Source organism: Microbacterium hominis (genome assembly GCF_013282805.1).
GTDB lineage: Bacteria > Actinomycetota > Actinomycetes > Actinomycetales > Microbacteriaceae > Microbacterium > Microbacterium hominis_B.
Map to the genome: position 1 here is coordinate 1379611 of NZ_CP054038.1, position 455616 is coordinate 1835226.

General features: G+C 71.2%; 427 protein-coding genes, 12 tRNA genes, 1 other RNA gene, 3 pseudogenes and 1 riboswitch (2 of these 444 cut by a window edge). Of the genes and pseudogenes, 272 read left to right on the forward strand and 171 right to left on the reverse strand.

What is annotated here, in order from left to right; translation table 11 throughout:
• Positions 1 to 620 carry the 5' portion of a class I SAM-dependent methyltransferase gene (locus tag HQM25_RS06010; RefSeq protein WP_172989419.1) on the reverse strand. The gene continues 490 nt to the left of window position 1, outside the view, so the window shows 620 of its 1110 coding nt (coding positions 1-620); the start codon lies at positions 618 to 620; its stop codon lies beyond the left edge, outside the window.
• Positions 621 to 683: 63 nt separating this feature from the next.
• On the opposite strand from HQM25_RS06010, the gene HQM25_RS06015 reads away from it, so the two are divergent.
• From HQM25_RS06015 to HQM25_RS06025, 3 genes are all read left to right on the forward strand, one after another.
• Entirely contained in the window at positions 684 to 1472 is a 789-nt protein-coding gene (locus HQM25_RS06015) for an LLM class flavin-dependent oxidoreductase (RefSeq protein WP_172989420.1), read from the forward strand.
• Positions 1473 to 1545: 73 nt separating this feature from the next.
• Positions 1546 to 3090 carry an ATP-dependent DNA ligase gene (locus HQM25_RS06020; RefSeq protein ID WP_172989421.1) on the forward strand — a complete coding sequence of 515 codons (1545 nt, stop codon included), beginning with the start codon at positions 1546 to 1548 and terminating at the stop codon, positions 3088 to 3090.
• A gap of 22 nt (positions 3091 to 3112) precedes the next feature.
• Entirely contained in the window at positions 3113 to 3805 is a 693-nt protein-coding gene (locus tag HQM25_RS06025) for an NAD-dependent deacylase (RefSeq protein ID WP_172989422.1), read from the forward strand.
• A gap of 114 nt (positions 3806 to 3919) precedes the next feature.
• Here HQM25_RS06025 and HQM25_RS06030 read toward each other — a convergent pair whose 3' ends face one another.
• The 10 genes from HQM25_RS06030 to HQM25_RS06075 form a co-directional block, all read right to left on the reverse strand.
• Positions 3920 to 5194: a sugar ABC transporter permease gene (locus HQM25_RS06030; RefSeq protein ID WP_172989423.1), complete on the reverse strand. Its 1275-nt coding sequence runs from the start codon at positions 5192 to 5194 to the stop codon at positions 3920 to 3922.
• On the reverse strand, positions 5191 to 6006 hold the full coding sequence (locus HQM25_RS06035) for an ATP-binding cassette domain-containing protein (protein ID WP_172989424.1): 816 nt from the start codon (positions 6004 to 6006) through the stop codon (positions 5191 to 5193). The genes HQM25_RS06030 and HQM25_RS06035 overlap by 4 nt, the downstream gene beginning before the upstream one ends.
• Before the next feature lie 84 nt (positions 6007 to 6090).
• A complete protein-coding gene (locus tag HQM25_RS06040) occupies positions 6091 to 7170 on the reverse strand; it encodes a substrate-binding domain-containing protein (RefSeq protein WP_172989425.1) in 1080 nt (359 codons plus the stop codon).
• Positions 7171 to 7420: 250 nt separating this feature from the next.
• A complete protein-coding gene (locus HQM25_RS06045) occupies positions 7421 to 8668 on the reverse strand; it encodes a sugar ABC transporter permease (protein ID WP_172989426.1) in 1248 nt (415 codons plus the stop codon).
• A complete protein-coding gene (locus HQM25_RS06050; protein WP_438803624.1) occupies positions 8665 to 9579 on the reverse strand; it encodes an ATP-binding cassette domain-containing protein in 915 nt (304 codons plus the stop codon). The genes HQM25_RS06045 and HQM25_RS06050 overlap by 4 nt, the downstream gene beginning before the upstream one ends.
• A gap of 10 nt (positions 9580 to 9589) precedes the next feature.
• Positions 9590 to 10645, reverse strand: a complete 1056-nt coding sequence (locus HQM25_RS06055) for a sugar ABC transporter substrate-binding protein (protein WP_172989427.1) — start codon at positions 10643 to 10645, stop codon at positions 9590 to 9592.
• Between the two features lie 33 nt (positions 10646 to 10678).
• Entirely contained in the window at positions 10679 to 11866 is a 1188-nt protein-coding gene (locus tag HQM25_RS06060) for an ROK family transcriptional regulator (RefSeq protein WP_172989428.1), read from the reverse strand.
• Between the two features lie 43 nt (positions 11867 to 11909).
• Positions 11910 to 12785 (reverse strand): NYN domain-containing protein, encoded by an 876-nt coding sequence (locus tag HQM25_RS06065; RefSeq protein ID WP_172989429.1) that lies wholly within the window; start codon positions 12783 to 12785, stop codon positions 11910 to 11912.
• A gap of 1 nt (position 12786) precedes the next feature.
• Positions 12787 to 13770 carry a Gfo/Idh/MocA family protein gene (locus HQM25_RS06070; RefSeq protein ID WP_172989430.1) on the reverse strand — a complete coding sequence of 328 codons (984 nt, stop codon included), beginning with the start codon at positions 13768 to 13770 and terminating at the stop codon, positions 12787 to 12789.
• Positions 13767 to 15146 carry an O-acetylhomoserine aminocarboxypropyltransferase/cysteine synthase family protein gene (locus HQM25_RS06075; RefSeq protein ID WP_172989431.1) on the reverse strand — a complete coding sequence of 460 codons (1380 nt, stop codon included), beginning with the start codon at positions 15144 to 15146 and terminating at the stop codon, positions 13767 to 13769. Before HQM25_RS06075 ends, HQM25_RS06070 begins: the two co-directional genes overlap by 4 nt.
• A 62-nt stretch (positions 15147 to 15208) precedes the next feature.
• Between HQM25_RS06075 and HQM25_RS06080 the strand changes: the two genes are divergently transcribed.
• On the forward strand, positions 15209 to 16081 hold the full coding sequence (locus tag HQM25_RS06080) for a sulfurtransferase (protein ID WP_254359570.1): 873 nt from the start codon (positions 15209 to 15211) through the stop codon (positions 16079 to 16081).
• Positions 16082 to 16125: 44 nt separating this feature from the next.
• Here the strand turns inward: HQM25_RS06080 and HQM25_RS06085 are convergent, their stop codons facing one another.
• Both HQM25_RS06085 and hrpA read right to left on the reverse strand, forming a co-directional pair.
• A complete protein-coding gene (locus HQM25_RS06085) occupies positions 16126 to 17067 on the reverse strand; it encodes a quinone oxidoreductase family protein (protein WP_172989432.1) in 942 nt (313 codons plus the stop codon).
• 76 nt (positions 17068 to 17143) lie between these two features.
• Positions 17144 to 21055: an ATP-dependent RNA helicase HrpA gene (hrpA, locus tag HQM25_RS06090; RefSeq protein ID WP_172989433.1), complete on the reverse strand. Its 3912-nt coding sequence runs from the start codon at positions 21053 to 21055 to the stop codon at positions 17144 to 17146.
• Between the two features lie 602 nt (positions 21056 to 21657).
• Between hrpA and HQM25_RS06095 the strand changes: the two genes are divergently transcribed.
• From HQM25_RS06095 to HQM25_RS06105, 3 genes are all read left to right on the forward strand, one after another.
• Positions 21658 to 22182 carry an ArsR/SmtB family transcription factor gene (locus HQM25_RS06095; protein ID WP_217275201.1) on the forward strand — a complete coding sequence of 175 codons (525 nt, stop codon included), beginning with the start codon at positions 21658 to 21660 and terminating at the stop codon, positions 22180 to 22182.
• Positions 22179 to 23015, forward strand: coding sequence for an aldo/keto reductase (locus HQM25_RS06100; protein WP_172989434.1), 837 nt, complete (start codon positions 22179 to 22181; stop codon positions 23013 to 23015). The genes HQM25_RS06095 and HQM25_RS06100 overlap by 4 nt, the downstream gene beginning before the upstream one ends.
• A 70-nt stretch (positions 23016 to 23085) precedes the next feature.
• Positions 23086 to 24882 (forward strand): DUF255 domain-containing protein, encoded by a 1797-nt coding sequence (locus HQM25_RS06105; RefSeq protein WP_254359571.1) that lies wholly within the window; start codon positions 23086 to 23088, stop codon positions 24880 to 24882.
• A 9-nt stretch (positions 24883 to 24891) separates the two neighbouring features.
• On the opposite strand, the gene HQM25_RS06110 is transcribed toward HQM25_RS06105, so the two are convergent.
• Complete coding sequence (locus tag HQM25_RS06110; RefSeq protein ID WP_172989435.1) at positions 24892 to 26133, reverse strand: glutamyl-tRNA reductase; 1242 nt, start codon at positions 26131 to 26133, stop codon at positions 24892 to 24894.
• Positions 26134 to 26194: 61 nt separating this feature from the next.
• Between HQM25_RS06110 and hemE the strand changes: the two genes are divergently transcribed.
• Genes hemE through hemL form a run of 6 tightly spaced genes read left to right on the forward strand, consistent with a single transcriptional unit; the run spans position 26195 to position 32556 of the window.
• Complete coding sequence (hemE, locus tag HQM25_RS06115) at positions 26195 to 27265, forward strand: uroporphyrinogen decarboxylase (protein ID WP_254359572.1); 1071 nt, start codon at positions 26195 to 26197, stop codon at positions 27263 to 27265.
• Positions 27255 to 28613, forward strand: coding sequence for a protoporphyrinogen/coproporphyrinogen oxidase (locus HQM25_RS06120; protein WP_172989436.1), 1359 nt, complete (start codon positions 27255 to 27257; stop codon positions 28611 to 28613). Before hemE ends, HQM25_RS06120 begins: the two co-directional genes overlap by 11 nt.
• Positions 28597 to 29298 (forward strand): hydrogen peroxide-dependent heme synthase, encoded by a 702-nt coding sequence (hemQ, locus tag HQM25_RS06125; RefSeq protein WP_172989437.1) that lies wholly within the window; start codon positions 28597 to 28599, stop codon positions 29296 to 29298. The genes HQM25_RS06120 and hemQ overlap by 17 nt, the downstream gene beginning before the upstream one ends.
• Entirely contained in the window at positions 29295 to 30224 is a 930-nt protein-coding gene (hemC, locus tag HQM25_RS06130) for a hydroxymethylbilane synthase (RefSeq protein ID WP_172989438.1), read from the forward strand. Before hemQ ends, hemC begins: the two co-directional genes overlap by 4 nt.
• On the forward strand, positions 30221 to 31216 hold the full coding sequence (hemB, locus tag HQM25_RS06135; protein WP_438803625.1) for a porphobilinogen synthase: 996 nt from the start codon (positions 30221 to 30223) through the stop codon (positions 31214 to 31216). Before hemC ends, hemB begins: the two co-directional genes overlap by 4 nt.
• The gene (gene hemL / locus HQM25_RS06140; RefSeq protein ID WP_172989439.1) at positions 31213 to 32556 is read left to right on the forward strand and encodes a glutamate-1-semialdehyde 2,1-aminomutase; all 1344 of its coding nucleotides are present in this window, start codon (positions 31213 to 31215) and stop codon (positions 32554 to 32556) included. The genes hemB and hemL overlap by 4 nt, the downstream gene beginning before the upstream one ends.
• 22 nt (positions 32557 to 32578) lie before the next feature.
• Here hemL and HQM25_RS06145 read toward each other — a convergent pair whose 3' ends face one another.
• A complete protein-coding gene (locus tag HQM25_RS06145) occupies positions 32579 to 34303 on the reverse strand; it encodes a dolichyl-phosphate-mannose--protein mannosyltransferase (protein WP_254359573.1) in 1725 nt (574 codons plus the stop codon).
• 64 nt (positions 34304 to 34367) lie between these two features.
• Here HQM25_RS06145 and HQM25_RS06150 point away from each other — a divergent pair, with 64 nt between their 5' ends.
• From HQM25_RS06150 to HQM25_RS06170, 5 genes are all read left to right on the forward strand, one after another.
• Complete coding sequence (locus tag HQM25_RS06150) at positions 34368 to 34889, forward strand: MarR family winged helix-turn-helix transcriptional regulator (protein WP_254359574.1); 522 nt, start codon at positions 34368 to 34370, stop codon at positions 34887 to 34889.
• A gap of 9 nt (positions 34890 to 34898) precedes the next feature.
• Positions 34899 to 35732 (forward strand): 16S rRNA (cytidine(1402)-2'-O)-methyltransferase, encoded by an 834-nt coding sequence (rsmI, locus tag HQM25_RS06155; protein ID WP_172989440.1) that lies wholly within the window; start codon positions 34899 to 34901, stop codon positions 35730 to 35732.
• A gap of 119 nt (positions 35733 to 35851) precedes the next feature.
• Entirely contained in the window at positions 35852 to 37429 is a 1578-nt protein-coding gene (gene metG, locus HQM25_RS06160; protein ID WP_172989441.1) for a methionine--tRNA ligase, read from the forward strand.
• Positions 37429 to 38340, forward strand: coding sequence for a TatD family hydrolase (locus HQM25_RS06165; protein ID WP_172989442.1), 912 nt, complete (start codon positions 37429 to 37431; stop codon positions 38338 to 38340). Before metG ends, HQM25_RS06165 begins: the two co-directional genes overlap by 1 nt.
• A 3-nt stretch (positions 38341 to 38343) precedes the next feature.
• Complete coding sequence (locus HQM25_RS06170) at positions 38344 to 38862, forward strand: NUDIX hydrolase (protein WP_172989443.1); 519 nt, start codon at positions 38344 to 38346, stop codon at positions 38860 to 38862.
• 160 nt (positions 38863 to 39022) lie between these two features.
• On the opposite strand, the gene HQM25_RS06175 is transcribed toward HQM25_RS06170, so the two are convergent.
• Positions 39023 to 40327 carry an MFS transporter gene (locus HQM25_RS06175; RefSeq protein WP_172989444.1) on the reverse strand — a complete coding sequence of 435 codons (1305 nt, stop codon included), beginning with the start codon at positions 40325 to 40327 and terminating at the stop codon, positions 39023 to 39025.
• A 75-nt stretch (positions 40328 to 40402) separates the two neighbouring features.
• On the reverse strand, positions 40403 to 41848 hold the full coding sequence (locus HQM25_RS06180; RefSeq protein ID WP_172989445.1) for a sugar porter family MFS transporter: 1446 nt from the start codon (positions 41846 to 41848) through the stop codon (positions 40403 to 40405).
• Positions 41849 to 41901: 53 nt separating this feature from the next.
• On the opposite strand from HQM25_RS06180, the gene rsmA reads away from it, so the two are divergent.
• Positions 41902 to 42747 (forward strand): 16S rRNA (adenine(1518)-N(6)/adenine(1519)-N(6))-dimethyltransferase RsmA, encoded by an 846-nt coding sequence (gene rsmA / locus HQM25_RS06185; RefSeq protein WP_172989446.1) that lies wholly within the window; start codon positions 41902 to 41904, stop codon positions 42745 to 42747.
• A gap of 149 nt (positions 42748 to 42896) precedes the next feature.
• Positions 42897 to 43829, forward strand: a complete 933-nt coding sequence (locus tag HQM25_RS06190) for a phosphodiesterase (RefSeq protein ID WP_172989447.1) — start codon at positions 42897 to 42899, stop codon at positions 43827 to 43829.
• Here HQM25_RS06190 and HQM25_RS06195 read toward each other — a convergent pair.
• Complete coding sequence (locus HQM25_RS06195; RefSeq protein WP_172989448.1) at positions 43774 to 45390, reverse strand: stealth conserved region 3 domain-containing protein; 1617 nt, start codon at positions 45388 to 45390, stop codon at positions 43774 to 43776. The genes HQM25_RS06190 and HQM25_RS06195 overlap by 56 nt on opposite strands.
• 159 nt (positions 45391 to 45549) lie before the next feature.
• Here HQM25_RS06195 and HQM25_RS06200 point away from each other — a divergent pair, with 159 nt between their 5' ends.
• From HQM25_RS06200 to HQM25_RS06230, 7 genes are all read left to right on the forward strand, one after another.
• Entirely contained in the window at positions 45550 to 46617 is a 1068-nt protein-coding gene (locus tag HQM25_RS06200) for an aldo/keto reductase (RefSeq protein ID WP_302182843.1), read from the forward strand.
• Positions 46614 to 47546: a 4-(cytidine 5'-diphospho)-2-C-methyl-D-erythritol kinase gene (locus HQM25_RS06205; protein WP_172989449.1), complete on the forward strand. Its 933-nt coding sequence runs from the start codon at positions 46614 to 46616 to the stop codon at positions 47544 to 47546. The genes HQM25_RS06200 and HQM25_RS06205 overlap by 4 nt, the downstream gene beginning before the upstream one ends.
• Positions 47547 to 47548: 2 nt before the next feature.
• On the forward strand, positions 47549 to 48940 hold the full coding sequence (locus HQM25_RS06210) for a GNAT family N-acetyltransferase (RefSeq protein ID WP_254359576.1): 1392 nt from the start codon (positions 47549 to 47551) through the stop codon (positions 48938 to 48940).
• A 117-nt stretch (positions 48941 to 49057) separates the two neighbouring features.
• Entirely contained in the window at positions 49058 to 49906 is an 849-nt protein-coding gene (locus HQM25_RS06215) for an ABC transporter ATP-binding protein (protein WP_172989450.1), read from the forward strand.
• Positions 49903 to 50586 carry an ABC transporter permease gene (locus tag HQM25_RS06220; RefSeq protein ID WP_172989451.1) on the forward strand — a complete coding sequence of 228 codons (684 nt, stop codon included), beginning with the start codon at positions 49903 to 49905 and terminating at the stop codon, positions 50584 to 50586. The genes HQM25_RS06215 and HQM25_RS06220 overlap by 4 nt, the downstream gene beginning before the upstream one ends.
• Positions 50583 to 51320, forward strand: a complete 738-nt coding sequence (locus HQM25_RS06225) for an ABC transporter permease (protein ID WP_172989452.1) — start codon at positions 50583 to 50585, stop codon at positions 51318 to 51320. The genes HQM25_RS06220 and HQM25_RS06225 overlap by 4 nt, the downstream gene beginning before the upstream one ends.
• Positions 51321 to 51387: 67 nt before the next feature.
• Positions 51388 to 52302, forward strand: coding sequence for an ABC transporter substrate-binding protein (locus tag HQM25_RS06230; protein ID WP_172989453.1), 915 nt, complete (start codon positions 51388 to 51390; stop codon positions 52300 to 52302).
• A gap of 65 nt (positions 52303 to 52367) precedes the next feature.
• Here the strand turns inward: HQM25_RS06230 and HQM25_RS06235 are convergent, their stop codons facing one another.
• The 3 genes from HQM25_RS06235 to HQM25_RS06245 are packed head-to-tail and all read right to left on the reverse strand — an operon-like array spanning position 52368 to position 54538.
• A complete protein-coding gene (locus tag HQM25_RS06235) occupies positions 52368 to 52535 on the reverse strand; it encodes a hypothetical protein (RefSeq protein WP_172989454.1) in 168 nt (55 codons plus the stop codon).
• A 33-nt stretch (positions 52536 to 52568) separates the two neighbouring features.
• Positions 52569 to 52859, reverse strand: coding sequence for a metal-sensitive transcriptional regulator (locus HQM25_RS06240; protein ID WP_172989455.1), 291 nt, complete (start codon positions 52857 to 52859; stop codon positions 52569 to 52571).
• A complete protein-coding gene (locus tag HQM25_RS06245) occupies positions 52856 to 54538 on the reverse strand; it encodes an FAD-dependent oxidoreductase (RefSeq protein WP_172989456.1) in 1683 nt (560 codons plus the stop codon). The genes HQM25_RS06240 and HQM25_RS06245 overlap by 4 nt, the downstream gene beginning before the upstream one ends.
• A gap of 131 nt (positions 54539 to 54669) precedes the next feature.
• On the opposite strand from HQM25_RS06245, the gene HQM25_RS06250 reads away from it, so the two are divergent.
• Positions 54670 to 56517, forward strand: coding sequence for an ABC-F family ATP-binding cassette domain-containing protein (locus tag HQM25_RS06250; RefSeq protein WP_172989457.1), 1848 nt, complete (start codon positions 54670 to 54672; stop codon positions 56515 to 56517).
• 22 nt (positions 56518 to 56539) lie between these two features.
• On the opposite strand, the gene HQM25_RS06255 is transcribed toward HQM25_RS06250, so the two are convergent.
• A complete protein-coding gene (locus HQM25_RS06255) occupies positions 56540 to 57037 on the reverse strand; it encodes a MarR family winged helix-turn-helix transcriptional regulator (RefSeq protein WP_172989458.1) in 498 nt (165 codons plus the stop codon).
• Between the two features lie 105 nt (positions 57038 to 57142).
• Between HQM25_RS06255 and HQM25_RS06260 the strand changes: the two genes are divergently transcribed.
• The 6 genes from HQM25_RS06260 (at position 57143) to HQM25_RS06285 (ending at position 62740) form a co-directional block, all read left to right on the forward strand.
• Positions 57143 to 57214 (forward strand) — tRNA-Gln (locus HQM25_RS06260).
• A 1-nt stretch (position 57215) separates the two neighbouring features.
• Positions 57216 to 58682 (forward strand): bifunctional UDP-N-acetylglucosamine diphosphorylase/glucosamine-1-phosphate N-acetyltransferase GlmU, encoded by a 1467-nt coding sequence (glmU, locus tag HQM25_RS06265; protein ID WP_172989459.1) that lies wholly within the window; start codon positions 57216 to 57218, stop codon positions 58680 to 58682.
• A complete protein-coding gene (locus HQM25_RS06270; RefSeq protein WP_172989460.1) occupies positions 58660 to 59691 on the forward strand; it encodes a ribose-phosphate diphosphokinase in 1032 nt (343 codons plus the stop codon). Before glmU ends, HQM25_RS06270 begins: the two co-directional genes overlap by 23 nt.
• A 128-nt stretch (positions 59692 to 59819) precedes the next feature.
• Positions 59820 to 60290: an FMN-binding protein gene (locus tag HQM25_RS06275; RefSeq protein ID WP_172989461.1), complete on the forward strand. Its 471-nt coding sequence runs from the start codon at positions 59820 to 59822 to the stop codon at positions 60288 to 60290.
• A gap of 2 nt (positions 60291 to 60292) precedes the next feature.
• On the forward strand, positions 60293 to 61168 hold the full coding sequence (locus HQM25_RS06280) for an FAD:protein FMN transferase (RefSeq protein ID WP_172989462.1): 876 nt from the start codon (positions 60293 to 60295) through the stop codon (positions 61166 to 61168).
• Positions 61169 to 61177: 9 nt separating this feature from the next.
• Positions 61178 to 62740: an FAD-dependent oxidoreductase gene (locus tag HQM25_RS06285; protein ID WP_254359578.1), complete on the forward strand. Its 1563-nt coding sequence runs from the start codon at positions 61178 to 61180 to the stop codon at positions 62738 to 62740.
• Between the two features lie 6 nt (positions 62741 to 62746).
• On the opposite strand, the gene HQM25_RS06290 is transcribed toward HQM25_RS06285, so the two are convergent.
• Both HQM25_RS06290 and HQM25_RS06295 read right to left on the reverse strand, forming a co-directional pair.
• On the reverse strand, positions 62747 to 64411 hold the full coding sequence (locus HQM25_RS06290; protein WP_172989463.1) for a sensor histidine kinase: 1665 nt from the start codon (positions 64409 to 64411) through the stop codon (positions 62747 to 62749).
• Complete coding sequence (locus HQM25_RS06295; RefSeq protein WP_172989464.1) at positions 64408 to 65136, reverse strand: response regulator transcription factor; 729 nt, start codon at positions 65134 to 65136, stop codon at positions 64408 to 64410. Before HQM25_RS06295 ends, HQM25_RS06290 begins: the two co-directional genes overlap by 4 nt.
• 82 nt (positions 65137 to 65218) lie before the next feature.
• Between HQM25_RS06295 and HQM25_RS06300 the strand changes: the two are divergent.
• Both HQM25_RS06300 and HQM25_RS06305 read left to right on the forward strand, forming a co-directional pair.
• A pseudogene (locus HQM25_RS06300) lies at positions 65219 to 65635 on the forward strand (FtsX-like permease family protein); the annotation flags it as partial.
• A 116-nt stretch (positions 65636 to 65751) separates the two neighbouring features.
• Positions 65752 to 66306: an ABC transporter ATP-binding protein gene (locus HQM25_RS06305; protein ID WP_367948297.1), complete on the forward strand. Its 555-nt coding sequence runs from the start codon at positions 65752 to 65754 to the stop codon at positions 66304 to 66306.
• A 67-nt stretch (positions 66307 to 66373) separates the two neighbouring features.
• Here the strand turns inward: HQM25_RS06305 and HQM25_RS06310 are convergent, their stop codons facing one another.
• On the reverse strand, positions 66374 to 67363 hold the full coding sequence (locus HQM25_RS06310) for an SDR family oxidoreductase (protein ID WP_172989466.1): 990 nt from the start codon (positions 67361 to 67363) through the stop codon (positions 66374 to 66376).
• A 55-nt stretch (positions 67364 to 67418) separates the two neighbouring features.
• Here HQM25_RS06310 and HQM25_RS06315 point away from each other — a divergent pair, with 55 nt between their 5' ends.
• Positions 67419 to 68741 carry an FAD-binding oxidoreductase gene (locus HQM25_RS06315; protein WP_172989467.1) on the forward strand — a complete coding sequence of 441 codons (1323 nt, stop codon included), beginning with the start codon at positions 67419 to 67421 and terminating at the stop codon, positions 68739 to 68741.
• Between the two features lie 38 nt (positions 68742 to 68779).
• Here the strand turns inward: HQM25_RS06315 and gndA are convergent, their stop codons facing one another.
• Positions 68780 to 70228, reverse strand: coding sequence for an NADP-dependent phosphogluconate dehydrogenase (gene gndA, locus HQM25_RS06320; protein WP_172989468.1), 1449 nt, complete (start codon positions 70226 to 70228; stop codon positions 68780 to 68782).
• A 483-nt stretch (positions 70229 to 70711) separates the two neighbouring features.
• On the opposite strand from gndA, the gene HQM25_RS06325 reads away from it, so the two are divergent.
• Together HQM25_RS06325 and pth are read left to right on the forward strand one after the other, a co-directional pair.
• Positions 70712 to 71338 carry a 50S ribosomal protein L25/general stress protein Ctc gene (locus HQM25_RS06325; RefSeq protein ID WP_172989469.1) on the forward strand — a complete coding sequence of 209 codons (627 nt, stop codon included), beginning with the start codon at positions 70712 to 70714 and terminating at the stop codon, positions 71336 to 71338.
• Between the two features lie 101 nt (positions 71339 to 71439).
• Positions 71440 to 72024, forward strand: coding sequence for an aminoacyl-tRNA hydrolase (gene pth, locus HQM25_RS06330; RefSeq protein WP_172989470.1), 585 nt, complete (start codon positions 71440 to 71442; stop codon positions 72022 to 72024).
• A 25-nt stretch (positions 72025 to 72049) separates the two neighbouring features.
• Here pth and HQM25_RS06335 read toward each other — a convergent pair whose 3' ends face one another.
• Positions 72050 to 72619, reverse strand: coding sequence for a hypothetical protein (locus HQM25_RS06335; RefSeq protein ID WP_172989471.1), 570 nt, complete (start codon positions 72617 to 72619; stop codon positions 72050 to 72052).
• A gap of 71 nt (positions 72620 to 72690) precedes the next feature.
• Between HQM25_RS06335 and mfd the strand changes: the two genes are divergently transcribed.
• The 4 genes from mfd (at position 72691) to HQM25_RS06355 (ending at position 80331) form a co-directional block, all read left to right on the forward strand.
• Positions 72691 to 76311 carry a transcription-repair coupling factor gene (gene mfd, locus HQM25_RS06340; protein WP_172989472.1) on the forward strand — a complete coding sequence of 1207 codons (3621 nt, stop codon included), beginning with the start codon at positions 72691 to 72693 and terminating at the stop codon, positions 76309 to 76311.
• 79 nt (positions 76312 to 76390) lie between these two features.
• Positions 76391 to 77998: a sensor histidine kinase gene (locus HQM25_RS06345; RefSeq protein ID WP_172989473.1), complete on the forward strand. Its 1608-nt coding sequence runs from the start codon at positions 76391 to 76393 to the stop codon at positions 77996 to 77998.
• On the forward strand, positions 77995 to 79677 hold the full coding sequence (locus tag HQM25_RS06350) for a histidine kinase dimerization/phosphoacceptor domain-containing protein (RefSeq protein WP_172989474.1): 1683 nt from the start codon (positions 77995 to 77997) through the stop codon (positions 79675 to 79677). The genes HQM25_RS06345 and HQM25_RS06350 overlap by 4 nt, the downstream gene beginning before the upstream one ends.
• A 9-nt stretch (positions 79678 to 79686) precedes the next feature.
• Entirely contained in the window at positions 79687 to 80331 is a 645-nt protein-coding gene (locus tag HQM25_RS06355) for a response regulator transcription factor (RefSeq protein ID WP_172989475.1), read from the forward strand.
• Between the two features lie 12 nt (positions 80332 to 80343).
• On the opposite strand, the gene HQM25_RS06360 is transcribed toward HQM25_RS06355, so the two are convergent.
• A complete protein-coding gene (locus HQM25_RS06360) occupies positions 80344 to 81798 on the reverse strand; it encodes a TRAP transporter substrate-binding protein (RefSeq protein WP_172989476.1) in 1455 nt (484 codons plus the stop codon).
• A 125-nt stretch (positions 81799 to 81923) separates the two neighbouring features.
• Here HQM25_RS06360 and HQM25_RS06365 point away from each other — a divergent pair, with 125 nt between their 5' ends.
• A complete protein-coding gene (locus HQM25_RS06365; RefSeq protein WP_172989477.1) occupies positions 81924 to 82526 on the forward strand; it encodes a gamma carbonic anhydrase family protein in 603 nt (200 codons plus the stop codon).
• Between the two features lie 42 nt (positions 82527 to 82568).
• Here the strand turns inward: HQM25_RS06365 and HQM25_RS06370 are convergent, their stop codons facing one another.
• Positions 82569 to 85241, reverse strand: coding sequence for a phosphoenolpyruvate carboxylase (locus HQM25_RS06370; protein WP_172989478.1), 2673 nt, complete (start codon positions 85239 to 85241; stop codon positions 82569 to 82571).
• Positions 85242 to 85396: 155 nt separating this feature from the next.
• Between HQM25_RS06370 and nhaA the strand changes: the two genes are divergently transcribed.
• The 3 genes from nhaA to hisS all read left to right on the forward strand — a co-directional run bounded on the left by nhaA (position 85397) and on the right by hisS (position 88650).
• Positions 85397 to 86554, forward strand: a complete 1158-nt coding sequence (nhaA, locus tag HQM25_RS06375; RefSeq protein WP_172989479.1) for a Na+/H+ antiporter NhaA — start codon at positions 85397 to 85399, stop codon at positions 86552 to 86554.
• Positions 86515 to 87219, forward strand: coding sequence for a MazG nucleotide pyrophosphohydrolase domain-containing protein (locus tag HQM25_RS06380; protein ID WP_172989480.1), 705 nt, complete (start codon positions 86515 to 86517; stop codon positions 87217 to 87219). Before nhaA ends, HQM25_RS06380 begins: the two co-directional genes overlap by 40 nt.
• Before the next feature lie 171 nt (positions 87220 to 87390).
• Entirely contained in the window at positions 87391 to 88650 is a 1260-nt protein-coding gene (gene hisS / locus HQM25_RS06385; protein WP_217275218.1) for a histidine--tRNA ligase, read from the forward strand.
• Here the strand turns inward: hisS and HQM25_RS06390 are convergent.
• Positions 88634 to 89884, reverse strand: coding sequence for an APC family permease (locus HQM25_RS06390; protein ID WP_172989482.1), 1251 nt, complete (start codon positions 89882 to 89884; stop codon positions 88634 to 88636). The genes hisS and HQM25_RS06390 overlap by 17 nt on opposite strands.
• 94 nt (positions 89885 to 89978) lie before the next feature.
• Between HQM25_RS06390 and HQM25_RS06395 the strand changes: the two genes are divergently transcribed.
• Positions 89979 to 90773, forward strand: a complete 795-nt coding sequence (locus tag HQM25_RS06395; RefSeq protein ID WP_172989483.1) for an SGNH/GDSL hydrolase family protein — start codon at positions 89979 to 89981, stop codon at positions 90771 to 90773.
• Here the strand turns inward: HQM25_RS06395 and HQM25_RS06400 are convergent.
• The gene (locus HQM25_RS06400) at positions 90751 to 91224 is read right to left on the reverse strand and encodes a DUF4442 domain-containing protein (protein ID WP_172989484.1); all 474 of its coding nucleotides are present in this window, start codon (positions 91222 to 91224) and stop codon (positions 90751 to 90753) included. The two genes, HQM25_RS06395 and HQM25_RS06400, sit on opposite strands and share 23 nt — an antisense overlap.
• A 92-nt stretch (positions 91225 to 91316) precedes the next feature.
• On the opposite strand from HQM25_RS06400, the gene HQM25_RS06405 reads away from it, so the two are divergent.
• The 13 genes from HQM25_RS06405 (at position 91317) to HQM25_RS06465 (ending at position 103190) form a co-directional block, all read left to right on the forward strand.
• A complete protein-coding gene (locus HQM25_RS06405) occupies positions 91317 to 91673 on the forward strand; it encodes a GntR family transcriptional regulator (RefSeq protein WP_172989485.1) in 357 nt (118 codons plus the stop codon).
• Complete coding sequence (locus HQM25_RS06410) at positions 91666 to 92685, forward strand: DUF1648 domain-containing protein (protein WP_172989486.1); 1020 nt, start codon at positions 91666 to 91668, stop codon at positions 92683 to 92685. Before HQM25_RS06405 ends, HQM25_RS06410 begins: the two co-directional genes overlap by 8 nt.
• Positions 92686 to 92744: 59 nt before the next feature.
• Positions 92745 to 93413: an O-methyltransferase gene (locus tag HQM25_RS06415; protein WP_172989487.1), complete on the forward strand. Its 669-nt coding sequence runs from the start codon at positions 92745 to 92747 to the stop codon at positions 93411 to 93413.
• A 122-nt stretch (positions 93414 to 93535) separates the two neighbouring features.
• Positions 93536 to 94816 carry a phosphopyruvate hydratase gene (gene eno, locus HQM25_RS06420; RefSeq protein ID WP_172989488.1) on the forward strand — a complete coding sequence of 427 codons (1281 nt, stop codon included), beginning with the start codon at positions 93536 to 93538 and terminating at the stop codon, positions 94814 to 94816.
• A 20-nt stretch (positions 94817 to 94836) separates the two neighbouring features.
• Positions 94837 to 95373 carry an FtsB family cell division protein gene (locus tag HQM25_RS06425; protein ID WP_254359579.1) on the forward strand — a complete coding sequence of 179 codons (537 nt, stop codon included), beginning with the start codon at positions 94837 to 94839 and terminating at the stop codon, positions 95371 to 95373.
• A 65-nt stretch (positions 95374 to 95438) separates the two neighbouring features.
• Entirely contained in the window at positions 95439 to 95957 is a 519-nt protein-coding gene (locus tag HQM25_RS06430; protein ID WP_172989489.1) for a DUF501 domain-containing protein, read from the forward strand.
• On the forward strand, positions 95954 to 97258 hold the full coding sequence (locus HQM25_RS06435; RefSeq protein ID WP_172989490.1) for a S8 family peptidase: 1305 nt from the start codon (positions 95954 to 95956) through the stop codon (positions 97256 to 97258). Before HQM25_RS06430 ends, HQM25_RS06435 begins: the two co-directional genes overlap by 4 nt.
• A gap of 34 nt (positions 97259 to 97292) precedes the next feature.
• Complete coding sequence (locus tag HQM25_RS06440; RefSeq protein WP_172991547.1) at positions 97293 to 98684, forward strand: NAD(P)/FAD-dependent oxidoreductase; 1392 nt, start codon at positions 97293 to 97295, stop codon at positions 98682 to 98684.
• A 69-nt stretch (positions 98685 to 98753) separates the two neighbouring features.
• Positions 98754 to 98827: transfer RNA gene (locus HQM25_RS06445), tRNA-Leu, on the forward strand.
• A 79-nt stretch (positions 98828 to 98906) separates the two neighbouring features.
• Positions 98907 to 100136, forward strand: a complete 1230-nt coding sequence (locus HQM25_RS06450) for an alanine racemase (RefSeq protein WP_172989491.1) — start codon at positions 98907 to 98909, stop codon at positions 100134 to 100136.
• Positions 100133 to 101446: a D-arabinono-1,4-lactone oxidase gene (locus HQM25_RS06455; protein ID WP_172989492.1), complete on the forward strand. Its 1314-nt coding sequence runs from the start codon at positions 100133 to 100135 to the stop codon at positions 101444 to 101446. The genes HQM25_RS06450 and HQM25_RS06455 overlap by 4 nt, the downstream gene beginning before the upstream one ends.
• Positions 101447 to 101529: 83 nt before the next feature.
• Positions 101530 to 102096: a LemA family protein gene (locus HQM25_RS06460; protein WP_172989493.1), complete on the forward strand. Its 567-nt coding sequence runs from the start codon at positions 101530 to 101532 to the stop codon at positions 102094 to 102096.
• Positions 102097 to 102134: 38 nt separating this feature from the next.
• Positions 102135 to 103190 (forward strand): DNA glycosylase AlkZ-like family protein, encoded by a 1056-nt coding sequence (locus HQM25_RS06465; protein ID WP_254359581.1) that lies wholly within the window; start codon positions 102135 to 102137, stop codon positions 103188 to 103190.
• 18 nt (positions 103191 to 103208) lie between these two features.
• Here the strand turns inward: HQM25_RS06465 and HQM25_RS06470 are convergent, their stop codons facing one another.
• Complete coding sequence (locus HQM25_RS06470) at positions 103209 to 104114, reverse strand: hypothetical protein (RefSeq protein ID WP_172989494.1); 906 nt, start codon at positions 104112 to 104114, stop codon at positions 103209 to 103211.
• 9 nt (positions 104115 to 104123) lie between these two features.
• Positions 104124 to 105401 carry a winged helix-turn-helix domain-containing protein gene (locus HQM25_RS06475; RefSeq protein WP_172989495.1) on the reverse strand — a complete coding sequence of 426 codons (1278 nt, stop codon included), beginning with the start codon at positions 105399 to 105401 and terminating at the stop codon, positions 104124 to 104126.
• A 91-nt stretch (positions 105402 to 105492) separates the two neighbouring features.
• Between HQM25_RS06475 and ilvA the strand changes: the two genes are divergently transcribed.
• Entirely contained in the window at positions 105493 to 106758 is a 1266-nt protein-coding gene (gene ilvA / locus HQM25_RS06480; protein WP_172989496.1) for a threonine ammonia-lyase, read from the forward strand.
• 70 nt (positions 106759 to 106828) lie between these two features.
• Here the strand turns inward: ilvA and greA are convergent, their stop codons facing one another.
• Positions 106829 to 107320, reverse strand: a complete 492-nt coding sequence (gene greA / locus HQM25_RS06485; RefSeq protein ID WP_172989497.1) for a transcription elongation factor GreA — start codon at positions 107318 to 107320, stop codon at positions 106829 to 106831.
• 113 nt (positions 107321 to 107433) lie between these two features.
• Positions 107434 to 107826 (reverse strand): DUF4307 domain-containing protein, encoded by a 393-nt coding sequence (locus tag HQM25_RS06490; protein WP_172989498.1) that lies wholly within the window; start codon positions 107824 to 107826, stop codon positions 107434 to 107436.
• 115 nt (positions 107827 to 107941) lie between these two features.
• Between HQM25_RS06490 and HQM25_RS06495 the strand changes: the two genes are divergently transcribed.
• Positions 107942 to 108238: a hypothetical protein gene (locus HQM25_RS06495; RefSeq protein WP_172989499.1), complete on the forward strand. Its 297-nt coding sequence runs from the start codon at positions 107942 to 107944 to the stop codon at positions 108236 to 108238.
• Between the two features lie 13 nt (positions 108239 to 108251).
• On the opposite strand, the gene trhA is transcribed toward HQM25_RS06495, so the two are convergent.
• The gene (gene trhA / locus HQM25_RS06500; RefSeq protein ID WP_254359582.1) at positions 108252 to 108992 is read right to left on the reverse strand and encodes a PAQR family membrane homeostasis protein TrhA; all 741 of its coding nucleotides are present in this window, start codon (positions 108990 to 108992) and stop codon (positions 108252 to 108254) included.
• 113 nt (positions 108993 to 109105) lie between these two features.
• On the opposite strand from trhA, the gene HQM25_RS06505 reads away from it, so the two are divergent.
• From HQM25_RS06505 to HQM25_RS06520, 4 genes are all read left to right on the forward strand, one after another.
• Positions 109106 to 109891, forward strand: a complete 786-nt coding sequence (locus tag HQM25_RS06505) for an isoprenyl transferase (protein ID WP_172989500.1) — start codon at positions 109106 to 109108, stop codon at positions 109889 to 109891.
• 83 nt (positions 109892 to 109974) lie between these two features.
• A complete protein-coding gene (locus HQM25_RS06510; RefSeq protein WP_254359583.1) occupies positions 109975 to 111093 on the forward strand; it encodes an aminotransferase class V-fold PLP-dependent enzyme in 1119 nt (372 codons plus the stop codon).
• A 189-nt stretch (positions 111094 to 111282) separates the two neighbouring features.
• Positions 111283 to 112638: a PhoH family protein gene (locus HQM25_RS06515; RefSeq protein WP_172989502.1), complete on the forward strand. Its 1356-nt coding sequence runs from the start codon at positions 111283 to 111285 to the stop codon at positions 112636 to 112638.
• A gap of 120 nt (positions 112639 to 112758) precedes the next feature.
• On the forward strand, positions 112759 to 113334 hold the full coding sequence (locus tag HQM25_RS06520; RefSeq protein ID WP_172989503.1) for a hypothetical protein: 576 nt from the start codon (positions 112759 to 112761) through the stop codon (positions 113332 to 113334).
• A gap of 124 nt (positions 113335 to 113458) precedes the next feature.
• On the opposite strand, the gene HQM25_RS06525 is transcribed toward HQM25_RS06520, so the two are convergent.
• The 7 genes from HQM25_RS06525 to xseA form a co-directional block, all read right to left on the reverse strand.
• Positions 113459 to 114118, reverse strand: a complete 660-nt coding sequence (locus HQM25_RS06525) for a response regulator transcription factor (RefSeq protein WP_172989504.1) — start codon at positions 114116 to 114118, stop codon at positions 113459 to 113461.
• Positions 114115 to 115686 carry a sensor histidine kinase gene (locus HQM25_RS17775; protein ID WP_254359584.1) on the reverse strand — a complete coding sequence of 524 codons (1572 nt, stop codon included), beginning with the start codon at positions 115684 to 115686 and terminating at the stop codon, positions 114115 to 114117. Before HQM25_RS17775 ends, HQM25_RS06525 begins: the two co-directional genes overlap by 4 nt.
• A gap of 74 nt (positions 115687 to 115760) precedes the next feature.
• A complete protein-coding gene (locus tag HQM25_RS06535; RefSeq protein WP_172989505.1) occupies positions 115761 to 117155 on the reverse strand; it encodes a class II fumarate hydratase in 1395 nt (464 codons plus the stop codon).
• 49 nt (positions 117156 to 117204) lie between these two features.
• Positions 117205 to 117804, reverse strand: a complete 600-nt coding sequence (locus HQM25_RS06540; RefSeq protein ID WP_172991551.1) for a carbonic anhydrase — start codon at positions 117802 to 117804, stop codon at positions 117205 to 117207.
• Between the two features lie 38 nt (positions 117805 to 117842).
• Positions 117843 to 118478 carry a DUF4245 family protein gene (locus tag HQM25_RS06545; RefSeq protein ID WP_172989506.1) on the reverse strand — a complete coding sequence of 212 codons (636 nt, stop codon included), beginning with the start codon at positions 118476 to 118478 and terminating at the stop codon, positions 117843 to 117845.
• A complete protein-coding gene (locus tag HQM25_RS06550; RefSeq protein ID WP_172989507.1) occupies positions 118478 to 118726 on the reverse strand; it encodes an exodeoxyribonuclease VII small subunit in 249 nt (82 codons plus the stop codon). The genes HQM25_RS06545 and HQM25_RS06550 overlap by 1 nt, the downstream gene beginning before the upstream one ends.
• 9 nt (positions 118727 to 118735) lie before the next feature.
• Positions 118736 to 120043 carry an exodeoxyribonuclease VII large subunit gene (xseA, locus tag HQM25_RS06555; protein WP_172989508.1) on the reverse strand — a complete coding sequence of 436 codons (1308 nt, stop codon included), beginning with the start codon at positions 120041 to 120043 and terminating at the stop codon, positions 118736 to 118738.
• 89 nt (positions 120044 to 120132) lie between these two features.
• On the opposite strand from xseA, the gene HQM25_RS06560 reads away from it, so the two are divergent.
• The gene (locus tag HQM25_RS06560; protein WP_172991552.1) at positions 120133 to 121173 is read left to right on the forward strand and encodes a 4-hydroxy-3-methylbut-2-enyl diphosphate reductase; all 1041 of its coding nucleotides are present in this window, start codon (positions 120133 to 120135) and stop codon (positions 121171 to 121173) included.
• Positions 121170 to 121760 carry a DUF6264 family protein gene (locus HQM25_RS06565; RefSeq protein ID WP_172989509.1) on the forward strand — a complete coding sequence of 197 codons (591 nt, stop codon included), beginning with the start codon at positions 121170 to 121172 and terminating at the stop codon, positions 121758 to 121760. The genes HQM25_RS06560 and HQM25_RS06565 overlap by 4 nt, the downstream gene beginning before the upstream one ends.
• Before the next feature lie 10 nt (positions 121761 to 121770).
• Here the strand turns inward: HQM25_RS06565 and HQM25_RS06570 are convergent, their stop codons facing one another.
• Entirely contained in the window at positions 121771 to 122274 is a 504-nt protein-coding gene (locus tag HQM25_RS06570) for a DUF2231 domain-containing protein (RefSeq protein WP_172989510.1), read from the reverse strand.
• A gap of 82 nt (positions 122275 to 122356) precedes the next feature.
• Here HQM25_RS06570 and HQM25_RS06575 point away from each other — a divergent pair, with 82 nt between their 5' ends.
• From HQM25_RS06575 to HQM25_RS06585, 3 genes are all read left to right on the forward strand, one after another.
• Positions 122357 to 122863 carry a sigma-70 family RNA polymerase sigma factor gene (locus tag HQM25_RS06575; protein ID WP_172989511.1) on the forward strand — a complete coding sequence of 169 codons (507 nt, stop codon included), beginning with the start codon at positions 122357 to 122359 and terminating at the stop codon, positions 122861 to 122863.
• A complete protein-coding gene (locus HQM25_RS06580) occupies positions 122860 to 123588 on the forward strand; it encodes a zf-HC2 domain-containing protein (RefSeq protein WP_172989512.1) in 729 nt (242 codons plus the stop codon). Before HQM25_RS06575 ends, HQM25_RS06580 begins: the two co-directional genes overlap by 4 nt.
• A gap of 68 nt (positions 123589 to 123656) precedes the next feature.
• Positions 123657 to 124190 carry a COG4315 family predicted lipoprotein gene (locus HQM25_RS06585; RefSeq protein WP_172989513.1) on the forward strand — a complete coding sequence of 178 codons (534 nt, stop codon included), beginning with the start codon at positions 123657 to 123659 and terminating at the stop codon, positions 124188 to 124190.
• 73 nt (positions 124191 to 124263) lie between these two features.
• Here HQM25_RS06585 and fbaA read toward each other — a convergent pair whose 3' ends face one another.
• Complete coding sequence (fbaA, locus tag HQM25_RS06590) at positions 124264 to 125295, reverse strand: class II fructose-bisphosphate aldolase (protein ID WP_172989514.1); 1032 nt, start codon at positions 125293 to 125295, stop codon at positions 124264 to 124266.
• Between the two features lie 206 nt (positions 125296 to 125501).
• Between fbaA and glpX the strand changes: the two genes are divergently transcribed.
• Positions 125502 to 126491 carry a class II fructose-bisphosphatase gene (gene glpX / locus HQM25_RS06595; RefSeq protein ID WP_172989515.1) on the forward strand — a complete coding sequence of 330 codons (990 nt, stop codon included), beginning with the start codon at positions 125502 to 125504 and terminating at the stop codon, positions 126489 to 126491.
• A 169-nt stretch (positions 126492 to 126660) separates the two neighbouring features.
• Entirely contained in the window at positions 126661 to 126870 is a 210-nt protein-coding gene (locus HQM25_RS06600; RefSeq protein ID WP_172989516.1) for a UDP-N-acetylmuramyl pentapeptide phosphotransferase, read from the forward strand.
• Between the two features lie 3 nt (positions 126871 to 126873).
• Here HQM25_RS06600 and HQM25_RS06605 read toward each other — a convergent pair whose 3' ends face one another.
• Both HQM25_RS06605 and HQM25_RS06610 read right to left on the reverse strand, forming a co-directional pair.
• A complete protein-coding gene (locus HQM25_RS06605; RefSeq protein ID WP_172989517.1) occupies positions 126874 to 128151 on the reverse strand; it encodes a DNA recombination protein RmuC in 1278 nt (425 codons plus the stop codon).
• A gap of 69 nt (positions 128152 to 128220) precedes the next feature.
• On the reverse strand, positions 128221 to 128844 hold the full coding sequence (locus HQM25_RS06610) for a 3'-5' exonuclease (RefSeq protein WP_172989518.1): 624 nt from the start codon (positions 128842 to 128844) through the stop codon (positions 128221 to 128223).
• Between the two features lie 75 nt (positions 128845 to 128919).
• Between HQM25_RS06610 and HQM25_RS06615 the strand changes: the two genes are divergently transcribed.
• From HQM25_RS06615 to trxA, 8 genes are all read left to right on the forward strand, one after another.
• On the forward strand, positions 128920 to 129678 hold the full coding sequence (locus tag HQM25_RS06615; protein WP_172989519.1) for a class I SAM-dependent methyltransferase: 759 nt from the start codon (positions 128920 to 128922) through the stop codon (positions 129676 to 129678).
• A 41-nt stretch (positions 129679 to 129719) separates the two neighbouring features.
• The gene (gene ychF, locus HQM25_RS06620) at positions 129720 to 130793 is read left to right on the forward strand and encodes a redox-regulated ATPase YchF (RefSeq protein ID WP_172989520.1); all 1074 of its coding nucleotides are present in this window, start codon (positions 129720 to 129722) and stop codon (positions 130791 to 130793) included.
• Positions 130794 to 130972: 179 nt separating this feature from the next.
• Positions 130973 to 131512 carry an alpha/beta fold hydrolase gene (locus HQM25_RS06625; protein ID WP_172989521.1) on the forward strand — a complete coding sequence of 180 codons (540 nt, stop codon included), beginning with the start codon at positions 130973 to 130975 and terminating at the stop codon, positions 131510 to 131512.
• Between the two features lie 121 nt (positions 131513 to 131633).
• The gene (locus HQM25_RS06630) at positions 131634 to 133070 is read left to right on the forward strand and encodes a ferredoxin reductase family protein (protein WP_172989522.1); all 1437 of its coding nucleotides are present in this window, start codon (positions 131634 to 131636) and stop codon (positions 133068 to 133070) included.
• Between the two features lie 16 nt (positions 133071 to 133086).
• Entirely contained in the window at positions 133087 to 133581 is a 495-nt protein-coding gene (locus HQM25_RS06635) for an FMN-binding protein (RefSeq protein WP_172989523.1), read from the forward strand.
• Entirely contained in the window at positions 133578 to 134363 is a 786-nt protein-coding gene (locus tag HQM25_RS06640) for an FAD:protein FMN transferase (protein WP_254359585.1), read from the forward strand. Before HQM25_RS06635 ends, HQM25_RS06640 begins: the two co-directional genes overlap by 4 nt.
• Positions 134364 to 134417: 54 nt before the next feature.
• On the forward strand, positions 134418 to 134792 hold the full coding sequence (locus tag HQM25_RS06645) for a rhodanese-like domain-containing protein (RefSeq protein ID WP_172989524.1): 375 nt from the start codon (positions 134418 to 134420) through the stop codon (positions 134790 to 134792).
• 25 nt (positions 134793 to 134817) lie between these two features.
• Positions 134818 to 135189, forward strand: a complete 372-nt coding sequence (gene trxA, locus HQM25_RS06650; protein ID WP_172989525.1) for a thioredoxin — start codon at positions 134818 to 134820, stop codon at positions 135187 to 135189.
• Positions 135190 to 135201: 12 nt separating this feature from the next.
• Here trxA and HQM25_RS06655 read toward each other — a convergent pair whose 3' ends face one another.
• Positions 135202 to 135459: a PLD nuclease N-terminal domain-containing protein gene (locus tag HQM25_RS06655; RefSeq protein ID WP_172989526.1), complete on the reverse strand. Its 258-nt coding sequence runs from the start codon at positions 135457 to 135459 to the stop codon at positions 135202 to 135204.
• 135 nt (positions 135460 to 135594) lie between these two features.
• On the opposite strand from HQM25_RS06655, the gene HQM25_RS06660 reads away from it, so the two are divergent.
• The 3 genes from HQM25_RS06660 (at position 135595) to HQM25_RS06670 (ending at position 138968) form a co-directional block, all read left to right on the forward strand.
• On the forward strand, positions 135595 to 136272 hold the full coding sequence (locus HQM25_RS06660; protein WP_172989527.1) for a fasciclin domain-containing protein: 678 nt from the start codon (positions 135595 to 135597) through the stop codon (positions 136270 to 136272).
• 98 nt (positions 136273 to 136370) lie between these two features.
• Entirely contained in the window at positions 136371 to 137933 is a 1563-nt protein-coding gene (locus HQM25_RS06665; RefSeq protein ID WP_172989528.1) for a molybdopterin-dependent oxidoreductase, read from the forward strand.
• A 180-nt stretch (positions 137934 to 138113) separates the two neighbouring features.
• Positions 138114 to 138968: a DNA-formamidopyrimidine glycosylase family protein gene (locus HQM25_RS06670; RefSeq protein ID WP_172989529.1), complete on the forward strand. Its 855-nt coding sequence runs from the start codon at positions 138114 to 138116 to the stop codon at positions 138966 to 138968.
• A gap of 15 nt (positions 138969 to 138983) precedes the next feature.
• Here the strand turns inward: HQM25_RS06670 and HQM25_RS06675 are convergent, their stop codons facing one another.
• Positions 138984 to 140510 (reverse strand): DHA2 family efflux MFS transporter permease subunit, encoded by a 1527-nt coding sequence (locus HQM25_RS06675; protein ID WP_172989530.1) that lies wholly within the window; start codon positions 140508 to 140510, stop codon positions 138984 to 138986.
• Positions 140511 to 140687: 177 nt separating this feature from the next.
• Between HQM25_RS06675 and HQM25_RS06680 the strand changes: the two genes are divergently transcribed.
• Positions 140688 to 142655, forward strand: a complete 1968-nt coding sequence (locus HQM25_RS06680) for an ABC transporter ATP-binding protein (protein WP_172991554.1) — start codon at positions 140688 to 140690, stop codon at positions 142653 to 142655.
• Between the two features lie 9 nt (positions 142656 to 142664).
• Here the strand turns inward: HQM25_RS06680 and HQM25_RS06685 are convergent, their stop codons facing one another.
• The 6 genes from HQM25_RS06685 to HQM25_RS06710 are packed head-to-tail and all read right to left on the reverse strand — an operon-like array spanning position 142665 to position 149496.
• Positions 142665 to 143618 (reverse strand): glycosyltransferase family 2 protein, encoded by a 954-nt coding sequence (locus tag HQM25_RS06685; RefSeq protein WP_172989531.1) that lies wholly within the window; start codon positions 143616 to 143618, stop codon positions 142665 to 142667.
• Positions 143615 to 144760, reverse strand: coding sequence for a cysteine desulfurase family protein (locus HQM25_RS06690; RefSeq protein WP_172991555.1), 1146 nt, complete (start codon positions 144758 to 144760; stop codon positions 143615 to 143617). Before HQM25_RS06690 ends, HQM25_RS06685 begins: the two co-directional genes overlap by 4 nt.
• A 25-nt stretch (positions 144761 to 144785) precedes the next feature.
• The gene (gene nadC, locus HQM25_RS06695) at positions 144786 to 145643 is read right to left on the reverse strand and encodes a carboxylating nicotinate-nucleotide diphosphorylase (protein ID WP_172989532.1); all 858 of its coding nucleotides are present in this window, start codon (positions 145641 to 145643) and stop codon (positions 144786 to 144788) included.
• A complete protein-coding gene (gene nadB / locus HQM25_RS06700) occupies positions 145637 to 147415 on the reverse strand; it encodes an L-aspartate oxidase (RefSeq protein WP_172989533.1) in 1779 nt (592 codons plus the stop codon). The genes nadC and nadB overlap by 7 nt, the downstream gene beginning before the upstream one ends.
• Entirely contained in the window at positions 147412 to 148764 is a 1353-nt protein-coding gene (nadA, locus tag HQM25_RS06705) for a quinolinate synthase NadA (RefSeq protein ID WP_172989534.1), read from the reverse strand. The genes nadB and nadA overlap by 4 nt, the downstream gene beginning before the upstream one ends.
• 12 nt (positions 148765 to 148776) lie before the next feature.
• The gene (locus HQM25_RS06710; protein WP_172989535.1) at positions 148777 to 149496 is read right to left on the reverse strand and encodes an NUDIX hydrolase; all 720 of its coding nucleotides are present in this window, start codon (positions 149494 to 149496) and stop codon (positions 148777 to 148779) included.
• Positions 149497 to 149640: 144 nt separating this feature from the next.
• On the opposite strand from HQM25_RS06710, the gene HQM25_RS06715 reads away from it, so the two are divergent.
• From HQM25_RS06715 to gcvP, 4 genes are all read left to right on the forward strand, one after another.
• Complete coding sequence (locus tag HQM25_RS06715) at positions 149641 to 150822, forward strand: MarP family serine protease (protein ID WP_172989536.1); 1182 nt, start codon at positions 149641 to 149643, stop codon at positions 150820 to 150822.
• A 59-nt stretch (positions 150823 to 150881) separates the two neighbouring features.
• Positions 150882 to 150973, forward strand: a riboswitch (glycine riboswitch).
• 166 nt (positions 150974 to 151139) lie between these two features.
• Positions 151140 to 152279 (forward strand): glycine cleavage system aminomethyltransferase GcvT, encoded by a 1140-nt coding sequence (gene gcvT / locus HQM25_RS06720; protein ID WP_172989537.1) that lies wholly within the window; start codon positions 151140 to 151142, stop codon positions 152277 to 152279.
• Positions 152276 to 152665, forward strand: a complete 390-nt coding sequence (gene gcvH, locus HQM25_RS06725; protein WP_172989538.1) for a glycine cleavage system protein GcvH — start codon at positions 152276 to 152278, stop codon at positions 152663 to 152665. Before gcvT ends, gcvH begins: the two co-directional genes overlap by 4 nt.
• Before the next feature lie 53 nt (positions 152666 to 152718).
• Positions 152719 to 155541 (forward strand): aminomethyl-transferring glycine dehydrogenase, encoded by a 2823-nt coding sequence (gene gcvP, locus HQM25_RS06730; protein WP_254359642.1) that lies wholly within the window; start codon positions 152719 to 152721, stop codon positions 155539 to 155541.
• 215 nt (positions 155542 to 155756) lie between these two features.
• Here the strand turns inward: gcvP and HQM25_RS06735 are convergent, their stop codons facing one another.
• Together HQM25_RS06735 and HQM25_RS06740 are read right to left on the reverse strand one after the other, a co-directional pair.
• Complete coding sequence (locus HQM25_RS06735; RefSeq protein ID WP_172989540.1) at positions 155757 to 156707, reverse strand: hypothetical protein; 951 nt, start codon at positions 156705 to 156707, stop codon at positions 155757 to 155759.
• A gap of 310 nt (positions 156708 to 157017) precedes the next feature.
• Positions 157018 to 157851: a CPBP family intramembrane glutamic endopeptidase gene (locus tag HQM25_RS06740; protein WP_172989541.1), complete on the reverse strand. Its 834-nt coding sequence runs from the start codon at positions 157849 to 157851 to the stop codon at positions 157018 to 157020.
• 161 nt (positions 157852 to 158012) lie between these two features.
• Between HQM25_RS06740 and HQM25_RS06745 the strand changes: the two genes are divergently transcribed.
• The 3 genes from HQM25_RS06745 (at position 158013) to HQM25_RS06755 (ending at position 162643) form a co-directional block, all read left to right on the forward strand.
• A complete protein-coding gene (locus HQM25_RS06745; protein WP_172989542.1) occupies positions 158013 to 159797 on the forward strand; it encodes an ABC transporter family substrate-binding protein in 1785 nt (594 codons plus the stop codon).
• A 195-nt stretch (positions 159798 to 159992) separates the two neighbouring features.
• The gene (locus tag HQM25_RS06750) at positions 159993 to 161498 is read left to right on the forward strand and encodes an ABC transporter permease (protein WP_254359586.1); all 1506 of its coding nucleotides are present in this window, start codon (positions 159993 to 159995) and stop codon (positions 161496 to 161498) included.
• Positions 161498 to 162643 carry an ABC transporter permease gene (locus HQM25_RS06755; protein ID WP_172989544.1) on the forward strand — a complete coding sequence of 382 codons (1146 nt, stop codon included), beginning with the start codon at positions 161498 to 161500 and terminating at the stop codon, positions 162641 to 162643. The genes HQM25_RS06750 and HQM25_RS06755 overlap by 1 nt, the downstream gene beginning before the upstream one ends.
• Before the next feature lie 20 nt (positions 162644 to 162663).
• Here HQM25_RS06755 and HQM25_RS06760 read toward each other — a convergent pair whose 3' ends face one another.
• On the reverse strand, positions 162664 to 163272 hold the full coding sequence (locus tag HQM25_RS06760) for a PH domain-containing protein (RefSeq protein WP_172989545.1): 609 nt from the start codon (positions 163270 to 163272) through the stop codon (positions 162664 to 162666).
• 38 nt (positions 163273 to 163310) lie between these two features.
• On the opposite strand from HQM25_RS06760, the gene HQM25_RS06765 reads away from it, so the two are divergent.
• Positions 163311 to 165071: an ABC transporter ATP-binding protein gene (locus tag HQM25_RS06765; RefSeq protein ID WP_172989546.1), complete on the forward strand. Its 1761-nt coding sequence runs from the start codon at positions 163311 to 163313 to the stop codon at positions 165069 to 165071.
• Positions 165072 to 165174: 103 nt separating this feature from the next.
• Positions 165175 to 167088: a translational GTPase TypA gene (gene typA / locus HQM25_RS06770; RefSeq protein WP_172989547.1), complete on the forward strand. Its 1914-nt coding sequence runs from the start codon at positions 165175 to 165177 to the stop codon at positions 167086 to 167088.
• 58 nt (positions 167089 to 167146) lie between these two features.
• Here the strand turns inward: typA and HQM25_RS06775 are convergent, their stop codons facing one another.
• A complete protein-coding gene (locus HQM25_RS06775) occupies positions 167147 to 169162 on the reverse strand; it encodes a hypothetical protein (RefSeq protein ID WP_172989548.1) in 2016 nt (671 codons plus the stop codon).
• A 196-nt stretch (positions 169163 to 169358) separates the two neighbouring features.
• Here HQM25_RS06775 and HQM25_RS06780 point away from each other — a divergent pair, with 196 nt between their 5' ends.
• The 7 genes from HQM25_RS06780 to HQM25_RS06810 all read left to right on the forward strand — a co-directional run bounded on the left by HQM25_RS06780 (position 169359) and on the right by HQM25_RS06810 (position 174822).
• The gene (locus HQM25_RS06780) at positions 169359 to 170342 is read left to right on the forward strand and encodes an aminoglycoside phosphotransferase family protein (protein ID WP_172989549.1); all 984 of its coding nucleotides are present in this window, start codon (positions 169359 to 169361) and stop codon (positions 170340 to 170342) included.
• 9 nt (positions 170343 to 170351) lie between these two features.
• Entirely contained in the window at positions 170352 to 171125 is a 774-nt protein-coding gene (locus HQM25_RS06785; protein WP_172989550.1) for an AzlC family ABC transporter permease, read from the forward strand.
• Complete coding sequence (locus HQM25_RS06790; RefSeq protein ID WP_172989551.1) at positions 171122 to 171436, forward strand: AzlD domain-containing protein; 315 nt, start codon at positions 171122 to 171124, stop codon at positions 171434 to 171436. The genes HQM25_RS06785 and HQM25_RS06790 overlap by 4 nt, the downstream gene beginning before the upstream one ends.
• Positions 171437 to 171484: 48 nt before the next feature.
• Positions 171485 to 171892, forward strand: coding sequence for a histidinol dehydrogenase (locus HQM25_RS06795; protein ID WP_254359587.1), 408 nt, complete (start codon positions 171485 to 171487; stop codon positions 171890 to 171892).
• Positions 171893 to 171902: 10 nt separating this feature from the next.
• Positions 171903 to 172223, forward strand: coding sequence for a ferredoxin (fdxA, locus tag HQM25_RS06800; protein ID WP_172989552.1), 321 nt, complete (start codon positions 171903 to 171905; stop codon positions 172221 to 172223).
• A gap of 2 nt (positions 172224 to 172225) precedes the next feature.
• Positions 172226 to 173332, forward strand: coding sequence for a succinyldiaminopimelate transaminase (gene dapC / locus HQM25_RS06805; protein WP_172989553.1), 1107 nt, complete (start codon positions 172226 to 172228; stop codon positions 173330 to 173332).
• 191 nt (positions 173333 to 173523) lie between these two features.
• Entirely contained in the window at positions 173524 to 174822 is a 1299-nt protein-coding gene (locus HQM25_RS06810) for a citrate synthase (RefSeq protein WP_172989554.1), read from the forward strand.
• On the opposite strand, the gene ppk2 is transcribed toward HQM25_RS06810, so the two are convergent.
• Both ppk2 and dapD read right to left on the reverse strand, forming a co-directional pair.
• Positions 174804 to 175622 carry a polyphosphate kinase 2 gene (gene ppk2 / locus HQM25_RS06815; RefSeq protein WP_172991556.1) on the reverse strand — a complete coding sequence of 273 codons (819 nt, stop codon included), beginning with the start codon at positions 175620 to 175622 and terminating at the stop codon, positions 174804 to 174806. The genes HQM25_RS06810 and ppk2 overlap by 19 nt on opposite strands.
• Positions 175623 to 175694: 72 nt before the next feature.
• On the reverse strand, positions 175695 to 176651 hold the full coding sequence (gene dapD, locus HQM25_RS06820; RefSeq protein WP_172989555.1) for a 2,3,4,5-tetrahydropyridine-2,6-dicarboxylate N-succinyltransferase: 957 nt from the start codon (positions 176649 to 176651) through the stop codon (positions 175695 to 175697).
• A 69-nt stretch (positions 176652 to 176720) separates the two neighbouring features.
• Here dapD and dapE point away from each other — a divergent pair, with 69 nt between their 5' ends.
• The 3 genes from dapE (at position 176721) to HQM25_RS06835 (ending at position 179271) form a co-directional block, all read left to right on the forward strand.
• Positions 176721 to 177791 (forward strand): succinyl-diaminopimelate desuccinylase, encoded by a 1071-nt coding sequence (gene dapE / locus HQM25_RS06825; protein ID WP_172989556.1) that lies wholly within the window; start codon positions 176721 to 176723, stop codon positions 177789 to 177791.
• On the forward strand, positions 177779 to 178999 hold the full coding sequence (locus HQM25_RS06830) for a hypothetical protein (RefSeq protein WP_438803626.1): 1221 nt from the start codon (positions 177779 to 177781) through the stop codon (positions 178997 to 178999). Before dapE ends, HQM25_RS06830 begins: the two co-directional genes overlap by 13 nt.
• A gap of 98 nt (positions 179000 to 179097) precedes the next feature.
• A complete protein-coding gene (locus tag HQM25_RS06835) occupies positions 179098 to 179271 on the forward strand; it encodes a DUF3117 domain-containing protein (RefSeq protein ID WP_172989557.1) in 174 nt (57 codons plus the stop codon).
• A gap of 88 nt (positions 179272 to 179359) precedes the next feature.
• Here HQM25_RS06835 and HQM25_RS06840 read toward each other — a convergent pair whose 3' ends face one another.
• Positions 179360 to 179995, reverse strand: a complete 636-nt coding sequence (locus HQM25_RS06840) for an O-methyltransferase (protein ID WP_172989558.1) — start codon at positions 179993 to 179995, stop codon at positions 179360 to 179362.
• Between the two features lie 74 nt (positions 179996 to 180069).
• Here HQM25_RS06840 and HQM25_RS06845 point away from each other — a divergent pair, with 74 nt between their 5' ends.
• Positions 180070 to 180447, forward strand: coding sequence for a Sec-independent protein translocase TatB (locus tag HQM25_RS06845; RefSeq protein ID WP_172989559.1), 378 nt, complete (start codon positions 180070 to 180072; stop codon positions 180445 to 180447).
• Positions 180448 to 180480: 33 nt separating this feature from the next.
• Here HQM25_RS06845 and HQM25_RS06850 read toward each other — a convergent pair whose 3' ends face one another.
• The 3 genes from HQM25_RS06850 to HQM25_RS06860 are packed head-to-tail and all read right to left on the reverse strand — an operon-like array spanning position 180481 to position 183451.
• The gene (locus tag HQM25_RS06850; RefSeq protein WP_172989560.1) at positions 180481 to 181626 is read right to left on the reverse strand and encodes an Mrp/NBP35 family ATP-binding protein; all 1146 of its coding nucleotides are present in this window, start codon (positions 181624 to 181626) and stop codon (positions 180481 to 180483) included.
• Positions 181623 to 182156, reverse strand: coding sequence for a DUF1003 domain-containing protein (locus HQM25_RS06855; protein ID WP_172989561.1), 534 nt, complete (start codon positions 182154 to 182156; stop codon positions 181623 to 181625). The genes HQM25_RS06850 and HQM25_RS06855 overlap by 4 nt, the downstream gene beginning before the upstream one ends.
• Complete coding sequence (locus HQM25_RS06860) at positions 182153 to 183451, reverse strand: magnesium transporter (RefSeq protein WP_172989562.1); 1299 nt, start codon at positions 183449 to 183451, stop codon at positions 182153 to 182155. The genes HQM25_RS06855 and HQM25_RS06860 overlap by 4 nt, the downstream gene beginning before the upstream one ends.
• A 39-nt stretch (positions 183452 to 183490) precedes the next feature.
• On the opposite strand from HQM25_RS06860, the gene HQM25_RS06865 reads away from it, so the two are divergent.
• Both HQM25_RS06865 and HQM25_RS06870 read left to right on the forward strand, forming a co-directional pair.
• Positions 183491 to 184141, forward strand: a complete 651-nt coding sequence (locus HQM25_RS06865) for a general stress protein (protein WP_172989563.1) — start codon at positions 183491 to 183493, stop codon at positions 184139 to 184141.
• A 13-nt stretch (positions 184142 to 184154) separates the two neighbouring features.
• Positions 184155 to 184826 (forward strand): alpha/beta hydrolase family protein, encoded by a 672-nt coding sequence (locus HQM25_RS06870; RefSeq protein WP_254359589.1) that lies wholly within the window; start codon positions 184155 to 184157, stop codon positions 184824 to 184826.
• A gap of 22 nt (positions 184827 to 184848) precedes the next feature.
• Here HQM25_RS06870 and HQM25_RS06875 read toward each other — a convergent pair whose 3' ends face one another.
• From HQM25_RS06875 to HQM25_RS06885, 3 genes are read right to left on the reverse strand one after another with little or no spacing between them, the layout of a single operon-like run.
• On the reverse strand, positions 184849 to 186633 hold the full coding sequence (locus tag HQM25_RS06875) for a gamma-glutamyltransferase family protein (protein WP_254359591.1): 1785 nt from the start codon (positions 186631 to 186633) through the stop codon (positions 184849 to 184851).
• Between the two features lie 7 nt (positions 186634 to 186640).
• Positions 186641 to 188065 (reverse strand): aminopeptidase P family protein, encoded by a 1425-nt coding sequence (locus HQM25_RS06880; RefSeq protein ID WP_172989565.1) that lies wholly within the window; start codon positions 188063 to 188065, stop codon positions 186641 to 186643.
• 32 nt (positions 188066 to 188097) lie between these two features.
• Positions 188098 to 189120: an endonuclease/exonuclease/phosphatase family protein gene (locus tag HQM25_RS06885; protein WP_172989566.1), complete on the reverse strand. Its 1023-nt coding sequence runs from the start codon at positions 189118 to 189120 to the stop codon at positions 188098 to 188100.
• A gap of 81 nt (positions 189121 to 189201) precedes the next feature.
• On the opposite strand from HQM25_RS06885, the gene HQM25_RS06890 reads away from it, so the two are divergent.
• The gene (locus HQM25_RS06890; RefSeq protein ID WP_254359593.1) at positions 189202 to 190065 is read left to right on the forward strand and encodes a PHP domain-containing protein; all 864 of its coding nucleotides are present in this window, start codon (positions 189202 to 189204) and stop codon (positions 190063 to 190065) included.
• A gap of 36 nt (positions 190066 to 190101) precedes the next feature.
• On the opposite strand, the gene HQM25_RS06895 is transcribed toward HQM25_RS06890, so the two are convergent.
• Together HQM25_RS06895 and HQM25_RS06900 are read right to left on the reverse strand one after the other, a co-directional pair.
• The gene (locus HQM25_RS06895; protein WP_172989568.1) at positions 190102 to 190500 is read right to left on the reverse strand and encodes an SHOCT domain-containing protein; all 399 of its coding nucleotides are present in this window, start codon (positions 190498 to 190500) and stop codon (positions 190102 to 190104) included.
• Between the two features lie 131 nt (positions 190501 to 190631).
• Positions 190632 to 192164, reverse strand: coding sequence for a DEAD/DEAH box helicase (locus tag HQM25_RS06900; RefSeq protein ID WP_172989569.1), 1533 nt, complete (start codon positions 192162 to 192164; stop codon positions 190632 to 190634).
• A gap of 133 nt (positions 192165 to 192297) precedes the next feature.
• Between HQM25_RS06900 and HQM25_RS06905 the strand changes: the two genes are divergently transcribed.
• Positions 192298 to 193014, forward strand: a complete 717-nt coding sequence (locus HQM25_RS06905; protein WP_172989570.1) for a ferritin-like fold-containing protein — start codon at positions 192298 to 192300, stop codon at positions 193012 to 193014.
• Here HQM25_RS06905 and HQM25_RS06910 read toward each other — a convergent pair whose 3' ends face one another.
• Together HQM25_RS06910 and HQM25_RS06915 are read right to left on the reverse strand one after the other, a co-directional pair.
• Positions 193015 to 193305, reverse strand: a complete 291-nt coding sequence (locus tag HQM25_RS06910) for a hypothetical protein (protein ID WP_172989571.1) — start codon at positions 193303 to 193305, stop codon at positions 193015 to 193017.
• Positions 193306 to 193312: 7 nt separating this feature from the next.
• Positions 193313 to 193537 (reverse strand): DUF3107 domain-containing protein, encoded by a 225-nt coding sequence (locus tag HQM25_RS06915; protein WP_172989572.1) that lies wholly within the window; start codon positions 193535 to 193537, stop codon positions 193313 to 193315.
• Between the two features lie 153 nt (positions 193538 to 193690).
• Here HQM25_RS06915 and HQM25_RS17780 point away from each other — a divergent pair, with 153 nt between their 5' ends.
• The 3 genes from HQM25_RS17780 to HQM25_RS06925 all read left to right on the forward strand — a co-directional run bounded on the left by HQM25_RS17780 (position 193691) and on the right by HQM25_RS06925 (position 200327).
• On the forward strand, positions 193691 to 194731 hold the full coding sequence (locus tag HQM25_RS17780) for a UvrD-helicase domain-containing protein (RefSeq protein WP_254359594.1): 1041 nt from the start codon (positions 193691 to 193693) through the stop codon (positions 194729 to 194731).
• 434 nt (positions 194732 to 195165) lie between these two features.
• Positions 195166 to 196899, forward strand: a complete 1734-nt coding sequence (locus HQM25_RS17785; protein WP_254359646.1) for a UrvD/REP family ATP-dependent DNA helicase — start codon at positions 195166 to 195168, stop codon at positions 196897 to 196899.
• A gap of 47 nt (positions 196900 to 196946) precedes the next feature.
• Complete coding sequence (locus HQM25_RS06925; RefSeq protein WP_254359648.1) at positions 196947 to 200327, forward strand: ATP-dependent DNA helicase; 3381 nt, start codon at positions 196947 to 196949, stop codon at positions 200325 to 200327.
• Here the strand turns inward: HQM25_RS06925 and HQM25_RS17790 are convergent.
• Together HQM25_RS17790 and HQM25_RS17795 are read right to left on the reverse strand one after the other, a co-directional pair.
• Positions 200249 to 200893, reverse strand: a complete 645-nt coding sequence (locus tag HQM25_RS17790) for a hypothetical protein (protein ID WP_254359595.1) — start codon at positions 200891 to 200893, stop codon at positions 200249 to 200251. The two genes, HQM25_RS06925 and HQM25_RS17790, sit on opposite strands and share 79 nt — an antisense overlap.
• Positions 200890 to 201531, reverse strand: coding sequence for a phosphotransferase (locus HQM25_RS17795; protein ID WP_254359596.1), 642 nt, complete (start codon positions 201529 to 201531; stop codon positions 200890 to 200892). The genes HQM25_RS17790 and HQM25_RS17795 overlap by 4 nt, the downstream gene beginning before the upstream one ends.
• A 114-nt stretch (positions 201532 to 201645) precedes the next feature.
• On the opposite strand from HQM25_RS17795, the gene nudC reads away from it, so the two are divergent.
• Together nudC and HQM25_RS06940 are read left to right on the forward strand one after the other, a co-directional pair.
• Positions 201646 to 202557 (forward strand): NAD(+) diphosphatase, encoded by a 912-nt coding sequence (nudC, locus tag HQM25_RS06935; RefSeq protein WP_254359597.1) that lies wholly within the window; start codon positions 201646 to 201648, stop codon positions 202555 to 202557.
• Positions 202554 to 204335: an ATP-dependent helicase gene (locus tag HQM25_RS06940; RefSeq protein ID WP_172989574.1), complete on the forward strand. Its 1782-nt coding sequence runs from the start codon at positions 202554 to 202556 to the stop codon at positions 204333 to 204335. Before nudC ends, HQM25_RS06940 begins: the two co-directional genes overlap by 4 nt.
• Here the strand turns inward: HQM25_RS06940 and HQM25_RS18045 are convergent.
• Positions 204232 to 204897, reverse strand: a pseudogene (locus HQM25_RS18045) (hypothetical protein); the annotation flags it as partial. The gene HQM25_RS06940 and the pseudogene HQM25_RS18045 sit on opposite strands and share 104 nt — an antisense overlap.
• 102 nt (positions 204898 to 204999) lie before the next feature.
• Positions 205000 to 206427: a zinc-dependent metalloprotease gene (locus tag HQM25_RS06945; protein WP_172989575.1), complete on the reverse strand. Its 1428-nt coding sequence runs from the start codon at positions 206425 to 206427 to the stop codon at positions 205000 to 205002.
• Between the two features lie 128 nt (positions 206428 to 206555).
• Between HQM25_RS06945 and HQM25_RS06950 the strand changes: the two genes are divergently transcribed.
• Together HQM25_RS06950 and HQM25_RS06955 are read left to right on the forward strand one after the other, a co-directional pair.
• The gene (locus tag HQM25_RS06950) at positions 206556 to 207674 is read left to right on the forward strand and encodes a YlbL family protein (RefSeq protein WP_172989576.1); all 1119 of its coding nucleotides are present in this window, start codon (positions 206556 to 206558) and stop codon (positions 207672 to 207674) included.
• Between the two features lie 111 nt (positions 207675 to 207785).
• Complete coding sequence (locus tag HQM25_RS06955; RefSeq protein ID WP_172989577.1) at positions 207786 to 210707, forward strand: UPF0182 family membrane protein; 2922 nt, start codon at positions 207786 to 207788, stop codon at positions 210705 to 210707.
• Positions 210708 to 210795: 88 nt separating this feature from the next.
• Here HQM25_RS06955 and HQM25_RS06960 read toward each other — a convergent pair whose 3' ends face one another.
• From HQM25_RS06960 to idi, 7 genes are read right to left on the reverse strand one after another with little or no spacing between them, the layout of a single operon-like run.
• Entirely contained in the window at positions 210796 to 211680 is an 885-nt protein-coding gene (locus HQM25_RS06960; RefSeq protein ID WP_172989578.1) for a prenyltransferase, read from the reverse strand.
• Positions 211677 to 211985: a lycopene cyclase domain-containing protein gene (locus HQM25_RS06965; RefSeq protein WP_172989579.1), complete on the reverse strand. Its 309-nt coding sequence runs from the start codon at positions 211983 to 211985 to the stop codon at positions 211677 to 211679. Before HQM25_RS06965 ends, HQM25_RS06960 begins: the two co-directional genes overlap by 4 nt.
• The gene (locus tag HQM25_RS06970) at positions 211982 to 212341 is read right to left on the reverse strand and encodes a lycopene cyclase domain-containing protein (protein ID WP_172989580.1); all 360 of its coding nucleotides are present in this window, start codon (positions 212339 to 212341) and stop codon (positions 211982 to 211984) included. Before HQM25_RS06970 ends, HQM25_RS06965 begins: the two co-directional genes overlap by 4 nt.
• A 1-nt stretch (position 212342) precedes the next feature.
• The gene (gene crtI, locus HQM25_RS06975) at positions 212343 to 213908 is read right to left on the reverse strand and encodes a phytoene desaturase family protein (RefSeq protein ID WP_172989581.1); all 1566 of its coding nucleotides are present in this window, start codon (positions 213906 to 213908) and stop codon (positions 212343 to 212345) included.
• Positions 213905 to 214789, reverse strand: a complete 885-nt coding sequence (locus HQM25_RS06980) for a phytoene/squalene synthase family protein (protein ID WP_254359598.1) — start codon at positions 214787 to 214789, stop codon at positions 213905 to 213907. Before HQM25_RS06980 ends, crtI begins: the two co-directional genes overlap by 4 nt.
• Positions 214786 to 215838 carry a polyprenyl synthetase family protein gene (locus HQM25_RS06985; protein WP_172989582.1) on the reverse strand — a complete coding sequence of 351 codons (1053 nt, stop codon included), beginning with the start codon at positions 215836 to 215838 and terminating at the stop codon, positions 214786 to 214788. Before HQM25_RS06985 ends, HQM25_RS06980 begins: the two co-directional genes overlap by 4 nt.
• On the reverse strand, positions 215838 to 216389 hold the full coding sequence (gene idi, locus HQM25_RS06990) for an isopentenyl-diphosphate Delta-isomerase (RefSeq protein WP_172989583.1): 552 nt from the start codon (positions 216387 to 216389) through the stop codon (positions 215838 to 215840). Before idi ends, HQM25_RS06985 begins: the two co-directional genes overlap by 1 nt.
• A gap of 75 nt (positions 216390 to 216464) precedes the next feature.
• On the opposite strand from idi, the gene HQM25_RS06995 reads away from it, so the two are divergent.
• Entirely contained in the window at positions 216465 to 216959 is a 495-nt protein-coding gene (locus HQM25_RS06995; protein ID WP_172989584.1) for a MarR family winged helix-turn-helix transcriptional regulator, read from the forward strand.
• 104 nt (positions 216960 to 217063) lie between these two features.
• On the opposite strand, the gene HQM25_RS07000 is transcribed toward HQM25_RS06995, so the two are convergent.
• Positions 217064 to 217137: transfer RNA gene (locus HQM25_RS07000), tRNA-Met, on the reverse strand.
• A 122-nt stretch (positions 217138 to 217259) separates the two neighbouring features.
• Here HQM25_RS07000 and HQM25_RS07005 point away from each other — a divergent pair.
• Positions 217260 to 218066 carry a carbon-nitrogen hydrolase family protein gene (locus tag HQM25_RS07005; RefSeq protein WP_172989585.1) on the forward strand — a complete coding sequence of 269 codons (807 nt, stop codon included), beginning with the start codon at positions 217260 to 217262 and terminating at the stop codon, positions 218064 to 218066.
• A gap of 4 nt (positions 218067 to 218070) precedes the next feature.
• On the opposite strand, the gene HQM25_RS07010 is transcribed toward HQM25_RS07005, so the two are convergent.
• A complete protein-coding gene (locus tag HQM25_RS07010; protein ID WP_172989586.1) occupies positions 218071 to 219279 on the reverse strand; it encodes an aminotransferase class I/II-fold pyridoxal phosphate-dependent enzyme in 1209 nt (402 codons plus the stop codon).
• Positions 219280 to 219424: 145 nt separating this feature from the next.
• Between HQM25_RS07010 and HQM25_RS07015 the strand changes: the two genes are divergently transcribed.
• The 3 genes from HQM25_RS07015 to HQM25_RS07025 are packed head-to-tail and all read left to right on the forward strand — an operon-like array spanning position 219425 to position 223879.
• Complete coding sequence (locus HQM25_RS07015; RefSeq protein ID WP_172989587.1) at positions 219425 to 221098, forward strand: S1C family serine protease; 1674 nt, start codon at positions 219425 to 219427, stop codon at positions 221096 to 221098.
• A 49-nt stretch (positions 221099 to 221147) separates the two neighbouring features.
• Positions 221148 to 222431 carry a CDP-glycerol glycerophosphotransferase family protein gene (locus HQM25_RS07020; protein ID WP_172989588.1) on the forward strand — a complete coding sequence of 428 codons (1284 nt, stop codon included), beginning with the start codon at positions 221148 to 221150 and terminating at the stop codon, positions 222429 to 222431.
• Positions 222428 to 223879, forward strand: coding sequence for a CDP-glycerol glycerophosphotransferase family protein (locus HQM25_RS07025; RefSeq protein WP_172989589.1), 1452 nt, complete (start codon positions 222428 to 222430; stop codon positions 223877 to 223879). Before HQM25_RS07020 ends, HQM25_RS07025 begins: the two co-directional genes overlap by 4 nt.
• A 13-nt stretch (positions 223880 to 223892) precedes the next feature.
• Here HQM25_RS07025 and HQM25_RS07030 read toward each other — a convergent pair whose 3' ends face one another.
• On the reverse strand, positions 223893 to 224918 hold the full coding sequence (locus HQM25_RS07030; RefSeq protein WP_172991561.1) for a glycosyltransferase: 1026 nt from the start codon (positions 224916 to 224918) through the stop codon (positions 223893 to 223895).
• Positions 224919 to 225027: 109 nt separating this feature from the next.
• On the opposite strand from HQM25_RS07030, the gene HQM25_RS07035 reads away from it, so the two are divergent.
• Positions 225028 to 226311, forward strand: a complete 1284-nt coding sequence (locus HQM25_RS07035) for a CDP-glycerol glycerophosphotransferase family protein (protein ID WP_172989590.1) — start codon at positions 225028 to 225030, stop codon at positions 226309 to 226311.
• A 16-nt stretch (positions 226312 to 226327) separates the two neighbouring features.
• Here HQM25_RS07035 and HQM25_RS07040 read toward each other — a convergent pair whose 3' ends face one another.
• The 3 genes from HQM25_RS07040 to HQM25_RS07050 are packed head-to-tail and all read right to left on the reverse strand — an operon-like array spanning position 226328 to position 229464.
• Entirely contained in the window at positions 226328 to 227716 is a 1389-nt protein-coding gene (locus HQM25_RS07040) for a maltokinase N-terminal cap-like domain-containing protein (protein WP_172989591.1), read from the reverse strand.
• Positions 227717 to 227762: 46 nt separating this feature from the next.
• Positions 227763 to 228713: a hypothetical protein gene (locus HQM25_RS07045; RefSeq protein WP_254359651.1), complete on the reverse strand. Its 951-nt coding sequence runs from the start codon at positions 228711 to 228713 to the stop codon at positions 227763 to 227765.
• Positions 228714 to 228771: 58 nt separating this feature from the next.
• Entirely contained in the window at positions 228772 to 229464 is a 693-nt protein-coding gene (locus HQM25_RS07050; RefSeq protein WP_172989592.1) for an NTP transferase domain-containing protein, read from the reverse strand.
• 195 nt (positions 229465 to 229659) lie between these two features.
• On the opposite strand from HQM25_RS07050, the gene HQM25_RS07055 reads away from it, so the two are divergent.
• The 4 genes from HQM25_RS07055 to HQM25_RS07065 are packed head-to-tail and all read left to right on the forward strand — an operon-like array spanning position 229660 to position 232780.
• A complete protein-coding gene (locus tag HQM25_RS07055; protein ID WP_254359599.1) occupies positions 229660 to 230919 on the forward strand; it encodes an ABC transporter ATP-binding protein in 1260 nt (419 codons plus the stop codon).
• Positions 230895 to 231530 (forward strand): hypothetical protein, encoded by a 636-nt coding sequence (locus HQM25_RS17805; protein ID WP_254359600.1) that lies wholly within the window; start codon positions 230895 to 230897, stop codon positions 231528 to 231530. Before HQM25_RS07055 ends, HQM25_RS17805 begins: the two co-directional genes overlap by 25 nt.
• Complete coding sequence (locus HQM25_RS17810) at positions 231488 to 232462, forward strand: hypothetical protein (RefSeq protein ID WP_254359601.1); 975 nt, start codon at positions 231488 to 231490, stop codon at positions 232460 to 232462. Before HQM25_RS17805 ends, HQM25_RS17810 begins: the two co-directional genes overlap by 43 nt.
• Before the next feature lie 51 nt (positions 232463 to 232513).
• Positions 232514 to 232780: a DUF3039 domain-containing protein gene (locus HQM25_RS07065; protein ID WP_172989594.1), complete on the forward strand. Its 267-nt coding sequence runs from the start codon at positions 232514 to 232516 to the stop codon at positions 232778 to 232780.
• 6 nt (positions 232781 to 232786) lie between these two features.
• Here the strand turns inward: HQM25_RS07065 and HQM25_RS07070 are convergent, their stop codons facing one another.
• Complete coding sequence (locus HQM25_RS07070) at positions 232787 to 234112, reverse strand: nicotinate phosphoribosyltransferase (protein WP_172989595.1); 1326 nt, start codon at positions 234110 to 234112, stop codon at positions 232787 to 232789.
• Between the two features lie 39 nt (positions 234113 to 234151).
• Here HQM25_RS07070 and murI point away from each other — a divergent pair, with 39 nt between their 5' ends.
• The 4 genes from murI (at position 234152) to HQM25_RS07090 (ending at position 237442) form a co-directional block, all read left to right on the forward strand.
• Complete coding sequence (murI, locus tag HQM25_RS07075; RefSeq protein WP_172989596.1) at positions 234152 to 234979, forward strand: glutamate racemase; 828 nt, start codon at positions 234152 to 234154, stop codon at positions 234977 to 234979.
• A gap of 99 nt (positions 234980 to 235078) precedes the next feature.
• A complete protein-coding gene (gene rph, locus HQM25_RS07080; RefSeq protein WP_172989597.1) occupies positions 235079 to 235834 on the forward strand; it encodes a ribonuclease PH in 756 nt (251 codons plus the stop codon).
• A 5-nt stretch (positions 235835 to 235839) separates the two neighbouring features.
• Entirely contained in the window at positions 235840 to 236445 is a 606-nt protein-coding gene (gene rdgB, locus HQM25_RS07085; protein ID WP_172989598.1) for an RdgB/HAM1 family non-canonical purine NTP pyrophosphatase, read from the forward strand.
• A gap of 79 nt (positions 236446 to 236524) precedes the next feature.
• On the forward strand, positions 236525 to 237442 hold the full coding sequence (locus HQM25_RS07090) for a cation diffusion facilitator family transporter (protein WP_172989599.1): 918 nt from the start codon (positions 236525 to 236527) through the stop codon (positions 237440 to 237442).
• Between the two features lie 3 nt (positions 237443 to 237445).
• Here HQM25_RS07090 and HQM25_RS07095 read toward each other — a convergent pair whose 3' ends face one another.
• Positions 237446 to 240025 carry an ATP-dependent DNA ligase gene (locus tag HQM25_RS07095; RefSeq protein WP_172989600.1) on the reverse strand — a complete coding sequence of 860 codons (2580 nt, stop codon included), beginning with the start codon at positions 240023 to 240025 and terminating at the stop codon, positions 237446 to 237448.
• 46 nt (positions 240026 to 240071) lie between these two features.
• Here HQM25_RS07095 and HQM25_RS07100 point away from each other — a divergent pair, with 46 nt between their 5' ends.
• Together HQM25_RS07100 and HQM25_RS07105 are read left to right on the forward strand one after the other, a co-directional pair.
• Positions 240072 to 240956, forward strand: a complete 885-nt coding sequence (locus tag HQM25_RS07100; protein ID WP_172989601.1) for a Ku protein — start codon at positions 240072 to 240074, stop codon at positions 240954 to 240956.
• On the forward strand, positions 240953 to 241348 hold the full coding sequence (locus HQM25_RS07105) for a VOC family protein (RefSeq protein ID WP_172989602.1): 396 nt from the start codon (positions 240953 to 240955) through the stop codon (positions 241346 to 241348). Before HQM25_RS07100 ends, HQM25_RS07105 begins: the two co-directional genes overlap by 4 nt.
• A gap of 9 nt (positions 241349 to 241357) precedes the next feature.
• Here HQM25_RS07105 and HQM25_RS07110 read toward each other — a convergent pair whose 3' ends face one another.
• Both HQM25_RS07110 and HQM25_RS07115 read right to left on the reverse strand, forming a co-directional pair.
• Positions 241358 to 242143: a DedA family protein gene (locus tag HQM25_RS07110; protein WP_438803627.1), complete on the reverse strand. Its 786-nt coding sequence runs from the start codon at positions 242141 to 242143 to the stop codon at positions 241358 to 241360.
• Between the two features lie 37 nt (positions 242144 to 242180).
• Positions 242181 to 242262 (reverse strand) — tRNA-Leu (locus HQM25_RS07115).
• A gap of 122 nt (positions 242263 to 242384) precedes the next feature.
• On the opposite strand from HQM25_RS07115, the gene HQM25_RS07120 reads away from it, so the two are divergent.
• The 4 genes from HQM25_RS07120 to HQM25_RS07135 are packed head-to-tail and all read left to right on the forward strand — an operon-like array spanning position 242385 to position 246106.
• Positions 242385 to 243542 carry a CpaF family protein gene (locus HQM25_RS07120; RefSeq protein WP_172989603.1) on the forward strand — a complete coding sequence of 386 codons (1158 nt, stop codon included), beginning with the start codon at positions 242385 to 242387 and terminating at the stop codon, positions 243540 to 243542.
• Positions 243539 to 244399, forward strand: a complete 861-nt coding sequence (locus tag HQM25_RS07125) for a type II secretion system F family protein (RefSeq protein WP_172989604.1) — start codon at positions 243539 to 243541, stop codon at positions 244397 to 244399. Before HQM25_RS07120 ends, HQM25_RS07125 begins: the two co-directional genes overlap by 4 nt.
• Positions 244396 to 245397, forward strand: a complete 1002-nt coding sequence (locus HQM25_RS07130) for a type II secretion system F family protein (protein ID WP_172989605.1) — start codon at positions 244396 to 244398, stop codon at positions 245395 to 245397. The genes HQM25_RS07125 and HQM25_RS07130 overlap by 4 nt, the downstream gene beginning before the upstream one ends.
• Complete coding sequence (locus HQM25_RS07135) at positions 245324 to 246106, forward strand: restriction endonuclease (protein ID WP_172989606.1); 783 nt, start codon at positions 245324 to 245326, stop codon at positions 246104 to 246106. Before HQM25_RS07130 ends, HQM25_RS07135 begins: the two co-directional genes overlap by 74 nt.
• On the opposite strand, the gene HQM25_RS07140 is transcribed toward HQM25_RS07135, so the two are convergent.
• The 20 genes from HQM25_RS07140 to HQM25_RS07230 form a co-directional block, all read right to left on the reverse strand.
• Entirely contained in the window at positions 246093 to 247019 is a 927-nt protein-coding gene (locus HQM25_RS07140; protein ID WP_254359603.1) for a DNA-methyltransferase, read from the reverse strand. The genes HQM25_RS07135 and HQM25_RS07140 overlap by 14 nt on opposite strands.
• A 157-nt stretch (positions 247020 to 247176) precedes the next feature.
• A complete protein-coding gene (locus tag HQM25_RS07145) occupies positions 247177 to 247821 on the reverse strand; it encodes a hypothetical protein (RefSeq protein ID WP_172989607.1) in 645 nt (214 codons plus the stop codon).
• On the reverse strand, positions 247818 to 247943 hold the full coding sequence (locus HQM25_RS17960; RefSeq protein WP_302182844.1) for a hypothetical protein: 126 nt from the start codon (positions 247941 to 247943) through the stop codon (positions 247818 to 247820). Before HQM25_RS17960 ends, HQM25_RS07145 begins: the two co-directional genes overlap by 4 nt.
• A complete protein-coding gene (locus tag HQM25_RS07150) occupies positions 247940 to 248197 on the reverse strand; it encodes a DUF4258 domain-containing protein (RefSeq protein ID WP_172989608.1) in 258 nt (85 codons plus the stop codon). Before HQM25_RS07150 ends, HQM25_RS17960 begins: the two co-directional genes overlap by 4 nt.
• Positions 248194 to 248760, reverse strand: coding sequence for a hypothetical protein (locus tag HQM25_RS07155; RefSeq protein ID WP_172989609.1), 567 nt, complete (start codon positions 248758 to 248760; stop codon positions 248194 to 248196). Before HQM25_RS07155 ends, HQM25_RS07150 begins: the two co-directional genes overlap by 4 nt.
• Positions 248761 to 248976: 216 nt before the next feature.
• Positions 248977 to 249636, reverse strand: coding sequence for a recombinase family protein (locus HQM25_RS07160; protein ID WP_172989610.1), 660 nt, complete (start codon positions 249634 to 249636; stop codon positions 248977 to 248979).
• Positions 249633 to 249905, reverse strand: a complete 273-nt coding sequence (locus HQM25_RS07165; RefSeq protein ID WP_172989611.1) for a hypothetical protein — start codon at positions 249903 to 249905, stop codon at positions 249633 to 249635. Before HQM25_RS07165 ends, HQM25_RS07160 begins: the two co-directional genes overlap by 4 nt.
• 491 nt (positions 249906 to 250396) lie before the next feature.
• Complete coding sequence (locus tag HQM25_RS07170) at positions 250397 to 250582, reverse strand: hypothetical protein (RefSeq protein ID WP_172989612.1); 186 nt, start codon at positions 250580 to 250582, stop codon at positions 250397 to 250399.
• A gap of 337 nt (positions 250583 to 250919) precedes the next feature.
• Positions 250920 to 251498, reverse strand: coding sequence for a hypothetical protein (locus tag HQM25_RS07175; RefSeq protein ID WP_172989613.1), 579 nt, complete (start codon positions 251496 to 251498; stop codon positions 250920 to 250922).
• The gene (locus HQM25_RS07180) at positions 251495 to 251806 is read right to left on the reverse strand and encodes a WhiB family transcriptional regulator (protein ID WP_172989614.1); all 312 of its coding nucleotides are present in this window, start codon (positions 251804 to 251806) and stop codon (positions 251495 to 251497) included. Before HQM25_RS07180 ends, HQM25_RS07175 begins: the two co-directional genes overlap by 4 nt.
• Positions 251803 to 252093, reverse strand: a complete 291-nt coding sequence (locus tag HQM25_RS07185; protein WP_172989615.1) for a hypothetical protein — start codon at positions 252091 to 252093, stop codon at positions 251803 to 251805. Before HQM25_RS07185 ends, HQM25_RS07180 begins: the two co-directional genes overlap by 4 nt.
• A complete protein-coding gene (locus HQM25_RS07190) occupies positions 252093 to 252389 on the reverse strand; it encodes a hypothetical protein (RefSeq protein WP_172989616.1) in 297 nt (98 codons plus the stop codon). Before HQM25_RS07190 ends, HQM25_RS07185 begins: the two co-directional genes overlap by 1 nt.
• Before the next feature lie 130 nt (positions 252390 to 252519).
• The gene (locus HQM25_RS07195; protein WP_217275202.1) at positions 252520 to 252714 is read right to left on the reverse strand and encodes a hypothetical protein; all 195 of its coding nucleotides are present in this window, start codon (positions 252712 to 252714) and stop codon (positions 252520 to 252522) included.
• Positions 252715 to 252889: 175 nt separating this feature from the next.
• Complete coding sequence (locus HQM25_RS07200) at positions 252890 to 254059, reverse strand: AAA family ATPase (protein ID WP_172989618.1); 1170 nt, start codon at positions 254057 to 254059, stop codon at positions 252890 to 252892.
• Positions 254056 to 254784, reverse strand: coding sequence for a bifunctional DNA primase/polymerase (locus HQM25_RS07205; RefSeq protein WP_172989619.1), 729 nt, complete (start codon positions 254782 to 254784; stop codon positions 254056 to 254058). Before HQM25_RS07205 ends, HQM25_RS07200 begins: the two co-directional genes overlap by 4 nt.
• Complete coding sequence (locus HQM25_RS07210) at positions 254781 to 255113, reverse strand: hypothetical protein (protein WP_172989620.1); 333 nt, start codon at positions 255111 to 255113, stop codon at positions 254781 to 254783. Before HQM25_RS07210 ends, HQM25_RS07205 begins: the two co-directional genes overlap by 4 nt.
• Positions 255110 to 255508, reverse strand: a complete 399-nt coding sequence (locus HQM25_RS07215) for a hypothetical protein (RefSeq protein ID WP_172989621.1) — start codon at positions 255506 to 255508, stop codon at positions 255110 to 255112. Before HQM25_RS07215 ends, HQM25_RS07210 begins: the two co-directional genes overlap by 4 nt.
• Positions 255505 to 255720 (reverse strand): hypothetical protein, encoded by a 216-nt coding sequence (locus HQM25_RS07220; protein WP_172989622.1) that lies wholly within the window; start codon positions 255718 to 255720, stop codon positions 255505 to 255507. Before HQM25_RS07220 ends, HQM25_RS07215 begins: the two co-directional genes overlap by 4 nt.
• Positions 255721 to 255881: 161 nt before the next feature.
• Positions 255882 to 256163, reverse strand: a complete 282-nt coding sequence (locus tag HQM25_RS07225; RefSeq protein WP_172989623.1) for a hypothetical protein — start codon at positions 256161 to 256163, stop codon at positions 255882 to 255884.
• A gap of 238 nt (positions 256164 to 256401) precedes the next feature.
• Positions 256402 to 257817, reverse strand: coding sequence for a recombinase family protein (locus HQM25_RS07230; RefSeq protein WP_172989624.1), 1416 nt, complete (start codon positions 257815 to 257817; stop codon positions 256402 to 256404).
• Positions 257818 to 257946: 129 nt separating this feature from the next.
• On the opposite strand from HQM25_RS07230, the gene HQM25_RS07240 reads away from it, so the two are divergent.
• Genes HQM25_RS07240 through HQM25_RS07255 form a run of 4 tightly spaced genes read left to right on the forward strand, consistent with a single transcriptional unit; the run spans position 257947 to position 259474 of the window.
• Positions 257947 to 258162, forward strand: coding sequence for a hypothetical protein (locus HQM25_RS07240; RefSeq protein ID WP_172989625.1), 216 nt, complete (start codon positions 257947 to 257949; stop codon positions 258160 to 258162).
• 1 nt (position 258163) lies between these two features.
• Positions 258164 to 258583 carry a TadE family protein gene (locus tag HQM25_RS07245; protein WP_302182845.1) on the forward strand — a complete coding sequence of 140 codons (420 nt, stop codon included), beginning with the start codon at positions 258164 to 258166 and terminating at the stop codon, positions 258581 to 258583.
• A complete protein-coding gene (locus tag HQM25_RS07250; protein ID WP_172989626.1) occupies positions 258558 to 259037 on the forward strand; it encodes a TadE family protein in 480 nt (159 codons plus the stop codon). The genes HQM25_RS07245 and HQM25_RS07250 overlap by 26 nt, the downstream gene beginning before the upstream one ends.
• Before the next feature lie 56 nt (positions 259038 to 259093).
• Positions 259094 to 259474, forward strand: a complete 381-nt coding sequence (locus HQM25_RS07255; protein WP_172989627.1) for a pilus assembly protein TadG-related protein — start codon at positions 259094 to 259096, stop codon at positions 259472 to 259474.
• Between the two features lie 21 nt (positions 259475 to 259495).
• Here the strand turns inward: HQM25_RS07255 and HQM25_RS07260 are convergent, their stop codons facing one another.
• Positions 259496 to 260737, reverse strand: coding sequence for an MFS transporter (locus HQM25_RS07260; protein ID WP_172991565.1), 1242 nt, complete (start codon positions 260735 to 260737; stop codon positions 259496 to 259498).
• Between the two features lie 83 nt (positions 260738 to 260820).
• On the opposite strand from HQM25_RS07260, the gene prfB reads away from it, so the two are divergent.
• The 4 genes from prfB to smpB all read left to right on the forward strand — a co-directional run bounded on the left by prfB (position 260821) and on the right by smpB (position 264558).
• Complete coding sequence (gene prfB / locus HQM25_RS07265; protein WP_172989628.1) at positions 260821 to 261930, forward strand: peptide chain release factor 2; 1110 nt, start codon at positions 260821 to 260823, stop codon at positions 261928 to 261930.
• 131 nt (positions 261931 to 262061) lie between these two features.
• Complete coding sequence (gene ftsE, locus HQM25_RS07270) at positions 262062 to 263090, forward strand: cell division ATP-binding protein FtsE (RefSeq protein ID WP_172989629.1); 1029 nt, start codon at positions 262062 to 262064, stop codon at positions 263088 to 263090.
• The gene (gene ftsX / locus HQM25_RS07275; RefSeq protein ID WP_172989630.1) at positions 263087 to 264001 is read left to right on the forward strand and encodes a permease-like cell division protein FtsX; all 915 of its coding nucleotides are present in this window, start codon (positions 263087 to 263089) and stop codon (positions 263999 to 264001) included. Before ftsE ends, ftsX begins: the two co-directional genes overlap by 4 nt.
• Before the next feature lie 80 nt (positions 264002 to 264081).
• On the forward strand, positions 264082 to 264558 hold the full coding sequence (gene smpB / locus HQM25_RS07280) for an SsrA-binding protein SmpB (protein WP_172989631.1): 477 nt from the start codon (positions 264082 to 264084) through the stop codon (positions 264556 to 264558).
• 26 nt (positions 264559 to 264584) lie between these two features.
• Here smpB and HQM25_RS07285 read toward each other — a convergent pair whose 3' ends face one another.
• Genes HQM25_RS07285 through HQM25_RS07300 form a run of 4 tightly spaced genes read right to left on the reverse strand, consistent with a single transcriptional unit; the run spans position 264585 to position 268814 of the window.
• On the reverse strand, positions 264585 to 265259 hold the full coding sequence (locus HQM25_RS07285) for an SIMPL domain-containing protein (RefSeq protein WP_172989632.1): 675 nt from the start codon (positions 265257 to 265259) through the stop codon (positions 264585 to 264587).
• A 34-nt stretch (positions 265260 to 265293) separates the two neighbouring features.
• Positions 265294 to 265908, reverse strand: coding sequence for a hypothetical protein (locus HQM25_RS07290; RefSeq protein ID WP_172989633.1), 615 nt, complete (start codon positions 265906 to 265908; stop codon positions 265294 to 265296).
• A 25-nt stretch (positions 265909 to 265933) separates the two neighbouring features.
• Positions 265934 to 267409, reverse strand: a complete 1476-nt coding sequence (locus HQM25_RS07295) for an MFS transporter (RefSeq protein WP_172989634.1) — start codon at positions 267407 to 267409, stop codon at positions 265934 to 265936.
• Between the two features lie 52 nt (positions 267410 to 267461).
• On the reverse strand, positions 267462 to 268814 hold the full coding sequence (locus HQM25_RS07300) for a M20/M25/M40 family metallo-hydrolase (protein WP_254359605.1): 1353 nt from the start codon (positions 268812 to 268814) through the stop codon (positions 267462 to 267464).
• A 158-nt stretch (positions 268815 to 268972) separates the two neighbouring features.
• Between HQM25_RS07300 and ssrA the strand changes: the two genes are divergently transcribed.
• The 3 genes from ssrA to HQM25_RS07315 all read left to right on the forward strand — a co-directional run bounded on the left by ssrA (position 268973) and on the right by HQM25_RS07315 (position 271381).
• Positions 268973 to 269343: a transfer-messenger RNA gene (gene ssrA, locus HQM25_RS07305) on the forward strand.
• A 180-nt stretch (positions 269344 to 269523) separates the two neighbouring features.
• Positions 269524 to 270465: an SMP-30/gluconolactonase/LRE family protein gene (locus HQM25_RS07310; protein WP_172989635.1), complete on the forward strand. Its 942-nt coding sequence runs from the start codon at positions 269524 to 269526 to the stop codon at positions 270463 to 270465.
• A gap of 88 nt (positions 270466 to 270553) precedes the next feature.
• Positions 270554 to 271381, forward strand: a complete 828-nt coding sequence (locus HQM25_RS07315) for an ion transporter (protein WP_172989636.1) — start codon at positions 270554 to 270556, stop codon at positions 271379 to 271381.
• A gap of 1 nt (position 271382) precedes the next feature.
• On the opposite strand, the gene HQM25_RS07320 is transcribed toward HQM25_RS07315, so the two are convergent.
• Positions 271383 to 271922 (reverse strand): YaeQ family protein, encoded by a 540-nt coding sequence (locus HQM25_RS07320; RefSeq protein ID WP_172989637.1) that lies wholly within the window; start codon positions 271920 to 271922, stop codon positions 271383 to 271385.
• Positions 271923 to 272000: 78 nt separating this feature from the next.
• Between HQM25_RS07320 and HQM25_RS07325 the strand changes: the two genes are divergently transcribed.
• The 3 genes from HQM25_RS07325 to HQM25_RS07335 all read left to right on the forward strand — a co-directional run bounded on the left by HQM25_RS07325 (position 272001) and on the right by HQM25_RS07335 (position 280276).
• Positions 272001 to 274220, forward strand: coding sequence for an MMPL family transporter (locus tag HQM25_RS07325; RefSeq protein WP_172989638.1), 2220 nt, complete (start codon positions 272001 to 272003; stop codon positions 274218 to 274220).
• 90 nt (positions 274221 to 274310) lie between these two features.
• On the forward strand, positions 274311 to 274697 hold the full coding sequence (locus tag HQM25_RS07330) for a hypothetical protein (protein WP_172989639.1): 387 nt from the start codon (positions 274311 to 274313) through the stop codon (positions 274695 to 274697).
• A gap of 200 nt (positions 274698 to 274897) precedes the next feature.
• Complete coding sequence (locus tag HQM25_RS07335) at positions 274898 to 280276, forward strand: cell wall-binding repeat-containing protein (RefSeq protein ID WP_172989640.1); 5379 nt, start codon at positions 274898 to 274900, stop codon at positions 280274 to 280276.
• A gap of 356 nt (positions 280277 to 280632) precedes the next feature.
• On the opposite strand, the gene HQM25_RS07340 is transcribed toward HQM25_RS07335, so the two are convergent.
• Positions 280633 to 281229, reverse strand: coding sequence for a hypothetical protein (locus HQM25_RS07340; RefSeq protein WP_172989641.1), 597 nt, complete (start codon positions 281227 to 281229; stop codon positions 280633 to 280635).
• 22 nt (positions 281230 to 281251) lie between these two features.
• Positions 281252 to 282085, reverse strand: coding sequence for an inositol monophosphatase family protein (locus HQM25_RS07345; RefSeq protein WP_254359607.1), 834 nt, complete (start codon positions 282083 to 282085; stop codon positions 281252 to 281254).
• 95 nt (positions 282086 to 282180) lie between these two features.
• Here HQM25_RS07345 and HQM25_RS07350 point away from each other — a divergent pair.
• Positions 282181 to 282253: transfer RNA gene (locus HQM25_RS07350), tRNA-Lys, on the forward strand.
• Positions 282254 to 282328: 75 nt separating this feature from the next.
• Here HQM25_RS07350 and HQM25_RS07355 read toward each other — a convergent pair.
• Positions 282329 to 283297 (reverse strand): squalene cyclase, encoded by a 969-nt coding sequence (locus HQM25_RS07355; RefSeq protein WP_172989642.1) that lies wholly within the window; start codon positions 283295 to 283297, stop codon positions 282329 to 282331.
• 191 nt (positions 283298 to 283488) lie between these two features.
• Between HQM25_RS07355 and HQM25_RS07360 the strand changes: the two genes are divergently transcribed.
• Genes HQM25_RS07360 through HQM25_RS07400 form a run of 9 tightly spaced genes read left to right on the forward strand, consistent with a single transcriptional unit; the run spans position 283489 to position 292166 of the window.
• The gene (locus tag HQM25_RS07360) at positions 283489 to 284691 is read left to right on the forward strand and encodes a substrate-binding domain-containing protein (protein WP_172989643.1); all 1203 of its coding nucleotides are present in this window, start codon (positions 283489 to 283491) and stop codon (positions 284689 to 284691) included.
• 19 nt (positions 284692 to 284710) lie between these two features.
• Positions 284711 to 285523 (forward strand): ABC transporter ATP-binding protein, encoded by an 813-nt coding sequence (locus HQM25_RS07365; protein ID WP_172989644.1) that lies wholly within the window; start codon positions 284711 to 284713, stop codon positions 285521 to 285523.
• Positions 285520 to 286257, forward strand: coding sequence for an ABC transporter ATP-binding protein (locus HQM25_RS07370; RefSeq protein WP_172989645.1), 738 nt, complete (start codon positions 285520 to 285522; stop codon positions 286255 to 286257). The genes HQM25_RS07365 and HQM25_RS07370 overlap by 4 nt, the downstream gene beginning before the upstream one ends.
• The gene (locus tag HQM25_RS07375) at positions 286254 to 287129 is read left to right on the forward strand and encodes a branched-chain amino acid ABC transporter permease (RefSeq protein ID WP_172989646.1); all 876 of its coding nucleotides are present in this window, start codon (positions 286254 to 286256) and stop codon (positions 287127 to 287129) included. Before HQM25_RS07370 ends, HQM25_RS07375 begins: the two co-directional genes overlap by 4 nt.
• The gene (locus HQM25_RS07380; RefSeq protein WP_438803628.1) at positions 287126 to 288256 is read left to right on the forward strand and encodes a branched-chain amino acid ABC transporter permease; all 1131 of its coding nucleotides are present in this window, start codon (positions 287126 to 287128) and stop codon (positions 288254 to 288256) included. Before HQM25_RS07375 ends, HQM25_RS07380 begins: the two co-directional genes overlap by 4 nt.
• Positions 288253 to 289806, forward strand: coding sequence for a class I adenylate-forming enzyme family protein (locus HQM25_RS07385; protein ID WP_172989647.1), 1554 nt, complete (start codon positions 288253 to 288255; stop codon positions 289804 to 289806). Before HQM25_RS07380 ends, HQM25_RS07385 begins: the two co-directional genes overlap by 4 nt.
• Positions 289793 to 290476, forward strand: a complete 684-nt coding sequence (locus tag HQM25_RS07390) for a TetR/AcrR family transcriptional regulator (protein ID WP_172989648.1) — start codon at positions 289793 to 289795, stop codon at positions 290474 to 290476. The genes HQM25_RS07385 and HQM25_RS07390 overlap by 14 nt, the downstream gene beginning before the upstream one ends.
• Positions 290473 to 291225 (forward strand): 3-hydroxybutyrate dehydrogenase, encoded by a 753-nt coding sequence (locus HQM25_RS07395; protein ID WP_172989649.1) that lies wholly within the window; start codon positions 290473 to 290475, stop codon positions 291223 to 291225. The genes HQM25_RS07390 and HQM25_RS07395 overlap by 4 nt, the downstream gene beginning before the upstream one ends.
• Complete coding sequence (locus HQM25_RS07400; protein ID WP_172989650.1) at positions 291222 to 292166, forward strand: alpha/beta fold hydrolase; 945 nt, start codon at positions 291222 to 291224, stop codon at positions 292164 to 292166. The genes HQM25_RS07395 and HQM25_RS07400 overlap by 4 nt, the downstream gene beginning before the upstream one ends.
• On the opposite strand, the gene HQM25_RS07405 is transcribed toward HQM25_RS07400, so the two are convergent.
• Positions 292138 to 292926 (reverse strand): IclR family transcriptional regulator, encoded by a 789-nt coding sequence (locus HQM25_RS07405; protein WP_172989651.1) that lies wholly within the window; start codon positions 292924 to 292926, stop codon positions 292138 to 292140. The two genes, HQM25_RS07400 and HQM25_RS07405, sit on opposite strands and share 29 nt — an antisense overlap.
• A gap of 113 nt (positions 292927 to 293039) precedes the next feature.
• On the opposite strand from HQM25_RS07405, the gene HQM25_RS07410 reads away from it, so the two are divergent.
• The 3 genes from HQM25_RS07410 to HQM25_RS07420 are packed head-to-tail and all read left to right on the forward strand — an operon-like array spanning position 293040 to position 295696.
• Complete coding sequence (locus HQM25_RS07410) at positions 293040 to 293840, forward strand: CoA transferase subunit A (RefSeq protein ID WP_172989652.1); 801 nt, start codon at positions 293040 to 293042, stop codon at positions 293838 to 293840.
• A gap of 3 nt (positions 293841 to 293843) precedes the next feature.
• On the forward strand, positions 293844 to 294515 hold the full coding sequence (locus HQM25_RS07415) for a 3-oxoacid CoA-transferase subunit B (RefSeq protein ID WP_172989653.1): 672 nt from the start codon (positions 293844 to 293846) through the stop codon (positions 294513 to 294515).
• Positions 294512 to 295696 (forward strand): acetyl-CoA C-acetyltransferase, encoded by a 1185-nt coding sequence (locus HQM25_RS07420; RefSeq protein ID WP_172989654.1) that lies wholly within the window; start codon positions 294512 to 294514, stop codon positions 295694 to 295696. The genes HQM25_RS07415 and HQM25_RS07420 overlap by 4 nt, the downstream gene beginning before the upstream one ends.
• Before the next feature lie 45 nt (positions 295697 to 295741).
• Here the strand turns inward: HQM25_RS07420 and HQM25_RS07425 are convergent, their stop codons facing one another.
• A complete protein-coding gene (locus HQM25_RS07425; protein ID WP_172989655.1) occupies positions 295742 to 295993 on the reverse strand; it encodes a hypothetical protein in 252 nt (83 codons plus the stop codon).
• Between the two features lie 83 nt (positions 295994 to 296076).
• Here HQM25_RS07425 and HQM25_RS07430 point away from each other — a divergent pair, with 83 nt between their 5' ends.
• The 6 genes from HQM25_RS07430 to ilvC all read left to right on the forward strand — a co-directional run bounded on the left by HQM25_RS07430 (position 296077) and on the right by ilvC (position 303493).
• Positions 296077 to 297510: an alpha,alpha-trehalose-phosphate synthase (UDP-forming) gene (locus tag HQM25_RS07430; protein ID WP_172989656.1), complete on the forward strand. Its 1434-nt coding sequence runs from the start codon at positions 296077 to 296079 to the stop codon at positions 297508 to 297510.
• On the forward strand, positions 297507 to 298298 hold the full coding sequence (otsB, locus tag HQM25_RS07435) for a trehalose-phosphatase (RefSeq protein WP_172989657.1): 792 nt from the start codon (positions 297507 to 297509) through the stop codon (positions 298296 to 298298). The genes HQM25_RS07430 and otsB overlap by 4 nt, the downstream gene beginning before the upstream one ends.
• A gap of 10 nt (positions 298299 to 298308) precedes the next feature.
• On the forward strand, positions 298309 to 300015 hold the full coding sequence (gene ilvD / locus HQM25_RS07440; RefSeq protein ID WP_172989658.1) for a dihydroxy-acid dehydratase: 1707 nt from the start codon (positions 298309 to 298311) through the stop codon (positions 300013 to 300015).
• Between the two features lie 46 nt (positions 300016 to 300061).
• Positions 300062 to 301864: an acetolactate synthase large subunit gene (locus HQM25_RS07445; RefSeq protein ID WP_172989659.1), complete on the forward strand. Its 1803-nt coding sequence runs from the start codon at positions 300062 to 300064 to the stop codon at positions 301862 to 301864.
• 4 nt (positions 301865 to 301868) lie between these two features.
• Positions 301869 to 302378 carry an acetolactate synthase small subunit gene (gene ilvN / locus HQM25_RS07450; protein WP_172989660.1) on the forward strand — a complete coding sequence of 170 codons (510 nt, stop codon included), beginning with the start codon at positions 301869 to 301871 and terminating at the stop codon, positions 302376 to 302378.
• A gap of 89 nt (positions 302379 to 302467) precedes the next feature.
• Positions 302468 to 303493 (forward strand): ketol-acid reductoisomerase, encoded by a 1026-nt coding sequence (ilvC, locus tag HQM25_RS07455; protein ID WP_172989661.1) that lies wholly within the window; start codon positions 302468 to 302470, stop codon positions 303491 to 303493.
• A 135-nt stretch (positions 303494 to 303628) separates the two neighbouring features.
• Here the strand turns inward: ilvC and HQM25_RS07460 are convergent, their stop codons facing one another.
• Positions 303629 to 305008, reverse strand: a complete 1380-nt coding sequence (locus HQM25_RS07460; protein WP_172989662.1) for an NAD(P)-binding protein — start codon at positions 305006 to 305008, stop codon at positions 303629 to 303631.
• 203 nt (positions 305009 to 305211) lie between these two features.
• On the opposite strand from HQM25_RS07460, the gene HQM25_RS07465 reads away from it, so the two are divergent.
• From HQM25_RS07465 to serA, 4 genes are all read left to right on the forward strand, one after another.
• Positions 305212 to 305565, forward strand: a complete 354-nt coding sequence (locus HQM25_RS07465) for a hypothetical protein (RefSeq protein WP_172989663.1) — start codon at positions 305212 to 305214, stop codon at positions 305563 to 305565.
• A gap of 190 nt (positions 305566 to 305755) precedes the next feature.
• Positions 305756 to 306313, forward strand: a complete 558-nt coding sequence (locus tag HQM25_RS07470; RefSeq protein ID WP_172989664.1) for a DNA polymerase III subunit gamma/tau — start codon at positions 305756 to 305758, stop codon at positions 306311 to 306313.
• Positions 306310 to 306681 (forward strand): bacitracin resistance protein, encoded by a 372-nt coding sequence (locus tag HQM25_RS07475; RefSeq protein ID WP_254359609.1) that lies wholly within the window; start codon positions 306310 to 306312, stop codon positions 306679 to 306681. The genes HQM25_RS07470 and HQM25_RS07475 overlap by 4 nt, the downstream gene beginning before the upstream one ends.
• Positions 306682 to 306811: 130 nt before the next feature.
• Positions 306812 to 308416 (forward strand): phosphoglycerate dehydrogenase, encoded by a 1605-nt coding sequence (gene serA / locus HQM25_RS07480; protein WP_172989665.1) that lies wholly within the window; start codon positions 306812 to 306814, stop codon positions 308414 to 308416.
• A gap of 24 nt (positions 308417 to 308440) precedes the next feature.
• Here the strand turns inward: serA and HQM25_RS07485 are convergent, their stop codons facing one another.
• Positions 308441 to 308986 carry a TetR/AcrR family transcriptional regulator gene (locus HQM25_RS07485; protein WP_172989666.1) on the reverse strand — a complete coding sequence of 182 codons (546 nt, stop codon included), beginning with the start codon at positions 308984 to 308986 and terminating at the stop codon, positions 308441 to 308443.
• 66 nt (positions 308987 to 309052) lie between these two features.
• On the opposite strand from HQM25_RS07485, the gene HQM25_RS07490 reads away from it, so the two are divergent.
• From HQM25_RS07490 to HQM25_RS07510, 5 genes are all read left to right on the forward strand, one after another.
• Positions 309053 to 310582: an MFS transporter gene (locus tag HQM25_RS07490; protein ID WP_172991570.1), complete on the forward strand. Its 1530-nt coding sequence runs from the start codon at positions 309053 to 309055 to the stop codon at positions 310580 to 310582.
• A gap of 9 nt (positions 310583 to 310591) precedes the next feature.
• Complete coding sequence (locus HQM25_RS07495; protein WP_172989667.1) at positions 310592 to 311644, forward strand: 3-isopropylmalate dehydrogenase; 1053 nt, start codon at positions 310592 to 310594, stop codon at positions 311642 to 311644.
• A 48-nt stretch (positions 311645 to 311692) separates the two neighbouring features.
• On the forward strand, positions 311693 to 312799 hold the full coding sequence (locus HQM25_RS07500) for a branched-chain amino acid aminotransferase (protein WP_172989668.1): 1107 nt from the start codon (positions 311693 to 311695) through the stop codon (positions 312797 to 312799).
• Between the two features lie 112 nt (positions 312800 to 312911).
• The gene (locus tag HQM25_RS07505; protein WP_172989669.1) at positions 312912 to 313679 is read left to right on the forward strand and encodes a fumarylacetoacetate hydrolase family protein; all 768 of its coding nucleotides are present in this window, start codon (positions 312912 to 312914) and stop codon (positions 313677 to 313679) included.
• On the forward strand, positions 313672 to 314940 hold the full coding sequence (locus tag HQM25_RS07510; RefSeq protein ID WP_172989670.1) for an MFS transporter: 1269 nt from the start codon (positions 313672 to 313674) through the stop codon (positions 314938 to 314940). The genes HQM25_RS07505 and HQM25_RS07510 overlap by 8 nt, the downstream gene beginning before the upstream one ends.
• Here the strand turns inward: HQM25_RS07510 and HQM25_RS07515 are convergent.
• Positions 314917 to 315984, reverse strand: a complete 1068-nt coding sequence (locus tag HQM25_RS07515) for an aminotransferase class V-fold PLP-dependent enzyme (RefSeq protein WP_172989671.1) — start codon at positions 315982 to 315984, stop codon at positions 314917 to 314919. The two genes, HQM25_RS07510 and HQM25_RS07515, sit on opposite strands and share 24 nt — an antisense overlap.
• Positions 315985 to 316065: 81 nt before the next feature.
• On the opposite strand from HQM25_RS07515, the gene HQM25_RS07520 reads away from it, so the two are divergent.
• The 4 genes from HQM25_RS07520 to HQM25_RS07535 all read left to right on the forward strand — a co-directional run bounded on the left by HQM25_RS07520 (position 316066) and on the right by HQM25_RS07535 (position 319380).
• Positions 316066 to 316995, forward strand: coding sequence for a LysR family transcriptional regulator (locus HQM25_RS07520; RefSeq protein WP_172989672.1), 930 nt, complete (start codon positions 316066 to 316068; stop codon positions 316993 to 316995).
• Positions 316996 to 317051: 56 nt separating this feature from the next.
• A complete protein-coding gene (gltX, locus tag HQM25_RS07525) occupies positions 317052 to 318566 on the forward strand; it encodes a glutamate--tRNA ligase (RefSeq protein ID WP_172989673.1) in 1515 nt (504 codons plus the stop codon).
• 73 nt (positions 318567 to 318639) lie between these two features.
• Positions 318640 to 318711: transfer RNA gene (locus HQM25_RS07530), tRNA-Gln, on the forward strand.
• 246 nt (positions 318712 to 318957) lie between these two features.
• Positions 318958 to 319380 (forward strand): hypothetical protein, encoded by a 423-nt coding sequence (locus HQM25_RS07535; RefSeq protein WP_172989674.1) that lies wholly within the window; start codon positions 318958 to 318960, stop codon positions 319378 to 319380.
• A gap of 71 nt (positions 319381 to 319451) precedes the next feature.
• On the opposite strand, the gene HQM25_RS07540 is transcribed toward HQM25_RS07535, so the two are convergent.
• The gene (locus HQM25_RS07540) at positions 319452 to 320372 is read right to left on the reverse strand and encodes an aminoglycoside phosphotransferase family protein (RefSeq protein ID WP_172989675.1); all 921 of its coding nucleotides are present in this window, start codon (positions 320370 to 320372) and stop codon (positions 319452 to 319454) included.
• A 91-nt stretch (positions 320373 to 320463) separates the two neighbouring features.
• Here HQM25_RS07540 and HQM25_RS07545 point away from each other — a divergent pair, with 91 nt between their 5' ends.
• From HQM25_RS07545 to HQM25_RS07560, 4 genes are read left to right on the forward strand one after another with little or no spacing between them, the layout of a single operon-like run.
• On the forward strand, positions 320464 to 321243 hold the full coding sequence (locus tag HQM25_RS07545) for a DeoR/GlpR family DNA-binding transcription regulator (protein WP_172989676.1): 780 nt from the start codon (positions 320464 to 320466) through the stop codon (positions 321241 to 321243).
• A complete protein-coding gene (locus tag HQM25_RS07550) occupies positions 321240 to 322196 on the forward strand; it encodes a 1-phosphofructokinase family hexose kinase (RefSeq protein WP_172989677.1) in 957 nt (318 codons plus the stop codon). Before HQM25_RS07545 ends, HQM25_RS07550 begins: the two co-directional genes overlap by 4 nt.
• A 27-nt stretch (positions 322197 to 322223) precedes the next feature.
• A complete protein-coding gene (locus HQM25_RS07555) occupies positions 322224 to 324266 on the forward strand; it encodes a PTS fructose transporter subunit IIABC (protein WP_172989678.1) in 2043 nt (680 codons plus the stop codon).
• A 50-nt stretch (positions 324267 to 324316) separates the two neighbouring features.
• Entirely contained in the window at positions 324317 to 324586 is a 270-nt protein-coding gene (locus HQM25_RS07560; RefSeq protein ID WP_172989679.1) for an HPr family phosphocarrier protein, read from the forward strand.
• A gap of 57 nt (positions 324587 to 324643) precedes the next feature.
• On the opposite strand, the gene HQM25_RS07565 is transcribed toward HQM25_RS07560, so the two are convergent.
• On the reverse strand, positions 324644 to 325282 hold the full coding sequence (locus tag HQM25_RS07565) for an MBL fold metallo-hydrolase (RefSeq protein WP_172989680.1): 639 nt from the start codon (positions 325280 to 325282) through the stop codon (positions 324644 to 324646).
• 113 nt (positions 325283 to 325395) lie between these two features.
• Between HQM25_RS07565 and HQM25_RS07570 the strand changes: the two genes are divergently transcribed.
• Both HQM25_RS07570 and HQM25_RS07575 read left to right on the forward strand, forming a co-directional pair.
• A tRNA-Glu gene (locus HQM25_RS07570) sits at positions 325396 to 325471 on the forward strand.
• A 19-nt stretch (positions 325472 to 325490) separates the two neighbouring features.
• Positions 325491 to 325566, forward strand: a tRNA-Glu gene (locus tag HQM25_RS07575).
• 79 nt (positions 325567 to 325645) lie between these two features.
• Here HQM25_RS07575 and HQM25_RS07580 read toward each other — a convergent pair.
• Positions 325646 to 326755 (reverse strand): DUF4349 domain-containing protein, encoded by a 1110-nt coding sequence (locus HQM25_RS07580; protein ID WP_172989681.1) that lies wholly within the window; start codon positions 326753 to 326755, stop codon positions 325646 to 325648.
• Entirely contained in the window at positions 326752 to 327309 is a 558-nt protein-coding gene (locus tag HQM25_RS07585) for an RNA polymerase sigma factor (protein ID WP_172989682.1), read from the reverse strand. Before HQM25_RS07585 ends, HQM25_RS07580 begins: the two co-directional genes overlap by 4 nt.
• 290 nt (positions 327310 to 327599) lie before the next feature.
• On the opposite strand from HQM25_RS07585, the gene HQM25_RS07590 reads away from it, so the two are divergent.
• From HQM25_RS07590 to HQM25_RS07620, 7 genes are all read left to right on the forward strand, one after another.
• Entirely contained in the window at positions 327600 to 328646 is a 1047-nt protein-coding gene (locus HQM25_RS07590) for a TerC family protein (RefSeq protein ID WP_172989683.1), read from the forward strand.
• 158 nt (positions 328647 to 328804) lie between these two features.
• Complete coding sequence (gene leuC, locus HQM25_RS07595) at positions 328805 to 330268, forward strand: 3-isopropylmalate dehydratase large subunit (protein ID WP_172989684.1); 1464 nt, start codon at positions 328805 to 328807, stop codon at positions 330266 to 330268.
• Position 330269: 1 nt separating this feature from the next.
• A complete protein-coding gene (gene leuD, locus HQM25_RS07600; RefSeq protein ID WP_172989685.1) occupies positions 330270 to 330866 on the forward strand; it encodes a 3-isopropylmalate dehydratase small subunit in 597 nt (198 codons plus the stop codon).
• A 68-nt stretch (positions 330867 to 330934) separates the two neighbouring features.
• Positions 330935 to 332305, forward strand: coding sequence for a UDP-N-acetylglucosamine 1-carboxyvinyltransferase (gene murA, locus HQM25_RS07605; RefSeq protein ID WP_172989686.1), 1371 nt, complete (start codon positions 330935 to 330937; stop codon positions 332303 to 332305).
• A gap of 4 nt (positions 332306 to 332309) precedes the next feature.
• Positions 332310 to 333074: a lysophospholipid acyltransferase family protein gene (locus HQM25_RS07610; protein WP_254359610.1), complete on the forward strand. Its 765-nt coding sequence runs from the start codon at positions 332310 to 332312 to the stop codon at positions 333072 to 333074.
• On the forward strand, positions 333064 to 334200 hold the full coding sequence (locus tag HQM25_RS07615; RefSeq protein WP_172989687.1) for an NAD(P)H-dependent glycerol-3-phosphate dehydrogenase: 1137 nt from the start codon (positions 333064 to 333066) through the stop codon (positions 334198 to 334200). The genes HQM25_RS07610 and HQM25_RS07615 overlap by 11 nt, the downstream gene beginning before the upstream one ends.
• Entirely contained in the window at positions 334100 to 335185 is a 1086-nt protein-coding gene (locus HQM25_RS07620; protein WP_172989688.1) for a D-alanine--D-alanine ligase family protein, read from the forward strand. The genes HQM25_RS07615 and HQM25_RS07620 overlap by 101 nt, the downstream gene beginning before the upstream one ends.
• Before the next feature lie 34 nt (positions 335186 to 335219).
• On the opposite strand, the gene HQM25_RS07625 is transcribed toward HQM25_RS07620, so the two are convergent.
• Complete coding sequence (locus HQM25_RS07625) at positions 335220 to 335711, reverse strand: DUF3515 family protein (protein ID WP_254359612.1); 492 nt, start codon at positions 335709 to 335711, stop codon at positions 335220 to 335222.
• 58 nt (positions 335712 to 335769) lie between these two features.
• Between HQM25_RS07625 and thiL the strand changes: the two genes are divergently transcribed.
• A complete protein-coding gene (thiL, locus tag HQM25_RS07630; RefSeq protein WP_172989690.1) occupies positions 335770 to 336759 on the forward strand; it encodes a thiamine-phosphate kinase in 990 nt (329 codons plus the stop codon).
• A 19-nt stretch (positions 336760 to 336778) separates the two neighbouring features.
• Here thiL and rsmD read toward each other — a convergent pair whose 3' ends face one another.
• Complete coding sequence (rsmD, locus tag HQM25_RS07635) at positions 336779 to 337339, reverse strand: 16S rRNA (guanine(966)-N(2))-methyltransferase RsmD (protein ID WP_172989691.1); 561 nt, start codon at positions 337337 to 337339, stop codon at positions 336779 to 336781.
• A gap of 4 nt (positions 337340 to 337343) precedes the next feature.
• Positions 337344 to 337931, reverse strand: a complete 588-nt coding sequence (locus tag HQM25_RS07640; RefSeq protein ID WP_172989692.1) for a 1-acyl-sn-glycerol-3-phosphate acyltransferase — start codon at positions 337929 to 337931, stop codon at positions 337344 to 337346.
• A 91-nt stretch (positions 337932 to 338022) separates the two neighbouring features.
• Here HQM25_RS07640 and HQM25_RS07645 point away from each other — a divergent pair, with 91 nt between their 5' ends.
• The 6 genes from HQM25_RS07645 to mutM are packed head-to-tail and all read left to right on the forward strand — an operon-like array spanning position 338023 to position 343182.
• Complete coding sequence (locus HQM25_RS07645; protein WP_172989693.1) at positions 338023 to 340182, forward strand: ATP-dependent DNA helicase RecG; 2160 nt, start codon at positions 338023 to 338025, stop codon at positions 340180 to 340182.
• A gap of 26 nt (positions 340183 to 340208) precedes the next feature.
• Positions 340209 to 340706, forward strand: coding sequence for a pantetheine-phosphate adenylyltransferase (gene coaD, locus HQM25_RS07650; RefSeq protein WP_172989694.1), 498 nt, complete (start codon positions 340209 to 340211; stop codon positions 340704 to 340706).
• Between the two features lie 60 nt (positions 340707 to 340766).
• Positions 340767 to 341321, forward strand: coding sequence for a YceD family protein (locus tag HQM25_RS07655; RefSeq protein ID WP_254359652.1), 555 nt, complete (start codon positions 340767 to 340769; stop codon positions 341319 to 341321).
• Positions 341322 to 341323: 2 nt separating this feature from the next.
• A complete protein-coding gene (gene rpmF / locus HQM25_RS07660; protein ID WP_172989695.1) occupies positions 341324 to 341533 on the forward strand; it encodes a 50S ribosomal protein L32 in 210 nt (69 codons plus the stop codon).
• A 19-nt stretch (positions 341534 to 341552) separates the two neighbouring features.
• Positions 341553 to 342272 (forward strand): ribonuclease III, encoded by a 720-nt coding sequence (rnc, locus tag HQM25_RS07665; protein ID WP_172989696.1) that lies wholly within the window; start codon positions 341553 to 341555, stop codon positions 342270 to 342272.
• Positions 342265 to 343182: a bifunctional DNA-formamidopyrimidine glycosylase/DNA-(apurinic or apyrimidinic site) lyase gene (gene mutM, locus HQM25_RS07670; protein WP_172989697.1), complete on the forward strand. Its 918-nt coding sequence runs from the start codon at positions 342265 to 342267 to the stop codon at positions 343180 to 343182. Before rnc ends, mutM begins: the two co-directional genes overlap by 8 nt.
• 9 nt (positions 343183 to 343191) lie before the next feature.
• Here the strand turns inward: mutM and HQM25_RS07675 are convergent, their stop codons facing one another.
• The 3 genes from HQM25_RS07675 to HQM25_RS07685 form a co-directional block, all read right to left on the reverse strand.
• Complete coding sequence (locus HQM25_RS07675) at positions 343192 to 344286, reverse strand: GNAT family N-acetyltransferase (RefSeq protein WP_172989698.1); 1095 nt, start codon at positions 344284 to 344286, stop codon at positions 343192 to 343194.
• The gene (locus HQM25_RS07680; RefSeq protein ID WP_172989699.1) at positions 344279 to 345361 is read right to left on the reverse strand and encodes a GNAT family N-acetyltransferase; all 1083 of its coding nucleotides are present in this window, start codon (positions 345359 to 345361) and stop codon (positions 344279 to 344281) included. The genes HQM25_RS07675 and HQM25_RS07680 overlap by 8 nt, the downstream gene beginning before the upstream one ends.
• 92 nt (positions 345362 to 345453) lie before the next feature.
• Positions 345454 to 345711 (reverse strand): hypothetical protein, encoded by a 258-nt coding sequence (locus tag HQM25_RS07685; protein WP_172989700.1) that lies wholly within the window; start codon positions 345709 to 345711, stop codon positions 345454 to 345456.
• A gap of 522 nt (positions 345712 to 346233) precedes the next feature.
• Between HQM25_RS07685 and smc the strand changes: the two genes are divergently transcribed.
• From smc to HQM25_RS07700, 3 genes are all read left to right on the forward strand, one after another.
• Positions 346234 to 349794, forward strand: coding sequence for a chromosome segregation protein SMC (gene smc / locus HQM25_RS07690; RefSeq protein WP_172989701.1), 3561 nt, complete (start codon positions 346234 to 346236; stop codon positions 349792 to 349794).
• 20 nt (positions 349795 to 349814) lie between these two features.
• Positions 349815 to 350687, forward strand: a complete 873-nt coding sequence (gene ftsY / locus HQM25_RS07695; protein ID WP_172989702.1) for a signal recognition particle-docking protein FtsY — start codon at positions 349815 to 349817, stop codon at positions 350685 to 350687.
• A gap of 79 nt (positions 350688 to 350766) precedes the next feature.
• Complete coding sequence (locus HQM25_RS07700) at positions 350767 to 351267, forward strand: DUF2004 domain-containing protein (RefSeq protein WP_172989703.1); 501 nt, start codon at positions 350767 to 350769, stop codon at positions 351265 to 351267.
• An 11-nt stretch (positions 351268 to 351278) separates the two neighbouring features.
• Here the strand turns inward: HQM25_RS07700 and lipA are convergent, their stop codons facing one another.
• Both lipA and lipB read right to left on the reverse strand, forming a co-directional pair.
• The gene (gene lipA / locus HQM25_RS07705) at positions 351279 to 352319 is read right to left on the reverse strand and encodes a lipoyl synthase (protein WP_172989704.1); all 1041 of its coding nucleotides are present in this window, start codon (positions 352317 to 352319) and stop codon (positions 351279 to 351281) included.
• Positions 352316 to 352954 (reverse strand): lipoyl(octanoyl) transferase LipB, encoded by a 639-nt coding sequence (gene lipB, locus HQM25_RS07710; protein WP_172989705.1) that lies wholly within the window; start codon positions 352952 to 352954, stop codon positions 352316 to 352318. The genes lipA and lipB overlap by 4 nt, the downstream gene beginning before the upstream one ends.
• A 115-nt stretch (positions 352955 to 353069) precedes the next feature.
• Here lipB and HQM25_RS07715 point away from each other — a divergent pair, with 115 nt between their 5' ends.
• Complete coding sequence (locus HQM25_RS07715) at positions 353070 to 354059, forward strand: TetR family transcriptional regulator (protein ID WP_254359614.1); 990 nt, start codon at positions 353070 to 353072, stop codon at positions 354057 to 354059.
• A gap of 98 nt (positions 354060 to 354157) precedes the next feature.
• Positions 354158 to 355723, forward strand: a complete 1566-nt coding sequence (gene ffh / locus HQM25_RS07720; protein WP_172989707.1) for a signal recognition particle protein — start codon at positions 354158 to 354160, stop codon at positions 355721 to 355723.
• Positions 355724 to 355736: 13 nt separating this feature from the next.
• Here the strand turns inward: ffh and HQM25_RS07725 are convergent, their stop codons facing one another.
• Both HQM25_RS07725 and HQM25_RS07730 read right to left on the reverse strand, forming a co-directional pair.
• The gene (locus HQM25_RS07725; protein ID WP_254359655.1) at positions 355737 to 356201 is read right to left on the reverse strand and encodes a methyltransferase family protein; all 465 of its coding nucleotides are present in this window, start codon (positions 356199 to 356201) and stop codon (positions 355737 to 355739) included.
• 5 nt (positions 356202 to 356206) lie between these two features.
• The gene (locus tag HQM25_RS07730) at positions 356207 to 357370 is read right to left on the reverse strand and encodes a glutamate--cysteine ligase (RefSeq protein WP_172989709.1); all 1164 of its coding nucleotides are present in this window, start codon (positions 357368 to 357370) and stop codon (positions 356207 to 356209) included.
• A gap of 193 nt (positions 357371 to 357563) precedes the next feature.
• On the opposite strand from HQM25_RS07730, the gene rpsP reads away from it, so the two are divergent.
• From rpsP to HQM25_RS07750, 4 genes are all read left to right on the forward strand, one after another.
• Positions 357564 to 357980, forward strand: coding sequence for a 30S ribosomal protein S16 (gene rpsP, locus HQM25_RS07735; protein ID WP_172989710.1), 417 nt, complete (start codon positions 357564 to 357566; stop codon positions 357978 to 357980).
• Complete coding sequence (locus tag HQM25_RS07740; protein WP_172989711.1) at positions 357980 to 358210, forward strand: RNA-binding protein; 231 nt, start codon at positions 357980 to 357982, stop codon at positions 358208 to 358210. Before rpsP ends, HQM25_RS07740 begins: the two co-directional genes overlap by 1 nt.
• Before the next feature lies 1 nt (position 358211).
• Complete coding sequence (rimM, locus tag HQM25_RS07745; RefSeq protein WP_172989712.1) at positions 358212 to 358859, forward strand: ribosome maturation factor RimM; 648 nt, start codon at positions 358212 to 358214, stop codon at positions 358857 to 358859.
• A gap of 119 nt (positions 358860 to 358978) precedes the next feature.
• Positions 358979 to 363097 (forward strand): bifunctional nitrate reductase/sulfite reductase flavoprotein subunit alpha, encoded by a 4119-nt coding sequence (locus HQM25_RS07750; protein ID WP_217275203.1) that lies wholly within the window; start codon positions 358979 to 358981, stop codon positions 363095 to 363097.
• 221 nt (positions 363098 to 363318) lie between these two features.
• Here the strand turns inward: HQM25_RS07750 and HQM25_RS07755 are convergent, their stop codons facing one another.
• The gene (locus HQM25_RS07755) at positions 363319 to 364740 is read right to left on the reverse strand and encodes an MFS transporter (RefSeq protein WP_172989714.1); all 1422 of its coding nucleotides are present in this window, start codon (positions 364738 to 364740) and stop codon (positions 363319 to 363321) included.
• Positions 364741 to 364911: 171 nt separating this feature from the next.
• Here HQM25_RS07755 and trmD point away from each other — a divergent pair, with 171 nt between their 5' ends.
• Positions 364912 to 365592 carry a tRNA (guanosine(37)-N1)-methyltransferase TrmD gene (trmD, locus tag HQM25_RS07760; protein WP_172989715.1) on the forward strand — a complete coding sequence of 227 codons (681 nt, stop codon included), beginning with the start codon at positions 364912 to 364914 and terminating at the stop codon, positions 365590 to 365592.
• 1 nt (position 365593) lies between these two features.
• Here trmD and HQM25_RS07765 read toward each other — a convergent pair whose 3' ends face one another.
• The 4 genes and pseudogenes from HQM25_RS07765 to nirB form a co-directional block, all read right to left on the reverse strand.
• Positions 365594 to 366751, reverse strand: a complete 1158-nt coding sequence (locus HQM25_RS07765) for a uroporphyrinogen-III synthase (RefSeq protein WP_172989716.1) — start codon at positions 366749 to 366751, stop codon at positions 365594 to 365596.
• The gene (gene cobA / locus HQM25_RS07770) at positions 366748 to 367980 is read right to left on the reverse strand and encodes a uroporphyrinogen-III C-methyltransferase (RefSeq protein ID WP_172989717.1); all 1233 of its coding nucleotides are present in this window, start codon (positions 367978 to 367980) and stop codon (positions 366748 to 366750) included. Before cobA ends, HQM25_RS07765 begins: the two co-directional genes overlap by 4 nt.
• Positions 367977 to 368353, reverse strand: a pseudogene (nirD, locus tag HQM25_RS07775) (nitrite reductase small subunit NirD). The gene cobA and the pseudogene nirD overlap by 4 nt, the downstream one beginning before the upstream one ends.
• A complete protein-coding gene (nirB, locus tag HQM25_RS07780; RefSeq protein ID WP_172989718.1) occupies positions 368350 to 370926 on the reverse strand; it encodes a nitrite reductase large subunit NirB in 2577 nt (858 codons plus the stop codon). The pseudogene nirD and the gene nirB overlap by 4 nt, the downstream one beginning before the upstream one ends.
• A gap of 367 nt (positions 370927 to 371293) precedes the next feature.
• Between nirB and pyk the strand changes: the two genes are divergently transcribed.
• The 4 genes from pyk to treZ all read left to right on the forward strand — a co-directional run bounded on the left by pyk (position 371294) and on the right by treZ (position 379118).
• Positions 371294 to 372724, forward strand: a complete 1431-nt coding sequence (gene pyk / locus HQM25_RS07785; RefSeq protein ID WP_172989719.1) for a pyruvate kinase — start codon at positions 371294 to 371296, stop codon at positions 372722 to 372724.
• A 63-nt stretch (positions 372725 to 372787) separates the two neighbouring features.
• The gene (gene glgX, locus HQM25_RS07790; RefSeq protein WP_172989720.1) at positions 372788 to 374998 is read left to right on the forward strand and encodes a glycogen debranching protein GlgX; all 2211 of its coding nucleotides are present in this window, start codon (positions 372788 to 372790) and stop codon (positions 374996 to 374998) included.
• Positions 374995 to 377379 carry a malto-oligosyltrehalose synthase gene (gene treY, locus HQM25_RS07795; protein WP_172989721.1) on the forward strand — a complete coding sequence of 795 codons (2385 nt, stop codon included), beginning with the start codon at positions 374995 to 374997 and terminating at the stop codon, positions 377377 to 377379. Before glgX (HQM25_RS07790) ends, treY begins: the two co-directional genes overlap by 4 nt.
• The gene (treZ, locus tag HQM25_RS07800) at positions 377376 to 379118 is read left to right on the forward strand and encodes a malto-oligosyltrehalose trehalohydrolase (protein ID WP_172989722.1); all 1743 of its coding nucleotides are present in this window, start codon (positions 377376 to 377378) and stop codon (positions 379116 to 379118) included. The genes treY and treZ overlap by 4 nt, the downstream gene beginning before the upstream one ends.
• Before the next feature lie 10 nt (positions 379119 to 379128).
• On the opposite strand, the gene map is transcribed toward treZ, so the two are convergent.
• Entirely contained in the window at positions 379129 to 379911 is a 783-nt protein-coding gene (map, locus tag HQM25_RS07805) for a type I methionyl aminopeptidase (protein ID WP_172989723.1), read from the reverse strand.
• Between the two features lie 137 nt (positions 379912 to 380048).
• Here map and HQM25_RS07810 point away from each other — a divergent pair, with 137 nt between their 5' ends.
• The 4 genes from HQM25_RS07810 to HQM25_RS07825 all read left to right on the forward strand — a co-directional run bounded on the left by HQM25_RS07810 (position 380049) and on the right by HQM25_RS07825 (position 382662).
• Positions 380049 to 380552: an MFS transporter permease gene (locus HQM25_RS07810; protein ID WP_172989724.1), complete on the forward strand. Its 504-nt coding sequence runs from the start codon at positions 380049 to 380051 to the stop codon at positions 380550 to 380552.
• 166 nt (positions 380553 to 380718) lie between these two features.
• On the forward strand, positions 380719 to 381066 hold the full coding sequence (gene rplS / locus HQM25_RS07815; protein ID WP_172989725.1) for a 50S ribosomal protein L19: 348 nt from the start codon (positions 380719 to 380721) through the stop codon (positions 381064 to 381066).
• Between the two features lie 163 nt (positions 381067 to 381229).
• The gene (lepB, locus tag HQM25_RS07820) at positions 381230 to 382006 is read left to right on the forward strand and encodes a signal peptidase I (RefSeq protein WP_172989726.1); all 777 of its coding nucleotides are present in this window, start codon (positions 381230 to 381232) and stop codon (positions 382004 to 382006) included.
• Entirely contained in the window at positions 382003 to 382662 is a 660-nt protein-coding gene (locus tag HQM25_RS07825; RefSeq protein ID WP_172989727.1) for a ribonuclease HII, read from the forward strand. Before lepB ends, HQM25_RS07825 begins: the two co-directional genes overlap by 4 nt.
• 22 nt (positions 382663 to 382684) lie before the next feature.
• Here the strand turns inward: HQM25_RS07825 and HQM25_RS07830 are convergent, their stop codons facing one another.
• The gene (locus tag HQM25_RS07830) at positions 382685 to 383008 is read right to left on the reverse strand and encodes a DUF2469 family protein (protein WP_172989728.1); all 324 of its coding nucleotides are present in this window, start codon (positions 383006 to 383008) and stop codon (positions 382685 to 382687) included.
• Positions 383009 to 383153: 145 nt separating this feature from the next.
• On the opposite strand from HQM25_RS07830, the gene HQM25_RS07835 reads away from it, so the two are divergent.
• Genes HQM25_RS07835 through HQM25_RS07850 form a run of 4 tightly spaced genes read left to right on the forward strand, consistent with a single transcriptional unit; the run spans position 383154 to position 387220 of the window.
• Positions 383154 to 383522 carry a YraN family protein gene (locus tag HQM25_RS07835; protein WP_172989729.1) on the forward strand — a complete coding sequence of 123 codons (369 nt, stop codon included), beginning with the start codon at positions 383154 to 383156 and terminating at the stop codon, positions 383520 to 383522.
• A complete protein-coding gene (locus HQM25_RS07840; protein ID WP_172989730.1) occupies positions 383519 to 385042 on the forward strand; it encodes a YifB family Mg chelatase-like AAA ATPase in 1524 nt (507 codons plus the stop codon). Before HQM25_RS07835 ends, HQM25_RS07840 begins: the two co-directional genes overlap by 4 nt.
• Positions 385039 to 386259, forward strand: a complete 1221-nt coding sequence (dprA, locus tag HQM25_RS07845) for a DNA-processing protein DprA (RefSeq protein ID WP_172989731.1) — start codon at positions 385039 to 385041, stop codon at positions 386257 to 386259. Before HQM25_RS07840 ends, dprA begins: the two co-directional genes overlap by 4 nt.
• Positions 386260 to 386317: 58 nt before the next feature.
• Positions 386318 to 387220 carry a tyrosine recombinase XerC gene (locus tag HQM25_RS07850; protein ID WP_172989732.1) on the forward strand — a complete coding sequence of 301 codons (903 nt, stop codon included), beginning with the start codon at positions 386318 to 386320 and terminating at the stop codon, positions 387218 to 387220.
• A 55-nt stretch (positions 387221 to 387275) separates the two neighbouring features.
• On the opposite strand, the gene HQM25_RS07855 is transcribed toward HQM25_RS07850, so the two are convergent.
• Entirely contained in the window at positions 387276 to 387836 is a 561-nt protein-coding gene (locus tag HQM25_RS07855) for a murein hydrolase activator EnvC family protein (protein ID WP_254359616.1), read from the reverse strand.
• Between the two features lie 335 nt (positions 387837 to 388171).
• Here HQM25_RS07855 and rpsB point away from each other — a divergent pair, with 335 nt between their 5' ends.
• The 9 genes from rpsB to HQM25_RS07900 all read left to right on the forward strand — a co-directional run bounded on the left by rpsB (position 388172) and on the right by HQM25_RS07900 (position 394840).
• Positions 388172 to 389071: a 30S ribosomal protein S2 gene (gene rpsB / locus HQM25_RS07860; RefSeq protein ID WP_172989733.1), complete on the forward strand. Its 900-nt coding sequence runs from the start codon at positions 388172 to 388174 to the stop codon at positions 389069 to 389071.
• Between the two features lie 94 nt (positions 389072 to 389165).
• Positions 389166 to 389993 carry a translation elongation factor Ts gene (gene tsf / locus HQM25_RS07865; protein ID WP_172989734.1) on the forward strand — a complete coding sequence of 276 codons (828 nt, stop codon included), beginning with the start codon at positions 389166 to 389168 and terminating at the stop codon, positions 389991 to 389993.
• An 83-nt stretch (positions 389994 to 390076) separates the two neighbouring features.
• Positions 390077 to 390796 (forward strand): UMP kinase, encoded by a 720-nt coding sequence (gene pyrH, locus HQM25_RS07870; protein WP_172989735.1) that lies wholly within the window; start codon positions 390077 to 390079, stop codon positions 390794 to 390796.
• Positions 390797 to 390847: 51 nt separating this feature from the next.
• Positions 390848 to 391402, forward strand: coding sequence for a ribosome recycling factor (gene frr, locus HQM25_RS07875; RefSeq protein WP_172989736.1), 555 nt, complete (start codon positions 390848 to 390850; stop codon positions 391400 to 391402).
• 6 nt (positions 391403 to 391408) lie between these two features.
• Positions 391409 to 392467, forward strand: coding sequence for a phosphatidate cytidylyltransferase (locus tag HQM25_RS07880; protein ID WP_172989737.1), 1059 nt, complete (start codon positions 391409 to 391411; stop codon positions 392465 to 392467).
• Complete coding sequence (locus HQM25_RS07885; protein ID WP_172989738.1) at positions 392464 to 393030, forward strand: DivIVA domain-containing protein; 567 nt, start codon at positions 392464 to 392466, stop codon at positions 393028 to 393030. Before HQM25_RS07880 ends, HQM25_RS07885 begins: the two co-directional genes overlap by 4 nt.
• Positions 393031 to 393081: 51 nt before the next feature.
• Positions 393082 to 393822 (forward strand): lytic transglycosylase domain-containing protein, encoded by a 741-nt coding sequence (locus tag HQM25_RS07890; RefSeq protein ID WP_438803629.1) that lies wholly within the window; start codon positions 393082 to 393084, stop codon positions 393820 to 393822.
• A gap of 3 nt (positions 393823 to 393825) precedes the next feature.
• Positions 393826 to 394110, forward strand: coding sequence for a hypothetical protein (locus tag HQM25_RS07895; protein ID WP_172989739.1), 285 nt, complete (start codon positions 393826 to 393828; stop codon positions 394108 to 394110).
• A gap of 1 nt (position 394111) precedes the next feature.
• Positions 394112 to 394840 (forward strand): alpha/beta hydrolase, encoded by a 729-nt coding sequence (locus HQM25_RS07900; protein ID WP_172989740.1) that lies wholly within the window; start codon positions 394112 to 394114, stop codon positions 394838 to 394840.
• Positions 394841 to 394846: 6 nt separating this feature from the next.
• Here HQM25_RS07900 and HQM25_RS07905 read toward each other — a convergent pair whose 3' ends face one another.
• Positions 394847 to 395917 (reverse strand): AI-2E family transporter, encoded by a 1071-nt coding sequence (locus HQM25_RS07905; protein WP_172989741.1) that lies wholly within the window; start codon positions 395915 to 395917, stop codon positions 394847 to 394849.
• A gap of 175 nt (positions 395918 to 396092) precedes the next feature.
• Here HQM25_RS07905 and HQM25_RS07910 point away from each other — a divergent pair, with 175 nt between their 5' ends.
• On the forward strand, positions 396093 to 397946 hold the full coding sequence (locus HQM25_RS07910; protein ID WP_172989742.1) for a glycosyl transferase: 1854 nt from the start codon (positions 396093 to 396095) through the stop codon (positions 397944 to 397946).
• Entirely contained in the window at positions 397943 to 398878 is a 936-nt protein-coding gene (locus HQM25_RS07915; RefSeq protein WP_172989743.1) for a tetratricopeptide repeat protein, read from the forward strand. The genes HQM25_RS07910 and HQM25_RS07915 overlap by 4 nt, the downstream gene beginning before the upstream one ends.
• Positions 398879 to 398896: 18 nt before the next feature.
• Here HQM25_RS07915 and glgB read toward each other — a convergent pair whose 3' ends face one another.
• From glgB to glgX (HQM25_RS07930), 3 genes are all read right to left on the reverse strand, one after another.
• On the reverse strand, positions 398897 to 401065 hold the full coding sequence (glgB, locus tag HQM25_RS07920; protein WP_172989744.1) for a 1,4-alpha-glucan branching protein GlgB: 2169 nt from the start codon (positions 401063 to 401065) through the stop codon (positions 398897 to 398899).
• Positions 401062 to 403086: an alpha-1,4-glucan--maltose-1-phosphate maltosyltransferase gene (locus HQM25_RS07925; RefSeq protein WP_254359656.1), complete on the reverse strand. Its 2025-nt coding sequence runs from the start codon at positions 403084 to 403086 to the stop codon at positions 401062 to 401064. Before HQM25_RS07925 ends, glgB begins: the two co-directional genes overlap by 4 nt.
• A 128-nt stretch (positions 403087 to 403214) precedes the next feature.
• On the reverse strand, positions 403215 to 405299 hold the full coding sequence (glgX, locus tag HQM25_RS07930) for a glycogen debranching protein GlgX (RefSeq protein ID WP_172989746.1): 2085 nt from the start codon (positions 405297 to 405299) through the stop codon (positions 403215 to 403217).
• A 57-nt stretch (positions 405300 to 405356) separates the two neighbouring features.
• Between glgX (HQM25_RS07930) and HQM25_RS07935 the strand changes: the two genes are divergently transcribed.
• From HQM25_RS07935 to HQM25_RS07950, 4 genes are read left to right on the forward strand one after another with little or no spacing between them, the layout of a single operon-like run.
• A complete protein-coding gene (locus tag HQM25_RS07935; RefSeq protein WP_172991575.1) occupies positions 405357 to 406538 on the forward strand; it encodes a cysteine desulfurase family protein in 1182 nt (393 codons plus the stop codon).
• Positions 406539 to 406547: 9 nt separating this feature from the next.
• Positions 406548 to 407645, forward strand: coding sequence for a tRNA 2-thiouridine(34) synthase MnmA (gene mnmA / locus HQM25_RS07940; RefSeq protein ID WP_172989747.1), 1098 nt, complete (start codon positions 406548 to 406550; stop codon positions 407643 to 407645).
• A 35-nt stretch (positions 407646 to 407680) separates the two neighbouring features.
• Positions 407681 to 410044: an NAD-dependent DNA ligase LigA gene (ligA, locus tag HQM25_RS07945; protein WP_172989748.1), complete on the forward strand. Its 2364-nt coding sequence runs from the start codon at positions 407681 to 407683 to the stop codon at positions 410042 to 410044.
• A gap of 24 nt (positions 410045 to 410068) precedes the next feature.
• On the forward strand, positions 410069 to 410377 hold the full coding sequence (locus HQM25_RS07950; RefSeq protein ID WP_172989749.1) for a YciI family protein: 309 nt from the start codon (positions 410069 to 410071) through the stop codon (positions 410375 to 410377).
• Positions 410378 to 410383: 6 nt separating this feature from the next.
• Here the strand turns inward: HQM25_RS07950 and HQM25_RS07955 are convergent, their stop codons facing one another.
• Positions 410384 to 412084: a long-chain-fatty-acid--CoA ligase gene (locus HQM25_RS07955; protein ID WP_172989750.1), complete on the reverse strand. Its 1701-nt coding sequence runs from the start codon at positions 412082 to 412084 to the stop codon at positions 410384 to 410386.
• Between the two features lie 66 nt (positions 412085 to 412150).
• On the opposite strand from HQM25_RS07955, the gene gatC reads away from it, so the two are divergent.
• From gatC to HQM25_RS07985, 6 genes are read left to right on the forward strand one after another with little or no spacing between them, the layout of a single operon-like run.
• A complete protein-coding gene (gatC, locus tag HQM25_RS07960; protein WP_172989751.1) occupies positions 412151 to 412450 on the forward strand; it encodes an Asp-tRNA(Asn)/Glu-tRNA(Gln) amidotransferase subunit GatC in 300 nt (99 codons plus the stop codon).
• Between the two features lie 8 nt (positions 412451 to 412458).
• A complete protein-coding gene (gatA, locus tag HQM25_RS07965; RefSeq protein ID WP_172989752.1) occupies positions 412459 to 413979 on the forward strand; it encodes an Asp-tRNA(Asn)/Glu-tRNA(Gln) amidotransferase subunit GatA in 1521 nt (506 codons plus the stop codon).
• Entirely contained in the window at positions 413979 to 415493 is a 1515-nt protein-coding gene (gatB, locus tag HQM25_RS07970; protein WP_172989753.1) for an Asp-tRNA(Asn)/Glu-tRNA(Gln) amidotransferase subunit GatB, read from the forward strand. Before gatA ends, gatB begins: the two co-directional genes overlap by 1 nt.
• 36 nt (positions 415494 to 415529) lie before the next feature.
• Positions 415530 to 416780, forward strand: coding sequence for a DNA polymerase IV (gene dinB / locus HQM25_RS07975; RefSeq protein WP_172989754.1), 1251 nt, complete (start codon positions 415530 to 415532; stop codon positions 416778 to 416780).
• Positions 416781 to 416823: 43 nt separating this feature from the next.
• Positions 416824 to 417144, forward strand: coding sequence for a hypothetical protein (locus tag HQM25_RS07980; protein ID WP_172989755.1), 321 nt, complete (start codon positions 416824 to 416826; stop codon positions 417142 to 417144).
• Between the two features lie 40 nt (positions 417145 to 417184).
• Complete coding sequence (locus HQM25_RS07985) at positions 417185 to 417712, forward strand: hypothetical protein (protein WP_367948299.1); 528 nt, start codon at positions 417185 to 417187, stop codon at positions 417710 to 417712.
• Positions 417713 to 417724: 12 nt separating this feature from the next.
• Here HQM25_RS07985 and HQM25_RS07990 read toward each other — a convergent pair whose 3' ends face one another.
• The 6 genes from HQM25_RS07990 to HQM25_RS08015 form a co-directional block, all read right to left on the reverse strand.
• Complete coding sequence (locus tag HQM25_RS07990) at positions 417725 to 418222, reverse strand: DUF2017 family protein (protein WP_172989756.1); 498 nt, start codon at positions 418220 to 418222, stop codon at positions 417725 to 417727.
• Positions 418219 to 418518 carry an ATP-dependent Clp protease adapter ClpS gene (clpS, locus tag HQM25_RS07995; RefSeq protein ID WP_172989757.1) on the reverse strand — a complete coding sequence of 100 codons (300 nt, stop codon included), beginning with the start codon at positions 418516 to 418518 and terminating at the stop codon, positions 418219 to 418221. Before clpS ends, HQM25_RS07990 begins: the two co-directional genes overlap by 4 nt.
• Positions 418518 to 418871, reverse strand: a complete 354-nt coding sequence (locus HQM25_RS08000; RefSeq protein ID WP_172989758.1) for a metallopeptidase family protein — start codon at positions 418869 to 418871, stop codon at positions 418518 to 418520. The genes clpS and HQM25_RS08000 overlap by 1 nt, the downstream gene beginning before the upstream one ends.
• Positions 418872 to 418893: 22 nt before the next feature.
• Positions 418894 to 418969 (reverse strand) — tRNA-His (locus HQM25_RS08005).
• Between the two features lie 37 nt (positions 418970 to 419006).
• Positions 419007 to 419633, reverse strand: a complete 627-nt coding sequence (gene orn, locus HQM25_RS08010; RefSeq protein WP_172989759.1) for an oligoribonuclease — start codon at positions 419631 to 419633, stop codon at positions 419007 to 419009.
• Between the two features lie 43 nt (positions 419634 to 419676).
• A tRNA-Arg gene (locus HQM25_RS08015) sits at positions 419677 to 419749 on the reverse strand.
• 120 nt (positions 419750 to 419869) lie between these two features.
• Here HQM25_RS08015 and HQM25_RS08020 point away from each other — a divergent pair.
• Entirely contained in the window at positions 419870 to 420082 is a 213-nt protein-coding gene (locus HQM25_RS08020) for a methyltransferase (RefSeq protein ID WP_172989760.1), read from the forward strand.
• A gap of 32 nt (positions 420083 to 420114) precedes the next feature.
• Here the strand turns inward: HQM25_RS08020 and HQM25_RS08025 are convergent, their stop codons facing one another.
• Entirely contained in the window at positions 420115 to 420738 is a 624-nt protein-coding gene (locus HQM25_RS08025; protein ID WP_172989761.1) for a YczE/YyaS/YitT family protein, read from the reverse strand.
• Positions 420739 to 420799: 61 nt separating this feature from the next.
• Between HQM25_RS08025 and HQM25_RS17815 the strand changes: the two genes are divergently transcribed.
• From HQM25_RS17815 to HQM25_RS08050, 6 genes are all read left to right on the forward strand, one after another.
• Positions 420800 to 420973, forward strand: a complete 174-nt coding sequence (locus HQM25_RS17815; RefSeq protein WP_254359618.1) for a hypothetical protein — start codon at positions 420800 to 420802, stop codon at positions 420971 to 420973.
• Complete coding sequence (locus HQM25_RS08030; RefSeq protein ID WP_254359619.1) at positions 420901 to 422223, forward strand: PLP-dependent aminotransferase family protein; 1323 nt, start codon at positions 420901 to 420903, stop codon at positions 422221 to 422223. The genes HQM25_RS17815 and HQM25_RS08030 overlap by 73 nt, the downstream gene beginning before the upstream one ends.
• Positions 422224 to 422406: 183 nt before the next feature.
• The gene (gene ssb / locus HQM25_RS08035) at positions 422407 to 422943 is read left to right on the forward strand and encodes a single-stranded DNA-binding protein (protein WP_172989762.1); all 537 of its coding nucleotides are present in this window, start codon (positions 422407 to 422409) and stop codon (positions 422941 to 422943) included.
• A 43-nt stretch (positions 422944 to 422986) separates the two neighbouring features.
• The gene (locus HQM25_RS08040; RefSeq protein ID WP_254359620.1) at positions 422987 to 423514 is read left to right on the forward strand and encodes a DUF6993 domain-containing protein; all 528 of its coding nucleotides are present in this window, start codon (positions 422987 to 422989) and stop codon (positions 423512 to 423514) included.
• An 81-nt stretch (positions 423515 to 423595) separates the two neighbouring features.
• On the forward strand, positions 423596 to 425275 hold the full coding sequence (ettA, locus tag HQM25_RS08045) for an energy-dependent translational throttle protein EttA (protein WP_172989763.1): 1680 nt from the start codon (positions 423596 to 423598) through the stop codon (positions 425273 to 425275).
• Between the two features lies 1 nt (position 425276).
• The gene (locus HQM25_RS08050; RefSeq protein WP_172989764.1) at positions 425277 to 425759 is read left to right on the forward strand and encodes an acyl-CoA thioesterase; all 483 of its coding nucleotides are present in this window, start codon (positions 425277 to 425279) and stop codon (positions 425757 to 425759) included.
• Between the two features lie 16 nt (positions 425760 to 425775).
• Here HQM25_RS08050 and HQM25_RS08055 read toward each other — a convergent pair whose 3' ends face one another.
• A complete protein-coding gene (locus HQM25_RS08055) occupies positions 425776 to 426624 on the reverse strand; it encodes an acyl-CoA thioesterase (RefSeq protein ID WP_172991578.1) in 849 nt (282 codons plus the stop codon).
• 131 nt (positions 426625 to 426755) lie between these two features.
• Between HQM25_RS08055 and HQM25_RS08060 the strand changes: the two genes are divergently transcribed.
• The gene (locus tag HQM25_RS08060) at positions 426756 to 427427 is read left to right on the forward strand and encodes a hypothetical protein (protein ID WP_172989765.1); all 672 of its coding nucleotides are present in this window, start codon (positions 426756 to 426758) and stop codon (positions 427425 to 427427) included.
• A gap of 21 nt (positions 427428 to 427448) precedes the next feature.
• Here HQM25_RS08060 and HQM25_RS08065 read toward each other — a convergent pair whose 3' ends face one another.
• The 4 genes from HQM25_RS08065 to pepN all read right to left on the reverse strand — a co-directional run bounded on the left by HQM25_RS08065 (position 427449) and on the right by pepN (position 433351).
• Entirely contained in the window at positions 427449 to 429119 is a 1671-nt protein-coding gene (locus tag HQM25_RS08065; RefSeq protein ID WP_172989766.1) for an FAD-binding dehydrogenase, read from the reverse strand.
• 30 nt (positions 429120 to 429149) lie between these two features.
• A complete protein-coding gene (locus HQM25_RS08070; RefSeq protein ID WP_172989767.1) occupies positions 429150 to 429632 on the reverse strand; it encodes a globin in 483 nt (160 codons plus the stop codon).
• Positions 429629 to 430738, reverse strand: coding sequence for a mechanosensitive ion channel family protein (locus tag HQM25_RS08075; protein WP_172989768.1), 1110 nt, complete (start codon positions 430736 to 430738; stop codon positions 429629 to 429631). The genes HQM25_RS08070 and HQM25_RS08075 overlap by 4 nt, the downstream gene beginning before the upstream one ends.
• A 66-nt stretch (positions 430739 to 430804) precedes the next feature.
• The gene (gene pepN, locus HQM25_RS08080) at positions 430805 to 433351 is read right to left on the reverse strand and encodes an aminopeptidase N (protein ID WP_172989769.1); all 2547 of its coding nucleotides are present in this window, start codon (positions 433349 to 433351) and stop codon (positions 430805 to 430807) included.
• Positions 433352 to 433471: 120 nt separating this feature from the next.
• Between pepN and HQM25_RS08085 the strand changes: the two genes are divergently transcribed.
• From HQM25_RS08085 to HQM25_RS08105, 5 genes are read left to right on the forward strand one after another with little or no spacing between them, the layout of a single operon-like run.
• The gene (locus HQM25_RS08085) at positions 433472 to 434659 is read left to right on the forward strand and encodes a ferrochelatase (RefSeq protein WP_172989770.1); all 1188 of its coding nucleotides are present in this window, start codon (positions 433472 to 433474) and stop codon (positions 434657 to 434659) included.
• Positions 434660 to 434690: 31 nt separating this feature from the next.
• Positions 434691 to 435236, forward strand: coding sequence for a ribose-5-phosphate isomerase (locus HQM25_RS08090; protein WP_172989771.1), 546 nt, complete (start codon positions 434691 to 434693; stop codon positions 435234 to 435236).
• A 6-nt stretch (positions 435237 to 435242) separates the two neighbouring features.
• Positions 435243 to 436241: an Fpg/Nei family DNA glycosylase gene (locus HQM25_RS08095; RefSeq protein WP_172989772.1), complete on the forward strand. Its 999-nt coding sequence runs from the start codon at positions 435243 to 435245 to the stop codon at positions 436239 to 436241.
• Between the two features lie 30 nt (positions 436242 to 436271).
• On the forward strand, positions 436272 to 436913 hold the full coding sequence (locus HQM25_RS08100; RefSeq protein ID WP_172989773.1) for an FMN-binding negative transcriptional regulator: 642 nt from the start codon (positions 436272 to 436274) through the stop codon (positions 436911 to 436913).
• Complete coding sequence (locus HQM25_RS08105; RefSeq protein WP_172989774.1) at positions 436910 to 438412, forward strand: amidohydrolase; 1503 nt, start codon at positions 436910 to 436912, stop codon at positions 438410 to 438412. The genes HQM25_RS08100 and HQM25_RS08105 overlap by 4 nt, the downstream gene beginning before the upstream one ends.
• 66 nt (positions 438413 to 438478) lie before the next feature.
• Here the strand turns inward: HQM25_RS08105 and HQM25_RS08110 are convergent, their stop codons facing one another.
• Positions 438479 to 438964 (reverse strand): Dps family protein, encoded by a 486-nt coding sequence (locus HQM25_RS08110; RefSeq protein ID WP_172989775.1) that lies wholly within the window; start codon positions 438962 to 438964, stop codon positions 438479 to 438481.
• 183 nt (positions 438965 to 439147) lie between these two features.
• On the opposite strand from HQM25_RS08110, the gene HQM25_RS08115 reads away from it, so the two are divergent.
• From HQM25_RS08115 to HQM25_RS08125, 3 genes are read left to right on the forward strand one after another with little or no spacing between them, the layout of a single operon-like run.
• Complete coding sequence (locus HQM25_RS08115) at positions 439148 to 441292, forward strand: acyltransferase family protein (RefSeq protein WP_172989776.1); 2145 nt, start codon at positions 439148 to 439150, stop codon at positions 441290 to 441292.
• A 22-nt stretch (positions 441293 to 441314) separates the two neighbouring features.
• Complete coding sequence (locus HQM25_RS08120; protein WP_172989777.1) at positions 441315 to 441857, forward strand: gamma carbonic anhydrase family protein; 543 nt, start codon at positions 441315 to 441317, stop codon at positions 441855 to 441857.
• Positions 441858 to 441871: 14 nt separating this feature from the next.
• Complete coding sequence (locus HQM25_RS08125) at positions 441872 to 442234, forward strand: A1S_2505 family phage non-structural protein (protein ID WP_172989778.1); 363 nt, start codon at positions 441872 to 441874, stop codon at positions 442232 to 442234.
• A gap of 12 nt (positions 442235 to 442246) precedes the next feature.
• Here HQM25_RS08125 and HQM25_RS08130 read toward each other — a convergent pair whose 3' ends face one another.
• The 3 genes from HQM25_RS08130 to HQM25_RS08140 form a co-directional block, all read right to left on the reverse strand.
• Positions 442247 to 443113, reverse strand: a complete 867-nt coding sequence (locus tag HQM25_RS08130; RefSeq protein ID WP_172989779.1) for an alpha/beta fold hydrolase — start codon at positions 443111 to 443113, stop codon at positions 442247 to 442249.
• 104 nt (positions 443114 to 443217) lie between these two features.
• Entirely contained in the window at positions 443218 to 444651 is a 1434-nt protein-coding gene (locus tag HQM25_RS08135; RefSeq protein ID WP_172991579.1) for an LCP family protein, read from the reverse strand.
• A gap of 110 nt (positions 444652 to 444761) precedes the next feature.
• Positions 444762 to 444835, reverse strand: a tRNA-Gly gene (locus HQM25_RS08140).
• A gap of 132 nt (positions 444836 to 444967) precedes the next feature.
• Between HQM25_RS08140 and HQM25_RS08145 the strand changes: the two genes are divergently transcribed.
• From HQM25_RS08145 to HQM25_RS08175, 7 genes are all read left to right on the forward strand, one after another.
• Positions 444968 to 445041 (forward strand) — tRNA-Pro (locus tag HQM25_RS08145).
• 82 nt (positions 445042 to 445123) lie between these two features.
• Positions 445124 to 446572 carry a trigger factor gene (gene tig / locus HQM25_RS08150; RefSeq protein ID WP_172989780.1) on the forward strand — a complete coding sequence of 483 codons (1449 nt, stop codon included), beginning with the start codon at positions 445124 to 445126 and terminating at the stop codon, positions 446570 to 446572.
• 147 nt (positions 446573 to 446719) lie between these two features.
• Positions 446720 to 447304 carry an ATP-dependent Clp protease proteolytic subunit gene (locus HQM25_RS08155; RefSeq protein WP_172989781.1) on the forward strand — a complete coding sequence of 195 codons (585 nt, stop codon included), beginning with the start codon at positions 446720 to 446722 and terminating at the stop codon, positions 447302 to 447304.
• A gap of 31 nt (positions 447305 to 447335) precedes the next feature.
• Positions 447336 to 448007, forward strand: coding sequence for an ATP-dependent Clp protease proteolytic subunit (locus tag HQM25_RS08160; RefSeq protein ID WP_172989782.1), 672 nt, complete (start codon positions 447336 to 447338; stop codon positions 448005 to 448007).
• A 151-nt stretch (positions 448008 to 448158) separates the two neighbouring features.
• Positions 448159 to 449427 carry an ATP-dependent Clp protease ATP-binding subunit ClpX gene (gene clpX / locus HQM25_RS08165; protein ID WP_172989783.1) on the forward strand — a complete coding sequence of 423 codons (1269 nt, stop codon included), beginning with the start codon at positions 448159 to 448161 and terminating at the stop codon, positions 449425 to 449427.
• Positions 449428 to 449519: 92 nt separating this feature from the next.
• Positions 449520 to 450323 carry a hypothetical protein gene (locus tag HQM25_RS08170; protein WP_172989784.1) on the forward strand — a complete coding sequence of 268 codons (804 nt, stop codon included), beginning with the start codon at positions 449520 to 449522 and terminating at the stop codon, positions 450321 to 450323.
• Between the two features lie 31 nt (positions 450324 to 450354).
• Entirely contained in the window at positions 450355 to 451422 is a 1068-nt protein-coding gene (locus HQM25_RS08175) for an alpha/beta fold hydrolase (protein ID WP_172989785.1), read from the forward strand.
• A 6-nt stretch (positions 451423 to 451428) separates the two neighbouring features.
• Here the strand turns inward: HQM25_RS08175 and HQM25_RS08180 are convergent, their stop codons facing one another.
• Entirely contained in the window at positions 451429 to 453483 is a 2055-nt protein-coding gene (locus HQM25_RS08180; RefSeq protein ID WP_172989786.1) for a M3 family metallopeptidase, read from the reverse strand.
• A 106-nt stretch (positions 453484 to 453589) separates the two neighbouring features.
• Here HQM25_RS08180 and HQM25_RS08185 point away from each other — a divergent pair, with 106 nt between their 5' ends.
• The 3 genes in view from HQM25_RS08185 to HQM25_RS08195 are tightly spaced (each overlapping or abutting the next) and all read left to right on the forward strand, a layout consistent with a single transcriptional unit that may run on beyond the window.
• Positions 453590 to 454222 carry an ArsR/SmtB family transcription factor gene (locus HQM25_RS08185; RefSeq protein WP_172989787.1) on the forward strand — a complete coding sequence of 211 codons (633 nt, stop codon included), beginning with the start codon at positions 453590 to 453592 and terminating at the stop codon, positions 454220 to 454222.
• On the forward strand, positions 454219 to 454431 hold the full coding sequence (locus HQM25_RS08190) for a hypothetical protein (protein WP_172989788.1): 213 nt from the start codon (positions 454219 to 454221) through the stop codon (positions 454429 to 454431). The genes HQM25_RS08185 and HQM25_RS08190 overlap by 4 nt, the downstream gene beginning before the upstream one ends.
• On the forward strand, positions 454428 to 455616 hold the 5' portion of the coding sequence (locus tag HQM25_RS08195) for an MFS transporter (RefSeq protein WP_172989789.1). The gene runs 92 nt beyond the window's last position; 1189 of the gene's 1281 nt are visible here — the first part of the coding sequence; it begins with the start codon at positions 454428 to 454430; its stop codon lies off the right edge, out of view. The genes HQM25_RS08190 and HQM25_RS08195 overlap by 4 nt, the downstream gene beginning before the upstream one ends.

Genomic DNA, 455616 nt, shown 5'->3' on the forward strand with positions numbered 1-455616 from the left:
CCCGCGCCCGCGAACGCGCCGCCGAAAGCGCAGACGATCAGGCCGTCGTGGGTCTCCTGCCGGGGCTGCGGGTCGCGGCCGTCGTGCGGCTCCCTCGCGAGCAGCACCCGCGACTTCTGGCGCGCGTGGGTGACGTCGAGGCGTCCGAAGCGCTCGGCGAGCACGTCGTTCATCGCGACCGTCATGTGCTTGATGCGGCCGCCGGCGACCACCACCACCTCGGGGGCCGCGTGGGCGGCGATCAGCCCGGCGATGTCGCGCAGCGCGTCGAGCGAGCGGGGGAGGCGCACGAGCACGACGCGGGCGTCGCGCACGAGGTCGGCCGACAGAGGCAGCGAGGAGACCGCGTCCGCCAGACCCGACCGGGCGGCGTTGGCGGCCAGCGCGCGCTCGCCGGTGAGGGAGTCCTGGTGCACCCGGATGCCGCGCGCGCCGTCGGCGGCGGCGCCGAGCGCGAGCGCACCGTACGCATCGCCGATGACGACGAGCCCGCCCGCGGGGCATGCGGCCCGGAGAGCGGCCGATTCGTCGAGGATCAGCCGGTCCGCGGCATCCACCGCGAACAGGTCGGGCGCCTCGACGTCGGGCCATCGCCGCAGCGCGTCGAGCGAGAAGTCCACCTGTCCACGGTAGTGGTCCGCTCACCGCTGGCGGCGGCGCGCGGCGCGCGGCATGCTCGAGGAGTGAGCCAGACGAGTGCGAAGGTGTCGATCGGTGTCGCGGCGGGGATCGGACCCGCTCGGATCGCGCGGCTGGCGCCGCGGATCGAGGCCGCCGGATTCCACGGACTATGGGTCAACGACACCCCCGGCCACGACGCGCTGGCCGCTCTCGCGGCGGCCGGGCGGGCGACCACGGGGCTCACCCTCGCGACCGGGGTGCTTCCCGTCGACCGTCGTCCCGCGGCCGACATCGTCGATCGCGTCGTCGAGCTCGGCCTCGACACGTGCCTCGACCGCGTCGTGCTGGGCCTGGGTTCGGGGCAGCTGCGCACCGGAGCCGTCGACGCCGTCGCCCGCGCCACCGCCGAGCTGCGGGTGGCGCTGCCCGGTGCGCGCATCGTGGTCGGTGCGCTGGGTCCGCGCATGCGGCGCCGGGGCGCCGCGGCGTCGAACGGGCTGCTGCTCAGCTGGCTCACCCCCGATCTCGCCCGAGCGCAGGCGGACGAGGCCCACGCGATCGCCCCCGCCGCCCACGTCGCGCTGTACGTGCGGACGACGATGGATGCCGCCGCCCGCGCGCACCTTCACGACGAAGCCGCGCGCTATGCCGCCTTCCCCGCGTATGCGGCGAACTTCGCCCGCCTGGGCATCGAGGTGGGTGAGACGGTCATCGAGGCCGAGGAGGCCGGCGCGCGCATCGCGGCGTATCGCGCGGCCGTCGACGAGGTCGTGCTGCGGATCGTTACCGCCTCCGACGACGCGGACGCCGACGATGCGTTCGTCGCCGCTGCCGCCGCGCACGCGGACTGACGGCGGGGGCGGGGTCGGCGGTGGCGGGGTCGGCGGTGTCTAGGGTGTCGGTGGCGGGGAGGAGGATGCGGGCATGCTGCTGAGCGCCCTCGTCGAGGCGACCGACGCCGTGGCCGCGACCCGCTCGCGGCTCGCGAAGGTCGCGGCGCTTGCGCCGATGCTGCGCGCGCTGGCACCCGACGAGATCGTGCCCGCCGTCGGTCTGCTCACCGCGCGCCCGAGGCAGGGGCGCATCGGCGTGGGATGGCGGGGCATGGCCGCGGTCGCCGACCAGCATGCCGCGGTCGCGACGCTCACCGTGCGCGACGTCGATGACGCGCTCTCGCTGCTGGCCGGAGCGCAGGGGCCGGGATCGGTCACGACGCGACGCGATGCGCTCGCGGCCCTCGCCGCGCGTGCGACGACGGTCGAATGGGACTTCCTCGTGCGGGTGGTCACCGGGCAGCTGCGCACCGGCGCGCTGGAAGGGGTGCTGCTCGATGCGATCACGACCGCCGCCGAGCGCGATGCGGCGACCGTGCGCCGGGCCGCGATGCTCTCCGGCGACCTCGGCGAGACCGCGCGGATCGCGCTCGCCGAGCCGGTCGAGGCGCTCGCCGAGGTGGGACTGCGGGTGGGACGACCGGTGCTCCCGATGCTCGCCGGCACCGCGGCATCCACCGACGATGCCCTCGCCCAGATCGGCGGCGACGCGTCGGTCGAGTACAAGCTCGACGGCGCCCGCATCCAGGTGCACCGCCGGGGAGACGAGATCGCCGTCTACACGCGCAGTCTGGCGGAGATCACCGACCGGGTGCCGGAGATCGTCGAGGTGGTGCGCGCCCTGCCGGTGCACGAGGCGATCCTCGACGGCGAGACGCTCGCGCTCGACGACGACGGCGGACCGCGCGCGTTCCAGGACACGATGGCGCGGTTCGGGTCCGAGGCCGACCCCGCCATCGCCCTGCGCCCGTGGTTCTTCGACGTGCTGCACGTGGACGGGCGAGACCTGGTCGACGAGCCGCTGCGCGTGCGCCGGGCGGAGCTCGATCGGATCGCCGGGCCGTGGCGGATGCCGGGCGAGATCACCGCGGATGCGGCGGTGGCCGCGGCGATCTCCCGTCGCGCCCTGGCCGCGCGGCACGAGGGCGTGATGGTCAAGGCAGCCGACTCGCCATACACGGCGGGCCGCCGCGGCAAGGGGTGGCTCAAGGTGAAGCCGGTGCTCACCTTCGACCTGGTCGTGCTGGCCGTGGAGTGGGGATCGGGGCGGCGCACGGGGCAGCTGTCGAACCTGCACCTGGGGGCCCGCGACGAGCGGGGCGAGTTCGGCGAGGCCGGCGCGTTCGTGATGGTGGGCAAGACCTTCAAAGGGCTCACCGACGATCTGCTGCGGTGGCAGACGGTGCACTTCCCGACGATCGAGACGCACCGGTCGGCGTGGGCGGTGCACGTGGAGCCTTCCACGGTGGTCGAGATCGCGATCGACGGCGTGCAGCGCTCGACCCGATACCCCGGCGGTGTCGCCCTCCGCTTCGCGCGCGTCAAGGGGTACCGGCCCGATAAGGCGGCGCGCGAGGCCGATACGATCGCGGCGCTGCGCGCGCTGCTGCCCTCGGCCGCCGACGCGCCCGCGTGAGCGGATGCGCCAGACTGGGCTCATGCGCATCGTCGTGCTCACCGGCGCCGGCGTCTCGGCCGAGAGCGGGGTCCCCACTTTCCGCGACGCGGGCGGCCTCTGGGAAGGGCACCGCGTCGAAGACGTGGCCACACCGGAGGCCTTCGACGCCGACCCCGACGCCGTGCAGCGCTTCTACGATGCGCGACGGCGGGCACTGGCATCCGTCGCCCCGAACGCGGCCCACCGGGCGCTCGCCCGGCTGGAGGGAGCGATGGGCGCCGACCTGCTCGTGGTCACGCAGAACGTCGATGACCTGCACGATCGCGCCGGCAGCCGCAGCCTCGTGCACATGCACGGGGAGCTCATGCGCGCGCTGTGCTCGGGATGCGGCGCCCGGCCGCGCTGGCAGGGCGACCTCGTGCATCGCCCGGCGTGCCCCGAGTGCGGTCGGCGGGAGCTTCGCCCCGATGTCGTGTGGTTCGGCGAGATGCCGTACGAGCTCGATCGCATCGAGCAGGCGATCGTCGCGTGCGACCTGTTCGTGTCGGTCGGCACATCGGGTGCCGTCTATCCGGCCGCCGGGTACGTCGCGCTCGCGGCAGCGTTCGGCGCGCGCACGATCGAGCTCAACCTCGAGCCGACCGAGGCCGCCGTGCCCTTCGACGAATCCCGCGCCGGGCGCGCGGGAGAGCTCGTGCCCGCGTGGGTCGACGAGATCATCGCCGGGCGCTGACGCCCGCCCGCGTCGTCGTCCCCACACACGGCGAGAGTGCAGCCGGCGGACGAGGGCGCCGCAGGTGCGACGCAGTCTCGTCCGCCAGATGCACTCTCGCGGGACAGGCGACGGCTACGTGCGGGAAGTGCCTCCCGAGCGGATGCGGGAGAGCGCATCGACGGTGGCCGCGAGGATCAGCACGCCGCCGGTCACGAGCAGGTTCACGCCTGCGGGCAGGCGGAGCAGGCCGAGGCCGTTCGTGATCACGGCGATGACCAGCGCACCGATCGCGGCGTGCACGAGGCGACCCTTTCCGCCGAACAGGCTCACGCCGCCGACGACGGCCGCGGCGACACCCGACAGCACGATGTCGCGCCCCACCGTGGCGTCCACCGTTCCGACGCGAGAGACGCTCAACAGCGCCGAGGCGACGGCGAGGCTCGAACAGATCACGAAGGCCCACCATTTGATCCAGCGCACCTTCACACCGGAGCGCCGGGCGGCCTCGGCATTGCCGCCGATCGCGTAGATATACCGGCCGAACGTCGTGCGGTCGAGCACGAAGGTGCCGATCCACAGGATCGCCAGCACGACCGGCACGATCACGGGGACACCGGTGACCTCGACGACCGACTGGCCGCGGTTCTGGTTGAGCACGTACACGGCGGCGCCGCCGATGACGGCGATGGCTCCGAGCTTGATCCACACGAGCGAGATAGCCCGATTGGGAACCCCAGCGCGGGTCCGGCGCGCTCGATCCCAGAACGAGGTGGCCGCCGAGATCAGCAGGATGACGGCAAGCAGCGTCCAGCCGCCCCAGACCGGCAGGTTGCCGTTCTGCAGGGCGATGAGCTCGGGCACCTGGACGCGGTACAGGCCGCCATCGCCGATCACGGTGAGCGCGAGCCCTTGGAAGCCCAGGAACAGACCCAGCGTCACGACGAATGACGGGATGCCGACCCTGGCCACGAAGAAGCCTATGAGGGCGCCTGTCGCGAAGCCGAAGCCGAAGCCGACAAGGAGGGCGATCGGCCAGGCGATGCCGACGACGGAGTTCAGCACGACGAACAGCGCCATGCCCACGCCGCCGGTGACACCCGCCGACAGGTCGATTTCGCCGAGCAGCAGGACGAACACCAGCGCCATGCCCAGCACCACGAGGGTCGCCGCCTGATTCAGCAGGTTGGCGAAGTTGCGCTCAGTGAGGAAGAAGGGACTCAGGACCGAGAACAGGATGGTCAGCACCACGAGTCCGCCGACGGCGGGGAGGGCTCCCATGTCGCCGCCGCGCACGCGCTGCCACCAGGCCTGCGCCTGGTCGACGAGCCCGCCCTCGACGCCGGATCCGATGAGGTCGCTCACGACGGGGTCCGCCGCGGCCTCCGTGCGTGTGACGTTCGTGGTCATTCCGCGCCTCCCTCGGTGCGAATGGTCGACGTCTCGATGATCTGCACATCGCCGAGCGTCTTGGTGCCGGTGATGTAGCCCACGACGTCGTCGCGGGTGGTCTCGCTGGTCTCGATCTGGGCCACCATCTGGCCGAGGTACAGGACGGCGATGTCGTCCGCGACGGCGAAGACGTCGGCGAGGTTGTGGCTGATGAGGACCACCGCCACCCCCTGATCGGACAGCCGCCGCACGAGGTTCAGCACCTGTTCGGTCTGAGCGACGCCCAGCGCGGCGGTCGGCTCGTCGAGGATGACCACGCGCGCCTTCTTCAGCACGGCGCGGGCGATCGCGACGGTCTGACGCTGACCGCCCGACAGCGACGAGACCTTCTGACGCACGGACTTCACCGTGCGCACCGACAGCGAGCGCAGGGTGTCGGAGGCCTCCTTCTCCATGCGACCCTCGTCGAAGGTGCCGAAGGAGAGCTCCTCGCGACCCAGGAACATGTTCTGCACGATGTCGAGGTTGTCGCACAGCGCGAGGTCCTGGTACACGACCTCGATGCCCAGACCCGAGGCATCGCGTGGGGCGTGGAGGTCGCGGTGCCTGCCGTCGATGAGAACCTCGCCCTCGTCGTACGGCTGGACGCCGGCGAGGCCCTTGATGAGCGTCGACTTGCCGGCTCCGTTGTCGCCGACGAGCGCGGTGACGCGGCCCGGCATGATCTTCAGATCGACGCCCTTGAGCACGCTCACGGGGCCGAAGGATTTCTTCACGCCGACCAGCTCGATGATCGGCTCGGTGGCAGTGGCGGTGATGGTGTCTGACATACTCGCTTCCTTGCGGTGTGCCGGTACGGTGCGCAGGGGCGCCGCGCCCGAGGACGCGACGCCCCTGCGGTCGTGACCGTCAGGTTACTCCGTGACCCCGAACTCTTCGCAGGCTGCCATCACGTCGGCGGTGCAGACCTCGTCGTAGGCGGCGTCGCCGGCGGCGATGACGTCCTTGACCTGCTCCGGTCCGACCAGGATCGGCGTGACCTGCACGTAGGGCGTGCCGTCGTCCAACTCGGTGTCGGCCTCGGGCGACTCCCCGTTGAGGAGCGCGATGGCGACCTCGACGGCCGCAGCCGCCTCATCGGCGACCGGCTTGTACACGGTGGCCGTCTGCCAGCCGAGCAGGATGTTCTGCAGGCCCGCGACGTTCGCGTCCTGGCCCGAGACCGCGACGCCCTCGAGGTTGTTGTCCTGCAGCACCTTGATGACGCCGGCGGCGTTCGTGTCGTTCGCAACCCACACGCCGTCGACCTGGCCGTTCAGCGAGGTCAGCGCCTGCTCGAAGTTGGTCTGCGAGACCTCCTGGTCCCACACGCCCGGAGGCTCGGCCGCCGCCGTGATGCCGGCGCCCTCCATGACCTCCACGGCACCCGACTTGAACATGGCCGCGTTGCCGTCGGCGGGGTCGCCACCCATGTACACGACGACCGCGGTCGCCGGGTCCTTGCCCGCGGCTTCGAGACCGTCGAGCACGGTCTGACCCTCGAGGCGCCCGACCTCGACGTTGTCGAACGAGACGTAGTAGTCGGCACCCGAGAACGGTCGGTCGTAGGCGATGACCGGGATGCCCTCGCCCGACGCCTTCGCGGCTACGGCCTCGGCCGCGCCCTGCAGGTCGACGAGCATCATGACGCCGCAGCCCTGGGTGAGCTGCTGGTCGGCGATGGTCGAGTAGGTGTTGGTGTTGCCCTGTGCGTTCTGGATGTCGACTTCGAAGCCGGCCTCCTCCAGGCCCTCCTGCAGGTACTTGCGGTCGAAGTTCTCCCAGCGCGGCGACGATGCTGCGTCGGGGAGGATCACGCACGCGCGACCGGCCGACTCCGTCGTGTCGCCGCCGTCGTCGGTCGTGGTGCCGGTCGTGCCGCTGGAACAGCCGGCCAGCAAGACTGCGGCCGCGCCGCTGAGCGCGGCAACGGTCAGAAGTGAAGACTTCTTCATCTTTCGCCTTTCGTCTTTGAAGGAGCGAGCGAACGGGGCGCGTTCGTCTGCTGTATGCGATCTTCGTCTTCCGGCCGTCTTGGCGTCAAGACTTGAACGTAACGGATTCGCAACGGCTGTCTCACGGCATCCGTCCGCCCTCGCGTCGCGGTCGATGGGTCACCGGATGCGCAGAAGATATCGCAACTATCGACAGGATTGAGCAGAGTGCTCAAGCGTTTACGACTTGTCCGCGCGAGAGAGGGGGGATTCAGGCGCGGCCCGACGCCGCCCGGGTGCGCCGGGACAGGGAGTCGACGATCACGGCGAGCACGAGCACGACGCCCGTGACCATGAACTGCACCGACGAGTCGAGGTTCAGCAGCGTCAGCCCGGAGGCGATGGACTGCACCACGACGACGCCCAGAAGGGCGGAGAAGGCGCTGCCGCGACCGCCGAACAGGCTCGCTCCGCCGATGACGGCGGCGGCGATGGCGTTGAGGTTCGTGTCGGCCGCGCCGCTGCTCTGGCTCACCGCGGCGAGGCGGGATGCCGCCAGGATGCCGCCCACGGCCGCAAGGCTCGAACACAGGGCGAACACCGACAGGTAGATGCGATCGACGCGGATGCCGCTGCGCCGAGCCGCCTCGACCGATCCGCCCACCGCGTACACCGCGCGCCCCCACCGGGTGCGGGTGAGGACGATGTGGGCCGCCACGACCAGCGTGAGGAAGAACAGGAACATCACCCCGACCCCGCGGGAGAGATTGAGGTACCACGCCGCGACGAGCAGGAAGCCGAGCAGCGCGCCGCTGCGGACGGCGATCTCGGCGTACGTCTGGGTGACCAGGTTCGCAGCCGCTCGTCGCTGTGCGGTGCGCACCCGGCTGTACGCGTACCCCCCGGCGGTGACCGCGGCGAGCACGTACGACAGCCAGGGCGGCAGGAACATCTGCTGCCCGAACCTCACGAGCCACGAGTCCAGCGGCAGGTTGATCGACCCGGTGTCGCCGAGCACCCAGAGCTGCACCCCGAGGAACCCGAGGAGCCCCGCGAGGGTGACGACGAAGCTGGGCAGCCCGAAGCGCGTCACGAGGAAGCCGGTCAGGAGCCCGGCCGCCGCGCCCGCCGCGATCGCCGCGGTGATCGCGAGAAGCGGGTTCCACTGCAGCTGCACGAACGTGACGGCGAGGATGGCGGCGGCGAGGCCGGAGACGGAGCCGACCGAGAGGTCGATCTCACCCAGCAGCAGCACCAGCACGATGCCGAGGGCGATCGTGCCGATCGCGGCGCACTGCATCGTGAGGTTGACGAGGTTGGTGCTCGAGAGGAACACCGGATTGAGGGCCTGGAACACCGCCCAGATCAGCGCGAGGCCCACGATCACGGGGAGCGAGCCGAGGTCGCCGCCGCGGATCCGCTCGACGATGGAGCCGACCGCCGCGCGTACACCCTGCGGGGAGAACATCTCCTCGTCGGCGAGGGCGACGTGCGGGCGTTCGCCGCTCGCGCGCGTCATGATCGGCCTCGTCTGTCGCCCGCGCGCCGCCGCGGACGGTCGGCGTCGGCCGGCAGCGGGATGAGTCTGCCCCCGGTGGACGTGGATGCCGCGCCCGCGGCCCCCGGATCCTCGGCCACCAGCGGTATCTCGTCGGCGCGGGGGCCGACATCGATCGCTCCCGTGATCGCGGCGATGAGGGTTTCGCTGGAGATGTCGACCGTGTTGAACACGCCGTTGTTGCGGCCCAGCCGCAGCACGACGACGCGGTCGGCGACGGCCATCACATCGGCCATGTTGTGGGAGATGAGCACGACGCCGTGTCCGCGCTCGCGCAGGCGCTCGATGAGGTTGAGCACCTCCGCGGTCTGGGCGACGCCGAGCGCCGCCGTCGGCTCGTCGAGGATCACCACGCGCGGCTCGCCGACCAGAGAGCGGGCGATGGCGACAGTCTGGCGCTGACCGCCCGACAGCGAGGCCACGGGCACGCGGACCGACGGGATCTTCGCGGACAGCTCGCGCAGCAGCATCCACGTGCGCTCCTCCATCTCGACCTCATCGAGCCGGCCGCCGCTGACGAGCTCCTGACCCAGCCAGAGGTTCGCCACCACGTCGAGGTTGTCGCACAGTGCGAGATCCTGGAACACGGTGGCGATGCCGAGCTCCTGCGCATCGGCGGGGCTGCCGATCGTCACCGGGCGGTCGTCGAATTCGATGGTGCCCGCGTCCGGCGGATGGACGCCGGCGAGCACCTTCACGAGAGTGGATTTGCCGGCGCCGTTGTCGCCGATCAGCGCGACGACCTCGCCTTCGCTGACCCAGAAGTCGATGTCGGTCAGCGCCTTCACCGCGCCGAAGTGCTTGCTTATGCCGCGCATCGTGAGCACGCGCTCGCGTGCGCGTGCGCTGCGGGCCCCGGTGACCGTCATCATCGGCAGGACACTACCCGATGCCGGCCGCCGCGCACGCATCGGCGTAGGCGGGTGTGCAGATCTCCTCGACGCTCCAGAACCCGTCGGCGACGACCGTGCCCATGATGTCGTCGACGGTGACGGCCACCGGGTCGAGCAGCGTCGCCGGTGTGCCGTCGATCTCGAGGGGGGCCGTGACGCTCTCGCCGCGGACCAGCGCGACGGCGACCTCGGCGGCCAGTTCGGCCTGCGGCCGGATCGCCTTGTAGACGGTCATGTGCTGGTCGCCGGCGACGATGCGCTGGATGGCGGTGAGCTCGGCGTCCTGCCCCGTGATGACGGGCCAGCGCTCGACCCCGGCCGCCTTCAGAGCCGCCACGGCGCCGCTGGCCGTGCCGTCGTTGGCCGCGTACACGCCCGCGATGCGTTCGCCGTACTGAGAGATCTGGCCCGCCACCCACTCCTGCGCCTTGTCGGGGCTCCAGTCGGGGGTGCTGTACTCGGCCAGCACCTCGAGGTCGCTCGCGTCGATGAGCTCGCGTGCGCCCTCACGGAACAGCGCCGCGTTGCTGTCGGTGGGGGAGCCGTTGACCATGAGCACTCCGGCGCCTTCCGGATGCCGCGCGTCGAGCTCGGCGACGAAGGCCTCCGCCTGCAGGCGCCCCACCTTCTCGTTGTCGAACGAGACGTAGTACGCGAGGTCGCCGCCGGCCACGAGACGGTCGTACGAGATGACGGGCACCCCCTGCGCGTTGGCGCTGGCGACCAGGCTCACCGCCGCCCGCGCGTCGACCGGGTCGAGCACCAGCACGTCGGTGCCGGAGGCGAGAGCGGATTCGGCCTGCTGCTGCTGCTTGGCGGCATCCTGGTCGGCGTTCGCGTACATCACCCGGTAGTCGCCGAGCTCGGCGATGCGCTGCTCGAACAGCGGCCGGTCGAAAGTCTCGTACCGTGCGGTCTTGGCGTCGGGCAGCAGCAGGGCGATCGTGCCGTCGGCGCCGCCCGTGTCGGCGGCGCACCCGCCCAGCGAGACGGCGACGACGAGCGCCCCGAACGAGGCCGCCCAGCTGCGCGCAGACACGGACATCCGCCCCTGAGGGCGTCGCGAGGTCGCCATGGACTACGCCGTGATGGGCACGGCGCCCGCGTCGAGGGAGACGTGCTCGAGGGCGAGAGCGATCGCCCCCCGCGTCTCGGCCCACTCGCCGAACGACGCGGCGACGATCTCCGGCAGTCCCGCGTGCGAGGACAGGGCGGTGCGCTCGAGCGAGTGTCGCATCGGCGAGATGAGGATCTCGCCCGCCTCGGCAAGCTCGCCCCCGACGACGATGAGCTCGGGGTCGAACAGGTTGCACAGGCTCGCGGCCGCCACCCCGATGTGCCGACCGGCGTCGGCGATGACGCGGCGCGAGGCGCCGTCGCCGCCCTCGGCGGCGTGCAGGAGGTCGCTCAGGCGCTGCATCCCCTCGCCCGCCGGGAACAGCGACAGCAGGGCCGGGCCGGCAGCGTACGTCTCGAGGCAGCCCCGGTTGCTGCAGCGGCAGATCGGACCGTTCTCGTCGATGGTCACATGGCCGATCTGGCCGGCCTTGCCGTTGACGCCGCGGAACAGGTCCCCGCCGACGACGAGGCCGGCGCTGATGGTGTGGCCGATGCGGATGAACACCGCAGACGCGGCATCCCGGGCGCTGCCTTCGCGCGCCTCGGCGAGGCCGCCGAGATTGGCCTCGCTGTCGACGTAGACCGGACGGCGGATGCGACGGGTGAGGGCGGCGGCGATGTCGACGCCTTCCCAGCCGCGCAGGAGACCGGAGGTCGAGACCATTCCCGTCCGGGGATCGACCGGCGCGGGTATGGCGAGGCCGACCGCCAGGAGGTCGGCGACGCTGCCGCCGAGCGATTCCATCATGTCGCCGAGGAGGAGCGTCAGCCGCTCGAGCTCCGCGTCGTAGCGGTGGTCCAGGGCGAGGGGGAGCGAGGTCTGCGCGACGACCGTGCGGGTGGCGTCGGCGATCGCGATGCGCAGCTGCCGGGAGCTGAAGTGCACGCCCGCGACCAGGCCCAGCTGGCGGGCGAGGGAGACGAGGGTGGCCCGGCGGCCCGAGCGCGAGGTCACCGAGGTGGCGAGGATGCCGGAGGCGGTGAGCTCCTTGACGATGTTCGACACCGTCGCCGGCGACAGACCCGTGCTGCCGGCCAGCTCCACCTGGGTGAGACGACCGTGGCGCTTGAGCGACTCGATCAGGCGCGCGCGATTGGCCTCTCGCAGGGAGGTCTGCGAGCCCGGCGGGACTCCACGGCGTGCCACACGGTCACTGTACCCGCTCCGGACTGCTCAGACCTCTGCCGCCTCACGTGCCCGTCGCCAGGCGCACGAGGCGCACGTTGCCCTCCTCCTTGAGCTCCGCGACCTTCGGATGGGCGGAGATGAAGTCCGTGAACGACTTGTGCCCGAGGCCCTTCTCGCTGAACGACGGGTCCATGCGTCGCAGCAGGCTCTTCAGCGCCGACGCGTGCACCCACTCGTCGTCGGTGCGCTCGAGCTCCAGCCGCAGCGCGCGCTCGAGCAGGTCGGCGGCGGGGTCGGCGGCGGGTTTGCGGCGCTTCGAGGGCTTGGATGCCGCGCTGTCGGCATCCGCCTTCGCCTTCTTCGTCGCCGGGGCGGTGACACCGGGCAGCGAGTCGTACGCGTCGAACTGGTCGCATGCGGCCGCCAGCGACTTCGCCGTGGACCCCGCCACCCCGACGCCGACGACGATCCGGCCGAGCCGCTTGCAGCGCTGGGCGAGCGGCACGTAGTCGGAGTCGCCGGCGACGATCACGACGTGGGTGAGGTCGGGGAGGCGGAACATGTCCTCGACGGTGTCGACGGCGAGGCGGATGTCGGCGCCGTTCTTCGCGTACGCCGCGGCTGGGAACAGCTGCACGAGGTCGACCGCGCGGGCCACCAGCTGCGAACGGTATTCGGCATTGACCGGGGCGGACCAGTCCGCGTAGGCGCGGGTGAGCACGAGCGTGCCGAACGAGGCGGCGTAGTCGATGATCGCGCCGACGTCGATCGTTGCCGCCGCGAGGCGCTCGGTGATCTCGGGATCGGCGGGGTCCTGGCCGATCTTCTGCCGGTCGCGGGAGTACGCGTTGCGGCCGTGGACGCGGTCGTACCAGGACATCACGATGTTGTCGAAGTCGAGATAGACCGCGACGCGGGGGTTCTGCGGATCGGGCATGTCAGTGCTCTCCCGGGTAGCGCAGGCCGATCTGCCCGCGGATGTCGTCGAGGGTGCCCATGATCGCGACCGTCTCATCGATGGGAAGGATCTCGCCGTCGGTGCGGCCCGCGGCGATGAGCTCCTCGGCGGCGATCGCCTGGAACTGCATCCCGCGGCCGGCGATGTCGGACCGGTACTCCTCGAGCACGGTGCCGTCGGGGGCGACGACGCGGAAGGACGTGGGCGTGTACCAGACGGGGTCGATCTCGATGCGGGCTTCGGCCCCCACGATCGCCGCCGTGTTGGGGCCGACCGAGCGGGATGCCGAGATCGAGGTCGACAGCGCGCCCGACGCGTGGGTGAGGATCGTCGCGACCTCCGTGTCGGCGCCGGTCTCGCCCAGACGGGCGACGGCGGCGATCGCGGTGGGAGCCCCGAGGATGTCCCAGGCGAACGAGACGGGGTAGATCCCGAGATCCAGCAGCGCGCCGCCACCGAGCTCCAGCGCGTTGAGCCGGTGGGTGGGATCGCTGGAGATGCGCTGGGTGTGGTCGGCGGTGACGACGCGGATCTCGCCCAGCGTGCCGGCGGCGATGATCTCCCGGATGCGGATCATGTGCGGCAGGTACCGGGTCCACATCGCCTCCATCGCCAGCAGGCCGCGCGCGGCGGCGACCTCGCGCACCTCGGCGGCCTCGAGCGCGGTGAGGGTGAATGGCTTCTCCACGAGCACGTGCTTGCCGTGGGTGAGGGCGAGCACGGCGTTGTCGCGGTGCATCGGGTGCGGGGTTGCGATGTAGACGATGTCGACCTCGGGATCGGCGACGAGCGCCTCGTACGAGTCGTGCACGTTCGGGATGCCGAACTCGGCCGCGAACGCCTGCGCGGCCTCGGCGCGGCGGGAGCCCACCGCGGTGACGGTCAGTCCCGCGGTGCGAAGGTCACGGGTGAAGGCGTGGGCGATGCCGCCCGTGGCGAGGATGCCCCAGCGAAGTCCGGTCATGCCTCCGAGACTAGCGACGCCAGCGGCCGTGCGGCGTCGACGTCCGCCGCCTCGGCGGCGAGCAGATCCAGGGCGCGGGCGAGGTCGGCGATGATGTCGTCGGCGTCTTCCAGCCCGATCGACAGACGGATCGTGGTCGGACAGATCCCGGCCTCCGCGGCCTGCGCGGGCGTCATGTGGCTGTGCGTCATCGACGACGGGTGGGCGATGAGGCTGCGCGCGTCGCCGATGTTCGCGACCAGGCGCACGACCGACAGTCCAGCGATCAGCCGCTCGATGCGGGCGAAGTCGGCCTCCGCGTCGTCGGTGGAATGCACGTCGAAGGAGAACACCGATGCCACGCCGCGCGGGAGGAAGCGCTGGGCCGCACCGTGCCAGGGGCTGGCCTCGAGGCCCGGGTGGTGCACCCGCGCGACGGCGGGATGCGCGGCGAGGAAGCGCGCCACCGCGAGGCCGTTGGCCACGTGCCGCTGCATGCGCAGATCGAGGGTCTCCAGGCCCTGCAGCAGCTGGAACGCGTTGAACGCCGACAGCGACGGCCCGAGGTCGTGCACGTACTTGGTCTTCACGAGGGTGATGTACGGCGAGCCGGTCGCGCCGAAGCGCTCGACCAGGCTCTCGCCGCGCACGCGGTCGTAGGGCAGGTTCAGCTGCGGCCAGCGCTCGGGGTCGGCGCCGAAGTCGAAGGTGCCGAGGTCCACCACGACGCCGCCCAGCGACGTGCCGTGACCGCCGAGGAACTTCGTCGCCGAGTGCACGACGATGTCGGCGCCGAGGTCCTTCGGGCGCTGCAGGTACGGGGTCGCCACCGTGTTGTCGATGACCAGCGGCACGCCGGCCGCATGGGCGATCTCCGCCACGGCCGGCACGTCGAGCACCTGCGCGATCGGGTTCGTGATCGACTCGGCGAACAGGGCGCGCGTCGTCGGACGCAGCGCCGCCCGCCAGGCATCCAGGTCGTCCTGATCGACGAAGTCGACCTCGATGCCCCAGTCGGCGAACGTGTCCTGCAGGAGGTCGACGGTGCCGCCGTACAGCTGTCGGGCGGCGACGATGTGCTCACCCTGCTTCGCCAGCGCCAGCAGCGCGACCGCGACGGCGGCCTGCCCCGACGAGACGCCCGACGCGGCGATGCCGCCCTCCAGCTCGGCGACGCGGCGCTCGAAGATGAGCACCGTCGGATTGGCCGCGCGACTGTAGATGTTGCCCTCGCGGCGCAGGGCGAACAGGTCGCGGGCCTCGCTGAGCGAGGAGAACTCGAACGCGTTCGACTGGTGGATCGGCGGGATGGCGGTGTTCTCGGCGGCTCCCGGGTGGAACCCGGCCTGCACCTGCGCCGTCGCGAAGGCGCGCGGGTTCTCGGTCATGCACACCATTGTCGGCGCGGAGGGCGTGCGCGTCGCGGTCGTGTGTCGAACTGTTGCGAGACGATGGGGTGGTGACCGCCGCCCACGCCCCGCTCGCCGCCCCGCTCATCGATGCCGGTGCCCTTGCCGACCTGCTCGCTCGCGATGCGCGCGTGCGCCTGCTCGACGTGCGGTGGCGCATCGATCGGCCCGACGGGCGCGCGGAGTACCTGCAGGCCCACCTGCCCGGCGCCGTGCACGTCGACCTCGAGCGCGAGCTCTCGCGCCACGGCGAGCCGGCCGAGGGACGGCATCCCCTGCCCGGTCGCGACGCGCTGCAGGACGCCGCGCGCCGGTGGGGCCTTCGCCGGGGCGACGCGGTGGTCGTCTACGACGACGCCGGCTCGGTGCCGGCGGCCAGAGCCTGGTGGATGCTGACGCGCAGCGGTCTCGCCGATGTGCGCGTGCTCGACGGGGGCCTGGCGGCGTGGCGCGCCGCGGGGCTGCCGGTCGAGGCCGGCGCCGTCGCCGCGGAGCGGGGCGACGTGGTGCTGCAGGAGATCTCGACCGGGGTCGTGGACATCGACCAGGCGGCCGCGCGGGCGGCCGAGCACCGGCTCGTCGACGTGCGCGCCCCCGCCCGGTACCGCGGCGAGACCGAGCCGATCGACCCCGTCGCCGGCCACATCCCGGGCGCGGTCAACCTCCCCACTCTCGCGCACATCGTCGACGGGCGGTTCCGATCGCCGGAGGAGATCCGCGCCGCCTTCGCCGCCGTGGGCATCGCGCCGGGGGTGGGCGCCGCCGCCTCGTGCGGGTCGGGTGTCAACGCCGCGCACTCCGCGCTCGCCGCGGCGGTGGCCGGAATCGACCTCGACGTGTACGTCGGCTCGTGGAGTCAGTGGTGCAACACGCCCGGGCGCCCGGTGGCGATCGGCGACGAGCCGGCCGCGTCGCGCGGCTGACGTCGGGTCGGCTGCGGAAGGGCTGCGGGACTGCTGCGGGACGGCTACGGGACGAGGGTCACCTTGCCGTCGGCGCCGTCCTGCACCGCGCGATGCGCGGCGGGGGCGTCGGCGAGTGCGAAGGAGGGTCCCGTCTCCACCGAGAACCGTCCCGAGGCCATCAGCGCGAGCGTCACCGGCATCGCCTCGGCGCGCCACGCCTGCTCCTGAGCGGTGAGCGGCCGGGGCCCGCCGCCGGAGAACGCGCGGATGCCGAGCCCCGCGGCATCCCGCCCCCGCACCAGCGTCGCGATGCGGCCGCGGTCGGCGACGAGCTCGAGACTCGTCTGCAGCGCCTCGTCGGTGCCGGCCGCATCGATGGCGACCGTCACGCCGTCGGGAGCGAGCGCGCGCACGCGATCGGCGAGCCCGTCGCCGTACGCCACCGGCTCGGCGCCGAGGGCCCGCACCCGCTCGAAGCGTCGGGGCGAAGAGGTCGCGATCACGCGCGCACCCCACAGCACGGCGTACTGGATCGCGGCCTGGCCGACCGCTCCTGATCCGCCGTGCAGCAGCAGCGTGTCGCCGCCGCCCACGTGGAGCGAGCGCAGCGCCTGGTAGGCGGTGCCGACGGGGATGCCGAGCGCGGCGCCCTCCGCGGCGCTGACGTTCGCGGGGCGGGGGAGCACGCGGCCCCACGGCACGACGAGGTCGCTCGCGTACGCGCCGCTCGCCCCGAAGAAGACGACGGCGTCTCCCGGGCGGAATCCGGAGACCCCCTCGCCGATCGCCGTGACGATGCCGGCGCCGTCGGCGCCGAGGCGGCGCGGTTCGGTGAGGGGATCGGAGGCGCGCAGTCCTGTGCGCAGCTTCCAGTCGATGAGGTTGACGCCGGCGGCTTCGACCTCGATGGCGATCTCGCCCGGGCCGGGGACAGGCGTCGGGATGTCGATGAGATCGAGGACGTCGGGTCCGCCGAATTCGGAGTATGCGATCGCGTGTGCCATGGGATTCCCAACCTGGCATGCGTGCGGCGGTATTCCGCGGTGACGTGCCGCGGTGGGCCCGGTCGATCGGCCCGTGCTACTCGCGCAGCGCCTTCTGGATCCGCTGCGGGGAGACCGGCTCGGCCGTGCCGAGCTGCTGGGCGAACAGGCTGACGCGATATTCCTCGAGCAGCCACCGGGTGCGCACGAGTGCGGGGCCGGCATCGGGGGCGGGAGGGATGGTGCCTCCCGCGTCGGAGTAGACGGCCGCCATCCGCTCGAACTCGCTCATGCGCTGGCGGTCGCGGCCGGCGTTGTCGGAGAGCGCCGTCACGCGCGCCAGCGCGGCCTGCAGGTAGCGCAGCACGTGCGGCAGCCGCGCGGTGCCCGTACGGGCGATGAACCCGGGGTGCACGAGACCGCCGAGCTGGCCGCGCACGTCGTTGAGGGCGCCGAGGAGGGTGAGCGAGTTCTGGTCCCGCATCGCCCGCTCCACCTCGCGCGCGGTGGTGAGGATGCGGGCGGTGAGCGACACCGTCTGGAACAGCTCGTCGACCACCGTGGCCGAGAACGCGTCGCGCACGGTGTCGAACGCCGCGCGTGTGCGCACGAGGCCGTCCGCGGCGGTGCGCTCGAGCACCGCGTCGGCGACGGCGGAGCGGGCGTCTTCGATGAGCGCCTTGGCCGACGGGTACGGGGATGCCGCGAGGGCGAGCTTCTCGGGCGCGGTGAGGTGGTCGAGCACGTACGGGGCGGGCGAGGGCACCGCCAGCAGCAGCAGGCGACGGACACCGGAGCGGGTGGCGGCGGCTGCGGCCTCGGGGGTCGCCTCGATCCGCAGCGCGACGGAGGACCCCTCGTCGACGAGCGCGGGATAGCCGCGCACGACGCCTCCGGCGACCTTGGTGTCGATGACGTCGGGGAGGTCGCCGAACGACCAGTCGGTGAGGCCGGAGCGCTCGGCGAGTCCGGCGGCCGGTGCGGTCGCCGGATCCGCCGGGGCGGTCGCGCCGGCGACGCGCGCCGCGGCCGGGCGCTCGAGCGATCGGGCGACCGAGTCGCGCGCGCGCCCGGCCAGACGCGCCTGGAGGGCGGCGAGGTCGCGGTCGGAGCCCGCGGCGCGGCCGCGCTGATCGACCGCGCGGAACGACATCTGCAGGTGTGCGGGAACACGCGCCATGTCGAAGTCCGCCGCGGTGACCGGCTGGTTCGCGACCCGCTGGATGCGGGCGGCGAGGGCTTCGCGCAGCGTGGTGCGCGGCATCCCGTTCCGCGATTCGGGGCCCTCGTCGCGGAGGTCCTCGGCGAACCGGGCGGCCCAGTCCGCCGCCGGGACGACCGTGCGCCGGATCGCCTTGGGAAGTGAGCGGATGAGACCGGCGACGAGCTCGCCGCGCATGCCGGGCACCTGCCAGTCGAAGCCGTCGGTCTGCAGCTGTGCGAGCAGCGCGAGCGGGACGACGGCGGTGACGCCGTCGTCGGGGGCACCCGGCTCGAAGCGATACGCGAGCGAGAGCACCTGGTCGCCCTGGCGCCACCGCGCGGGGAAGTCGCGCTCGTCGCCGCGCGATGCCTCGTCGACGAGGTCGGACTCGGTCATGTCGAGCAGGCGCGGCGTGCGGGCCGACGTCTCCTTCCACCACGTCTCGAACGAGCGAACGTCGTACACGTCGCGGGGGATGCGGGCTTCGTAGAAGGCGTAGACGGCTTCGTCGCCGACGAGGATGTCGCGGCGCCGCTCCCGCTCCTCGATCTTCTCCAGGCGTCGGCGCAGCTCCAGGTTCCGGCGTTCGAACGCGCTCAGGCGCTTGTCGAGGTGGGAGGGGTCCCACTCGCCCTCGACGAGGGCGTGGCGCAGGAACAGCTCGCGCGCGAGGGGCCGGTCGAACCGCGCCAGCTGCACGCGGCGCTTCGGGACGATCTCGACGCCGAACAGGGTGACCTTCTCGTACGCGGATGCCGCACCCGCCGTCTTCGACCAGTGCGGCTCGCTCAGCCGGCGCTTGGCGAGATCACCGGCCAGGGGCTCCGCCCATTCGGGGTCGATCGCGGCGACGGTGCGCGCGAACAGGCGGCTCGTCTCGACGATCTCGGCGGCCATGACCGCCGTAGGCCGCTTCTTCTTCAGACCCGATCCGGGGAAGACGGCGAAGCGGGCGCCGCGGGCGCCCAGGTAATCGGGCGCTGGGGGGCGGCCGCCGCGTGCGGCGCCGGGCCGCTTCGCGTCGCCCGTGCTCGTCGAGCGCTCGTCGAGCAGCCCGATATGCGACAGGAGGCCCGACAGGATCGCCTTGTGCACCTCGTCGGGGTCGGCTGCGGCGCCTGCGGCGCGGTCGGTGCGCCGCGCGCCCATGAGCGCGGACAGCTGCCGGTGCACGTCGGCCCACTCCCGCACGCGCACGTAATTGAGGTGTTCGCTCCGGCACAGCCGGCGGAACGCGCTCGAGCCCAGCTCGGCCTGCTTGTCCTGCAGGTGGTTCCACAGGTTCAGGAGGCTCAGGAAATCGCTCGCCGGGTCGGTGAAGCGGGCGTGGAACCGGTCGGCCTGCTCGCGGAGCTGCTCGGGGCGCTCGCGCACGTCCTGGATCGACAACCCCGCGACGATCGGGAGCACATCGGAGAGCACACCCGTGCGCTTCGCCTCGATGAGCATGCGCGCGAACCGCGGGTCGATCGGCAGACGGCTGATCTCGCGCCCGAGCGCCGTCAGCTTCGTCTCGTGCACGGCTCCGAGTTCGATGAGGAGGTCGAAGGCTGCTTTCACACCGCGGGAGTCGGGCGGGGTGAGGAAGGGGAACGCCGAGATGTCGCCGAAGCCCAGGGCGAGCATCTGCAGGATCACCGAGGCGAGGCTCGTGCGCAGGATCTCGGGTTCGGTGAACTCGTCGCGCGTCGCGAAGTCGTCTTCCGCGTAGAGGCGGATCGCGATTCCCGGCGCTGTGCGTCCGGCACGGCCGGAGCGCTGCTGCGCCGACGCCTGGGAGATCGCCTCGATGGGAAGGCGCTGGATCTTGCTGCGCGCCGACCATCGCGAGATGCGCGCGGTGCCGGCGTCGATGACGTACCGGATGCCGGGCACGGTGAGGCTGGTCTCGGCGACGTTCGTGGCGAGGATGACGCGTCGGCGCACGCCCGCGACCGTGGAGCGCTCGAAGACGCGGTGCTGCTCGGCGGCGCTCAGGCGCCCGTAGAGGGGCAGGACCTCGGTCGGGGCGGCATCCTTCGCGTACATGCCGCGTACGGCATCCATCGCGTCGCGGATCTCGGCTTCGCCGGGGAGGAAGACGAGAACGTCGCCGGCCGGCTCGCGGTCGAGCTCCCGCAGCGCGGCGAGCAGGCTGTCGACGTCGTCGCCGCCCTCGGTCGAGGCGCCGCCGCCGGCCGCGTTCGCACGCTCCTCGCGGCGCGGTCGGTAGCGGATCTCGACCGGATAGGTGCGACCCGACACCTCGATCACGGGCGCCGGCTGCTCGGGCGCGGCCGCGAAGTGCCGCGCGAAGCTCTCGGGGTCGATCGTCGCGCTGGTGATGATCACCTTGAGGTCGGGCCGCCGGGGGAGGATGCGACGCAGGTACCCGATCAGGAAGTCGACGTTGAGGGACCGCTCGTGCGCCTCATCGACGATGATCGTGTCGTACCGGCGGAGGAGCCGATCGCGGTGGATCTCGTTGAGCAGGATGCCGTCGGTCATCAGCGCGATGCGCGTGTCGGCCGACACCTTGTCGGTGAAGCGCACCTTGTAGCCCACGGCGGTGCCCAACGGCACCTGCAGCTCCTCGGCGACGCGCTCGGCGATGCTGCGGGCTGCGATGCGGCGCGGCTGGGTGTGCGCGATGCGCTCGCGGCCGAGTTCGAGGCAGATCTTGGGCAGCTGGGTCGTCTTGCCGGATCCGGTCGCTCCGGCGACGATGACGACCTGGTGGTCGCGGATCGCGCGCGCGATCTCATCGCGCGCCGCGCTGACGGGCAGCTCCGGCGGGTAGACGATGACGGGTTCGGGCGCAGACATAGCCCTCCATCGTAAGCCTCGCGGGGCCGTGGGACCCGCACTCCCGGGCCTCTCTCCGGTGCCTGAGGGTCCGCGTTCGCGCGCACCCAGGATTCGGATGCTCTCGTATCGCTGTTGAACTTCCTGTTCACGCGGTTTCGGTGCGGCGGGTGTTGGCTCTTATCGCTGCTTGACTTCCCGTTCACGAGGTTGCCTGGCGGCGCACGGTGCCGCGGGCGCTGTTGAACTTCCCGCTCACACGCGCGCCGCGGAGTCACGTGAGGTGTGTGAGCGGGAGGTTCAACGGCGCGTCGGCGCGGGGTGCGCAGCGGAACGTTCCGCGCCGGCGATCGATGTGAACGGCACGTTCACCGGCGGGTCCACGGCTCGAACCCGGGGGTGAGCGCCATGTGCGCTGGAAGTTAAGTGGCGCACGCGCAACCCGAGGCTCTCCGTGGTGCGAGGCCGTGTGAGCGGGAAGTTCAATGGTGATTTCGGGATGCCTCGAGAAGCCATCCTGACCGCGGCGATTCCCCTCCTGTCCAGACGGCGATCGACGAGGATCCCTCCCCAGCGGCATCCATCGATCAGCGGGCCAGGGGCGCGGCCATACGGTGGCGGGCATGGACTCCGATCCCTTCGGGATGCACCCGTTCGCGGCGATGGCCGATCCCGTGCGCCGGCGCATCGTCGACCTTCTCGCCAGCGGTGAGCACACCGCGGGGGAGGTCGCCGAGGCGATCGGGTTCGAGTTCCGCATCAGTCGCACGGCCGTGTCCAAGCACCTTCGCCTCCTCCGCGACGCAGGGATCATCACTGTCCGCGCCGACCTCCAGTGGCGCTGGTACCGCCTCGCCGACGAGGGCGTCGACCTCCTCGAAGCCGAGGTCTCCCTTCTGCGAGAGAAGGTGCGCCGCCAGGTCGGCTGGAACCCCGGCACGCGCCGTGACAACGATCCGCTCGCGCATCCGCCGATCGGGTACCGCGGTCCCTGGCCGCCGCCGCCCCCTCCCCGCAGGAAAGGGCCCGGACGGCGGCCACGACCGGGCAGACGCGGGCGTCAGACCGAGCCGCCGATCGCCGCCGACCCCGAGCGCGGATGGTTCCGGCCCACGTGGGTCGACGACCCGCCTAACCTGGAGGGATGACCACCCCCATGCTCACGCTCAACGACGGCCTCACCATCCCCCAGGTCGGCTACGGCGTCTTCAAGGTTCCCGCCGACGACACCGAGCGCGCCGTCTCGGAAGCTCTCGAGGTCGGCTATCGGCACATCGACACGGCAGCGATCTACGGCAACGAGGAGGGCGTCGGCGCCGCGATCGCGGCGAGCGGCCTCCCGCGTGACGAGCTCTACATCACCACGAAGCTCTGGAACGACCGCCACGACGGCGAGGAGCCCCACGCGGCCGTCGCCGAGAGCCTCGACAAGCTCGGTCTCGACCACGTCGACCTCTACCTGGTGCACTGGCCGACGCCCGCTCGGGACAACTACGTGCACGCCTGGCAGAAGCTCATCGAGATCCGCGACGCCGGCTTCGCACGCAGCATCGGCGTGTCGAACTTCCTCGTGCCGCACCTCGAGCGCGTCGTCGCCGAGACCGGTGTGGTCCCCGCCGTCGACCAGATCGAGGTGCATCCGGCCTACCAGCAGCGCGAGGTCGCCGCCTGGGCGGCCGCGCACGACGTGAAGATCGAGGCGTGGGGTCCGCTCGGACAGGGCAAGTACGACCTGTTCGGGGCCGCTCCGGTCGCCCGAGCCGCCGCCGCGCACGACCGGACCCCCGCGCAGGTCGTGCTGCGCTGGCACCTGCAGAAGGGGAACATCGTCTTCCCCAAGTCGGTGCGCCGTGAGCGGCTCGAGGAGAACCTCGCCCTCTTCGACTTCATCCTCAGCGACGCCGAGATCGCTGCGATCGACGCCATGGATCCGGGCGACGGCTCGGGCCGCGTGAGCGCCCACCCCGACGAGGTGAACTGACACGACGGAGCACAACGCCGGGCTCGTCGCATCGGCGAGCCCGTACCTGCGGGCCCACGCCGCCAACCCGGTGGCGTGGCACCCGTGGGGTGCGGCTGCGTTCGCCGAAGCGGCACGCCGCGACGTTCCGGTGATGGTCTCGATCGGCTATTCGACCTGCCACTGGTGTCACGTGATGGCCCGCGAATCGTTCTCGGACCCGTCGATCGCCGCGATCCTCGACGACGGGTTCGTCGCCGTCAAGGTCGATCGCGAGGAGCATCCCGAGGTCGACGCCGCCTACATGGCGGCCGCCGCCGCCTTCAGCCCCAGCCTCGGCTGGCCGCTCACCGTCTTCACCACCCCCGACGGGCGCCCCTTCTACGCGGGAACGTACTTCCCGCCCGAACCGCGCAGCGGCCTCCCCGCCTTCGCGCAGGTGCTCGCCGCGGTCGCCGACGCGTGGACGCAGCGGCGTGCGCAGGTCGACGGCACCGGGGCCGCGATCGTCTCCGCCCTCGCGGAGGTGCGCAGCGAGGCCGCCCGCGCGGACGGCGAGGGCGCCCTCCCCGGAGAGGCGGATATCGCCGCGGCATCCACTGCCCTCGCCCGGCTCGAAGACACCGAGTACGGCGGGTTCGGCGCGGGCGACCCGGCCGCGCCGAAGTTCCCCGTCGCGACCGCGCTGCGGTTCCTGCAGGATCCCCTCGTGCGGCGCGCGGCGCCCGAGACCGCCGCCGTCGCCGAGCGCGCCCTCGCCGCCATGGCGCGCTCGCCGCTGCGCGACCCGGTCGACGGCGGGTTCTTCCGCTACGCCACGCGCCGCGACTGGACGGTGCCCCACTACGAACGGATGCTCACCGACAACGCTCAACTGCTCGAGGTTGCACTCGATGCGGGCTCCGACGAGGTCGCGCGCGGCGTCGCGGGGTTCCTGATCGACGTGCTGCAGCAGCCCTCGGGCGGGTTCGGCGCCGCGCAGGACTCCGAATCGTGGATCGACGGCACCCGCAGCGAGGGAGGCTACTACGTGCGCGACGCGGCGGCGCGCGCCGCCCTCGCGGCTCCCGCCGTCGATGGCAAGATCGTCACCGGCTGGAACGGTCTCGCGATCGGCGCGCTGGCCCGCGCGGGCGCGCGGTGCGGCGAGCCCGGGTGGGTCTCGGCCGCGCGATGGGCCGCCGACGCGGTGATCGCGCAGCATCGCACCGACGACGGGGGAGTGCGCCGCGCCTCACTGGACGAGATCGCCTCACGCGCCCCCGGCACGCTCGCCGATCATGGACAGCTCGCCACCGGCCTGCTCGCGCTCGCCGCCGCGACCGGCGAGGCCGACTACGCCCTGGTGGCTCGGGAACTCGTCGATGCGTGCATCACGGACGACGGCACGCTCAGCGCGCCCGGCGGCAACGACGAGGTGCTCGCTGCGCAGGGGCTGCTCGCCCCTGATGCTGCCAGCGACGCCGACGAGCCGTCGGGCGAGGCATCCCTCGCGGAGGCGGCGCGAGGACTGTGGATGCTGGGCGCGGGCGATCGGTATCGGGTCGTCTCCACGCGCATCGTCGGCCGACGTGCGGCGGCGGCCCTTCGCGCGCCGATGTCGCACGGCACGCTTCTGCGGGTCGCCGCAGGATGGGTGCGCACGCCCCGCCAGCTCGTGGTGGTCCGGACGGACGACGCCGCCCCCTCATCGCTGGAGCAAAGCGCGCGGCTGGCGGCGACCGACGTCACCGTCGTGGTCACCGATGCTCAGGCGGCGGCCTGGACGGCGCAGGGTTTCGAGCTGTGCGCGGCGAAGTCGACGCAGGAGGGCCTCACGACGGCGTACGACTGTCGGGACTTCGTCTGCCGGCTCCCGGTGACGGATCCGGCAGCGCTAGGGACGTGAGACGGTGACTCAGCCGGCGAGATCCTCGGCGACGTCGTCGGCGATCACGGCCTCCGGCTGCACGCCGAAGACCATCTCCAGCGCCGCCTCGTACTCGGCCAGGCGTCCGGCGGCCGCATACTCGCGCGCCCGCACCGACGGGGTGTGCGAGATCACGCCCGCCAGGTGGCGCAGGGCGGCGGCGGTCGCGTCGGCGCCGGCGGCGTCGGGGCGCACGCGGGACAGCTCCGAATCCAGCGCCTCCTGGATGTGACGCCGCACAGCCACGATCGCGGGGGCGGCGTCGCGCTCGGCGGTGAAGGTCGCCGCGTGCGAGCCGACCAGTTCGTGGGCACCGGCGCCGAGCTCGGGGAGCGCGGCGTGGCGGCCGAGCAGCTCCAGGTCGAGCAGATCGACACCGGCGACCTCGGCGACGTCGGCCTCGACGTTGCGGGGCAGGCCCAGATCGATGATGAGGCGCTGACGGTTCGCCGGCACGTCGGCGGCCGACACCGTGTAGCGGGCCGTGCAGGTGAGGACGATCTCGGCATCGCCGATCGCCGTGCGGAGGTCGGTGGCGGCACGGATGCCGTAACGCGCGGCGAAGCGCTCGGCGCGGCCCGAGGCCGAGTACACCGTGATGTCGGCGGCCCCGCGGGCGCGCAGGGCGGTGATCGTGGTCGCGGCGTACTGACCGGTGCCGACCAGGAGCACCGGCACGTCTGCCCAGTCGGTGACGCGCGAGTCGGCGAGGTCGAGGGCGAGGCGCGCGAGCGAGCGTCCGGCGGCGCCGAGGTCGGCGCGGGCGCGGACGGCACGGGTGGAGTGCGCCGCGCGCTGGAACACCTGCTCGAGGTGGGTGCTCGTGGTCTGACGCAGCCGGGCGGCGCTGAGCGCGCGCTGCACCTGCCCGGTGATCTCCTCTTCGCCCACGACCATCGACTCCAGGCCCGAGCTCACCGAGAACAGGTGACGCACGACCGCGTCGCCGGAGAGGGTCGTCGCGGAGGCGCGCAACGACGCGACATCGTCGCCGGCGACCGACTCGAGCGCCTCGAGCACGGCCTCCTGTGCGAGCGCGGCGCCGCCGGTGAGCGGCTCGTCGATGTCGAGGTACGCCTCGAAGCGGTTGCAGGTGGCGAGAACGATCGCGCCCCGCACGAACTCGTGCCCGGTGACCAGGTCCTGTGCCGTCGACTCGGAGATCCGCGAGATGCGGTCGAGCACGTCGAACTCCGTATTGCGGTGGTTCGCCGTCAGACAGAAGAGCACCCCGGGATTGTACCGGCCGCTTCTGAGAAGCGCACGGGGACCGGCCGCGTACGCTTGACGGGTGTCCACAGACGTGATCGCCCTGCCCGAAGGCCACCCGCTCGCCGACGGACGCACCGCGTCGTCGCCTCTGGTGCGCGCGGCGCGCGGCGACCGCCCCGAGACGCTCCCCGTGTGGTTCATGCGCCAGGCGGGCCGGTCGCTGCCCGAGTACCGCGCGTCGCGCGCCGGCGTGGAGATGCTCGACGCCTGCCTCGACCCCGCGCTCGCGGCCGAGATCACCCTGCAGCCGGTGCGGCGTCACGGGGTGGATGCCGCGGTCTTCTTCAGCGACATCGTCATCCCGGTGCTGCTGGCGGGGGTGGGGGTGCGCATCGTCCCCGGCCGCGGCCCCGTGCTCGACGAGCCGGTGCGCACGCCCGCTGACGTGATGGCGCTGCGACCCATCGACCCGGAGGCGCTCGCACCGATCTCGGAGGCGGTCGCGATCGTCGCCCGCGAACTCGGCGACAAGCCGGTCATCGGCTTCGGCGGCGCCCCGTACACACTGGCGAGCTATCTGGTCGAGGGCGGTCCGTCGAAGGACCAGCTGCGCACGCGTGCCCTCATGCGCACCGACCCGCACACGTGGTCGCAGCTGCTGAACTGGTGCGCCGATGTGACCGGCGCCTTCCTGCAGGCCCAGGTGCGGGCCGGCGCGAGCGTGGTGCAGCTGTTCGACTCGTGGGCCGGATCCCTCTCGCGCGACGACTACATCCGCCGCGTCGCACCGCACTCGCAGCGCGCGTTCTCGTGGCTGCGCGGACTCGAGGTGCCCCGCATCCACTTCGGTCTCGGCATGGGGGAGATGCTCGACGCGCTGCCGAAGATCGGCGCTGACGTGATCGGCATCGACTGGCGCCTGCCGCTCGATGAGGCCAACCGTCGCCTGGGCGGCACGATGCCGCTGCAGGGGAACATCGACGCGGCGTTCCTCACCGCGCCCTGGCCGCTCGTCGAGCGGCACGTCCGCGACGTCGTCGAACGCGGCTCGGAGGCGCCCGCCCACATCGTGAACCTCGGCCACGGCGTGCCGCCGGAGACCGACCCCGATGTGCTCAGCCGCATCGTGGACCTCGTGCATGACCTCTGAGTTCCTCATCGTCGGCGCGGGCGTGGGCGGTCTCGTCCTCGCCCGGCGCCTGGCCCTCGCCGGCCGCACGGTCACGCTGCTCGAGGCGGCCGACCGGGTCGGCGGCCAGGTGGCGCCGCTGCCGATCGCGGGCATCGAACTGGATGCCGCGGCGGAGTCGTTCGCCACGCGCGGCCAAGCGCTCGCCGACCTGCTCGACGAACTCGGTCTCGCCGCAGACGTGGTGACGCCGGCGCCCACGCCGGCGTGGCTGCACCGCGCCGACGGAACGGCCGTGCCGCTGCCGGCGACGGGCGTGCTCGGCATCCCCGGCGATCCGCTCGCCGCCGATGTCGTGCGCGCGATCGGCCGCCCGGCGGCGTGGCGGGCGCGGCTGGACGCCGTGCTTCCCGCCGGGGTGGGGCAGGATGCCGCCTCCCTCGGGGCCCTCGTGCGCGCCCGCATGGGCCGGCGCGTGCTGGAGGGGCTGGTGGCCCCGGTGGTGCGCGGCGTGCACTCGCGCGAGCCCGACGCCATGCCCGTCGAGGTCGCGTCGCCGCAGCTTCGCGCGCAGCTGGCCGCGCACGGGTCGCTGGCCGCCGCGGTGCGCGCGCTGCGCGCCGCAGCCCCCGCCGGCTCGCAGGTGGCCGGCCTGCGCGGCGGCATGCACCGCATCCCGGCGGCGCTGGCGGCGGACTGCCGCCGCCTCGGGGTCGACCTGCGGGTGGGGACGCCGGCCGCAGAACTCGCTCCCGACGGCGTGAGCGTTCCAGGCACGCGGTTGGCCGGCACCGTGGTGCGGGCGTGCGGTGACCCCGACGGCGCCGGCGACGCCGCACCGCAGGGCCGCACCATCACCCTCGCCACCCTCGTCGTCGACGCCTCCGCCGCGCTCGACGCGGCGCCCCGGGGGACCGGACTGCTCGTCGCCGCCGACGCCCCCGACGTGCGAGCCCGCGCTCTCACGCACCTCACCGCGAAGTGGTCGTGGGTGGCGGAGGCCCTGCCGGGCCATCACGTGATCCGGCTCTCGTACGACGGCGACGCAACCGACGCGGGCCCCGCCGACGCCCTCATCGCCCAGGCCGCACACGATGCCGGGGTGCTCCTGGGCACGCCGGTGCGCGTCGCGGAGAGCGCCGTGCGCGTCTGGCGCCGCGGTGCCCGCGCGGCCGAGGGCGAGATGCCCGCGGTGGGCGAGACGGCCGCCGGCACGGGCCTTGCCGCCGTGGTCGCGCAGGCCGAGCGCGTGGCCGCAGATCTTCTGTCGTCGACTGCCGATCATCGCGGCGACCACGACGCCGAGCACGAAAGTGATCGCCCCGCAGCCGCGGAGCAGGGAGGATGGAACGGTGACCGAGCAGACTGAGCAGACCGCGCCCGCATCGAGCGGGACCGCGCCCGCGGAGGCGACCGACTACTACACGCTCTGGGCGGTGCTGCGCCGGCATCCCCACACTCCCGCGGCGGCCGAGGACGGGCCGGCCCTGGCCGACGCGATCGCGGGCCTTGAGAGCCTGCGCGGCATCTACGACGTGTCGGGGCTGCGCGCCGACGCCGACATCATGCTCTGGCTCACCGGCCCTTCGGCGCAGCAGCTGCAGGCCGAACTGCGGATGCTCCGCCGCACACGGGAGCTGGCCGGGCTCCTCCCGACCTGGAACGCGCTGGGCGTGCACCGCGACGCGGAGTTCAGCCGCGACCACATGCCGGCGTTCGCCCGTGGCCTCGCTCCCAAGGACTGGGTCACGGTCTACCCGTTCGTCCGCAGCTACGAGTGGTACCTGCTGCCGGCCGCCGAGCGCGGGGAGATGCTGCGCGATCACGGTCTCAAGGGCCGTGAGTACCCGCAGGTGCTCAGCAACACGGTCGCCAGCTTCGCCCTCGGCGACTACGAGTGGCTGCTGGGGCTCGAGGCCGACGACCCCGTGGACCTCGTCGACCTCATGCGGCACCTGCGCGCCACCGAGGCCCGCCGTCACGTCCGCGAGGAGATCCCGTTCTTCACGGGCCGGCGCATCTCGGCCGACGAGGTGGCCGAGGTGATCGCGTGAGCGCAGCGCCCCTGCGCATCGGCACGCGCGGCAGCGCGCTGGCCACGGCACAGGCCGGCACCGTCGCCGAGGCCCTCGGCGGCGAACTCGTGATCATCCAGTCCGAGGGCGACCGCTCCACCGCCTCGCTCGCCTCGCTCGGCGGCGCCGGCGTGTTCGCCGCCGCCCTGCGCGAAGCGCTGCTCGCGGGGGAGGTCGACGCCGTCGTGCACTCGTACAAGGACCTCCCGACCGCGCCGATGCTCGGCCTCTCGATCGCCGCGGTGCCGCGCCGCGAAGACCCCCGCGACGCGCTGTGCGCGCGCGACGGGCTCACGCTCGACACCCTCCCCGAGGGCGCCACGGTCGGCACCGGGTCGCCGCGCCGTCGCGCCCAGCTCGCCCGCCGACGGCCCGATCTCGTGCTGGTCGACATCCGCGGCAACGTCGACACGCGCCTCGGTCGCCTGCGCACCGACGATCCCGAGCGCGCGCTCGACGCGGTCGTGCTCGCCGCCGCCGGACTCGCGCGGCTGGGCCTGCTCGACGCGGTGACCGAGTTCCTCGACATCGACGCGTGGCCGACCGCGCCCGCCCAGGGGGCCCTGGCGGTGGAGACGCGCACCGGCGACGAGGCGCTCGCCCGCCGCATCGACCACCCGGCGACCAGGCGCGCCGCGGAGGCCGAGCGCGGCGTGCTCGCCCGGCTCGAGGCCGGCTGCGCCGCGCCCATCGGCGCGCGATCCTTCGAGGAGGACGGCATCCTCTTCCTGACCGCCAGCGTGTACAGCCCCGACGGCTCCGGGCACCTGACCAGTTCCCACGCCGCGGCGATCGATGTGGATGCCGCCGCCGATGTCGCCGAGCGTGTGGCCGCCGAGCTGATCGCGGTCGGCGCCGCCGACCTCGCGCCGCTCGGCGCCGCCGCGGCCGAGGAGGACCGATGACCCAGACGCCCGCTTCCTTCCCGGCGATGCGCGCGCGCCGACTGCGCGCGACGCCCGCGTGGCGGCGCCTCGTGCGCGAGACGCACCTCGAGCCGTCGCGCCTGGTGCTCCCGCTGTTCGTCCGCGAGGGCGCCGAGCACCCGACGCCGATCGCCTCGATGCCCGGCGTCGTGCAGCACTCCCTCGACTCCCTGAAGGCCGAGCTCCACCGGGCGGCGACCGCGGGGATCGGCGGCGTGATGATCTTCGGCGTGCCCGAGCACAAGGACGCCGAGGGGTCCGGTGCGACCGATCCCGACGGCATCCTCAACGTCGCCACCCGTGTCGCGGTTGCCGAGGCCGGCAACGCCCTGGTGGTGCAGACCGATCTGTGCCTCGACGAGTTCACCGACCACGGCCACTGTGGCGTGCTCGACGCGCGCGGTCGCGTCGACAACGACGCGACCCTCGTGCGCTATCGCGACATGGCGCTCGCGCAGGCCGAGGCGGGGTCGCAGCTGCTCGGCCTGTCGGGGATGATGGACGGCCAGACCGCCGTCATCCGCGCGGCGCTCGATCAGGCCGGCCGCACCGATGTCGCACTGCTCGCGTACGCGGCCAAGTACGCGTCGGCCTTCTACGGGCCGTTCCGCGAGGCTGTGCAGTCCTCGCTCGAGGGCGACCGCCGCACGTACCAGCTCGACCCCGCCAACCGGCGCGAGGGCGCGCTCGAGGTGTCGCTCGATGTCGCCGAGGGCGCCGACATCGTCATGGTCAAGCCCGCGATGTCCTACCTCGACGTGCTCGCCGACGCCGCGGCATCCAGCCCCGTCCCGGTGTGGGCGTACCAGGTCAGCGGCGAGTACTCGATGATCGAGGCGGCCGCCGCCCACGGCTGGATCGACCGCGAGCGGGCGATCGACGAATCCCTCGTCGGCATCCTCCGCGCCGGTGCCGACGCCGTACTCACCTACTGGGCCGTCGAGGTCGCCGAGAGGATCACCCGCGCATGACCGCCACCACCGCCACCACCAACGACACCGCCGCGGCCCGCGCCCGCGCCGTCATCCCCGGCGGGGTCAACTCCCCGGTGCGCGCGTTCGGCTCGGTGGGCGGCACCCCGCTGTCGATCGTGGCCGCGCGCGGAGCGCATGTCACCGACGTGACCGGCCGCGAGTACGTCGACCTGGTCGCATCGTGGGGTCCGGCGCTCCTCGGTCACGCCCACCCCGAAGTCGTCCGGGCGGTGCAGGATGCCGCGGCCCGCGGTCTCTCGTTCGGCGCATCGACTCCCGCCGAGACGGAGCTCGCCGAGCTCGTGATCGACCGCCTCACCGTCGGCGACGTGCGCGGGATCGAGCGCCTGCGCCTGGTGTCCACCGGCACCGAAGCGACCATGACCGCGATCCGCATCGCGCGCGGCGCGACCGGCCGCGACGTGATCGTGAAGTTCGCCGGCCACTACCACGGCCACTCCGACGGGCTGCTGGCCGAGTCGGGGTCCGGCGTCGCGACCCTGGGGCTCCCCGGATCGGCCGGCGTCCCCGCCGACATCGCGGCGCTCACCCTCGTGCTGCCCTACAACGACCGCGACGCCGTGGAGGCGGCCTTCGCCGCCCACCCGGGCCGCATCGCCGCCATCATCACCGAGGCCGCCGGTGCGAACGCGGGGGTGCTCGCGCCGGAGCCGGGGTTCAATCGCTTCCTCACCGAGACGGCGCACGCGCACGGCGCGCTGCTGATCCTCGACGAGGTGCTCACCGGCTTCCGCGTGGGACCGGCCGGCCGCTGGGGCCTCGAGCAGGCAACGGCCGACGGCGGATGGACGCCCGACCTGATCACGTTCGGCAAGGTGATCGGCGGCGGCATGCCGCTGGCCGGCATCGGCGGCAGGGCCGCGCACATGGAGCTGCTCGCCCCGCTCGGCCCGGTCTACCAGGCCGGCACGCTGAGCGGGAACCCCCTGGCGGTCGCCGCGGGCATCGCCACGCTGAGACGGGCCGACGCCGCCGTGTACGAGCGGGTGGATGCCGCCGCCGCGGCCGTCTCGGCGGGCCTGCACGACGCGCTGACCGCCGAGGGCGTGGTGCATGAGATCTCCCGTGCCGGCAGCCTCTTCTCGGTGGCCTTCCGCGACGGCGCCGTTCGGAACTACGACGACGCCCGTGCGCAGGAGTCGTGGCGCTACGCCCCGTTCTTCCACGCGATGCTCGACGCGGGAGTGTCCCTTCCGCCCAGCGTGTTCGAGGCCTGGTTCCTCACCGCCGCGCACGACGATGCGGTCGTCGGCCGGGTGCTCGACGCGCTCCCCGCCGCAGCCCGGGCCGCGGCATCCGCCCCCGCTCCCGCCTGAGCGCGGGCAGGCGCCGATCCGCTCACGCCCAGCCGGTCAGCCAGATGTGCGCGTGCCAGAAGACGTACGGCACCCGGATCGCGGTGACCACCGGGTACCAGAACGCCGACAGCGCGATCGCGACGCCGAGGAAGACCCACACCAGGCGCTGACCGGTCAGCCGCCGGTACGGGTCGGCGTGGCGTGGGCCGGCGATGTCGCGCAGCGCCGTCGCGAGCGCCAGCAGCAGGAACGGCAGCACGAGCACCGTGTAGAACTGGAAGACCGTGCGCTCCGGGAACAGCAGCCACGGCGCATACGTCGATGCGATCCCCGTGATCACGACCGCGTCCCGCCAGTCGCGACGTACCCAGAACCGGTAGAGCAGGTACACCGCCGCCGCCACACCTGCGTACCAGAGCAGCGGATTGGGCATCGTAGCGATCGCCTGCGAGCAGCCCTTCTCGAACGCGCAGCCGGCCTCGCCGAGCGCGTCGTGGTGGAAGTAGATCGTCGTGGGCCGCAACAGCAGCGGCCATTGCCAGGCAGGGCTCGCGAACGCGTGCGGCGAGACGATGCCCGACGCCGAGTTGTACATGTGGACGTGGTAGCTCCACAGGCTCTGCAGCGACAGCGGCACCCACGCCCAGAGCCCGGTCGCCGGGTCGTCGTCGGCGGAATGCCGGTCGTACCCTCCGTCGGTCACGAGCCAGCCGGTCCACGACGTGAGGTACACCAGCAGGGCGACCGGCACCAGCAGCAGGAACGACACCGCCCCCTGGCGAAGGGCATCGGTCGGCCACAGCAGCACGCCGGCGCGGCGGCGTGCGAGGGCGTCGGTGACGACGAGGTACACGCCCACGCCGGCGAGCACCCACACGCCCGACCATTTGACAGCCGACGCCGCTCCGAGCGCCGCTCCCGCGGCGATGACCCAGGGGCGGTTCCACAGCAGCGGACCCCAGTACGGGCCGCCCTCATCGCTCCATCGGGCCGCCACGGTCATCGCGATGCGCTCCATCGTGCGCTCCCGATCGAGCACCAGGAACAGGAACGCGAGGATCACGAAGAACATCAGCGTCGAATCCAGCAGCGCCACCCGGCTCATCGAGATCGCCAGGCCGTCGACGGCCATCAGGAGCCCGGCGAGGACGGCGAACGTGGTCGAGCGCGTCATGCGCCGCGCCAGGAGCATCAGCACCAGCACCGCCGCGGTGCCGAGCAGCGCCGTCGTGAAGCGCCAGCCGAACCCGTTGTCGGGACCGAAGAGCAGCATCCCCAGGGCGATGATCCACTTTCCCAGGGGCGGATGCACGACGAAGGCGGGGGAGGAGGTGAACGCGTCGACGTCGCCGGAGAGGAAGCGCTCGTTCGCGTCCTGGGGCCACGCCCCCTCGTAGCCGAGGTTCGCGAGCGACCACGCGTCCTTCACGTAGTAGGTCTCGTCGAACTGGTTCATCAGGTCGTGCGGGTGGGCGAGGTTCCAGAACCGCAGGATGCCGGCGAGCACGACCACCAGCGCCGGTGCGAGCCACGCGTACAGGCGCGCGGCGCGGGGATCGTCGTGCAGGCGCGCGGTGAACCGGTCGTAGAGCGAGGGGCGGATCGCCGGGAGCAGCGGTGCAGGACCCGTCGCCGGGGCGGTCGCCTCGGGCGCCGGGGCGGTCGCCTCGGGCTCGTCCGCCGACTCGTCCGCGGACGGCGCGGCGGGCGCCGGCGGCGGCCCGGGCGTGGGCGCGATCGGCTCGGTGGGTGACGGATCCGGCACGCGATCCAGCCTACGTCGCCGTGCCCGGCCGCCCCGGCGCGCGCGGAGTGCCTAGTATTCCCTCGTGCAGGACGAACAGATGAGCGGGTACTGGTACGGCGACGATGCCGATTCGCGGCGCCGACGCGCGGTGTCGCTGCTGCAGTCGTTCCGCCTCTACCGTGCCGCCGAGGTCGCGATGCGACGCCGCACGCGCGACGCCATGGCGATGGGGGAGAACGATCTGCTCGTGCTGCGGTATCTGCTGAAGGCGCAGCGCGAGCAGCGCCCGGTGACGCCGGCCGCGCTCGCGCGGTACCTCGGGGTCTCGACGGCGTCGATGACGGCGATCGTGGACCGGCTCGAGCGCTCCCACCACGTCAGCCGCCGGCCGCACCCCACCGATCGTCGGAGCATCGTGGTGGTGCCGACGACGGAGACCGACGAGGAGGTGCGGGCGACGCTCGGCGGGATGCACGAGCGCATGCTCGCCGCGGTCGTCGACATGACGCCCGAGGAGACCCGGATCGTCATGGACTGCCTGCAGCGACTGCAGGCGGCCGTCGACGAGGTGCACGCCGACGTCTCGGGAGGGGCCGACGCGTAGGCTGGCGGGATGCTGATCCTCGCGGCGACCCCGATCGGTAATCTCGGCGACGCGTCCCGTCGGCTGATCGAGGCCCTGGAGACCGTCCCCGTCGTCGCAGCCGAGGACACCCGCACGACGCAGCGGCTGCTGCAGGCGCTCGGCGTGAGCCACCGGCCGCGGCTGATCGCGCTGCACGACCACAACGAGAAGGCCCGTGCCGGCGAGCTCGTCGAACTCGCGCGCGAGCAGGACGTGCTGCTTCTGAGCGACGCGGGCATGCCGACCGTCAGCGACCCCGGCTACGGCGTCGTGGCGGCCGCTGCGGCGGCGGGCGTGGCGGTCACCGCGATTCCCGGGCCCAGCGCCGTGCTCACCGCGCTGGCGGTCTCGGGCCTGCCGACCGACCGGTTCACCTTCGAGGGCTTCGTTCCGAGGAAGTCCGGGGAGCGCCGGGCCGTCTTCGCGGCGCTGGCGGCGGAGCCCCGCACGATGGTCTTCTTCGACGCCCCCACCCGCGTCGGTGCGACCCTGGCCGATATGTCGGCGGTCTTCGGCGCCCCGCGTGCGGCCGCGGTGTGCCGCGAGCTCACGAAGCTCCACGAGGAAGTCGCGCGCGGCTCTCTCGCCGAGCTCGTCGCCTGGGCGCACGATGGAGTGCGCGGCGAGCTGGTCATCGTCGTCGCCGGCGCCGCGCCGCGGGCCGTGGCGTTCGACGACGCCGTCGCCCAGGTGGCCGACCTCGTGGCATCCGGCACCCGCCTCAAGGAGGCCGCCGGCGAGGTGGCGACCCTCACCGGCCACTCCTCGCGCGAGCTGTATCAGGCCGCCCTGGCCGCGCGGGCGGCCGGCGGCCGCGGCTGACCGCGCCGGAGCCGTCACATTCGCGCCGAGTGTGACAACGCACGCCCGTCGGCCACCGCCGCGGAGGGCACTCGTCACACGGGCGCGGGGGCGCCACCGGGTCGAACTAGAATCTCCAGGTGACTTCCGGCCGCAGCTTCTACATCACGACGCCGATCTACTACCCGAGCGACGTGCCCCACATCGGCCACGGCTACACCACCGTGGCGGTGGACACCCTCGCCCGCTGGCACCGCCAGTCGGGCGATGACACCTGGATGCTCACGGGCACCGACGAGCACGGCCAGAAGATGATGCGCGCGGCCAGCGCAAACGGCGTGACCCCGCAGGAGTGGGTGGACAAGCTCGTCACCGAGGCGTGGTTCCCGCTCCTGGAGAAGCTCGACGTCGCCAACGACGACTTCATCCGCACCACCCAGCCCCGCCACGAAGAGCGCGTGCAGGCGTTCGTGCAGGCCATCTACGACCGCGGCTACATCTACGCCGGCGAATACGAGGCGCTGTACTGCGTGGGCTGCGAGGAGTTCAAGCCGGAGTCGGAGATCGTCGACGGCACAGGCGCGTTCGAGGGCCTGAAGGTCTGCGCGATCCACTCCAAGCCGCTGGAGCTGCTGCAGGAGAAGAACTACTTCTTCAAGCTCAGCGAGTTCCAGGACAAGCTGCTCGACCTGTACACCGGCGTGCCGGACTTCCTGCGCCCCGAGTCGGCGAAGAACGAGGTCGTCTCGTTCGTGAAGAACGGGCTGAAGGACCTCTCCATCTCGCGCTCCGCCTTCGACTGGGGCATCACCGTGCCGTGGGACCCGGCGCACGTCATCTACGTGTGGGTCGATGCGCTGCTCAACTACGCCACCGCGATCGGCTACGGCACCGACCCGGAGCAGTTCGCGCGCCGCTGGCCCGCCTACCACGTGGTCGGCAAGGACATCTTGCGCTTCCACGCGGTGATCTGGCCGGCGATGCTGATGGCGGCCGGGCTCGAGGTGCCGCGCGGCGTCTTCGCGCACGGCTGGCTGCTGGTCGGCGGCGAGAAGATGTCGAAGTCCAAGCTCACCGGAATCGCCCCCACCGAGATCACCGACGTGTTCGGCTCGGACGCCTACCGCTTCTACTTCCTGTCGGCGATCGCGTTCGGACAGGACGGCTCGTTCTCGTGGGAGGACCTGTCGGCCCGCTACCAGGCCGAGCTCGCCAACGGCTTCGGCAACCTCGCCTCGCGCACCACCGCGATGATCGAGCGGTACTACGAGGGGATCGTTCCCACCCCCGCCGAGTACACCGAGGCCGACCTCGCGATCCGGAAGACGGTGGCGGATGCCGCGGCCGCGGCCGACGCGGCCATCGAGCGCTTCCGCATCGACGAGGCGATCTCCTCGATCTGGACGATCGTCGACGCGCTGAATCTGTACATCACCGAGAACGAGCCGTGGGCGCTCGCCAAGGACGAGACGCAGCGTGCCCGCCTGGGCACGGTGCTCTACACGGCCGCGGAGGGCCTGCGCGCGCTCGCGGTGCTGCTGTCGCCGGTCATGCCGGTCTCGACCGAGAAGCTCTGGGTCGCCCTCGGCGCCGCCGAGTCGCTCGGCCGGCTGCAGGACCAGCCGCTGCGCGAGGCCGGCGGCTGGGGCGTGCTCGCACCCGGCAGCTCCGTCACCGCGCTCGCGCCGCTGTTCCCGCGGGTGGAGCAGACCGTCTGATGTCCCACGCGCCGGTGCCGTACCCCGCCGAGGGGACCGACCCGTCGACCTACGTGCGCACGCGCGACAAGGGCAGCCGCGACGTGTCCTACCCCGCCGCGCCGGAACCCCTCGCGGTGCCGGTGTACGACAACCACGCGCACCTGGAGATCGAGGACGGCGTCGGGCTCTCGCTCGACGAGCAGCTCTCCCGCGCCGGCGAGGTCGGGGTGATCGGCGTCGTCCAGGCCGGTGGGGACATCGACTCGAGCCGCTGGTCGGCGTGGGCCGCGGCATCCCATCCCCGCGTGCTCGCGGCGGTCGCGATCCACCCGAACGAGGCTCCCGCGTACGCGGCGGCGGGCCGGCTCGACGAGGCGATCGCGGTGATCGACGAGCTCGCGGCGCAGTCGCGCGTGCGGGCGATCGGCGAGACGGGCCTGGACTTCTTCCGCACCGGCGCCGACGGACTGGCGGCGCAGTACGAGAGCTTCGAGGCGCACATCGCGCTCGCGAAGAAGCACGGCATCGCGATGCAGATCCACGATCGCGACGCGCACGACGAGGTGCTCGCGACGCTCGAGCGGGTGGGCGCGCCCGAGAAGACCGTGTTCCACTGCTTCTCGGGCGATGCCGAGATGGCGCGCATCGCGGGCGAGCGCGGCTACTGGCTCTCCTTCGCCGGAAACGTCACGTTCAAGAACGCGCAGAACCTGCGCGACGCGCTGGCGGTCATCCCGCGCGAGCGCATCCTCGTCGAGACCGACGCCCCGTTCCTCACGCCCACGCCGCACCGCGGTCGTCCGAACGCGCCCTACCTCATCCCGGTGACGGTGCGCTTCATGGCGGAGGAGCTCGGTCTCGATCCCGACGAACTGTGCGCGCAGATCGCCGCGAACACGCTCGAGGTCTACGGCGCGTTCGAGGACTGAGCCGTGTCCGACGACGAACGGTGGGATGTGACCGATGCGGCCGGCATCCCGACCGGACGCACGCATCGCCGCGGCGATCCCGACTTCCCCTCGGGGCTGTTCCACGTGGTCGCGTCGGTGTGCGTCGTGCGGCCGGACGGTCTCGTGCTGATGACCCGCCGGGCGGCTGTGAAGGACTGGGCGCTGTGCTGGGAGTTCCCGGCCGGATCGGCGCTGGCCGGCGAGTCCAGCGCCGAGGGCGCCGCGCGCGAACTGGCCGAGGAGACCGGCGTCGCCGTCGAGCCTGGCGCGCTGATCCCCGTCGGACGCGTCGTTGAGCCGACCGCGCTGTTCGACCTGTACGTCGTGCACCTCCCCGGTGACCCCGCGCTTGCGCTCGACCCCGACGAGGTGTGCGAGAGCGCGTGGGTCCCGCTCGCCGAGGCGATGCGGCGCAGTGCCGCCGGCGAGATGGCGGGACCTTGGGTGCCGCGGCTGGAGGTGCTGGGCGATCGGCTGACCGCTCTCGCTGCCGGCGTCTGATCTCGTGGGGCGCCTCCGGCCGTTTCGGGGGCGTGGATGCCGCGCCGAGCGCCCCACGAACCGCCGGCCTTGTGATCCGTGGGGCGCCTCCGGCCGTTTCGGGGGCGTGGATGCCGCGGCGAGCGCCCCACGAACCGCCCGCCTTCCGCGCGGGGACGGGTCAGTCGCGCAGGGGGATGCCGCCGTCGCCGGGCTCGGGCGCGGCATCCGTCGCCGCCGCCGCGTCGCCGCCGATGACGGGCTTGGCCGCGGCGATGTGCGAGATCGACCGCCACACGAGCAGCAGTGTGATCGCGGAGCCGACGAACGCGAACCACCAGGGCGCGGTGAGGCCCCAGATCTGGGCGATCACCCCGCCCAGGGCCTGCCCGATCACGAGCCCGCCGAACACGCCGACCATGTTGACCGAGGCGATGCGGCCCTGCAGCGGCAACGGCACGAGCCGCTGGCGCACCGTCGTGGAGATGGTGCCCCACACGAACGCGTACATGCCGAAGCCGAACATGATGACGAAGGCGACCCACTCGGTGGTGAGGAGGGCGAATGCGAGGTGCATGAGCACCTCCAGCGAGAGGCACACGCGCATGAGCGTCGCGAACGAGACGTGCCGCTCGAGCCACCCGAAGCTGCCGGTGCCGACCAGCCCGCCCAGCGCGGAGGCCGTCATCAGCGCGCCGTACCCGACGGCTCCCATGCCGAGGTGCTCGGTGGCGTACAGCACGAGCACGCCCCACGGTGCGGCCCAGGTGACGTTGAAGACCAGGATGATGATGATGAGCGTGCGCACGGGGGCGTTCCCAGCGAGCCAGCGCAGGCCCTCCCGGATGGCGTGGCCCTTCGATCCGCGCCCGTCGCCGGCATGCTCGGGTACCGGGGTGCGGGCGATCCGCGAGATGAGCAGCACCGCCAGCGAGACGCACAGCACCTGGAGCAGGAATGGCCAGAACGAGCCGACGGCGAACAGGAAGGCGCCCAGCGGCGGGCCCGCCAGCTGGTTGGCGACGAGGTAGCCGGCCTGCAGACGCGCGTTGCCGATGCCGAGGTCGACGGGCCGCACCAGCATGGGCAGCAGCGTGCTGCCGGCCGAATCGGCGAAGACCTCGGCCGTGCCGTAGAGGAAGGCGGCGACCAGCACCAGCCACACGTTCGCGTAGCCGGTGACGAGGAACCCCACCAGCACGAGCACGACCACGGCCCGCAGGGCGTTGGCGAGCATGACGAGGCGGCGGCGATCGTGATGGTCGGCCACGGCGCCGGCCAGCAGCCCGAACAGGAGCCACGGCAGGAACTGCATCACGGCGCCCGCCGCCACCAGGATCGGCGACGAGGTCAGCGACGCGATGAGCAGGGGCGCCGCTGCCAGCGCGATCCCGTCGCCGAGGTTGCTCGTCCACGACGAGGCCATGAGCCACCGGAAGTCGCGACCGAGACGGCGCGGCGCGACGAGCTCACCGAGAGAGGGCATCCCGCCAGCTTACGACGGGAGGATGCCGAACCCGCAGCCGCGCAGGCATGATCCGGCAGTGGGACGCGGGCCGGCTCAGCGCTTCTTGGCGGGGCGCGCGAAGAGGGTCTCGGTCTGTTCGAGCTCCATGCCCTTGGTCTCGGGGATGCGCAGCAGCACGAACACGAACGACAGGGCGGCGAACGTCGCGTACATGCCGTAGGTGAGCGGCAGCGACCAGCCGCTCATCACGGGGAAGGTCATCGTGATGAGGAAGTTCGCGATCCACTGGGCGCCGGCGGCCACGCCCAGTGCCTTGCCGCGGATGCGGCTCGGGAAGATCTCGCCGAGCAGCACCCACACCAGCGGACCCCACGAGGCGCCGAAGCCGATCACGAAGAGGTTCGCCGCGACGAGGGCGATCGGGCCCCACGGCGAGGGGAGGCTCACATCCTGTCCGGTGCCCTCGGCGAACAGGAACGAGATCGCCATGAGACCGAGCGAGACCGCCATCACGACCGACCCGGTCAGCAGGATCGGCTTTCGGCCCACCCGGTCGACGAGGAAGATCGCGACGAGGGTGACGAGCACGTTCGTCACGCTGGTGATGACGCTGATCAGCGGCGCGTTGGTCATGCCGACCGAGTTCCACAGGCTGGTCGAGTAGTAGAAGATCACGTTGATGCCGACGAACTGCTGGAACACCGACAGGATGATGCCGATCCACACGATGGGCTGCAGGCCGAGTGCCTTGCCGCGGATCGACACCCCGGCGTTCTTGCGGTCGGTCTCGATCGCCCGGGTGAGCTCGGTCATGGTCTTGTCGAGGTCGACCGGCGGCACGAGCTGGGCGAAGATCTCGCGCGCCTGATCGGCACGGCCCTGCGAGATGAGGAAGCGCGGGGATTCGGGGACGGTGAAGGAGAGGATGCCGTACACGGCCGCCGGGACGACGCCGACCAGGAACATCCAGCGCCAGGCCTCCAGACCCAGCCACAGCACATTGTCGGCGCCGCCTGCGATGCCCTCGAGGAGGGCGTCGCTGAGCAGAGCCGTGAAGATGCCGATGGTGATCGCCAGCTGCTGGAGCGAGGCGAGGCTGCCGCGGATCTGCTTCGGCGCGATCTCGGCGATGTAGGCGGGAGCCACCACCGAGGCGATGCCGATGCCGAGGCCGCCGATCACGCGCCACAGTGCGAGGTCCCACACGCTGAAGGCGAGGCCGGCGCCGATCGAGCTGAGGAAGAACATGATCGCGCCGAGGAACATGACCCGCAGGCGCCCCCACTTGTCGGCGAGGTTGCCGGCGAGCATGGCGCCTGCGGCGCAGCCGAGCAGGGCGATCGCGACGACGAAGCCCGTGACGAAGTCGTTGAGGGCGAAGTCGGTCTGGATCGACTCGACGGCGCCGTTGACGACCGAGGAGTCGAATCCGAACAGGAATCCGCCGACGGCCGCGGCCACCGAGAGGCCGATCGCACGGCGCCCGTAGGGGCTCTTCCAGGAGAAGGTGTCTGCGGGGATGCCGTGGCTGTCGTTCACTCTCGTCACATTAGCCACCGGGAACCCCGCGCGGCACTGGGTACAGTGATCGCATGTCCGTGTCTCTGCTCGGCGCCGCCGAGATCCGTGCGCTCGCCGCCGACCTCGACGTCACCCCGACCAAGAAGCTCGGCCAGAACTTCGTCGTCGATGCGAACACGGTGCGAAAGATCGTGCATGTCGCGGGCGTCGAGCCGGCCGACCGCGTGGTCGAGGTGGGGCCGGGTCTGGGGTCTCTGACGCTGGCGATCCTGGAGACCGGGGCGAGCGTGACGGCCGTGGAGATCGACCACCGGCTCGCCGGGCGGCTGCCGGCGACGGCGGCCGCCCACGGTGTGCCCGGCGACCGCCTCACCGTGGTCGATGCCGACGCGCTGAGCGTGCGCGATCTCCCGGGCGATCCGACGGTGCTGGTGGCCAACCTCCCCTACAACGTGAGCGTGCCCGTGCTGCTGCATTTCATGGAGACCTTCCCGGGTCTCCAGCGCGGCGTCGTGATGGTGCAGGCCGAGGTGGGGGAGCGTCTGGCCGCCCCGCCCGGCTCCAAGGTGTACGGTGCCCCGAGCGCGAAGGCCGCCTGGTACGGCCCATGGCGGCTGGCCGGCACCGTGTCCCGCCAGGTGTTCTGGCCGGTGCCGAACGTCGACAGCGTGCTGGTCGGCTTCACGCGCGACCCCGAGCCGCGCGGCGGGGAGGACCTCCGCCGGCGGACGTTCGCGATCGTCGACGCCGCGTTCCAGCAGCGCCGCAAGATGCTCCGTCAGGCGCTGGCCGCGGTGCTCGGCGGCAGTGCGGCCGATGCGACCGACGTGCTCGAGCGCGCCGGCGTTGCGGCCACTTCGCGCGGCGAGCAGCTGTCGATCGACGACTTCGTGCGCATCGCCCAGGTCGCCGGCTGACCGGCCTCCGTCCGCCGGAGACCGGCGGACGCGGCATCCCGACATGTGACGTTCGATGACCGTTCACCGTGGCGCACAGACGAGTCACGAAACATGCCTGTAACATTCGGGGAGCCTCGTCTCGACCGCGGGGCGGGGGAGAAGGACCGATGCGCACGGCCGAATATCCGGCACCCGAGCGGATCCTGCTGCACATCAGCGACACGCATCTGCGCGCCGCAGGCACCGCCAGGCTGTTCGACGCGGTCGACGGCGCGGCGTACCTCGAGCGCGCGCTCTCGGTGATCGCCGCGTCCGGAATCCAGCCCGACGCCGTCGTGTTCACGGGTGATCTCGCCGACCTCGGCGAGCCCGGCGCCTACGCGGCGCTGCGCGGCCTCGTCGAGCCTTTCGCGGCGGCCCTGGGTACACGGGTGTTCTGGGTGATGGGCAACCACGACGATCGTGCGGCCTTCCGCGCGGGCCTGCACGACGATCTCTCCGGCGACATGCGCCCCGTCGACCACGTCGACGAGCTCGACGGTCTGCGACTGATCACCCTCGACACGACGGTGCCCGGCGAGCACCACGGCGAGCTGCGCGACGAGCAACTCGAGTGGCTGGCCGACGTGCTGGCCACCCCCGCGCCGCTGGGAACGATCCTCGCGATGCACCACCCGCCCGTGCCGAGCGTGCTGCCCCTGGCGGCCAGCGTCGAGCTGCGCGACCAGCCGCGCCTGGCGCGGGTGCTGCGCGGAACCGACGTGCGCGCGATCATCGCCGGTCACCTGCATTACTCGACCTTCGCCACCTTCGCGGGCATCCCCGTCTCGGTCGCCTCCTCGACCTGTTACGCCCAGGACCTGACCGTGCCGGTCGGCGGCACGCGCCCGCAGGACGGCGCGCAGGCGTTCAACCTCGTGCACCTGTACGACGACACCGTGGTGCATTCGGTGGTGCCCGTTGACGCCCCGCGCACGCTCGAGTACATCGACCCTGCCGAGGCCCGGCGACGGCTGCGTGCGGCCGGAATCGCCGGCGGCGGCGTCAGCGCGCCCGCCCGGAGGGATGCGCCGACCGAGCCGATCGCTCTCGTGCGCTGAGCTCGTCGCGCTCCCACGGGGCGCGGATCGGGAACATGCGCTCGAGCGTGGCCCGGAGCGTGGTCACGCGCACATCCTCGGGCACCTCGGCGTTGCCGCCGTCGTTGAGGCAGAACATGTCGACGTCGCTGCGGGCGGCCAGCCGTTCCATCCGGCGCAGCCCCGCCGCCATCGTGGTCTGCACGTAGCGCACCCGCGGCTCGCGGGTCGCCACCGCCCGCCCCGTCATGAGGGCGTAGTAGTGGTAGAGGCTGTTGGTGACCGAGATGTCGGTGGCGGCGCGGAAGCGGGATGCCGCGGTGCGGGCGAAATCCTCGGGGAACGCCGCCTCGAGCTCGGCCATTACGCTGCGCCGCAGCGGCGTGGCGCAGTGCTCGAGGTCGCGTGCGATCGTGCGGCCGAAGCGCTCCGACAGCAGTGCCCGGTTCACCCGCAGCCCGTTGTCGTGGCCGCTGCGGTGCAGCTGCGGGGTTCCGGCGCCGATCCGCACGTCGCACTCGACGAACTTCGTGACACCCGCCGAGGAGAAGAACATCTCCGGCTCGGTGAGCCGCCCGAAGAACATGTCGTCGTTCGAGTACAGGAAGTGCTCGGCCAGGCCCGGGATGCGGTGCAGCTGCGCTTCGACGGCGTGCGAGTTGTGGGTGGGCAGCACCGACGGGTCGGCGAAGAACTCCTCGCTGCGCACGATCGTCACCTTCGGGTGATCGAGCAGCCACGCCGGGGCGGGTGAGTCGGTCGCGATGAAGATGCGCCGCACCCACGGGGCGTACATGTGCACGCTGCGCAGGGCGTAGCGCAGTTCATCGACGTGTCGATAGCGGGCCGGCCCGTCATCGCCCTCGCCGACCACGTACTCGGCGAGCTGGGCCGCCCGCTGACGCTGGAACTCGCTCGACGAGCCGTCCACCCATGAGAAGACGAGGTCGATCTCGTCGATCACCTCGTGCGGCTGCGGGTCGAACATGCCGGCGAACGTGCTCCAGCTGCGACCGTAGCGCTCGACCCGGACGTGCTCGAGATCGGCGACCGGGGTGATCCGGCGCAGCACGGCGTTGTCGCCGGGGGCCTGCGCGACCGCCTCGGCGGCGGCATCCACCCCCTCCTCGTGCGCGCCGAAGCGCCAGAACTCGACGACGGCGCCCAGCGGCGCGCCGTAGCGGAGGCTGCCGGAGCGGCTCACCCGCGGCCGGTACACCTTGATACGCGACGGCCCCGCGGCGAAGTCGGGAGCGTCGGCGGCCAGCACCGGAGGCACGCCTTTGGCTTTGACGTAGAGCGGGTCCTCGGCGCACACCGCCGCCAGGGCCTGGTGCGCGCGCGTGCGGTCGACCTCGTCGACGACCAGGGCGGGGATGGTGTGCGTGTGCCGGATGAGGATCACCGGCACGCCGGCGCCCTCCAGGACGTCGGCCACCAGGAGCAGGTCGCGCACGCGCGCCTCGTGCGGGGTCGTGTCGTCGTGGACCAGGTGCAGGATGCCCCGGTCGAGCACGACGTCGGGGCGCGAGAGCAGATCCGTCCAGGGACGGGCGGGTTGGGGAAGGGCGGTCAGTGCCACGGCGACCTCCAGATCGATTCCGCCACAGTAAGCACGGCCCGTTTCGCAGACGTTTCGGCGCGTGACCGTTCGATTGCGGGCTGCCGCGTGGTGGCCGCCGGTCGGGGGCTGCCGCGTGGTGGCCTGTGCGGCACCCGGCGGCGCCGATAGCCTGGACGCGTGAGTCAGGATCAGCCTTATCTGTCCCGCGGGGGAGATCTCCACCGCCCGTACGCCGCCGCCGACGACCGTTACGAGCTCGCGCGCTACCGCCGCGTCGGCACGTCGGGTCTGACCCTGCCGCCGGTCTCCCTCGGGCTGTGGTGGAACTTCGGCGACAACATCCCGTTCGACAACCAGCGCGCGCTGCTGCGTCACGCGTTCGACAGGGGGATCACGCACTTCGATCTCGCGAACAACTACGGGCCGCCCTACGGTTCCGCCGAGACCAACTTCGGCCGCATGATGCGCGAGGACTTCGCGCCCTATCGCGACGAGCTCATCCTCTCGTCCAAGGCCGGCTACGACATGTGGCACGGACCGTACGGCAACGGCGGCGCGCGCAAGTACCTGCTCGCCAGCGCCGAGCAGTCGCTGCGCCGGATGAGCGTCGACTACGTGGACATCTTCTACTCGCACCGCGTCGACCCCGACGTGCCGGTCGAGGAGACCGTGGCGGCCCTCGACACCCTGGTGCGCCAGGGCAAGGCGCTGTACGTCGGCATCTCCTCCTACAGCGCGGAGCGCACCGCCGTCGCCGCGGCCGTGGCCCGCTCGCTCGGGACGCCGCTGGTGATCCATCAGCCGGCGTACTCGATCCTCAACCGCTGGGTCGAGGACGGCCTGACCGGGCTCCTCGACCAGGAGGGGATGGGCGCCATCGCCTTCACGCCGCTCGCGCAGGGACTGCTGACCGACAAGTACCTCGGCGGAGGGCGGGCCGATCGTGCGCAGAAGCGCTCCTCGATGCCGGATGCCACGCTCAGTGAGAAGGGGCTGGCGACGCTGCGCGGCCTCGACGTCATCGCCCAGGAGCGGGGCCAGTCGCTCGCCCAAATGGCGATCCAGTGGGTGCTCCGCAACCCCGTGGTCGCATCGGCGCTGATCGGCGCCTCACGCCCGGCCCAGCTCGACGAGAACCTCGCCGCCCTGGACGGGCCGGGATTCACGACCGAGGAGCTCGAGCGCATCGACGCCCTCTCGGACGGCATCGATGTCGACTTGTGGGCGGAATCGGCCACGTCGTGACGGCACCCCTGACAGCCGAGCGCGTGCACGTGCGCGCTCCGGGCAAGCTCAACCTCTTCTTCGAGGTGGGGCCGCTGGCTGACGACGGGTACCACGACGTCGCGTCGGCCTACCAGGCCGTCTCCCTCTACGAGGACGTCTGGGCCGAGCCGGCCCTGGAGTTCACGATCTCGGTCTCCGGCACGGTGGATGTCGCCTCCGTGCCCGAGGATGACCGCAACCTCGCCCTGCGGGCGGCCCGCCTGGTCGCCGCCGAGATCGGGCACCCGGGCGGTGTGCACCTCGAGATCGTCAAGCACGTGCCGGTGGCCGGAGGCATGGGCGGCGGGTCCGCCGACGCCGCGGCCGCGCTGGTGGCCTGCGACGCGCTGTGGGGTGCGGAACTGGGCATGCATCGGCTGCAGCGACTGGCCGCGCGGCTCGGCGCCGACGTGCCCTTCGCCCTCCTGGGCGGCACCGCCATCGGCACCGGGCGCGGCGACGAGCTCAGCCCGGCGTTGGCCAAGGGTCGTTTCGACTGGGTGATCCTCACCAGCGCCGAGGGCCTGTCGACGCCCGAGGTGTACGGACATCTCGACGCCCTGCGCTCCCGGCCCGACATCCGACCCGCTCCGCGCGTGCCGGAGGTCGACCCGCGGGTGCTGCAGGCGCTGCGCGCGGCCGACCCCGGTCTGCTCGCCGAGCACATGCGCAACGACCTGCAGGCTGCGACGCTGTCGCTGCGTCCGGCCCTGCGCGAGGCACTGGAGGAGGGGGAGCGCTCGGGGGCGTTGGCGGGCATCGTGTCGGGGTCGGGGCCGACGCTGGCATTCCTGGCCGGCACTCCCGAAGGCGCGCTCGACCTGCAGGTGCAGCTCTCGGCCGCCGGCTATACGGCCCTCCACGTGCACGGCCCCGTGCCCGGCGCCCGCGTCGTGCGCGCGGCCTGACCGTGGCCGAACGACCGCAGATCGAGGAAGGCATCACGATCATGTACGACACCGTTCCCGCCCAGGCAGGGTTCGCCGCGCTCGCCGCCGCCTGGCTCGACGGCACGGCCGACCCGGTCTCACGCGACCGTCTGGCCGCCGGCGGCCTCGACCTGCGCGTGGAGGACCGGACCGATGCCCAGGGGTACGCCGCGTGGCTCCAGGTCGCCGCGCGCGGATTCCTGGACGGGGAGCGCACGCAGGAGCAGGTGGATGCCGCCTTCGAGCGCTCCGGGTACCGTCGGCGCTCGGCGGTGTACGACCCCGCCGCGGCGATGCCGGAGGCGCCGGTGGCGACGATCGCCTCGTGGATCGGCGGACTCACGGTGCCGGGCGGGCGCGCGGTGCCGTCCTGCGCGGTCTCGGCCGTGACCGTCTCACCGACCCACCGTCGGCGGGGCATCGCGCGGGCTCTGCTGGAGGGCGAGCTGCGGGCCGCGGCCGCGGCGGGGGTGCCGCTGGCGATGCTCACCGTGAGCGAGTCGACGCTCTACGGCCGGTACGGGTTCGCCCCCGCCGCGCTCAGCGCGTCCTGGCGCATCGACACCAAACGGGCCAGGTGGGCGGGTCCGCAGCCCGAGGGGCGGGTGGACTTCGTCCCGCGGGCGCGGCTGCGGGAGCTCGCACCCGCGCTGCACGAGCGGGTCCGACTCTCCCGGCCCGGCGAGATCGACGTGCCGGCCGGTCACTGGGACGGCATGGCGGGCACCCTGCCGGGCGCGAAGGATCCGGGACGCACGCGCGCGATCCAATACGCCGACGCGGGCGGAGAGGTGCGCGGGGTCGCCCTCTACTCGGTCCACGGCAACGACGACGACTTCACGAAGGCCTCCGTGACGATCGGCTACCTGCTCGCCGAGACCGATGACGCGTATGCGGCGCTGTGGCGTTTCTTCGTCGAGATGGACCTCGTCGCGCAGGTGCGCGCCGACGAGCAGTCGGTCGACGAGCCGCTGCGGTGGATGATCGACGACCAACGGGCTGCGGTGGTCACGATCGCCGACCACCAGTACGTGCGCGTGCTCGACGTTCCCGCCGCGCTCACCGCGCGCTCCTACGGCGCGCCGGGCACCTTGGCGCTGCAGGTGGAGGATCCCCTCGGCATCGCGGGCGGCGAGTTCCTGATCGAGGTCGATGCGCAGGGGGCGGCCGAGGTGCACGCGGGGACGGCGGGCGATGCCCGAGCGGGTGCTGTTCCGGTCGCACTGGGAATCGCCGAGCTTTCCGCGATGTATCTCGGCGGCGTCTCCGCAATCGCGCTCGCCGCAGCGGGACGCATCCGCACGCCCGACCCGGCCGCGGTGGCACGCGTGTTCGGCTGGCACCAGGTGCCGCGGCTGAGCATCTGGTACTGACCGGGGGCGCGACCATAGCCCACTCCTCGCCGGAGGGCAACGGTCCGCGTCGATCGGCCCCCGCGTCGGCGCCCTCCGGTAGCGTGAAAGCCACGTGCAACCGCCGGGAGTGATGTCGTGATCGAGTTCGACCAGGTGAGCAAGACGTTCCCCGATGGCACGCGCGCCGTCGACGAGTTCGACCTCGTGGCCCCCGCGCACTCGACCACCGTCTTCGTGGGCTCCTCCGGCTGCGGCAAGACCACGCTGCTGCGCATGATCAACCGCATGGTCGAGCCGACCGCCGGCGTGATCCGCATCGACGGCGACGACATCGCCGCCCGCGATGCCGTGCGGCTGCGCCGCAGCATCGGCTACGTGATGCAGAACGCCGGTCTCCTGCCGCACTTCACGGTCGTCGACAACATCGCCACGGTGCCCGTGCTGACCGGTGCCACGCGGCGGGCTGCGCGCGCGCGGGCGCTGGAGCTCATGGACACCGTGGGGCTCGACCACGGCATGGCCGATCGGTATCCGAGCCAGCTCTCCGGCGGGCAGCAGCAGAGGGTCGGGGTGGCCCGGGGGCTGGCCGCCGATCCGAACATCCTGCTCATGGACGAGCCCTTCGGCGCGGTCGACCCGATCGTTCGCGCGGAGCTGCAGCAGGAGCTCCTGCGCATCCAGCGCGAGGTGGCGAAGACCATCGTGTTCGTCACCCACGACATCGACGAGGCCTTCCTCCTGGGTGATCAGGTCGTCATCCTCGAGAAGGGCGCGCGAGTCGCCCAGCGCGGCGCGCCCGACGAGATCATCGAGAACCCCGCGGGGGAGTTCGTCGCCACGTTCATCGGCGCCGACAAGGGCAAGCGCGCGCTCGGTCTCAAGCGCACCGAGCACGGCACGATCGTCGTCGACGCCGACGGGCGCGCCCAGGGTGCGCTCGTGCTCGATGACGCCGACATCACCGAAGGCGCCGCCGGCCGATGAGCTGGGTCCTCAACAACCTCGGGCTGATCGGGGGCCTCACCCTCGACCACCTCCGGCAGAGCCTCATTCCGATCGTCCTCGGGCTGGTCCTGTCGATCCCTCTCGGATGGGTCGCGTGGCGCTACCGGCTGGTGCGCAGTGGCATCATCACCCTGACCGGGCTGCTGTACACGATCCCCTCGATCGCGCTGCTGATCCTGCTTCCGACAGTGTTCGGCTACAGCGCGCTCAGCGAGACGAACCTCATCGTCGCGCTCACGATCTACGCGGTGGCGATCCTGGTGCGCTCGGTGGCCGACGGGCTCGACTCGGTCGACCCCGCGGTCCGGCAGGCGTCGACCGCCCTCGGGTACGGCGCGCTCCGACGGTTCTTCGCCGTCGATCTGCCGCTGGCGGGGCCGGTGATCCTCGCGGGGCTGCGCGTGACCGCTGCGAGCACGGTGTCGTTGGCCACGGTGGGCATCCTCGTCGGCGTGATCAATCTCGGCTACCTCTTCACGAACGGGCTGCAGCGCCGCATCATCCCGGAAGTGCTCGCCGGCGTGCTGGTGGTCATGCTGCTCGCACTGCTGATCGATCTGATGCTCGTGGGCGCCGGGCGGCTGCTCATGCCCTGGACGCGCCGGGTGCGCGCCCCCCGAGCGGCGCGGGCGGCGATCGCAGCGGAGGCGGCCGCATGAACTTCCTCATCGACGCGTTCGCGTGGATCGCCGATCCGGCGCGCTGGAGCGGACCGAACTCGATCCCGGTCGCTCTGCTCGAGCAGCTCCTCTACACCGCCGTCGCGGTCGTCATCGCCGGGCTCATCGCGATCCCCATCGGCTGGATGATCGGCCACACCGGTCGGGGGCGCGAGGTCGCCGTCGCCGTGTCCGGCGCAGCGCGGGCGGTCCCGTCGTTCGGCCTCCTGATCCTGCTCGTGCTCATCTTCGGCGTGCTGCACAAGCCCGAGGCGGCGATCGTCACGTTCGTGATCCTCGCCATCCCCTCGCTTCTCGCGGGCGCCTACACCGGGTTCGAGGCGATCGACCGGCGGGTCATCGACGCCGCCCGGTCGATGGGCATGACCGAGCGCGAGATCCTCTGGCGCGTCGAGGTGCCGCTCGGCATGCCTCTGCTGGTGGGCGGAATCCGCGCGGCGACGCTGCAGGTCGTGGCGACGGTGACCATCGCCGCCTACGTGAATCTCGGCGGGCTCGGCCAGTACATCATCACCGGCCTCCAGCTCCAGCAGCTCGATGTCGTCGTCGGCGGCGCGATCCTCGTCGCGGGGCTGGCACTCGTGCTCGACGGGCTGTTCGCCATCCTCCAGCACGCCGTCGTCCCCCGGGGCGTGCGGGTCGGCCAGATCGATCCGTCCGCCTCCGATCGCGTCCGCGCGCCGCGCGCGGCATCCGTCCCTTCACCGACCTGACATCGAACCGCCCCTGCAATCCCGCATGAACCCCTCCTGCAATCCCACACCGAGAGAAGAGAGACCCATGTTCGCAGCACGATCCCGCCGCGCCCTCGCCGCGGTCGCCCTGGCGGCCGGCGCCGCCCTCGCCCTCGCCGCCTGCTCGTCCGAGAGCCCCCTCGACACCCCCGACGACAGCGCTCCGGCGGCGAGCGGAGACACCATCGTCGTCGGCTCGCAGGCGTACTACTCGAACGAGATCATCGCCGAGATCTACGCCCAGGCGCTCGAGAACGCCGGTTTCGACGTCGAGCGTCAGTTCAACATCGGCCAGCGCGACGCCTACATCCCCGCGCTCGAGGCCGGTGAGGTGCAGCTGTTCCCCGAGTACAGCGGCAACCTGCTGCAGTTCTTCGACGCCGAGACCGAGGCGCGCACCGCCGACGACGTCTACGCCGCCCTGCCCGACGCGCTCCCGGAGGGACTGGTCGTGCTCGACCAGTCGACCGCGACCGATCAGGACTCCTACACGGTCACGGCGGCGTTCGCCGAGGAGAACGGCCTCGCCTCGATCGCCGATCTCGCGGGCGTCGACGAGCCTCTGACGCTCGGCGGCCCGCCGGAGCTCGCCGAGCGGCCGTACGGCCCCACCGGCCTCGCCGACACGTATGGCGTCGAGGTCGAATTCTCGGCGACCGGTGACACGACCGTCGAAGACCTCGTGGCCGGAACCGTGAATGTGGCGAACGTGTTCACGGCCGACCCGCGCATCCAGACGCAGGACCTGGTCGTGCTCGAAGACCCGGAGGGTCTGTTCCTGGCCTCCAACGTCGTTCCCGTCGCCAGCGCGGACATCGCCGACGAGATCGCCGACGTCATCAACGCCGTGAGCGCGGCCCTCACGCCGGAGGGCCTGGTCGCCCTCAACGTGCAGAGCACCGAGGAGGAGATGTCGTCGGCCGACATCGCTGCCCAGTGGCTCGAGGAGAACGGCCTCTAGCAGACGGCATCGGGCCGGTGGGCGTCGCTGTGCGATGTGCCCACCGGCCCGATGCGTCGGCGCGCTCAGCCGCCGAACAGCGACGCCAGGAATCCGCGGCGCGGTGCCGCCTCCTCCTCGTGGCCCTGGCAGCGGGCGCTGCGCGGGACGCCGGCCAGCGCCTCCTCGACGTGCTGGCCGCACCCGGCCCAGGTCGCCTTGCCGCACGTCTTGCACGTGATCTGCCTGCACATATGGATGGTCCTCTCGGTGGGGGGTCGTCGCCGTCAGGCGAGGGAGAGGAAGAGCTTCTCGAGCTCTTCCGTGGTCAGTCCCTCGGCGGCTTCGGCCGCCTCGGGGTCGACGACGCAGTCGCGCATCGCCGTGGAGATGATCGCGAATCCGGCGCGGTCGAGGGCGCTGGTGACGGCGGCGAGCTGGGTCACCACGTCGCGGCACGAGCCACCGGCCTCCATGGCGGTGATGACCCCCGCCAGCTGGCCCTGCGCACGGCGCAGCCGGTTGAGGATCTTCTTCCTCGTTGCGGCCTGCTCCTCGGGGGTTCCGGTGATCATCATGCGAAGGCTCCTTCGGTCGTGAGAACGCGCTCGATGTCGGCACCGTACCAATGCCGGAGCGTCTGGATGCCGCCCGACAGCGAGGCGGAGTCGAAGCCGTTTCCGACGAGGATGCGGTGGGCGATGTTCGCCCGCACTCCGGCCGCGCACAGAACCCGCACCGGCCGCCCCGCGGAGGCCTCCCGCACCTCGTCGATGCGCTCGCGCAGCTCGGTGTGGGCGATGTTGAGTGCGTTCGGCAGATGCCCGGCCGCGAATTCGCGCGGGGTGCGCACGTCGAGGATCAGGGCGCTGCCGGACACCTCCTCGAGATCTGCGGCGTACCACAGCGACAGGCGCCCGTTGAGGACGTTCTCGGCGACCATTCCGACGAGGTTGACCGCGTCCTTCGCGTTTCCGTACGGCGGCGCGTAGGCGAGGTCGAGGTCGATGAGGTCGGTGGCGAGCAGCCCGCCGCGCATCGCGGTGGCGATCACGTCGATGCGCTTGTCGACGCCCTCGCCGCCGACGGCCTGGGCGCCCAGCAGGCGTCCATCGGCCGCGATGTGCACGACGAGGTGGATGGAGGACGCGCCGGGGAAGTAGCCCGCGTGCTGATTCGGATGGAGGTGGAGCGTGCGGAAGGGGATGCCGGCGGCCTCCAGCGCTACCCGGTTCGCGCCGGTCATGGCCGCGGTCAGGCCGCCGACCCGCACGATCGCGGTTCCGAGGGGCTGAGTGATGCGGCGTCCGGAGCCCGAGCCGAAGACGTCGTCCGCGATGAGCCGGCCGGCGCGATTGGCGGGGCCTGCCAGGGCGACCGGGCGCACCGTGCCGGTGATCGCGTCGGCCGAGGCGGTCGCATCGCCCGCGGCCCAGACGCCGTCAGCCGAGGTGCGACCGCGGTCGTCGACGATGATCGCGCCGCGCACCGTCTCGATGCCCGCGTCGACGGCGATCCGGGTGTCGGGGCGCACGCCGACCGACAGCACGATCAGATCGGCGGCCAGGCGCGTGCCGTCGGCCAGAACGACCGTGTCGGCGTCGGCGTCGTGCTCCACGGCGGAGGCGCCGATGCCGTCGATCACCCGGATGCCGAGGCCCTGCAGCTCTTCGGTGACGAGGGTCGCCAGTTCCTGCTCGAGCGGCGGCAGCACGTGCGGCGCCAGCTCCACGACCGCGACGTCGAGGCCCGCGTGGCGAAGCGCTTCGGCGGCCTCCAGCCCGATGAAGCCGGCTCCCAGCACGACGGCGCGTCGCGCACCCTGGGTCACCCGCTGCCGCAGGTCGACGGCATCGCCCACGGTGCGCAGCGTCCGCACCCGCGGCGAGTCGATTCCGGGCAACGGCGGCACGAGGGCTGAGGCGCCGGGCGCCAGCACGAGCGCGTCATAGGAGAGCTCTTCGATGCCGTCGGGGCCGGCGACGGTCACCGTGCGGGCCGCGGTGTCGATCGCGGTGGCCTCGTGGTGCAGGCGCACGTCGAGATTCAGCGCGGCGCGCAGCGAGGCCGGGGTGTGCAGGAGCAGGTCGTTCGCATCGGCGATCTCACCGCTGACGTGGTAGGGCAGCCCGCAGTTGGCGAACGAGACCTCCGAGCCGCGCTCGAGCACGATGATCTCGGCGCTCTCGTCGTGCCGGCGGGCGCGCGCAGCGGCACTCATGCCGGCGGCCACGCCTCCCACGATGATCAGTCTCATGACTCCTCCTCGCACCCGGGGCTGGTATACCCTCGGGGGTATTGATCCGATGTCCTGAACTATACCCCTAGGGGTATCCAAGACGCAAATCGTCGGGAGGGAGCGGCGGATGCGCCTAGCCTGGAGAGGTCATGGCGCATCTGCTCGGGGCTGAGGCCCTCCACCTGGAATTCCCCACCAAGGTCGTCTTCGACGGCGTCTCTCTCGGCGTCGACGAGGGCGATCGCATCGGCATCGTCGGCCGCAACGGCGACGGGAAGTCGAGCCTGCTCGCCATGCTCGCCGGGCGCCTGCAGCCCGACGCGGGCAGGGTCACCGTGCGCGGCGGGGTGCGGGTGGGGGTGCTCGACCAGGGCGACACGCTCGACGACAGCCACACGGTCGCCCAGGCGGTCGTGGGCACTCGCCTCGCGCACGAGTGGGCGGGCGACCCGCGCACGCGCGACGTGATCGCGGGGCTTCTGAGCGGCATCCCGTGGGACGGCCCCGTGCAGGGGCTGTCGGGCGGTCAGCGTCGCCGCGTGGCGCTGGCGGCACTGCTCACGGGCGACCACGATGTCATCTTCCTCGACGAGCCGACGAACCACCTCGACGTCGAGGCGATCTCGTGGCTGGCCGATCACCTCAAGCGCCGCTGGTCGGCGAACCAGGGCGGACTGCTGGTCGTCACCCACGACCGGTGGTTCCTCGACGAGGTGTGCACGCGCACGTGGGAGGTGCATGACCGCATCGTCGAGCCCTTCGACGGCGGCTACGCGGCCTACATCCTGCAGCGCGTCGAGCGCGACCGGCAGGCCGCCGCCATCGAGGCGCGGCGTCAGAACCTCGCCCGCAAGGAGCTCGCGTGGCTGCGCCGGGGCGCCCCCGCGCGCACGTCGAAGCCGAAGTTCCGCATCGATGCGGCCAACGCGCTGATCGCCGACGTGCCGGAGATCCGCGATCGCACCGAACTCCAGTCGCTGGCCGTGGCTCGCCTCGGCAAGGACGTGGTCGACCTCCTCGACGCCGCCGTCTCCTACCCCGACCCGCAGACCGGAACCCCCCGTGAGGTGCTGCACCCCGTCGAATGGCGCATCGCACCGGGGGAGCGCACCGGCATCCTCGGGGTCAACGGCGCCGGCAAGTCGACGCTGCTCGGCCTGGTCTCGGGCGAGGTCTCACCGACGTCGGGCCGGGTCAAGCGCGGCACGACCGTCAAGGTCGCCACCCTCACCCAGCGCCTCGACGAGCTCGACGAGCACCTGGCCGACCCGGTCCGCATCGTCATCTCGCGCCTGCGCACGACCTACACGTTCGGCACCGGCTCGCGAGCGCAGGAGCTGACCCCCGGCCAGCTGCTCGAGCGGATGGGGTTCGCCAGCGCCCAGCTCTCGACGCCGGTCAAGGACCTCTCCGGCGGCCAGAAGCGGCGGCTGCAGCTCCTGCTGATCCTCCTCGAGCAGCCCAACGTGCTCATCCTCGACGAGCCCACCAACGATCTCGACACCGACATGCTCGCCGCCATCGAGGATCTCCTGGACTCCTGGCCGGGAACGCTCCTGGTCGTCTCGCACGACCGCTATTTCCTCGAGCGCGTCACCGATCAGCAGTACGCGATCCTCGGGGGGCACCTGCGCCACCTTCCCGGCGGCGTCGACGAATACCTGCGCCTGCGGGCGCGGGCGCTGGGCGACGCATCCACGACCGCATCCACGACCGCATCCACGCCCGCATCCGCTGCCGCCCCACCCGCGGCATCCACCGCCCCTGCGGGTCTGACCGGGGCAGCGCTGCGCACCGCGCAGAAGGAGATCGCCGCGCTCGAGCGGCGGCTGGAGAAGCTGGAGGCGCAGATCGGCGCGGCCCGCACGGCACTGGCCGACCACGACCAGGCCGACTACGTCGGGCTCGGCGCCGAGATGGCGCGCATCGGCGAGCTCGAGGCCGAGCGCGACGCGGTCGAGGAGAGCTGGTTCACCCTCACGGAGGAGATCGGCTGACCCGGCCCCGGGTGCGGGGCGGTCAGCCGCCGAAGCCGAGGCTGAGCTTGCGCAGCAGCGCTGCCAGCCGCTCCCGGTCGGCGCGCGAGAGGCTGGCCAGCAGCGCCGCCTCGGCGTCGACGAGTCGGGTGATGGCGGCATCCACGCGCACCCTGCCGTCCTCGGTGAGGGTCACCAGCACGCTGCGCCCGTCGCCCGGATCCGCCTCGCGGCGAACGAGCCGGCGGCCGACCAGCCGGTCGATGCGGTTGGTCATCGTGCCGCTCGAGACGAGGGTCTGCAGCAGCAGCTGCTTGGGGCTCAGCTGGAAGGGCTCTCCGGCCCGCCGCAGCGCCGACAGCACATCCCATTCCCACGGTTCCAGCTCGCTGCGCCGGAACGCGTCGCGCCGCGCGCGATCGAGGTGACGCGAGAGCCGATCGACGCGCGAGAGCACCTCCAGCGGGGAGAAGTCGAGGTCGGGACGCTGGGTGCCCCACGCGCCGACGATCCGGTCGACCTCATCCGACTCCTGCGCCATCCGACCATTATCGGGCGCTGCCACAGATTCCTGAGCGCAGCCGCGCAGCATCCCGCCCGATCGACTGGCAGACTTGTCGGGTGCGTGCTCCGACGGGGCGCGCGGTCCGCCGTGGTGTAATGGCAGCACGACAGCCTTTGGAGCTGTGAGGTCCAGGTTCGAGTCCTGGCGGCGGAGCATGACACAGAACACCGACTCCGCGCTGGCCGTCATCATCCTCGCTGCGGGGCAGGGCACGCGCATGAAGTCGTCGCTGCCGAAGGTCCTGCACCACATCGGCGGGCGCCCGCTGGTCGGCCATGTGCTCGCGACGGCGCGTGCGCTGGGGCCCGAGCGCATGGCGGTCGTGGTGCGCCACGAGCGCGACCTCGTGGCGGCGGCCGTCGTGGATGCGGTGCCCGAGGCGGTCGTCGTCGACCAGGACGAGATCCCCGGCACCGGTCGCGCCGTCGAAGTCGCCCTCGAGGCCCTCGACGGATTCGCCGGCGATGTGCTGGTGCTCAGCGGCGACGTGCCGCTGCTGGAGGCCGAGACCCTCGCCGGGCTCGTCGGCGCGCACCGCGACAGCGGCGCGGCCGCCACGGTCCTCAGCGCCACCCTCGACGATGCCACCGGCTACGGCCGGGTGATCCGGGATGCCGCGGGCGGCGTCGTGCGGATCGTCGAGCAGAAGGACGCCACCGCCGAGGAGGCCGCGGTCACCGAGATCAACGCCGGCGTCTACGTCTTCCGCGCGGGGGAGCTGCGCACCCAGCTGGCCCAGGTGGGCACCGCCAACGCCCAGGGCGAGAAGTACCTCACCGACGTGATCGGGCTCCTGCGCGAGGCGGCGCTGCCGGTCGCGGCCGCCGGCGCGCCCGATGCGGATGCCGCGCTCGGCGTCAACGACCGGGTGCAGCTGTCGGAGGCCGCGCGGCTGCTCAACGCCCGCACAGTGCGGCGCTGGCAGCTGGCGGGTGCCTCGATCCTGGACCCCGCGACGACGTGGATCGACGTCACCGCGACCCTCGCCCCCGACGTGACGGTCCTCCCCGGAACGCACATCCTGCGTGCGACCGTGATCGACGAGGGCGCGGTGGTCGGACCCGACACGAGTCTGGTGGACTGCGAGGTCGGCGCAGGCGCGACGGTCACGCGCACCGACGCGACCCTCGCCGTGATCGGGGCGGGTGCCACCGTGGGCCCGTTCGCGTACCTGCGTCCGGGCACGGTGCTCGGTGCGAAGGGCAAGATCGGCACGTTCGTCGAGACCAAGAACTCGACGATCGGCGACCGCAGCAAGGTGCCGCACCTGTCGTACATCGGCGACACGACGATCGGCACGGGCGTCAACCTCGGCGCGGGCGCGATCACCGCCAACTACGACGACATCGCCAAGCACCGCACCGAGATCGGCGACGAGGTGCACACCGGCTCGCACAACGTCTTCGTCGCTCCCGTTAGGATCGGTGATGGCGCGAAGACCGGCGCGGGGGCGGTCATCCGCAAGGATGTTCCCGCCGGTGCACTGGCATTGAGCGTCGCCCCTCAGCGCAACGTCGAGGGGTGGGTCGAGAAGAACCGACCGGGTACCGGGGCCGCGGATGTCGCGGCCAAGGCTCGGTCCGCACAGAAGGCGGACGATGGGGCGCAAGAAGAAGACTGAGCTCGACCGCGACAACGACATCGCACCCGGGCTGGTCGCGAAGACCAAGAAGCGGCTGGTCGTCGCGCGAGGGAGCTCCCATCCGGAGCTGGCGGCGGAAGTGGCCGCACAGCTGGGCACCGAGCTCGTGCCCACCGAGTACCGCACGTTCGCGTCGGGGGAGATCCTCACGCGCTTCGAGGTCTCGGTGCGCGGCTGCGATCTGTTCCTCATCCAGAGCTTCGGTCCGCCGGTGAACGAGTGGCTCATGGAGACGCTCATCATGCTCGACGCCGCCAAGCGCGCGTCCGCCAAGCGCATCACCGTCGTGGCGCCCTACTACCCGTATTCGCGCCAGGACAAGAAGGGTCGCGGTCGTGAGCCGATCAGCGCGCGTCTGGTCTCCGATCTGCTCAAGACCGCCGGCGCCGACCGCGTCATGAGCGTCGACCTGCACGCGGCGCAGATCCAGGGCTTCTTCGACGGCCCCGTCGACCACCTGTTCGCCAAGCCCGTGCTGCTGGAGTACTTCCAGCGCACCCTCAGCCCCGCAGACCGCGACCTGCTCACGGTCGTCTCGCCCGACACCGGCCGTGTGCGCGTCGCCGACACCTGGTCGGACAGCCTCGGGGCGCCGCTGGCGATCATCCACAAGCGCCGCGACCCGAACGTGGCCAATCAGGTCACCGTGAACGAGATCGTCGGTGACGTCGAGGGCCGCGTGTGCCTCCTCGTCGACGACATGATCGACACCGGCGGCACCATCGTGAAGGCGGCCGAGGCCCTCAAGGCCAACGGCGCCGTGAAGGTCATCGTCGCCGCGACCCACCCCGTCTTCAGCGACCCGGCGTCCCAGCGCCTGCAGAGCGCCGCCATCGACGAGGTCGTCGTCACCGACACGATCCCACTGCCCGACGAGAAGAAGTTCCCTTCACTGACGGTGCTGCCGATCGCTCCGCTGCTGGCGCGCGCGATCCACGAGGTCTTCGAGGACGGCTCGGTCACGAGCATGTTCGACGGCGCTGCTTGAGTCGGCGGGCCGCCCGTGTCGGGCGGCCCTCTTGGCTGATTCATAGGCGATTCCTGCACGATGGCGCACAGCCACGGCCACAGTGGACGCATCCCCGTCGAACGGACGGGCTGAAGGAGAGGACCACGATGATCCGCAGCACCGCAGCACCCCGTCCTGTTCGCGTCGGGGCCGCCGTCCTCGGTGTCGCCGGAGTCTTCGCGCTCGCCGGCTGTGCCGGCGCGGCCGCAGAGCAGGACACCGAGGACAGCACGGGAGCGAGCACGGACTCGGGCGCCGATGCGGGCACTGCGTCGACCGGTGCCTACGCCGACGGCACCTACACCGCCGAGGGGTCGTACGCGACGCCGGAGTCGGTCGAGACGATTTCGGTGACCGTGACCCTCGAAGCTGACGTCATCACCGCCGTCGAGGTCACCGGGGATCCGCAGAAGCGGGAATCCCAGCAGTATCAGGGCCAGTTCATCGGCGGCATCTCGGATGCCGTCGTCGGCCAGGACATCGACGAGATCTCGGTCTCCCGCGTGGCGGGCTCGTCGCTGACCAGCGGCGGCTTCAACGAGGCGATCGCGACGATCAAGGCCGAAGCGGCGGCGTGACGATGACCGCGCCGGCCGCCGTGTGGCGGTTCGACGCGATCGGCACGGCGTGGGAGGTCGAGACCTCCCCCGCTCTGGACGCGCGCGCGCGGGCCCGGGTGACGGCGCTCATCGAGCGGTTCGATGCGGCGTGGTCGCGCTTCCGCGGCGACTCCACGGTGCGGCGGCTCGCCGAGGCGGGGGGCACGGCACCCGAGCCGCCCGACGCGGCGGCGATGCTCGAGGCGTTCGGGGCGCTGTCGACGGCGACCGCCGGGGCGGTGAGCCCGCTCGTCGGCGGTGCGCTGGAGGCGCGCGGCTACGACCCCGACTACGCCCTCGTCGATCGTGGCCCGGTTCCGGCGCCCCGCGACTGGCGCTCGCTGCTGCACTGGGGCGGGGGCCTGCTGCGGCTGGACGCGCCGGCCGTCATCGACGTGGGCGCCCTCGGCAAAGGACGGCTCGTCGACCTGGTGCTCGCCGAGGTGATCGGCGCCATCGGCGCACACCCGGCGGTGATCGACGCCGGCGGAGACATCGCCGTGCGCGGCATCCCGCAGCGCATCGGTCTGGAGCACCCCTACGACACCCGTCGCGCGATCGGGGTGTGGGAGGTGCGGGATGCCGCGCTGTGCGCGTCGGCGGTGAACCGCCGCGCGTGGGGCGACGGGCTCCACCACGTGCTCGACGCGCGCACGGGGGAGCCCGTGCGCGCGGTCGCCGCGACGTGGGCGGTCGCCGACACCGCGATGCGGGCGGATGCGATCGCCACCGCCCTGTTCTTCGACGGCGGCGAGGCACTCGCCCATGAGTGGGGCGTGTCGTGGGTGCGCATGCTCACCGATGGGCGGGTCGAATGGTCGCCGGGCTGCACGGCCGACCTGTTCACGGGACGATAGCGTGGAGCAGTGAGCGTGATCACCGCCCTGTGGAACCGTGTGTTCGCCGTGCTCGGACGCGTGTCGATGTATCGACTGGCGTATCTGGCGCTCGCGGCCCTGGCGGTGATCGCCTTCGTCCTGTCGCTGTTCGGCCGGGTCGCACCGGGTCCGCTCGAGCTGGTGGCGACCCTCGCCGTTCTCGCGGCCGTCTGCATCGCCGTCGACTACGCCGCACAGCACGTGCTCCACCTGCATTGGCGCCTGGAATCGTCGCTGATCACCGCGCACATCCTGCTGTTCGTGCTCCGGCCTTCGCTCGAGGTCGCGGCGCTGATCGGCATCGCGCTGGCGGGGGCGGTCGCGTCGCTGTCGAAGTACCTGCTCGCCTGGCGCGGCCGTCACCTGTTCAACCCGGCCGCCGTCGGCGCGACCGCGTTGACCCTGCTCAGCATCGCGTGGCCGCAGCTGGGCGCCTCTGCGTGGTGGGTGGGCACGCCCGCCCTCGCGGGCCCGGTGATCGTGCTCGGGCTGGCCGTGCTGTGGCGCACCGAGAAGGTGCGCGTGGTCGCGCTGTTCCTCGTGGTCGCGGTGGCGGTCGCGGTGGTGCGCACGACCGTGCAGTATCAGGAGGCCGGGCTCGCCGTCGAGATCGGCGACATCCTCTGGGCGCAGCTGTGGTCGTCGCCGTTCCTGTTCCTCGGCGCCTTCATGCTCTCGGAGCCCCTGACCCTGCCGCCGCGACGCTGGCAGCAGATGACGGTGGCCGCCGTGGTCGGCGTGCTCGCCGGGTGGCCGATCGATGTCGGCGCGATCAGCCTCGGCCAGGAGCGGGCGCTGCTGATCGGCAACCTCGTCGCCTGTGCCTTCTCGGTGCGCACCGCGGTGCGCCTGACGCTGGAGTCGCGCACCGAGCTGACCCCGACCGTGCGCGAACTCGCATTCCGCTCCCACCGCCGCCTGCGGTTCCAACCCGGCCAGTACCTCGAGCTCGACGTCCCGCACCGTCACGCCGACGCGCGCGGCACGCGCCGCGAGTTCAGCATCGTCTCCGCCCCCGAGGACCACCCGATCGTGAAGGTGGCCTTCCGCGAGGCGCCGAGCAGCAAGCCGCTGAGCTCGTACAAGAAGGCGCTCGCGCAGGTCACCGCGGGCACCGATCTGGCCGTGACGGGCGTGTGGGGGGACTTCCTGCTGCCCTCGCGCGAAGCGAGCCCCGTGCTGATGGTGGCCGCCGGCATCGGCGTCACGCCGTTCGTGTCCCAGGTGCGGCACATGCGCCTGTCGGGGCACGACCGCGATGTGGTGCTGGTGTACGTGGCCTCCGAGGCGTCGGAGCTCGCCTTCCGCGAGGAGATCGAGGCCGCCGGCATCCACGTCGTGGTCTTCACCCGTGATGAGCCGCAGAATCTGCCGCCGACCTGGTTCTGGGCGCGCGGGGTGCGCCTGGACGCCGAGGGGCTCCTCCGGGTGGTGCCCGACATCTCTGCCCGCCACGCGTACATCTCGGGCCCGCCCGGACTCATCGCCGAGCTCGCGCCGGCGCTGGAGAAGGCGCACTCGATCACGACCGACGCCTTCTCGGGGTACTGAACCGGGTCAGCGGGCCTCGGCGGTCTTCGCGGCGGTCGCCTGCGGCCCTTCGAGCGCTTCTCCGATCGGCGCGGGGTCGGCGGGCCTGGCGGGCAGCCGCACGGTGAAGGTGGTGTCGCCCGGCTCGCTCTCGACGCCGATCGTGCCGCCGTGGGCATCGACGATCGCCCGCGCGATCGACAGGCCGAGTCCGGTGCCGCCGGTCTTGCGGGCACGGGAGCGATCGGCGCGTGCGAAGCGCTCGAAGAGCTCGTCGCGCAGCGCCGGGTCCACGCCCGGGCCGTCGTCGTGCACCGACACCACGGCCGCGCCGTCGTCGTGGCGGACTCCCACCGTCACGGTCGTGCCGGCCGGCGTGTGGGTGCGGGCATTGGCCAGGAGGTTCGCGAGCACCTGCGTCACGCGCGACCCGTCGCCGGCGATGATGACCGGCTCCTCGGGGAGATCGAGGCGCCAGGTGTGGTCGGGGCCCGCCGGCTGGGCGTCGGCGACCGCCTCCATCGCCAGGCGCGACACATCGACGCTGCCGAAGACGAGCTCCTGCCCTTCGTCCAGGCGCGCGAGCAGCAGCAGGTCCTCGACGAGGGTCGTCATCCGCAGGGACTGCGCCTGGATGCGCTCCAGCGCCGAGCCGGTGGTCTCAGCAACCGCCTCCGCCGACACGGCGTCGTTCGGGGAGTTCAGTGCGCGCAGCGACAGCTCCGAATAGCCGCGGATCGAGGCCAGCGGCGTGCGCAGCTCGTGGCTCGCATCGGCGACGAAGGTGCGCATGCGCTCCTCGTTGCGCTGCCGGGCATCGAGTGAGGCATCCACATGGTCGAGCAGGGTGTTCAGAGCCTCGCCGACGCGGCCGATCTCGGTGCGCGGGTCGGCCTGCGCGGCGGGGACGCGCTCGCTGATGGACACCTCGCCCTGATCGAGCCGCTGGCGCGACACGCGGGTGGCGGTCTCCGCGACGGCGCGCAGCGGCGCGAGTCCCGCGCGGATCGTCCAGGCCGTCGCCGCGCCCAGCAGCACGAGGCCGCCGAGGGTGAGAAGGGCGATCGTGATGAGCATCTGGCTGAGGGTGCCCACCACGTCGGCGCGCGAGACTCCCACCACGGCAGCCGCCGGTCCGAACGAGAACCCCTCGACGCTGTAGGTGCCCACCTCGTCGATCGTCACGGTCGCGGCACCGCGGTCCTGGTCCTCGACCCCCGCGCCCATCTGGTCGATCTGGTCGTCGGTGAGCGGCACGACGGCGCCGTCGTCGGAGGTCACCGCCGCCGTGACGCCCGAGGCCGGCGTGCCGACCGCGAGGAAGAACCCGGGCTCGACGGGGCGGTCCTCGAGGATCTCCTCGGCGCTGAGGTCGGCGCGCAGGTACGGACCGATCCACTGCGAGGTGCGCTCGGCCGTCGCCCGCACCTGCTGGTCGAGGCGGCTCTCCAGGACGCTCCCGAGGATCACGCTGGTGGCACCGGCGACGAACACGAGGATGAGCGAGACGATGCCGACCACCGTGACGATCAGGCGCCGCTGCAGAGTCCAGGGGCGCCGCTGCGCGCGCGTGCGGGTCGCTGCCGGTTCGCGCCCGCCCTCGGTGCCGCGCGGGTCGGGGGCTGCGTGCTCGGGCTCGACCGCGGTGTCCGGGCCGGGCGCGGCATCCCGTCCTGTCTCAGGATGGGTCATTGGGGCGCCTTGATCATGTAGCCGACGCCGCGCACGGTGTGGATGAGCGGCTCGTGGCCCTGGTCGATCTTCTTGCGCAGGTACGAGATGTAGAGCTCGACGACGCTCGAGCGGCCGCCGAAGTCGTAGTTCCACACGCGGTCGAGGATCTGCGCCTTCGAGACCACTCGGCGCTGGTTGCGCATGAGGTAGCGCAGCAGCTCGAACTCCGTCGCGGTCAGCTCGATCTGGGCGCCCGCGCGCTCGACCTCATGGCTGTCCTCGTTGAGCGAGAGATCGCCCACGCGCAGGATGGGCTCCGCGCCGCCCGCGTGCGCGGTGCCCGCGCGACGCATCAGGCCCCGGAGCCGTGCGACGACCTCCTCGAGACTGAAGGGCTTGGTGACGTAGTCGTCGCCGCCGGCGGTGAGGCCCGCGATCCGGTCGCCGACGGCGTCCTTGGCGGTGAGGAACAGCACCGGCACGTCGTCGCCCGATTGGCGCAGCCGCTGCAGCACCGCCATGCCGTCGAGGTCGGGCATCATGATGTCGAGCACGATCGCATCCGGGGAGAACTCCCGCGCCGACTGCAGCGCCTCGAAGCCGGAGGCGGCGGTGCGCACCTCCCATCCCTCCATGCGCAGCGCCATCGACAGGAGGTCGGTGAGCATCTGCTCGTCGTCGACGACGAGAACGCGGGGCGAGGAGCCGTCGGGGCGCTGGAGAACGGTGGCGGGAGCGGTCATGTGCTCCATTGTGTGCCCCGACCTATGAGATTCCTATGGTGCGCGCTATGCGGTGGCTGTGAAACGGGATGCCGCACTCATGCGGAATCCAGAGTTCGGCACCCTGAAGGCGATCGGCTGGACCAACGGCCGCGTCGTCGGTCAGGTCGCCGGCGAGTCGATGGTGCAGGGGCTCATCGGCGGCGCGATCGGGCTGGCCGTGGGTCTGGCCGGGATCGCCGTGATCAACCTCGTCTCGCCCACGATCTCGTCGGCGCCGCAGGTGGCCGAGGGCGTTCAGGGCGGCTTCCCCGGCGGCGCCCAAGGCGGGCCCGGAGGCGGCGTCGGCGGCCCGTTCGCCGCCCAGACGGCCGACATCGTGCTGCAGGCGCCGGTCACCCTCACCGTGGTGCTCGCCGCGGTCGGACTCGCGGTGCTCGGCGGTCTCGCCGCCGGCGCGTTCGGCGGCTGGCGGGCTGCGCGCCTGAGTCCCGCCGAAGCACTGCGGTCGGTCTCGTGAGCCCCGCTTTCCCCTTCCGTTCCCGTTCGACGACACAGGAGCTGTCATGACCACCATCACCCAGACGGCGCACGCTGAGCGGCGTCACCCGCACGTACACGCAGAAGCAGCGCGTCGTGAAGGCGCTCACGGGCGTCGACCTCACCATCGACGCGGGCGATTTCCTCACCATCCAGGGCCCGACCGGAGGAGGCAAGTCCACGCTGCTGCAGATCCTCGGGGCGCTCGACCGGCCGTCGGCCGGCTCGGTGCACGTGGCCGGCGTCGACATCTCGACAGCCTCCGGCGCCGAGCTCCAGCGCGTGCGGGCGCACGAGATCGGCTTCGTGTTCCAGGGGTTCAACCTCATCCCGACGCTGACCGCGCACGAGAGCGTGGACATGGCGCTCGAGCCGCTGCACCTGCCCGCCGCCGAGCGCGCCGCGCGCGTCACCGAGGCGCTCACCCACGTCGGCCTCGCCGACCGCGCCATCGTCAAGCGGCCGCGCGTGCTGCTGGCCGACGAGCCCACCGGCAACCTCGACGAGAGCATGCGCGACGAGATCCTCGCGCTTCTGGAGGGCCTCAACGGCGACGGGCTGACGCTCGTGGTCGTGACCCACGACTCGGCGGTCGCGCGTCGTGCGGGGCGGCGGATCCGCCTCGCGAAGGGCGTCGTCACCGAGCTGTGAGACCGCGGGTGCGGCATCCCTCTCGTTGTGGGGGCGGGAACGGATGCCGCACCCGCCGTCCCACGGTTCAGCCCGCAGACCGCGCGTGGGCGACCATCCGGTCGAAGGCGGCGTCCCGCTCGGGGTCGACCCGCTGCGCCTCGGGGTGCGCATCGAACCAGCCGAGCACGCGCCGGGCCCCCTCGTCGAACGTGATCGTCGTGGCGAACTCCGGCACGAGCGCCTGGATCTTCGTGCAGTCGAACACCGCGGAGTGGGTCTTGTCGCCGAGCAGTGACGGACCGCGCTCGGGCGCGAACACCGCGAAGGTGTCGGACGCGACATGCACGAGCTCGGGGGAGGGGATGCCGGCGGCCGCGCCGACCCACTCGTAGATCTGGTTCCAGGTCGGGGCGTGCGAGCCCGTGATCGTGAAGCTGTCGCCGAGGGCCAGGGGGGTGCCGAGCAGTCCCACGAAGCCGACCGCGAAGTCGTCGGCGTGCGTGAGCGTCCACAGGCTCGTCCCATCGCCGTGCACCACGACCGGACGGCCGTCGCGCATCCGCGCCACGTCTGTCCAGCCGCCGATCGTCGGCAGGATCTGCTCGTCGTAGGTGTGCGAGGGCCGCACGATGGTGATCGGGAACCCGCGCTCGCGGAACGCACCCACCAGCACGTCCTCGCACGCGATCTTGTCGCGCGAGTACTGCCAGTACGGGTTGCGCAGCGGCGTCGACTCGGTGATCGGCAGGCGACGCGGCGGCTTCTCGTAGGTGGAGGCGGAGCTGATGAACACGTACTGCCCGCACCGGCCCTCGAACAGGGCGACGTCGGCTCGCACGTGCTCAGGCGCGAACGCGACGAACTGGCATACGACGTCGAAGGAGCGGTCGCCGAGCGCGTCGCGCACCGATGCGGGATCGCGCAGGTCGGCTTGCAGCACGCGCACGGAGTCGGGGATCGCCCGTCGCGCGGTGCCGCGGTTGAGCACGGTGACCTCGTGCCCCCGCTCCACCGCACGCCGCACGCACGCCGCGCTGATCGTGCCGGTGCCGCCGAGGAAGAGGATGCTCGCCACGCGTTCACCCTAACGCCCTGCCGCCGTGTCGGGACGGGGGTCTAGGGTGTCGGCCATGACACTCGACCAGACCACCGTGCTCCGCCCCGGCGACGGCGAGTGGGACGCCGCCCGCCGCTTCCACTCCGGCATCGGCACTCCCGCCGCCATCGTGCGGGCCACCTCGATCGACGACGTGCGCGGCGCTCTGCGCTACGCGGCCGCCGAGCGCCTCGACGTCATGATCCGCGGCGGCGGCCACAGCGCCTGGGGCGAGGTCCCCGGCGGGCTGACGCTCGACATCTCCGCGCTCGACGCCATCGACATCGACCCCGTCGATGTCGAGGGGCGCGCGATCGTGCGGATCGGGGGAGGTGCGCGGTGGGGAGAGGTCGCGCGCGAGCTGTCGGCGCGGGGGCTCGGACTCAGCTCCGGCGACACGGCGTCGGTGGGTGTGGGCGGACTGACGCTCGGCGGCGGAATCGGGCTCATGGTGCGCGCGTGGGGGCTCGCCGCCGACCAGCTCGTCGGCGCGCAGCTGATCACCGCGCGGGGCGAGGTGCTCGAGGCCACCGACGCGTCGCATCCCGACCTGCTGTGGGCATTGCGAGGCGGCGGTGGCAACTTCGGCGTGGTGACGCGCTTCGACTTCCGTGCGCACCGTCTCGACGGCGTCGTGGCCGCGGTGCTGGGGGTGAGCGGCGACGCGCGACCCGTGCTGCGCGCGCTGAGGGAGGTCATGGCCGAGGCGCCTCGCGAACTCACGGTCACCTACGTCGATGTGCCCCCGATGGACCCCGTGGCCCCCGCGGGTGCCACGATCACCGCGGTGTGGGTCGGCGATGACGAGGAGGCGCTTCGCCGCGTGCTCGCGCCGGCGCTGGCGCTGTCGGGTGTCGATGAGCGCGAGTTCGGTTCCGTGTCCTACCCCGATCTGCTGCTGGATGCCCCGGAAGCCGACCCCGAGCACCCGATGCCGGGCTTCGTCGGCGGCAACACGCTGCTGTGCGGCGTGAGCGACGAGGACATCGACCGGCTCGCGGCCTTCCGCGAGTCACGCCCGGCATCGGTGCTCATGCTGCGGTCGCTCGGGGGCGCGTTCGGCGAGGTTCCCCAGGACGCGACGCCCTTCCCGGCCCGGGAGGCGACGTGGTTCGCCATGGCGGGGGCGTTCGATGTCCCGGGCATGATGGACGACGACGCCCGCGCCGCGACCGAAGCCGACTGGGCGGCGATCGAGGCGCGGGGCGCCGGGGTCTACGGCAACTTCACCACCTCGACCGACCCGGGGTGGGCGTCGCGGATGTTCCCGCCCGAGACGATGACGCGCCTGTGCGCGGTCAAGCGCGCGTGGGATCCCGGCAACATCTTCTGCCGCAACCACAATCTGGTGCCGTGAGCGCCAGGATCGAGACCCGGGCCGACCTCAGATGACGGTCAGTGCGTGTCCTCGGCTTCGATCTCGGTGCGGTCGCCCGACCACAGGGTGTGGAAGGTGCCGTCCTTGTCGATGCGCTTGTAGGTGTGGGCGCCGAAGAAGTCGCGCTGTCCCTGGATGAGGGCGGCGGGGAGGCGCTCGGCGCGCAGCCCGTCGTAGTACGCCAGCGACGACGAGAACGCGGGGGCGGGGATGCCGGCCGCGGCCGAGACCTGCACGATGTGCCGCCACGCGTCCTGCGCGCGGCCGAGGGCCTCGACGAAGTACGGGGCGGTGAGCAGCACGGGAAGACCGGGCTCGGCGTCGTAGGCGTCGGCGATCCGGTTGAGGAACTGGGCGCGGATGATGCAGCCGCCGCGCCAGATCTTCGACACGGCACCCAGGTCGATCGACCAGCCGTATTCTGCGGCGCCGGCACGGATCTCGTCGAAGCCCTGGCTGTAGGCGACGATCTTCGACGCGTACAGGGCCAGGCGCACCTGCTCGATGAACGCGTCGGCGTCCTCGACGGTCAGGCCCTCGGCGGGACCGGGCAGGTCGCGCGAGACGGTGCGCTGCTCGGGGTGGCTGGAGAGGGACCGGGCGAAGGTGGCCTCGGCGATGCCCGAGACCGGCACGCCGAGCGAGAGGGCGGTCTGCACGGTCCACGCGCCGGTGCCCTTGGCGCCGGCCTGGTCCAGGATCACGTCGACGAGGGGCTTGCCGGTCTCGGCGTCGATCTGGCGCAGCACCTCGGCCGTGATCTCGATGAGGTAGCTCTCGAGCTCACCCCGGTTCCACTCGGCGAAGACATCCGCGATCTCGGCGGGGGACTTGCCGGTGCCGCGGCGGATGAGGTCGTAGGCCTCCGCGATCAGCTGCATGTCGGCGTACTCGATGCCGTTGTGCACCATCTTCACGAAGTGGCCGGCGCCGTCGTGGCCGACGTGCGTGACGCACGGCTCGCCTTCGGCGACCGCCGCGATCGAGCGGAGGATCGGGCCGAGGGTGACCCACGACTCGTCCGAGCCGCCGGGCATCAGCGACGGGCCCAGCAGAGCGCCCTCCTCACCGCCGGACACGCCCATGCCCACGAAGTTCACACCGGTGGCGCGCACGGCCTTCTCACGGCGGATCGTGTCGGTGAACAGCGCGTTGCCGCCGTCGACGATGATGTCGCCGGGCTCGAAGACCTCCAGCAGCGAATCGATCACCGCGTCGGTGGGGCCGCCGGCCTTGACCATGATCACCGCGGTGCGCGGCACGGTCAGCGAGGCGGCGAACTCCTCGTAGGAGAACGAGGGGACGAAGCCGGCCTCGGGGTGGTCCGCGACCAGTTCGTCGGTCTTGGAGCGGCTGCGGTTGTAGACCGCCACCGTGTTGCCCTCGCGGCTGGCCAGGTTGCGGGCGAGGTTCGACCCCATCACCGCAAGGCCCACCACGCCGATGTTCGCTGCTGCCTCGGTCACTGAAACTCCTGTCGTCGGTCGCTATCCAGCCTAGAGTCTGGCGCGTCCGTGTTACGCGACGGGAGCGGACCGCTCACCGGGGCGGGTGCGCGGTTGTGAGCAGGAGCGGCTCAGTCCTTGTACGCCTGGCGGCCCATCGACCAGAAGGCGAGCACGGTGCCGAGCGTTCCCAGGGCGGCGACGCCCCCGATGATCCACAGCAGTGCGTGGCTCCAGAAGCCGTAGTCCATGCAGTCCTCCGTCGGTGAGTTCGAGTGCGGTTCCTCATCGTAGCCGTGCCGCTGGTAGACTTGCGGACTGTACTTCGGCGAGGGATTCCTCGCGCCCGCGGAAACGACGGGTGCGGCATCCGTGATCGACGCAGTGAAGCAGGCTCCCGGCTTTCCTCACGCGCTCGCGTTCGAGTCGAAACCAGACCCCACACATTTCGGACCACACGGGTCCGCTTGGAAGAACGGGCGCGTGCGCCCGCGAGGAGAACACATGTCCCAGGACATCGACACCAAGGTCCAGGCCGAGGTTCGCGAGAGCTTCGGCAAGGGCTTCGCCCGCCGCCTCCGTGCCGCCGGCAAGATCCCCGCCGTCATCTACGGTCACGGCACCGACCCCGTGCACGTCGCGCTTCCCGGCCACCAGGTCTCGCTCCTGGTCCGCCGCGCCAACGCCGTGCTCGAGCTCGACATCGCCGGCAAGCCGCAGCTCGCTCTCGTGAAGGACGTGCAGAAGGACCCCGTGCACCAGATCATCGAGCACATCGATCTGCTCGTGGTCAAGGCCGGCGAGAAGATCCAGGTCGACGTTCCCATCGTCGTCGTGGGCGAATCGTTCGCGGGCACCATCGCGAACCTCGACGCCGTTTCGGTGGCGCTCGAGGTCGAGGCGACCCACATTCCCGAGCACATCGAGCTCTCCGTGGAGGGCCTCGAAGAGGGCACCCACATCACCGCCGGCGAGCTGACCCTGCCCAAGGGCGCGTCGCTCATCGCCGACCCCGAGCTGCTGATCGTCGCGATCTCGGTGCCCGCGGCCGCTGCCGCCGCCGACGACGAGGCCGCCGAGGGTGAGACCGAGGCCGCCGCGGACGCTTCCGAGGCCGAGGCCGCGGAGTAGGTCTCCCGATCCGGCCGAGAGGCCGATGATCCAGACGAGGGGTGCGGGATGCCGCACCCCTCGTTTCTTTCGTTATGGCGCCCTCGGGCAGGATGGATGACATGGCAGACGCGTGGCTGATCGTCGGTCTCGGCAACCCCGGACCGCGCTATGAGCTGACCCGGCACAACGTCGGCCAGCTGGTCGTCGACGAGCTCGCGGCACGCCGCGGCCAGGGCTTCGCGGCGCACAAAGCGAACGCCCGCGTCGCCGAGACCTGGCTGCGCCCGGGTGCGGCCAAGCTCATCCTCGCCAAGCCCAATTCCTTCATGAACGTCTCGGGCGGGCCGGTGTCGTCGCTGGCCAAGTACTACGGGATCGAGCCGGCGCGTGTCGTGGTCGTCCATGACGAGCTCGACATCCCCTTCGACACGATCAAGCTCAAGATCGGCGGCGGCCACGGCGGCCACAACGGCGTGCGGGATGTGGCCAAGGCACTCGCCACCCCGGAGTTCCCGCGTGTGCGTGTGGGCATCGGTCGTCCCCCGGGGCGGCAGGACGCCGCAGACTGGGTGCTCGACCCCTTCGGCGCGACCGAGCGCAAGAACCTGCCGATCCTCCTCGGCGACGCGGCCGACGCCGTCGAGCAGCTCGTCGACGAGGGGCTGGTCGCCGCCCAGCAGAAGCACCACGCCCCGCGGGCGTAGGCGGCGTCAGCGCGCCGGGGCCGTGTCAGCCCGAGAGTCCGCTCATCCCGAAGCCGGCCGCGAGCCCGATCTGCAGCGCCGTGAAGAAGATCACGGGGCCGAGCGCGGCCACCACGACGGCGGCGATCCCGACCCCGCGGCCGCGGCGGCGCACGATCGCGACGGTGCCCTGGGCGAGCGCCCAGACGCCCAGCACGGTTCCGATCCAGAACGACACCTCGCCCACGAGCACCCAGACGCGCACGGGGGCCAGCACCGAGAGGTCGAGATCGGGTGACGCGTTCAGGGCGATCTCGCGGCCGGCGCCGGCCGCGATCGCCGCACCGGCGCCCGCGGCGAGAAGTGACGCGCCCACGGCGGCGAGGAGGGCGAGCACGAGCGCGACGATCCCGAGCGCGGGAGAGCCCGTGGCGGCGGGCACGACGGGCTGCGGGTGCAGAGGGGGCACCCGTGCGGACCCGGGCGGTGGCGCGTACGCCGCGCCGGAGGTGGGGTACCCGGGCGGAGGCCCGTACACCGGCGCGCTCGGCGGGGCCCACCCGGCGGGCGGCGGCACCGGGGGAGCGGGCGGGTTCTGCTCGGGGTTCTCGCTCACGCGTTCATCCTAGGAGGGCGCCGCCGGTGCCGGGCGCCGCCGATGTCGCGCGCCCCGCGTAGACTTCTGCGGTGACAGTTCCCGGGATCGTTCGCGCCCTCGAGCAGGCTGAGTCATTCCGGGATGCCGTCGCGGCGGCGCCCGTCGACGCAGACTTCTCCCTCGTCGAGGGGCTCGGTGCCCCGCTGCTGGCCGCACTGCTGGAGCGGCGACGCCAGGCGGGCCGGCCCGGTGCATTGCTGGTCGTCGCGCCCACCGGCCGCCGTGCCGAATCGCTCGGTCCGGCGTTGGAAGCGCTGCTGCCCGGCGCCGAGGTGCTGCACTTCCCCGCCTGGGAGACCCTGCCCCACGAACGGCTGAGCCCGAGCGCCGAGATCGTCGGACGGCGGCTCGACGTGCTGCATCGCGTCGCGCGCTGGGACGGCGCGCGTCCCCTCGTCGTGACCGCGTCCGTGCGCGGCGCCATCCAGCCGCTCGCCCCGGGGCTCGCCGACGCCGAGACCGTCCACCTCACCATGGGGGGCCGCGGCCACGACCTCGGCGAGGTCGCGGCACGGCTGGTCGAGCTGGCCTATCACCGCGTCGACATGGTGTCGCGTCGTGGCGAGTTCGCGATGCGCGGCGGCATCCTCGACGTGTTCCCGCCCATCGCCGCACACCCGTACCGCATCGAGTTCTTCGGCGACGAGGTCGAGCAGATCCGCGCCTTCTCGGTGGCCGATCAGCGTTCGCTGCCGGGCGACGTCGCCGACGTCGAACTGCTGCCCAGCCGGGAGCTGCTCCTCACCGCACAGGTGCGCGAGCGCGCCCTCGAGCTGCGAGACCGCTTCCCGGGCCTGCGCGGCATGCTCGAGAAGATGTCGGAGGGCATCCCGGTCGAGGGCATGGAGTCGCTCCTGCCCGCCGTGCTCGACACGCTCGTGACGCTCGTCGACTACCTGCCCGAGGGGGCGGGCGTGGCCCTCGTCGACCCCGAGCGTGCCGTCACCCGCGCGATGACCCTCGGCGAGACCAACCGCGAGTTCCTGGATGCCGCATGGAGTGCCGCCACGGCGGGAGCCGACACCCCCATCGACCTGGGCGCCGGAGACTTCGTGACCCTGCCCGCGCTGCAGGCCGCCGCCCACGCCCGCGGCGATGTCTGGTGGACGCTCAGCGCGTTCGACTCCGGCGCGGCCGATGCGGGTGCCGAGGGCCTGATCGACATCGACGTCGCCCTGGAGGCCGCTGCCGCCGTGCGGGTGCCGGGCACCGCCGTGCCGTCGTTCCAGGGCAACGTCGACGGCGCCACAGCCCATGTCGGCGCGCTGCTGGCCGACGGCTGGCGCGTCGTGGTCGCCGCCTCCGGCGCGGGCCTGGTGGAGCGCGCGCGCGACGTGCTGGCCGAGCGGGGCATCGCCGCGCGCAAGGTCGACGACATCGCGGACGCCTTCGAGCCCGGGGTCGCGCACGTCGTGGTCTCCACCCTCGAGCGCGGGTTCGAGTGCGCCGACGCGAAGCTCGCCGTGCTCACCGAGAACGAGTTCTACGGCCGCACGATCGGCGGCGATCAGCGGGTCGTCAAGAAGCTCGCTTCGCGCCGCAAGGCGGTCGTCGACCCCCTGCAGCTGAAGAACGGCGACTACGTCGTGCACGCCACGCACGGCATCGGCAAGTTCGTGGAGCTGATCCAGCGCGAGGTCTCCTCCGGCGGGCGCAACGCCGTGAAGACCCAGCGCGAGTACCTCGTGCTGGAGTACGCACCCAGCAAGCGCGGCTACCCGGGTGACAAGCTCTTCGTGCCCACCGACCAGCTCGACCAGCTCTCGCGGTACGTGGGCGGCGAGGCCCCCGCTCTGTCGAAGATGGGAGGCAGCGACTGGGCGCAGGCGAAGTCCAAGGCGCGCAAGGCGGTGCGCGACATCGCGGTCGAGCTCGTCAAGCTCTACTCGGCGCGCATGGCCGCCAAGGGCCACGCCTTCGGGCCCGACACCCCGTGGCAGCGCGAGCTGGAGGAGGCGTTCCCGTTCGCCGAGACCCCCGATCAGCTCCAGACGATCGACGAGATCAAGGCCGACATGGAGAAGCCGATCCCCATGGACCGGCTGCTGTCGGGTGATGTCGGCTTCGGCAAGACCGAGGTCGCCGTGCGTGCCGCGTTCAAGGCGATCCAGGACGGCAAGCAGGTCGCGATGCTCGTGCCGACGACGCTGCTGGTCAAGCAGCACTTCGAGACCTTCACCGAGCGGTTCGCCGGCTTCCCGGTCAAGGTGAAGGCGCTCTCGCGCTTCCAGACCGACAAGCAGGCCCGCGAGGTGGTGGCGGGGCTGGCCGACGGCACCGTCGACATGGTCATCGGCACCCACCGCATCCTCACCGAGAAGGTGCTGTTCAAGGACCTCGGCCTCATGATCATCGACGAGGAGCAGCGCTTCGGCGTCGAGCACAAGGACTCGCTGAAGAAGCTGAAGACCAACGTCGACATCCTCGCGATGAGCGCGACCCCGATCCCTCGCACGCTCGAGATGGCGGTGACCGGCATCCGCGAGATGTCGACCCTGCAGACCCCGCCCGAGGACCGGCATCCGATCCTCTCCTACGTCGGTGCGCGCAACGACAAGCAGATCGCCGCGGCCATCCGGCGTGAGCTGCTGCGCGAGGGGCAGGTCTTCTACGTGCACAATCGCGTGCAGTCGATCCAGCGCGTCGCCGCCGATCTCGCCGAGCTCGTGCCCGAAGCGCGCATCGCCGTCGCGCACGGCCAGATGGGCGAGCACGCGTTGGAGCAGGTCGTCGACGATTTCTGGGAGCGCAAGGCCGACGTGCTCGTGTCGACCACGATCATCGAGACGGGCCTGGACATCTCGAACGCCAACACGATCATCATCGACCGGGCCGACAAGTACGGCCTCAGCCAGCTTCACCAGCTGCGCGGCCGCGTCGGCCGCGCGCGCGAGCGCGCGTACGCGTACTTCCTCTACGACGACATGAAGCCGCTCAGCGAGACCGCCGCCGACCGCCTGGAGACGATCGCCGTCAACAACGACCTCGGCTCGGGCATGCAGGTCGCGCTCAAGGACCTCGAGATCCGCGGCGCGGGCAACCTCCTCGGGGCCGAGCAGGCGGGGCACATCGCCGGGGTGGGGTTCGACCTGTATCTGCGCATGATCGGCGAGGCCGTGGCGACCTTCCGCGGCGAGGAGACCGAGGGTCCCACCGAGCTGCGGCTGGAGCTGCCCGTGCAGGCGCGCATCCCCGAGCACTACATCGACAGCGAGCGGTTGCGCCTGGAGGCGTATCAGAAGCTGTCCGCGGCGGCCGCCGTCACCGCGAAGGACGACGCGATCGACCTCGTCATCGAGGAGCTCACCGACCGCTACGGCGAGCCGCCCGCCGAGGTGTCTGGCCTGCTCGCGGTCGCGCGGCTGCGACGTCGGGCCGGCCAGGCGGGGCTGGCCGACGTGGTGGCCATGGGCCCGAACCTGCGCATCGCCCCCGCGAACCTGCCGGATTCGATGCGGGTGCGCCTGCAGCGACTGCACCCGAAGGCGAAGCTGCTCTCCGGTGGCGACGCCCTGGTCGTACCGTTGCCGTCCGCCGGCGGGGAGCCGCTGGCCGATGCGGATCTCATCGCGTGGGTGGGGGAGCTGCTGGGACAGCTGTGGCCGGAGAAGAAGGAAGCCGCGCCCGGCGCGACCGCCGCGACCGGCTGACACCACGGTGCCGGCGCACTAGTCTCTGGTGCCAGACCGGGGCGGAGCGCCTCGGCGTGAGCGCAGCAGGCGGCTGAGCATGATCCGTCGGATCGTGGTGATCGATGCGGTCACGGTCGTGACCGCGACGGCGCTGTGCCTGGGCGCGCTCGCCGTCGGCAGCCCCGACGCGGTCGCCGTGGCCAGCGGTGCGTCCGCGATCCTCACGGGCGTCCTGGTGATGGTCGCGCGCCCGCGCTCCGTCGTCGGCCTCCTGCTCGTCGCGGCCGGTGGCGTCTGGTTCGCGAGCGATCTCGCCGCCCTCCCCGGTCCCGCTGGCGCCGTCGCCGCGCAGGCTGTCTACCTGCACCGCGCGTTCCTCGTGCACGCGACCTTCACACCTCCCACGGCGCGGGCCGGATCGACGCTCCGACGGGTGGGCATCGTCGCGACGTATGCGATCTGCGCAGTGCCTGCGCTGTGGAGCACCGCGGCGGGGGCGACCGCCTGGGCGGGGGCCTACGCCGCGCTGGCCGTCTGGGCCGCCGTGCGTGCACCGGTGCGGCTCCGGCGTTCGCGAACCGTGGCCGCGGTCGCGGCCATCGTCCTCGGACTGGCGGTGGGCGGGGCCGGGGTGGCCCGGGCTGTCGACCCGGGACCGCCGACGGCCGCCGCCTCGCTCCTGGTCTACGAAGTCGGATTCGTCATCGCCGCCGTGCTCCTCGGAATCGGAGCGGTGGTGCGGCCCCGTATCGAGCCCGACAGGGTGCTCGCCATGGCGGACGCGGAAGGCTCGCTCCGGGACGCCCTCGCCTGGGCGGTGGACGACCCGCAGCTGCGGCTGAGCACCGCCGAAGTTTCGGCGATGGCCGGGGGTGAGACATCCGCCGTCGGGAGGGTGCGTCGGCGGGTGCATCTCGATGACCGGTCCGTCGTCGAGATCGATCTCGACGAGACCGTGTCGATGGATGCCGCGGCCATGGTCACGCTGGAGACCGCGGTGCGCATCAACGCGCGGGCCGCCATGCTGCGTGCCCGGCTGGCAGACCAGGCCGAGCTGCTCGCGCAGTCGCGACGGCGACTCCTGCGGGCGTCCGATCAGGAGGAGAGCCGCGTGGAATCACTCGTCGCGGACGGCGCGGGTGCCCGACTGCGTGCGGTCGCGGATCTGCTGCGCGTGTCGGCGGATCGCGCCGGGGCGGAACTGACGCCGACGATCGACGAGCTGCGCGCGTCGGTGCGGGCCATGGAGGACCTCCTCGCGCGGGTGCGCACCGGCATCTACCCGCGAGTGCTCGACGAGCAGGGGCTCACTGCCGCCGTCGATGCGGCGGCCCGGGCCTGTCCGGTTCCGGTGTCGACGGAGATCCGTGTCGACGCACTGGCGCCGGACCTCGAGCGCGCCGTCTACTACGTCGTGTCCGAGGCGCTGGCCAATGTCGCCAAGCACTCCGGCGCTGCGGCGGCGCTGGTGCAGATCGTGGGCGGCGACGACCTCGTCGTCGCGGTCCACGATGACGGCATCGGAGGCGCGCCTCTCGACGCACGTCTGGGCGGTCTGCGCGATCGCGTCGCCGCATGGGGTGGTCTGCTGACCCTCTCCGGTTCTCCTGGCGGGGGGACGACCGTACGAGCCGAGTTCCCGCTGACCCGCGGTCGCCGCGTGCAGGAGGAGCCTCCGACCGCAATGCGGGGGAGCGCCCGGTGAAGGGGGCCGCGCTCTGGGCGCTGCTGGGCGGGTGCATCGCGATCGACCTCGTCGCGATCTCGGTGCTGGTCACCCCCGCGCAGACGCTGACTCCGCTCATGCGCGCGCCATGGGCGGGGTCCGCGGCGCTCGTGGCCGGACTCATGGCCGCCGCGGTGTCGATCGTCCTCGCCTCCACGCGAGCGCGGGGTGGGCGGACCGCAGCTCTGGCACTCGCCTCCGCAGCGTGGCTGGCGCCCACCCTGGGGGCCGGAGCGCCGGTCGTGCTGAGCGCACTGGCCGGATCTGTCGCGGTGATGCTGCCGGCGGCATTGGCTCATCTGTGCGCCCCTGCGCCGCCGCCCGCGGGTCCGATCGTGCCGCGTCTGGTGCTGTCGGGCTATGTCGTCGCCGCGGCCGCCGGGGTGCTGCGTCTCACCATGTATCAGCCGTTCGACGACCCCGGCTGCTGGGCGGATTGTCGCCGAAGTCCGTTCGCGTTGCTCTCGTGGGTGCCGGCAGTCGATGTCGCGTGGGCACTGTCGGCCGGGGTCTGCGCCGCCCTCGCCCTCTCCCTCACGATTCAGGCGTCGAGCGCGAGGTCGTCTCCGGCTTGGCGGCTCACCGCGACGACGGCGACCCGTGCCGTCGTCGTCATCGGCCTCGCCGTTGTCGCCGTCGCCGCGCCCGGATCGCACGCCGACCCCGCCGACGGGTCGGTTGCCGCCGGCCTGCTGATCACCGCGGCGGGGTCCATCGCGCTGGCCGGCCTGTACCTGGTGCGCAGCGTGGCCGGCGCCGGTCGTGCACGACGGCTGCGTGCGATCGTCGCCGGCGCTGACGGCGGGTCGTGGGAGAGGGTTCTCGGCGAGGCCGTCGGAGATCCGACCCTGCGGGTCGCGTACCGGGTCGCAGACGGCTGGGTGGACGAGTCGGGGGCGCCCCGGGATCCCGACGTGCGGGCCGTGCGCGTGGTGTCCGGTGGGCGCGAAGTCGCCGCCATCACCCATCGCCGCGATCTCGACCTGCTCGTGGACGAGATCGGGCCTGCGCTGCGTCTCGCGATCGGGAATGAAGCCCTGCGGATCGAGCTGGACGGGAGGATCCGGGAGCTGCGCGTGTCGCGCGCCCGTGTCGTGGCGGCTGCGGACGCGCGCCGCCGGGCACTGGAGCGGGATCTCCACGACGGCGCGCAGCAGGAGCTGATCGGTCTCGCGTGGCGCCTGCGCGCGGCAGCGGATGCGGCTGGGCGGCAAGGATCGCCGGTCGCGGCCGAACTCGAGCAGGCAGTCGGGGAGGCCCGCGCCGCGCTGGAGGATCTGCGGGAGGTGGCTCACGGGATATACCCGGTCGTGCTCGCCAACGACGGTCTCGTGTCCGCCCTGCGAAGCCATGCGCTCACAGCCCCGGTCGCGGTCTCGGTGCGTGGCGAACCCCCGCGGGCGGCGGCGGCCGAGGAAGCCGCACTGTACCTCTTCGCCGTCGAAGCGATCGCATCGGCGGCGGCCGGCGGCGCCCCCGATATCGAAGTGATTCTCGAAGGATCGGCTGTCGCGATCTCGGTCACCGTGCGTGCACCGGGGTTCCCTCGGCTGCCGGTCGGTGGAGGCGTCGTCGACCGCATCGGGGCGGTCGGCGGTGCCATCGCGCCCGAGGGCACGTCAGCGCGCGTGCCCACCCGCTCCGAGACGCCCGCGTAGACTCCGGCCATGCGCGTGGTGGTCGCGGACGATTCCCTGCTGATGCGACGCGGCATCGTGGAGACGGTGCGCGGAGGCGGGCACGACGTCGTCGGTGAGGCGGGCGATGTCGCGCAGCTGATGGGGATGGTGTCGGACGCGATGCCGGATGCTGCGATCATCGACATCCGCATGCCGCCGACGCACACGACTGAAGGGCTGGACGCCGCCCAGCGGATACGCGCCGAGCTTCCCGCGACGGCCGTGCTCGTGCTGTCGCAGTACGTGGAGTCGGCCTACGCGGAGCGCCTCATCGAGGAGAGCCCCAACGGGATCGGCTACCTGATCAAGGATCGGATCCTCGACGCGCACGTCCTGCTCGACGCCCTCGATCGCGTCCACCACGGGCAATGCGTCGTCGATCCCACCATCGTCGCCCAGCTGCTGGCTCGGATCCGACGCGACGACCCGCTCGCGCGGCTGAGCGCACGCGAGCGGGAGGTCCTGTCCTATCTGGCTGAGGGACTCACCAACCGAGCCATCGCGTCGGCGATGTTCGTCACGGAGCGGACGATCGAGACCCACGTGCGGAATGTATTCGACAAGCTGGGACTCGTCGAAGGTCCCGACCAGCACCGCCGCGTCCTCGCGGTGCTCACGTTCCTCCGGGGATGAGAGCCGCTCTGGTCAGTCGATCTTCTCCAGCGTCTTGGTCGTCCACACCCAGGCGTCCTCGTCGCCCAGGCCCGGACCCGGCGTGAGCACGAGGTCGCCGTCCTCGCCCTGCGCGAATCCGAACTCCATCCGTGCGCCGTCGCTCCACACGAGCGTGAGCTCTTCGCCGGTGACGATGTACGTGCCGCCGCCGTAGTCCGCTTCCTGCCTTCCGTCTCGCACGCGGTGGTTCCACGTGTGGTCGGCGAGCGTCAGCGTGGTGATCCAGGGCCAGGGGTATCGAGGGTCGTCGGGCCGGCCGGCCGCCTCGGCGTCCTCGGCGGTCAACTCGAACCGGTAGACGCCCTCGAGCTCCTCGGCATCCCCAGTGGCCGAGGAGCTCGAGGGAGATGTGGCCGCCGGGTCGCACTCGGCGGGGATCGAGACCGGATCTGCGTCGATCTCCGACTTCAGGGCGAGGATGGCATCGAGCGAGGATGCGCCGCCGGGGAGCGCGCGGATCTCGTCGAGCACAGGCTCGACAGAACGCGCCATCTCCGCGATCGCGTCTGCGCCGGCTCGATCGATCCGACCGCCCGCGATGCAGAACATCGTCATGCCCTCGACCTCGTCGGGGGTGGTCTGCGGCGATGCGAGCGACGCCTGCTGTGCGGCCTCGTCGATCCACTCCCGCTGAGTCGGGGTGAGCCCCTCCAGGCGTGCCGCGTTCCCGATCAGGGCGATCGTCTCCGGCCAGAGCACCACGTCGCTGGTGACGTACGGGGCGAAGCGCACCGTGTTGTTGATGGCGACGGTGGAGAACTGCTTCTCGAAGCCCTGGATGCTGCCGTCGTCGAGTCCGGCGTCCAACCCCTCGGGCACGTCGCTGACGGGATGGGCGCCCAGGGCGCTGATCGAGGCCGCAGAGAGCTCGGACGGGAACGATTGGAACGTGATGCCGTCGAAGTCGGCCAGTTCGGTCATCGGCGCATCCACGGCGAACGGGTGACGCAGGCCACCGGCCAGCACGCCCACCGCGATCACTCCGTCGAGTGAGAGCTGGTCGATCATCGCGGCGGGGATCTCGCTTTCGACGATGGCGCGCTGCAGCTCCATGCTGTCCACCACGAAGGGGGCGGTCAGGGGTGCGAAGGCCGGCTCGTCCAAGAGATCGAACGCGCGGGTGCCCACCCAGGCGAGGTCGACCTCGCCTGCCGCGACGTCCTCGATCGTGCTCTTCTCGAACCCGGGCGCGAAATCGCGCCAGAGGTGTCGGAGGTCGATCGTGATCATTCCCCCGGAGACCTCCTCGACGGCGTTCACGAACTCCGTCACCTGCGGGACGTAGTCCAGGTGCGCGTAGGGATTCGCGAAGGTGAGCGTGACCGATTCCGACGTCGCGCCGGCCCGATCGACCGGCGCCGCGCAGCCGGCGCAGACCAGCGCGGCGACACCGACGAGGATCGCTGCGGGTGAGGTGGTGCGCATGGCGATCTCCTTTCGTACAGTGTCGAAGATAGGAATGTCGGCGACAAGGCGGATCCGTGCGAGCGCGGGAGTCGACTCAGTGGTGGCACGCAGATCGCGGTGCCTGCCGGCGCGGGGAGGCCGCAATGAGATTCGAGCACCTCGGGGCCCAGCCCCGCATCCATCCCGATGCCGTGATCGCGGCCACCGCCGTCATCAGCGGCGACGTCACGATCGGGGCCGACTGCCAGGTGCTCCACGGGGCGGTGATCACGGCCGAGGGCGGGGCGATCACGCTGGGGGAGAACGTGATCGTGATGGAGAACGCGCTGATCCGCGCGACCGCCACGAACCCCGTGCACATCGGCGACCACGTGCTGGTGGGGCCGATGGCGAGCGTGTCGGGCGCGGTGGTCGACGACGAGGTGTTCCTGGCCACCGGCACGCGCATCTTCAACGGCGCGCACATCGGCGCCCGCAGCGAGGTGCGCATCAACGCGGTCGTGCACCTGCGCACCACGCTGCCGCGGGAGACGGTCGTGCCGATCGGCTGGGTCGCCGTGGGGGAGCCGGTGCAGATCCTGCCGCCCGATCGCCACGAGGAGATCTGGGCCGCCCAGCGCGAGCTGGACTTCCCCGGCTATGTCTTCGGGCTCGACCGGGACACGCCGGACCTCATGGTCCAGCTCACCGAGCGCTACGGGCGCAGTCTCGCCCGTCACGCCGACGACCACCGCGTCGACGGCTGAGCCGTCGCGTGCGGGATGCCGCGGCCCGCGGCATCCTCGATGTCACCCGGTGTTCTGCAGGCCGGCGGCGACGCCCGACACCGACAGCAGCAGGAGGCGCTGCTGCTCCGGATCGACCGGCGCCGACGGGTCGGCGTCGCGCAGGGCGCGGAGGGCGCGCAGCTGGAGCAGCGAGAGGGCATCGACGTACGGGCTGCGCATCTTCACCGCGCGCTGGAGCACCGGCTTGTTGCCCAGCAGCTCCGTGCCGCCGGTGAGCCGCACCACCCAGGATCGGGTCAGCGCCATCTCGTCCATGACGAGATCGGCGAGGTCGTCGCGGTCGCCGAGGTCGAGGTAGCGTCGCGCGATGCGCGCGTCGGCCTTGGCGAGGCTCATGGCGACGTTGTCGATGAGGGTGCGCAGCAGCGGCCATTGCTGGTACGCCTCGATGAGACGCTCCTCGTCGCCGACCGCCTCCAGCGCCGTTCCCAGGCCGAACCAGCCGGCGAGGTTGATGCGCGCCTGCGTCCACGCGAACACCCACGGGATGGCGCGGAGGTCTTCGAGCGACTCCACCGACAGGCCGCGCCGCGCGGGCCGCGAACCGAGGGCGAGCAGGCCGATCTCCTCCATGGGCGTCACGCGGGCGAACCACGGCGCGAACCCGGGCGCCTTCACGAGGTCGAAGAAGCGGCCGCGGGATGCCGTGTCCATCGTGGCCGCGATGTCGGCGTACCGGTCGGCGGCCGCGCGGTTGCGCTCCTCGTTCGAGGGAGCGGAGGCCATCAGGATCGCCGCGGCGACCTGGTCGATGTGGCGCATGGCGATGGCGGGGTCGCCGTAGCGGGCGAAGATCACCTCGCCCTGCTCGGTGAGCTTGAACCGGCCGTCGACCGAGTGGGGCGGCTGCGCGAGGATCGCCGAGTTGGCGGGGCCGCCGCCGCGGCCGAGTGCGCCCCCGCGACCGTGGAACAGAGTGAGCTCGATGCCCTCCTCCTTCGCCCACGCGGCGATCTTGGCCTGCGCTTCGTACAGCGCGAGGTTGGCGGCCACGGGACCGACATCCTTCGACGAGTCCGAGTAGCCGAGCATGACCTCCAGACGCCGGCCGGTGGCCTCCAGACGCGCCGCGAAGGCGGGGTGGGTGACGATCTCGGCGAGGATGCCTGGCGCGGCCTGCAGGTCGGCGAAGGTTTCGAACAGGGGCACGACATCGAGCACGGGCAGAGTGCCGCCGTCGCCGACGGCGTAGGCCGCGAGACGGTGGACGGTGGCGAGGTCCTCGGCCGACTGCGTGAACGAGACCACGTAGCGGCCCGCGGCGCGCGGCCCGTACCGCTCCTGCAGGAAGACGATCGCGCGGAACACGTCGAGCACCTCTTCGGTGAGCTCGCTGCGCTCCCCGCCGGCCTCGAGTTCGGCGAGCACCTTCGCGTGCACCGCCGAGTGCTGACGCACCTCGAGTTCGGTGAGGTGGAACCCGTACGTCTCGACCTGCCACAGCAGCTGCTGCAGGTGCCCGTAGGCCTGGCGCGGAGCGCCGGCCTTCACGAGGGAGTCCTGCACCACCCGCAGGTCGGCGAGGAGGTGCTCCGGATCGCGGTAGGCGAGATCGGCGTCACGCGCGCGCGTCGCGGCGATCTTGCGCGCGATCAGCAGCAGGATGCGCCGGTGCGGCTCGTTGGGCGAGCGCTTGGCGATGTCGGTCGCCGCGTCTTCGTCGGCGGCCCGCAGACGCTGCCAGAGGGCCACGAGGGCATCGCTGGGCGGCGTCGAGGTGGCGTCGAGGGTGAGATCGCGCCCGATGCGCGCCGCGGTGCGCTCGAGCCCGATGAGCACGTGCTCGCTCGCGATCTTCGACGCCTTGCGCGTGACCGACGCGGTCACGAACGGGTTTCCGTCGCGGTCGCCGCCGACCCACGACCCGATCCGCACGAACGGACGCACGATCGGAGAGCGGCTGCCGGCGGCGGGGCCCTGCAGGGCGTCGTCGACCCGCCGGTAGACGTGCGGCACCGCGGTGTAGAGGGTCTCGTCGAACACGGCCATGACCGCGCGGACCTCGTCGGTCGGGGAGGGCTTCTCGGCGCGCAGCGGCGCCGTGCGCCACAGGGTGTCGATCTCCTCGAGCATGCGCCGCTCGGCGCGTCGCTCGTCGGCGCCGTTGCGCAGCGCTCCGTCGTGCTCCTCCAGCAGGGCCGAGAGCCGGCGGATGCTGCTGGAGACGGCGCGCCGGCGCGCCTCGGTCGGGTGCGCGGTGAAGACGGGGTGGAAGCGCAGCGCCTGCAGGCGCTGCAGCGCCGTGTCATCGCCGACCTCCTCGGCCAAACGCACGAAGGCGGCCGCCACCGAGTCGCCGGCCTCCTCGCGGTCGGGTCGGCCGTCGCGCTGGCGGAGCACCCGCACGCGCTGATGCTCCTCGGCGAGGTTCACGAGATGGAAGTACGCGGTGAAGGCGCGCGCGACCTCGTCGGCACGCGCCACGGTGAAGGCGTCGGCGATCCTCGCCGCGCGCGCGAACGCCTCGGGCGTCTCGTCGGTGTAGGCCTGGATCGTCGCCACCCGCAGCCGCTCGACGTCGTCGTACAGCCCGGGGGATCCGCTCTCGCGGAGCACACGTCCGAGGAGGGCTCCGAGCATGCGCACATCCGCTCGCATGCGCTCGGGAATCTCCTGCCCGGCCTCGAATCGGCCCACGAGGTCGATCGCTTCGGTCTGGGTGAGTTCACGCATCCCTCCACGCTATCGCCCGCCTGTTACGCCGACGTGACGGGGCCGTCATCGTGCGACGCACGCGTCCGGGCGACCGATAGACTTGCCCGCGGAGTGCCGGGAAGTCTGGTCGGCGACGACGCGATGACCCGTCGTCCCCCCGATCTGAGGACCCTATGTCGCTGCTTCGCTCCGCCCGCTTCCCCGCGATCATCCTGCTCGCCTCGGCCCTGCTCGCGCTCGTCATCGCGAACTCCCCGCTCGCCGAGGCGGCGCACGAGATCAAGGACTTCCATCTCGGCATCCCGGGCGTGTTCGACCTCTCGGTCGGCCACTGGATCCAAGACGGCCTGCTGGCGATCTTCTTCTTCGTGGTGGCCGTGGAGCTCCAGTTCGAGCTGACCAACGGCCAGCTGAACTCGGCCAAGAAGGCGCTCCAGCCCGCGATCGCCGCCGCCGGGGGCGTGCTGGTGCCGATCGCGATCTTCGCCGCCATCACGTGGGGCTCCGACTCGGCGCGCGGCTGGCCGATCCCGACAGCCACCGACATCGCGTTCGCCCTCGGCGTGCTCGCCGTGTTCGGGCGCGGTCTGCCCTCCGCCCTGCGGGTGTTCCTGCTCGCCCTCGCGATCCTCGACGACATCGTGGGCATCGTGTTCATCGCGGTGCTGTTCACCACCGACGTGAACTACGCCGTCCTCGGCGGGGCAGCTCTCCTGGTGATCGTGTTCGGCTTCCTGAGCCGTCGCATGAACGGGTCGAACCGCGCGGTCGTCTCGATCGCGCTCGTGCTGATCGCGGTGGCCGTGTGGGTGCTCACCTACCTCTCCGGCGTGCACGCCACGATCGCGGGCGTCGCGCTCGGCCTCGCGATGGCCCAGCGGCCCGCCCTGCACGCGCGCCACGCGCTCGAGCCGTGGGTGAACGCGGTCGTGCTCCCGCTGTTCGCGTTCTCGGCGGCGCTGGTGACCATCCCGGCGATCTCGATGAGCGAGCTCTCACCCGCGTTCTGGGGTGTGCTGGTGGCTCTTCCGGTCGGAAAGATCGTCGGCATCTCGCTCTTCGGCTGGATCTCGCTGCGGGTCGGCGCGCGCGACGGCAACGCGCCGGAGCTCACCTTCACCGACCTCATGGCCGCGGGAGCCCTCGGCGGCATCGGGTTCACGGTGTCGCTGCTGCTGTCGGAGCTCGCCTTCGCCGGCGACCCGCTGCTGCGGGACGAGGCGACGCTGGGCGTGCTCGCCGGCTCGATCATCTCGCTCGTGCTGGCCGGAGCTCTCGTATCGTGGCGGGCATGGACCTACCGACGGGCCGCGGCGACCGCGACGACGTGACCGACCAGCCGCGCACGACCGATCCCCTCCGCGAGGCGGCAGAGGTCATGCGCGCGGTGCGCGACCGCTGCGTGTGGACCCAGCAGATCGACCACCGCGCCCTCGTGCCGTACCTGGAGGAGGAGTCGGCCGAGCTCATCGACGCCGTCGAGGCCGGCACGCGCGCCGAGCTCCAGGAGGAGCTCGGCGACCTGCTGTGGCAGGTCCTTTTCCACGCCGAGATCGCCTCGCGCGACGCGCAGGCGCCGTTCGACATCGATGACGTCGCCCGCGGGCTCAGCGAGAAGATGGTGCGCCGCCATCCGCATGTGTTCGCCGACGCGGTCGCCCAGACGCCCGAAGAGGTGCTGGTGCACTGGAACGCGGCGAAGGCCGCGGAGAAGCGCACCCGCACGAGCGTGCTCGACGGCGTGAGCGACCGCATGCCGAGTCTCGCCCTCGCCCAGAAGCTGGTCGGGCGGGTGCGGCCGGTCGCGGCATCCACTCTCCCTCCGGTGCCGGCCGCAGCCTCCTCGCCGACGACGGAGGCGGAGCTCGGCGACGCACTTCTCGCGCTGGCCGCGCTCGCCCGCGAGCACGGCTGGGACGCGGAGCGCGCCCTCCGGGAACGCCTGCGCCGCCTGCAGGACGACGTGCGCGCGGCCGAGGCCGGTCCCGCCGCCTGACGCCCGCCCTCGCCGAGATCAGGTGATCCGGCGCAGACAGGTCGCTTTTCGGGCGCATCGTCCTGTTCCCGGCGGATCACCTGATCCGGGGGAGCGGCGCGCCACCGGATCCAGGGGAGCGCAGCGACCTGGAACAATGGTTCGGTGCCCACCGTGAACCCTCCGCGCGGCATGCGCGACTTCCTCCCCGCCGACAAGGCCCGCCGCGAGCGCGTGCTCGCCGTGATCCGCGAGCGCTACCGCGCGCACGGCTTCGACGAGATCGAGACCCCGGTCGTCGAGGAGTACGGGCGGCTGCACTCGGGCATCGGCGGCGACAACGAGAAGCTCGCGTACAACGTGCTCGCCCGGGGTCTCGACGCCGACGCCATCCGCGCGGCGGCCGACGAGCCGGCGAACCTCACCGACCTCGGCCTGCGCTACGACCTGACGGTGCCGCTGGCCCGCTTCTACGCCACCCACCGGGGCCACCTGCCGACGGTCTTCCGCAGCATCCAGATCGCGCCGGTCTGGCGCGCCGAGCGTCCGCAGAAGGGGCGCTACCGCCAGTTCGTGCAGTGCGACATCGACATCATGGGCGACCCGTCGGCACGCGCCGAGGCGGAGCTGATCGTGGCGACCCTCGACACGCTCGACGCGCTGGACCTGCGCGGCGGCACCGTGCGCATCAACGACCGGCGCGTGCTCGAGTGGATGCTGGATGCCTTCGGCTTCGCACCCGAGGAGCGCCCGGGTGTGCTCATCACGATCGACAAGCTCGACAAGATCGGCTCGCAGGGGATCGTCGCCGAGCTGCGCGAGCGCAATGTCACGCCGGCGGCCGTGGACGCGTTCGACGCCTTCCTCACGCGGCCTGTCACGCTCGAGCACAATCCGTACGGCGAGCGTCAGATCCGCAAGCTCCTGCCCGAGAGCGCGCCCGACGACGTCGTGGCTCACCTGGTCGGCATCGGCGAGGCGGTCGCGGCGGCGCGCGGCGCCGCAACCGACATCCCGCTCGTGTTCGACCCGTTCCTCGTGCGGGGCATGGGCTACTACACGGGCACGATCTTTGAGCTGGCGCACCCGTCGGTGGATTACTCTCTCGGCGGCGGCGGCCGGTACGACGGCATGATCGGCCGCTTCCTCGGCCAGGAGGTGCCCGCGGTCGGGTTCTCGATCGGCTTCGAGCGGATCGTCGACCTCGTCGACGCCTCCGACGCCGGCGGAGCGCGGGCGATCGTGCTCGTGCACGCCCGCGACGTGCCGGTGTCGGAACTGGTGGCGCTGAAGGCGGCGCTCGTGTCGGAGGGCTCCCGCGTGCGGCTGGAGACGCGCACGAAGAACCTCAAGGCGCTGCTGGAGCGCGCCGCCGCCGACGGCTACACGGGCTTCGCGACGGTGAGCCCGGGGGCCGTGCGGGAGGACCTCGAGGTCAAGCCGCTCGCGTGAGCCGCAGCCGCACGAGCCGGTACGCGACCCCCAGAGCGAGCACGCCGACGCCGGCGACGACCGCCTGCCAGGGCAGGGTGAGGGCCAGGATGCCGCACCCGCTCGCTCCGATGACCGCGAGCGCGCGCGGGTAGCGGCGCGCCTGCGCGCGCTGAGCGACGGCGGCCAGATTCGCGACCAGGTAGTACAGCAGCACACCGAACGACGAGAAGCCGATGGCGCCTCTGAGGTCGACCAGGGCCACGGCGGTCACGACGACGGCTCCGACGACCATCTCGGCGCGGCGCGGCACGTGCCATCGCGGGTGCACGGTCGCGAGGAACGCCGGAAGATCCCCTTCGCGTGCCATGGCGAACGTCGTGCGGCCGACACCGGCGATCAGCGCGAGGAGCGCGCCGAGGGATGCCGCGGCGGCCGCCACGCGCACGATCGGCGGCGCCCACTCCCACCCCGAGGCCCGCACGGCGTCGGCGACCGGAGCGGTCGACGCCGCGGTCGCCGGCGCTCCGAGCGTGGTGAGCACCGCGACCGCGACGACCGCGTACACGACGACGGCCCCGGCGAACGCGAGCACGATCGCGCGGGGGATCGTGCGGCCGGGATCCCGCACCTCCTCGCCCAGGGTGGCGATGCGGGCGTACCCCGCGAACGCGAAGAAGAGCAGACCCGCCGACTGCAGGATGCCGTACCAGCCGCCGGAGAGCGGCGCGCCGTCGGCGAGACCGGCGGGATCGGGCGCCGCCGTCGTCGCCGCGACGGCGACAGCCAGCCCCAGCAGAACCACCACCACGATCGCCCGGGTGAGCTGGGCGGTACGCGTGATGCCGAACGCGTTCACGGCCACCAGGGCGAGCACGGCGAGGATCGCGACCGGTCGCTCCCACCCGGTGGGCGCCGCGTACGCGGCGAAGGTGAGCGCCATCGCGGCGCAGCTCGCCGTCTTCCCGATGACGAACCCCCAGCCCGCGACGAACCCCCACCACGGACCGAGCTCGGCACGCCCGTACGCGTACGCGCCCCCGGAGGTGGGATGTGCGGCGGCCAGCTGCGCGGTCGAGGTGGCGTTGCCGAAGGCCACCACCGCCGCGATCGCGAGCCCCAGGAGCAGGCCCGTTCCCGCAGCCTGGGCGGCGGGAGCCCAGACCGCGAACACCCCCGCGCCGATCATGGAGCCCAGCCCGAGGAACACGGCGTCGGCCAGGCCGAGGCGGCGCTGCAGGGCGGGGGCACTCACGAGCGAACCCTAGCGCTCCCGCGCGAACCGAACGTGCGCTCGTGGACACCTCGCCGTCAGCGGGAGTTCACCGCTGCCGTGTCCAATCGAGCACATGAGCGGGACGAGCGTGGTCGTGCGGACGGTCGGGGCGCTCGCGGGGGTCGCGGCCCTGCTGCTCGGCACGCGCCTCGTGCTCATTCGGCAGGCGGCGATCGCCCGACGGCGGATCGGCAAGCCGCTCGGCGAGGAGGCGATCGATGCAGACCGCGTGTGGCGGAAGTCGCAGGCGGGGAAGCCGATCGAACTCGTCGTGCTCGGCGACTCGATCGCCGCCGGGCTCGGGGCGCTGCGGCGCAAGGACACGCTCGGCGCGCGCCTCGCGCGGGCGCTGGGGCGTCGCCTGCGCCGTCCGGTGCGCCTGCGCACCGCCGCGGTCGTCGGCTCGGAGTCCTCGGCGCTGGACGCGCAGATCGACGCCCTCCCCGCGGACTGCGCGCCCGATGTCGCGGTCATCGTGGTCGGCGGGAACGACGTCACGCACCGGGTGCCCGTGTCGGCCTCGACCGCCCACCTGCGACGGGCGATCGAGCGCCTGCGGGCGAGGGGAGCGGCGGTCGTGGTGGGCACCTGCCCCGATCTCGGCGCACTGCGACCGGTCCCGCAGCCGCTGCGGACGCTCGGCGGGCGGCTGTCGCGCCAGCTGGCGGCTGCCCAGGCGACGACGGCGCGGGAGGCGGGTGCGCACGTCGTCCCGCTCGGCCGCGCGGTCGGGCCGTTCTTCGTCTCGCAGCCCGAGGAGATGTTCAGCCTCGACCGCTTCCACCCGAGCGCTCTCGGCTATCGCCGCACGGCGGACGCGCTGCTGCCGGCGCTGGTCGATGCCCTCAGCGCGCCGACGCCTCGGTGACGCGTCGCTTCTCCCGCACGTAGACCTCTCGCCGCACGCGCGCGACGACCTCACCCGCGGCATCCACGATGTCGGTCTCGAACCACTCGAGCACCTTCGCCCCGCCCCGCGCGCGCTCCCGCAGCTCCTCCGCCTTCTCGAGTGGCACCGAGAAGTGCGCCGTGAGCACGCCCCGGCCGGGTTTGACGAACTCGATCTCGCCGCGCGTGTCCCAGACCACGTGATCGCGACCGAGCTGGTGCATCACGAGCATGAAGAAGTAGGGATCGGTCATCGCGGACATCGACCCGCCGAAGGCCGTGCCCACGTAGTTGCGGGTGATCGGGTTGACGTGCAGCTCCACGACCGCGCTGGTCCAGTCGTCGGCGAACCGCTTCACGCGGATGCCGCTCCAGAGGTTGGGAGCCCACAGGCTCATGCCGATGGCCAGTCGTCGGGGGGTCACGCGCATGCGGACAGAATGCCGCAGCCGGCGGCCGGGTCCGAAACCGATTGTGGAACGCCGACAACTTGGAGTTGTTCTAGTTCATATAGAGTAGTGCTGTGCTGCTCAGAATCGATCCCGCCAGTGAGGTGTCGCTGTTCGCGCAGGTGGCCGCCTCCATCCGCTCCGATGCCGCCTCAGGCCGACTTCGCCCGGGTGACCGCCTTCCGGCCGCCCGTGAGGTCGCGGGCGCGCTCGGCATCAACGTGCACACCGTGCTGCACGCCTACCAGGAGCTGCGCGACGAGGGGCTCCTCGATATGCGCCGCGGCCGCGGCGCCGTCGTCACCGATGCGGCCGGCGACCTCGCGTCGCTGCGCGACCAGGTGGCGCAGCTCGTCCGATCCGCCCGCGCGAAGGGTGTCTCGCCCGATGTCCTCGCCGCTCTCGTGAAGGAGTTCACCCACGATGACTGACCACCGCCCCGCCGGCACCCCGCACACGATCGGCCGGTTCGTCGCCGTCGCGCTGATCCTGCCCATCACGCTCACCGTCATCGCCGTGGTGGTGCAGCTCGTGGCGCTCCCGCGCGTTCCCGACGTCGTCGCCTCGCACTGGCGCGCGTCGGGCCTGCCCGACGGGTTCGCCCCGTCGTGGCTGAACCCCCTCATGACCGCGGTGCTGGGGCTCGGCATCCCCGCCCTCCTCGCCCTCTGCGCGCTCCCCGGTCTGCGCCGCGGCGACCGCGGCGCGAGCTATCGACTCCTCGGCTCGCTCTCGGCGGCCACGACCGTGCTGATCACCGTGCTCCTCACCTGGACGCTTGTCATCCAGATCGACGTGCAGGACCCCGCGACCGTGGAGCTGCCGTTCTGGCCGGCGATCCTCCCCGTTTTCGCGCTCGCCGTCGCGATCGGGGTGATCGCCTGGTTCGCGCAGCCGCGGGACTACCCCGCCCCCGGTTCGACGGCGGCCGCCGCTCCGCTGGCACTGACCCCCGGCGAGACCGCGGTGTGGATGCGGCACGTCTCGATCGCCCGTGCGGGTCTCATCGTGCTCGTGTCGGCCGTGCTGCTGATCGTGGGACTGGCCATCGGGGCATGGGTGGTGGGCGCCGACACCACCGTGGCCTGGATCCTCACGGGTGTCGCGCTGGTGCTGCTGGTGCTCGTCGCGACGACGGCCACGTTCCACGTCCGGGTCGACGAGCACGGGCTCGCCGTCGACTCCGTGCTCGGCATCCCGCGTTTCCGGGTGCCCCTCGAGCGGATCGAGCACGCCTCCGTCATCGAGGTCGACCCGATGGGCCAGTTCGGCGGATGGGGCCTGCGCCTGGCCGCCGACGGCCGCTTCGGCGTCGTGCTGCGCACCGGCGAGGCGATCGAGGTCGCCCGCACCGGGAAGAAGCCGTTCGTGGTCACGGTCGATGACGCGGCGACCGGGGCCGCGCTGCTGGAGGGGCTGCGCGCCCGCGCCGACGCCGAGTGAGGACACCGGGATGCCGCGGGTCGGTTGACGCGGCATCCCATCGCTTGTTGGCTGGGGGCATGGCAGAGCCCACCCCCGACCTGTGGCGCCGCGTCGACGCCTACCTCACCGACACCCTCGTCGGACACGACCCGGTGCTCGACGCCGCCGTCGCCGACCAGCGGGCGGCCGGGCTGCCCGCGATCGAGGTGGCGCCGGTCAACGGCAAGCTCCTCCACCTGCTGGCCCGGCTCAGCGGAGCCCGCCGGGTGCTCGAGATCGGAACCCTCGGCGCGTACTCCACGATCTGGCTGGCGCGGGCGCTGCCCGCCGACGGGCGGGTGGTCACGATCGAGGCGGAGCCGGTGAACGCGCAGGTCGCCCGCGCCAATCTCGAGCGCGCGGGCGAGGCCGACAAGGTCGACATCATGGTCGGACGGGCGGCCGACGTGCTGCCGACCCTCTCCGCCGACGCGCCCTTCGACCTCGTATTCATCGACGCCGACAAGGAGTCCAACACGATCTACCTCGACTGGGCCGCGCGGCTCGGCCGCACCGGGACGCTCGTCATCGTCGACAACATCGGCCGCGGGGGAGAGGTCGCCAACCCCGCGACGGAGAACCCGCAGGTGATCGGCACCCAGCGCGGCCTCGAGATGCTCGGCCGCGATCCGCGCTTCGACGCCACCGCCGTGCAGACCCTCGACCTGAAGGGCTACGACGGCATCGCGATCGCCCTCCTGCGCTGACGGCCGGCGCCGCGGGCGTCGATGTCGCGGATGGCTCTGGCCGCGGCATCCCGAATCACTAGACTCAGGGGCGGACCGACGACGCTCCGAAGAACCACCCTCCACAAGCTAAGGAGTCCCCAGTGGCACTGATCGAGGCTGTAGGCGCGCGCGAGATCCTCGACTCGCGCGGAAACCCGACCGTCGAGGTGGAGGTGCTCCTCGACGACGGAATCGTCCAGCGGGCAGCCGTCCCCTCCGGCGCGTCGACCGGCGCATTCGAGGCGTACGAGCTGCGCGACGGCGACAAGGGCCGCTACGGCGGCAAGGGCGTGCTCAAGGCCGTCGCCGCCGTCATCGACGAGCTCGGCCCCGCGATCGAGGGCATCGACGCGAGCGAGCAGCGCATCATCGACGAGATCCTCATCGAGACCGACGGGACCGACAACAAGTCGCGCTGCGGCGCGAACGCGATCCTCGGCGTCTCGCTCGCGGTGGCCAAGGCGGCAGCCGACAGCGCCGACCTCCCGCTGTTCCGCTACCTCGGCGGACCCAACGCGCACATCCTGCCCGTTCCGCTGTTCAACGTCATCAACGGCGGCGAGCACGCCGACAACGGCATCGACATGCAGGAGTTCTTCCTGGCCCCGATCGGCGCCGAGACGTTCTCCGAGTCGCTGCGCTGGGGCACCGAGGTCTACCACGTGCTCAAGGGCGAGCTGAAGGCGGCGGGCTTCGCCACCGGCCTCGGCGACGAGGGCGGCTTCGCCCCCGACCTGCCGAGCAACCGCGAGGGCCTGGACTTCCTCGTCAAGGCGATCGAGAAGGCCGGCTTCACGCCGGGCTCCGACATCGCGCTCGGCCTCGACGTGGCCGCGACCGAGTTCTTCAACGACGGCGTCTACCGCCTCGACAACAAGGACTGGACCGCCGCCGAGATCACCGAGTACTACGTCGGTCTCGTCAACGACTACCCGATCGTCACGATCGAGGATGCCCTCGCCGAGGACGACTGGGACAACTGGAAGGCCCTCACCGACGCGCTCGGTGCGAAGACGCAGCTGGTGGGCGACGACCTGTTCGTCACCAACCCGACGCGCCTGAAGAAGGGCATCGACATGGGCGTCGGCAACTCGCTGCTGGTGAAGGTCAACCAGATCGGCACGCTGTCGGAGACGCTGGATGCCGTCGACATGGCGCACCGCGCCGGCTACACCGCGATGCTCTCGCACCGCTCCGGCGAGACCGAGGACACCACGATCGCCGACCTGGTGGTCGCCACCGGGGCCGGTCAGATCAAGAGCGGCGCGCCCGCCCGCAGCGAGCGCGTGGCGAAATACAATCAGCTTCTGCGCATCGAAGAGGAACTCGGCGACGCGGCGACCTTCATCGGTCGCGCCGCCTTCCCGCGCTACAAGGGCTGAACGACACGAGAGGGGGAGCCGTGACGAAGAAGGCGGCTCCCCCCGCTCCCGCCCCCGGGCCCCGCCGTGCACGCCGTCGACTCGACGTGCGCGAGTGGCTCGGGGGCATTCGCCTTTCCGGGTTCATGGTCATCATGCTCGGCCTCGTCGTGCTGGCCGCCTTCGTCCTCGTGCCCACGATCGGCACCTTCGTGGCCCAGCGGCAGCAGATCGAGGCGCTGCGGGCGACCGTGCAGCTGAGCCAGGAGCAGGTCGACGACCTCGAGGCGCAGCGGGAGCGCTGGACCGATCCCGCGTACATCACGACCCAGGCGCGCGAGCGCCTCTACTACGTGCGACCCGGCGAGGTCGTCTACCTCGTGGACAACGACCTCCCCCCCGAGCGCGCACCCCAGGAGCAGGCTCCCGTGAGCGAGGACGTGGAGCAGACCCGCACCGACTGGATGACCCAGCTCGTGCGCTCCGTCACGGAGGCGGGTCTGTCGGCCGGCGTCACCGCCCCCACGATCGGCGTTCCCGACCCGGCGCCCACCTCCACCGGCACACCGGCGCCGTAGACCGGGCACGGGATGCCGCACTCCCGGTCAGCGCGCGTCCAGCAGTCCTCGCTACTGTATTCCGCGTGACGACTCCGCCCTTCGCCCCGGTCAGCGACAACGACCTCGCCGTGCTCCAGCAGCAGCTCGGCCGGCCCGCCCGCGGTGTCGTCGGCATCGCCGCGCGCTGCGTGTGCGGCAACCCCACCGTTGCGGCGACCGCTCCGCGCCTGCCCGACGGCACGCCGTTCCCCACGTTCTACTACCTCACCCACCCGGGCGCGACGATCGCGATGTCGACGCTGGAGGCGACGCAGGTCATGCGGGAGTTCGCCGACCTGCTCGCATCCGACGCGGACGTCGCCGCCGGCTACGAGAGCGCGCACCGCGCGTATCTGGCCGATCGCGAGCAGTTCGGTCACGTCGACGAGATCGACGAGATCTCCGCGGGCGGCATGCCGACGCGGGTGAAGTGCCTGCACGCGGTCGCCGCGCATGCGCTGGCGGCCGGCCCGGGAGTCAACCCGATCGGCGACCTCGCGCTCGAGCGCTCGTCGTGGTCGCCCCAGCGCTGCGTGTGCGCCGAGCCCGGAAGCGGCGGATGAGGCTCGCCGCCGCGGCCGTCCTGACGCTGTCGCTGGCGCTGAGCCCGGTCGCACCGGTCGCGGCGTCGACACCCGACGAGCCCGAGCAGACTCCCACGCCGTCTCCCGCCGCGGCGGAGGTCGACCGCGTGCGGGCGGCGGAGTACTGGCTCGAGGAGTACGGCATCGAGGAGGCGTGGGAGACCACGCGCGGCGAGGGCGTGCGCATCGCCATCATCGACACGGGCATCGGCCGCGGCCCCGTGGAGTTCGCGGGCGCCGTGGCGGCGGGCACCGATGTGTCCGGCGTCGGCTCCGACGACGGCCGCACGCCCGTGGGTGCGGTCGACGGCAACCACGGCAGCTGGGTCGCCTCTCTCGCGGCCGGCCGGGGCACCGGCTCCGACGCGGGGATGATCGGGGTGGCGCCCGAGGCCGAGCTGCTGTCGGTGTCGGTCGGCTTCGGCACCACATCGGCCGTCTCGTTCACCGACCAGATCGCGCGGGCCATCCGGTGGTCGGTCGACAACGGCGCCGACATCATCAACCTCTCCTTCACGACGAACACCCCCGACTGGGACGAGAGCTGGGACCAGGCGTTCCTGTACGCGGCCGAGCACGATGTCGTCATCGTGGTCGCCGCCGGCAACCGGGGCAGCGGAACCTCGCGCGTGGGAGCGCCGGCGACGATTCCCGGAGTGCTGACGGTGGGGGGCGTCGACCCGAACGGCCGTGCGAGTGTGGAAGCCTCGACCCAGGGCATCACCATCGGCGTCTCGGCTCCGAGCGAGAAGCTGCTGGGTGTCTCGGCCGACGGCCGCGTCGTCGAGTGGGAGGGCACCAGCGGCGCCGCCCCGATCGTGACCGGGATCGCCGCGCTCGTGCGAGCCGCTCACCCGGAGCTCGATGCGGCGAACGTCATCAACCGCATCATCCGCACCGCCGACCCCGCGGCCGGTGCGACCGCCGTGCCCGATCCGATCTACGGATACGGGCTCGTGGATGCCGCGGCGGCGGTCGAGGCATCCGTCCCGCTCGTGGAGGCCAATCCGATGGGGAGCATCTCGGAGTGGATCCGGCTGTACCGGCGCGCCCAGGGAGACCCGATCGCCGAGCCGTCGACACAGGCCGTGGAGATCGCTCCGCTCCCGCCGGCGGAATCCGCCGCCCGCCCGGAGTCGCCCTTGCTGCCATCCGGCGATACCCTGCTGTACGGCACCCTTCCGCTGATGGCGGTCACCGCCGGCGCTATACTGGTGGCGCTCGGCGTCACCGCTGCTGTCCGACGCATCCGAATGTCGTCCCGCGCGCCGAGCCGCTGACCCTCACAGGAGTACTCCCACCGTGACCAACACCGTGCCCAAGATCCTCATCGTCGGTGGCGGATACGCAGGCTTCTACACCGCCTGGAAACTCGAGAAGCACCTTCGCCGGGGCGAGGCGGACGTCACGATCGTCGATCCGCTGCCCTACATGACCTACCAGCCGTTCCTCCCCGAGGTCGCCGCAGGTTCGATCGAGGCCCGCCACTCCGTCGTCGCGCTGCGCCGCCACCTCAAGAAGACGCACGTCGTGGCCGCGAAGGTCACCGGCATCGATCACGCGCACAAGGTCGCGACGATCACCCCGATCGCGGGTGAGCCGTATCAGTTCGAGTACGACCAGATCGTGGTCACCGCCGGTGCCGTCTCGCGCACCTTCCCGATCCCGGGCATCGCCGACAACGCGATCGGACTGAAGACGATCGAAGAGGCCGTCGCCATCCGCGACCGTCTCATGTCGAACTTCGACAAGGCGGCGCAGCTGCCCGCCGGCCCCGAACGCGACCGTCTTCTCACCGTCATCGTCGTCGGCGGAGGCTTCGCGGGCATCGAGGTGTTCGCCGAGCTGCGCTCGCTGGCGTCGGCGCTGCTCAAGAACTACCCGCAGCTCCGGTTCGAGGACACCCACTTCCACCTCATCGAGGCGATGGGCCGGATCATGCCCGAGGTCTCGCTCAAGACGAGCGAGTGGGTGCTGAAGAACCTGGCCAAGCGCGGCGCGAACGTGCACCTGGACACGCAGGTCACCGGCGCGGTCGGCGGCAACGTCGAGCTGTCGACGGGGGAGACCCTGCCCAGCGACCTCATCATCTGGACCGCGGGCGTCATGGCGAACCCGACCGTGGTGCGCGGCGGCGATCTGCCCGTCGAGGAGCGCGGCCGCATCCGCACCCGCGCCGACCTGCGCGTGGGCACCGAGGACGAGGTCGTCGACGGCGCCTGGGCGGCCGGCGACGTCTCGGCCGTGCCCGACCTGACCGGCGGCGGCGTGGGCGGCTACTGCGTGCCCAACGCCCAGCACGCGGTGCGTCAGGCGAAGCTCCTCTCGAAGAACCTCGTGGCGGTCCTGCGCGGTGAGGTGCCGAAGGAGTACTTCCACAAGAACCTCGGCGCGGTGGCGGGGCTCGGCCTCTACATCGGCGTCTTCCAGTCCGGCAAGATCGCGCTCACGGGCCTGCTCGCCTGGTTCGCGCACCGCGGCTACCACGGCCTGGCCATGCCGTCGTGGGAGCGCAAGTGGCGCGTGCTGTGGGGCTGGTGGAACAACTTCTGGCTCGGTCGCGACCTGGTCAATCTGTCGACGGTGCAGAACCCCCGCTACGTCTTCGAGGAGTTCGCCGCGCGCCCGCGTCCGGCCCAGCCGGCCGAGGCGCCCGCCGCGCCGAAGGCGTCCGGAGCCGAGAAGCAGAAGGTCGCCGCGAGCTGACAGGTCGCGTACTGCGCTGACGGCGCCGCGCCCGGAGGTAATCTGGGCGGCGGCGCCGTTTCGCGTCCGGCCCCCGTAGCCCAACCGGCAGAGGCAGGCGGCTTAAACCCGCTTCAGTCCGGGTTCGAATCCCGGTGGGGGCACCGACCGCCGACCGTCTAGAGTGGAGCGAACGCGCCCGCACCCGAAGCGGGCACGCCCGCACCCGAAGCGAGCGCGCCGATGAGCATCGATCTGCTGAATCCCCCGTCAGCGTCTCCCTCGTGGCGGCATCCGGCCGCGCACTGGGAGGCGGTCTCGCGTGCGCTGCGCGCGGTGAGCGGCCCTGTCGCGGCCGTCTCGGTCGAGGCGCTGCGCTACAACGCCCTCGATCTGGTCGTGCGCGCCGGCGGCGTGCCGATCCGCGTGGCGAGCAAGTCTGTGCGATCGCGGGCGCTGATGGATGCCGCGCTCGCCCTCCCCGGGTATCGCGGCATCCTCGCCTTCACGCTGCCGGAGGCGCTGTGGCTCGCGCAGTGGCATGACGACATCGTGATCGGCTATCCGACGGTCGATCGTGCCGCGCTGGCGCGGCTGGCCGGCGATGAGCGGGCGGCCGCGCGCATCACGCTGATGGTGGACGACCTCGCGCAGCTCGACCTGGTGGACAGTGTCGCCGGTCCGCGCTCGCGCACTCGCCTCCGCGTCGCGATCGACGCGGACGCATCGTGGCGCGCGCCGGTCCTCGGCCACATCGGCGTGCGCCGGTCGCCCGTGCACACCCCCGACGAGGTCGAGGCGCTGGGCCGCGCGATCGTGGCCCGCGAGGGCTTCGAGCTGGTCGGCCTGATGATGTACGAGGCGCAGATCGCCGGGCAGGGCGACAAGACCGGACCGGGTGACGCCGTCGTCCGGTGGATGCAGCGCCGCTCGGCGGCAGAGCTGCACGAGCGCCGCGCGGCGATCGTCGCACGGCTCCGCCGGATCGCCCCGCTCGCGTTCGTCAACGGCGGAGGCACGGGATCACTGGAATCCACCGCCGCCGACGCTGCGGTCACCGAGCTGACGGCCGGCAGCGGCCTGCTGGCCGGCCACCTGTTCGACGGCTATCGCGCCTTCGACCCTGCCCCGGCCGCGGCCTTCGGCCTCGAGGTGGTCCGAAAGCCGCAGGCCGATATCGCGACCGTTCTGGGCGGCGGCTGGATCGCGTCCGGCCCGCCGGTCGCCTCCCGTCAGCCGCGGCCGATCTGGCCGGAGGGGCTTTCGACCGTGGCCCGCGAGGGCTCGGGCGAGGTGCAGACCCCGCTGCGCGGCGACGCGGCCCGCGCCCTGCGGGTCGGCGACCGGGTCTGGTTCCGGCACGCCAAGAGCGGCGAGCTCGCCGAGCGCGTCGACCGCTACCACCTCGTGGAGGCCGGCGCCCTCGTCGGCGAGGCGCTCACGTACCGCGGCGAGGGGAAGTCCTTCCTATGACCCGCATGGGCGGCATCTGGCAGAACTGGGGCCGCAGCGCCAGCGCCCGTCCGCAGCGAGTGGAGTTTCCACGCACCGTGGGCGCGGTGCAGCGTGCGGTCACCGCCGCCAGGGCCGGGGGCTTGACGGTGAAGGCGGTCGGCGCCGGCCACAGCTTCAGCCCCATCGCGGTCACCGACGGCGTCCTCTTGGACCTGTGCGACCTGTCGGGCCTGGTCCGTGTCGATCCCGACCGCGGACAGGCGACCGTGCTCGCCGGCACGCGGCTGCACGATCTCACCCGACTGCTGGCGCCGCACGGGCTGGCCATGGAGAATCTCGGCGACATCGACCGCCAGTCGATCTCCGGTGCGATCTCCACGGGCACCCACGGCACCGGTCTGCGCTTCGGCGGGGTCGCCGCGCAGGTGGAGGGTGTGACCCTGGTCACCGCCGACGGCGGACTGCTGCGGGTCGACCGGGACGAGAACGCGGAGCTGCTGCCCGCGGTCGTGGTGGGACTGGGTGCGCTCGGGATCGTCGTCGAGGTGACGTTGCGGTGCGTCCCGGCGTTCGTTCTCCACGCCGTGGAGCGGCCCGAGCCGCTGGCCGCCGCCCTCGACAGCCTGCCGACCCGCGTGGAGGAGACCGACCACTTCGAGTTCTACTGGTTCCCCCACACCGATCGGGCCATGACCAAGACGAACACGCGGCTGCCCGAGAGCGCGCCGCGCCACCCGCTCTCGCCCGTGGGCCGATGGCTCGACGACACGCTCGTCGGCACCTATGTGCACCGCGCCGTCTGCGATGTCGGATCGGCCATCCCGAGCACGGCTCCGACGATCAACCGCGCGGCGGTGCGCCTGTGGGGCGATCGCGAGTTCACCGACCTGTCCTCGAACGTGTTCGCGACCGCGCGAGGGGTGCGCTTCCGTGAGATGGAGTACGCGCTGCCCGTCGAACGGACGCGGGAGGCGTTCGACCGCGTGCGGGCCCTCATCGACGAGAACGGCTGGCGGGTGACCTTCCCCATCGAGGTGCGCTTCGCTGCGGCAGACGACCTGTGGCTGTCGACGGCGCACGGTCGGGTGTCCGGGTACATCGCCGTGCACCGCTACTGGCGAGAGGATCCCACCGAGTACTTCACGGCCGTGGAGGAGATCATGCTCGCGCACGGCGGCCGCCCGCACTGGGGCAAGATGCACACGCTCGACGCGGCCACCCTTCACTCGCGCTACGAGCGCTTCGACGACTTCGTCGCCCTCCGGGACCGCCTCGATCCCTCGAGGCTGTTCCGCAACCCCTATCTCGACCGTGTGCTGGGTGGGTAACCGCTGGGAGTGAGCCATCTCGCCACGGTCTGCGCACGGGTGCCGGATTAGGATGTTCGGGGCGAATCGAACGGAGTCTGGGCATGGATTGGCTGATCCCGGTCATCATCGTGGTGGTGCTGGCCGCCGCGGTCGGCATCTGGCTGTGGGTGAGCTGCACCTCGCTGGTCCAGCTGAACGCGCGCGTCGACGAGGCCTGGGCAGACCTCACCGCCCAGCGCGCGCGCCGTGCGGAACTCGCCGCGGCGCTCCTGGTGCTCGTGCGCGGCTACGCGGCGCACGAGAAGGCCCTCCTCGACGGCGCTGCTGCAGCCTGCGAGGCGTCTGAGCGAGCGGCGACGCCGGCTGACGCCGGAAGCGCCGAGGGTGCGGTGCAGCGGACGCTGAAGCCGCTGTTCGCGGTGGCCGAGGGGTACCCCCAGCTGCAGTCGAGTCCCGAGTTCCTGCGCGTGCAGCACTCGCTCGCCGAGACCGAGGACAAGATCCAGGCGTCCCGCCGCTTCTACAACGGCGGGGTGCGCGAGCTCAACACGAAGCGCACGGCGTTCCCGGCGAAGATGTTCGCGCACCGCCTGGGCGTCGAGGAGCGGGAGTACTTCGACCTCGTCGGCGGCACGGCCGTCTCCGCGCCCCCGCGGGTGCAGTTCTGAGCATCCGCCTCGACCTCGAGCAGGCGCGCCGCATCGCCGTGGGCGCGCAGCTCCTGTCGGCCGCACGCCCGGCGGGCATCGTCGAGACCGTCGAGGCGCTGACCGTCGTATCGATCGAGCCCACCGCGGCGATCGCCCCGAGCGCCGACCACATCCTGTGGAGCCGCATCGGCTGGCCGTACCAGCCGGCCGATCTCGCGCGCCTCGTCGAGGAGGACCGTGCGATCTTCGAATGGGGCGGCTTCTACCGCCCGATGAGCGATCTGCCGCTTCTCCTGCCCGAGATGCATGCCCGGCCGCGCTCGCGGGAGGCGCGGGACTGGCTGGCCGCCAACGACCGCTTCCGGCGCGACGTCCTCGATCGGCTGCGCGATGAGGGAGCGTCCAGGCCCGCGGAGATCCCCGACACCGCCCAGGTGCCGTGGCGGTCCAGCGGGTGGACGAACGGGCGCAACACCCTGCAGCTTCTGGAGATGCTCGTCATGACCGGTGAGGTCGCGATCTCCGCGCGCGACCGCAAGGGGCGCCTGTTCGATCTCGCCGAGCGCGTCTACCCCGCGGACACGCCCGCGCTCTCCGCCGAGGAGGCCGGGCGCGAGCGAGGCGCGCGGCGCCTCGCGTCGCTCGGCATCGCCCGCGCCAAGGGCGTGGCGCAGCCCTCCGAGCCGATCGACGTCGGCGAGATCGGCGAGGCGGCTCTCGTCGACGGTGTGGCAGGGGAGTGGCGGGTGGATGCCGCGGCCCTGGCCGCCGCCGAGGGATTCGTGCCGCGCACGGCGCTCGTGTCCCCCTTCGACCGACTGGTGTTCGACCGTGAGCGGCTCGCGCTCCTGTTCGGCTTCGAGTACATCCTGGAGATGTACAAGCCGGCGGCGCGGCGGCGGTGGGGCTACTTCGCCCTCCCGATCCTGCACGGCGACCGGTTCGTCGGCAAGCTCGATGCCAAGGCCGATCGCCGTGGCGGGGTGCTGCAGGTCTTCGAGGTGCACGAGGACGAGCCGTTCACCGAGGAGATCTCGCTCGCCGTCGACGAGGAGATCCGGGCCCTCGCCGGCTGGCTCGGGCTGGAGGCGCGGGGGCTCGCCTCCGCTTGAGCATCGTCCGCCCGGCGGTCAGCGGACGGCGAGCACCATCTCGTCGCCGCGGAAGTCCACGTCGCCCCGCAGCGTCCAGTCCTGCGTCGCGTAGGTGAACGAGGCGTCTGCGCCGTCGTGGTCGACGCCCGTTGCGGTGGCCACCAGCACACCGCCGGTCGCATCGAACCCCGACAGGTCGTCGGCGAGCACGAGCGTCGGGTACGCCTCGATCCGGTAGGTGATCGAGGTCACGCGCGCCAGGTCGGCAGCCCAGGGGATGCGGATGCCGCATGCGTCGGGCACCTCGGCGGCAGCCCGCGTGCAGGAGTCCGCGTAGGCGTCGAGGTCGGATTGGGCGTCGGCGAGCGCACCGGGCGCCAGGGTCGGCGTCACCGCGGCGGCCACCTGCTCACCGGGGAGGGCCACCGCCGCAGCGGAGCCCACCAGAGCGGCGTCGGGTGCCGCGACCACGGGGTACACCCCGGGCAGCAGGTCGATCGGCTCGCCCGCGGGCACGAGCACGCCGCCGACGCGCACGGCGTCGCCCAGCGCGGTGGACGCGGTGAGCGACGCAAGGCTGTTCGCCGCGACCGCCCAGCCGGCAGCAGTCTCGACGAGGCCGAGGCGCGCATCGTGCTGGGCGCCGTCGAGCACGAAGGTGACGTCTGCGGCGACGGGTTCGCCCTCGGCAGCGCCGACACCGGTCACCATGGGCTCGTCGATGTAGGCGGTCGCGCCACCGAAGGCGTCGAGCGTCTCCGGGGCGGGCGCCTGTTCGAGCAGCGCCGCAGCGGCGCCGCCGTCGCCGGCGGCGAGGGCCTCGACGAAGGCGCGCGCCGTCGCGTCGGGAGCGGCGGGGCGGCTGAGCACCCACCATGCGATGCCCCCGGCGGCCGCCAGGATCGCGACGGCCACGATCCCGATCACCGCCGCACGTCGCATCCTTCCACGCTACCCGGCGAGTTCCTCGTCGGCGAGCGCGACCGGTTCGGCCGCGCCGTCGTGGCGGCGCGCCCCGGGGAGGGCCCGCGCGAGGTCGTCGGTGGCATCGCCCCAGCGCGAGACCGAGATCGCCTCCAGCCCCTGCCACCGTGCTGCGGCGCGCAGTTCGTCGGCGACACGCTCGGCCGCGTGTGCGGGCCGCGCGTGCTCCCACCACGCCGACTGCACGCGCAGCGTGCCGGCCGCCCGGTCGGCCTTGAGGTCGACGCGACCGACGAGGTCGTCGCCGATGAGGACCGGCAGGGAGTAGTAGCCGTAGCGACGCCGAGTGGCGGGCGTGTAGATCTCGATGCGGTACTCGAAGTCGAACAGGCGCTCGGCGCGGTCCCGGAACCACACGACCGGGTCGAACGGGGTGAGCAGGGCGGACGCATCGATCCGGCGGGGGAGGACGGCATCCCGGTGCATCCACGCCTTGGCCGGTCGCCCGCCGCTCGTCCAGCCTTCGACGGCCACGGGAACGAGCTCGCCGGCGTCGACGAGCTCGCCGATCGCGACCATCACGGCCCCTCGATCCCTCAGGCGCCAATAGTCGGCGAGGTCGGATGCGGTCGCGACACCGTACGCGACGGACGCCCGCCGCACGAGCTCCCGCATGGCGTCGGCGCGGGGCACGGGGGCGGCCAGCACATCGGCGGGGACGACCTGCTCGGCCAGCGCGTAACGGCGTTCGAAGCCGCGGCGACCGGCGATGGCGACCTCGCCGAACATCCAGAGGTACTCGAGGGTGTGCTTGATGACGTCCCAGTCCCACCACGGTCCGCGGGATGCGCCGCGGCGTGCGTCGTGCTCGATCTCGGCGGGGCGCAGCGGGCCGCGAGCGGCGAGCTCGGCGCGCACCCAGTCGACGATCTCCCCGTGGCGGCGGAACCACCCGTCTTCGGCCGTGCCGTACTTCGCGCGGTTGTCGTCCATGCGGAATCGGAACAGTGCCCAGTCCGGCGCCGGGATGAAGGCCGCCACGTGGGCCAGGTACTCGACGTACGGCGCACGGCGGGCGAACAGCAGTCGGTCCAGCAGGGCCGGGTCGTAGGGGCCCAGCCGCGAGAACAGCGGCATGTAGTGCGAACGGGCGAACACGTTGACGGAGTCGATCTGCAGGGTCGCCATGCGCGCCATCGCGAGGTTGAGCTGCCGGGTGCCCACGGCGTCGGGCCGCGGCCGTGCGAAGCCCTGCGCAGCCAGGGCGACACGGCGCGCCTCGGCGGCGCTGAGGGTGGATCTCACGGCGGTCAGCCTAACGATCGCCTCCGACATGCGGACCGGGCCGCGCCGACGCATGACCGCCGCGGCATGGGGCGCACCTAAACTGGGCCTGATGTCACGCGTGAGTTCGTCCCCGTCGCTGCCGGCCACCGGCGCGATTCCGACGCTGGAGCAGCTGGAGGATGCCGCGGCGGTGCTGTCGGGTGTGATCTCCCACACACCGCTCGACGAGTCGCAGCACCTGTCCGAGCTGCTCGGGGTGCCGGTGCACCTCAAGCTCGAGAACCTGCAGCGCACCGGGTCGTTCAAGATCCGCGGAGCCACCTACCGGCTCAGCCGTCTGTCCGAGGAGGAGCGCACGCACGGAGTGGTGGCCGCCTCGGCGGGCAACCACGCGCAGGGGGTCGCCCTCGCGGCGCAGGCGCTGGGCATTCCGGCGACGATCTTCATGCCGCTGGGGGTGCCGGTGCCCAAGCTCCTGGCCACCCGCGGCTACGGCGCCGACGTCGTGCTCGAGGGTGCCACCGTCGAGACGCCGCTGCGGCGTGCGGCGGAGTTCGCCGAGCGCACCGGAGCCATCTTCATCCATCCCTTCGACCACCCCGACGTGATCGCCGGCCAGGGAACGCTGGGCCTGGAGATCGTCGACGACCTGCCGGAGGTCGAGACGATCATCATGGGCATCGGCGGCGGCGGGCTGATCGCGGGCGTCGCGGCCGCTGCGAAGGCGAAGGCCGCCCGCGAGGGGCGAACGCTGCGTGTGATCGGCGTACAGGCGGAGAACGCATCGCCGTACCCGCGCTCGCTGGCAGAGGGGCACCCGGTCGAGGTGGAGACCACTCCCACGATCGCCGACGGGATCGCCGTGGCGCGTCCCGGCGACCTTCCCTTCGCGATCATCCGCGAGCTCGTCGACGACGTCGTGACCGTCACCGACGACGACATCGCCCGCGCGCTGCTGGTGCTGCTCGAGCGGGCCAAGCAGGTCGTGGAGCCCGCCGGTGCGGTGGGTGTCGCCGCGATCCTGGCGGGCAAGGTGACCGCCACCGGGCCGACCGTCGTGGTGCTGTCGGGCGGCAACATCGATCCGCTGCTGCTGCAGCGCGTCGTCGCGCACGGACTGGCCGCCTCGGGCCGGTACATGACCCTCAGCATCCCGCTGCCCGACCGCCCCGGTCAGCTCGCGCGCATCTCCGACCTGCTCGCCCAGGCCGGGGCGAATGTGATCGAGGTTCTGCACACGCGCCACGGACAGGGACTGCAGATCAGCGAGGTCATCCTCCAGCTGAGCGTCGAGACCCGCGGTGAAGAGCATCGCGCGCACGTGATCAGCGTGCTGGAGTCGGCGGGGTACGTGCCCACGGTCGTCCCGGACTGAGCTGTCGCGCGCAGAACGAAGCGGTGCGGGCGCCGCAGCACCCGCACCGCTCCAGACGGCCGTGCTCCCGTCAGTTGCCGGTGTAGGTCTCGACGGTGAGGATCTCGACGGCGATGGAGCGGCCGTTGGGAGCCGTGTAGGAGGTGGAATCGCCCTCCTTGAGCCCGAGGATGGCGGCACCGAGGGGTGAGGCCTCGCTGTAGACGTCCAGCTCGCTGCCGACGCCGATCTCGCGGTTGCCCAGGAGGAACGTCTCCTCGCCGCCGGCGATCACGGCGGTGACGACCGTGCCGGGCTCGACGACGCCGGTGCTCTCGGGCGCGTCGCCGACCTTGGCGTTCTTCAGCAGCGACTGCAGCGTGCGGATGCGCGCCTCCTGCTTGCCCTGCTCGTCCTTGGCGGCGTGGTAGCCGCCGTTCTCCTTGAGGTCGCCCTCCTCGCGGGCGGCTTCGATGCGCTTCGCGATCTCCTCGCGCCCAGTGGTCGAGAGGTGCTCGAGCTCGGCGGCGAGACGGTCGTATGCGTCCTGAGTGAGGAAGGTCACCGGGGCATCGTTGGACACGTCTGACTCCTTCGGTCTGCGGGGGGGGGGGGGGGGGGGGGGGGGGGGGGACGTTCGATATGTCAAACGCCCTGGCTCTCGGCCAGGGCGTCAGTGGATTCGGTGCCGCAAGACTACGACACCCAGCAGGAGTTGACCAAACCGGTCGTGGCCGTGGCCGTGGTCGGCAGGGTCTCGCGGAATGCGCGCGCCGGCTGGTCCGACGGGGGGTACTCGACGATGCGCCACCCCACCACTCCGTGCTCCTCGTCCTGCGCCTCCAGAGCGCAGGCGATGGGCACGCCGACGGGGCCGGAGAACTGGAAGGTGAGCGTCACCTCGTGCTCGCTCTCGACCGTGAAGCCGGTCGTGTCGGCATCCACCGAGCCCAGGCTGCTCGACACGGTCGACCAGCCCAGGAGTCCCGCAAGCGCCGCGCCGACGACGATCGCGACGATCAGCCAGGTGCGGGAGCGCCCGGAGCGCGCGCGACCGTAGCGCTCGTCGAGCATCTGGGCAGTCGTCATGCGGCATCCCGTTCGAAGATTAGGCTGGTTACTCCTAGGCTACGCGCTCGCGCGTGCGACCCCGCCCCCGCGGCATCCCGTCGGCCGGTCCGGCCGATGCAGAACGAGGACCCCCATGCATCACGCGCTCATCGCCCTCGCGGCGACGTCCACCCCCGTACCGACCCCCACGCTGGAGGTCGACCCCGATCTGGTGACCCCCGGCGTGTGGGGCTTCGCGGTCATCGTGTTCATCGCGCTCGCGCTCGTGCTCCTCGTCTGGGACATGATGCGCCGCATCCGCCGCGGCCGCGTGCGCGCGGACATCGCCGAGGAGCTGGATGCCGAGGAGGCGGCCGCCCGCGAGGCGGAGCAGGGCGACGAGGCGGAGCAGGGCGACGCGGCGCGGGGCGACGCGGCACCGCGCGACTGACGCGGAGACCGGCTCAGGCCGGCACGCCCAGCGACGGCGACAGCGGATCGAGGGCGATGAGCAGGCAGGCCGTCCAGTGGCAGAGGAAGGCCAGAACGGTGCACACGTGGAAGATCTCGTGGAAGCCGAAGTGGCCGGGCCAGGGGTTCGGGCGCTTGAGCGCGTACACGACGGCGCCGACGGTGTAGAGGATGCCGCCCACGGCGACGAGCACCATCATGGCCACGTTCGCCGCGACGAGATCGACCATGTACATGATCGCCGCCCACCCGAGCACGAGGTACAGCGCGACGTAGAGCCAGCGCGGCGCGTTGATCCAGAAGACGCGGAACAGGATGCCGAGCACGGCGCCTCCCCACACCAGGGAGAGCAGCAGCACGCCCTTCTCGGGCGGCAGGGCCAGCGTGGCGATGGGGGTGTAGGTGCCCGCGATCAGCAGCAGGATGTTGGCGTGGTCGATCCGCTTGAGGACGGCCTTGGTCTTGGGTCCCCAGTTGAACCGGTGGTACAGCGCGGAGTTGCCGAACAGCAGCAGCGAGGTGGCCATGAACACGGCGCACGCCCATTTGGCGGGGGTGCCCTGCGCGAGCACGATGAGGACCACTCCGGCCGCGATGGCGACCGGGAAGGTCGCCGCGTGGATCCAGCCGCGCCAGGAGGGCTTGATCTCGACAGCGGCGTCGACCTCGGCCGCATCCATCAGCGGAAGGACGGGCACGTCGGGGGCCGCGGGCACGCGAGGACGTCGGCTCATGCACCAAGGCTAGGCCCCGCCGCATGCCGAGCGTGGTACATACTGAGTCCCGCTCCTGATGAGACGCAGTCCCAACGACGATGAACGGCGTGCGGGGAGGGTAACGTGGGCGTGTGGCGCGTGCTTCGTCGAACGAGGGCAGAGGTCCCCTCTACCGCCTCTACATCAACCGGCTTCGGCGCCGCCTCGACCCGGGCGACGTGCCGCACCATGTGGCGATGATGATCGACGGCAACCGCCGCTGGGCGCGGCAGCTCGGCTATACCACCGCCGCCCACGGCCATCGCGCCGGCGCTGCCAAGATGCGGGAGTTCCTGGGCTGGTGCGATGACGTCGGCGTGGGTGTCGTCTCGCTCTATCTGCTGTCGACCGACAACCTGCGAAAGCGCGATACGCAGGAGCTCGCGGATCTGATCGAGATCATCGCCGACCTCGCCGATGCGCTCTCGCACGAGCGGGACTGGCGGGTCAAGCACGTCGGACGCGCCGACCTGCTGCCCGAAGATCTCGCGCGCGTGCTCTCCGATGCCCAGGAGCGCACCCGCGACCACACCGGACTGCACGTGAATCTGGCGGTGGGCTACGGCGGCCGCGGCGAGATCGTCGACGCGGTGCGCAGCATCATCGCCCAGCACGACCAGGGCGGCGGATCGCTCGAAGAACTCGCGGCCAGCCTCACCCCGGAGCAGATCGGCGAGCACCTCTACACCGGAGGACAGCCCGATCCCGACCTCGTGATCCGCACCTCCGGCGAGCAGCGGCTGAGCGACTTCCTGCTCTGGCAGAGCGCGCACTCCGAGTTCTACTTCGTCGAGGCACTCGGACCCGATCTGCGCGAGGTCGACTTCCTGCGGGCCATGCGCGACTTCGCGACGCGGGATCGTCGATTCGGCAGCTGACCGGAGGGGTGGATGCCACACCCGGCGCGAGAGCGGGAACCGGTCCCCGCGGCGGTGGGCGGCGTGCCAGAATGTGACTCGTGATGGATCTGGGGTCCTTCCTCTCGACGTTCGACGCTGAACCGGGTTATCTCGACTGGGCGGCGTTCGGCCCGCTGTCGACGACGGTGCGCGCCGATCTCCACGCCGATGCGGAGCTCCTCGGCGCCGGTCGCGCATCGGGCATCGAGCTGGTCGCCGAACACGAGCCCGAGGCGCGCGAGCTGCTGGCAGACCTGCTCGACGCCGACGTCGAGCAGGTGACGCTGCAGCCGTCCACGACGTACGGCCTCATGCACGCGCTGTACGGCCTGGCGGGCAGCCTCATGCTCTCTCGGGCGGAGTTCCCCAGCCTCACGGTGCCCGCCACGCGCGCGGCGGACGCGCTCGGATCGCTCGAGCTGCAGTGGCTGGAGCTGACCGACGGGTTCGTCACGCCCGATGTCGTGCGCACCGCGCTCAGCGAAGAGACGACCGCGCTCGCCGTGAGTCTCGTGGACTTCCGCACGGGTTACCGGGCCGATCTTTCGGCGCTGCGCGAGGTGATCGGCGATCGCCTGCTCATCGTCGATGCCATCCAGGGGTTCGGGATCGTGGAGGCCGACTACGCGGCGGCCGACGTCGTGTGCGGGAACGGGTACAAATGGCTGCGCGCAGGCCGGGGCACCGGCTTCGCGCGGTTCGGTGAACGCGCACTGGAGCGGCTCGCTCCGGTGCTGTCGGGGTTCACCGGCACCGACCGCTTCCTGCCGGTCGATGAGGTGCCGCTGCCCGCGGCATCCGCCGCCGCCTTCACGGTGAGCCGTCCCGACCATCTCGCGGTCACGCGGCTCGCCGGCGCGCTCGGCGACATCACCGCGGTCGGCGTGCCCGTGCTGGAGGACGCCCTCACCGAGATCGTCGGCGACGTCATGTTGGTGGCCGACCGCTACGAGGTGCCCGTGATCACGCCGCGCGACCCCGCGCGTCGTGCCGGCATCGTCACGCTCGCGCCTGCGGCGCAGGATGCCGCGCCGCTGGCGGCGGCGCTCGCCAACCACGGGCTGACCGTCTCGGTCCAGAGCGGCCGCGTGCGCGTGTCGCCGCACGTGGGCACGGGCTCGGCGACGATCACGATGTTCGGCGACGCGCTGGCCGAGTTCTCGGCCGCGCGCGTCTGGTGATCGCGTCTCGCGGAATTTACCGACCCGTAACCGGGTGACAGCGTGTCGTCGGCGTGTCTCCCAGGCACGGGTCGTACGGTCATGGCATCGGGCAAGGCGCCCGGTCGGGTCGGCCTGATGGATCACGACTCGTGACACCGGTCGACTCGTGACTGCCGGGTCCTCTGACCCGGGGGCGGGGAGTGGGTTGTGACCACACGAGCACCACACACGCAGCACGACCGGGATGTCGAATCGATCGTCGGCGCGTCCGAGGATCTTCGCACGTACGTCCTCGACACGTCGGTGCTGCTGAGCGATCCGCGGGCGTTCTTCCGCTTCGCCGAGCACAGCGTCGTGATCCCCGTCGTGGTGATCACCGAGCTGGAGGGCAAGCGCCACGACCCGGAGATCGGCTACTTCGCGAGGCAGGCGCTGCGCCACCTCGACGAGTTGCGCGTCGAGCACGGACGCCTCGACTTCCCCGTTCCGGTCGGCGAGGGCGGCACGCTGCGCGTGGAGCTGGCCAACACGGACCCGGGCGTGCTTCCGGCGGGTATGCGCCTCGGCGACAACGACAGCCGCATCCTCGCGATCGCGATGAACCTCTCTCAGGAGGGCCACGAGGTCACCGTGGTCTCCAAGGACCTCCCCATGCGCGTGAAGGCGGCATCGCTCGGCGTCGTGGCCGAGGAGTACCTCGCCGAACAGGCCATCGACTCGGGATGGACCGGCATCGCCGAGATCGACGTCTCGGGCGATGACGTGAGCGATCTGTACGAGAGCGAGGTGGCCTCCAGCGAAGACGTGGTGGGACTGCCCGTGAACACCGGCCTGATCATCCATTCGGAGCGCGGGTCGGCGCTCGGGCGGGTCACTGGCGACGGCGAGTACAAGCTCGTGCGCGGGGACCGCGAGGTGTTCGGCCTCCACGGTCGCTCGGCCGAGCAGCGCATCGCCGTGGACCTCCTCCTCGACCCGGATGTCGGCATCGTCTCGCTCGGCGGCCGTGCCGGCACCGGAAAGTCGGCTCTCGCCCTGTGCGCCGGCCTCGAGGCGGTGCTGGAGCGGCAGCAGCAGAAGAAGATCATCGTCTTCCGGCCCTTGTTCGCGGTCGGCGGTCAGGAGCTCGGCTACCTCCCGGGCGACCAGGCGGAGAAGATGAACCCCTGGGGCCAGGCGGTCTTCGACACGCTCGGCTCGGTGGTGTCGGGCAATGTGCTCGAGGAGGTCCTCGAGCGCGGTCTGCTCGAAGTGCTGCCGCTCACCCACATCCGTGGGCGCTCGCTGCACGACGCCTTCGTGATCGTCGACGAGGCGCAGTCTCTCGAGCGCAACGTGCTGCTCACCGTGCTCAGCCGCATGGGCCAGAACTCGCGGATCGTGCTCACCCACGATGTGGGACAGCGCGACAATCTGCGGGTGGGCCGCCACGACGGTGTCGCCTCCGTGATCGAGACCCTGAAGGGCCACGGACTGTTCGGCCATGTCACCCTCGTTCGCTCGGAGCGTTCGGCGATCGCCGCGCTGGTGACCGACCTGCTCGAAGCGGGGGAGCTCGCCTGACGACGCGCCCTGAGGATGAGAAGAGTCTCATCCTCAGGGCGCGATTGTCGCGACGGCGTCTGTCACCATTGAAGGAGTGCGCACGGCTGGCGTGCGCGGGGACTTCAAAGGACGACGGGCGTGGAGCCACGGACGCGATTCGCGATCGGCGGTGCCGCCACTGTGGTGGCGAGTGTCGCCGTTGTGTGCGCCGTCGCGTTGACGAACTCCGTCGCCCTCGCCGACACGCGGGGCGTCGCCATCGGCGGCACGCCCCTGGTCGTTCCCCGTGCCGTCGCGACGCCTGAGCCCACAGCCACCGTCGACGCTCCGGTCGCGAGTTCAGCAACCCCGACGCCGACGCCCGAGGTCTCGGTCGCACCCGCCGAGCCCGATGCGAGCGTCGAGGTCGTCCCGGCGCCGGCGCCGCACGAGGTCGACGCGCCCGAGGCCGACGCTCCCGAGACCGTCGAGGAGATCGACCTCGACGCGGCCGCGGCCGCGGGCCGTTGGGCCGAGCTGCGCGAGTGGGCGGCCGCAAAGGGCTGGAGTTCGGGGCGCATCGACGCCTGGATCGCCAACCTCGAGAAGAACTTCGCGCGTTCCCAAGAACCCGCGACCGATCGGCTCGGTGGAGCCGACCACATCGAACGGCGCTCCGCCGTCGATGAATCGGAAGAAAGCCAATCGCGCGAAACCCCAGATCAGCGCGATTGAAGAAAGGCCGGCTTCCCCAGCCCGGCCGTTCAGCCCCCGGCGTCCCCCAGCGCCGGGGGCTTCTCCGTGTCCGCACGGTCGTGCCCGCCCGGGGCGCGCGGGGTGGCGGCGCGGCCACGGCGCGCTACTCCCAGCGGTACCCGGCCCCGCGCACCGTCACGATGTGGTGCGGCCCGAGTTTGCCGCGCAGATACCGCACGTACACGTCCACGACGTTCGAGCCCGGATCGAAGTCGAGGCCCCAGACGCGGCTGAGGAGCAGTTCACGGCTGAGCACACGGCCGGGATTGCGAAGGAACTGCTCCGCCAGCGCGAACTCGCGCGAGGACAGCTCCACCTCCACGCCGGCCACGACCGCGCGTCGGGCGAGCACGTCGAGGACGACGTCGCCATGGGATACCGAGACCCCGGGGGCGACGGCGGCGCCCTCGCGCAGGCGCGAGCGCACGCGCGCCAGCAGCTCCTCGAACGTGAACGGCTTGTGCACGTAGTCGTTGGCTCCGGCATCCAATCCCTCGACGGTGTCGCGGGTGCTGGTGCGGGCGGTGAGCATGATGACCGGGATCGCGTTGCCCTGGGCCCGCAGGGCGTGGAGAACCTCGAAGCCGTCCATGGTGGGCAGGCCCACGTCGAGGAGAACGAGGTCGACATCGCCCCGGGTGGCCGCCTCCAGCCCGGCGGGGCCGTCGTCGGCGATCTCGGTCTCGTAGCCGGCGGACTGCAGCCCGCGGCTGACGAACGACGCGATGCGCGGTTCGTCTTCGACGATGAGGATCCTGGTCATCCTGCGGCCTCCCGTTGCAGCACGACATCCCCGGCCCGCACGGGAGCCGGCAGCTCTCCGGCCGTCGGGGGCAGATGGAGGGTGAAGGTCGCCCCGCCGCCGGGGGTGTCGGTGACCAGGCACTGCCCGCCGTGCGCCTTCGCGATCGCATCGACGATGGCCAGGCCCAGCCCCGAGCCGCCCACGGTGCGCTTGCCTCCGGCGCGATCGAACCGACGGAAGATCCGGTGCCGTGCGGCGGGCGGGATGCCGCCGCCGTGATCGCGCACCCAGATGCGCGCGCCGGCGGCGTCGATGGAGCTGCCGATCTCGATCGGCGTGCCGGTGGGGGTGTACTTGGCCGCGTTGTCGGCCAGCTGCAGCCAGGCCTGCAGGAGGCGATCCTGATCGGCCACGACGCGGCCGTCGGCGTGTTCCTCCACGCGCCACGTGTGACCGGGGATCACCGCGACGAGCTCGCCGACGCGGGCTGTCACACCGCCGAGGTTCACCTCGCTCATCGCGTAGGTGTCGCCCTCCACCGCGGCGAGCAGGTCGATGTCCTCCACGAGACGGGTGAGCCGGTCGAGCTCGGAGATGCCGATCTCCCGCGCGCTGACCACGTCGGCGACGTCGTCGGGATCCATCAGCTCCAGGTGCCCGCGCACGATCGTGATCGGGGTCTTCAGCTCGTGGCGCACGTCGTCGAGCAGCTGGCGCTGCACATCGACGGAGCCTTCGATGCGGTCGAGCATCGAGTTCACCGTGCGGGACAGGTCTGCGATCTCATCGTTGCCGCGCTCAGGGAGGCGCGGTGACAGGTCGGAGATCGTGATCGCGTCGGCCGTTTCGCGCAGTCGGCGGATGGGGGACAGCAGTCGCCCGGTGACGAACCAGCCGACGACGGCGATCGCAACCAGAACGGCCACGGCCGCGATCGAGAAGGTCGCGAGCGCGGTGTTCACGGGCTCGAGCTGCTCCTCGAGGTCGACGGCCCGCAGGTAGACGCCGACGTCGTCTTCGCCTTCCATCGTGACCGGGATCGCGATGTAGCGCAGCACGCCGTGCGGAGTATCCGCGGTGCCGAGCACGGGGCCACCCGCTTCCTCCGCCTCCGCGACGGCGCGGTCGATGAGCGCGCGGTCGTCGGAGATGTCGAAGCCGGAGATGGTCGAGGGCTGCCACTTCGCCACCCCGTCGATGATGGTGACGGCCGCCTCGCCGCTGGCCGGAACCAGCTGCGCTGCCACGTCGTACATGAACCTGTCGAGAGAGTCGTACTCCTTCACCGACAGGGGCTCCGCGGCAGGCGGCGCGCTGTCCGCGCCGGTGCCCTCGTCGGTCGCCGCGTCCGTCGCCTCGTCCGTGTCGCTGGGGGTCGCGGCCTCGGCCGTGCCGTCAGCGGTGTACACGGCGATCAGACGGGACGTCTGCGCCTGCAGGAGCGCGTCGACGCTGGCGATGACCTGGGACCGCTGCACGATGAGCGTGATGCTCCCCACGACCGCGAGACCCACGCACGCGACCGCCAGCACGGCGCCGAGGATGCGCGCTCGTGCCGAGAGCGGTCGCGGTCGTCGGCGGGTCACGTCCCGATTATCGCGCCGAAGCCCCGATCCAGGGGGCTTTTCGGCCCACGGAGGTGCAGCGGTCACCGCGAGGCTCAGCCCGGGTGGGTCATCGAGAGCAGGTCGAGCTTCTCGTCGAGCTGCTCCAGAGTGAGCTCGCCGCGGTCGACGTAGCCGAGATCGAGCACCGCCTCGCGCACCGTGATGCCCTTCGCCACCGAGTGCTTGGCGATCTTCGCGGCCGCCTCGTAGCCGATGAGCTTGTTCAGGGGCGTCACGATCGACGGCGACATGCCGGCGAATGCGGCCGCGCGCTCGACGTTCGCCTGCAGCCCGTCGACGGTCTTGTCCGCCAGCACGCGCATCGCGTTGGAGAGCAGGCGGATCGACTCGAGCAGGGCGGTGCCCATGACGGGGATGGCGACGTTCAGCTCGAACGAACCCGACGCGCCGGCCCAGGCGACGGTGGCATCGTTGCCGATGACCCGCGCGCACACCATGAGGGTCGCCTCGGGGACGACGGGGTTGACCTTGCCCGGCATGATGGACGAGCCCGGCTGCAGGTCGGGGATGTGCAGCTCGCCGAGACCCGTGTTGGGGCCAGAGCCCATCCAGCGCAGGTCGTTGTTGATCTTGGTCAGCGACACGGCGATCGTGCGCAAGGCCCCGGATGCCTCGACGAGTCCGTCGCGGTTGGCCTGCGCCTCGAAGTGGTCCTTCGCCTCGGTGATCGGCAGCTCCGTCTCGGCGGCCAGCAGAGCGATGACCTTCTGGGGGAAGCCCAGCGGCGTGTTGATGCCGGTGCCCACCGCCGTGCCGCCGAGGGGCACCTCGCCGACGCGGGGGATCACGGCCTGCACTCGCTCGATGCCCAGGCGCATCTGCCGCGCGTAACCGCCGAACTCCTGGCCGAGCGTCACCGGGGTGGCATCCATCAGGTGGGTCCGGCCCGACTTGACGACGTCCTTCCACAGCTCGGCCTTCGCCTCGAGGGCGACCGAGAGGTGGTCGAGTGCGGGGATGAGGTCGTCGATGAGCGCCTGGGTCACGGCGATGTGCACCGAGGTGGGGAAGACATCGTTGGAGGACTGCGAGGCGTTGACGTGGTCGTTCGGATGCACCGGGGCGCCGAGCCCGGCCGTCGCGAGGGTCGCGAGCACCTCGTTCATGTTCATGTTCGACGACGTGCCGCTGCCGGTCTGGTAGGTGTCGACGGGGAAGTGCTCGTCGTAGCGACCGGTGACGACCTCGTCGGCGGCGGCGGCGATGGCGTCGGCGATCGCGCCGTCGAGGGTGCCGAGCTCCTTGTTCGCCAGAGCCGCGGCCTTCTTGATGCGGGCGAGCGCGGCGATCTGCGTCGACTCCAGGCCGGTGCCCGAGATCGGGAAGTTCTCGACCGCGCGCTGCGTCTGCGCGGCGTAGAGGGCGTTCTTGGGCACGCGCACTTCGCCCATGGTGTCGTGCTCGATGCGGTACTCGATGTCGGTCACGTCGTCGTTCCTTCGTCGTGTGGTGGGGGACTGGCGGGGAGAGGTCGGGTCAGGCTGCGGCATCCACATCGCCCACCGCGACGACGGGGACGACGGCGCCTTCGGCGAGCCGGTAGTTCGCGCCCACGATCGCGACCCGGCCCTCGGCGACGGCGGCGCTGATGAGCTCGGAGCGGTGGAGGATCTCGCCGACGGTCTCGCGCAGGTGCTCGCGGCCGACGAGTTCGGGGTCGATCGAGGCGCCGGCCGACTCGCGCGCGACGGCGCGCGCGGCGGGCACGATGGGGGCGATCTGCTTCCAGATGAGCGCGGGCAGGGCCGGCGCGTCGGGCAGCGTGCTGTCGATGGCGGCCTGCACCGCACCGCACGCGTCGTGCGCCAGCACGACGATCAGAGGGGAGCCGAGCACGGCGACGGCGTACTCGAGGCTGCCCACGGCGGATTCGGACACGACCTGTCCGGCGTTGCGGATGACGAACAGGTCGCCCAGACCCTCGTCGAAGATGATCTCGGCGGCCAGGCGCGAGTCGCTGCAGCCGAACAGGGCGGCGCGCGGCCTCTGACCGCCGGCCAGCTCATGCCGGCGCTCGACGTCCTGCCGCGGGTGCTGGGGCGTGCCGTCGACGAATCGGCGGTTTCCCTCGAGCATCTGCCGCCACGTCTCGCGCGGGCTGAAGGGGGCGTCGGTCACGGTGTCTCCTCGCGTAGGGCGATCACGTCGTCGGCCATGCCTGCGGCTGCCGTCTCGAGCAGGTCCTCCGCGGCGGCGCCGTAGATGAGGATGATGTCGGTTCCCGCCTCGACCGACAGCGCCGCCGAGATGTTGCCGGCGCGCTCCGGGTTGGCGATGTCGTAGCGGGTCCACTCGACGCCCGCGATGCGCACGGTGCCGTCGGGCGTCGCGCCGCTGAGCATTCGCCCGGGCCACGCGGGGTCGGCGTCGAAGCCCTGCGCGACGCGCAGGAAGCCGGTCTCGGGGGCGTAGATGATCGTCCACGCGCGGGGTCCATCGCCCTCGATCCGGGCGCCGTTGACGCGCCACTGGTCGGGCACATCGGGCGAGACGACGATGCGGTCCTCGGCGACCGCGATGTCGGCGGCGACCGCCTCCACGTCGATCGGCTCGGCCTCGGGCGGCGTGCCGCGCGGGACGGCGAGCACGATCACCAGCAGGATCGCCAGGGTCGCCAGAAGCGCGGCGACCAGGTTGCGGATGTTCTTGCTCGAGCGGTAGACGCGCGAGGACTCGGCCTTGCGCGCGGCGGTCTCGTCGGGGGTCTCCGGTCGGCCGAGCTCGGCGACGATGCGGGGCTCGCGTGCCATCACGCCTCCGCGCTCTCCGCGGACGCGCCCTCTGCCGAGGTGCGCGCAGCATCGAGGCGCTGCTTGGCGCCCAGGAGCCACTGCTCGCACCGCGATGCCAGGGCCTCGCCACGCTCCCACAGAGCCAGCGAGTGCTCCAAGGTCGGCGTGCCCTGCTCGAGCTCGTGCACCACGCGAACCAGCTCGTCGCGCGCCTGCTCGAACGTGAGCGAGGCGACGTCGGGGGCGGCCGCGGGGGAGTCGGTCATTGTTCCATCCTAGTTCGGCGCGCCGTCTTCACCCGTCGTCGGCACCTCGGCCGGCACGGGCCCCTCCGATCGCGCGGCGAAGGCGCCGTGGTCGACGGTCACGGTCACGATCGCGCCCGTCGGAGCCTGGGCTGCATCCCGCACGATCGCTCCGTCGGCGAGCTGGGCGATCGCATATCCGCGTGCCAGGGTCGATGCCGGGGAAAGAGCCCGGAGCCCTGCCCTCAGCTCCCCGGTGCGGCGATCGGCGGCCTCGACCGCACGACCGAGCCGGTCCCGCCCGCGTGCGACGAGCAGGTGGAGCTCATGCCCGCGCCCGGTCAGCAGGGATTCGGGGGAGCGCAGCACCGGTCTGCTGCGCAGCTGGTCCAGCTGGGCGATGTCGTGCGAGACGCGCTGCGAGAGCCGCCCCATCAGGCGGGACCGCAGCTGCGCGATGAGGGCCCGCTGCTCGGCGACGTCGGGCACCGCGCGCTTGGCGGCGTCGGTCGGCGTCGAGGCGCGCACGTCGGCGACGTCATCCAGCAGCGGGTGGTCGTTCTCGTGCCCGATGGCGCTGATGATGGGCGTGGATGCCGCCGCCACCGCCCGCAGGAGCCGCTCGTCGCTGAATCCCAGCAGCGTCTGGGGGTCGCCGCCGCCGCGCGCGATGATGATCACGTCGACGTCAGGGTCGGCATCCAGTGCCTTGAGGGCGGCGATGGTCTCGGGAACGCAGCGATCGCCCTGCACCGCGGCGTGCCGGACGCGGAACGCGACCTGCGGCCAGCGCAGCTGGGCGTTGCGGCGCACGTCCTTCTCCGCGTCGGAGCGCTCTCCGGTGATGAGCCCGACCACGTGCGGCAGGAAGGGGATGGGCTTCTTCCGGGCGGGGTCGAACAGGCCCTCGGCGCGCAGCTGCGCCCGCAGGCGCTCGAGCTTCTCGAGCTGGTCGCCAAGGCCCACGTGGCGCATCGCCGAGACCGAGAACCCGAAGTCGCCGGTGCGGGGGTAGTAGTCCGCCTTGACGCAGGCGATGACGTGGTCGCCGACCTTGAGATCGCCGGGCAGTCGGTCACGGGTGCTCGACCAGATCCGGAACGAGATCGTCGCGTCGGTGACGAGGTCCTTGAGCCGGCCGAACACGTTGCCGCCGCGCACGTTGAACGAGGTGATCTCGCCCTCGACCCACACCGAGCCCCAGTTCTGGACGAACCCGCGGATCGTGTCGTTGAGCCGCGCCACCGAGGTGGGCGCCTCGGCGGTGGAATCGCGCGGCGCCACCGAATCGGGCGGCGGCGCCTGGCCATCGACGACAGCGGCCTGGAACGTGGTCACGGCACCTCCTGCGGGCGGCGGGCTCGCGATGTGTGCCCGCCCGTAGAATCGAACGCGTGACCGCTGCAACCGCGAATCCTGCTGTTCGAATGCCCGTGCCCCATGTTCCGCGGCGGCGCGAGCGTCTTCAGGATATCGCCGTGGACGGACGCAAGCGGGTGCTGCTCGCCTCGCCCCGCGGCTACTGCGCCGGCGTGGATCGGGCCGTGGTCGCGGTCGAGAAGGCGCTCGAGCGGTTCGGGGCGCCCGTGTACGTGCGCAAGCAGATCGTCCACAACATCCACGTCGTCACCGAACTCGAGAAGCGCGGTGCGATCTTCGTGGAGGAGGTCGACGAGGTGCCGGAGGGCGCGCATGTCGTCTTCAGCGCGCACGGCGTCTCGCCGGCCGTGGTCGGCGCCGCGGCGGATCGCGGGCTGCAGGCCATCGACGCGACCTGCCCGCTGGTCACCAAGGTGCACCGCGAGGCGGTGCGCTTCGCGCGCGACGACTACGAGATCCTGCTCATCGGTCACGACGGGCATGAGGAGGTCGAGGGCACCGCCGGTGAGGCGCCCGACCACGTCACCGTCGTGAATTCCCCGGAGGAGGCCGACCGCATCGAGGTGCGAGACCCGTCGAAGGTCGTGTGGCTGTCCCAGACCACCCTCTCTGTCGACGAGACGATGGAGACCGTGCGACGGCTGCGGGTGCGGTTCCCGCAGCTGCAGGATCCGCCCTCCGACGACATCTGCTACGCCACGCAGAATCGCCAGGTCGCCATCAAGAAGGTCGCTAAGGATGCCGACCTCGTGATCGTGGTCGGCTCGGCGAACTCGTCGAACAGCGTGCGCCTGGTCGAGGTCGCCCTCGAGTACGGGGCGAAGGCGGCCTACCGCGTCGACTACGCCGACGAGGTGAAGCAGGAGTGGCTCGATGGCGTCGCCACCGTCGGCGTGACCAGCGGCGCCTCGGTGCCCGACGTGCTCGTGCAGGAGGTGCTCGCCGACCTCGCCGCCGCCGGCTACGGCGACGTCGAAGAGGTGCGCACCGCCGAGGAGGACCTCATGTTCTCGCTCCCCAAGGAGCTGCGGCAGGGTTCGGCGGGCGGGCGCGGCGGCCGGACATCGGGCGGACAGGAGCGCTCGTGACCGACGGCCCCGCCTCCGATCCGCGGCCGCGTCCGCAGTACGGCGAGTACGCGACGCCCGAAGAGCAGCGCGCCCGCATCCAGCAGCCGGACGTCACCGCGGCGCTGGACACCGGCCAGGTGGCCGACGCCGCGGCCCCGGTTGCAGCACAGGTACCGGCGCCGGCTCCCGCACCGGCGGTCGTCGACGAGCCCCCGGCACCTGTGCGCTCCCGCGGGCGCAGCGTCGACCGCATCGCCACCTTCGCGCTGCTCGCCTACGGCCTGATCAACGTGGTCACCTCTGTCCCGGCGTTCCTGGACTACTTCGCCTACGCGGACCTGATGTTCCAGACCCTGGGGGTCGACGCCGTGCTGTCCGACCCCGCCGGTGCGCGAGGCTGGGGGATCGCCGCAGCGGGTGTGCTCGCGATCGGATGGATGCTGGTGGCCTGGCTGTCGGTGGCGAGTCTGCGCCGCGGACGCCTCAGCTGGTGGATCCCGCTGGTCGGCGGCGTGGTGTTCACCGTCGTGGCCGGGATGCTCATGGTGGTTCCGCTCATGACGGACCCGGCCGTGTGGGCGGCCCTGGTCGTCGGCGTGGGCTGAGCTGGGGGAATCAGCCTCCGACGACGGGCCCCCACACGGCACGGGCCCCTGAATCGCCGATGAGCGCGAGCACGACCATGGCTCCCACACCGACGAGCACGGCGAGCACGGCGATGACCACCGTCACCGCCCTCGCCCCTCCCGGCGACCGCTTGCCGACGTCGTCACGCCAGTAGCGGTACCAGAGCCATTGCCCCGCGGCGACGACGAACAGCCCGATGGCCCACGGCAGGAACATGCGTCCCAGGGCCTCATGGCGCTCGACCGACGGCAGCGGCCCGACGATCTCCTTCAGCGCAGCCCCGGCCTGTACGGTGACCGGGACCAGGATCAGCACGACGAGCGCCCCGAGTGGGGTCACGATGCCGAGGCGGCCGCGCGCTGCGGGCCAGAACGTGCCGAGGAGCAGGGCGAGCACCGTCAGCGGCGTCAGGATGACGACCGCGTGGACGATGAGCGGGTGCAGGGGCAGTCCCGCGATCTCGAAAGCGCCGGCGGATCGGATCTGGTCCATACTCGTGACACGAGACGGCGCCGCGTCCGGTTCAACTGAACCGCCGATCGATCCGTCTCGTGTCCTCAGCGGGAGGTGAAGGATGCCGCGCGACGATGCCGCACGCCTGACGGCGCTGTATGACGCCCACGCGGCGCCGGTGTGGCGGTACGTGGTCCATCTGACCGGAGACCGCGCCGGCGCCGATGACATCGTGCAGGAGACGCTGCTGCGCGCCTGGCGGTCCGATCGCATCCTGGATCAGGATCCCGCCACGGCACGCTCGTGGCTGTTCACCGTCGCCCGGCACCTCGTGATCGACGAAGTGCGAAGCGCCCACCACCGTCGGGAGATCGCCGTCGCCGAGACGCCGGACTCCGAGACGGCCGACGCCACCGACGTGCTGTTCGAGACCATGCTCATCGAGGAGGCGCTCGCCGGGCTGTCCGACGATCACCGAGGGGTGATCGTGCGCGCCTATTACGGGGCGCTCACCGTGGCCGAGATCGCGGCCGAGCTCGGCATCCCCCCGGGGACGGTCAAGTCCCGACTGCATTACGGAGTCCGTGCCCTGCGGCTGGCGCTGCAGGAGAAAGGAGTGACGCGATGACACCCGATCACGCGCACTTCGTCGAATGGGACGCCGCGTACGTGCTCGGCGCGCTCAGCCCCGCCGACAGGCGCGTCTACGAGGAGCATCTCGAGCGATGCGGCGTCTGCCGCGCCGCCATCGCGGAGATCGCGGCGACGACGGGGCTGCTGACCCGCATCGATCCCGCCCGCGCGCGATCGATGATCGACGCACCGGAGGACGCGGGCGGACCCGACGAGTCCCGGCGCGCGGAGATCATCGAGCTCGGCGTGCTCCAGGCCCGCCGGCGGCGGCGCCTGACGTGGACAGGGCTGGCGTCGGCGGCCGCTGCCGTGATCGTCGCGGTGGTGCTGGCGGCGACTCTGGCGATCGCGCCGACGACGCAGCGCATCGAGGTCATCGCCCTCGAGCCGACGCGGGAGCTCCCGCTGACCGCGACCGTCGAACTCGTCGACGTCTCGTGGGGCACGCGCATCGAGATGATCTGCCGCTACACGGGAGACGGCGAAGGGTCCCCCGAGGGCGGCTGGCCTTATGCGCTCTACGTCGCCGGCGCCGACGGCACCTTCACCGAGGTCTCCAGCTGGCGGGGGCTGCCCGGTCGGGACGCCCGCGTCAGCGCGGGGACGGCCTTGGACTCCGACGAGATCTCCGCCCTCGAGGTGCGGTCGCTCACCAATGGCGACGTGCTGCTGCGCACCGATCGCGAGGTCGCCGACGGCGCCGCTCTGAGCGAAGACTGAACCGAACCGCGCGCTGTCTCGTGCCCCCTGTGACCGCACGGTGCGGTCGCACCTGGAAGGGACACGCAATGACCACGAAACTCGCGAGGATCGCCCTCGCCACCGCAGTGCTCGCCTTCGCCCTCGCCGGCTGCACGTCGCCGCCCGCCGACGACACGTCCACCGACACCGACACGGGGACCTCACAGGAGGCGGAGGACACGACGACGGAAGACGAGGGGACCGACGACTCCGGCGATGCCGCCGGCGAAGCCGAGCTCATGGTCGCCGAGACCTCCCTGGGCGAGGTCGTCGTCGACGCAGACGGCATGACCGTCTACATGTTCGACAACGACACCCAGGACTCCGGCGTGAGTTCCTGCGAGGGACAGTGCCTCGAGAACTGGCCGCCCGTGACCACCGAGAGCGACGCTCCCGCGGTCGACGGCGTGTCCGGTGAGGTGGGCACGATCACCGGCACCGACGGATCGACGCAGGTGACCCTCAACGGCTGGCCGCTGTACTACTTCATCGGCGACGAGGCCGCCGGCGACGTGAACGGCCAGGCCGTCAACGACGTCTGGTGGGTGCTCACCCCCGACGGCGAGCGGTTCGCCGGCTGACGCCAGGGAGGGCGATGGATGCCGCGGCGGCGGCCCGACAAGGGCCGCGGTCGCGGCATCCATCGGTTCGGGGTCAGGCCGCCAGGCTCTTGCCGTGCGAGCCGAGCTGCTGCGTCGCCTCGACCACGCGGGCGGCCATGGCCGACTCGGCCACCTTGCCCCAGGCGCGCGGGTCGTAGGCCTTCTTGTTGCCCACCTCGCCGTCGAGCTTCAGCACGCCGTCGTAGTTGGCGAACATGAAGCCGGCGATCGAGCGGGTGAAGGCGTACTGCGTGTCGGTGTCGATGTTCATCTTGACGACGCCGTTGGCCACCGCGAGGGCGATCTCCTCCTCGGTCGAGCCGCTGCCGCCGTGGAAGACGAGGTCGAGGGGCTTCGGGCCGGTGCCGAACTGCGCGGCGATGCCCTCCTGGATCTCCCCGAGCAGCTCCGGGCGCAGCTTGACGTTGCCCGGCTTGTACACGCCGTGCACGTTGCCGAAGGTCAGCGCCGAGATGTAGCGGCCGTTCTCGCCCAGGCCCAGGGCCTCGACGGCCTTGGTCACGTCGGCGACCGTCGTGTAGAGCGCCTCGTTCGAGCCCTCGTGCTTGACGCCGTCCTCTTCGCCGCCGACGACGCCGATCTCGACCTCGAGGATCGCATTGATGTTCTTGATGCGGGGGAGCAGGTCCTTCGCGATCTCGATGTTCTCGTCGAGGGGCACGGCCGAGCCGTCCCACATATGCGACTGGAAGATCGGGTTGCGCCCGGCCTTCACCTCTTCTTCGGAGGCCTCCAGCAGCGGCAGCACGAAGTTCGGCAGCGCGTCCTTCGGGCAGTGGTCGGTGTGGAGCGCCACGGTGATGGGGTAGTTCTTGGCGACCTCGGTCGCGAACTTCGCGAACGCGATCGCTCCCGCCGCGCGGTTCTTGACGGTGTGGCCGGCGAAGTAGTCGGCGCCGCCGGTGGTGACCTGGATGATGCCGTCGGAGCCGGCCTCGGTCAGGCCCTGCAGCACGGCGTTGATGGTCTGCGAGCTGGACACGTTGATCGCGGGATACGCGAAACCGCCGGCCTTCGCGCGGTCAAGCATGTCGGCGTACTGCTCAGGGGTGGCGACGGGCATGAATGCTCCTTGTTCATCGAGCGATGGCTCGCACAGTTCATGGGCTACCGAAACTCTAGCGAAGCGACCGCGGGTCCGAGTGGTGTTGGCCGCCTCGCCCGGACGGATCGTCGTCGTTCTGCCGTGAAGGAAAGATTCACCGATCTTTCGGGCACGGTGGGCGTTGATCAGCCGGGTTGCAGAGGCGCACTGGCTATGGTGAACGCATGGTGAGCCTGACCGCGGACATGAGTCCCCTGCATCCCGACCGCAATCTCGCGCTGGAGCTCGTGCGCGCGACCGAGGCGGCCGCGATCCGAGCGGTGCCGTTCATCGGCCGCGGTGCGAAGGAGGCCGCGGACGGCGCGGCGGTCGACGCGATGCGCGCCTTCCTCACGACGGTGAACTTCGACGGCACGATCGTCATCGGCGAGGGCGAGAAGGACAACGCGCCGATGCTCTTCAACGGCGAGCGCGTCGGCAACGGACGGGGACCCCGTGCGGACGTCGCGGTCGACCCGATCGACGGGACGTCGCTCACGGCCGCCGGGCGCAACAACGCGCTCTCCGTCGTCGCGGTCTCCGAGCACGGCACGATGCTCGACGCGTCGACCGTGTTCTACATGGACAAGCTCGTCACCGGTCCCGCCGGCGTCGGCGTCGTCGACATCCGTCTGCCCATCGGGGAGAACATCCGACTTCTCGCCAAGGCGCTCGGCAAGCCGGTCGATGAGATCGTCGTCTCGGTTCTGCACCGACCGCGCCATGAGAGGCTCATCGAGGAGATCCGCGAGGCGGGGGCCGGCACCCGCCTGATGAGCGACGGCGACGTCGCGGGCGGCATCAACGCCGCCCGCCACAACGCCCGCACCGACATGTGCGTGGGCGTCGGCGGCAGCCCGGAGGGCATCGTGACGGCCTGCGCCATCAAGGCGCTCGGCGGCCACATCCAGGGGCGCCTGTGGCCGCGCGACGACGACGAGAAGCAGCGCGGCATCGACGCGGGACTCAAGCTCGACGACCACGTGTACGAGGCCGACGAGCTGGTCAAGGGCAGCAACACGATCTTCGTGGCCACCGGCGTGACCGACGGTGCACTCGTAGCGGGGGTGCGGCGCGACGGCGGATACGTCTACACCGAGAGCGTGGTTCTCCGTGGCGCGTCGGGAACGCTCCGCCGCATCTCCTCGGAGCACCTCGTCTCGAAGTGGCTCTGAAGCCCTGAGTGCGAGCGCACCGTCCTCCGATCGCGTGACCGGAGTGACGGATGTGATTCGTGTAGCGATCGTGACCGCGTCGTGATGTCACGACGCGGCATGTCTGGCACAATCGAAACGGTGTCGACGAAGACGCGTGGGACGTTTTCGAGACCCGAAAGGGGTTGTGATGGCAGCTCAGGCCGGGAGTTCCGGACCCCAGACCGGCGCGATCGCCGTGGTCGCAGACGCGACCGATCCCGCACGTCGCCCCGACGTGCTCCTGCGGGTGCGCCGCGACGAAGGCCATGAGGTCAGCGCGTGGTGGATGATCGGCGCGTTCGTCGTCGTCTCCGGCGCCGTGATCGCACTTCTCAGCTTCGTTCCCGGCGGCGCCTGAGCGTCACCGGCCGTCCGACGAGATCCGCTCGCGGAGCTCGCCGATGTCCGCGCTCGCGGTGCCCTCGAGCAGCTCGGGCGCGGTGAGGCGCCGCGGCGCCTTCTCGATCGTGGTGGGTGCGGCGAGGGCATCGAGCTTCGTCTCATCGATGCCCGGGAATCGACGGGCGCTGACGAGCACGCGCGACTCGAGTGAACCGACGAACTTGTTGTAGCTGTCGACGGTGCGCTCCAGGGCTCGTCGCAGGTCGTCGGCGTGACCGGCGAGGCCTCCGAGCCGCTCGTACAGCTGCGTACCGAGCTCGAACAGCGTGCGCGCCTCGCGCGACACATCCTGCTGGGTCCACGTGTACGCGACGGTCTTCAGCACCGCCCACAGGTTGACGGGGGACGCGAGGGCTACCCGCTTGGCGAACGCGTAGTCCAGCAGCGAGGGGTCTTCTTCCAGCGCCGCCGCCAGGAGGGACTCGCTCGGCACGAAGCACACCACGAACTCGGGACTCGACGGGAGTCCCGCCCAGTACGTCTTCTTCGCGAGTGCGTCGATGTGCGCGCGCACGGCCTTGACGTGCTTGTCCAGGAGGGCGCGGCGGCGCGCGGCCTCCGCCCCCTGCGCGGTCACGGCGATGGCGCTGGCCTCGAGGTACGCATCGAGCGGCACCTTCGCATCGACCGCGATCGCCTTCTCGCCGGGGAGGCGGATGATCATGTCGGGACGGCCGGCGCCGGCATCCGTCTCGATCGACGTCTGGAGGTCGAAGTCGACGTAGCGCGTGAGCCCCGCTGCCTCGACGACCCGGCGCAGCTGGGTCTCGCCCCAGACGCCGCGCGTGCTTCCCGAGCGCAGGGCGCCGGCGAGGGATTCGGTGGTGGCGCGAAGCGCCTCGTCGGATTCCTGCGCGCGCCGGAGCTGCTCGGCGAGCGAGCCGAACTGCTCCTTGCGGTCGCGTTCGAGCTCGTCCACCTTGGACTGCATGGTGTGCAGCGTCTCCTGCACCGGGGCGAGGGCGCGCAGCACCGCCTGCTCGCGCCGCTCCCGCTCCTCACGCGCGGCCTGATCGGCACGGGTCTGGTGCGCCAGCTCGCGGTAGAGCGCCTGCTGGTGGTCGAGCTGGGCCTGCACGCCGGCGCGCGCGGCATCGGCCGCGGCGACGCGGGCGCGCAGCTCGGACTGCGCGACGGTCGCCCGGGCCGCGCCGCGGGCGAGCCCGGCGGCCCAGCCGGCGAGGGCTCCGACGAGGAGGCAGCCGATCACGAGGGCGATCAATGCGAGTGGGTCCATGGGTCCAGCGTGCCCGGGGCCTCCGACATCGAGAGCGCGGCGCGCGGCATCCATCTCCGCCGCTCGGGCTCAGGCGATCGTCGCGAGGGGGGTCGAGCCGAACACCGTGGTCGTCGGCGCCTCCGCGACGGCCGTCCGGCCGACACGCACGGCGGTCGCCGCGGCGAGAGCGTCGATGCTGTCGGCCCCGACCCGGCGGGCCGCATCGGTCATGACGTGCGCGCACGCGAGCGCATCGGCGACGGCGTTGTGGTGGGCGAAGTCGGGGAATCCGGCCTCCGCCGCCACGTAGGGCAGCCGGTACGAGTCGAGCCGGTACACCTTGCGCGCCACCTGCAGACTGCACGCGTAGCGGTACGGGGGGCAGTCGAGCCCGGTCACCTCGCACGCGCGTTTGAGCACGGCCATGTCGAAGCCCGCGTTGTGGGCCACGAGCACGTCGGATCCGACGAATGCCGCGAGATCGTCGAGCTGCTGCGCCCAGGTCGGGGCGCCCCGCACGTCTTCCGGACGGATGCCGTGGATGCGCACGTTCAATTCGAAGAACGCATCATGCCCGGGCGGTGGCTGGATGAGCCAGCCGGTCTTGGCGACCACCGCGCCGTCGCGCACGCGCACGAGTCCCACCGCGCACGCCGATGCGTTGCTGGAGTTCGCCGTCTCGAAGTCGATCGCGGTGAAATCCAGTGGCACGCGCTCAGCCTCACACGGGCCGGCGACGTCGGCTCCGAGGCGCGCCGCGCGCGAGGCGGTCGTAGGCTCGGGACCATGGCCAGTCGCGAGGAGATGTCGCTGTCGTTCGGCGCTGCTGCCGCCGCCTACGAGTCGGGGCGGCCCGACTATCCCCGGGCGGCGGTCGAGTGGATGCTCGCGCCGGTGCGCGAGCCCGGCCGATCGGTGCGGGCAGCCGACGTGGGCGCGGGCACCGGCAAGCTCACCCGCGCGATCGTGGAGATCGGCGCCGACGTGGTCGCGATCGACCCCGACGCCGACATGCTCGCCGCTCTCCGTGCCCGCGTGCACGGGGTGCCGACGTTCGTGGGCGCGGCCGAGCGCCTGCCGCTTCCCGACGCCGCCCTCGACGCGGTGCTGATCGGGCAGGCGTGGCACTGGGTGGATGCCGCGGCGGCGGCCCGCGAGGTCGCCCGCGTGCTGCGCGCCGGCGGTGTGCTGGGGCTCGTGTGGAACATCCGCGACGAATCGGACCCGTGGGTGGCCCGGCTGTCGACGGCGATCCGCCCCAGCAACGCGGAGCGGATGCTCGCCGAGGGCGGTCCGCGCCTGGCGGCGCCGTTCGGCCGGGCCGATCGCGCCGTGTGGCGGTGGACGAACCGGCAGACGCGGGCGGTGTTCCTGGACATGGTGGCCTCCCGCAGCCACGTGATCACGGCGCCGGAGGCAGAGCGGGCGCGCATCCTCTCGGCAGCGTCCGAGCTCTTCGACGAGCGCTGCCGCCTCGACGGGTCGGGCCTGGAGATCGTCGAGATCCCCTATCGCACGGAGGCCTATCGGGCTGTGCGGCCCTGACGCTCGGGAGCGACGGGCGCGGCCACGTAGACTGGATGCCCGTGGCTCTCACCATCGGAATCGTCGGACTCCCGAACGTCGGCAAGTCGACCCTCTTCAACGCCCTGACCAAGAACCAGGTGCTCGCGGCGAACTACCCGTTCGCGACGATCGAGCCCAACATCGGCGTGGTCAACCTGCCCGACACGCGGCTGGACAAGCTCGCCGAGGTCTTCCACTCCGACCGCATCCTCCCCGCCGCCGTGTCGTTCGTCGACATCGCCGGCATCGTGCGGGGCGCGTCGGAGGGCGAGGGCCTGGGAAACCAGTTCCTCGCGAACATCCGCGAAGCCGACGCGATCGCCCAGGTGGTCCGTGGCTTCGCCGACGACGACGTCGTCCACGTCGACGGCGCGGTCAACCCCGCGAGCGACATGGAGACCATCAACGCCGAGCTGCAGCTGGCCGACCTCCAGACCCTCGAGAAGGCGATCACGCGCTACGAGAAGGAGGTGCGCGGCAAGAAGCTCGACCCGACGGTGCTGGAGGCCGCGAACGCCGCGAAGGACGCGCTCGAGCGCGGCATCCTCCTCTCCGCCTCGGGGATCGATCTGGCGCCGATCAGGGAGCTGGGCCTGCTCACGGCGAAGCCGTTCATCTTCGTCTTCAACGTCGACGAAGCCGTGCTGACGGATGCCGCGCGCAAGGGGGAGCTCGAGGCCCTCGTCGCCCCGGCCAAGGCCGTGTTCCTCGACGCGAAGATCGAGTCCGAGCTCATCGACCTCGACCCCGAGGACGCGGCGGAGCTGCTCGCCTCGACCGGACAGGACGAGTCCGGACTCGACCAGCTCGCCCGCATCGGCTTCGACACGCTGGGCCTGCAGACCTACCTCACCGCCGGGCCCAAGGAGGCCCGCGCGTGGACGATCGGCAAGGGCTGGAAGGCTCCGCAGGCGGCCGGGGTCATCCACACCGACTTCGAGAAGGGCTTCATCAAGGCCGAGGTCATCTCGTTCGACGACCTCATCGCCGCCGGCTCCGTCGCCGAGGCCCGCTCGCGCGGCAAGGCACGCCTGGAGGGCAAGGACTACGTCATGCAGGACGGCGACGTGGTGGAGTTCCGCTTCAACGTTTAGCGTCATCGACGGCATACGTCACGCGCTGATGAACGACGAGCCGCGACAGGGCTCGACGTTCACGCGACCGTCGCCCGGCGGTCACGTCTAGGCTTGACGGGAGCACGACGCCCCTGCCGTGACGCTTCCGGCAGGGACTACCGCTCGTGTGCACCCATCGTCTGAGAAAGGCTCCCCGGATGACCGATTTCGCTGTGCCGTACGTCGAGGAGGGCGACGGCCCCGTCGCGCTCGTGCTGCTGCCCGAGCACGACCTCTCCACTGACGCGCTCGGCGTCGTCTCGCACTACCTCGCCGAGGAGGCGGGGTTCCGCATCGTGCGCGTCGGCCCGCGCAGCGAGTCCGAGAGCCTCGCGGCCCGTGTCGAGGACATCATCGCGGTGCTCGACCGCATCGGCCTCGAGCGCGCCTGGATCGGCGGCCATGCCGAGGGCGGCACCGTCGCACGCGCCTTCGTCGCCGCCCACGGCGACCGCACCAACGGGCTCCTCCTCCTCGGCGTCGAGGACGCCGACATCGCGCTGGCACCCGTGATCCCGGTGCTGATCATCCAGGGATCGGACGACGAGGTCACTCCGCCCGCGCACGGCACCGCGCTGCAGCAGACCGCTCCCGAGCGGGTGACGGTCCGGTCCATCGACGGCGGCGGGCACCTCTTCCCGATGACCGATCCGGTCGAGACCGCGGTCTTCATCGAGGAGTACCTCGACTGGGACTGAGGCCGCCTGAGGCGGCACCGGGCGAGGCGGGACGTCGGAGGATCCGATGAACCGGCTATGCGCGGGCTGAGGATCGCGGATTCTTGGTCTCATCTCAAAGAATCCGCCCCACCATGGGGCCATGGCATCGCTCGCCGTTCGCAGCCGACCCTCCGTCGGCGCTGATCCCGCAGCACCGTCGGTCGGCACGCCCGATCGGCGCGGGGCGTCGCGCGCCCGCTGGAATCTCGCCGCCGCGGCGATCATCTGGCTCACCAGCCTGTTCGTGGTGTCCCTGTGGGTCGCGGGGGGCGGCATCTCCTCCTTCCTCGCCTCCGACGCGGAGACGTTCAACACGCTCGGACGCCTCACCGGGCTGGTCTCGGCGAACCTGCTGCTGTACCAGGTGCTGCTCATGGCCCGGGTGCCGGTGTTCGAGCGCGGCTTCGGACGCGACGCGATCACGCGGATGCACCGGCTCGTCGGATTCTGGTCGTTCTGGCTGCTGGTGGCCCACATCGCGCTGCAGACGGCTGGGTACGCCGCGCAGGCGGACCTAAGCCCGCTCGTGCAGCTGTGGCGATTCGTGTGGGAGTACCCGGGCATGCTCCTGGCCGCGGCCGGGACGCTGCTGCTGGTGATGGTCGTGGTGACCTCGATCCGCCGCGCGCGCCGCCGGCGGCGCTACGAGTCGTGGCACCTGCTGCACCTCTACGCCTACCTGGGCGTAGGCCTGGCCGTTCCGCACATGCTGTGGACCGGTGCCGACTTCGTGGGCTCGCCGCCCGCCGCGACGTACTGGTGGATGCTATGGGCAGCGGCCGCGGCGTCGGTGCTGGTGTTCCGGATCGGCGTGCCGCTGTGGCGATCCTGGCGGCACGACATCCGCGTGGTCTCGGTGGCCGCGGACGGTGCGCGCGGCGTCACGGTGCGCATGCGGGGTCGCGGGCTGCACCGCCTCCGCGCGCGGGCCGGCCAGTTCTTCGTCTGGCGCTTCATGGCCGGCCCCGGCTGGACCCGCGGTCACCCGCTGTCGCTCGCGGCAGCCCCCGTGGGCGGCGAGTTCGTCGTCGCGGCGCGCCTGGCGGGGGACGGCACGCGACGCCTGGCGGAACTGCGCCCCGGCACGCGGGTGCTCGTGGAAGGGCCATACGGGCACCTCACCGGCGAGGCGCGCACAGGCACGAAGATGCTGATGCTCGGAGCCGGGGCCGGGATCGCGCCCCTGGTCGCGCTGCTGGAGGCCGAGCCGTACGCGCCCGGCGACGCCGTGCTGATCACACGCGACCACGACGCCCTCGACGCGATGCGGGTCGGCGAGATCCAGCGCCTCGTGCGCGAGCGCGGGCTGCGGCACCACACCGTGAACGGCAGCCGCGGTGCCCGCGGTCCGTCGTGGCTGCCGGCGACGCACGCCGAGTGGTCGGGACCCGAGCTGATCCGCCACGTCGCCCCCGACCTCGACCTCTACGACGTGTTCGTGTGCGGTCCGGCGCCGTGGATGGATGCCGTGCGCGCCGACCTGCGGTCCGCCGGCGTTGCGGCATCCCGCATCCATGTCGAGGCGTTCTCGATCTAGCAGTCAGGAGCACATCATGAAGAAGATCGTCTACGGGCTCCTGGCCACCCTGAGCGGGCTCGTGCTGCTGTTCAGCTATCGCACCTCGCTCGGCGAGGCCGTGCCCGTGGCGTCGGCCCTCGAGACGCCTGCCGCCGCGACCGGCTCGGGGTCGGGCGCGTCCGCGGCGGGTTCCGGCGGACAGGACGCAGCCGCGCAGGAGGCGGGTGCCGCGGCAGCCGCCTCGTCGATCGCTGACGGCACCTACACCGGCGCCGCCGCCGACACCCGCTACGGCGCCGTGCAGGTGCAGATCACCGTGCGCGACGGCCGGATCACGGCCGTCGACGTGCCGCACTATCCGGCGCGCAACGGGCACGACAGGCAGATCAACAGCCGGGCGCTGCCGGTGCTGGTGTCGGAGACGCTCGACGCGCAGAGCTCCGGGATCGACATGGTGTCCGGCGCCACCTACACGAGCGACGGCTACCTGCAGTCGCTGCAGTCCGCGATCGATCAGGCGCAGCAGTGAACGCGCGGCGCCAGGTGTGGACGGCGGAGCTCATGGGCACCGTCGTGAGCGTCCACGTCGTGGGCCGGGCCCGCGCGGGCGCGGAGGTCGAGGCGGCGATCGAGGGATGCTTCGCCGAGCTGCGTGACATCGAGCGGGTGTTCTCGCCGTTCCGTCCCGATTCCGACATCTCGCGGATGCTGCGCGGGGAAGTGGGGATCGCGCAGGCCGACCCCCGCGTGCGCCATGTGGAGCACGCGTGCGAATCCGCGGAGATCGCCACCCGCGGCATGTTCTCCGCGCACTGGCGGGGCGGCTTCGATCCGACCGGCTACGTGAAGGGCTGGGCGGTGGACGTGGCCGGCGCACGCCACCTGGACCCGCTCCTGACCGACCCGGGGGTGACCGCGGTGGGCGTGAACGCCGGGGGAGACCTCCGGCTGCGCACGGCCGGGGGATCCTCCTGGCGGTGGCGCGTCGGGATCGCCGACCCCGGGCGCCGCGGCGCCGTGCAGGCGACCGTGGAAGTGCGCGACGGAGCTGTGGCGACGTCGGGGCCCGCCGAGCGCGGGGGACACATCGTCGACCCGCGCACCGGGCTCGCGACCGTCGGCGTGCGCAGCGCCACCGTCATCGCCGACGACCTGGCGACCGCCGACGTCTGGGCGACGGCGGCGGTGGTCGCGGGCGGGGATCTGTCGTGGGTCGGCGGGATGCCCGACACCGCGGGTCTGGTCATCGCCGACGACGGCACGATCCGGCGCTGGATCCGCGGAGTGGAGGTGCAGGTGGTGGCGGCGTGAGCGCGTCCCGGTCGGATTCGACGGATTGATACCCCCAGGGGGTATAGTGGGGGCATGAGAACCCGCCTCCGTCATGCCCTCGCCGCCGTGCCGCTCGCGCTCGCCGTGCTGATCTCCGTCTCGGCCTGCGCGCCGACCCAGGAGATCCTCGTCACCCCCGACACGACGATCGTCGACGTGCGCACGCCCGCCGAGTACGCGGAGGGCCATCTCGAGGGCGCCGTCAACATCGACGTGACCGCCAGCGACTTCGACGCGAGGCTCTCCGAGCTCGACCCGGAGGCCGACTACGTCGTCTACTGTCGATCGGGTAACCGGTCGGCGCAGGCAGTCTCGCGCATGACCGGCGCCGGGTTCGCGTCGGTGACCGATGCGGGCGCGCTGAGCGCGGCATCCACCTCCACCGGACTTCCCATCGTCACCGACTGACCGCACCGAACGAGAAGGGGGCGCCATGGCGACCCAGACCATCACCATCGACACGATCCGCGACGCCATCGCCGACAACCAGATCGTCCTCCTCGACTTCTGGGCGGAATGGTGCGGGCCGTGCCGTCAGTTCGCACCCGTGTTCGAGAAGGCCTCCGAGGCCAACGCGGACATCGTCTTCGGCAAGATCGACACCGAGGCCGAGCGCGAACTGGCGTCGGGCTTCCGCATCACGTCGATTCCGACGCTCATGGCGTTCCGCGACGGGATCCTCGTGTTCTCGCAGCCCGGCGCGCTGCCGGCGCCGGCACTCGACCAGGTGATCACCGCGGTGCGCGACCTCGACATGGACGACGTCCGCCGCCAGATCGCGGAGCAGTCGGCAGCCACCTCGTAGCCGCAGGCGCGGCTAGGGCTTCGCGGCGGGCGCGGGCTCTGACGCTCCGGCGCCCGTGCGCCGGCCGATGACCAGCCACGCGAGCGGTCCGGCGACGGGCACGAAGATCGCGAGCAGGGTCCACCCCAGCGCCGGCACCGGGGTCAGCGCGCGGGCGCTCCGCGCGATCGAGACGAGCGAGAGCACCGCCAGCGCAAGGGCGAGCACCGCGACGCCGGACCACACGAGGTCGTACGCCGCGGGGATGAGGGGATTCGCCGCGTCTGCCATGCCGCCACGATAGCGGGCAATCCGATCCGAGCTCCGTGCCGAAGTACCGGTATGCGCCGCCTCCACGGCGCTGTCGGCCCCGAACCGGGTCCGTCTGCGACAGAGCCCGCCGGGCTCCTGACCTCGGAGGAACCCATGCACAACCGCACGAAGCACGTCCGCACCACGCACATCACCGGCGGTCTCGCCGTCTTCGCGATCTCGATGCTGGCCCTGGCCGGCTGCACGTCCGCATCGACCTCCGGCACCGCGGACGACGCCGCCGAGCCGACCACTGAGTCGAGCGCTCCGGCGACCGACGACACCATGGACCCCGCCGCGGGCCTCGTCGGCCCGGGATGCGCCGACTACGCCGAGGCCGTGCCCGACGGCGCGGGATCGGTCGCCGGCATGGCGATGGACCCGGTGGCCACCGCGGCATCCAACAACCCCCTCCTGACCACGCTCACCGCGGCCGTGAGCGGGCAGCTCAACCCGGACGTCGATCTGGTCGACACGCTCAACAGCGACGAGTTCACGGTGTTCGCGCCGACCGATGACGCGTTCGCGAAGATCGACGCGGCGACGATCGAGACGCTGCAGACCGACGCCGAGCTGCTCACCACGATCCTCACGTATCACGTGGTCCCCGGCCAGATCGAGCCGTCCGACATCGTCGGGATGCACACGACCGTGCAGGGCGCCGATGTCGAGGTGACCGGCAGCGGCGACGAGCTCATGGTCGGCGATGCCGCTGTGATCTGCGGTGGCGTGCAGACCGCCAACGCCACGGTCTACCTCATCGACACGGTGCTGATGCCGCCGGCCTCCTGAGCCGGACCGCACCCGGGCGGCCGTCGGAGCGGGAGGGATGCTCCGGCGGCCGCCGCCGTGAAGACGACCGGCCATGCCGGGGGAGAGAGGAGTCGGCCATGTCCGATTCGGGAAAACGCGCCCGCATCGCCTGGGCGGCGCTCGCCGGCATCGTCGGCGCGGGAGTGCTTCTGGCCGTGAGCGAGCTGATCGCCCTGATCGTCGCGCGTCGAGCCAGCCCGATCCTCGCCGTCGGCTCGTTCGTCGTCGATGTCGTGCCCCAGCCGCTCAAGGAGTTCGCGATCGCCGCGTTCGGCTCGGCCGACAAGATCGTGCTGCTGGCCGGGCTCGCGCTCGCGGCGCTGTGCGGCGCCGGGCTGGCCGGAGTGGTCGAGGAGCGCCGGCGCTTCGCGGGAGGTGCGCTCATGCTGCTGGGCGCGGGCCTGGCGACCGCGGCGGTCGTGACGCGGGCGGGGGCCGGGGCGCTCGACGCGCTGGCACCGGTCGCGGGCGGCGCGGCCGGTGCGGCGACCGTCGTGCTCCTCGTCGACCGCCTCCACCGGTGGCGGGCCGCCGCCGGCGACGACGGCACGCAGGGCGATGTGCGGATGCACCGCCGATCGTTCCTCGCCATGACCGCCGTCGCGGCGGCGGGAGCGCTCGTCGTCGGCATCGGCGCGCGCGCCGTGAACATCGCGACCTCCTCGGTCTCGGCGCTGCGCGATGCGCTGCGCCTCCCGGCCCCGCGCACGAGCATCGCGGTCCCCGCCGAGGCGGAGCTCGGCATCCCCGGCCTGAGTCCCGTCGTCACACCCAACGCCGATTTCTACCGCGTCGACACGGCGCTGACCGTGCCGACCGTCGACCCCGCCCAGTGGCGCCTGGTGATCGACGGGATGGTCGAGCGGCGCGTCGAGCTGACGTTCGACGATCTCCTGGCGCGCGGCCTGGACGAGTACGCGATCACCCTCACCTGCGTGTCGAACGAGGTGGGCGGCGACTTGGTCGGAAACGCGGTGTGGCTGGGTGTGCCGGTGCGCGACCTGCTGCGGCTGGCGGGTCCGGCCGAGGGCGCCGACATGGTGCTCTCCCGCAGCGTCGACGGCTTCACCGCCAGCACACCGCTGGCGTCGCTGGTCGACGACGGCCTCGACGCGATCCTCGCGGTCGGCATGAACGGCGAGCCGCTTCCGCCCGAGCACGGCTTCCCGGTGCGCATGGTGGTGCCCGGGCTCTACGGGTACGTCTCGGCGACGAAGTGGCTGACCGCCCTCACCGTCACGACCTTCGCCGACGACGAGGCGTACTGGACACCGCGCGGATACAGCGCGCGGGCGCCGATCAAGTTCTCATCGCGCGTGGACACGCCCAAGCCGGGCACCCCGGTACGCGCGGGGCGCGTGCCGATCGCCGGCGTGGCGTGGGCGCAGACGGTGGGGATCGAACGGGTCGAGGTGCGCATCGACGACGGGCCGTGGCGCGAGGCGACCCTGGCTGCCGCCATCGGCGTCGACACCTGGGTGCAGTGGCACCTGGAATGGGATGCCACGCCCGGCCCGCACTACGTCACGGTGCGCGCGGTCGACCGCAGCGGTGCCGTGCAGATCGAGGAGCCGGCGCCGATCGCGCCCGACGGGTCGAGCGGCTGGCAGCGCACCCTCGTGACGGTGACCGGGGGATGACCCGCGCTGCGTCCGGACGCGATTACGATGGAGTCCATGTCGACTTCGCAGACCACCCCCTCCCTCCAGCCCATCGCCGACGAGAAGAACCTCCTCGTCTCCACCGACGACGCCGCCGGCTCGTGCTGCGGCGGCGGATGCTGCTCGACCGAGTAATCCGCCGGAGCATCGGCCGTCCGCATGCCCGAGTCGCCTGAGGTCCAGGCGCTCATCGCGGCGCTCGGGCCGGTGCTGACCGGTCGCACGATCGCCGCGATCGACCTCGTGGAGGCCCGCGCGTACAAGACGCGCGGGCGTCCGGTCGCGGGCATCGTGGGCGCCCGCGTGACCGGTCTCGGCCGCTTCGGCAAGCATCTCGACGTCGAGACCGACCGCGGCAGCCTCGTCGTCTCATTCGGCCGCGCCGGCTGGGCCTACCCGCGCGCGGCCGGAGACGCCGATGCCACGCTCGCCGCATCGGACGCGGACGGCGACGATCCGCCGGTGATCGCCACCATCGTCTTCGACGACGACTCCACGCTCGACCTCACCGATGCCGCCGACTGGCTGTCGCTCGGACTGTCGTGGGTCGATCTGCCGATCGAGGTCGCCGCGATCGCGGCCCTCGGGCCCGACCCGCTCGGCCCCACCTTCACGCGCGAGGACTTCGCGCGCGCGCTCGGCGCACGCCGGAAGCAGCTGAAGGCCCTGCTCCAGGAGCAGGAGAGCCTCGCCGGCATCGGCAACGCCTACTCCGACGAGATCCTCCACGCCGCGAAGATCTCGCCGCGCACGCATGCCGCCGCACTCGACGACCTCGAGCGCGAGCGGCTCTTCCAGGCCGTCCGGTCGGTGCTCACCGACGCGGTGGCCGCGAGGACCGGCATCGGGTCCGCGGAGCTGAAGGCGGCGAAGGTCGCCGCCATGCGCGTGCACGGCCGCACCGGCGAGGCATGCCCGGTGTGCGGTGCGACGGTGCTCGATGTGCCGGGAACGAAGGGCGGCGCGCAGTACTGCCCCACGTGCCAGACCGCGGGCGTGCCGCTCGAGGGCTGACGCCCGCGGCCGGTGTCAGTGGCCGACCGGAGCGGCGCCCTGCGGGACGTCGGCCGGCTTGCGGATGAAGAACGCCCCCACGATGAGCGGCAGCGAGATGACCGCGGCCAGCGTGAAGGCCGCACGCGCACCCGCCGCTCCGGCGATGATCTCGTCGGCGCCCGATGCGGCGACGGACGCCGACACCCCGGAGAACACCGTGATCAGCAGCGCGATGCCGGCCGCCCCGGCGACCTGCTGCGCCGTGCCCACCACAGCCGAGCCGTACGAGTAGAACTTCGGCTCCAGCGAGGCCAGCGAGGCCGTGAACAGGGGCGTGAACGACAGCGCGAGACCGAGCGAGAGCGCCGTCTGGGCGAGGGCGATCGTGATGACCGAGGTGTTCTGGTCGAAGGTCGTGAACACCCACAGCAGCGCGCTGGCGATGATCGAGCCGGGGACCAGCAGCACGCGCGTGCCCCATCGGTCGTAGATGCGGCCGATGAACGGACCGGCGAAGCCCATCACCAGTGCGCCGGGGAGCACGACGAGCCCGGTCTCGAGCGCCGACACCTGCAGCACGGTCTGCATGTACAGCGGCACGACGGTGATCGCGCCGAAGAAGGCCATGGACAGAACGAACATCTGGCCCATCGCGAGGGAGAAGTTCGCCGAGCGGAACACGCGCAGATCCAGCAGCGCGTCGTCGACCTTCTGGAGCACGAGCTGGCGCCACACGAACAGCGTGAGCGCGACGACCGCGACCGACAGCGACACGATGAGCGCCACCGTGGAGGCTGCGCCCGCAGCCGCGGCCTCCGAGCCGGCGGTGCTGTGCGCCGTCGCGCCGCCGATCTGGCTGAGTCCGTAGACGAGTCCGCCGAAGCCGAGCGCCGACAGGATCACCGACAGGACGTCGATCGGGGCGCGGGTGGTCTCGCCGAGGTTGTGGATCCAGCGGGCGCCCACCGCGAGGGCGATGACGGCGATGGGCAGCACCACCGCGAAGATGGAGCGCCAGCCGACGGCATCCAGCAGGAAGCCCGACATCGTCGGGCCGATCGCGGGGGCGAGGGAGATGACCACCGACACGCGCCCCATCATGCGGCCGCGGGCGTGCGGCGGCACGATCGTCATGAGCGTGGTCATCAGCAGCGGCATCATGATGGCCGTGCCCGACGCCTGCACGACGCGGGCGACCAGCAGCATCGGGAAGCCCGGCGCGAGCAGCGCGATGAGCGTTCCGAACGAGAACAGGCTCATCGCCGCGACGAACATCGTGCGGGTCGTGAACCGACGCAGCAGGAAGCCGGTGATCGGGATGATCACGGCCATCGTGAGCATGAACGCCGTCGTCAGCCACTGGGCGGCCAGCGCCGTGATGCCGAGGTCGGTGATGAGGTGGGGGATCGCCACGCCCATCGTCGTCTCGTTGAGGATCGCGACGAACGCGGCCGCCAGGAGCAGCCAGATGACGCGGCTCTGCTCGGAGGTGAGCAGGGGTCCGGTGGATGCGGGAACGCGCACGTTCCCGGTCGCCGGCGTCGTCTCGGTGGTGGACATGGGTCTCCTCGATGGGGGCGCGGCGGGAACGTCGAAAGCGCCACCCGAGGATGGCAAGCCTTCAGGATAACCGCCGCATGCGACACTCCATTCCCCATCCCGGCGACGGATGCGGCGGCCGCGCGCGGGCTCCGCATCCGGGTGCCTCCGCGCGGAACTAGGCTTTCGGAGATGAGCATGGGCATGCGGGGCGGCGGGGGAGGGCATCCCGGCTTCCGGCCTGTCGACTCCGTGGCGCAGCGCAAGCAGAACGCGCAGGCGCCGAAGATCCCGGATCTGCGCCGGCGGGTGGTGGCTCTGTTCCGCCCCTACACCGGGCGCATCGCCGTCACCGGGCTTCTCGTCATCGCGGGCGCGGCGATCGCCGTGCTCCCGCCCCTGATCGTCCAGGCGATCTTCGACGATGCGCTCTTCCCGCTCGACGGCGGCCCGCCGGATCTCGGCCTCCTCGCGCGCCTGGTGGGGCTCACGGTGCTGCTCTACCTGCTCTCCGCGGTGCTGGGGGTGGCCCAGACGTGGCTCACCTCGACGGTCGGCAACCGGGTCACCGGCGACCTGCGCGTGCGGCTGTTCGACCATCTGCAGGCGATGGAGCTCGGCTTCTTCACGCGCACGAAGACGGGAGTCATCCAGTCGCGGCTGCAGAACGACGTCGGCGGCGTCTCCGGTGTGCTCACCAACACCGTCACCAGCATCCTGGGCAACACCGTGACCGTCGTGGCCTCGCTCATCGCGATGATCATCATCGACTGGCGGCTCACGCTCATCGCGGTCGCGATGATGCCGATCCTCGTCTTCGTGCAGCGCCGCGTCGGCCAGGTGCGCGCCCGCATCGCGGGTGAGACCCAGGAGTCGCTGTCGGAGCTCACCGCCATCACGCAGGAGACACTGAGCGTGTCCGGCATCCTGCTGTCGAAGTCCTTCAACCGGCAGCGCACCGAATCGGAGCGCTACGGGGCCGAGAACGTCAACCAGGTGCGACTCCAGGTGCGCCGCGCCATGAGCGGCCAGGGCTTCTTCGCGGTGGTTCAGGTCATCATGGCGAGCGTCCCGGCCGTGATCTACCTGGTGTCGGGCTATCTGATCACCGGCGGGACCGACATGATCACCGCCGGCACGATCGTCGCGTTCACGACCGTCCAGGCGCGCCTGCTCATGCCGCTCATGGGGCTCATGCGCGTCGCACTCGACGTGCAGACCTCCGCCGCCCTGTTCGCCCGCATCTTCGAGTACCTGGACCTCGAGCCCGCGATCGCCGACGCGCCCGACGCGATTCCCGTCTCCCGCGCACCCGGCCCGCTCGGGCGCATCGAGTTCCGCGACGTCGTCTTCCGGTACCCGGATGCCGCGCCCGACTCGCGCCCGACCCTCGACGGCATCTCGTTCGCGGCGGAGCCCGGCCAGCATGTGGCGTTCGTCGGACCCTCGGGCGCCGGGAAGACCACGGTGCTCTACCTCACGCCGAGGCTGTACGAGGCCGGCGCCGGACAGGTGCTGTTCGCAGGGGCCGACGTGCGCGCGCTCACGCAGGAGTCGGTGATCGACGAGGTCGGGATCGTCTCGCAGGAGACGTACCTGTTCCACGCGACGATCCGCGAGAACCTGCGCTACGCGAAGCCGGACGCCACCGACGCCGAGATCGAGCGGGCGTGCGCCGCCGCCAACATCCACCACGTGATCAGCGGCTTCGAGAAGGGCTACGACACCGTCGTGGGCGAGCGCGGCTACCGCCTGTCCGGCGGCGAGAAGCAGCGCATCGCGATCGCGCGCGTGCTGCTGAAGGATCCGCCCGTGCTGCTGCTCGACGAGGCGACCTCGGCCCTCGACACGGTGTCGGAGCGGGTGGTCCAGGATGCGCTCGACACCGCCGCACGCGGGCGCACGACCCTCACCATCGCGCACCGGCTCTCGACCGTGCGCTCGGCCGATGTGATCCACGTGGTCGAGGCGGGGCGGATCGTGGAGACCGGCACCCACGCCGAGCTGCTGGCCGGCGGCGGACTCTATGCCGACCTCGCCGCCGAGCAGCTCGCCGCGTCGCGCGTGCTGGAAGCGGAGCAGACGGCCGAGGCCGAGCAGTCCGCTGCGGCGGGGCAGACGACAGTCACGGGAACCGCGCCCGAACGGGCGCCTGTGGAGCGGTGAGCTCCGCCGTCACCACGGCGCGGCGGCTGCGGCGATCCCTCCGGCCCCGGCGGCGCCGTCGCGATCGAGCAGGCGGCGCACGAACGCTCCCAGGATCCGGCGGTACTCGTCGTCGCTGTGCGAGCGGGCGATCGCGATGAGGGGCGGCACGTCCATGTCGAGGATCAGCCGCACGCGGGCGGCGGCCGCGGCCGGGCGGGCGGCGGCATCCAGCACCGCCAGACCGCCCTCGAGCGCCTCGAGGTAGTCGCGCAGCACGGGAAGCTCCGCCTTGCGCTGCGTGATCGAGCTGCCGTCCGCCCGCTCGCGCCACTCGACCACGACCTCGGGCACGACGTCGAAGGCGCGGGCGTGCGCGTACATCTGCTGGGCGACGACCTGATCCTCGTACGCCTTCCCGACGGGGAAGCTCAGGCCCGCCCGGCGCCACAGGTCGATGCGGCTGACCTTCGACCAGGCGACGATGTTGCCCGACGCCTCCGGGTGGGTCTCGAGCGTCGCACCGATGCGGGAGGGGCGGGTGGATGCCGCGACCCACGGCTGCACCGTGCCGGGCGTGTATCCGCCCGAGGCATCGGGACGCAGGCGCACGTACGCGCCGACGGCGAAGTCGCTCCCGCTGCGCGTCACGGTGCCCGTGAGCACCTCCAGTGCGCGCGGGGTGAGCCGGTCATCGGCGTCGAGGAAGCCGACCAGCGGCGTCTCGACGAGGTCGAGCGCCGTGTTGCGGGCCGCGCCGAGACCCGACCGGCGCTCGAGATGCACGACGCGGAAGCGCGGATCGGCGGCCGCGGCGGCGTCGAAGATGTCGCCGGTGCCGTCGGTCGAGGCGTCGTCGACGAGGATCGCCCGCCACGCCGTGAGAGTCTGGGCGCGCAGCGAGTCCAGAGCGTCCTGCGCATACGGGGCGATGTCGAATCCCGGCACGATGACCGTGACGAGGGGGGACGAGGGCGCGCTCACCCGCTCGATTGTACGGCCGCCACGGAGGCGGCGACCGCGTCGGCGACGGCGTCCAGACTCCGCGCGAGGGTGTGCGGGAAGGTGAAACGCACCGCCGTCTGCGCGACCTCGGGGGCCACGCCCATGGCCAGCAGCACGTGCGAGGGCTCGTCGCTGCCCGCCGCGCACGCGGAGCCGCTCGAGGACACGATCCCGCGGCGCTCGAGCTCGAGCAGCACGGCCTCGCCGCTGGTGCCGGCGAAGGTGAAGCTCGCGGTGCCGGGCAGGCGGTGCACGGCATCGCCGGTGAGCCGCGCCTGCGGCACCGCCGCCAGCACGCGGGCGATGAAGGCGTCGCGCAGGAGGGCGACCCGCGCGGCGGTGGCCACCCGCTCCGCCTCGGCGAGCTCGAGCGCGGTGGCGAACCCGACCGCGCCGGCGACGTCCTCCGTGCCGGAGCGGCGTCCGCGCTCCTGGCCGCCGCCGTGCAGAAGCGGCTCGAGGGGGATGCGCCCGCGCACCCCGAGGACACCGGTGCCCTTGGGCGCGCCGAGCTTGTGGCCGGCGAGCGAGATGGCGTCGTAGGCGAGGTCGGCGGCCGACAGCGGCAGCCAGCCGGCAGCCTGCACGCCGTCGATGTGCAGCGGGATGCCGCGGCTGCGGGTCTCGGCCGCGATCGCCGCGACGTCCTGCACGGTGCCGACCTCGTTGTTCGCGTAGCCGATGCTCACGACGGCGGTGTCGGCGCGGAGCGCCGCGCGCAGGGCGTCGAGGTCGATCCGCGCATCCGGGCCGACGGCGACGCGCGTGGCGTCGAAGCCGTGGAAGCGCTCCAGGAAGGCGACGGACTCGAGGACCGACTCGTGCTCGATCGGCGTCGTGACGACGTGGCGGTGCTCGCCCGGCATCCACGACCCCAGCGCGATCCCCTTGACCGCGAGATTATTGGCCTCGGTGCCGCCCGAGGTGAAGACGATGTCCCCGGCGCGCAGGCCCAGGATGCGCGCCACACGCGAGCGTGCACCGGCCAGCGCCTCGGCGGCCGCCTCGCCGACGGTGTGGTGGCTCGACGGATTGCCGAACCACCGCGTGAGATACGGCGCCATCGCCTCGAGCACCTCCGGACGGACCGCGGTCGTTGCGGCGTTGTCGAGGTAGAGCATGCTCATGCGCGCGCCTCCGCGGCGGTCAGGGTGCCTCGATGCGCACATCGAGACCGAGGTCGAGCGCCGCGGCCGAGTGGGTGAGGGCCCCCACCGAGATGACGTCGACGCCGGTCTCGGCGATTGCCCGGACCGTCGCGAGCGAGACGCCGCCGGAGGCCTCGACGTTGGCACGTCCGGCGATGCGCTCGACACCCGTGCGCAGGTCGTCGAGGGAGAAGTTGTCGAGCATGATCGTGTCGACGCCCGCTGCGAGCACCATGTCGATCTGGTCGAGCCGGTCGACCTCGACCTCGACGTGCGTCGTGTGCGGCAGGCGTGCGATGGCGCCCTGCAGCGCCGCCGTCACCGACAGGCCCCGGCGGGCGAGCACGGCGAGGTGGTTGTCCTTGGCCATCACGGCGTCGGACAGCGAGTAGCGGTGATTGTGGCCGCCGCCGTTGACCACCGCGTGCCGCTCGAAGGCGCGCAGACCGGGCGTGGTCTTGCGGGTGTCGGCGATGCGCGCGCCGGTGTGGGCGACCTCGGCGACGTAGCGGGCGGTGAGCGTCGCGATCCCCGACATGCGCTGCACGAAGTTCAAGCCCACGCGCTCGGCGGTCAGCACGGCCCGCGCCGGGCCGGTGACGACGGCGAGCACGTCGCCGGGTCGGAACCACTCGCCGTCCTCGACGATCCGCTGCACCTCGACGCGCGGGTCGGTGAGCCGGAAGGCTGCCGCGAACACATCGGCGCCGCTGAAGATCCCCTCCTCGCGCGCGACCAGGTCGGCGCGGGCGACGGCGGACTCGACGATGAGCGTCTCGCTGGTGAGGTCGCCCCACGGCGCGTCCTCCTCGAGGGCGGCGGAGACGACACGGTCGATGGTGGAGCGGGTCAGCATGCGAGGGCCTCTCGGGCGGTCGGTGCGGCGGCGGGGTCGGCGGCAGCGCGGGGGAGGTGCGGTGCGCTGCTCCTGAGGATCGGGCCGGACGCGGCTGCCGTCGCCGCGGATGGCGCGGGCAGCGGCGATTCCTCAGGAGTTGCGCGCGGGTCGTCGGAGCGGAAGTGGGCGCCCACCGACGTGCGGCGCGCGATGGCGGCGTCGACGAGGCGGTCGGCGACCAGCAGCAGGTTCTCGTCCTCGAATGCGCGCTCGGTGCGCGGTGCGCGGGTCTCCTGCCGCCAGGCCCGCAGCACGGCGGCGGCGTGCGAGAGGCCGGCGCCGTCGCGCACGAGACCGGCCCTCTCCCACATCAGGTGCTGCAGCGCCGTGCGCGTGAAGGGCGGTGCGTCGACGTGCGCGTCGGCGGCCGGTGCAGCGGCGGCGCCCTCCGGTGCGGCGCCCTCCCGTGCGGCGTCGGCCGGCGGGGCGTCGGCCGTGTCGGGATCGCCGCCCGGGGAGGCGACGTGCGGCCACCGGCCCGACGCGGCGTCGGCGGCGATCGCGTCGCCCGCGCGCGAGCCGAAGACGGCGCCCTCGAGGAGCGAATTGGATGCCAGGCGATTGGCCCCGTGCACGCCGGTGCGCGCCGTCTCGCCGACGGCGTACAGGCCCGGGATGGTCGTGCGGCCGTCGAGGTCGGTGACGATGCCGCCCATGAGGTAGTGCGCCGCGGGGGTCACCGGGATCGGATCGAGCGCCCAGTCGAAGCCCCGCTCGCGCACCGCGCGATCGATCGTGGGGAAGCGCTCGGCGAGGAAGCGCGCCCGATCGGCGGGCTCGGCCGCGTGCAGGTGCGTGGCATCCAGGCGCACGGGCCGGCCGCCCTGGGCCTCCATCGCGTCGGCGATCGAGCGGGCCACGACGTCGCGCGGCGCCAGCTCGCCCGCGGGGTGCGCGTCGAGGGCGAATCTGCGCCCGCGGTCGTCGATGAGCGTCGCGCCCTCCCCGCGCACGGCCTCGGAGACCAGGAACGAATCGCGCGCGGCGCCCGCTCCGTCGCCGCCGGGCAGCACGGTGGGGTGGAACTGGAAGAACTCCAGGTCGGCGACCGCGGCACCGGCGCGGATGGCGGCCGCGATGCCGTCGCCCGTGGCGACCTCGGGGTTGGTCGAGTGGGCGTACAGCTCGCCCGCACCCCCCGTCGCCAGCACGACCGCGTCGGCGGCGATGCCCTCGCGGCGGCCGGGCGCGGCATCCGTCTCGCCCACGATCAGGTCCACGCCGGCGGCGCGACCCGCCTCGACCACCAGATCGACCAGGAACGCGTGCTCGATGACGCGCACGTCGCTCATGCGCAGACGCTCCACGAGGGCCTTCTCGATCGCGGTGCCGGTGGCGTCGCCGCCGGCGTGCAGGATGCGCGGGTACGAGTGGGCCGCTTCGAGTCCCTTCACGAACGCGCCGTCGGCGGCGCGGTCGAACTCCACGCCCAGCGCGACCAGCTCCGCGATGCGCGCAGGGCCCTCCTCGGCGAGCACCCGCACCGCGTCGCGGTCGTTGAGGCCGGCGCCGGCTGCCAGCGTGTCGGCGATGTGGTCGGCGATCCGGTCGTCTGCGAACGTGACGCCGGCGATGCCGCCCTGCGCGTAGCGGGTGTTGGCGTGCTCGAGCACGTCCTTGGTCACCAGCGTGACGCGGCAGCCGCTCTCGACGGCGTGGAGGGCGGTGAGCAGCCCCGCGATGCCGCTGCCGACGACGACCGCGTGCGGGGAGGCTGCGGGGGCTGTCACGAGGCGTTCTCCCAGGCGGCGGCGGGGGCTGCCGGGGGCTTGGCGGCGAGCATCCGCTCGAGCGCGACGCGAGCGGGGTCGGCCACATCGGCGGGGACGGTGATGCGGTTGACGACCTCGCCCGCCACGAGCCGCTCCAGGACCCACGCGAGGTAGCCGGGGTGGATGCGGTACATCGTGGAGCAGGGGCAGACGACCGGGTCGAGGCAGAAGATCTCGTGCTGCGGATGCTGCGCCGCCAGGCGCTGCACGAGGTTCACCTCCGTGCCGATGGCGAAGGTGGTCGGCTCGGTCGCCGCCTCGATCGCCTTGCGGATGTAGTCGGTGGAGCCGGACTCGTCGGCGGCGTCGACGACCTCCATCGGGCACTCGGGGTGCACGATCACCCGCACCCCCGGGTGCTCGGCGCGGGCCTTGTCGATCTGATCGACCGTGAACCGGCGGTGCACGGAGCAGAACCCGTGCCACAGGATCACGCGCGCATCGGCCAGCGTCGTCGCGTCCGAGCCTCCGAAGGGCTTGCGCGGGTTCCACATCGGCATCTGCTCCAGCGGCACGCCCATGGTCTTGGCGGTGTTGCGGCCGAGGTGCTGGTCGGGGAAGAACAGCACGCGACGCCCCCGCGCGAACGCCCACTCCAGCACCGTGCGCGCGTTCGACGAGGTGCAGACGATCCCGCCGTGTCGGCCGACGAATCCCTTGATGGCCGCGGAGGAGTTCATGTACGTGACCGGCACCACCGGCACCAGGCCCTCGGCGTCGACGGCATCCATGTCGCCGTAGACCTCCTCGAGCTGCTCCCAGCACTCCTCGACCTGGTCGATGTCGGCCATGTCGGCCATCGAGCATCCCGCGGCGAGGTTCGGCAGGATCACGGACTGCTCGGGTCGCGAGAGCAGGTCGGCGGTCTCGGCCATGAAGTGCACACCGCAGAAGACGATGGCTTCGGCGTCGGGGTGCTCGAGCGCGGCATTGGCGAGCTGGAACGAGTCGCCCACGTAGTCCGCGTGGCGCACGACCTCCTCGCGCTGGTAGAAGTGGCCGAGCACGACGACCCGGTCGCCGAGCGCTGCCTTCGCCGCGATGATGCGGGCCTCGAGCTCGGCCTCGGTCGCGTCGCGGTACTCCTGCGGCAGCTCGCCCTGGCGGGGGGAGCCGGTGGGGATGACGTCGCCCATCGACGAGCCGGGACCGTAGCCGGGCCGGGAGTCGAAGGTCCACGGGCCGGCGCCGAGGTCGGTGTTGCAGGTCTCGGCGGTCGATGCGCCCGACAGGATCGCCTGGATCGCGTGGTCCACCGATGCGTCGACGGCGGGGCGGGGCTGGAGGGAGATGTTCACGGCGGACATGGGTCTCTCGATTCAGTGGCGGGTGGACAGCGGACCGCGCTCGGCGAGTTCGACGTCCTGGTTGTAGCGGTAGAGGCGAGCCGGGCGGTGGCTGCCGGTGCGGAAGCGGTCGGTCGGGATGAGGGTTCCGGAGCCTTCGACTTGGCGGCGGAAGTTCGCGGGGTCGAGGCGACGGTCGAGGATCGCCTCGTAGACCTCGCGCAGTTCCGCGAGGGTGAACTCGTCGGCGAGGAGCCCGTGCGCGATGCGGCTGTAGCCGACCTTGTTGCGCAGGCGCCAGAGTGCGTAGTCGACGATCTCGTTGTGGTCGAAGGCGAGCGGCGGCAGCGTCGTCGCGTCGAACCAGGCCGTGTTCTCGACGCTTCCGTCGGGGATCTCGTCGGCGCGGATGAGCGCCCAGTACACGATCGATACGACCCGGGTGGGGGAGCGGTCGACGGCGCCGAAGGCGTACAGCTGCTCGAGATAGCTGGGGGCCAGGCCCGTGGTCTCGGCGAGGGTGCGGGATGCCGCGGCCTCGAGGCTCTCGCCGTGGTCGAGCCAGCCGCCCGGCAGCGCCCACTGCCCCTCGTGGGGGTCGCGGGTGCGGGTGACGAGGGGGAGCGCCACCGAGAAGCGTTCGGATCCCGGCAGCCTGCGCAACGTGAAGATCACGGTCGACACGGCGACGCGCGTCGCGTCGGCGGTCTGCGCGACGGACGGCTGGGCGAGTGCGACATCAGTTCTGGTCATGGTGACTTTAACCTCGGGAGAGATCTTAGTGTCACAGTGACCAGAAGTACAAACCCCGCGCGTCATACTGGGTGGGCGACATCGGCGCGGCGGGGAGTTCTCCCAGGCGAGCCCCTTACGCTGTCGGCTCGGAGGGAGGGCCGCATGCCCGTGGTGGACATCGTCCTGATCGTGATCCTCGTCGTCGCGCTCGTCACCGGGGTGCAGCGCGGACTGCTCGCGAGCCTGGGCACCCTCATCGGCCTCGTCGTGGGCGGATTCGCCGCGCTGTGGGTCATCCCGATCGTCAACGACGCGCTGCCCACGCCCACCTGGCGCGGGGTGGTGGTCGTGGGCGGATCGCTGCTCCTGCTGCTGGCGGGCGCGGGCATCGGCGGCGCGATCGGGGCGGTGCTGCGCCGGGGTGCGGACCGCATCAAGCTCGGGCCCGTCGACAAGGTGCTCGGCGGCGCCGCGAGCGTCGTCGTCGCCGCGCTCGCGGCATCCCTGGTGGGTCAGAGTCTGGCCGTCACGGGAACGCCGGGCGTCTCCTCGGCGATCGGCTCCTCGACGCTCCTGCGCACCATCGACGCCCTCACGCCAAAGCCGGTGCAGTCGACCCTCGCGCAGCTTCGCAGTGCCGTGCTCGACGAGGGGCTGCCGGCCCTGGGCGAGCTCCTCGGGCCCGCCGTGCTGCTCGACCCGGGACCCGCCCCCGAGATCGCCCTGGACACCCCAGCCCTCGACGCGGCGGCGGACTCCGTGGCGCGCATCTCGGGTGTCGCCTCGGCGTGCGGCACGAGCTCGACGGGCTCCGGCTTCGTCATCGCCGCCGACCGCGTGGTCACCAACGCCCACGTCGTGGCCGGTGTGGATCGACCGGTCGTGCAGCTGCCCGGCGGCCAGGCGCGCGAGGGGGTCGTGGTGTACTTCGACCCCGTCGACGACCTCGCCGTCATCGCCGTCGACGAGCTCGGCGCCGCCGCGCTGGCGGTGTCGGACGGGCTGGATGCCGGAGCCGACGCCGTCGTGCAGGGCTATCCCTACGGCGGTCCGTTCTCGATGACCCCGGCGCGCATCGTGTCCACCGGCACCACGCCGGTGCCGGACATCTACGAGTCGCAGGCGCAGCCGCGGGAGATCTACGCCGTCAGCGCCGACATCGTCCCCGGCAACTCCGGCGGGCCGCTGCTGACCCTCGAGGGGGAGGTGGCCGGGGTCGTGTTCGCCCGCTCGGGCGACGGCCGCGCCATCGGCTACGCGATGACGCCGGTGGAGCTCGCCCCCGTGCTCGAGGTCGTCGACGACCCCGTCGCGGCGGTCTCTGCGGGCGCCTGCGCGGCCTGAGCGCGGAACGCGGCCGGGCGGCCGGTATGCTGGATCCGCCTAAATTCAACACAGGCCCGATGACCTCTGCGGGAGAGCTCCGGCGCATGCCGGACACCGAAGGAGCAAGCCTCCCCGCCAATCTCTCAGGTACGCGTACCGCGCAGGTCGGGGCCGCTCTGAAAAGCGGTGCGAGCTCGACGCTCGTGCCCGCCGACGGTGAAAGCACCGGAATCCCCCCTTGACGGACGGATGCCGATGCGAAACTCTCAGGCCCATGACAGAGGGGGAGTTCACGGGCGCCGACCGGCGCCCGCCCGAGATCGACGGGAGAACTCATGACCCCTGACGCACCCACCGCCGCGCCCCGCACGACCGTGCTGCACGAGCGGCACGCCGCCCTCGGCGCCTCATTCACGGATTTCGGCGGCTGGCTGATGCCGGTGCGCTACACATCGGATCTCGCCGAGCACCACGCGGTGCGCAGCACGGCCGGACTGTTCGACATCTCCCACATGGCGGAGTTCACGGTCACGGGACCGGGCGCCGGGGCGTACCTCGACTACGCCCTCGCCGGGCGGCTGTCGGCGCTGCCGGTCGGCAAGGCGAAGTACTCGCTGCTGCTGGCCGAGACCGGCGGCATCGTCGACGACGTCATCGTCTACCGCCTGGGCGAGGCGAACTATCTGGTCATCTCCAACGCCGGCAACCGGGATGCCGTGGCCGGGGCGCTCGCCGAGCGGACGGAGTCCTTCGAGGTCGACGTCGTCGACGTCACCGACGACTACGCCCTGATCGCCGTGCAGGGCCCCGCGGCCGAGGCCATCGTCGCGGCCGTCGACGGGATCGCCGACGTGAGCGTGCCCTGGGGCGAGCAGAAGTACTACGCGTGGGCCGAGGCGAGCTTCGCGGGGCAGTCGCTGCTGATCGCCCGCACCGGCTACACCGGCGAGGACGGCTTCGAGCTGCTCGTGCCGGTGGCTGCGGCAGGAGAGCTCTGGGACGCCCTGCGCGCCGCCGGCGAGGCCCACGGCCTCGTTCCCGCGGGCCTCGCCGCCCGCGACACCCTCCGCCTCGAGGCGGGCATGCCGCTCTACGGCCACGAGCTCTCCCTCGACATCGTCCCGGCCCAAGCGGGCCTGGGCAGGGTCGTCGTCGCCGACAAGGACGACTTCGTGGGCAAGAGCGCGCTCGCCGCCGCCTTCGCCGCCGACGCGCCGGTGCTCGTGGGCCTCACCGCCGAGGGCCGGCGCGCGGGCCGTGCCGGCTACGCGATCTTCGACGGCGACGGGCCCGACGCGACACGCGTCGGCGAGATCACCTCGGGGGCCCTCAGCCCCACCCTCGGACACCCCGTCGCAATGGCGTTCGTCGCCCCCGCGGCATCCACCGCCGACACCACCCTCTTCATCGACGTGCGTGGGACCCGCATTCCCGCCACCGTGACCGCCCTGCCTTTCTACCGGAGGACCAAATGACCGACCTGACCAGCCTCAAGTACACCGCCGAGCACGAGTGGGTCGCCTTCGACGCGGCCTCCGGCGTGGCCACCGTGGGCATCACCGACTACGCCGCCGAGAAGCTCGGCGACGTCGTGTTCGTCGAGCTGCCCGCCGTGGGCTCGGCCGTGGCGGCATCCACCGTCGTCGGCGAGATCGAGTCGACGAAGTCGGTCGGCGAGCTCTACGCTCCGCTCAGCGGCGAGGTCGTCGAGGCCAACGACGCCGCCGTGGACGACCCCTCGCTGGTCAACTCCGACCCCTTCGGCGAGGGCTGGCTCGTCAAGATCGCCACCGACGCCGCCGCCGTCGAGGCGCTGCTGGACCGCGACGCCTACGTCGCGCTCACGGGCGGCGACGCGTGACCGGGGCCTTCGCACAGCGACACATCGGAACGGATGCCGCCGCCCAGCGCACGATGCTCGACGCCCTCGGCTACGCCGACGTCGACGCGCTCGTGAAGGCCGCGGTGCCGGCATCCATCCACGTGCAGCCCCGCGCGACCAGCGACATCCCGCCGGCCGCGACCGAGGCCGAAGCCCTCGCCGAGCTGCGCGCGCTCGCCGCGCAGAACCGCGTCGCGCGCCCTATGATCGGCCTCGGCTACTACGACACCTTCACGCCGTCGGTGATCGCGCGCAACGTGCTCGAGAACCCGTCCTGGTACACCGCGTACACGCCCTACCAGCCGGAGATCTCGCAGGGGCGCCTGGAGGCGCTCATCAACTTCCAGACGATGGTGACCGACCTCACCGGGCTCGCCACCGCCAACGCGTCGATGCTCGACGAGTCGACCGCGGTCGTGGAGGGGATGCTCGTCGCCCGGCGCGGGTCGAAGTCGGCCTCGAACGTGTTCCTCGTGGATGCCGACACCCTGCCGCAGACGAAGGAGCTGCTCGAGCACCGCGCCGCGGCCGTCGGCATCGAGGTGCGCGAGCTCGTCGACGGCGAGCAGGTCGACGCGTTCGGCGCGTTCGTGCAGTACCCCGGCGCCTCCGGCCGCGTGTGGGACTTCACGGAGGTCGCCGCCGCTGTCCATGCGCAGGGCGGCCTCGTCGTCGTCGCCGCGGACCTGCTGGCCCTCACGCTGCTGCGCTCGCCGGGTGCGCTCGGCGCGGACGTCGCGGTCGGCACCACGCAGCGCTTCGGCGTGCCCCTGGGCTTCGGCGGCCCCCACGCCGGTTACATGGCCGTGCGCGCCGGACTCGAGCGGCAGCTGCCCGGGCGCCTGGTCGGGGTGTCGCAGGATGCCGCGGGCCAGCCCGCATACCGGCTGTCGCTGCAGACCCGCGAGCAGCACATCCGCCGCGAGAAGGCGACCTCGAACATCTGCACGGCCCAGGTGCTCCTGGCTGTCATGGCCTCGATGTACGCCGTATACCACGGGCCCGACGGCCTCCGGGCGATCGCGACCGAGGTCGCGCAGAAGGCCCAGGCGCTGGCCGCACGGCTGCGGGAGTACGGGCTCGCCCTCGCCACCGACGCGTTCTTCGACACCCTCCGCGTGACGGTGCCCGGAACGGCGCGCCGTGTGGTCGAGCGGGCCCGCGAGCGCGGGTACCAGCTGCACCTGGCCGACGAGGCGACCGTCGGGGTCGCCGTCGACGAGACCACCACCGCCGACGACCTCGCCGCCGTCGCCTGGGCGTTCGGCCTCCCCGAGGCCGAGTTCCTCGGCGCGGGGGAGCAGGGCGAGCGCGTGCTGGCCTTCGACGGGGCGACGCCGCTGGCCGGCATCCCCTCGTCTCTGCACCGCGTCGAGGAGTTCCTCACCCACCCGGTGTTCAACACTCACCGCTCCGAGACGGCGATGATGCGCTACCTCAAGACGCTCGCCGACCGCGACTATGCGCTCGACCGCGGCATGATCCCGCTCGGATCGTGCACGATGAAGCTCAACGCGGCCACCGAGATGGCGGCCGTGTCGTGGCCGGAGTTCTCGCGCGTGCACCCCTTCGCCCCCGAGGCCGACGTGCACGGGTACCTCGCGATGATCGAGCAGCTCGAGGTGTGGCTGGCGGAGGTCACCGGATACGACGCCGTCTCGCTGCAGCCCAACGCGGGCTCGCAGGGCGAGCTGGCGGGGCTTCTGGCGATCCGCGGCTACCACCGTGCCAACGGCGACGTGGCGCGCGACGTGTGCCTCATCCCGTCGTCGGCGCACGGCACCAACGCGGCCTCCGCGGTGCTCGCCGGCATGCGGGTCGTGGTCGTGGCGTGCGACGAGGCGGGCAACGTCGACCTCGACGATCTGCGCGCCAAGATCGCCGCCCACGCGGACACGCTGTCGGCGCTCATGATCACGTACCCCTCCACCCACGGCGTGTACGAGCACGACGTGCTCGAAATCACCCAGGCCGTGCACGACGCGGGCGGTCAGGTCTACGTCGACGGCGCGAACCTCAACGCGCTGCTCGGCTACGCCCGCTTCGGCGACCTGGGCGGCGACGTGTCGCACCTGAACCTGCACAAGACCTTCGCCATCCCGCACGGCGGCGGCGGTCCGGGCGTCGGGCCGGTGGCGGCCAAGGCGCACCTCGCGCCCTACCTCCCCGGCCACCGGATGGCCCAGCGCGCCGACCACCCGGGCGGCGTGTTCGAGGGCGGGGCCGTCTCGGCGGCGCCCTATGGCTCGGCATCCATCCTCCCGATCTCGTGGGCGTACATGCGCATGATGGGCCTGGACGGCCTGCGGGATGCCACGGCGGCGGCCGTGCTGTCGGCGAACTACATCGCCCTGCGACTGCGCGAGCACTACCCGGTCCTCTATGCCGGCGAGGGCGGCCTTGTCGCGCACGAGTGCATCCTGGACCTGCGCCCGCTGCGCGAGGCGACCGGGGTGACCGTCGACGATGTGGCCAAGCGCCTCATCGACTACGGGTTCCACGCGCCGACCATGTCGTTCCCGGTCGCGGGCACGCTCATGGTCGAGCCGACCGAGTCCGAGGACCTCGGCGAGATCGAGCGCTTCATCGAGGCGATGATCGCGATCAAGGCGGAGGCGCTGGCGGTGGCCGCGGGGGAGTGGCCGGCCGACGACAACCCGCTCGTGAACGCACCGCACACCGCCGTCTCGGTGATCGAGGGCGACTGGGCCCACTCGTACTCGCGGGAGACCGCCGTGTACCCCGTGCGCTCGCTCGTGCGCACCAAGTACTGGCCGCCCGTCCGCCGCATCGACCAGGCGTACGGCGACCGCAACCTCGTGTGCGCCTGCCCTCCGCCGGAGGCCTTCGCATAATCCGTCGCTCCCCGGGGGATGCCGCTGTCGCGGCATCCCCCTTCGCATCTTCGGGCAGGGCTGCTCGTCCGGCGCGCGGGGCCCGGCCGCGGGCCTCGCACCCCCGCGGCTGGCCCCGTCCCGCCAGCCCCGGATTGCGCGTGTGAGACCCGCGTATCGCGCCCAGGCCCCGCGGCAGGCGGCGGGGTCTCGACCGCGATGGGGGGTCTCGACGATCAGCGGGCCGTTCGGGGGAGCGATCGCGGGTTGTGACGCAGCGTGGCGAGCATGGCCAGATGCGGCGGACGTGTCGCCTCGAGCCCGGCGAGAGCGAGCTTCTCGCCGAGCGGAACGGCTCGCATGGCATCCCGGTATTCCCAGCGCGCCATCGGACCCTCGTGCCTGCGGAGCCGGTCTTCGCGCCGCTTCTCCCCGACGAAGTGCGCGCGAACCGCGTGCGCGTCGCCGGCGTCGTACTTGCCCCACCCGTCGGACTCGCCGAGGACTCGTGCGCGGCGCCACGCGAAGTCGACGCGGTCAGTGAAACCTTCGTGCTGGAAGACGACCTGGAGCTCTGGCTCCTCGAAGCCGAGCCATTCGATGACCGCACGGCTGATGGATTCTCCGACGGACTCTGCCGCTGCGGTCGCCCTCTCCGAGACCCAATCCAACGCGGCACGCCCGCGGCGATCGCTCTGCGCTCTCCCGATCGCAGCGAAGTCGATCGGCTCATCGATCGAGCGAAGCGCATGGTCTGCGACGGCGAGGGCGAAGGCCGGGGGAATGATCCGGCACAGCGCCACAGCCGTGGCGACGAGCGGGGTGAGCGCGATTCCGTCTCGCCGCTCCGGCCCGACCTCGTCCCGCGTGGCGTGTACGACGACGTCTCCGACGCGGCGGGACTTTCCCCCCGGATCCAGGATGTGGATGTCGCGGGGCTCGTCGAACACGGGCGCGCCGAGCAGCACCGCTGCGGACTCGAGACAGAACACGGGGTCGCGCCAGGATGCGGCGACCGCGCGCACGCGTGCCCGATAGCGTTCCCATGGGCGCAGCTGCGCCCACCGCGCGGCATCGGCGTACACGCCCGGGCGCACCCGCACGAGTGTCGTCCGCCGGTGCGCGCCGCGCGAACCCGGGTCGCGCGCGAGATGGAGCGGGATGTCGGTCGGCGTGATCGATGGCATGCGGTCACTCTGGCGCGTGCGGTGTGCGTCCCCCTGACCCCCGAACCACCTGTGGACGAAACCCCCCGCCGCGCGCGCCCGGGGAGGAGCGGCGGGCGCACCGTGCCTCGCGCCATCGAGACCCACGCGCGCGCACGAGACCCGCACGCACCGGCGAAACCCACCGCGAGCGACGAGGGTATCGGCGGCGATTTTGGGTCTCAGGGTCGCTCGGCTCGCGGCGGGAGCTGGGGCCCGCGGGGGCGCGGGGCGCGGGTGCGCGGGGGCGCGGGGCGCGGCGGGCGCGGGGCGCGGGTGCGCGGGGCAGGGGTCAGGGCGTCGGGGTGGGCGTCGGCGCCGGGGTGGGGGCGAAGACCGCGGGCCACAGCGCCACCGCCAGCGGGTAGCCCACGAACGCCACGACGTCGATCAGCGTGTGGGCGATGACCAGGGGCATCACGCGGCCCCATCGGCGGTAGCACCAGCCGAACACGATGCCCATCGCGACGTTGCCGATGATCGGCCCGATGCCCTGGTACGCGTGGTACGCGCCGCGCAACGCGGCCGTGGAGAGGATGATCGTCCACCATCCCCAGCCGAGGCGACGCAGGCGGTCGAACAGGTAGCCGAGGAAGATCACCTCTTCGGTCAGTCCCGCGCGAACAGCAGCCAGCAGCAGCAGCGGCACGGTCCACCACGAGGCATCCAGCGGCGCCGCGCCCACCTGCACTGTGATTCCCAGCACCCGACCGAGCGCGTAGAGGCCGAGGCCCGGCACCCCGATGACGAGGACGAGGAGGATGCCGCGTGCGAGGTCGCCGCCGAAGCGGCGGAAGTCCAGGCCGATGAGGCGGAAGGCGCTCCGGCCCGGCTCCCAGAGGAAGTAGATCGCGAGGGCGACCGGGACGAGCGCGAAGAACTGGCCGAGGAACTGGTAGAGCACATCCCAGAACTCGCGCGCGTTCGCCGAGGGGTTGACCTGGGTCGCCTGGGCGCCCAGCGAGACATCCTGTCCGAGCGCTTCGATCAGCTGGAGCACGGAATACAGGGCGGAGCGGCCCACGGACAGCGCGAGAAGAATGCCGATCTGCCACCACAGACGGGTGCGCGCGGCGCGATCGAGCGCCTCAGGTGCGGGGAAGTGCGCAGCTGACGGCCCGTTCACCTTGTCAGATTGTCACATCCCCGAGACGTTGAGTTAAGGCTATGTAACGGTTTGGCCGCAGATTTTGACCATCTCACAACCGGTGCTTATCGTTTTCCCATCCCGCCCCAGATAGGTCCCCGGATCTGTCGCGGGCGAAACCCTGCACAAGAGGAGACAGAGTGTCTTACAAGACGACGTGGCGCAAGCGCGCCATTGGAGTCGCAGCGGGCGTCGGTGTGGCCGCAGTGGTCCTTGCCGGTTGCTCGACGACGCCGACCGAGACGGACGAGACGACAGAGGCCGTCGACGCCGCCGTGACCATCGCTGAGGTGAACGAGTTCACCAGCACCAACGAGGCCAGCGCCACCGGAAACCTGGACATCAACGGCAAGGTCAACTACCTGACCCACTCGTCGTTCATCTACATCAACGACGCCTACGAGGTCGTCCCCAACGAGTCCTTCGGCACGATGGAGCTCATCTCCGAGGACCCGCTCCAGGTCGAGTACACGATCAACGAGGGTCAGACCTGGTCTGACGGCGAGGCGCTCGACACCGACGACCTCATCCTCGCGTGGGCTTCGTTCTCGGGCATCTTCGACGACGCGACCCTCGACCCCGAGACCGGTGAGGCCACCTCGGGCACGCAGTACTTCGCGTACGCGGGCAGCACCGAGGGCCTGAAGACCTCGACCATCACCGAGGTCGCCGACGACAAGCTCTCGCTGACCGTCGAGTACGACACCCCGTACGTGGACTGGAACCTGGCCGACCTCGCCGACACCGTGCCCGCGCACGTCGTCGCCGAGAAGGCCGGCGTCGAGCTCGAGGAGCTCATCGACACCATCCTCACCAGCCCCCGTGGCGACGTGGAGAACCCCGCTCCGGTCAACGAGACCCTCAAGGCTGCGGCCGACTTCTGGAACACCGGCTTCGACATGACGTCGCTGCCCGAGGACGAGTCGCTGTACCTCTCGAGCGGCCCCTTCGTGATCAGCTCGTGGGAGCCCACGCAGTCGATGACCCTGACGCTCAACGAGAGCTACGAGGGCGACCTGGCCCCGTCGTTCACCGAGATGGTCATCCGCTTCATCGGCGACTCGCAGGCGCAGGTCTCGGCGCTGCAGAACGGCGAGGTCGACCTCATCGTCCCGCAGGCGTCGGGTGACACCCTGACCGCTCTCGAGGGCATCAGCGACATCACCGTCATCCAGGGCGACCAGCTCTCGTACGACCACCTCGACCTGACGCACGCCGGCGTGTTCGCCGACGCCAACGTCCGCGAGGCGTTCCTGAAGACGATCCCGCGTCAGCAGATCGTCGACACGCTGATCGCGCCGGTCAACCCCGAGGCGCAGGTGCTGAACTCGCAGCTGTTCATCCCGGCTCAGCCCGCCTACGAGGACGCCGTCGCGTCCAACGGCTCCGACGCCTACAACGAGGTCGACATCGAGGGCGCTCTCGAGCTCCTCGACGGCGCGACCCCGACCGTGCGCCTGATGTACAACATCAACAACCCGAACCGCGTCGCGGCGTTCGAGGCCATCCAGGCCTCGGCTGCTGAGGCCGGCATCACCGTCGAGGACGTGGGTCGTGAGGACTGGGGCTCGCAGCTGGGCTCGGACATCTACGACGCCGTCATCTTCGGCTGGATCTCCTCGGGTGTCGGCAACGGCACCATCCCGCAGATCTTCGCGAGCTTCGGTGGCAGCAACTTCAACAAGTTCGCCAACGACCGCGTCGACGAGATCGCCCGCGAGATCCCCGTCACGCTGGACACCGCCGTGATCGAGGAGCTCACCATCGAGGCTGACGGCGAGCTGTTCGCCGACACCTACGGTCTGCCGCTCTTCCAGAGCGCCGGCCTCGAGGCACACACCAACCGCATCGAGGGCATCACCTACATGGGCAACCAGACGGGTCCGATCTGGAACTTCTGGGAGTGGACGGTCGCTGCTGAGTAATCAGCAGATGCACGACTGACGCACATCGCGAGGGGCGTCGGGTCTCATACCCGGCGCCCCAAGCGTGTGTCCGACCGACCACGGCGGTCCGGGCGCGAGCGGAGGGTGATCCCCTGACCCGCACGCGCCTGCACTGCTACCGTTTCTGCATGAAGGGCCAGCCCAGTGCTTAGCTTCGTCCTGAGACGAATCGGCGTGTCGATCCTCATCCTGATCGCCGCCTCTTTCGTCATGTACACCCTCGTCGCGCTCGCCCGCGACCCGCTGCAGGACCTGTACGCGTCCAACAGCCCCAACCGCGACCAGCTGATCGCCCAGCGCATCGACTGGCTCAACCTCGACCAGCCCATCCCCGTCCGCTGGTTCAACTGGCTTCTCGGCGCCGCCCGCTGCGTCATCCCCTTCGGTGGATGCGACCTCGGCGTGACCATCCAGAACCAGTCCGTCACCGTCCTCCTCGGGCGCGCCATGGGTGCGACGCTCCAGCTGGTGACCGCCTCGACCATCCTCGCGATCGTGCTCGGCCTGCTCGTCGGCATCGTCTCGGCCCTGCGCCAGTACAGCGCGATCGACTACAGCTTCACTTTCGCGAGCTTCCTGTTCTACTCGCTCCCGTCGTTCGTCATGGGCGTTCTGCTCAAGGTGTTCCTCGCCCTGGGCTTCAACGACTGGCTTGCGGATCCGATCTTCACGTGGCCGTGGATCATCGCACTGAGCCTCATATCCGGCATCTTCTGGCAGGCCATCATCGGCGGAAACAGGCAGCGTCGCCTGGTCGTCGTGGCGGCTTCGGTGATCACGACCGGCGCGATGCTCTACGGCATGAGCGTCACCGCGTGGTTCCGCGACCCCTCGCTCGGCCCGATCCTCTCCCCGCTGCTGATCGCCGCGGTCGGTGCGGGCATGGTGCTGATCATGGCCGGTCCCCGCGCGCGCTACGCGTGGCGCACGGCGGGCGCCGTGGTGATCGTGCTCGCGATCAGCTACTTCGTGCTGCAGCCGTTCCTGCCCTCGTTCGACGGCTGGGGAGTGTTCGTCCTGTTCATCGCGGCCGCGGCCGTGGGCGCCGCCGCCGGCTGGTTCCTCGGCGAGTACGACAAGGGTCTGGCGATCCGCATCGGCGTGCTGACCGGACTGCTCGGCATGGGCGTGATCATCCTCGATCAGTTCATGCAGCGCTGGAACGACTACGTCACCAACTCGCGCGTGCGCGGCCGGCCGATCGCGACGATCGGCTCGGAGACGCCGAACCTCGTCGGCGACTGGTGGATCCAGGGGATCGACACGTTCACCCACCTGCTGCTGCCGACGATCAGCCTCATGCTGATCTCGTTCGCCGGCTACACCCGCTACGCGCGCGGCGGCATGCTCGAGACCCTGAACCAGGACTACATCCGCACGGCGCGCGCCAAAGGTCTGCCCGAGCGCACGGTCGTGGTCCGTCACGCCCTGCGCAACTCGATGATCCCGATCACCACGATCGTGGCGGCGGACGTCGGCGCGCTGATCGGAGGCGCGATCATCACCGAGCGCATCTTCGCGTTCAGCGGCATGGGCGCATTGTTCAACGGCGGTCTCCAGGCTGCTGATCCGAATCCCGTCATGGCGTACTTCGTGGTCATCGCGATCTTCGCCATCACGTTCAACTTCCTCGCCGACCTCGCTTACTCTGCGATCGACCCGAGAGTGAGGGTCAAGTAATGTCCATGGAGAACAACCTCGAGCCGCCCGCAAGCCCGGCCGACCGCGGTCCGCACGTCGAGACCGAGGTCGAGCGCGGCGTCAGCCAGGGACGCCTCACGTTCCGTCGGTTCATGGCTCACAAGCCGGCGGTGATCAGCGCGATCCTGTTCATCCTGATCGTCGGCTTCGCGATTTCGGCGACGGGCTTCGGCCCGATCCCGGGCTGGTGGAAGTGGAATTACGAGCAGCTGCTGCCGCCGCAGAACGGCGGTCGTCCGACGCTCACCCTCTTCCCGTTCTCGTTGGGCGACCACCCGTTCGGACAGAACACGGTGGGCAAGGACTACTTCGCGATGGTCATGCGCGGCCTCGTGAACTCGTCGTACATCATGTTCATCATCGGCATCATCGCGGCCTTCATCGGCGTGGTGATCGGCGCCATCGCGGGGTACTACCGCGGATGGGTGGATGCCGTGCTGATGCGTCTCACCGACGTCGTCATCGTCATCCCGATCATCGTCATCGGTGCGGTCGTGGGTGCGGCGGCGGGCGGGTTCGGGCCCCTGCTGCTGGCGGTGTTCCTGGGCTTCTTCGCCTGGACGACCGTCGCCCGTCTGGTGCGCGCCGAGTTCCTCTCGCTGCGTGAGCGGGAGTTCGTGGAGGCGGCCCGTGTGGCCGGCGCCTCGGACCTGCGCATCATCTTCAAGCACATCCTGCCCAACGCCATCGGCGTGGTCATCGTCTCGACGACGCTGCTGATCGCGGCGGCGATCATCCTCGAGACGTCGCTGTCGTTCCTCGGCTACGGCGTGCGCTCGCCCGACGTGTCGCTGGGTCTGCTCATCGCGCAGAACGAGTCCGCGTTCCAGACGCGCCCGTGGCTGTTCTGGTGGCCGGCCGGTCTCATCGTCGTGCTGTCGCTCCTGGTCAACTTCGTGGGCGACGGTCTTCGCGACGCGTTCGACCCGCGCCAGAAGCGCATCGTGTTCCGCAAGGTCAAGGACCTGCCCGAGGACGCGCTCGTCACCGCGGGTGCCACCGTCGATGTGCCCGAGGGCGCGATCGTCGACAGCTCGGGCCGGGCGACCAGCCAGGGCACGACAGGCACCCTTCCCTCGACGGGCCTCGACGACGACGGCGCCCCGGAGGGGGGCCGTCGCTGATGAGCCCCCTCCTCGGCCGGTCAGACGGTCGCGTACATGAGCGCGACCGTCGCGACGGCCAGCGCGAGGCCCAGCGCGATGAGCACGACGTGCCAGTGACGCCGGACGGGCGTCTGGTCGGCCACGCCGACCGCGACCTGTCCGGCGTCCAGGCGGGAACGCCACATCTCGCGGATGACCGTGGCCGCATCGCCGGAATCGGTGCCGAGGCGATCGCCGTGCGTGAGCGGCGCGTCCGCCGCGCTCTGCTCGCGGTCGGCGCGCCGGTTGCCGCCCGAGAGCACGGCGATGAAACCCGGGGCCGGCGCCGACCACGCCGTGAAGGCGCCCGAGGGCGTGTGCAGCCGCAGCGCGCGTCGCGTGTCGACGTGCACGAGCGCCGCCCAGGGTACGTCGACGCGATGGGTCACGTTCTCCAGGCGCACGCCGTCGTCCGACACCCCGACGTAGGGTCGCCACAGCGCGGCCCAGCCCAGCAGCACCGCCAGCGGAGCGCCGGTGAGGACCCACGCCTGGCGAGGGTCACCGCTCCATACGGCCGCGACGACGGCGAATCCCGCCATCGCCCAGACGACGACTGCCATGGTGCGGTTGAAACGGGACGTCACCCGGGACTCTGCGGCGCTCACTCCTCCATTCTCCCCCTCGACTCTGCAAGGACCTCCCGATGAACGCTCCGACCCCCGACCTGAATGCGCAGGGACCGCTGCTCGAAGTCAGCGGCCTGTCGGTCGACTTCGCGGTCGACAACTACTGGATCCCTGCCGCCAAGAAGCTCGACTACACCGTCAGCTCGGGCAAGGCGCTCGCCATCGTGGGCGAGTCCGGCTCCGGCAAGAGCGCGAGCTCGATGGCGATGCTCGGGCTCCTGCCCTCGAACGCCCGTGTGACAGGCAGCGTCAAGCTCGGCGGCCGCGAGATCATGAACCTCCGCAAGGAGGAGCTGCGCCGGGTGCGCGGCAGCGAGATCGCGGTGATCTTCCAGGAGCCCATGACGGCGCTGAACCCCGTGTACACGGTGGGCTTCCAGATCATCGAGACGCTGCGCATCCACTTCGGCATGACGCCGAGCGCGGCGCGCTCGCGCGCGCTGGAGCTGCTCGACATGGTCGAGCTGCCCGATCCGCTCAAAGCGTTCAACTCGTACCCGCACCAGCTCTCGGGCGGGCAGCGTCAGCGCGCGATGATCGCGCAGTCCATCTCGTGCGACCCGAAGCTGCTGATCGCCGACGAGCCCACCACGGCCCTCGACGTCACGGTGCAGGCCGAGATCCTGGACCTGATGCGGGACCTCCGCCACCGCCTCGACTCGGCGATCCTCCTCATCACGCACGACATGGGCGTGGTCGCCGACCTCGCCGACGACATCGTGGTGATGCGCAAGGGCGAGATCGTCGAGCGCGGCACCGTCTCGGGTGTGTTCGAGGACCCGCAGCATCCCTATACGAAGCAGCTGCTGGCCGCGGTGCCGCGCATCGGCGACGTCGGGGGACAGGCGATCAACACGACCGCCGCCCTCGTCGGCGACGCCGAGGAGCGTCGCCTGGCCGAGCTGGCCGCGCAGGAGGACGAGCAGCGTCGAAAGGGCCTCGGCGAGCCGGTGCTCAGCTTCGAGGGCGTCGCGATCGAGTACCCCAAGCGCGGCCGCGTGCCCGCGTTCCGCGCTGTCGAGGACGCCGACTTCGCCATCTACCCCGGTGAGGTCACGGGTCTGGTGGGCGAGTCGGGCTCGGGCAAGTCCACGGTCGGTCGTGCCGCGATCGGCCTGCTGCCGATCGCCGAGGGCACCGCGACGGTCGTCGGCTACGACATCTCCAAGGCCGACCGGCGCCTGCTCTCGAAGGTGCACAAGGATGTCGGCATCGTCTTCCAGGACCCGTCGTCGTCGCTGAACCCGCGCTTGACGATCGGCGAGTCCATCGGCGAGCCGATGCTGCTGGCGGGTCTGGCGAAGGGGCGCGACCTCGAGCTCAAGGTGCAGAATCTGCTGGATGCCGTCGAGCTGCCCCGCAACTACCGCAACCGGTACCCGCACGAGCTCTCGGGTGGTCAGAAGCAGCGCATCGGCATCGCCCGCGCCCTGGCCCTGGAGCCCAAGCTGCTGATCGCCGACGAGCCGACCTCGGCGCTCGACGTGTCGGTGCAGGCCACGGTCCTGCAGCTGCTGCGGCGACTGCAGGCCGACCTCGGGTTCGCGTGCCTGTTCATCAGCCACGACCTTGCCGTCGTCGACTCGCTCGCCGACCGCATCATCGTGATGCACCACGGCAAGATCGTCGAGCAGGGCGCGACGGGCCAGATCCTGCGCGCCCCGCGCGAGGCGTACACCCGTCGCCTCATCGCGGCCGTGCCGGTTCCCGACCCCGCCGAGCAGAAGGTGCGCCGCGAAGCGCGCACCGCCCTGCTGGAGGCCGGCGCCGACGAGTGAGCGCGCTCGCCCTGCAGCCCTTGCGGGCAACGATCAGGGGCGCACGATAGAGTGGGAGGCGGTCCGAATCCGGGCCGCCTCCCACTCTTCTCAAGGAACCTTCATGGCGCGCGCCCTTCGTCCTGACCTCCGCAACGTGGCGATCGTCGCCCACGTCGACCACGGCAAGACGACCCTCGTCGACGCCATGCTCCGCCAGACCGGCTCGTTCGGCGAGCACGCGCACGTCGAAGAGCGCGCGATGGACTCCAACGACCTGGAGCGTGAGAAGGGCATCACGATCCTCGCCAAGAACACGGCGATCACCTACAACGGCGCCCACACCGAGGTCCCGGTGACGATCAACGTCATCGACACCCCGGGCCACGCCGATTTCGGCGGCGAGGTCGAGCGGGGCCTGTCGATGGTCGACGGCGTCGTGCTGCTGGTGGATGCCAGCGAGGGCCCGCTCCCGCAGACCCGCTTCGTGCTGCGGAAGGCCCTCGAGGCGAAGCTCCCCGTCATCCTCCTGGTCAACAAGACCGACCGCCCCGACGCCCGCATCGCGGAGGTCGAGGAGGAGGCGCACGACCTGCTCCTGGGCCTGGCGTCGGACCTCTCCGACGATGTGCCCGACCTCGACGTCGACGCCCTGCTCGACGTGCCGGTCGTCTATGCCTCCGGTCGCGCGGGCGCGGCATCCCGCACCCGGCCCGCCAACGGCGAGCTGCCCGACAACGGCGACCTCGAGCCCCTCTTCCAGGCGATCCTCGAGCACGTGCCGGCTCCCGCGTACGACGACGAGGCGCCGCTGCAGGCGTGGGTCACCAACCTCGACTCGAGCCCGTTCCTCGGCCGCCTCGCACTGCTGCGCGTGTTCAACGGCACGCTCAAGAAGGGCCAGACCGTCGCGTGGGTCCGCCACGACGGCTCGCACTCGAACGCGCGCATCACCGAGCTGCTCATGACGAAGGCGCTCGAGCGCTTCCCGGCCGAGTCGGCCGGCCCCGGCGACATCGTCGCGATCGCGGGCTTCGAGGACATCACGATCGGCGAGACCATCGCCGACCCCGAAGACGTGCGCCCGCTGCCGGCCATCACGGTCGACGACCCGGCGATCTCGATGACGATCGGCACCAACACCTCGCCGCTGGTCGGCAAGGTCAAGGGCCACAAGGTCACCGCCCGCATGGTGAAGGACCGCCTCGACCGCGAGCTCATCGGCAACGTGTCGCTCAAGGTCGTCGACATCGGCCGCCCCGACGCATGGGAGGTGCAGGGCCGCGGCGAGCTCGCTCTCGCGATCCTCGTCGAGAACATGCGCCGCGAGGGCTTCGAGCTCACCGTCGGCAAGCCTCAGGTCGTCACCCGCAAGGGCGAGGACGGCAAGGTGAAGGAGCCGTTCGAGCACCTCACCATCGATGCGCCCGAGGAGTACCTCGGCTCGATCACCCAGCTCCTGGCCGCCCGCAAGGGCCGCATGGAGACGATGATCAACCACGGCACCGGCTGGGTGCGCATGGAGTTCGTCGTGCCCTCGCGCGGCCTCATCGGCTTCCGCACCGAGTTCCTCTCGGTCACCCGCGGCACGGGCATCGCCAACGCCATCTCGCACGGCTACGACGACTGGGCCGGCCACATCGTCGCCCGCCAGAACGGCTCGATCGTCGCCGACCGCGCCGGTGTCGTCACGCCGTTCGCGATGATGGCGCTCCAGGAGCGCATGAGCTTCTTCGTGCAGCCCACCGAAGAGGTCTACGAGGGCATGGTCGTGGGCGAGAACACCCGTGCCGACGACATGGACGTCAACATCACCAAGGAGAAGAAGCTCACCAACATGCGCTCGTCGACCGCCGACGAGCTCGAGCGCCTCACTCCGCCCCGGCAGCTCTCGCTCGAGGAGAGCCTCGAGTTCGCCCGCGAAGACGAGTGCGTCGAGGTCACGCCCGAGAAGGTGCGCATCCGCAAGGTGATCCTCGATGCCACCGAGCGCGGCCGCGCCGCCTCGCGCCTGAAGCGCCAGGACGCGAACGCCTGACCCGAGGTGCAGAGAGGGTGGATGCCGCAGCCGGCGCGCTGCGGCATCCACCCTCTTCTCATCTCACCCGCACCGTGACCGGTTCGGCGGCCGTGGTTCCGGCGGCGTTGGAGAGCACGGCGGTGAACTCGTAGCGACCGGGGGCGAGGTCGCCGACGACCGTGACCGCCCGCTGGGCCGCCGGGGTGGCGGCGGTGAGCGTCTGGCGGTCGATCTCCACGCCGTCCTGGTACAGCACGTACTCGGTGGCGTTCGTGCCCCACCACAGGTCTGCCGTCACCGTCACGGCGCCGGTGCGCGCACCGGCCGCGCTGAGCACGGCCTGCGCCGGGGCTGCGTCGCGGACCGCGACCTCATGGACGCGGCTGCGCGACTGGCCCCATGGGTTGAGGGCGACGAGCTCGTACCGGTAGACGCCGTCGGCCCTCCCGGTCACCGCGAACCGGGCCTGCTGGGCGGCGGGGCTGGCGGGGTCGAGGCGCTGCGCGCCGACGAGTTCGCCGTCCTCGTAGAGCTTCACCACGGTGGCGTTGTGCCCCCACCACAGGTCGGCCGTGATCCGGTACGAGCCATCGTGCAGACCGGTGTCCCAGCCGTTGTCGTCCGAGAGCGCGAACGATCCCGGCGCGGCCGCCGTTCCCGGGCTTCCCGAGGGGAGGACTCCCGCTCCGGCGCCTGCGCGGACGATGTCGGCGACCTCCGCCACGGGGTCGAGTGCGTAGGCGTAGTGGTCGCCCGGGGTCCAGCGCACGTCCGGGGAGAGGGGGGTGGCGGCGGTCGCATTGTAGGCGGCCAGCACGTCGGTGAGCGTCCCGTTCACAAGGGTGTCCGTGGCCGACAGCTCGGTGCCGCCCCACCCGGCGATCACGCGGGACGCGGTCGCCGGATCGACGAGTTCGACGGCGTTGGACTCGGCGATGATGCTGCTCTCGCGCCCGGCACCCCAGAAGTACTGGAAGTAGGGCGTGCCCGGCACCTGGTCGCCGGCGGACAGCGCCGTCTGCTCGTACAGGTTGTTGTAGACGTGCACGTCGCCGTAGCGCACCCGTGGCGCGCGCTGCCCGATGTCGGTCCAGCGGTTGTGGTGCTGTGTCACCCGATGCTGACCGCGGTCCTGGGTGCGCGAGTCGCTCGATCCGATCAGATCGGTCTTGTCATGATGCTTCAGCCAGTTCCACGACATCGTCACCAGATCCGAGCCGTGCGTGATGTCGACGAGTCCGTCGTGCACCTCGAAGGGCCTCCCGTAGACGCGGTCCAGCGCCGTCGGCGGGTGCTCGCCGTCGTCGAACGTGTTGTGGTCGATCCACACGCTGGTCGAGGTCCACACGGAGAGGTTGTCGTACGCGGAGTTCCAGTTGCCGCCGGAGTCGTTCGCGTCCCATTCCGGGAAGCAGTCGTAGGCATCGCTGAGGGTGAGGTTGCGCACGATCACGTTCTGCGCGTCGCGGATCCGCAGCGAGGCTCCGACGATGCGGGCCTCCTCGCCGACGCCCACGAGCGTCACGTGGGAGCCGATGTGCTGAAGGGTCGCGCGGGCCTGCAACGCGGCGGCCTGCTCGCGGGCGGCCTCCAGGGGGCCGCTGGGATCGATGCCCGGGCCGAACGCCGCGATGTAGTCGTCCATCGAGAACGGCGCTCCGCTGCCGTCCACGGTCACCTGTGCCGCGATGTCCTCGCAGGTCAGCCGTGAGCCGTCCTCGCGCACCCACGGGTCGATGGTGCCCGTGACGTACACGATTCGCGGCACGGTGTTGAACCGCGCCGCCGTCTGCGAGCCGCCGGGGCGCCCGGCGAGCGCATCTCGGAGCCCCTGCCAGGTGTCGACGACGAAGATCTCGGCGGGGTCGGCCGCGGCGCCGCCGGTGACGGGCGCCCCGGTGCGTGTCCCGCGATCGGGGTGGGTCGGCCCGCTCCACGACGCCCAGCCGTCGCCGACGGGAAGAACCTCGGCGCCGAGATCGAGCGCGGCGGGGGAGGGAAGGGTGCAGGTGGGGCGGCGGCCGCCGGTGCGGCGAGTCCGGTTGCGATCAGGCAGAGGGCCGTGGCGATCGCTGCGACGCCGCGCGGGCACGGGCGGACAACAGGGGACGTTCTCATGTGACTCCTTCGTCGGGTGCAGAAGCGTGATGAGAACGGCGGGGGACCGCGAGCGAGGAAGCGTTTTCTGCGTGTGGTGCCAGCATGGCAAGTCGGGTCGGCAAGCGCAATCCCCGGTTGTGCGCGGCCGCAGCCGGGAATCGCCGCCGGAGCTCTGCGATGATGGCCGGATGCGCGAGCCGCATCGACGGATGCCGTGGGACCAGCTTCCCGCGACGGTCCGCCACGAGATCGGGGCGCTGCTGGGTTCGCCCGTCGTCAGCGCCCGCTCGCAGCCCGGCGGCTTCTCGCCGGGCTCGGCGGACCTCGTCATGACCGCCGACGGGCGGCGAGCCTTCGTGAAGACCGCCCACGCCGGCGTGAACGCGCAGGCATGCGACATCCATCGGCGGGAAGCCGTGGTGACCGCCCGACTGCCCGACGGTGCGCCCGTGACGCGGCTCATCGGGGTGGTCGACCTCGGCGACTGGGTCGCCCTCGCATTCGAGGAGATCGAGGGCCGGCAAGCGCGCGAACCCTGGGACCGGGGCGAGCTGGATGCCGCGCTCGACGCCTACGCGCACCTGTCGTCGGCCCCGCCGGCCTCGCACCTCGACGCTGTGCTGGGCGACCTCTCCGACGAGGTCGCGGTCTGGGCATCGGCGTGGGACGGCGGCGGACTCGCACGCTCCGACGCGACGGCACGCCTCGGGCCCGGCGTGGCGCACTGGGTCTCCACGCGGGCCGACGATCTCGCCGGTCTCGCCGCGCGCGCGCCGAGCGTCGTCGGCGGCGACCGCCTCGTCCACTGGGACGGCAGAGCCGACAACGTCCTCATCCGCCCCGACGGCACCGCCGTGATCATCGACTGGCCGTGGGCGCTGCGCGGTGCACCGTGGGTCGACCCGCTCCTGCTGCTGGCCAATGCGCGACTGAGCTCGCCGGAGCTGGCCGACGCGGCGCTGGCGCATCCGACCTTCGCCGAGGTGCCGCCCCACGCGCTCGACGCCCTCCTGGCCGCGGTCGCCGGCGGCATGCTCGCCAACTCCCTGCAGCCGCCCGTCCCGGGCATCCCGACCCTGCGGGCATTCCAGTTCGAGCAGGCCGCCGCGCTCCTGAGCTGGCTGCGCGAGCGCCGCGGCCTCGGGGCGTCATGGGTCGCGCCGGATCGATAGCATCGGCAGGTGACCGGCACCCCGCACTTCGACGACGCGCACGCCGCCGGCGAGGCTCGCCGTGCGTGGCGCGAGGCTCTCGGCGTCGCGCTCGCCACGAGCGCGTACGGTGTGTCGTTCGGGGCGCTGGGCGTGGCATCCGGCCTCGACATCTGGCAGACCAGCGTGCTCAGCCTGCTCATGTTCACGGGCGGCTCGCAGTTCGCGTTCGCCGGTGTGATCGGCGCCGGAGGACTGGCCGCCGCGCCAGCGGCGATCGCCTCGGCGTCGCTGCTGGGCGTGCGCAACATCGCGTACGGCATGCGCATGTCGCCGGTGATCGGCGCGGGCTTCTGGCGCCGGGCCGCGGCCGCGCAGTTCACGATCGACGAGTCGACGGCGGTATCGCTCGCGCAGACGTCGGCGCGTGCCCGGACGATCGGCTTCTGGGTCACCGGCATCGGCATCTACGTCGGCTGGAACCTGTCCACTCTCGCCGGCGCGCTCCTGGGCGATGTGCTCGGCGATCCCCGACAGTACGGATTGGATGCCGCGGCGGCGGCGGCCTTCCTGGCGCTGCTGTGGCCGCGCCTGAGGCGCCGGCAGCCGATCGCCGTGGGCATCGCGGCCGCCGCGGTCGCCACCGTCCTCACCCCGGTGATGATGCCGGGCATGCCGGTGCTCCTGGCGGCGGTTGTGGCGATCGTGGTCGGCTGGTCCAACTGGCTCGGCCGGGACGAGGTGCCGCCGCGGCCGGCGTGGGACGAGCCCGATGACGTCGCGGAGCGGGAGGGTCTGCCGTGACGCTGTGGAACGCGGTGCTGGTCGCCTCGATCGTGTGCGTGGCGCTGAAGACCCTCGGCTACCTGGTGCCGCCGCGCTGGCTCGAGGCGCCGCGGCCCGCGCGCATCGCCGATCTGCTGACGGTCGCCCTGCTCGCGGCGCTGGTCGCGGTGCAGACCCTCGGAGCGGGGCAGGCGGTCGTGGTCGATGCCCGTGTGCCGGCGGTGCTGGTGGCGGGAGGGCTCCTCATGCTGCGCGCGCCGTTCCTGGTGGTCGTGGTCGCCGCGGCGGTGGTGGCCGGTCTTCTTCGCCTGTGGGGATGGGCGCAGTAGCGCCGCTGCGGAGCGGGGGCGCAGCGTGCGCGCCGGTACGATGTGACGATGCGCTCCTCGCTTCCCGCCCGCCTCGGAACCTGGGCGATCGCCCTGCTCGTGGGCGGCGTGTACGGGCTGGCGGGCACCATCGCGCACGCCTTCGCCCTCGGCTGGTTCCCGCTCGGGCTGGTGCTCGCGATCATCGGGAGTGCGGCGCTGCTCGCGGCGGTGCGACTGCTCACCCTCGACCGGTGGGCGGCGCTGGCGACCGGATTCGGGATGATGACGGCGACACTCGTCTTCTCCGGTCGGGGGCCCGGCGGGTCGGTCGTCGTTCCCGAGTCGGCGCTCGGCACGGTGTGGACCCTCGCGGTCCCGATCCTCGTGGCCATCGTCGTCGCCTGGCCCGAGCACATGGGCGCCCATCGGCCGGAGGCCTCGGCGGCGGCCGAGGCGACCCGCCCGGCTGAGTAGACTTGCACCCGTGACTTATGTGATCGCCCTTCCCTGCGTGGACGTGAAGGATCGCGCCTGCATCGACGAGTGCCCGGTCGACTGCATCTACGAAGGCGACCGCTCCCTCTACATCCACCCCGACGAGTGCGTGGACTGCGGAGCGTGCGAGCCCGTGTGCCCGGTCGAGGCGATCTACTACGAAGACGACCTGCCCGACGAGTGGCAGGACTACTACAAGGCGAACGTCGAGTTCTTCGACGACATCGGCTCGCCGGGGGGCGCGGCCAAGGTCGGCGTGATCCACAAGGACCACCCGGTCATCGGGGCCCTGCCGCCGCAGGATCACTGACCGTGGGGGTCGCCGACCTCGCCGACTACCCGTGGGATGCGGTCGCGCCCTACGCGCAGCGCGCCCGCGCGCACGCCGACGGCATGGTCGACCTCTCGATCGGCTCTCCGGTCGATGAGACGCCCGCCCTCATCGCGACGGCGCTGCGCGAGGCGACCGACGCGCACGCCTACCCGCAGACCATCGGGACCCCCGCCCTGCGTCAGGCGATCGTCGACTGGTACGCGCGCCGGCGCGGTGTAACGGGACTGACGCCCGCGCACGTGCTGCCCACGGTCGGTTCGAAGGAGCTCGTGGCGCTGCTGCCGCTGCTGCTCGGCCTCGGGCCGGGCGATGTGGTCGTCCACCCGCGCGCCGCCTACCCCACATACGAGGTCGGCGCCCGTCTGGTGGGGGCGACCCCGGTGGCCGCCGACGACCCCGCCGAGTGGCCCGAAGGCGCCCGGCTGATCTGGGTGAACTCGCCGGGCAACCCCGACGGACGGGTGTGGGATGCCGCGCAGCTGCGCGCGGCCGTCTCGCGGTCCCGCGCCCTCGGCGCGATCCTCGCCTCCGACGAGTGCTACGCCGAGCTCGGCTGGGAGGCTCCCTGGGACGTCGAACCCATCCCGTCCGTGCTGGATCCTCGCGTGACCGACGGCGACCTGCGCGGCATCCTCTCGGTGTACTCGCTCAGCAAGCAGTCGAATCTCGCCGGCTATCGCGCCGCGTTCCTCGCGGGCGACCCCGACGTCGTCGCCCGGCTGGTGGTGGCGCGCAAGCACCTCGGTCTCATGCTGCCGGCCCCGGTGCAGGCGGCGATGGCCGCGGCGCTCGGCGACGACGCGCACGTGGCCGCGCAGAAAGAGCGGTACCGCCGCCGCCGCGCGTCGCTCAAGCCCGCGCTCGAGTCGGCCGGCTTCCGCGTCGACCGCAGCGAGGCAGGGCTCTACCTGTGGGCGACCGAGGGGCGCGACGCGTGGGAGTCGCTGGGGTGCCTGGCCGACCTCGGCATCCTCGCCGGCCCCGGCCACTTCTACGGCAGCCACTACCCGCAGCACGTGCGCCTCTCGCTCACCGCGAGCGACGAACGGGTGGATGCCGCCGCCGCGCGCCTGCGCGCCGTCTGAGTCGCCGGAGGATTCCTCCATCGGATCCGCGCAGGCTTTGGCTGTGTCCGCAGTAGGCGCGGGAGCCCACTAGGCTGTACCAGGCGGCCGACCGGTCACCCCGAGCGCCCGCCCCAGGTCTCCTGGTCCGCCCTGAGCGGGCTGCGAGCCCATCGACACCCCCGGCACGACCAGTATCGCGAGGAGGCGCCGTGAGCGAAGCGGGCACCCAGATCGACCAGGCAGTTCTCACGATCGGAGATCGCTCGGCGCAGCTGCCGGTCCTCACGGGAACCGACGGCGTTCCCAGCATCGATGTGTCGACTCTGACCCGCCAGACCGGCCACACCGCGCTCGACTACGGGTTCGTCAACACCGCCGCCACGAAGTCCGCCGTCACCTACATCGACGGCGACCAGGGCATCCTCCGCTACCGCGGCTATCCGATCGAGCAGCTGGCCAAGAACAGCACCTACCTCGAAGTGGCCTGGCTGCTCATCTACGGCGAGCTGCCGTCGGCATCGCAGCTCGAGGAGTTCGACGCGCGCATCCGCCGGCACACGCTCCTGCACGAGGACCTCAAGCGCTTCTTCTCCGCACTGCCGCACACGGCGCACCCGATGTCGGTGCTCTCCTCGGCCACGGCCGCTCTGTCGACGTACTACGAGAACGAGTCCGACCCGGCGAACCCGGAGCACGTCGAGCTCAACACGATCCGCATGCTCGCCAAGCTGCCGGTGATCGCCGCGTACGCGCACAAGAAGAGCATCGGGCAGGCCTTCCTCTATCCGGACAACTCGCTGAGCTTCGTCGACAACTTCCTCAAGCTCAACTTCGGGGTCCTCAGCGAGCCGTACGAGATCGATCCCGTCATGTCGCGCGCCCTCGAGCGTCTGCTCATCCTGCACGAGGACCACGAGCAGAACGCCTCGACCTCCACGGTGCGCCTGGTCGGCTCGACCGGGGCGAACCAGTTCTCCTCGATCTCCGCCGGCATCAACGCGCTCTACGGCCCTCTGCACGGCGGCGCCAACGAGGCGGTGCTGAACATGCTCGGCCAGATCCGCGAATCGGGCGAGAGCGTCACCCGGTTCGTCGAGCGCGTCAAGAACAAGGAAGACGGTGTGAAGCTCATGGGCTTCGGGCACCGCGTCTACAAGAACTACGACCCGCGCGCCAAGCTCGTCAAGGAGTCGGCCGACGAGGTTCTCGAGGCGCTGGGCGTCAGCGATCCGCTGCTGGATCTGGCCAAGGAACTCGAGGAGATCGCGCTCAACGACGACTACTTCAAGGAGCGTCGCCTCTACCCGAACGTCGACTTCTACACCGGCGTGATCTACAAGGCGATGGGCTTCCCCACCCGCATGTTCACGGTGCTGTTCGCCATCGGCCGCCTGCCCGGCTGGCTCGCCCACTGGCGCGAGATGCAGCACGACCCGCAGACGAAGATCGGCCGCCCCCAGCAGCTCTACATCGGGGCCGCCGAGCGCAACTACCCCGGCGTCGGCTGAGCATCGCGCGAACCACGGCGCAGCAGCTCAGCGGCGTAGTCCGGCACGTAGCTGTCGAGGTTGCGCGGAGGCCGTTCGTAGCCGCCACCGGCCGGACGCTCGGGCACCACCACTTCGGCACGGTCGACGAGTGTGTAGGGGATGCTCGCGAGCAGGTGATGGATCATGTTGATCCGACTGCGTCGCTTGTCGACCGAGGGCACCTCGAACCACGGTGCCTCCGGGATGTCGGTGTGGACGAACATCGTGTCCTTGGCGCGGGAGTAGTCCTCCCACTTCGTGATCGACAGCACGTCGTTCGCGCTCAGCTTCCAGCGGCGCATCGGGTCCTCGGCGCGTGAGCGGAAGCGTGCCTCCTGCTCCTCGGGGGAGACGCTGAACCAGTACTTCAGCAGCAGGATGCCGTCTTCGACCAGCATCCGCTCGAAGATCGGCGCCTGGTGCAGGAACCGGTGGTATTCGGCGTTCGTGCAGTAGCCCATCACGTGCTCGACGCCCGCGCGGTTGTACCACGAGCGGTCCATCAGCACGATCTCCCCGGCGGCGGGCAGATGGGTGATGTAGCGCTGGAAGTACCACTGCGTGCGCTCGCGCTCGGTCGGTGTGGGAAGGGCGACCACGCGGGTCACGCGGGGATTGAGGTACTCCGAGACGCGCTTGATCGTCGAGCCCTTGCCGGCGGCATCCCGGCCCTCGAAGATCACGACGACACGGGCGCCGGAGGCCTGGACCCACGCCTGCATGTCGACCAGGCGCGCCTGGAGGGCGCGCAGCTCGGACTCGTAGACCTTCTTCGGCATTCGTGCGGTCATGCGCCGAGCCTAGAGCCGCGCGTCACCGCCCGGCGAGCGCCGCGGCGTCGTGTCGCCGCGTCAGGCGTGCAGCGCCTCGTTGAGGGTGACGCCCACCCCCGCGCGGCGCACGGCCTCGATCGCACCGGTGAGCGAGTTGCGGCGGAACAGCAGGCCGTCCCGCCCGGAGAGCTCGCCCCCCTTCACCGAGGGTCGCGGGCCGTCGGCGCGTGCGGGCTCGTCGGCGAGCACGATCTTCGATCCCGCCGTCACGTACAGGCCCGCCTCGACGACGCAGTCGTCGCCGAGGGAGATGCCGACCCCGGCGTTCGCGCCCAGCAGGGTGCGCGCGCCGATCGAGACCTGGTGGGTTCCGCCGCCGGAGAGCGTGCCCATGATCGAGGCGCCCCCGCCGATGTCGCTGCCGTCGCCGACCACCACGCCCTGCGAGATGCGGCCCTCGACCATCGACTGGCCGAGCGTGCCGGCGTTGAAGTTGACGAAGCCCTCGTGCATGACGGTCGTGCCGGGGGAGAGGTACGCGCCCAGTCGCACTCGCGACGCGTCGGCGATCCGCACGCCCGCGGGGGTCACGTAGTCGAGGAGGCGCGGGAACTTGTCCAGCCCCTGCACCTGCACGCCGTCGCGCTGGAGGAAGGGCCGCTGGCGGGTGAGCGCGTCGGGGTGCATCGGTCCGGCGGTCGTCCATGCGACGTTCGGCAGGAACCCGAAGATGCCCGTGAGATCGACCTCGTTCGGCCGCACCAGCCGATGCGAGAGGGCGTGCAGGCGAAGGTACGCGTCGGGGGTCGACGAGGGCGCGGCATCCAGGTCGATCTCGACCGCGACCACCTCGATGTCGACCTCGCGCCGGGGGTCGGGCACGGCGAGCTGCTCGAGCGATGCCGGGGGCTTCGCGGGGTCGAAGCCGGTCGGGATGCGCCCGCTGGCGGGCTCGGGGTACCAGGTGTCGAGGATCGTTCCGTCGGCGGCCGCCGTGGCGAGGCCGACGCCCCAGATCCAACGCTCATCGCTCATGCATCAACCGTACCGGGGCGGCGGCATCCCGCCGATCGTCGACCGCGTCGGCGTCGGTAGACTCGGGGGATGCCGCAGCTCGACCTGTCCGCCTCATCCATCGATCTGACACGGACCATCTGCGACATCCCGAGCGTCTCCGACGATGAGACCGCCCTCGCCGATGCCATCGACGACGCGGTGCGGGCGCTGCCGCACCTCTCGGTCCACCGCGACGGCGACACGATCGTCGCCCGCACCGACCGCGGTCGGCCGCAGCGGGTGGTGATCGCCGGGCACATCGACACCGTGCCGATCAACGGAAACGTTCCCACTCGCGACGTCGAGATCGACGGCGAGGCCTACCTGTGGGGTCGGGGCACCGTGGACATGAAGGCGGGCGTCGCCGTGCAGCTGAAGCTCGCCGCAGAACTCGCCGACCCCCGTGTCGACATCACCTGGATGTGGTACGACCACGAGGAGGTGGATGCCGACCTGAACGGTCTCACCCGCCTCGCGCGGTCGCGCCCCGACCTGTTCGCCGCCGACTTCGCGATCCTCGGCGAGCCGTCCAACGGCGAGGTGGAGGGCGGGTGCAACGGGAATCTCCGCGCGATCGTGCGCACCGACGGGGTGCGGGCACACAGCGCACGGGCCTGGATCGGCGAGAACGCCATCCACAAGGCCGCGCCGGTGCTGGCCCGGCTGGCCGAGTATCGGCCGCGCGAGATCGAGGTCGAGGGCCTGGTCTACCGCGAGGGCCTGAACGCGGTGCGGATCGGCGGAGGCATCGCGGGCAATGTGATCCCCGATCTGTGCACGGTCGAGGTCAACTACCGCTTCGCGCCGAGCCGCGATGTTGAGGAGGCGGAGCGCCACGTGCGGGATGTCTTCGACGGGTTCGACGTCGAGATCGTCGATCTTGCGGCGGGTGCCAGGCCGGGGCTCGACGCGCCGCTGGCGCAGGAGTTCGTGGCCGCCGTGGGCGCCCAGCCGCGCCCGAAGTACGGATGGACCGATGTGGCCCGGTTCAGCGCGCTCGGCGTGCCCGCGGTCAACTACGGACCGGGCGATCCGCACCTCGCCCACCATGACGAGGAGCGCGTTCCGCTGGCGCAGATCGACGCCGTCGAGCGCGGCCTGCGCGCGTGGCTGAGCTGACCGCGCCGGATTCGGCTTCCCCCCATCGCACGCGGGCGGCCACAGCGGCTCGGATCGCGCTCATCTACCTCGCCGCGCGGGCGGTCACCACCGTCTTCCTCCTCGTGGCGGCGGAGCTCTCCGGCTCCGGCTCCCGGTTCGGCCCCGACGCGACCCTGGCGGACCTCCTCGGAGGCTGGGACGCCGCCTGGTACGGATTCCTCGCTCTGACCGGGTACCCCACCGAGCTGCCGGTCACGGAGACCGGCGAGGTCGCCGAGAACGCGTGGGCCTTCATGCCCGTGTTCGCCTATCTCGCGCTCGCCGTCGGCACGCCGTTCGGGGACTGGCTCGTCGGCGCCGTCGCGATCTCGCTGGCCGCCGGCTACGGGGCGTGTCTCGTTCTGCACGCCATGCTGCGCGACCGCCTCGCCGACGCCGCCGCCCTGTGGGCGGTGGCGTTCTTCGCCTCCGGGCCCCTGGCAGCGCTCTTCCACGTCGGCTACGCGGAGTCGCTGTTCCTCCTGCTGCTGTTCCTCGCCCTGTGGGCGGTGATGCGGCGCCGCTTCGCGTGGCTCCTGCTGCTCGTGCCGCTCATGGGGTACACGCGGCCCGGGGTACTGGCCTTCGCGCTCTTCCTCGGCGTGTACACGATCGTCCGCTGGTTCGCGCGCCGTCGCGACCCGTTCCCGATGCGCGACATCGTTCTGCTCGTCGCCGCGGGGCTGCTCGCCGTGGCGGTCGGATTCTCGTGGCAGGTGATCGCGGCGGTCGCCACGGGGGATCCGGACGCCTACCTCGCCACCGAACTCGCCTGGCGCCGGGGGTGGGTCGGCGGCGAAGAGCACTTCGTGCCCTTCAGCGGGTTCGTCCAGGGCGCCGCCCTGTGGTTCGAGCTGTGGGGTCTCGGCGCCGTCGCGGGCTACGTCGCCCTGGCGCTGCTTGTCGGAGGCTTCGCCGCGCTGCTGCTGTTCTCGGGGGCCGTGCGGGCGCTCGGCATCGAGGTGCGCCTCTGGGCGGCCAGCTACGCGCTCTACCTGCTGGCGGTCTTCTTCCCCCAGTCCAGCACCTTCCGCCTGCTCGTGCCGCTGTCGCCGCTGTGGGGGGCGTTCGCGGTGCCGCGGTCGCCGTGGTGGCGATCCGGCGTGCTCGCGCTGTGCCTTGTCGGTCAGTGGTGGTGGATCTACAACATGTACGCGCTGGGGAATGCGTTCTGGCAGATTCCCTGAGAGCGGGCTGTGAGCACACCCGGCCAAGCGCGGATTATCGGGTGTCGCCGGGTGCGGGATAAACTTGACAGGCTGACCCCCGATGTAAAGGAGCCGCAATGGCAGCCATGAAGCCGCGAACCGGAGACGGGCCGATGGAGGCAGTGAAGGAGGGTCGCCTGATCATCGTGCGTGTTCCGCTCGAAGGTGGCGGACGCCTCGTCGTCTCGGTGAACGACGCTGAAGCCAAGGAGCTCTACGACGTGCTGGGCGGAGTCGTCGACGCCGCTTGAGTCGCACCGTTCCGTGGAGGGCCGGTCTTCGGACCGGCCTTTCGCTTGCCCGGCGCACGCCACACGTTGCGGTTCCGGTGCCGTGGTCCTAGTCCGCTGACACGGTCGTCAGCTGGAGGAGTCCCTCGCCGACGATGGAGAGGGCGCCGATCACCGCCGGAGACCCCTGCGTCTCCTGGATGAGCGAGCGGTATGCGCTCGTGACCGGATCGCGGCGCACGGGGTCGGAGACGCCGCCGCCGGCCATCACTCGGGGCACCAGGACCGTGCCGCCCGAGCGCACGAGCCGCAGTCCGTGCTCGACGTACTCGATGACGCCCTCGGGGTCGGCGTCGACCAGCACGATGTCGTACGAGGCCTCGTTCATCCGGGGCAGCACCTCGGCTGCGCGCCCGGTGATGAAGCGTGCGCGAGCGAGCGGAACCCGCGCGTCGGCGAACGCGCGACGCGCGGCACTGAGGTGCTCGGGTTCGCTGTCGATGGTCGTGAGCGTGGCGCGCGGGGAGCCGTGCAGCAGCCACAGGCCCGACACCCCCGCTCCGGTGCCGATCTCGACGATGTTCAGCGCCTGCGACGCGGCCGCGATCACCGCGCACTGCGCGCCGACCACCGCGCTGATCGGCGCGGCGCCGAGCTCCAGCGCATGCGTGCGGGCTCGCGCGATGTGCTCCGGTTCGTTCGTCGCCTCGGCGGCGAACCGCTGGTTCGCGTCGTGATCGCCCATCATGCATTCCTCCGCATGCCAGCCTACGCTGGCGTCGATTCTCGTCCGCACAGGCGCGACGGTAACCTGATGACATGTTCTTCGGGCTCACGATCGAGAAGCTGCTGCTGATCGCACTGGTCGCGGCGCTGATCATCGGTCCCGAGAGACTTCCGCGCTACGCCGAGGCGCTCGCGATGTTCACCCGCCGTGCTCGCGACTGGGTCACCACGGCCCGCACCCGCGTCAAGGAGGAGATGGGCGAGGACTTCGAGGACGTCGACTGGAAGACCCTCGACCCGCGCCAGTACGATCCCCGCCGCATCATCCGCGAGGCGCTCCTCGACGACTCCCCAGCGCCGGCCGCCGCCGCGGCCGCGGCACCGAAGCCCGTGACGCCCGCGCTCGAGCGACCCGCGACACCGGCCTTCCAGGCGGGGCAGGTGCCGCCCTTCGACGCCGAAGCCACCTGAACCTCCGCCACGCTCGGCGCGGCGCCGCACGGATCAGCGCGGTCGCACCTGCAGGGGCCTGCGGGCCAGACTCCGTCCCGAGCGGGCGACCGCGTCGGCGAGGACCCCGATCGCCTGCGCGGCGGGATCGTCGGGATGCGTGAGCACGGCCGGCATTCCGGCGTCGGAATCCTGCCGCAGCACGGGGCTCAGGGGAACGGAGGCCAGCAGCGCGACCTCATCGCCGTCCGCGGACAAGGCGTCGGCCACCGCGGCACCGCCCCCGGCGCCGAACAGGTCGAATACGGTGCCGTCGGGCAGGGTGAGCGCCGCCATGTTCTCGACCACCCCGATCACGCGCTGACCGGTCTGACGCGCCACCAGGCCGCTGCGCACCGCCACGTCGGATGCGGCCGCCTGCGGGGTGGTGACGACGAGCACCTCGGCGTGGGGGAGCAGCTGCCCCACCGAGATCGCCACATCGCCGGTTCCCGGCGGCATGTCCAGCAGGAGCACGTCGAGATCGCCGAAGTAGACATCGGTGAGGAACTGCTGGACGGTGCGATGAAGCATCGGTCCGCGCCATGCGACGGCGCCGAGCGGCGCCTCGCCCGCACCGCGCCGCAGGAACATGCCGATCGAGATGGCCTTCACACCGTGGGCGACCGGGGGAAGCATGAGGTCGTCGATACGCGTCGGCTGCGGCACGCGCCCCTCGGCGTCGACCAGGCCCAGCTGCGCCGGGATGGAGAAGCCGTGCACGTCGGCGTCGATGAGCCCGACTGCGAGGCCCCGGGCGGCCAGCGCGACGGCGAGGTTGGCGGTGACGGTGGATTTGCCGACGCCGCCCTTGCCGCTGGTGACGGCGATCACCCGCGTGAGGCTGTCGGGACCGAACGGCATCTCTCGGGCGGCACGGCCGCCGCGGAGGCGCTCGGTGAGGGCCTGACGCTCCGCGGGGGTCATGACCCCGACGTCCAGGCGCACCTCGGACACGCCGGGCACTGCGGCCGCGGCCTGCCGCACGTCGGCGCTGATGCGCTCGGCCGCCGGGCACCCGACGATCGTCAGCGCGATCCCGACGGTGGCCACCCCCGCCTCCAGAGTGATAGTGCGGAGCATGTCGAGGTCTTCGAGCGGGCGGCGAAGCTCGGGGTCGATCACGGCGCCGACGGCGCGGCGGATGTCGTCGGTGCTCACGCGCCGGCCTCCTCGTCGCGTCGCGGCGCGGCATCCAGCTTCTCGAGCATCGCCCGCAGCTCCGAACGGAGCACATCCTTCGTGACGACCTCGTCGGTGACGTCGGAGACGGCCATGCGCAGCGCGACGATCTCGCGGGCGAGGTACTCGGTGTCGGCGAGGTTGCGCTCGGCGCGCTGGCGGTCCTGCTCGATCTGCACGCGGTCCCGGTCGTCCTGGCGGTTCTGGGCGAGGAGGATCAGCGGGGCCGCGTAGGAGGCCTGCAGCGAGAGCATGAGCGTCAGGGCGGTGAAGCCGTTGGCGGCGCTGTCGAAGCGGAGCTCCTCGGGCATGAGGGTGTTCCACGCGAGCCACGCGACGCAGAACAGAGTGAGCGCCATGAGGAACGCCGGGGTGCCCATCGCCCGGGCGACCCACTCGGTGAAGCGCCCGAACCGGTCGCGAGAGGGCTGCGGAGCGCGGCCGCCGAGCATGCCGCCGCGGCCGCGGGGCGCGTCGAGGGCGGGCCGGCGCGCCTTGCTCGCCCTCATCGGGGCACCCCCGGCGTCGCGCGGGCGGTCGGCGCCGGCCGCGCGGGAGCAGGCTGCTCGTCGGCATCGTGGGAGCGCCAGTCGTCGGGCAGCAGGTAGTCGAGGACGTCGTCGACACTCACCGCGCCCACGAGCCGGTGGGCCTTGTCGACCACCGGCACCGAGACGAGGTCGTAGCTGGCCAGAAGGCGCGCCACCTCGGCGGCCGAGGCGGTCGTCGGGAGCGGTTCGAGCGTGTCGTCGATGATGGCGCCGACGCGCTCGTGGGGCGGGTAGCGCAGCATCCGCTGGAAATGCACGGTGCCCAGCAACCGCCCGGTCGGCGTCTCGTACGGCGGGAGTGTGATGAACACCGACGCGGCGAGGGCAGGATGCAGCTCGTGACGGCGGATGAGCGCGAGCGCCTCGGCCACCGTCGCGTCGGCGGAGAGGATGATCGGCTCGCTCGTCATCAGCCCGCCCGCGGTGTCGGGCCCGTACTTGAGGAGCTCGCGCACGTCCTCGGCCTCTTCGGGCTCCATGAGGTCGAGCAGCTGCTCCAGGCGCGTCTCGGGCAGCTGGCCGAGGAGGTCTGCCGCGTCGTCGGGCTCCATCGCGTCGAGGATGTCCGCGGCCCGCTCATCGCCGAGCTGCTCGAGGATGTGGATCTGGTCCTCCTCGGGCATCTCCTCGAGGGCGTCCGCCAGACGGTCGTCAGGCAGCTCCTCGGCGACTTCGAGCAGGCGCTCGTCGGGGAGGTCGAGGAGGGTGTTGGCCAGGTCGGCGGGGCGCAGCTCCGAGAACGTGGCCACCAGCTGCTCGGCCGACTGCGCCTCGCCCGGGTTCTGCTCCTCGCGCACGTCGCGCCAGTTCGCGAACGTGGTCGGCCCCTTGGCGAACGGCGACGCGCTGGTCTTGGGTCGGCGCAGGAACAGCTGGCCGATGTCCCACTCGCCGAGGCGGCTGCGCTCGATCGCGACGTCTTCGATGACAGCGTGCCCCGAGCCGTCGTTCAGGTACACCTTGCGTCCGAGCAGCTCCGCCATCACGCGCACCTCGCCGCCGCGCTGCTGGAACCGTCGCACGTTGATCAGCCCGGTGGTGATGACCTGTCCGGTCGCGATCGAGGTGACCCGTCCGATCGAGAGGAACACGTGACGACGGCCGGGGATCTCCACGACCAGGCCCACGACGCGGGGCGGATCATCTTTGCGATAGATGACGACCACGTCCCGCACTCTGCCGACACGATCGCCCGAGGGGTCGAACACGGTGCACCCGGCAAGGCGCGCGACGAAAACCCTCTGCGTGCTCACGGTCCCAGCGTAGCCGGGGGAGCGTGCGAGGATGGGGAGATGAGCATGTTCAGCGGGCGCCCGCCGCTGGGTGCCGACAGTGTCGGCCAGACCGTCGCCGGGTACCCCACCTATGAGGCGGCGCAGAAGGCCGTCTCGGCGCTCATCGCCGCCGAGGTCCCGGCGCGGGAGATCGCGATCGTGGGGCAGGAGCTGCGCTCGATCGAGCGTGTCACCGGTCGCCTGGGCTACGCCACCGCCGCCCGATCAGGGGCGATCAACGGCCTGCTGCTGGGCCTGCTGTTCTCCGCGATCCTGGTGCTCGGCAGCCCGACGGTGCCGATCCAGGCGTTCGTCGGCGTGCTGTTCGTGGGCATCGCGATCGGCATGCTCCTGAGCCTGGTCACCTTCTCGCTCGTGCGCCGCCGTCGCGACTTCGCGTCGGTCATGCAGGTGGTCGCCGACCACTACGAGGTCACCGTGGCGGCATCCAGCTTCCACAAGGCGCGGCAGGTGCTCGGGGCGCCTGCGGCACCGCCTTCTCCGCGCCCCGAACCCGCGCCCACCGACGAGCCGCCGCGCTACGGGGAGCGGGTCGCCGTCGCGCCCGAGACCGACGCGGAGGATGCCGCACCCGGCGAGCCGGCCGGTGCCGAACCGGACTCGTCCGAGGCGCCGGGGGAGCCGGGCGAGCGCGCGCCGCGCGACTGAGCGGGGCGTCGCCGTGTCCGAACGCGCCCTGCTGCTCGCCGTGGAGCTGCCCGCGGGGCAGGTCAGGGTGTCGGCTGTGCTCGCCGAGGCTCCGGGGGCGTGGGCCGCGATGGCGGTCGCGCACGGCGCGGGCACGCGCTTCGACCACCCGGGGGTGGTCGGAATCGCACGGGCGCTCGCCGACCGCGGTGTGACCACGTTGCGCTTCAACCTGCCTTACGCCGAGGCGGGCCGGCGCATGCCCGGACCGCCCGCCCACGCGGTGGCGGGATGGGCGGGCGCGTTCGAGGCCCTCGCCGACGTCGCCCCCGGGCTCGCACGCTGGGCGGCCGGTCGTTCGTATGGCGGCCGCATGGCGTCGGTGGCCGCCGCCGAGGGCGCGATCGATCCCGCGGGACTCGTCTATCTCGGCTATCCGCTCCACCCGCCGGGCAGGCCCGACAAGCCGCGCGTGGAGCACCTGCCCCGGGTCGCGGCGCGCCAGCTGTTCCTGTCGGGGACGAACGATCCGTTCGTCGACCCCCACGGCCAGCTCGAAGAAGCGGTCGCCTCGTGCCAGAGCGCGCAGCTCGTCTGGGTCGAGGGAGCCGGCCACTCCTTCGAGGTGAGGGGGCGCCGCCGCGCCGCCGACGAGATCGCCGCAGATCTCGCCGATCCGGTCGTCGCCTGGATGCGGGCGGGTTAGCGCCCGGCGACGCGCGGACAGATCAGCGACCGGCCGCGTAGCCCTGCATCCCACGGGGGTTGGCCGCAGCCCACAGCGTCCCGGTGTCGCGGTCGATGCCGACCGCGGAGAGCCTGCCCAGGCGCCAGTCGCCGGCGCGCGTCACGTCGTGACCGCGGCGGCGCAGCCCCTCGATCACCGTGTCGCCCAGGCGGTCCTCCACCACGATGCCGGCCGGGTCCCAGGTGCGCGGCCAGAACGAGTCGACGAGCGCGATCGTGTGCAGCGTGGGGGCGTCGATGGCCTCCTGAGCGCTCCACCCGCCGGCGAGCATGCGCAGCAGCATCGGCAGCTGCCACTGATCCTGCTGGTCGCCGCCGGGCGTGCCCAGCGCCATCGTCGCGACGCCCTCGCGCAGCACGAGCGTGGGGGTGAGGGTCGTGCGCGGGCGTGCGCCCGGCGCGAGCGCCGACGGCGCCGCGGCATCCAGCCACGTCATCTGCAGTCGCGTGCCGAGGCAGAATCCGAGCTCGGGGATGGTGGGGGAGGACTGCAGCCAGCCCCCCGACGGGGTGACCGCGATGATGTTGCCCCAGCGGTCGACGACGTCGATGTGGCAGGTGTCGCCGCGCGTGGATCCGGTGCGTGCGACGGTCGGCTCGCCCGTGCCCGCTGCGGCCGCGCCGTCGGCGCGCACGAGCGGGGGCGCGAAGCCGTGGTCGCCGAGCAGCGTTCCCGGCCGCCAGGTGTGGGAGGCCTCGTCGCCGATCGCGTCGCGGCGCCCGGCGATGAAGTCGTCGGCGAGCAGCTCGGCGACCTCCACGCCGTCGCCGAAGTGCGCGTCGCGGTCGGCGAGCACGAGCTTGAGCGTCTCGATCACCGTGTGCGCGCCGATCTCGGTCGCCACATCGAGGTGATCGTCGGGGAGCGGCTCGAGGATGCGCAGGGCCTCCAGGAGCGCCGGACCTTGGCACCACGCACCTGCCTTGGCCACGACGTGCCCGCGGAAGGTCGCCGTGACGGCGGGCTCGTACGAGGCCCGGAAGCCCGCGAAGTCGTCCGCGCTGATGACGGCGGCGTGGTCGGTGCCGCTCGAATGGCGGTGGGGCGCCGCGAGGAAGGCCGTTGCGGCGCGGGCCACGCGTCCGGTCGCCCACTCGTCCCGGGCGGCATCGATCCGCTCGGCGCGCGACGTGCCCGCCGCACCCGCGGCGATCAGCCCCTCCAGAACCTCCGCGTAGGCGGGATTGCGGTGGAGGTCGCCGGCTGCGGGAACGCGGCCCTGCGGCATCCACACCTCCGCCGAGGTGGGCCAGTGGTCGCGGAACAGTTCGGCGACCCGCTCGATCGTGGCGACCGTCGTCGGCAGCAGCGGAGCGCCCTCGCGGGCATAGCCGATCGCGGGGGCCAGCACGTCGGAGAGCTCCATCGTGCCGTGGTCGCGCAGCAGCAGGAGCCATGCGTCCACGGCACCCGGAACGGCGGCGGCGAGGCCGCCCGCACCGGGGACCAGGTCCAGCCCCTCCGCACGGAAGTGCGCGATCGTCGCCGCACCGGGAGCGGGCCCCTGTCCCATCAGCACGCGCGGCGTGGTGGGGTCGCCCGCGGTGGCGAAGATGCCGACGAGGTCGCCACCGGGCCCGTTCAGGTGCGGCTCGACGATATGGAGCACGAAGGCCCCCGCCGTGGCCGCGTCGAACGCGTTGCCGCCGCGCTCGAGCATCCCCTGCGCGACCGCGGTCGCGATCCAGTGGGTCGAGGCGGCCATGCCGAACGTGCCGGTCAGCTGCGGCCGCGTGGTGAACGCGGGCGGCGCGGTGAAGCTCACGCCGGTGTCAGCGCGTCGGAGCGAGTCGGGCGATCCACGCTTCGACCTCGTCAGCGGTGCGGGGGATGCCGGCCGAGAGGTTGACGGGCCCCTCGGCGGTCATCAGGACGTCGTCCTCGATGCGCACGCCGATGCCGCGGTACTCCTCGGGCACGGTCACGTCGTCGATCTGGAAGTACAGGCCCGGCTCGATCGTGAACACCATGCCCGGCTCCAGGATGCCGTCGTAGTACATCTCGCGGCGCGCCTGCGCGCAGTCGTGCACGTCGATGCCCAGGTGGTGGCTGGTGCCGTGCACCATGTACCGGCGGTGGTGGCCGCCGCGGTCGGCGTCGAGGGCCTCCTCGGCGGAGACGGGGAGCAGACCCCACTCGGCCGTGCGGGCGGCGATGACGGTCATCGCGGCCTCGTGGACCGACTTGAACGTCACGCCCGGCCGCGCCGCGGCGAAGGCTGCGTCGGCCGCTTCGCGCACGGTCTCGTAGATGCGGCGCTGGATGTCGGTGAACCGGCCGCTCACCGGGAGCGTGCGGGTGATGTCGGCCGTGTACAGGCTGTCGATCTCGACGCCGGCATCGATGAGGATGAGGTCGCCGGGCACGACCGCGCCGTCGTTGCGGGTCCAGTGCAGGTAGCAGGCGTGCGGCCCCGAGGCGGCGATCGTGTCGTAGCCGACGGTGTTGCCGTCACTGCGCGCGCGCTGGTGGAACACGCCCTCGACCAGGCGCTCGCCGCGCGGGTGCTCGATGATGCGGGGGAGGTCGGCGACGATGTCGTCGAAGCCGTTCGCGGTGACGTCGACGGCCAGGCGCATCTGCGCGATCTCCCAATCGTCCTTGACCAGGCGCAGCTCGGAGACGAACCGCGTGAGGTCGGCGTCGTCGCCGACGACGAGGTCGCCGTCGGCGGAGGCGAAGGCGTCGATGTGGGCGGTGGCCACGCCGAGGTCGGCGGCCACCCCGGCCAGCGCGGGACGCGGACCGATCCAGAACTCCCCGATGGCGGCGTTGGAGTAGAACTCGGCCGTGGTGCGGTCGGCGCGCTCGCGGAAGTAGAGGGTGATCTCATGCCCGGACTCGGTGGGATCGAACACCAGCACGGCGCCCGGCTCGGAGTCGCTGGCCCAGCCGGTGAGGTGCGAGAAGGCGGAGTGGGCGCGGAACGGATAGTCGGTGTCGTTGCTGCGCTGCTTGAGCTCCCCGGCCGGGATCACCAGTCGCTGACCGGGGAACGCGGCGGACACGCGCGCGCGGCGCGCGGCCGCGTAGGCGGCCTGATCACGCGGCGGCGGCGTCGTGTCGGGGCGCTCGGCCCAGCCCTCGGAGATGGTGTCGAGGAAGCCCTGGCCGTAGTTCTGCCGACGGTTCGTGCTGGTCGAAGGACGCTCGGCCTCGTGCTGCGCGATCGTGTCGCTGTCGCCTGTCGTGCTCATCTGTCCAGTCTCGCACGCAGCGGGCGCGACGGTCAGTCGTCAACGGGCTCCAGCTGCACCACCAGCGGCCGATGGTCGCTGCCCGAGCCGTCCATCGAGCGCAGCACGATCGACCCGGTCGCCTTCCAGTGGCTCGAGGCCATCACGTGGTCGATCGGGGCGCCCAGGAGGGAAGGCACCTCGGACGACCAGGTGCCGACCGCGCCGTTGCCGGTCTCAGCCGCGCCGTCGTGGCAGAGGCCGAGCGTGCCGCCGTCCACCCCGAGCCCGCTCATGTGGTCGACGGTGGCGTTGAAGTCGCCGGCGAGGATGACGTTGGCATCGGAGCACTGATCGGCCAGCCACTGCAGGTCGCTGCGCCAGCGGTCCATGAAGGCGCTCCGCGGGGCGACCGCGTGCGCGGCCACCACGATGGGGCCGGAGCCGCTGGTGGGCATCGCGACGGCGCTCGGCACGGTGGAGGTGTTGCTGGAGCCGTCCAGCGAGGCCTCGATGACCGCGTAGTCGCCGAGTTCCGGTGCGATCAGGAGCGTCGTCGACCCGGCATCCCACTCGGTGGTCGGGTTCTCCGCGGAATGCGCCCACATCGGGTGCCCGAGCCCGCGCATCGCGATCGCGACCTGCTCGCCGGTCTCGATCGTCGTCTCGGGGAGCGAGACGATGTCGGCATCCATCGCCACCGCGATCTTCGCGACCGTCTCCGGTGCGGTCGCCTCGCCGGCCGTGTTCCAGGTCATCACCCGGATGCTCGTGTCGGTCTTGGCCGGCAGTGACTCGGTGCCCATGCCGCGCATCACGATCGTCGCGCCGTTGGCCACGGCGCCGGCGACGCCGATCAGCGCGATCGACAGAGCCAGCGCCCGCAGCGGCCGCACCAGCGCGACCAGCAGCGCGAAGGCGGCGACGGCCAGGAACCCCAGGGTGAGGACGCCGCGGAAGGAGATGATCTGCGCGATCGGCCAGAACTGGTCGACGCGGAAGAATGCAGGCCATGTGAGGACGGCCGCGGCGATCGCGCACAGCACGGTCACGAGGATCCCCAGGAGGCGAAGCACGACGGCGACTCTATGTCAGCAGGCTGTGAGATCGGTCTGCAGTCCGGCGGCGCGTCGGGCGGTCGACGCTACGCTCGGAGGGTGCGCAGTCCCGTCCGATTCGAAGGCCCGGCCGATCTGCACCTGCACTCGACGCACTCCGACGGCACGGAGTCGCCGGCCCAGGTGATGGCCGCCGCGCACCGCCACGGCCTTCGCACCGTGGCCCTCACCGACCACGACACGACCGGAGGCTGGGCGGAGGCTGCCGAGGCGGCGTCCTCGATGGGGATGACGTTCCTGCCGGGCATGGAGCTGTCGGCCCGGTACGAGTGGCGCAGCGTGCACGTGCTGGCCTACCTCGTCGACCCCGACGATCCCGGGCTGCGCGCGATGACCGAGCGCATCCGCACGTCACGGCTGGATCGCGCGCGGCTCATGGCCGACCGGATCGCGCGCGACTACGACCTGCACTGGGACGACATCCTCGCCCAGACCGCGGACGGCACCACTGTGGGGCGACCGCACATCGCCGACGCGCTCATCGCCCGGGGCTTCGTGCGCGATCGCGCGGAGGCGTTCTCGTCGATCCTCAGCCCCCGGGGCGACTACTACGTCGCCCTCTACGCCCCCGACCCGGTGGCGGCCGTCGGGCTCGTCGTCGGTGCCGGCGGCGTGCCGATCATCGCCCATCCGGCGGGCCGGGCGGGACTGCTGCCGATGGGGGTGATCGAGCGGATGCTGGCGGCCGGGCTCGCCGGGTTCGAGCTGGCCCATCGCGAGAACCTGCCCTCGCAGACCCGCACGCTCGAGGCCCTCGTCGAGGAGCGCGATCTCATCGTGACCGGCTCCAGCGACTACCACGGGCTCGGCAAGCCGAATGTGCCCGGGGAGAACACCACGACGACGGCGATGGTCGAGCGCATCGTCGCGCGGGCGACGGGAAGCGCCCCCGTCCACCCGTGAGGGCGGCCGAGGGCGCTTCGAAGGCTGGTCAGCCGGTCAGGCCAGAGCCTTGGCCTTGATGGCTTCGTACTCCTCGGCGCTGATCGTGCCGGCATCCAGCAGCGACTTGGCCTTGGCGATCTCCTCCGACGGGCTCGCTGCGGCGCCGCCTCCGGCGACCGACTTGATGTACTCGTCCTGCGCCGCCCGGTACTCGCGCGCCTGGGCCGCGCCGCGCTCCGCCATGCCGCCACCGCGGGCGATCAGGTAGACCAGCGCGGTCAGGAACGGCACGAAGATCAGGAAGAGGATCCACACCGCCTTCCACCAGCCGCTGAGCTTGTGGTCGCGGAACAGGTCGCCGATGATCGAGAAGAGCACCATCAGGTAGGCGACGAAGACGAAGATCCAGAGGAACCACCAGATGACGCTCCAGAAGTTCGACCACAGGTCCATATTCAGCTCCTAGCTTCGAGAGACGGGCCGCGCGAGGGTGCGGCCCGTCGCTCACCCTACTCGCTCAGGAAACGTTCTGGGAACGGTTGCGCACGGTCGTGTCGGCGCGCCGACACGACCGTACGCTGCGCTCAGGCGCCGGCGGCCGGGGTGCCTGCTCCGCTGCGGCCGCCGCGGCGCCGACGGCGCCGGCGCGGGGCGGGCTTTCCATCGTGGTGCTCGCTGCCGCCGCCGTCGTGGGTGCCCCCGCCGACGGCGCGCTCGGCGTCGCCGGACGCGGCCGCGTGTGCGGAGTCGTGGTTGTCGGACGCGGCGGGCACGCCCTCGACGAACGAGTCGCCGATGCGCTCGCCCGCTGCGCCGGAGCGGCGGCGCCGGCGCCGCCGCTTGGTCGCGTCGCCCTCCGCCTCCGCGGCCGCGGCCGCACTCTCGGGCTGTCGGCGCGGGGCCTGCGTCTTCACGGCCTGCGTCCTGGGCGCCGTGGCGATGCGGCCCTTGGTGCCGGCGGGGATGTCGAGCTCCTCGAACAGGTGCGGGCTCGAGGAGTACGTCTCGACGGGCTCGGGCTGGCCGAACTCCAGCGCCCGGTTGATGAGGGCCCACTTGTGCAGGTCCTCCCAGTCCACGAACGTGACCGCGATGCCGGTCTTGCCGGCGCGACCGGTGCGGCCGGCGCGGTGGAGGTAGGTCTTCTCGTCGTCGGGGATCGTGTGGTTGATGACGTGTGTGACATCGTCCACGTCGATGCCGCGGGCGGCGACGTCGGTGGCGATGAGCACGTCCTTCTTGCCCGCCTTGAAGCCCGCCATCGAGCGCTCGCGCGCCTCCTGGCTCATGTCGCCGTGCACGGCGCCCGCGTTGAATCCGCGGTCGTTCAGCTCGTCGACGAGCTTCTGCGCGGCGCGCTTGGTGCGCGTGAAGATCACGGTCTTGCCACGGCCGTCGGCCTGCAGGATGCGCGCGATGACCTCGTCCTTGTCGAGCGAGTGGGCGCGATAGACGAGGTGTCGGATGTTCGCCTGCGTCAGGCCCTCGTCGGGGTCGTTCGCGCGGATGTGGATCGGGTTCGACATGAACCGGCGTGCGAGCGCCACGATCGGTCCGGGCATGGTCGCCGAGTAGAGCATCGTGTGGCGGACGGCGGGGATCTTCTGGAAGATCTTCTCGATGTCGGGGAGGAACCCGAGATCGAGCATCTTGTCGGCTTCGTCGAGCACGACCTCGGTCGCGTTCGAGAGGTCGAGCAGGCGCTGGTTCGCCAGGTCGATGAGGCGACCCGGGGTGCCGACGACGATCTGCGCACCGGCCTTCAACTGCTCGATCTGGCCCTCGTAGGCCTTTCCGCCGTAGATGGCGACGACGCTCGTGGAGCGGTTCTCCGTGAGCATGTCGATGTCTTCGTAGACCTGGACGGCCAACTCGCGGGTGGGAACCACGATGAGCGCCTTCACTCCGTGAGCCGGGTCGGCGCCGAGGCGCTGCACGACCGGGATGCCGAACCCGAAGGTCTTGCCGGTGCCGGTCTTGGCCTGGCCGATGATGTCCTGGCCGGGAAGGCCGAGGGGGATCGTCTGCTCCTGGATGGGGAAGGCGTCCTGGATGCCGCGCGAGGCCAGGGCCTCGACGATGTCCGGGTCCACGCCGAGGTCGGCGAAGGTCGTCACGATATGTGCCTGTTCGGTTGAGGGCGGCGTGAGATGCCGCGAAATGGATCCACGCCCTCATTCAGCCGCAGGCGCGGGGCCCCGATCCGTCGCCGGGACGCGATCCAGGATACCCGGCTCTAGGCTGGACCTCGTGGTCAAGTGGTTCTGGCAGCGTCGAGACACCGGCGAGCGGGTGCTCTCGCTGCGCGCGCGAGGCGACTTCGGTGACGCGGTGCGGGTGGACTTCGAGGAGCTCGCCCCCGACATCGACACCTTCCTCGGGCAGGCGGCCTACCTCCAGCTCGGCTATTTCGAGACGCTCAGCGAGCTGATCGCGCTGACCCCGCAGCTCGAGAAGAAGGAGGCGCTCTCGCGGGCCGCCGGGGCGGCGCTGACCAAGCACGAGGCACTCGTCGCGCTGATCCGCGACCGCGGCGAGGACCCGACCGCGCTCATGCTCCCGTTCCGGGAGCCGCTGGACGCCTTCCGCGCCGCCACCCATGGGGTGCACGCGGAGGAGACGATGCTGTCGGTGCACATCACGGCGGGCATGCTCGATGACTTCTACCTCGCCCTCGCCGCGAGCTACGGCGAGACGGGGCGCCGCGTCGCCCGCATCCTGCGTGCCGACTCGGACCGCCAGGCGATCGTCGAGATCATCCGCGAGAGGATCGCCGGCGATGCCGAGTGGAAGTCGCTGCTCGCGATGTGGGGCAGGCGCCTGGTCGGCGACACGCTCCTGATCGCCCGGGCCGCCCTGCGACCGCGCTCCCTGCGTGAGGTCGACGAGGAGAAGGTCGAGCCGGTGTTCACCGAGCTGATGTCGGCCCACTCCCGTCGCATGGACGATATGGGCCTGGCGGCCTGATCAGCCGATCTTCAGGCGGGCGCGCTCGCGCACGTCGTGCGCCGCTCGGGCGCGGGCGAGGAGGATGACCGCGGGGTAGGTGACCGCGAGCGGTGCGATCAGCGCCGCCAGCCACGGCCACACCGTGTCGATGCCGATGCCCGCCCAGGTGAGGGCTGTCCAGGCGAGCCCCGCCGCGACAGCGCCGATCACGGGCGCGAGCACCACGCCGCGGGTGTCGCGTCGGTCGATGTGGAAGTGCACCCCGACGCCGAGGGCGGCGCCGAGGATGAAGGCGAGGAGGATCTGCACGGTCGGCTCAGGCGACGAAGCCGACGCGGCGGGACTCTTCGGTGCCCAGTTCGATGTACGCGAGCCCGGCCGTGGGGACGATGTAGGAGTTCCCCTTCACATCGGAGAACGTCACGTGCGTCGCCGCCGCGTCCAGCGCGGTCGCGATCGACTTCTTGACGTCTGCTGCCGGCTCGTTGGTCTCGAAGCTGAGCTCGCGTCCGGTGTTGGCGATTCCGATGCGGATCTCCACGTGACTGCCTTTCTCACGACTGGGCGCCCCGGGGGTCCGGTGCATGGCCACTCTACGACACCGCTCCGGTGCCGACGGCGGCGGGTCGCACGCTCTGGGCGAACGCCGCGCCCGCGGCGCGGATGTCGGTGGGGGAGCGCTAGCGTCGATGCCATGACCCCCGGAGCCGCCCCCGACTCCTCCGCCGATCTCGACACCGCGCAGCGCTCGGTCGTCCGCCTTCCCATCACGGCATGCGGTGTGGTGCTCGGCGCGCCCGGCACCGGCAAGACTGCGACGCTGCGCGAGCGCGTCGCGTGGATGCTGCGCGACGGCGGGCTGCGTCCGGAGGAGCTGCTCGTCCTCACGCCGACCCGGCAGACCGCGACGGCGCTGCGCGACCTGCTGGCGACCGGGCTCGACATCGCCACCCCCGGTCCGCTGGCCAGATCGACGGCGTCCTTCGCCTTCCAGCTGGTGCGCGCCGCCGCCGTGGCGGCAGAGGAGGAGGTGCCCCGGCTGCTCACCGCGGGTGATCAGGATCGGATCATCGCGGAACTGCTCGCCGGCGACGACGAAGATGCCGCGCAGGGCGCCGACCGCTGGCCGTCCGCCCTCGGACCCGCCGTGCGCGGTTCCCGCGCCTTCCGCGCGGAGCTGCGCGCGCTCGCGGCGCAGTGCGCCGATCTCGGCGTCGCGCCGCGGCAGCTGGCGCAGCTGGGCGTGCAGCACGGCATCCCCGCGTGGCAGGCGGCCGGCGCCTTCTTCACCGACTATCGGTACGCCCTCTCGCGCATGCGCGCGGCGCACCGCGATCCGGCCGAGCTGCTGCACGAGGCCGCCGGGCTGCTGGCCGGCGCCTCCGCCGAGCGGATCGGCCCCGCCGCGCAGCTGCGTGTGCTGCTCGTCGACGACGCGCAGGAGCTCACCCGCGGAGGCATCGCCCTGCTCGAGGCCGCGCGGCGGCGGGGGCTCGCCGTGCTCGCCTTCGGCGACCCCGACATCGGGTCGGGCGGTTTCCGGGGGCCAGCCCCGAGCTGTTCGAGGAGCTGGTGCGACTGCTGGGGGGCGCCGTGCACGTCCTCGACGGCGCGCACCGCGCCGCAGCCGGACTCACCCGCCTCACGCGCACGGTCACGTCCGCGATCGGCGCGGGCGGCCGGGTCGACCACCGCCGGCCGCCCGCACCGCCGATCCAGGACGACACGTCGGTGACGGCGGTCGTCGCGGCGTCGCCGTTCGAAGAGGTCGACCGCATCGCCCGCATCCTGCGCACCTGGCACGTCATCGACGGGATCCCCTGGGACGACCTGGCGGTCATCGCCCACGACACGCGCCAGGTCGCGCACCTCGAGGTCGAGCTCGCCGCACGCGAGGTGCCCACGCGCGCGGCGAGCGTGCCCCGGCCGCTCGGACGCGAAGACGCCGTGCGCGGACTCGTCTCGCTGGTCGCGCTCGGACTCGCACCGGCGCACGCCCGGCATCCCGATGCTCTGGCAGACGCCCTCGTCACGCCGTTCGGCGGTCTCGACGCGGTCGGCCTGAGGCGTCTGCGCGCGCGCCTGCGCATCGCCGAACTCGCCGAGGGCGGCACCCGGCCGGCGGCGGAGCTCCTGGCCGAGGCGATGGCCCAGCCCGCGCACCTGACGATGATCGACGCGCGCGAGGCGCGCCGCGCCGAGCGGCTCGCCGGCACGCTGTCGCGCGTCCACGACGAGGGCGCGCGCGGCGCGACGATCCACGAGCTCCTGTGGATCGTGTGGGAACGATCCGGGCTCGAGGCGCAGTGGTCCCGCGAGGCGAACGGCACCGGGCCGGTCGCCGAATCCGCGGCGCGATCGCTCGACGCCCTCGTCGCCCTGTTCGGCGCCGCCAAGCGCGCGGTCGAGCGCGCCCCCGAAGAAGGGCCGGCGCGCTTCATCCGCGAGATCCTCGACAGCGAGGTCCCGGAGGACATGCTCACGGCGCCGGAGCGCAGCGGGACCGTGTCGCTGCTCACTCCGGCTGCGGCGCTGGGCACGGAGTTCGAGGCGGTCGTGGTGGCCGGGGTTCAGGACGGAGTGTGGCCCAACACCCGCCTGCGCGGCGGACTGCTCGAAGGCTGGCGTCTCGGCGACGCCGTCGCCGGCTCCGCGACCGCACCCGGAGTGCTCGATCGGCGCAGGACCGTGCTCCACGAAGAGCTGCGGCTGTTCGTGCGGGCGATCTCCCGTGCCCGCAGCCATGTCGTGGTCTCGGCCGTCGACGACGACGACCTCGGAGTGAGCGGCCTGTTCGCGTACCTTCCGGACCCGGTCGACGATGACGCCGCGGGCCACCCGCTGACCCTGCGCGGGCTGGTGGCGCAGCACCGGCGCACGCTCACGACCGCGGTGACGGCGGCCGAGCGCGCGGACGCCGCCGCCCAGCTGGCGCTCCTCGCCGACGCCGGCGTCGCCGGCGCGTCCCCGGCGATCTGGTTCGGCGTGTCCGGGCCCACCACCCTCGCTCCGCTCCATGACCTCGATCGCGCCCCGGTGCGGGTCTCGCCGTCGCGGCTGGAGGGGTTCGAGGCGTGCGGACTGGACTGGGCGATCCGTGCGCTCGGGGGCGACACGCGTTCGTTCTCGTCCGGACTGGGCACGATCCTCCACGCCGCGATGGAGGAGGCCCCCGACGGCGACCTCGAGCGGCTTCGCGCGGTGGTCGACCGGCGCTGGGGCGAGCTCGAGTTCGAGGCGCCGTGGCTGCGCGCGCAGGAGCGCGCGTGGGCGGACACGCTCATCGGGCGGCTCCATGTGTACCTGCGCCGCGTCGAGCGCGAGGGCGGACGGCCCGTGGGTGCGGAGGCTCGATTCCGGCTGGCGGTGGACCTCGGCGACGACACCAGCGCGCCCCGCGTGCGCACGCTCGACGACGCGGACCCCGCTCCCGGCCACGCGGCGGTGCTCAGCGGGTCGATCGACCGCGTCGAGGAGTATCCGCCCGGCCGGGGTGAGGATCTCCCCGTCGCCGCGCCCTCCGACGGCCCGCGCGTTGTGGTCGTCGATCTCAAGACCGGTCGTTCAGAGCAGCGGGTCTCGGCTGCGAAGGTCGTCGACGACGCGCAGCTGGCCGCCTACCAGCTCGCGGTGGCAGCGGGGGTCATCGAGGGTGTCGACGGTCTGGAGAACGCCGGCGCCCGGCTGCTCGTGCTCTCCCGCACGCTCAAGGGGACGCATTACCGCATCGCGCATCAGGCGCCCATGACGGCGCAGGAGCGCGAGGCGTTCACACGCCGCATCGCGGACGATGCCCGGGGGATGGCGGCATCCACGTTCGTCGGCAACCTCGACACCCACTGCAACGACGATAGCTTCGCGGTGTGCCGACTGCACACCGTCAAGGCGGTGAGCGCATCGTGACGGCCCCCGCACTCCTGGACGAGCCCCGCTGGCGGGGCGAGCACGCCCTGTCCGCGGCGGTCCTCGCACAGGCGCTCGGACTTCCCGAGCCGACCGACGATCAGCGCGCGGTCATCCAGGCGCCTCCGTCGCCCGCGCTGGTGATCGCCGGGGCCGGCAGCGGCAAGACGGAGACCATGGCGGGTCGTGTGGTCTGGCTCGTGGCCAACGGACACGTCCGCCGAGACGAGGTGCTCGGTCTGACCTTCACCCGCAAGGCGGCCGGCGAACTGGCCGAGCGCATCGAGGCGCGGCTCGCACGCGTCGACGAGTACGGGCGACGGGGCCTCCTGCCCCACCTGCCCGATCTCGCCGCCGCGGGCGACCTGGCCCGGCTGTGGGAGACGGTGTCGGCGCAGCCGGTCCGGCAGCGCGGCGCCGCGCTCGCGGCCGCCCTCGACGCGCTGGCCGCCGCGCGCGGCGCGATCGTGCCCGACGACGAGGCACCCGGCGAATCCCTGCTCCTGCGGGCGCGGGTGTCGACGTACAACGCCTTCGCCGACGGCATCGTGCGCGAGCACGCCGCGCGCATCGGCCGTGAGTCGGAGATGGCGCTGCTGAGCCAATCCGGCTCCTGGCTGACCGCGCGCGGAGTCGTCATCGCCTCGCTCGACGAGCGCCTCGCCGAGCGCGAGGATCGCTTCGGCACCGTCGTCGACGCGGTGCAGACCCTCGCCGGCGAAGTCCTCGACAATCGCGCCGGGCTCGACGAGCTGTCCGACTTCGGATCCCGCTGGGCCGACGCGCTCGCACCGCTGACGAACCCGGCCCTGGCTTCGCCCGGCGACATCGAGAAGTTCCACGTGTCGATGAGCGGACTCCCGGTGCTGGCCGGTCTCGTGCGCGACTACGCCGCGGCCAAGCACGCGCGGGGCGCTCTCGACTTCGCCGATCAGGTCGCCGGCGCCCTGGAGATCGTGCAGGCCGCCCCCGACGTCGTGGCGCAGCTGCGCGACCAGTACCGTGTCGTGCTGCTCGACGAGTACCAGGACACCTCGGTGCTGCAGACGGAGCTGCTGGGGGCGATCTTCCGCGACACAGCGGTCATGGCGGTGGGCGATCCGCACCAGTCGATCTACGGGTGGCGCGGCGCCAGCGCCGACAATCTGCGTATGTTCCCGACCGCCTTCGCGACGCAGACCCGGTGCGAGCGGTTCGCGCTGATGATCAGCTGGCGCAACGATCTGAAGATCCTCGACGCCGCCAATGCCCTCATCGAGGGCGTCGCCGCCGACGTGCCCCCGCTGGTGGGCCGTCCGGGAGCCGGCGACGGCCGCGTCGGCTGCGCTTTCCCGCAGACGATCGAGCATGAGGCCGCGGAGGTGGCCGAATGGTTCGCGCGTGTGCGCGAGCGGCACCAGCAGAGCTCGGATACGCCCCACTCGGGAGCGATCCTCTTCCGTGCCAAGCGCCACATGTCGACTTTCGCCGACGCGCTGGCCGCGCGCGGCATCCCGCACCGCATCCTCGGGCTCGGCGGGCTGCTGTCCACTCCCGAGGTCGTCGACGTCGTGGCGGCTCTGCGCGTGATCAGCGATCCCGCCGCGGGCTCATCGCTGATCCGGCTGCTGGTCGGGCCGCGGTTCGGGATCGGCGTGGCCGACATGGCCGCGCTGCACGAACTCGCCGTGTCGCTCGCGCAGCGGGACGAGTCGTTCGGCCGGCTTCCGGACGAGCTGCTGCGCCGGCTTCGGGTCTCGGTCGGCGTCGATGAGCAGGTGTCGATCATCGACGCACTGGACGTGGTGCGCGCGGTGCCCGCCGAGTACGGCATGCTCTCGTCGTTCACCGCGGAGGGGGTGCGCCGTCTGAAGGACGCCGGCGCGGTGTTCGAGCGTCTTCGCGCGGGCGCGGGCCAGCCGATTCCCGAGCTCATCCGCTCGATCGAGCTCGAGCTGCTGCTGGACATCGAGCTCGCCGCGAACGAGACCCGGGGGCCCGCGCGGCTCGCCTCCGCCCAGCTGCGCTCGTTCGTCGACGAGGTGCGCACCTTCCTCGCCGCCGATGAGCGGGGATCGATCGGCAGCCTCCTCGCCTGGCTCGACCACGCCGAGGAGACCGACGAGCTGATGCCGCGCCCTGAGCCGCCCGAGCCGGGGGTCGTGCAGCTGCTGACGATCCACGGGTCGAAGGGCCTCGAATGGGATGCCGTCGCGGTCGTGCGCCTCGTGAAGGAGGAATTGCCCAAGCGGCCGCGGACCACGCTCGGCTGGCTCGGCTTCGGTGTGCTGCCGTATCCGTTCCGCGGCGATCGCGATGCGCTGCCGCACCTGGATTGGACTCCCGAATCAGGGGGCACGCGCAGCGAGCTGCAGAAGGCGATCACGGCGTTCAAGTCCGCGGGCCGCGCATACCAGGAGGCGGAGGAGCGCCGTCTCGCCTACGTGGCTGTGACCCGCGCCCGCGGCGACCTGCTCCTGACGGGGTCCCAGTGGGGTGGCCAGAAGGACGCGCGCACCCCCTCGCCCTACCTCGTCGAGATGATCGCTGCGCTCGGGCTCGACCCGATCGACCTCGATGACGCCGGGGAGAACCCGTACGAAGGGCGGCAAGGGGCGACCCTGCGGTGGCCGCTCGACCCTCTCGGTGCCCGGGCCGAGAGGGTGCGTGCGGCCGCCGACATGGTCGCCGCCGCCCTCGAGAGACCCGACCGGGCCGAACCCGACCCGCAGCTGGACCGCCTCCTGCGCGAGCGGGCCGCGCGCGCGATGCCGATCGTGCCCCACGCGCCGCCGCGCGTGGCCGCGTCACGTTTCAAGGACTTCGTCGACGACTTCTCGGCGACGGCGCGCTCGATCATCCGTCCTCTCCCGGAGCGCCCGTATCGGCAGACGCGCATCGGCACCCTCTTCCACGCGTGGGTGGAGCATCGGTCGGGGCTCGCCGGACGGGGCTCGTCGCTCGACGACGGCCTCTGGGAGATCGACGAAGACGACGCGCCGCTCAGTGACGCCGCGCTGGCCGATGAGGGCCAGCTGGCCCGCCTGCGAGAGACCTTCCTCGCGTCGGAGTGGGCGGATCTGGCACCCCTGGAGGTCGAGACGGAGATCGACGTGACCCTCACGGGCGCCGAGGGACTCCTCACCGTGATCTGCAAGCTCGACGCGGTCTACCGCCGCGGCGGGCGCATCGAGATCGTCGACTGGAAGACGGGCCGCCCGCCCGCGTCCGACGCCGAGCGCGACGAGAGGATGCTGCAGCTCGCCCTCTACCGCGTCGCGTACCACAAGAGGCACGGCGTGCCGCTCGAGGAGATCGACGTGGCCCTGTACTACGTCGGAGATGATCTCGTGATCCGCTCGGATCGGGTCTACTCGGAGGAGGAGCTCGTCCAGCGCTGGAATGCCGCCCGCGAGGCTCGTTCGGCGTCGCGCGCGGCGGTCACATGATCGGGATCGTCACGGAGCATCGCAAGATCGAGGGGCTGCGTCTCCTCGGGGTCGCTCGACCCGCCCGACGCGCCCCGGCCGGTCGGCTCGCTCTGCGCCGCGGGGGCCATCCCTTCCACGGCGGTGACCGGCCCGGATCCGCCGGCGTCCTCCGCCCACAGCGCGAGCTCGTCAGCGCTGTAGGCGTCCGTCTGCATCGAGGTGTCGACGGCGGGACCGGCGCCCGGGGTCTGGGCGAGCAGCGCCAGTGCGTCATCGACGTCGAGCGCGGCATCCTCCACGAGATCGGCGGCTCCGACGGAGTCCGACAGGGTCCGCAGAAGCTCGGCCGCATCGGCGACGATGTCGGCGCGATCGGAATCGTGGCCGTGCAGCAGCCAGCGGCCGAACTCGAGCTCCGCGTACAGCCGTGCGCGATCGCGCAGGTGCGCGTCCGGGGCGCGACCGCTCCCGATCGCATAGGCCGCGTACACGTCTTCGGCGGCGTCGGGGGCTGAGGCGAGCCACTGCAGGTCGATGGCCGGATCGCCCAGCGACAGCCCGTGCCATTCGAGCACGCCGGTCACCTGGGGACTCCGTCGAGGTCCTGGAACAGGAACGCCGTCGAGGCCGCACCGCCCAGGACGACGGCCGACTCGAATCGCCACAGCCGGTCGGCGGCGACCGCCGCGCTCCACCGCGCGATGAGCGGCACGGGCATCGTCGGCAGGCTGGACACGCGGTCGATGAGCCGGGAGATGTCATCGCGCACCTGCTGCGGGGTGCGCGCCGGCAGCCCCTCCGCGTGCACCACCGACGACGGCAGTGCATGGATCGCCGCCAGCGCCGCACCCAGGGACTCGGCGGCGCCGCGGCCGGGCGGCAGGTGTGCGGGCTCGACGCGGTAGCCGGGCAGGAAGTCGACGACGAGCGCCCGCGACCCGGCGAGCGATGACTCACCCAGCAGATCCGGCGCGCGGAAGGGGAGGAGGCGGCGCACGCCGGCGGTCAGGGCGCGAAGCGCCCGCGCCTGCGCGGCGAGCTCGGCATCGATCGACGGGTCGGCGGCGACCCGCACGACGACGCGTCGGCCGTCCGCGAGTTCGGCGACGGCGCAGTCGTAGCGACCGGACGTGCCCTCGGTCAGCGCGCCGACACCGACGACGCCGACCTCGGGCAGGGCGGAGGTGACGGACGCGGCTAGAGTGAGGGGTGAGCGTGCCATGTGCCCAGGGTAGGTCGGGCGCGAGCGTGGACACTCGCGCCACGCCCTGGCTGTCGGACCGGCGGCCCGGCTCGTCGATGGCCCATGTTGTGCGGATTGTGCAGGGAGAGTCGTGTGACGCCGACCGATCACCCCTCTCCGGCCTTGGCCCGGGGCACGCTCGATCGTCGAGGCGACGAGCGCTTCCGCGACGGCCTTCTCGCATCCCTGCGCGCCGATGAGGCGACGCGCGTGCTCGTGCTCAGCGGCGACACCGCGCCGCTGTCCGGCTCGGGCGCGCTCCTCTGGGTCGCGCCCGCCGATGCGCCCGCCGATGCCGAGTGGGCGCTGCTCGGACGGGATGCACAGGGCACCGCGCACCTGGTCGCCGCCCTGGACGCGTCGGACGGCGAGCCCTTCGCGGCGCCCGCCGGGTGGGCGGGCCTGCGCAGCGTGGGTGCCGCGCTGTCGGCGGGCGATGCGGGGGCGATGGTCGAGGCGGTGAGTCTGGCGCGCTGGCTCCACGACGCGCGGTTCTGCCCCGCCTGCGGCGCGCGCGCCGTGCTCGGCGACGCCGGCTGGTCCCGGCGCTGCCCGGCGTGCTCCCGCCAGCACTTCCCGCGCACCGACCCCGCCGTGATCGTCGCTGTGACCTCCGCGGCCGATCCCGACCGCCTGCTGCTCGGGGCGAACGCCGTGTGGTCCGGCGAGCGGTACTCGTGCTTCGCCGGCTTCGTCGAGGCGGGGGAGTCGCTGGAGGCGGCGGTGCACCGGGAACTCGAGGAGGAAGCCGGCGTCACGGTCGGCGATCTGCGCTACCGCGGCTCGCAGGCGTGGCCGTACCCGCGTTCGCTGATGCTCGGGTTCCTCGCGACCGCGGTCGAGGACGCTGCCGCACGGCCGGACGGCGAGGAGATCGTGGCGGTGCGCTGGTTCACGCGCGAGGAGATCGGCGCCGCCCTGCGCGGCGAGGGCGGCATCCAGTTGCCCGGGCAGGCGTCGATCGCACATACGCTCATCAGCGACTGGTACGCGGGGAGCCGATGAACGATCGTGCCCTGGCCGGCCTCGACGAGCGGCAGCGCGAAGCGGCGAGCCTGCTGCGCGGACCGGTCGCCGTGCTCGCCGGTGCCGGCACAGGCAAAACGCGGGTCATCACGCACCGCATCGCGCACGGCGTCGACACCGGGGCCTACTCGCCCGGCCGCGTCATGGCGGTCACCTTCACCGCCAAGGCAGCGGGAGAGATGCGCGGGCGCTTGCGCCGTCTGGGCGTCGACGGCGTCGCGGCCCGCACCTTCCACGCGGCCGCGCTCGCTCAGCTGAACTTCTTCTGGCCGACCGTCGCCGGCGATTCCGTGCCCTCGATCGTCGACAACAAGGTGCGCCTGCTCGCCCATGCCGCCGACACCATCGGTCTGGACCCCGACACGTCGACGCTGCGCGACGTCGCGGCGGAGATCGAGTGGCGCAAGGTGACGATGCGCTCGATCTCCGACTACGCCGCAGCGCGCCCGCAGGGCGTGGGCCGCCTGGGCGTCGACCGCGTGGTGGCACTGCATGGCGCGTACGAGAAGCTCAAGGACGAGCGGCGTCAGCTCGACTTCGAGGACGTGCTCCTGGCGTGCGCCGGGATGCTCGAGGCCGAGCCCTCGGTCGCCCGCGCCGTCCACGAGCAGTACCGTCACTTCACCGTCGACGAGTTCCAGGATGTCTCGCCGCTGCAGCATCGCCTGCTCGAGCTCTGGGTCGGCGACCGGCGCGACCTCTGCGTCGTCGGCGATGCGAGCCAGACCATCTACTCGTTCGCCGGCGCCGATCCGCGCTACCTGCTCGACTTCGCGCGTCATCACGACGGCGCGCGGGTCGTGCGCCTGGAGACCAACTACCGCTCGGCCGACCGCGTGCTCGCCGTCGCGAACGAGCTCATGCGCAATCGCCCGGGCGCCCTCCACCTCGTCGCCGCCGAGAGAGAATCGCCCGACAGCGGGGGTGAGTCGGGGAGCCAGAATCCCGTGCCCACCGTCACCGCCTTCGACGATGACGCCGAGGAGGCGCGGGCGGTGGCCGCTCGGATCGCGGCGCAGATCGGCGCGGGCGCCGACCCGCGGCAGATCGCCGTGCTGTATCGCGCGCACTCCCAGTCTGCGGAGATCGTCGCCGCGCTCGCCGACGCCGGAATCGCCGCGACGGTCCTCGGCGGTCGACGCTTCTTCGACATGCCCGAGGTGCGGCAGGCGATCATGGCGCTGCGCGGCGCGGCGGTCGCGCCGCAGGAGCGCGGGTTCCTCGACGCCGTGCGCGACGTGCTGCGCTCGCTCGGTCTCAGCGACGATCCGCCCGAGGCGCGCGGCGCTCTGCGCGAGGCGTGGGAGGCGCGGGCGGCGCTGCTGCGTCTGGCTCAGGAGGCGCCTGCCGGCACCACGCTGCGGGCGTTCACCGACGAGCTCGCCGCGCGGGCACGCGCCCACGATGAGCCGGCGCTGCAGACGATCACCTTGGCGACCCTCCACGCGGCCAAGGGGCTCGAGTGGGATCACGTGCACCTCATCGGGCTCGCCGAGGGGCTCCTGCCGATCGGCTACGCCACCACCTTCGAGCAGGTCGATGAGGAGCGACGCCTGGCCTACGTCGGGATCACGCGGGCTGCGCGGTCGCTGACGCTGTCGTGGGCGCGGGGAGCGCGTGCGCGGATGCCGAGCCGCTTTCTTCGAGAGATCGGCAGCGGCAGTCTTCGTGCGGTCTCAGCGTCCGCCACGAGCGGCGCAGCGACCCGGTCCGCAGCGTCACCGACCGGCTCGAGAGCGCGGTCGGGCGCCCGCTGACCGCGTCGGCCGACCAGTCGCGGACATCGGCGCGCGCAACCTGCGCAGCCTCTGCCAGGAGGACCGCCGCGACGACGCCGGCCTCGCTCGCGCGGGACGCCGTGATCCGCGGAGGTGCGAGTGCCAGAAGCTGCGCCGCGAGGTGCGGCCAGGCCGGATCAGCCGCGCGCCGACGCGCGACGTCGCACGACACGCAGGGGGTGCGGCCCGGCACGATGATCGGTCCGACCTCGGTGCGCTCGGGGCCGAACACCACCGGCAGGTGCGGAATGTCGTGCGACATGTACGGCACCGTGCGCCGCGGATCGAGGAGGTGGTGGGCCACGAGGACGGTTGCGGCGTCGTCGATCGCGGGCCGGGAGGCGCGCTGGGGGACGTGCGCGACGATCTCCACCGTATGCCCCGCGTCGGCGACCGCGTAGGAGAGGGCGTCGGCGACGTCGGGGGCGAGGTCGGCGGGGACTTCGATCCGCACGCGTGTCGCAGGTGCCGTGCGCACCCCGACCGGTGCCGCGGGGGCGGTGCGCCAGACGGGCGAGAAGGTCGAGTCGAACCGGGTCATACGCCCGAGTCTGGCGTCCCCGCCGGCCCGCGGCCGCGGTTATCCACAGGTCAGGAGGCGACCTCGCCCCACCCTCGACAGGGGAGGACCGGACCGAAGGCGCTAGACGGGTCGGTGGTCGCCGGGCGTGCCGTCCTCGTCGTCGTGATCGTGCGCGTCGCTCGTCGAGGTCGCGCCATCCGTCCCGGCCCCGTCGGTTCCGGCGATGTCCTCGCCGGCCAGCAGACGCGCGAGCGCATCGTCGAAATCGTCGGGCTCGGGCTCTTCGCCTCGGGCGCGCGCCTCCAGGCGCGCCACCAGCGCCGCCGGGTCGTCGATGTCTTCGGCGGTCGGCATGAGGTCGGGGTAGTCCCACAGTGCGTCGCGGGAGGCCACGCCGACAGCGTCGGTCACGGCGCGCCACATGGACGCCGCCTCCCGCATGCGGCGCGGGCGCAGCTCGAGGCCCACCAGCGACCCGAAGGCGCGCTCGGCGGGGCCTCCCACCGCCCGGCGGCGTCGCACGGCCTCGGCGATGCGGTCCGCCGAGGGCAGGCGCGCCACCGCCTGCTCGGTGACGACGTCGACCCATCCCTCGACGGTCGCGAGGAGGTTCTCCAGTCGCGCGAGCGCCGCGTTCTGCGCCTCGGAGCGCTCCGGCAGGAGCGCCCCGCTCTCGAGCGCCCGGCGAAGCTCGTCGGGCTCGGACGGGTCGAAGCGCGAAGCCAGATCCTCGAGGGCGTCGGTGTCGACGCGCACGCCGCGGGCGAACTCGGTCACCTGCGAGATGACGTGCAGGCGGAGCCAGCGAGCGTGCCGGAACAGGCGCGCGTGGGCGAGTTCGCGGGTGGCGACGTAGAGCGCGAGCTGGTCGTCGGGAATGCCCAGCTCGCGGCCGAAGTCGGCGAAATTCTGCGGCAGGATCGCGGCGTCGCCGTCGGGCATCAGCGGGATGCCGACATCCCCGCCGGAGACGACCTCTTTGGAGAGGTTGCCCACGACCTGGCCGAGCTGGGTCGCGAACAGCGACCCGCCGACGGTGCGCATGAGGCGCCCCGCGCCCTGCACGAGGTCCTGCATCTCCTCGGGAGCCTGTTCGCGCAGGCTCGCGGTGAGGGCGTCGGCGATGCTCGTCGCCACGGGCTCGGCGAGCTCCTGCCACACCGGGAGCGTCTTCTCGACCCACTCTCCCCGCGTGATCGATCGCGGCGGCTGCGCCAGCTGCGAAATCGTCGTCGCCTCGCTCAGCCACAGCATCGCCAGCTGGAAAGCCTGGTCGGTGTCCGATCGCTGGCCCGAGGTGATCCCGAGCCCCTCCTGGTTGGCGATGTGCAGCGCCTGGCGCTGCGCGAGCTCCCACGAGATCCCTTCGCCCCCGGAGGCGAATGCGCCCTGCAGCTGCCGCATGACCGCCTGCATCATCGCGGGATCGATGTTCATGCCGGAAAGCCGCGAGAGCTGCTCGGCATCGAACTCCTCGCCGCCGCCTGCGAACAGCCGGCGCAGCATCTCCTGGAAGTCGTCTTCGGGGGTGCGATCGTCGTCAGCCACATCAGCCGCCTTTCAGCAGGGTCGGGACGTCGCGTTCTACGCTAGTGCGCAGAAGCATCGCACTCCCCGGCAGCCGCCCAGAACGCCTTACGCCGGCCGCGAACGAACCGGTCTGGAAAGGTGTCCCCGTGACGCTGTTCGACGAGAACGTCCCCCTCCCTCCCGCCCGACGCCGTGTGTCGCGCACGACGCTCGCGGGGATCTGGGCGCTCGCGGTGGCGATGGTCGTGCTCCTCGTGCTCACCTTCCTGCCCACCGACTACGTCATCCAGCGCCCCGGCCCGGTCTACGACACGCTCGGGACGGCGGAGGCCGCCGACGGCACCGACGTGCCCCTCATCTCGGTCGAGGGCGCCGAGACGTTCCCGACCGAGGGCACGCTCGACCTGCTCACCGTGCAGGTCGTCGGCAATCGCGACCGCACCCCGACCTGGCTGGAGCTGGCGACGGCGTGGTTCGATCCCCGCCGCGCCGTCCTTCCCATCGACGCGGTCTTCCCGGCCGGGCAGACGACGGACGAGCGCAACCAGCAGAGCGCGGCCATGATGGTCGACTCCCAGAAGGAAGCCACCGCGGCAGCTCTCTCCGAGCTCGGCTACGACATCGCCCCGATCATCTCGGTGCACTCCCTCGTCGACGAGTCGGCCGCCGAGGGCATCCTCCAGGAGGGCGATGTGGTCGTCTCCGCCGAGGGAGAGCCGGTCGCCGACGCGGAGGACCTGCGTGCCATCGTCAACGCGGGCGGCGGTGCGCCGGTCGAGATCGCCATCGAGCGCGACGGCGAGCCGATGACGGTGGAGGTGACTCCGAAGGAGGTCGATGTCGACGGCGACGCGACGTGGCTGCTCGGGATCACGCTGCTGACCGACTACGACTTCCCCTTCGACGTGACCATCCAGCTCGACAACGTGGGGGGACCCAGCGCCGGGATGATGTTCGCGCTCGGGATCATGGACACCCTCACCGAGGAGGAGCTGACCGGGGGCGACTCCTTCGCCGGCACCGGCACGATCTCGGGCTCCGGCGACGTCGGTCCCATCGGCGGCATCCGCCAGAAGATGTGGGGGGCTCTCGAGGCGGGCGCCCAATGGTTCCTGGCGCCCGTGGAGAACTGCGACGAGGTCGTGGACAACGTGCCGGGCGGCCTGCGGGTGTTCGCGATCGACACCCTCGACGATGCGCTCGACGCGCTCGAGGCGGTGCGCACCGACGGCGACCTCGACGCCCTCCCCGCCTGCACGTCGTGACGCGACGCCCTGCCTTCTGGGCCGGTTCGTGACCAAAGCGTGTCCGAAACCCGAGCGTTCGCCCAGCGCGGACTCGGAGATCCCCCAGAACCGCCCGCCTAGGATGGGACGGTGACCACGACGTCAGCGCCGAACCCGGCCACACCTACCCGTTCCCGACGCATCATCGCGATCTCGTTGGCGATCATCGCCGCGCTGGTGGTGGCGTTCTTCGTCTTCGCCAACCTTTACGCCGACTGGCTCTGGTACGACCAGCTCGGCTTCGAGTCGGTCCTGGTGACCCAGTGGCTCGCTCGCGTCGCGATGTTCGGCGTCGGCTTCCTGGGAATGGCGGTGCCGGTCTGGCTCGCCATCCAGCTCGCCTATCGCCTCCGCCCCGTCTATGCGCGCCTGAGCTCTCAGCTCGACCGGTATCAGGAGGTCGTGGAGCCGCTGCGCCGGCTCGCCATGTGGGGCATCCCCGTCTTCTTCGGCTTCTTCGCCGGCTTCGCGGCCTCCGCGCAGTGGGAGACCACCTGGCTGTGGTTCAACGGCGTCGCCACCTCGACGACCGACCCCGAGTTCGGCCTCGACACCGGCTTCTACCTGTTCGCGATGCCCTTCTACGGCGCGCTGCTCGGCTTCGTGTCCGCGGTGCTGCTGATCTGCCTGCTGGTCACCGCGCTCGTGGCGTACCTGTACGGCTCGGTGCGCATCGGCCAGCGCGAGCTGCGCATCTCCAAGGCCGCGCGCATCCAGCTCGCCGTGATCGCCGGCCTCTATCTGCTGGCGCAGGGCGCGAGCCTCTGGCTCGACCGCTACCGCACGCTCGTCGAGCCCGGAGCCCTCGGCCGCATCACCGGCGCGGGCTACACCGAGACCCACGCCACGATCCCCGGGCAGACGATCCTCGCGGTCGTCGCAGCGCTGGTCGGGATCCTCTTCTTCGTGACGGCCATCATCGGCCGGTGGCGCTACCCGCTCATCGCGACGGGCCTGCTGATCGTCTCGGCGATCGTCGTCGGCGTCGGCTATCCCTGGGTCGTCAACACCTTCCAGGTGCGACCGAACCAGCTGAGCCTCGAGCGCGAGTACTACCAGCGCAACGTGGACATGACGAAGGAGGCCTACGGCTTCGAAGACCTCGAGAAGAGCGACTTCGAGGCGGTCACCGACGTGGCGGCCGGCCAGCTGCGCGAAGACGCCGACACGACGGCGCAGATCCGCATCATGGATCCGGCGATCATCTCGCCGACCGTGCGGCAGATCGAGCAGTACCGCTCCTACTACCAGTTCCAGGAGACGCTCGACGTCGACCGCTACGACATCGACGGGATGTCGCAGGACACGGTGGTCTCGGTGCGCGAGCTGAACATGGACCAGCTGGGTGCGGCCGCCTCCTGGCAGAACACCGCGCTGGTCTACACCCACGGCTACGGTCTGGTGGTCGCCAAGGGCAACGACCGCACGGTCGACGGCGACCCCGTGTTCCTGGAGCGCGGCATCCCCGCGGCAGGCTTCCTCACGGAGGAGGACTACGAACCGCGCGTCTACTTCGGCGAGGAGTCGCCGCTGTACTCGATCGTCGGCGCGCCGGAGGGCTCTCCCGACGTGGAGCTGGACTACCCCTCGGGCGCGGACGGCGCGACAGAGACGAAGACGACCTTCGACGGTGAGGGCGGGCCGAGCGTCGGCAACGTGTTCACCCGGCTCATCTACGCGCTGAAGTTCCAGTCGGAGCAGATCCTGTTCTCGGACAACGTCAACGAGGAGTCGCAGATCCTCTACGACCGCAACCCGCTCGACCGCGTGCAGAAGGCCGCCCCGTACCTCACCCTCGACAGCGACCCCTACCCGAGCGTGGTGGACGGGCGCATCGTGTGGATCGTCGACGGCTACACGCTCTCGGCGTACCACCCGTACTCGTCCACTGTGAGTCTGCAGGCGGCCATCTCCGACTCGAGCAACCCGGCGCCCCGCTTCGCGCTCGACGACATCAACTACATCCGCAACTCCGTGAAGGCCACCGTCGACGCGTACGACGGCTCGGTCACGCTGTACGCGTGGGATGACGAGGACCCGCTGCTGCAGGCGTGGCAGAAGGTCTACCCGAACACGGTCGAGCCGATGAGCGAGATGTCGGGCGAGCTGATGAGCCACGTACGGTATCCCACCGACCTGTTCAAGGTGCAGCGCTACGGCCTGGGCGTCTACCACGTCGACGACGCGCAGTCGTTCTTCCAGCGCGACAACGCGTGGGAGACCCCGAACGACCCGCAGGTCGACACGCAGCTGCAGCCGCCCTACTACCTGACGATGAAGATGCCGGGACAGGCCGACCCGTCGTACTCGATGTTCACGACGTTCATCCCCTCATCGGAGGGCGGCAACGCCCGGAACGTGCTCATGGGCTACCTGTCCGTCGACTCCGATGCCGGAAGCGAAGCCGGCGTCAAGAGCGAGGACTACGGCAAGCTGCGCATGCTCGTCATCGATGCCGACACCACGGTGCCCGGCCCGGGACAGGTGCAGAACACGTTCAACTCCGACACCGCGATCTCCTCGCAGATGAACATCCTGCGTCAGGGGCAGTCGGAGGTGCTCAACGGCAACCTCCTGACCCTCCCCGTCGGCGGTGGCCTGCTCTACGTCCAACCGGTCTTCGTGCAGTCCTCGGGGGCCACCAAGCTCCCGAACCTGCAGAAGGTGCTGGTCTCGTTCGGCACCGACATCGCGTTCGAGGACACCCTGAACGAGGCGCTCGACGCCCTCTTCGGCGGCGACTCCGGTGCGGTGGCCGGCGACGACGGGGTGGAGCCGACTCCGGGGGCCACGGTGACACCGACGCCCACGCCCACCCCCGGCGAGACCGATGAGCCGACGACGCCCACCGAGCCCTCGAGCGACTACGAGGCGGCGCTCCAGGACGCGCGTGAGGCCATGCTCGCCCGCGACGCGGCCCTCCAGGCCGGCGACCTCGCCGCCTTCGCCGAGGCCGACGAGCAGCTCACCGAAGCCGTGGAGCGACTGATCGCCCTCGGCGTGCAGGAGTGACCGCGGCCCGCACCAGGATGTGAGAGCCCCGTCCGGCACTGCCGGACGGGGCTCTCACCGTCGCGAACCGGGTTCCCGGGTTCCCGGATCAGGTGATGGCGTACCAGATCAGGAGGAGGGTCACCAGGAACCCCGCGATCTGGTTGATCCACAGGAACATCCGCCAGCCGCGCGTCGCCTCCGCCGCAGTCGCATCGGTGATGCGCCGGTAGGGCCACACCGCGATCAGGTAGGGCAGCGCCACGACCGCGGCGAGCGGGCCGGGCCACGCGGTCAGCAGCATCACCACGCCGGCGGCGGCGTAGCAGACAAGAGCGAAGCGCACCGTCCAGCGCGCACCGCGCGCGGTGGCGATCGAGGCGATTCCCGCCTCACGGTCGGCCAGCACGTCCTGGACCGCGCCGAAGGCGTGTGAGGCCACGCCCCACAGCGCGAACGCGACGATCACGGCGGCCAGCTGCCACGTCCAGGCCGCGCCCGCCAGCACGAGCCCGTACACCGCGGGGGAGAAGAAGTGGATGCTGCTGGTCAGCGAGTCCGCGAAGGGCACCTCCTTCAGCCGCAGCGGGGGAGCGCTGTAGAACACGACGAAGAAGAGGCTCGCCGCGAGCACGAGCCACGACGCGGGGGAGCCCACCGCGAGAAGGTATGCCACGAACGGCGCGCACGACAGGCCCGCCGCCCACAGGGTGACGGCGTGCATGCGGCGATCGAGCACCGCGCCGTGCGCGCCGCCCTTTCGCGGGTTGCGCAGATCCGACTCGTAGTCGAACACGTCGTTGATGCCGTACATCGCGAGGTTGTACGGGATGAGGAAGAAGATCGTCCCGATCACCAGCACCGCGTCGACCTCGCGCGTCGTGAGCAGGTACGCCGCGGCGAACGGATACGCCGTGTTGATCCAGCTCACCGGCCGGGACGAGACGATCAGCTCCCGCAGCACGCGGGTGGGGCCGAGGGCGGCATCCGTCATCGAACGGTCTCCTCACGGGTCGTCAGGGTGAACACGGCGGGCACGAGGAAGGCTGCGCACACCGCGTACGAGAAGTCCTCGATCGGCGCGAGGCCGACGCGCAGTCCGCTCAGGTGCTCGGCGGGGTAGGTGAACAGTCCGGCCGCGATCATCAGGTTGTCGAAGACGGCGGTGAGCACCACCAGCACGACGGCGGCGATCGCCGAGGCCGCCATGCGCCGCCCGAACCCGGGGCGACGGACGGTCGCGACCACGACCAGCGCCGTGACGAGCGCGAACGGGATGACGATGAGCGCGTACGTCACGGGGCGTCCTCCCGTCGTGACGGCACATCCGCCCCGCGCGTCGAGCGGGCGTCGAGCACACGCCGTGCCCCCGCCCACGCCACGAGCGCCAGATAGCTCAGGAACGCGAGGAACACCGGCTCCTCGACGGGAAGGTGGGGCGCGAGGTCGAAGCCGAGCAGCAGGGGGCTGTCCCCCTTGACGAACACCCCGGTCGCGATGCCCACAGCGTCCCAGGCGAGGAAGAAGGCCACGCCGACGCCGACCGAGACGGCGGTGCGTCCAGGGGCGTGCCACGCGGCCAGCCGGAAGCGCCGGTCGATCAGAGCGATCCCCACCGCCGACAGGAGGATCGCCGCGAGATAGAGCCCCGGCACATCACACCCGTGCCGGAACGGTGAGCGGACCCGGTGTGCGATCGCCGCGCAGGCGCTTGACCACGAGTTCCGCCGAGATGAGGCACATGGGAAGACCGATGCCGGGAAGAGCCGATCCGCCCGCGTACGCCAGCCGGTCGACCTTGCGCGACACGTTGCGCGGGCGGAACATCGCGCTCTGACCGAGGGTGTGGGCCAGTCCCAGGGCGTTGCCTCGCCATGATCCGAGATCGGAGGCGAAATCGCCGGGTGCGATCGTGCGGCGCACGACGATGCGTCCGGCGAGATCCGGGATGCCGCACCAGGCCGCGATCTGCGCGATCACCCGGTCGGCGGCGGCCTCGACCCGCGCGTCGCCGTCGCCGTCCACACCGCCGTGGCCGAGCGCGGGGTCGGCCGGGACGGGGACGAGCACGAAGAGGTTCTCGTGGCCGGCGGGCGCGACCGTGTCGTCGGTGGCGCTGGGACGGCAGATGTAGAGCGACGCGGGGTCGGGGATGCGGGGCCGCTCGCCGAAGATCGCCTCGAAGTTCTCGCGCCAGTCCTCTGTGAACAGCAGGGTGTGGTGGGCGAGCTCGTCCACGCGCCCCTCGACCCCCAGCAGGAGCAGCAGCGCCCCCGGCGACGGGGTGCGCCGGCGCCACCAGGCGTCGGGATAGGTCTGCAGCTCGGGCGGCAGAAGCTCGGTCTCGGTGTGGTGCAGATCCGCGGTGGACACCACGAGGTCCGCGGTCAGCTCACGCCCGTCGCGCAGGAGCACGCCGGTGGCCGTGCGGCCGCTGGTCGTGATGCGCGCGACAGCGGCATCCGTCTCGATCTCGACGCCGCGCGCGCGGGCGAGCCGCTCGATCGCGCCGATGATCTGGGTGAATCCGCCGCGAGGGTAGAGCACGCCCTCGTCGAGGTCGAGGTGGCTCATGAGGTGGTACAGGCTCGGCACCCCGTAGGGGGAGCCGCCCAGGAACACGGCAGGGTAGCCGAGGATCTGACGCAGACGCGGGTCGTCGAAGCGCCGCTCGACGTGGGAGGCGAGCGTGCGGGTCAGCAGCGGCGCAAGCTGCGGCGCGCGCCGCAGGAGCGCCGGGTCGCGCAGGCCCGCGGTGGTCTCGTAGGTGTCGTAAAGGAAGCGGGTGACGGCGAGCTCGTACGCGTCGCCCGCGGAGTCCAGGTACGCCGCGAGCTTCGCGCCTGCGCCCGGCTCGATCGATTCGAACAGCGCCGTGGCGCGCTCGCGCCCCGAGCGCACGTCGACGGCCCCGCCGTGCGCGGTGCGCGGATCGGTGTATACGCGGTAGGCCGGATCGAGCGGCATGAGATCGAGCTCGGCGGCGGCGCTCGTGCCGAGGAGTTCGAAGAAGTGATCGAACACCTCGGGCATGAGATACCAGCTCGGGCCGGTGTCGAAGCGGAAGCCGTCCTGCTCCCACGATCCGGCGCGCCCGCCCAGTTCGGAGCGCGCCTCGCACACCGTGACCGACCAGCCCTCTTCGGCCAGGAGCGCGGCGGTGGCCAGCCCCGCGATCCCGCCGCCGACGACGAGGGCGCGCCCGGGTTCGACCGCGCTCATCCGCGGGCCTCCCGTGGCGCCATGCCCATCCACGCCCGCGCGGCGAGCCCGGCCTTCACCGGGTCGGGAACGCGCACCCGCTCGCCGTCGGCGGGGGAGCGACGCAGCCGCCGCGACAGCTCGGCGAACAGGTCGTGGGCGGCCGTGACGGCGCGGCGGCAGTCGGCGGGGAGGTCCGGGATGACGGCGGCTGCGGCGTCGAGATCGGCGTCGATGCGATCGAGCACGTCGATGCGCGTGACGCCGTCGTGGAGGCCGAGGTAGTCCCTGCCGAGCGAGACCTCGTCGTGGTCGAGATCACGCAGGAAGTTCACGTCCTGGAAGGCGCGACCCAGGCGCCGTGCCCCGTCGACGAGCGCGGGGGCAGCGGTCGCGGGCTGCGCGGTGTCGGCGCCGACGAAGACCTGGAGGCACATGAGGCCGACCACCTCGGCCGAGCCGTAGACGTACGCGTCGTGCGATGCGCCGTCGTGGTGCGTGGTGGTCAGATCGGTGCGCATCGAGGCGAAGAACGGCCGGATCAGGTCGTCGCCGATGCCGCAGGATCGGGCGGTGCGCGCGAAGGCGTGCACCACCAGGTTGGCGCTGAAGCCGCGCGCGACCGCGGCGAGGGTCTCGGCCTCGAGGTCGTCGAGCACGCGGCGCAGCTCCGACTCGGGGAGCCCCGCGGCGGCGGCGGGGCCGTCGACGATCTCGTCAGCCACCCGCACCAGCGCGTACACGTTGCGCACATGCGGGCGCGGGCGCGGGCCGAGCAGTCGCGAGGCGAGCCCGAACGACGTCGAGTACCGCGAGATCACGGTGGCGGCGGCGTCCTCGGCCGTGCGGTCGTAGAGGGCGAGGGCGTCTGCCACCGAGGGGGCCGTACGCGGTGCGGTCACGGGATGCGTCCTTCCACGGCATCGGCGATCGCACGCAGGATGCCGCCGGCGGCCACCGGCAGCGCCGGGTCGTCGGCGATGTCGCGCGCACGTCGCAGGTCGTCATCGATGAGCGTACGCAATCGGGCGCGTGCGCCGCTCTTCTCGAGCACCCGCTGCGCCTCCCGCACCGCGATCGGTCCGGTCGGCGCGAGCGCGAGGGCTGAATCGACGTGCGGCTGCAGGTCGGTCTGCCGCGCGAGGGCGACCAGCGGCGTGCGCTTGGATTCGCGCAGGTCGACTCCGGCTTCGCGGCCCGCCTGCTCCTCCGTGCCGAAGGCGCCGATGAGATCGTCGACGAGCTGGAAGGCCACCCCGAGTCGCCCTGCCGCGTGGTCGAGCAGCGCAAGCGCCTCGATCGAGGCTCCGGCGATGACGGCGCCGGCGCGCAGCGGTGCGCTGAAGGAGTAGACTGCCGTCTTCTGGAAGGCCGTCGTGAGCAGTTCGTCGGTCGCCGCCCATTCCCCGCCGACGCTGTTCTCTACGTCGGCGAGCTCCCCGGCGGCCGAGACGTAGACCGCCTCGTCGAAGATGTCGAGCACGCGTTCGCGCAGATCGGGGTCGAGGTCGGCGCGGACGATCTCCCGCCCCGCCTCATGCAGCAGCAGGTCGCCCGCGAGGATCGCGGCTGCATCGCCGAGGACCGCCGCCGCTGCGGCATCCACGCCCCGTGCCGCGGCGCGCAGGCGGAACTCACCGCCCACGTTCGGGATGCCGCGGCGCACCGTGTCGTGGTCGATCACGTCGTCGTGCACGACGAACGCCGCGTGGAGGAGCTCGAAGGCGGCAGCCACCCGGACCAGACCCGGCCGGCGGTCCGCTTCGCCTCCGAACGCGTCGAACGCCGCGCACACGAGCGCCGGGCGGAAGCGTTTGCCGCCCTGCGCCGCGCGGCTGAGCGCCCCGGCCAGATCGGGGAACGCCCCGCCCAGGGGCGCGGCGCGGTCGCGCACGCCCGCGAGGGCGCGTTCGACCGCTGCATCGGCGTCGGGATGGGCGGGGAAGGGCATCAGGACGCCTGTCGCTGAGCGGGGACGCGGCCGAACAGGTGCAGCTGCTGCGCTTGGAGGACCAGCCACGGGCTGAAGGCCCAGGGCGTGGCGTCGAGGGCGGTGGCGAGGTCGCGGGGGTCGACCCAGCGGGCATCCACCACTTCGAGGGGGTTGAGGACGGGCTCGCCGACCGCGCGCGCGGTGTACACCGGGCAGATCTCGTGCTCGACGATGCCGTTGACGTCGACCGCGCGGTAGCGGAACAGCGGCAGGGCCAGCTCGATGTCGGCGAGCGTCAGGCCCAGCTCGTACTCGGCGCGGCGGTGCACGGCCTGCAGCACGCGCTCGGCGGGCTTGGGATGTCCGCAGAAGGAGTTGCTCCAGACCCCGGGCCAGGTCGTCTTGCCCAGTGCCCGGCGGGTCACGAGCACCTGGCCCTCCTCGTTCATCACGTGGCACGAGAAAGCCAGGTGGAGCGCGGTATCCGTGCCGTGCACGCTCGACTTGGGCGCGGTGCCGATGGCGCGGCCGTCGTCATCGAGGAGGACGACATGGTCGGTGTCGGTCATAGATCCCTCCAATTTGCTAGCTTGGCTAGCGATCTGCGTCTGTCGATGATACAAGGGAGGGGAGGGGGTGTCCACATGTCCGAACCCTATGTGGCCGAAGCGGAATTCGAGCCGCGCACCACGCACGACCGCGCCGTGATGGGGGTGCTGCAGGCCGTGCGCGCGTTCAGCGACGCGATGGATCGCATGAACGGCGGTATGAAGGGCGACATGGAGATGAACGCCACCGATCTGGCCGCCCTGCGCATGCTCATCATGCGCGAGCAGCGCGGTGACGCGGTGAGCCCCCACGATCTGGCGACCCACCTGCGGATCTCCACCGCCTCGACGACGAAGATGCTCGACCGCCTCACCGAGTCGGGGCACGTGCGGCGTCGGCCGCACCCCACGGACCGTCGTGCGCGGATCGTGGTGCTCACCGACGAGTCGCGGCGCACGTTCTTCCACCACTTCGGCGCACGGCTGCAGGAGATGCGCCTGGTGGCGATCCGCTATACGGATGACGAGCTTGCCGTCATCGCGCGGTTCCTGGCGGAGATGGGTGAGGCGATCGATCCTCCGGGGGCGTGATCGCCAGAGCAGGTGCCGAGAGCGAAGGGTGAGCACAATGCTCAGCGGGCTTCGCTCGAAATGCGAAGAAGGCGCCCCGTGACCGGGACGCCTTCTTCATTTTGTTGCGGGGACAGGATTTGAACCTGCGACCTCTGGGTTATGAGCCCAGCGAGCTACCGAGCTGCTCCACCCCGCGGCACAAGAAGTGAGCCTAGCACGGATTCTGGGCGTTGCCCAATCGGCGCGGTCGGCCAGTTGCCGTCACGGTGTGCGGACACCAGGATGGGGGGATCGATCCGGCCTGGAGAGGAGCCAGCGATGTCCGTCGCGGTCGCCGTCGCGCAGTTCTCACCGATCGCCGATCGCGCCGCGAACCTCGTCACCCTGGCCGCAATGACCGCCACCGCCGCAGATCGCGGTGCGCGCGTCATCGTCTTCCCCGAGTACTCGAGCTACTTCGTGGATCCTTTCGACGCGTCGCTGGCGGAGAATGCCGAGCCGCTCGACGGGCCGTTCACGGCCGCCCTCGCAGCCCTGGCTGCTCGCCACGGCGTGCTGGTGGTGGCGGGGCTGGTCGAGGCGGGGGACGAGCCCGGACGCGTGCGCAACGCCGTCGTCGCCGTGGATGCCGCGGGCGTGCGCGCGGTGTACCGAAAACTCCACCTCTACGACGCCTTCGGTCAGCGCGAGTCGGACTGGATCGAGCCGGGAAGCATCGCCGACGCCGAGACGTTCGAGATCGACGGCATGCGGTTCGGGATGATGACCTGCTACGACCTGCGGTTCCCAGAGGTCGGGCGACTGCTCGCGGACGCCGGCGCCGATGTCGTCCTCGTGCCCGCCGAGTGGGTGCGCGGTCCGCTCAAGGAGCATCACTGGCGCACTCTCCTGCACGCGCGCGCGATCGAGAACACCGTCTTCATGGCGGCCGCGGACCACCCCCCGCCCCTGGGCGTGGGGAACTCGATGATCGTCGATCCGCTGGGCGTGGAGATCGCGGCGGTGGGAACCGGCACCGACGTGGCCGTCGCGCACCTGGATCCCGGGCAGATCGAGCGCGTGCGCCGGGTGAACCCGGCACTCCGGCTGCGCCGGTTCGCGGTCGCGCCCCGGCCCGGGGTGTGAGCGCTCAGCCCGTCGGCCGCAGCCGCTCCAGCCGGGCGGCGGCATCTTCGAGCACCTCGAGGCGCTTGCAGGCGGCGAAGCGCACCAGGGTGGCGTAGTCCGCGCGATGCTCGGGGGTCGTGAACGCGGTGAGCGGGATCGCGACCACGCCGGCTCGCTCCGGGAGCGCGCGGCAGAACGCCGCGGCGTCGACCGCGCCCAGCGGCGCGACATCGGCGACGGTGAAGTACGAGCCCGCCGGGGTGGACACCGTCATCCCCGCGGCCCGCAGCCCGGCACCGAGCAGGTCGCGGCGGGCGCGCAGCGCGTCGCGGACGCCGGCGAAGAACGCGTCCGGCAGACGCAGCCCGGCCGCGATCGCCGGCTGGAAAGGGCTTCCGCTCACATACGTCAGGTACTGCTTGACAGCCAGCACCGCGTCGATGAGGTCGGCGGGACCGGTCGCCCACCCGATCTTCCACCCGGTCGTGGAGAAGGTCTTGCCGCCCGAGGAGATCGAGATGGTGCGCTCTCGCGCACCCGGCAGGGTCGCCAGCGGCACGTGCGGGGCCTCGAAGGCGAGGTGCTCGTAGACCTCGTCGGTGATGATGAAGGCGTCGTGGCGCTCTGCGAGCTGCACGATCGCGGTGCGGACCTCGGGCGCGAACACCGCGCCGGTGGGATTGTGCGGATCGTTCACGATGATCGCGCGCGTGCGAGCGCCCACCGCCGCGGCGAGCCGCTCGAGGTCGGGCTGGAAGTCGGGCCACGCGACCGGCACCGTGACCAAGCGGGCGCCCGCCAGCGCCACGATCGCGGCGTAGGCGTCGTAATAGGGCTCGAAGACGACCACCTCGTCGCCCGGGTCGTCGATCAGCGCCAGCAGCGTCGCCGCCAGCGCTTCGGTCGCGCCGGCGGTGACGAGCACCTCGCGCTCCGGATCGAGTGTGAGACCGTAGAAGCGCTGCTGGTGCTCGGCGATCGCGCTGCGCAGGTCGGGGATGCCGCGCCCGGGCGGATACTGGTTCGCCCCGTCGGCGATCGCGCGGCGCGCGGCGTCGAGGACGACGGCGGGGCCGTCCTCGTCGGGGAAGCCCTGACCGAGATTGATCGCCCCGGTTCGCACCGCGAGGGCCGACATCTCCGCGAAGATGGTGGGACGGATCGTTCCATCCGCGTCGGCGAGGCCGGCGCCGACGGCGGCGTGCAGCCAGGATCCGGGAATCTGTCGCATCGGATCACGGTAGCGGACGCCGTTGCGGAGGTTGCCGGTGCCGCGCGGCCCGTTCAGACGGTTCGCATAGCGCAGTCGCGGCGCGGGCATAAGAAACGCACAGGATCGCGCGGCAGTCTGAACGCGGTTGGCAGAAGGAGCATCGATGAGCGACAACACGGGCGATCGCCCGGCAGACCAGACCCCCCAGGACCCGCAGTCGTACGAGCCCGCAGCGCCCGCGGAGGCCGCAGCGCCCGCAGCGCCCGCAGAGGCCGCAGAGCCTGCAGCGCCCGCGGCGTCGGCCGCACCGTCGGCCGCGTCCGGCTCCGCGCCGGCGGCCACCCCGAACCCCGGGCCGCCGGCGGCACCGGGCGCCGCGCCGGCGGCTCCGAGCGTCGGCGGCTACTCGGGCCGGATCCCCCCGCGACCTGCACCCCCCGGCGCCGCGCCGACGGGCGCCCAGCCGGTGTACGCACCGCCCGCCGGCTACGGCCGAGGTCCGGCATCCCCGTCGGCACCTGCCCACCCGGGCGCGGCCCACGGTGCCGCGTTCGGTGTGGGGCCCGGCCAGGTCCAGCCGACGCTCCCCATCGGGGCCGCGCCTGCCACGGGGGCCGTCGCCACCGCCGAGGCTCCGCGCAGGAGATCGCCCGGTCGCGTGGTCGGTCTCATCGTCGCCGCGGCGCTGGTCGGAGGCGCGGCGGGTCTGGGCGGCGCCTGGGTCGGGGTGAATCTGTTCAGCCCGACCGGCACCGCACCTGCCGCCGGCCCGGTCACGGTCACCGTCAACGACACCGAGTCCGTGAACCAGACCACCGCGATCGCCGCGAAGGTCGTCCCCAGCGTCGTCACCATCGCCGCCTCCAGCGGCAGCGGCAGCGGCACCGGTTCCGGGGTCGTCCTCAGCGATGACGGCTACGTCGTCACCAACACGCACGTGGTGACCCTCGACGGCGCCACCGGCGACGCCGCGATCCGCGTGACCACCTCCGAGGGGCGCGTCTTCGATGCGGAGGTCGTCGGCACCGACCCGACCTACGATCTCGCGGTCATCAAGCTCGAGGGCGCCACCGACCTCACGCCCATCGACTTCGCCGACTCGTCCGAGCTCAACGTGGGCGACACCACGATCGCCGTGGGTGCCCCGCTCGGCCTGTCGAACACGGTGACGACGGGCATCGTCAGCGCGCTGAACCGCTCGATCGAGATCGCCTCCTCGGCGGCGCCCGACTCCTCCGACACGAACGAGGACGACGGCGAGAGCGACGGCGGGCAGACGCCTCCGTTCCAGTTCGACTTCGGGCAGGGCCAGTCGCAGTCGCAGAGCACCGAGTCGATCAAGATCGCGGTGATCCAGACCGACGCGGCCATCAACCCCGGCAACTCCGGTGGCGCCCTGGTCGACGCTGACGGCGCCCTCATCGGCATCAACGTCGCGATCGCCTCCGCAGGCTCCTCGAGCGGGCAGGCCGGCTCCATCGGCGTGGGCTTCGCGATCCCGTCCGATGTCGTCGAGCGCGTCACCGGCGAGATCATCGAATCCGGCTCGGCCAGCCACGGACTGCTCGGCGCGAGCGTCGTGTCGGCCGCCGCCCTCGAGGACGCCGACATCACGGGCGCGTACATCGACTCCGTCGTCGACGGCGGCGCCGCGGCGGCAGCCGGGCTGCAGTCGGGCGACATCGTGACGGGCTTCAACGGGGTTCCGATCACCGACTCGGTCGACCTCACCGCGCAGGTGCGCGCGGCGGCGGCGGGCAGCGATGCGACCGTCACCTACGTCCGCGACGGCGAGACGCGCACGGTCGATGTGACCCTCGGAGCGCTGGACCAGTAGCCCGCGTCGTCCACCGGGCCACGACGCCACCCCGCGATAGGCTCGCGGGGTGGCGTCCTTCTCGTTCGGCGCGGGCAATGCCGGCAAGCTCGCCGCGATCCCGCTCTACGCGCTCGGGCGACTGGCCACTCTGCTCGTCCCGCGCGCACGCGACGAATGGGTGTTCGGCTGCGCCGTCGGCGTCGCCGATGGCGCGCTCGCCCTCTACGAGCGCGCACTCGCCGGCGGCCATCGCGTGCTCTGGCTGACCGGCGATGACCGCGATGCCGCTGAGGCGGCCGCGCGCGGCATCCCCTCCGTACCCAAGGGTTCGCTCGAGGGCTGGTGGCGCACCGCGCGGGCGCGTGTCGTCGTGGTGACCCACGGCTTCGGCGACGCGAACCGGTACGCCGTGTCCGGCGCGTTCGTCGTGCAGCTGTGGCACGGCATCCCGCTCAAGCGCATCGGGCTCGATTCCCCCGAGACGCTGCGTCCCCCCGCGCGGATCGCCGCCCTCGGCGACGGCGCCGCCCTGCTGGCGCGCCGCGCGCTGCGGGCGATGTACCGCGGTGCGGCCGGGCGCATCCGGCTCCTGCCCGCCGCCTCGCACCTCGTGCGCGGGCGGCTGGAGTCGGCGTTCGGGCTCGACGACACCCGCGTCCCGGTGACCGGCGAGCCCCGCGTCGACGTGCTCTCGCGCGGCACGGCCGCGGCACGCCGTGCGACGGCGACCCGCGCTCTGGAGCGGCTGATCGGTGAGGCCCCCGCCGGGGCCCGGCTCGTCCTCTACGCGCCGACCTGGCGCGACGGCGCAGACGACCCCGCGGTGCCCGAGGCCGCGGAGTGGCGGGCGCTGCTCGAGGTGCTCGAGCGCCGCAACGCGGTGCTCGTGATCCGTTCGCACCCGCTGGGCGCCGGCGATTACCGCCCACCGGTGCCGACGCCGCGCGTCCGTGCGCTCGGCAGCGACCTCGCCGCCGACATCACCCCGCTGCTGCCGGGCTTCGACGTGCTCGTCACCGACTACTCGTCGCTCGCGTTCGACGCCTCGCTCGTTCCGCTCGCGACGGTCTTCCTCGCACCGGATCTCGACGAGTACGCGGCCCGCCGCGGTCTCTACGGTCGCTACGCCGACGTCGCCGGAGAGCGGTGGGCGCGCGCCTGGAGCGAGGCGGCCGGACAGCTCGACGCTCTGCTGGGCGATCCCGCCGAGCACGACCGTCGTATCGACCTCGCGCGCGCGCTCGACGCGCGAGTGCACGACCACCGCGACGGCTCCAACGCCGACAGGGTGTACCGTGCGATCCTGGCGTCACTGCAGGCCGAGGCCGGCCGCACGAGGGGAGACCGATGACCCACGCCCGCTTCACGACGGACGGTGTCGCGACGCTGGTGGTGACCGGAGAGGGCACGCCGCCGGCATCGATCGATCTCGTCGGTCCCCGGGCGCGGGTCTCGGCCGAGCCCGCTGCGGAGGGCGACGGCTGGCGGGCGACGGTCCCCCTGCGGGCGGCGCGCTGGGGCGGTCCCGAGCTGCCGCTTCCCTCGGGCACGTACGACCTCATCGCGACGGCCCGCGAGGGTGCGGACCCGGTGGCGGCGCCCGCCGCGGTGCCGGTGACCCAGCTGGGCGAGCTGCGGGCGAGCATCGTCGGGCGCCAGGTCGTGATCGGCCCGCCGATCGACCCCGCCTACGACTCCGGCGAGGGTCAGGATGCGCTCGAGCGGCGCTACGCGACCCGCGGGGGAGAGCTCGAGAACGCGGTGTTCTTCGAGAGCTTCTACGGCCGCAATGCGAGCTGCAACCCCCTGGCGATCGATCGGGAGCTGGCCCGCCGCGCGCCCGGCCTCACCCGCTACTGGAGCGTCGTGGACCTGTCGGTCGCGGTGCCCGAGGGGGCGATCCCCGTGGTGGAGGGCAGCCCTGAGTGGTGGCGCGCCCGCGGTTCCGCGCGCCTGCTGGTCGTGAACGACTGGCTGCGGCGCCGGTTCTCGCGCCGCCGCGGACAGGTCGTGCTGCAGACCTGGCACGGCACGCCGCTCAAGCGCCTCGCACTGCACCGGCCGGGGTTCGACCCGCGTCGCGTGGGCGCCGTCCTGCGGGAATCGCTGCGATGGAACGTGCTGCTCGCGCAGAACCCGTACGCGGCGCGAATCCTCTCCAAGGCGTATGCGTTCCTGCGTCGGCCGATCTGGGTCGAGGGCTATCCGCGCAATGACGTGCTCGTCACCGGTGACGGCGCCGCCACCCGCACGGCGCTGGGTATCGGAGCCGACGAGCGCGTGCTGCTGTACGCGCCGACGTGGCGGGACGACCGCGCGGTGATGGTCGACTTCCTCGATCCGGCGGCGCTGGCCCTCGCCGCGGACGCGGTCGTGCTGGTGCGCGGCCACTCCCGCACGCTGCAGCCGGGGAGGGATGCCGAGGGCCCGCGCGTCATCGATGTGACGGCCTTCCCCGACACCTCGCAGCTGCTGCTGGCCGCCGACGCGCTCATCACCGACTATTCCTCGGTGATGTTCGATTTCTCCGTCACCGGCAAGCCGATGTACTTCCTCGTCCCCGACATCGAGCACTACCGCGGCACGCTGCGGGGCTTCTACTTCGACCTCGCTGCGCACGCCCCGGGGCCGGTCGTTCGCACCCAGGCCGAGCTGATCGGCGCGCTGGGTGCCGACCCGGCGGCGTACGCGGCGCTGTACGACCGCTGGCGGGCGCGGTTCAACGCGCGCGACGACGGTCGGGCGGCGGAGCGGGTCGTCGCCCGTCTGCTCGATCAGGGGCTCGTCGACCGCGACTGAGGCCGCCCGCGGGTCAGGGCAGCGGGGTGTTGCGCTTGCCGAGCCGTGAGGTGTCGACCGTGTCGTGGGCGCCGCCGATCACTCCGATGACGAAGCCGGCGCCCCACGAGAGGTGCATGGTGGGAAGGACCGCGGCCGACCAGAGCTTGTCGCGCCACCCGGTGCCGCCGCCGCGCCCGAGCGCGACGGCGACGATGAGGGCGACGTACGCGAGGAGCGGGAGATAGACGACGGATGCCGCCACTCCGAGCGCACCCGAGAGCACCCCGGTCAGCTGGAGCGCGCCGATCACGACGGCCACCGCGAGCACCAGCACCAGCAGCGGCGGAGCGAAGAACCTCAGCGAGTTGCCGCGGCCGAAGCGACGGACCAGCTCGCCCCGCCAGCGGCCGGTCGCGAAGAACTGGCGCGCCAGACGCGACCAGCTCTCGCGCGGCCAGTAGGTGACGGCGAGCTCCGGGTCGAACCACACGAGATACCCCGCGCGGCGCAGCCGCAGATTGAGTTCCCAGTCCTCGCCGCGACGGATCGATTCGTCGAACAGGCCGACCTCGGCGACGGCCTCCCGGCGCATGACGCCGAGGTAGGCGGATTCCGCTTCGCCCGCCTGCGTGCCGCCGTGATAGGCCCCTCCGCCCAGGCCGATGGGGGAGTTGTAGGCGCGCGCGACAGCGCGCTGGAACGGCGTGCGCCCGTCGGCGCGCATGATGCCGCCCACGTTCGCGGCGCCGGTCGCGCTGAGGGCGGCGATCGCCCGCCGGGTGTACCCGGGCTCGAGCTCGCTGTGCGCGTCGACCCGCACGATCACGGGGTGCGCGCCGGCGCGGATGGCGAGGTTGAGCCCGATCGGGATGTCGGCCCGCGGGTTCTCGACCACGCGCACCCGCGGGTCGGCGTCGGCCAGTCGCCGCGCGATCTGCTCGGTGCCGTCGGTCGAGGGGGCGAGTGCGAGCACGAGCTCGGTCGGGCCGTCGACCTCCTGGGCGAGCACCGTCTCCACCGCGCGAGCCAGGTAGCCGCTCTCGTTGAGCACGGGCATCACGAAGGTGACGCCCGTGCCGGGGGCCACCTCGGGAAGGCGGCGGCGACCGGGCTCGTCGACATGCACGCGTCGATCATGTCACGCGTCGGCTGGGTAGGCTGAATGGGTGAGTCTGGTCTCGGATGGGAAGAAGGCGATCGCCCTCGTGCGGAAGGCCGTGGCCAGCCGCTCCGCGGTGATCGGCGTGCGGCGCGCACTGGCCGCTCGCGGACCGCACCCGCGCGGCCACTTCCGGGTCGCCGTGTACTTCGCCGATGGCGCGGTCAACATGTACCAGATGCGGCAGTGGTACAAGCCGCTCGCCGGGCTGGCGGAGCTCTGGCCCGTGGTGGTGCTCAGCCGGCAGGCGACCGGCGCCCAGGCGCTGGTCGAAGACGACGCCCTCCCCGTGGCGTTCGTGCCGACGGTGCGCGATCTCGAGCGGTTCATCGCGAAGCAGGACATCCGCGTCGTGCTCTACGTCAACCAGAACACCCGCAACTTCCAGATGTTCCGATACGGCCGCCGTTGGCACGTGTTCATCAACCACGGCGAGTCCGACAAGATGTACATGACCACCAACCAGTACAAGGCCTACGACTACGCGTTCATCGCCGGCGATGCGGCGCGCGAGCGCCTGTCGCGCGTGCTGTGGGACTTCGACATCGACCGGCGCACGATCGCGATCGGCAGGCCGCAGGCCGATCACTACTCGGGCGAGCTTCCCTACGAGCCCGACGGGCGCACGGTCGTGCTGTATGCGCCCACCTGGGAGGGCGACCGGCCCTCCGCCCACTACGGCTCGATCCGCACCCACGGGGAGGCCCTCGTCTCGGCCCTGGTGGCGAGCGGCCGTCATCGGGTCATCTATCGTCCCCACCCCCGGTCGGGAGTGGTGGATGCCGAGTACGGCGCCGCCCATCGCCGCATCGTCTCCGCGCTGGAGGCGGCGAACGCGTCGGACCCGGGTGCGCACCACTATTACGATCACGGTCCTGAGCTGGGCTGGCAGCTCGCGGCCGCCGACGTGGCCGTCGTCGACATCTCCGCGATGGTCTACGACCGGCTCGCGGCGGACAAGCCACTGCTCATCACGCGCCCCGTCGATCCTGCCGCGGTCGTCGACACGCACGGCTATCTCGCCGCCTGCGAGTGGCTGACCGCCGAGGATGCCTCGCGCATCGTCGCCGAGACCGACCGCGTGCTCGGCGACGAAGACGCGGTGCAGCGACTCGAGAAGTGGGTGCGGCACTACTTCGGCGACACGACGCCCGGTGCCTCGACGGAGCGCTTCCACGCCGCGATCGGCCTGCTCATGGCGCGCTGGGATCAGTGGTACGCGCGCTCGACGCAGCCGACGGACGACGAGCCCGAGACCGACGAGGCCGAGCTCGACGACGCCGAGGTCTGAGCCCGTACGGCAGCAGTCAGCGCGACGCCGCCGAACGGGAGACCAGGCGCGCCGCCGCGCGCACCGGGATCGGCGTCCAGGTGGGGCGGTTCCTCGCCTCGTAGATCGCCTCGTAGACGGCCTTGTCGAGCTCCAGTGCGGTCAGGAGGGGACGGGCGGCCGCCAGATCGATGCCCGACGCGTCGACGTACGCGCCGAGGAAGGCCCGCCGTGCGGCTCGCGCCCACGCACGGGCGTCGTCGGCACCGTGGGGGCCGGCGTCCTGGCGGAGGGATCCGGCGACGTAGTCGAACGAGCGCAGCACCCCGGCGACATCGCGCAGCGCCAGGTCGCCGCGTCGGCGTTCGGCGATCGGTCGCAGCGGCTCGCCCTCGAAGTCGACGAGGATCCATCCGCGGTCGGCGACGTGGAGCACCTGCCCGAGGTGCAGGTCGCCGTGGATGCGCTGGAGGGCGGGCCAGGCGCCCTCGGTGCCCGCGCGGTAGACGGACTCGATGCCCTCTTCGAGCTCGCGGATCTCGGGAACCTCCGCGATCGCGATCGACAGACGCCGGCGCCAGGTCTGCACCGTGCGCGCGCGATCGTCGGCGTCGGCATCGCGGGTCGGGAAGAGCTGGGCGAGGATCGCGTGCGTCTCGGCCGTGGCGGCTCCGAGTCCCGCTGCCTCGGCGGTGAACTCGGCCCCGTCGGCCGCTGCGCGCAGGGCGACACGCCACGCGTCCTGCACCCCCGGGAGGAACTCCTGGGCGAACGCCAGCGAGCCCGACACGCTCCCGTGCGCCGTCGCCGAATCCGGCCAGTGCGCATCCACCCAGCCGACGGCGCGCGGAACGTGGGCCGAACCCGCGGCGGCCAGCGCCGACGAGAGCTCGATGTCGGGATTGACGCCGGGCTGCGGCTGCCGATAGATCTTGCAGATCACCTCGTCGCCGTCACCGCGGTAGACGAGCGAGGTGTTGGACTGCTCGCCGGCCATCACGTGCGCACGCGAGGCGGGCCCCGGGACGGGGATGTCCCCGACCGCGGGCGCGCGGTGCCCGGCCGCGTCGGCTTGCGGGCCGGATCCGCGCTCGCCGTCGACGATGAGTCGGAGCAGGGCCGCCGCGTAGGCGGGGTCGAACGGGCCGTCGACGAAGGTGAAGCCCGGCTCAGGGCTGCCGATGATGTGGTCGGGGGAGACATCGACATCCGCGGTCTCGCGGATGACGACCGGCACCTGGTACAGCACGGGTGGGAGCGAGGCCTCGTCGCTGACCAGGTAGGTGCGCACGCGGGCGTTCGGGTGCGCGGTGGAGGGCTCCGCGTCCCACCACGACACCAGACGCAGCGCCGGGGCGCGGCCCTTCCCCGCGTACCAGCGCTGGCGCGGCATCCACGTCGCCAGGCACGCCAACGTGCTGTCCATAGGTGCGAGCGTAGGGGCGAGCGCGGGGCGGCGTCGAGGGTGGCGGCTATCTCCGGGGCGGGAGGGGCTGATCGTCGCCGGCGGGCGAGCCGTCGTGCGCCCCGGCGTCGAGGGCGGTCGTCGCGGGCTGCGCGGCGCGTCGACGCGGCAGCGGCACGCGCCGGGCAGCCCCGCCGAGCGCCCCGCCGGCGCTGCGCATGAGCCGAGTAGCGCGCAGCTCGACGCGCTCGGCGCCCTCGCGCGGTTCGAGGTCGGCCGGCAGGGCCGGCGGCGCGGCGCCGAACGCGCGCCGGGAGCCGACCAGCACCCGACGCCCGAGGATGTGGTTGCCGGTGCCGCCGATGGCCGCGCCGATCCCGAATGGGAGGGCCTTCCCGATCCACGATGCGCCCCCGCGCGCGGCGAACTGATGGATGAAGGCCGTCTTGAGCCGGTCGACGAGCGGCCCGACCGCGGCACGCGGGAGGGATTTCGTGATCACCTCGCCCCAGTACCGATCGCGGCTCGCCCCGGAGCCGCCGGCCTGCCGCGCGAGCTGGGCCACGAGATCGACACCCTCCTTCCCGAGCATGAGGGTGAGTACGAGCGCGCGGGCGCGCTCGGGATCGGAGACCGCGAGACCGTGCACCTCCGCCACCGACTGCGCGAACAGCGTGGTGGCTTCGAGGAAGCCGACGGTCTCCACACCGCTGAGGGCGAGCGTCACACCGGTGCCGATGCCCGGCACCACCGCGGTCGCGCCGACGGCGGCGCCGCCGGTGGTCACCGCGGCGAGGTACCGGCGTTCGAGGATGCGCACGACGGCGTCGGGGGTCGCGTTCGGGTGGCGGAGGCGGATGCTGCGCAGGTGCGCCAGCACGACCGGGCGCTGGATCGCGAGCACGCGGTCGAGCATTCGGATCACGCGGGGGTGCTCGTCGGACCCGGCGGGCGGCAACCCGCCTTGCCACGGCGCGTCGGCGGGCAGGGAATGGATGCGGTGCACCTTGTCGGCCATCACGCCGATCTTAGGCACGCATGCTCTGCCCCCGGTGGGAGAACTCCGGGAGGCGAGGTCAGACGAACGTGTTCGCGCGCTCGAGGTCTTCGGCGAAGTCGACCTCGACGGCGTACAGATCGGAGATGTCCAGCGGCTCCAGCAGCAGGCCGTCCTCGGCGATGGCCAGTTCCAGACCGCGCTCGAAGTAGTCCTGGTCGTCGACGCGCGTCAGCTGGCGGATGAACGCCTTCTTGTCGCGGGCGGAGATGTAGTTGATGCCCACGGCCTCGCCGATGCCGCCCTTGACGGTCTTGGAGAGCTGCTTGATGTAGCCCTCCGAGGTCACCGTGTACTTCACCTCTTCGTCACTCACCTTCGAGGTGTTGACGGTCACGAACGACTGGTCCCGCTCGATGAGCTCGATGGCACGGCCGAGCACGCGGGGGTCGAACACCACGTCGCCGTTCATCCACAGCACGCCGGCGCGGCCGGTCTTCAGGAGCGCACGCAGCAGGCTCTTCGAGGTGTTGGTCTGGTCGTAGCGCTCGTTGTACACGTAGCTCGCGTCGGGGAATGCCTCGACGATCGTCTCGGCGCGATAGCCGACGACGGCGGTGATCTTGGCGTCGGTCCCGAAGGCGGCGCGGATGTTGTCGTGCTGCTGCCGCATGATGCTGCGGCCGTCGTTGAGCTCGGTGAGGGGTTTGGGCAGGGATCGTCCGAGACGGGATCCCATACCCGCGGCGAGAATGACGGTCTGAATGGTCAAAGTCTGCTCCTGGCGTGTGTCGTTCAACATCGGTTTACCGATGAGACACTCCGTCGTGCCGGGTCCATGGTAGCGGTGAGCACTGAAAGCGTGCATAATGCCCGGCCTCCGTTGTCGATTCGTGACATTCCGCGATTCGCAGACTCGGGACCCCGGTTCTGTCTCCGATCGGGCCCTCCTTGGTACCGTGGAGCGGTGACAGCCTCACTCCCGGTGCCGCACGACGCCGATCCGGACGAGCCGGACCGCGGTCGGCCGCGCGCGCCGGTCGTGCGCATCCCGCGCCCACCGCTGCCCGTGCCCGAGGTGCCCGCCGGGCTCGAGATCGACGTGCCCGAGAAGCCGCCGCTGCCGCCGGCGGTGCGTACGGAGGACATCCTGATCCCACCCCGCCCGCCGCTCCCACCGCAGCCGGAGACCGACGCCGAGACCGACTCCGGCACGGAATCCGTCGTCGAATCCGACGCCGACACCGACGCGGCGGTCGAGCCCGACACGGTCGATGCGGTTCCCGACACGGTCGACGCGGACGACACGATCGTCGAACCCGACGTGGTCGAACCCGACGTGGTCGAACCGGAGCCGGAGGCCGCCCGCGCCGAGAGCGCGCCGCAGCCCGACGCCGAACCGCTGCTGGTCCTCGAAGAGCTCGTCGAGGCGCCCGCCGATCTGATCGTGCCGACCTCGGCTCCGGCATCCACCGTGCTCGAACTCACCGGCGTGACCAAGACCTTCGGCGGCACGCGAGCGGTCGAAGGGCTCGATCTGGTCGTGCCGACCGGGAGCTTCTACGGGCTCGTCGGCCCCAACGGCGCCGGCAAGACCACGACCCTGTCGATGATCGCGGGGCTGCTGCGAGCGGATCGGGGAGAGATCCGTGTGGGCGGCGTCGACGCCGCCGCCAATCCGCTTGCCGCCAAGCAGCTCATGGGCGTGCTGCCCGATCGGCTGCGCACCTTCGACCGGCTGACCGGTCGGCAGCTGCTGTACTACTACGGGGTGCTGCGCGGGCTGCCGCCGGCGACCGTCGAGAGCCGCACCGCCGACCTGGCGCGCGCGTTCGATCTGACCGAGTCCCTCGGCCGGGTCGTCTCGGACTACTCCGCCGGCATGGTCAAGAAGGTCATGCTCGCCGGCGCGCTCATCCACTCGCCCCGCCTGCTCGTGCTCGATGAGCCGTTCGAAGCGGTCGACCCGGTCTCGAGCGCGATCATCCTCGACATCCTCAAGACCTATGTCGCCCACGGTGGATCGGTGATCCTCTCCAGCCACGGGATGGAGTTCGTGGAGCGTGTGTGCACCCGGGTCGCGGTGATGGTCGCCGGACAGGTGCTCGCCGAGGGCACGGTCGACGAGGTGCGTGGAGAGCTCACCCTGGAGCAGCGCTTCGTCGAGCTCGCCGGGGGACTGAGCGACGTGGAAGGCCTGGAGTGGTTGCACACGTACTCCGACTGAGGCTCGACCTGCTGTTCGGGGCGCTGCGCGGCGGCTCGGAGCGCGCGGCGCGTGTGATCGTCGTGCTGATCGCCCTCGGGCTGGCCTGCGTCACGGCGGGCTGGGCGATGCTGTCGCTGCGGGATGCCGCGCCCGAGGTCGTGCTCGCGGTCACCGTGCTGAGCGGGGCCGCCGTGACCTTCGGCTTCGCGCTCGCGCCGCTCATCGGGGCGGCGGACGACCCGCTCGATCCGCGCCGGTTCAGCCTCTTCGGGCTCCCGACGCGGCGCCTCGCCCTCGTGCTGGCACTGGCCGGCATGATCAGCGTGCCAGTGGCGGCGCTCGTGGCGGTCGCCGTCTGCGCGGCGCTCGTGTGGACCTCGCTCGGGGCGACGTGGACGGCATCCATCGTCGGCATCGTCCTCGGCGTCCTCACCTGCGTGCTGCTCGCCCGGGTCTGCATGGCGGTGGCGACCCTGTTCCTCAGAGAGCGCCGGTCGCGGGAGCTGTCGGGACTGTTCGTCATCGCGGTGCTGGTCGTCGTCGTGCCCGCCGGGGTGTTCCTCTCTTCGCTCGAGTGGGGGCGGAGGTGCCGAGCCAGCTCGACGAGGCGGTCGGCGTGCTGGCGCTGACCCCCATCGGCGCGGCGTGGGCGTATCCGATGCTCTCCGCCGTTGAGGCGCCGTCGGCAGTGCTGAGCCTGCTCGTCGCCGTCGGGTCGGTGGTCGCACTCGGTGCGGTGTGGATGCTGGTGGTGCACCGCATGCTCACGACCACCGAGCGCCCCGTGGCCGCGCGCGAGCGCGGCGGGCTCGGCTGGTTCGGCGTGGCGCCGGGCACCCCCGGCGGCGCGATCGCCGCCCGGAGCCTCCTGTACTGGTTCAGCGATCGCCGCTACGTCGTCAACCTGCTCGTGATCCCGGTGGCGGCGGCGATCACGATGGTGCCGCTGCTGATCGCCGGGATGCCTCTGGAGCTGGTCGTGCTGGTGCCGGTGCCCTTCGCGGCGCTGTTCCTCGGCTGGCTGCCGCACAACGACCTCGCGTACGACTCGACCGCGGTGTGGATGCACATCGGCAGCGGCATCCGCGGCATCTCCGACCGCCTCGGGCGGCTCGTGCCGGTGCTGCTGGTCGGCGTGCCGGCTCTCGCGGTGGCGATCCCGATCGTCATCTCGCTGCACGGCCGCTGGGCGATGCTGCCCGCGCTGGTGGGCGTCTGTGCGGCGCTCTTCTTCGCCGGTCTCGGGCTTTCCAGCGTCTTCTCGGTGCTCGCCCCCTACGCCGTCTCGCGGCCGGGGGAGAGCCCCTTCCAGCAGCCTCAGCGCACCGGCTCCGGCGGCGTCATCGCCCAGGCGGTCGTGCTGGCCGGCGCGGTCGCGGCGGCGCTGCCCGCCCTGTGGTTCGCGTGGGTCGCGCTCACGACGGACGTCGACGCGGCGATGACGGCGCTGTGGGCGGGGCTCGTGGCCGGCATGGGCGTGCTGCTTCTGGGAGTCGCGATCGGGTCGTCCATCTTCGAGCGTCGCGGCGGGGCGCTGATGGAATTCGCCGAGTCGATCTGACGGCGCCGGCCGAGGCCCCGGCGCGCTCGCCTGCGACTACACTGAACCCTCATGAGCACCCCGCTGGACAGCCCCGATCAGGGCGGCCTCGCCACCCTCGACCGCGAGCTCGAAGAGCTCATCCGCGAGGAGAACGTCGAGCCGGGTGACCACGAGCGCTTCTCCCACTACGTGAAGAAGGACAAGATCCTCGAGTCGGCTCTCACCGGCAAGCCCGTGCGCGCACTGTGCGGCAAGAAGTGGACCCCGGGGCGCGACCCGGAGAAGTTCCCGGTCTGCCCCACGTGCAAGGAGATCTACGAGTCGCTCGGCGGCTGAGCGGGCTCAGGCCTCCACGTAGACGGTCGGGATCGCCGGGTCCGACCGGCTGAGCGCGAGCGCGCGCACGGGAAGCTCTTCGCGCACGCGCGCGTGGTGCGCGCGGGCGGCGCGCACGCCCGTCCGGCCCTCAGCCGCGGCATCCGGCTCACCGCCCTCCGCGAGCACGACCTGCAGCGCGCGGGATCCGGGATGCTGGGCGACCGTGTCCAGCGCCTCGAAGCCGTCGGAGACGGCGATCACCTCGGCGGTGGCCGTGCCTTCGTCGAGGGATCGGAACGCCGCCTTGCGGCCGCCGCGGGACCCCTTGTCGGTCGACGCCTTCGCGACGCCGACCCAGCCTCCGGCCGCGTCCTGCCGGGCGACCAGCTTGTAGACCATGCCCGCGGTGGGGGTCCCAGACCCGGTCACCAGCTGCGTGCCCACGCCGTACGCGTCGACGGGGGATGCCGCGAGGGAGGCGATCGCGTACTCGTCGAGGTCGCTGGTCACGGTGATCCGCGTCCCCACCGCCCCGAGCGCGTCGAGCTGCTCCCGCACGGCCGCCGCCACCGTCGGCAGATCGCCCGAGTCGATGCGCACCCCGCCGAGACCGGTGCCGGCGACACGGATGGCCGTCTCGACCCCGGCGCCGATGTCGTAGGTGTCCACCAGCAGGGTGGTCCCGACGCCGAGCGCGGCGATCTGGGCCCGGAAGGCGTCCTCCTCGGTGTCGTGCAGGAGCGTCCACGCGTGTGCCGCGGTGCCCATCGTCGGAATGCCCCACGTGCGCCCGGCCTCGAGGTTCGACGTCGCGTCGAAGCCCGCGATGTAGGCGGCACGGGCCGCGGCGACCGCCGAGGACTCGCCCGCGCGGCGGGAGCCCATCTCGGCGAGGGGACGGTCGCCGGCCGCGATGCTCATGCGCGCGGCGGCCGTCGCGATCGCCGAGTCGTGGTTGAGCACGCTGAGCGCCAGGGTCTCCAGCACCACCGCCTCGGCGAACGTGCCCTCGACGGTGAGCACGGGGGAGCCCGGGAAGTAGAGCTCCCCCTCGCGGTACCCCGTGATCGTGCCGGTGAAGCGGTAGTCCTCGAGGAAGGCCAGCGTCGCGGCATCCACCACCCGCTCGTCGCGGAGGTAGCGCAGCTCGTCGTCGTCGAAGCGGAAGTCCCGCAGGAGGGTCAGCAGCCGGCCGATGCCGCCGACCACGCCGAAGCGGCGGGCGCCGGGAAGACGTCGCCCGAACAGCTCGAACACGCAGCGGCGATGGGCGGTGCCGTCGCGCAGCGCGGCATCGAGCATCGTCAGTTCGTACCGGTCGGTGAGCAGGGCGGTGCTGCGCGCGGTCATGGGGGTCAGCCTAATGAGCCTGGCGTAGGCTGGACGATCGTGAGCGACGCGCCGATCGGAATCTTCGACTCCGGGGTCGGCGGGCTCACGGTGGCGCGTGCGATCTCGTCGATGCTGCCGCGGGAGTCCATCGTCTACATCGGCGACACCGCGCGATCCCCGTACGGGCCCAAGCCCATCGCGGACGTGCGGCGCTATGCGATCGAGATCCTCGACGCGCTGGTCGATCAGGGCGTCAAGATGCTGGTGATCGCCTGCAACACCGCCTCGGCGGCGGTGCTGCGCGACGCGCGCGAGCGCTACGACGTGCCCGTCGTCGAGGTGATCGCGCCGGCCGTGCGCACGGCGATGTCGACGACCCGCAACGGTCGTGTCGGCGTGATCGGCACCGCGGGCACGATCGGCTCGGGCGCCTACCAGGACATGCTCGGGGTCAACGAGCGACTCACCGTCTTCGCGCAGGCCTGCCCGCGCTTCGTCGAGTTCGTCGAGGCCGGCATCACCGGTTCCCCCGACGTGCTGGCCGTCGCCGAGGACTACCTCGCTCCGCTGCGGCACGCGGGTGTGGACACGCTCGTGCTCGGGTGCACGCACTACCCCTTCCTGGAGGGGGCGATCAGCTACGTGATGGGTCCCGACGTGTCGCTGGTGTCCAGCGACACCGAGACCGCCAAAGACGTGTACCGCCAGCTCGTCTCCCGCGATCTGCTCGCCGGGCCGGATGCGGTCGCCACGCACATCTACGAGGCGACCGGCGCCTCCGCCGACGAGTTCCTCGACCTCGCCCATCGCCTGATGGGCCGCGAGGTCAGCCAGGTGCGCCTGGTCCAGACCGGTGCCATCGACCTGCCGCCGCGCGCGTCCTGAGGCAGGCATGTCCCGAATCCCGCACGTGGTGTCCCCGAAGCCATCCCCACCGACCGCCGTGCCGATCGACATCGGCACGCGATCCCCCCGAGGAGAGAAATGACCGACATCGTCCGCGCCGACGGCCGCGCCGCCGACGAGCTCCGCCCGATCACGATCGAGCGCGGCTGGAGCGCCCACGCCGAAGGATCGGCCCTCATCTCGTTCGGGGGCACGAAGGTGCTGTGCACCGCCTCGTTCACCAACGGCGTGCCGCGCTGGCTCACCGGCAAGGGCAAGGGCTGGGTCACCGCCGAGTACGCCATGCTGCCGCGCGCCACGAATACGCGCGGGGACCGCGAGAGCGTGAAGGGCAGGATCGGCGGGCGCACGCACGAGATCTCGCGCCTGATCGGCCGCGCCCTGCGCGCCGTCGTCGACACCAAGGCGCTCGGCGAGAACACCATCGTCATCGACTGCGACGTGCTGCAGGCAGACGGCGGCACCCGCACCGCGGCCATCACCGGCGCGTACGTGGCGCTCGCCGATGCGATCGAGTGGGGGCGTCAGAAGAAGTTCATCGCCCAGCGGGCGACGCCGCTGTTCGACTCCGTCGCCGCCGTCTCGGTGGGCATCGTCGACGGCGAGCCGCTGCTGGATCTCGCCTACGTCGAGGACGTGCGGGCCGAGACCGACATGAACGTGGTGGTCACCGGCCGTGGACTCTTCGTCGAGGTGCAGGGCACCGCCGAAGGGGCGCCGTTCGACAAGCGCGAGCTGGATGCCCTGCTCGACCTCGGCGTGGCCGGCTGCGCGTCGCTGCGCGAACACCAGCTCGCCGCGCTGACCCCGGCAGAGCCTGACGCGGGGGAGTGAGCGGGATGCCGCGCCAGGTCGTGCTCGCGACCCACAACCCGCACAAGGTCGAGGAGTTCCAGGCGATCGTGGCAGCCACGCGCCCGGATCTCGAGGTGATCGGCTATGACGGACCGGAGCCTGTCGAGGACGGGGTGACCTTCGCCGCGAATGCGCTGATCAAGGCCCGCGCCGCCGCCGCCCACACGGGACTGCCCGCGCTCGCCGACGACTCGGGCATCTGCGTCGACGTGCTCGGCGGCGCGCCCGGTGTCTTCTCGGCGTACTGGGCCGGGCACGCCAAGGACGCCACCGCCAATCTGAGCTTGCTGCTCGACCAGCTAGCGGACATCGCCGACCCCCACCGGGCCGCGCAGTTCGTATCGACGATCGCCCTCGTCGTGCCCGGCGCCGACGCATCGGAGCGGGTCGTGGAGGGCCGCTGGCCGGGGAGGCTCGCGAACGCCCCTGCCGGGACGGGAGGGTTCGGCTACGACCCGGTCTTCATCCCCGACGACCAGCCCGACGGCGCGCAGCGCACGGTCGGGCAATGGAGCGCCCAGGAGAAGAACGCCGCGTCGCACCGGGCGCGCGCGTTCGCCGCCCTGGCGCCGCTGCTGGCGACACTGTGACGGGCGACTGAGAATCAGGATCATTCCCGACTTCGCCGTTTCGCCGCGGCAGCACCCGGGGCCGTCCTAGCCTGGCTTCATGCACGATCACGCCCAGGCGCACGGGGGGCTGCGCGGCGCGAGCAACCGCCGGCTGCTCGCCTTGTCGCTGGGGGTCACCTCCGCCGTCATGGTCGTGCAGATCGTGGGCGCGGCGCTCAGCGGCTCGCTCGCCCTGCTCGCCGACGCCGCACACATGTTCACCGATGCCGCGGCCCTCGGCATCGCGCTGATCGCGACAGCGGTCGCCGCACGCCCCGCCGACGACCGCAACACCTTCGGCTACCAGCGCGCCGAGGTGCTGGGCGCCCTCGCCAACGCGGTCATCCTGATCGTGCTGTCGGTGTGGGTCGCCGTCGAGGGTGTGCAGCGCCTGATGGATCCGGGCGAGGTCGAGATCGCCGGCGGACTGATGCTCGCCGTCGCCGCGGTGGGGCTCGTGGCCAACGCCTTCGCGATGTGGCTGCTCGGGGCCGCTCAGCGGCACAGCATCAACGTGCGCGGTGCCTACCTCGAGGTCCTCGGCGACCTGCTCGGCTCCGCGGCTGTCATCGTGGCGGCCCTCGTCGTGCTGTTCACCGGCTGGGTGCAGGCCGATGCGATCGCCTCCCTGCTGATCGCGGCGATGATCGTGCCCCGCGCGATCGGCCTGCTCCGCGAGGTCGTCTCGGTCCTCGGCGAGTCCGCGCCCAAGGGCACCCACGTGCAGGACATCCGGGCGCACATCCTCGCCACCGCCGGCGTCGTCGACGTGCACGATGTCCATGTGTGGCAGCTGACGCGGGGTGCCCCCGTCTTCACGGCGCACGTCGTGGTCGATGACGCCGCGTTGGCGGACGGACGCGCGGCGACGATCCTCGCCCAGCTGCAGTCATGCCTGTCTCAGCACTTCGACGTCGAGCACTCCACGTTCCAGCTGGAGCCGGCCGGGCACATCGAGCACGACGCGCACGCGTGAGCGTCAGTCCTCGCGTCGCACGTCGGACGGGCTCTTGTCGGGCCGCAGCCCTCGCCAGCGGGCGTGGCGCAGGATGCCGCCGGGGGTGAACTCGGCGAACTCGACCTCGCCCACGAGGTCGGGCCGCACCCACAGGGCGTCTCGCGCGTCGAGGTCGGGCACGCCCTCGAACGGGTCGACGTCCGTTCGCAGCGCCGTGAGCGCCGACTCCAGGGTGCGCAGCGCGCTCTCGGAGAAGCCCGAGCCCACGCGCCCGGCGTAGCGCAGTGCGCCGTCGGCGTCCGGAACGCCCACGAGCAGCGAGCCGATCTGCCCGGTGCGCCCGCCGCGGCCGGGCCGGATGCCGCCGATCACGACCTCCTGCGTGTGCGTGATCTTGACCTTCAGCCAGTCCTCGCTGCGCAGCCCGCGCCGGTAGGGGGAGGCGGGGTTCTTGACGACCACACCCTCGAGGCCGAATCTGCGCGCCATCGCGAGCGCGTCGTCCACGTCATCGAGCACAGGCGGCACCTCGATCGGCGCGGCCGAGTCGCCGGCGATCCGTTCGAGCAGCTCGCGGCGCTCCGACAGCGACAGCGGCGCGGCATCCGTCCCGTCGACGGCGAGCACGTCGAACACGAACCAGCGCACCGGTGTGCGGGCGGACTCGCGAGCGATCTCGCCGGGCCGCACGAGGTTCATGCGCGTCTGCAGGAGGGGGAAGCTGGGGCGACCCTGGCCGTCGAGGGCGACCAGTTCGCCGTCGAGCACCGCCGGTGTCGGGCCGAGCCCGGCATCCACCCCGGTCAGCTCGGGATAGGCGGCCGTGAGGTCGTTGCCGCTGCGCGCGCGCAGCTGAAGCCGGCGACCGTCCCACACGCCGATGGCGCGGATGCCGTCCCACTTCACCTCGACCCAGGGCGAGCCGCCCGGCGCCCATCGCCGGGCCGCCTCCCGGGCGAGGCCCGGAGTGGCCGCGGTGGACAGCATCGGCCGCAGCTCGGACGGCCACGGCGGGGGAGGTGCCGACGGCGGGGAAGGTGCCGACGGCGTCGAGACCCGGTCGTCCCGCTCGGACCCGCGCTGGTCGGACGGGTCCGTCGAGGGATCATGGGTCTCGCCGTCACCGTCGCCGCCCCCATCGACGCCGACGTCTCGGCCGTCGCCGTCGGCCTGCTCCGACGCGGAGACCGGCACGCCATCGGACTGGGGCCGGCCCGCGGCATCCACCTTCATCCGGTGCAGCAGCCACGTCGACTTCTCGCCGGCGCCGTCGGTGCGGATGAGCACAAGCCGCACCCGGCCGAGCGGTCCGCCGGGGCGGCCCTCCAGCGTGAAGATGATCTCGTCGTCGCGCCACTTCTCCAGCTCGTAGCGGCCGTCGTCCCAGATCGTCATCGTGCCGGCGCCGTACTCTCCGCGCGGGATCGTGCCCTCGAAGGTCGCGTACTCCATCGGGTGATCCTCGGTCATGACGGCCAGGTTGTTGCGGGCCGTCGAATGCGGGATGCCGCGCGGCACCGCCCAGCTGACCAGCACGCCCTCCCGCTCCAGGCGCAGATCCCAGTGCAGGCGTGTCGCATGGTGCTCCTGGATCACGAACCGGGGGAGAGCCCCCGGCGTGCTCGAGGCGCCCAGGGCGTTCGCCGGCACCGGCTCGGGCGTGCGGGCGGCACTGCGCTTGGCGATGTACGCGGCCAGCGGCCCGTGGGGGCTCGTGCGGGCGCCTGCGTGGTAGCCGAGCGGATCGAGCGGGTCGCCGAGCGTCTCGACGCGCTCCAGCACCTCGGCGAACTCCAGGTGGCGCAGGTCGGGATCGTCGAGTTCGTCCCACGTGCGCGGGGCGGCCACCGTCGGGCGGGCGCGGCCCCGCAGCGAGTAGGGGGCGATCGTGGTTTTGGCCGCGTTGTTCTGGCTCCAGTCGATGAAGACGCGGCCCGCGCGCTCCACCTTGGCCATCTGGCTCACCACCAGGTCCGGGTGATCGGCCTCGATCGCGCGGGCGAGCTCCCGGGCGATCATCGAGATCTGGTCGCTGGTCTGATCCTCGGCGATCGCCGCATACAGGTGGATGCCCTTGCTGCCGCTGGTCACCGGGAAGGGCTCGAGCCCCATGCCCTGCAGGATCTCGCGGGCCCACCGCGCCACCTGGGCGCACTCGGCCAGGCCCACACCCGGCCCCGGGTCGAGATCGAGCACCAGGCGGTCGGGATCGCCGCGCGCCCCGTCGGGGCGGAACCGCCACTGCGGGACGTGCAGCTCCAGGCTCGCCACCTGGGCGAGATAGGCGAGCGTGGGCACATCGCCCACGAGCGGATAGTCCTTGGTGCCCCCCGAGTGCGGGATCGGCATCCTCCGCACCCAGCGGGGCGCGCCCGGTTCGAGGTCCTTCGCGAAGAAGGGCTCGTGATCGACGCCCTCGGGCCAGCGCTTTCGGGTCACCGGGCGACCGATGACATGGGGGATCAGCGCCGGAGCCACCCGGGTGTAGTAGTCGATCACCTCGCCCTTGGTGGTGCCGGATGCCGGGTACAGCACCTTCTCGAGGTTCGTGAGGCGCAGGCGGCGGCCGTCGATGCGCACCAGCTGCTCCTGTCCGGGCATGACGCCAGGGTAGCCGCGACCGGTGTGGCGGGTGTGTACTGGTGGGGTGAGAGCGATCTGGAAGGGCGCCCTGACGTTCGGGCTCGTGAACGTGCCGGTCAAGGTGTACTCCGCGACCGAGGACCACGATGTGTCGCTGCACCAGGTGCACAGCACCGACGGCGGCCGCATCCGCTACCAGCGCATCTGCGAGATCGACGGCGAAGTGGTGCCGTACAGCGATATCGACCGGGCATATGACGACGGTGAGAAGACCGTCGTGCTCACCAAGGACGACTTCGCGGCGCTGCCGAGCGAGAAGTCCCGCGAGATCGACGTGGTCGAGTTCGTGCCGAGCGACCAGGTCGACCTTCTGACCCTCGACAAGGCGTACTACCTCGAACCGGACTCGGCGTCGCCGAAGGCGTACGTCCTGCTGCGCAAGACGCTCGAGCAGACCGATCGCACCGCCATCGTGCGGTTCTCGCTGCGGCAGAAGACCCGGCTGGCCGCGCTGCGGGTCCGGGGCGACGTGCTGGTCCTCCAGACGCTGCTGTGGGCCGACGAGGTGCGCGAAGCAGCCTTCCCGTCGCTCGACGAGCCCGTGAGGATCTCCGCGAAGGAGCTCGAGCTGTCGGCATCCCTCGTCGAGAGCTTCGCGAGCGACTTCGACCCGACGGAGTTCTCCGACGAGTACCAGGATGAGCTGCGCACCCTCATCGAGGCCAAGCTCGAGAAGGGCGACGCGCTGGATACGAGCGAGACCTTCGGAGACCGCGAGGACGAGGATGCCGGCGCCGAGGTCATCGACCTCATGGCCGCGCTGCGGGCCAGCGTCGAGCGCTCGCGCGCTGCGCGCGGCGAGAGCACCGAGGCGACCGACGCGGACGATGCCCCCGCCGAGGGGAGCCGGAAGAAGCCCGCCGCGAAGAAGAAGGCGAAGGCGTCGTGAGCGATCCGGGCGCGCCGCTCGGCCTCGGCGCCTTCTCGGTGAGCCTCAGCGTCGCCGACCTCGCCGCGTCGCGCGCGTTCTACGAGCGGCTCGGCTTCGTCGCCTTCGGCGGCGACCCGGAGCAGAACTGGCTGATGATGCGCAACGGCGATGCGGTGATCGGGCTGTTCCAGGGCATGTTCGAGGGGAACATCCTCACCTTCAACCCCGGCTGGACTGCCGAGGGCGTCGACGTCGACGGCGCGTTCGACGACGTGCGCACCGTGCAGAAGCGGCTCCGGGATGCCGGCATCGAGCCGATCTCCACGACCGACGAGTCCGGCTCGGGGCCGGGTCACCTCACGCTCGTGGATCCCGACGGCAACAGCATCCTGATCGATCAGCACCGCTGACGGCTCAGGTCACTGCTTCGGCGCGTCGGGGTCGTGGTGGTCCGGGCCGCGCTCGAAGACCTCGGGGTCGAGCACGAGCTCCCGCGCCTCGTCGGGGTCGGTGACGACGTCGTCTCCGGCGGCAGCGGCCTTCTTCGCCTTGCTCCGCTCGCGCAGGTAGTGCCACAGCGTCACGAGGGCCGTGCCGCCGACGGCGACCAGCAGGATCAGGTCGATGTAGTTCTCGACGAAGTGCGCGACCGGCGGGATGAAGCCGATGACGTAGCCGAACATCGTGAGGCCGAAGCCCCAGAGCACGGCGCCGATGAAGTTGTACAGCGTGTACTTGCCCTTGTGCATGTGGCCGATGCCCGCGGCCACGGGAGCGAAGGTGCGCACGATCGGTACGAAGCGGGCGAGGATGATCGTGAGGCCGCCGAAGCGCTCGAAGAACGCGTTCGTGCGCTCCACGTTCTTCACGCTGAACAGCCCGGATTCCTTGCGCTCGAACACCGCGGGGCCGCCCTTGTGGCCGATCAGGTAGCCCACTTCGCCCCCGACGAACGCGGCCAGGCCGATCAGCAGCGCCACCCACCACACGCTGATGCCGAATACGCCGTTCGGCGCGTAGTCCTGCGGGTGGGAGAGCAGGCCCGAGATCACGAGCAGCGTGTCGCCGGGGAGGAGGAAGCCGACGAGCAGGCCCGTCTCGGCGAAGACGATGAAGCACACCGCCGCGAGCGCCCACGGTCCCGCCCATGCGATGATCTCGGCAGGGTCGAGCCAGGGGATCAGTGCTGCGGGAACTTCTATCACGGTGGGTGTCCCGTCGGTCGGTGGATGCAGCGGCCAGTGCGGAAGGTGGGACTTGAACCCACACGCCCGGAGGCACAGGAACCTAAATCCTGCGTGTCTGCCAATTCCACCACTCCCGCGAGTGGGTTCAGTCTACTGAGCGCGCGCGACTTCGCGGCTGGGGGTCAGCCGGGGGATTCGCGGCGGACAGCCCTGTGGATAACTTTCCGGTGCGCCGCGCGGACCTTGCCATGATGCTGGAATGCTCACCGCATCCGCCCCGCACGCCGCGCCGGCGGCGATCGTCGCCGAACGGGTGCGCGAGCGGCTGCGTGCGGAGCGCGCCGATCCCGCCCGCGACCCGGAGTTCGCGGCGCGCATCGCCCGGGACGAGGTGCGCAGGCACAACGACTTCGCCCTGGCGCGGGGACTGGTGCCGATCGACGACGAGAACGCGTGCGTGCGCGGCGTGCTCGCGGTCGTCGCAGGCTACGGGCCGCTGCAGGTCCACCTCGATGACCCCTCGGTGGAGGAGATCTGGATCAACGCGCCGGATCGCATCTTCGTCGCGCGCGGGGGCGTCTCCGAGCGCGTGCCGCTGACACTGACCGACGCCGCGGTACGCGACCTCGTGGAGCGGATGCTGCACGCCACCGGCCGCCGGGTCGACTTGAGCCAGCCGTTCGTCGACGCGTCGCTGCCCGACGGAAGCCGGCTGCACGTGGTGATCCCCGACATCACCCGCCGTCACTGGGCGGTCAACATCCGCAAGTTCCTCCCGGCGTTCCGCGACATCGATCGCCTCGTCGAGGCGGGCATGCTCGCCCCGGAGGCCGCCCTCCTGCTCGTTCGGGGGCTTCGCGCCGGGCGCAGCATCCTCGTCTCGGGGGCGACCCACGCCGGCAAGACGACGGTGCTCGGGGCGCTGCTGGCCGCCAGCCCGCCCGAGCACCGCATCGTCACGGTCGAGGAGACCTTCGAGCTCTCGATCGCCGTGCCCGACGTCGTCGGCCTGCAGGGACGCCAGCCGAGCCTCGAGGGCACAGGCGAGGTCACGCTGCGGCGACTGGTCAAGGAGGCGCTGCGCATGCGACCTGATCGCCTGGTCGTCGGCGAGGTGCGCGACGCGGAGGCGCTCGATCTGGTCCTCGCCCTGAACACCGGAGTTCCGGGGGCCGCGACCATCCACGCCAACTCCGCACGCGATGCGCTCGCCAAGCTCGCGGCGCTTCCCCTGCTGGCCGGGCGCAACATCGATGCGGCGTTCGTCGTGCCCGCCGTGGCGGCATCCGTCGACCTGGTCGCCCACTGTCACCGCGACGCCGACGGGCGCCGTCGCGTCGTCGAGATCGTCCGGCCCACCGGCGTGCACGAGGGCGCCGTCGTCGCCGAGACGCTGTACCGGGCCGAGGACGCATGATCGTCCTGTGGGGCGCGACGCTTGCCGCGGGGCTCCTGCTCACGTTCTCGCCGTGGCTGTGGCCGTCGCGGCCGCGCCGAGTGCGCACCGCGGTCGCCGGGGGAGTGGCGGAGCGGGTGCTCGGGGCGGCGGGGTTCGCCTCGACGCCGGCGGCCGTGCTGTACGCCACCTCGGCCGGGGCGGGAGCGCTCGGCGCCGCCGTGGCATGGCTGATCGCGCCGGTCGCCCCCCTCGCGGCCGTCGCGGCCGTCGCCGGGGCCGCCGCGCCGACGATCTGGCTCCGCTCGCGTGCCGCGCGGCTGCGGAGGTCGCGGCGGACGCTGTGGCCTGATGTGTGCGATCTGCTCATCGCGTCGGTGCGCGCGGGGATGTCGCTGCCCGATGCGGTGTCGGCGCTCGCTGATTCCGCACCCGCCCAGATGCGCCCGACCTTCGCGGCGTTCCGCGCCGACATGTCGGCGTCGGGGCACTTCGACTCGAGCATCGCCACGCTCAAGGCGACCCTCGCCGATCCGATCGCGGACCGCATCCTCGAGACGCTTCGCATGGCGCGCCAGGTCGGCGGAACCGAGCTGACCACCGTCCTGCGCTCGCTCGCGACCTCGGTGCGCTCGGAGGCGACGGTGCGCGCCGAGGTCGAGGCGCGGCAATCCTGGACCCGGGGTGCGGCCGTGCTGGGAGTCTCGGCGCCGTGGGTGATCCTCGCGATGCTCGCCCTGCGGCCGGAAGGCGCGCAGGCCTATGGGAGCCCGGAAGGGGTCGCCCTGGTGATCGGCGGCGCGGTGATGTCGGTGGTCGCGTTCCGCCTGATGATCCGGCTCGGTCGGCTGAGCGAACCGCGGCGGTGGTTCGAGTGACCGGTGTCGCGATCGACGCCCTGGCGTACGCGCTGGTGCTCGGGATCTCGTTCGGCGTGGGCGTGTGCCTCCTGGTGTCCGTGGCGCCGCGCTGGGGCGCCCCGTCACTCGCGCGCCGGATCGCGCCGTACATCCGTGACGTCACCGACCCGCGCGGCACGTCGCTGCCGCTGCCGGGGAGGGCATGGGGAGCGCAGGAGATGTGGCGCTCGGCCGCACAGACCTTCTCCCGGTTCTCGAGCGGATCCGAGGTCACCCAGTTGCGGCTGAGGCAGGCCGGATGTGAGCTGGACCTCGCCGGATTCCGCGGCCGTCAGCTCGGGTGGGCCGTCGCCGGCGTCGCTGTCGGCGCGGTGCTGCTCGTCGTGCTCGCGCTCGCGGGGCGCGGCGGACCGGCCGTGTGGCTCCTGCCGGTCGTCGGCGCGGCGGCAGGTGCGCTCGGCTGCGACATCCACCTCACGCGGGCCGCCCGTGCTCGCGTCGCGAGGATCGAGGAGGAGCTCGCAACGGTGCTGGAGTTCATCGCGCTGTGCCTCGCTGCCGGGGAGGGCATCCACGATGCCCTGCGGCGAGTGAGCGCGCTCGGCGCCGGCGACCTGACCTCGGAGCTGCGCGGCGTCGTGGTCGAGGTCGGCACCGGGTCGCCGCTGGCGACCGCGCTCGGCGGCCTCGCGGGTGACCTCGAGATCGCCGCGCTGTCGAGGGCGATCGACCAGATCGTGGCCGCCCTCGAGCGCGGCGCGCCACTCGCGCAGGTGCTGCACGGGCAGGCCGCCGACGCGCGCGAGCAGTCCAAACGTGCGCTGATCGAGCAGGCGGGCCGCAAGGAGATCGCGATGCTCGTGCCCTACACCATTGCGAAAAGGTGCTACCAAGGCGCGAATGCGAAACGGGCACACCTGAGCGCTCGACTAGGCTCTGAGCGTGCCAGATGCCTCAGTTTCCGCCCCGGAAGACCTCACCAGCAAGATCGCATCCCTTCGCCCGCGCCAGCGTGAGCGCGTTGTGCAGCTTGTGGATGCCCTTATCGAAGGTGCCGTCTCCTGGATCAACCCCGAATCCGATTTCGCCGACCAGGACTGGGTCAACGAATTCGGCGATCAGTTGCGGCTGCACCACGGCGGATCGGCCATCCCGCTCACCAAGGACAAGTTCGAATACGCGATGGTGAACACCTTCCTGGACTCGGGGCGCAGCAGCCGCAAGCTGGGCAACGGCAACCCCGGCGCAGACATCGAAGTTGACGGTGCCTTCTGGTCACTGAAGACCGAGGCGGCTGCTGCCATCAAGCCGGACAAGATTCACGTGTCCAAGGCGATGGAGCTTGGCAAGGGCAACTGGGAAACCGAGGAGGACATCGCCGTCCTGCGGGAGAAGTTCCTGGGCCACCTGACCAAGTACACACGGGTCTTCACGCTCCGCTGCCTGTCGCGCACACCGGCTGACGACTCATCGGTGGCCTACGCCTACGAGCTGGTGGAGATTCCGCACGCGCTGCTGGAACGCGCCAAGGACGGGCGCATCGAGATGCGACACAACTCGCGGCAGAACCCGAAGCCCGCCTACTGCTACGTGAACGCCGAGGACGGCACCCCCGGCTTCGAGCTGTACTTTGACGGGGGCACCGAGCGCAAGCTACAGATCAAGAACCTCTGGAAGCGTCACTGCATCGTTCACGCGAACTGGTCGTTCACTACGGCTTCGTAACGGGCACGTCATAGCCCCCGCTCCGCTGCTGTAGGCGGCGCTTGGCGATCTCGACGTACTCCTCGTTCAGCTCAATGCCAACGAAGTCGCGCCCAGTGTTGCGCGCCACTTGGCCCACAGTGCCCGAGCCGAAGAACGGGTCCAGCACCACGTCGCCGGGCTTGGACGATGCCAGGATGCACGGCTCAACCAGCTTCGTGGGGAAGACGGCGAAGTGCGCCTCGCCATAGGGCTCGGTGTTCACGTTCCAGACCGAGCGCTTGCGTCGCGTCTTCTTGCCGTCGTCAGTCGGCTCAATGGTGGCCTGCACGTCGTAGCTGTACTTCAACGACTTGGTGAACATGAAGACGAACTCGTGGCTCCGTGTGGGGCGGTCGCGCACGCTCTCGGGGTTGGCGTTGGGCTTGTTCCACACGATGTCGGTGCGCAAGTACCAGCCAGCCTCTCGCAGCGCGAAGGCCAGCATCCAGGGCACACCCATCAGGTCCTTCGGCTTCATGCCCTCGGGCGTGTTGGGGCGGTAGTCCATGCCGCGTGCGTTCAGCTTCTTGTCCGCCTGCCGCCAAGTGCGTCCGCCCGACGTGTACCCATCACCTACGTTGAGCCAGAACACCCCATCGTTAGCAAGCACGCGACGGCATTCATCGAACACCCTCACCAGTGCTTCGATGTACTGCGGCAGCAGCGGCTCAGCCCCGATCTGCCCTTCCACCCCGTAGTCGCGGAGGCCCCAGTACGGGGGCGATGTGACGATGCACTGGACCGACTCATCCTCGAGCGTTGCAAGGCCGTCAAGCACGCTCGCGTGGACGATGCGACCGGTGCCCAGGTGGGCCTCGCCCGATGCGACTGTCAGGCGGTGTGGGCCAGTGGCCTCGGGCTCGTCGAACAGTGGCAAGGGCATGGTCGTCATGTCCACAACTTTACTTTCCGCCTAGGACATGCCCGTCGATCGGCACGGGGCGGATCCCTGAGCGACCGCTGGCGAGCGAACGGGCCAGGCGTGCCCCAGCATGTCGGGAGACCCCCTAGCGTCGGCCAGAGGGTCGCCCGTGTCGGCAGCCGTGGGGCTACCGCGCCTTGTCAAACTGCACCAGCGCCGACCACGTGTGCCAGATGGGATGCTCGTAGCTGTACTCACCGGGCTGGCAGCCGTGGCAGGTGGCGTCGCCGCGCACATGTGACGCGACCCGCAGGTAGGTCGCCTTCGGCTCGGTCAACGTGGCCAGCACGACAGGCTCACCGTCAACCCCGTCCACGCGGCTGGTGTCCACCGCGCCAAGGGTCTCGCCCGACAAGGCGTCAATGAGCTCAAACCTGACGACCTGGGTGCCCTGGGTGACCTCCACGCCGCGGATGCGTACCCCCGTGAGCTGCACCAGCACTTCGCCCGCCTGCATGATGCGCGGTGCCTCGTACTGGATGGGGATGCCGTCACCCGGCTGGCTGGCATAGGTGCTCTCGGTGACGCGCACGATGTCAACCTCGGCAGCAGCCAGGTCGGGGCGGGGTGTCATGGACGGGGCAGCCGTGGGCAGGGGCACGTCGGCCAGGGCGGGCGGATAGCTGGGTGCCAGCGCCACGGGGATGACCACCCCGGCAAGCACGCACGCCAGCAGCCCCCCGGCCACCATGCGCACGGCTGCCCTACGGACGCCGATGGGCTTGGGTGTCTGCACGTGCTGCCCCGTGGTGAACAGCTCGGGCAGGCTCACAGCGCGCACACCTTGTCGGCAGCGAGGTCGAACATGCCCCAGGTCACCAGCAGGATGGACGCCGACGTTACAGCCGCAGCGGCGATGTTGCCCCAGTTGGGGACGAGGCGCGTGCGCTTCATGCGTGGCCTCCCCGCGTGCGGGCCTGCTCGTCGTTCCAACGCGCCTGGTGACGGTAGAGCACCGTGCGCACCACGACCCCGGCGTCGTCCAGCAGCAGCACACCGCACGCGATGGACCCGCGCTGGCGGACCTCCCCGTGCTGGTTGCCGTAGACGACCTCGGGCTGCTGCACGCACTGCTCGACCTCGGTGAGCGTGATGCCACGGGCAACCATCTTCTCGGCCGCGTGCGTCGTGACGATGACCCGGCTCACGCCTGGGCCTCGGCAGCCTTGAGCATGACGTTGATGTGACGGCTGAGCGCGGCCTTGCTGCCGTAGGACTGACCGCAGGTGCAGCCGTTGGCCTTGTTCGGGTTGACCTCGTGCACGACCGGCGCGCTGGCGTCCACGTGGCGCTGCTCGGCGATGACCACGCCTTCCTCGGTGGCGACCGTGCTGCCCTTGCTGGCGCGGGGCTTCTTGGCGGCAGGCGTGGCCTTGGCAGCCGGTGCCTCGGTCTTGGTGGCGCGGGGCTTGCGCTCGGGCTTCGGGGCGCGCTTGGGCGGGGTGACCGTCCAGCCGGTGGGCAGGCTGCCCGCGTTGGCGATGGCCCGCTGGGTGAGCGCCTCCAGATCGCCGGCCTCGATGCTCTCCAGGAGCGCCTGGTAGGCCAGCGCCCGGATGCCCTTGAGGCGAGCACGCTGCACGCTGACGCCGAACGTGTCAACGACCTGCTGAATGGCGGCTTCGATGGTCTCCAGGGCCTCGTCGGCAGTGGCCTGCTCAACGGTCTCGACGGGCTTCAGGGACTTGGTAGCGGTGCGCTTGGTAGCCATGATGTGGAACCTTTCGTGGGGCTGGTGTGTGGAACTTGACTCGAACGTTTGTTCGGTTAGTTGAACCATGCATCACCGTCCCGAGGGCATCCAAGACCGGGCCTCAGCCCGGCGTGTAGACCGCTGCTGCACTATCGGGAACGGTCCCCTTCCGGAACTTGCCCGGCACAGCAAGAGACCCCCAGCGCTCGGGCCAGGGGGCTCAGTGCAGGGGTGTCAGGCCACGGCTGCCAGCTTGGTCGTCAGTCGGCGCTGGGCCTTGGCCACGCCGTTGACAGTCCAGGGGAGGCCGGTAGCCGTGGTGTGTCCCTCGGCGTTGAGTGCGGCAGCCGTAGCAGCGAGGGTGCGCGTGCGGCGCAGCGCCAGCAGCCGGTCGCCCGTGGCCGTGGGCAGTACCGACACGCGGCCCATGTGTCGCCCCTGGCGCTTGGCTGCCTGCATCGCCGCGCTGGTGCGCTCACCAATCACGCGGCGCTCCCACTGGGCTACCGACATCATCACGTTGGCCACAAGCTCGCCGGTCGGGGTGCTGGTGTCCACTCCCAGGTCAATGGCGACGAGCGCCCAGCCGCGTGAGCGGGCCAGCTCCAGCACGCGGGCGAAGTCCGCAACGCTACGGCTCAGGCGGTCCAGCTTGGCGACTATCAGACCTCCCACGTCCCGCTTCTTAGGGCTGGTGTTCAGTCGGGCGAGGGCTTCCTGTAGCTGAGGCCTATCCAGAGACTTGGCACTGATGCCAGCATCCTCGTACCAGATGATCTCCCAGTCGTGCGCACTGGCGTAGTGCTGGATTGCATCACGTTGCGCGTCAAGCCCCAGGCCGCTGCTCGCTTGCTCGGTCGTGCTGACACGCAAGTACCCAATCATCGTCGTCATGCGCTGGCCTCCGCCCAGTTGCCACGGCTGGCCGACCGTAGGCGGTGGCAGTTGGCGCACACAAGCTCGCACTTCGCGATCTCAGCAGCGATCTCTTCCAGGGTGTAGGCCCGCGTGCTGCCGTCGGGGAGGGTGTGGAGCACCCTGCTCTGGACCATGTCGGCCACCCCGGCCGTCTTGACATGCCCCGGCAGGTGGTCAAACTCCATCACGGTGGCGGGGTGCTGCACGCCACAGTCGTGACAAGGGTTCGCCTTCTGTTCAGCCATCCATGCGCGGCGCTTGGCCCTCCATGACTTACGCTGTCGGGTCTTGTCCCACCTGGCAGCAGTGCGCAGCCGGTGGCAGTTGGCACAGACGACCTCACACTTGGCAAGCTCAGCCTCAAGCTGGCCCAAGGGGTATCTGCTCACTACCATCCTTGACAAGTCAGCGACCTTGTCCACGCCTGGCAGGTGGTCCAGATCGACCTGTCGGGGGTCGTAGCGCTTACCACAGTCGGAGCACGGCTGGGCCTTGGCAGCGTCCACGATGGCACGGCGCTCGGCGACCTGTAGTCGGGTAGCTGCTGGCGTGACTGGTAGGCCAGAAGCACGCAGGTCGGCCTTCCTCCGCTTTCTAGCTGCCGAGCTGGTTGAGATGCCAGCAGCACGGCGCTCAGCTTTACGGATGTTGCTACACACCCTGCACTGGCCATTCGAGCCCACGTTCTCCGGTGTCCGCTCGTGCCCGCGCTTGCACAGCCGGGGTTCCGGGGCGCTCATGAGAAGAGCCCCATGCGCTGCTCGATGTGGGCGATGATGCCGCCTGGCTCGTAGTCGTCGTCCAACTCCTGCTGGATGCGCTGGCGGGCTTCCTCGGTCGTGTTGGCCACCACGTCAATCTCTTCGATGCTGTCGGGGTAGCCAGGGTTCGCGAAGCGGACGAAGCCGGTGTAGGTGCTCATGGTGTGGAACCTTTCGGGTGGGGCAAGTATCGAACAGGCGTTCGATTGCGCTGAGCAAGCTAGCCGGAAGGGCTGCCTTCTCGCAAGATCAGCTATCGGTGCTCGGTGTGGCCTTGGCCGCTGGTGCTGGCTGGCGCAGCGGGGGAGCACTGGGCGGGTCGTCGGCTAGATCGGGCCTAGATGCCCGTCTGCCCGAACGGCAGGGCAGCCCCGACCCCCTGGCACCCCCTAGACCCCCAGCGTCTGCCAGGGGTCTAGGGGCACGGGGTTACCAGGCCCGCGCTTGGGCGGCAGGTAGAAAGGAGTCAGGAAAGACCCTGCCGCCCCGTCTGTGGGATCAGCCGTTGGCGTCCGGAGCCTGGTAGGCGGCACCGTTGGCCATGTTGTACCCGACGCCGCTGGTGTAGCCCTCCACCCAGGTCAGGGCTTCCGCAACGCCACTGGTGTCGGGGTGAGCCGCCTGCCACGCTTCCGCAGCATTGATCCAGCCACTGTTCCGGGCCTTGGTGCCGATCGCGTGGGCCATCGTGTCGTCGCTGGTAGCCACGGCATCGGCCAGCACAGCGAGGGCTTCCTTCTCGTCCTGCACGCGACGGGCGCGGTCGGCAGCGTCACGACGCAGCATGATGCTGTTCGCGTCCTGCGGAAGGTTGCCACGCAGCTCCTTCTCCAGGCTGGCCTTGAGGCCCTCGACGTAGGACTGCTGCTCTCCCAGGATGCCCTGGATCTTGGCCACGGTCTGCTCCAGCAGGCGTGCGGCGTCCTCCTCCTGGGCCTGGGCGCTCAGCCGCGTGTCTTCCATGATGACCTTGCGACCGTCGTAGTACTCCTGACGGGCTGCACGGGCGCGGCTGTGGAAGGCCTCGTGGCTGGCGATGACGTCGTTCTGGACGGCGAGAGGGGTGCGCTTGCTCATGATGTGTGTTCCTTACTGGTTGTGATGGGTGCCGGGGAGACCGCCCCGGCGTCGGTGGTCTTGCGGGTGATGCGTGGTGTGCGCCCGTACTTGCGGCCTGCCCAGTAGCCCGCCTGCACCTTGGCTGCCGTGGCGTAGGCGTGGCACTCGATGAGCACTTCACACGACGCGCACAAGCTGCCCATCAGGGCGAGGTCATCCGGAGTCAGGCGCTCATCCGTCGTGTACAGCGGGTCGCCAGCGCACGGGGGCACGGTGTCCTCCAGCGCCTTGTCCAGCGCCTGCCAGGCGACGTCCTCCTGGGTCACTGTGTGGCCCGGTACAGGCGCTCGGCGCGGGCACCAGCCCGGCGAGCCTTCCGCTCGTCGTAGCTGTACTCGACCAGCCCTGCACGCCTGTAGGCCGACAGCAGCGTGCGGACTTCCTCAGCGGGGAGGCCAGGGGTAGCGTCCAGCAGCTCGCGCAGCGCGTGGGGCTTGCCGTCTGCCAGCACAGCCCACAGCGCTTCGTCGGTAGCGGTGTCCGGCTCGGCTGCTGCCTGCTCGGTCGTTGCGTCGGTCATGGTGTTCCTCTCAGTCGGGGTTGCGATGGTCATCAGGGCAGCCGGTAGCCGTGCATGCGCTGCACGACCGTGACGTTGGACGCGGCCTCCACGTGGCGCGTAACGGGCACCGAGCGGACCTCGCCCGCCTTGCGTCCGTAGTGCAGCAGCGCCTTGACGACGCGGCGACTGACGCCGGTCTTGTGGACGACCTCGCTGACGGTCCATGTGCCCTTGGCCAGCAGCGCGCTGATCTTGCGCCAGTCGTTGTCCAGCCGGTGCGTGCTGCCGTTGCCCTGGAAGAACACGACGTAGGGGTTGTCTTCCGGTGTCGGGTCGGGGGTGGTCATGATGTGCGTCCTTTCGGGTTTTCTGTGGAGGCGCGGCAGGTGACGCTCTCCGGGGTGGGCTGTGTGCTGCTGCTTCGGCTCGTCCATGGGTGCTGCTCGGTACTCGGCCGCACAGCCGCAGAGGTTTCGCTCACGAGGTCACCCCGTTCAGCCGGGGGCAGGTGTCGGCATGGAAGACGTGCAGGTGGTGAATGCCGTACTCGTCCAGTTCCAGGCGCTGGGTGCTGTCGCAGTCGGGGCATCTGTACGAGTTGGCGTACTGCACCGCCTGGGGATCAGTGCGCCCCGCCTTGGCTGCTGCTCGGCGCTGCTGTCGGTTCATCACTGATCACCTCTTGCCTGCCAGTCACCGGCACGGCCATTCACCGTGCACTGGCACCCAAGGGTGTGTGCCGTGGGGCGGCGAAAGGGGGACGGGGAAGTGTTTTTCCTCGGGATTACGCGGTTCTCGGCCACGGCGTTCGGCGGCTGACGACGGTGAACGACCCCGGTGAAGCTGTTCATGACTGCTCCGCCTTCCGGTACTTGGTGCCGTTGCCCTTGCCTGTACGGACGACCGCGCCAGCGCCGATGAGCTTCTTCATGGCGGTCTCGTAGCGCTCGTCGGACCACGCTCCGGAGGGGTCGTCCCAGCCCTCGGCGAAGTCCGCGCGCTTGTGCTCTTCGCCGTCCACAAGCACCGCCAGGATGTGCGCCTGGTAGGGGTCGTGTGTCATGGCCATGCGCACGGCCACCTTCGACGGCCCCACGTCCTCCAGGTGCCAGCCGGGGATCGTCACGGTCGCAGCGTTGCGCTGCTTGCCCCCACGGCTGAACTCGGTGCTGATGACGAAGGTGCTGTTCGGCTCGGCTGCCTCGTCCTTCTGAGGCTTCTTGGACGGCACCAGCATCAGCACCGTGTCAACGTCGGCCCAGAGCGCCTTCGCCCCACGCAGCAGCCCTCCGGCGTTCGCGTGATGCATGATGACGACGGTGCAGCCCGGACGAGCGCGCCGGATGCGCACGGCTGCCTTGACCGCAGTGGCCATCTGCACGTTGTCGTTCTCGTTGAGCAGCCCGCCAAGCTGGCTGAGCGTGTCGATGACGAGCACGTCGATGCCCTTGCGCACGACTGTCACGCACATGCGCTGCACGGCTGCCGGGTCGGACAGGTTGAAGTCCTCGCCGTCGTGCACGAGGTAGTCGTGCTTGGGCACGGTGCGCTCGTTGTACTGCTCCCACGCAGCGACGCGGTCGGGGAAGAACTCCGAGCCCTCAGCTATCAGGTAGCCCACGCGGCCCTGGACCACGTTGTGCCCTTCCCACGGCAGGCCGAGAGCGATGTGCGCTGTCAGGTCCACGCCGACGAAGGTCTTGCCGATGTTGGTCGGCCCACCGATCACGCAGATGGAGCTCTCAGCGATCAAGCCTTCGATCTTCCACTGGGGCTTGGGGCGGGCGCGCAGCTTGTCGAGCGTCATCATCGGGTAGCCGGTAGTGGACGGGTCGGCGTCAGGTTCCGCCTCGGCGTGCAGCGTGCTCCACTCCGCCTCCAGCGCGGCTTCCCGCTCTACCTCGCGCCGTGCCCGGTGCTGGCCCCGCAAGAGCGGCAGCATCCGCTGATACTCGCGCTCCTCGGCTTCTTCGGGCGTCTCGGTGCCGTCCTCGGTTGATGGTGCAGGGGTGGTCATGCTGATGCCTTTCTGACGGACTCGACGATGCGTCGGGCCTCCTGTGGTGTGAAGCCGAGGTCTTCCGCAGCCTCGATGAGCTTGCGAAGCTGCCGCTCGGGCACTTGCTGCTCGATGGCCCTACGCACCGCCCAGTGATAGGCGTCGTGCCGTTGACCCTTGGGCTGCTTGCGCACGTAGCTGATGAGACCGCCGACGTCCTGGCTGTTGCCGCCCTGGCGCGGGCTGTACACCGTGGGCTGGATCAGGCTGATGACCTGGCGGGGGAGGCGGGCCACGGGCACGTCAGCGCCCCACCTGTACGGCTTGCCGGTGTCGGGGTGGATGCTGGGCGGCATCACGACCTGACCGTTGGACAGCACATCGATGCCCTCGGGCATGCGCACCTTGGTCGTCTTCGGGAACGGGCGCAGGTAGTGCAGGTGCACGCTGCCGTCACCACGGCCCGAACGGATGCTCAGCGTCGGGGGCATGCGCACCTTGGCCAAGTCCTCCAGGGCTGCCAGGCTGCCGCCATTGTGCGGGTCGATGTCGATGACGACGTGGTTGTCCGGGATGACCGCGCCGACGTTGAAGTCCTGCTCGGCCCACCACTCGCGGATCGTGGCCTTGTGTGTGGTGGCCTGCTGCATCCAGTCGGTCAGGAAGGGCTTCTTGCCGTTCAACGGCAGCACGCGCCAGCCCGCAGCAGCCAGCCGCAGCGCAGCACGAACGGGCACGCTCACGGCTGCACCCCGTGGTCCGGAATGGGGCGGTTCCGGTCAATCGCCGCGCGCTTGCGCACCTGAGCGACGACCTTGTTCACCCACGCCTGGCCCAGCAGCACGTCCAGCGCAGCGACCTCGTCCCACGGCAGCCCCGGCGTGGCCGACAGCTCGGTGTGCACGGCCTTCAGCGCCACAGCAGCCGCCATGCGCACGCGGGCCTCGGCTACGGGGGACCAGGTGGCAGGGTCGCCCGCAGCAGCCAGGGCAGGCTCCATGCGGCGCAGCACGTCGGCGGGCACGCTGCCGTCGCCAAGCAGCGCACGCACCGGCCTACGCGGGGCGCTCACGACTCGTCCTCGTCGTCAGTCTCAATGACCGCGTACAGCCGGGGCACCGCAGCCGAGTCGGGCACGAAGTACATGACGCTCTCGCACTTGTCGCACTTCGGGAAGGTGGGGTCGGTCTGGATGCCCTCGCCCGTGTGCCGGTGCCACAGCGCCTCCAGCCCAGCGCGCAGCCCCGCCTCGTCGGGCCAGGATGCGAAGTCGTAGTTGAACGCACCGCCGACGCTGTAGATGTGGATGTAGCCCCAGCCCTGGGCCTGGGTGTCGGAAAGATTCACCCCGCGTGCAGCCCAAGGCTCGAACCAGCGGAGGTCGGGACCGTGCTTGAGCACGTTGGCAGCTTCGGTCTCGGTGAGCGAGCGCTTGCTGGGGTAGTTGACCTTGATGCGCGTAGTCATCGCACACCGCCAGCCCGCAGCAGACCGGTCAGCCGGTGGATCTGCTGGTTGTTCAGCGGGGGCGCAGCAGCCAGCGCCTTGTCGATGGCGTCAGCGATCTTGGCTTCGGCCAGGTTGCGCCGGGCGATCGCCTCACGCTCGGGGTCCTTGAGACGCACAGCGACGGCCACGGGGCCAGCCGCCTGATGCGGGGTGAGTGGTGTGTCAGCCACGGGAGCATTCCTTCTGCGGAGTAGGTACTCCGGCAGGGAGCTCGACCGTCGGTCTGGGCACCGGGATATATACGCGTCGTAGCGCGTCGTACCGGCTGTGATGCCCTCGTGACCCTGACTTATATGCCGCCGATCACCAGCGGTGTGAAGTTGTGGAGTGGCTAGACCGTGAGGTACTGGCCTTCGTTCGCAGCCTGCTGAACCATGTGCTGCACGATGTCGGGGTCGATCCTAACGCGACGACCGCACGTGCAGGCGAACACCGGGCGAGCCTCCATCTGGATGCCCTCGGGGCCAGCGCTCACGAACATGTCGGTGCCGTTCCGGTCGGCGCGCTGCCAGACACCCTCGACCCGCTGGTAGCGGGCAAGGCGTCGCTTCGGGTGCGGCTGCTGGGCGGTGCCCCTGCAGACGACCTTGACGACGAATGGGATGTTTGGCATGTGCCCTAGCCTGCCCCGGCGCAAGAAGGCCTCACAAGATCAAAACCCGAGCCGGCGACACAACTCCCTGGTCAGCGGACCAAAGATTTTTCTTGCGACAAGGTGTGTTGGAGTGGTATTGATCACGTCTAGCCGACGCCTGCGACCGCCTGCCCGACTGGTGCAGCCGTGGGGCACGTGGGGTAGCTGGGGTGCTGCCGTGTCGCCCTAGCCGACGTAGAGTTCCGGCCTTGGTGGACTACGCCTTCCAGTGCACCTGCACCGTGTCCGGGTCGAACGCCTTGCCGCTGCCACTGGGCAGGATGGTCACCGTCACAAGCTCCTGCAGGACGGCGCGCTTGCTGTCCATCGGCAAGGCCTCCCACACCTGGCGCGCGTTCGCGCCGACAAGCTCAGCGGGCACGGCAGCAGGCAGCGCCTTGTCCACCGCAGCGGCAGCCGTGGCCCGGTCAGCCCGCAGCCGCTCGGTGATGCGTGCAAGCTGGGCGGGGTCGATGGTGCCCTCGGCGAACATGTCAGCCGCGTTGGCCAGTCGGGCATCGATCGCCTCCAGCGTGTCGCGTGCAGCTTGCAGCGCAGCCGGGTCGCCCTGGGTGAACAACTGAGCAGCATCGGGCATCTGCAACCTGCCGACGACGATGCCTTCCACCAGTGCGTCAACGTGGTCTTGCTTGCGGCGCACGCGGTAGCACTCGCTGCACACGTAGCTCGGCGGCTGGCGCTTGCTGTTCCCGTTGGCCTGGCGCGTCCACCGGCCTACAGCGCGCACCATCACGCCTCCGCACGGCACAAGCTCGCCAGCGTCGTCCAGGGTGCCGTCGCACCGGCCACATCGGGCGATGCCGCCCAGCAGGTATTTCGGCTCCCGGCCAGCCGGGGCAGTGCGGCGCACGGGGTCTGTCAGCACGGCCTTGATCCGCTCGTGCGTGTCCTCGTCCAGCACGCGGGGGCTGTCGGCGGGGGTGCGCCCGACCACCTGCCCACGGTGCACCGTCAGCCCCGCAAGGCTCGGGCGGAGTAGTAGCTGCTTCAGTGTCGTGCTGTTCCACTTGGCACCACGGCCAGGCGTCGGCGCGTGCTGGGCGTCCAAGTCCTTGCAGATGGACCGCAGCGAGTCACCATCGAGCACGCGCTGCACCGCAGCCCGGATCGTCGCGGCCTCGTCGTCGTGCAGCACCACGGCAGCCCCGTCGCGCCGGTAGCCGTAGCCCACACGGCCGGAGTGGACCCCGCTGGCTGCCCGCTGCACGTTCGCTGCGACCTGGCGCGTGGCCTTCTGCTCGCCCTCGTACTGCGACCACGCTGCCACTGTGCGCGCGACTGCACGGCCTGCCGGGGTAGTGAGGTCCAGGGTGCCAGCCGTCACGGTGTACACCGGCACGTTCAGGGCGATGACGCGCTCCAGGTCGCGAGTCAGGCGCAGCAGCCGGTCCTGATGCCACGTGATGATCGCCGTGGGCTGGGCGTCCAGCATGGCCTCGAAGCCGGGGCGCACCTTGCCGCTCGTAGCGCTGATGTCGTTATCGGTGTAGACCTGCACCACGCGCAGCCCGAGCGACTTGGCCAGCTTGCGGCAGTCGGCCTCCTGGCGGGCAACGGCCAGCGCTTCGCCCGTGCGGTCGAGACTGACGCGCGTGTATATGACGCAATCCATGAAGGTACGTTAGCGCAATGCTCTGGCCGCTCGTCTTCCTCATCCTGCCCCTCAGTGTGCTGTTCGCGGTGTTCCCGGGCATCGTGATGCTTCGACTCGGACTGGGCTGACGCCCGAAGAAGGAGAACAATGATGCGTTCCGCTCTCGCCCGCACCGCCGACCGTGTGCGGGTCGCCCTCGACGACCTCCACGACCTCCACGACGACGAGCGCGGAGATGTCCCCGGCTGGGTCCTCATCACACTCATGACGGCAGGTCTTGTCGTGTTGATCTGGGCTCTGGCAGGGCCGGCGCTGGAGGGCCTGTTCCAGCAGGCGATCCAGCGCGTGTCGGGGATCGGATAGCGTGCAGCGCCGATCCGCCGCACGACGGCGGCTGTCGGCCGCGGCGGCGGGTACGGAGGGGTCGGCGCCGGTGGAGTTCGTGCTGGTCGGAGCGATGCTCACCTTCCTCACCCTGGGCGTCCTCCAGTTCGGTCTCGCGGTCTACGTGAAGAACGTCGTCCACGACGCCGCGGTCGAGGGCGCCTACCACGCGGCCCTTGCGGACACCTCCCTGGCCGAAGGGGCGGCGCGCACTCGGGCGATCGTCGCGCGGACGGTCGGCGAGGCCTACGCCGCCGATGTCGTCGCGCGGACCCGGGGCGATCTCGGGCAGCCGGTGGTGCAGGTGACCGTCGTCGCGCCGCTGCCCGTCGTGGGGCTGGTTGGTGTGCCCGGCACGATGGAGGTGACCGGTCATGCGCCGATCGAGTCGCTCGGGTGAACGCGTCGGGCGGTGCGGTGCCGGCGACCAGAGCGGGTCGGCGTCGCTGGAGTTCATCGTCGCCGGACTCGTGCTCCTCGTGCCGATCGTGTACCTCGTCGTCGCGCTGGGGATGATCCAGGGCCACTCCCTGGGCGCGGAGGCCAGTGCGCGTCACGTCGCGCGGGCGGTCGCGACGGCGTCGGGACCCGACCAGGCGCGCGGCCGAGCAGACCGCATCGTGCGCGCGGTCGCGGACGAGTACGGCATGTCGCCCGAACGCGTGAAGCTGGAACTGTCCTGTCGCCCGACGACGACCGAGTGCCCCGCGGCCGGTGGGACGCTTCTGGTGACCGTCCGCACCGCGGTGACGCTTCCGCTCGTCCCGGCGGTGCTCGGTCTCGAGCGCGTGGCGGCGATCCCGATCGAGGCCACCGCGGTGCAGAAGGTGTCGCGCTTCTGGGGCGCCCCGTGATCCGGCGGCCGCGCACGCGGCGCCCGTTCGCACACGGCGACGAGGAAGGCAGCGTCATGATCCTCACGATCGGCTACGCGATGCTCGCCCTGGCCGCGGTCATGGTGTGCGTGGATGCCACGAGTCTGTATCTGGCGCAGAAGAAGCTCGACGGCCTCGCCGACGCGGCCGCGCTCGCCGCGGCCGACGGGTTCATCCTCGAAGTGGTCGGCGGCGAACCGGTCGCACGACTTGTCGACGCGGAGGTGCGGCGTCAGGCCGATGCGCTCCTCGCCGTCGCGGCGGGCGATGCGCGGCTGGTCTCGGCCGTCACCCCAGACGGAGTCTCGGCGCGCGTGACGGTCGCCGGCACGTGGCATCCACCGGTCCTCACCGTGTTCGTGCCCGAGGGCGTCGCCCTCGAGGCGACGGCCACGAGCCGCACGGCGCTGCGCTGAGGACGACTCGGGATCCGTGCGTCACGAAGGCCGCCGGGGCACGAACCGCGGCACCCATCGCACGAACGCGAGAGCGCCCAGCAGGCCGAGCACTCCCATCGCCGCGGTGGCCACAGCCAGCGAGGCGGCGGCAGCGATGCCCGAGACCAGCACGGGCGCGACCGCGCCGCCCGCGTCGGTCAGCGTGCGGTAGGAGCCGAGGAAGGGAGCGGGATCGTCCTCCGGGGCGACATCGGCGCCGAGGGTGAGCAGGATGCCGCTGGAGAGCCCGTTGCCGACGCCCAGCACCGCCGCGAACATCGCGAACCACATCGCCGCATCGGTCAGGTCGTGCGTCACCGACAGGGCGAGGAACCCGCCGCCCATGAGGACCATGGCCGGCAGGGCCGCCCACAGGCGCCCGAAGCGGTCCATGACCTGGCCGCTCGCATAGAACAGCGCGAAGTCGATCGCTCCGGAGACGCCGACCACCAGCGCGATCGTCTGCGCGTCGAGGCCGATCGACACGCCCCACAGCGGCAGCACGACCTGGCGGGCCGAGCGCACCGCCGACAGCGATGCCGCCGCCAGGCCCAGACGCGACAGCACGTCACGGTGCTCCCTCATCGCCCGCAGCACTCCGCCGCCGCGGTGCATGGTGCGCACGGGGCCGGTGACGGCCTCGCCGGTGTCCTCCGCCAGCGCACCGGCATCCGCCGTCCGCTCGAGGGGGACGCCCGCCCGGGGGAACCGCTTCTCCGGGTCGGGACCGAACACCACCAGGAGCACGGTCGCGGCCAGACAGACGCCGAAGAACCACACCGCGGCGATCTCCTCGCCGAAGACGGCCAGCAGCGCCGCCGCCACGAACGGCCCGACGAACATGCCCAGGCGGAACGTGCCGCCCAGCAGCGACAGTGCACGTGCGCGGAAGGCCAGCGGAACCCGGGTGGTCATGAACGAGTGGCGGGCCAGCCCGAACGCCGCGGCGCAGAACCCGATGAGGAAGACCGACGCCGCGAACACGCCCAGCACGGGCGCGAGGGCCATGCCGACCACGCCGCCGATCGAGACGAGCCCCGCCGCTGCCATGGTGAGGCGCTCGCCGATCCGGGAGACGGCCCATCCCGCCGGGATGTTCCCTGCGAGCTGGCCGACGACGAGCGCGGAGGCGACCAGGGCCGCGGTCGCGATGTCGGCGCCCAGACGCGCGGCGATCACCGGGATGAGCGGGAGCACCGCGCCCTCGCCGAGCGCGAACAGCACCGTCGGCAGGTAGACCATCGGACCGAATCGCCACAGGACTTCTCTCGCGGTGGGGGAGCCGGGACGATGGGTCACGTCCAACCACGTTACGCTGGAGTGTCATGCTCGATTTCGATCCGTCCGCCGATATCCAGGCTCTTCGCTCCACGTTCGCCGACATCAAGGCGGTCGTCGACGTCGATGCACTCACCGCCGACATCGCCCGCCTCAGCGAGGAGGCCGGTGCCCCCGACCTCTGGGACGATGTCGAGAAGGCGCAGAAGGTCACCAGCGCCCTCAGCCACCGCCAGTCATCGCTCAAGCGAATCACCGACATCGAGCAGCGTCTCGACGACCTCGAGGTGCTCGTCGAACTCGCCAACGAGATGGACGACGAGGACTCCGCCGAGGAGGCCCGTCACGAGCTCGCCGAGCTCGAGGACATCATCGGCGAGCTCGAGGTGCAGACACTCCTCGACGGCGAGTACGACGAGCGCTCCGCGGTCGTCACCATCCGCTCCGGTGCGGGCGGCGACGACGCAACCGACTTCGCCGAGATGCTCATGCGCATGTACCTGCGCTGGGCGGAGCGCCACAAGTACGCCGTCAAGGTGATGGACACCTCCTACGCCGAGGGCGCGGGCATCAAGTCGGCGACCTTCGAGATCGACGCCCCGTACGCCTACGGCACGCTCTCGGTGGAGGCGGGCACCCACCGCCTCGCCCGCATCAGCCCGTTCGGATCGGCCGACAAGCGCCAGACGAGCTTCGCCGCGGTCGAGGTCATCCCCGTCATGGAGGAGGCCGTCGAGGTCGACATCCCCGAGGGCGACCTGCGCGTCGACGTCTTCCGCTCGTCGGGCCCCGGCGGTCAGTCCGTCAACACGACCGACTCCGCCGTGCGCCTCACGCACCTGCCGACCGGCATCGTCGTCTCGATGCAGAACGAGAAGTCGCAGATCCAGAACCGCGCCGCCGCCATGCGGGTGCTCCAGACCCGACTGCTCCTGCTCAAGCGCGAGGAGGAGGCGGCCAAGAAGAAGGAGCTCGCCGGCACGATCACAGCGAGCTGGGGCGACCAGATGCGCTCCTACTTCCTCTACGGGCAGCAGCTCGTCAAGGATCTGCGCACCGGCCACGAGGTCGGCAACCCGGCCGTGGTCTTCGACGGCGACCTCGACGGCTTCATCGCCGCCGGCATCCGCTGGCGCAAGCGCAAGGACGACGACTGATCCTCGCCGGGAATGCCGGTGGATGCCGCGAGCGACGACGAGCGCGCCGTTCGGCGAGGCGGCGGGCGCTCTGACACTGTGAGGGTGTCGCGGTGGCCGCACCGGCGCCTCGCGCTTAGGCTCATTGAGCCATGATCCGCTTCGAGAACGTCACCAAGCGCTTCCGCGGCACCGCCCGACCGGCCCTCAGCAAGGTCGACTTCGAGGTGGTGCGCGGCGAGTTCGTCTTCCTCGTGGGCGCGTCGGGTTCGGGGAAGTCCTCGTGCCTGCGCCTCATCCTGAGGGAGGAGACCCCGAGCGAGGGGCGCGTCGTCGTGCTCGGCCGCGACATCCGCACCCTCTCCAACCGCAAGGTGCCCTACTTCCGCCGGCACATCGGCTCCGTCTTCCAGGACTTCCGTCTCCTCCCGGGCAAGACGGTCTTCCAGAACGTGGCGTTCACGCTGCAGGTGACCGGCTCATCGAGCGCGTTCATCAAGCAGGCCGTGCCCGAGGTTCTGGCGCTGGTGGGGCTCGAGGAGAAGGACAAGCGGTTCCCGCACGAGCTGTCCGGAGGGGAGCAGCAGCGCGTCGCGATCGCGCGCGCACTGGTGAACCGACCCCAGGTGCTGCTCGCTGACGAGCCGACCGGCAACCTCGACCCGGCGACGTCGGTCGGGATCATGCAGCTGCTCGCGCGCATCAACGCCTCCGGCACGACCGTCGTGATGGCCACCCACGAGGCCGGCTTCGTCGACCAGATGCAGCGGCGCGTGATCGAGCTGAAGGACGGCGAGATGGTGCGCGACGAACGCCACGGCGGCTACGGCGACACCTCCGGCATCCCGAGTCTCGCACCCGACGCCGAACGCGGCGCGGCAGCCGTGGCGGCCCTCACCGCCGTGCTCGAGGTGCAGCGCGAGGCCGAGCGGGCGATGGATGCCGGTTCGCAGACGGCGGGCGAGGTATCCACCATCGCTGCCCCGGCGCCGATCGCGACCGCACCCGCGGAGACGACCGAGGAGGATGCCGCGCCGGCAGCGGCCACGCCGCCGCAGCCCGGCACGCAGCCCATCCCGGTGACGGAGATCGCCGAGGTCGAGGTCGCGGAGATCGGGATCGCCGACCGGCTCGGGCTCGATGACGCCGAGGGCGACGACCGCGTGGGGCCGACCTCGTGAGGGCGGGGCTCATCCTCTCCGAGGCGTTCAGCGGACTGCGCCGCAACGCCTCGATGGTGATCTCGGTGGTGCTGGTCACCTTCGTGTCGCTCACCTTCGTGGGCGCTGCCATCCTCATGCAGCTGCAGATCCTCACGATGCGCGACTTCTGGGTCGACCGCGCGCAGGTCGCGGTGTTCATGTGCACGGAGATCTCGCAGACGAGCACGTGTGCGGACGGCGAGGCGACGCAGGATCAGGTCGACGATGTGCGCGCAAAGCTCGAAGGGCCGGCGCTTGCGCCGCTCATCCGCGATATCCGCTTCCTCACGCACGAGGAGGCGTACCAGGAGGCGATCGACCTCGTCGGGGAGGAGGCCGCGAGCGTCGTGACCCCCGAGCAGGTGAACGAGACCTTCCGCGTCACCCTCGTGGACCAGCGGCGATCCGACGTCATCATCGAGGCGTTCACGGGAACCGCCGGGGTGGAGGCCGTGCTCGACCAGCTCCAGTACCTCGAACCGCTCTTCTCCGCCCTGACCGTCGCGACCTACATCGCGGTCGGCATCGCGGGGCTCATGCTCATCGCGGCGGTGCTGCTGACGGCGACGACCATTCGGCTGTCCGCCTACGCGCGAAGACGCGAGCTCGGCATCATGCGACTGGTCGGCGCATCGAACCGCTTCATCCAGACCCCGTTCATCCTCGAGGGCGTGTTCGCGGCGCTGCTGGGCTCGGTCCTGGCCAGCGGTGCGATCATCGCGGGCATCCATTTCGGTGTGAACGGCTATCTGCGCCAGCGCGTCGAGTTCGTGACCACGTGGATCGGCATGGACGAGGCGCTGCTCGTGGTTCCGGTACTCGTGATCGGCGGCGCGCTGCTGGCGGCGGTGTCGGCGGGCTTCGCGATCCGCCGCTGGCTGCGCGCCTGAGCGGTTCGGTCCGCGCGGATCGGCGCGCTAGACTGACAGGCTGTCGCGCGCCCGGTGCGACGCAGGAATGAGGAAGTGCCATGCCCAGGGAACGCGGGGAGACGGTCGTCGCGACCAATCGTCGCGCGCGCCACGATTACGAGATCGAGAAGACGTACGAGGCGGGTCTGGTGCTCACCGGCACCGAGGTGAAGTCTCTGCGTCAGGGGCGGGCGAATCTCACCGACGGCTACGCGTTCATCCAGAACGGCGAGGCCTTCCTGGATGCCGTCCACATCCCCGAATACTCGCAGGGGCATTGGACGAACCACGCCGCCAAACGCATCCGCAAGCTTCTGCTCCACAAGGAGGAGATCACGAAGCTCTCCCACGCGGTCTCCGCCGGCGGCTACACCCTCATCCCGCTCAAGCTCTACTTCTCCGACGGACGGGCCAAGATCGAGATCGCGGTGGCGAAGGGCAAGCGCGAGTACGAGAAGCGCCAGACGATCCGCGAGCGCGAGGACAAGCGCGAGGCCGAGCGCGCGATGCGCACCCGCAACCGCCTCGGGGACTGATCGCCGCTCTGTGAGGCGCGTACTCCTCAGCGCGCCGTGAAGCGCGCCTCGACTGCGGCGCGCACCACGAGGTCCTGCGGCTGCAGCTCGATCCCGGCTCCGCCCGCTCCCTCGGGCATCGCCGCGGCGGCGAACATCGCGCGCGGGGCGCCGTCGGCTGCATCGAACGCACGCGGATGGGCGAGCAGTCCGAGGTCGGCCACCTCGCGCGGCGACACGTCGCTGAGGCCGAGCGCCCGCGCGTAGGCGGTCGCGCGGGCGACGGCGACGGCGACCGCGTCGGCGGCGACCTGCCGTTCCACTGCGGCACGGGTCTCGCGCGTGAGGTCCCACGAGACATGGGAGATCTCGACGCCGTCGCGCTCGGCGATCTCGCCCGCCCACCACGACAGCGCCGCGAAGTCCGTGAAGGTCGCCGACAGCTGCAGGCGGGCATGGTGCACCGGGGCGAGTCGCGTGCCCTCCGCGTTCCAGGGGCGCTCCGACCACACCGCGACGCGTTCGCTGGACCATTCGCTGACCTCGCCGGTCTCGGCGCGTTCGGCCAGTTCCGCGCGCAAGGGCTCTCCGAGCGCCGCGATGCGCTCGACCACCGCGCCGCGCGCCGGTCCTTCGGCGTGGGCCGCCAGCGCGACGGTGCCGTGCTCGGGCGCCACGCGGCTCTCGTGCTCGCCGCGGACGGTGATGACGACCTCGCTCATGAGCCGACTCTACGCGCGACCTCGTGGCGGCAGTTCAGCCCTGGCCGGAAGGGGTGATGTATCGCACGAAATCCTGCGAGAACGACCAGCGCACGTCGGCATCGGTGAAGAGGTACGCATCGCCGCCGTCGTTGATCGAGGCGACCAGCCAGATGCCTTGTGCATCTTCACTCAGGCCGTACCCGGCGGCGATGAGGGCGTCCTGGGCGCCGGCGGCGGCATCCGGATCCATCGGAGCCCACGCGAGATCGATCACGTTGTCTGTCGGGATGTCGGGGGAGGCGCCCCAGCGGCAGATCACCTGATCGGCAGGCGCCCCACCGGGGAATCGGTCGAACGGTCGGGCCCCGATCTGCTCGTCCTGCGTCTGCCACCAGGTCCAGCCGTTGCCGGCTGCCAGGGCGAGGAACTCGTCGGTGGCGAGGTCGTCGCAGGGGATCGCGGCCGCGGTGGGGGTGGGAGTCGCGGTCGGCGTCGATTCCGGTGACGGTGACGGCGATTCCGTCGTGCCGGCGGTCGGGGTGGGCGACACGGTCGGGGTGGGGGCGGATGCCGGGCCCGGGCCGCTCACCGCCAGCCACACGATCACCGCGACGACCACGGCGACGGCAACGGCCGCGGCGGTGATCCAGACGGCCCGCGCGCTCATGGATCCGACACTAGCCCGGGACCGGTCACACGTGCGGCATCGTCGCGGGCTCGCCGTCGGCGACCGCGGCAACGCGGTCGGTGAACGCGTCCTTCGGCACGACGGTGAGCAGAAGCGCCGCCGAGACGAACGCCGCCGCGCTGCACACGATCCACACCGTCAGGTACCCCGAGAACGATCCGGCCGTGCCCTCGGCGGCCGTGCCGGCGGCCGTCGCACCGTGGAACAGGGCGATGCCGAACACGCACGACGCGATCGCACCGCCGACGGTCTTCACGGAGTTGGTGAGGCCCGTCGCGACCCCGGTCTGCCGGTGGGGCGCCGCGGAGGCGGCGGCCGCCGGGAGCGCGGCGACCAGGGCGCCGGAGCCGAGGCCGACGATGACCATGTTCACGATCACCATCGTGTAGCCGTCGTGGAAGGGCACGAACAGCAGGAAGCCGATGCCCACCAGGCCCGCCGCCGTGACGAGCGCGCGTCGTGGGGTGATGCGGCGGGCGACCGACGGGTACAGCAGCGCGCTCGCGATCATCGCGATCAGATACACGCCGATGACGAGCGACACCGAGAAGCCCGAGACGCCGAGCCCGTAACCGTAGACCTCGGGGTCGGTGCGCGCGAAGGTCGACAGCGGCGCCTGCGCGCCCAGCACGCTGATGCCGAACAGGCCCGCGGTCAGGAACACCGGGCCGAGGGCGGGCGAGGCGAACATCCGCACGTCGATCAGCGGATCGTCATGGCGCAGCTCCCACCACACGAACGGCACGAACAGGCCGATGCCGACGATGACGGCCAGCCACGACATCGGGTCGGCCGGGCCGTTGAGCCGCAGCAGCGAGAGCCCCCCGGTGAAGGCGACCAGCGCGATGGAGACGAGCGTGAGGCCCACCGTGTCGAGCCTGCCGCCGATCGGGTCGGGCGACTCCTTCACGCCGAACAGGATGATGAAGAAGCAGATCGTCACCGCGATGCCCGGGATCAGCAGCACGACCTGCAGCGGCAGCGTGTCGATGAGCGCGCCGCCCGCGAGGGCACCCGAGATCGCGCCGAGCTCCAGCGCGGCGACGAGGAAGCCCGCGGCCTTCGCGGTGACGGCCGCGCGGTTCGGGGCGGAACGGGCGCGCGACCAGATGAGTGCGATCTCCAGGGGCAGCCACACCGCGTAGAAGCCCTGCAGCGTCCAGGCCGCGAGGAACAGCGGGAACGAGTTCGCGAACGGCAGGGCGAGGGATGCCACGGCGGTCACCGCCGTGGAGATCACGAGCATGCGCTTGTGGCCGAACATGTCGCCCAGGCGCGCGAAGGCGGGGATGACGAGGGCCGACAGCATGAGCTGGGTGCCTTCGAGCCAGTTCACGTCCGCGTCGTGCACGCCGAGGTGCCGGGCGATGTCCGAGAGCATCGGCGTGTAGTAGCCCTGGATCACGCCGCTGGTGAACTCGACGAACGCGAGGAATCCGACGACGGCGGCGAGCGCGCCGAACGTGACGCGCTGCGTCATCGCTGCTCCTGTGGGGATGAGGTCCGCCCTCGGGGTGGGGCGACGGGTGGGATCACTGTAGTCGCTCGATCAGCGTCCGATGAAACCGCTCCCCGCGCTCGAGGGCGGCGATCTCGACCCGCTCGTCGACGCCGTGGATCGAGGCGCGCTGGGAGGCGCTCATCTCCAGCGGGGCGAAGCGGTACACCGCGGGCACGTAGCGGTGGAAGTGGCGCGAGTCGGTCGCGGCCATCATCACGTAGGGCACGGTCGCCGCATCGGGGTGCGAGACGGCGACCGCCTCGGCGATGAGGGCGAACTGCGCGCTGTCGGTGGCGGATTCGGGCGACGGGTCGTCGCCCTCGACGACCTCGACCTCGACCGCCCGGTCGGCGATGCGCCTGCGCACCCGCCGCACCGTCGCCTGGACCGTCTCGCCCAGAGCGATCCGCAGGTTGAGCGTCGCCGATGCCTGCGACGGGAGCACGTTCGCAGCGGTGCCGCCGGACTGCATCGTCGCGGCGACCGTGGTGCGCACGAGGGCGGCCGGCTCGCCGCCGAGCAACGTGAACACGCGCGCGGTGAGCGGCGGCGCCGCCGAGAGCAGGCGGTACACGACACGCGCCGCGCCGCTCGAGCGCTGCGAGAACAGCTCGAGCATGCGCGCGACGGCGGCAGGGGTGCGCGCGGGGAACGTGTCCGGCGACAGGCGCTCCACGGCCCGCGCGATCCGGCCGACCGCGGTCCTCTTCGGGGGTGCCGACGCGTGACCCCCCTCCCCGCGGGCGGTGAGCCGCAGGGTCAGGATGCCCTTCTCGCCCACGCCGATCATCGCGGCCGTTCCCTTGACGAAGGGCAGCGGCGCGTCGACCACCGCGCCGCCCTCGTCCAGCACGAGCCAGGGGCGCTCGCCGCGCTCGTGCAGGTTCCGGGCGGCGACACGGGCCGAGGCGCCCGAGACCTCCTCATCGCCGCCGAACGAGAGCACCACGTCGCGCGCCGGCGTGAATCCGGCAGCGAGGAGGTTCTCGACCGCCTCGAGCACCACCGCGAGCGGCCCCTTGTCGTCGAGTGCCCCGCGTCCGTAGACCCAGCCGTCCTGGATGCGTCCCTCGAAGGGCGGGTAGGTCCACGGGTCGCTCTCGTCGACGGGGACGACGTCGTAGTGCGCCATCAGCACGAGCGGAGCGGTGGATGCCGCGGCCTCGCGCCCGCGCCACCGGAAGGTCAGCACGGTGGCGCCGAGCCGCTCGAACGTCAGGTGCGCATGCACCAGCGGATACAGCTCCGTCAGGAGCGCCGCGAAGGCGTCGAACGGGGCGTCCCCGCGGGTATCACGCTCTGCCGATACGGTCGGGAGCTGGATCATTCGCGACAGACGATCGGCGATGCCGGGACGGGGGAGCGCGGTGGGCGAATCGGTCACCAGGCGACTCTACGTCGCGCCCGGGGGCGGCTGCGGAATGGCGCCGGGGTGCGATCCGTTGTACTCTGATGTGCTCGGTTGCGAAGCATCCCGAGCATTTGGAAACTCCACAGCGTGACAGCGGCCCCTCCGCGCGAGGGAACCTCCTTGAGGACCACGGGGATGATCGGTTTCGACATCGCCTGCGAATCTGCGAGAAGCGGGCCGAGGATGCAGGGTTATCTCGTTAACGATCTCTGCAAACCAATAACTGCCGAAAAGAAGCAGTCCGAGTTCGCCCTCGCTGCCTGAGCAGCGAGCCCGACTCCGTCAATCCGTGACTGATCCCGTCACGGGTATTGGCGTCATCTAGGGATCTTGCTGCGTGACGTCGCCTGAGCGTCACGCGGGACTTTTCTCAGGCTGGGCCCGTCGACTTGTGTGTCTGTGCCAAAGGTCGGGGCCGAGCAGAACGCTCACACAGACTGCGCCCGGAGAAGCCCCAGGCTTTCAGCGATGGACGGGGGTTCGATTCCCCCCATCTCCACTGCCGCTGTCACGGAGTTCAAGCCCCGCGATCCCTTACGAGAGTAAGGATCGCGGGGCTTTCCTTTGCCTGCGGAGTGGCGCCGGGAACTCGAATCGCCCAGAAATCGCCCGTCACAGGTGCCACGGTGCCCGGCCGGCACAGGGCCTGACATCGCGGCCCGATCGGACGTAGCATGTGCCCATGTCCGGTCGCAGAGTTGCACGTACACTCTCCGTCGTCGCACTGGCAGGGCTGCTCGTCGTTTCGGCGGGCGCCGCCTACGGTGCGCAGGCGTCCCGAGGCGGTGGTGCGGTCGAAGACCTGATCCCGCTGCCCGACGGCTTCCAGCCCGAGGGCATCGCGATCGGTCCTGGCGGCACCGCGTATCTCGGCTCGCTCGCCGACGGCGACATCTACGCCGTCGACGTGCGCTCCGGAGAGGGTGAGATCATCAGCCAAGGCCCCGGCACGCCCTCGGTCGGGCTGAAGATCGATCAGTTCGGACGCCTGTTCGTGGCGGGCGGCCCCTCCGGCACCGCACGCGTGATCGACTCGGCGACCGGCAGCCTGCTCGCCGACGTCGAGCTCGCCGCGGCGGGCGCGTTCATCAACGACGTCGTCCTCACCCACGACGGTGCGTGGTTCACGAACAGCTTCGCTCCGGAGCTGTACTTCGTGCCGGTCGGTCCCTCGGGCGCAGTGTCCGACGCGCCGATGACCCTGCCCCTGACGGGCGAGTGGGTGCAGCAGCCGGGCTTCAACGCGAACGGCATCACCCAGACACCCGATCACAAGGCCCTCCTGGTGATCCAATCGGCGACGGCGACTCTCTTCCGAGTGGATCCCGCAACGGGAGAAGCCACACGCGTCGATCTGGGGGGCGCATCGCTGCCCGCCGGTGACGGGATGCTCGTCGTCGGTCGCACCCTCTACGTCGTTCAGAACCAGTTGAATCAGGTGGCGGTCGTCCGCCTGAATGCGAGCGGAACCAGCGGCGTGCTCGTGGAGACCCTCACCGATCCGGACTTCCGCGTGCCGACCACCGTCGCCCGCTACGGATCCAGTCTCCTCCTGCCCAATGCCCGGTTCGGTGTGACACCGACGCCCGACACGGAATACGAGGTGGTGCGCATCGACCGCTGAGTCCGCCGGACCCTGGCCCGGTCGGTACTAGTCTGAGTGCCGCGCCGCGCGGTCGGCTCGGCGCCGGAGCGGCGAGGACGGAGACCGGGTGGCGAGAAAGAACCGCAGCGAGCTGAAGAGCCTGCCGTACGAGATCTTCATCGGCGCGCTGTCGATCCTGTCCATCGTCAACCTCGTGCTCATCGTGGTGTTCGCCGCCGACGGCGCGGTGCAGACGATCCTCTACACGATGAATGCGCTGCTGAGCGCGATCCTGTTCGGCGACTTCCTCTATCGGCTCTTCACCGCCGAATCGGCGCTGCGCTACTTCTTCCGCGGGTTCGGATGGGCCGACCTGATCGCCAGCGTCCCGCTGCCGGGACTCAAGGTGCTGCGGCTGTTCCGGCTCGGGCGCGTCATCCGCCTGGTCTCGCACGTGGGGGCGCGCACGATCTGGCTCACGCTCACGCGAGACCGCGCGAACAGCACGCTCCTCACGCTGCTGCTGATGGGCGTGCTCGTGATGCAGTTCGGAAGCATCGCCGTACTCGCGATCGAGGGGCACGCCGAAGGCGCGAACATCACCACGGCGGCCGACGCCCTCTGGTACACGCTCGTGACGATCTCGACCGTCGGCTACGGGGACCACTACCCGGTCACGAATGCGGGCAAACTCGTCGGCGCTCTCATCATCGTCGTGGGGGTCGGCATCTTCGGCACCTTCACCGGGTACCTGGCGAATCTGTTCCTCTCTCCCGCATCGGGCGACGACGATGCCCCCACCGCGGACGCGGTCGTCTTCCCGGAGCAGGTCGGGGCGGATGCCAGCCGGGCGGCGCAGCTTCGCACGCTGCTGGCGAGGTCGGAGGAGACCGTGGCGGAGCTGCAGCGGCTGCTGCGGGAGGAGCGCGAGGACGGGGCCGGCGCGAAGGACTGACTCAGACGGCGGGACGCTCGTGGATGTCCGTCTCCAGCGTCGCGCCGTTGAGATCGAGGTACACGTGGCGCTCCGTGACCGACAGCGTGGCGCTGTTGCGTCGCGCGATCGCCGCTGTGGCGGCATCCACGAATCCGGGGTCGAAGCTGAAGACCGAGATCGCGTCGCCGCGGTGGATCTTCTTGCCGGCGTACAGCGCCGTCACCTTCTCGGGGTCGCGGTGCGTGTAGACGGCGACGCGCGGAGACCGGAGGCTGCCGGTGTGCAGGCGCGCGGCATCCGGCGCCCCGACCTCGATCCAGGCGGTGAGACGTCCCGTGGGGTCGCGCACGAGCACCGCGGGCTCGTCGGTCGCCGCGACGCCCTCGCTGAACGAGATTCCCTCCTCGTACTCGAGGCAGTACGCGAGCAGCCGCGTCAGCATGAACGCGTCGGTCTCGGAGGGATGCCGCGCCACGCGCAGCACCAGAGTCTCGTACACACCCCGATCCACGTCGGCGAGCTGGACATCGAAAGTGTGGATCGTCGCGCCTGCGGCCATGACGATCGAGCCTACGCGGCGCACGCGCGCGGAAAGAATCTCTAGGGAGTTCGGGGCCTTTCGCCTATCGTCTGTGCCATGGCAACTGGGGACAATGCCGTTCTGGGGTCGTGGGCGAGAGTGCGGCGGATTCTGATCGTGGCGGGGGTGCTCGTCGTCTGGCTCGCGATCTTCGCGGTCGGAGGACGCACGTTCAGCCAGCTGAACGATCTGGGGACGAACGATCGCGTGCAGTTCCTGCCCGCGAGCGCGGAATCGACGCTGGTCAACGAGGCGCAGGCGGAGTTCCGCGCGGAGGGATTCATCTACGCCGTCGCGGTCTTCACCTTCGATGAGCCACTCGAGGGCCACGACTCCGCGCTGATCGCGCGGGACGTGCAGCGGATGGAGCCGATCGAGGGGGTCCCGATCTTCCGATCGACGCCTCTCATCGTCGCCGACGACGGGCTCGCCGCGGAGATGGTGATACCCATCGAGTCGGAGGGCGCGGTCGACGAGGCGGTCGCGGGTCTGCGGGCGAATCTCGCCGACGCGGTGCCGACGGCGGCGGCGGTCTATGTGACCGGCCCGGCCGGCTTCACCGCCGACATCATCGCGGCCTTCGCCGGGATCGACGGTCTGCTGCTGCTGGTCGCGCTCGGAGCCGTGCTGCTCATCCTCATCATCGTCTACCGCTCGCCGATCCTGCCGCTGCTCGTGCTGTTCACGAGCCTGTCCGCCCTCTGCGGAGCGGTGCTCGTCGTGGCATCCCTCGCCCGATCGGACGTGATCCTGCTCGCGGGACAGACCCAGGGAATCCTCCTGATCCTCGTGGTCGGCGCGACGACGAACTACGCGCTGCTCTACGTGTCGCGCTATCGGGAGGCGCTGCGCGTGCACCCCTCGCGGTGGCGGGCGACCGCCGAGGCGCTGCGGCGCAGCTGGCAGCCGATCCTCGCATCCGGTCTCACCGTGATCGCGGCGCTGCTGGTGCTGCTGTTCAGCCAACTCGACTCCAACCGCACGCTCGGCCCGATCGCCTCGATCGGCATCCTCTTCGCGTTGGCGGCGAGCTTCACCCTGCTCCCGACCCTGCTGGCGCTGTTCGGGCGCGTCGCCTTCTGGCCGCGGCGGATCCGGCCGGCCGCGGGGGAGGGGCCCGTCGACGCGATGGCGGGCTCCGGCCTCTGGGTGCGCCTGGCGGCCCTCATCCGGCGGTCCCATCGCAAGGTCTGGATCATCACGGGTGTCGCGCTCCTGGTGCTGTGCGCCGGCATCACGCAGCTGCGGGCAGACGGTTCGCCGTCGAGCGAGTACGTGCTCGGGCAGTCGGATGCGCGCGACGGGCTCGCCGTGCTCGCCGAGCACTACCCGGCCGGTGCCGGGACACCCGCGATCGTCATCGTCGACACCGCGCGCATGCTCGACGCGACCGCGGCGATCCTCGACGTCGAGGGCGTCGACCATGTGCGCATCGCGACCCTCGGCGGGCCGACGCCCATCACCGCCGAGGGCATCCAGCCCTTCGCGGCGGGCGCGGGCATCGCGCTGGCGCCCATCGTGGTCGACGACGAGGTGCTGCTCGAGGTGACCCTCGACGACGCCGCGGACTCGCTCGCGGCCGAGCAGACCGTGCGTGACCTCAGGGGCGCATTGGATGCCGTGGGCACCGACCTGCTCGTCGGCGGCCCCACCGCCGTCGACCTGGATGCCAACGCCGCGGCCGCCTCGGACCGTGCGATCATCATTCCGCTGGTGCTGCTGGCGATCACCCTCATCCTGATGCTGCTGCTGCGCTCGCTCGTCGCGCCGCTGCTGGTCATCGGCACGGTCGTGCTGTCGTTCGGCGCCGCACTCGGCGGTTCCGCCATCGTCTTCAACACGGTGTTCGGGTTCACCGGAGCCGATCCCACCGTTCCGCTGTTCGCGTTCGTGTTCCTCATCGCCCTCGGCGTCGACTACAACATCTTCCTGATGACGCGCGCCCGCGAAGAGACCTCGACCCACGGGGCACGCGAGGGGATCCTGCGCAGCCTCGTGCTCACCGGGGGTGTCATCACCTCTGCGGGGATCGTGCTGGCGGCCACGTTCGCGGCGCTCGGCGTGCTTCCGCTGCTCTTCCTCGCCCAGATCGCGTTCATCGTGGCGTTCGGCGTGCTTCTGGACACGTTCGTCGTGCGTACGCTGCTGCTGCCCGCGGCGGCCTACGACCTCGGCAGACGCACCTGGTGGCCCAGTCGGCTCTCGCGCGATGATCCTCCGCGAGAGGATCTGCCGGCTCCTGTGGCCGAAGAGCGACTCGAGCCGGTCGCGGGGTGACACCGACGCTGACGCGGGAGTAAGGTCTGGTCCATGTCTGGGGGAGCAGCCCGCGTTCGCGGTGCCGTCGCGGCGGCACTCGTCGCGTTCGTGCTGCTGCTGGCCGGCGATGTCGTCGAGACCGACCGGCGGGGAGAGTCCTCGCCCACGACCACGCTGTCGGCGGACCAGGCAGTGTGGGTGGCCGATGACGTCACCGATGACGGGCTCGTCTGGCTGAGTCCGGTCGATGACCCTCTCGTCGCCTTCTTCGCCGCCCTCACCCTCCTCATCGGCGTCGTCTCCCGAGTGGCCGGCTCTCCGGCCGCGGCGCGGGCGCCGCCCGTCCCCGGTCGGCGGCCGGGCTTCGGTCGCGGGGATGTGGGGTCGATTCCGGACCTCGCCGCGTCGCGCGGTGAAGGGATCATGCAGCGCGCGGTGAAACGGACCGCAGGCAATTCTGTGTATTTGCTTGAAGTTCGCCAACGGGTGGAGTAGAAACACTCGTGTAGCCGGCCGCCCACCGGTTACCGGACGGCGATCAAAACTGGGGAACGTCGCCCGTCAACTGGGGAAATGGTGCTCGCACCGGCATGGAGGCCGTTGCCGTGGACGCTCACGCAACCGATCCGACTGTCCGTACGCCGTGGGGAAGGGCCGCCGTCGCGGTCCTGGCCGCCGCGGCCATGATCATTACGATGCTGATGGCATCGCCACCACCACCGGCGATAGCCGCGACAGATGACGATCCCTCTTTCGTCCTCACGCAGAACGACCTCGAATTCATCCTCCGCAACATCCAGATCTCCGAGGCCCACGCTGCCGATGTCCTGGATCCCTCGAACTACGAACTCCTCTGCGATCTCCCCGACGATCTCGCGCAGAACTGCGTGAACGACGCAGCCCGCCCCGCGGGCGTGCGCACCGTCGACGGATCGTTCAACAACCTCCTCATCGATCAGTCCGAATTCGGAGCCGCCGACAACGTGTTCCCGCGTCTGCTGGGAACCGAGTGGCGCCAGGCCGACCCGGAGGTGCTCGATCTGGGCTTCGAGGCGAACGCACCCGGCATCAGCGATGCCTGCGACCCCGGCACGACCTGCTACGAGCAGATCGAGGGCAACGTCTACGACGCCCACCCTCGGCAGATCAGCAACCTGATCGTCGACCAGACGACGGACAACCCGGCGATCGTGAACCAGCTCGACGCTGGGACCGCCATCCCGGTTCCCGGCACCAACCGGGTGATCATCCCCAACAGCGCCCCCGACGAGGCCCTCTCCGCCCCGTTCAACACGTTCCTGGGCTTCTTCGGCCAGTTCTTCGACCACGGCCTCGACCTGGTCCGCAAGGGCGGCAACGGCACCCTGATCGTCCCGCTCGATGAGGACGACCCGCTGTTCTGCACGCCCGAGGGCGTTCGCGTCGACGGCATCGACTGCGACCCGGACACGTACTCGAACTTCCTCACGCTCTCCCGCGCGACGCGCTTCGAGGACTCGACCGAGCACACGAACCTGACGTCGCCGTTCATCGACCAGAACCAGACGTACGCGTCGGTGCCCTCTCACCAGGTGTTCCTGCGCGAGTACGAGCTCGTCGACGGAGTCCCGGCAGCGACCGGCCGGCTCATCGAGGGCGTCAACGGCGGAATGTCGAAGTGGCGCGACCTCAAGAACCAGGCGCGCGACATCCTCGGCATCAACCTGACCGACGCCGACCTCCTCGATGTTCCGCAGATCGCGGTCGACCCCTACGGTAACTTCATCCCGGGGGCGAACGGCTACCCGCAGTACGTCGTCGAAGGCGGCGGACTCGTCTCGGCCGCCCCGGGCGGCGTCGACGTGCCAGACAACGTGCTCGGCACCGGTCACGGCTTCCTCGACGACATCGCGCACGGCGCGACGCCGGTCATCGACGACGACGGGAACCTGGTGCCGCGGTTCGACGAGAACGGCGACCCGATCCTCGACGAGAACGGCGAGCCGGTCCTCACCGGTTACGACAATGCGATCCTCAACGAGCACTTCATGGCCGGTGACGGTCGCGTGAACGAGAACATCGGCCTCACCGCGGTGCACCACGTGTTCCACTCCGAGCACAACCGCATGGCCGGTCAGATCGAGGACGTGCTGAACGGGCTGCGTCCCGAGCTCGAGGCGCAGGACTCCGACGAGCGCGGCGGCATCGCCGAGTTCGCGAAGGCCTTCCGCGGCGAGCCGCACAGCTACGCGTCGGACAAGGCGGGAGAAGACCTTCCCGGGTACTTCCCGGCGGGAGGAGACCCGGCGTCGCTCCCGGACGGCTGGAACGCCGATGACTGGAGCTACCACGAGCGTCTGTTCCAGGCGGCGAAGTTCGCCACGGAGATGCAGTACCAGCACCTGGTGTTCGAGGAGTTCGGTCGCAAGATCGCGCCGCAGATCGATCCGATCGTCGGCAACGAGAACTCCTACAACGCCGCGGTCGATGCATCGATCACCGCTGAGTTCGCCCACGTCGTCTACCGCTTCGGCCACTCGCTGATGACCGAGGAGATCGGTCGCGAAGCGGTCGAGGGCGGCGCGCCGATGGAAGATGTGCCGCTGCTCACCGGCTTCCTCAACCCGGAGCTGTTCGATGAGAACGGAACGCTCAGCCCGGACGAGGCGGCAGGATCCCTCATCAACGGCATGACCGGTCGGGTCGGCAGCCAGATCGACGAGCACGTCGTCGATGTGCTGCGCAACAACCTCCTGGGTCTGCCGCTCGATCTGCCCACGATGAACCTCCTGCGCGGACGCGACACCGGTGTGCCGGGTCTGCAGGAAGCTCGCGCGACGTTCTTCGGGGCGACCGGCGATCCGGCTCTCCGTCCGTACACGAGCTGGGACGACTTCGGCCGCAACACCAAGAACGGAGACAACTTCGGTCGCGGTGGCGAGCGTGCGTCGCTGGTCAACTTCATCGCCGCCTACGGCACGCACCCCACGGTGCAGGCCGCGACGACGATCGATGAGAAGCGCGAGGCGGCATCGCTGCTGGTCAACGGTGCACCGGCCGGCCAGGAGTTCACGGTGCGTCTGGCAGGCACCGATCGCTTCCAGACGGCCGCGACGGTGAGCCAGCGCTCCTTCCCGGACGGAGGACCTGTCCCCGTCGCCTACATCACGAACGGCATGAACTTCCCCGACGGTCTGGCCGGCGGTGCCGCCGCTCGTGCGGAAGGCGGTCCGCTGCTGCTCGCGACGCACAGCGTCGACGGTGAGATCCCGTCGGCCACAGCGGCCGAGCTCGCGCGGCTGCAGCCTGAGCGCATCGTGATCCTCGGCGGCACCGGGGCGATCAGCGCCGAGACACAGGCAGTTCTCACGAACTACGCGACGAGCGGAGTGGTTGAGCGTCTGGGTGGAGCGACCCGCTTCGAGACCGCCGTGGCGATCAGTCAGCAGTTCGCGAACCCGGGTGTCGAGCGTGTGTTCGTCGCCAACGGCTTCAACTTCCCCGACGCCCTTTCGGCAGCGGCGGTTGCAGCCCGCGACGGATCACCGATCCTGCTGACGGCTCCGGACGCACTCGATGGAGCGACGCTCGCCGAGATCGACCGGCTCGACCCGACGGAGATCGTTCTGCTCGGGGGTACCGGCGTCGTCGGCCCCAACGTCGAGTCGCAGGTCACAGGCCTCGCGCCGACAGTGACGCGCATCGGTGGCGCAGACCGGTTCATCACCTCGGCGCTCATCAGCGAGACGTACTTCCCGGATGGAGCCGCGTCTGCGTTCATCACGACTGGGTTCAACTTCCCCGATGCGCTTGCTGCTGGCCCCGCTGCGGGTCTCGCAGGGGCCCCGATCCTGGTGAGCTTCCCGACCGTGATCCCGGGCGTAGTGATGACCGAGCTCGACCGGCTCAACCCCTCGCAGATCGCGGTGGTCGGCCTGCTGGGTGCTGTGTCGCTCGCTGCGGAGCAGCAGCTCCAGGTGTTCGCTCCGGCTCCCGTCGAAGCCCCCGCAGACCGACTGGACTTCCTGTTCAGCACGGGTGCCTGGGCCGGGCAGGAGACGGGCCTCGGCGACGTCGACTTCTGGATGGGCGGACTCGCGGAGCGGCTCGATCCGTTCGGCGGCATGCTGGGGTCGACGTTCAACTACGTGTTCGAGACGCAGCTCGAGAAGCTCCAGTTCGGTGACCGGTTCTACTACCTGTTCCGCAACCAGGGCGAGCAGCTGTTCGCGGCGCTGGAGGGCAACACCTTCAGCGACCTCATCCAGAGGAACACGGACGCGTCCAACCTGCCGGCCGACATCTTCGCCCTGCAGGACCCGATCGTCGACATCGACGAGCAGGCTGCGCTTCCCGCCGGTGAGCGGGAGCCGGGGCTGAGCCTCATCAACGGGCAGTGGCGGTGGCAGACCGACGCGCACGTCGAGATGCACGGCACCGCGGGCGATGACAACCTGCGCGGCGATGAGGGTGACGACAGCATCTGGGGTTACGACGGCAACGACCGGATCGAAGGCGGATCCGGAAACGACGCCCTCGTCGGCGGCCTGGGTGACGACATCCTGACCGACTCCTTCGGTGACGACAACATCAAGGGAAAGCAGGGCAACGACGCGATCAACACGGGTTCGGGCATCGACCTCGCGATCGGCGGTCTCGGTGACGACTTCATGGTCGACGGCGGTGGAGAGGCTTCGACCTACTTCGCCGGCATCGGAGATGACATCATCCTCGGCACGACCGGCCGGATCACCGTCTTCGGCGGCGAGTTCGACGACTGGCTCGAGGGCGGCGGCCACGCCGACCTCCTCCAGGGCGACAACGGCGATCAGTTCCAGAACGACACGCTCGGCGGCAATGACGTCGTGCTCGGTCGCCTCGGAAACGACGACGTGGAGGGCGAGGGCGGCGACGACATCATCGTCGGCACCCAGGTCGGCACGAACCGCCACCTCGGCGGTCTCGGATGGGACTGGCTGACCTACTACGGTCAGACCGCGAACGTCACCGCCGACATGGCCTTCACCCGCCTGTTCGAGCCGAACAACCCGCTGCGCTCGCGCTACGAGCAGCTCGAGGCCCTCTCGGGCGGGTCGGGCAACGACACGCTGCGCGGGCCGCTCGTCGCCCAGGAGTTCGCGCCGAACGAACTGCCGCACACGCAGGCGACCGAGGCGTCCCTCCAGCTGGTGGACGGCCTGGTCGAGATGCTGCGGCCGACGGTCGACGGAGTCCCGCAGGACTTCTCGACGCCGTTCATGCGAGGCACCGACCCGACCGACATCGTGGGCATGAGCCTGCCGATCATCGGCGGACCGGGCAACGACCTCATCGAGGGTCGCGGCGGCGATGACTACATCGACGGCGACGCGATGCTCCGGGTGCGGCTGACCGCCGGCGGGAACTTCTTCGACAGTGCAGCCCAGCTGCGTGCCGCAGTGTTCGCCGGCCAGCTCAACCCCGGCGACATCGACATCGCCCGCGACATCGTGGTCGATCCGAACGCGGCGACGGCGATCGACACCGCGATGTACGTCGGATCGGTTGCCGACTACCTCGTCGAGCCGATCGGATCGCTCACCTCGGGCTACACCCGGGTGACGCACACCGCGGCGACCACGCCGGCCAACAACACCGGTACGGATGTGCTGCACGGCATCGAGCGGATCCAGTTCGCCGACGCCTGCATCCAGATCACGGCCGGCGGCGACTGGGTCAACTGCAACAACCAGGTCGTGGCGGTCGTCATGGACAGCACCGACCCGGTCGAGGGAACCCCGGTGACCGCGCAGCTGTTCCAGTCGACGTCCCTCGGGGTCGCAACGGCCACGCCGTTCGACACCACCGGCGTCACCAACCTCCGCTTCACGTGGTGGGGTGGCGACGGCGAGGCGCCGAACGCGATCACGGACTGGCAGCCGCTCATCAACCCGCTGGGCTCGTCGTCTCCGACGTACGTCCCCGACGCGGACTCGGTGGACCTCTACCTCCGGGTCGTGGTGAGTCTCGTAGGCGCCGACAGCGTCTACCGACAGGCCGCATCTCCGATCTCGGACACCCCGGTGCTCGGGACGGTGACGCCGCCGGAGCCGTAGACCGGTGATGACAGGCGGGCCCGGGAGCAGTCCCGGGCCCGCCTCACACCCAAAGCTCCACAGCGCAACTCAGAGCCACCCCGTTGGCACATCGTCGAGAGGAGACGCAGCGACATCAGTCACCGCACGCGCCCCCAACGTAGGCGGTGCCGCATCGGAGCACGCGGGGGAGAGGGGCGACCGCAGACGTCGATTCGTCGAACGGTCGCCGTGCGACCCGCTCCCGCAGGCTCTGGGCACGTCGCGTGGGATGCCCACCCCACCGGCAGGACCCCGCGATGTGTCAACGGGGCTTCACGACAACGGAGGGCCGGATCATCAGATCCGGCCCTCCGTTGGTGCGCCGGCACGAGAGGTCAGCCGCGGGGCCAGTCGATGAGCACCAGGCCCTGCTTGGTATCGGCGAAGGTGACCACGCCGTCGCCGAACAGGTAGGTCATGCCGTACCCGTCGTCGTCGGTGGCGATCGTCGTCTGCGAGTTCTCGGTGATGTACACGCCCGATGAGCCGTCCTCGCGCTGCCACCCCTGCGCGATGAGCTGGTCCTGGGCCGACTCGGCCTCCTCGGCGCTGATCGGACCCCAGCCGAACATCTGCAGGTGGTCTCCCGCGGGGCCCTCGAAGTCGGCCCAGACGCACTGGATGCCGTCGGTGAGCTCGAGATCGCCGATGTAGAACGGGTCCTCGCGCACCGTCCAGCCGATCTCCTCGAAGTCGGCGACGAGCGACGCGGAGATCAGGGTCTCGCAGGTGGGGGCGTCGCCGGGCTCCGGCTGCTCGTCGGCGGGCTCGAGCGTGGCCTCCGGTGCGGGCGCCTCCGTCTCGGTGGTGACGGTCGTGGGCTCGGTGTCGGGCTGGGATTCGGGTGCGGCGGCTCCGGCGCAGGAGGCGAGGAGGAGCGTCGCCGCGACGAGGCCGATCGGCGCGAGAACGCGCGGGTGAAGACGGGGCATGGGGGGACTCCGTGTCGGGGATTCAGGTTCGGGTGGAGTGGAGCAGGTGCAGGAAAGTCTGGTGCAGAATGCCGTTGGTCGCGAGCGCGGAACGGTCCGAGAGCGTGTCGTCGCCGTCGAACGAGGTGAAGCGGCCACCGGCCTCGTGCACGATCGGCACGTGCGCGGCGATGTCGTACTCCTTGACACCGAACTCGGCGACGAACTCGAGCCGCCCCTCGGCCAGCAGCATGTACGGCCATGCATCGCCGTAGCCGCGGTCACGCCAGACAGCGCGGGTGAGCCTCAGCAGGTCGTCGGCGCGACCGACGTCGTCCCACTGCTGGACGCTCTGGAAGCTGACGCTGGCGCTCTCCAGCGATGCGACGTCCGAGACCCGGAGCCGAGCCGATCCGCCATCGGGCGTATTCGTCCACGCGCCCTGGCCCGTCGCCGCCCACCACCGCCGACCGATCGCGGGCTGGCTGACGACGCCCACGCGGGGAACGCCGTCGATGACCAGCGCGATGAGCGTCGCCCACATCGGAATGCCCTTGAGGTAGTTCGCCGTGCCGTCGATGGGGTCGATGATCCATTGGCGTCGCGAGGCGCCCGAGACGCCGAGCTCCTCGCCGAACACGGCATCGTCGGGGCGGTCTTTTTCGAGCAGACCGCGGATCGCCCGTTCCGTCGCAAGGTCGGCTTCGGTGACGTGCGAGGCGTCGGGCTTCAGCGAGACCTCCAGGTCGGCCGCGTCGAAGCGGTTCATCGATGCCCGATCCGCCGCGTCAGCGAGGCGCAGCGCCAGCGCCAGATCCTCCGAGAGATCGCCGGGGAACGGCGTGTCGTAGGCGCCGGTCGGGTGGGGGGAACTCACGAGTATCAAGGATACGTGGCCGGACCCGGCCTCGATTTCGCGATACTCAATCGTGATGCTAATGTTGATCCTCGGTTCGCCACGTTGCGAACTGAGCGCCTCTAGCTCAATCGGCAGAGCAACTGACTCTTAATCAGTGGGTTCAGGGTTCAAGTCCCTGGGGGCGCACAGCCACCGAAAGGGCTCCGGAAACGGAGCCCTTTCGCCTTTCTCGCTCCCGCTCAGGCCCGCCGAGCGGGCCGATCACTGCGCGGCATCCCACCAGGAGAGCACCCGCGTGGCGAACAGCGTCAGCCAGCGCGAGGGTTCGCCCTCGGCGACGTCGACATCGAACCACGTGCGCCCCGCGAGCGGGGCGGACTGCAGCCACCGACCGTCCTCCCGCCGTGCGGCCCGCACGACTTCGATCGCCTCCGCGAGCCGCGGATCGGGGGGTGTGTCGTCGGCGAGGGAAGCGGCGCGGAAGTAGTCCAGCGCCGCCAGCGCGCTGTACCGGTGGCGGTTCGGGTACACGAATCGGGTGACGAAGTCGCCGACCGGCTCGCCCGTCGAGGCGCGGTACATCAGCCGACGTGTGAGCAGGTACTCCTCGCCGCTGCGCCGTGCGTCGCGCAGGCCGGGGTCGCCGGTGAGCTGCTCGTACGCGAGCATCCCGCGCAGCGCGTTGAGCGTGGAGTGGAACGAGGAGCGCACCGAATCGCCCTCCTCGGCCTCGCAGTTCCAGCCGCCGTCGGCCAGCCGATGAGCCGGGAACCACGCCGCGAGGTCGGTGACGTCCGCACCGAGCCAGGCGCCCGCCGCGAGCGTGTACGAGTTGATGCACACATCGACCTCGCCGCCCCAGTAGGGGAGATCGTCGTAGTCCCATCGACTGTTCACCGCGAGCCTGCGGGCGGTGTCCGTGAGCGCGGCCGCGTCGAGCCCCCACTCTCGCAGGTCCTTGAGCACCCACGTCGTCGCGATCCACGGCTGGCCAGGCTGTTGCGGCTCATCGCTGTCGAAGAAGCCGGCGGGGAAGAAGGAACCCCCGGCCCACTGGCCGTCGGCGTCCTGCAGCGCAAGCAGCCGCGCACCGAAGCCCTCGGTGCGAACGCGTGCTCGGGTGGCTTCCCAGACCTCGGGCGGGGCGCCGAGCAGGTCGCGCTCGACCTGCCACCGCAGAGCCGGATCCGAGTCGAGGAGCCAGTCCCGCAGCGTCTCGTCGATCGTCATACCCGCACGCTACCGACGGCCGCCGACGTTCCGGAAGCGGTCGGGCAGGTCGCGATTCGGTAACGACGCCCGGCGAACACCGTGCTCAACTTGACGGCGACGCGCTCCCGTTCTTAGATTGCAGACACCTGAATCAGTTTTCAGGTAGCCCTCCCGGGCACCACCCCCTTCCAATGGTGAAAGGCACGCACATGCGGGTTACGAAGAAGTTGCTCCTGGGGTCCGTGGTCGCCACGGCCGCCCTCGTCCTGGCGGCGTGCGCGCCGAACACGGCCGCTCCCGCCGGAGACGCCACCGAAGACGCCGGGCCCAGCGAGATCACGGTCGGCATCGTCACGAGCGAGACCGGACCGCTCGCCAGCTATGGCAAGCAGTACCTCGACGCCTTCGAGGCCGGGCTCGACTACGCGACCGGCGGAACCGGTGAGATCGACGGCACCACGATCGTCGTCGAGAATCGCGACGACGCGGGCGACGCCGACAAGGCCGTCACCGCCGTCAAGGAGCTCATCGGCTCCGGCGTGAACATCATCGCCGGCACGGCGTCGTCGGGCGTGGCCCTCGCCGTGGCCGAGCAGGCCGCCCAGAACAAGGTCCTCTACATCTCCGGTCCCGCGGCTGCGGACGCGATCACGGGCATCAACGAGTACACCTTCCGCTCGGGCCGTCAGAGCGCGCAGGACGTCGCGACAGCCGGCACCTTCCTCGACGACGTCGAGGGCAAGACCGTCGCGGTCTTCGCGCAGGACAGCGCGTTCGGACAGGGCAACGCGGCGGCGGTCGAGGCGATCCTGGGCGCCAAGGGCGCGACCGTGACGCCGGTGCTCGTCGCCGAGGACGTCACGGAGTTCACGCCGTTCGCGCAGCAGGTGCTCGCGGCATCTCCGGATCTGGTCTTCGTGGCCTGGGCCGGCGCCACGTCGGGGGCCATGTGGCAGGCGATGAGCCAGCAGGGTGTGCTCGATGAGATCCCGGTCGTGACGGGTCTCGGTGATGCGGCCACCTTCGGCGCGTACGGCGAGGCCTCGGAGAAGATCAACTTCCTCAACCACTACTTCTCCGGCGCGCCCGACAACGATGTGAACGCCGAGATGGTCGACGCGATCGAGGCCGCAGGCGGCACCGCTGACCTGTTCAGCCCCGACGGCTTCAACGCCGCCATCATGATCGTGCACGCGATCCAGGAGGGCGCCGGCGACGTGGACGCCATGGTCGCTGCCCTCGAGGGCTTCGAGTTCGACGGCCCGAAGGGCACGATGACGGTCCGCGAGAGCGACCACGCGCTCATCCAGGACATGTACCAGGTCAAGCTCGTCGCCGACGGCGGCTCCTTCGTGCCCGAGCTCATCGACACGGTGTCGGCCGACGAGGTCGCGCCCGCCGAAGCGCAGTGACCCGAGGCGGTCCCGCAGCATGAGCATCCCCACCCCGTCCGCGCCCGGCGCAGCGGCTACGCTGCCGACCGGGTCCGGTTCCCGCCTCACCGTCGAGGGCCTCGGCCTGCAGATCGGCGGGGCGACCATCCTGAAAGATGTCGGGCTCGACATCGCCGCCGGCTCGCTGGTCGGCGTGATCGGCCCCAATGGCGCCGGCAAGACCACGCTGTTCAACGTGATCTCCGGCCTCATGAAGCCCACGGCAGGACGCATCCTGCTCGACGGGCGCGATATCACGATGGACTCCGTGCCCGCGCGTGCGCGGGCGGGAGTGGGGCGCACCTTCCAGACCTCCAGCATCTTCCCGCGGCTCACCGTGCTCGAGAACGTGCGGCTGGCGGCACAGGTCGTCCACGGCGGCTCGGCCTCGCTGCTGCGATTCCCTCGGAAAGGGGATGCCGCGACCACGGCCGCTCTGGAGAAGCTCGCCGCCGTCGGACTCGACCACAAGCTCGACGCCGCGGCCGGTGACATCTCCCACGGGGACAAGCGCAAGCTCGAGATCGCGGTGCTGCTGGCCACCGACGCGAGCATCGTGCTGCTCGACGAGCCGATGGCAGGTGTCGGGTCGGGCGACGTGCCCGGGCTCGTGGAGAACATCCGCGCGATGCAGCGCGAGAAGGGATGCACCGTGCTGATGGTCGAGCATCACATCGACGTGCTCATGGGGCTCGTCGAGAAGGTGGCGGTCATGTACTTCGGCACGATCATCGCCTACGACACCCCTCAGAACGTGATGAACGACCCCCTCGTGCAGAGCGCATACCTCGGAACGGGGACGACGGCATGACCGACAGCATCCTGAGCGTGCGCGGACTGCGCTGCACGATCGCCGGCCAGCAGGTCGTGGAGGACGTCAGCTTCGACGTCCCGGCCACCGGCATCACGGCGGTGCTCGGCCGCAACGGCGTCGGCAAGACCTCGACGCTGCGCGGCATCCTCGGCCTGATCCACCGTCGCGGCGAGGTGGTCCTCGCGGGCGATCGCATCGACACGCTCCCCACGCACCGCATCGTTCGTCGCGGCGTGGGCTACGTGCCGGAGGACCGCGAAGTCTTCGCCAAGCTCTCCGTGGCCGAGAACCTCGCGCTCGCCGAGCGTCAGAAGTCTCCACGCCGCGAGTTCGTCGACGCGCTGTTCCCCGACCTGGTCGCCCGGCGCGAGCAGCCCGCGGGCACACTCTCGGGCGGTCAGCAGCAGATGGTCTCGGTGGCGCGGGCTCTCCTCAACGACAACCAGCTCCTCCTCGTCGACGAGCCGACCAAGGGCCTCGCGCCGAAGATCGTCACCGAGGTCGCCGACGCGCTCGCCGAAGCATCCAAGACGGTCCCGATCCTGCTCGTCGAGCAGAACCTCGAGGTCGTGCGCCGCCTCGCCGACGACGCGATCGTGATCGGGGGCGGCCGTGTCGTGCACGTCGGCAAGGCCCGCGACATCCTCGACGACGACGATCTGACGCGGCGTCTGCTGGGCGTGCACGCCGAGCCGTCAGCCCACCACGAGTCACCGGAGCCTCGCGCATGAGCACCCTCGTCCTCACCCTCGTCACCGGCGTCGGCCTCGGCGCCCTCTACTTCCTCGTCGCGAGCGGCCTGAGCCTCATCTACGGGCTCATGCACGTGCTGAACTTCGCGCACGGCGCCTTCCTCACGCTGAGCGCCTTCATCGGCTGGATGGTCGCGCAGTCGCTCGGCACGGACTCGTGGGGCTCGTTCCTGCTGTCGATCCTCGTCGGCGCCGGTGTCGGCGCGGTCTTCGCCACCCTCACCGAGCTCGTCCTCATCCGGCCGCTGTACGAGCGCCACATCGAGCAGGTCCTCGTCACGGTCGGCCTCTCCTTCGCGGCCGTCGCGCTGTTCGAGGGGATCTGGGGCACCGATCCCATCCACATCGCCGGTCCGCCCTGGCTGCGCCAGACGACGGAGGTGCTGGGGGCCCGCATCCCGAACACCTACTGGGTGCTCATGATCGCCGCCGCGCTCGTGCTGGCCGCGCTGGTCATCTTCCTCCAGAAGACCCGCTACGGCATGATCATCCGCGCGGGCGTGGAGAACCGGTCCATGGTGACGGCGCTGGGCATCGATGTGCGGCGCTCCTTCACCCTCGTGTTCGCCATCGGCGGCGCGGCGGCCGGCATCGGCGGAGTGCTGGCCATGCACTACTCGACGTTCGTCTCGGCGCATCTGGGTGCGACACTGCTGATCTTCGCGTTCATCGTGACCGTGGTCGGCGGACTGGGCTCGCTCACCGGCGCCGCCGTGGCCTCCGTGCTGGTGGCGGTGCTCCAGCAGGTCGCCAACTCCTACCTCGGCGGCACGGGCGACTTCATCGTCGTGATCCTGCTCGCCGTCGTGCTGCTGGTGCGGCCGACCGGACTCCTGGGGAAGAAGGCATGACCATGCAGAATGCGACCTCGGGCGGCATCCGCCGCTTCATCCCGGCCCTGGGCGGCGCGGCTCTCGTCATCCTCATGGCGCTGCTGCCGCTGCTGAACATCTCGATCCCCGGCGTGCTGCCCACCCCCACCTACCAGCCGGGCACGCTCGCCCTGCTCTCCCTGTGCATGGTGTTCGCCTCTCTCGCGCTGTCGTACAACCTGCTGCTGGGCAGTGCCGGGATGCTGTCCTTCGGCCACGCACTGTACTTCGGCGCCGGCGCATACGGCCTCGGGATCGCGCTGGAGCACTTCGGCGTGCCGCTGTGGCCGGGCGTGTTCCTGGCGCTCGTGGGCGGCATGCTCATCGCGCTGCTCACCGGCGCGGTGGCCATGCGCGTGTCGGGCATCCCCTTCGCGATGGTCACCCTCGCTTTCGCGCAGGCGGGCTCCGTGCTGGTCCGCCGCAATTCGCAGGTGACCGGCGGCGAAGAGGGCCTGAGCCTGAACACCGAACACGTCCCCGACATCCTGATCGGCGTGATCAACACGCGCAACCTCTACTGGTTCACTCTCGCCGTGCTCGTCACCGTGTATCTCGTCACCCTGTGGGTGGACTCGTCGCGACTGGGCCACCTGGCGCGCGCCTCGCGCGAGAACGAGCAGCGTGTGCGGGTGCTGGGGCTGCAGCCTTACCGCGTCAAGCTGGTGATCTTCGTCGTCGCGGCCGTGCTGGCGAGCCTCGCCGGCGTCGCGTACATGCTGCTGCAGTCGGGAACGGTTCCCCGGTCCGTCTCCGCCGATCTCACGATCACGATCCTCGTCATGGTGGTTCTCGGTGGCGTCGGGTTCCGCTGGGGTGCCATCGTGGGGGGTGTGCTCTACACGCTGCTGGACCAGCGGCTCACGGTTCTGGCCGGGTCGGAGATGATCGCGGGACTTCCGGATGTGCTGCGCGTGCCGCTGTCGGAGCCCCTGTTCCTGCTCGGCGTGCTCTTCATCCTCGTCGTCATGTTCCTGCCCGGCGGCATCGCCGGCACGATCGACGCCGCGCTGCGTCGCCGTCGAGGCGAGCGCACCCGCGGCGATCTGCAGCAGCTCGACGACGCGGCGGACCGCGACCGCGAGCCCGAGGTGGTGCGGGCGTGAGCTGGGACGACGGGATCGACGACGGCGCGCACACGATCGGCCGCTGGCTGACCGATCGCGCCGCGGCATCCCCTCGACGCATTGCGATCGACGATCGAGGCGTCACGACCGATTACGCCGCGCTGGCGGCGCGCGCCACGGCCCTGGCGGCACGACTGCGCGCCGCAGGGTTCGGCCCGGGACACCGCATCGCGACGGTGTCGGGCAACTCCACCGACCATGTGGTGGCCTTCTTCGCCTGCGCGCTCATAGGCGCCGCGTTCGTCCCGCTGTCGTGGCGGCTGACCCCCCGCGAGCTCGGCGACGCCCTCGAGCGGGCGAACCCGGCCCTGCTGCTGGTCGAGGACGAGTACGCTGCGCTCGCCGACGCGGGCCTGCGGCTCGCCGCCGCCCGGCCCCCGGTCGCCCCGCTCGGATCCCTCGGGATCGAATCCTCGGCGCCGGCGTGCGCCGACCCCGTCGCGGCGCGTCCGGTACGCGACGACGACCCGCTGCTGGTCATCTTCACCTCGGGCAGCGAGGCGGCGCCCAAGGGCGTGGTGCTCACGCACGCCAACTGCTTCTGGAACAACCTCGCGCTCGGTCAGGCTCTGCCGCTCACGCAGGACGACGTGGTGCTCGCGATGCTGCCGCAGTTCCACATCGCCGCCTGGAACTGCCAGCCGCTGCTGGCGTGGTGGGTGGGTGCGACCGTCGTGCTCGAGCGCTCCTTCCAGCCGGCACGGGCTCTCCAGCTGATCCGCGAGCGCCGGGTGACGGCGATGATGGGCGTGCCGACCCAGTACGCCATGCTCGCCGCCGACCCGGGGTGGGCGGCCGCCGAGGTCGGAACGCTGACCCAGGCGCTGGTCGGCGGAGCGACGATGCCGCCGTCGGTGCGGCAGGCGTGGCTCGAGCACGGCGTGCCGCTCACGCAGGGCTACGGCCTCACTGAGGCCGCGCCCAACGTGCTGTACCTGCCCGCCGCCGAGGCGGCCGAGCACCCGGGCGCCGTGGGCCGCCCGTACCCGCATGTCTCGGTGCGGCTCACCGACCCCGACACCGGTCTCGTCCTCGAGGGCGCGGCGACGGGCGAGGTGTGGGTGCGGGGTCTGAGCGTGTTCTCCGGCTATCTCGGCGATCCTGAGGCCACCGCTGCCGCGCTCGACGGCGACTGGCTCCGCACCGGCGACCTGGCGCGGCGCGACGAGGCGGGACGGTACTCGATCGTCGACCGGCTGAAGGACATCTACATCTCGGGCGGTGAGAACGTCGCTCCCGCTGAGGTCGAGCACGCGCTGCGGCTGCATCCCCTGATCGATCAGGCAGCCGTCGTGGGCGTCCCCGATCCGGTGTGGGGAGAGCGCGGCGTCGCCTTCGTCGTCCCGGTCGCCGGGCGGGTCCTCTCGGTCGACGAGGTTCTCGCGCACGCGCGGCAGACGCTCGCCGCGTTCAAGGTTCCGGTGCGCGTGGAGTTCGTCGACGACCTCCCTCGGTCGGCCATCGACAAGATCGCGCGCTCCCGCCTGCGCGCCCGCGCCGTCGGAAGGACCTCCCATGCCGCTCAGTGAAGACCTCACGGCCGACGATGCCGTCGCCGTCTCCTCCGCCACCGGCAAGCCGCTCACCAAGCGCGGCGAGGCGACGCGCGGACGCCTGCTCGAAGCCGCCGAGGCGGTGTTCGCCGAGCAGGGCTACCACGAGGCGTCGATCGTGAAGATCACGGAGCGCGCCGGCATCGGACTCGGCACGTTCTATCTCTACTTCGACAGCAAGCAGACGATCTTCGAGGCGCTCGTCATCGATCTGAACCGTCGCGTGCGCCATTCGATGACCGAGGCGATGGCGGGAGCGTCATCGCGGCTCGAGGCCGAACGTGCCGGGTTCGCGGGATTCTTCCGCTTCACCGCCGAGCACCCGGCGCTGTACCGGGTCGTGCGCGAAGCGGAGTTCGTCTCACCCGAGGTGCTGCGCCTGCACTACACCCGCATCGTCGAGGGGTACGAGGCGGGCCTGCGCGCCGCGCAGTCCGCCGGCGATGTGGATGCCGCGCTCGACCCGGAGACGACGGCGTGGGCGCTCATGGGCATGGGTGAGCTGATCGGCATGCGCTTCCTCCTGTGGGAGCGGGATGCCGAGGGCAACCCGCCGCGCGAGCTGGATCCCGCCGTCTTCGCGGCCATGGCCCGCTTCATCGACAACGCACTCGCCCCCCGCGGGCAGGAAGGCGGTCCCGCATGACCGATCAGGACCTCACCGGGCGCCGCGCGCTCGTCACCGGCGGTGCCAGCGGCATCGGCCTCGCCTGCGCGCACGAATTCGCCGGCCGCGGTGCGCACGTGATCATCGCCGACCTCAACGCGGAGGCGGCGAGCGAGGCGGCTGCCGCCGTCGGGGGAGAGGCCTGGGCGGTCGACCTGTCCGACACCGCCGCGCTCGAGGACCTCACCCTCGACGTCGACATCCTCGTCAACAACGCGGGGATCCAGCGCGTGAGCCCGATCACCGAGTTCGATCCCGCGGCGTTCCGGCTGCTGCTGCGTCTCATGCTCGAGTCGCCGTTCCTGCTCATCCGCGCAGCCCTCCCGGCGATGTACGAGCGGGGCTGGGGCCGCGTGATCAACATCTCCAGCGCCCACGGCCTGCGCGCGTCGGCGTTCAAGTCGGCCTACGTCTCGGCCAAGCACGGACTCGAAGGGCTGTCGAAGGTGACGGCGCTCGAGGGCGGAGCGCACGGGGTGACGAGCAACTGCATCAACCCGGCGTACGTCCGCACGCCACTGGTCGAGAAGCAGATCGCCGATCAGGCCACGGTCCACGGCATCCCCGAGAGCGAGGTCGTCGAGAAGATCATGCTCACCGAGACGGCGGTCAAGCGCCTGGTCGAGGCCGACGAGGTCGCCTCGCTCGCCGGCTGGCTCGCCTCCGACAAAGCCGGCATGGTCACCGGCGCCTCGTACACGATGGACGGCGGGTGGACGGCACGATGAGCGGGCACAGCTATCGCGAGGTGGATGTCCAGGTCGACGGCGGCGCGCTGCGCGCCGGGGTCTGGGAGCCGGATGCCGCACCCGGCGCGCACGGCGCGCCCACGGTGCTCCTGATCCACGGGGTCACCTCATCGCACCTCGCCTGGCCGTTCGTCGTGGAGCGGCTCCCCGGCGTGCGCGTCATCGCGCCCGACCTGCGCGGGCGCGGACGCAGCAACGACCTGTCCGGCCCCGCCGGCATGGCTGCGCACGCCGACGACCTGGCGGCCCTCCTCGACGCACTGGGCGTCGCGCAGACGCTCGTGGTGGGTCACTCCATGGGCGGCTTCGTCTCGGTGGTGCTCGCACACCGGCATCCCGAGCTCGTGTCGCGGCTGGTGCTCGTCGACGGCGGGATGCCGCTGGATGTGCCCGCCGGCCTGGATGCCGACACCCTCGTCGCAGGGATCCTCGGCCCCACCGCGCAGCGCCTCGGGATGAGGTTCGCCACGGCGTCGGACTACCTCGACTTCTGGCGCCGCCACCCGGCGTTCGCGCACGACTGGTCGCCCGAGCTCGAGGCCTACCTCGCCTACGACCTGGTGGACGACGGCGACGGGGCGCTGCGCCCGGCGACGAGCTACCAGACCACCGCCGAGGACACCGTCGACATGAACACGGGGGAGGCGCTGCCGGCGGCGCTCGGCGCCCTGAGGCATCCCACGGTGCTGCTCACGGTGCCGCGCGGCCTCCAGGACGAGCCGCCCGGCCTCTACTCCGCGGACTACCTCGACGGCATCCTGGGCGCGTTCGGCGCCGTGGCGCATCGGCGGATCCCGGGGTTCAACCACTACACGATCGTGCTGTCGGCCGCCGGTGCGGAGGTGGTCGCCGCGGTGATCCGCGCCGAGCTCTCCGCGGCCGCCGCGGAGGTCAGCGACTCGTCGCGATACGCGTTGTGAGCTGGTGGGCGTGCGCCAGGAGCGCGCGCCCGAGCTCGGGAAGGCGATCCGCGCCGAACCGGAACTCCACCCCGGTGAGGCTCAACGCCCACTGCGGGTGACCCTCGCGGCTGAACACCGCGGCCCCCATGCCCCAGCTGCCTTCCACGATGAGGCCCGGGTTCACGGCGTAGCCGCGCTCCTGGGTCTCCCGCATCCGCGTGCGCAGGCGCGGCTCGGCGTGCGACGCCCCCCATCGGTCGCTGAGCGCCGGGTGCCGCTCGAAATACGCGTCCACATCGTGGGTGGGGAGGAAGGCGAGGATCGCGAGCCCCGCCGACGCCACGCCGAGCGGAAAGCGCACACCCTCCGACAGGACGAAGGACCGGATGGGGAAGCTCCCCTCCTCGCGCAGCAGGCAGACGGTCTCATCGCCCCGGCGCACCGAGAGGAACGCGCTCTCCTCGGTGCGCACCGCCAGGGACCGCACGATGTCGCGGGCGATCGCGGTGATGTCGTACCGCGCGGCGGCGACGGTTCCCATGAGGTAGAGCTCGGGGCCCGGCATCCACCGTCCGCTCCGGTCGTCCTGGTCGACGAGGCCCTCGTTGCGCAGCGCGGTGAGGAGGCGGTGCGTCGTCGGCCGGGTCAGGTCGGCGCGTCGCGCCAGGTCCGCGGCCGCCAGCCCCGCTTCGCCCGCTCCCGAGACCAGGCGCAGCAGCCGCGCGGCGCGCGCGACCGACTGCGCGCCCGGAACCGAACGGGTCGAACTGTTGTCCACGATATGGACGCTACGACGAATTGTCTCCACATCGCAAGCGCGGGCGTGCGTTCGGGCGATCGTCGTCGCACGATAGGGGAGGATCACCGACGACGACGTCAGAAGGAGCACACGTGATCGACAAGACCTGGGCCTCGGCGGCGGACGCCGTCGCCGACATCCCCGACGGCGCTTCGCTCGCCGTCGGCGGGTTCGGCCTCTCCGGAAACCCGATCGCCCTCATCGAAGCGCTGCTGGCGCAGGGGACCGGGGAGCTGAGCATCGTCAGCAACAACTGCGGCGTCGACGATTGGGGGCTGGGCATCCTGCTGAACGCGAAGCGCATCCGCAAGATGACCTCCTCATACGTCGGCGAGAACAAGGAGTTCGAGCGGCAGTTCCTCTCGGGCGAACTCGAGCTCGAGCTGACCCCGCAGGGCACCCTGGCCGAGAAGCTGCGCGCCGGGGGAGCAGGGATCGCCGCGTTCTTCACGCAGACCGGTGTGGGGACGCAGGTGGCGGAGGGCGGCCTGCCCCGTCGCTACGACGGCGCCGGCGGGGTGGCGGTCGCGTCGCCGGTCAAGGACGTGCGCATCTTCGATGTCACCGGCCGGCCCCGCGAGTATGTGCTCGAGGAGGCGATCGTGACCGACTTCGCCCTCGTGCACGCCGCCAAGGGAGACCGTCACGGCAATCTCGTCTTCAACAAAGCCGCCCGCAACTTCAATCCTCTCGCCGCGATGGCGGGGCGCGTGTGCATCGCGCAGGTGGAGGAGCTCGTCGAGCCGGGCGAGCTCGACCCCGACAGCATCCACCTGCCCGGCATCTACGTGCACCGCGTCGTCGAGGTCGGCACCGGCATCGAGAAGCGCATCGAGCGACGCACCGTCTCGGTCGCACAGTCGTCCGCCCGCGACCTTCCCGAAGGAGCCTGAACCATGGCACGCACCCGCAACGAGATGGCCGCCCGCGCGGCGGCAGAGCTCGCCGACGGCTCGTACGTGAACCTCGGCATCGGCCTGCCCACGCTCGTGCCGAACTTCGTGCCCGACGGCGTCACCGTCGTGCTGCAGTCCGAGAACGGCATCCTCGGCGTCGGGCCCTACCCGACCGAGGAGCGTGTCGATCCCGACCTCATCAACGCCGGCAAGGAGACGGTGACGACCCTTCCCGGGGCCGCGTTCTTCGACTCGGCCACCAGCTTCGGGATGATCCGGGGCGGCAAGATCGACGCCGCGATCCTCGGTGCGATGCAGGTGTCGGCGGGCGGCGACCTCGCGAACTGGATGATCCCCGGGAAGATGGTGAAGGGGCCCGGCGGCGCCATGGACCTCGTCCACGGCGCGGCCACGGTGATCGTGCTGATGGAGCACGTGGCGAAGGACGGCTCGGCGAAGATCGTCGAGGAGTGCTCGCTGCCGCTCACCGGCCGCGGGGTCGTCGACCGCATCATCACCGACCTCGCCGTGATCGATGTGACGGCGGACGGCCTCGTTCTCGTCGAGGTGGCTCCGGGCGTGACCGTCGACGAGGTCATCGCGGCGACCGAGCCGCCGCTGACCGTCGCCGCGGAGCTGCGCACGGCCGAGGAACTTAGGGTGGAAGCATGAACCACGACGACGTCGTCATCGTCGCTGCCGCGCGCACGCCGCAGGGGCGACTGAAGGGCCAGCTGGCTCCGCTGACCGCGGTCCAGCTCGGCAGCGCCGCCATCCGCGGCGCGCTCGAGAAGGGCGGCATCCCTGCCGAGGCCGTCGATGCGGTCCTCGTCGGCCAGGTGCTCGCCGCCGGCTCGGGTCAGAATCCCGCCCGTCAGGCGGCGGTCGGGGCCGGCATCCCCTGGGACGTGCACGCCGGGTCGGTGAACAAGGTGTGCCTGTCGGGGCTGACCGCGGTCATCGACGGCGCGCGCATGATCGCGACCGGGGATGCCGCGGTGGTCGTGGCCGCCGGCATGGAGTCGATGACGCGGGCCCCCCACCTCCTGATGGGCTCCCGCGACGGCTGGACGTACGGGTCGATCGAGGTCCTCGACCACATGGCCCACGACGGTCTCACCGACGCATATGACGCGGAGAGCATGGGCGCCTCCACCGAGCGGCACAACGGCCGGCTCGAGATCACACGCGAGGCCCAGGACGCCGTCGCCGCCCGTTCCCACCAGCGCGCCGCCGCCGCCCAGGCCGCCGGGGTCTTCGACGCGGAGATCGTGCCGGTCCCGATCCCGCAGCGCAAGGGCGACCCGATCGTCGTGACCGCCGACGAAGGAGTGCGACCCGAAACGACCGTGGACACACTCGCGGGGCTGCGGCCCGCCTTCGCCGCCGGCGGATCCATCACGGCGGGCAACTCCTCGCAGATCTCCGACGGCGCCTCGGCGGTCGTCCTCACCTCGCGCTCGCACGCCGACGAGAACGGCTGGGAGGTGCTGGCGGTGGTCGGCGCATCCGGTCAGGTCGCCGGCCCCGACAACTCCCTCCACGCGCAGCCGGCGCGCGCGATCGAGAAGGCCCTCGCCAAGCAGGGCATCTCGGTGGCGGACCTCGACGTCGTGGAGATCAACGAGGCGTTCGGCGCGGTCGTCGCGCGATCGCAGAGCGAGCTCGGGCTCTCGGACGATGTGGTGAATCCGCACGGCGGCGGCATCGCGATCGGCCACCCCATCGGGGCATCCGGCAACCGCCTCGTCGTGCACGCGGTGCACGAGCTCGTGCGGCGGGGCGGCGGCACGGCCGCTGTCGCGCTGTGCGGGGGCGGCGGTCAGGGCGACGCGCTCATCCTCACCCGCTGATCCCGCCGGGGCGTCCGCACGCCGGGCGCCCCTGTTCGGCGGATGTCAGCCGCGCATGCGCGCGCGCAGGATCTTGGCCTCCTTGCCCGAGATCGGGGAGTCGGCCGGCGCGAGCGTGCCGCGGCGCGCACGCCGCGTGTCGACGATGGCGCCGATCGCCAGCGCGAGAGTGATCCCCCAGCTGATCCACGCGAGCGCGGTGCGCCATGTGAACTCGTCGTCGCGGAGGCCGCGCATCAGCGTCATCCCGGCGGTGATCGCGCTGAACAGGCCCGTTCTGAAGAGGTAGGTGCGCATGGGCACCACGCTACCGGGGCGGACATCGCGAGCGCACCGCCCTGTAGCCTGAAAGACGGCAGTGCCGCAATCAGGGAGGTCCCGTGACCCAGGCAGAACTCGTCGTCGTCGCCAACCGTCTGCCCGTGGACAGGGTGGTCGGGGCTGTCGGGGAGGAGGCCTGGCGGCGATCGCCAGGCGGCCTCGTGACGGCCCTCGAGCCGGTGATGAGGCGGGCCGACGGCGCCTGGGTCGGGTGGGCCGGTCAGCCCGACCTCGACGTGGAGCCGTTCGAGTTCGAGGGCACCTTCCTCGTCCCGGTGCGGCTGAGCGCCGAGGAGATCGAGAACTACTACGAAGGCTTCTCGAACGACACGATCTGGCCCCTCTACCACGACGTCATCGCCGCACCCCGCTACCGGCGCGTCTGGTGGGACTCCTACGTGAGGGTGAACCGGCGCTTCGCGGAGGCCGCGGCGGAGGCGGCCGCCCCCGACGCCACCGTGTGGGTGCAGGACTATCAGCTGCAGCTCGTGCCGCAGATGCTGCGCGAGCTGCGGCCCGATCTCACGATCGGCTACTTCCATCACATCCCGTTCCCGGCATACGGCCTCTATTCCCAGCTGCCGTGGCGTCGGCAGGTGCTCGACGGACTGCTGGGGGCCGATGTGATCGGCTTCCAGCGGGTGGCGGACGCCGGCAACTTCGCGCGCGCAGTGCGCCGCGTGCACCACTACACGACCAAGGCGTCCGGCATCACCGTGCCGCTGGAGGACGGCACGACCCGCACGGCCCTGGCCAAGGCCTTCCCGATCTCGATCGACACCGCCGGGTACGTGGAGCTGGCGGAGCGGCCCGACATCCAGGCGCGCGCCGCGGAGATCCGCGAGAGTCTCGGCAATCCCCGCGCGATCCTGCTGGGCGTCGACCGGCTGGATTACACCAAGGGCATCCGCCACCGCATGAAGGCGTTCGGCGAACTTCTCGAGGACGGGCGGGTCAGCGTCGAGGACGCGACCCTCGTGCAGGTGGCGAGCCCCAGCCGCGAGCGCGTCGAGTCGTACGTGCAGCTGCGCGACGAGATCGAGCTGGCCGTGGGGCGCATCAACGGCGACTACGACACGATGGGCCACACCGCGATCCGCTATCTGCACCAGGCGTTCCCCCGCGAGGAGATGGTGGCCCTCTTCCTCGCCGCCGACGTGATGCTCGTCACGGCGCTTCGCGACGGGATGAACCTCGTCGCCAAGGAGTACGTCGCCACCCGCACCGACAATCGCGGCGTGCTCGTGCTCAGCGAGTTCGCGGGAGCCGCCGATGAGCTCGCCAGCGCGGTGCGCATCAACCCGCACGACATCGACGGGATGAAGGATGCCATCATGCGCGCCATCGACATGCCCCCGGCCGAGCAGGGCAGGCGCATGAGGGCGCTGCGCAAGAAGGTGCTCGAGAACGACGTGGCCCGATGGTCGCAATCGTTCCTCGACGCGCTGGAGAGCACCCGGCGCGCCAAGCGCGAGAACGGCGCGGTGGCATGAGCGCCGCCCTCCAGCCCGCCGACGACGTGCTCCGCCGCGTCGTCGACGCACCGCACCTGCTGGTCGCGCTCGATTTCGACGGCACCCTCTCGCCCCTGGTCGACGACCCGATGACCGCCCGCATGCTCCCCGAGGCGCGCACCGCCGTCGAGGCCCTCCTCTCGGCCCCCGGGACGACGGTCGCCCTGGTGTCGGGGCGGAGCCTCCACGATCTGCGCGAGATCGCCGAGCACGGCGACGATTCGCGCATCCTGCTGGCAGGATCCCACGGCGCCGAGTACTGGCTTCCCGGCCAGGGCGTGCTCGCCGTCGAGGACGACCCGTCCGACGTCGAGAAGCGCGATCTGCTGCGCGCCCACGCCGAGCAGGCGACGGCGGACCTCGAGGGCATCTGGATCGAGCCGAAGTCGTTCGGGTTCGGCGTGCACGCGCGCCGGGCCACCGATGCCGACGGCGAGCGTGCGTTCGAGCGCGTCGACGCGCTCGTGGCGGCGGAGGCCCCGCATTGGCGGCGCCGCAGCGGGCACCACATCGTCGAGTACGCGTTCCGGCATGAGGGCAAGGACACCGGCGTCGCCAGATTGCGGAGTATGACGCACGCCGATGCCGTGCTCTTCGCCGGAGACGACGTCACCGACGAAGATGCACTGAAGAGCCTCGCACCGGGGGATCTCGGCGTGCGCGTCGGAGCGGGGGAGACCGCCGCCGCCGTCTCGGTCGCCGACATCCCGGCCTTCGCCGCGCTCCTGAGCACGCTGGCGGCCGAGCGGTCTGCCGCGCGGGAATAGACTTTCGACCATGTCCCAGCCCGACGAATCGATCGACATCAAGCCGCGCAGCCGTGTGATCACCCACGGCATCGAAGCCACCACCTCCCGCGGGATGCTCCGCGGCGTCGGAATGGGCGACGACGACTGGGACAAGCCCCAGATCGGCATCGCGTCGAGCTGGAACGAGATCACCCCCTGCAACCTGAGCCTCGACCGGCTCGCGCAGGGTGCGAAGGAGGGCGTGCACTCCGGCGGCGGCTATCCGCTCCAGTTCGGCACGATCTCCGTCTCCGACGGCATCTCCATGGGCCACGAGGGCATGCACTTCTCCCTGGTCTCCCGTGAGGTGATCGCCGACTCCGTCGAGACCGTCGTCATGGCCGAGCGCCTCGACGGCACCGTGCTGCTCGCCGGCTGCGACAAGTCGATCCCCGGCATGCTCATGGCCTCGGCCCGCCTCGATCTTTCCAGCGTGTTCCTCTACGCGGGCTCGATCGCGCCGGGGTGGGTGAAGCTCAGCGACGGCACCGAGAAGGAGATCACGATCATCGACTCCTTCGAGGGCGTCGGTGCGTGTCTGGCGGGCCGCATGACGGAGGCAGACCTCAAGCGCATCGAGTGCTCGTTCGCCCCCGGCGAGGGCGCCTGCGGCGGCATGTACACCGCCAACACCATGGCCTCGGTCGCCGAGGCGCTCGGACTGTCGCTGCCGGGCTCGGCCGCACCGCCGTCGGCGGACCGTCGGCGTGACTACTTCGCCCACCGTTCGGGCGAGGCCGTCGTCAATCTCCTGAAGCAGGGGATCACCACCCGCGACATCCTCACCAAGGAGGCGTTCGAGAACGCGATCGCGCTGGCGATGGCGCTGGGCGGGTCGACCAACGTCGTGCTGCACCTGCTCGCGATCGCCCGCGAGGCCGAGGTCGACATCGACCTCCACGACTTCAACCGCATCGGCGACAAGGTGCCGCATGTGGCGGACATGAAGCCGTTCGGCAAGTACGTCATGAACGACGTCGACCGACACGGCGGCATCCCGGTCGTGCTCAAGGCCATGCTCGACGAGGGCCTCATCCACGGCGACGCCCTCACGGTGACCGGCAGGACCATGGCCGAGAACCTCGCCGCGCTCGACCCCGATCCTGTCGACGGCGAGGTCATCCACTCCTTCGCCGACCCGATCCACACCAAGGGCGGCATCACGATCCTGCACGGTTCGATCGCGCCCGAGGGCGCCGTCGTGAAGTCCGCGGGCTTCGACGCCGACGTGTTCGAGGGGCCCGCGCGCGTGTTCGAGCGCGAGCGTGCGGCCATGGACGCGCTGGAGGCCGGCCGGATCCAGGCGGGCGATGTCGTCGTCATCCGCTACGAGGGACCCAAGGGCGGCCCCGGCATGCGGGAGATGCTCGCGATCACCGCGGCCATCAAGGGCGCGGGGCTCGGAAAAGATGTACTACTCTTGACGGACGGCAGATTCTCAGGCGGCACAACCGGCCTGTGCATCGGCCACATAGCACCCGAAGCGGTGGACGCTGGTCCCATCGCCTTCGTGCGCGATGGTGATCTGATACGGGTCGATATCGCGGCTCGCACTCTCGACCTACTCGTCGACGACGCAGAGCTGAGCTCCCGCCGGGACGGCTGGGAGCCCCTTCCTCCGCGCTATACCCGTGGCGTCCTTGCCAAGTACTCCCGTCTTGTGCGCTCCGCAGCCGAGGGCGCCGTCACGGGCTGACCTGGCGCCCGACTCAGACCTTCCGTTCTTCTCGAGGGAAATCACCATGCCCGCCGAAACCGCCACGGCCGTTCCCCGGCCGCCCGCCCGCACCGCTGCCGCGCCCGTGCTCACGGGTGCCCAGGCCGTCGTCCGCTCGCTCGAGCTGCTGGGGGTGACCGACGTGTTCGGCCTTCCCGGCGGCGCGATCCTGCCGGTGTACGACCCCCTGATGGACACGTCCGAGATCCGTCACATCCTCGTCCGCCACGAGCAGGGCGCCGGACACGCCGCCGAAGGCTACGCCTCGGCATCCGGCGGGGTCGCGGTCGCCATCGCGACCTCCGGCCCGGGCGCCACCAACCTTGTGACGGCGATCGCCGACGCGTATATGGACTCGGTGCCGATCGTCTGCATCACCGGCCAGGTCTTCTCGACCCTGATGGGGACCGACGCGTTCCAGGAGGCCGACATCGTGGGGATCACGATGCCGATCACGAAGCACTCGTTCCTGGTCAAGGACGCCGCCGAGATCCCCGGCGCGATCGCCGCCGCGTTCGAGATCGCCGGCACCGGGCGCCCCGGCCCTGTGCTCGTGGACATCACGAAGGACGCACAGCAGGCCGAGGCGCCGTTCGTGTGGCCGCCCAAGATCGAGCTCCCGGGCTACCGGCCCGTGACCAAGGCGCACGGCAAGCAGATCCAGGCCGCGGCACAGCTGCTGAAGGATGCGAAGAAGCCGGTGCTCTATGTCGGCGGCGGTGTCGTGCGGGCCAAGGCGGCCGCCGAGCTGCTCACCCTCGCCGAGACGACGGGCGCGCCGGTCGTCACGACGCTGATGGCCCGCGGTGCCTTCCCCGACTCGCACGCCCAGCATCTGGGCATGCCGGGCATGCACGGCACGGTGCCGGCGGTGCTGGCGCTCCAGGAGGCAGACCTGCTCGTCGCCCTGGGCGCCCGTTTCGACGATCGCGTGACCGGCAAAGCGGCCCTCTTCGCCCCGAACGCCCAGGTGGTCCACGTCGACATCGACCCCGCGGAGATCTCCAAGATCCGCGCGGCGGATGTGCCGATCGTGGGCGATCTGCGCGATGTGCTGGTCGACCTGGATGCAGCGTACCGCGGCACGACGGAGGGCACGCAGCCCGACATCTCGGAGTGGTGGTCGTTCCTCGACGGCCTGCGCGACGAATTCCCGCTCGGCTACGCGCCCACCACCGACGGCCTGCTGGCGCCGCAGTACGTGATCCAGCGCATCGGCGAGCTCACCGGACCCGAGGGCGTGTATGCCGCCGGGGTCGGCCAGCACCAGATGTGGGCGGCGCAGTTCATCAAGTACGAGCGTCCGAACGCGTGGCTCAACTCGGGTGGCGCCGGCACGATGGGCTACGCGGTCCCCGCCGCCATGGGGGCGAAGGTCGCCCAGCCGGAGCGTCACGTGTGGGCGATCGACGGCGACGGCTGCTTCCAGATGACCAATCAGGAGCTCGCCACCTGCGCGATCAACAACATCCCGATCAAGGTCGCGATCATCAACAACTCATCGCTCGGCATGGTGCGCCAGTGGCAGACCCTCTTCTACGACGGCCGCTACTCGCACACCGATCTGAACACCGGGCACGACACCGTCCGCATCCCCGACTTCGTGAAGCTCGCCGAGGCGTACGGCTGCCTCGCGATCCGCGTCGAGAAGGAGGAAGACGTGGATGCCGCGATCAAGACGGCGCTCGAGACGAACGATCGTCCCGTGGTGATCGACTTCGTGGTCAGCGCCGACGCGATGGTGTGGCCGATGGTCCCGCAGGGCGTCAGCAACAGCTACATCCAGTACGCGCGCGACCACGCGCCGGCGTTCGAGCAGGAGGACTGAGGCCATGTCGACACACGTGCTGAGCCTCCTCGTGGAGGACAAGCCGGGTCTGCTCACCCGCGTGGCGGGGCTGTTCGCCCGCCGCGGGTTCAACATCAACTCGCTCGCGGTGGGCGTCACCGAAGTGCCGGGCCTGTCCCGCATCACGGTCGTCGTCGACGTGGAGGACCTGCCGCTCGAGCAGGTGACCAAGCAGCTGAACAAGCTGGTGAACGTCATCAAGATCGTGGAGCTGGATGCTGCGGCATCCGTGCAGCGCGAGCACATGCTCGTGAAGGTGCGCACAGACAATGCGACGCGCTCCAACGTGCTCGAGGTGGTGAACCTCTTCCGCGCGTCGGTCGTCGACTACGCGCCGGACGCGCTGGTGGCCGAGGTCACCGGTGACAAGGGCAAGGTGGAGGCCTTCCTCCGGGCGCTGGAGCCCTTCGGGATCAAGGAGCTCGCCCAGTCGGGCCTCCTGGCCATCGGCCGCGGCGGCAAGAGCATCACCGAACGCGTCCTGCGCGGCTGAACCCTTTTTCGCATGCCGCTCACCGGTCGTTGAGCGAGCGAAGCGAGACGAAACGCAACGACCGGAAACGAATCAAGGAGAACACGAAGATGGCTGAGATCTTCTACGACGACGACGCCGACCTGAGCATCATCCAGGGCAAGAAGGTCGCGATCGTCGGCTACGGCTCGCAGGGTCACGCGCACGCCCAGAACCTGCGCGACTCGGGCGTCGAGGTCGTCATCGCCCTCAAGGACGGCTCGAAGTCGACCGCGAAGGCCCAGGAGGAGGGCTTCGAGGTCAAGTCCGTCGCCGACGCCACCGCGTGGGCAGACCTCATCATGATCCTCGCGCCCGATCAGCACCAGCGCGGCATCTACAACGACCACATCAAGCCGAACCTCGCGGCGGGCAAGACGCTCGCCTTCGCGCACGGCTTCAACATCCGCTTCGGCTACATCGAGGCACCGGAGGGCGTCGACGTGATCCTCGTCGCCCCCAAGGCGCCGGGCCACACCGTGCGCCGCGAGTACGTCGCCGGGCGCGGCATCCCGGACATCATCGCGGTCGAGCGCGACGCGTCGGGCTCGGCGTGGGACACCGCGCTCTCGTACGCCAAGGCCATCGGCGGCACCCGTGCGGGCGTCATCAAGACGACCTTCACCGAGGAGACCGAGACCGACCTGTTCGGCGAGCAGGCGGTGCTCTGCGGCGGCGTCTCGCAGCTGATCCAGTACGGCTTCGAGACCCTGACCGAGGCCGGCTACCAGCCGCAGATCGCGTACTTCGAGGTGCTGCACGAGCTCAAGCTCATCGTCGACCTCATGTGGGAGGGCGGCATCGCCAAGCAGCGCTGGTCGGTCTCCGACACCGCCGAGTACGGCGACTACGTCTCGGGCCCCCGTGTGATCGACCCGCGCGTGAAGGAGAACATGCAGGGCGTGCTCGCCGACATCCAGTCGGGTGCGTTCGCGGAGCGCTTCATCGGCGACCAGGACAACGGCGCCGTCGAGTTCCAGGAGCTGCGCGCCAAGGCCGCCGCCCACCCGATCGAGGCCGTCGGAAAGGACCTGCGCGCGCTGTTCGCGTGGAAGCAGCAGGACGCCGACTACGTCGAGGGCAGCGCCGCGCGCTGACCCACCCAGGCCCTCGGCGCACACGCCGAGACCAGGCTTGAACGAGCCACGGAGGCCCGGCCCTTACGAGGGGCCGGGCCTTCGGCGTTCCCGCACCGGAGCGGCGTCGCTCCCGCGGTCGTGCGGCTCTGCGGATCAGGCGCCGGCCGCCATCTCGACGAGCCGGGCGCGCCCCGGTCCGATCGCCGTGCGCAGGCGCGCGGCGGCGTCGAGCACAGCGGGGTCCTCCGCGCGGTCGGCCGGGACCCGCGACGGGTTGAGCGTCGTCGTGTTCGCCCAGGCGCGGATGTCGGGGTGGCCCGCCATGGCGAGCGACGCGTCTCCGCCGACGATCTGCATCCGCACCCAGTCCGCCGGTGTGTTCGAGTAGGGCGACGGACGGCAGCAGTCGTTGCGGGCGACGTCGTCGGCGCGTGTGGCCTCCACATATCCGGTCATCGCCGCACCGAAGCAGGGGAATCCGACGCGCACCGGACGCGGGCGGATCGCATCGGGCTGCCAGATCGGCACCAGCGGCGGGTAGGCGAGGCCCGAGGCGGCGCAGTGCACCACCACGGCGTTCGTCGACACCCGCACGTCGCGATCGTCGAATCGGAGGAGACCGGCGGCGACGGCGCGCAGGTGCGCCCCGCGCTCGACGCGGGAGATCGTGCGGAGCATCTCGATCTCCCAGTGCGCGATGGTGGGGGATTTCGCCATCGTCGGGGTGACGGACGGGTCGATGCGCAGCATGATCTCCCGCTCCTCGAGGCGGCGGAACAGATCGTCGGGGGTGCGCGCGTCGATCGCCGCGGCCATGGTGTCGGCGGCCATGCCGAGGAAGATCGCGGGGTCGGGCTGCACGACCGCACGGTTGAGCATCCAGGGGTCGCGCGGCCGGACCCAGCAGATGCAGTCCGGGTCGACGCCGGCCCGCAGGAGCCAGATGCAGGCGTCGGTCGCCGTCTTCCCCGCGCCCACGACGACGTATTCATCCGGCGGATCGGCGAGGTGCACGAGGTCGTTGACGGGGATCACAATCATCCCGTCCTCGACGGCGAACGGCGGCGGTGTGGTGGCCGGGATCGTCGGGGCGAGGTAGGCGGCATCCACCACTCTCGCCCCGCGCACGCGATGACGGGTGCCGCTCACGATGGACCGGAACCCGTCGCCCCCGGTCCATTCGCAGCCGGGGTGGAACTGCACGCGGCCGGCGGAGACCAGGTCGTTCATCACATCCGCGTAGTAGACGCAGATCTCCGGGGCGGTCGCCCGCTCGTGTAGCCCCTGCTCGGGGCCGGCCGTCTGCAGGCGGCCGCCGCCGAGCAGCGTCGACGCCACCCCGTAGAACGCCGAGGCCTGATGCAGCCGCACGAACGGATACGCGTCGAGCCAGTGCCCACCCGGCGCATGCCGTCGGTCCACGATGGCCACCGTGGCGTCGCTGTGGTGCACCAGCGCATCGGTGAACGCCATCCCCATGGCGCCCGCTCCGATCACCAGGTAGTCGGCGTCGACCTCGATGAGAGCCCCCATGACCACATCCCAGCAACGCGTCGCGGGCACGTCAAGGCGGTTCGCGGCCGTGCGCTCCGCGACGCCCCGCCACGAGAGCGTCGCGCGTCGTCGAGGGCCTTGTAGCTTTCCTCAGCGATCGCGGCGTATCACCGTCGCCCCTTCGTTCTCCTCATACAGCGAGGGACCGAGAAGCGATCCCCGGGAAAGCAAAGGAGCAGCCGATGTCTCACATCGGAACCGGCGTCCGTCGCCCGGCAGGGACGATCGCCATCATCACCACCCTCGCGGTGCTCGGACTCGGGCTCGCGGGATGCCAGACCACCACGGCCGCATCACAGGAGGCCGAGCGCAGCGGCCCGGTGTCGGCGGCGCAGATCGAGCGCACCGCGAAGGCCGCGCAGGAGCGCTACGAAGGCCTTGCGGAGTACTACGCGAAGCGCGCCCAGAACGGCGTCGCCGCCGACGGCGGCCAGCCCGTCTCGGCACAGGTCGCGGACCGCCTCGAGAACGCCGCATCGACCGGCGGGCAGCCCGTCTCGGCCATGACGGCCGACCGGCTCGACCGGATCCGCTGATTCCTCGCGCGACGCGAGCTCAGGGCCTCCACCCGCACGGGTGGAGGCCCTCGTCGCGATCGGCGGGGCTTCCCGCCCGGGAGATCGTGCCCGCGATTCACCGCCGATCGTCTCGAGCGCGAGCTCGCGCGAGGGTGAACGCATCGGCCGGTCCGCGATCGCCATTCGGACCGCCCGGTACGCTGGGCGGGTGAGCACTTCCAGAGACGACGATGCCTTCCGCTGGGAGGGCGACGCCGATCCGACGCTCGATGCGGGCGGTTCGACCGGCGGGGAGTCGGCGGCGGGGGAGGCAGCGGCCGCCCACGACACCGGCACCGTCGGCGCGGGCGAGGTGGCTCCGGGGCTCCCGGCCGGGTACACCGCGGTCGGCAAGGGGAGCGCGCCCGTTCCGGCGGTCCCCTCTGCGGACGCCGCTGCGGACGGTGGCGAGGCGGGCGGACAGTCCGCGTCGATCGGCAACGCGGCGCTCGTCGCGCTCGGCGTCCTCGGCGGGATCTACGGCCTGTTCACGCTCGGCTGGATCTTCGGGGGACTTCGCCTGCAGGGCGTCGCCCAGTACCTCGTCGCCGACGTGATGTTCCAGGGGAGCTTCTGGCTCGCGGTGCTCGCGCCCGCGCTGTGGTTCGCCACGACCTGGCTGCTGACGGCGACCTCGCGGGCGTGGGTCCGGTTCGTGTGGCTGGCGGCGGGCGCGGTGCTGCTGCTGCCCTGGCCCTTCGTGATGATCGGGGCGGTCGGACAGTGAGCACGGAATCGATGGATGCCGCACCCGCGCCGCGCGCGCGACGCACGCCCACATGGCTGATCGCCACGATCGGCGGGGCGTTCGGCCTGTTCTACGCCTACGCGGTGTGGAACGCGATCGGGAACCTGACCCAGACCGTGCAGGATTTCTCCGCCGTGGGACTCGGGCTGAACGCGCTGGGGTGGTTCCTGTGGATCTTCGCGGCAGCCTTCCCCGTGCTCGTCTGGGCCGCGGCGTTCGCGATCGGCTATCGCCGGGCCGCCCACCACTTCGCCCTGGTGATGCTCACGGGTCTGGCCCTCGTCGCGGTCTTCTGGCTGAACGTCATCTCCTACGCGACGCTCAACACGACCGCGCTCGTCGGCTGACGCGGGGCGTCACACGGTCAGGACCCCACCGTCTGCCGCGATAGGCTGGCACAGGCCTCGCCCGTGAGCCGCGGCGCGGCATCCTGCACTGCTTCTGCGCCCTCGCGCACCGCCCCGAAGGAATCCATCCGTGCCGAAGCCCGTCGTGCTCATCGCCGAAGAACTCTCGCCCGCCACGATCGACGCCCTGGGGCCCGACTTCGAGATCCGTCACGTCGACGGCACCGATCGTCCGGCGCTGCTGTCGGCGCTCGCCGAGGCGAACGCGGTGCTCGTTCGATCCGCCACCAAGATCGACGCCGAGGCGATCGCCGCAGCTCCCGTCCTCAAGGTGGTCGCCCGCGCGGGCGTCGGACTGGACAACGTCGACATCAAGACGGCGACCACCGCCGGGGTGATGGTCGTCAACGCGCCCACTTCGAACATCATCTCGGCCGCCGAGCTCACCGTCGGCCACATCCTGGCCCTGGCCCGGCACATCCCCGCCGCACACGCATCGCTCGCGGGCGGCGCATGGAAGCGCAGCGCCTACACCGGCACGGAGCTCTACGAGAAGACGGTCGGCATCATCGGCCTCGGCCGCATCGGCGCGCTGATCGCCGCGCGCGTGCAGGCCTTCGGCACGAAGGTCGTCGCGTACGACCCGTACGTCACGAGCGCCCGCGCACAGCAGCTCGGCGTGCACCTGCTGACCCTCGACGAGCTGCTCGAGCAGAGTGACTTCATCACGATCCACATGCCGAAGACGCCCGAGACCACGGGGATGATCGGCATCGAGCAGATGCAGCGCATGAAGCGCTCCGCGTACCTCGTGAACGTCGCTCGCGGCGGCCTCATCGACGAGGAGGCGCTGTACAAGGCGCTCACGACCGGCGAGATCGCCGGTGCCGGCCTCGACGTGTTCACCTCGGAGCCCCCGGTCGAGGGCGGATCGGCACGAATGCTCCTCGACCTTCCGAACGTGATCGTCACGCCGCACCTCGGTGCCTCCACCGACGAGGCGCAGGAGAAGGCGGGCGTCTCGGTCGCGAACTCGGTTCGTCTCGCACTCGGGGGAGACCTCGTGCCCGACGCCGTCAACGTCGCGGGCGGGATCATCGACCCGTACGTGCGCCCCGGCATCCCGCTCGTCGAGAAGCTTGGCCAGATCTTCGCGGCGCTCGCCCACTCGCCGCTGACGAGCCTCGACGTCGAGGTGCACGGCGAGCTGAACGCCTACGACGTGAGCGTGCTGAAGCTGGCGGCGCTGAAGGGAGTGTTCACGAACATCGTGAGCGAGACGGTCTCGTACGTGAACGCTCCGCTCCTGGCCGAGCAGCGCGGTGTCGAGGTGCGTCTGCTCGTCGACGAGGACAGCCCCGAATACCGCAACGTCATCACCCTGCGCGGGGCCCTCTCCGACGGCTCGCAGCTTTCGGTGTCGGGGACGCTCACCGGCACCAAGCAGGTCGAGAAGCTCGTCGGGATCAACGACTACGCGATCGAGCTGCCCATCGAGCAGCACCACATCGTCATGCTCTACACCGACCGGCCGGGCATCGTCGCGGTGTACGGCCAGAAGTTCGGCGAGGCGGGCATCAACATCGCGGGCATGCAGATCGCCCGCGAGAACGCCGGCGGCCAGGCGCTGTCGGTGCTCACGGTCGACTCGCCGGTCGACGACGAGCTCCTCGACGAGGTGCGCACCGCGATCTCGGCCGACCTGTTCCGTCAGATCGAGATCACCGAGTCCTGAACGCGGCGCGGCCCGCGTCGATGATCAGGCGCGGGCCGCGGCCTCGACCAGTGCGATGAGCGCGTCGAGGGCGGCCCCTTCGGGCACAGGCCCGGGGATCGAGCCGCCCTCGAGGGCGTTGTTGAAGTAGAGGCCGTCGCTGACGAGCATCACGAGGTCCAGCGCCGTGTCGTCCTTGGTGTGCGGCCGCAGGACCGCCGTCCACTGCTCCCGGATGCCGCGCAGCGCGTCGCGCGCGGCGGTGTTGCCGGTCTGCGCCAGGCGCGCGGTCGCGAGGATCGCGCGATCGATCGGGTCGTTCGCCATGACCGACGTGCGAAGGAAGTAGGCGACCGGCCCCTCCGGCGACGTGGCCATCGCGGAGACATCTTCGTTCACGAGGGCGTGCAGGCGCTCGACCAGCCCCTGCTCGAGCGCGTCCTTCGAACCGAAGTGATAGAGCAGGCCGCCCTTGGAGACGCCGGCGGCGCGGGCCGTGGCATCCATCGTCGCGGCCCGCTCGCCCTCGTCGATCAGGATCCGCTCGAACGCGTCGAGCACCTTCTCGCGGGCGAGGGGAGGGCGGCTCATGGCGTCGATCGTATCGACAGAGTGCTCGTCGTCCTGTTACTATACCGGCTGGACGGTGTAGAAATGATGACGCTCACTCAAGAACTCGAGATCGCCGACGCGCACGCGCGCAAGGTCGGCTGGCGCGGCTGGGCCGCGCTGGTCGTGCTCATGCTGCCGGTGCTCCTCGTCTCGGTCGACAACACGGTGCTGAGCTTCGCGATCCCCGCGATCGCGCTCGAGCTGGAACCGACGAGCGCCCAGCAGCTGTGGATCATCGACGCGTACCCGCTCGTGCTCGCGGGGCTGCTCGTGACGATGGGCACGCTCGGCGACCGCTTCGGCCGCCGCCGGATGCTGATGATCGGGGCCTCCGGCTTCGCCGCGGTATCCGTGCTCGCGGCGTTCGCCCCCACCGCCGAAGCCCTCATCGCGGCGCGCGTCGCGCTCGGCTTCTTCGGCGCGATGCTGATGCCGTCGACGCTGTCGCTGCTGCGGAGCATCTTCACGGACCGCGACCAGCGGCGCCTCGCGATCGCCGTGTGGGCGTCGATGTTCTCGGCGGGATCCGCGCTCGGGCCCATCGTGGGGGGGATCCTCCTCGAGCACTTCTGGTGGGGCTCGGTGTTCCTCCTCGCCGTGCCGGTGCTGATCCCGCTCCTCATCTTCGCGCCGATTCTCGTGCCTGAGAGCCGCGACCCGAACCCGGGGCGGATCGACCCGGTCTCGATCGCGCTCTCGATGGCGACCATGATTCCCGTCGTCTACGGCATCAAGGAGCTGGCCGTCCACGGCCCGAGCCTCGTGGTCGCGGCGCTGTTCGCCGCGGGGCTCGGCTTCGGCTGGATGTTCGTGCGCCGCCAGCTGCGCGCCGACACCCCGATGCTGGACATGCGTCTGTTCCGGAACCCCACGTTCACGGGTGCGCTGCTGGTGAACCTGCTCAGCGTGATCGCCCTGGTCGGCTTCCTGTTCTTCGTCGCGCAGCACCTCCAGCTGGTCGTCGGACTCACCCCGATGGAGGCGGGTCTGGCCCTCGTGCCGGGCCTGGCCGCGATGATCCTCGCCGGCCTCGCCGTCGTGCCGATCTCGTCGCGGGTCTCGCCCCGGATGGTGGTGCCCGCTGCGCTCGTCTTCTCCGTCGTCGGCTACGCGGTGGTCGGCTTCGCGACGACACCCGACGCGCTGTGGCTGCTGATCACGGCGTTCGTGTCGCTCGGCATCGGGATCGGCGCGGCCGAGACCGTGTCGAACGAGCTGATCCTCGCCAGCGCGCCTCCCGCCAAGGCGGGTGCGGCGAGCGCGGTCTCCGAGACCGCGTACGAGCTCGGCGCGGTGCTCGGCACCGCCCTGCTCGGAGGCATCCTGACTGCCCTCTACCGCACGAACCTCGCGCTTCCCGCTGGCCTCCCCGTCGAGGCCGCCGCCGCCGCGCGGGAGACCCTGGCGGGGGCCGTCCATGCGGCCGACGAGGTCGGGGGGATGCTGGGCCCGCAGCTTCGGGATGCCGCGGCCCACGCGTTCGACCAGGGTGTGATCGTGACCTCGCTCATCGGCGCGGCGCTCGTCGTTTCGGCCGGTGTCATCGCGGCGTCGACGCTCGGTCGCCGCCGCTAATCTGGGGGGATGCCCCGCAACGTGAAGCTCGCCGTCATCCCGGGTGACGGCATCGGTCCCGAAGTCGTCGCCGAAGCGGAGAAGGTGCTCGACGCCGTCACCGCAGGGTCCGGCATCCACTTCGAGACCACACGCTTCTCGCTGGGCGCCGCGCGCTTCCTCGAGACCGGCGACACGCTCACCGATGGCGACCTCGCCTCGATCGCCGCGCACGACGCGATCCTGCTCGGCGCGGTCGGGGGAGTGCCCGGCGACCCGAGGCTGAAGGATGCCAACATCGAGCGCGGGCTGCTGCTGAAGCTGCGCTTCGCCCTCGACCACTACGTGAACCTGCGCCCGTCGAAGCTGTACCCCGGTGTCCCGGGACCCCTCGCCGCGCCCGGCGACATCGACTTCGTGGTCGTGCGAGAAGGCACCGAGGGACCCTACGTCGGCAACGGCGGATCGATCCGCACCGGTACTCCCCACGAAGTCGCCAACGAGACCTCCGTGAACACCGCGTTCGGCATCGAGCGGGTCGTGCGCTACGCGTTCGACCTGGCCGAGCGCCGCCGCAGGAAGCTCACCCTCGTGCACAAGACGAACGTGCTCGTCCACGCGGGCGGCATCTACAAGCGCGTCGTCGACGAGGTGGCGCGGGAGCATCCCGACGTGGCCGTAGACTACGTGCACGTCGATGCGGCCACCATCTATCTGGTCACGAACCCGGGCCGGTTCGACGTGATCGTCACCGACAACCTCTTCGGCGACATCCTGACCGACCTGGCCGGCGCCGTCACCGGTGGCATCGGCCTCGCCGCCTCGGGCAACATCAACCCCGACGGCGCGTTCCCCTCGATGTTCGAGCCCGTGCACGGATCGGCGCCCGACATCGCGGGACAGCAGAAGGCCGACCCCACGGCCGCGATCCTCTCGGTCGCGCTGCTGCTCGATCACCTCGGGCTGCGCGACGAGTCGCTGCGCGTCACCCGCGCGGTCGAGGCCGACATCGCAGACCGTGGTGAGGTCGCGCGCACCACCGCTCAGATCGGCGACGCCATCGCCGCCCGTCTCCAGGCGTAACCTGGGGACTGGTTTCCGCGCCGCCACCACCAGCCAGGACGTGATGACATGACCCTCCTCGACTCTGACCCCGACACCGGCCTCGCTCCGCTCGAGTTCGCCGTCACCCGCAACCTCGCCGCCAAGGCGCCGGCCCAGCGCGAGGAGATCCTCGCCAACCCCGGGTTCGGCACGAGCTTCACCGATCACATGGTCGACATCTGCTGGTCGGTCGGCGGCGGGTGGCACCGCCCGCGCGTGCAGCCGTACGGTCCGCTCTCGCTCGACCCGGCCGCGGCAGTGCTGCACTACGGTCAGGAGATCTTCGAGGGCATCAAGGCCTACCGCCACGCCGACGGATCGGTGCACACCTTCCGCCCCGACCAGAACGGCCGTCGCCTGCAGCGCTCCGCGCGCCGGCTGGCGCTGCCGGAGCTCCCCGTCCCGTACTTCATCCAGTCGCTGCGCGAACTGATCGCCGTCGACGGAGACTGGGTGCCGTCGGGCGACGACCAGAGCCTGTATCTGCGCCCCTTCATGTTCGCGAAGGAGGCCTTCCTGGGCGTGCGGCCGGCGCACAAGGTCGGCTACTACGTGATCGCCTCGCCCGCCGGTGCCTACTTCAAGGGCGGCGTGAAGCCCGTCTCGATCTGGCTGAGCGAGGACTACGCCCGCGCCGGAAAGGGCGGCACGGGCGCCGCCAAGACCGGCGGCAATTACGCCGCGAGCCTCCTGCCCCAGTCCGAGGCCTATGAGAACGAGTGCGACCAGGTCGTGTTCCTCGACCAGGACGGCAACGTCGAGGAACTCGGCGGCATGAACGTGATCTTCGTCTACAAGGACGGCACGATCGTCACCCCGCAGTCTCCGTCGATCCTCGAGGGCATCACGCGCGAGTCGATCCTCCAGCTCGCCCGCGACCGCGGCCACAAGGTCGAAGGCCGCGCGGTCTCGCTCGCCGAATGGCGTCAGGGCGTGGCATCCGGCGACATCGTCGAGGTGTTCGCCTGCGGAACGGCCGCCGTCGTGACCCCGATCGGCGTGCTCAAGGGCAAGGACTTCCTCGACGAGCAGCCCACCGGCGAGCTCGCGCTGTCGCTGCGCGAGGAGCTCACCGACATCCAGTACGGCCGCCGGGAAGACCGGCACGGCTGGCTGCTGCGCCTCGACGCCTGAGCCCGCCCGTCGCCACCCCTTGCCGAGATCAGGTGATCCGCCGTACACAGGACGATGGGTGCGGAATCCGTCCTGTCCTGGGCGGATCACCTGATCTGGATAGGCTGATCCGGTGAGGATCGCGCGCTTCAGCCACCACAACGCCATCAAGTTCGGCATCGTCGACGACCGAGAGCTGGTCGTGCTCGCCGGCGATCCGATGTTCGCCGGGTACGACACGACGGGGGAGCGGGTGCCGCTGGCCGACGTGGCGCTGCTCGCGCCCGTCATCCCGCGGTCGAAGATCGTCGCGGTGGGTCGCAACTATCGCGACCACGCCGCCGAGCTCGGCAACGAGGTGCCGGCGGCACCGATGCTGTTCTTCAAACCGAACACCTCGGTCATCGGCCCCGGCGATGCCGTCGTGCTCCCCTCCGGCTCCGACTTCGTGAGCTTCGAGGGAGAACTGGCCGCCGTCATCGGCCGCATCGCCAAGAACGTTCCGGCCGAGAACGCGCTCGACTACGTGTTCGGATACACCATCGCGAACGACCTCACCGCCCGCGACTGGCAGAAATCCGACGGGCAGTGGGCCCGGGCGAAGGGATTCGACACCTCGTGCCCGCTCGGTCCCGCGATCGAGACCGAGTTCGCCCTCGACGGCGGCGCGACGATCACCACGCGTCTGAACGGCGAGGTCCGCCAGCAGGGCCCGATCAGCGACATGATCTTCTCGCTTCCCGAGGTCATCGCCTTCGCCTCCGCCGCCTTCACGCTGCTGCCAGGCGACGTCATCCTCACCGGCACGCCGGCCGGCGTCGGGCAGATCGTGGCCGGCGACGTGGTCGAGGTCGAGATCGACGGGCTCGGCATCTTGAGAACACCTGCGCGGGATGCCTGACCCGGCGCTCACCGGCGCTCTGGCGCCCACCGAGATCGCGCGGATCCAGCGCCGCACCGTCGGCGTGCTCTCGGTCGGCCAGGTGCTCGGCGGCCTCGCCTTCGGGGCGACGATCTCGCTCGGCGCGATCCTCGCCGTCGACCTGTCGGGCGACGAGGCCTTCGCGGGGCTCGCGACCGCGGCGATCACCCTCGGCACGGCTGTCATCGCGATTCCGCTCGCCCGCCTGGCCCAGCGTCGGGGCCGCCGCATCTCGCTGAGCACGGGCATGGCGATCGCCCTCGCCGGTGTGATCCTCGTGATCGCCGCCGCGGCGGTGCGCTCTTTCCCGCTCCTGCTCGCCGCCTTCGCGCTGGTCGGGGCGGGTCAGTCGGTGAACCTTCAGTCCCGGTTCGCGGCCGCCGATCTCGCTTCCTCCGCCACGCGGGGCCGCGATCTGTCGATCGTGGTGTGGGCGACGACCATCGGTGCCGTGCTGGGCCCGAATCTCACGGGCCCGGGTGAAGCGCTCGGTCAGGCGATCGGGATGCCGCCGCTGACCGGTCCGTATCTGTTCACGGTCGTGGGCCAGGCGCTGAGCATCCTGCTCTACCTCGCCGCGCTGCGGCCGGATCCGCTGCTGCTCGCCCAACGGGTCGTCGCCGCGGCATCCTCGGATCCTGCCTCGGCGCGCCCGATCGCCTCGATCGACCATCCCCGTGCGGCGCGGTTCGCCATCGCCGCGATCGCGGCCGCACACGGCACGATGGTGGCGATCATGGCGATGACCCCCGTGCACCTGCTCCACCACGGGGCGGACCTGACGATCATCGGAGTGACGATCAGCCTGCACATCGCCGGCATGTACGCCCTGTCGCCGGTGTTCGGCATTCTGACCGACCGGATCGGGCGGGTGCCGACGATCCTGCTCGGGCAGGTGCTCCTCGCCGCAGCGCTGCTGACCGCCTCGTTCGGGCAGGATTCCACTCCCGCCGTGACGGTCGGTCTGACTCTGCTGGGTCTCGGATGGAGCGCGGCCACCGTCGCCGGTTCGGCGCTTCTCACCGAGGCCTCTGCGGAACAGCAGCGCACCCGCCGTCAGGGGCTCAGCGACTTCACCATGAGCATCGTGGGAGCGGCGGGGGCCATCCTCGCGGGCGTGGTTCTCGGGTGGATCGGGTACGGCGGGCTCGCGCTGGTCGTCTCGGCGCTCGTGATCGCGACGGTTCTGCTCGCCCCGCTCGGTCGCATCCCCACCTCAGCGCGCGCCGAGCGCGCGTAGCGCGTCGTCGAGGTCCACCTCGTCGTTGAACAGGTGGAACGCGACGCGCGCGCGCCCCGCGCGACCGGAGGCGGTGATCCCCGCCGCGGTGAGCAGCGCGAGATCGCGCCCGGTCGGGTCGTCCCATGTGACGATCGCCGACGCGCGTGCCGGGCGCGGCAGGCCGAGGCCTCGCCGGAAACGAGCCGCGAGGCCGGTCGCGTGGTCGTGGATCCGGGTAAGGTCCGCACGGGCGAACAATTGGAGCGCGGGGGCCGCGCCGACGAACGCCTGCCAGGCGGGGGACACGTCGAATCGGCCGGCTCCGGCGGCCAGTGCCGCATCGCCGCCGTAGCACGACGACCAGGGGTCGGCCCCGGCGTACCAACCGGCGTGGACGGGAGCGAGTGCGTCGGCGAAGTCCGCCGAGACAGCCAGGAACGAGACGCCGCGTGGCGCGCACAGCCACTTGTACGCGTGGCACACGAGGGCGTCGAAGCGCGACGCGTCGATCGGGAGCCAGCCGACGGCCTGCGTCGCGTCGCAGAACGTGCGCGCACCGTGGCGGTCGGCCGCCGCGGCGATGGCCTCGAGGTCGGCGACCTCGCCCGTCGCGGACTGCACGGCCGAGAAGGCCACCAGTGCGGTGTCGGGGCCGATCGCCTCGGCCAGGTCGGACAGCGCCGCCGTGCGCATCCGGAGGCTCCGGCCGGCGTGGACGAATGGCAGCACGATCGAGGAGAACTCTCCCTCGGGTACGAGCACCTCGGCATCGTGCGGGAGTGAGGCCGCGATCAGCGACGCCGTCACCGACACCTGCGATCCGATCGCGATCCGGTCGGCATCCACTCCGACGATCGCGGCGAACAGCGTGCGCGACCGCTCCACCGCGGCGGTGTAGCCGGCGATGTCGATCCGGCCGGAGGCCGAGGCGTCGAGGTCGGCCCGCATCGCCTCGGTCGCGGCGCGCGGAGGAATGCCGGCCGTGCACGCCGCGAGGTAGCCGCGGCCGCCGTCGAAGGCGGCATGGGCGGGAGCGGGGGCGAGGGCCTGCGAAGCGAGCATGCATCCAGGGTCCGTCGCGCGATCATGTATGTCTACGGCAGGTGTTCGATGATTCGCATCACCTTTGCTTATGCTTGAGGGATGCCGACCGAGAGTGCGCCGAGCTTCGATGCCGCCGACCTGCGGGTGGTGAAAGCCGTCGCCGATGCCGGATCGATCACCGCTGCGGCGGAGCGGCTGGGGTACAGTCAGCCGGCGATCAGCCAGCAGCTGAAGCGCCTCGAGCTGCGCGTCGGCGCGGCTCTGGTCGAACGAGTGGGCCGCTCGGTGCGACTCACCGAGGCCGGGAGGGTCCTCGCCCGTCACGCGACCGCCGTCTCGACGGTGCTCGAGGCGGCCGCGGGCGAGCTGGCGGAGCTGAGCGGGCTCCAGGCCGCGCGGGTGCGGCTGGTCGGGTTCCCTTCGGCCTCGCCTACGCTCGTGCCGCGCCTTCTCGCAGACCTCGCCCACCGGCATCCCGGCATCTCGATCACCTATGTCGAGGCCGAACCTCCCGAGGCGGTGGATGCGGTGCGCGACGATCGCGCCGACATCGCACTCACGTTCAGCTATCCGGGCGATCGCGACGACCCCCACGGGGCGAGCGCGCGTGGACTCGACGTGCGAGCGGTCGGCGCTGACGACCTGCTCGCCGTACTCCCGGCATCCCATCCGCTCGTCGTCGACGATGTCGTGGACGTGGCGGGACTCGCGGCCGCAGACTGGATCGCGGGGTGCCCGCGCTGCCGCGGACACCTGCTCGAGCTGTGCGAACGCGCGGGATTCACCCCGCGCATCGCGTTCGAGACCGACAACGTCGTGGCCGTCGAGAGCCTTGTGGCGCAGGGGATTGGCGTCGCGACCCTGCCGCGCATGGCGGCCGAGTCGTTTCCACCACTGCCGGGGGTGGTGTTCGCGTCCCTGCCCGAGGGCGAGGCGCGCACCATCCACACCGTCACGGCGCGCGGAGCCGACCGCGTGCCCGCGGTGCGGGTCGTGCTCGTCGCGATCCGCGCCGTCCTCGCATCCTGACGCCGCGACCCCGATGGACGCGGGCGCACCGGGTGCCCCAACTAGACTTGACGGCGATGTCTTCTGCACCCGATCCCCGCACCACCACCGCGACCGGCGCCGATGTGCGCGTGCGCTTCTGCCCGTCGCCGACCGGCCTGCCCCACGTCGGGCTCATCCGCACCGTGCTGTTCAACTGGGCCTACGCGCGCAATCAGGGTGGCACGCTCGTGTTCCGCATCGAGGACACCGACGCGGCGCGCGACAGCGAGGAGAGCTATCAGCAGCTGCTTGAGGCCCTGCGCTGGCTGAAGATCGACTGGGACGAGGGCGTCGAGGTCGGCGGCCCGCACGCGCCGTACCGCCAGTCGCAGCGGCACGAGATCTACCGCGAGGTGCTCGACAAGCTCATCGCGGCCGGCGCGGTCTACGAGTCGTACTCGACCGCCGAGGAGATCGACGCGCGCAACCAAGCCAACGGTCGCGCCAAGCAGCTCGGCTACGACAACTTCGATCGCGACCTCACCGACGAGCAGAAGGCGGCGTTCCGCGCCGAGGGGCGCCAGCCCGCCTATCGCCTGCGCGTGCCGGACGAGGACCTGACCTACGTCGACCTCATCCGCGGCGAGGTGACCTTCCCGGCCGGCTCGTTCCCGGACTTCGTGCTGGTGCGCGCCGGTGGAGTGCCCCTCTACCCGTTCGTGAACCCGGTCGACGACGCGCTCATGGGCATCACGCACGTCATCCGCGGCGAGGACCTCATGCCCTCGACCGCCCGCCAGCTCGCGCTGTACCGGGCGCTGGTGGATGCCGGTGTGACGACGTTCATCCCGCGCTTCGCGCACATGCCGCTGGTTCTCGGCGAGGTGGGCAACAAGAAGCTCTCCAAGCGGGACCCCAAGGCCGACCTGTTCCTCCAGCGCGACAAGGGATTCATCCACGAGGGTCTGCTCAACTACCTCGCGCTGCTGGGCTGGTCGATCGGACCCGACCGCGACGTCTTCTCGCTCGAGGAGCTCATCGCCGCGTTCGACATCGCCGACGTGAACCCCAACCCGGCCCGCTTCGACCAGAAGAAGGCCGAGTCGATCAACGGCGACCACATCCGCATGCTGGATGCCGCCGACTTCGCCGCGCGGATCGTGCCGTACCTCGCCGCAGCCGGTCTCGTCGAGCAGCCGCCGACGCCGGCGCAGCAGGAGCTGCTCGCGCAGGCCGCGCCGCTCATCCAGGAGCGTCTGCCGCTCCTGGGCGATGCGCCGGGCCTGCTCGCCTTCCTGTTCCGCGACGAGGTCGCCTACGAGGACGACGCGCTCTCGTCGCTCCCGGCGAACGCGGGCGACGTGCTCGCAGCGTCGGCAGCCGCTCTCGAGGCTGTTCCGGAGACGGACTTCACGGCCACTGCGGTGCAGGACGCGCTCTCGGCGGCGCTCGTCGAAGGGCTCGGCCTCAAGCCGCGCGTCGCCTACGGCCCCCTGCGCGTCGCGCTCAGCGGCCGTCGGGTGTCGCCGCCGCTGTTCGAATCGATGGAGCTCCTCGGCAAGGCCGAGACGCTCCGCCGGGTGGGCGGACTCTCGGCGCGACACGCCTGAGATCCGCTCGGTTTGGCCGATCGGCCGAGGTCGTCTAAGCTTGATCCTCGGCACCGAGTTCGGTGCAACACCATGGGGTATGGTGTAATTGGCAACACGGCTGATTCTGGTTCAGTTGTTCTTGGTTCGAGTCCAGGTACCCCAGCAGGAAAGAAACCCCCGCTCAGGCGGGGGTTTCTGCTTTCGCCGCAGTGAGGGATGCCGCGGAGCGGCCGCTTTCCGTGCGACGGGCACTGCGATCGTCGTTCCCTTCGCGAGCATCCGGGTGTACCTTGCGTATCGGCGTATGAGACCTCTGCGGCCCCGACGCACGACACGTGCACGACTTCGTCGCTCCCGCAGCGGGCGTCCGGCCGACCGGGCGGACGCAACCTCTTTCCAGGAGGCGACGATGCCCCAACCTCAATCCAAGCGACGCTTCATCACGCGCGCGCTCATCGCCATGGCCGCTTCGGCCGGCTTGGTCTTCGTCTCGGCCGCGCCGGCGTCGGCGACCGTGCACGAGATCGTGGCGCAGTGGTGCTCCGGACACGACGAACTCGCCCCGCCCGGAATCACCGGCGGAAGCAAGGCCGACAACCTGGCCAAGCCGCTGTTCGCATCGGGTTTCATCACGGGGAACCTGGTTCCGTTCACCGGAGACGCCGGGCCCGGGTTCCTCATCGAGTTCAACTATGACGCGAAGAACTCCAAGACGGTCGGCACCGGAGTGTTCGTCGTGCTCGATCCGGAGGGTCCGATCTACTTCGAGCTGATCAAGCCCGACCCCACCTTCCCGGCCTTCAAGGCCTGCCCGAGGCTGGCTACCGGCTGACGGCGCCGTCACCGCAGACGACGTCCGCCGGGCGGGGGTCGTCTGCGGTGCGACCGCTCTCGTCCGCGCAGTCAGCCGATGCCGATCGTCTCGCGCAGCGACTCTCGACCGAGCTCGGCGTACGCCGGCACGTCGTCGCTGTGGGCGAGGAGCATGAGACCGAGGGATGCCGCCCACGCCCGCGCGCGCACCCAGGTCGCCTCATCGACGCGGGAGCCGACGGCGGAGCGGAACGCGGATCGTCCCGCCGCGTCGAAGGCGAGCCAGCCGACGGCCAGGTCGTAGGCGGGGTCGCCCGAGGTGACGTCGCCGAAGTCCACGATCCCGACCAGGCGATCCCCGTCGGCGAGGATGTTTCCGGGGTGGAGGTCGCCGTGGATCCACACCGCGGGGCCGCTCCACGACGACGCGTCGAGTCCGGCGACCCAGACCGACTCCGCCCTGTCGAGATCGCGTCGCGCGACGGCACGTGATGCGCGCAGCTGTGCGATCCGTCCGTGCACCGCCCCGTCGCGCCCGCGCAGCGGTCCGCCGCGGAACGGGTTCACCGGAGCGTCCGCGGTCGCGGGGGAGTGCAGAGCCTCGAGAGCGGCGGCGAGCGGCTCCGCCCATGCGCTGCGCGTCGATCGCGGCGCGTCCAGGCCCGTGTGCCCCTCGATCCAGGGGACGACCGACCACGGCCAGGGGAAGTCCCCGTCCGGCGCGCCGCAGACGAGCGGCGTCGGCAACGCGACCCCCGTTGCCTGCACGGCGGCGCTCACCAGGGGGAGCACGCGCTGTTCGTGGATGATCAGCGGTGCGGCGGCCGCGCGACGAGGCAGACGGACGGCGAGATCGTCGCCGGCGCGCCAGATCTCGCAATCCCAGCCCTCAGCTGTCTTGCCGAGGGGGCGCGACGACGTGCCGGGGATGAGCGGGTCGGCCTGAGTCCGCAGCAGTCGTCGCACCGTGTCTTCGTCGATGGCGTGCTCGGCGCGCGGCTTGTCGGCCATGCCCCGACGATACCGGGCGCCGAGATCTGCGAACTGCTTGTTTCATGTGGGAATGTGTTGTACTGTGTGGGAAATCCGACGAAGGGTTCCCATGTACGCGACGGAGCGCCACCGGCTCATCGAACGCCTCCTCCTCGAGGACGGTCGAGTGAGTGTCGTCGACCTCGCCCGCCGGTTCGCCGTCACGACCGAGACCGTCCGCCGCGACCTCGACCTGCTCGAGGGCGAGGGTGCGCTGCGGCGGGTCCACGGCGGCGCCGTCGCCCGGGAGCGGGGGAGCACCTCCGAGCCGTCGCTGACAGAGCGCCTCGGCAGTCGCGGGGAGTCGAAGACCGCCATCGCGGCGCGCGCACTCGCGGCGGTCGGGTCCGACTTCCGCGGATCGATCTTCTTCGACGCGGGCACCACGACCGGCGCCGTGGCGGCGCTGCTCGTCGACTCCGGACCCCGGCCGGGTGTCGAGGCGGTCACCCACGCGCTGCAGCTCGCCCAGACCCTCGCGACCGGCGAAGGGCTCGGGCTCACCGTGATCGGCGGCCGGGTGCGCGGGGTCACGGGAGCAGCCGTCGGCGCCGACACGGTGCACGCCATCGAGGGGTTCCGGCCCGACATCGCCTTCGTGGGCACCAACGGGCTCTCGGCCGGATTCGGCCTGAGCACGCCCGACCCCGATGAGGCGGCGGTCAAACGCGCCATCGTCGCCGGCGCGCGGCGGGTCGTCGTCGTCGCCGACGCCGACAAGCTCGGGCGCGAGCTGCTCGTGGGATTCGCGCCGCTCGACGCGATCGACGTGCTCGTGACCGATGCCGCGCCCGACCATCAGCTGAGCGTCGCGCTGGACGACGCAGGAGTGGAGGTGTGGCGCGCATGATCGTGACACTCACGGCCAATCCGTCGCTCGACCGGGCGATCGCGCTCGCGGCGCCGCTGCAGCCGGGGGAGGTGCAGTCCGCGCTCTCCTCCCGCGAAGACGCCGGCGGCAAGGGCATCAACGTCGCCCGCGTCGTGCGCGGTGCCGGGCTCGGCGCGCGCGCGGTGCTCCCTCTCGCGGACGCCGATCCCTACGACGTCGCCCTGCGGGCAGCTGGAGTGGATGCGTGGCGCGTGCCGGTCCGCGGGTTCGTCCGCGCGAACCTGACGATCACCGACCCCGCGGGGGTCACCACGAAGCTCAACCTGCCGGGGGCGCAGCTCGGGCCCGACGAGCGGCAGGCCGTCATCGACGCCACCGTCTCAGCGTGCGTCGGCGCGCGCTGGCTCGTGCTGGCCGGCTCGCTGCCGCCCGGCGCATCCGACGACTTCTACGTGGCCGTGATCGCGGCGCTCCGCGACGCACACGGGGCTGCGGCACCCCGCATCGCCGTCGACACCTCCGGTGCGGCGCTCGAGGCCGTCGTCGCCCACGGGCGCCCCGATCTCATCAAGCCCAACGATGAGGAGCTCGCGGCGCTCGCCGGAGTGCCGCTCGACCCGTCGGCTGCGCCCGAGGAAGGCGTGCTCGCCATCGCCGCGGCGATCGTGCCGGAGCGCGCGGCATCCGCCCTCATCACGCTCGGCTCCCACGGCGCCGTCTTCGTCGACGCAGACGGCGCGTGGTTCGCCCCCGCCCCCCGCATCACGGTGGCGTCCACCGTGGGCGCCGGGGACAGCTCGCTCGCGGGCTGGCTGATCGCCGACGCCGAGGGTGCGCCCGCCGACGAGCGGCTGCGCCGCGCGATCCGGTACGGCGCGGCCGCGGCATCCCTCCCGGGCACGCAGGCACCGCGTCCCGAAGACCTCCCCACCGCCGACATCGCCGTGAGGCGACTGGCCGGCATCCACTGAAACGCAACCCTCACCACGGAGAGCATCATGACCGACACCATCACCTCGGGGCTCGTGAGCCTCGACGCCGCGCTCGGCGACGACAAGGCCGCGGTGATCCGCGCCCTCGCCGCCCGTGTGGTCGCGCAGGGCCGCGCGACCGACGTCGAGGCGCTCTATGCCGATGCCTGGGCTCGGGAGCAGAAGGACGAGACCGGCCTGCCCGGCGGTATCGCGATCCCGCATGCCAAGAGCGCCGCGGTCACCGAGCCGTCACTCGCCTTCGCGCGGCTGAGTCCCGGTGTGGACTTCGGCGCGCCCGACGGTCCCGCCGACCTCGTCTTCCTCATCGCCGCACCCGAGGGAGCGGCCGAGGCGCACCTCGCGGTGCTGTCCAAACTCGCCCGCAGCCTCATGCAGGACGACTTCACCGGCGCGCTGCGGGCCGCGGCCAGCGACGATGAGGTCGTGCGCATCGTCCGCGAGGCCATCGGGGAGTCGGATGCCGCGCCCGCCGCCGACACCGCGCCGGCCGCTGCGCCGACGGCCGCCGAGCCCACCGCCGATGCGGTGCGGATCGTCGCCGTCACCGCGTGCGCCACCGGCATCGCCCACACCTTCATGGCCGCAGACGCGCTCACCGCGGCGGGGAAGAAGAACGGCGTCGACCTCGTCGTCGAGCCGCAGGGCTCCAGCGGCTACCAGGCGCTGCCGGCGGATGTGATCGCGAATGCCGACGCCGTGATCTTCGCGACGGACGTCGATGTGCGCGAGCCGCAGCGCTTCGCCGGCAAGCCCGTCGTCCGCTCCGGCGTCAAACGCGGCATCGAACAGCCCGACCAGCTCATCGCCGAGGCGATCGCGGCGACGAAGGACCCGAACGCCGCGCGCGTCGCGGCCTCGACGTCGGCGGCATCCACCGCCACCTCGACGGCCTCGCTGTCGTGGGGCGCCCGCATCCAGCGGATCCTCCTCACGGGCGTGAGCTACATGATCCCGTTCGTGGCGGGCGGCGGTCTGCTGATCGCGCTGGGATTCCTCCTTGGCGGCTACGACGTGACCGATGACGCGGCGACGATCATCACGCAGAACGCGCTGTGGGATCTCCCCACCGGCGGCGAGGACCTGTTCCTCGGGAACCTCGGCCTGTACCTCGGGTCGGTGTTCTTCATGATCGGCGCGACCTCGATGGGATTCCTCGTCTCCGCGCTGTCGGGCTACATCGCCTTCGCCATCGCCGACCGTCCGGGCATCGCACCCGGCTTCGTCGCCGGTGCGGTCGCCGTGCTCATGAACGCCGGATTCATCGGCGGCATCATCGGCGGTCTGCTCGCGGGCGTCGTCGCCTGGTGGCTCGGCAACCTCAACGCGCCGCGCTGGCTGCGAGGTCTCATGCCGGTCGTGATCATCCCGCTGTTGGCATCCATTGTCGCGTCGGGGCTCATGATCCTGTTCTTCGGCCGTCCGATCGCGACCCTCATGACCGGTCTCAACACGTGGCTGACCGACCTCGCCGGCACGTCGGGCATCATCCTGGTCGGCGTCATCCTCGGTCTCATGATGTGCTTCGACCTGGGCGGTCCCGTCAATAAGGTCGCGTACGCCTTCGCGACCGCGGGCCTGGCGGCCGGCTCTCCCGAGAACCCGACGCCCTATCTGATCATGGCCGCGGTCATGGCGGCCGGCATGGTGCCGCCGCTGGCGATGGCGCTGGCCTCCACGGTCATCGCCCGCGGATCCTTCACTCCGGTGGAGCGGGAGAACGGCAAGGCCGCGTGGCTGCTGGGCGCGGCGTTCATCAGCGAGGGCGCCATCCCGTTCGCGGCGGCCGACCCGCTGCGCGTCATCCCGGCGTCGATGCTCGGCGGCGCGGTGACCGGTGCGCTGTCGATGGCCTTCGCGGTCGAGTCGCTCGCCCCGCACGGCGGCATCTTCGTCTTCTTCGCCATCAACCCGGTGTGGGGCTTCCTCCTGGCACTCCTGGCCGGTACCGTCGTGACCGCGTTCACTGTCGTCGGGCTCAAGCGGTTCGTCGGCCGCAAGGAGCTCGAGGCGGCAGAGGCGCCCATGATGGCTCCGGCCGTGGCCTGAGGGCACACGCCGGAGCACACGATCCCGTCAGAGAGGAACGAGGACAACAAATGGCAGAACGTCAGGCCACCATCGCCAGCAGTTCAGGACTGCACGCGCGACCCGCGAAGCTGTTCGTGCAGGCGGTGAAGGAGAAGCCCGTTCCGGTCACGATCGCGGTGGAGGGCGGCCCCGACCTGAATGCGGGCAGCATCCTCTCTCTCATGGGCCTCGGCGCCTCGCAGGGGACCGTCGTCACGCTGAAGGCCGAGGGCGACGGCGCCGAGCAGGCGCTCGACGAGCTCGTCGCGCTGCTGGAGACCGATCTCGACGCCGAGTAAGGAAGAGAAGAGGGATGCCGCACCCCGCCGGGGTGCGGCATCCCTCTCTCGTGCGCGTCAGATGTCGGCGGAGTCGCCCGGATCGAGTTCGACCAGCTCGCCGCCGTGCTGCTGCGCCGCCCACGCGAGGCGCGCCCGGCCCATCGTGCGGCCCGCCGTCGACAGCCCGATGTCGTGCGTCCCGAACACCTGGCGCGGCGCGACGGCGAGAACGAAGTCCATCGCGTCGCCGATCTTCAGCCACGGTGCGCCGACCGGCGCCGCGAGCAGCTTGATGTCGGCGCCGTCCGGCAGGGCGTACGAGTCGCCCGGGTAGTAGAACACGTCGTTGACCAGCACGCCCACGTTGTCGATGACCGGGATGGACTCGTGGATGACGGCGTGACGTCCGCCATGGAAGGACAGCTGGAAGGGTCCAGCCTCGACCGTGTCGCCCGGGGCCACCGTCGTCACGTCGAAATCGGCAGCCGCGACCGCCACCCCGGCCGGACCGAATACGGGCGCATCGGGGAACTGATCGAGGATGCGGCGCAGGTGCTCGGGGGTCCAGTGGTCGGGGTGCTCGTGGGTGACCACGATGCCGACGACGTGCTCCAGGTCGTCCAGCGGCGCGGTGAACGAACCGGGATCGATGACGAGGGTGCGGCCAGCGTCGTGGAGGGTGAGGGTGGCGTGCTCGAACTTGGTGACTCGCATGGGGAGAGTCAACCGCCGCGCGGTCGTCCGCGGCAAGCGTGGGGCCCGATGCCGCCTCGATTTGGCGAGGTGCGCGGGGGCATGGCATAATCGAACGGTTGCCTGAACGGTACGGCCCCATCGTATAGCGGCCTAGTACGCCGCCCTCTCACGGCGGTAACGCGGGTTCGAATCCCGCTGGGGTCACCAGTCAGGCAACAGGCTATGCGGCCCCATCGTATAGCGGCCTAGTACGCCGCCCTCTCACGGCGGTAACGCGGGTTCGAATCCCGCTGGGGTCACCATGCAAGAGAAGCCCGGTCCGATCGGACCGGGCTTCTCTCGTTCGCGAGCCCGAGTCGAAGGCCGTGCAGCGGCCGCGGGTCAGGGCTCGACGTCGACCGATGCGCGACGCCGGCGGCGCAGCCGCAGGACGCCCCAGACAATTAGCGCTGCGGCGCCCGCGACGAAGAGCCAGGGGAGCAGGAACCCGAGCGCGATCACGATGCCATTGAGTGTGGCGACCAGGCCGTTCCATCCGGCGGCGAGTCCGTCCGCGAACCCGGCGGGATCGGCTTCGACGGGCACGGTCTCGCGCGTGAGCGTGACCGTCAGTCCGGACAGGTCGATCTGCGACTCGAGGGATTCGAGCTGCTGCTGATACGACTCGAGCGTGGCCTGACGCTCTGCGAGGGCCGACTCGGCGGCGATCACGTCGGAGACGGACGCGGCTTCGGCCATCAGGGCGGTGAGGCGGTCCACGGAGGCCTGCGCGACCTCGATCCGGGCGCGCAGGTCGACGGTCTGCTCGGTCACGTCCTGGCGGCTGATCGACGAGGCGGTCACCTCGCCGAACTCGTCGAGCCCCTCGATCATCTCGGGCAGGCTGTCGGAGGGGACGCGGACGCTCACCCACGCGCCCTGCGGGAAGGGGAAGGTGTCCACGACCACCAGCCCGTCGGGGCCGACGCCCGGCTCCGCGCCCGACGACCCGGCACCCTGCGCCGTGATATCGATGTTCATCGACTCGACGTAGCCGCCCAGCCGAGCCGCTTCCTCACCGATCCCGCGGGCCGCGTCGGCGACGTCGTCGACGGTCAGCTGCGCGGAGGCATTGGCGATGATCTCGCGCGCACCCTCATCCTGCGCGCTCGCGACGGCTCCGCCGGTCGCAGTGTCCCCACTCGAGAGCGCTCCGTCGCGGGCGGACTCCTCGACGGCGATCCCGGGCAGCAGCTCGGGGGACGCCGCAGTGTCGGCGGCGGATCCCCCGCTCACGAGGGTGCCGACACTCGGCGCGATCACCGCGGCGACGATGAGGACGGCCGCGGCGGCGGCGCCGCCGATCCAGATCCGCCCGCGCCGTGCGCGCTGCCGTTCGCGGGCGCCGCGTTCGCGCGCGATCCCGTCGAACAGCTCCCTTTCGATCTCGTCGATGCGCGAGGCGGCGAGTTCGGGCAGGTCCCGGGTCTGAGTGGAGGATGACGTGTTCATGTGCTCTCCTTGACGACGGTCCGAAGGCGCGTTCGGATGCGGGAGAGACGATTGCGCACGACGCCGTGCCCGACGCCGAGCGCATCGGCGGCAGCCTGGTACGCGTAGCCTTCCGCGGCGCAGAGGCGGAAGATGTCGCGGTCCAGCGGGCTCAGTCCGCCGACCTCGGCGAGGATGCGCGCGGCGAGGTCGTCGTCGATGACCTGCTGCTCCACGTCGACCGTCGAGGGCAGGGACTCCTCGACGGCGGCCGCGGTGTGCTCGCGGTCGCGCTTCTGGCGTCGGATGCGGTTCGCGGACTGGAGCCGGCACACCGTCGCCAGCCACGGCAGCAGCGACTGCCCGGCGAGCTCGAACTCCGGAAGCTTGCGCCAGGCGACGAGGAACGTCTCCTGTGTCACATCCTCCGCATCTGCGGCGTTGCCGACCAGTCCATGCGCGATCCAGTACACGGGGCGGACGTAGGCGCGGTACAGCGCGCGGAAGGCGAACTCGCTCCCGCCCGCTGCGAGCGCGATGAGCTCTGCGTCGCTGGTGATGTCGTGCTCAGGCATCCTCGTCCTCGCCCCGCCGCATGCCGGTATCGCTGCGGGGCACCATTGTCTCTCACCGTGCAAGTGTCGGCGGGCGGCTGATCGTCTCGATCTCGTCACCATCCGTGCGGCGGGGCGGGGCATCCCAGCCTGTATCCTGATCCGAGCGAGAGGGAGTATCCCGCCTACGCGCATCCGTCATCACGGGCCCCGACAGTGCGGCCCCGGGCGCGCGTCGCGCTCGAACGGAGCGCGGGGAGAGACTTTCGGATCCGAACGACCCCTCCGACCTCCCCCTCGAAAGGCCCTGAATGGACCTCGAACTCCCGCTCTGGTTCGAAATCGGATCCCTGGTGGTCCTCTCCCTCATCCTGCTGGCGGATCTGCTGCTGATCCTCAAGCGCCCGCACATCCCGTCGACCAAGGAGTCGACCCTGTGGGTGGTCTTCTATGTGAGCCTCGCCCTCATCTTCGCGCTGCTCATGTGGCGATTCGCCGGCCCCGAGTATGCGGGGCAGTTCGTCGCCGGCTGGCTGACGGAGTACAGCCTGTCCATCGACAACCTGTTCGTCTTCGTGCTGATCATGACCCAGTTCGCGGTGCCGCGCCGCTATCAGCAGGAGGTGCTGATGGTGGGCATCATCATCGCGCTGGTGCTGCGCGGACTGTTCATCCTGGCGGGCGCCGCGATCATCGAGCAGTTCAGCTGGGTGTTCTACATCTTCGGCGCCTTCCTGGTCTGGACCGCGATCCGCCAGGCGTTCCCCGGCGGCGACCACGACGACGACGTGAAGCAGGAGAACTTCGTCGTGCGCACCCTGCGCCGCTTCATCGACATCTCCGATCAGTACGACGGCGCCAAGATCCGCACGGTGGTCGGCGGCAAGAAGATGTGGACGCCGATGATCATCGTGTTCATCTCGATCGGCATCACCGACCTGCTGTTCGCGATCGACTCGATCCCCGCCATCTTCGGCATCACCCAGAGCGCGTTCATCGTGTTCACGGCCAACCTGTTCGCGCTCATGGGACTGCGCCAGCTCTACTTCCTGCTCGGCGACCTGCTCGACCGACTGCGGTACCTGCACTACGGCATCGCGTTCATCCTCGCCTTCATCGGTCTGAAGCTCGTGTTCCACGCGATGCACGTGAACGAGCTCCCGTTCATCAACGGGGGAGAGCACATCGAATGGGCTCCGGAGATCTCGACGTGGATGTCGCTGGGGGTCATCGTGGCGTCGATGGCAGTCGCCACGATCGCGAGTCTCGTGGCCTCGGCGCGCGAGAAGCGCGCGCAGTCGCCCGAGGCGGCGGCCGAGGTGGTCGCGGAGGAGAAGGGCACCCCGCCGACTGTGTGACGCAGCGAGTCCGGGTCGCGTCGGTGACGGTGGTAGCCTGACCTCGTGCGGATCGCTCGCCTCCTCCTTAGCGGCCGCGACGAGTCCTAGTTCCCAGGCCTCACTCGTCGCGGAGTCTCTCGCGGGCTTGATCCCCCATCTGAGGAGAACGACAGAGCATGAACGATCCCGTTTCCGACGCGTCCACGATCCCCGATCACCCGCGCACCCTGGCGGAGAAGGTGTGGGACGACCACCTCGTGGTCAAGGGCGAGGGCGGACAGCCCGACCTCATCTACATCGACCTGCACCTGGTGCACGAGGTGACCAGCCCCCAGGCCTTCGACGGGCTGCGCGCCGAGGGGCGTCCGGTGCGGCGCCTCGACCTCACGATCGCGACGGAGGATCACAACACCCCGACGCTGGATATCGACAAGCCGATCGCCGACCCGACCAGCCGCGTGCAGATCGAGACCCTGCGCCACAACGCCGAGGAGTTCGGCGTGCGCCTGCATTCGCTGGGCGACAAGGAGCAGGGCATCGTCCATGTCGTGGGGCCGCAGCTGGGTCTGACGATGCCGGGTATCACGGTGGTGTGCGGCGACTCGCACACGTCGACCCACGGCGCCTTCGGGGCGATGGCGTTCGGGATCGGCACGAGCGAGGTCGAGCATGTGCTGGCCACGCAGACGTTGCCGTTGAAGCCGTTCAAGACGATGGCGATCACGGTCGAGGGTGAGCTGAAGCCGGGGGTCACGGCGAAGGACATCATCCTCGCGATCATCGCGAAGATCGGCGCGAACGGCGGGCAGGGTTACGTGCTGGAGTATCGCGGCAGCGCGATCCGGTCCCTGTCGATGGAGGGCCGGATGACGATGTGCAACATGTCGATCGAGGCGGGGGCGCGGGCTGGGATGGTCGCGCCCGATGAGACGACGTTCGCGTATCTGAAGGGTCGTCCGCATGCCCCGGAGGGGCAGGACTGGGAGGACGCGGTCGCGTATTGGCGGACGCTGCCCAGCGATGAGGGCGCGGTCTACGACGCGGAGGTGTTCCTCGACGCGAACGAGCTGGAGCCGTTCGTGACGTGGGGCACCAACCCGGGTCAGGGTGTGTCGCTGTCGGACGTGGTGCCGTCGCCGGCCGATTTCACTGACCCGAACGAGCGTGCGGCGGCCGAGCGGGCTCTGGAGTACATGGATCTGACGCCGGGCACTCCGCTCAAGGAGGTGCCTGTCGACGCCGTCTTCATGGGCTCGTGCACCAACTCGCGCATCGAGGACCTGCGTGCGTTCGCCTCGATCATCGAGGGGCGCACGAAGGCCGACGGCGTGCGTGTCATGGTGGTCCCGGGGTCGGCGCGGGTGCGGCTGGAGGCCGAGGCCGAGGGGCTGGACAAGATCATCACCGCGTTCGGCGCGGAGTGGCGTTTCGCGGGCTGCTCGATGTGCCTGGGCATGAACCCGGACCAGCTGGCGCCGGGGGAGCGGTGCGCGTCGACGAGCAACCGCAACTTCGAGGGACGGCAGGGCAAGGGCGGGCGCACGCACCTGGTGTCGCCGCTGGTCGCGGCGGCCACCGCGGTCCTCGGCCGCCTCGCGAGCCCGAGTGACCTGCCCGTCGTCGAGACCGTGGAGGCCTGACATGGAGAAGTTCACCACCCACACCGGCATCGCCGCACCGCTGCGTCGTTCGGCGGTCGACACCGACCAGATCATCCCCGCGGTGTATCTGAAGCGGGTCGCCAAGACCGGGTTCGAGGACGCCCTGTTCGCGAGCTGGCGTCAGGACCCCGAGTTCGTCCTGAACCAGCCCGCGTACGCGGGCGCGAGCGTCCTGGTCGCGGGTCCCGACTTCGGCACCGGCTCCAGCCGCGAACACGCCGTGTGGGCGCTGCGCGACTACGGCTTCCGCGTCGTGCTCAGCCCGAAGTTCGCCGACATCTTCCGCGGCAACGCGGGAAAGCAAGGCCTGGTCACGGGCGTGATCTCCGAATCCGACCTGCAGACCGTGTGGGCGGCGATCGAAGCCGCTCCGGGCGCGTCGATGACCGTCGACCTCGAGGCCCGCACCGCCGCGATCGGCGAGATCAGCGTCTCGTTCGAGATCGACGATTACACTAGGTGGCGGCTCCTCGAAGGGCTCGACGACATCGGGCTCACGCTGCGCAGCGAAGACAAGATCGCGCAGTTCGAGGCTCGCCGTGAGGCCTGGCGGCCGCGGACGATCCCCGTCCGATAAGCCGGCGGCCGGCCCCACCCGGGCCGGCGCCGTCGCCAGTCTCGATGACACCAAGTGAGGTCCACCGGATGAAGTCGCTTCTCAGCGTCACCCCAGATGCCAACGCAGGGGAAGGGGAAGTGGCAGGAGAGATCCTCGCCATCCGCGGCGGAAGACCGCTGACGGGTCGTGTGGAGGTGAAGGGGGCGAAGAACCTCGTCACCAAGGCGATGGTCGCCGCCCTCCTGGGCGAGACCCCCAGCACGCTGCGCGACGTCCCCGACATCAGCGATGTGCAGGTCGTGCGATCGCTGCTCGAGGTGCACGGCGTGCGCGTCGAGGACGGCGACGAGGAAGGCACGCTCCACTTCGACCCGAGCGGCGCGGAGGCCGCGCACTTCGAGGAGATCGACGCGCATGCCGGCGCATCCCGCATCCCGATCCTGTTCTGCGGCCCGCTGCTGCACCTGCTCGGCGAGGCGCTGATCCCCGATCTCGGTGGATGCCGCATCGGCGACCGCCCCATCAACTTCCACATGGATGCGCTGCGCGCCTTCGGCGCGGTCGTCGACAAGAGCTACGAGGGCATCCGCATCACGGCCCCGGATGGACTGCACGGCGCGAACATCGAGCTGCCCTATCCGAGCGTCGGAGCGACCGAGCAGGTTCTGCTCACGGCCGTGCGCGCCCGGGGCACGACGGAGCTGCGCAACGCCGCGATCGAACCCGAGATCATGGATCTCATCGCGGTGCTGCAGAAGATGGGCGCGATCATCTCCTACGAGCCCAACCGTGTCATCCTCATCGAGGGTGTGGAGAGCCTCCGCGGCTACGACCACCGTGCGATCTTCGACCGCAACGAGGCCGCCTCCTGGGCGTGCGCGGCGCTGGCCACCGACGGCGACATCTTCGTGGGCGGTGCCCGCCAGCAGGAGATGCTGACCTTCCTCAACGTGTTCCGCAAGGCGGGCGGCTGGTTCGACGTGCACGAGGACGGCATCCAGTTCCGCCGCGGCGGCGTGCTCAAGCCCGTGGTGGTCGAAACCGACGTGCACCCCGGATTCATGACGGACTGGCAGCAGCCGCTGATCGTCGCTCTGACCCAGGCCGATGGCACGTCGACGGTGCACGAGACCGTGTACGAGAACCGCCTCGGGTTCACGACCGCGCTCAATCAGATGGGCGCCGACATCGTCGTGCACCCGGAGGGGATCGACAGCTCCGATCGCCGCGTCCCGCGACGCGCGCTCGAGCAGGCGGCGGTCATCAGCGGCCCGACGCCGCTGCACGGCGCCGACGTCGTGGTGCCCGACCTGCGCGGAGGCTACAGCTACGTCATCGCCGCCCTCGCGGCCGAAGGCGAGTCCGTCGTGCGCAACATCGGCATCATCCGACGCGGCTACGAGAAGTTCCTCGCCAAGCTCGACACGCTCGGCGCCGACTTCGACGTCATCGGGTGACGGGGTGAGTCCGCACCGTCTGCGCGCCTCGAAGGAGAAGACGCGCCCCAGTATCTTCTGGCCGCTCGCGGCCATCGTGGTGCCGCTGATGGGCCTGATCTGCCGGGTCGAGATCACCGGATCCGAGAAGCTGCCCCGGCAGGGCGCCTTCGTGCTGGCACCGAACCACGTGAGCGAGTTCGACCCGCTCGTCGTCGCGCTCGCCGTCTGGCGCATGGGCCGCGCCCCGCGCTTCATGGCCAAGGAGAGCCTGTTCCGCGTGCCCGTCCTCGGGTGGGTGCTGCGGGCGACGGGCATGGTCCCGGTCGCACGCACCGCGTCCGCGGCGGCGGCCCGCCAGACCATCGAGGCGTCGCAGACGCTGGTGGCCCACGGCCGCGGCGTCATCGTGTACCCCGAGGGATCGCTCACCCGCGATCCCGATCTGTGGCCGATGCGCGGCAAGACCGGCGCCGTCCGGCTGGCGATGGCAGGCGGCATCCCGGTCGTCCCCGTGGCGCAGTGGGGGGTGCAGGAAATCCTGCCCCGGTACGGCAAGCTGAGCCTGTGGCCCCTGCGCAAGCGCGTGCGGCTGGCCGTGGGCGATGCCGTCGATCTGTCGGCGTACGCCGCCGACACCACGCAGCCCGCGGCTCTCGCCGCCGCGACCGACGCCGTGATGGCAGAGGTCGCCGCACTGCTGGCGGAGATCCGCGGCGAGAAGGCACCCGCCGCGCGCTGGAACCCGGCCGACCACGGCCAGAAGGAGACGGGACGCCTTGAGTCGTAGACCCGATTCCTCCGCCCCGCGCGTGGCCGTCATCGGCGCCGGCAGCTGGGGCACCACCTTCGGCAAGATCCTCGCCGACGGCGGCGCCAACGTCGTGATGTGGGCGCGTCGTCCCGAGCTCGCGCACGAGATCGACGAGGCCAAGCGCAACAGCCAGTACCTGCCGGGGATCAACCTCCCGCGCGGCATGTCGGCCACCCACCACCTGTCTACCGCCCTGGACGGCGCCGACCAGGTGTATCTGTCCATTCCCAGCCAGGCCGTCCGTCAGAACCTCAAGGCCGTGCGTCCGCTGGTCTCGAAGTCCGACGTGCCGATCATCTCGCTGATGAAGGGCGTCGAGCGGCGCACCGGGCTCCGGATGAGCCAGGTCATCGAGCAGGAGCTGCACTGCGATCCGGGTCGCATCGCCGTGGCATCCGGCCCGAACCTGGCGCTCGAGATCGCGCGGGAGCAGCCCACCGCGGCGGTCATCTCGTCGACCAGTCAGGAGACCGCCGACGCGGTGGCCCGGCGCGCCCGCAACCGCTACTTCCGCAGCTTCGTGAACACGGATGTGATCGGCACCGAGTTCGGGGGAGTGCTCAAGAACCTCATCGCGGTCGCGATCGGCATCGTCGACGGCGTCGGCTACGGCGAGAACACCAAGGCCTCGATCATCACCCGCGGACTCGTGGAGATGACCGACTTCGCCGTCGCGCAGGGGGCGCAGCCGGAGACGCTCCAGGGCCTGGCCGGGCTCGGCGACCTCATCGCGACCTGCCAGTCTCCGCTCAGCCGCAACAACACGGCGGGGCGCCTTCTCGGCCAGGGGTACCGATTCGACGACGTCGTCAAGCAGATGAACCAGACGGCCGAGGGCCTCGCCTCGGTCGCCCCGGTGCTCCAGCTGGCGCGAGAGGTCGGCGTGCATATGCCGATCGTGGAACAGGTCAAGATGGTGCTCGACGGCACCATGGACCCGCGGGACATCGCGCCCCACCTGACGACAGACGACGACACCCCGAAGGGCGAGAGGACGCAGAATGGACAGGCCGGCGGTGGCGGTGCTCTTTGGCGGTCGCTCCAGCGAGCACTCGATCAGTTCCGCAACGGCGGGAGGGGTGCTGCGGGCGATCGATCGTGACCGCTTCCGGGTGATCCCGATCGGCATCACCCGCGACGGCGCGTTCGTCCTCGAAGACGACGATCCCGACAAGTTCGCCCTCGACCCGGAGGTGCTGCCGGAGGTCGCCGACAACGGCACGCGCGTGCGCTGGCCGGAGTCGGCGCTCAGCCGCGAGCTGCGGGTGGTCGACGCCGACGGCGAGCGGTCGCTCGGCGAGGTCGACGTGGTCTTCCCGATTCTGCACGGCCGCTTCGGCGAGGACGGCACGATCCAGGGGATGCTCGAGCTGCTGGGTCTGCCCTACGTCGGTGCGGGAGTGCTGATGTCCGCGATCGGCATGGACAAGCACGCCACCAAGAGCGTGCTCAAGGCTGCCGGCATCCCGGTCGTGCCGTGGGTCACGCTCACGCGCGCCGACATCGAACGCCGGCGTGACTTGTGGGAGCGCCGTATCCGCGCGCTCGGCCTCCCCGTCTTCGTCAAGCCCGCCCGCGCCGGTTCGAGCGTGGGCGTGTCGAAGGTCTCCGAATGGACCGAGCTGGATGCCGCGCTCGACGTCGCCTTCGCCGAGGACGCCACCGTGCTGGTCGAGCAGGCCGTCGTGGGCCGCGAGATCGAGTGCGGCGTGCTGCCCGGCCGGGACGGTGGGGATCCGCGGGTGAGCGTGGCCGGCGAGATCGTGGTCACCGGGCGCGAGTTCTACGACTTCGACGCCAAGTACCTCGATGCCCCGGGCGTCGAGCTGGTGTGCCCCGCCGATGTGCGCGACGGGGAACTCGCCGAGATGCAGCGGATCGCCGCGCAGGCCTTCGAGGCGCTCGGCGGGGAGGGACTGGCCCGCGTGGACTTCTTCTTCACGGGCACCGAGTTCTTCGTCAACGAGGTCAACACGATGCCCGGCTTCACGCCGATCTCGATGTTCCCGAAGTGCTGGATCGCCTCGGGGCTCTCGTACGAGCACCTCGTGACGGAGCTCATCGACTCTGCCGCCGCCCGGGGCTGATCACCGCGCCTGGGTGCCGCCTCGCGCAGCCCGGTCATCCCTCGGATTCGCCGATGGGCGTCTCGGGCTCGGTGCACGCCGCGTCCTGCGGGAGGGTGAGCACCGCCGAGGCGACGGCGTCGAGGGCCTCGTTGGGCGAGACGATCTCGTTGTCGACATAGACCTCCGCGGCGGGCGTGCGCCCGTAGGTGGTCAGGCGGAAGCGCGGGGCCTCACTCTCGTCGACCAGCCAATCGACGCCGCCCACCGAGATGCACCGCAGGGTGGTGGGGCCGGTCGGCTCGAGTCCGCAGGTGAACAGGACGGCGGCGGGGTCGCCCCAGGCTCCGGTCGCCTGCGCGTCGGTCCAGCGGCGGTCCAGGTCGCCGATCGCGTCCGGCAGCCGCACGGACACATCCGCGCACGCCGGGTCGTTCGCGAGCGGACCGGGGGTCAATCCGCCGACGCTGGAGCTGCACGAGACCAGAGCGGTGCCGATCACGCCGAACGCGAGCGCGACGGCGAGGGCACGAAGGGGGCGGGGCACCCCTCCAGGGTAGCCCCGCGCGGCGACGCCTCCCGCGCGGGGCGGATACGGTGAGAGCATGATCCACTCCGGCGACCCGACCGTGGGCGTCCTGCCCGAGGGCGTGATCCTGCGCGCCATCCTCGACACCCTCGGTCCGTCGGCGGCACCTGTGGGCCCCGGCGACGACGCCGCCGTGCTGGCGGTCGGCGACGCGCGCGTGGTGGCCACGACCGACACGCTCGTGCACGGCCCGGACTTCCGTCTCGCGTGGTCCAGCGCCGAGGACCTGGGCTTCAAGTCCGCCGCGGTGAACCTCGCCGACGTCGCCGCGATGGGGGCCCGGCCGGTCGCGCTCCTGGTGGCCCTCGCGATGCCCGATGACACGCGCCTTTCGTTCGTGACCGGCCTGGCGGCGGGACTTCGGGCCGCGTGCGCGGAACTCGCCCCCGGGTGCGCCGTCGAAGGCGGCGACCTGACGGTCTCCGACACGCTCACGATCGCCGTCACCGCGCTCGGCTCGCTCGACGGCCGGCGCCCTCTGCTACGGTCGGGAGCGCGCACGGGCGACACCATCGCGGTGGCCGGCGACCTGGGTCCGGCGGCGGAGGGGCTCGCGCTGCTGTTCGACAGGTTCCGCGACGCCGAGGGCGCGCCGCTCCCGATCGATCGCGCACAGCTCACCCCGGCGGAGAGCGCGGCGCTGGATGCGCAGCTGCGGCCGCGACCCCCGATGGAGGCGGCGGCGCACGCCGCGGCGGCCGGTGCGGCCGCCCTCATGGACATCTCCGACGGGCTTGCGCTGGACGCCCGGCGCATGGCGGAGGCCTCGGGGGTGACCATCGCCCTCGACGCGTCGGCGCTCGGCGATGATCCCTCGCGCGCGCTCGAAGCGGGCGAGGACCACGCACTCCTCGCGGCGTTCTCTCCCGGCACAGACCTCGGCCCGTTCCGGGCGATCGGGCGCGTCCACGACCAGGGGGCGCACGCCGTGCTCGTGGACGGCGTGCCCTACGGGGGTCCGGGCGGTTGGGACCCTTACCGGGACTGGGACCTCGCGCGCGGGTGAGTGCGCGCAGGTGGGCGGTTCAAGCCGTCGTCGCCCACCACAGCGCCGTGTCGCCGTACTTCTTGTGCCGCGTGAGCTCCACGCTCTGCGGCACGCTCGGCTCCGGGGATCGCGACGCGCGCTCGATGATCACGTCGGCGTCGACCGCCAGCAGCGGCGCGAGCAGCGCGAGGGTCGCGGCGAGCTCCGTCTCACCCAGGTCGTAAGGCGGGTCGAGGAAGACCAGGTCGAACGGCCCCCGGGCGGTGCGCAGGAACGCGTCCGCGCTCTGCCGGTGCACCTTGACGCGCGCCGCCGTGCCGGTCGCGCGGGCGACCCTGTGCGCGTTGCGTTCCGCGATGGATGCCGCACGCGGCGACTTCTCCACGAGATCGGCCGACGCCGCGCCGCGACTCACCGCCTCCAGGGCGAGAGCGCCCGAGCCGGCGTACAGGTCGAGCACTGCTCGACCGCGTACGGCGTCGACGGCCTCGAGGGCGCCGAACAGCGATTCGCGCACCCGGTCGCTCGTGGGCCGGGTCCCGGCGTCGGGGACGTCGAGTCCGATCGACCCGGCCGCTCCGGCGATGATCCTCGTCACACGCTCACGATACCGAGGTGGGCGCGGCGGACTCGTCGCGCAGGCGCGGTTCGGTGCGCAGATGCGGGCGCATGCCCGACTTGTCGGCGTAGAACGCGCGGATCCGGTCCATATCTGCCGACACCTGGCCGGTCAGCGCGATCGTGGGGCCGAGGCCTGTCGTCATCGTCGTGCGGTCGACGTATCCCAGCGTCACTGGCATCCCCGTGTCGCGCGCGATCCGGTAGAAGCCCGACTTCCAGTGATCGCCGCTGCCACGGGTTCCCTCGGGGGTGACGACCAGTCCGAACACCTCGCCGGCGCGGATCCGCGCGACGACGTCGGAGACGACGTGCTGCGGGTCGCGCCGGTCGACGGCGATGCCGCCGAGGGCGCGCATGAGAGGCCCCCGCCACCCGCGGAACAGCGAGTCCTTCCCCAGCCAGCGCACCGGGATGCCCAGGCGCCACGCGATCGCGAGCATCAGCACGAAGTCCCAGTTCGAGGTGTGCGGAGCACCGATCAGCACCGTCGGACGCGTCGGGCCCGGTTCGGTGGACAGGGTCCAACGGCTGCAGGCCCAGTAGACGCGGGCGATGGTGGAGCGGATCACCCCGCAACGGTAGCGGTCGCGGCTGGGGATCTGCTCCACCGGTGCTCGGGCGCGCCCGCCGGAGGTCCGGACCGGCTCCTAGACTCGGGTCATGCCCGCGCTCGCCCTCGAATCGCCCCTCGACGGAGCCCTCGGGGCGAAACCATCGTCGACGCTTCAGCGCGCGTTCGGCATGTCGACGGTCGGAGATCTGCTGGCGCACTATCCGCGGCGGTACGCGCTGCGGGGGGAGCTCACCCCGATCGCCTCACTGCCGGTCGGGGAGGCGGTCACGATCGTCGCCGAGGTGCTCCGGGTGACGGATCGCCGCATGCGCAACCGCAACGGCTCGCTCTTGGAGGTCGTGATCAGCGACGGCCAGGGGAGCCTGAGCCTGACCTTCTTCAACCAGGCCTGGCGCCAGAAGGACCTCGTGCCCGGCCGGCGTGGCGTGTTCGCGGGCAAGGTCGGCGAGTACCGCGGCACACTCCAGCTCTCCCACCCCGACTACGAGCTCTTCGACGACGAGGCCGCGGCGCGCCTGAGCGCGGAGGCGACCGCGAAGCTGCCGATCCCGATCTACCCGGCGACCTCGACGGTGGCGAGCTGGCAGATCGCGCGCATGGTCGGGCAGGTGCTCGATGGGCTCACCGAGGTCCCCGATCCGCTGCCGGACGACCTCCGCGCGCGGATGGGTCTGCTCACGGCCCGGGCGGCGATCGAGGGCATCCACCGCCCCGACACCCCCGATCAGATCGAGCCGGCGCGCGAGACGCTGCGTATGCACGAGGCGCTCGTGCTGCAGACCGCACTGCTGCAGCAGCGTGCCGCGGTGCGCGCGATGTCGGCGACGCGCAGGGATCCCGGGCCGCTCCTGCAGGCCTTCGACGAGCAGCTCCCGTTCGCGCTGACCCCCGATCAGCGCGATGTCGGCGAGCAGGTGGCGCGCGACCTCGTCGAAGCCTGGCCGATGAACCGTCTCGTGCAGGGGGAGGTCGGCTCGGGGAAGACGCTCGTGGCGTTGCGCGCGATGCTCCAGGTCGCACAGAGCGGCGGCCAGTCCGCGCTCATCGCACCCACGGAGGTGCTCGCCGCCCAGCATGTGCGCTCGATCGCGCGGATGCTCGGGCCCCGGCTCGCGCCCGAGCTCATGCCCACGCTGCTGACCGGACAGCTGCCGATCGCCGAGCGGCGCAAGGCGGCACTGAGGGCCGCGTCGGGACAGGCGCGCATCGTCGTGGGCACGCACGCGCTGCTGAGCGAATCGACGACGTTCGCCGATCTGGGGCTGGTGGTGGTCGACGAGCAGCACCGGTTCGGCGTCGACCAACGCGAGTCGCTGCGCGCCAAGGGCACCTCGCCGCACGTGCTGGTGCTGACCGCGACCCCGATCCCGCGCACGGTCGCCATGACGGTGTTCGGCGATCTCGACGTCTCGACCATCCGCACGCTCCCGGAAGGGCGCGCGGGAATCGAGACCTTCGTGGCCCCGCTCGCCGAGAAGCCCGCATGGTTCGCACGGGTGTGGGACCGCATCGCCGAGGAGGTGGCCAAAGGACGCCAGGCGTTCGTGGTGTGTCCCGCGATCGACGCGGAGGCGCGCACGAAGGACGACACCGCCGACGACGTCGTCGACGACGCCGGCGAGCCGGCGCGCACCCGTTGGGGCGTGGTCCAGGCCGCGGACCTGCTCTCCCGGCATCCCGCCTACGCCGACATCCGGGTGGAGATCCTCCACGGGAAGATGCCGTCCGAGCAGAAGGATGCCGTCATGCAGGCCTTCGCCCGCGGAGACATCGACGTGCTGGTGGCGACGACCGTGGTCGAAGTGGGCGTCGACGTGCCGAACGCGTCCACGATGGCGATCCTGGAGGCCGATCGATTCGGCGTGTCCCAGCTGCATCAGCTGCGCGGACGGGTGGGCCGCGGCGGTCTTCCCGGACTGTGCCTGCTCGTCACCGAGGCCGTGCCCGGGTCCGGGGCGCGCGAGCGCGTGGAGGCGGTCGCGGCGACGATCGACGGCTTCGCGCTCGCGGAGGTCGACCTCGAGCTGCGCGGCGAGGGCGATGTGCTCGGCGATGCGCAATCCGGTGCGCGCACGTCGCTGCGGCTGCTGCGCGTGGTCACGGACGCCGATCTCATCGCGCAGGCGCGCGTGGTCGCCGAGCGGGTCCTCGAGGCCGATCCCACGCTGTCGGACCATGCCGGGCTGGCGGCGGCCATCGAGCGCCGCGTGGGGATGGAGGAGCGGGCGGCGCTCGCGAAGAACTGAGACGGGCGCCCGATAGGCTGATCGACATGAGCAGCCGGATCGCCGTCGTCCCAGGTTCGTTCGACCCGCCGACGCTCGGCCACCTCGACGTGATCCGCCGGGCGGCATCGCTGTACGACCAGCTCCACGTTCTCGTCGTCCACAACCCGGGCAAGGAGGCGATGCTCCCCATCGCCCAGCGCCAGTCCCTGCTCGAGCAGTCCATCGCCGAGGGCGACGTGGCCGGCGACGTCGTCGTGGCGTCCTGGAGCATGGGTCTGCTCGTCGACTACGCCACCGATGTGGGCGCCAGCGTGCTGGTCAAGGGCATCCGCTCCCAGGTCGACGTCGCCTACGAGACGCCGATGGCGATCGTGAACCGCCACCTCGCGCAGATCGAGACGGTCTTCCTTCTTCCCGACCCGGCGCACGCCCTCGTCTCCAGCTCGCTCGTGCGGCAGGTCGCCGCGCTGGGGGGCGACGTCTCGCCCTTCGTGCCGGCACCGGTCGCGCGGTTCCTCGACACCGGCGCGCGCGACATCTGACGGCGCGCAGCCCCCGCCTCGGCCGCGCCGGTAGCATGGACGACCGTGGTGAGAAAGCATGTGACCGGTCCGTTCGTCCTCCAGGCGCGAGACATCGCCCGCCGCCCCGGCGAGATGAGGGAGTTCACGTTCGAGGCGCCGGCGCCGGAGAAATGGGGCGAGGGTCTCGTTTCCGTCGCCGCATCGGAGCCGGTCGAGATGACCGCCCGACTGGAGTCGGTGCACGAGGGCATCCTCGTCTCCGCGACGGCGCGCACCCGGTACACCGGGGTGTGCGGGCGATGCCTGACAGATATCGCCCAGCCTGTCGAAGTCGAGATTCAGGAGCTTTTCGCGTATCCTGGATCGGAAGCAACTGACTTCGAGGTTCAAGACGACCACGTGGATCTTGAAACTCCCGTCAGGGATGCGATCGTCCTGTCGCTTCCGTTTCAGCCGGTGTGTCAGCCGGATTGCCCCGGCCTCGACCCGGCCACGGGTGAGCGATTGACCGAGAGCACCGGTGCACATCAAGGTGCGCCCATCGATCCGCGATGGGCTGCGCTCCAGGACTACACCCCAGACCCCGACGACGAAGCGCCGCGCCTCGGCGTCGAGAACACAGAAGAGAGCTAGCCATGGCAGGTAACCCCCCGAAGCGGAAGGTCTCCCGCTCCAACACTCGTTCGCGTCGCGCACAGTGGAAGGCCGAGGCCCCCGCGCTCGTCAAGACCGTCGAGAACGGCAAGGTCGTCTACAGCCGTCCGCACCAGGCGAAGGTCGTCACCGACTCGCAGGGCACGGAGCTGTTCCTCGAGTACAAGGGCCGCAAGGTCGCCGACGCCTGATCCGGTCGACGGCCGGACTGTGACGCGCGTCACCACTTCGGAGAACTCGTCGGCTGATTCCGCCGCGGAGGATCTCCTTCTCGAGAAGCTCGGGGTCGACATCGACCCCGAGCTTCTCGCGCTGGCATTGACCCACCGATCCTGGGCGTATGAGCACGGCCAGGTTCCGCACAACGAGCGCCTCGAGTTCCTCGGCGATTCGGTGCTCGGGCAGGCGGTCACCGTGCTGCTGTACACGCGGCATCCCGACCTCGACGAGGGCGTGCTGGCCAAGCGCCGTGCCGGCGTCGTCTCGACGGTCGCTCTGGCCGAGATCGCACGCACGATCGGGCTCGGCCCCCACCTTCGGCTCGGGCGCGGTGAGGATCTCACCGGCGGGCGCGACAAGGACTCGATCCTCGCCGACACGATGGAGGCGCTCTTCGGGGCGACCTACCTGTCGGCGGGACCGGACGCGGCCACCGGTCTCGTGCTCCGTCTGGTCGAGCCGCTGCTGGCCGATCCGGAGCGCGTCGGAGCCGCCGTCGACCCCAAGACGAGCCTGCAGGAGCTGGCCGCGCACCGCGGAGCGACACCGCCCGTCTACGAGGTCACCTCGACGGGGCCCGATCACGACCGCCGGTTCACCGCGACCGTGACCGTCGCCGGGTCGTCGGCCCAGGGCACCGGCTCCAGCAAGAAGCAGGCCGAGATGGCAGCGGCCCTCTCCGCGTGGCGCGAGCTCAGCGGGCGTGCCTGAGCTGCCCGAGGTCGAGGTCGTCCGCGCCGGCCTCGCCCCCGCGGTCTCGCACGCGCGCGTGTTGGCCGTGGAGGTGCGCGACGAGCGCGCGCTCACGCGCCACGCGTTGGACGGCGCCGATTTCGAGCGCGCTCTGACCGGTCGCACGATCGCGGGCACCGCCCGCCGCGGCAAGTTCCTGTGGCTTCCCCTGTCTCCGATGCCGCCGGCGACGTCACCCGTCGACGCCGTCGTGGGCCACCTCGGCATGAGCGGGCAGATCCTGCTCCGCGAGGCGGGCGCGCCGGCCGAACGGCACGAGCGGATCCGTCTCGACGTCGAGCATCCCGCGCACGGCGTCCTCGCCGTCGTCTTCGCCGATCAGCGAACCTTCGGCTCGCTGGCGATCGACGCCCTCGTGCCCACTCCCGACGGGGCGGCGGGCGGATTCGGGATGGATGCCGCGACCGTGCCGCACCAGGCGGCGCACATCGCGCGCGATCCTCTCGATCCCGCCTTCCCGGAGGCCCCGTTCCGCGCTCGCCTCGCGCGCAGCGGGTCCGCGATCAAGCGCGTTCTGCTCGACCAGTCGGTCGTCAGCGGCATCGGCAACATCTACGCCGACGAGGCGCTGTGGTCTGCGCGCATCCATCCCGAGACGCCCGCGCGGGCGCTGCCCGCCCGCGCGGTCACACGATTGCTCGCCGAGGTGCGCGCGGTGCTCGAGAGGGCGCTCGCGGAGGGCGGCACGAGCTTCGACGCCCAGTACGTCAACGTCAACGGGCAGGCCGGCTACTTCGCCCACTCTCTCAACGCCTACGGGCGGACGGGGGAGCCGTGCGCCCGGTGCGGTCGGCCGATCGTGCGGGTCTCCTTCATGAACCGGTCGAGCCACTTCTGTGCGCATTGTCAGAAGGCGCGCGGACTCTGACCCGATCGGTCAGCCGATCTCCTTGCGCCACGCGCCCGCGTACGAGACGGGCACGAACCCCATCGCCTCGTTGATGTCGAGCATCGGGCGGTTCTCCTCCGCGTTGAAGGTCGACACGCTCGGTGACAGCGGTGCGACCTCCCGCCAGTGGAGCAGGTTGGCGCACTTCACGAGCATCCCCAGCCGGTGGCCGCGGTGCTCTCGGAGCACCAGGGTGCCGTACTGCTGGGTGACCGCGCGCGGATCCTCGCCGATCACCAGCTCGTTGTACGCGACGATCGCGCCCGTGGGCACGTGGACGACGCCCGCCACCGAGGTCGTGAGGCCCTGGGAGACCAGTCGCTCTTCGCGGCGGCGCACCCGGTCGGCGTCCCAGTGCTCCTCGTCGACGACGGTGCCGCCCTGCGGCGCGTCGGTCGACATGCGCGAGATCGCGTAGGCGAACCCGTCGATCAGCTCGGGAGGAGTGGGCGGCGACCAGAGCTCGAGCCGGTAGTCGGCTCCCGCGTGCGCGGCCGCGTCGTCGCGCATGTGCGCGAGCGGCGTGAGATCGCCGGTGAGGTCGAACATGCTGTTGCGCTCGACCTGCTCCAGACGGAACCCGTGCGCCACCGCGACGCGAGCAGCGTAGTCGTCCGCCGGCACGCGGCCGAAGCCCGTGGGCGGAACCAGGTAGGGGCCGGGCGTGCCGGGGCGGTGCAGCGTCCAATGCTGGATGGTGGACCGCCCGCGCGCTCGCGCCTCGCGATCCACCTCGGCCAGGAGCAGCTCCTCGGCGCCCTCGCCGCGATGCTCGGGCGCGACCCACAGGTCGAAGTCGATCGTCGTGGCATCGGGATCGGTCGCGATGATGAGGGCCACGGCGCCGAGCACGACGTCGTCGCGCTCGACGGCGAAGCCGAGGCTGATCCAGTCCTCCTGGTGCTGCCAGAAGCCGAGCGTCTCGAGCGGCTCGCTGCGCAGCCCGTCGTGCCCGGCATCCACGAGGCACACATCGTTCGCGATGCGGACCAGTTCGCCGAACAGCCGCGCGTCGTGAGCGTCGAGGGAGGCGGGCACGGGGATGGGTGTCACCCGCAACGTCGAGGTGAGCGTCTCAGACATCGAGCACCTTCTTCCATGCGCCGCTGTAGGAGATCGGGGCGAACCCGATCGCCTCGTTGATGTCGAGCATCGGGCGATTCTCCTCCGCGTTATAGGTGATGACACGCGGCGAGGCCGGGGCCACGTCGCGCCATGACAGCAGACCGGCGCACTTGACGAGGGTCCCCAGCCGGTGGCCGCGGTGGTCTTTGAGGACCAGGGTGTCCTCCTGGTGGCTCGCCGCGGCGCGATCCTTGCCGATGACGAGTTCGTTGAACGCGCACAGTTCGCCGGACGCGATGTGCTGTGCCGCCGTGACCTGGAGCAGGCGCCCTGCCGCGGTGTACTTCTCGTCGTGTTCGGCGACGCGCGCGGCATCCCACACCTCCTCATCGAACTCCATCTCGGCCGCCGGTGCATCGGTGATCATGCGGGACTTCATCCAGGCGTATCCGTCCGCGTACTCCGGCGGGGTCGGGGCGAACCACTGGACGACCCGGTAGCCGTCGGCGGCCGACTCGGCGTGGGCGAGCAGGCGGCGCACCTCGTCGAACGAGCCGGTGAGGTCGAACGCGCTGCAGCGTTCGATCTGCTCGAGGGTGTATCCGTGGCGCTGGTAGAAGCGCGCGGCGCGGTCTTCGGGGATCGTCCCGAACCCGGTGGGCGCCGCAAGGCGCGGGCCGTCGGCGGCCGGATGCTCCGCCCACGACTGAAGCACGGTGCGCCCGTTGTCGCGGGCCGTGCGCTCGACGAGGTCGTACGCCGCCGTTCCGATCCCGCGGCCCTGGTGGGCGGCGAGCAGCTCGATCAGCCAGAACGCGACCTTCGAGCCGGACTCCAGGGGCAGGTCGACGCCGAGGCGCCCGACGACCTCGCCGTCGTCGATGACGAGCCACATCAGGCGCTTCTCATGTTCGGTGGAGCGCAGGTGGGGCAGCAGTTCGTCGGCGGGCATCGCGTGGTCGTCGTGACCGGCGATCTCGCGGTAGACGATGTTGCGCACGCGGACCATCTCGAGGAGGTCGGCGGCGTCGGGCGAGTCGACCGAGTCCGGCAGGGTCAGCGGGCGGAACTCGAGGTCGAGGAGGGTGCTCATGTCAGAGGCTCTTTCGATGGTGGGAGGGAGAGGGGGAAGGGGGTCCGCCGCCGTGTGGACGTTGTGGACGGTGGCGGCGGACCCCGGTCGGATCACCGGCTCGGTGCGAGCAGGGCTTCGCGCTGGAAGCGCTGCTCGCGGCGTGCGCGATCGTGATCGGCGGCGAAATCGCGAGCGTGCTGCTCGCGATCCGACGTGAGCCGCGGGGTGCGCGTGCTCCACAGCAGCAGTCGGAGGCCGAGGTGGAGAGCGAGGCGATCGAGGAACGATGTGCGCGCGGTGCGGCTCGGGAGCCGCAGCGTATCGGGCAGACCCGAGGGGCGCTGCGGCGCGAGGAGGGTGGTATCCATGGCGGATGGCCTTTCCAGGGATGGCGGAGGGATGCCGGACCCGGCGGGTCCGGAGCTGCCGGGCGGTCACGCCCGGCGGGATGCCGTGCCGCAGCACAGCGGGAAGGGGCGGCAGGTGCGCGCTCACGGCCCGGGAAAGGGCCGGCGCGGGAGGATCATGCCCGGGAACGGGCAGAGTTCTCCCCTGCGGGGGTCAGGCGACGGTGTGTGCCGCGCCGTAGACGAGGCGCCCGAAGGAGTTGGTCCCCAGGACGCGGGCACGGGTCGCGACGCCGTTCGCGGCGGCGACTCCAGTGGGAATCATGTGCATCATCGGGGACCTCCTTCCTCAAACTTCGGACGCGGTGAGTGACGTTAGTCCTGCGCACCGCCTGTTGTCAAGGGGAATTCCCAGATTCGTCACGATTCGGGCGTGTCGCCGCTTCCGCGCGTGGCGAGAGCGCAGCACCGGGGTGGCATCGGGGCGGTGCGCCTCGCCTCGCGTATCGTTGAGCGGTAATCGACCGGCGGGAGGGCGCATCGATGCACCTGAAGAGCGTGACGCTCAAGGGGTTCAAGTCGTTCGCCCAGCCGACCGCGTTCGCCTTCGAACCGGGGGTGACGTGCATCGTGGGGCCGAACGGCTCAGGCAAGTCCAACGTCGTCGATGCGCTCGCGTGGGTGATGGGCGAGCAGGGCGCCAAGACGCTGCGCGGCGGCAAGATGGAAGACGTCATCTTCGCCGGCACCGCCACGCGCGGCCCGCTGGGGCGCGCGGAGGTGCAGCTGACCATCGACAACGCCGACGGTGCGCTGCCCATCGAGTACGCCGAGGTCACGATCAGCCGCACGCTGTTCCGCAACGGCTCGAGCGAGTACGCCATCAACGGCGAGACGTGCCGTCTGCTCGATGTGCAGGAGCTGCTCAGCGACTCCGGGCTCGGGCGCGAGATGCACGTGATCGTCGGCCAGGGTCGACTGGACAGCGTGCTCCAGGCCACGCCCGAGGATCGGCGCGGGTTCATCGAGGAGGCCGCCGGGATCCTCAAGCATCGACGTCGCAAGGAGAAGACGCTTCGCAAGCTCGACGCCATGGAGGCGAACCTCACCCGGCTGAGCGACCTCGCCGGCGAGCTGCGCCGCCAGCTGAAGCCCCTGGGGCGGCAGGCGGAGGTGGCCCGCGAGGCGGCGACGATCGCGGCTGTCGTTCGTGACGCGAAGGCGCGCCTGCTGGCCGACGATCTGGTCGGGCTGCGCACCGAGCTGTCGGACCATGCACGCACCGAGCACGAGCGGCATGCCGAGCGACTCGTGCTCCAGGACCAGATCGAGGCGACCCGCGCGCGCATCGAGGAGCTCGAGGGGCAGCAGCGCTCGGCGGCCGTCGACGAGGCCCGCCGCGTGGCCTTCGAGCTCGAGCGCGTGCAGGAGCGCCTGCGGAGCCTGTATGCGCTCGCCGGCCAGCGGCTCTCGCTGCTGGCCGAGGATGAGGACGGCGAGCGCCTGGAGCTCACCACCGTCTCGCAGTCGATGATCGACGAAGCGCGCGAGGAGATCGACGCGATCGCCTCGGGACTGGGCACCGCGCAGGATGCTGCGGCCGAGGCGGCCCGTGCCGTCACGAGGGCGCGAGCCGAACTCGACGCGCTGGACGCCGACATCGCCGCCCAGAGCGCGCTGGTCTCGGAGCACGACATGCGTCTGACGGCGCTGCGCGGATCCGCCGAGGCCGCCGCGTCGGCGTTGGCGGCCGTCGTCGCCGGCGTCGAGCGGCAGCAGCGTGCCCTGGACGCCGCGCTGGCTCGCCGGGCGGAAGCGGAGGACGCTTTGGCCGGCGTCGACCCCGACCTGGTTCCGGAGGGATCGAGCGCTGAGCACGCTTCGGCGTACGAGCGCGCGCAGCGCGACTCGACCGACGCGGAGGCGCAGGTGGGGCGCCTGCGGGAGCGGCTCCACGCCGCCGAGCGCGAGCGGGAGGCGCTGACCGCGCAGACCGCAGCGCTCTCCCGCGCCCTCGAAGTCAAGAACGCCGCGAGCGAGCTCCTCGCCGAAGGTCACTCGGGCCTTCGCGGCCTCGTCGGAGATGCTGTGCAGGTCACGCCGGGGTTCGAGGCCGCGATCGCGGCGGTGCTGGGCCCGCGCGCCGAGGGGGTGCTCGTCGATGGGCGCGACGACGCGTTCCGCCTGGCCGAGCGCGTGCGCGGCGGGGACCTGGGCGTCGTCGACATCGTGATCGCCGATGCCGGCGCGATGCGCCCACGCCTTCCCCGGCTCCCCGGGATCACCGCTGCGGTCGACGTGGTGACAGCCCCGGAGGGGGTGCGGGGCATCCTCGCCTACATCGCCGTCGCGGACGACCTCGACGCCGCCCGCTCGGCCGGACCTGCCCTCGCCGATGCCGAGGTGGGCGGACCGTTGACCATCGTGACGAAAGCGGGGGAGGTGTACACCGAGTACTCGCTGCGCGCCGGCACGGGAGCGTCGCGTTCCCGACTCGAACTGGCGGCGGAGCGGGATGCCGCATCCGAGCGCCGTGACGAGATCGCGATCGTCGCCGAGTCGCTGCGGGAGGCGCTGTCCGAGCAGACGCGCGCGCTGGAGGCCGCGCGGCACCGCACGAAGGCGACGCTGCAGGCGTTGCGCGCGCACGATGCGGCGCTGGCCGCGCACACCGAGCAGGTCAACCGCGCAACCCTCCGCCACGAGGCCGCCGTGGCGGAGTGCGATCGCCTCGCGGCGGGACTCGCACAGGCGCAGGCCGCGGTCGCCGACGCGCAGGTCGATGCCACGGCTGCCCAGAACAGGCTCGACGCGGCTCTGGCCAGACCCCGCCCGATCCTCGACGCCTCGGCGCGCGACGGGCTGCTGGAGGCCTTGGAATCCGCACGGGACGCCGAGATGCGCGGGCGCCTCGACGTCGAGACGCTGCGCGAGCGCATCCGCGCCCAGGAGAGCCGCGTCGGTCAGCTCGAGCGGCAGCGGGAGCGCGAGCGGGAGGCGGCCGCTGAGGCGGCCCGCCGAGCGGTGATCCGCCGCGCTCAGCGCGAGATCGCCGCGTCTGTGTCGGCGCAGCTGCCCTCGGTGCTCGACTCGGCCGATCGCTCGGTCACCCAGGCCCGCGTCGAGCTGGCCACGGCGGAGTCTGCGCGCACGGCCGTGACCGCCGAACTGGCGGAGCTGCGCGCGCGCGAGTCCGGAGCGCGGGAGCGCCTGGCGGCCCTGACCGAGAGCGTCCACAGCCTGGAGCTGCAGATCCACGAGAAGAAGCTCCACGTGAACTCGCTGCTGGAGCGGGTGGCGTCCGAGCTCGGCCTCGATGAGCAGATCCTGATCTCGGAATATGGCCCCGACCAGCCTGTTCCCGTCGAAAGCGGCGAGGAGCAGGCCACGGCCGGCGATTCACACGACGAAGAGATTCCGGATGCGGCATCCATTCCGTATCGTCGCGAGGAGCAGCGCCGGCGCCTTCGCGAGGCAGAGCGCAAGCTCACCCAGCTCGGCCGCGTCAACCCGCTCGCGCTCGAGGAGTTCGCCGCGCTCGAGCAGCGCCACAGCTTCCTCGTGGAGCAGCTGGCCGACCTCACCCAGACGCGCAAGGACCTGCTCACGATCATCGAGGAGCTCGATGAGCGCATGCAGACCATCTTCCTCGCGGCGTTCGAAGACACGAAGGCGGCGTTCGGCGAGGTGTTCCCGATCCTGTTCCCGGGCGGAACCGGCAGCATCTCGCTCTCCGACCCCGATTCGCCCCTGACCACCGGCATCGAGGTGGCGGTGCGCCCGGTCGGAAAGAAGATCGAGCGGCTCTCGCTGCTGTCGGGCGGGGAGCGGTCACTGGCCGCCGTCGCCCTGCTCACGGCGATCTTCAAGGCGCGCCCGAGCCCGTTCTACATCCTCGACGAGGTCGAGGCGGCCCTCGACGACGCCAATCTCGGCCGCCTTCTCGGAGTGTTCGAGCAGCTCCGCGCTTCGAGCCAGCTCATCGTCATCACGCATCAGAAGCGCACGATGGAGATCGCCGACGCCCTGTACGGCGTGTCGATGCGGCAGGACGGCGTCTCCGCCGTCGTCGGGCAGCGGCTGGGCGAGCGCGCGGCGTCGTGAGCCGCCCGTAGGCTGGACCCATGGCTGAAAGCTCCTGGTCGCTCGGCCGCGCCCTGCGCGGCCTCTTCGTCAAGCCCACGATCGACGAGACGACGTGGGAGGACCTCGAGACCGCGCTGCTGACCGCCGACTTCGGCCCCGACATCACCGAGCGGATCGTCGAGGAGCTGCGCGAGAAGGTGGAGCGATTCCGCACCACGGATCCCCGCGACCTCCAGCGCATGCTCAAGGAGACCCTCGAGGAGCACTTCGCGAAGTTCGACACCACGCTCACGCTCTCCGAGCGCCCGGCGGTCGTGCTCGTCGTGGGGGTCAACGGCGTCGGCAAGACGACCACGATCGGCAAGTTCGCCAAGTTCCTCGGGCGCTACGGCCGCAGCGTCGTGGTGGGGGCCGCCGACACGTTCCGCGCCGCCGCCGTCGACCAGCTGGCGACATGGGCCGAACGCGGCGGCGCCCACATCGTGCGTCCCCAGCAGGAGGGCCAGGATCCGGCATCCGTCGCGTTCCAGACGATCGAGTACGCCAAGCTCACGGGTACCGAGATCGTCCTCGTCGACACGGCCGGCCGCCTCCACACCAAGGGCGGGCTCATGGACGAGCTGACCAAGATCCGCCGCGTCATCGAGAAGCAGGCGCCCATCAGCGAGGTCCTGCTCGTCCTGGATGCCACCACCGGCCAGAACGGCGTGATGCAGGCCGAGGCGTTCCTGCAGCACGCCGGCGTCACCGGACTCGTGATCACCAAGCTCGACGGATCGGCGCGCGGAGGCTTCGTGCTGGCGGTGCAGGAACGCACCGGCATCCCTGTGAAGCTCCTCGGCCAGGGCGAGGGGATCGACGATCTGACCGGCTTCACCCCCCACGTGTTCGCCGCCGCCCTCGTCGACTAGGCGCGGCGCGTCGGCGCACGCGACACGCCCGCCGCGATTCGGGCTATCGCCGTTCGCGCCGGACTGGTTTCATAAGGGCATGGCGATCGAGCACGACTACTTCGGACTCCTCGAGTCAGGCCCGGACGGTTCGATCTTCTGGTCCGAGAACGTCGAGCTGGGGGATCAGACGGTGACGGTCGATCTCACCGCGCCCGACCAGGACGACGTCTCCGAGGCGGCCCTCGATGTGGCCGCGGGACTCATCTCGGCGATCGAGGACATCGACCGCAACGCGCGCAACGCCATGGTCAACGAGCTCAGCGAGCGCACGAGCGAGGTGACCGAATACCTCCTCCAGCAGCAGGAGCAGCTGGGGGAGGACCTCGAGGAGCTGCTCGTCGACATCTCCGGCGACACCCACATCGACATCATCCGGTCGCTGCAGCTGATGAGCATGACGATCCTCGCCGACGAGCACGGGGGGTCCGACCCGTTCGCCGTGCTCGAGTACGCGCTCGATCCGGACGCCACCGATGACGTGCTCCTGGTGAATCTCGGCTCCGACGGCGACGTGCTCTCGGTCACCAGCGCCGAGTAGCCGCCCGCGGGTCACACCGCCTGCGCGAATCCTCGCTCCACATGCACGTCCGCAGCGATGTGCGCCAGGTGCTCGGGGATCTCGCGCCCCTTGGCGAGCATCGACTGCGCCCAAAGGCGCCCCGCGCGATACGACGATCGCACCAGCGGACCGGCGAGCACGCCGAGGAAGCCGATACGCTCGGCCTCCTCCTTGAAGGCGACGAATTCGTCGGGCTTGACCCAGCGCGCGACCGGGAGGTGCCGCGGCGTCGGGCGGAGGTACTGCGTGATCGTCACGATGTCGGTGCCGGCGTCGTGGAGGTCCTGCAGGGCCTGCACGACCTCTTCGGGCTCTTCGCCCATTCCGAGGATGAGGTTCGACTTCGTGATGAGTCCGGCATCGCGCGCCTGCGTCAGCACGTCGAGCGAGCGCTCGTAGCGGAAGGCGGGGCGGATCCGCTTGAAGATCCGCGGCACGGTCTCGACGTTGTGCGCGAACACCTCGGGGCGCGCCTGGAAGACCTCGGCCAGCAGCGCCGGGTCGCCGTTGAAGTCCGTCGCCAGCAGCTCGACGCCGGTGCCGGGGTTCAGGGCGTGGATGCGACGCACGGTCTCGCCGTTGAGCCATGCGCCGCCGTCGGGGAGATCATCGCGCGCCACGCACGTGACCGTGGCATACCGGAGCTGCATGCGCTGCACGCTCTCGGCCACCCGCCGCGGCTCGTCGATGTCGTAGTCGGCGGGCTTGCCGGTGTCGATCTGGCAGAAGTCGCACCGCCGCGTGCACTGGGAGCCGCCGATGAGGAAGGTCGCCTCGCGGTCCTCCCAGCACTCGTAGATGTTCGGGCAGCCGGCCTCCTGGCAGACGGTGTGCAGCTCCTCGGTCTTCACGAGAGAGTGCAGGGCCTGATACTCCGGCCCCATCTTCGCCCTCGTCTTGATCCACTCGGGCTTGCGCTCGATCGGGGTCTGGGCGTTGCGCACCTCCAGCCGCAGGAGCTTGCGCCCCTCCGGCACGGTCGACGGGGTGGATGCCGCGCCGCCCCCGTTCGGCGTCGCGCAGCCGCTCATGCCGGCACCCCCGCGAAATCGGCCTCGAACACGCGCGCGACCGTCGGGAGCACCGCGGTGACGCCGATGTGGGCGCCCGCGACCTCGCTGACCGTCGTCACCCCGGCATCCGTGATCCCGCACGGGATGATGCCGCGGAACCCGGCAAGGGAGTTGTCGCAGTTCAGCGCGAAGCCGTGCATGGTCACGCCGCGCTGCACGCGCACGCCGATCGCGGCGATCTTGTCCTCGCCGAGCGGGCGGCGCACCCACACACCGCTGCGGCCCTCCACGCGGTAGCCGTCGACGCCGTGCTCGCGGAGGGCCTCGATGAGGAGCCCTTCCATACGCCGCACGTGGGCGACGACGTCCACCGGCTCCACGAGCCGCACGATGGGATAGCCGACGAGCTGACCCGGTCCGTGCCACGTGATCTTCCCGCCGCGGTCCACGTCGACCACGGGCGTCCCGTCGGTCGGGCGCTCGTGCCGCGCCGTGCGGGCGCCGGCCGTGTACACGGGCTCGTGCTCGAGGAGCAGGAGCGTGTCGGGGCGGGTGCCCGCGACCACGTCGGCGTGGACGCGGCGCTGCAGCTCCCATCCGTCGAGGTAGGGGACGAAGTCGGGGGACAGACCCACCGTCTGGATGTCGAGCATCGGGCTCCTTCGCTCATGGCGATTTCTGGATTGCGTCCAACATTACGCCCTGGCGGACGGGGATGCCGCACCCGGCCGCTCGCCGCCGCACCGCACCGGCGATAGCGTGGGGGCTGTGACCAGCCGACGTGTGGGAAGACCCAAAGCCTCTTCGCGGGAGACCCTCGCCGAGGCCGCGTGCGAGCTGTTCCTCGAACAGGGGTATGAGGCGACGTCGATCGCCGACATCGCGTCGCGGGCGGGGGTGAGCCGGTCGAGCTTCTTCAACTACTTCGCTTCCAAGGCCGACATCCTCTGGGCGGGGCTCGACGAGCGGCTCTCGCGCTTCACGCAGCGACTGGCCGCCGGCGAGGACGCGCACGCGGCGGCATCCGTCCGGCTCGAGGCGACCGCGCTCGCCGAGGGATTCGCGCCCGACAGCCTCGCCCTGGGCATCGTCCACGCGGGCGCGATGGGCATCGCCGATGAGCTCGAGCGCGAGGCGTCGCTGCGCCGCGCGCGCATCGCCCGTGCCGTCGCCGACCGGCTCCAGCGCGGCGGCGCCGACCGCCTCAACGCGGAGGTGGCGGGGGCTGCGTGGGGAGGCGCGGTGCTGGCGGCGATCGAGGCGTGGGCCCACGACGGCGCGGGCCGCACCTCGCTCGCGCGCTTCCTGGGCCGGGCGGCCGATGCCGCCGACCGCGTGGCCGCCGACGTGCCCGTCGGCGAGGTCGCGCAGCTGCGCGTGGTCGTACAGGCCTCCGCGTTCGAGCAGACGCTCGCGTTCTACCGCGACGTCGTCGGGATGCCGCAGGCCGAGGCGTACGAGGCAGAGGGCGGGGCGCGGGTGGCCATCCTCGCCGCGGGGCGCGCGACGCTCGAGATCGCGAATCCCGCCCAGGTCGAGTTCATCGATCGCGTCGAGACCGACGGCGACGCGCCCAGCGACCGCATCCGTCTCGCGCTCGAGGTCGACGACACCGAGGCCGCGGTGGCGCGGCTCGACGCGGCGGGGGCCGAGGTCGAGGCGTCCGCCCGTCTCACCCCCTGGAACTCGCGCAACGCGCGCCTGCGCGGTCCGGCGGGTCTCCAGCTCACGCTGTTCCAGGAGCTCGGCCCGGTCTGACGCCGTAGACGCCGCGCGGCGTCTCGGCCGCAGCGGTGACGATGCCGCTCGCGGTCGACGCCGGGGTGCGGCATCCGCTCGCGTAGAATCGGGGGATCATGGCGACTTTCGGCACCCTCTCCGACCGGCTCACCGAGACCTTCCGCAATCTCCGCACCAAGGGCAAGCTCACGCCCGCGGACGTCGACGGGACGGTCCGCGAGATCCGGCGCGCGCTCCTGGACGCGGACGTCGCCCTCGTCGTGGTCAAGGAGTTCGCCGCGAAGGTGCGCGAGCGCGCTCTCGGCGACGAGGTGAGCAAGGCGCTCAACCCCGCCCAGCAGGTCGTGCAGATCGTCAACGAGGAGCTCGTCGCGATCCTCGGCGGCGAGCAGCGCCGCCTGCAGTTCGCCAAGAACCCGCCGACCGTCATCATGCTCGCGGGCCTCCAGGGCTCCGGCAAGACCACGTTCGCCGGCAAGCTCGCCAAGCAGCTCGAGAAGGACGGGCACACGCCCCTCCTGGTCGCCTGCGACCTGCAGCGCCCCAACGCCGTCAACCAGCTCCAGGTGGTGGCCGAGCGCGCCGGTGCGGCGATCTACGCGCCCGAGCCGGGCAACGGCACGGGCGATCCGGTGAAGGTCGCCCGCGACGGCGTCGAGGTGGCCCGCCGCCAGCAGCACGACGTCGTCATCATCGACACCGCCGGCCGCCTCGGCGTCGACGCCGAGCTGATGAAGCAGGCCGCCGACATCCGCAAGGCCACCGACCCGGACGAAGTGCTGTTCGTCATCGACGCCCTCACCGGACAGGATGCCGTCAACACGGCCAAGGCATTCCAGGACGGCGTCGACTTCACCGGCGTCGTGCTCTCCAAGCTCGACGGCGACTCGCGCGGCGGCGCGGCACTGTCGGTCACGAGCGTCACCGGACGCCCCATCATCTTCGCCTCGACCGGTGAGGGACTCGACGACATCGAGGCCTTCCACCCCGACCGCATGGCGTCGCGCATCCTCGATCTCGGTGACATCCTCACCCTCATCGAGCAGGCGCAGCAGGCCTTCGACGAGGCCGAGGCGCTCAAGGTCGCCGAGAAGCTCGCCACCGAGACCTTCACGCTCGAGGACTTCCTCGAGCAGATGCAGCAGATCAAGAAGATGGGCTCCATGAAGAAGATGCTCGGGATGCTCCCGGGCATGGGCTCCATGAAGCAGCAGATCGAGGACTTCGACGAGCGCGAGATCGACCGCACCGAGGCGATCATCCGCTCGATGACGCCCGTGGAGCGCCGCAACCCCAAGATCCTCAACGGCTCGCGGCGTCTGCGCATCGCGCGCGGCTCGGGCATGACGGTGACCGATGTCAACCAGCTCGTGCAGCGGTTCGACCAGGCCGCCAAGATGATGAAGACCGTCGCCCGCGGCGGCGTGCCCAACATCCCCGGCATGGGCCCCGTGCCGGGCGCGGGACGCCCCGGCGCGTCGAGCAAGCGCGGCAAGCAGCAGAAGGCGAAGGGCTCACGCTCGGGCAATCCCGCCAAGCGCGCCGCGGAGAACGCGGGGATCGCCGCCCAGGCGGCCCAGGCGCCGACCGGTTCGGGCTTCGGACTGGGCGGTGCCCAGGGTCAGGGCGCTCCGACCGAGGCGGACCTCGCCGAGCTGCAGAAGCTGCTCGGCAAAAGCTGACCGGCCCCGCGCGTCAGCGGATCCCGCGTCCCCACAGGATCAGCGGGGTGCGCCGCGCGTAGGCGCGGTACTCCTCTCCGAAGGCGGCGATGAGGTGCCGCTGTTCGACGTGCGCCTTGACGGTGAGCACCACGGCGAGCAGGATCCACACGACGACGAGCTCGAGACGGCCGCGCCACAGCACCCACCCGGCCGCGGCGACGAGCAGCCCGAGGTAGATCGGGTTGCGGGTGAACCGGTACACGCCCCCCGTTCGCAGGGGCGCGCCGGGGCGCGGGGCCACCCAGGGCACGAGGTTGCGCCCCAGCGCCCATGCGCCGGCCACCGCGACGCCGCCGCCGATGCCCGCGAGCACCACCGCGATCGCCGTGATCCACCACCGGCTCCACAGGGGCGCTCCGGGAAGGAGCAGCAGCGCGAGAAGGGCGAACTGGGCGAGGACCAGCAGGTCCCCGCCGCTGCGTCGCCCGGCCGGCATCGTGCTCACCCCGTCGCGGCGAACAGATGGTCCCGCAGCGTCGGCCCGTCGCGGAACTCGCGGATGAGATGGCGCACGACTTCGCGCAGATCCCCGTCGGCGGCGTCGGCGACCTCGAGCTGCCGAGCGTAGCTCGCGCCGTCGGTGAGGATCGTCTCGATCCCGGCGAACTCCCGTGCGCACTTGAGCTCGACGGCGATGTCGGCGATCTCCTCCATGGTCTCGCGGAGGTGCTCCCGCACGGGACGCTGCCGGCCCTCGCGATCGACGATCACCCGTGCGTCGAGGCCGTAGCGGGCGGCCCGCCACTTGTTCTCCCGCACGAACCACGGCTGGATCGAGGGCAGCGTGCGGCCCTCGTCGAGCTGGCGTGAGAAGTGCTCGACGAGCGTCTGGACGAGCGCGCCCATGGCAGCCAGCTCCGGCAGGGTCGACATCCCGTCGCAGGCGCGCACCTCGATCGTGCCCCATCGCGGTGCCGGACGGATGTCCCAGCGCACCTCGGTGGCATCCTCCATGACACCCGTGCCGACCATGTCGTCGAGGTAGGCCTCGAACTGCGGCCAGTCCTCGAGCGGCCACGGGAGTCCGGCGGTGGGCAGCTGCTGGAACACGAGCGAGCGGTTGGATGCGTAGCCGGTGCGCTCGCCGGCCCAGAACGGGCTCGATGCCGACAGCGCCTGCAGGTGGGGCAGGTAGATCGACAGGGCGTTGATCAGGGGGAACACCTTCGCGACGTCCTCCACTCCGACGTGCACGTGGATGCCCCAGATCATCATGTTGCGACCCCACCACTGGGTGCGCTCGATGAGCTTGTGATATCGGGTCTTGTCGGTGACCTGCTGCTCGTACCACTTGGCGAACGGGTGGCTGCCCGCACAGAGGAGCTCGACGCCGAGCGGATCGCCGAAGGTGCGGACGGCGGCGATCGCGTCGGCGATGTCGTCGACCGCCGCGGCGACGGTGGCGCCGACTCCGCTCGTGACCTCGATCGTGTTGGTGAGCAGCTCACCGGTGACCGTGTACCGCTCCAGCGCGCTCGCCTCCTCGACGGAGGCGAGCAGGTCCGGGGCACGAGGCACGAGTTCTCCCGACTGTCCGTCGGCGAGCATGAGCTCCCACTCGAGGCCGACCGTGGAGCGCGCGGACGTGGCGAACGTCACCGTCATGGCCACAGTCTGGCACGCCGGCGCGGCGGGATCGCCGGTTCGCAGCATCCATCGTCATCTGGCAGAATAGAGGGTCGGACGCCGCGCTCGACCCTCTATCCAGCGCGGAGGTCCATTCCAGAGCTTCCGCCGGGTGTGCACCCCACGCTCCAGGCGACCGGTTCATTCCGCTTTCCACACATTCAGGAGAATCGTGGCTGTCAAGATCCGACTCAAGCGCCTCGGCAAGATCCGTGCGCCCTACTACCGCATCGTCGTGGCCGACTCGCGCACCAAGCGCGATGGTCGTGTCATCGAGGAGATCGGCAAGTACCACCCCACCGAGCAGCCCTCGTTCATCGAGGTCGACTCGGACCGCGCGCAGTACTGGCTCAGCGTCGGCGCCCAGCCGACCGAGCAGGTGCTGGCCATCCTCAAGCTGACCGGCGACTGGGGCAAGTTCAAGGGCGACAAGGACGCTGTCTCGACCGTCCAGACCGCCGACGCGAAGCAGGCCTTCGAGGTCGACGCGGCCAAGAAGTCGGTCATCCAGCCCAAGGCCGAGAAGAAGGCCGAGCCGGCCGCCGCGGCTGACGAGGCTCCCGCCGCCGACGAGACCGACGCAGAGTAGTGCTCGCCGCCGCGCTCGAGCACGTCGTCAAGGGGATCGTGGATCACCCCGACGACGTCCGCATCCAGTCTTCCACCTCATCGCGCGGTGACGTGCTCGAGGTTCACGTCCACCCGGACGATCGAGGACGGGTCATCGGGCGCGGCGGCCGCACGGCCAAAGCCCTGCGCACCCTGATCAGCGCTCTCGCCGACGGACGCCGAGTGCGCGTCGACGTCGCGGACGACTGAGATGACGCAGGACAAGGCCGAACCGGCCGAGGGCTCGCGCGCCCCCGGCAAGAGCCAGAGCGGCCGTACGCAGCTTCGCGTCGGCCGGCTCGTCAAGGCCCACGGACTCAAGGGCGCCATCAAGCTCGAGCTGTACACCGACGACCCCGAGGGGCGCTTCGTCCCCGGGGCGACCTTCACCCTTCAGGTGCCGGAGTCTTCGCCGTGGCATGGCAAGCCGCTCACCGTCCGCGAGTTCAAGTGGATGAACAGCCACCCGGTGGCCTTCTTCGACGGCGTCGAGGACCGCACCGCGGCCGAGAGCCTCATCCGCGCGATCCTGTGGATCGATCAGGATGCCGAGACCGCCGCCGAGGATGACGCCTGGTACGACCACCAGCTGGTCGGCCTCGATGTCGTGCGCGACGGCGACGTCGTCGGACGCGTCGTGCGCGTGGACCACCTCCCCGCCCAGGATCTGCTGATCGTGGGTGTGCCCGGTGACGGCGCCGCCCGCGAGATCCTCGTCCCGTTCGTGAAGGCGATCGTCCCCGAGGTCGATGTCGTCGCGGGCCGCGTCGTCGTGACGCCGCCGGCAGGCCTTTTCGAAGAGCTCCCCGACGAGGACGAGCCCGTCGCGGACGAGCCGATCGCGGCCGACGAGGACTGAGACCACCAGCAGCCCTCCCGCTCGCTCACAATCGTCGCGATCGCGGCGTGGGCGAGATGTGATCTCGGGGAAACACGACGGGAAGCCGCCTGGAACCTCCGCATCCGACCATGGAACACATGGACGTGAGGACGGAGTCGACGACAGCGCCGGTGGGTGCGTCGATCGACGTGCGCACGGTCTGCTCGTACTGCGGCGTCGGCTGCGGAATCACGGTGACCACCCCCGTGGTCGCCGACGCGTTCGGCGCGATCTCGAAGGCCGTCGGCGACAAGGCCCACCCGACCAACAGCGGGCGCCTGTGCACGAAGGGCGCCACGCACGCCGATCTGATGCGCGCCCCGGGGCGCATGACGACGGCGCTCATCCGTCCCTCCCGCGGGGAGGAGCCCGTACCCGCGCCGCTGTCGACGGCGGTCGCCGAGGCCGGCAGGCGGCTGCGGGAGATCGTCGACGTCCACGGCCCGGATGCCGTCGCGGTGTACGTGTCGGGCCAGATGACGACGGAGGCCCAGTACCTTTCGAACAAGCTGGTGAAGGGGTTCCTGCGGGGGCTGCACATCGAATCGAACTCCCGCCTGTGCATGGCCTCGGCCGGAACGGGATACAAGCAGTCGCTCGGCGCCGACGGCCCACCCGGGTCCTACGAGGACTTCGATCGCGCCGATCTGTTCTTCGTGATCGGCTCGAACACGGCGGACTGCCACCCGATCCTGTTCCTGCGGATGGCGGACCGGCTGAAGCAGGGCGCGCGACTGATCGTCGTCGATCCGCGCCGCACTGCGACGGCGGAGCGCGCCGACCTGTTCCTGCAGATCCGCCCCGGCACCGACCTCGTGCTGCTGAACGGCCTGCTGCATCTCCTCGTGGCCGACGGGGCGATCGATCGCGGGTTCATCGACGCGCACACCGAAGGGTGGGAGCAGATGCCCGCCTTCCTCGCCGACTACCCGCCCGAACGGGTCGCCGCGATCACGGGGCTCGACGAGGCGGACATCCGCACGGCGGCGCGATGGATCGGCGAGGCGGGGGAGTGGATGACGCTGTGGACGATGGGGCTCAACCAGTCCACCCACGGCACCTGGAGCACCAACGCGATCTGCAACCTCCACCTGGCGACCGGGGCGATCTGCCGACCCGGCAGCGGGCCGTTCTCCCTCACCGGGCAGCCGAATGCGATGGGCGGCAGGGAGATGGGCTACATGGGCCCCGGGCTCCCCGGCCAGCGGGCCGTCTTCAGCCCCGCGGACCGCGCGTTCGCCGAAGACGTCTGGGGCCTGGAGCGCGGCACCATCCGCGACGAGGCGGGCGCGGGGACCATCGACATGTACCGGCGCATGGCCGACGGGCAGATCAAGGCCGCGTGGATCATCTGCACCAATCCCGTGGCGTCGGTCGCCAATCGCCGCACCGTCATCGAGGGGCTCGAAGCGGCGGAGCTCGTGATCGTGCAGGACGTGTACGCGGACACGGCGACCAACGCCTACGCCGACATCCTGCTCCCGGCGACGCTGTGGGTGGAGGCCGAGGGCGTCACCGTCTCCAGCGACCGGACGATGACGCTCGTGCAGAGGGCAGCGGAGCCTCCCGGTGAGGCCCAGCCGGACTGGCAGACGATCTGCCAGATCGCCCGTGCCATGGGCTTCGAGACGGGCTTCGAATACTCGTCTGCCGAAGAGGTCTTCGACGAGATCCGGCGTTTCTGGAATCCCCAGACCGGCTGGGATGTGCGCGGCGTCACCTACGACCGGCTCCGTGAAGGCCCGGTGCAGTGGCCCGCCCCGCCCGGTGACGCCGCCGCCCGGCATCCGATCCGCTACCTCAACGACGGGCGGAGTCAGACCCTCCACGTCGAAGAAGACGGGAGCGCACCCGCCCTGGCCTTCGCGACGGCGTCTCGACGTGCGCAGTTCTTCGCGCGCCCGCATCTCGCCCCCGCCGAGCAGCCCGATGACGACTACCCGTGGGTGCTGAACACGGGCCGGCTGCAGCATCAATGGCACACCATGACCAAGACCGGTCGCGTCGACAAGCTCGTGAAGCTCAACCCGAGCCCGTTCGTCGAGGTGAATCCGCAGGATGCCGAGGCGCACGGCATCGCCGAGGGCGACCAGGTGGAGGTCTCCTCCCGCCGCGGCCGCGTCGTGCTTCCGGCATCGGTGACCGACCGTGTGCGCCCCGGCACGCTGTTCGCGCCCTTCCACTGGAACGACGAGCACGGCGAGTACCTGACGGTGAACGCGGTCACCAGCGACGCCGTCGATCCGGCGTCGCTGCAGCCGGAGTTCAAGTACGCCGCGGTGGCCGTGCGTCGGGTCGGCCCGCCCGCCGACGCCGGCGGCGCGGCGCGGGCAGGACTCGCGGGCGCCGCCCGCGCTGCGATGGTGGATGCCGGTGCCCCGCCGCTCCCGGCGCCTGAGGTCACCGACGCCGAGGCGATGTTCCTCAGCGGCTTCCTGGGGGGACTGGACCGGGCCGCGGCGCCCGCGCACGCCCTCGCGGCGCTGCCGGCGACGGCCCCCGTGCGCCCGGAGGTGCGCGCGTGGTTCGAGGGGATGCTCGCCGGTCTCGCCGCGGCGGCCGCCGCCGTGCCCGCCGGGGCGGAGCCGACCGGCGACGAGGTCACGATCCTGTGGGGATCGCAGACCGGCAACGCCGAGGACATCGCGCATCGGTGCGCGGCCGCACTCGCCGAGGGCGGCATCCGGGCACGCGTGCTCGATATGTCAGGCGTGCGGGCGGCCGACCTGGTCGGGCTCGCACACCTGTTGGTGGTGACCTCGACCTTCGGCGACGGCGGCCCGCCGGACAACGGCGCGGGGCTGTGGACCGAACTGGCCGCGGAGGGCGCGCCCCTCCTCGACGGGGTGCGCTTCGCGGTGCTCGCGCTCGGCGACTCGAGCTACGACGAGTTCTGCGGTCACGGCCGCAGCATCGACGCGCGGCTTCGCGAGCTCGGGGCGAGCGCGATCCTTCCCCGCCGCGACTGCGAGCCGGATTTCGAGATCGCCGCCCACGCGTGGTTCGCCGAAGTCTCCTCCGCCCTGAACGGCAGCGCACCGCCGCCCGTCGCGACGGAGCCCGCCCCGCCGGCGACGAAGCGCCTGTTCACGCGCGCCAATCCCGTGGCATCCCCTCTCGCGACGAACGTGCTGCTCAGCGGCGCGGGGTCGCAGAAGGAGGTGCGCCAGTTCGGGTTCGACCTCTCCGAGACGGGCGCGGCCTACGAGGCCGGGGACGCGCTCGGCGTGGTCTGCGCGAACGGCCGTGGGCTCGTCGCGGAGTGGCTCGAGGCGACCGGGCTCTCGGCCCGCACGATCGTCGAGGTCGACGGCGAGGAGCGCACGCTCGCAGACGCCCTGCGCACGCGGCTCGACATCACGCGGATCACGCCGGATCTGCTCGCGTTCCTGGCGGAGCGTTCGCAGAGCTCGACCCTGGCGACGCTGCTGCGCCGCGAGAACAAGGCGCGGCTGGAACAGCACCTGTGGAGCACGCAGGGCATCGATCTCGCCCGCGATTTCCCCGCCCGCGCCACCGCGCAGGAGTGGGTCGATGTGCTGCCGCGCCTGCAGCCGCGGCAGTACTCCATCTCGTCGAGTCCGAAGTCGAGCCCCGATGAGGTGCAGCTGACCGTGTCGGTGGTGCGATTCACCACCGATTCGGGGCGCTCCCGCGGCGGTGTGTGCTCGACCTTCCTCGCTGACGGCCCCGACGCTCACGAGCGCGCGCGGGCGCGCGTGCCCCTGTATCTGCAGCGATCGGCGAGCTTCCGGCCCCCCGCCGCCGCCGACACCCCGATGATCATGATCGGTCCGGGCACCGGGGTCGCCCCGTTCCGCGCCTTCCTGCACGACCGGCGCGCCGACGGCCACACCGGTCGCAACTGGCTCTTCTTCGGCGAGCAGCACGAGGCGACCGACTTCTATTACCGCGACGAGCTGCACGCGATGCGCGACGACGGGTTCCTCACGCGACTGGACGTGGCGTTCTCCCGCGATCAGCGCCAGAAGATCTACGTGCAGGACCGCATGATCGAGCACGGCGCCGAACTCTGGCGCTGGCTGCAGGAGGGCGCCCACCTGTATGTCTGCGGAGACGCGGCGCGCATGGCCCCCGATGTGGATGCTGCGCTCGTGCGGATCGCGCAGCAGCACGGTGCCCTCACCGATGACCAGGCGCAGGAGTACAAGCGCCGGCTCACGGCCGACAAGCGCTACGTCCGCGACGTCTACTGATCGCCCGCGGCCCGCGCGCCCGCCGCCTTTCTGCGCGCCCGCGGCCTTCTGCGCGCCCGCGGCGTTCGGTGGCCTGACCCAGTGGCCGATCGGCCACTGCTCCTGCGCGCCCGCATCAGCCGGCGACGGCGAGCCGCGGCGGGGCTGAGCGTGCCGCGGGGAGCGCACACGGCACACGAACGGGCCGCACCCGGAGGTGCGGCCCGTTCGGTCGGTGGGCCTCAGATGCGCTGGCCCGCCAGCGCGCGCCGCGGGATGACGTACGCGAACACGGTGACCAGCAGCAGCGCGACGTACACCCCGACGAACCCGTAGAACGCGGCCGTGTAGGAGCCCGTGGTCAGCTGCGAGGCATTGAGCACCTGCGGGACGAGGAAGCCGCCGTACGCGCCGATCGCGGAGATGAGTCCGAGCGAGGCGGCGGACTTGCGCTGCCACGCGATCGCGGCGGTGCTCCCGGGCTCAGCGCCGGTCGCCTGCGCCCGGGCGGCGAAGATGTTCGGGATCATGCGGTACGTAGAGCCGTTGCCGATGCCGGTGGCCGCGAACAGCACGAGGAAGCAGCCGAGGAAGACCCAGAAGCTCTGCAGGGGCAGGGTCCACACCAGTGCGAGGGCGCCGGAGGCCATGACCGCGAATGCGGCCACCGTCACGCGGGCGCCGCCGAAGCGGTCGGCGAGCTTCCCGCCGTAGGGGCGCGCGAGTGACCCGACGAGCGCGCCGAGGAACGCCAGGCCCACGGCGGTCGAACCGATCTGGATCGTCGAGAACGCCGGGAACTGGTCGGCGATCAGCTTGGGGAAGACGCTCGCGAAGCCGATGAACGATCCGAACGTGCCGATGTACATCACCGCCATGAGCCACAGGTGGGGTTCGCGCAGCGCTGCCGCCGATCCCGCGAAGTCCGCCTTCGCCGAGGACAGGTTGTCCATGAAGCGCCACGCGCCCCAGATCGCGACGAGGATGAGCGGGATCCACATCCAGCCGGCGAGGGCGATGTTCAGTGTCGCCCCGGCGCCGATGGTGACGGCGATGGGGACGGCGAACTGTGCGACCGACGTGCCGAGGTTGCCGCCCGCGGCGTTGAGCCCGAGCGCCCAGCCCTTCTCCTTCTGCGGGAAGAAGTAGGTGATGTTGGCCATGGAGCTCGCGAAGTTGCCGCCGCCGACGCCGCCGAGCGCGGCGACCAGCAGGAGCACGCCGAAGGGGGTGTCCGGGTTCTGCACGACGAATCCGAGGAGCGTGGCGGGGATGAGCAGCAGCGCGGCCGAGACGATCGTCCAGTTGCGGCCGCCGAAGATCGCGACCATGAACGTGTAGGGGAAGCGCAGGGTCGCGCCCACGAGGCTGGGCAGCGAGATCAGCCAGAACAGCTCGGAGCTGGAGAGCGTGAAGCCGGCCGCCGGCAGCATCACGACGACGATGCTCCACAGCTGCCAGATGATGAAGCCGAGGAACTCGGCGAAGATCGACCAGCCGAGGTTCCGGCGGGCGATCGGGCGGCCTTCGGACTCCCAGAACTGCTCGTCCTCGGGGTTCCAGCCGTCGACCCAACGGCCGGGACGGTGGGTGAGGGTGACGGACGAGACGGATGCGGGTGGAGCTGCGGCAGTCGTCGTCGACGGAGTGACGGTGGTGGTCATGACGCCTCCAGGTGAGGTGGGTGGGTGACTTCCACGCTAGGAAGCGCGTGTTTCCGCCCGCAGACCACCGCGGTTACTTCTCCGTCACACCTCCGTCACGCGTGCGGACCGGCATCGGTTAGGGCTTCGTCACGAATCGGAAACATGGGGTGGATGCCTAGACTCGTCGTCATGCGCATCGACATCGTCACGATCTTCCCGGGCTTCTTCGATGTGCTCGACGTCTCGCTCATCGGGAAGGCCCGCGACCGCGGCATCCTGAGCATGCACGTGCACGATCTGCGCGGGTGGACCCACGATCGGCACCGCACCGTCGACGACACCCCGTACGGCGGCGGTGCGGGGATGGTCATGAAGCCGGAGCCCTGGGGCGAGGCGCTCGACGAAGTGCTCACCGACGATGCCGTGCTGCTGGTGCCCTCGCCCGCCGGCGAGCGGTTCACCCAGCGGATGGCGCGCGACCTGGCGCAGGAGCAGCACCTCGTGTTCGCGTGCGGCCGCTACGAGGGCATCGACCAGCGGGTGGTCGACCACTACGCCGATCGCGGTCGGGTGCGGCTGGTCAGCCTCGGGGACTACGTGCTCAATGGGGGCGAGGTCGCGGCGATGGCGGTCATCGAAGCGGTGTCGCGCCTGGTGCCGGGTGTCGTGGGCAATCCCGAGAGCCTGGTCGAGGAGTCGCACGAGGACGGGATGCTCGAGTACCCCAGCTACACGAAGCCCGCCGTGTGGCGCGGGCTGAAGGTGCCCCCCGTGCTGCTGAGCGGCAACCACGGTGCGGTCGCGGCCTGGCGGCGCGAGCAGAGCCTGGAGCGCACGCGCGTCCACCGCCCGGACCTGCTCGCCGAGTGAATCAGTCGTCGGGATCGAGCACGTTGAGCCGGTAGCCGCGCTTGACGACGGTCTTGATGAGATCGGGCACGCCGAAGGCCTCGCGGACGCGGGCGACGGCCATCTCCACCGCGTGCGTGTTCTCGCCCGAGCGGGGCAGCGCCGCCTGGAGCCGGGCGCGGGAGACCACGCCCCCCTTCGCCGCGAACAGCGCCGCGAGAACGTCGGTGCCGGTGCGCGAGAGCGTGATGCGCGCCCCGTCGAGCACGGCGCCGGAGCTCCGCAGCTCCAGCCGCCCGGCCGCGGTGTCCAGCGCCGCCGCGTGGCCGCCGCCGAAGTGCGTCACGACCGACCGCACCAGCGAGCCCAGCCGTCCGCGTTCGGCCTGAAGGGGCTCGATGCCGACGGCCACCAGGGGACTCGCGGTGATCGGTCCGACGGCCGCCATCAGCACCCGGCCGGATGCCGCGTGCTCCACGATCTCCTCGAGCACACCCTCGCGCGCCGCGGCGGCGAGCCATTCCGCCGCACCGGGTGCCGAGGTGAACAGGACCGCGTCGATCTCACCGGCCGCGGTGGCCGTCACCGAGCGCGCCACGACGGCGTCGTCGGGCGGCGGCCCCCATCGGTAGACGGTCAGGCTCACGACCTCGGCCCCGTGGCCGTCGAAGAGCTCGTCGAGTCCGTCGGCGCCCGAGCCGTGGTGCTGGACGGCGATGCGGCGACCGGCGACGCCTTCGGCGAGCAGGTACTCGCCGAGCTCGATCGAGGTCTCCGACTCCGCCACCCAGTCCGCCGCGAGCCCCGCCTGCTGGATCGCCCCTCGCGCCTTGGGTCCACGCGCGACGATCTGCGCGCCGTCGAGAGCCGCGTGGAGGTCGTCGAGGAGACCCGCCTCGTCGGCGGCCTCCATCCACCCGCGGAAGCCGACGCCGGTGGTGGCGACCACGACGTCGGGCGGGTGGGCGATGAGTTCGCGGGTGCGCGCGATGAGCGCCTCGTCGTCGGTGTGGGGGACGATCGTGAGCGCCGGCGCCCGGCGCACCTGAGCGCCGTGGCGCTCCAGCGCCGCGGCGAGCTCGTTCGAGCGCCTGTCGACGGCGATGACGACGGTGCACCCGTCCAGGGCTGCGGAGAGCGCGGGACGGGGGGTGGATCGGGATGCTGCGGGTGTGGTCACCGGTGCTCGTCACCTGTCAGGACGGGGAGGGGGAGGAGGAGATCGGCGCGCGCGACATCGCCGATCACGATCACGGCGGGGTTGCGAACCCCCTGCGCGCGTGCGACGCGATCGGCGTCGGCGATCGTGGTGCGCGTCGTGCGCTGTGAGGACGTGTGCCCGCTCTCGACGATGGCCACGGGGCGATCGGCGGGCACTCCGGCCGCGCGGGCCGCGGCCGCCAGGCGCGGGAGTGCCGCGACGCCCATCAGCACCACGGTGGTCACCGACGGGTCCGCCAGCGCGGCGATCGTGGACGGGGAGGTCTCGGCTTGGCCGTTGACCACATGGATGCCCGCGGCAGTGCCGCGATGGGTGACGGGGATCCCCGCGGACTGAGGCACCGAGACGACGCTGGTGAGTCCGGGAACGACCTCGACGGGGATGCCGGCGGCGTGGCACGCGGCGACCTCCTCGCCGCCGCGGCCGTACACGAACGGATCCCCGCCCTTGAGTCTCACGACCCGCTTTCCCGCCCGCGCGTGCTCCACGAGAAGCGCGTTGATCTCCTCCTGGGGCACCGGGTGGTGCCCGGGGGCCTTCCCGACGTCGATGATCTCGACATCGGGATCGAGATCATCGAGCACATCGGTAGGGCCCAGGCGGTCGGCCACCACCACGTCGGCTTCGGCGAGCAGCCGCCGACCGCGCACGGTGATCAGGTCGGTCGGCCCGGGTCCGCCCCCGACGAGGTCGACGCGCCCGGCGGCGCTGCGCCGTCGGCGGCGCACCGGCAGGGCTCCATCGCGCAGGAGGGCCGCGATCGCGTCGCGCACTCCGGCGGCACGGCGAGGGTCGACGCCCGCGTCCGAGACGATGCCGACGACGACGTCGCCGGAGCGCGTCTCGGCGGCCAGGCGCGCGCTGCCGTGCGCGCCGTCGGATGCATTCACGCAGAGCACCCGGCGGCGCTCGCACCAGCCGGCGACGCGCGCGTCGACCCGCGGGTCGCCGGTCGCGGTGTGGGCGAGCCAGGCGCCGGCGAGGTCGCCGGCGCGCGCACGACGTCGCACCCATACGACCCCGTGGTCGTCGATCAGCGCGCGCACGGCCTCGCACACCTCCGGCGCGACCACGCGCGGGCGCGCGCCGTCGGCGAGGAGCCGCTCCAGCCGCCGTGCGGTGACGGGACCGCCGCCGATGAGCACGACGGTGCGCCCCGCGAGAGAGACTCCGAGCAGTGTGGTCATGCCGACTCCCATCGCACGAAGACCGAGCCGTCGGTGACAGTTGCGGGCCACACCCGCAGCGCGAGGGGTCCTTGCCCTGCGTGTCGAGGCAGACGCCGGTGCGCAGGTCGAAGACCTGCTTGTACATGGGCGAGGCGACCGTGGGCGCGTCCTGGCGCGTTCCGACGATGCCGCGCGAGATCACGTGCGCACCGCTGTACGGATCGAGGTTCGACACCGCGTGCACCCGTCCGCTGTGCAGGAGGAAGAGGGCGATCTGCGTGTCGCCGAGGAGCGCGGCGCGACCGCGCTCGACCTCGAGCTCCGTGACGGCGCACACGCGCACCCAGCCCGGGGTGGCGGCCTCGGCGGTCTGCGGCTCGGCGATGGTCATCGTCGCACCTCCAGGGTCGTTCCGGCGATCAGGACTCCGCCGGCGCGCTCCTCCGACGTGGCGGGCCGCACCTGCCCGCGCTCGGGCACATAGGCCAGCGAGGGGTCGGGAGTGGCGGGCGCGTTGACGAACGACGCGAAGCGACGGAGCTTGTCGGGATCCTTCAGCGTCGCGGCCCACTCGTCCTCGTAGGAGTCGATGTGAGCGGACATCGCCGCGTCCAGGTCCGCGCAGATGCCGAGGCTGTCGTCGAAGATCACGGCGCGCAGCTCCTCGAGACCGCCCTCGAGGTCCTCGAACCACGGCGCGGTGCGCTGGAGCCGGTCGGCGGTGAAGATGTAGTACATCAGGAAGCGGTCGATCGCCTGGAGGAGCTCCGCGTCGCTGAGGCCCTCAGCCAGCAGCACGGCGTGGCGGGGCGTGAAGCCGCCGTTGCCGCCCACGTACATGTTCCAGCCGGCCTCGGTGGCGATGACCCCGACGTCTTTGCCGCGCGCCTCGGCGCACTCACGGGCGCATCCCGAGACGCCCAGCTTGAGCTTGTGCGGAGAGCGCAGGCCCCGATAGCGCAGCTCGAGCTGCACGGCCATTCCGACCGAGTCCTGCACGCCGTACCGGCACCACGTCGAGCCGACGCAGGACTTCACCGTGCGCAGCGACTTGCCGTAGGCGTGGCCGGATTCCATGCCGGCCTCGACGAGGCGCTTCCAGATCGCCGGCAGCTGCTCCAGGCGCGCGCCGAACATGTCGATGCGCTGTCCGCCGGTGATCTTCGTGTACAGCCCGAAGTCCTTCGCGACCTGACCGATCACCAGCAGCCCTTCGGGAGTGATCTCGCCGCCGGGGATGCGCGGCACGACCGAGTAGCTGCCGTCCTTCTGCAGGTTCGCCATGACGTGGTCGTTCGTGTCCTGCAGGGTCGCGTTCTCCCCGTCGAGCACGTGACCGCGCACGAGGGTGGCGAGGATGCTGGCGAGGGCGGGCTTGCAGATGTCGCACCCGCGCCCCTGACCGAAGCGCTGGATGACGGCGCTGAAGGTCGTCAGTCCCGAGACGCGGACAGCGTCGAAGAGCTGTCGCCGCGACATGTCGAAGTGCTCGCAGAGGGCGTTCGAGAGCGTGGCTCCGGCCTTGGCCAGTTCGGTGCCGACGATCTTCTTGACCATCGTGACGCACGAGCCGCACGCGGCGCCCGCTTTCGTGCACGCCTTCACTGCGGTGACATCGGTGCACCCCTCGTCGTGGACGGCGTGCCGGATCGTGCCCGCTGTCACGCTGTTGCACGAGCAGACGAGCGCCTCGTCGGGGAGATCTCCGGTGGGCGCCGCCACGCCGCCATCGGGCAGGAGGTAGGCGGCCGGGTCGCCGCCCAGGGCACCACCCACGAGCGGGCGCAGGGAGCCGTACGCGGAGGCGTCGCCGACGAGGATGCCGCCCAGCAGCGTCTTCGCGTCGTCGGAGAGCACGAGCTTCTTGTACGCGCCGGCGACGGGGTCGGCGTAGACGACATCGAGCGCGCCGGGCGTCTCGGCGAATGCGTCGCCGAAGCTGGCGACGTCGACCCCGGAGAGCTTGAGCTTGGTCGACAGGTCGTAGCCGGGGAAGGATGCCTCGCCGCCGAGCAGGCGGGTGGCGGCGACCTCCGCCATCGCGTAGCCGGGGGCGACCAGGCCCACGGCCATGCCGTCGAAGCTGGCGACCTCGCCGACGGCGAGGATGCGCGGGTCGGCGGTGCGGCACTGCGCGTCGATCAGCACGCCGCCGCGGGGGTGCACACCCAGGTCCGCCCGGCGGGCGAGCTCGTCGCGGGGGCGCACCCCGACGGTGAAGACGACCACATCGGTCTGCGCGTAGGTGCCGTCGCGGAACTCGAGCCCTCCGACCTGCCCGGTCCCGTCGGGATCGAGGCGCGTGGTGACCGAACCGGTGCGCACCGCGATGCCCCGGCTCTCGATGAGGCGGCGCAGCGCCGCCCCGGCGGGCAGATCGAGCTGTGCGGACATCAGGCGATCGGAGGACTGCACGACCGTGCACGCGACGTCGAGCCCCTGGAGGGCACCGGCGGCCTCGAGACCGAGCAGACCGCCGCCGATCACTGTGCCGACGAGAGGACGCCCGAGCTGCGCAGAGCGCCGCTGGACGAACTCGCGCAGGCTCTCGACGTCGTCGAGCGTGCGGTAGACGAAGCACCCGGGAAGATCGAATCCGTCGACGGCCAGGCGCGCTGCGTACGAGCCGGTGGCCAGGACGAGGTGGTCGTACGGGACGCTCAGACCCGATGCCGTGCTGACCGCGTTCGCCTCGCGGTCGATGCGCGCGACCGGATCGCCGAGCATCAGCCGCACCCGCTCGTCGGCGAGGACCTCGGCATCGAGGGCGAGGTCGTCCGGGGTCGCGCCGGCGAAGAACGACGTGAGCCCGACACGGTCGTAGGGGCCCCGAGGCTCCTCGCCGATCACGGTCACGCGCCACGTGTCGTCGGCCCGCGAGAGCAGGCTCTCCACGAACCGGTGCGCGACCATTCCCGCTCCCACCACCACGATGTGGGGTCCTGTGGTGGCGCCGAGGCTCATGTCGCCACGGTACGCGGGCGTTGTTGCGCGGGCGTCAGCGGATTGTTTCGGGATGTTGACGGATGCACCGCGATTGCTTCCCGGTGCGGGGATGGCTGCCTCCGACATGACGTCTCCTGATCGACGGACGAGCGGTGATGATCCGACGGTAGGAGCGGGGTGTTCCAGAGAGGGTCCGGGGCGGTTACCCCGAGCGAACGTTTCTCTCACACCGACGCGGTCGGAGATGTGAGGTCGTGCGCCGAGGGCCCGGCTCTGCCAGGCTGGGGCGCAGGTGCGCGACACCGATCCGTTACGCGCGGGAAACCGCGCGGATGCGTCTTCGGGCCAGAGTGGTGCAAGCACCTGCGAAAGGAAGATGCCGAATATGCGCCGAGCGAAGATCGTCGCCACCCTGGGGCCGGCCACCGATACGTACGATGTCGTGGAGTCGCTGGTGCGGGCGGGTCTGGATGTGGCCCGCATCAACCGCAGCCACGGCGACTTCGAGGAGCACGAGCGGGCCGTGTCGCACGTGCGGCGCGCGAGCGAGGCGACCGGGCGCGCGGTCGGCGTCCTCGTCGATCTGCAGGGGCCGAAGATCCGGCTGGCGCGATTCACCGACGGACCGCACCTGCTCGAACCCGGCGACGTGTTCACCATCACCACCGAGGATGTCCCCGGCACCAAGGAGATCGTCGGCACGACCTACCCCGACCTCGCGCGCGATGTGAGCGCCGGGGATGCGCTGCTGATCGACGACGGGAAGGTGCGCCTGCGAGTGCTCGAGACCGATGGCGTCCGGGTGCGCACGGAGGTCGTCGTCGGCGGTCCTGTCTCCAACAACAAGGGCATCAATCTCCCCGGCGTCGCCGTGACGGCGGCGGCGATGAGCGAGAAGGACGAGTCCGACCTCCGCTGGGCCCTGCGCGTCGGTGCCGACCTCGTCGCGCTGTCGTTCGTGCGCAGCCCCAAGGATGTGCACCGGGCGCGGGTGATCATGGCCGAGGAAGGGCGGGATGTCCCGCTCATCGCGAAGATCGAGAAGCCCGAGGCGGTGGACCACCTGCAGGAGATCATCGACGCCTTCGACGGTGTGATGGTCGCGCGCGGCGACCTCGGGGTCGAGCTCCCGCTCGAGTCGGTGCCGATCGTGCAGAAGCGCGCGATCGAGCTCGCCCGCCGATGGGCCAAGCCCGTGATCGTCGCCACCCAGATGCTCGAATCCATGATCGCCAACCCGGTGCCCACGCGCGCAGAGACCTCCGACGTCGCCAACGCGGTGCTCGACGGGGCGGATGCCGTGATGCTGTCGGGCGAGACGAGCGTGGGGGCGCACCCCGCGATCGTCGTGGAGACGATGGCCCGCATCGTGGCATCCACCGAGGAGCAGGGGCTGGCCCGCATCCCCGAGCTGGGCACCAAGCCTCGCACGCAGGGCGGCGCCCTCACCCTCGCCGCGGTGAGCATCGCGGAGTTCGTCGACGCGAAGTACGTGTGCGTGTTCAGCCAGTCGGGCGACTCCGCCCGGCGGATGTCGCGTCTGCGCCATCCCGTGCCGATCATCTCCTTCACCGACCTGGCGGGGACACGCTCGCGCAACGCCCTGATCTGGGGCGTGCAGACGATGCTGGTGCCGCGCGGACAGTCCACCGATGAGCTCATGACGATCCTCGACGATGCGCTTCTCGGCGGCGGGTACGCCCGCGAAGGCGACCGCGTCGTGATGACCGCCGGCGCGCCTCCCGGGATCGCCGGATCGACGAACAACGTGCGCGTGCACGTCGTCGGCGCGGGGGCGGACGAGGTTCTGGGCTGACACCGCCCGCGCGCGGCCGGGCATCCGACCGGTCGGCAGGTGGGGGCGTCGAGGGGAGTGCATGTGGAGTCATGGCCGGGATCGAGCTACCCGCTCGGGGCGACGTTCGACGGGAACGGCACGAACTTCGCGCTGTTCAGCGAGGGAGCCGAGCGCGTGCAGCTGTGCCTGTTCGGCGACCGGGGCAAGGAGCGGCGCATCGACCTCGTCGAGGTCGACGCGTTCGTGTGGCACGCCTATCTTCCGAACGTGCTGCCGGGGCAGCGGTACGGCTACCGTGTGCACGGCCCGTACGCTCCGCGTGAGGGCCAGCGGTTCAACCCGAACAAGCTCCTGCTCGACCCGTACGCCAAGGCCGTCGAAGGGCAGGTCGACTGGGGGCAGTCGGTGTTCGGCTACGACTTCGGCGCACCCGACTCCCGCAACGACCTCGACTCCGCGGCGGCCATGATGAAGGGCGTCGTCATCAACCCGTACTTCGACTGGGCAGGCGACCGTCAGCCGAAGACGCCGCTGTCGGAGACGCTCATCTACGAGGCCCACGTGAAGGGGCTGACGGCTCGGCATCCCGCCATCCCACCCGAGATCCGAGGCACCTACAGTGCGATCGCCCATCCGGTGGTCATCGAGCACCTGAAGACCCTGGGCGTGACGGCGATCGAGCTCATGCCGGTGCACCAGTTCGTGAACGATTCCGTCCTGCAGGACAAGGGTCTGTCCAACTACTGGGGTTACAACACCGTGGCCTTCCTCGCCCCGCAGAACACGTACTCCTCGGCGGGCGACCGCGGCCACCAGGTGCAGGAGTTCAAGGGGATGGTGCGCGCACTGCACGCGGCGGGGATCGAGGTGATCCTCGACGTGGTCTACAACCACACGGCGGAAGGGAACCACCTCGGGCCGATGCTGTCGCTGCGCGGCATCGACAACGCCGCGTACTACCGGCTCGAGGACAAGGACCGGCGGTACTACACCGACTACACCGGCACCGGGAACAGCCTCAACGTCGGCAATCCCCATGCGCTGCAGCTGATCATGGACTCTCTGAGGTACTGGGTGCTCGAGATGCACGTGGACGGGTTCCGGTTCGACCTGGCCGCGGCGCTCGCCCGGGAGTTCTACGACGTCGATCGCCTGGCGGCGTTCTTCGAGCTCGTGCAGCAGGACCCCGTGGTCTCGCAGGTCAAGCTCATCGCGGAGCCGTGGGATGTCGGGCCCGGCGGATACCAGGTGGGCAACTTCCCCCCGCAGTGGACCGAGTGGAACGGCAAGTACCGCGACACCGTGCGCGATTTCTGGCGTGGCGAGCCGCAGGCGCTCGGCGAGTTCGCCTCCCGCCTCACCGGCTCGGCCGACCTCTACGAGCACTCGGGACGGCGGCCCGTGGCATCCATCAACTTCGTCACCGCCCACGACGGGTTCACCCTGCGCGACCTCGTGTCGTACGAACGCAAGCACAACGACGGCAACGGCGAAGGCGGGCGCGACGGCGCCGACGACAACCGTTCGCGCAACTACGGGGTCGAAGGTCCCACGCGCGACCCGGAGATCCTCACGATCCGCGCGCGGCAGCAGCGCAACTTCATCGCGACGCTGCTGCTCTCGCAGGGTGTGCCGATGCTCTCGCACGGTGACGAGCTCGGCCGCACCCAGCGCGGGAACAACAACGGCTACGCCCAGGACAACGAGATCACCTGGATCGACTGGGAGGCCGCCGACCTGCCGCTGGTCGAGTTCACGGCCGCTCTTGCGCGCCTGCGCCGCGATCACCCCACCTTCCGCCGGCGCCGCTTCTTCGACGGGCGGCCCGTCATCGACGACGAAGGGGAGCGGTTCCGCGATATCGCGTGGCTGCGGCCGGACGGATCACTCATGCGCCCCGCCGACTGGGACTCCGGCTTCGGACGTGCGATCGGCGTCTTCCTCAACGGCAACGGCATCCGCGAGCGCGACCGACGCGGCGGCGAGATCGTCGACAAGCACTTCATCATCCTGTTCAACGCGGGGGACGAGGAGGTCGGCTTCCATCTCCCCGACGTGCGGGTGAGCCCCCACTGGGACGTGCTCGTCGACACCGCCGGGGTGCGGGCCGGGCTCGAGCCCGTCGAGCCGGGGGAGACCGTCGCCCTCGCGGCGAAGGCCGTGATGGTCCTGCGCGAGCACGGCGAGGATGACGGCGAGGTCGACCACTCGGTCGCGGCGTCGATCGCCGCCCACACGGGGGTCATCGACGAGGTCCCGTCGGCGGCCCCGCACGGCGAGGTTCGTCGATGAGCGGGGCGCGACCGTCGTCGACCTATCGTCTGCAGATCCGTCGCGCTTTCGACCTCGACGACGCCGCGGCGATCACCGGCTACCTGCGCGACCTGGGCGTCGGATGGGTGTACCTCTCGCCGCTGCTGCAGGCGACCTCCGGAAGCGACCACGGTTACGACGTGGTCGATCCCACCAGAGTGGATCCCGAACGCGGCGGTGCCGACGGCCTCGCGCGGTTCGCCGCGGCGGCGCGGACCGCGGGCCTCGGCATCCTCGTGGACATCGTCCCCAACCACATGGGCGTGTCCGTGCCGAGGGAGAACGCCTGGTGGTGGGACGTGCTGCGGAAGGGCCGCGCGTCGACCTACGCACCGTTCTTCGACATCGACTGGGATGCCGGGGACGGGCGGGTCCTGCTGCCGGTGCTGGGCGGAGAGCTCGGCGAGGTCCTCGCCGACGTGCGGGTCGATCCGGCGTCGGCGACCGCGGACGGCGGCGGCGGCGGCGTGGTGCGCTACTTCGACCACGTCTTCCCCCTGGCCCGCGGCACCGTCCCGGACGGCGCGGATCTCGCCGATCCGGCCACCGTGCGGGCCGTGCTGGAACGCCAGCATTACGAGCTGGCGTCCTGGAGGCGCGAGTCCGCGGAGCTGAACTATCGCCGGTTCTTCGGCGTCTCCACCCTCGCCGCCGTGCGCGTCGAGCTGCCCGAGGTCTTCGACGCCACGCACGGAGAGATCGTGCGGTGGATCCGCGAGGGGCTCGCTGACGGCCTGCGCGTGGATCACCCCGACGGGCTGGCCGACCCCACGGGCTACCTCGAAAGCCTCGCGGAGGCCACCGACAGCGCCTACGTGCTGGTCGAGAAGATCCTCGAGCACAGCGCGACCGACCACCCCGAGGCGCTCCCCGCGTGGTGGGAGACGGACGGGACGACCGGCTACGACGCCATGGCCGAGGTGGACCGCGTGCTCGTCGACCCGGCCGGCGAGGCGGCGCTCACCGCGCTGGATGCCCGGCTGCGCAGCGCGGACGGCTTGCCGCCGGCGTCGTCGTGGCCCGAGCTCATCCACGGCACGAAGCGTCACATCGCCGACACCATCCAGGCGGCCGAGGTCGCCCGCCTGGTGCGCACGCTCCCGTCGCCGGTGCCGGACGCCGCCGACGCGCTCGCCGAGATCCTCGCCGCCTTCCCGGTCTACCGTTCGTACCTCCCGGCCGGGCGCGAGCATCTCGCGCACGCGTGCGCGGTCGCCGCGGCACGCCGCCCCGACCTGGCCGGTGCGATCACCGCGCTGGAGCCGATGCTGGCCGACCCGCGGAACGAGGTCGCACGCCGGTTCCCGCAGACCACCGGACCGGTGATGGCCAAGGGGGTCGAGGACACCGCGTTCTACCGGTGGTCGACGCTCGGGACGCTCACCGAGGTCGGCGGCGACCCGTCCGTGTTCGCCCTCGACGTCGACGGCTTCCACCTCGCCCAGCAGCGCCGGCAGGCGGCGTGGCCGGCCGCGATGACGTCGCGCTCGACGCACGACACCAAGCGGGGCGAGGATGTGCGCGCACGGATCACCGTGCTCGCCGAGATGCCCGATCGCTGGGCGGGGTTCCTCGACGAGGTGCGCTCGCGGGCCTCCACCGGGCACGGCCCCTTCGACGCCCTTCTGTGGCAGGCGATCATCGGCTCCTGGCCCGCCTCGCGGGAGCGCCTGCACGCCTACGCCGAGAAGGCGGCGCGCGAGGCGGGCGAGCGCACGACGTGGTGGGACCCGGATGCCGGGTTCGAGACGCGCATGCACGATCTCGTCGACGCCGCATTCGACGACGCGGCCCTCGCCGCAGCGGTCGCCGACATCGTGGCGGAGGTCGCACCGCCCGGCTGGTCCAACGGGCTGTCGGCCAAGCTGCTCCAGCTCGCGGGGCCGGGGATCCCCGACGTCTACCAGGGCTCGGAGCTGTGGGAGACCTCGCTCGTCGACCCGGACAACCGTCGCCCCGTGGATTTCACCGCGCTCCGGGAGACGCTGACGCGAGTGGATGCCGGCGAACGGCCGTCCATCGATGCCACGGGTGCCGCGAAGCTGCTGGTCGTCGCGCGCACCCTGCGCCTGCGCCGTCGGCGTCCGGAGCTGTTCACGCGTCACACCCCGATGACGGTGACCGGGGATGCCGCCGGCCACGCCGTCGCCTTCGACCGTGGCGGGGCGCTGGCGGTCGCCACGCGGCTGCCGGTCGGCCTCGCGCGTCGGGGCGGCTGGGGAGACGCCGAGCTGCTGCGGCATCGGGGCGCGACCGTCGATGCGCTCAGCGGTCGCCGACACGAAGGGTCGAGACTGCAGCTGGCCGACGTGCTCGCGGAGTATCCGGTCGCGCTGCTGGTCCCCGAGGAGGACGCATGATCGAGGTGTGGGCGCCGCGCGCCGAGCGGGTCCGGCTTCATCGACCGGGTCACGCGGAGGTCGATCTGGTTCCGGGCGGCGAGCCGGGATGGTGGGTCGGCGCGGTGTCGCTCGTCGACGGCGACGAGTACGGATTCCTGCTGGGCGACGCCGCCGCGGCGCCGGAAGAGGTGCGGGCCGACCCGCGCTCGCGGCGCCAGCCCCGCGGGGTGCACGACCTGTCGGCCTGGTTCGATCCGGACGCGTTCGTGTGGTCGGATGCCGCCTGGACCGGCCGACAGCTCGCCGGCGGCCTCGTCTACGAGCTGCACATCGGCACGTTCACGCCCGAGGGGACCCTCGACGCCGCGATCGGCCGGCTCGATCACCTGGTTCGGCTCGGCGTCACCCATGTCGAGCTGCTCCCGGTGAACGCCGTCAACGGCACGTGGAACTGGGGGTACGACGGTGTGCTCTGGTACGCCGTGCACGAGCCCTACGGCGGTCCCCGCGCGTACCAGCGATTCGTGGATGCCGCCCACGCGGCCGGCCTGGCGGTCATCCAGGACGTCGTCTACAACCACCTCGGGCCCAGCGGCAACCACCTTCCGGAGTTCGGCCCCTACCTGCGCGACGCCGAGCGCAACACGTGGGGCGACTCCGTCGACCTCGACCAGTCCGCCGTGCGCGCGTACATCGTCGAGAACGCGCTGATGTGGCTTCGCGACTACCACGTGGACGGCCTGCGACTGGACGCGGTGCACGCCCTGAAGGACTCGTCCGCCGTGCACATCCTGCAGGAGCTCGCGATCGCCGCCGACGCGCTCTCGGCGCACGTCGGCCGCCCGCTCAGCCTCATCGCGGAGTCGGACATGAACGACCCGCGACTCATCCTCCCGCGGGAAGCGGGCGGCTACGGGCTCACCGCGCAGTGGAGCGACGACTGGCACCACGCCATCCATGTCGCGCTGACCGGCGAGACCGCGGGCTATTACGCGGACTTCGCCGCGGAATCGGCCGTGCCCAAGACCTGGACGCGGGGATTCTTCCACGACGGCACGCACTCCTCGTTCCGCGGGCGCGACCACGGGCATCCCCTCCCGCCGGAGGTGGCGTCCTGGCGCCTGGTCACCTTCGCCCAGGACCACGATCAGATCGGGAACCGCGCGGCCGGGGATCGACTGACGCAGACGCTGTCTCCGGCACGCCTGGCCGTGGCGGCCGTGCTGACCCTCACCGCGCCCGGCACGCCCATGCTGTTCATGGGTGAGGAGTGGGGGGCGTCGACGCCGTGGCCCTTCTTCACATCGCACCCGGAGGAATGGTTGGGAGAGGCGGTGCGCCGAGGACGTCGGGAGGAGTTCGCGCGCATGGGCTGGGACGAGTCCGTGGTCCCCGACCCGCAGGACCCCGCGACGTTCGCCGCGGCGAAGCTCGACTGGGACGAGCTCGCCGAGCCGGCCCACGCCCGGCTCCTCGAGCTGTACCGCGAGCTCATGCGCCTGCGGCGCACGCGGCCCGAGCTGACCGATCCCTCCCTGGCCTCGCTATCGGCCGAAGTCGACGGCGACCTCCCCGACCGACGCGCCTTCCGGCTCGGGCGCGGGCCGCTGGACGTGCTGGTGAACCTCGGATCGGAAGACGCGGAGTTCGGCGACGTCGCCGAAGTGCTGCTGGCGACATCCGACGACGTGCCGGTGCACGCCGGGGCGGTGTCGCTGCCGTCGGATGCCGCGGCAATCGTGGTCCGCCGCGGCTGAGGGCGACGGGTCAGGCCACCCCGAGGAAGCCGCGATCGGTCAGGACGATCGGGCCGTCCGCGGTGATCGCGACGGTGTGCTCCGAGTGCGCGCCGCGGGAGCCGTCTGCGCTGCGCAGCGTCCAGCCGTCGGGGTCGGTGATGAGCTCGTCGGTGGTCTGCAGGAACCAGGGCTCCAGTGCCACGACCAGGCCCGCCCGCAGTGGATAGCCGCGGCCGGCTTTCCCGTCGTTGGGCACGTGCGGATCACCGTGCATGATGCGTCCCACGCCGTGGCCGCCGAAGTCGGTGTTGATCTCGTACCCGTCGGCGCGGGCGATCTGCGAGATCGCGTGGGAGATGTCCCCGATGCGGTGGTCCACCGTCGCGGCCGCGATCGCGGCATCCAGCGCACGCTCCGTGGTGTCGATGAGGGCGAGGTCCTCGTCGCGCGGCGTACCCACGACGAAGGAGACGGCCGAGTCGGCCACCCAGCCGTCGACCGAGACCGCGAAGTCGAGCGAGACCAGGTCGCCGTCCTTGAGCGTGTAGTCGTGGGGGAGCCCGTGCAGCACGGCGTCGTTGATCGAGGTGCAGATCACCTTGCCGAACGGACTCGCGCCGAAGGAGGGGTGGTAGTCGATGTAGCAGGACGTCGCCCCCGCCCGCCGGATGAGCTCGTGCGCGCGACGGTCGATGGTCAGCAGGTTCGTGCCGACCTTGGTCTCCTCCCTCAGGGTCGCGAGCGTCTCGGCGACGAAGCGGCCGGCGGGGCGCATCGCCTCGATCTCGGCGGGAGTGCGCAGTTCGATCATCCGGGGGAGTCCTTTCGTCGTCATCCATTGTGACGGAAGGGACGGCCCGGTCGCCCCCGCGACGCGTCGCTCTGCAGTGGCTGTGAGCCCGGGAACCGCCGCCCCACGGCGCGCGCGGTCGGCGTAGCATCGGTGGCATGTGGCTCCGACGCGCATTCTTCGCCTGGCTCGTTCCCGCGGCTTTCCTGCTGCCGGTCTGGCTTCTGGTCGGATGGGGCGTGTTCAACGCCGGCGGCTGGGCGTTCCTGTGGGTGCTGTTCCTCGCGATCCCCGGTGTCTTCATCTGGCAGCTGATCCTCACCTTCCTGGTCCGTGCCCGCGGCACGGTCCGCGCCCACCGTGCCGTGTCGTGGTGGGACATCGCCGGGTTCACCGTCTGGCATGGCCTGGTCATCGCGCTCGGGTTCTTCAACCCCGAGTGGTGGGCACCCGTGCTGGTGCTCGCCCTCCTCGCGGGCGTGGGCATGCTGTGGCTCGAGCTGTGGCAGCTGTGGAGCGAGGCGAAGCCGACGCGCACGGTGCTGCGCACAGCCGAGGGCGTCGCCTACATCCCTCCGACGGCGGAGGAAGGGCCGGAGGCCACCGCCTCTGCGCACGAGGTCTTCGTCGTCACGGAGAAGGAGCGGCGCCCCCGCGCCTGACGGTTTGGCCGGGCACGGCATCCATGGCAGAATGGTTGTTTGTGCCCTGAAGGACTCTGCCTCAGGGGAGCAGTCGTGCGGCCACGCGCCGGCGACGTCGGGCACACGACTTCCTTTCCGAATTCTTCCCGCGGTCGACCTGTGGCGGCCGCAGAGAGAGACGATCATGCAGATCCTCGACGCCGTCGACGCGGCTTCGCTCCGCTCCGACATCCCCGCATTCAACGCCGGCGACACCGTCAAGGTGCACGTCAACATCACCGAGGGCAACCGCTCGCGTATCCAGGTCTTCCAGGGCGTCGTCATCGGCCGCTCGGGCGACGGTGTGCGCGAGACGTTCACGGTTCGCAAGATCAGCTTCCAGGTGGGCGTCGAGCGCACCTTCCCGGTGCACTCCCCGGTGATCGACCACATCGAGGTCGTCACCCGCGGTGACGTGCGTCGCGCGAAGCTGTACTACCTGCGCAACCTCCGCGGCAAGAAGGCCAAGATCAAGGAGAAGCGCGAGAACTGACGCGCCTCATCCTCGACGCAGCCCCGGACCGATGGTCCGGGGCTGCGTCGCGTGCGGGGCGCGACCGGGCGCGGGCATCCGCCCGGCGCGGATCCGTCCGCGGATGTGGGAACCTTGATGGGCAGGCGGTCCGATTCCCGGCTCGCCTCGGTGAAGGACTCTGATGACGACCGAGAAGGCTTCCCCGGCGGCCCCCGCCCCCTCGGCGGCGGATTCCGCGGGCACCGCGGGACGGCGTCGACGCGGGGCGCTGACGTTCCTGCGCGACGTGCTGGTGATCGTGCTCATCGCGGTGCTGGTGTCGTTCCTGGTCAAGACGTTCCTCGTACGGTCGTTCTACATCCCCTCCGGATCGATGAAGGACACCCTGCAGATCGACGATCGGATCCTGGTCGATGAGATCACGCCGGTCTTCAGCGAATACTCCCGCGGCGACGTCGTCGTCTTCCGTGACCCGGGCGGGTGGCTGCCCGTCTCGATCGCGCCCGCGCGCCCCGGCATCGTGGAGGCGGTGGACTGGGCGCTCGCCCTCGTGGGGCTGTCAGCGCCCGATTCCGACGACCATCTCGTCAAGCGCGTCATCGGGCTGCCCGGCGATCACGTCGTGTGCTGCAACACGCTCGGACAGATCACCGTGAACGGGGCGGCGATCGACGAGTCGGAATATGTGCGCCTGCCCACACCCGATGCCGACGCCTCGGGTGACCCGTTCGATGTCGTGGTGCCGGCCGACAGCCTCTGGGTCCTGGGGGACAACCGCTATCAGTCGAAGGACTCGCGGTACAACACCGATCAGCCCGGCCGGGGCTTCGTCCCGGTGGAGAACGTCGTCGGGCGCGCGTTCCTCATCACGTGGCCGTTCGATCGGTTCGGTCTGCTCGCCGACCAGGGCGACGAGTTCGCCGCTGTGCCGGATGCGGAGGAGGCCCCCGCGCCGTGACGGTCGTCGAGCCTCGTCTGACCCTGGAGCGCCGGCTGCTCAAGGAGCACGCTCTCGTGATCGCGTGCGACGAGGTGGGGCGCGGTGCGCTTGCCGGGCCCGTCGCCGTCGGCGCCGCCGTCATCGATGCGCCGCGATCGCGCAAGCGCGTCCCGCTCGGGCTGCGCGATTCCAAACTCGTGCCCGAAGCCCGCCGGCCCGACGTCGCCGGACGTGCCTCGGCATGGGCGGCTGCCAGCGCCGTCGGCTGGGCGAGCGCGACGGAGATCGATGAAGTCGGCATCATGCGGGCGCTCGGCCTCGCGGCGCTTCGGGCGATCGGCGACCTTCGCGCACACGGGGTGATCGCCGAGGAGGCCGTCGTCATCCTCGACGGCAACTACGACTACATCACCCCCGCCGGAGGCGGCGGGCTGACGGTGCGCCCCGTGATCAAGGCGGATCGGGACTGCGCGAGCGTGGCGGCGGCCTCCGTCATCGCCAAGGTGGCCCGCGACACGCTCATGACACAGCTGCACGAAGACCTGCCCGCGTACCGCTGGGCGCGCAACAAGGGGTACGCGAGTCCCGACCATCGTGCCGCGATCAGCGAGCACGGGCTCAGCGCCCATCATCGGGCGTCGTGGGCGATCGCCGACGCGCCGACGCTCTTCTAGAGCGTTCGCGTCCTCGTTCGATTCAGCTGTCGAGCGAGAGCTCCTCGGGCAGCTGGAAGTCACGGCGCGTGAGCTCCTCGACGTTGACGTCCTTGAAGGTCAGCACGCGGACCGCCTTGACGAAGCGGTCGGCCCGGTAGATGTCCCACACCCACACGTCGGTCATCGAGATCTCGAAGTAGAAGTCGTGCTCCGTGTCGCGGCGGACGACGTTCACCTCGTTCGCGAGGTAGAAGCGCCGCTCCGTCTCGATGACGTACTGGAACTGTCCCACCACGTCTCGATACTCGCGGTACAGCGCGAGCTCGAGCTCGCGGTCGTAGTCTTCGAACACCTCGTCGTCCATGGTGGTTCCACTCTAGATCGCCCGGAGCCGCGCCGACGACGCCAGGCGTCACATCCTTGCCTCCCCAGACCGGGGTGAGGGGAGTTCTGTCCTCAGCGTCCCGGTTTCGGCACGGGCCGCATCCCCGCGCGGCCAGCATGGCGGGATGGCAGACAAAGACGCCCTGGGCAGAGCGGGCGAGGATCGGGCGGCGCGGCACATGGAGGCGGCGGGCTACACGGTGCTCGCCCGCAACTGGCGGTGCCGAGAGGGCGAGATCGACCTGGTGGTCGCGAGTGCCTCGGAGCTCGTCGTGGTCGAGGTCAAGACCCGCCGCGGCGTCGGGTACGGGCATCCTCTCCTCGCCGTCGACACCCGCAAGCGGCGGCGGATGTGGCGGGTGGCGATGGCGTGGATCGCCGATCATCCGAGCCATGCCCAGGGGCGCCGGCTGCGGCTGGACGCCGTCGGCATCGTCGGACCCGATCCGCGATCCGGTGCGCTGGAGCACCTGTGCGACCTGGATCTGATGTGACGGCGCGCACCTGGGCCGTCGCCTTGACGGGGGCGGTGGGCGAGCTGGTCGAGGTCGAGGCTGACCAGTCCAACCAGACGCCCGAGTTCAAGATCATCGGCCTCGCCGACAAGGCGCTGGCAGAGTCCGCGAGCCGCGTGCACAACGCCTGCGTCAACAGCGGCCTGGAGCTGCCGCGGCGCAGGCTCACCGTCAACCTGTCGCCCGCGAATCTCCCCAAGCATGGCTCGGGCTTCGATCTCGCGGTGGCGCTCGCGTCGCTCGCGACCGGAATCGCCTTCGACGCGGCCTCGCTGGCCGCGACGGTGCATGTGGGCGAGCTCGGCCTCGACGGGAGGCTGCGGCCGGTGCCCGGCGTGCTGCCGGCCGCCGTCGCGGCTGCGCGCGCGGGATTCACCCGGATCGTCGTGCCGGCGGCCAACGCCGCCGAAGCGGCGCTCGTGCGCGGGCTGGAGGTCACTGGAGCGGTGTGCCTGGCCGAGGTGGCGCGCCTCCACGGTGTGGACATCGAGGTTCCGGCGCAGGAGCCGGTGACGCTGGAGGATGCGGCGGACGACGACGATCCCCGCTTCGAACTCAGCGATGTGATCGGCCAGCGAGAGGCTGTCGAGGCGCTCGTGGTGGCCGCCGCCGGCGGCCACCACATGTCGATGTGCGGACCTCCCGGCGCCGGCAAGACGATGCTCGCCCGACGGCTTCCGGGCATCCTGCCCGATCTCGATGAACATGCGGCGCTGGCCGTGGCCTCCATCCGGTCGCTGGCGGGCCGTCGCGTCTCGAGCCTCACACGTGTGCCGCCCTTCGAGGCGCCGCACCACAGCGCGAGTGTGGCGGCGCTCGTCGGCGGAGGATCGAGAGTGCTGCGACCGGGCGCGATCGCCCGCGCATCGGAGGGCGTGCTCTTCCTCGACGAAGCGGGGGAGTTCGCCGCGAGCGCCCTCGATGCGCTGCGTCAGCCGCTGGAGACGGGGACCATCACGATCCACCGGTCCGGCGCCGTCGCCGAGTTCCCCGCGCGATGCCAGCTGATCCTCGCGACCAACCCCTGCCCGTGCGGGGAGTACGGCCTGCGCGGCGGGCGGTGCGAGTGCGCGCCGGCGGCGATCCGCCGCTACCGCGGTCGCCTGTCGGGACCGCTGATGGATCGCATCGACATCGACCTCACGCTCTCGCGCGTCGTGCACGTCGACGCGGTCGGCGGCGCGGGGCCGCTCAGCACGGCGGCCGCCCGCGCACAGGTGGCGGCGGCGCGGGAACGGGCTGCGCGTCGGCTGTCATCGACTCCGTGGCGGCACAACGCCCAGGTGGCGGGGGCCTGGCTGCGCGAGGGCCCCCATGCGCCGCGGCCGATCGTGCGCCGCGCGCTGGATGCCGCCCTGCAGCGCGGCGCCATCACCCTCCGAGGCTTCGATCGCGTGCTGCGGGTCGCGTGGACGATCGCCGACCTCGACGGTGCCCCCGCGCTCGAGCCCGCGCACATCGGGCGGGCGCTCTTCCTGAAGAAGGGACTGCTGGCATGACCTCCCTCACCCTCACCGCCCAGGCGGCACGCCGTGCGCTCGAGGGCGTGATCCCACCCGGCTTGGACGACGAGGCGACGCTCGAGCGATTCGCGCGCGCCGTGTGGTCGTCGCTGGCCGAGCCCGGCGACGCGGTCGCCGGCGCGCTCGTCGCCGCTCTCGGGGCCGTCGGCGCGCTGCGGGGGCTCACCGGCGAGCACCTGCTCCCGGCGCCCTCGGGCATCGAGGGGCTCGACGCCGGACTCTCGCGCTGGATGCCGCGCCTCGCCGCTGAGCCGGTGGAGGCGTCGTTGGCGTCCGCGCGTCGATCCGGAGTGCGTCTGGTGACCCCGGGCGACGCCGAGTGGCCGGAGGGCCTGGACGATCTGGGCGTTCACGCTCCCCTCGCCCTCTGGGCGCGCGGGGATGCCCAGGTGCTGTGCCGCCGGCCATCGACCGTCGCGATCGTCGGTGCCCGCGCATCGACCGCGTACGGTGATCAGGTCGCGGTGGAGCTCGCGGGCGAGCTCGCCGCGGACGGAGTGCTGATCGTGTCCGGCGGTGCGTACGGCATCGACGGCGCCGCACATCGCGCCGCACTCGGCAGCGGAGGCTCGACTGTCGCGTTCCTCGCGGGCGGAGTGGATCGTCCGTACCCCTCCGGGAACACGCACCTGCTGGAGCGCGTCGCAGGGCACGGGGCGCTGGTGGCGGAGCTGCCGTGCGGTGCGGCGCCGACGAAGTGGCGCTTCCTCCAGCGCAATCGTCTCATCGCAGCGTTCGCCCAGGCCACGGTGGTGGTCGAAGCGGGTTGGCGCAGCGGGTCGCTGAACACCGCCGGCCATGCCGCGCAGCTCTCCCGGGGGCTCGGGGCGGTGCCCGGACCGATCACGAGCGCCACATCGGCGGGCACGCATCGGCTGCTGCGAGAGTACGGCGCCGCCTGCATCACCGGCGCCGCCGACGTGCGGGAGCTCCTCGGCGTGCGCGTGGGCGCACCGGAGGCCGCCGATCCCGGCGAGAGGACGGCGGATCCGGAGCGGGGCCGCACCGACGACGCGACGCGCGTGCGCGACGCGCTGAGCGTGCGCACCCCGCGCAGCGTCGAAGAGCTCGCTCGGAGAAGCGGCATGTCGTACGACGGAGTGAGCGCCGTGCTCGGACTGCTCGCGCTGGACGGTTCCGCCCGGAGGCGGCCCGAGGGGTGGATGCGCGCGCCGTCGTCACCGACCCGCTGAGGGCGACGACTCGGAGGGTCGGAGCCCTCGATCGCGCAGCGGCGGGCATGCTGGTGCCATGCGCCTGTCCGCAGCGATCGAGCGATACGCGGGCGACCTCACCTCCGTGCGTCGCCTCGCGCCGGCGACGGTGCGCGCCTATCGGTCCGATCTGAGCGACCTGGTGAGGTCGGTCGGCGAGCGCGACGTCGAAGACGTGTCCTTGGACGACCTCCGCGACTGGCTCTGGGGGGCGGCCAAGCGCGGAGACGAGCGATCGACGTTGGCGCGGCGGTCGGCCTCGATCCGCGGGTTCTTCCGTTGGGCGCTCGAGGAGGAGATCATCGCGCACGATCCGAGTCTTCGCCTGGTCGCGCCCAAGCGCGGACGCTCCCTGCCGACCGTCGCTCCCGCCGAGGCGCTGGCGCTCGCCCTCGAAGAGATGGCGGCGACCGCCGCGGAGGGCGACCCGATCGCCCTGCGCGACCACGCCGCCATCGAACTGCTCTACGGCAGCGGCATCCGCGTCTCGGAGCTGTGCGGTCTGGACGTCGGCGACATCGATCACGAGCGGCGGACCCTGCGGGTCGTGGGAAAGGGGTCCAAGGAGCGCGTGGTGCCGTTCGGGGCGCCCGCAGCGCGTGCGCTGGACGCCTACCTCGTGCGGGCGCGCCCGGTGCTGTGCGCCCGCAGCGAGCAGGAGGGCCGAGAGGCACTCCTGCTCGGGGCTCGTGGGCGACGGTGGGGCGTGCGCGCGGTCTACGAGCTGGCAGCGCGCACCCTCGCACCGATCGTCGGGGAGCGGGCGGGGCCTCACGCGCTGCGCCATTCCGCCGCCACGCACCTGCTCGATGGCGGCGCCGACCTCCGCGCGGTGCAGGAGATCCTCGGGCACGCGAGCCTGGGCACCACGCAGATCTACACCCACGTCTCCAGCGAACGCCTCGCCGCGGCCTACCGCCTGGCCCATCCGCGGGCCTGAACCCAGGGGCGTGTGGGCGTGAGCACCTCGGCGTGCGCGTGTTCGGACTGTCGGCTCAGCGCTCGGTCGGCTCGCAGCAGGGGAGGAGCACGGCCCGTGGAACGGCGCCCAGCAGGATCAGCGGGTTGATGTACTCGCCGTGCAGGCGCACCCCGATGTGGAGGGACCCCTCTTCGACGTGGCCGCCCGCGCTCACCACGCCGACCGGCGCGCCCGCGGCGACGAGCTCGCCGACCGCGAGGCCGGGGGTGATCGGCTCCAACGTCGTGACCAGTCCGCCGCCGTGGTCGATGGTCACGAGCGAGCGGTCGGCGACCGGCCCGGCGAAGGCGATCACGCCTGCTGCGGGCGCGGTCACCCGCGTGGAACCCACGGGGCGCACATCCACGCCCCGGTGCCCGGCGCCGTAGCGGTCGGGTGGGGCGACGTAGGGCCGTTCCAGCCGGAACGCGTCGAGAGGCCACTGCCACAGCGGAGAGACCGCCACCCGGCCTTCGCGCCCGACCGCGCCGGCGGCCGATGCGGACAGCGCGACGAGAAGGGCTGCGGCCAGGACGGCGCACATGGCGCCGCGGCGACGCGAGGTCGGGGGAACGGTGGATCGGTCGATCGCCATCGATCCATCGTGGGGGGCGCGGGGCCCGTGGCGCCCGCACACGGGCGGGATGGGGACAGCCTCCCGCCCGTGTGCGACTGGGGAGGAGCAGGCGTCGACTGCTACACTGTTACGGCACCTCGCTGGTCGAGGTGACTCCGCGTGCCCAGAGCGCCCCCGGTTCATCCGGCCCCGCAAGGGGGAGAGGCGCGGCATCCACTCCCAACGGTCCCCCGGACGGCAGCAGCCGGCCGCGGGCGGGTGTGAGCCGGGCACCAGGCACGCCGGCCACCGGCCGGCGCGAGAACAACCGCAAACACCGTGCGCACGTGTGCGCCCAGAACAGGAGAACGGCCATGGCCGTCGTCACCATTCGCCAGCTGCTCGACAGCGGCGTCCACTTCGGACACCAGACCCGCCGCTGGAACCCGAAAGTCAAGCGCTTCATCCTCACCGAGCGCAGCGGCATCCACATCATCGACCTGCAGCAGTCGCTGTCGTACATCGACAAGGCCTACGAGTTCGTGAAGGAGACTGTCGCCCACGGCGGCACCATCCTCTTCGTCGGCACCAAGAAGCAGGCCCAGGAGATCATCGCCGAGCAGGCCACGCGCGTCGGCCAGCCCTATGTGAACCAGCGCTGGCTCGGTGGCCTCCTCACCAACTTCCAGACGGTGTCCAAGCGCCTCGCCCGTATGAAGGAGCTCGAGGAGCTCGACTTCGAGAACCCGGCCTCGACCGGTCTCACCAAGAAGGAGCTCCTCCTCAAGAAGCGCGAGCTCGACAAGCTCCACAAGTCGCTCGGCGGCATCCGCAACCTGCAGAAGACCCCGTCGGCCATCTGGGTCGTCGACGCCAAGCGCGAGCACCTCGCCGTCAACGAGGCGTCCAAGCTCGGCATCCCCGTCATCGGCATCCTCGACACCAACGCGGACCCGGACGAGTTCCAGTACCCGATCCCCGGCAACGACGACGCGATCCGCTCGGTGAGCCTGCTCACGCGCATCATCGCCGACGCCGCCGCTGAGGGCCTCATCCAGCGCCACCAGCCCGCCGACGAGGCCGAGGCCGCAGAGCCGCTGGCCGAGTGGGAGCGCGAGCTGCTCGAGCAGGGCACCGCCGAGGCGCCCGCCGCCGATGAGGCGCCCGCCGCCGACGCTGAGGTCGCCGCCGAGGCAGAGGTCGCCGAAGAGGCGCCCGCCGAGGCCGAGGTCGCCGTCGAGGCCGAGGCTGCTCCCGCAGCCGACGCCGAGTAATCCGACCGGTCGAAGACTCCGTCCGCGAGGGATCGCCACCCGCGATCCCTTGCGGACACCCCTGAGAACTCATCACGACAAGGAGCCGCCACCCATGGCAAACTTCACGATCGCCGACATCAAGGCGCTGCGCGAGCAGCTCGGCACGGGAATGGTCGACACCAAGAAGGCGCTCGAGGAGGCCGACGGCGACCTCGAGAAGGCTGTTGAGATCCTGCGCCTGAAGGGCGCGAAGGGCAACGCCAAGCGCGCCGACCGCTCCACCAGCGAAGGACTCGTCGCGGCCAAGGAGGTCGACGGCAAGGTCACGATCCTCGAGCTCAACACCGAGACCGACTTCGTGGCGAAGAACGACCGCTTCATCGCGCTCGCCGACAAGGTCCTCGACGCCGCCGCGGCCGCCGCCGCGAACTCGGCCGAAGAGGCGCTCGCCGCCCCCGCCGGCGCGCAGACCGTCGCCGAGCTCATCTCGGACGAGGCCGCGATCATCGGCGAGAAGGTCGAGCTGCGTCGCGTGAGCACGCTGTCGGGCGACGCGTTCGAGATCTACCTGCACAAGACGAGCAAGGACCTCCCGCCGCAGGTCGGCGTGGTCCTCGCCTACTCGGGCGACGACGCCGAGACGGCGCGCAGCATCGCGCAGCACATCTCGTTCGCCAACCCGTCGTACCTCACGCGCGACGAGGTCCCCGAGGCCGAGGTCGAGAAGGAGCGCGAGATCGTCACGGAGATCTCCCGCAACGAGGGCAAGCCCGAGGCCGCCCTGCCGAAGATCGTCGAGGGCCGTGTCAACGCGTTCTTCAAGCAGGTCTCCCTGCTCGACCAGGACTACGCCAAGGACAACAAGGTGTCGGTGGCCAAGGTCGCCGCGGACGCCGGTCTGACCCTCACGGGCTTCGCCCGCTTCAAGGTCGGCGCGTAACACTCCGAGAGAGCCCGCATCGGAATCCGGTGCGGGCTTTTCTCATGCCCTTCGGTAGTTTGTCGTCAACGAGAGGATTCCCCGTGATCACTGAAGCCACCGGACGCCGTCGCGTCCTTCTCAAGCTGTCCGGCGAGGCGTTCGGCGGGGGACAGCTGGGGGTCAATCCCGACGTCGTCGGCCAGATCGCCCGGGAGATCGCAGCAGCCGTCGACCGGGTCGAGATCGCCATCGTGGTCGGCGGCGGAAACTTCTTCCGCGGCGCCGAGCTCAGCCAGCGCGGCATGGACCGTGGCCGGGCCGACTACATGGGGATGCTCGGCACGGTGATGAACGCGCTCGCGCTGCAGGACTTCCTGGAGCAGGCCGGCGCCGCGACGCGCGTGCAGTCCGCCATCTCCATGACCCAGGTCGCCGAGCCGTATATCCCCCGGCGCGCCGAGCGCCACATGGAGAAGGGCCGCGTCGTGATCTTCGGCGCCGGCGCCGGGCTGCCGTACTTCTCGACCGACACGGTCGCCGCCCAGCGCGCCCTGGAGATCGATGCGCAGGAGGTCCTCGTGGCCAAGAACGGCGTCGACGGCGTGTACACCGCCGATCCCAAGAAGGATCCGGCTGCGACGAAGATCGATCGGATCACCTACCTCGACGCGCTCCAGCGGGGACTCAAGGTGGTCGACTCGACCGCCTTCAGCCTGTGCATGGACAACAGCATGGACATGCGGGTGTTCGGCATGGAGCCGGCCGGCAACGTCACCCGGGCCCTCCTGGGCGAGTCGATCGGCACGCTTGTCACGGCGTGACACCTCCGGCCCGACTAGACTGAGCAGGCCCCATTACGCGAAGGAGACACTGTGATCGCGGACGTCTTGGCCGATGCCGGAGCGCGCATGGACCGCGCCGTCGAGGCTGCGAAGGAGGACTTCGCGACCGTGCGCACCGGTCGGGCGAACCCTCAGCTGTTCCAGAAGGTGCTCGTCGACTACTACGGCAGCCCCACCCCGCTGGCGCAGCTGGCCTCGATCAACAACCCCGAGGCCCGCACCCTGATCGTCACGCCCTACGACAAGTCAGCGCTGAAGGCGATCGAGCAGGCCATCCGCGACATCCCGAACCTCGGTGCCAATCCCACCAACGACGGCAACCTCGTCCGCGTGACGATGCCCGAGCTGACCGAGGAGCGCCGCAAGGAGTATGTCAAGATCGTGCGCACCAAGGGTGAAGACGCGAAGGTGCACGTGCGCGGTCTGCGCCGCAAGGCCAAGGACGACCTCGACTCCCTCAAGAGCGAGATCGGCGAGGATGAGATCGCCCGCGGCGAGAAGGAACTCGACGCCCTCACGCGGTCGCACGTCGACGCGATCGACGACGCGCTCAAGCGCAAAGAGGCAGAGCTGCTCGAGGTCTGAGACGGGATGTCCGACGGATCCGGGGGGCAGTTCGACGACGAGGCCGCCGCGCAGCAGCGGCGGGCGCGTCGCGAAGGCGTCGACCTCGACGCGACCGATACCGGTGACCCGGGCGCCGCGTTCAAAGCACACGTGCGCGAGGCGCGCAGCGAGTTCGAGAGCCATGTCGCGCACGCGCGCGCGGAGTTCGAAGAGGCCAACGAGCGCATCAAGCAGCGCACAGGTCGCGACCTGATCGTCGCGAGCGCGATCGGCATCGGAATCGGCGCCGTGCTTCTGGCGTCGCTGCTGGTCGTCAAATGGGTGTTCATCGCCTTCGCTCTGGCGGCAGCCCTGCTCGGAGTGTTCGAGTTCGGCCGCGCGCTGATCGCCTCCGGCCGTCGGGTCGACCTCGTCGCGCAGATCGGCGCGGCGATCGCGCTGATCTTCTGCGCCGCGCTGCTGGACCCGTGGATGCTGTGGGTCACGCTGTTCGTCGCGATCGCCGTGGTGATCGTCTGGCGACTCGTCGGGCAGATGGTCGCCCGCGACGGCCGGGCCCACGGCGACGTGCTGTCGGATGTGCTCGCCGGCGGCCTCATCCAGCTCTACGTCGCGTTCCTCGCGGCGCTGTGCGTGGTGCTCCTGCGCCAGGAGCATGGCGAGTGGTGGGTACTGTCGTTCATCATCATCGCGGTCGCGGCCGACACCGGCGCCTATGCGGCGGGCCTCACGTTCGGACGCGGCGGCAAGCACCCCATGGCGCCGCGCATCAGCCCCAAGAAGACCTGGGAGGGCTTCGCGGGGGCCGCGGTCGTCGCTCTGCTGGCGGGCGTGCTGACCGGCATCTTCCTGCTGGGCATCCCGTGGTGGGCGGGCGTCGTGTTCGGCGCCGTCATCCTGGGAACGGCCACTGCCGGGGATCTGGGAGAATCGATGATCAAGCGCGACTTGGGCATCAAGGACATGAGCTCGTGGCTGCCCGGCCACGGCGGAGTGCTGGATCGGCTCGATTCGATCCTGCCGTCTGCGATGGCCGCGCTCGCGCTCTTCTACGTTCTCTCCCCCCTGGCAGTGAGTACATGACGATCGACACGACCGCCGAGAAGGCAGCGACATTCCCCGATGCGCGCGGACGCGCGAAGGGCTATGCGAAGGAGCCCGTCGACACGTTCCTCGCGCGGGCGCGCGCGGCGTTCGAGCACGGCGACGAGAGCCTCACGGCCGCGGATGTGCGCTCCGCGTCCTTCCCCCTCGTGCGCCGGGGCTACGCGATCGAGGCTGTGGACTCGGCGCTCGGACGGATCGAAGACGCCTTCGCCGCCCGGGAGCGCGAGGTCGCCGTCGCGTCCGGCCGGGCGCACGAGTGGGTCGGAGACACCCGCACGATGGCCCAGACCGTGCTCGATCGACTGACCAGGCCCAAGCGGCAGCGCTTCGACCGGGTCGGAATGCTGCGCTACGGGTACCGCATCGACGAAGTGGATCTGGTCTCCGACAAGATCGCGCGATGGCTGGAGGCCGGCGAGCCGGTGACGGTAGAGCAGGTTCGCGCTGTCGCCTTCCGGATGCAGCGGTCCGGCTACCGTGAGACGCAGGTGGATGCCGTGCTCGACGCCGTCGTCGAAGTGATGCTCGCTGTCCGGTGAGGCACCCCGGCGTGCGATGCGCTCGAGCGCGCCGGTAGACTTTCGATCACTGTGACTTCCGGCAACGAGATCCTCCCCTCACGGCGCTCCCGTCGGCAGCAGGCTGCTCGTGCCTCCGTGCTTCCGACGCTCCGCGCGCGCGGTGTGCCGTCGTCGGGGCGAACCGCTGCGCCCGCGCCGCGCTGGTCGCGCCGGCGCGGGGTCCTCGGCGTCTTCGCCGCATTCGCGGCCGTCGGGTTCGTCGCCGCTTACGTCGTGCCCGTGGGTGCCGCCGTGACGCAGGCCGCGGCCGACGAGGTCGCCCCGGTGTCGCTCTATGCCCACTCACTCGGCGACGTGCAGAGCCGCTCGGTGGCGGCCGAGGCCGAGGAGGCGCCGATCGATCTCGGCCGTGATGGCTACTCCGTGGCCGCCAAGCCCACGCCGACCCCCGCTCCGGTGGTGGCATCGACCGGCGGGGGCTGGAGTCCTCCGTTCGTGACCCCCGACCCCGGCACCGCCCAGGCGATCGCCTACGACATGGTCGCAGCGCGGGGCTGGGGCGACGGTGAGTTCGCATGCCTCGTCGCACTGTGGAACAAGGAGTCCGGCTGGCGGGTGAACGCCTACAACCCGTCCAGCGGCGCGTACGGCATCCCGCAGTCGCTTCCCGGCAGCAAGATGGCCAGCGCCGGTGCGGACTGGGAGACGAACCCCGCGACCCAGATCGCGTGGGGCCTCGGCTACATCCAGGGCCGCTACGGCGCCCCGTGCGGGGCATGGGGGCATTCGCAGGCCCACGGCTGGTACTGACCGATGCCGAGGTCGAACCGGCGTCGGCCGGATGTCTCGGGGGCCGGCTCGTTCGAGCGGATGCTCGCCGGCTGGAAGCGCTCGGAGACCCGTCGAGGGTCGCAGTGGACGGTGCAGCCGGTATCCGCGGCGCAGGCGATCAAGGAGTACCGCTGCCCGGGCTGCGGCGGCGCGATCGCCGAGGGCGTCGCTCACGTGGTCGTCTGGCGTGCTGACGGCGTTCTGGGCGACCAGGCCGATCTGGCCGCGCGCCGTCATTGGCACACCCACTGCTGGAGGATCGGCTGACATGGAGATTCGCGGACCGATGCAGCTGCCCGCCCGGCGGGAAGACATCGAACTGGAGACGCTGGACGGACTGACCCTCGTCGGCGAGATCGCCCTGCCGCTGGAGCGGATGCCGGTGGCCACGCTCGTCACCCTTCACCCCCTGCCGACGGCCGGCGGGTTCATGGACTCCCACATCCTGCGCAAGGCCGCAGGGCGCCTGCCCGCGCTCGCGGACCTCGCCGTGCTCCGCTTCAACACGCGGGGCACGACCTCGCCGCGCGGCACCAGTGAGGGAGCCTTCGACGGCGGACGGGCCGAGGCCTTCGACCTCGCCGCGGCCATGGACTTCGTGCGTGAGCGGGCTCTGCCGCGGCCGTGGCTGGTCGGCTGGTCGTTCGGCACCGAGCTGGCGCTGAAGTACGGGCGCGATCACGACATCGAGGGGATCATCCTGCTGTCGCCCCCGCTGCACCGGGCGACCGCTGAGGAGGTCGCGGCCTGGGCGGGCGACGGTCGCCGGGTGATCGTCCTCGTCCCCGAGTTCGACGACTACCTGCGCCCCGAGGCCGCAGCTGAGAGGTTCGCCGCCATCCCCGAAGCCGTGCTCATTCCCGTCGAGGGAGGCAAGCACCTGTGGGTGGGGGAGAATCAGACCCGCCGGGTGCTCACGGAGGTGGTCGCCGCCGTCAACCCCGACGCGCTCCCGCTTCCCACCGAATGGACCGGTCAGCCCGTCGCCGAGGCGTGAGGGACGTCAGCGTTCGTTCTGCCGCGGGATGACAACCTGACGGTAGATGATCAGGATGCTGGCCGCCACCGGGATGGCGATGAGCGCTCCCAGAAGGCCCAGCAGCGAACCGCCCGCGAGGGCGGCGATGACCACCACCGCGCCGGGCACCGACACGGCGCGGCTCATGATGCGCGGCGAGATCACGTACGCCTCTATCTGCATGTACACGAGGTAGTAGATCGCGGCGATCAGGGCGGTCGTCGGCGACCCGACCCCGGGGATGAGGCAGGTGAGCACGATGATGGTCGACCCGGTCAGGGTGCCGACGAGGGGAATCAGCGAGAAGAAGAAGGCGATGACCGCGAGCACGGCGGGGAAGGGGGCGTCGATGATCGACAGGAAGATCGCGCTCAGGACGCCGTTGATGATGCCCAGGCTTCCCTGGCCCATGACGTAGTAGCCGACCGAGTCGGTGATCTGCTCGCCGAGATCGACGAACCGCTCCCGCTTCGACGCCGGCACGAGCTGATACACCGCGCGCTTGAGGCTCGGGGTCGATGCGGTGAAGTAGATCGTGAGGATCAGCACGATGAAGGCGCCGGCCAGACCCGCCAGCAGTGTGCCGGCCGCCACGATCAGCCCGCCGCCGACCTGGCTGCCCACCTCGCCGAGATCGAGCGAGTCGAACCAGTCCTGCACGTACGTGAAGACGTCGTCGACGCGCAGCAGCGGAAAGGTCTCGGTCATCCATGCCCGCAGCTCCGCCACCGGGTCCCAGGTGCCGTCCTCGAGGAGCTCCTGCACCTGGGTGACGAGCTGGGTGACCTGGCCGACGATCACCGGCACGATCATCAGCACGATCCCCGTGAACGCGGCGAGGACCCCCAGGATCGTGACCAGCACCGCCGCCCACCGCGGCAGCCGGCGACGCTCGAGCCAGCCCACGATCGGGTCGAGGCCGAGGGAGAGGAACAGGGCGGTGCCGACGTAGAGCAGGATCGTGGAGAGCGTCTGGATGCTGCCGATGAGGAGAAGACCGAGGCCGACGCCCAGTGTGGCGACGAAAGCGACACGGAACGGATTGTGGATCTTCACGCGGTCCCGGCCTTCCCTCGGCTCGGCGGCCGACGTCCTCCTCGTCAGAATACGCGCGAGGGGGCTCGACTCCCGGCAATGGCGCCTCCCACGGCGCTTTCAGGTCGACACCGCTACTCTGAAATGTCGAATCAACGGCCAGCCGCGCCCGTGGCAGGCCGGGAAGGTGTTCCGAGTGCGTTTCGTGTGGGCCGTCGTGGCGTTCGTCATCGCCACCGTGATGATCGGGGCGGGGATCGCCCAGCGAACGGTCTTCCAGGGCCCCAAGACCGCGTCCACGCAGATCCAGACGTCCGGTGAGGCGCCGTATCTGCTGATCGAGGGCGAGGTGCTGGGCCAGCTTCCGGGCACGCAGACACTGCGTGCCCACGCGGAGGGGGACATCTTCGCGGCGTTCGGCCGCACCGCCGACATGGAGGCGTGGCTGTCGGACACCACCTACGACTACGTGACCCTCGAAGACGACGGGACCATGTCGACGACGGCGGTCGAGCCGGAGGAGACAGGTGCCGAGGGCGAGGCGGCGACCGAGGGCGAGGCGGCCACCGATGAGGCGGCAACCACCCCCGACACCGCTCCCGCCGAGGATGTCCCCGCGCGGAGCCCCGTCGGCTCCGACCTGTGGCTCGACGAGTTCCAGCAGACCGATGTGCTCATCGCACCGCTGCAGGTGCCGGAAGGCATGTCGGTGCTCGTGGCGACCGACGGGACCGCGTCGGCGCCGTCCGAGGTCGCCGTGTCGTGGCCGCTGGAGACCTCGACCCCGTGGGCCGGGCCGCTGATCGTGGGCGGCGGCATCGTGATGGCGGTCGGCGTCTTCCTGTACATCCTCGCGATCCGCCACGCGCGCCGCGCCCGCGGCCCGCGCCGCAAGGGCCTGCCCCTCCCGATCACCGAGCCGATCGACCTGTCGATCGACTCGCCGGAGAAGGGTGTGATCAGCTCGACATCGACGACCCGACGTGCCGTGTCGACCGGCCGCCGCGCGTTCGCGGCCGTTCCGGTGGTGGCCGTGTCCGCGCTCCTTTTCACCGGGTGCGCCGCCGACGCCTGGCCGCAGCTGGCCGCCACCTCCACCCCGACGCCCACCGCGACGGTGGTGGCCCCCGAGGGGCAGCAGGCTCCCGCGGTCACCAAGGCGCAGACCGAGCGCATCCTGTCGCGGATCGCTGCCACGGTCGCCGAGGCGGACGAAGCGCGTGACCCGGCGTTGGCGGCCACGCGACTGGACGGCGCCATGCTCGCGGCGCGCGAGACGAACTACACCCTGCGGGGCGCGATCGCGGACTACCGCACTCCGGCGCCGATCGTCGGCAAGCCGCTGTCGATCATCCTGCCGCAGGCCTACGACGAGTGGCCGCGATCGGTGATGGCGGTCGTCGACGACGAGGAGTCGAAGACCTCGAGCATCATGCAGCTGACGCAGGCGGACCCCTGGTCGGACTACAAGCTGTCGTACCAGGCAAGCCTCGAGGCATCCACTCTCATGCCCGACCTCGCACCGACCTACATCGGGGCGAACCAGGTTCCGCCGGACTCGTCGTTCATGATCCTCCCTCCCGGGGAGGTCGCCGCCGCGTACGCCGACGTCATCAACAACGGCGAGAGCAGCGAGTACTACAGCCTCTTCGAGGTCGAGGGGGATGCCTTCCGCGAGGCCATCGCGGCCGACCGCGCACGACGCCTCGAAGCGTTCAACGAGACGGCGAAGGGAACGGGAAGCCTCACGTTCTCGGCCGCGCCCGGCGCCTTCGACCCCTTCGCGCTCGCGACGCTCGAGAGCGGTGCGATCGTGGCGGTGAGCCTGAGCGAGGCCGACACCGCCGTGCCGACCAACGAGGACGCCCTGATCAAGCTGACGGACAGCCCGACGGTCAAGGCCCTCGCCGGTGCGGAAGAATCGTCGACGGGGTTCACCACGACCTTCAGCGATCAGCTGTTCTTCTACGTTCCCGGTCAGGGATCTTCGGAGAAGATCCGCCTGCTGGGTTACGCCTCAGACATCCTCGACGCCAAGGAGATCCCGTGACCGATGCCGCTCCCGCCGCCCTGCGCGGCGCTGTCGACCTCTCCGCGCTGCGCAATCGTCCGGAGCCGGCCGCGGCGGGCGGTGCGCCGACCGCGGGGGCGGTGCCCTCGCTGGTGATGGATGTCACCGACGAGACCTTCCCCCAGGCGATGGAGCTCTCGCGCACGGTCCCGGTGGTCATCGACCTGTGGGCGGAGTGGTGCGCACCCTGCAAGCAGCTCAGCCCGGCGCTGGAGCGCGTGGTCACCGAGCTCGGCGGTCGGATCGTGCTGGCGAAGGTCGACGTCGACGCCAACCCCCAGATCGCTCAGGCCTTCCGCGCGCAGTCGATCCCGATGGTCGTCGGACTCATCGCCGGTCAGCCGGTGCCGCTGTTCACCGGCGCCGTGCCCGAGGAGCAGGTGCGCGAGGTGTTCGCGCAGCTGCTTCAGCTCGCCGCCCAGCACGGCGTCACCGGGTCGGTGTCGGTCGCCGACGGCGAGGCGCCCGAACAGGCGGGCCAGCCCGAGGAACCGCCGCTTCCGCCCCTGCACGCCGAGGCCTATGCCGCGATCGAGGCGGGGGACTACCCCCGCGCGATCGCCGCGTACGAGAAGGCACTCGCCGAGAACCCGCGCGATGCCGATGCGCGCGCCGGTCTCGGCCAGGTGCGGCTGCTCGACCGCGTCAGCGGCGCGAACCTGCAGGCGGCCCGGGATGCCGCGGCTGCGGCCCCTCACGACGTCGCGGCCCAGTTCCTCGTCGCCGACCTCGATGTGTCGGGCGGGCATGTCGACGACGCCTTCGCGCGTCTTCTCGACCTGTTCGCCGCCCTCCCGGGGGATCAGCGCGGTCCGGTGCGCGAGCGGCTCATCGAGCTGTTCGGCCTCGTCGGCGATGCCGACCCGCGGGTCGCCCAGGCCCGCGCGCGCCTGGCTGCTCTCCTGTTCTGACGGCGCGGGCGCCCGCCCTCAGCCCTGGGTGGGCGACGGGATGTGCGCGTGGCGGTCGTGCTTGAGCCACAGCACGCCCAGCGGCGGAAGCACCATCTTGGCGCGGTGGTCTCCGTCGGCGTGGACGATGCCGAGATTCCCGACCCCCGAGCCGCCGCGATCGGCCGCATCGGAATTGAGGATCTCCCGCCAGACCCCGGTCTCGGGGAGGTCGATCTCGTAGTCGTAGATGGGGACGCCGGAGAAGTTGCACAGCACGGCGACGGTGTTTCCGTGCCAGTCGCGGCGGGCGAAGGCGATCACGTTGGGGTTCCACGAGGGGCCGCCCAGTCGTGTGAACGCCGATCCGTCGGCATCCCGTGACCACAGTGCCGACTCTTCGCGGTAGACGCGGTTGAGGTCGCCGACGAACTCCTGCAGCTGACGGTGGGACGGCTGGTCGAGGATCCACCAGTCGAGTCCGCGGCCCTCGGACCACTCCGAGAGCTGCCCGAACTCCTGACCCATGAACAGCAGCTGCTTGCCGGGGTGACCCCACATGTAGGCCAGGAACGCGCGCATGTTCGCGAGCTTCTGCCAGTGGTCACCGGGCATGCGCCCGAAGAGGCTTCCCTTGCCGTGCACGACCTCGTCGTGGCTGATGGGGAGGATGAAGTTCTCGCTGAACGCGTAGACGAAGGAGAACGACAGCTCTCCCTCGTGGTGGGAGCGGTACATCGGGTCGCGCGCGATGTACTGCAGGGAGTCGTTCATCCACCCCATGTTCCACTTGAAGCCGAAGCCGAGTCCGGCCTGGTTGGTGGGGGCGGTGACGCCGGGGAAGCTCGTCGACTCCTCGGCGATGATCGCGATTCCGGGATACCGCTTGTAGGCGGTCGCGTTGACCTCCTGCAGGAACGCGATCGCCTCGAGGTTCTCGCGGCCGCCGTGGATGTTGGGCACCCAGTCCCCGTCCTCGCGGGAGTAGTCGAGGTAGAGCATCGAGGCCACCGCATCCACCCTGAGGCCGTCGACGTGGAATTCCTCGAGCCAGAACAGCGCGTTGGCGACGAGGAAATTGCGCACCTCGCGCCGGCCGTAGTCGAAGATGAGCGTGCCCCAGTCGCGGTGCTCCCCGCGCCGGGGGTCGGAGTGCTCGTACAACGGCTCGCCGTCGAAGCGCGCGAGCGCGAACGCGTCCTTCGGGAAGTGCCCGGGCACCCAGTCCATGATCACGCCGATGCCGGCCTGGTGGAGCCGGTCGATGAGGTAGCGCAGGTCGTCCGGGCTGCCGAACCGGCTGGTCGGCGCGAAGTACCCGGTGACCTGGTATCCCCACGAGCCGCCGAAGGGGTGCTCGGCCAGCGGCAGGAACTCCACGTGGGTGAAGCCGAGCCGGTCGACATGCTCGATCAGCTCATCGGCGGCGTCCCGATAGGACAGCCCCGGACGCCAGGAACCGAGGTGCACCTCGTAGATCGACATCGGCTGGGACACCGCAGCCGACTTCGCGCGGCGCTCCATCCACTCGTGGTCTGCCCACCCGTGCCAGCTCTCGGTGACCACCGAGCCGGTGGCCGGGGGAACCTCGGCGGCGCCGGCCATCGGGTCTGCCTTCACCACCCAGCCGTTGCCCCGGGTGCGGATCTCGAACTTGTAGACCGCGCCGGCCCGCACGCCCGGGATGAAGAGCTCCCAGATGCCGCTCGAGCCCATCGAGCGCATCGCGTGGCCCTGGCCGTCCCAGGAGTTGAAGTCGCCGACCACGCGCACGGCGCGGGCGTGCGGCGCCCACACGGTGAACGCAGTGCCCACCGCGCCGTCGTGCTCTCGCACATGCGCGCCGAGCACCTTCCAGAGCTGCTCGTGGCGCCCCTCCGCGACGAGGTGGAGGTCGAGCTCCCCGAGGAGGGGCGGGTGCCGGTAGGGGTCATCGACGACGAAGTCGGGCCCGTGCTCGTACGTGGTGGCGATCTCGTAGCGGCCGCGTTCGCCGGCCTTCACCCCCGCCCACACGCCGGCGCGCAGGTGGGAGAGGGGCACACGCGTACCGTCGGCGAAGACGGCCGTCACCGACGCCGCGAGCGGGCGTCGTGCGCGCACGATCCAGCCCGCCGTGCCGTCGCCGGCCGGATGGATGCCGAGCACGGCGTGCGGGTCGTGATGCGTGCCGGCTCCGACGGCATCGAGGATCTCGTCGGAGGTCATCGGGACTCCTTCACGTGCAGGATGTGGACGGGTTCGCGGAAGGCGTCGAGCATGACGAAGTTGTGATCGGACCAGGTCCAGCTCTGGCCCGTGATCAGATCCTCCACCTCGTACGTGTCGCCGGGGTCGACGCCCCACACCCGGGTGTCGAGGTGGACCATGGTCTGGCGCACCGAGTGCGGGTCGGTGTTGACGACGACGATGATCGTGTCGCTGCGCCCCGACGGCGACAGAGCGGCGTCGAGATGCTTCACGTAGACGAGGATCGCGTCGTCGTCGCTCCAGTGGATGCTGATGTTGCGCAGCTGCCGGAGGGCGGGGTGCTCCCGGCGGATCTCGTTCAGGCGCGTGAGGAAGGGGGCGAGGGAGTCTCCGCGGGCCTCGGCACCCTGCCAGTCGCGGAACTTGTACTCGTACTTCTCGTTGTCGATGTTCTCTTCCGAGCCGGGCCGGGCGACGTTCTCGAACAGTTCGTACCCCGCGTACACCCCGTACGTCGGCGCCGCGGTGGCCGCGATGGCCGCGCGGATCACGTACGCGGGCCGTCCGCCGAACTGGAGGTACTCGGTGAGGATGTCCGGGGTGTTGACGAAGAGGTTGGGGCGGACGAAGTCGTCGGTGTCGTGCGCCAGCCCGCGCAGGAACTCCTCGAGCTGCTCCTTGGTGTTGCGCCAGGTGAAGTACGTGTAGCTCTGCTGGAACCCCGCCGAGGCGAGCGACTGCAGCGGTGCGGGGCGGGTGAAGGCCTCCGCGAGGAAGACGATGTCGGGATGGTCCGCGCGGATCGTGCGGATCAGCCACTCCCAGAATTGCAGCGGCTTGGTGTGCGGGTTGTCGACGCGGAAGATGCGCACGCCCTGCGTGATCCAGTGGCGGACGATCCGCAGCACCTCGGCCCGGATGCCGTCCGGGTCGTTGTCGAAGTTGACCGGATAGATGTCCTGGTACTTCTTCGGCGGGTTCTCCGCATACGCGATGGACCCGTCGGGAAGCGTGGTGAACCACTCCGGGTGCGCCTGCACCCAGGGGTGGTCGGGGGCCGCTTGAAGGGCGAGGTCCAGGGCGACCTCGATGCCTTCTGCGCGGGCGGCGCGGACGAATGCGCGGAAGTCCGCCAGCGATCCGAGATCCGGGTGCACGGTGTCGTGCCCGCCTTCGGCGGCGCCGATCGCCCACGGCGACCCGGGATCACCGGGCTTCGGGTCCAGCGTGTTGTTGCGCCCCTTGCGGTTGATGCGGCCGATCGGATGGATCGGGGGCAGATACAGCACGTCGAAGCCCATGCGAGCGACCGCAGGGAGACGCCGTGCCGCGCTGCGGAAGGTGCCGCTCTTGATCGTGCCGTCCTTGAACCGACGGGCTCCCTCGGAGCGGGGGAAGAACTCGTACCACGCGCCGACGCCGGCTCGCTCCCGTTCGACGAGCACCTCGAGCGGGTCGCCGAGGGTCATGAGCGAGGTCAGGGGCCGCGCGGCGAACGCGGCGGTGAGCGACGGGTCGCGCACGACGGCGAGGGCGGCGTCCGGATCGGTGGCGGGGTCGCGCAGGACGACGGCGGCGGCGGAGAGCTCGCGGCGCTGTGCGACCGGACGGCTGCGCTCGGCCCCCGCGCGGGTGAGCAGCTGCGCACCGATCTCCTGCATGAGCGGCACATCGACGCCCGCGGCGATCTTCAGCTCCGCGGCGTGCTGCCAGGTGCCGAAGTCATCGCCGAACGACTCGAAGCGGAACCGCCAGATGCCCTCTTCGAGGAGCGCCACGTGCGTCTCCCACTGGTCGAATCCGTCGTGGAGGGCGTGGAGGCGGTGCAGCGACACGTCGCCGGAAGGGGCAGTCAGTCTCAGCTGCACGCCGATGCGGTCGTGCCCCTCGCGGAACGAGGTCACCCGGAACGGAACGACTTCGCCCGCGTACGCCTTCGGCACGAACGCGCCCCACGGGACCGAGGGCGACGGCTTGGCGAGGGGGACGCGCTGCGCGACGGTCGAGCGGTCGGACTCCCACTCGGACGCATCCCGCACGGGGATCGAGCTGCTGCTGCGCCAGGAGAGGGGCTGAGGGGCACGTGTCGTCTTAGCCACGTCTCGAACCTATCGCGCGCGCCCCGCTGGAGACAGGAGGCGCCGGCGGGACGGCATCCACGAAACGATCACTCGGCACGGAACAGATGCATCCCCGTGCCGGGCAGAGGCACGACCTCTCCGGGCGCGAAGGCGCGGCCTTCGCCGGCAGGACGCTCGTCGAAGCTCGTCCACAGCGACACGAAGCGCGTCACACCATCGATCCTCGGCAGCGACGCCTCGACGGGATGCTCGGATCCGTGGACGATGAGCAGAATCCGGTTGAACTCCTCGTTCTCGGGCGTAGAGGTGGCCACGTACTGGAGCGTGCGGTGGGCGGGACTGGTCCAGCGCTCGCCGGACATCGTCTCGCCGCGCTCGTCGTACCAGTCCATCACCGACGCCGACGGCGTGTGCTCGTCGAGCCGGGCGAAGCGGATGGGGCGCAGAGCCGGATTCTCCCGTCGGACCTCCAGCAGCCGCCGCACGTGCGCGCGCAGATCGTCCTGCCAGGGAGCGTGATCCCACGACAGCCAGGTCAGCGGCGAATCGTGGCAGTACGCGTTGTTGTTGCCGCGCTGCGTGCGGCCGAACTCGTCGCCCGCGGTCAGCATGGGCACCCCGGCCGACAGCAGGAGGGTGCCCAGAAGATTGCGCATCGCCTTGCGTCGGGTGGCGAGAATGCCGGGGTCGTCGGTGCGCCCCTCGGCGCCGTGATTGAACGAGCGGTTCGTGTCGGCGCCGTCGCGGTTCTGCTCGCCGTTGCCGAGATTGTGCTTGACGTCGTAGGCGACCAGATCGTGCAGGGTGAACCCGTCGTGCGCCGTCACGAAGTTCACGCTCGCCAGTGGCCCGCGCTCGGGGCTGAACGTGTTCGACGAGCCCGCCAGCCGCGTCGCGAGGCCTCCGACGCCGACCGGGGCGGTCGAGGCGCGGCGCGCGTAATCGACGTCGGAGAGCCAGAAATTGCGCACGCGGTCGCGGTAGCGGTCGTTCCACTCCATCCAGCCGTCGCCGAAGTTGCCGGTCTGCCACCCGCCCATGCCGACGTCCCAGGGCTCGGCGATCTTCTTGACCCCCGCCAGCAGCGGATCGTCGATGATCGCGCGCAGCAGCGGATGGTCGGGGGTGAAGTGGTGGGCGGCGTCGCGACCGAGCGTGGCGGCAAGGTCGAGGCGGAAGCCGTCTATCTGCATCTCCTCGGCCCAGTACCTCATCGAGTCGAGCACCAGCCGCGCCGCGGCATCCACCGAGGTGTTCACGGAGTTGCCGCACCCGGTGACGTCGATGTACGCGCCGTCGGGCTGCTGACGGTAGTAGGCCGCGTTGTCGATGCCGCGCAGGCTCGACCGTGGCCCGCCGATGGCCTCCTCGGCGGTGTGGTTGTAGACGACGTCGAGGATGACCTCGAGTCCCGCCTGGTGGAGGAGCTTGACCATCCCCTTGAACTCGCGCAGCACGGCATCGGGGCCTTCCGCGCGCGCCTGGTCGGTCGCGTAGGCCGCGTGGGGGGTGAAGAAGTTGAGGGTGTTGTAGCCCCAGTAGTTCGAGAGCCCGTGCTGGAGCAGCCGCGGCTCGGTGACGAACGCGTGCACGGGCAGCAGCTCGATGCTCGTGATCCCCAGGTCGAGGAAGTGCTCGATCATCGCCGGGTGGGCGAGCCCGGCGTACGTGCCGTGCAGCGCGGGCGGCACCGCCGGGTGGCGCTTGGACAGACCCTTCACGTGCCCCTCGTAGATCACCGTGCGATCGAGGGGGACGGCCGGCTTGCGCACGTCGCCCCAGTCGAAGGTCCGGTTCACCACGACCGAGCGCCAATCGCCGTAGCCGCCGCTGACGAGCCCCTTCGAGTACGGCTCGACCAGCAGCGTGCCGCCGTTGAAGGTGTTCCCGGCGCCCGTCGGTCCGTCCACCCGCACGGCGTAGCGCGCGCCCGGCTTCAGACGCGGCGTCGTCACGCTCCAGACGTCGCCCCCGACCGGTTCGAGGGCGATGGTCTCGGTGATCCAGTCGAGGTCGGTGCGATCGAAGACGACCAGCTCGACCGTGGATGCCGCGCCCGACCAGACCCGCAGGGTGCCGCCGTCGGGGCCGAGCGTGACTCCCAGATCGTCGAGGTCGGAGCTGAGGAGTCCCGGCGGGGCGATCCGCGCGGAAGGATCCGGGCTGAGCATGCGATCTACAGTAGTGAGGCAGTGAGTCCAGGAGGTTACGCCGAGCGGGAGGTGCCGATGGTCGTCTATCTCGATCACGCCGCCACGACGCCGTTGCGCGCCGAGGCGCGCGAGGCCTGGCTCGCCGCGGCGGCCCTGACGGGCAACGCGTCGTCGATCCACGGCGCGGGTCAGGCGGCGCGTCGGCTGCTCGAGGAGTCCCGTGAGCGCCTGGCCGTCGTTCTCGGCTGCGATCCGATCGAGGTCGTGCTGACCTCGGGCGGCACCGAATCGGTCAACCTCGCCCTCCAAGGGCTCTGGCGCGCGGGCGGCGGCGACGGACCGGTGGTGCTTCCCGACGGCGAGCACCACGCGACCCTCGACACCGTGGCCGCCCTCGCCCGCGACGGCGCCCCGGTGCGCGCGGTGCGGCTCGACGAGCGCGGGGCGATCCCGGTGGCCCGTTTCCGCGCGGCGCTGGAGGGCGCCGCGCTGGCCACGGCGCTCGCGGCCAACAACGAGGTGGGCACCGTCAACGACGTCGTGGGGCTCGCGGCGGCGGCCGCGGATGCCGGGGTCGCGCTGCACGTCGACGCGATCGCCGCGCTCGGGCACATCCCCGTGGACGTCCGCCGCTGGCGGGGCGACGCGGTCGGCGGCACCGGTCTGGTCGCCGTCAGCGTCTCCGGGCACAAGGTCGGCGCGCCGGTCGGAGTCGGCGCGCTGGTCGTCTCGCGTGCCGCCGAGCCCCGTGCCCTGCTGCACGGGGGAGGTCAGCAGCGGGGCCTGCGGGCCGGCACCCAGGATGTCGCGGGCGCGGCGGCCTTCGCCGCGGCCGCGGAGTGCGCCGAATCCGAGCGCGAGGCAGAGGACGTGCGGCTGCGCGCTCTCGCGCGCGAGCTCGTGGCGCGGGTGCGCGCCGGGGTTCCCGATGCCGTGCTGCTGGGCGATCCCGATCGGCGGCTCCCCGGCAACGTGCACCTGCTTCTCCCGGGCGCCGCGGGCGAGACGCTCCTGTTCCTGCTCGATCAGGCCGGGATCAGCGTGTCGACCGGATCGGCGTGCCAGGCGGGCGTGCCCGAGCCCTCCCACGTCGTCATGGCCTTGGGGCGAAGCGAGATCGAGGCGCGGCAGGTGCTGCGGGTCACCCTGGGGCGCACCTCCACGGCCGCCGACGTCGCGGCGTTCGCGGCGGCCCTTCCGGCCGCCGTGGAGCGTGCGCGCGCGGCATCCGGCCCCCGCTCAGGCGGCGGTTCGTAGACTGGGACGATGCGGATCCTGGCGGCCATGAGCGGCGGCGTCGATTCCGCCGTGGCGGCAGCACGTGCCGTCGAGGCGGGACACGACGTCGTCGGAGTCCACCTCGCCCTCTCGCGCGCCGGAGGCACCCTGCGCACCGGCAGTCGCGGCTGCTGCACGATCGAGGATGCGATGGATGCCCGTCGGGCAGCCGATCGCCTGGGCATCCCCTTCTACGTGTGGGACTTCTCGGAGCGCTTCCGCGACGACGTCATCGAGGACTTCGTCGCGGAGTACCGTGCCGGGCGCACGCCCAACCCGTGCATGCGATGCAACGAGAAGATCAAGTTCGCGGCCCTTCTGGAGCGAGCGCTCGAGCTCGGCTTCGACGCGGTGTGCACCGGCCACTACGCGACGCTCGTGGACGGCCCCGAGGGCCTGGAGCTCCACCGTGCGTCGGATGCCGCGAAGGACCAGTCCTACGTCCTGGGAGTGCTCACCGCCGACCAGCTCGCGCACACCTACTTCCCGCTCGGCTCGACCCCGTCGAAGGCCGTGGTGCGCGCCGAGGCCGCCGCGCGCGGCCTCTCGGTGGCGCAGAAGCCCGACAGCCACGACATCTGCTTCATCCCCGACGGCGACACGAAGGGCTGGCTCGCCGAGAAGGTCGGCACGGCGACCGGTGAGATCGTCGACCGCGCCGGGGCGGTGGTGGGCTCCCACGAGGGCGCGCACGCCTTCACCGTCGGCCAGCGTCGCGGCCTCTCGCTCGGGGTTCCCGCACCCGACGGCAAGCCCCGCTTCGTGCTGGAGGTGCGGCCGGTCTCGAACACCGTCGTGGTCGGGCCGAAGGAGGCCCTGGCCACCGCGCAGATCGCGGGGGAGCGCTACTCGTGGGCCGGGCGGCCCCAGCCTGACGGCGTGTTCGACTGCCACGTGCAGATCCGTGCGCACGCCGAGCCGGTGCCGGCGGTCGCGACGCTCGCCGACGGCGTGCTGTCGGTGCGCCCCGAGAGCCCATTCGACGGCGTCGCGCCGGGACAGACCGCCGTGCTCTACCTCGGCACCCGCGTGCTCGGCCAGTTCACGATCGACACCACCGTGTCGGCTGCACCCGTCGACGCCTGACGGCCGTTGTCGGCGGTCGCTCCTAGACTGTCCGGGTGACCGACGCCGCGCTTCCTGCACCGATCAGCCTCGACGACGCGCGGACCGAAGCGGCGGAGCTGACCGATCGCATCCTCGACGCCCGTGACGCGTACTACGGGCGCAACGCGGAACTCGTCGACGACGCCACCTATGACCAGTGGATGCAGCGGCTCGAGCAGCTCGAGCGCCTGCATCCCGAGCTCCAGGGCCAGGATTCCCCGACGCAGACGGTCGGCGCCGCCGAGAGCTCGATGTTCGCCCCGGTCACGCACGCCGAGCGCATGCTCAGCCTCGACAACGTCTTCTCCGACGACGAGCTGCGGGAGTGGTGCGCGAAGACCGCCACGGCGGCCGGTCGCACCGTGCGCTGGCTGACCGAGCTCAAGATCGACGGTCTCGCCATCAGCCTGCGCTACGAGAACGGCCTGCTCACCTCGGCGGCCACGCGCGGAGACGGCCGGGTGGGGGAGGACGTCACCGTCAACGCCCTGCGCGTGTCCGGCATCCCGCAGCGGCTGGAGGGCACCGGCCATCCCGCGATCGTCGAGGTGCGCGGCGAGGTGTTCATCCCCGTCGCCGCGTTCGAGCGGCTCAACGCGCTGCAGGCGGAGCTGCGGGACCGCGCGGTGGAGGAGTCGCGCGCCCGGGGGAGGAGCTTCGACGAGGCCAAGGCCCGGGTCAGCGCCGAGCGCCGCTTCCCCTCCTTCGCCAACCCGCGCAACGCCGCGAGCGGCGGTCTGCGCCAGCAGCTGGAGAAGAAGGACGGCCTGGAGCTCGAGGCGGGCCGGGCGCGACTGGACTCCCTGCGGCTGTTCGTGCACGGGATCGGAGCGTGGCAGAGCCCGCCGGTCGCGGCGCAGAGCGAGGTGTATGCGCTTCTGAGCGAATGGGGGCTGCCCGCGAGCCCCTACTTCCGCACCGCCGACGACATCGACGGCGTGCTCGGGTTCGTCGACCACTACGGCGAGCACCGCCATGACGTGGAGCACGAGATCGACGGGGTCGTGGTCAAGGTTGACGAGCTCGCCCTGCACGCCGAGCTCGGTGCCACCAGCCGCGCGCCCCGGTGGGCGATCGCATACAAGTACCCGCCCGAGCAGGTCAACACCAAGCTGCTCGACATCGTCGTCTCGGTGGGGCGCACCGGCCGCGCGACGCCGTTCGCGGTCATGGCCCCCGCCCGCGTCGCCGGCAGCGTGGTGCGTCAGGCGACGCTCCACAACCAGGACGTCGTGCGCGCCAAGGGCGTGCTGATCGGCGACACGGTGGTCCTGCGCAAGGCCGGCGATGTCATCCCCGAGGTGCTGGGTCCGGTGGTGGAGCTCCGAGACGGAAGCGAGCGCGCCTTCGTCATGCCGGCCGACTGTCCCGAATGCGGGTCGCCCCTCGCCCCCGCGAAGGAGGGCGACATCGACCTGCGCTGCCCCAACACGCGGGCCTGCCCCGCACAGGTGCGCGGTCGTGTCGAGCACATCGGGTCGCGCGGCGCGCTCGACATCGAGGCCCTGGGCGAAGTCACGGCGGCGGCGCTCACGCAGGCAGAGCCGCCTGCACGCGCACCGCTGGAGACTGAGGCCGGTCTGTTCTCGCTCTCCCTCGAGGATCTCGTGCCGATCTCGGTGATCGTGCGCGACGCGGACAGCGGCGAGATCAGGGTGGATGACACCACCGGCGAGCCGGTGCGACGGGCACCCTTCCAGAAGCTCGGGCCCGCGACCTACCCTCCCGGCACCGATGATCTCGACCCCGCGGAGAGGCGCCGCGCGGGTGTGCGGAAGACTCATCGCGAGGTGCTCCCGTCCGAGCAGGCGATCAAGCTCATCGCCGAGCTCGACAAGGCGAAGACGAAGGAGCTGTGGCGGCTTCTCGTGTCCCTCAACATCCGCCATGTCGGCCCTGTGGCGGCGCGCGCGCTCGCCCAATGGTTCGGATCGCTCGACGCGATCCGCGCCGCCGAACGGGAGCAGCTCGCCGAGGTCGAGGGTGTCGGTGCGATCATCGCCGATTCGCTGCTCGACTGGTTCGATGTGGATTGGCACCGCGAGATCGTCGATCGCTGGGCAGCCGCGGGTGTGCAGTGGACGACTCCGGGTCACCTCGGCCCGGGGGCCGCGACAGCCGCCGGCGGCGTGCTCGAGGGTCTGACGGTCGTCGCGACCGGATCGCTCGACGGGTACACGCGAGACGGAGCGCAGGAGGCGATCATCCGCGCCGGCGGCAAGGCCGCCTCGAGCGTCTCCAAGAAGACCGACTTCGTCGCGGCCGGTCCCGGGGCCGGCTCCAAGCTCGCCAAGGCCGAGGAGCTCGGGATCCGCATCCTCGACGCGGCCCAGTTCCACATCCTGGTGACCGACGGCCCCGACGCCCTCGACTCCTGAAGCGGCGCGCGGGAGGATCGCCTCATGGCGCAGTGGCTCTATCGCATCGTCCCGTCGCGGCCCGGCATGGTGATCGCGCCGACTCCGGAGGAGGAGCGGATCGTCGGCGAGCACTTCCGGTACCTGGTGTCACTGCGTGACGCGGGAGTGCTGATCCTCGCCGGGCGCACCCAGGAGCATCCCGGCACTTTCGGCATCACGATCTTCGACGCCGACGACGAGCAGGCCGCGCGCGCCGTGCTCGACGGCGATCCCGCCGTCGCCGCCGGGGTGTTCACGGCCACCCTGCACCCGTACGCGGTCGCCGTCGCACGGGACGGACTCGTCGGCTGAGACGCCTCAGCTTCCCGAGGTGAGCGCGAGCAGCGTGTCGCGCACCTGTCGGCGCAGCACCTTGCCGATGAGGGACTTCGGCAGATCATCGACGACGAACACGCGTCGCGGCACCTTGTACGGAGTGAGGATGCCGCGGGCGAAGTCGCGGATGGCCTCCACATCGACCTCGGCGCCGGGCGCGACGACGATCGCGGCGACGACCTCTTCGCCGGAGTGCTCGCTCGGAAGGCCCACCACTGCGGCGTCGTCGACCGAGGGATGCTGGCGCAGTGCGTTCTCGACCTCGGTCGGGGCGACGTTGAAGCCGCCGGTGATGATGAGCTCCTTGATGCGGTCGACGATGCGCACGAAGCCGCCCTCGTCGATGGTCACGATGTCGCCCGTGCGGAACCAGCCGTCGGCGAAGACGGCCTCGGTGGCCTCGGGTTTGCCGTAGTACCCGCTGAAGACCTGCGGACCGCGCACGACGAGCTCGCCGCGCTCACCCGGGGCGACGTCGACGGTGGGGTTGTCGGGGTCGACCACCCGGCACTCCGTTCCCGGCAGGGGGAGGCCGACCGTACCGGGCACCCGGTTCTCGGCGACGGGGTTGGCCATGAGCACCGGCGAGCACTCGCTGAGCCCGTACCCCTCGACGAGATACCCGCCGGAGGCGCGCTCGAACGGCACGACCAGTTCATGCGGCAGCGCCATGGCCCCCGAGATGGCGACCGCGGTGCCCGCGATCGACACGCCCTTCTCCTCGGCGGCCTTCAGCAGGCGATCGGCGATGGGCGGCACGAGAGGCAGGAACGTCGCCGGGTGCTTCTTGGTCGCCTCCAGCACCATGTCGGGATCGAACCGCGGGAACAGCACCAGGCGCGCTCCCATCGACATCGCGAAGGTGAGGCAGAGGGTCAGCCCGTACGCGTGGAACATCGGGAGCACGGCGTACACCACGCAGCCGTCGCCGCGCACGATGGAGGGCACCCAGGCCTGGGCCTGCGCCGCATTCGACAGGAGGTTCCGGTGGGTCAGCGATGCGCCCTTGGGGTTGCCCGTCGTCCCGCTCGTGTACTGGATGAGCGCGAGATCGTCGGTCCCCGGGCGCGGGAAGGAGGCGGCGAGCCGGTCATGGCGGACGATGTCCTCCCACGGCGTCGTTCCGCGCACCGGTTCGTGGAGGGCCTCGCGCGCGTCGCGGGCCTTCGCGATCGGAAGCTTCAGTGCGAGTCGGGTGCCCAGCGGCATCGCCTTGATGATGTCCACCGACACCAGGGTCGACACGGCGAGATCGGCGGGGAATTCCTGCACGGTCTTCACCACCTTCGACCAGACGATCGCGTGGCGCGCGCCGTGATCCTCGAACTGCTTGCGCAGCTCCCGAGGCGTGTAGAGCGGGTTGTGCTCGATGACCACCGCGCCCAGGCGCAGGATGGCGTAGAAGGCGACGATGTGCTGCGGGCAGTTCGGCAGCACGATCGCGACCGGGTCTCCCGGGCCCACGCCCTGGGCCCGCAGCCCCGCGGCGGCACGCTCGATCTGCTCGTTCAGCTCGCGGTAGGAGGTGGTGCGCCCGAAGAACTGCAGGGCGGGGGCGTCGGGATAGTCGCGTGCGGACGCCTCGACGATGTCGACGAGGGAGCCGGTCACGGGCTCGAGGTCGGCGGGAACGCCGTCGGCATAGCTGGCGATCCATGGGCGCGGCGGGTCGTACGTCGTCACCCCACCAGCCTACGTCGCCCGCGGCCTCCGCCGTGGGTCGGGGGCGCGACGGCCTAGACTTGTCTGGTGTCTGAAATCACCCCCGATCTCGTGCGCCATCTCGGTGTGCTCGCCCGGATCCAGCTGAGCGACGAGGAGGTCGAGCGCCTCACCGGCCAGCTCGACGTCATCGTCGACAACATCGCCAAGGTGTCCGAGGTCGCCACCCCCGACGTGACGGCGACCAGCCACCCGGTCGCGATGGAGAACGTGTTCCGCCCCGACGTCGTCGGCGATCTGCTGACCCCCGCGCAGGTGCTGCAGAACGCCCCGGATGCCGCCGACGGCCGCTTCCGGGTGACCGCGATCCTCGGCGAAGAGCAGTAAGGGAAGACATGACCGACCTGACCACGCTGAGCGCCGCTGCGCTCGCCGACAAGCTCGCCTCGGGCGAGGTGTCCAGCGTCGAGGCGACGCAGGCCCACCTCGACCGCATCGCCGCCGTCGACGGCGACGTGCACGCCTTCCTCCATGTGAGCGACCACGCCCTCGACGTCGCCGCGGACATCGACCGCCGTCGTGCCGCCGGCGAGCCCCTCGGGCCCGTCGCCGGGGTTCCCCTGGCGATCAAGGACGTCCTGGTCACCACCGACATGCCCTCCACCAGCGGATCGCGGATCCTCGAGGGGTACATGTCGCCCTACGACGCGACGGTGGTCGCGCGCTCGCGCGCGGCAGGCCTCGTGCCGCTGGGCAAGACCAACATGGACGAGTTCGCGATGGGGTCCTCCACCGAGCACTCCGCCTACGGGCCGACCCGCAACCCCTGGGACCTCGAGCGGATCCCCGGCGGTTCCGGAGGTGGCTCGGCGGCCGCGGTCGCCGCGTTCGAGGCGCCGCTCGCGCTCGGTTCGGACACGGGCGGCTCGATCCGACAGCCCGCGCACGTCACCGGCACCGTCGGAATCAAGCCCACGTACGGCGGCGTCAGCCGCTACGGCGCGATCGCCCTGGCCTCGTCCCTCGACCAGGTCGGCCCCGTGACGCGGACCGTGCTCGACGCCGGCCTCCTGCACGACGTCATCGGCGGCCACGATCCACACGATTCGACCTCGCTCACGCAGGAATGGCCCTCCTTCGCGGCGGCCGCCCGGGAGGGCGCCACCGGTGAGGTCCTGAAGGGCCTGCGGGTCGGCGTCATCACGGAACTGCCCGACAGCGGCTTCCAGCCGGGCGTGTCCGCATCCTTCCGCGCGGCGCTGGATGCGATGGAGGCCCAGGGGGCCGAGATCGTCGAGATCAGCGCACCCCACTTCGAGTACGGCGTGGCCGCGTACTACCTGATCCTGCCCGCCGAGGCATCCAGCAACCTCGCGAAGTTCGACTCCGTGCGGTTCGGACTGCGCGTGGACGTCCCCGGCGGAACCGTCGAGGACGTGATGGCCAAGACCCGCGACGTCGGGTTCGGCGACGAGGTCAAGCGCCGCGTCATCCTGGGCACCTACGCGCTGTCGGCCGGCTACTACGACGCGTACTACGGATCGGCGCAGAAGGTGCGCACCCTCATCCAGCGCGACTTCGACGACGCCTTCGCGAAGGTGGACGTCATCGCCACCCCGTCGGCACCGACCACGGCGTTCCGCCTCGGCGAGAAGATCGACGACCCGCTGCAGATGTACCTCAACGACGTCACCACCATCCCCGCCAACCTCGCCGGCGTCCCGGGCATCTCGATCCCGTCGGGACTCGCGGCCGAGGACGGGCTGCCGGTCGGCATCCAGTTCCTCGCGCCGGCGCGTGAGGACGCCCGCCTGTACCGCGTGGGCGCGGCGCTGGAGGCCGTGCTCGTCGATTCGTGGGGCGGCCCGCTGCTGGACCGTGCGCCGGTGCTGGGTTCGAACGGAGGGGTCCGCTGATGGCCAAGGACAAGCTGATGGACTTCGACAAGGCGCTCGAGCTGTTCGAGCCCGTGCTCGGCTTCGAGATCCACGTCGAGCTCAACACCGAGACCAAGATGTTCTCGGCCGCTGCGAACCCGGCCAACTCCGCCCATCACGGCGCGGAGCCCAATACCCTCGTCGCGCCGGTGGACATGGGACTGCCGGGCTCCCTGCCCGTCGTGAACGAGACGGCGGTGCGGTACTCGATCAGCCTGGGCCTCGCCCTGGGATGCTCGATCGCGCCTTCGAGCCGTTTCGCCCGGAAGAACTACTTCTACCCCGACCTGGGCAAGAACTATCAGATCTCCCAGTACGACGAGCCGATCGCGTTCGAGGGGCAGGTCGATGTGGAGCTGGCCGACGGCACCATCGTGACGGTGCCGATCGAGCGGGCGCACATGGAGGAGGATGCCGGCAAGCTCACCCACATGGGTGGCTCGACCGGTCGCATCCAGGGTGCGGAGTTCTCGCTCGTCGACTACAACCGCGCGGGCGTGCCGCTGGTGGAGATCGTCACCAAGCCGATCTTCGGCGCCGAGCACCGCGCTCCCGAGATCGCCAAGGCGTACATCGCGACCATCCGCGACATCGTCATCGCGCTGGGCATCTCGGAGGCGCGCATGGAGCGCGGCAACCTCCGCTGCGATGCCAACGTGTCGCTGCGCCCGCGGGGGCAGGAGAAGCTCGGCACCCGCACCGAGACCAAGAACGTGAACTCGATGCGCTCGGTGGAGCGCGCGGTGCGCTACGAGATCCAGCGTCAGGCGGCGATCCTCGCCGCGGGCGGCACGATCACGCAGGAGACCCGTCACTGGCATGAGGACACCGGGACCACGTCGCCGGGGCGGCCCAAGTCCGACGCCGACGACTACCGCTACTTCCCGGAGCCCGACCTGCTTCCCGTCGTGCCCGCGCCCGAGCTCATCGAGCACCTGCGCGCCGCGCTGCCCGAGCCGCCGGCCGCGCGCCGTCGCCGCCTGAAGGCGGACTGGGGTTTCACCGATCTGGAGTTCCAGGACGTCGTCAACGGCGGTCTGCTCGCCGAGGTGGAGGCCACGGTCGCCGCGGGTGCGGCTCCCGCCTCCGCGCGCAAGTGGTGGACGGGTGAGATCACGCGCATCGCGAACGCCCGCGCCGCCGAGCCGGCCGCGCTCATCGAACCGGCTTCCGTGGCGCACCTGCAGAAGCTGGTCGACGACGGCAGTCTCACCGACAAGCTCGCCCGGCAGGTGCTCGAGGGCGTCATCGACGGCGAGGGGTCGCCGCAGGAGGTCGTCGACGCGCGCGGGCTCGCGGTCGTCTCCGACGACGGCGCGCTGATCGCGGCCATCGACGAAGCACTGGCTTCGCAGCCGGACGTGCTCGCGAAGATCCGCGATGGCAAGGTGCAGGCCGCCGGGGCGATCATCGGCGCGGTGATGAAGGCGATGAAGGGTCAGGCCGATGCCGCGCGTGTGCGGGAGCTGATCCTGGAGCGCGCCGCGCAGTAGTCCGACGCTGTCGGCGGTACGCGAGAGGATCTCGGCATGGGACGCGGCGACGGCACCGGCCGGATGGTGTCGCCCGACGGTGCCGACGACACCGGCGCGGGCATCCTCCACGTCGACATGGACGCGTTCTACGCGTCGGTGGAGGTGCTCGACGACCCTTCCTTGAAGGGCAAGCCGATCGTCGTCGGCGCTCCGGAGGGCCGCTCGGTCGTCTCCAGCGCGTCGTACGAGGCGCGCCGATTCGGTGTGCGTTCGGCCATGCCTGTCGGCCAGGCTCTGCGGCTGTGCCCGCAGGCGGTCGTGGTGGAGCCGCATTTCGACAGGTACACCGCGCTGTCGGCGCAGGTGATGGAGATCTTCCGCTCGGTCACGCCGCTGGTCGAACCGCTGTCGATCGACGAGGCGTTCCTCGACGTGCGCGGCGTGCGCCGGCTGTGGGGGAGCCCGGGGGTCATCGCTCGCGACCTGCGACGGCGCGTGCGCGATGAGACAGGGCTCGCGTGCAGCGTCGGCGCGGCGGCGACCAAGCACGTCGCCAAGATGGCCTCCACCGCCTCCAAGCCAGACGGGCTGCTGATCGTCCCCGCCGCGGCCACGGCGGACTTCCTCGCGCCGCGGCCCGTGGGGGCGCTGTGGGGCGTCGGGCCCAAGGCGTCGGAGGCACTCGAGGCACGCGGCATCCATACGGTCGCCGATGTCCTCGGCGTGCCCCGCGGCGTGCTCGACAGAGCGCTCGGCCCGGCGATGGGCGCGCGCATCTGGGAGCTGGCCCGCGGGATGGACGCCCGCGAGGTGCACACCGAGCGGGTGGAGAAGAGCATCGGCCACGAGGAGACGTTCCACGAAGACGTCTCCGACGGGGTGGTCCTGCGCGCGGAACTGCGGCGGCTCGCCGACCGCGTGGGCGCGCGGCTGCGCCGGCACGGATGGGAGGCCGCGACCGTGGCGGTCAAGGTGCGCTTCTCCGACTTCAGCACCATCTCCCGCTCCACGACGCTGGCCGAACCCTCGGCGGTCGGTCAGCGCATCGGCGATGCCGCTCTGGAGCTGCTCGACGGGGTCGAGCGCCGCCTGCCGGTGCGGCTGATCGGGGTGCGGGCGGAGCGGCTGCGGCCGGCCGGCAGTGCCCCGGCGTCGCTGTGGGACGACGACGAGGAGTGGCGGCGTCTGGAGAGCGCTCTCGACGACGCCTACGCCCGCTTCGGCAGCGGGACCATCACCCGCGCCGCGCAGCTGGGCCCCCGCCGCGGCGGTGGTCTGTCGCATCCGCAGCCGCCGGTCGAGTGACGACGTGCTGGGCAGAGCGGGTGCGGGCCGCTAGCGTGGACCCATGCCCAACATCGCACTCGAACTCGGCAAGCAGTCGGCAAGCCTCGGCGTCAACGGCGCCTACGGTGAGCAGCAGGATGTCGACGGCATCCGTCTGATCCCCGTCGCGCTCAGCTGGACCGGCTTCGGCGGCGGATCCGACGAGTCCGGCAACGGTGGGGGAGGAGGCGGCGGCTACTCGATCCCCGTCGGCGCCTACATCCGCAAGGGCGACGACCTGCGCTTCGAGCCGAACCTCGTCGCCCTGGCCGCCGTGGCGATTCCGCTCGTCTGGGTCGTCGGTCGAGCTTTCAGCCGTGTCATCCGCACCCTCAAGAAGTAACACCGACCCGGTTTCGCAGGCTCTGACGGCGGCGTCCGCCGTGGTGCGACGTGCGATCACGGAGCTCGCCGCCACCAACGCGGTCGTCCTGATCGACGGGCGCAGCGGGGCGGGCAAGTCCACGCTCGCCCGACGGCTGGTCACGACCTGGCCGCTCGCGGGTCGGGTGCAGCTGGTGGCGCTCGATTCCCTCTACCCGGGGTGGGACGGTCTCGACGGGGGCGTCCAGAGCGCGATCGACCAGATCCTCCGGCCGCACGCGCGCGGCCTCGTCGGGGTCTGGCAGCGGTGGGACTGGACCGCCGACGAGTATGCGGAGGCCAGCGCGGTCGATCCGTCGCTGCCGCTGATCGTCGAGGGAGCCGGCCTGCTGACGCCGACGACGGCGCGGCTGGGCGATATCAGGGTCTGGCTGGACTCGCCGGCCGCGTCGCGCAAGTCGCGCGCTCTCGAACGCGACGGCGACGCCTACCGCCCGCACTGGGAGCGGTGGGCGCGTCAGGAGCACCGCCACATCATCCGAGACGAGCCGGAGCGCCTGGCCACGCACGCGTTCGCGATCCCGTAGCCCGACGATCTGTCAGCGGTCCGACTCGATGGCCGTGACGAGACCGTGCAGGCGGTACCCCAGCCAGTCGTAGATCCCGAACCGCGGGTCGCCCTCGTCGTGGTCGTCGGCGGAGCTGATCCCGAGCCGCGTGGCCAGCACCAGCCGCACCGCTGCGAGCGTGCGCAGCCACGCGTCGACGTCAGCCGGCTCCAGTCGCACCTCCACCGATTCCAGGAGGACCGGGTCGGCCGGGTCGTCGGGGATCTGCGCGGCGTCGGCGAGGGAATCGAGCACGACCGCGGCATCTTCGCGGCGCCGCGTGAGCAGATCGCGCTCGGTGAGGGCGCGGAACTCCTCCGACGCCGCGTCGTCGTCGGAGTACCCATCAGGGACAAGGCGTGCGACGGCCGGATCATCGGTGCCGTCGGCGCCGTCGTCGAGGAGGTCGGCGAACTGGCCGACGAGGCCTGCCAGATGCGCGGCCTCCAGGCGCGTGAGCTCCATCCTCACGCCACGGGATGCGGTCATTCGGGGGCCTTCCTGACCGTCGCCCACAGCCCGTAGTCGTGCATCGCCTGGGTGTGCAGCTCCATCTGCTCGCGCGCGCCCTCGGCGACGACGGCGTGGCCGTCGTTGTGCACCGCGAGCATCAGCCGCTCGGCCCGCTCCGCGGGCAGGCCGAAGTACTCGCGGAACACGTGGGTCACATAGCTCATCAGGTTGACCGGATCGTCCCACACGACGGTCTGCCAGGGCCGATCCGGTACCGGGGCCGCCACCTCGACGGGCGACTCCTCGGTGCGCGTCGCCTCGATGACGCCCATCACGCCCACCCGAGCTCGTGGAGACGGTCGTCGTCGATGCCGTAGAAATGGGCGATCTCGTGCACGAGGGTCGTATGGACCTCGTCTCGCAGCTCGTCCTCGTCGGCGCAGGCGGCCAGATGCGGCTCGCGGTACACGATGATGCGATCGGGCAGCTCGCCGACGCCGTAGCGGTCGCGCTCGGTCAGCGCGTAGCCGTCGTACAGGCCGAGCAGGTCGAGGCTGCCATCCTCAGGGCGATCCTCGACGACGAACACGACGTTGTCGAGCCCTTCGACCATGTCGTCGGGCAGCCGATCGAGCTCGTCGATCACGAGTTCCTCGAAGACCGCGGCATCCATCTCGAACATCATCCGATGATCTCTGGACCGCACATGGGGTGAGTAACGGGACTTGAACCCGCGACCCCCTGGACCACAACCAGGTGCTCTACCAACTGAGCTATACCCACCATGTCTCCCGCCTGCGCGGGCAACTGAACGATTCTCTCACATCTCCGAGGCGAATGACGACACGACGGAGGAGGCGACGGCGCGCGCGCCCTCCGATGTCGGACCCGGCTCGGGGACGAAGACGACCTGACGATAGTAGGCGAGCTCCCGGATCGACTCGAGGATGTCGGCGAGCGCGCGGTGGCCCCCGTCTTTGGCCGGGGCGTGGATGTACGCGCGCGGGAACCAGCGGCGGGACAGCTCCTTGATGCTGGAGACGTCGACGTTGCGGTAGTGCAGCCAGCGGTCCACCCGCGGCATGTACTTGGCGAGGAACATGCGGTCGGTGCCGATGGTGTTGCCCGCGAGCGGGGCCTTGCCCTCGAGGGGCACGAACCGCTGGATGTACTCGAGTGCCTGGAACTCCGCGTCGGCGACGCTCACGCCGTGCGGGATCTCCTCCAGCAGGCCCGACTTCTCATGCATCTTGGTGACGAAGTCGTTCATGTTGGCCATCGCCGAGGCATCCGGCTTGATGACCACCTGGAAACCGGGATCGAGTGGGCGCAGCTCGAAGTCGGTGACGACCACCGCGATCTCCACGAGCTCGTCGACCTCGAGATCGAGGCCCGTCATCTCGCAGTCGATCCATACCAGACGGTCATTGTCGGAGGCGCCCACCATGAGACCATCCTAATGATCGAGGGGGACACCGACAGATCTGCGGTCCCCCAGACACGATTCGAACGTGTGACCGGCGGATTAGAAGGCCGCTGCTCTATCCACTGAGCTACTGGGGGTCGCCCTCCAGGCTACCGGGTCGCGTGAGCGGCCACCCGCATCCTCCGTCCGGTCGCATCTTCCCTCCGGCCGTGTCCGGGCGTAGCGTCGGAGAGGCAACGACGGGAAGGAGTTCACTCATGACCGCAACGGAAACGCACCACCCGCTCTGGGTCGCCTACGGAAGTGGCGGCGTCGTCGGCAGCATCCGCAAAGACGACGACGGGTACACGGTCACCATGGCCGGTGCCGACGAGGTGACGGGCACATACCCGTCGATGGAGGTCGCCAAGAGCGCTCTCCACTCGCACATGCGGCCGGGAAGCGACTGGCCGGAGTTCCGCGAGCACTGACGCCCGCGTGGCCCCGCCGCGGCGCCCGTCGATCACGCGTCGGCGGGCGCCGTCGCGGTGCGGGACGCCCCCTGCCGGCGCGGCGCCGCGGTGTCGAACAGGGGCAGTGCCAGATGCACTCCGGGTCCGATGAGCACCGCGAACAGCACGGTGCCGATCCCCACGGTGCCGCCGAGCACCCAGCCGAGCGCCAGCACGGAGACTTCGACGACGGCCCGACAGACCCAGATCGGCCAGCCGAGCCGGGCGTGAAGACCCGTCATCAGGCCGTCGCGCGGCCCCGGACCGAACCGAGCGCCGATGTACAGTCCCGACGCGAGCGCGACGGTGGCGATGCCGCCGAGCAGCACCGCCGACTGCGGGAGGATGCCGCTGATCGGCGGGATCGCATCGAGGGCGACCTGCATCGCGGTGCCGACGAGGAGGATGTTGGCCAGGGTGCCGACGCCCGGACGCTGCCGCAGGGGGATCCAGGCGAGCAGCACGGCGAATCCGACGATGTTCGTGATCCAGCCCACACCGATTCCGGTCCTGCCGGCGATCCCCTCGGCGAACACCGTCCACGGGTCGACGCCGAGACCGGCCTCGACGGTCAGGGCGCATCCGACGCCGTAGAGAATGAGGCCGATGAGGAGCTGGGCGATCCGTCGTGTCACGTACTGATCCAATCGCAGAAGTGGCCTGTGTCATGCATGCCAATACGGGTAGCCTGGACTGATGGACTCCCGCATCTCCGCCCGCGCGCTCACCGCCTCCCTCGGCGGGTGGCGTACGAGGGAACCGGCGTACGAGGCGCTCGCCGACGGCATCCGCCTGCTGTGCGTGGACAACCGGCTCGCCCCCACACCCTGCTTCCGGCCGAGCGCGAACTCGCGGCCGCACTCGGACTGAGCCGCAGCACGGTCGCGGCGGCGTACCAGAGCCTGCGCGATTCCGCGCACATCCGCAGCCTTCGCGGCTCCGGGAGCGTCACCCTTCCGCTGGCCCGCCGGGATGTCGCGCTCGTCGACGGCGGAGTGGAGGCTGTCGATCTGCAGCAGGCCAGTCCACCGGCGTGGCCGGGGCTGGCAGGGGTGTTCGCCGAGGTCGCGGGGTCGGCCGCGACGCTCGTCGGCCGGTCCGGCTACGACATGCGGGGAAGCCTTCTGCTCAGGGCGTGCATCGCCGCGCGGTACACCGCCCGGGGGGTCGCCACCACGCCGGAGCAGATCCTCGTGACCAACGGCGCGCAGAGCGCCATCCATCTGCTCGGGCGGGTGCTGATCGGGCGCGGCGACCGAGTCGTGGTGGAGACCCCCACGTATCCCCATGCCGCCGAGGCTCTGCGCGAGGCGGGCGGACGCCTCGTCGGCGTTCCCGTCTCCACGGCGGAGGGCTGGGACCTCGAGCGCGTCGCGCAGGTGTTCGCGCGCACGGTGCCGGCGCTCGCATACCTCATGCCGGACTTTCAGAATCCGACAGGCCGCTCGATGACGCCCGGCGAAGCGGAGATCGTGGCGCGATCCGCCGAGCGCGCGGGCACCACGCTCGTCCTCGACGAGACGACAGCCGAACTCGACATCGATCGCCAGGTGCCCGGTCGATCGTTCGACGCGTGGGACGACCCCTCGATCGTGCGGCTGGGCTCGCTCGGCAAGACCGTGTGGGGAGGCCTGCGGATCGGCTGGGTGCGCGCCGGCGAGGAGCTGATCCGCCGGCTCATCGCCGCGCGCCCCGTGCACGACCTGGGCACGCCGGAGTTCGAGCAGGCGGTGGCGCTGGCCCTGCTCGAGCGCATGGACGAGATCGTGCCGCAGCGTGCGGCCCTGCTCGGTGGAGCCAGAGACGCCTTGCGCGGGGCGCTGAACAGGCGGCTTCCGCAGTGGCGGGTGCCCCGCCCCGAGGGCGGGGTGTCGCTCTGGGTCGAGCTGGATGCCCCGCTCAGCGCCGCCCTGGTCATGGATGTGCGCACGCGCGGCGTCCTCCTCTCGGCCGGGCCCCGGTTCTCGGTCGATGGGGGACACGACCGCCACCTGAGACTGCCCTTCACCGCGCCCATCGAGGACTATGACGCGGTGGTCGGGAATCTCGCCGCGTCCTGGGAGCGGGTCCGACAGGGCGCCCCTGCGACCGTGCTGGCGGGCGAGGACGCGCTGGTCTGATCGGAGCGACGCTCGTCGTCTCCTCCCCAGCGCGGGTGACCTCGCGATCGCTCCACATCGGGCCCTGCGCGCCGGTGCGCGGCAGGCTCACCGAGCAAGCTGAACGAGCGTCGGTGCCCGGCGGGCACCCGGGCACCGACGCAGCCCGGGGGCATGCCCCGGCATCGACCCCAGGAGGATCACATGAACGCCGTCATCACCATCAGCGGAAACGTCGCGACGCAGCCGGAGAGCAGGGCCAACAGCGCCGGCATGACGATCGCGAACTTCCGTGTCGCGTGCAACGAACGCCGCTTCGACCGCGCGAGCGGTCAGTGGGTGTCCGCCGGCACGAGCTTCTACACCGTGTCCGCCTTCCGGTCCCTCGGGGATCACGTCCTGCACTCCGTCAAGAAGGGCGACCCCGTGATCGTGAGCGGGCGCCTGCGCGTGCGGGAATGGGACAACGGCGAGCGTCGCGGCACCGCGGTCGACATCGAAGCCGAAGCCGTCGGTCACGACCTGCGCTGGGGCACTGCGGTGTACAGCAAGCGGCCGGGCTCGCCGTCGCCGACGCCCGCGACCGGGACCGATCAGCGGGCCGAGTCCGACGGCTGGGCGGCCCCTGGCCTCGACGAGGCGACGTGGGCGGTCGCCGCGGTCGGCGACGGGGCCGATGCGGCGCCGGCGGAAGCGGCCGATGCGGCCGCGCCGGCCGACGAAGCCATGGTGCCCTTCTGAGCCGCGCGGCGGGCGTGCAGCGGCGGGGCCCTAGACTCTCCCCGTGTCCCGCCGACTGCCGCCGACCCGACCGACGACCCGCTTCGCTGCCGTGCTGGGCGCCGCGGCCGTGGTCGCGGTGGCGCTGAGCGCCTGCACGCCGAGCACACCCGCACCCGCGCCCACCGCGCCCGCAACCACGCCGAGCACGACGGCCACGCCGTCGGCGAGCCCCACCGTCGCGCCGACGCCGGCCGCTCCCTCCCTGTTGCCCGACGGCAGCGCCTCCGACAACCTGCCGTACTTCGAGACCGTCGTGGAGGCGGTGTGGGCCGGCCCGGAGCGCGCCGCCGGTCGCGCGTACATCGACGCACTCGTGGTCGCTGGCTTCGACAAGGCCGCGATGGAGGTCACGCCGGATACCTCGACGGTCGGGAACGCAGCGGAGAGCATCCAATTCTCGGTCAGATGGGACCAGGAATGCCTCGTCGGTCAGGTCGGTCCGGCCACCGGTGAACCGGTGGTCGTGGTGGTGCCCGTGCTCCAGGAGGGCACATGCCTGGTCGGCCAGACCAGGCCCATCGACTGGTGACCGCGCTTTCTGCACGGTCGCACGCCGGCGGCCGGTAGGCTGGGACGCTGACGTTCGCAGCGCAAGGAGAGTCGCACACGCATGGCTGAGTACATCTACTCGATGGTTCGCGCCCGCAAGGCGGTCGGCGAGAAGCTGATCCTCGACGACGTGACGATGGCGTTCCTCCCGGGGGCCAAGATCGGAATGGTCGGCCCCAACGGCGCCGGAAAGTCGACGATCCTCAAGATCATGGCGGGGCTGGACCAGCCCTCCAACGGCGAGGCGAAGCTCACTCCGGGCTTCACGGTCGGCATCCTCATGCAGGAGCCGGTGCTCGATGAGGACAAGAGCGTGCTCGAGAACATCGAGGAGGGCGTCGCGATCAAGGCGAAGCTCGACCGGTTCAACGAGATCTCCGCGCTCATGTCCGACCCGGACGCCGATTTCGACACGCTGCTGGCAGAGATGGGAACCCTCCAGGAGGAGATCGACGCGGCCGACGCCTGGGATCTGGACTCGCAGCTCGAGCAGGCGATGGACGCCCTGCGCACGCCGCCCGCGGATGCTTCGGTGAAGCATCTCTCCGGCGGTGAGAAGCGCCGTGTCGCGCTCGCCAAGCTCCTCCTGCAGAAGCCGGACCTGCTGCTCCTCGACGAGCCCACGAACCACCTCGACGCCGAGAGCGTGCTGTGGCTCGAGCAGCACCTGCAGAAGTACCCCGGCGCCGTGATCGCGATCACGCACGACCGCTACTTCCTCGACAACGTCGCCGAGTGGATCGCCGAGGTCGACCGCGGCCGGCTCATCGGCTACGAGGGCAACTACTCGACCTACCTCGAGAAGAAGCGCGAGCGGCTGGAGGTGCAGGGCAAGAAGGACGCCAAGCTCGCCAAGCGCCTCGCCGAGGAGCTCGACTGGGTGCGATCGAACGCCAAGGGCCGCCAGGCGAAGTCCAAGGCCAGACTGGCCCGGTACGAGGAGATGGCCTCTGAGGCGGAGCGCACGCGCAAGCTCGACTTCGAGGAGATCCAGATCCCGCCGGGGCCGCGCCTGGGCAGCGTGGTCATCGAGGCGAAGAAGCTCCAGAAGGGCTTCGACGGCCGCTCGCTCATCGACGGGCTGACCTTCTCCCTTCCGCCGAACGGCATCGTCGGCGTCATCGGTCCCAACGGCGTCGGAAAGACCACGCTGTTCAAGACCATCGTGGGGCTCGAGCCTCTCGACGGAGGCGACCTGAAGGTCGGCGAGACCGTCAAGGTCAGCTACGTCGACCAGTCGCGGGCGAACATCGACCCCAGCAAGACGCTGTGGGAGGTGGTCTCCGACGGCCTCGACATCATCACCGTGGGAAAGACCGAGATCCCCTCTCGCGCCTATGTGTCGAAGTTCGGCTTCAAGGGGCCGGACCAGCAGAAGAAGGCCGGCGTGCTCTCCGGCGGTGAGCGCAACCGCCTGAACCTCGCGCTCACGCTGAAGGAGGGCGGCAACCTCCTGCTCCTCGACGAGCCGACCAACGACCTCGACGTCGAGACGCTCCAGTCGCTGGAGAACGCGCTCCTCGAATTCCCCGGCTGCGCTGTGGTCATCACCCACGACCGGTGGTTCCTCGACCGGATCGCGACCCACATCCTCGCCTACGAGGGCACCGACGAGAACCCCGACCAGTGGTACTGGTTCGAGGGCAACTTCGAGGCCTACGAGGAGAACAAGGTCGCCCGCCTCGGCCCCGACGCGGCGCGTCCGCATCGCACGGCCTATCGCAAGCTGACGCGCGACTGACGTGTCCGACACCCGCGTCCACATTCCCATCCACCTGCGGTGGGGCGATCTCGACGCCCTCGGGCACGTCAACAACACCTCCATGCTGAAGCTGCTCGAGGAGGCTCGTCTGCGCGCCTTCTGGAGCTCCGAGGAGGGGGAGGCGGCACCGCCGACCGCCGTCCTCGACATGTCGGTGCTCGAAGGGGGCGGCCCGCGAGCGACGCTGATCGCGCGTCAGGAGATCGAATACCTCCGGCCGGTCCCGTACGGGCAGCGTCCGCTGGACGTGCAGATGTGGATCGGCAAGATCGGCGGATCGAGCATCGAGGTCTGCTACGAGGTGTTCAGCCCGATCTCCGACGCGGAGCAGGTGCTGTATGCGCGGTCGTCGGCCGTGGTCGTGCTCGTGGACACCGCCTCGGGGCGGCCGACACGCCTGTCCGACACCGAGCGCGCCGCATGGGAGCCGTTCCTCGGCGCACCGATCGCCTACCGGCGCTGACCGGCGGCGCCCGGGGTCAGCCGGCCTCGGGCACCCGCACCATGATCTCCTGCGCGACGCTGGCCATCAGCGCGCCGTCGGCAGAATAGATGCGCCCGTTCGCGAGCCCACGGCCGCCGCGGGCGCTGGGCGACTCCTGCACGTAGAGCATCCACTCGTCCACGCGGCCGAACCGGTGCCACCACATGGCGTGGTCGAGGCTCGCGACCTTGAGTCCCCGCGTCGCCCAGGCCACGCCGTGGGCGCGCAGGATCGACTCCTGGATCGTGAGGTCCGACAGGTAGGCGAGCGCCGCGCGGTGGATCGCCGGCGTGTCCGGAATGGGGCGGCGAACCCGCATCCACACGGCTTGGCGGGGCGCGCGCTCGCCGTCGACGGTCACGTAGATCGGCGACGGCACGTGCCGGAGGTCGACCGGGCGATCCGTGAACAGGCGCTTCGACATGGGGTGCAGCCCCTGCAGGTGCGCCTCGACGTCGGGCAGCTCCTCGGGAGCGGGGATGTCGCCCGGCATGGGGGCCTGGTGGTCCAGCCCGGGATCCTCGTCCTGGAACGAGGCGATCATCGAGAAGATCGGCACGCCCTCCTGGAACGCCTGGGTGCGCCGCGTGGAGAACGACCGGCCGTCGTGGATGCGGTCGACTGAGAACGTGATGCCCTTCGCGGAGTCGCCGGGCCGGAGGAAATAGCCGTGCATCGAGTGCACGCGGCGATCCTCGGCGATGGTGCGCTCCGCGGCGACGAGGGACTGGGCGAGCACCTGCCCGCCGTATACGCGCCCGAGCGGCATGTCCTGCGATCGGCCCGTGAAGATGTCTTCGGTGGTGCGTGCGCCGGAGTCGGCGAGGTCGAGTACGGCGAGCATGGATGCGACGGGGTCGGGGTCGGGCTGGACCGTCGCAGGTGCGGGCTGATGGGCGTCGGTCACGGGGTCTCCGTCTCGAGTGCGGCGGGAGCGAGCGGGAGTGCCGGTCGTCGCTTGGTAGTTTAGGGCGGATGTCCTCTCGCCTTCTGTTCGCCGACGCGCACGCGGCCGCCGACGCCCTCACCTACGCCGCGCGGACCACCTCGCTCGGCGACGGCAGCGTGCGGCTCAAGGCCGCCGCCGGTGTGCTGGCGATGACCTCGGCGCCGCTGTCCCCCCGGGGGCTGTTCGACACGACCCCCACGATCATCGGAATGCGCACCCTCGCGGTCGACCCCGAACTGGAGTGCGACCTCGTCGTGGAGGCGGCGGCGCTGACGGCCGCACCCGACGACCCGCGCGCGCTCGAACTTCCCGCGTCGGCGGTGAACGCGTCCTGGGCCGGGGTGTCGCCGCCGCGCGGCGGATGGACGCCCGCGCACACCGTCCCGGCGGCGGTCCTCGCCTCGCGCGCGCAGTGGGGGATCGCGGCGGTGGCCGAGGCGATGCCGCAGAACCCGGGTGAGGACGCCGTGCGGGCGGTGCGCGCCCGCATCTGGGGTGCGCCCGACGACGCGCTCGCCGGGCTGGCGCTCGGTGCGGCCTTCGCCGCGTTCGCGCTGGGCTTCATCGGCGGCGAGGAGGAGGCGCGGGTGTTCACCGCCCCCGCCTGGACACGGATGAGTCTGGCACGCGGACACGTCCTCGTGCGGGGTCCGGTGCGCTCGGGGCTCACGCAGGTGCGATCCACCGGCGCCGGCTGACCGCGTCGGCGAGGACCGGGCTCACACCGCCGCGGCCGCGGCACGCCCGGCGGTGCGGCCCGAGAAGAGGCATCCTCCGACGAACGTGCCCTCCAGCGCGCGGTAGCCGTGCATCCCGCCGCCGCCGAACCCGCTGGCCTCACCGGCGGCGTACAGCCCCGCCACGGGGGTGCCGTCCGGGCCGAGCGCGCGGGCGGAGAGGTCGGTCTCGATCCCGCCAAGGGACTTGCGGGTGAGCACGTGCAGCTTCACCGCGATGAGCGGCCCTGCGTCCGGGTCGAGGATGCGATGCGGCGCCGCGGTACGGATCAGCCTGTCTCCCCGGTACGCGCGCGCGGACCGCAGCATCGCCGTCTGCGCGTCCTTCGTGAACTCGTTGTCGACGTCGCGATCTCGGGCCTCGAGCTCGGCTCGGACGCGTGCGCCATCGAGCACCTCGCCGCCGGGGAGGGCCCGCATGCCGTCGATGAGCGCGTCGAGGTCGTCGCGCACGACGAAGTCGGCGCCGTGATCGAGGAATGCCTGCACGGGTCCTGCGGCGCCCTTGCCCAGTCGCGACCGCAGCAGCAGTCCGACGTCTTTGCCGGTCAGGTCGGGGTTCTGCTCGCTGCCCGAGAGCGTGAACTCCTTCTCGATGATCCTGTGCGACAGCACGAACCAGGAGTGGTCGTGCCCGGTCGTCCTCAGGTGGGAGAGCGTGCCGAGCGTGTCGAATCCGGGGAACAGCGGCACCGGCAGACGGGCGCCGGTCGCGTCCAGCCACACCGAGGAGGGGCCGGGAAGGATCCGGATGCCGTGCCCGGGCCAGATCGGATTCCAGTTCTGGATGCCCTCGACGTAGTGCCACATGCGGTCGCCGTTGATGAGCCGGGCTCCGGCTTCCTCGCTCACGGACAGCATCGCGCCGTCGACGTAGGCGGGAACGCCCGTCACCATGGCGGCCGGAGGTGTGCCGAGGCTCGCGGGCCAGTTGGCGCGGACGAGGTCGTGGTTGCCTCCGATGCCGCCCGAGGCGACGATCGTGGCACCGGCGGCGATCTCGAACGATCCGACGACTTCCCGCGAGGTGGCCGCGCCGCGCGCCGCACCGGAGGGCGCCAGCACGTCGCCGCCCACTCCGGTGACGGCATCCCCGGTGCGCGTCAGTGCCGTGACCCGATGGCGGGGGAGCACGGTGAGGCGACCTTCGGCCTCACCGCGTTCCAGCGCGGCCTGGAAGGGCGCGACAAGGCCCGGCCCCGTGCCCCACGTGATGTGGAAGCGGGGCACCGAGTTGCCGGGACCGAGCGCGGTGTACCCGCCCCGCTCGGCCCATCCGACGACGGGGAAGAAGCCCACGCCCTTCTGCCTGAGCCACGCGCGCTTCTCGTGATGGGCGAACTGGAGGTAGGCCTCGGCCCACTGGCGCGGCCACTGGTCCTCTTCGCGGTCGAACCCGGCGGTTCCGAACCAGTCCTGGCGGGCGAGGTCGATCGAGTCGCGGATGCCCATGCGGCGCTGTTCCGGGCTGTCGACGAAGAAGAGCCCGCCGAAGGACCACCACGCCTGTCCGCCGAGGTTGGTGCGGGACTCCTGGTCGACGACGATCACGCGCTTGCCGGCGGCGAGGGCCTCACCGGCGGCGACGAGGCCCGCCAGGCCCCACCCGATGATCAGGACGTCGGTGGTGCGGGGCGCGGGGCTCGAGGGCATGGGCGACTCCTTCGTCGGGGGAGGGGCGGGTCAGGCCGTGCCGTCGCGCTCGGTGCGCTGCTGCGTGACGACCGGGATGCCGGACGCGGCGCGACCGGCGGGTGCGGGCCCGATTCCGGTGGGTTCGAAGGTGTTCACCATGGCGAACGCCGCACGTTGAAGATAGTCCCACAGCGTGGCCTCGTGCAGGGGCGGCAGCTCCAGCGCATCGACCGCGTCCCGCATGTGCGCGAGCCAGCGATCGCGTGCGTCGGGGTTGACGTGGAAGGGCTGGTGGCGCATGCGCAAGCGCGGGTGGCCGCGCTCCTGGCTGTAGGCGGTCGGTCCGCCCCAGTACTGCTCGAGGAACATCAGCAGACGGCGCTTGGCGGGGCCGAGATCCTCTTCGGGGTACATCGGCTTGAGCACGTCGTCGCCGGCGACGCCGTCGTAGAAGACGTCCACCAGTCGCGCGAACGTGGCGTGCCCGCCGACCTCGTCGTAGAACGAGAGGGGGGTGTCGGCATCGGTCATGGCGTCTCCTTTCCGGAGGGTGCGTCTCCGCCGGGCTTGCCGGGACGCTTGGGGCGCCACACCGGCCGCGACCCGGCCGGCACCTCGTCGGTGGGCGGGGCGGTGGGATTGGGCTTGGTGATGGGCGGGTTCGCTCCCCGCACCCGCTGGGCGCCGTCGAGACCCGTGAGCATCACCGACGACAGCTGCGGGATGGCGATCCCCTCGGCGTCCAGCGCGCGCTTGACCCGGACCCGCAGCTCACGGGCCACGTCGTCCTTCGCGTTGGCGCGCGTCTTCATCACCAGACGCACCACCAGCGCGTCGCCGTCGATGGATTCGAGGCCCCACACCTCGGGATGCTCCACGATGCGGGTGCGCCACTTGGCGTCCTTGGCGAGGGCCTTCGAGGTGTCGAGAAGGGTCTTCTCCACGGCATCCAGATCCGCGTCCGCCGGCACCGACAGGTCGAGGATCACGCGCGACCAGCCCTGGGAGAGGTTGCCGATGCGCGTGATCTCGCCGTTGCGCACGTACCAGAGCGTGCCGTTGGCGTCGCGCACGTGCGTGACCCGCACGCTCACGTACTCCACGATGCCCGCCGCCAGTCCGAGATCGACGACGTCGCCGATCCCGACCTGGTCCTCGGCCACGATGAAGATGCCGTTGAGCACGTCCTTCACGATGTTCTGCGCGCCGAAGCCGAGGCCGGCGCCGATGGCCGCGCTCAGCAGCGTGAACGACGCGAGGGTGTCGGGGGCGATGACGTAGACGATCAGCGTGAAGGCGATGATCACCACGATCACGCCGGTGATGTTCTGCAGGATCGACCCGAGCGTCCGCGTCCGTTGCACGAGCCGCACCGAGGCCAGCGGCGAGCGCTCGAGGGCCATGGTGTCGGTCACGCTGGCACGTGATTTCGCCCCGTTGACGATGCGGCTGACGACGCGGCGGATCACCAGGCGCAGGATCCAGGCGACCACGATCGCGCCGACGACGATGCCGAGGATCGTCAGCAGGTCGATTCCGGCGGCGACGAACCAGTCGCCGACCCGCTGCCAGAACCCGGAGTCGGTGACGTCGACGCCCGGGTCGGTGACGTCCGCCGGGAAGGGAAGGGTGCTCATCGGCTCGATCCTAATGACGGATGCCTCGACCCCGCCTGTGAGCGGGGCCGAGGCATCCAGAGCGGATCAGTGCGCGTCGCGCTCCTGCACGGCCAGCGCGCGCTCCACACCGGCGAGGTTCTCGGCGACGAGGCGTCGCAGCGCGGGTGCGGCGTCGGCGTGGGCCTCCAGCCATGCCCGCGTGGCGTCGCGGAGGGCGAGGTCGGCGAGCGGGGCGGGGTAGAGGCCCGCGACGAGGTACTCCGCGATCTTGTACGTGCGCGACTCCCAGATCGGCAGCAGCATGTCGAAGTACGCCGGCACGAACGCGGCCAGCAGGTCGCGTCCCGCGGGATGCACGAAGCCGAGAGCGGCCGAGCGGACGATCGTGTTCGGCAGGTCGTCCTTGCCCACCAGCGCATCCCATGTCGCCTGCTTGGCCTCGGCCGTGGGCAGCGCGGCCTTGGCCTGCGCGGCGAATTCGCCGCCCTTCGCGGTGTTGTCGGCGGCGAGCGCGGCATCGATGTCGGCGGTGGTCACCGCACCTCCGGCGGCCAGCGACACGAGCAGCTGCCACGACAGGTCGGTGTCGATCGTCAGGCCCTCGAGCACCGTCTCACCGTCACGGAGGGCGCGCACTCTCTCCCAGTGCGCGTCGGTGGCCGCGGCGCCGGCGAACGCGGTGACGAACTGCAGCTGGCTGTCGCTTCCGGCCGCGGCGCCCTGCGCAAGCGTCCAGAGGGCATCGGCCACCTTCTCGCGCGTCGCCTCCCGTGCCTCGGGGGCGACGTAGGAGCTCGCTGCGAGCAGGAGCTGCGCGAGCGTGGTGCGCACCGTCGTGGACTCCGTCTCGCTGCCGATGTTGCGCAGCACGAGGTCCACGTAGTCCGAGGCCGAAGCCTCCGCGTCGCGGGTCTGGTCCCACGCCGCGCCCCACACGAGCGAGCGTGCGAGCGGGTCGGCGATCTTGCCGAGGTGGTCGATCGCGGTCTTCAGCGAGCGCTCGTCGAGGCGGATCTTCGCGTAGGCGAGGTCGTCGTCGTTGAGCAGCACGAGGTCGGGGCGCTTCAGGCCCTTGAGCTCGGCGACCTCGGTGAGGTCGCCGTCGACGTCGAGCTCGGCGTGGTGGACGCGCACGAGGCTGTCGCCCTCGAGGTTGTAGAAGCCCACGCCGAGGCGGTGCGGGCGGATCGTCGGGTAGTCGGCCGGGGCGGTCTGCACGATCGCGAAGCGGGTGATGGTGCCGTCGCCGGCGGTGGCGATCTCCGGCGAGAGGGTGTTGACCCCCGCCGTCTCGAGCCACTTCTTCGACCAGCTGGTCAGCTCGCGGCCGCTGGTGACCTCGAGTTCGGCGAGCAGATCGGCGAGCTCCGTGTTCGACCACTGGTGCTTCTTGAAGTACGCGCCCACGCCCGAGAAGAACGCGTCGATGCCGACCCACGCGGCCAGCTGCTTGAGGACCGAGCCGCCCTTGGCGTACGTGATGCCGTCGAAGTTGACCTGGACATCCTCGAGGTCGTTGATCTGGGCGACCACGGGGTGCGTCGAGGGGAGCTGGTCGGCGCGGTACGCCCACGTCTTCTCCATGGCGTTGAACGTCGTCCAGGCCTCGGTCCACTCGGTGGCCTCGGCGGTGGCGATGGTCGAGGCCCATTCGGCGAACGACTCGTTGAGCCACAGGTCGTTCCACCACTTCATGGTGACGAGGTCGCCGAACCACATGTGGGCGAGCTCGTGGAGGATCGTGACGACGCGGCGCTCCTTGACGGCGTCGGTGACCTTCGAGCGGAACACGTAGGTCTCGGTGAAGGTCACCGCGCCCGCGTTCTCCATCGCGCCCGCGTTGAACTCCGGGACGAAGAGCTGGTCGTACTTGGCGAAGGGGTAGGGGAAGTCGAACTTCTCCTCGAAGTAGGCGAAGCCCTCGCGCGTCTTGTCGAAGATGTAGTCCGCGTCCAGGTGCTGCCACAGGCTCTTGCGGCCGTAGACGCCCAGCGGGATGACGCGGCCGGAGGCGCTCGTCAGCTCCGAGAAGGTGGCCTCGTACGGGCCGGCGACCAGCGCCGTGATGTACGAGGAGATGCGCGGGGTCGGCTCGAACGTCCACGTCGCGACGTCCTCGCCCGCGGCGACGGGCTCGGGGGTGGGCGAGTTGGAGACGACCTTCCACGCGGCCGGCGCGGTCACGGTGAACTGGAACGTCGCCTTGAGGTCGGGCTGCTCGAACACGGCGAACACGCGGCGCGAGTCGGGGACCTCGAACTGCGAGTAGAGGTAGACCTCGCCGTCGACGGGGTCGACGAAGCGGTGCAGGCCCTCGCCGGTGTTGGTGTAGAGGCAGTCGGCGTCGACGACGAGCTCGTTCTCGGCGGCCAGGTCGTCCAGCGCGATGCGCGAGTCGGAGAAGGCGGTCGACGGCTCGATGGACCGGCCGTTCAGGGTGATCTCGCGCACGTCGCGCGCGATCAGGTCGATGAACGTCGAAGCGCCCTCGGTGGCGGTGAATCGCACGACGGTGCGCGAGGCGAAGACCTCGGCGCCCTTGGTGAGGTCGAGCGCGACCTCATACGACTGCGTGTCGATGATCGCGCGGCGCTCCTGCGCCTCGATGCGGGTGAGGTTCTCTCCAGGCACTGCAATGCTCCCGTTGGTGTCGGTGGGGATCGCGAGGTCGGCGCTGCTGGCGCCGACGACAACCGTCCCAGCCTACGTCAGCGGCTCCGCCCGTGCGGTGCGGGATGCCAGGATGGAGGCGTGAATACGGACGTTCCCTTCGCAACCGACGCGGCCGCCTCGGGCGCCCCGCACATCGAGATCCCCGTCGCCTACGACGCGATCCTGCTCGCCGGCTTCGGCGGGCCGGAGGGCCAGGACGACGTGATCCCGTTCCTGCGCAACGTGACCCGCGGCCGGGGCATCCCCGACGAGCGGCTCGAAGAGGTCGCGCACCACTACCGGCACTTCGGGGGAGTGAGTCCGATCAACGCGCAGAACCGCGCGCTGAAGGCGGCACTGGAGGCGGAGCTGGCCCGCCGCGGGATCGACCTGCCCGTGTACTGGGGCAACCGCAACTGGGCCCCGTACCTCGAGGAGGCGGTTGAGGATGCCGCCGCTGCGGGCCACCGCAGCCTCATCGCCCTCGCCACGAGCGCGTACTCGTCGTTCTCGAGCTGCCGGCAGTACCGGGAGGACTTCGCCCGGGTGCTCGCCGAGACCGGTCTTGCCGACACCGTCGCCATCGACAAGGTGCGCCAGTTCTTCGACCACCCCGGCTTCGTGCAGCCGTTCATCGACGGCGTGCGCGACGCCGTCGCCGGCTTCCTCTCCGACGGCGTCGCCCCCGAGCGGGTGCGCGTGCTGTTCTCCACGCACAGCATCCCCACCGTCGACGCCCAGCGATCAGGTCCCCGCGAGGGCGACCCCGCCCACCGTGACTTCGGCGACGGCGGCGCCTACGCGGCCCAGCATCTGGCCGTTGCCGAGGTCGTCATGGCGGCCGTCGCCGCGGAGATCCCCGACGCGGCGGGCATCGGCTGGGAGCTGGTGTACCAGTCGCGCTCCGGCCCGCCCACTCAGCCGTGGCTCGAGCCCGACGTCAACGACGTCATCGCCGAGCTGCCGGCAGCGGGCGTGGCGGCCGTCGCGATCGTGCCGCTGGGGTTCATGAGCGACCACATGGAGGTGCTCTGGGACCTCGACACCGAGGCGATGGATGCCGCGGCCGACGCCGGCGTGCGCGCGGTGCGCACCCCGACCCCCGGCATCGACCCGGTCTTCGTGTCCGGTCTCATCGATCTCATCGAAGAGCGCGTGAACGGCACCCCGGCCGGCGAGCGCCCGCACCGCACCGATCTCGGCCCGTGGTTCGACGTGTGCCGCCCGGCGTGCTGCGAGAACATCCGGGCCGGCTTCAAGCCCGCCGCTGCCGGCATCGCCCCCTGACACCGACCATCCGCGACATCCTGAGGACCCCATGCGCATTCACATCGCGACCGACCACGCCGGCCTCGAGTTCTCCACCCAGCTGCAGCACCATCTGGCCGCGCAGGGCCACGAGGTCATCGATCACGGTCCGATCGAGTACGACCCGCTCGACGACTACCCCGCCTTCTGCATCCGCGCCGCCCAGGCGGTCGTGCGCGACCAGCGCGCGGGCATCGAGGCGCTGGGCGTCGTCTTCGGCGGATCGGGCAACGGCGAGCAGATCGCGGCCAACAAGGTGGAAGGCGTGCGGGCGGCCCTGGCGTGGTCGATCGCGACGGCGGAGCTGGCCCGGGAGCACAACGACGCGAACGTGATCGCCATCGGCGCCCGCCAGCACACGTTCGACGAGGCGGTGACGTTCATCGACCGATTCGTCGCGACGCCCTTCTCGGGCGAGGAGCGCCACGCGCGCCGCATCGGCCAGCTCGCCGCGTACGAGACCGAGGGTCTGCTCGAGCCCGACCCGCGGGCTCGGCCGGTGCAGCCCGACGTGCTCGCCGCCGAAGACAGCGCCTTCGATCCCGAAGCGGGCTGAGACGCGGTGCCCGAGGGCCATTCCGTCCATCGCATCGCGCGGCAGTTCTCCCGCAACTTCCTGGGGCGCCGCATCGCGGCATCCAGTCCGCAGGGCAGGTTCGGCGAGGGCGCGGCAGTCCTCGACGGCCGCACGGTGACGGCGGTGCGTGCGGTCGGCAAGCAGATGTTCCTCGAGTTCGACGACGACCTGTGGCTGCGCGTCCACCTCGGCATGTACGGTGCCTGGGACTTCGCGGGCGAGATCCTCGTCGACCGCACGATCGCCTCCGCCAACGGCCGCATGGGGCAGACCAACCAGCGCGGCACCGACCTCGACCCGCCCGTCATGGATGCCGCGGGCGAGAACTCGCTCACCTCGATCGGCGCCCCCCGCCGCACGCGCGTGCACGTGCGCATGTCGGAGCAGACCACCGGTCTGGCCGACGACGGCGATCAGTGGCCGCCGCCCGTGGTCGGTCAGGTGCGCCTCCGGCTGCTCACCGATGCGACATGCGCAGATCTGCGCGGTCCCACGGCGTGCGAGATCCAGACGCCCGACGAGGTCGCCGCGACGATCGCGAAGCTCGGACCCGACCCGCTGGTGGACGATCCCGCCGAGGGGGAGCAGCGCTTCGTCGCGGTCGTCGGGCGCAAGCCGACGTCGATCGGGCTGCTCCTCATGGACCAGACCGTCGTCAGCGGCATCGGCAACGTGTACCGGGCCGAGATGCTCTTCCGCGCGCGGCTGAATCCTCATACGCCGGGGCGGCAGGTCCCCGCCGACGTCGTGCGGGGCCTCTGGCGCGACTGGGTGGGGCTGCTGCGGATCGGCGTGGAGACCGGTCAGATGATGACGATGGACGACCTCTCGCCGGAGGACTGGCGCAAGGCCATGGCCAGCCGCGACGACCGCCACTGGGTCTATCACCGGGCGGGTTTGCCGTGCCGGGTCTGCGGGACCGCGATCGTGGTCGAGGAGGCGGCGGGCCGCAAGCTGTACTGGTGCCCCTCGTGCCAGGCGTGACGGGCCCGGTGTGCTCCTAGGCTGGGATCCATGCGTCAGAACCCCAGCTTCGCGATGACCGACGTCGCCGAGATCCGCAGGCTCATCGAGCTGAACCCGTGGGTGACGATCGTGAGCGACGCCGAGACGGGCCTGGTGGCTTCGCACTACGCGGTGCTGCTGGACGACCGGCGCGACGATCTCACGATCGTCGGCCACGTGGGCAAGCCCGACGATCTCATCCACGGCCTCGGGGAGCGCGAGATGCTCGTCGTGGTGCAGGGGCCGCACGGCTACGTGTCGCCCGGCTGGTACGGCGAGGTGGCCGCGGTGCCCACATGGAACTTCGTCTCGGCGCACCTGTCGGGCGTGCCCGAGATCCTGTCGTCCCACGAGAACCTGGCGGTGCTGGAACGGCTCGTGGCGCGCTTCGAGAGCGGGATGCCGCAGCCGCGGCCCCTGTGGGCGCCTCCCAACGACCCCGAGTTCGTCTCCCGCCTCGAGCGCGGCACCGTCGGGTTCCGCCTCACGCCCACCCGCGTGGTCGGAAAGCGCAAGCTGAGTCAGAACCGTCCCGACGAGATCGTCGAGACCGTCATCGCGGGCCTGTCCGCCGGCGTCGGCACCTACGCAGATCCGCGCCTCCCCGCCGAGATGCAGCGGGACCTCGACGCGCGGCGGGCCGCGCGATGATCGCCCGCGGCGAGCGCGTCGACATCATCGCGAACGCGCGGCTCACCGGTGCCGATCGCCTCGACCCGTTCGGCGACGAGCCCGTCGACGTGCACCTCGACGGGGGGCTCATCGCCGACATCGCGCCCGCGCGCGCCCTGCCGCGCCGCGGCGCGGTGCTCGATGCCGGGGGCGCGTGGCTGGTCCCCGGACTGTGGGATCACCACGTCCACACCGTGCAGTGGGCGTTGGCCGCGCAGCGCACCGGCCTCGGCGGCGCGACGTCGGCCGCGCACGCCGCGGCGATCATGGCGACCGCGCCGGTGCTGGCCGACGGACGTCGCGTCGGCGCGGGCTTCCGCGACGCCCTCTGGCCGGACGCGCCGACCCTCGCCGTGCTCGACGCCGCGACGGGCGAGATCCCGACCTATCTGATCAACGCCGACGTGCACAGCGTCTGGCTCAACAGCGCCGCCCTGCGCCGGGAGGGTCATTTCCTCGACGCGGGCGGGATGCTCCGCGAGGAGCCCGCCTTCGAGATCTCGCGACGTCTCAACGCGGCCGCCACCGAGGTCGTCGACCCCCTGGTGTCGGAGATGGCGAGGGATGCCGCGAGCCGCGGCGTCGTCGGCATCGTCGATCTGGACATGGCGTGGAACGAGGAGGCGTGGGCGCGCCGGCTTGCGGGTGGCTTCGACACCTTGCGCGTCGATTTCGGGCTCTATCCGGCGCACCTCGATCGCGCGCTGTCGGAAGGGCTCGCGACGGGAGACCCGGTGCGGGGCGCACCCGACGACCTCGTGCGGGTCGGCCCGCTCAAGGTCATCACCGACGGTTCGCTCGGCACCCGCACCGCGGCGTGCTCGCATCCCTACCCGGGCGACCCCGCGAACCACGGCCTGCTCACCGTCGAACCCGACGTGCTCGTCGATCTCATGACCCGGGCCGCGGGCGGCGGGCTGGCGTGCGCGATCCACGCCATCGGCGACATCGCCAACTCGCACGCGCTCGACGCGTTCGCGGCGACCGGCGCCTGGGGCACGATCGAGCACGCGCAGCTGGTCGCCCACGCCGACATCCCGCGCTTCGCCCGGCTCCGGGTCGGGGCGAGCGTCCAGCCGGCCCACGCCCTCGACGACCGCGACCTGACCGACGCGATCTGGGCCGAGCAGACCGCGCAGCCCTACCCGTTGCGGGCGCTGGCCGACGCTGGGGCGAATCTCCTGTTCGGATCAGATGCCCCCGTCTCACCGCTGGACCCGTGGGCGGCGATGGCGGCGGCCGTGTTCCGCACCCGCGACGGCCGGGAGCCCTGGCAGCCGCAGCAGGGGGTCGACGCCGCGATCGCACTCGCGGCATCCACCCGTCTCGGCTCCGCCGAGGCGACCGGTCTGGAGCCGGGGGCGACGGCCGACCTCGTCGTGTGCGGGGCGGATCCGCTCGCCGCCGACGAGGCACGGCTGCGCGGCATGACCGTGGCCGCCACACTGCTGGCCGGCCGGCTCACGCACGTGGACTGACCGTCCGACGACGACGACGAACGGCCCCGGGGATCCCGGGGCCGTTCGGTCAGTCGGTGACGACGCTCACTCGGCGAGGTGCGCGAACAGGAACCAGCGGTCCTTCTCCAGCGACGCCTTGATGCCGATCGCGATGTCCTGGCTGGTGAGGTCGATCTCGTCGAGTCCGTCGATCGCCGCCTGGACGTCGGCGATCACGGCGTCCATGTCCGCGATCACGGCGCGCACGATCTGGTCCCACTGCGTGAAGCCGGCCGGGACGTCGGTCGCCTTGGCCTTCGACGCCACGGTCCCGACGCGGGCGTCGACGGGAAGGCCCAGAGCGACGATGCGCTCGGCGGCCTCGTCGGCCCCGGCCTGGGCGTGGGCGACGATCGTGTCCAGCAGTTCGTGGATCGCCACGAAGTTGGCGCCGCGCACGTTCCAGTGCGCCTGCTTGCCGTTGACGGCGAGGGCCTGCAGCCCCAGGACGACGGGGGTGAGGAACTGGGCGCTGCCGGCGGCGACGGTGGGGTCGGCGGCGGTGGCGGGAGTGGTGTTCGTCTTGGTCATGATGGTCGCCTCCATGTCTGCGGGTGCGGCCCGCGATGAGAAGAACGCTACTCGTCACGAAGAATTCCGCAAGGAAGCGAAGGCTGGGCTAACCAGGGATTCTCCGCGTCGGAGCGGCGACGCACGGCGGCCGCCGTCGCGTCGTTGAGGAGCACGCGTCGGCGGCTCGACTAACGTCGAGGGGTGCCCTCCGCCGATCACGACCTCGGGCCTGCACGACTGGCCGAACCCGCCCCTCAGGCGACGCCTCCGTCGACGGAGCGCTCACCCGAGCACGCCGCTCCCTCGCGCTTCCTGCCGCACGTCCAGGGGCTGCGGGCGATCGCGGTCCTCTTCGTCGTGCTCTACCACTTCTGGCCCGGCCGGCTCCCGGGCGGATACGTCGGCGTCGACGTCTTCTTCGTCATCTCGGGCTTCCTCATCACGGCGCACCTGATGCGTGAGCTCACCGCGACCGGCACCGTGCGTCTCGGCCAGTTCTGGGCCCGGCGGGCACGGCGCCTCCTGCCGGCATCCCTCCTGGTCCTCGTGTTCTGCGCGATCGTCGCCGGCTCGCCGTATCTGATGCCGACCTCGGCACTGCCGAACGAGATCAGCGAGATCATCGCCTCCACGTTCTACGTCGAGAACTGGTACCTGGCACTGACCTCGGCCGATTACCTCAATCACGCGGGTAATCCCACGACGGTGCAGCACTACTGGTCGCTGTCGCTCGAAGAGCAGTTCTACGTGATGTGGCCGCTCATCCTCCTCCTGGCCGCGTGGGTCGGCGTGAAGTGGTTCCACGGTGCGCGCCGCCGCGCCGTGCTCGTCGCGATCGGCGCGGTGACCCTCGCATCCTTCGTCTTCTGCGTCGTCTTCACCCTCACCGACCCGGCGCCGGCGTACTTCGTCACATTCGGACGCATGTGGCAGTTCGGCGTCGGCGCGCTCGTCGCGCTGGTGCCGATGCTGCGCGTGCGCAACGCCATCGGCAGCTTCGTGCTGGGGTGGTCGGGGGTCGCGGTGCTGCTGTACGTGGCCTTCGCCTTCGACGGCCAGACGCCCTTCCCGGGCTACATGGCGGCGCTGCCCACTCTCGGCGCGGCGGCCGTGATCGCGGCATCCAACACCGACCGCTGGTGGTACCCCACCCGGGTCCTCGCGATCCGACCCGCCCAGTTCGTCGGCGACATCTCGTACTCGCTCTACCTCTGGCACTGGCCGCTGATCATCATCGCCCCGTCGGTGCCGTTCTGGGGCCTGACGATCTACCACCGTGTCGCGCTCCTGGCGCTGTGCTTCGTGCTGGCGTGGCTGACCAAGCGCTTCGTCGAAGATCCGGTCCGCAGCTGGAAGGTGCTGACCTCGCGCCGCGCTCGGGTCACCCTGTGGTCGTCGCTGGCGGCCATGCTGCTGGTCGCCGGCACCGCCGCAGGAGCGTGGGCCCTCAACGCGCCGGTCTACCGCGACGGCGTTCAGGCGATCGACGACCTGCGCGCCGATCCGCCCGAGTGCTTCGGTGCGGCATCCATCCTCGACACCGCCTGCGCGACCGCCGATTTCGGCTCGGCCATCCTGCCCTCGCCCGGCTTCGCGGGCGTGGACCGCCCGGAGAACCCCGAGTGCTTCGTGCAGCTGAACGACGCGCGCCCGGTGTCGTGCGAGTTCGGCGCGGATGCCGCGCAGGCTCCGACCGTCGCTCTCATCGGCGACAGCCACGCCTACCAGCTGCTGTCGACGTTCCAGCGCCTGGCCGAGGAGAACGGCTGGCATCTGGTGACCTACTTCAAAGGTGCCTGCCCCTGGAGCACGACGCCGCTGGCGACCCCGGGAGCCTTCGGCGCAGCCTGCACCGAGTGGCGCGAGGGCGTGCGCGAGGGGCTCGCCGACCGCGACATCGACGCCGTGTTCACCGCCGCCATCGCGACGACGCCGTACGCGGCGTCCGGATTCGACTCGTCGTACGACGCGGCGGTGGCGGGCTATCGGGAGGCGTGGACCGAAGTGCTCGACCGCGGCATCCCCGTGGTCACCGTCGTGGACAACCCGGTCTGGGAGACCGACCCCAACAAGTGCCTGCGCACACGCGACGCCGGCGCGTGCGACGGCGCCCGCGCCGAGGTGCTCGTGGCCGATGATCCGCTGCGCGGCGCCGCCGACGGGATGGCCGGGGTGACCCTGCTCGACTTCACCGACGTGTTCTGCGACGCAGACAGCTGCGCGCCGGTGGTCGGCGGGGCGAACGTCTACCGCGACCAGGACCACCTCACGGTCACGTTCGCCGACACCCTCGGCCCCTGGTATTCGGAAGCGGTCGAGTCGGCGCTCTCCGCCCGCGCCGGCTAGTCGCTCGGTAATGTCTGGTGTCATGACCGTCGCCGACCACGCCAGCGTCCTCGCGCTGAACGGGAAGATCCCCGACCTCGACCCCAGTGCCTTCGTCGCCGCCGGCGCGCGCATCGTGGGGGCCGTCACCCTCGGCGAGGAGGCCAGCGTCTGGTACAACGCCGTGCTCCGCGCCGACAGTGCGTCCATCACCGTCGGGGCCGGCAGCAATCTCCAGGACAACGTGTCGGTGCACGTCGATGCCGGGCACCCGGTCGTGATCGGCAAGGACGTGTCGGTCGGCCACAACGCGATCGTGCACGGCTGCACGATCGGCGACGGCTGCCTGATCGGCATGGGCAGCACGATCCTGTCGGGAGCGGTCATCGGCGAAGGCACCCTCGTGGCCGCCGGGGCGGTCGTGCTCGAGGGCACCGAGATCCCCCCGGGCTCGCTCGTGGCCGGTGTGCCCGGGCGCGTCCGCCGTGAGCTGACCGCAGCCGAACGCGAGGGGATCCTCGCGAACGCCCGCGTCTACCGTGCCCACCGCGCGACGCACGTCGCCGCCGAATCCGTCGGCGATTGACCCCGGGGCCGGCCATGCGGATCGAATCGCTCGCGGCCGACGAGGTCTTCGTGTTCGGGTCCAACGCCCAGGGGGCGCACGGCGGGGGAGCGGCCCGGTTCGCGTACGAGAGGTTCGGCGCCCTGTGGGGGCAGGCGGAAGGTCTCCAGGGGCAGTCCTACGGCATCGACACGATGTCGGGCCTCGAGGCGTTCCAGGAGCAGGCGCGGCGGTTCGTCGCTTTCGCCGCTCAGCATCCCGAGCTGCGGTTCCTCATGACGGAGGTGGGCTGCGGCATCGCGGGCTACCGGCCCGCGCAGGTGGCGGGCTTCTTCACGGGAGCGCCGGCGAACGTCGTGCTCCCGGCATCCTTCGAGAAGGTGATCGGCGCGCCGTGACGGCCGGCCGGGTCACGAGGAGACGGGGGGATGATTCGCGCCGCGATGGATCTCGTACAGCCGCACGTCTCCCCAGCCGGGATGATCGACGATCGGCCGGTCGTTCATGAACAGCCGGATGAGGTGAGCCAGCTCCTCCGGGTGGCTGAAGTTGATGGCGTGCGCGGCTCCCTCGATGAGGACCACCAGCACGCGCGTGTCCGTGCGTCCGGCGACCTCGTTCACGCGATGGGCACCGGGCAGGAGAGGGTCCCGCGATCCGAGGACCACGAGCGTGGGGACGTGCAGCTCCAGCAGACGCTGCAAAGTGGGATAGCGCGTCAGCGCCCGAAACAGCCGGAGTGTGCTCGGGATGCCGAACCGCACGTAGTCGGGAACCACGACCCCCGCGAGGCGAACGGGCTCGCGAGGGGCGTCCCGGGCCAGCTGCGCGACGGCTCGCGTCAGCGGGCGGTTGAAGTAGCCGCCGGCGGGTGAGACGAGCACCGCCCGGTCGATGCGCTCCGGATAGTGATGCGCGAACTCGACGATCACCGGGCAGCCCATCGCGTTGCCGACGAGCGTCGCGCGCTCCGCGCCCCGGTCGTCGAGGAACGACGCCGCCGCGTGAGCGAGGTCGGGGATGTCGAGCATCCCGGGCACTCTCGCGCTGCGTCCGAAGCCAGGGAGGTCGGGCACGAGGGTGCGGAACTCGTCTGCGAGCAGCTCTGCGGTGGGCAGCAGGTAGCGGCCGGACAGCCCGAAGCCATGCAGGTGCGCGATGACGCGTGGATCCGATGATGCGTGCGCCGACTCCCGGTAGAAGACGTCGACGCCCTCGATCCGCGCCCGCCGCTCCACCAGCGGGGGCAGACCATCCTCCGCCTGCGCATTCCCCATGCGGCTCCTCGCGATCGTTCTGCGGCCAACCGGGGCCGCGGCGCCATTCTGCCGTTCCCGGGAGCGACGCGGAAGACCCCGGTGCTCGCATCCGGGGGCTCGCGTCAGCCCTCGGGGGTCGCGTCCGCCGGCGGGTGCAGTGTCGACTGCACGAGATCCCGGATGTACGCCCAGTCGGGGCTGTCCTCGTCGATGCCGCCGGCGGGCGTCAGCTCGATCGTCGTGACCTTCTGCTCCTTCGCCTTCAGGGCGAGGTCCAGAAGCTTCGGGATGAACGACTGCGGCACGTCGGTGCTGACGAGGTCGGCACCCGCATCCGCGAGTTCCTGGAAGCGGGTGAGGACCACCTGCGGAGTGAACTGGTCGAGAATCGCCTGCTGCAGCTCACGCTGACGCCGCATGCGGTCGAAGTCACTGGTGGTGTGGCGGGAGCGCGCGTACCACTGCGCGGTGAAGCCGTCCATGCGCTGGGTGCCGGGCTCGATCCAGCCCTTGACCCATTCGTCGAGTGGCTGGCCGGTGTGGTGCGGACCGCCGATCGGGATCCGCTCCTTCACCGTGATCTCGACGCCGCCCAGCGCATCGATGAGCGCCTCGAACGCGTACATGTCGATCGTCACGTAATTCGGGATCTCGATCCCGAGAATGCCCTCCGTCGCGTCCTTCGTCGCCTCGATACCCGGCGTCGACCCGTTCGCGACCGCTTCGGGGTAGATGAGGTCGCCCTCCTGGCAGACCTCGACCTCGGTGTTGAGCTGGTTGATCCCGCTTCCCCAGCCGCACGTCGCGTCCGCATGCCCCTCGTGCCCGTTCGGGTATCGGTCCTTCATCGGACCGTCGGAGAAGGGGAAGCCGGGCATGTCACGCGGGAACCCCGTGATGGTCGTCGCCCCGGTCTCGGCGTTGATCGAGACGACCGAGATGCTGTCGAACCGCTTTGAGTCGTTGGTCGTGACGTGGTCGGCGCCCAGCAGCAGGATGTTGTAGTAGCCGTCGGACGGCTCCATCGTCGGGCCGCTCGCGCCGAAGATAGCGCCCATCGTCTCCCGCGCGGTGCCGGTGGCGCCCGCCGCCTGGAACGCGGTGCCGCTGGTGACGACGAGCAGAGCGACGGCCGTGACGGCGATGCCATAGCGGGCGCGTCTGCCCGTCTTCACGAGGCGCACCAGACGCAGCGTGTCGACGGTCAGCACGACCCAGAGCGTTGCGTAGGCGATGAGGAGCCCCTGCACGAGGAGCAGCGCGAACCAGTTCGTCGCGATCGTGAGCAGGACAGACCGCCACATCACCGCGGTCACGGCGGCGGCGACCACGAGCGTCCACATCAGGAGCGTGGAGGCGACGCCGAAGCGACCCAGCCGACGGTTCCCGGCGAGCAGCTGCGCCGAGCCGGGGACGAGGAGGTTCAGCACCACGAGCCACCACCCGCGGCGCGTCATGACGGCACGGGACGAATGATCCGGGTGCCGCAACGGCTGCTCCCTGCCGGTCTCAGCGGACCGAGGAGCGGCCGGGCGGGGCGGTGCCAGCATGCTCATCACGCGCCCAGGGTAGGCGTGCGCAGCGGAGCTTCCCCGCAGCGGCACGGCGCATCGGCGGGATTGGCGGTCGCGGAGCGGACACGGTGTCGGTGGTGGATGTCCACGTATGGAGGGGATGACGGGAATCGAACCCGCACCATCAGTTTGGAAGACTGAGGCTCTACCATTGAGCTACATCCCCGCAGCGGCTGGCCGCGGCATCCATCAGTCTAGTGGACGTCCGAGGGCGCTTCCGACCACGCGGAGGAGATGATCGGGCGCGTCGGCTAGACTTGCCGGGGCCGAACGGCGCGCACGCGCGTGCGAACCCGCCCGGGGCGTAGCTCAGCTTGGTAGAGCGCCCGCTTTGGGAGCGGGAGGCCGCAGGTTCAAATCCTGTCGCCCCGACATCACGGCCGTCACAGAATTCCGAACCCAGACCTTCAGCAGCCGCGCGCTCGCGCGGTCCGATAGAGGAGAAGTAACAGGCATGGTGAACAGCACCGTCGAGAAGCTCAGCCCCACCCGGGTGAAGCTGCACATCACGGTCACCCCCGAGGAGCTCAAGCCCTCGATCTCGCACGCGTACGAGCACATCGCGCAGGACGTGCAGATCCCCGGCTTCCGCAAGGGCAAGGTTCCGGCCCCCATCATCGACCAGCGCATCGGCCGCACCGCGGTTCTCGAGCACGCGGTCAGCGAAGGCCTCGACACCTTCTACCGCGAGGCCGTGCAGGCCAATGAGCTCCGCGTTCTCGGCCGTCCCTCGGCCGAGGTGACCGAGTGGCCGAACGAGAAGGACTTCTCGGGCGACCTGCTCGTCGAGGTCGAGGTCGACGTCCGCCCCGACTTCGAGCTGCCCGCGTTCGAGGGCACGACCATCGAGGTCGAGGCCGTCGAGATCGACGAGGCCGCGATCGACGAGGAGCTCGAGCGTCTGCGCGCCCGCTTCGGCACGCTCGTGACCGTGGACCGGCCCGCCGCGAAGGGTGACTTCGTCGAGCTCGACCTGGTCGCCGCGATCGACGGCGCCGAGATCGACCGCGCCGAGGGCGTGTCGTACGAGGTCGGCTCGGGCGAGCTTCTCGAGGGCATCGACGAGGCCATCGACTCGCTCACCGCCGGTGAGGACACCACGTTCCGCTCCAAGCTCGTCGGCGGCGACCACGCCGGCGAGGAGGCGGAGGTCTCGGTGACCGTCAAGGCCGTCAAGGAGCGCGAGCTCCCGGAGGCGGACGACGACTTCGCGCAGATCGCGAGCGAGTTCGACACCATCGCCGAGCTGCGCGACAGCCTCTCCGAGCGCGTCGGCCAGCAGTCGGTGTTCACGCAGGGCTCCGCGGCGCGCGACAAGCTGATCGAGACGCTGCTCGAGCAGGTCGAGATCCCCGTGCCCGCGCAGCTCATCGAGGACGAGGTGCACAACCACCTCGAGTCCGAGGGTCGCCTCGAGGACGACGAGCACCGCGCTGAGGTCGCCGAGGCCAGCGAGAAGCAGTTCAAGACGCAGATGCTTCTCGACGCCATCGCCGAGAAGGTCGACGTCCAGGTCTCGCAGGACGAGCTCACCCAGTACCTGGTGCAGTCGTCGGCCCAGTACGGCATGTCGCCGCAGGACTTCGTCAACGCGCTGCAGGAGGGCAACCAGCTCCCCGCCGTCATCGGCGAGGTCGCCCGCAACAAGGCGCTCGCCGTCGCGCTCGGCAAGGTCTCGGTCGTCGACACCAACGGCAAGGCGGTCGACCTGACCGGCTTCGTCGCCGTCGAGGACGAGGCTGAGGCTGAGGACGAGGTCGTGGAGGAGGCGCAGGAGATCGCGGATGCCGCGGCCGACGCCGACGCCGTCATCGAGGCGGAGGAAGCCGAGGCGAAGCCCGCCAAGAAGCCGGCTGCCAAGAAGGCCCCGGCCAAGAAGAAGGCTGCCGCCGACGCCGAGTGATCATCACTTCGACAGTGGGGGACGGATGCCGCGGCATCCGTCCCCCGCTTCGTTCCCGGGCCTGCGATCTGCCCAGGGCGAACACGGGCGGGTCGCTCGGCCCGCGCCGGTAGATTCGATGGCACGACCACGGAATCAGGAGTACACATGGCCGAACCACTTGTCGCGACGAGCGTCTTCGACAGGCTGCTGAAGGACCGCATCATCTGGCTCGGGTCAGAGGTGCGCGATGACAATGCCAACGAGATCTGCGCGAAGATCCTCCTCCTCGCCGCCGAGGATGCCGAGAAGGACATCTACCTCTACATCAATTCGCCCGGCGGATCGATCACCGCGGGCATGGCGATCTACGACACCATGCAGTTCGTGCCGAACGACATCGTGACCGTCGGCATCGGCATGGCCGCCTCGATGGGTCAGCTCCTGCTGACCGCCGGCACCAAGGGCAAGCGGTACATCACGCCCAACGCACGGGTCCTGCTGCACCAGCCCCACGGCGGCTTCGGCGGCACCGCGAGCGACATCCAGACGCAGGCGCAGCTCATCCTCGACATGAAGAAGCGGCTCGCCGAGATCACCGCCGCCCAGACCGGAAAGACCGTCGAGCAGATCAACGCCGACGGCGACCGCGACCGCTGGTTCAGCGCCGACGAGGCCCTCGAGTACGGATTCGTCGACCACATCCGCGAGTCGGCCACCGACGTGGTCGGCGGCGGCGGCACGGCAGCCTGACGGACCCGAACGCGAAAGAGAGAGAACGCGAATGCACACCCCCACGTTCGGTCCCACGGCGCCCCAGGGCCTGCAGATGCCCGGCAGCCGCTACGTCCTGCCGCAGTTCGAAGAGCGCACGGCCTACGGCTACAAGCGGCAGGACCCGTACAACAAGCTCTTCGAGGATCGCGTCATCTTCCTCGGCGTCCAGGTCGACGACGCGTCGGCCGACGACGTGATGGCGCAGCTGCTCGTCCTCGAGTCGCAGGACCCCGACCGCGACATCATCATGTACATCAACTCGCCGGGCGGCTCCTTCACGGCCATGACGGCGATCTACGACACCATGCAGTACGTGTCGCCGCAGATCCAGACCGTCGTGCTGGGCCAGGCGGCGTCCGCGGCCGCGGTGCTCCTGGCCGCCGGTGCCCCCGGCAAGCGGCTCGCGCTGCCCAACGCCCGCATCCTCATCCACCAGCCCGCGATGGGCGAGGCGGGCCACGGCCAGGCATCCGACATCGAGATCCAGGCGCAGGAGATCATGCGCATGCGCACCTGGCTCGAGTCGACGCTGTCGAAGCACTCGAACAAGTCGCCTGAGGAAGTGAACAAGGACATCGACCGCGACAAGATCCTGTCTGCGGAGGATGCCGTCGCCTACGGCCTTGTCGACCAGGTCCTCACCACCCGCAAGCGCGGGCAGGCTGCGCTGACCAAGTAGCAGACCCGTGCGCGTGAAGGCCCCGGCTCCTGCCGGGGCCTTCGTTCATTCCACAACCCGCGCCGCAAAGCCCTCGCATGTCCGTGTGAGCGGCTAGGCTCGGAGCACGGCAAGGGGAGTGCGACCCCACCGACCGACGAGGAGGAGCCAGATGGCACGCATCGGTGAGAGCGCAGATCTGTTCAAGTGCTCCTTCTGTGGAAAGAGCCAGAAGCAGGTCCAGCAGCTGATCGCGGGTCCCGGCGTCTACATCTGCGACGAGTGCGTCGAACTCTGCAACGAGATCATCGAAGAGCGCATGGCGGAGTCCGCCTCCGGCGAGGTCGCAGAGTTCGATCTTCCCAAGCCGCGCGAGATCTTCTCGTTCCTCGAGGAGTACGTCGTCGGTCAAGACGACGCCAAGCGCGCGCTGGCCGTCGCCGTGTACAACCACTACAAGCGCATCCGAGCGCACGGCACCCTCCAGTCCGCTGAGCAGCGTGCCGACGACGTCGAGGTCGCCAAGAGCAACATCCTCCTGCTCGGTCCGACCGGCTGCGGCAAGACCTACCTCGCACAGACGCTCGCCAAGCGACTGAACGTGCCCTTCGCGGTGGCGGACGCCACCGCGTTGACCGAGGCCGGCTATGTCGGCGAAGACGTCGAGAACATCCTCCTCAAGCTCCTCCAGGCCGCCGATTTCGACACCAAGCGCGCGGAGACCGGCATCATCTACATCGATGAGGTCGACAAGATCGCCCGCAAGGCCGAGAACCCCTCGATCACGCGCGATGTGTCGGGGGAGGGCGTCCAGCAGGCACTGCTGAAGATCCTGGAAGGAACGGTCGCCTCCGTCCCGCCGCAGGGCGGCCGCAAGCACCCGCACCAGGAGTTCATCCAGATCGACACCACGAACGTGCTGTTCATCGTGGCCGGCGCGTTCGCCGGGCTCGAAGACATCATCTCGTCGCGGGTGGGCAAGCACGGCATCGGCTTCGGGGCGCCGTTGCACAACAAGGGCGATGACCTCAGCCTGTTCAGCGAGGTGCAGCCGGAGGACCTTCACAAGTTCGGTCTGATCCCCGAGTTCATCGGGCGACTGCCGGTGGTCGCTTCGGTGTCCCCACTGGACCGCGAGGCGCTCATGGAGATCCTCACCGAGCCCAAGAACGCGCTGGTCAAGCAGTACCGCCGCATGTTCGAGCTCGATGGTGTCGATTTGGAGTTCGACGCCGAGGCGTTGCAGGCGATCGCCGAACTCGCGGTCGAGCGCAAGACGGGCGCCCGCGGACTTCGCGCGATTCTCGAAGACGTGCTCGGCCCGATCATGTTCGAGATTCCTTCGGCCGATGACGTCGACAAGGTGGTCATCACGCGCGCGGCGGTGCAGGACGGCGCCGCCCCGACACTCGTGTTCCGCCAGAACCGCAAGAGCGCCTGACCCTCGGCGCGACCTGAACTGGCCCGTTCGGGCCAGTCGCAATGGCCCCGGCGGGCGACGATGTCAGAGCGCCTTCCGGCTTGGCTGGGGGCATGTCCACCTTCGCATCGTCTTTCCACGAACTCGCTGTCACTCTCAGCCCCGCGCAGGGGATCCCGCGCCGCCGCCGCGATGATCCGCCGATCGTCGCGCCGATCGCGCGCGTGTCGGTCGACCGCCGTCTGAACGGGCCGCGCCGCAGCGCCAACGGCGGCTTCGCGGCCGGCATCCTCTCGCGACACGTCGACGCCGACGTGGTCACCGTGGTGCTGCGTCGTCGTGTTCCGCTGGCCAGGCCTCTCGATGTGCACGCCGATGACCGCCGGGGTGTCGTGCTCTCCCGCCGGAGGCGCACGGTCGCGCAGGCGCGGCCGGGCGTGCTCGCCGACACGATCGCGCCGCCGCCGCCGAGCTGGGGAGAAGCCCTGGCGGCACGCGCACACCACCCGCTGATCGGCGTGCGGCATCTGCTCTCGGACTGCATCGTCTGCGGGCCGGAGCGGTCCGACGGCATGCGCGTCACGCCGGGCCCAGTGGCAGGGCGCCCCGAGCTGCTCGCCGCGCCCTGGCTGGTCGGCGTGCGGGAGTCGGCGTCGGGCACGGCGCACGCCGCCGCGGTCTGGGCGGCATTGGACTGCCCCAGCTACCCCGCGGAGGCGCTTGCGGCGCGTCGCCTCTGTCTTCTGGGCACGATGACAGCCCGCATCGACCGCCGCCCGCGAGTGGGGGAGCGCATCGTCGTGTACAGCTGGACCCGGAGCCGAAAAGACCGGAAGTACGAGACCTCGGTCCGTGCGGTCGATGAAGCCGGTGGCCAGATCGCCGCCGCGGATGCGACCTGGATCGCCCTGCGATGACGCGGACGCGGTCGGACTCTAGACTGACCGCGTGCTCGCGGAGGATCCCGTCGTGCGTCGCGCCCGCTTCGGCGGAGACGACGTGGCCTGGGCTGCCGTCGGGTCGGGGCCCGGGGTGCTGCTGGGCGGCTGGTGGTCGAGTCACCTCGTGCACGACCTCGCGGTTCCCGAGTTCCGGGGGTTCCTCGCGCGCCTCGCGGCTCATTGGACGGTGATCCGCTTCGATCCGATCGGCGTCGGGCTCTCCCGCCGCGCCGCTGGCGTCGAAGGGGACGTGACGGCCCACGCGGCCGCGATGGCGGCCGTCATCGAAGACGCGGTCGACGCCCCCGTGTCGGTCGTGACCGGTTCGTCGGGCGCTCCCGTCGCGGTCGCCCTCGCAGCCCTGCGTCCCGACCTGCTCGACAGGCTCGTCGTGTGCGGCGGATACCTGCGAGGACGGGACATCGCGGGCGCGGAGGACCGGGAGGCGATGGTCGAACTGGTCCGACGCAACTGGGGGATCACGTCCCGCGTGCTCGCCGAGGTGTTCCTCCCCGGCGGCTCCTCCGTGCAGCGTCAGGAGTTCGCGCGCTTCCAGCGGCGCATCGCGTCGGCGGAGGAGGCGGCGGCCGCTCTGGCCTCGGTGTACGAGCTCGACGCCACGCCCTTCGCCTCGGCGGTGCGGGCACCCACACTGGTCCTCCACCGTCGTGACGACCGCGCGATCCGGTTCTCGCTCGGACGCGATCTCGCCGAGCGCATCCCGGGGGCACGCTTCGAGCCGATCGCGGGCATCGATCACTTTCCGTGGTTCGGTGACGTGGACGAGGTGATCGGGCACCTGGAGGACTTCCTCGATCTGCCGCGGTCGCCGCACGCATCGTCGCGCGCCGGCGACGGGCCGAGGCACACGGTGGCTCGTGCGGGGTTGACGCCGAGGGAGACCGAGATCCTCGCGCTGGTCGCGGAGGGCCTCACCGACGCACAGATCGCCGACCGACTCTTCCTCAGCCCGCATACGATTCATCGCCACGTCGCGAACGCGCGCACCAAGCTGGGCGTGCCCACCAGGGCGGCCGCTGCCGCCCTGGTGATCGCCGCCGACCAGCCGGGCTGAGCCGACTCAGCCTGCGAGGCCGCGGCGCGTCAGGAGGGGCGTGATCTCGGCATCGCGGCCCCGGAAGTCGCGGTAGGCCTCGAGCGGATCCTTCGAACCGCCGACACCGAGCAGGCGCTCGCGGAAGCGGTCGCCGTTCGCGCGGGTGAGTCCGCCGTTCTCACGGAACCACTCCACGGTGTCGGCGTCGAGCACCTCGCTCCAGATGTACGAGTAGTACCCGGCGCTGTACCCGCCCGAGAAGACATGGGCGAAGTACGTCGACGAGTAGCGCGTGGGCACGGCAGGGTTGTCGAGCCCGATCTCGGCGAGTGCAGCCGCCTCGAACGCAGCGACGTCGAGGTCGGCGGCGGCCTCATCCGTGGTGAGGGAGTGCCACGCCTGGTCGAGCCACGACGCCGCCAGGTACTCGCTCGTGGCGAAGCCCTGGTTGAACGTCTCCGACGCGTGGAGCTTCTCCACGACCTCGGCGGGCAGGGGCTCGTCGGTGTCGATGTGACGCGCGTAGGCGGTGAGGATCTCGGGCCAGTAGATCCACATCTCGTTGACCTGACTGGGGAACTCGACGAAGTCGCGGAAGACGTTCGTGCCGGCGAAGTGCGGGTAGGTGACCGTCGCGAACAGGCCGTGCAGCGCGTGGCCGAACTCGTGGAACAGGGTGGTGACCTCGTCGAGGGTCAGCAGCGTCGGGGTGCCGGCCGCGGGCTTGGGCACGTTGAGGTTGTTCACGACGATCGGCCTGGTGCCCCGCAGTCGCGACTGCGACACGATCGAGTTCATCCACGCTCCGCCACGCTTGGTGTCGCGCGTGTAGAGGTCGAGGACGAACAGTCCGAGCTCCGAGCCGTCCTCGTTGTGGATCTCGAACACGCGTGCATCGGGGTGGTAGGCGGGGATGTCCTCGCGCTCGGCGAAGGTGATCCCGTACAGGTCGGTCGCCGCGCGGAACACTCCGTCGCGCAGCACGCGCTCGGCCTCGAACCAGGGCCGGAGGGCGGCGCGATCGAGGTCGTACTCGGCGGCCCGCACCTTCTCGGTGTAGTAGGCCCAATCGTGCGCCTCGAGCGCGAAGGGTTGGGCCTCGGTGTCGTCGACGATCGCCTGCAGCGCGGTCTGTTCCGCAGCGGCATTGCGGGCGGCCGGGACGGCGAGCCGGCGCAGGAGGTCGTGCACCGCGGCGGGGGAGCCGGCGGTCTCGTCGGAGGTGATGTAGGCGGCGTGGGTGGCGTATCCGAGGACCGCCGCGCGCCGAGCACGCAGACGCACGATCTCCCGCAGCACATCCCGGTTGTCGTGCTCTCCGCCGCGCGAACCCCGGGCTCGAGAAGCGTCCATGATCCGCTTTCGCGCGTTGCGGCTGTGGAGCGAGGCGAGATGCGGATGCCCGGTGAACAGCGTCAGGGAGACGAGCCACGCCCCGTCGAGGCCGCGATCGGCCGCGGCCTGCGCCGCGGCGGACAGCTCGCCGGGGGCGAGGCCGGCGAGGTCGTCGGCGCTGTCGAAGACGACGGCCAGATCGTTGGTGTCGGCGAGGAGGTTCTTCTCGAACGTGGTGGTGAGCGTCGACAGTCGCTGGTTGAGGTCGGTCAGCTCCGTCTTCTGCTGCTCGTCGAGGCCCGCGCCGGCGTGCGACATCTCCGTGAAGTGACGCGTCACGAGGTAGCGCTGCTCGTCGGTGAGATCCAGGCCGTCCAGCTGTTCGTGCACGGTCTTCACGCGCCAGTACAGCTGCGCATCGAGCTGGATCGCGTCCTGGTGTGCGGACATGAGCGGCGCGAGCTGCTCATCGATCTCCTGGATCTCGGGTGTCGCGTCGGCCGATGACACGGTGTAGAACGTGCGCGCCACCTCGCCCAGCAGTCGGCCGCTCTCTTCGAGCGGCACCAATGTGTTCTCGAACGTCGGCGCGGAGCGCACGCGCGTGATGTTCGCGACCTCCGCTCGGTGCGCGGCGAAGGCCTGCTCGAAGGCGGGCAGGTAGTGCTCCGGCCGGATCTCCCGGTAGTCCGGCATCCCATAGGGCAGGGCGGAGGGGGAGAGCAGGGGATTGTCGTTCGCCATGCGTTCAGCCTAGCGATGCGGCATCCCCTTCCCTACGCTGCTTTGCAAACATGCGGTTGCAAAAAAGTCCTTGCAAAGAAAGCTTTGCAAGGAGTACCGTGGGGCTATGGCAGAGAACGATCAGCCGCAGGATGCTCTGAGCCGCAGCGAGGAGCGGCACCGCGCCGACCGCGTCCTCGACACCGGAGCGCTGCGCGCACTCGCGCACCCGCTCCGGGTGCGGATCTACGACATCCTCAGCCAGTACGGCCCGCAGACGGCGAGTTCCCTCGCCGAACGGCTGGGGGAATCGAGCGGCTCTACCAGCTATCACCTGCGGGCTCTGGCCAAGCACGACCTCATCCGGGAGCAGGCCGACCGGGGAACCGGACGGGAGCGGTGGTGGGAGCGGCCCGAGGGCGGCGTCACGTTCGCCAACCCCGAAGCCATGGCCACCCCGGCAGGACGCGCCGCCACGCAGATCGTGATGAAGGAGTTCCTCCAGAACCGCAACGAGCAGCTCCTCGACTTCGTCAGCCGCGGAGTCAGCGCCGAGAGCGAGATGTGGCAGGAGGGGACGCTCATCTCCACCGCCACCACCCGCCTCACTCCCGAGCAGAGCAAGGAGCTCGGGATGAAGATCATGGCCCTGATCGACGAGGCCGTGGACAACTATCGCAATCAGACCGGCGAGGACGTCCGGCCCGTCACGATCCGGGCCGACCTGTTCCCGCTTCCCGACCTGGGAGAGAACTCATGAGCGCCATCGCCACCCATGGCACCTTCCGATTGACCGCCACCGAGCGAGTGCTGGTGCGCGCCGCCGCCGTGCTGGACCGCGCCGCCGAGCGAAGCGTGGACCGTCGCGCGGATGCCGCGACCCGCCGCCTCACCCGCGCGCGCGTCTCGGCCGCCGAGGCGCGCCAGAGCGCCGCCGCTGCGCACGGGTGGGGGGTGCTGCCGCGATGACCGGCACGCCCGCTGTCGCGACGACCTCGGGGCCGCGCGAGAAGCGGCCGCTCGGCCGCGACTTCGGCAAGCTGTGGACCGCGGCCGCCTTCTCCAACCTCGCCGACGGGATCGGCCGCACCGCGGTGCCGCTGATCGCGACCACCCTCACCCGGGACCCGCTCGCCATCGCGGCCGTCGGCGCGCTGGCGTTCGTCCCCTGGCTCGTCTTCGGCCTCCCCGCCGGCATGCTCGTCGACCGGTTCGATCGCCGCCACCTCATGGCCGCCGCCAACACGCTCCGGGCAGGTGTGGCGCTCGCGCTCGCGATCATGACGGTGACCGGCACGCTCACCATCTGGTGGCTGTTCGCGGCGGTGCTCGTCTTCGGCGTCGGGGAGACGCTGTTCGACAACGCCACGAACGCCATCGTCCCGCAGCTCGTGGAGCGGCGATCCCTGGATCGCGCGAACGGCTGGCTTCAGGCGGCGCAGATCACCATCGACAACTTCGTCGCGACGCCGATCGGCGGCGTGCTGTTCGCCGTTTCCCTCGCGCTGCCGCTGTGGGTCGGGGCGGCCGGGTATCTCGTCCCCGTCGCGCTCGCCGTCCTGCTGCCGCTGGCCGCCGCGCGCGCGCTGCAGACGCCGCGAGACCCGGAGGCGCCGCCGACCTCAGCTCGGCCCCAGTCGCAGACCTCGGCGCGAGAGGCGATCGTGTACCTGTGGAACCACCGGTTCCTGCGGTCCATGGTCGTGTTCACCTCGGTGGTCGGATCCGCCTTCGCGTTCGCGCAGGCGCCGACGATCCTCTACTTCCTCGACGAGCTCGACGTCGCGCCCGCGGCGATCGGCGTGGTCACGGCGGGCATCGGACTCGGTGCGCTGGCGGGCTCGCTCCTGGCACCCCGCCTCGTCGAGCGCTTCGGGCGCGGAAAGGTCATGCTCGGCGCCAACTTCGGCGCCGCGATGGGCCTGATCGGGGTCTGGGCCGCGCCCGAACTCCTCACCGGCATCGTGGCCTACGCCCTCATGGCGGCAGCCGTCTCCGTGTGGAACGTCCCGTGGGGCGCGCTGCGTCAGGCGATCGTTCCGGGGCGCCTCTTCGGCCGCGTGCTGGGCATCATCCGCACCTTCACGTGGGGTCTGTTCCCCTTCGCGACGCTCCTGGGTGGCCTCGTGGCCCGCGCCGACCTGCGTCTGCCGT

Bases quoted from the DNA above. Each gene is read 5' to 3' on its own strand.
- HQM25_RS06020 (WP_172989421.1), top strand. From the start codon at position 1,546: ATGCTGCTGAGCGCCCTCGTCGAGGCGACCGACGCCGTGGCCGCGACC.
- HQM25_RS06025 (WP_172989422.1), top strand. From the start codon at position 3,113: ATGCGCATCGTCGTGCTCACCGGCGCCGGCGTCTCGGCCGAGAGCGGG.
- HQM25_RS06030 (WP_172989423.1), bottom strand. From the start codon at position 5,194: ATGACCACGAACGTCACACGCACGGAGGCCGCGGCGGACCCCGTCGTG.
- HQM25_RS06035 (WP_172989424.1), bottom strand. From the start codon at position 6,006: ATGTCAGACACCATCACCGCCACTGCCACCGAGCCGATCATCGAGCTG.
- HQM25_RS06040 (WP_172989425.1), bottom strand. From the start codon at position 7,170: ATGAAGAAGTCTTCACTTCTGACCGTTGCCGCGCTCAGCGGCGCGGCC.
- HQM25_RS06045 (WP_172989426.1), bottom strand. From the start codon at position 8,668: ATGACGCGCGCGAGCGGCGAACGCCCGCACGTCGCCCTCGCCGACGAG.
- HQM25_RS06050 (WP_438803624.1), bottom strand. From the start codon at position 9,579: ATGATGACGGTCACCGGGGCCCGCAGCGCACGCGCACGCGAGCGCGTG.
- HQM25_RS06055 (WP_172989427.1), bottom strand. From the start codon at position 10,645: ATGTCCGTGTCTGCGCGCAGCTGGGCGGCCTCGTTCGGGGCGCTCGTC.
- HQM25_RS06065 (WP_172989429.1), bottom strand. From the start codon at position 12,785: ATGCCCGATCCGCAGAACCCCCGCGTCGCGGTCTATCTCGACTTCGAC.
- HQM25_RS06070 (WP_172989430.1), bottom strand. From the start codon at position 13,770: ATGACCGGACTTCGCTGGGGCATCCTCGCCACGGGCGGCATCGCCCAC.
- HQM25_RS06075 (WP_172989431.1), bottom strand. From the start codon at position 15,146: ATGGTGTGCATGACCGAGAACCCGCGCGCCTTCGCGACGGCGCAGGTG.
- HQM25_RS06085 (WP_172989432.1), bottom strand. From the start codon at position 17,067: ATGGCACACGCGATCGCATACTCCGAATTCGGCGGACCCGACGTCCTC.
- hrpA (WP_172989433.1), bottom strand. From the start codon at position 21,055: ATGTCTGCGCCCGAACCCGTCATCGTCTACCCGCCGGAGCTGCCCGTC.
- HQM25_RS06095 (WP_217275201.1), top strand. From the start codon at position 21,658: ATGGACTCCGATCCCTTCGGGATGCACCCGTTCGCGGCGATGGCCGAT.
- HQM25_RS06100 (WP_172989434.1), top strand. From the start codon at position 22,179: ATGACCACCCCCATGCTCACGCTCAACGACGGCCTCACCATCCCCCAG.
- HQM25_RS06120 (WP_172989436.1), top strand. From the start codon at position 27,255: ATGACCTCTGAGTTCCTCATCGTCGGCGCGGGCGTGGGCGGTCTCGTC.
- hemB (WP_438803625.1), top strand. From the start codon at position 30,221: ATGACCCAGACGCCCGCTTCCTTCCCGGCGATGCGCGCGCGCCGACTG.
- hemL (WP_172989439.1), top strand. From the start codon at position 31,213: ATGACCGCCACCACCGCCACCACCAACGACACCGCCGCGGCCCGCGCC.
- rsmI (WP_172989440.1), top strand. From the start codon at position 34,899: ATGCTGATCCTCGCGGCGACCCCGATCGGTAATCTCGGCGACGCGTCC.
- HQM25_RS06165 (WP_172989442.1), top strand. From the start codon at position 37,429: ATGTCCCACGCGCCGGTGCCGTACCCCGCCGAGGGGACCGACCCGTCG.
- HQM25_RS06175 (WP_172989444.1), bottom strand. From the start codon at position 40,327: ATGCCCTCTCTCGGTGAGCTCGTCGCGCCGCGCCGTCTCGGTCGCGAC.
- rsmA (WP_172989446.1), top strand. From the start codon at position 41,902: ATGTCCGTGTCTCTGCTCGGCGCCGCCGAGATCCGTGCGCTCGCCGCC.
- HQM25_RS06190 (WP_172989447.1), top strand. From the start codon at position 42,897: ATGCGCACGGCCGAATATCCGGCACCCGAGCGGATCCTGCTGCACATC.
- HQM25_RS06220 (WP_172989451.1), top strand. From the start codon at position 49,903: ATGAGCTGGGTCCTCAACAACCTCGGGCTGATCGGGGGCCTCACCCTC.
- HQM25_RS06225 (WP_172989452.1), top strand. From the start codon at position 50,583: ATGAACTTCCTCATCGACGCGTTCGCGTGGATCGCCGATCCGGCGCGC.
- HQM25_RS06230 (WP_172989453.1), top strand. From the start codon at position 51,388: ATGTTCGCAGCACGATCCCGCCGCGCCCTCGCCGCGGTCGCCCTGGCG.
- HQM25_RS06235 (WP_172989454.1), bottom strand. From the start codon at position 52,535: ATGTGCAGGCAGATCACGTGCAAGACGTGCGGCAAGGCGACCTGGGCC.
- HQM25_RS06240 (WP_172989455.1), bottom strand. From the start codon at position 52,859: ATGATGATCACCGGAACCCCCGAGGAGCAGGCCGCAACGAGGAAGAAG.
- HQM25_RS06245 (WP_172989456.1), bottom strand. From the start codon at position 54,538: ATGAGACTGATCATCGTGGGAGGCGTGGCCGCCGGCATGAGTGCCGCT.
- HQM25_RS06250 (WP_172989457.1), top strand. From the start codon at position 54,670: ATGGCGCATCTGCTCGGGGCTGAGGCCCTCCACCTGGAATTCCCCACC.
- HQM25_RS06255 (WP_172989458.1), bottom strand. From the start codon at position 57,037: ATGGCGCAGGAGTCGGATGAGGTCGACCGGATCGTCGGCGCGTGGGGC.
- glmU (WP_172989459.1), top strand. From the start codon at position 57,216: ATGACACAGAACACCGACTCCGCGCTGGCCGTCATCATCCTCGCTGCG.
- HQM25_RS06270 (WP_172989460.1), top strand. From the start codon at position 58,660: ATGGGGCGCAAGAAGAAGACTGAGCTCGACCGCGACAACGACATCGCA.
- HQM25_RS06275 (WP_172989461.1), top strand. From the start codon at position 59,820: ATGATCCGCAGCACCGCAGCACCCCGTCCTGTTCGCGTCGGGGCCGCC.
- HQM25_RS06280 (WP_172989462.1), top strand. From the start codon at position 60,293: ATGACCGCGCCGGCCGCCGTGTGGCGGTTCGACGCGATCGGCACGGCG.
- HQM25_RS06290 (WP_172989463.1), bottom strand. From the start codon at position 64,411: ATGACCCATCCTGAGACAGGACGGGATGCCGCGCCCGGCCCGGACACC.
- HQM25_RS06295 (WP_172989464.1), bottom strand. From the start codon at position 65,136: ATGACCGCTCCCGCCACCGTTCTCCAGCGCCCCGACGGCTCCTCGCCC.
- HQM25_RS06315 (WP_172989467.1), top strand. From the start codon at position 67,419: ATGACACTCGACCAGACCACCGTGCTCCGCCCCGGCGACGGCGAGTGG.
- HQM25_RS06325 (WP_172989469.1), top strand. From the start codon at position 70,712: ATGTCCCAGGACATCGACACCAAGGTCCAGGCCGAGGTTCGCGAGAGC.
- pth (WP_172989470.1), top strand. From the start codon at position 71,440: ATGGCAGACGCGTGGCTGATCGTCGGTCTCGGCAACCCCGGACCGCGC.
- HQM25_RS06345 (WP_172989473.1), top strand. From the start codon at position 76,391: ATGATCCGTCGGATCGTGGTGATCGATGCGGTCACGGTCGTGACCGCG.
- HQM25_RS06355 (WP_172989475.1), top strand. From the start codon at position 79,687: ATGCGCGTGGTGGTCGCGGACGATTCCCTGCTGATGCGACGCGGCATC.
- HQM25_RS06360 (WP_172989476.1), bottom strand. From the start codon at position 81,798: ATGCGCACCACCTCACCCGCAGCGATCCTCGTCGGTGTCGCCGCGCTG.
- HQM25_RS06365 (WP_172989477.1), top strand. From the start codon at position 81,924: ATGAGATTCGAGCACCTCGGGGCCCAGCCCCGCATCCATCCCGATGCC.
- HQM25_RS06370 (WP_172989478.1), bottom strand. From the start codon at position 85,241: ATGCGTGAACTCACCCAGACCGAAGCGATCGACCTCGTGGGCCGATTC.
- nhaA (WP_172989479.1), top strand. From the start codon at position 85,397: ATGTCGCTGCTTCGCTCCGCCCGCTTCCCCGCGATCATCCTGCTCGCC.
- HQM25_RS06380 (WP_172989480.1), top strand. From the start codon at position 86,515: ATGGACCTACCGACGGGCCGCGGCGACCGCGACGACGTGACCGACCAG.
- hisS (WP_217275218.1), top strand. From the start codon at position 87,391: ATGCGCGACTTCCTCCCCGCCGACAAGGCCCGCCGCGAGCGCGTGCTC.
- HQM25_RS06395 (WP_172989483.1), top strand. From the start codon at position 89,979: ATGAGCGGGACGAGCGTGGTCGTGCGGACGGTCGGGGCGCTCGCGGGG.
- HQM25_RS06400 (WP_172989484.1), bottom strand. From the start codon at position 91,224: ATGCGCGTGACCCCCCGACGACTGGCCATCGGCATGAGCCTGTGGGCT.
- HQM25_RS06410 (WP_172989486.1), top strand. From the start codon at position 91,666: ATGACTGACCACCGCCCCGCCGGCACCCCGCACACGATCGGCCGGTTC.
- HQM25_RS06415 (WP_172989487.1), top strand. From the start codon at position 92,745: ATGGCAGAGCCCACCCCCGACCTGTGGCGCCGCGTCGACGCCTACCTC.
- HQM25_RS06435 (WP_172989490.1), top strand. From the start codon at position 95,954: ATGAGGCTCGCCGCCGCGGCCGTCCTGACGCTGTCGCTGGCGCTGAGC.
- HQM25_RS06450 (WP_172989491.1), top strand. From the start codon at position 98,907: ATGAGCATCGATCTGCTGAATCCCCCGTCAGCGTCTCCCTCGTGGCGG.
- HQM25_RS06455 (WP_172989492.1), top strand. From the start codon at position 100,133: ATGACCCGCATGGGCGGCATCTGGCAGAACTGGGGCCGCAGCGCCAGC.
- HQM25_RS06460 (WP_172989493.1), top strand. From the start codon at position 101,530: ATGGATTGGCTGATCCCGGTCATCATCGTGGTGGTGCTGGCCGCCGCG.
- HQM25_RS06470 (WP_172989494.1), bottom strand. From the start codon at position 104,114: ATGCGACGTGCGGCGGTGATCGGGATCGTGGCCGTCGCGATCCTGGCG.
- ilvA (WP_172989496.1), top strand. From the start codon at position 105,493: ATGTCACGCGTGAGTTCGTCCCCGTCGCTGCCGGCCACCGGCGCGATT.
- HQM25_RS06490 (WP_172989498.1), bottom strand. From the start codon at position 107,826: ATGACGACTGCCCAGATGCTCGACGAGCGCTACGGTCGCGCGCGCTCC.
- HQM25_RS06495 (WP_172989499.1), top strand. From the start codon at position 107,942: ATGCATCACGCGCTCATCGCCCTCGCGGCGACGTCCACCCCCGTACCG.
- trhA (WP_254359582.1), bottom strand. From the start codon at position 108,992: ATGAGCCGACGTCCTCGCGTGCCCGCGGCCCCCGACGTGCCCGTCCTT.
- HQM25_RS06510 (WP_254359583.1), top strand. From the start codon at position 109,975: ATGGATCTGGGGTCCTTCCTCTCGACGTTCGACGCTGAACCGGGTTAT.
- HQM25_RS06525 (WP_172989504.1), bottom strand. From the start codon at position 114,118: ATGACCAGGATCCTCATCGTCGAAGACGAACCGCGCATCGCGTCGTTC.
- HQM25_RS06540 (WP_172991551.1), bottom strand. From the start codon at position 117,804: ATGCTCGAGGGAAACCGCCGATTCGTCGACGGCACGCCCCAGCACCCG.
- HQM25_RS06545 (WP_172989506.1), bottom strand. From the start codon at position 118,478: ATGGCACGCGAGCCCCGCATCGTCGCCGAGCTCGGCCGACCGGAGACC.
- HQM25_RS06550 (WP_172989507.1), bottom strand. From the start codon at position 118,726: ATGACCGACTCCCCCGCGGCCGCCCCCGACGTCGCCTCGCTCACGTTC.
- HQM25_RS06560 (WP_172991552.1), top strand. From the start codon at position 120,133: ATGCCCGTGCCCCATGTTCCGCGGCGGCGCGAGCGTCTTCAGGATATC.
- HQM25_RS06570 (WP_172989510.1), bottom strand. From the start codon at position 122,274: ATGGACCAGATCCGATCCGCCGGCGCTTTCGAGATCGCGGGACTGCCC.
- HQM25_RS06575 (WP_172989511.1), top strand. From the start codon at position 122,357: ATGCCGCGCGACGATGCCGCACGCCTGACGGCGCTGTATGACGCCCAC.
- HQM25_RS06580 (WP_172989512.1), top strand. From the start codon at position 122,860: ATGACACCCGATCACGCGCACTTCGTCGAATGGGACGCCGCGTACGTG.
- HQM25_RS06585 (WP_172989513.1), top strand. From the start codon at position 123,657: ATGACCACGAAACTCGCGAGGATCGCCCTCGCCACCGCAGTGCTCGCC.
- fbaA (WP_172989514.1), bottom strand. From the start codon at position 125,295: ATGCCCGTCGCCACCCCTGAGCAGTACGCCGACATGCTTGACCGCGCG.
- glpX (WP_172989515.1), top strand. From the start codon at position 125,502: ATGGTGAGCCTGACCGCGGACATGAGTCCCCTGCATCCCGACCGCAAT.
- HQM25_RS06600 (WP_172989516.1), top strand. From the start codon at position 126,661: ATGGCAGCTCAGGCCGGGAGTTCCGGACCCCAGACCGGCGCGATCGCC.
- HQM25_RS06605 (WP_172989517.1), bottom strand. From the start codon at position 128,151: ATGGACCCACTCGCATTGATCGCCCTCGTGATCGGCTGCCTCCTCGTC.
- HQM25_RS06615 (WP_172989519.1), top strand. From the start codon at position 128,920: ATGGCCAGTCGCGAGGAGATGTCGCTGTCGTTCGGCGCTGCTGCCGCC.
- HQM25_RS06625 (WP_172989521.1), top strand. From the start codon at position 130,973: ATGACCGATTTCGCTGTGCCGTACGTCGAGGAGGGCGACGGCCCCGTC.
- HQM25_RS06630 (WP_172989522.1), top strand. From the start codon at position 131,634: ATGGCATCGCTCGCCGTTCGCAGCCGACCCTCCGTCGGCGCTGATCCC.
- HQM25_RS06635 (WP_172989523.1), top strand. From the start codon at position 133,087: ATGAAGAAGATCGTCTACGGGCTCCTGGCCACCCTGAGCGGGCTCGTG.
- HQM25_RS06645 (WP_172989524.1), top strand. From the start codon at position 134,418: ATGAGAACCCGCCTCCGTCATGCCCTCGCCGCCGTGCCGCTCGCGCTC.
- trxA (WP_172989525.1), top strand. From the start codon at position 134,818: ATGGCGACCCAGACCATCACCATCGACACGATCCGCGACGCCATCGCC.
- HQM25_RS06655 (WP_172989526.1), bottom strand. From the start codon at position 135,459: ATGGCAGACGCGGCGAATCCCCTCATCCCCGCGGCGTACGACCTCGTG.
- HQM25_RS06660 (WP_172989527.1), top strand. From the start codon at position 135,595: ATGCACAACCGCACGAAGCACGTCCGCACCACGCACATCACCGGCGGT.
- HQM25_RS06665 (WP_172989528.1), top strand. From the start codon at position 136,371: ATGTCCGATTCGGGAAAACGCGCCCGCATCGCCTGGGCGGCGCTCGCC.
- HQM25_RS06670 (WP_172989529.1), top strand. From the start codon at position 138,114: ATGCCCGAGTCGCCTGAGGTCCAGGCGCTCATCGCGGCGCTCGGGCCG.
- HQM25_RS06675 (WP_172989530.1), bottom strand. From the start codon at position 140,510: ATGTCCACCACCGAGACGACGCCGGCGACCGGGAACGTGCGCGTTCCC.
- HQM25_RS06680 (WP_172991554.1), top strand. From the start codon at position 140,688: ATGGGCATGCGGGGCGGCGGGGGAGGGCATCCCGGCTTCCGGCCTGTC.
- HQM25_RS06690 (WP_172991555.1), bottom strand. From the start codon at position 144,760: ATGCTCTACCTCGACAACGCCGCAACGACCGCGGTCCGTCCGGAGGTG.
- nadC (WP_172989532.1), bottom strand. From the start codon at position 145,643: ATGCTGACCCGCTCCACCATCGACCGTGTCGTCTCCGCCGCCCTCGAG.
- nadA (WP_172989534.1), bottom strand. From the start codon at position 148,764: ATGTCCGCCGTGAACATCTCCCTCCAGCCCCGCCCCGCCGTCGACGCA.
- HQM25_RS06710 (WP_172989535.1), bottom strand. From the start codon at position 149,496: ATGACCAGAACTGATGTCGCACTCGCCCAGCCGTCCGTCGCGCAGACC.
- HQM25_RS06715 (WP_172989536.1), top strand. From the start codon at position 149,641: ATGCCCGTGGTGGACATCGTCCTGATCGTGATCCTCGTCGTCGCGCTC.
- gcvT (WP_172989537.1), top strand. From the start codon at position 151,140: ATGACCCCTGACGCACCCACCGCCGCGCCCCGCACGACCGTGCTGCAC.
- gcvH (WP_172989538.1), top strand. From the start codon at position 152,276: ATGACCGACCTGACCAGCCTCAAGTACACCGCCGAGCACGAGTGGGTC.
- gcvP (WP_254359642.1), top strand. From the start codon at position 152,719: ATGCTCGACGCCCTCGGCTACGCCGACGTCGACGCGCTCGTGAAGGCC.
- HQM25_RS06735 (WP_172989540.1), bottom strand. From the start codon at position 156,707: ATGCCATCGATCACGCCGACCGACATCCCGCTCCATCTCGCGCGCGAC.
- HQM25_RS06755 (WP_172989544.1), top strand. From the start codon at position 161,498: ATGTCCATGGAGAACAACCTCGAGCCGCCCGCAAGCCCGGCCGACCGC.
- HQM25_RS06765 (WP_172989546.1), top strand. From the start codon at position 163,311: ATGAACGCTCCGACCCCCGACCTGAATGCGCAGGGACCGCTGCTCGAA.
- typA (WP_172989547.1), top strand. From the start codon at position 165,175: ATGGCGCGCGCCCTTCGTCCTGACCTCCGCAACGTGGCGATCGTCGCC.
- HQM25_RS06780 (WP_172989549.1), top strand. From the start codon at position 169,359: ATGCGCGAGCCGCATCGACGGATGCCGTGGGACCAGCTTCCCGCGACG.
- HQM25_RS06795 (WP_254359587.1), top strand. From the start codon at position 171,485: ATGCGCTCCTCGCTTCCCGCCCGCCTCGGAACCTGGGCGATCGCCCTG.
- ppk2 (WP_172991556.1), bottom strand. From the start codon at position 175,622: ATGCCGAAGAAGGTCTACGAGTCCGAGCTGCGCGCCCTCCAGGCGCGC.
- dapD (WP_172989555.1), bottom strand. From the start codon at position 176,651: ATGAGCGATGAGCGTTGGATCTGGGGCGTCGGCCTCGCCACGGCGGCC.
- dapE (WP_172989556.1), top strand. From the start codon at position 176,721: ATGCCGCAGCTCGACCTGTCCGCCTCATCCATCGATCTGACACGGACC.
- HQM25_RS06835 (WP_172989557.1), top strand. From the start codon at position 179,098: ATGGCAGCCATGAAGCCGCGAACCGGAGACGGGCCGATGGAGGCAGTG.
- HQM25_RS06840 (WP_172989558.1), bottom strand. From the start codon at position 179,995: ATGGGCGATCACGACGCGAACCAGCGGTTCGCCGCCGAGGCGACGAAC.
- HQM25_RS06845 (WP_172989559.1), top strand. From the start codon at position 180,070: ATGTTCTTCGGGCTCACGATCGAGAAGCTGCTGCTGATCGCACTGGTC.
- HQM25_RS06855 (WP_172989561.1), bottom strand. From the start codon at position 182,156: ATGAGGGCGAGCAAGGCGCGCCGGCCCGCCCTCGACGCGCCCCGCGGC.
- HQM25_RS06865 (WP_172989563.1), top strand. From the start codon at position 183,491: ATGAGCATGTTCAGCGGGCGCCCGCCGCTGGGTGCCGACAGTGTCGGC.
- HQM25_RS06880 (WP_172989565.1), bottom strand. From the start codon at position 188,065: ATGAGCACGACAGGCGACAGCGACACGATCGCGCAGCACGAGGCCGAG.
- HQM25_RS06895 (WP_172989568.1), bottom strand. From the start codon at position 190,500: ATGGACCTGTGGTCGAACTTCTGGAGCGTCATCTGGTGGTTCCTCTGG.
- HQM25_RS17780 (WP_254359594.1), top strand. From the start codon at position 193,691: ATGACCCCCGGAGCCGCCCCCGACTCCTCCGCCGATCTCGACACCGCG.
- HQM25_RS17785 (WP_254359646.1), top strand. From the start codon at position 195,166: ATGATCGACGCGCGCGAGGCGCGCCGCGCCGAGCGGCTCGCCGGCACG.
- HQM25_RS17795 (WP_254359596.1), bottom strand. From the start codon at position 201,531: ATGGCACGCTCACCCCTCACTCTAGCCGCGTCCGTCACCTCCGCCCTG.
- HQM25_RS06940 (WP_172989574.1), top strand. From the start codon at position 202,554: ATGAACGATCGTGCCCTGGCCGGCCTCGACGAGCGGCAGCGCGAAGCG.
- HQM25_RS06960 (WP_172989578.1), bottom strand. From the start codon at position 211,680: ATGACGGATGCCGCCCTCGGCCCCACCCGCGTGCTGCGGGAGCTGATC.
- crtI (WP_172989581.1), bottom strand. From the start codon at position 213,908: ATGAGCGCGGTCGAACCCGGGCGCGCCCTCGTCGTCGGCGGCGGGATC.
- HQM25_RS06985 (WP_172989582.1), bottom strand. From the start codon at position 215,838: ATGCCCTTCCCCGCCCATCCCGACGCCGATGCAGCGGTCGAACGCGCC.
- idi (WP_172989583.1), bottom strand. From the start codon at position 216,389: ATGACCGACACCGACCATGTCGTCCTCCTCGATGACGACGGCCGCGCC.
- HQM25_RS06995 (WP_172989584.1), top strand. From the start codon at position 216,465: ATGTCCGAACCCTATGTGGCCGAAGCGGAATTCGAGCCGCGCACCACG.
- HQM25_RS07005 (WP_172989585.1), top strand. From the start codon at position 217,260: ATGTCCGTCGCGGTCGCCGTCGCGCAGTTCTCACCGATCGCCGATCGC.
- HQM25_RS07010 (WP_172989586.1), bottom strand. From the start codon at position 219,279: ATGCGACAGATTCCCGGATCCTGGCTGCACGCCGCCGTCGGCGCCGGC.
- HQM25_RS07015 (WP_172989587.1), top strand. From the start codon at position 219,425: ATGAGCGACAACACGGGCGATCGCCCGGCAGACCAGACCCCCCAGGAC.
- HQM25_RS07025 (WP_172989589.1), top strand. From the start codon at position 222,428: ATGACCCACGCCCGCTTCACGACGGACGGTGTCGCGACGCTGGTGGTG.
- HQM25_RS07030 (WP_172991561.1), bottom strand. From the start codon at position 224,918: ATGCCCGTGCTCAACGAGAGCGGCTACCTGGCTCGCGCGGTGGAGACG.
- HQM25_RS07040 (WP_172989591.1), bottom strand. From the start codon at position 227,716: ATGGACAGCACGTTGGCGTGCCTGGCGACGTGGATGCCGCGCCAGCGC.
- HQM25_RS07045 (WP_254359651.1), bottom strand. From the start codon at position 228,713: ATGGCCGACAAGGTGCACCGCATCCATTCCCTGCCCGCCGACGCGCCG.
- HQM25_RS07065 (WP_172989594.1), top strand. From the start codon at position 232,514: ATGAGCACCCCGCTGGACAGCCCCGATCAGGGCGGCCTCGCCACCCTC.
- HQM25_RS07070 (WP_172989595.1), bottom strand. From the start codon at position 234,112: ATGACCGCGCGCAGCACCGCCCTGCTCACCGACCGGTACGAACTGACG.
- rph (WP_172989597.1), top strand. From the start codon at position 235,079: ATGACCGACATCGTCCGCGCCGACGGCCGCGCCGCCGACGAGCTCCGC.
- rdgB (WP_172989598.1), top strand. From the start codon at position 235,840: ATGCCGCGCCAGGTCGTGCTCGCGACCCACAACCCGCACAAGGTCGAG.
- HQM25_RS07090 (WP_172989599.1), top strand. From the start codon at position 236,525: ATGCACGATCACGCCCAGGCGCACGGGGGGCTGCGCGGCGCGAGCAAC.
- HQM25_RS07095 (WP_172989600.1), bottom strand. From the start codon at position 240,025: ATGCCCGGACAGGAGCAGCTGGTGCGCATCGACGGCCGCCGCCTGCGC.
- HQM25_RS07120 (WP_172989603.1), top strand. From the start codon at position 242,385: ATGCTCACCGCATCCGCCCCGCACGCCGCGCCGGCGGCGATCGTCGCC.
- HQM25_RS07125 (WP_172989604.1), top strand. From the start codon at position 243,539: ATGATCGTCCTGTGGGGCGCGACGCTTGCCGCGGGGCTCCTGCTCACG.
- HQM25_RS07140 (WP_254359603.1), bottom strand. From the start codon at position 247,019: ATGACGACCATGCCCTTGCCACTGTTCGACGAGCCCGAGGCCACTGGC.
- HQM25_RS17960 (WP_302182844.1), bottom strand. From the start codon at position 247,943: ATGAAGCGCACGCGCCTCGTCCCCAACTGGGGCAACATCGCCGCTGCG.
- HQM25_RS07155 (WP_172989609.1), bottom strand. From the start codon at position 248,760: ATGGCTACCAAGCGCACCGCTACCAAGTCCCTGAAGCCCGTCGAGACC.
- HQM25_RS07160 (WP_172989610.1), bottom strand. From the start codon at position 249,636: ATGACGACGATGATTGGGTACTTGCGTGTCAGCACGACCGAGCAAGCG.
- HQM25_RS07165 (WP_172989611.1), bottom strand. From the start codon at position 249,905: ATGGCTGAACAGAAGGCGAACCCTTGTCACGACTGTGGCGTGCAGCAC.
- HQM25_RS07170 (WP_172989612.1), bottom strand. From the start codon at position 250,582: ATGAGCACCTACACCGGCTTCGTCCGCTTCGCGAACCCTGGCTACCCC.
- HQM25_RS07175 (WP_172989613.1), bottom strand. From the start codon at position 251,498: ATGAGCAAGCGCACCCCTCTCGCCGTCCAGAACGACGTCATCGCCAGC.
- HQM25_RS07185 (WP_172989615.1), bottom strand. From the start codon at position 252,093: ATGACCATCGCAACCCCGACTGAGAGGAACACCATGACCGACGCAACG.
- HQM25_RS07190 (WP_172989616.1), bottom strand. From the start codon at position 252,389: ATGACCACCCCCGACCCGACACCGGAAGACAACCCCTACGTCGTGTTC.
- HQM25_RS07200 (WP_172989618.1), bottom strand. From the start codon at position 254,059: ATGACCACCCCTGCACCATCAACCGAGGACGGCACCGAGACGCCCGAA.
- HQM25_RS07215 (WP_172989621.1), bottom strand. From the start codon at position 255,508: ATGACTACGCGCATCAAGGTCAACTACCCCAGCAAGCGCTCGCTCACC.
- HQM25_RS07225 (WP_172989623.1), bottom strand. From the start codon at position 256,163: ATGCCAAACATCCCATTCGTCGTCAAGGTCGTCTGCAGGGGCACCGCC.
- HQM25_RS07230 (WP_172989624.1), bottom strand. From the start codon at position 257,817: ATGGATTGCGTCATATACACGCGCGTCAGTCTCGACCGCACGGGCGAA.
- HQM25_RS07240 (WP_172989625.1), top strand. From the start codon at position 257,947: ATGATGCGTTCCGCTCTCGCCCGCACCGCCGACCGTGTGCGGGTCGCC.
- HQM25_RS07250 (WP_172989626.1), top strand. From the start codon at position 258,558: ATGCGCCGATCGAGTCGCTCGGGTGAACGCGTCGGGCGGTGCGGTGCC.
- HQM25_RS07255 (WP_172989627.1), top strand. From the start codon at position 259,094: ATGATCCTCACGATCGGCTACGCGATGCTCGCCCTGGCCGCGGTCATG.
- HQM25_RS07260 (WP_172991565.1), bottom strand. From the start codon at position 260,737: ATGGTCTACCTGCCGACGGTGCTGTTCGCGCTCGGCGAGGGCGCGGTG.
- prfB (WP_172989628.1), top strand. From the start codon at position 260,821: ATGCTCGATTTCGATCCGTCCGCCGATATCCAGGCTCTTCGCTCCACG.
- ftsE (WP_172989629.1), top strand. From the start codon at position 262,062: ATGATCCGCTTCGAGAACGTCACCAAGCGCTTCCGCGGCACCGCCCGA.
- smpB (WP_172989631.1), top strand. From the start codon at position 264,082: ATGCCCAGGGAACGCGGGGAGACGGTCGTCGCGACCAATCGTCGCGCG.
- HQM25_RS07285 (WP_172989632.1), bottom strand. From the start codon at position 265,259: ATGAGCGAGGTCGTCATCACCGTCCGCGGCGAGCACGAGAGCCGCGTG.
- HQM25_RS07290 (WP_172989633.1), bottom strand. From the start codon at position 265,908: ATGAGCGCGCGGGCCGTCTGGATCACCGCCGCGGCCGTTGCCGTCGCC.
- HQM25_RS07295 (WP_172989634.1), bottom strand. From the start codon at position 267,409: ATGACGCAGCGCGTCACGTTCGGCGCGCTCGCCGCCGTCGTCGGATTC.
- HQM25_RS07310 (WP_172989635.1), top strand. From the start codon at position 269,524: ATGTCCGGTCGCAGAGTTGCACGTACACTCTCCGTCGTCGCACTGGCA.
- HQM25_RS07320 (WP_172989637.1), bottom strand. From the start codon at position 271,922: ATGGCCGCAGGCGCGACGATCCACACTTTCGATGTCCAGCTCGCCGAC.
- HQM25_RS07325 (WP_172989638.1), top strand. From the start codon at position 272,001: ATGGCAACTGGGGACAATGCCGTTCTGGGGTCGTGGGCGAGAGTGCGG.
- HQM25_RS07335 (WP_172989640.1), top strand. From the start codon at position 274,898: ATGCTGATGGCATCGCCACCACCACCGGCGATAGCCGCGACAGATGAC.
- HQM25_RS07340 (WP_172989641.1), bottom strand. From the start codon at position 281,229: ATGCCCCGTCTTCACCCGCGCGTTCTCGCGCCGATCGGCCTCGTCGCG.
- HQM25_RS07355 (WP_172989642.1), bottom strand. From the start codon at position 283,297: ATGACGATCGACGAGACGCTGCGGGACTGGCTCCTCGACTCGGATCCG.
- HQM25_RS07360 (WP_172989643.1), top strand. From the start codon at position 283,489: ATGCGGGTTACGAAGAAGTTGCTCCTGGGGTCCGTGGTCGCCACGGCC.
- HQM25_RS07365 (WP_172989644.1), top strand. From the start codon at position 284,711: ATGAGCATCCCCACCCCGTCCGCGCCCGGCGCAGCGGCTACGCTGCCG.
- HQM25_RS07370 (WP_172989645.1), top strand. From the start codon at position 285,520: ATGACCGACAGCATCCTGAGCGTGCGCGGACTGCGCTGCACGATCGCC.
- HQM25_RS07375 (WP_172989646.1), top strand. From the start codon at position 286,254: ATGAGCACCCTCGTCCTCACCCTCGTCACCGGCGTCGGCCTCGGCGCC.
- HQM25_RS07380 (WP_438803628.1), top strand. From the start codon at position 287,126: ATGACCATGCAGAATGCGACCTCGGGCGGCATCCGCCGCTTCATCCCG.
- HQM25_RS07390 (WP_172989648.1), top strand. From the start codon at position 289,793: ATGCCGCTCAGTGAAGACCTCACGGCCGACGATGCCGTCGCCGTCTCC.
- HQM25_RS07395 (WP_172989649.1), top strand. From the start codon at position 290,473: ATGACCGATCAGGACCTCACCGGGCGCCGCGCGCTCGTCACCGGCGGT.
- HQM25_RS07400 (WP_172989650.1), top strand. From the start codon at position 291,222: ATGAGCGGGCACAGCTATCGCGAGGTGGATGTCCAGGTCGACGGCGGC.
- HQM25_RS07415 (WP_172989653.1), top strand. From the start codon at position 293,844: ATGGCACGCACCCGCAACGAGATGGCCGCCCGCGCGGCGGCAGAGCTC.
- HQM25_RS07420 (WP_172989654.1), top strand. From the start codon at position 294,512: ATGAACCACGACGACGTCGTCATCGTCGCTGCCGCGCGCACGCCGCAG.
- HQM25_RS07425 (WP_172989655.1), bottom strand. From the start codon at position 295,993: ATGCGCACCTACCTCTTCAGAACGGGCCTGTTCAGCGCGATCACCGCC.
- otsB (WP_172989657.1), top strand. From the start codon at position 297,507: ATGAGCGCCGCCCTCCAGCCCGCCGACGACGTGCTCCGCCGCGTCGTC.
- ilvD (WP_172989658.1), top strand. From the start codon at position 298,309: ATGTCCCAGCCCGACGAATCGATCGACATCAAGCCGCGCAGCCGTGTG.
- HQM25_RS07445 (WP_172989659.1), top strand. From the start codon at position 300,062: ATGCCCGCCGAAACCGCCACGGCCGTTCCCCGGCCGCCCGCCCGCACC.
- ilvN (WP_172989660.1), top strand. From the start codon at position 301,869: ATGTCGACACACGTGCTGAGCCTCCTCGTGGAGGACAAGCCGGGTCTG.
- ilvC (WP_172989661.1), top strand. From the start codon at position 302,468: ATGGCTGAGATCTTCTACGACGACGACGCCGACCTGAGCATCATCCAG.
- HQM25_RS07460 (WP_172989662.1), bottom strand. From the start codon at position 305,008: ATGGGGGCTCTCATCGAGGTCGACGCCGACTACCTGGTGATCGGAGCG.
- HQM25_RS07465 (WP_172989663.1), top strand. From the start codon at position 305,212: ATGTCTCACATCGGAACCGGCGTCCGTCGCCCGGCAGGGACGATCGCC.
- HQM25_RS07485 (WP_172989666.1), bottom strand. From the start codon at position 308,986: ATGAGCCGCCCTCCCCTCGCCCGCGAGAAGGTGCTCGACGCGTTCGAG.
- HQM25_RS07490 (WP_172991570.1), top strand. From the start codon at position 309,053: ATGACGCTCACTCAAGAACTCGAGATCGCCGACGCGCACGCGCGCAAG.
- HQM25_RS07495 (WP_172989667.1), top strand. From the start codon at position 310,592: ATGCCCCGCAACGTGAAGCTCGCCGTCATCCCGGGTGACGGCATCGGT.
- HQM25_RS07500 (WP_172989668.1), top strand. From the start codon at position 311,693: ATGACCCTCCTCGACTCTGACCCCGACACCGGCCTCGCTCCGCTCGAG.
- HQM25_RS07510 (WP_172989670.1), top strand. From the start codon at position 313,672: ATGCCTGACCCGGCGCTCACCGGCGCTCTGGCGCCCACCGAGATCGCG.
- HQM25_RS07515 (WP_172989671.1), bottom strand. From the start codon at position 315,984: ATGCTCGCTTCGCAGGCCCTCGCCCCCGCTCCCGCCCATGCCGCCTTC.
- HQM25_RS07520 (WP_172989672.1), top strand. From the start codon at position 316,066: ATGCCGACCGAGAGTGCGCCGAGCTTCGATGCCGCCGACCTGCGGGTG.
- gltX (WP_172989673.1), top strand. From the start codon at position 317,052: ATGTCTTCTGCACCCGATCCCCGCACCACCACCGCGACCGGCGCCGAT.
- HQM25_RS07535 (WP_172989674.1), top strand. From the start codon at position 318,958: ATGCCCCAACCTCAATCCAAGCGACGCTTCATCACGCGCGCGCTCATC.
- HQM25_RS07540 (WP_172989675.1), bottom strand. From the start codon at position 320,372: ATGGCCGACAAGCCGCGCGCCGAGCACGCCATCGACGAAGACACGGTG.
- HQM25_RS07545 (WP_172989676.1), top strand. From the start codon at position 320,464: ATGTACGCGACGGAGCGCCACCGGCTCATCGAACGCCTCCTCCTCGAG.
- HQM25_RS07550 (WP_172989677.1), top strand. From the start codon at position 321,240: ATGATCGTGACACTCACGGCCAATCCGTCGCTCGACCGGGCGATCGCG.
- HQM25_RS07555 (WP_172989678.1), top strand. From the start codon at position 322,224: ATGACCGACACCATCACCTCGGGGCTCGTGAGCCTCGACGCCGCGCTC.
- HQM25_RS07560 (WP_172989679.1), top strand. From the start codon at position 324,317: ATGGCAGAACGTCAGGCCACCATCGCCAGCAGTTCAGGACTGCACGCG.
- HQM25_RS07565 (WP_172989680.1), bottom strand. From the start codon at position 325,282: ATGCGAGTCACCAAGTTCGAGCACGCCACCCTCACCCTCCACGACGCT.
- HQM25_RS07580 (WP_172989681.1), bottom strand. From the start codon at position 326,755: ATGAACACGTCATCCTCCACTCAGACCCGGGACCTGCCCGAACTCGCC.
- HQM25_RS07585 (WP_172989682.1), bottom strand. From the start codon at position 327,309: ATGCCTGAGCACGACATCACCAGCGACGCAGAGCTCATCGCGCTCGCA.
- HQM25_RS07590 (WP_172989683.1), top strand. From the start codon at position 327,600: ATGGACCTCGAACTCCCGCTCTGGTTCGAAATCGGATCCCTGGTGGTC.
- leuC (WP_172989684.1), top strand. From the start codon at position 328,805: ATGAACGATCCCGTTTCCGACGCGTCCACGATCCCCGATCACCCGCGC.
- leuD (WP_172989685.1), top strand. From the start codon at position 330,270: ATGGAGAAGTTCACCACCCACACCGGCATCGCCGCACCGCTGCGTCGT.
- murA (WP_172989686.1), top strand. From the start codon at position 330,935: ATGAAGTCGCTTCTCAGCGTCACCCCAGATGCCAACGCAGGGGAAGGG.
- HQM25_RS07620 (WP_172989688.1), top strand. From the start codon at position 334,100: ATGGACAGGCCGGCGGTGGCGGTGCTCTTTGGCGGTCGCTCCAGCGAG.
- thiL (WP_172989690.1), top strand. From the start codon at position 335,770: ATGATCCACTCCGGCGACCCGACCGTGGGCGTCCTGCCCGAGGGCGTG.
- HQM25_RS07645 (WP_172989693.1), top strand. From the start codon at position 338,023: ATGCCCGCGCTCGCCCTCGAATCGCCCCTCGACGGAGCCCTCGGGGCG.
- coaD (WP_172989694.1), top strand. From the start codon at position 340,209: ATGAGCAGCCGGATCGCCGTCGTCCCAGGTTCGTTCGACCCGCCGACG.
- rpmF (WP_172989695.1), top strand. From the start codon at position 341,324: ATGGCAGGTAACCCCCCGAAGCGGAAGGTCTCCCGCTCCAACACTCGT.
- HQM25_RS07675 (WP_172989698.1), bottom strand. From the start codon at position 344,286: ATGTCTGAGACGCTCACCTCGACGTTGCGGGTGACACCCATCCCCGTG.
- HQM25_RS07680 (WP_172989699.1), bottom strand. From the start codon at position 345,361: ATGAGCACCCTCCTCGACCTCGAGTTCCGCCCGCTGACCCTGCCGGAC.
- HQM25_RS07685 (WP_172989700.1), bottom strand. From the start codon at position 345,711: ATGGATACCACCCTCCTCGCGCCGCAGCGCCCCTCGGGTCTGCCCGAT.
- smc (WP_172989701.1), top strand. From the start codon at position 346,234: ATGCACCTGAAGAGCGTGACGCTCAAGGGGTTCAAGTCGTTCGCCCAG.
- ftsY (WP_172989702.1), top strand. From the start codon at position 349,815: ATGGCTGAAAGCTCCTGGTCGCTCGGCCGCGCCCTGCGCGGCCTCTTC.
- HQM25_RS07700 (WP_172989703.1), top strand. From the start codon at position 350,767: ATGGCGATCGAGCACGACTACTTCGGACTCCTCGAGTCAGGCCCGGAC.
- lipA (WP_172989704.1), bottom strand. From the start codon at position 352,319: ATGAGCGGCTGCGCGACGCCGAACGGGGGCGGCGCGGCATCCACCCCG.
- lipB (WP_172989705.1), bottom strand. From the start codon at position 352,954: ATGCTCGACATCCAGACGGTGGGTCTGTCCCCCGACTTCGTCCCCTAC.
- ffh (WP_172989707.1), top strand. From the start codon at position 354,158: ATGGCGACTTTCGGCACCCTCTCCGACCGGCTCACCGAGACCTTCCGC.
- HQM25_RS07725 (WP_254359655.1), bottom strand. From the start codon at position 356,201: ATGCCGGCCGGGCGACGCAGCGGCGGGGACCTGCTGGTCCTCGCCCAG.
- HQM25_RS07730 (WP_172989709.1), bottom strand. From the start codon at position 357,370: ATGACGGTGACGTTCGCCACGTCCGCGCGCTCCACGGTCGGCCTCGAG.
- rimM (WP_172989712.1), top strand. From the start codon at position 358,212: ATGACGCAGGACAAGGCCGAACCGGCCGAGGGCTCGCGCGCCCCCGGC.
- HQM25_RS07750 (WP_217275203.1), top strand. From the start codon at position 358,979: ATGGACGTGAGGACGGAGTCGACGACAGCGCCGGTGGGTGCGTCGATC.
- HQM25_RS07755 (WP_172989714.1), bottom strand. From the start codon at position 364,740: ATGACCACCACCGTCACTCCGTCGACGACGACTGCCGCAGCTCCACCC.
- trmD (WP_172989715.1), top strand. From the start codon at position 364,912: ATGCGCATCGACATCGTCACGATCTTCCCGGGCTTCTTCGATGTGCTC.
- cobA (WP_172989717.1), bottom strand. From the start codon at position 367,980: ATGACCACACTGCTCGGAGTCTCTCTCGCGGGGCGCACCGTCGTGCTC.
- nirB (WP_172989718.1), bottom strand. From the start codon at position 370,926: ATGAGCCTCGGCGCCACCACAGGACCCCACATCGTGGTGGTGGGAGCG.
- pyk (WP_172989719.1), top strand. From the start codon at position 371,294: ATGCGCCGAGCGAAGATCGTCGCCACCCTGGGGCCGGCCACCGATACG.
- treY (WP_172989721.1), top strand. From the start codon at position 374,995: ATGAGCGGGGCGCGACCGTCGTCGACCTATCGTCTGCAGATCCGTCGC.
- treZ (WP_172989722.1), top strand. From the start codon at position 377,376: ATGATCGAGGTGTGGGCGCCGCGCGCCGAGCGGGTCCGGCTTCATCGA.
- map (WP_172989723.1), bottom strand. From the start codon at position 379,911: ATGATCGAACTGCGCACTCCCGCCGAGATCGAGGCGATGCGCCCCGCC.
- HQM25_RS07810 (WP_172989724.1), top strand. From the start codon at position 380,049: ATGTGGCTCCGACGCGCATTCTTCGCCTGGCTCGTTCCCGCGGCTTTC.
- rplS (WP_172989725.1), top strand. From the start codon at position 380,719: ATGCAGATCCTCGACGCCGTCGACGCGGCTTCGCTCCGCTCCGACATC.
- lepB (WP_172989726.1), top strand. From the start codon at position 381,230: ATGACGACCGAGAAGGCTTCCCCGGCGGCCCCCGCCCCCTCGGCGGCG.
- HQM25_RS07830 (WP_172989728.1), bottom strand. From the start codon at position 383,008: ATGGACGACGAGGTGTTCGAAGACTACGACCGCGAGCTCGAGCTCGCG.
- HQM25_RS07835 (WP_172989729.1), top strand. From the start codon at position 383,154: ATGGCAGACAAAGACGCCCTGGGCAGAGCGGGCGAGGATCGGGCGGCG.
- dprA (WP_172989731.1), top strand. From the start codon at position 385,039: ATGACCTCCCTCACCCTCACCGCCCAGGCGGCACGCCGTGCGCTCGAG.
- HQM25_RS07850 (WP_172989732.1), top strand. From the start codon at position 386,318: ATGCGCCTGTCCGCAGCGATCGAGCGATACGCGGGCGACCTCACCTCC.
- HQM25_RS07855 (WP_254359616.1), bottom strand. From the start codon at position 387,836: ATGGCGATCGACCGATCCACCGTTCCCCCGACCTCGCGTCGCCGCGGC.
- rpsB (WP_172989733.1), top strand. From the start codon at position 388,172: ATGGCCGTCGTCACCATTCGCCAGCTGCTCGACAGCGGCGTCCACTTC.
- tsf (WP_172989734.1), top strand. From the start codon at position 389,166: ATGGCAAACTTCACGATCGCCGACATCAAGGCGCTGCGCGAGCAGCTC.
- HQM25_RS07880 (WP_172989737.1), top strand. From the start codon at position 391,409: ATGTCCGACGGATCCGGGGGGCAGTTCGACGACGAGGCCGCCGCGCAG.
- HQM25_RS07885 (WP_172989738.1), top strand. From the start codon at position 392,464: ATGACGATCGACACGACCGCCGAGAAGGCAGCGACATTCCCCGATGCG.
- HQM25_RS07895 (WP_172989739.1), top strand. From the start codon at position 393,826: ATGCCGAGGTCGAACCGGCGTCGGCCGGATGTCTCGGGGGCCGGCTCG.
- HQM25_RS07900 (WP_172989740.1), top strand. From the start codon at position 394,112: ATGGAGATTCGCGGACCGATGCAGCTGCCCGCCCGGCGGGAAGACATC.
- glgB (WP_172989744.1), bottom strand. From the start codon at position 401,065: ATGACCTCCGACGAGATCCTCGATGCCGTCGGAGCCGGCACGCATCAC.
- glgX (WP_172989746.1), bottom strand. From the start codon at position 405,299: ATGCTCAGCCCGGATCCTTCCGCGCGGATCGCCCCGCCGGGACTCCTC.
- HQM25_RS07935 (WP_172991575.1), top strand. From the start codon at position 405,357: ATGGTCGTCTATCTCGATCACGCCGCCACGACGCCGTTGCGCGCCGAG.
- mnmA (WP_172989747.1), top strand. From the start codon at position 406,548: ATGCGGATCCTGGCGGCCATGAGCGGCGGCGTCGATTCCGCCGTGGCG.
- HQM25_RS07950 (WP_172989749.1), top strand. From the start codon at position 410,069: ATGGCGCAGTGGCTCTATCGCATCGTCCCGTCGCGGCCCGGCATGGTG.
- gatA (WP_172989752.1), top strand. From the start codon at position 412,459: ATGACCGACCTGACCACGCTGAGCGCCGCTGCGCTCGCCGACAAGCTC.
- gatB (WP_172989753.1), top strand. From the start codon at position 413,979: ATGGCCAAGGACAAGCTGATGGACTTCGACAAGGCGCTCGAGCTGTTC.
- dinB (WP_172989754.1), top strand. From the start codon at position 415,530: ATGGGACGCGGCGACGGCACCGGCCGGATGGTGTCGCCCGACGGTGCC.
- HQM25_RS07980 (WP_172989755.1), top strand. From the start codon at position 416,824: ATGCCCAACATCGCACTCGAACTCGGCAAGCAGTCGGCAAGCCTCGGC.
- HQM25_RS07990 (WP_172989756.1), bottom strand. From the start codon at position 418,222: ATGACCGCATCCCGTGGCGTGAGGATGGAGCTCACGCGCCTGGAGGCC.
- clpS (WP_172989757.1), bottom strand. From the start codon at position 418,518: ATGGGCGTCATCGAGGCGACGCGCACCGAGGAGTCGCCCGTCGAGGTG.
- HQM25_RS08000 (WP_172989758.1), bottom strand. From the start codon at position 418,871: ATGATGTTCGAGATGGATGCCGCGGTCTTCGAGGAACTCGTGATCGAC.
- orn (WP_172989759.1), bottom strand. From the start codon at position 419,633: ATGGTGGGCGCCTCCGACAATGACCGTCTGGTATGGATCGACTGCGAG.
- HQM25_RS08020 (WP_172989760.1), top strand. From the start codon at position 419,870: ATGACCGCAACGGAAACGCACCACCCGCTCTGGGTCGCCTACGGAAGT.
- HQM25_RS17815 (WP_254359618.1), top strand. From the start codon at position 420,800: ATGGACTCCCGCATCTCCGCCCGCGCGCTCACCGCCTCCCTCGGCGGG.
- ssb (WP_172989762.1), top strand. From the start codon at position 422,407: ATGAACGCCGTCATCACCATCAGCGGAAACGTCGCGACGCAGCCGGAG.
- ettA (WP_172989763.1), top strand. From the start codon at position 423,596: ATGGCTGAGTACATCTACTCGATGGTTCGCGCCCGCAAGGCGGTCGGC.
- HQM25_RS08055 (WP_172991578.1), bottom strand. From the start codon at position 426,624: ATGCTCGCCGTACTCGACCTCGCCGACTCCGGCGCACGCACCACCGAA.
- HQM25_RS08060 (WP_172989765.1), top strand. From the start codon at position 426,756: ATGTCCTCTCGCCTTCTGTTCGCCGACGCGCACGCGGCCGCCGACGCC.
- HQM25_RS08065 (WP_172989766.1), bottom strand. From the start codon at position 429,119: ATGCCCTCGAGCCCCGCGCCCCGCACCACCGACGTCCTGATCATCGGG.
- HQM25_RS08070 (WP_172989767.1), bottom strand. From the start codon at position 429,632: ATGACCGATGCCGACACCCCCCTCTCGTTCTACGACGAGGTCGGCGGG.
- HQM25_RS08075 (WP_172989768.1), bottom strand. From the start codon at position 430,738: ATGAGCACCCTTCCCTTCCCGGCGGACGTCACCGACCCGGGCGTCGAC.
- HQM25_RS08090 (WP_172989771.1), top strand. From the start codon at position 434,691: ATGCGCATTCACATCGCGACCGACCACGCCGGCCTCGAGTTCTCCACC.
- HQM25_RS08100 (WP_172989773.1), top strand. From the start codon at position 436,272: ATGCGTCAGAACCCCAGCTTCGCGATGACCGACGTCGCCGAGATCCGC.
- HQM25_RS08105 (WP_172989774.1), top strand. From the start codon at position 436,910: ATGATCGCCCGCGGCGAGCGCGTCGACATCATCGCGAACGCGCGGCTC.
- HQM25_RS08110 (WP_172989775.1), bottom strand. From the start codon at position 438,964: ATGACCAAGACGAACACCACTCCCGCCACCGCCGCCGACCCCACCGTC.
- HQM25_RS08120 (WP_172989777.1), top strand. From the start codon at position 441,315: ATGACCGTCGCCGACCACGCCAGCGTCCTCGCGCTGAACGGGAAGATC.
- HQM25_RS08125 (WP_172989778.1), top strand. From the start codon at position 441,872: ATGCGGATCGAATCGCTCGCGGCCGACGAGGTCTTCGTGTTCGGGTCC.
- HQM25_RS08130 (WP_172989779.1), bottom strand. From the start codon at position 443,113: ATGGGGAATGCGCAGGCGGAGGATGGTCTGCCCCCGCTGGTGGAGCGG.
- HQM25_RS08135 (WP_172991579.1), bottom strand. From the start codon at position 444,651: ATGAGCATGCTGGCACCGCCCCGCCCGGCCGCTCCTCGGTCCGCTGAG.
- tig (WP_172989780.1), top strand. From the start codon at position 445,124: ATGGTGAACAGCACCGTCGAGAAGCTCAGCCCCACCCGGGTGAAGCTG.
- HQM25_RS08155 (WP_172989781.1), top strand. From the start codon at position 446,720: ATGGCCGAACCACTTGTCGCGACGAGCGTCTTCGACAGGCTGCTGAAG.
- HQM25_RS08160 (WP_172989782.1), top strand. From the start codon at position 447,336: ATGCACACCCCCACGTTCGGTCCCACGGCGCCCCAGGGCCTGCAGATG.
- clpX (WP_172989783.1), top strand. From the start codon at position 448,159: ATGGCACGCATCGGTGAGAGCGCAGATCTGTTCAAGTGCTCCTTCTGT.
- HQM25_RS08170 (WP_172989784.1), top strand. From the start codon at position 449,520: ATGTCCACCTTCGCATCGTCTTTCCACGAACTCGCTGTCACTCTCAGC.
- HQM25_RS08180 (WP_172989786.1), bottom strand. From the start codon at position 453,483: ATGGCGAACGACAATCCCCTGCTCTCCCCCTCCGCCCTGCCCTATGGG.
- HQM25_RS08185 (WP_172989787.1), top strand. From the start codon at position 453,590: ATGGCAGAGAACGATCAGCCGCAGGATGCTCTGAGCCGCAGCGAGGAG.
- HQM25_RS08190 (WP_172989788.1), top strand. From the start codon at position 454,219: ATGAGCGCCATCGCCACCCATGGCACCTTCCGATTGACCGCCACCGAG.